The sequence below is a fragment of the Pseudomonas sp. Hp2 genome (genome assembly GCF_006386585.1).
Classification (GTDB): Bacteria; Pseudomonadota; Gammaproteobacteria; order Xanthomonadales; family Xanthomonadaceae; genus Pseudomonas_S; species Pseudomonas_S boreopolis.
In genome coordinates, this window is sequence record NZ_VAHJ01000003.1 from 57,551 (window position 1) to 513,734 (window position 456,184).

Annotated in this window: 423 protein-coding genes, 4 tRNA genes, 1 other RNA gene, 4 pseudogenes and 1 riboswitch (1 of these 433 only partly in view); of the genes and pseudogenes, 161 read left to right on the forward strand and 271 right to left on the reverse strand. The window is 67.4% G+C overall.

The features are described 5' to 3' along the window. The 8 genes from lpxD to FD678_RS09640 form a co-directional block, all read left to right on the forward strand. Window positions 1–242: the 3' end of a UDP-3-O-(3-hydroxymyristoyl)glucosamine N-acyltransferase gene (lpxD, locus tag FD678_RS09605; RefSeq protein ID WP_140722174.1), read on the forward strand. 781 nt of this gene lie to the left of the window's left edge; 242 of the gene's 1,023 nt are visible here — the last part of the coding sequence; its start codon lies beyond the left edge, outside the window; it ends in the stop codon at window positions 240–242. Next, entirely contained in the window at window positions 239–697 is a 459-nt protein-coding gene (gene fabZ / locus FD678_RS09610) for a 3-hydroxyacyl-ACP dehydratase FabZ (RefSeq protein ID WP_140722177.1), read from the forward strand. Before lpxD ends, fabZ begins: the two co-directional genes overlap by 4 nt. A 17-nt stretch (window positions 698–714) precedes the next feature. Beyond that, window positions 715–1,506, forward strand: a complete 792-nt coding sequence (gene lpxA, locus FD678_RS09615; RefSeq protein WP_140722180.1) for an acyl-ACP--UDP-N-acetylglucosamine O-acyltransferase — start codon at window positions 715–717, stop codon at window positions 1,504–1,506. Between the two features lie 50 nt (window positions 1,507–1,556). Then, on the forward strand, window positions 1,557–2,795 hold the full coding sequence (gene lpxB, locus FD678_RS09620) for a lipid-A-disaccharide synthase (RefSeq protein WP_140722183.1): 1,239 nt from the start codon (window positions 1,557–1,559) through the stop codon (window positions 2,793–2,795). Beyond that, window positions 2,792–3,484: a ribonuclease HII gene (locus tag FD678_RS09625; RefSeq protein ID WP_140722186.1), complete on the forward strand. Its 693-nt coding sequence runs from the start codon at window positions 2,792–2,794 to the stop codon at window positions 3,482–3,484. Before lpxB ends, FD678_RS09625 begins: the two co-directional genes overlap by 4 nt. Window positions 3,485–3,580: 96 nt before the next feature. Beyond that, window positions 3,581–7,168 (forward strand): DNA polymerase III subunit alpha, encoded by a 3,588-nt coding sequence (gene dnaE / locus FD678_RS09630; protein WP_140722189.1) that lies wholly within the window; start codon window positions 3,581–3,583, stop codon window positions 7,166–7,168. Between the two features lie 186 nt (window positions 7,169–7,354). Next, complete coding sequence (locus FD678_RS09635; protein WP_140722192.1) at window positions 7,355–8,125, forward strand: hypothetical protein; 771 nt, start codon at window positions 7,355–7,357, stop codon at window positions 8,123–8,125. 276 nt (window positions 8,126–8,401) lie between these two features. Continuing rightward, on the forward strand, window positions 8,402–9,361 hold the full coding sequence (locus tag FD678_RS09640; RefSeq protein WP_140722195.1) for an acetyl-CoA carboxylase carboxyltransferase subunit alpha: 960 nt from the start codon (window positions 8,402–8,404) through the stop codon (window positions 9,359–9,361). Window positions 9,362–9,454: 93 nt separating this feature from the next. Here the strand turns inward: FD678_RS09640 and FD678_RS09645 are convergent, their stop codons facing one another. Beyond that, the gene (locus tag FD678_RS09645) at window positions 9,455–9,907 is read right to left on the reverse strand and encodes a CopD family protein (protein WP_140722197.1); all 453 of its coding nucleotides are present in this window, start codon (window positions 9,905–9,907) and stop codon (window positions 9,455–9,457) included. Window positions 9,908–9,980: 73 nt separating this feature from the next. Between FD678_RS09645 and FD678_RS09650 the strand changes: the two genes are divergently transcribed. Then, complete coding sequence (locus tag FD678_RS09650) at window positions 9,981–10,571, forward strand: class I SAM-dependent DNA methyltransferase (protein WP_140722199.1); 591 nt, start codon at window positions 9,981–9,983, stop codon at window positions 10,569–10,571. Window positions 10,572–10,669: 98 nt separating this feature from the next. Beyond that, a complete protein-coding gene (locus FD678_RS09655) occupies window positions 10,670–11,989 on the forward strand; it encodes a polyhydroxyalkanoate depolymerase (protein ID WP_218569633.1) in 1,320 nt (439 codons plus the stop codon). Window positions 11,990–12,061: 72 nt separating this feature from the next. Here the strand turns inward: FD678_RS09655 and FD678_RS09660 are convergent, their stop codons facing one another. Further along, a complete protein-coding gene (locus FD678_RS09660; RefSeq protein WP_140722203.1) occupies window positions 12,062–12,973 on the reverse strand; it encodes a sensor domain-containing protein in 912 nt (303 codons plus the stop codon). Beyond that, window positions 12,970–13,332, reverse strand: coding sequence for a PadR family transcriptional regulator (locus FD678_RS09665; protein ID WP_140722205.1), 363 nt, complete (start codon window positions 13,330–13,332; stop codon window positions 12,970–12,972). The genes FD678_RS09660 and FD678_RS09665 overlap by 4 nt, the downstream gene beginning before the upstream one ends. 134 nt (window positions 13,333–13,466) lie before the next feature. Here FD678_RS09665 and FD678_RS09670 point away from each other — a divergent pair, with 134 nt between their 5' ends. The 3 genes from FD678_RS09670 (at window position 13,467) to FD678_RS09680 (ending at window position 17,010) form a co-directional block, all read left to right on the forward strand. Then, window positions 13,467–14,141, forward strand: a complete 675-nt coding sequence (locus FD678_RS09670; protein ID WP_140722207.1) for a DUF502 domain-containing protein — start codon at window positions 13,467–13,469, stop codon at window positions 14,139–14,141. Window positions 14,142–14,145: 4 nt separating this feature from the next. Then, window positions 14,146–14,919 carry a queuosine precursor transporter gene (locus FD678_RS09675; RefSeq protein ID WP_140722209.1) on the forward strand — a complete coding sequence of 258 codons (774 nt, stop codon included), beginning with the start codon at window positions 14,146–14,148 and terminating at the stop codon, window positions 14,917–14,919. Between the two features lie 183 nt (window positions 14,920–15,102). After that, window positions 15,103–17,010 carry a DUF885 domain-containing protein gene (locus tag FD678_RS09680; protein ID WP_140722211.1) on the forward strand — a complete coding sequence of 636 codons (1,908 nt, stop codon included), beginning with the start codon at window positions 15,103–15,105 and terminating at the stop codon, window positions 17,008–17,010. Window positions 17,011–17,139: 129 nt separating this feature from the next. Here the strand turns inward: FD678_RS09680 and mmuM are convergent, their stop codons facing one another. After that, complete coding sequence (gene mmuM / locus FD678_RS09685) at window positions 17,140–18,111, reverse strand: homocysteine S-methyltransferase (protein ID WP_140722213.1); 972 nt, start codon at window positions 18,109–18,111, stop codon at window positions 17,140–17,142. A 154-nt stretch (window positions 18,112–18,265) separates the two neighbouring features. Here mmuM and gloA2 point away from each other — a divergent pair, with 154 nt between their 5' ends. The 5 genes from gloA2 to rnfB all read left to right on the forward strand — a co-directional run bounded on the left by gloA2 (window position 18,266) and on the right by rnfB (window position 22,551). Continuing rightward, window positions 18,266–18,697, forward strand: a complete 432-nt coding sequence (gene gloA2 / locus FD678_RS09690) for an SMU1112c/YaeR family gloxylase I-like metalloprotein (RefSeq protein ID WP_218569634.1) — start codon at window positions 18,266–18,268, stop codon at window positions 18,695–18,697. Between the two features lie 94 nt (window positions 18,698–18,791). After that, window positions 18,792–19,241 (forward strand): DUF2147 domain-containing protein, encoded by a 450-nt coding sequence (locus tag FD678_RS09695; protein WP_140722215.1) that lies wholly within the window; start codon window positions 18,792–18,794, stop codon window positions 19,239–19,241. 92 nt (window positions 19,242–19,333) lie between these two features. Then, a complete protein-coding gene (gene metG, locus FD678_RS09700; protein WP_372237530.1) occupies window positions 19,334–21,403 on the forward strand; it encodes a methionine--tRNA ligase in 2,070 nt (689 codons plus the stop codon). Between the two features lie 94 nt (window positions 21,404–21,497). Next, window positions 21,498–22,091, forward strand: coding sequence for an HAD family hydrolase (locus tag FD678_RS09705; RefSeq protein ID WP_140722220.1), 594 nt, complete (start codon window positions 21,498–21,500; stop codon window positions 22,089–22,091). A gap of 34 nt (window positions 22,092–22,125) precedes the next feature. Further along, the gene (rnfB, locus tag FD678_RS09710; RefSeq protein ID WP_140722222.1) at window positions 22,126–22,551 is read left to right on the forward strand and encodes an Rnf electron transport complex subunit RnfB; all 426 of its coding nucleotides are present in this window, start codon (window positions 22,126–22,128) and stop codon (window positions 22,549–22,551) included. 173 nt (window positions 22,552–22,724) lie between these two features. Here the strand turns inward: rnfB and FD678_RS09715 are convergent, their stop codons facing one another. Both FD678_RS09715 and FD678_RS09720 read right to left on the reverse strand, forming a co-directional pair. After that, window positions 22,725–23,069 carry a RidA family protein gene (locus FD678_RS09715; RefSeq protein ID WP_140722224.1) on the reverse strand — a complete coding sequence of 115 codons (345 nt, stop codon included), beginning with the start codon at window positions 23,067–23,069 and terminating at the stop codon, window positions 22,725–22,727. 1 nt (window position 23,070) lies between these two features. Then, window positions 23,071–23,865 (reverse strand): DUF998 domain-containing protein, encoded by a 795-nt coding sequence (locus tag FD678_RS09720; RefSeq protein ID WP_140724169.1) that lies wholly within the window; start codon window positions 23,863–23,865, stop codon window positions 23,071–23,073. 123 nt (window positions 23,866–23,988) lie between these two features. Here FD678_RS09720 and mprF point away from each other — a divergent pair, with 123 nt between their 5' ends. Next, entirely contained in the window at window positions 23,989–26,559 is a 2,571-nt protein-coding gene (gene mprF / locus FD678_RS09725) for a bifunctional lysylphosphatidylglycerol flippase/synthetase MprF (RefSeq protein ID WP_140722226.1), read from the forward strand. A gap of 40 nt (window positions 26,560–26,599) precedes the next feature. Here the strand turns inward: mprF and FD678_RS09730 are convergent, their stop codons facing one another. The 4 genes from FD678_RS09730 to FD678_RS09745 form a co-directional block, all read right to left on the reverse strand. Next, on the reverse strand, window positions 26,600–27,961 hold the full coding sequence (locus tag FD678_RS09730; RefSeq protein ID WP_140722229.1) for a virulence factor: 1,362 nt from the start codon (window positions 27,959–27,961) through the stop codon (window positions 26,600–26,602). Window positions 27,962–27,992: 31 nt separating this feature from the next. Then, entirely contained in the window at window positions 27,993–28,175 is a 183-nt protein-coding gene (locus FD678_RS09735; protein WP_140722232.1) for an oxidoreductase-like domain-containing protein, read from the reverse strand. 106 nt (window positions 28,176–28,281) lie between these two features. Next, window positions 28,282–28,887: an HD domain-containing protein gene (locus FD678_RS09740; protein WP_140722235.1), complete on the reverse strand. Its 606-nt coding sequence runs from the start codon at window positions 28,885–28,887 to the stop codon at window positions 28,282–28,284. A gap of 39 nt (window positions 28,888–28,926) precedes the next feature. Beyond that, complete coding sequence (locus tag FD678_RS09745; RefSeq protein WP_140722238.1) at window positions 28,927–29,526, reverse strand: 2'-5' RNA ligase family protein; 600 nt, start codon at window positions 29,524–29,526, stop codon at window positions 28,927–28,929. Window positions 29,527–29,660: 134 nt separating this feature from the next. On the opposite strand from FD678_RS09745, the gene FD678_RS09750 reads away from it, so the two are divergent. Then, the gene (locus tag FD678_RS09750) at window positions 29,661–30,773 is read left to right on the forward strand and encodes a tetratricopeptide repeat protein (protein ID WP_218569636.1); all 1,113 of its coding nucleotides are present in this window, start codon (window positions 29,661–29,663) and stop codon (window positions 30,771–30,773) included. Between the two features lie 30 nt (window positions 30,774–30,803). On the opposite strand, the gene FD678_RS09755 is transcribed toward FD678_RS09750, so the two are convergent. Further along, window positions 30,804–31,565, reverse strand: a complete 762-nt coding sequence (locus tag FD678_RS09755) for an SDR family NAD(P)-dependent oxidoreductase (RefSeq protein WP_140722241.1) — start codon at window positions 31,563–31,565, stop codon at window positions 30,804–30,806. 105 nt (window positions 31,566–31,670) lie between these two features. Here FD678_RS09755 and FD678_RS09760 point away from each other — a divergent pair, with 105 nt between their 5' ends. Together FD678_RS09760 and FD678_RS09765 are read left to right on the forward strand one after the other, a co-directional pair. Continuing rightward, window positions 31,671–32,573: a LysR family transcriptional regulator gene (locus tag FD678_RS09760; RefSeq protein ID WP_140722244.1), complete on the forward strand. Its 903-nt coding sequence runs from the start codon at window positions 31,671–31,673 to the stop codon at window positions 32,571–32,573. Window positions 32,574–32,656: 83 nt separating this feature from the next. Beyond that, window positions 32,657–33,706, forward strand: coding sequence for a L,D-transpeptidase (locus FD678_RS09765; RefSeq protein WP_140722247.1), 1,050 nt, complete (start codon window positions 32,657–32,659; stop codon window positions 33,704–33,706). A 15-nt stretch (window positions 33,707–33,721) separates the two neighbouring features. Here FD678_RS09765 and FD678_RS09770 read toward each other — a convergent pair whose 3' ends face one another. Continuing rightward, window positions 33,722–34,048 (reverse strand): zinc ribbon domain-containing protein YjdM, encoded by a 327-nt coding sequence (locus FD678_RS09770; RefSeq protein ID WP_140722250.1) that lies wholly within the window; start codon window positions 34,046–34,048, stop codon window positions 33,722–33,724. Between the two features lie 123 nt (window positions 34,049–34,171). Here FD678_RS09770 and FD678_RS09775 point away from each other — a divergent pair, with 123 nt between their 5' ends. From FD678_RS09775 to FD678_RS09790, 4 genes are all read left to right on the forward strand, one after another. Continuing rightward, the gene (locus FD678_RS09775) at window positions 34,172–35,131 is read left to right on the forward strand and encodes a cation diffusion facilitator family transporter (protein WP_140722253.1); all 960 of its coding nucleotides are present in this window, start codon (window positions 34,172–34,174) and stop codon (window positions 35,129–35,131) included. 230 nt (window positions 35,132–35,361) lie between these two features. Then, entirely contained in the window at window positions 35,362–35,544 is a 183-nt protein-coding gene (locus FD678_RS09780; RefSeq protein WP_140722257.1) for a hypothetical protein, read from the forward strand. A 184-nt stretch (window positions 35,545–35,728) separates the two neighbouring features. Further along, window positions 35,729–37,420, forward strand: a complete 1,692-nt coding sequence (locus FD678_RS09785; protein ID WP_140722260.1) for an AMP-binding protein — start codon at window positions 35,729–35,731, stop codon at window positions 37,418–37,420. A gap of 79 nt (window positions 37,421–37,499) precedes the next feature. Beyond that, complete coding sequence (locus FD678_RS09790; RefSeq protein WP_140724174.1) at window positions 37,500–38,066, forward strand: mechanosensitive ion channel family protein; 567 nt, start codon at window positions 37,500–37,502, stop codon at window positions 38,064–38,066. 118 nt (window positions 38,067–38,184) lie between these two features. Here FD678_RS09790 and FD678_RS09795 read toward each other — a convergent pair whose 3' ends face one another. Continuing rightward, window positions 38,185–38,451, reverse strand: a complete 267-nt coding sequence (locus tag FD678_RS09795) for a DksA/TraR family C4-type zinc finger protein (protein WP_140722263.1) — start codon at window positions 38,449–38,451, stop codon at window positions 38,185–38,187. Between the two features lie 330 nt (window positions 38,452–38,781). Here FD678_RS09795 and FD678_RS09800 point away from each other — a divergent pair, with 330 nt between their 5' ends. After that, entirely contained in the window at window positions 38,782–39,882 is a 1,101-nt protein-coding gene (locus FD678_RS09800; RefSeq protein ID WP_140722266.1) for a Glu/Leu/Phe/Val dehydrogenase dimerization domain-containing protein, read from the forward strand. A gap of 95 nt (window positions 39,883–39,977) precedes the next feature. Here FD678_RS09800 and FD678_RS09805 read toward each other — a convergent pair whose 3' ends face one another. Next, window positions 39,978–42,791 carry a S8 family serine peptidase gene (locus FD678_RS09805; protein WP_140722269.1) on the reverse strand — a complete coding sequence of 938 codons (2,814 nt, stop codon included), beginning with the start codon at window positions 42,789–42,791 and terminating at the stop codon, window positions 39,978–39,980. 152 nt (window positions 42,792–42,943) lie between these two features. Between FD678_RS09805 and FD678_RS09810 the strand changes: the two genes are divergently transcribed. The 3 genes from FD678_RS09810 (at window position 42,944) to FD678_RS09820 (ending at window position 45,074) form a co-directional block, all read left to right on the forward strand. After that, on the forward strand, window positions 42,944–44,119 hold the full coding sequence (locus FD678_RS09810) for a thiolase family protein (RefSeq protein ID WP_140722272.1): 1,176 nt from the start codon (window positions 42,944–42,946) through the stop codon (window positions 44,117–44,119). A 122-nt stretch (window positions 44,120–44,241) separates the two neighbouring features. Further along, a complete protein-coding gene (locus FD678_RS09815) occupies window positions 44,242–44,583 on the forward strand; it encodes a hypothetical protein (RefSeq protein ID WP_140722275.1) in 342 nt (113 codons plus the stop codon). Window positions 44,584–44,741: 158 nt separating this feature from the next. Next, on the forward strand, window positions 44,742–45,074 hold the full coding sequence (locus FD678_RS09820) for a hypothetical protein (RefSeq protein WP_140722278.1): 333 nt from the start codon (window positions 44,742–44,744) through the stop codon (window positions 45,072–45,074). A gap of 49 nt (window positions 45,075–45,123) precedes the next feature. Here FD678_RS09820 and FD678_RS09825 read toward each other — a convergent pair whose 3' ends face one another. The 9 genes from FD678_RS09825 to rlmD all read right to left on the reverse strand — a co-directional run bounded on the left by FD678_RS09825 (window position 45,124) and on the right by rlmD (window position 53,876). Beyond that, window positions 45,124–46,749 (reverse strand): acyl-CoA dehydrogenase family protein, encoded by a 1,626-nt coding sequence (locus tag FD678_RS09825; protein WP_140722281.1) that lies wholly within the window; start codon window positions 46,747–46,749, stop codon window positions 45,124–45,126. 97 nt (window positions 46,750–46,846) lie between these two features. Further along, a complete protein-coding gene (locus FD678_RS09830; protein WP_140722284.1) occupies window positions 46,847–48,121 on the reverse strand; it encodes an FAD-dependent oxidoreductase in 1,275 nt (424 codons plus the stop codon). A 67-nt stretch (window positions 48,122–48,188) separates the two neighbouring features. Next, on the reverse strand, window positions 48,189–48,395 hold the full coding sequence (locus FD678_RS09835) for a cold-shock protein (protein ID WP_140722287.1): 207 nt from the start codon (window positions 48,393–48,395) through the stop codon (window positions 48,189–48,191). A 104-nt stretch (window positions 48,396–48,499) separates the two neighbouring features. Next, window positions 48,500–49,246 carry an S-methyl-5'-thioinosine phosphorylase gene (locus tag FD678_RS09840; RefSeq protein ID WP_140722290.1) on the reverse strand — a complete coding sequence of 249 codons (747 nt, stop codon included), beginning with the start codon at window positions 49,244–49,246 and terminating at the stop codon, window positions 48,500–48,502. Between the two features lie 97 nt (window positions 49,247–49,343). Beyond that, window positions 49,344–49,898, reverse strand: coding sequence for a hypoxanthine-guanine phosphoribosyltransferase (locus tag FD678_RS09845; protein ID WP_140722293.1), 555 nt, complete (start codon window positions 49,896–49,898; stop codon window positions 49,344–49,346). Beyond that, on the reverse strand, window positions 49,898–50,905 hold the full coding sequence (nagZ, locus tag FD678_RS09850) for a beta-N-acetylhexosaminidase (RefSeq protein ID WP_140722296.1): 1,008 nt from the start codon (window positions 50,903–50,905) through the stop codon (window positions 49,898–49,900). The genes FD678_RS09845 and nagZ overlap by 1 nt, the downstream gene beginning before the upstream one ends. 183 nt (window positions 50,906–51,088) lie before the next feature. Then, the gene (locus FD678_RS09855) at window positions 51,089–51,778 is read right to left on the reverse strand and encodes a DsbA family oxidoreductase (RefSeq protein WP_140722301.1); all 690 of its coding nucleotides are present in this window, start codon (window positions 51,776–51,778) and stop codon (window positions 51,089–51,091) included. A gap of 41 nt (window positions 51,779–51,819) precedes the next feature. Continuing rightward, window positions 51,820–52,320, reverse strand: coding sequence for a CYTH domain-containing protein (locus tag FD678_RS09860; protein WP_140722306.1), 501 nt, complete (start codon window positions 52,318–52,320; stop codon window positions 51,820–51,822). Window positions 52,321–52,541: 221 nt separating this feature from the next. Next, window positions 52,542–53,876, reverse strand: a complete 1,335-nt coding sequence (rlmD, locus tag FD678_RS09865; RefSeq protein ID WP_140722309.1) for a 23S rRNA (uracil(1939)-C(5))-methyltransferase RlmD — start codon at window positions 53,874–53,876, stop codon at window positions 52,542–52,544. A gap of 159 nt (window positions 53,877–54,035) precedes the next feature. Here rlmD and FD678_RS09870 point away from each other — a divergent pair, with 159 nt between their 5' ends. After that, window positions 54,036–54,737 (forward strand): response regulator transcription factor, encoded by a 702-nt coding sequence (locus FD678_RS09870; RefSeq protein ID WP_140722312.1) that lies wholly within the window; start codon window positions 54,036–54,038, stop codon window positions 54,735–54,737. A gap of 93 nt (window positions 54,738–54,830) precedes the next feature. On the opposite strand, the gene recO is transcribed toward FD678_RS09870, so the two are convergent. The 9 genes from recO to rpoE all read right to left on the reverse strand — a co-directional run bounded on the left by recO (window position 54,831) and on the right by rpoE (window position 63,994). Continuing rightward, a complete protein-coding gene (gene recO, locus FD678_RS09875; protein ID WP_140724177.1) occupies window positions 54,831–55,589 on the reverse strand; it encodes a DNA repair protein RecO in 759 nt (252 codons plus the stop codon). Window positions 55,590–55,968: 379 nt separating this feature from the next. Further along, window positions 55,969–56,877 carry a GTPase Era gene (gene era, locus FD678_RS09880; RefSeq protein ID WP_140722315.1) on the reverse strand — a complete coding sequence of 303 codons (909 nt, stop codon included), beginning with the start codon at window positions 56,875–56,877 and terminating at the stop codon, window positions 55,969–55,971. Continuing rightward, window positions 56,874–57,554, reverse strand: a complete 681-nt coding sequence (gene rnc / locus FD678_RS09885; RefSeq protein WP_140722318.1) for a ribonuclease III — start codon at window positions 57,552–57,554, stop codon at window positions 56,874–56,876. Before rnc ends, era begins: the two co-directional genes overlap by 4 nt. Continuing rightward, entirely contained in the window at window positions 57,544–57,924 is a 381-nt protein-coding gene (locus FD678_RS09890) for a DUF4845 domain-containing protein (protein ID WP_140722321.1), read from the reverse strand. The genes rnc and FD678_RS09890 overlap by 11 nt, the downstream gene beginning before the upstream one ends. Before the next feature lie 27 nt (window positions 57,925–57,951). Further along, a complete protein-coding gene (gene lepB, locus FD678_RS09895; protein WP_140722324.1) occupies window positions 57,952–58,752 on the reverse strand; it encodes a signal peptidase I in 801 nt (266 codons plus the stop codon). Between the two features lie 105 nt (window positions 58,753–58,857). Then, window positions 58,858–60,651 (reverse strand): translation elongation factor 4, encoded by a 1,794-nt coding sequence (gene lepA / locus FD678_RS09900; RefSeq protein WP_218569694.1) that lies wholly within the window; start codon window positions 60,649–60,651, stop codon window positions 58,858–58,860. A gap of 197 nt (window positions 60,652–60,848) precedes the next feature. Next, window positions 60,849–62,402 carry a DegQ family serine endoprotease gene (locus tag FD678_RS09905; protein ID WP_140722330.1) on the reverse strand — a complete coding sequence of 518 codons (1,554 nt, stop codon included), beginning with the start codon at window positions 62,400–62,402 and terminating at the stop codon, window positions 60,849–60,851. 102 nt (window positions 62,403–62,504) lie between these two features. Next, a complete protein-coding gene (locus tag FD678_RS09910; RefSeq protein WP_218569637.1) occupies window positions 62,505–63,359 on the reverse strand; it encodes a sigma-E factor negative regulatory protein in 855 nt (284 codons plus the stop codon). 14 nt (window positions 63,360–63,373) lie between these two features. After that, a complete protein-coding gene (gene rpoE / locus FD678_RS09915) occupies window positions 63,374–63,994 on the reverse strand; it encodes an RNA polymerase sigma factor RpoE (RefSeq protein WP_140722337.1) in 621 nt (206 codons plus the stop codon). 235 nt (window positions 63,995–64,229) lie between these two features. Between rpoE and FD678_RS09920 the strand changes: the two genes are divergently transcribed. Continuing rightward, window positions 64,230–66,311 (forward strand): 3-hydroxyacyl-CoA dehydrogenase NAD-binding domain-containing protein, encoded by a 2,082-nt coding sequence (locus FD678_RS09920; RefSeq protein WP_140722340.1) that lies wholly within the window; start codon window positions 64,230–64,232, stop codon window positions 66,309–66,311. A 271-nt stretch (window positions 66,312–66,582) separates the two neighbouring features. Here the strand turns inward: FD678_RS09920 and FD678_RS09925 are convergent. From FD678_RS09925 to FD678_RS09950, 6 genes and pseudogenes are all read right to left on the reverse strand, one after another. Then, window positions 66,583–67,446, reverse strand: a pseudogene (locus FD678_RS09925) (cation diffusion facilitator family transporter); the annotation flags it as partial. Window positions 67,447–67,563: 117 nt separating this feature from the next. Then, entirely contained in the window at window positions 67,564–68,451 is an 888-nt protein-coding gene (gene mmsB, locus FD678_RS09930) for a 3-hydroxyisobutyrate dehydrogenase (RefSeq protein ID WP_140722346.1), read from the reverse strand. A 73-nt stretch (window positions 68,452–68,524) separates the two neighbouring features. Further along, window positions 68,525–69,670 carry an enoyl-CoA hydratase/isomerase family protein gene (locus FD678_RS09935; RefSeq protein WP_140722349.1) on the reverse strand — a complete coding sequence of 382 codons (1,146 nt, stop codon included), beginning with the start codon at window positions 69,668–69,670 and terminating at the stop codon, window positions 68,525–68,527. After that, the gene (locus FD678_RS09940) at window positions 69,667–70,464 is read right to left on the reverse strand and encodes an enoyl-CoA hydratase (protein WP_140722352.1); all 798 of its coding nucleotides are present in this window, start codon (window positions 70,462–70,464) and stop codon (window positions 69,667–69,669) included. Before FD678_RS09940 ends, FD678_RS09935 begins: the two co-directional genes overlap by 4 nt. Next, complete coding sequence (locus FD678_RS09945; protein WP_218569695.1) at window positions 70,461–71,624, reverse strand: acyl-CoA dehydrogenase family protein; 1,164 nt, start codon at window positions 71,622–71,624, stop codon at window positions 70,461–70,463. Before FD678_RS09945 ends, FD678_RS09940 begins: the two co-directional genes overlap by 4 nt. Window positions 71,625–71,646: 22 nt before the next feature. Then, window positions 71,647–73,152, reverse strand: coding sequence for a CoA-acylating methylmalonate-semialdehyde dehydrogenase (locus tag FD678_RS09950; RefSeq protein ID WP_140722358.1), 1,506 nt, complete (start codon window positions 73,150–73,152; stop codon window positions 71,647–71,649). Window positions 73,153–73,270: 118 nt separating this feature from the next. Between FD678_RS09950 and FD678_RS09955 the strand changes: the two genes are divergently transcribed. Then, complete coding sequence (locus FD678_RS09955; RefSeq protein ID WP_140722361.1) at window positions 73,271–74,653, forward strand: helix-turn-helix domain-containing protein; 1,383 nt, start codon at window positions 73,271–73,273, stop codon at window positions 74,651–74,653. A 17-nt stretch (window positions 74,654–74,670) separates the two neighbouring features. Here the strand turns inward: FD678_RS09955 and FD678_RS09960 are convergent, their stop codons facing one another. Further along, the gene (locus FD678_RS09960; protein ID WP_140722364.1) at window positions 74,671–75,921 is read right to left on the reverse strand and encodes a DUF418 domain-containing protein; all 1,251 of its coding nucleotides are present in this window, start codon (window positions 75,919–75,921) and stop codon (window positions 74,671–74,673) included. 855 nt (window positions 75,922–76,776) lie between these two features. Between FD678_RS09960 and FD678_RS09965 the strand changes: the two genes are divergently transcribed. Then, window positions 76,777–77,475: a DUF5710 domain-containing protein gene (locus FD678_RS09965; RefSeq protein ID WP_140722367.1), complete on the forward strand. Its 699-nt coding sequence runs from the start codon at window positions 76,777–76,779 to the stop codon at window positions 77,473–77,475. Then, window positions 77,472–77,840 (forward strand): GIY-YIG nuclease family protein, encoded by a 369-nt coding sequence (locus tag FD678_RS09970; protein WP_140722370.1) that lies wholly within the window; start codon window positions 77,472–77,474, stop codon window positions 77,838–77,840. The genes FD678_RS09965 and FD678_RS09970 overlap by 4 nt, the downstream gene beginning before the upstream one ends. 237 nt (window positions 77,841–78,077) lie before the next feature. Here FD678_RS09970 and mobF read toward each other — a convergent pair whose 3' ends face one another. From mobF to FD678_RS10035, 14 genes are all read right to left on the reverse strand, one after another. Beyond that, the gene (gene mobF / locus FD678_RS09975) at window positions 78,078–80,879 is read right to left on the reverse strand and encodes a MobF family relaxase (protein WP_140722373.1); all 2,802 of its coding nucleotides are present in this window, start codon (window positions 80,877–80,879) and stop codon (window positions 78,078–78,080) included. Between the two features lie 37 nt (window positions 80,880–80,916). Then, on the reverse strand, window positions 80,917–81,543 hold the full coding sequence (locus tag FD678_RS09980; protein ID WP_140722376.1) for an ankyrin repeat domain-containing protein: 627 nt from the start codon (window positions 81,541–81,543) through the stop codon (window positions 80,917–80,919). A gap of 262 nt (window positions 81,544–81,805) precedes the next feature. After that, entirely contained in the window at window positions 81,806–83,593 is a 1,788-nt protein-coding gene (locus tag FD678_RS09985; protein WP_140722379.1) for a type IV secretion system DNA-binding domain-containing protein, read from the reverse strand. 80 nt (window positions 83,594–83,673) lie between these two features. After that, complete coding sequence (locus tag FD678_RS09990) at window positions 83,674–84,477, reverse strand: murein L,D-transpeptidase catalytic domain-containing protein (protein WP_177497704.1); 804 nt, start codon at window positions 84,475–84,477, stop codon at window positions 83,674–83,676. Window positions 84,478–84,506: 29 nt separating this feature from the next. Beyond that, window positions 84,507–85,424 carry a hypothetical protein gene (locus FD678_RS09995; RefSeq protein WP_140722385.1) on the reverse strand — a complete coding sequence of 306 codons (918 nt, stop codon included), beginning with the start codon at window positions 85,422–85,424 and terminating at the stop codon, window positions 84,507–84,509. A gap of 17 nt (window positions 85,425–85,441) precedes the next feature. Further along, entirely contained in the window at window positions 85,442–87,313 is a 1,872-nt protein-coding gene (locus tag FD678_RS10000) for a hypothetical protein (protein ID WP_177497706.1), read from the reverse strand. A gap of 155 nt (window positions 87,314–87,468) precedes the next feature. Continuing rightward, complete coding sequence (locus FD678_RS10005; protein WP_140722393.1) at window positions 87,469–88,497, reverse strand: hypothetical protein; 1,029 nt, start codon at window positions 88,495–88,497, stop codon at window positions 87,469–87,471. 1 nt (window position 88,498) lies between these two features. Continuing rightward, window positions 88,499–89,260 carry a hypothetical protein gene (locus FD678_RS10010; protein ID WP_140722396.1) on the reverse strand — a complete coding sequence of 254 codons (762 nt, stop codon included), beginning with the start codon at window positions 89,258–89,260 and terminating at the stop codon, window positions 88,499–88,501. 71 nt (window positions 89,261–89,331) lie between these two features. Then, entirely contained in the window at window positions 89,332–90,489 is a 1,158-nt protein-coding gene (locus FD678_RS10015; RefSeq protein WP_140722399.1) for a hypothetical protein, read from the reverse strand. After that, window positions 90,486–90,620: a hypothetical protein gene (locus FD678_RS20600; protein WP_256661903.1), complete on the reverse strand. Its 135-nt coding sequence runs from the start codon at window positions 90,618–90,620 to the stop codon at window positions 90,486–90,488. Before FD678_RS20600 ends, FD678_RS10015 begins: the two co-directional genes overlap by 4 nt. Then, window positions 90,617–91,000 carry a hypothetical protein gene (locus tag FD678_RS10020; RefSeq protein WP_140722402.1) on the reverse strand — a complete coding sequence of 128 codons (384 nt, stop codon included), beginning with the start codon at window positions 90,998–91,000 and terminating at the stop codon, window positions 90,617–90,619. The genes FD678_RS20600 and FD678_RS10020 overlap by 4 nt, the downstream gene beginning before the upstream one ends. A 53-nt stretch (window positions 91,001–91,053) precedes the next feature. After that, entirely contained in the window at window positions 91,054–91,692 is a 639-nt protein-coding gene (locus tag FD678_RS10025; RefSeq protein ID WP_140722405.1) for a hypothetical protein, read from the reverse strand. A 28-nt stretch (window positions 91,693–91,720) separates the two neighbouring features. Next, window positions 91,721–91,954, reverse strand: coding sequence for a hypothetical protein (locus FD678_RS10030; protein WP_140722409.1), 234 nt, complete (start codon window positions 91,952–91,954; stop codon window positions 91,721–91,723). A gap of 26 nt (window positions 91,955–91,980) precedes the next feature. Further along, entirely contained in the window at window positions 91,981–92,400 is a 420-nt protein-coding gene (locus FD678_RS10035; RefSeq protein ID WP_140722413.1) for a hypothetical protein, read from the reverse strand. A gap of 493 nt (window positions 92,401–92,893) precedes the next feature. On the opposite strand from FD678_RS10035, the gene FD678_RS10040 reads away from it, so the two are divergent. Further along, window positions 92,894–93,928 carry a hypothetical protein gene (locus FD678_RS10040; protein WP_140722416.1) on the forward strand — a complete coding sequence of 345 codons (1,035 nt, stop codon included), beginning with the start codon at window positions 92,894–92,896 and terminating at the stop codon, window positions 93,926–93,928. A gap of 16 nt (window positions 93,929–93,944) precedes the next feature. Next, on the forward strand, window positions 93,945–94,424 hold the full coding sequence (locus FD678_RS10045) for a hypothetical protein (RefSeq protein WP_140722419.1): 480 nt from the start codon (window positions 93,945–93,947) through the stop codon (window positions 94,422–94,424). Window positions 94,425–94,434: 10 nt separating this feature from the next. On the opposite strand, the gene FD678_RS10050 is transcribed toward FD678_RS10045, so the two are convergent. From FD678_RS10050 to FD678_RS20605, 4 genes are read right to left on the reverse strand one after another with little or no spacing between them, the layout of a single operon-like run. Then, complete coding sequence (locus FD678_RS10050; RefSeq protein ID WP_140722422.1) at window positions 94,435–94,908, reverse strand: hypothetical protein; 474 nt, start codon at window positions 94,906–94,908, stop codon at window positions 94,435–94,437. Next, window positions 94,905–95,237 (reverse strand): hypothetical protein, encoded by a 333-nt coding sequence (locus tag FD678_RS10055; RefSeq protein WP_140722425.1) that lies wholly within the window; start codon window positions 95,235–95,237, stop codon window positions 94,905–94,907. The genes FD678_RS10050 and FD678_RS10055 overlap by 4 nt, the downstream gene beginning before the upstream one ends. A gap of 12 nt (window positions 95,238–95,249) precedes the next feature. Then, entirely contained in the window at window positions 95,250–95,435 is a 186-nt protein-coding gene (locus tag FD678_RS10060) for a hypothetical protein (RefSeq protein WP_140722429.1), read from the reverse strand. Between the two features lie 15 nt (window positions 95,436–95,450). Continuing rightward, complete coding sequence (locus FD678_RS20605; RefSeq protein WP_256661905.1) at window positions 95,451–95,585, reverse strand: hypothetical protein; 135 nt, start codon at window positions 95,583–95,585, stop codon at window positions 95,451–95,453. A gap of 286 nt (window positions 95,586–95,871) precedes the next feature. Here FD678_RS20605 and FD678_RS10065 point away from each other — a divergent pair, with 286 nt between their 5' ends. Beyond that, window positions 95,872–96,249 carry a hypothetical protein gene (locus tag FD678_RS10065; RefSeq protein ID WP_140722432.1) on the forward strand — a complete coding sequence of 126 codons (378 nt, stop codon included), beginning with the start codon at window positions 95,872–95,874 and terminating at the stop codon, window positions 96,247–96,249. A 9-nt stretch (window positions 96,250–96,258) separates the two neighbouring features. Further along, window positions 96,259–96,591, forward strand: coding sequence for a type II toxin-antitoxin system mRNA interferase toxin, RelE/StbE family (locus FD678_RS20865; protein ID WP_372237531.1), 333 nt, complete (start codon window positions 96,259–96,261; stop codon window positions 96,589–96,591). Here FD678_RS20865 and FD678_RS10075 read toward each other — a convergent pair whose 3' ends face one another. The 29 genes from FD678_RS10075 to FD678_RS10205 form a co-directional block, all read right to left on the reverse strand. Beyond that, complete coding sequence (locus tag FD678_RS10075; protein WP_140722438.1) at window positions 96,592–97,203, reverse strand: hypothetical protein; 612 nt, start codon at window positions 97,201–97,203, stop codon at window positions 96,592–96,594. A gap of 466 nt (window positions 97,204–97,669) precedes the next feature. Further along, on the reverse strand, window positions 97,670–97,963 hold the full coding sequence (locus tag FD678_RS10080; protein ID WP_140722441.1) for a hypothetical protein: 294 nt from the start codon (window positions 97,961–97,963) through the stop codon (window positions 97,670–97,672). Next, window positions 97,960–98,133: a hypothetical protein gene (locus FD678_RS20205; RefSeq protein ID WP_177497708.1), complete on the reverse strand. Its 174-nt coding sequence runs from the start codon at window positions 98,131–98,133 to the stop codon at window positions 97,960–97,962. The genes FD678_RS10080 and FD678_RS20205 overlap by 4 nt, the downstream gene beginning before the upstream one ends. Next, a complete protein-coding gene (locus tag FD678_RS10085; RefSeq protein WP_140722444.1) occupies window positions 98,133–98,717 on the reverse strand; it encodes a ParA family protein in 585 nt (194 codons plus the stop codon). Before FD678_RS10085 ends, FD678_RS20205 begins: the two co-directional genes overlap by 1 nt. A gap of 78 nt (window positions 98,718–98,795) precedes the next feature. Beyond that, window positions 98,796–99,233, reverse strand: coding sequence for a hypothetical protein (locus tag FD678_RS10090; RefSeq protein ID WP_140722447.1), 438 nt, complete (start codon window positions 99,231–99,233; stop codon window positions 98,796–98,798). 134 nt (window positions 99,234–99,367) lie between these two features. Beyond that, entirely contained in the window at window positions 99,368–99,847 is a 480-nt protein-coding gene (locus tag FD678_RS10095; protein WP_140722450.1) for a sigma factor-like helix-turn-helix DNA-binding protein, read from the reverse strand. After that, window positions 99,831–100,082: a hypothetical protein gene (locus FD678_RS10100; RefSeq protein ID WP_140722453.1), complete on the reverse strand. Its 252-nt coding sequence runs from the start codon at window positions 100,080–100,082 to the stop codon at window positions 99,831–99,833. Before FD678_RS10100 ends, FD678_RS10095 begins: the two co-directional genes overlap by 17 nt. Before the next feature lie 113 nt (window positions 100,083–100,195). Beyond that, window positions 100,196–100,645, reverse strand: a complete 450-nt coding sequence (locus tag FD678_RS10105; protein ID WP_140722457.1) for a glycine zipper domain-containing protein — start codon at window positions 100,643–100,645, stop codon at window positions 100,196–100,198. Between the two features lie 164 nt (window positions 100,646–100,809). Then, complete coding sequence (locus FD678_RS10110) at window positions 100,810–101,220, reverse strand: DUF6573 family protein (RefSeq protein WP_140722460.1); 411 nt, start codon at window positions 101,218–101,220, stop codon at window positions 100,810–100,812. After that, complete coding sequence (locus FD678_RS10115; protein WP_140722463.1) at window positions 101,217–101,501, reverse strand: hypothetical protein; 285 nt, start codon at window positions 101,499–101,501, stop codon at window positions 101,217–101,219. The genes FD678_RS10110 and FD678_RS10115 overlap by 4 nt, the downstream gene beginning before the upstream one ends. Window positions 101,502–101,772: 271 nt before the next feature. Next, the gene (locus FD678_RS10120) at window positions 101,773–102,060 is read right to left on the reverse strand and encodes a hypothetical protein (RefSeq protein WP_140722466.1); all 288 of its coding nucleotides are present in this window, start codon (window positions 102,058–102,060) and stop codon (window positions 101,773–101,775) included. Continuing rightward, the gene (locus FD678_RS10125) at window positions 102,060–102,281 is read right to left on the reverse strand and encodes a hypothetical protein (RefSeq protein WP_140722470.1); all 222 of its coding nucleotides are present in this window, start codon (window positions 102,279–102,281) and stop codon (window positions 102,060–102,062) included. Before FD678_RS10125 ends, FD678_RS10120 begins: the two co-directional genes overlap by 1 nt. Beyond that, window positions 102,278–102,595 (reverse strand): hypothetical protein, encoded by a 318-nt coding sequence (locus tag FD678_RS10130; RefSeq protein ID WP_140722473.1) that lies wholly within the window; start codon window positions 102,593–102,595, stop codon window positions 102,278–102,280. Before FD678_RS10130 ends, FD678_RS10125 begins: the two co-directional genes overlap by 4 nt. Beyond that, a complete protein-coding gene (locus FD678_RS10135) occupies window positions 102,592–102,810 on the reverse strand; it encodes a hypothetical protein (protein WP_140722476.1) in 219 nt (72 codons plus the stop codon). The genes FD678_RS10130 and FD678_RS10135 overlap by 4 nt, the downstream gene beginning before the upstream one ends. Before the next feature lie 395 nt (window positions 102,811–103,205). Continuing rightward, entirely contained in the window at window positions 103,206–103,598 is a 393-nt protein-coding gene (locus FD678_RS10140; protein WP_140722479.1) for a hypothetical protein, read from the reverse strand. Window positions 103,599–103,691: 93 nt separating this feature from the next. Beyond that, on the reverse strand, window positions 103,692–104,699 hold the full coding sequence (locus FD678_RS10145; protein WP_140722482.1) for an ArdC family protein: 1,008 nt from the start codon (window positions 104,697–104,699) through the stop codon (window positions 103,692–103,694). Further along, a complete protein-coding gene (locus tag FD678_RS10150; RefSeq protein ID WP_140722485.1) occupies window positions 104,696–104,884 on the reverse strand; it encodes a hypothetical protein in 189 nt (62 codons plus the stop codon). The genes FD678_RS10145 and FD678_RS10150 overlap by 4 nt, the downstream gene beginning before the upstream one ends. Before the next feature lie 450 nt (window positions 104,885–105,334). Beyond that, on the reverse strand, window positions 105,335–105,904 hold the full coding sequence (locus tag FD678_RS10155) for an ankyrin repeat domain-containing protein (protein WP_177497710.1): 570 nt from the start codon (window positions 105,902–105,904) through the stop codon (window positions 105,335–105,337). 72 nt (window positions 105,905–105,976) lie between these two features. After that, the gene (locus tag FD678_RS10160) at window positions 105,977–106,441 is read right to left on the reverse strand and encodes a JAB domain-containing protein (RefSeq protein ID WP_140722491.1); all 465 of its coding nucleotides are present in this window, start codon (window positions 106,439–106,441) and stop codon (window positions 105,977–105,979) included. A 261-nt stretch (window positions 106,442–106,702) separates the two neighbouring features. Further along, complete coding sequence (locus FD678_RS10165; protein WP_140722494.1) at window positions 106,703–108,346, reverse strand: YadA-like family protein; 1,644 nt, start codon at window positions 108,344–108,346, stop codon at window positions 106,703–106,705. A gap of 117 nt (window positions 108,347–108,463) precedes the next feature. Beyond that, window positions 108,464–109,327 carry an ArdC-like ssDNA-binding domain-containing protein gene (locus FD678_RS10170; protein WP_140722497.1) on the reverse strand — a complete coding sequence of 288 codons (864 nt, stop codon included), beginning with the start codon at window positions 109,325–109,327 and terminating at the stop codon, window positions 108,464–108,466. Next, complete coding sequence (locus FD678_RS10175; RefSeq protein ID WP_140722500.1) at window positions 109,290–109,532, reverse strand: hypothetical protein; 243 nt, start codon at window positions 109,530–109,532, stop codon at window positions 109,290–109,292. Before FD678_RS10175 ends, FD678_RS10170 begins: the two co-directional genes overlap by 38 nt. A gap of 68 nt (window positions 109,533–109,600) precedes the next feature. Next, window positions 109,601–110,080, reverse strand: a complete 480-nt coding sequence (locus tag FD678_RS10180; RefSeq protein WP_140722503.1) for a hypothetical protein — start codon at window positions 110,078–110,080, stop codon at window positions 109,601–109,603. Window positions 110,081–110,116: 36 nt separating this feature from the next. Further along, on the reverse strand, window positions 110,117–111,874 hold the full coding sequence (locus tag FD678_RS10185; protein WP_177497712.1) for a DUF5906 domain-containing protein: 1,758 nt from the start codon (window positions 111,872–111,874) through the stop codon (window positions 110,117–110,119). Window positions 111,875–112,088: 214 nt separating this feature from the next. Further along, window positions 112,089–112,349, reverse strand: a complete 261-nt coding sequence (locus FD678_RS10190) for a hypothetical protein (protein WP_140722509.1) — start codon at window positions 112,347–112,349, stop codon at window positions 112,089–112,091. 724 nt (window positions 112,350–113,073) lie between these two features. After that, complete coding sequence (locus FD678_RS20210) at window positions 113,074–113,547, reverse strand: hypothetical protein (protein ID WP_177497714.1); 474 nt, start codon at window positions 113,545–113,547, stop codon at window positions 113,074–113,076. Continuing rightward, entirely contained in the window at window positions 113,540–113,866 is a 327-nt protein-coding gene (locus FD678_RS10195) for a hypothetical protein (RefSeq protein WP_140722512.1), read from the reverse strand. The genes FD678_RS20210 and FD678_RS10195 overlap by 8 nt, the downstream gene beginning before the upstream one ends. Before the next feature lie 175 nt (window positions 113,867–114,041). Next, entirely contained in the window at window positions 114,042–114,809 is a 768-nt protein-coding gene (locus FD678_RS10200; RefSeq protein WP_140722515.1) for a hypothetical protein, read from the reverse strand. 80 nt (window positions 114,810–114,889) lie between these two features. Next, the gene (locus FD678_RS10205; protein ID WP_140722518.1) at window positions 114,890–115,315 is read right to left on the reverse strand and encodes a hypothetical protein; all 426 of its coding nucleotides are present in this window, start codon (window positions 115,313–115,315) and stop codon (window positions 114,890–114,892) included. A gap of 180 nt (window positions 115,316–115,495) precedes the next feature. On the opposite strand from FD678_RS10205, the gene FD678_RS10210 reads away from it, so the two are divergent. Further along, on the forward strand, window positions 115,496–115,945 hold the full coding sequence (locus FD678_RS10210) for a hypothetical protein (protein ID WP_140722521.1): 450 nt from the start codon (window positions 115,496–115,498) through the stop codon (window positions 115,943–115,945). A 261-nt stretch (window positions 115,946–116,206) separates the two neighbouring features. On the opposite strand, the gene FD678_RS10215 is transcribed toward FD678_RS10210, so the two are convergent. The 7 genes from FD678_RS10215 to FD678_RS10245 form a co-directional block, all read right to left on the reverse strand. After that, complete coding sequence (locus tag FD678_RS10215; protein ID WP_140722524.1) at window positions 116,207–116,407, reverse strand: hypothetical protein; 201 nt, start codon at window positions 116,405–116,407, stop codon at window positions 116,207–116,209. A 139-nt stretch (window positions 116,408–116,546) separates the two neighbouring features. Beyond that, window positions 116,547–117,197, reverse strand: coding sequence for a hypothetical protein (locus FD678_RS10220; RefSeq protein WP_177497716.1), 651 nt, complete (start codon window positions 117,195–117,197; stop codon window positions 116,547–116,549). Window positions 117,198–117,254: 57 nt separating this feature from the next. Beyond that, window positions 117,255–117,548, reverse strand: a complete 294-nt coding sequence (locus FD678_RS10225) for a superinfection immunity protein (protein ID WP_218569638.1) — start codon at window positions 117,546–117,548, stop codon at window positions 117,255–117,257. Between the two features lie 77 nt (window positions 117,549–117,625). Further along, a complete protein-coding gene (locus FD678_RS10230; protein WP_140722530.1) occupies window positions 117,626–118,597 on the reverse strand; it encodes an ankyrin repeat domain-containing protein in 972 nt (323 codons plus the stop codon). 74 nt (window positions 118,598–118,671) lie between these two features. Further along, window positions 118,672–119,694 carry an ankyrin repeat domain-containing protein gene (locus FD678_RS10235; RefSeq protein WP_140722533.1) on the reverse strand — a complete coding sequence of 341 codons (1,023 nt, stop codon included), beginning with the start codon at window positions 119,692–119,694 and terminating at the stop codon, window positions 118,672–118,674. A gap of 8 nt (window positions 119,695–119,702) precedes the next feature. Then, window positions 119,703–120,122, reverse strand: a complete 420-nt coding sequence (locus tag FD678_RS10240; protein WP_140722538.1) for a hypothetical protein — start codon at window positions 120,120–120,122, stop codon at window positions 119,703–119,705. Next, window positions 120,119–120,586, reverse strand: coding sequence for a hypothetical protein (locus FD678_RS10245; protein WP_140722541.1), 468 nt, complete (start codon window positions 120,584–120,586; stop codon window positions 120,119–120,121). The genes FD678_RS10240 and FD678_RS10245 overlap by 4 nt, the downstream gene beginning before the upstream one ends. Window positions 120,587–120,779: 193 nt before the next feature. Between FD678_RS10245 and FD678_RS10250 the strand changes: the two genes are divergently transcribed. The 12 genes from FD678_RS10250 (at window position 120,780) to FD678_RS10300 (ending at window position 135,485) form a co-directional block, all read left to right on the forward strand. Further along, window positions 120,780–121,358 (forward strand): hypothetical protein, encoded by a 579-nt coding sequence (locus FD678_RS10250; RefSeq protein ID WP_140722543.1) that lies wholly within the window; start codon window positions 120,780–120,782, stop codon window positions 121,356–121,358. A 1-nt stretch (window position 121,359) separates the two neighbouring features. Then, window positions 121,360–123,585 (forward strand): fimbria/pilus outer membrane usher protein, encoded by a 2,226-nt coding sequence (locus FD678_RS10255; RefSeq protein ID WP_140722545.1) that lies wholly within the window; start codon window positions 121,360–121,362, stop codon window positions 123,583–123,585. A 95-nt stretch (window positions 123,586–123,680) separates the two neighbouring features. Continuing rightward, the gene (locus tag FD678_RS10260) at window positions 123,681–124,163 is read left to right on the forward strand and encodes a spore coat protein U domain-containing protein (protein WP_140722548.1); all 483 of its coding nucleotides are present in this window, start codon (window positions 123,681–123,683) and stop codon (window positions 124,161–124,163) included. Window positions 124,164–124,317: 154 nt separating this feature from the next. After that, window positions 124,318–124,530 carry a hypothetical protein gene (locus FD678_RS10265; RefSeq protein WP_140722552.1) on the forward strand — a complete coding sequence of 71 codons (213 nt, stop codon included), beginning with the start codon at window positions 124,318–124,320 and terminating at the stop codon, window positions 124,528–124,530. Window positions 124,531–124,663: 133 nt separating this feature from the next. Then, window positions 124,664–125,542: a DNA adenine methylase gene (locus FD678_RS10270; RefSeq protein ID WP_140722555.1), complete on the forward strand. Its 879-nt coding sequence runs from the start codon at window positions 124,664–124,666 to the stop codon at window positions 125,540–125,542. Between the two features lie 451 nt (window positions 125,543–125,993). Further along, window positions 125,994–126,275 carry a hypothetical protein gene (locus FD678_RS20215; protein WP_177497718.1) on the forward strand — a complete coding sequence of 94 codons (282 nt, stop codon included), beginning with the start codon at window positions 125,994–125,996 and terminating at the stop codon, window positions 126,273–126,275. Window positions 126,276–126,721: 446 nt separating this feature from the next. Beyond that, a complete protein-coding gene (locus tag FD678_RS10275; protein WP_140722558.1) occupies window positions 126,722–128,884 on the forward strand; it encodes an ankyrin repeat domain-containing protein in 2,163 nt (720 codons plus the stop codon). A gap of 83 nt (window positions 128,885–128,967) precedes the next feature. Next, window positions 128,968–129,609, forward strand: coding sequence for a hypothetical protein (locus FD678_RS10280; protein WP_140722561.1), 642 nt, complete (start codon window positions 128,968–128,970; stop codon window positions 129,607–129,609). Between the two features lie 92 nt (window positions 129,610–129,701). Further along, on the forward strand, window positions 129,702–132,983 hold the full coding sequence (locus FD678_RS10285; RefSeq protein WP_140722564.1) for a hypothetical protein: 3,282 nt from the start codon (window positions 129,702–129,704) through the stop codon (window positions 132,981–132,983). 83 nt (window positions 132,984–133,066) lie between these two features. After that, window positions 133,067–133,828 carry an ankyrin repeat domain-containing protein gene (locus FD678_RS10290; RefSeq protein ID WP_140722567.1) on the forward strand — a complete coding sequence of 254 codons (762 nt, stop codon included), beginning with the start codon at window positions 133,067–133,069 and terminating at the stop codon, window positions 133,826–133,828. Beyond that, the gene (locus FD678_RS10295; protein WP_140722570.1) at window positions 133,825–134,451 is read left to right on the forward strand and encodes a hypothetical protein; all 627 of its coding nucleotides are present in this window, start codon (window positions 133,825–133,827) and stop codon (window positions 134,449–134,451) included. The genes FD678_RS10290 and FD678_RS10295 overlap by 4 nt, the downstream gene beginning before the upstream one ends. Before the next feature lie 176 nt (window positions 134,452–134,627). After that, window positions 134,628–135,485 carry a hypothetical protein gene (locus tag FD678_RS10300; protein ID WP_140722573.1) on the forward strand — a complete coding sequence of 286 codons (858 nt, stop codon included), beginning with the start codon at window positions 134,628–134,630 and terminating at the stop codon, window positions 135,483–135,485. Here the strand turns inward: FD678_RS10300 and FD678_RS10305 are convergent. Next, window positions 135,421–136,221, reverse strand: a complete 801-nt coding sequence (locus FD678_RS10305) for a hypothetical protein (protein WP_140722576.1) — start codon at window positions 136,219–136,221, stop codon at window positions 135,421–135,423. The two genes, FD678_RS10300 and FD678_RS10305, sit on opposite strands and share 65 nt — an antisense overlap. A 270-nt stretch (window positions 136,222–136,491) precedes the next feature. Here FD678_RS10305 and FD678_RS10310 point away from each other — a divergent pair, with 270 nt between their 5' ends. The 12 genes from FD678_RS10310 (at window position 136,492) to FD678_RS10365 (ending at window position 142,621) form a co-directional block, all read left to right on the forward strand. Next, complete coding sequence (locus FD678_RS10310; protein WP_177497720.1) at window positions 136,492–136,884, forward strand: hypothetical protein; 393 nt, start codon at window positions 136,492–136,494, stop codon at window positions 136,882–136,884. Between the two features lie 80 nt (window positions 136,885–136,964). Further along, window positions 136,965–137,366, forward strand: a complete 402-nt coding sequence (locus FD678_RS10315) for a DUF7768 domain-containing protein (protein WP_218569639.1) — start codon at window positions 136,965–136,967, stop codon at window positions 137,364–137,366. Beyond that, the gene (locus FD678_RS10320) at window positions 137,363–137,980 is read left to right on the forward strand and encodes an ankyrin repeat domain-containing protein (protein ID WP_140722582.1); all 618 of its coding nucleotides are present in this window, start codon (window positions 137,363–137,365) and stop codon (window positions 137,978–137,980) included. The genes FD678_RS10315 and FD678_RS10320 overlap by 4 nt, the downstream gene beginning before the upstream one ends. Window positions 137,981–138,659: 679 nt before the next feature. Then, window positions 138,660–138,860: a hypothetical protein gene (locus FD678_RS10325; RefSeq protein ID WP_140722585.1), complete on the forward strand. Its 201-nt coding sequence runs from the start codon at window positions 138,660–138,662 to the stop codon at window positions 138,858–138,860. Window positions 138,861–138,927: 67 nt separating this feature from the next. Further along, a complete protein-coding gene (locus FD678_RS10330) occupies window positions 138,928–139,332 on the forward strand; it encodes a DUF7768 domain-containing protein (protein WP_218569640.1) in 405 nt (134 codons plus the stop codon). Beyond that, entirely contained in the window at window positions 139,329–139,715 is a 387-nt protein-coding gene (locus FD678_RS10335) for a hypothetical protein (RefSeq protein ID WP_140722588.1), read from the forward strand. The genes FD678_RS10330 and FD678_RS10335 overlap by 4 nt, the downstream gene beginning before the upstream one ends. Then, window positions 139,715–140,197, forward strand: a complete 483-nt coding sequence (locus tag FD678_RS10340) for a hypothetical protein (RefSeq protein ID WP_140722591.1) — start codon at window positions 139,715–139,717, stop codon at window positions 140,195–140,197. Before FD678_RS10335 ends, FD678_RS10340 begins: the two co-directional genes overlap by 1 nt. Further along, window positions 140,194–140,406 (forward strand): hypothetical protein, encoded by a 213-nt coding sequence (locus tag FD678_RS10345; RefSeq protein WP_140722595.1) that lies wholly within the window; start codon window positions 140,194–140,196, stop codon window positions 140,404–140,406. The genes FD678_RS10340 and FD678_RS10345 overlap by 4 nt, the downstream gene beginning before the upstream one ends. Window positions 140,407–140,488: 82 nt before the next feature. Then, a complete protein-coding gene (locus tag FD678_RS10350; RefSeq protein WP_177497722.1) occupies window positions 140,489–141,196 on the forward strand; it encodes a hypothetical protein in 708 nt (235 codons plus the stop codon). Continuing rightward, window positions 141,193–141,573 (forward strand): hypothetical protein, encoded by a 381-nt coding sequence (locus FD678_RS10355; RefSeq protein WP_140722600.1) that lies wholly within the window; start codon window positions 141,193–141,195, stop codon window positions 141,571–141,573. Before FD678_RS10350 ends, FD678_RS10355 begins: the two co-directional genes overlap by 4 nt. Further along, complete coding sequence (locus tag FD678_RS10360; protein ID WP_140722603.1) at window positions 141,570–142,013, forward strand: hypothetical protein; 444 nt, start codon at window positions 141,570–141,572, stop codon at window positions 142,011–142,013. Before FD678_RS10355 ends, FD678_RS10360 begins: the two co-directional genes overlap by 4 nt. A 125-nt stretch (window positions 142,014–142,138) precedes the next feature. Beyond that, window positions 142,139–142,621, forward strand: a complete 483-nt coding sequence (locus FD678_RS10365) for a hypothetical protein (protein ID WP_140722606.1) — start codon at window positions 142,139–142,141, stop codon at window positions 142,619–142,621. Window positions 142,622–142,656: 35 nt separating this feature from the next. On the opposite strand, the gene FD678_RS10370 is transcribed toward FD678_RS10365, so the two are convergent. The 4 genes from FD678_RS10370 to FD678_RS10385 all read right to left on the reverse strand — a co-directional run bounded on the left by FD678_RS10370 (window position 142,657) and on the right by FD678_RS10385 (window position 144,890). Then, a complete protein-coding gene (locus FD678_RS10370) occupies window positions 142,657–142,851 on the reverse strand; it encodes a hypothetical protein (RefSeq protein WP_140722609.1) in 195 nt (64 codons plus the stop codon). 138 nt (window positions 142,852–142,989) lie between these two features. Then, on the reverse strand, window positions 142,990–143,214 hold the full coding sequence (locus tag FD678_RS10375; protein ID WP_140722612.1) for a hypothetical protein: 225 nt from the start codon (window positions 143,212–143,214) through the stop codon (window positions 142,990–142,992). Further along, complete coding sequence (locus FD678_RS10380; RefSeq protein ID WP_140722614.1) at window positions 143,211–144,185, reverse strand: SOS response-associated peptidase family protein; 975 nt, start codon at window positions 144,183–144,185, stop codon at window positions 143,211–143,213. The genes FD678_RS10375 and FD678_RS10380 overlap by 4 nt, the downstream gene beginning before the upstream one ends. A 12-nt stretch (window positions 144,186–144,197) precedes the next feature. After that, a complete protein-coding gene (locus FD678_RS10385) occupies window positions 144,198–144,890 on the reverse strand; it encodes a DUF6988 family protein (RefSeq protein WP_140722617.1) in 693 nt (230 codons plus the stop codon). Window positions 144,891–145,107: 217 nt separating this feature from the next. Here FD678_RS10385 and FD678_RS10390 point away from each other — a divergent pair, with 217 nt between their 5' ends. The 3 genes from FD678_RS10390 to FD678_RS10400 all read left to right on the forward strand — a co-directional run bounded on the left by FD678_RS10390 (window position 145,108) and on the right by FD678_RS10400 (window position 148,686). Further along, the gene (locus FD678_RS10390) at window positions 145,108–145,563 is read left to right on the forward strand and encodes a LexA family protein (RefSeq protein ID WP_140722620.1); all 456 of its coding nucleotides are present in this window, start codon (window positions 145,108–145,110) and stop codon (window positions 145,561–145,563) included. Window positions 145,564–145,572: 9 nt separating this feature from the next. Next, complete coding sequence (locus tag FD678_RS10395) at window positions 145,573–146,889, forward strand: Y-family DNA polymerase (RefSeq protein WP_140722623.1); 1,317 nt, start codon at window positions 145,573–145,575, stop codon at window positions 146,887–146,889. A 69-nt stretch (window positions 146,890–146,958) separates the two neighbouring features. Next, window positions 146,959–148,686 (forward strand): hypothetical protein, encoded by a 1,728-nt coding sequence (locus FD678_RS10400; protein WP_140722626.1) that lies wholly within the window; start codon window positions 146,959–146,961, stop codon window positions 148,684–148,686. A gap of 36 nt (window positions 148,687–148,722) precedes the next feature. On the opposite strand, the gene FD678_RS10405 is transcribed toward FD678_RS10400, so the two are convergent. The 3 genes from FD678_RS10405 to FD678_RS10415 are packed head-to-tail and all read right to left on the reverse strand — an operon-like array spanning window position 148,723 to window position 156,220. Continuing rightward, window positions 148,723–153,471, reverse strand: coding sequence for a DEAD/DEAH box helicase (locus FD678_RS10405; protein ID WP_140722629.1), 4,749 nt, complete (start codon window positions 153,469–153,471; stop codon window positions 148,723–148,725). Between the two features lie 14 nt (window positions 153,472–153,485). Further along, window positions 153,486–154,223, reverse strand: a complete 738-nt coding sequence (locus tag FD678_RS10410) for a helix-turn-helix transcriptional regulator (RefSeq protein ID WP_140722632.1) — start codon at window positions 154,221–154,223, stop codon at window positions 153,486–153,488. Continuing rightward, window positions 154,220–156,220, reverse strand: a complete 2,001-nt coding sequence (locus tag FD678_RS10415) for an integrase (protein WP_140722635.1) — start codon at window positions 156,218–156,220, stop codon at window positions 154,220–154,222. The genes FD678_RS10410 and FD678_RS10415 overlap by 4 nt, the downstream gene beginning before the upstream one ends. A 222-nt stretch (window positions 156,221–156,442) precedes the next feature. Between FD678_RS10415 and mutS the strand changes: the two genes are divergently transcribed. Then, window positions 156,443–158,995, forward strand: a complete 2,553-nt coding sequence (gene mutS, locus FD678_RS10420; protein ID WP_218569641.1) for a DNA mismatch repair protein MutS — start codon at window positions 156,443–156,445, stop codon at window positions 158,993–158,995. Window positions 158,996–159,054: 59 nt separating this feature from the next. On the opposite strand, the gene FD678_RS10425 is transcribed toward mutS, so the two are convergent. Together FD678_RS10425 and FD678_RS10430 are read right to left on the reverse strand one after the other, a co-directional pair. Continuing rightward, window positions 159,055–159,684, reverse strand: a complete 630-nt coding sequence (locus tag FD678_RS10425; protein ID WP_140722641.1) for a glutathione S-transferase family protein — start codon at window positions 159,682–159,684, stop codon at window positions 159,055–159,057. 65 nt (window positions 159,685–159,749) lie between these two features. Beyond that, window positions 159,750–160,460, reverse strand: coding sequence for a helix-turn-helix transcriptional regulator (locus tag FD678_RS10430; RefSeq protein ID WP_140722644.1), 711 nt, complete (start codon window positions 160,458–160,460; stop codon window positions 159,750–159,752). 225 nt (window positions 160,461–160,685) lie between these two features. Between FD678_RS10430 and FD678_RS10435 the strand changes: the two genes are divergently transcribed. From FD678_RS10435 to katG, 3 genes are all read left to right on the forward strand, one after another. After that, window positions 160,686–161,309: a DUF937 domain-containing protein gene (locus FD678_RS10435; protein ID WP_140722647.1), complete on the forward strand. Its 624-nt coding sequence runs from the start codon at window positions 160,686–160,688 to the stop codon at window positions 161,307–161,309. Window positions 161,310–161,447: 138 nt separating this feature from the next. After that, window positions 161,448–161,591, forward strand: coding sequence for a hypothetical protein (locus FD678_RS20220; RefSeq protein ID WP_177497724.1), 144 nt, complete (start codon window positions 161,448–161,450; stop codon window positions 161,589–161,591). Between the two features lie 80 nt (window positions 161,592–161,671). After that, window positions 161,672–163,924, forward strand: a complete 2,253-nt coding sequence (katG, locus tag FD678_RS10440) for a catalase/peroxidase HPI (protein ID WP_140722651.1) — start codon at window positions 161,672–161,674, stop codon at window positions 163,922–163,924. A 156-nt stretch (window positions 163,925–164,080) separates the two neighbouring features. On the opposite strand, the gene FD678_RS10445 is transcribed toward katG, so the two are convergent. Beyond that, window positions 164,081–164,494 carry an RNA-binding S4 domain-containing protein gene (locus FD678_RS10445; RefSeq protein WP_140722656.1) on the reverse strand — a complete coding sequence of 138 codons (414 nt, stop codon included), beginning with the start codon at window positions 164,492–164,494 and terminating at the stop codon, window positions 164,081–164,083. A 230-nt stretch (window positions 164,495–164,724) separates the two neighbouring features. Here FD678_RS10445 and FD678_RS10450 point away from each other — a divergent pair, with 230 nt between their 5' ends. From FD678_RS10450 to FD678_RS10475, 6 genes are all read left to right on the forward strand, one after another. Continuing rightward, window positions 164,725–165,384, forward strand: a complete 660-nt coding sequence (locus FD678_RS10450) for a phosphatase PAP2 family protein (RefSeq protein WP_177497726.1) — start codon at window positions 164,725–164,727, stop codon at window positions 165,382–165,384. A 63-nt stretch (window positions 165,385–165,447) separates the two neighbouring features. After that, window positions 165,448–165,768, forward strand: a complete 321-nt coding sequence (locus tag FD678_RS20225; RefSeq protein ID WP_177497728.1) for a hypothetical protein — start codon at window positions 165,448–165,450, stop codon at window positions 165,766–165,768. A gap of 77 nt (window positions 165,769–165,845) precedes the next feature. Further along, window positions 165,846–166,964, forward strand: a complete 1,119-nt coding sequence (locus FD678_RS10460; protein ID WP_256661908.1) for a polysaccharide biosynthesis/export family protein — start codon at window positions 165,846–165,848, stop codon at window positions 166,962–166,964. A gap of 1 nt (window position 166,965) precedes the next feature. Next, window positions 166,966–167,646: a YjbF family lipoprotein gene (locus FD678_RS10465; protein WP_177497730.1), complete on the forward strand. Its 681-nt coding sequence runs from the start codon at window positions 166,966–166,968 to the stop codon at window positions 167,644–167,646. Window positions 167,647–167,649: 3 nt separating this feature from the next. Then, on the forward strand, window positions 167,650–168,441 hold the full coding sequence (locus FD678_RS10470; RefSeq protein WP_140722663.1) for a capsule biosynthesis GfcC family protein: 792 nt from the start codon (window positions 167,650–167,652) through the stop codon (window positions 168,439–168,441). Window positions 168,442–168,476: 35 nt separating this feature from the next. Beyond that, entirely contained in the window at window positions 168,477–170,630 is a 2,154-nt protein-coding gene (locus tag FD678_RS10475) for a YjbH domain-containing protein (protein ID WP_140722666.1), read from the forward strand. A gap of 226 nt (window positions 170,631–170,856) precedes the next feature. Here FD678_RS10475 and FD678_RS10480 read toward each other — a convergent pair whose 3' ends face one another. Next, a complete protein-coding gene (locus FD678_RS10480) occupies window positions 170,857–172,776 on the reverse strand; it encodes a hypothetical protein (RefSeq protein ID WP_140722670.1) in 1,920 nt (639 codons plus the stop codon). 50 nt (window positions 172,777–172,826) lie between these two features. Here FD678_RS10480 and FD678_RS20230 point away from each other — a divergent pair, with 50 nt between their 5' ends. After that, window positions 172,827–173,051, forward strand: a complete 225-nt coding sequence (locus FD678_RS20230) for a hypothetical protein (RefSeq protein WP_177497732.1) — start codon at window positions 172,827–172,829, stop codon at window positions 173,049–173,051. Between the two features lie 359 nt (window positions 173,052–173,410). On the opposite strand, the gene FD678_RS10485 is transcribed toward FD678_RS20230, so the two are convergent. Continuing rightward, a complete protein-coding gene (locus tag FD678_RS10485) occupies window positions 173,411–174,583 on the reverse strand; it encodes a glycosyltransferase family 4 protein (protein WP_140722673.1) in 1,173 nt (390 codons plus the stop codon). A gap of 107 nt (window positions 174,584–174,690) precedes the next feature. On the opposite strand from FD678_RS10485, the gene FD678_RS10490 reads away from it, so the two are divergent. Beyond that, the gene (locus tag FD678_RS10490) at window positions 174,691–175,824 is read left to right on the forward strand and encodes a glycosyltransferase family 4 protein (RefSeq protein ID WP_177497734.1); all 1,134 of its coding nucleotides are present in this window, start codon (window positions 174,691–174,693) and stop codon (window positions 175,822–175,824) included. A gap of 75 nt (window positions 175,825–175,899) precedes the next feature. On the opposite strand, the gene FD678_RS10495 is transcribed toward FD678_RS10490, so the two are convergent. The 11 genes and pseudogenes from FD678_RS10495 to FD678_RS10545 all read right to left on the reverse strand — a co-directional run bounded on the left by FD678_RS10495 (window position 175,900) and on the right by FD678_RS10545 (window position 189,186). After that, the gene (locus tag FD678_RS10495; protein WP_032972546.1) at window positions 175,900–177,135 is read right to left on the reverse strand and encodes an ISL3 family transposase; all 1,236 of its coding nucleotides are present in this window, start codon (window positions 177,133–177,135) and stop codon (window positions 175,900–175,902) included. A gap of 110 nt (window positions 177,136–177,245) precedes the next feature. Beyond that, window positions 177,246–178,514, reverse strand: coding sequence for an oligosaccharide flippase family protein (locus tag FD678_RS10500; RefSeq protein ID WP_140722679.1), 1,269 nt, complete (start codon window positions 178,512–178,514; stop codon window positions 177,246–177,248). A gap of 22 nt (window positions 178,515–178,536) precedes the next feature. Continuing rightward, window positions 178,537–179,580, reverse strand: coding sequence for a glycosyltransferase family 4 protein (locus FD678_RS10505; RefSeq protein WP_140722681.1), 1,044 nt, complete (start codon window positions 179,578–179,580; stop codon window positions 178,537–178,539). Between the two features lie 2 nt (window positions 179,581–179,582). Beyond that, window positions 179,583–180,995 carry an O-antigen ligase family protein gene (locus FD678_RS10510; protein ID WP_140722683.1) on the reverse strand — a complete coding sequence of 471 codons (1,413 nt, stop codon included), beginning with the start codon at window positions 180,993–180,995 and terminating at the stop codon, window positions 179,583–179,585. 87 nt (window positions 180,996–181,082) lie between these two features. Further along, a pseudogene (locus FD678_RS10515) lies at window positions 181,083–182,189 on the reverse strand (glycosyltransferase family 4 protein); the annotation flags it as partial. Window positions 182,190–182,671: 482 nt separating this feature from the next. Beyond that, complete coding sequence (locus FD678_RS10520; protein WP_140722690.1) at window positions 182,672–184,885, reverse strand: polysaccharide biosynthesis tyrosine autokinase; 2,214 nt, start codon at window positions 184,883–184,885, stop codon at window positions 182,672–182,674. A gap of 49 nt (window positions 184,886–184,934) precedes the next feature. Further along, window positions 184,935–185,369: a low molecular weight protein-tyrosine-phosphatase gene (locus FD678_RS10525; protein WP_140722693.1), complete on the reverse strand. Its 435-nt coding sequence runs from the start codon at window positions 185,367–185,369 to the stop codon at window positions 184,935–184,937. Window positions 185,370–185,575: 206 nt separating this feature from the next. Next, entirely contained in the window at window positions 185,576–186,742 is a 1,167-nt protein-coding gene (locus FD678_RS10530) for a nucleotide sugar dehydrogenase (RefSeq protein ID WP_140722696.1), read from the reverse strand. 118 nt (window positions 186,743–186,860) lie between these two features. Continuing rightward, entirely contained in the window at window positions 186,861–187,355 is a 495-nt protein-coding gene (locus tag FD678_RS10535; protein WP_140722699.1) for a transcription termination/antitermination NusG family protein, read from the reverse strand. Continuing rightward, the gene (locus FD678_RS10540; protein WP_305955978.1) at window positions 187,355–187,720 is read right to left on the reverse strand and encodes a MarR family EPS-associated transcriptional regulator; all 366 of its coding nucleotides are present in this window, start codon (window positions 187,718–187,720) and stop codon (window positions 187,355–187,357) included. The genes FD678_RS10535 and FD678_RS10540 overlap by 1 nt, the downstream gene beginning before the upstream one ends. 77 nt (window positions 187,721–187,797) lie before the next feature. Then, a complete protein-coding gene (locus FD678_RS10545) occupies window positions 187,798–189,186 on the reverse strand; it encodes an undecaprenyl-phosphate glucose phosphotransferase (RefSeq protein ID WP_218569643.1) in 1,389 nt (462 codons plus the stop codon). Between the two features lie 296 nt (window positions 189,187–189,482). On the opposite strand from FD678_RS10545, the gene FD678_RS10550 reads away from it, so the two are divergent. After that, window positions 189,483–190,937, forward strand: a complete 1,455-nt coding sequence (locus FD678_RS10550) for an MATE family efflux transporter (RefSeq protein WP_140722709.1) — start codon at window positions 189,483–189,485, stop codon at window positions 190,935–190,937. Window positions 190,938–191,129: 192 nt separating this feature from the next. Here FD678_RS10550 and rplS read toward each other — a convergent pair whose 3' ends face one another. The 6 genes from rplS to ffh form a co-directional block, all read right to left on the reverse strand. Next, window positions 191,130–191,534, reverse strand: a complete 405-nt coding sequence (rplS, locus tag FD678_RS10555; RefSeq protein WP_140722712.1) for a 50S ribosomal protein L19 — start codon at window positions 191,532–191,534, stop codon at window positions 191,130–191,132. Between the two features lie 179 nt (window positions 191,535–191,713). Beyond that, on the reverse strand, window positions 191,714–192,466 hold the full coding sequence (trmD, locus tag FD678_RS10560; RefSeq protein ID WP_140722715.1) for a tRNA (guanosine(37)-N1)-methyltransferase TrmD: 753 nt from the start codon (window positions 192,464–192,466) through the stop codon (window positions 191,714–191,716). A 212-nt stretch (window positions 192,467–192,678) separates the two neighbouring features. After that, a complete protein-coding gene (gene rimM / locus FD678_RS10565; protein ID WP_140722718.1) occupies window positions 192,679–193,191 on the reverse strand; it encodes a ribosome maturation factor RimM in 513 nt (170 codons plus the stop codon). Window positions 193,192–193,235: 44 nt separating this feature from the next. Further along, window positions 193,236–193,493: a 30S ribosomal protein S16 gene (rpsP, locus tag FD678_RS10570; RefSeq protein WP_140722721.1), complete on the reverse strand. Its 258-nt coding sequence runs from the start codon at window positions 193,491–193,493 to the stop codon at window positions 193,236–193,238. 80 nt (window positions 193,494–193,573) lie between these two features. Next, window positions 193,574–194,371 carry an aminotransferase class IV family protein gene (locus tag FD678_RS10575; protein WP_140722724.1) on the reverse strand — a complete coding sequence of 266 codons (798 nt, stop codon included), beginning with the start codon at window positions 194,369–194,371 and terminating at the stop codon, window positions 193,574–193,576. Window positions 194,372–194,672: 301 nt separating this feature from the next. Then, entirely contained in the window at window positions 194,673–196,061 is a 1,389-nt protein-coding gene (ffh, locus tag FD678_RS10580; RefSeq protein WP_140722727.1) for a signal recognition particle protein, read from the reverse strand. 113 nt (window positions 196,062–196,174) lie between these two features. Between ffh and FD678_RS10585 the strand changes: the two genes are divergently transcribed. Then, the gene (locus FD678_RS10585) at window positions 196,175–196,972 is read left to right on the forward strand and encodes a cytochrome C assembly family protein (protein WP_140722731.1); all 798 of its coding nucleotides are present in this window, start codon (window positions 196,175–196,177) and stop codon (window positions 196,970–196,972) included. 13 nt (window positions 196,973–196,985) lie between these two features. Here the strand turns inward: FD678_RS10585 and FD678_RS10590 are convergent, their stop codons facing one another. Beyond that, window positions 196,986–198,053 (reverse strand): aldose epimerase family protein, encoded by a 1,068-nt coding sequence (locus tag FD678_RS10590; protein ID WP_140722734.1) that lies wholly within the window; start codon window positions 198,051–198,053, stop codon window positions 196,986–196,988. 438 nt (window positions 198,054–198,491) lie between these two features. Here FD678_RS10590 and FD678_RS10595 point away from each other — a divergent pair, with 438 nt between their 5' ends. Together FD678_RS10595 and FD678_RS10600 are read left to right on the forward strand one after the other, a co-directional pair. Further along, window positions 198,492–201,161 carry a TonB-dependent receptor gene (locus tag FD678_RS10595; protein WP_177497736.1) on the forward strand — a complete coding sequence of 890 codons (2,670 nt, stop codon included), beginning with the start codon at window positions 198,492–198,494 and terminating at the stop codon, window positions 201,159–201,161. Between the two features lie 471 nt (window positions 201,162–201,632). Further along, complete coding sequence (locus tag FD678_RS10600; protein WP_177497738.1) at window positions 201,633–203,213, forward strand: alpha-N-arabinofuranosidase; 1,581 nt, start codon at window positions 201,633–201,635, stop codon at window positions 203,211–203,213. A gap of 341 nt (window positions 203,214–203,554) precedes the next feature. On the opposite strand, the gene cueR is transcribed toward FD678_RS10600, so the two are convergent. Together cueR and FD678_RS10610 are read right to left on the reverse strand one after the other, a co-directional pair. Then, on the reverse strand, window positions 203,555–204,031 hold the full coding sequence (gene cueR / locus FD678_RS10605) for a Cu(I)-responsive transcriptional regulator (RefSeq protein ID WP_140722737.1): 477 nt from the start codon (window positions 204,029–204,031) through the stop codon (window positions 203,555–203,557). 13 nt (window positions 204,032–204,044) lie between these two features. Beyond that, window positions 204,045–206,549 (reverse strand): heavy metal translocating P-type ATPase, encoded by a 2,505-nt coding sequence (locus FD678_RS10610; protein ID WP_140722741.1) that lies wholly within the window; start codon window positions 206,547–206,549, stop codon window positions 204,045–204,047. 133 nt (window positions 206,550–206,682) lie between these two features. On the opposite strand from FD678_RS10610, the gene FD678_RS10615 reads away from it, so the two are divergent. The 7 genes from FD678_RS10615 to FD678_RS10645 all read left to right on the forward strand — a co-directional run bounded on the left by FD678_RS10615 (window position 206,683) and on the right by FD678_RS10645 (window position 215,789). Further along, complete coding sequence (locus tag FD678_RS10615; protein ID WP_256661909.1) at window positions 206,683–206,874, forward strand: heavy-metal-associated domain-containing protein; 192 nt, start codon at window positions 206,683–206,685, stop codon at window positions 206,872–206,874. A 92-nt stretch (window positions 206,875–206,966) separates the two neighbouring features. Continuing rightward, window positions 206,967–207,494, forward strand: a complete 528-nt coding sequence (locus tag FD678_RS10620; protein ID WP_140722744.1) for an RNA polymerase sigma factor — start codon at window positions 206,967–206,969, stop codon at window positions 207,492–207,494. Then, complete coding sequence (locus tag FD678_RS10625) at window positions 207,491–208,549, forward strand: FecR family protein (protein WP_140722747.1); 1,059 nt, start codon at window positions 207,491–207,493, stop codon at window positions 208,547–208,549. Before FD678_RS10620 ends, FD678_RS10625 begins: the two co-directional genes overlap by 4 nt. Window positions 208,550–208,654: 105 nt before the next feature. Beyond that, entirely contained in the window at window positions 208,655–211,543 is a 2,889-nt protein-coding gene (locus FD678_RS10630; protein ID WP_140722750.1) for a TonB-dependent receptor, read from the forward strand. 82 nt (window positions 211,544–211,625) lie between these two features. Then, entirely contained in the window at window positions 211,626–212,927 is a 1,302-nt protein-coding gene (locus tag FD678_RS10635; RefSeq protein ID WP_140722753.1) for a histidine-type phosphatase, read from the forward strand. 61 nt (window positions 212,928–212,988) lie between these two features. Then, window positions 212,989–214,014: a Ca2+-dependent phosphoinositide-specific phospholipase C gene (locus FD678_RS10640; protein WP_140722756.1), complete on the forward strand. Its 1,026-nt coding sequence runs from the start codon at window positions 212,989–212,991 to the stop codon at window positions 214,012–214,014. Between the two features lie 482 nt (window positions 214,015–214,496). Continuing rightward, entirely contained in the window at window positions 214,497–215,789 is a 1,293-nt protein-coding gene (locus FD678_RS10645; RefSeq protein WP_140722759.1) for a sugar MFS transporter, read from the forward strand. 93 nt (window positions 215,790–215,882) lie between these two features. Here the strand turns inward: FD678_RS10645 and FD678_RS10650 are convergent, their stop codons facing one another. The 6 genes from FD678_RS10650 to FD678_RS10675 form a co-directional block, all read right to left on the reverse strand. Continuing rightward, complete coding sequence (locus FD678_RS10650) at window positions 215,883–216,899, reverse strand: arabinan endo-1,5-alpha-L-arabinosidase (protein WP_218569644.1); 1,017 nt, start codon at window positions 216,897–216,899, stop codon at window positions 215,883–215,885. Between the two features lie 197 nt (window positions 216,900–217,096). Continuing rightward, window positions 217,097–218,053, reverse strand: a complete 957-nt coding sequence (locus FD678_RS10655; RefSeq protein WP_140722762.1) for a glycoside hydrolase family 43 protein — start codon at window positions 218,051–218,053, stop codon at window positions 217,097–217,099. Continuing rightward, window positions 218,050–219,456, reverse strand: coding sequence for an MFS transporter (locus FD678_RS10660; RefSeq protein WP_140722766.1), 1,407 nt, complete (start codon window positions 219,454–219,456; stop codon window positions 218,050–218,052). Before FD678_RS10660 ends, FD678_RS10655 begins: the two co-directional genes overlap by 4 nt. 72 nt (window positions 219,457–219,528) lie before the next feature. Beyond that, a complete protein-coding gene (locus tag FD678_RS10665) occupies window positions 219,529–221,493 on the reverse strand; it encodes a glycoside hydrolase family 97 protein (protein WP_140722769.1) in 1,965 nt (654 codons plus the stop codon). Then, window positions 221,490–222,509 carry a galactofuranose ABC transporter, permease protein YjfF gene (gene yjfF, locus FD678_RS10670; RefSeq protein ID WP_140722774.1) on the reverse strand — a complete coding sequence of 340 codons (1,020 nt, stop codon included), beginning with the start codon at window positions 222,507–222,509 and terminating at the stop codon, window positions 221,490–221,492. Before yjfF ends, FD678_RS10665 begins: the two co-directional genes overlap by 4 nt. Beyond that, the gene (locus FD678_RS10675; RefSeq protein ID WP_218569645.1) at window positions 222,506–223,582 is read right to left on the reverse strand and encodes an ABC transporter permease; all 1,077 of its coding nucleotides are present in this window, start codon (window positions 223,580–223,582) and stop codon (window positions 222,506–222,508) included. Before FD678_RS10675 ends, yjfF begins: the two co-directional genes overlap by 4 nt. A gap of 42 nt (window positions 223,583–223,624) precedes the next feature. On the opposite strand from FD678_RS10675, the gene FD678_RS20235 reads away from it, so the two are divergent. After that, window positions 223,625–223,792: a hypothetical protein gene (locus FD678_RS20235; RefSeq protein ID WP_177497688.1), complete on the forward strand. Its 168-nt coding sequence runs from the start codon at window positions 223,625–223,627 to the stop codon at window positions 223,790–223,792. 386 nt (window positions 223,793–224,178) lie between these two features. Here the strand turns inward: FD678_RS20235 and FD678_RS10680 are convergent, their stop codons facing one another. The 4 genes from FD678_RS10680 to araD1 form a co-directional block, all read right to left on the reverse strand. After that, window positions 224,179–225,678, reverse strand: a complete 1,500-nt coding sequence (locus FD678_RS10680; RefSeq protein ID WP_140722780.1) for a sugar ABC transporter ATP-binding protein — start codon at window positions 225,676–225,678, stop codon at window positions 224,179–224,181. Between the two features lies 1 nt (window position 225,679). Beyond that, window positions 225,680–226,651, reverse strand: a complete 972-nt coding sequence (locus tag FD678_RS10685) for an ABC transporter substrate-binding protein (protein WP_140722783.1) — start codon at window positions 226,649–226,651, stop codon at window positions 225,680–225,682. 98 nt (window positions 226,652–226,749) lie between these two features. Next, window positions 226,750–228,186, reverse strand: a complete 1,437-nt coding sequence (locus FD678_RS10690) for an aldehyde dehydrogenase family protein (protein ID WP_140722786.1) — start codon at window positions 228,184–228,186, stop codon at window positions 226,750–226,752. A gap of 183 nt (window positions 228,187–228,369) precedes the next feature. Further along, a complete protein-coding gene (araD1, locus tag FD678_RS10695) occupies window positions 228,370–229,377 on the reverse strand; it encodes an AraD1 family protein (protein WP_140722789.1) in 1,008 nt (335 codons plus the stop codon). A gap of 184 nt (window positions 229,378–229,561) precedes the next feature. On the opposite strand from araD1, the gene FD678_RS10700 reads away from it, so the two are divergent. Continuing rightward, entirely contained in the window at window positions 229,562–230,503 is a 942-nt protein-coding gene (locus tag FD678_RS10700) for a LysR family transcriptional regulator (RefSeq protein WP_140722792.1), read from the forward strand. A gap of 262 nt (window positions 230,504–230,765) precedes the next feature. Here the strand turns inward: FD678_RS10700 and FD678_RS10705 are convergent, their stop codons facing one another. Then, a complete protein-coding gene (locus FD678_RS10705) occupies window positions 230,766–231,692 on the reverse strand; it encodes a Gfo/Idh/MocA family protein (RefSeq protein WP_140722796.1) in 927 nt (308 codons plus the stop codon). A 176-nt stretch (window positions 231,693–231,868) separates the two neighbouring features. Between FD678_RS10705 and FD678_RS10710 the strand changes: the two genes are divergently transcribed. The 5 genes from FD678_RS10710 (at window position 231,869) to FD678_RS10730 (ending at window position 237,659) form a co-directional block, all read left to right on the forward strand. Next, window positions 231,869–233,593, forward strand: a complete 1,725-nt coding sequence (locus FD678_RS10710; RefSeq protein ID WP_140722799.1) for an IlvD/Edd family dehydratase — start codon at window positions 231,869–231,871, stop codon at window positions 233,591–233,593. Between the two features lie 8 nt (window positions 233,594–233,601). Then, window positions 233,602–234,498, forward strand: coding sequence for an SMP-30/gluconolactonase/LRE family protein (locus tag FD678_RS10715; RefSeq protein WP_140722804.1), 897 nt, complete (start codon window positions 233,602–233,604; stop codon window positions 234,496–234,498). Window positions 234,499–235,059: 561 nt separating this feature from the next. After that, window positions 235,060–236,190, forward strand: a complete 1,131-nt coding sequence (locus FD678_RS10720) for an MFS transporter (RefSeq protein WP_140722807.1) — start codon at window positions 235,060–235,062, stop codon at window positions 236,188–236,190. A gap of 24 nt (window positions 236,191–236,214) precedes the next feature. After that, window positions 236,215–236,868, forward strand: a complete 654-nt coding sequence (locus tag FD678_RS10725; RefSeq protein ID WP_177497740.1) for an HAD family hydrolase — start codon at window positions 236,215–236,217, stop codon at window positions 236,866–236,868. Continuing rightward, entirely contained in the window at window positions 236,865–237,659 is a 795-nt protein-coding gene (locus tag FD678_RS10730; protein ID WP_140722810.1) for a DeoR/GlpR family DNA-binding transcription regulator, read from the forward strand. Before FD678_RS10725 ends, FD678_RS10730 begins: the two co-directional genes overlap by 4 nt. 81 nt (window positions 237,660–237,740) lie before the next feature. On the opposite strand, the gene FD678_RS10735 is transcribed toward FD678_RS10730, so the two are convergent. The 25 genes from FD678_RS10735 to murJ all read right to left on the reverse strand — a co-directional run bounded on the left by FD678_RS10735 (window position 237,741) and on the right by murJ (window position 272,104). Beyond that, on the reverse strand, window positions 237,741–238,130 hold the full coding sequence (locus tag FD678_RS10735; RefSeq protein ID WP_140722813.1) for a DUF805 domain-containing protein: 390 nt from the start codon (window positions 238,128–238,130) through the stop codon (window positions 237,741–237,743). 146 nt (window positions 238,131–238,276) lie between these two features. Beyond that, complete coding sequence (gene radA / locus FD678_RS10740; RefSeq protein ID WP_140722816.1) at window positions 238,277–239,662, reverse strand: DNA repair protein RadA; 1,386 nt, start codon at window positions 239,660–239,662, stop codon at window positions 238,277–238,279. Window positions 239,663–239,841: 179 nt separating this feature from the next. Beyond that, on the reverse strand, window positions 239,842–240,447 hold the full coding sequence (locus FD678_RS10745) for a hypothetical protein (protein WP_140722819.1): 606 nt from the start codon (window positions 240,445–240,447) through the stop codon (window positions 239,842–239,844). Between the two features lie 200 nt (window positions 240,448–240,647). Further along, the gene (locus FD678_RS10750; RefSeq protein WP_140722822.1) at window positions 240,648–240,986 is read right to left on the reverse strand and encodes a hypothetical protein; all 339 of its coding nucleotides are present in this window, start codon (window positions 240,984–240,986) and stop codon (window positions 240,648–240,650) included. Between the two features lie 552 nt (window positions 240,987–241,538). Further along, a complete protein-coding gene (locus FD678_RS10755; RefSeq protein WP_140722826.1) occupies window positions 241,539–241,841 on the reverse strand; it encodes a hypothetical protein in 303 nt (100 codons plus the stop codon). Between the two features lie 223 nt (window positions 241,842–242,064). After that, the gene (locus FD678_RS10760) at window positions 242,065–242,736 is read right to left on the reverse strand and encodes a hypothetical protein (RefSeq protein WP_218569646.1); all 672 of its coding nucleotides are present in this window, start codon (window positions 242,734–242,736) and stop codon (window positions 242,065–242,067) included. A gap of 295 nt (window positions 242,737–243,031) precedes the next feature. Further along, on the reverse strand, window positions 243,032–243,568 hold the full coding sequence (locus tag FD678_RS10765; RefSeq protein ID WP_140722834.1) for a hypothetical protein: 537 nt from the start codon (window positions 243,566–243,568) through the stop codon (window positions 243,032–243,034). 18 nt (window positions 243,569–243,586) lie between these two features. Then, window positions 243,587–244,192, reverse strand: coding sequence for a hypothetical protein (locus FD678_RS10770; protein ID WP_140722837.1), 606 nt, complete (start codon window positions 244,190–244,192; stop codon window positions 243,587–243,589). Continuing rightward, on the reverse strand, window positions 244,180–248,667 hold the full coding sequence (locus FD678_RS10775) for an RHS repeat-associated core domain-containing protein (RefSeq protein ID WP_140722840.1): 4,488 nt from the start codon (window positions 248,665–248,667) through the stop codon (window positions 244,180–244,182). The genes FD678_RS10770 and FD678_RS10775 overlap by 13 nt, the downstream gene beginning before the upstream one ends. 55 nt (window positions 248,668–248,722) lie before the next feature. Further along, window positions 248,723–249,091, reverse strand: a complete 369-nt coding sequence (locus tag FD678_RS10780) for a hypothetical protein (protein WP_140722843.1) — start codon at window positions 249,089–249,091, stop codon at window positions 248,723–248,725. 19 nt (window positions 249,092–249,110) lie between these two features. Beyond that, window positions 249,111–253,952, reverse strand: coding sequence for an RHS repeat-associated core domain-containing protein (locus FD678_RS10785; RefSeq protein ID WP_140722846.1), 4,842 nt, complete (start codon window positions 253,950–253,952; stop codon window positions 249,111–249,113). A 22-nt stretch (window positions 253,953–253,974) separates the two neighbouring features. Further along, window positions 253,975–254,103 (reverse strand): hypothetical protein, encoded by a 129-nt coding sequence (locus FD678_RS20610; RefSeq protein ID WP_256661910.1) that lies wholly within the window; start codon window positions 254,101–254,103, stop codon window positions 253,975–253,977. Next, a complete protein-coding gene (locus FD678_RS10790) occupies window positions 254,100–255,710 on the reverse strand; it encodes a hypothetical protein (RefSeq protein ID WP_140722849.1) in 1,611 nt (536 codons plus the stop codon). The genes FD678_RS20610 and FD678_RS10790 overlap by 4 nt, the downstream gene beginning before the upstream one ends. Before the next feature lie 19 nt (window positions 255,711–255,729). Continuing rightward, window positions 255,730–257,973 (reverse strand): type VI secretion system Vgr family protein, encoded by a 2,244-nt coding sequence (locus FD678_RS10795; RefSeq protein WP_140722852.1) that lies wholly within the window; start codon window positions 257,971–257,973, stop codon window positions 255,730–255,732. 162 nt (window positions 257,974–258,135) lie between these two features. Beyond that, window positions 258,136–260,025, reverse strand: coding sequence for a M61 family metallopeptidase (locus tag FD678_RS10800; RefSeq protein WP_140722855.1), 1,890 nt, complete (start codon window positions 260,023–260,025; stop codon window positions 258,136–258,138). A 259-nt stretch (window positions 260,026–260,284) separates the two neighbouring features. Beyond that, a complete protein-coding gene (gene cyoD, locus FD678_RS10805) occupies window positions 260,285–260,626 on the reverse strand; it encodes a cytochrome o ubiquinol oxidase subunit IV (protein WP_140722858.1) in 342 nt (113 codons plus the stop codon). Continuing rightward, window positions 260,626–261,258, reverse strand: a complete 633-nt coding sequence (gene cyoC / locus FD678_RS10810; protein WP_218569647.1) for a cytochrome o ubiquinol oxidase subunit III — start codon at window positions 261,256–261,258, stop codon at window positions 260,626–260,628. Before cyoC ends, cyoD begins: the two co-directional genes overlap by 1 nt. Window positions 261,259–261,263: 5 nt before the next feature. Continuing rightward, the gene (cyoB, locus tag FD678_RS10815) at window positions 261,264–263,264 is read right to left on the reverse strand and encodes a cytochrome o ubiquinol oxidase subunit I (protein ID WP_140722864.1); all 2,001 of its coding nucleotides are present in this window, start codon (window positions 263,262–263,264) and stop codon (window positions 261,264–261,266) included. Beyond that, on the reverse strand, window positions 263,264–264,208 hold the full coding sequence (cyoA, locus tag FD678_RS10820; RefSeq protein WP_140722868.1) for a ubiquinol oxidase subunit II: 945 nt from the start codon (window positions 264,206–264,208) through the stop codon (window positions 263,264–263,266). Before cyoA ends, cyoB begins: the two co-directional genes overlap by 1 nt. A 286-nt stretch (window positions 264,209–264,494) precedes the next feature. After that, window positions 264,495–264,570 (reverse strand) — tRNA-Thr (locus FD678_RS10825). Window positions 264,571–264,670: 100 nt separating this feature from the next. Continuing rightward, window positions 264,671–265,621: a 4-hydroxy-3-methylbut-2-enyl diphosphate reductase gene (gene ispH, locus FD678_RS10830; RefSeq protein WP_140722872.1), complete on the reverse strand. Its 951-nt coding sequence runs from the start codon at window positions 265,619–265,621 to the stop codon at window positions 264,671–264,673. Between the two features lie 55 nt (window positions 265,622–265,676). Beyond that, complete coding sequence (lspA, locus tag FD678_RS10835) at window positions 265,677–266,180, reverse strand: signal peptidase II (protein WP_140722875.1); 504 nt, start codon at window positions 266,178–266,180, stop codon at window positions 265,677–265,679. 179 nt (window positions 266,181–266,359) lie between these two features. After that, entirely contained in the window at window positions 266,360–269,140 is a 2,781-nt protein-coding gene (gene ileS, locus FD678_RS10840) for an isoleucine--tRNA ligase (RefSeq protein WP_218569697.1), read from the reverse strand. 47 nt (window positions 269,141–269,187) lie between these two features. Continuing rightward, window positions 269,188–270,381 carry a bifunctional riboflavin kinase/FAD synthetase gene (locus FD678_RS10845; RefSeq protein ID WP_140722882.1) on the reverse strand — a complete coding sequence of 398 codons (1,194 nt, stop codon included), beginning with the start codon at window positions 270,379–270,381 and terminating at the stop codon, window positions 269,188–269,190. 130 nt (window positions 270,382–270,511) lie between these two features. Next, window positions 270,512–272,104 carry a murein biosynthesis integral membrane protein MurJ gene (gene murJ, locus FD678_RS10850; RefSeq protein ID WP_140722885.1) on the reverse strand — a complete coding sequence of 531 codons (1,593 nt, stop codon included), beginning with the start codon at window positions 272,102–272,104 and terminating at the stop codon, window positions 270,512–270,514. A gap of 116 nt (window positions 272,105–272,220) precedes the next feature. On the opposite strand from murJ, the gene rpsT reads away from it, so the two are divergent. Then, window positions 272,221–272,490, forward strand: coding sequence for a 30S ribosomal protein S20 (rpsT, locus tag FD678_RS10855; protein WP_140722889.1), 270 nt, complete (start codon window positions 272,221–272,223; stop codon window positions 272,488–272,490). A 236-nt stretch (window positions 272,491–272,726) separates the two neighbouring features. On the opposite strand, the pseudogene obgE reads toward rpsT, so the two are convergent. The 3 genes and pseudogenes from obgE to rplU all read right to left on the reverse strand — a co-directional run. After that, window positions 272,727–273,761, reverse strand: a pseudogene (gene obgE / locus FD678_RS10860) (GTPase ObgE); the annotation flags it as partial. Window positions 273,762–273,954: 193 nt separating this feature from the next. Next, complete coding sequence (gene rpmA / locus FD678_RS10865) at window positions 273,955–274,212, reverse strand: 50S ribosomal protein L27 (RefSeq protein ID WP_140722896.1); 258 nt, start codon at window positions 274,210–274,212, stop codon at window positions 273,955–273,957. A 19-nt stretch (window positions 274,213–274,231) separates the two neighbouring features. Next, window positions 274,232–274,540: a 50S ribosomal protein L21 gene (rplU, locus tag FD678_RS10870; protein ID WP_140722899.1), complete on the reverse strand. Its 309-nt coding sequence runs from the start codon at window positions 274,538–274,540 to the stop codon at window positions 274,232–274,234. A 259-nt stretch (window positions 274,541–274,799) separates the two neighbouring features. On the opposite strand from rplU, the gene FD678_RS10875 reads away from it, so the two are divergent. From FD678_RS10875 to FD678_RS10885, 3 genes are all read left to right on the forward strand, one after another. Next, a complete protein-coding gene (locus FD678_RS10875) occupies window positions 274,800–276,299 on the forward strand; it encodes an OmpA family protein (RefSeq protein ID WP_140722902.1) in 1,500 nt (499 codons plus the stop codon). A gap of 196 nt (window positions 276,300–276,495) precedes the next feature. Next, the gene (gene uvrA / locus FD678_RS10880; RefSeq protein WP_218569698.1) at window positions 276,496–279,444 is read left to right on the forward strand and encodes an excinuclease ABC subunit UvrA; all 2,949 of its coding nucleotides are present in this window, start codon (window positions 276,496–276,498) and stop codon (window positions 279,442–279,444) included. Further along, entirely contained in the window at window positions 279,441–279,851 is a 411-nt protein-coding gene (locus tag FD678_RS10885) for an acyl-CoA thioesterase (RefSeq protein ID WP_140722908.1), read from the forward strand. The genes uvrA and FD678_RS10885 overlap by 4 nt, the downstream gene beginning before the upstream one ends. Before the next feature lie 87 nt (window positions 279,852–279,938). Here FD678_RS10885 and FD678_RS10890 read toward each other — a convergent pair whose 3' ends face one another. Beyond that, the gene (locus tag FD678_RS10890; RefSeq protein WP_218569648.1) at window positions 279,939–280,382 is read right to left on the reverse strand and encodes a copper chaperone PCu(A)C; all 444 of its coding nucleotides are present in this window, start codon (window positions 280,380–280,382) and stop codon (window positions 279,939–279,941) included. Window positions 280,383–280,420: 38 nt separating this feature from the next. Between FD678_RS10890 and FD678_RS10895 the strand changes: the two genes are divergently transcribed. The 4 genes from FD678_RS10895 to FD678_RS10910 all read left to right on the forward strand — a co-directional run bounded on the left by FD678_RS10895 (window position 280,421) and on the right by FD678_RS10910 (window position 283,926). Next, window positions 280,421–281,194: an enoyl-CoA hydratase/isomerase family protein gene (locus FD678_RS10895; protein WP_140722914.1), complete on the forward strand. Its 774-nt coding sequence runs from the start codon at window positions 280,421–280,423 to the stop codon at window positions 281,192–281,194. A gap of 48 nt (window positions 281,195–281,242) precedes the next feature. Further along, window positions 281,243–282,148, forward strand: a complete 906-nt coding sequence (gene tesB, locus FD678_RS10900) for an acyl-CoA thioesterase II (protein WP_140722917.1) — start codon at window positions 281,243–281,245, stop codon at window positions 282,146–282,148. A 16-nt stretch (window positions 282,149–282,164) separates the two neighbouring features. After that, window positions 282,165–282,689: a putative signal transducing protein gene (locus FD678_RS10905; RefSeq protein WP_140722920.1), complete on the forward strand. Its 525-nt coding sequence runs from the start codon at window positions 282,165–282,167 to the stop codon at window positions 282,687–282,689. A gap of 73 nt (window positions 282,690–282,762) precedes the next feature. Continuing rightward, window positions 282,763–283,926, forward strand: a complete 1,164-nt coding sequence (locus tag FD678_RS10910; RefSeq protein ID WP_140722923.1) for an RNA polymerase sigma factor — start codon at window positions 282,763–282,765, stop codon at window positions 283,924–283,926. A gap of 168 nt (window positions 283,927–284,094) precedes the next feature. Here FD678_RS10910 and FD678_RS10915 read toward each other — a convergent pair whose 3' ends face one another. The 3 genes from FD678_RS10915 to FD678_RS10925 form a co-directional block, all read right to left on the reverse strand. Continuing rightward, entirely contained in the window at window positions 284,095–285,327 is a 1,233-nt protein-coding gene (locus FD678_RS10915; protein WP_140722926.1) for an acetylornithine transaminase, read from the reverse strand. Between the two features lie 147 nt (window positions 285,328–285,474). Then, window positions 285,475–286,293, reverse strand: a complete 819-nt coding sequence (locus tag FD678_RS10920; RefSeq protein ID WP_140722929.1) for an SDR family oxidoreductase — start codon at window positions 286,291–286,293, stop codon at window positions 285,475–285,477. Between the two features lie 280 nt (window positions 286,294–286,573). Next, entirely contained in the window at window positions 286,574–287,233 is a 660-nt protein-coding gene (locus FD678_RS10925) for a serine/threonine-protein kinase (protein ID WP_140722934.1), read from the reverse strand. Window positions 287,234–287,427: 194 nt separating this feature from the next. Here FD678_RS10925 and FD678_RS10930 point away from each other — a divergent pair, with 194 nt between their 5' ends. Continuing rightward, on the forward strand, window positions 287,428–289,419 hold the full coding sequence (locus FD678_RS10930) for a bifunctional DedA family/phosphatase PAP2 family protein (RefSeq protein ID WP_140722937.1): 1,992 nt from the start codon (window positions 287,428–287,430) through the stop codon (window positions 289,417–289,419). A gap of 270 nt (window positions 289,420–289,689) precedes the next feature. On the opposite strand, the gene FD678_RS10935 is transcribed toward FD678_RS10930, so the two are convergent. From FD678_RS10935 to FD678_RS10945, 3 genes are all read right to left on the reverse strand, one after another. Beyond that, the gene (locus FD678_RS10935; RefSeq protein WP_140722941.1) at window positions 289,690–290,271 is read right to left on the reverse strand and encodes an LON peptidase substrate-binding domain-containing protein; all 582 of its coding nucleotides are present in this window, start codon (window positions 290,269–290,271) and stop codon (window positions 289,690–289,692) included. Beyond that, the gene (gene mpl, locus FD678_RS10940) at window positions 290,271–291,626 is read right to left on the reverse strand and encodes a UDP-N-acetylmuramate:L-alanyl-gamma-D-glutamyl-meso-diaminopimelate ligase (RefSeq protein ID WP_218569649.1); all 1,356 of its coding nucleotides are present in this window, start codon (window positions 291,624–291,626) and stop codon (window positions 290,271–290,273) included. Before mpl ends, FD678_RS10935 begins: the two co-directional genes overlap by 1 nt. 402 nt (window positions 291,627–292,028) lie before the next feature. Beyond that, window positions 292,029–292,592, reverse strand: coding sequence for an adenylate kinase (locus tag FD678_RS10945; RefSeq protein WP_140722944.1), 564 nt, complete (start codon window positions 292,590–292,592; stop codon window positions 292,029–292,031). Between the two features lie 146 nt (window positions 292,593–292,738). Here FD678_RS10945 and FD678_RS10950 point away from each other — a divergent pair, with 146 nt between their 5' ends. Continuing rightward, complete coding sequence (locus FD678_RS10950) at window positions 292,739–293,995, forward strand: 6-phosphofructokinase (protein WP_140722947.1); 1,257 nt, start codon at window positions 292,739–292,741, stop codon at window positions 293,993–293,995. Window positions 293,996–294,427: 432 nt separating this feature from the next. On the opposite strand, the gene FD678_RS10955 is transcribed toward FD678_RS10950, so the two are convergent. Beyond that, a complete protein-coding gene (locus FD678_RS10955; protein ID WP_140722950.1) occupies window positions 294,428–295,024 on the reverse strand; it encodes an EF-hand domain-containing protein in 597 nt (198 codons plus the stop codon). A gap of 194 nt (window positions 295,025–295,218) precedes the next feature. Here FD678_RS10955 and FD678_RS10960 point away from each other — a divergent pair, with 194 nt between their 5' ends. Further along, entirely contained in the window at window positions 295,219–295,986 is a 768-nt protein-coding gene (locus FD678_RS10960) for an arginyltransferase (RefSeq protein ID WP_140722953.1), read from the forward strand. 162 nt (window positions 295,987–296,148) lie between these two features. On the opposite strand, the gene purT is transcribed toward FD678_RS10960, so the two are convergent. After that, window positions 296,149–297,336 (reverse strand): formate-dependent phosphoribosylglycinamide formyltransferase, encoded by a 1,188-nt coding sequence (gene purT / locus FD678_RS10965; protein ID WP_140722956.1) that lies wholly within the window; start codon window positions 297,334–297,336, stop codon window positions 296,149–296,151. Window positions 297,337–297,454: 118 nt separating this feature from the next. On the opposite strand from purT, the gene FD678_RS10970 reads away from it, so the two are divergent. Genes FD678_RS10970 through FD678_RS10995 form a run of 7 tightly spaced genes read left to right on the forward strand, consistent with a single transcriptional unit; the run spans window position 297,455 to window position 301,275 of the window. After that, on the forward strand, window positions 297,455–298,327 hold the full coding sequence (locus tag FD678_RS10970; protein ID WP_140722959.1) for an SPFH domain-containing protein: 873 nt from the start codon (window positions 297,455–297,457) through the stop codon (window positions 298,325–298,327). Window positions 298,328–298,346: 19 nt separating this feature from the next. Beyond that, on the forward strand, window positions 298,347–298,622 hold the full coding sequence (locus FD678_RS10975) for a hypothetical protein (protein ID WP_218569650.1): 276 nt from the start codon (window positions 298,347–298,349) through the stop codon (window positions 298,620–298,622). Next, window positions 298,619–298,813 carry an Arc family DNA binding domain-containing protein gene (locus tag FD678_RS10980; RefSeq protein WP_140722965.1) on the forward strand — a complete coding sequence of 65 codons (195 nt, stop codon included), beginning with the start codon at window positions 298,619–298,621 and terminating at the stop codon, window positions 298,811–298,813. The genes FD678_RS10975 and FD678_RS10980 overlap by 4 nt, the downstream gene beginning before the upstream one ends. Further along, a complete protein-coding gene (locus tag FD678_RS10985) occupies window positions 298,810–298,989 on the forward strand; it encodes a DUF4177 domain-containing protein (RefSeq protein ID WP_140722968.1) in 180 nt (59 codons plus the stop codon). Before FD678_RS10980 ends, FD678_RS10985 begins: the two co-directional genes overlap by 4 nt. 1 nt (window position 298,990) lies before the next feature. After that, a complete protein-coding gene (locus FD678_RS10990; protein ID WP_140722972.1) occupies window positions 298,991–300,280 on the forward strand; it encodes an alpha/beta hydrolase in 1,290 nt (429 codons plus the stop codon). Next, the gene (locus FD678_RS20240) at window positions 300,277–300,450 is read left to right on the forward strand and encodes a hypothetical protein (RefSeq protein ID WP_177497690.1); all 174 of its coding nucleotides are present in this window, start codon (window positions 300,277–300,279) and stop codon (window positions 300,448–300,450) included. The genes FD678_RS10990 and FD678_RS20240 overlap by 4 nt, the downstream gene beginning before the upstream one ends. A gap of 9 nt (window positions 300,451–300,459) precedes the next feature. Next, complete coding sequence (locus FD678_RS10995) at window positions 300,460–301,275, forward strand: M15 family metallopeptidase (protein WP_140722975.1); 816 nt, start codon at window positions 300,460–300,462, stop codon at window positions 301,273–301,275. 171 nt (window positions 301,276–301,446) lie between these two features. On the opposite strand, the gene FD678_RS11000 is transcribed toward FD678_RS10995, so the two are convergent. From FD678_RS11000 to FD678_RS11025, 6 genes are all read right to left on the reverse strand, one after another. Beyond that, a complete protein-coding gene (locus tag FD678_RS11000) occupies window positions 301,447–302,121 on the reverse strand; it encodes a DNA-3-methyladenine glycosylase family protein (RefSeq protein WP_140722978.1) in 675 nt (224 codons plus the stop codon). Between the two features lie 11 nt (window positions 302,122–302,132). After that, on the reverse strand, window positions 302,133–302,498 hold the full coding sequence (locus FD678_RS11005; RefSeq protein ID WP_256661911.1) for a DUF423 domain-containing protein: 366 nt from the start codon (window positions 302,496–302,498) through the stop codon (window positions 302,133–302,135). 146 nt (window positions 302,499–302,644) lie between these two features. Further along, on the reverse strand, window positions 302,645–303,817 hold the full coding sequence (locus FD678_RS11010; protein ID WP_140722984.1) for a polyketide cyclase: 1,173 nt from the start codon (window positions 303,815–303,817) through the stop codon (window positions 302,645–302,647). 325 nt (window positions 303,818–304,142) lie between these two features. Beyond that, entirely contained in the window at window positions 304,143–304,286 is a 144-nt protein-coding gene (locus tag FD678_RS11015; protein WP_140722987.1) for a transcriptional regulator, read from the reverse strand. A gap of 8 nt (window positions 304,287–304,294) precedes the next feature. Beyond that, window positions 304,295–304,936, reverse strand: coding sequence for a response regulator (locus tag FD678_RS11020; RefSeq protein ID WP_140722990.1), 642 nt, complete (start codon window positions 304,934–304,936; stop codon window positions 304,295–304,297). 229 nt (window positions 304,937–305,165) lie between these two features. Then, on the reverse strand, window positions 305,166–306,392 hold the full coding sequence (locus FD678_RS11025; RefSeq protein ID WP_140722993.1) for a sensor histidine kinase: 1,227 nt from the start codon (window positions 306,390–306,392) through the stop codon (window positions 305,166–305,168). Between the two features lie 138 nt (window positions 306,393–306,530). On the opposite strand from FD678_RS11025, the gene FD678_RS11030 reads away from it, so the two are divergent. Genes FD678_RS11030 through FD678_RS11050 form a run of 5 tightly spaced genes read left to right on the forward strand, consistent with a single transcriptional unit; the run spans window position 306,531 to window position 309,556 of the window. Next, window positions 306,531–307,124 (forward strand): GNAT family N-acetyltransferase, encoded by a 594-nt coding sequence (locus FD678_RS11030; RefSeq protein ID WP_140722997.1) that lies wholly within the window; start codon window positions 306,531–306,533, stop codon window positions 307,122–307,124. 2 nt (window positions 307,125–307,126) lie between these two features. Beyond that, window positions 307,127–307,891 carry a septum site-determining protein MinC gene (minC, locus tag FD678_RS11035; RefSeq protein WP_218569651.1) on the forward strand — a complete coding sequence of 255 codons (765 nt, stop codon included), beginning with the start codon at window positions 307,127–307,129 and terminating at the stop codon, window positions 307,889–307,891. Window positions 307,892–307,930: 39 nt separating this feature from the next. Further along, window positions 307,931–308,740 (forward strand): septum site-determining protein MinD, encoded by an 810-nt coding sequence (gene minD / locus FD678_RS11040; protein WP_140723003.1) that lies wholly within the window; start codon window positions 307,931–307,933, stop codon window positions 308,738–308,740. Between the two features lie 2 nt (window positions 308,741–308,742). Beyond that, a complete protein-coding gene (gene minE / locus FD678_RS11045; RefSeq protein ID WP_140723006.1) occupies window positions 308,743–309,003 on the forward strand; it encodes a cell division topological specificity factor MinE in 261 nt (86 codons plus the stop codon). A 49-nt stretch (window positions 309,004–309,052) separates the two neighbouring features. Continuing rightward, entirely contained in the window at window positions 309,053–309,556 is a 504-nt protein-coding gene (locus FD678_RS11050) for a hypothetical protein (RefSeq protein WP_140723010.1), read from the forward strand. A gap of 78 nt (window positions 309,557–309,634) precedes the next feature. On the opposite strand, the gene FD678_RS20760 is transcribed toward FD678_RS11050, so the two are convergent. Both FD678_RS20760 and FD678_RS11060 read right to left on the reverse strand, forming a co-directional pair. Continuing rightward, window positions 309,635–310,945 carry a sensor histidine kinase gene (locus tag FD678_RS20760; RefSeq protein ID WP_140723013.1) on the reverse strand — a complete coding sequence of 437 codons (1,311 nt, stop codon included), beginning with the start codon at window positions 310,943–310,945 and terminating at the stop codon, window positions 309,635–309,637. Window positions 310,946–311,035: 90 nt separating this feature from the next. Next, window positions 311,036–311,737 (reverse strand): response regulator transcription factor, encoded by a 702-nt coding sequence (locus FD678_RS11060; protein ID WP_019399447.1) that lies wholly within the window; start codon window positions 311,735–311,737, stop codon window positions 311,036–311,038. A 133-nt stretch (window positions 311,738–311,870) separates the two neighbouring features. Between FD678_RS11060 and FD678_RS11065 the strand changes: the two genes are divergently transcribed. The 4 genes from FD678_RS11065 (at window position 311,871) to FD678_RS11080 (ending at window position 318,393) form a co-directional block, all read left to right on the forward strand. Next, window positions 311,871–313,592: an ArnT family glycosyltransferase gene (locus tag FD678_RS11065; protein ID WP_140723016.1), complete on the forward strand. Its 1,722-nt coding sequence runs from the start codon at window positions 311,871–311,873 to the stop codon at window positions 313,590–313,592. Window positions 313,593–313,721: 129 nt separating this feature from the next. After that, window positions 313,722–314,471 carry a phosphatase PAP2 family protein gene (locus FD678_RS11070; protein WP_218569652.1) on the forward strand — a complete coding sequence of 250 codons (750 nt, stop codon included), beginning with the start codon at window positions 313,722–313,724 and terminating at the stop codon, window positions 314,469–314,471. After that, window positions 314,468–316,123, forward strand: coding sequence for a phosphoethanolamine transferase (locus FD678_RS11075; protein WP_140723022.1), 1,656 nt, complete (start codon window positions 314,468–314,470; stop codon window positions 316,121–316,123). The genes FD678_RS11070 and FD678_RS11075 overlap by 4 nt, the downstream gene beginning before the upstream one ends. Before the next feature lie 284 nt (window positions 316,124–316,407). Then, window positions 316,408–318,393, forward strand: a complete 1,986-nt coding sequence (locus tag FD678_RS11080; RefSeq protein WP_140723025.1) for a M2 family metallopeptidase — start codon at window positions 316,408–316,410, stop codon at window positions 318,391–318,393. A 277-nt stretch (window positions 318,394–318,670) separates the two neighbouring features. Here FD678_RS11080 and FD678_RS11085 read toward each other — a convergent pair whose 3' ends face one another. Continuing rightward, window positions 318,671–319,444: a hypothetical protein gene (locus FD678_RS11085; protein WP_218569653.1), complete on the reverse strand. Its 774-nt coding sequence runs from the start codon at window positions 319,442–319,444 to the stop codon at window positions 318,671–318,673. 363 nt (window positions 319,445–319,807) lie between these two features. On the opposite strand from FD678_RS11085, the gene FD678_RS11090 reads away from it, so the two are divergent. The 9 genes from FD678_RS11090 to FD678_RS11130 all read left to right on the forward strand — a co-directional run bounded on the left by FD678_RS11090 (window position 319,808) and on the right by FD678_RS11130 (window position 324,302). Then, window positions 319,808–320,128, forward strand: a complete 321-nt coding sequence (locus FD678_RS11090) for an FAD-binding monooxygenase (RefSeq protein WP_140723029.1) — start codon at window positions 319,808–319,810, stop codon at window positions 320,126–320,128. A gap of 258 nt (window positions 320,129–320,386) precedes the next feature. Continuing rightward, entirely contained in the window at window positions 320,387–320,701 is a 315-nt protein-coding gene (locus FD678_RS11095; protein ID WP_140723032.1) for a R body protein, read from the forward strand. A 41-nt stretch (window positions 320,702–320,742) separates the two neighbouring features. Continuing rightward, window positions 320,743–321,249, forward strand: a complete 507-nt coding sequence (locus FD678_RS11100) for a hypothetical protein (protein WP_140723035.1) — start codon at window positions 320,743–320,745, stop codon at window positions 321,247–321,249. A 65-nt stretch (window positions 321,250–321,314) separates the two neighbouring features. Beyond that, on the forward strand, window positions 321,315–321,683 hold the full coding sequence (locus FD678_RS11105; RefSeq protein ID WP_218569654.1) for a hypothetical protein: 369 nt from the start codon (window positions 321,315–321,317) through the stop codon (window positions 321,681–321,683). Continuing rightward, a complete protein-coding gene (locus tag FD678_RS11110) occupies window positions 321,680–322,045 on the forward strand; it encodes a hypothetical protein (protein WP_140723038.1) in 366 nt (121 codons plus the stop codon). The genes FD678_RS11105 and FD678_RS11110 overlap by 4 nt, the downstream gene beginning before the upstream one ends. Then, window positions 322,042–322,242 (forward strand): Ras family protein, encoded by a 201-nt coding sequence (locus FD678_RS11115; RefSeq protein ID WP_140723041.1) that lies wholly within the window; start codon window positions 322,042–322,044, stop codon window positions 322,240–322,242. The genes FD678_RS11110 and FD678_RS11115 overlap by 4 nt, the downstream gene beginning before the upstream one ends. Next, a complete protein-coding gene (locus FD678_RS11120) occupies window positions 322,239–322,484 on the forward strand; it encodes a hypothetical protein (RefSeq protein WP_140723044.1) in 246 nt (81 codons plus the stop codon). Before FD678_RS11115 ends, FD678_RS11120 begins: the two co-directional genes overlap by 4 nt. Continuing rightward, complete coding sequence (locus tag FD678_RS11125; RefSeq protein ID WP_218569655.1) at window positions 322,468–323,148, forward strand: hypothetical protein; 681 nt, start codon at window positions 322,468–322,470, stop codon at window positions 323,146–323,148. Before FD678_RS11120 ends, FD678_RS11125 begins: the two co-directional genes overlap by 17 nt. 68 nt (window positions 323,149–323,216) lie before the next feature. After that, complete coding sequence (locus FD678_RS11130) at window positions 323,217–324,302, forward strand: hypothetical protein (protein WP_140723047.1); 1,086 nt, start codon at window positions 323,217–323,219, stop codon at window positions 324,300–324,302. A gap of 115 nt (window positions 324,303–324,417) precedes the next feature. Here the strand turns inward: FD678_RS11130 and FD678_RS11135 are convergent, their stop codons facing one another. The 3 genes from FD678_RS11135 to FD678_RS11145 all read right to left on the reverse strand — a co-directional run bounded on the left by FD678_RS11135 (window position 324,418) and on the right by FD678_RS11145 (window position 327,729). Then, complete coding sequence (locus FD678_RS11135) at window positions 324,418–325,965, reverse strand: alkaline phosphatase PhoX (protein ID WP_140723051.1); 1,548 nt, start codon at window positions 325,963–325,965, stop codon at window positions 324,418–324,420. An 87-nt stretch (window positions 325,966–326,052) separates the two neighbouring features. Further along, the gene (locus FD678_RS11140; protein ID WP_140723054.1) at window positions 326,053–326,460 is read right to left on the reverse strand and encodes a hypothetical protein; all 408 of its coding nucleotides are present in this window, start codon (window positions 326,458–326,460) and stop codon (window positions 326,053–326,055) included. 27 nt (window positions 326,461–326,487) lie between these two features. Beyond that, window positions 326,488–327,729: a multidrug effflux MFS transporter gene (locus FD678_RS11145; RefSeq protein ID WP_140723057.1), complete on the reverse strand. Its 1,242-nt coding sequence runs from the start codon at window positions 327,727–327,729 to the stop codon at window positions 326,488–326,490. 247 nt (window positions 327,730–327,976) lie between these two features. Beyond that, a riboswitch (glycine riboswitch) is annotated at window positions 327,977–328,089 on the forward strand. 159 nt (window positions 328,090–328,248) lie between these two features. Between FD678_RS11145 and gcvP the strand changes: the two genes are divergently transcribed. Then, entirely contained in the window at window positions 328,249–331,113 is a 2,865-nt protein-coding gene (gcvP, locus tag FD678_RS11150) for an aminomethyl-transferring glycine dehydrogenase (protein WP_140723060.1), read from the forward strand. A gap of 153 nt (window positions 331,114–331,266) precedes the next feature. Here the strand turns inward: gcvP and FD678_RS11155 are convergent, their stop codons facing one another. The 3 genes from FD678_RS11155 to FD678_RS11170 form a co-directional block, all read right to left on the reverse strand. Then, window positions 331,267–332,022 carry an AraC family transcriptional regulator gene (locus tag FD678_RS11155; RefSeq protein ID WP_140723063.1) on the reverse strand — a complete coding sequence of 252 codons (756 nt, stop codon included), beginning with the start codon at window positions 332,020–332,022 and terminating at the stop codon, window positions 331,267–331,269. Window positions 332,023–332,419: 397 nt separating this feature from the next. Beyond that, on the reverse strand, window positions 332,420–334,489 hold the full coding sequence (locus FD678_RS11165; RefSeq protein WP_140723066.1) for a S9 family peptidase: 2,070 nt from the start codon (window positions 334,487–334,489) through the stop codon (window positions 332,420–332,422). 168 nt (window positions 334,490–334,657) lie between these two features. Next, entirely contained in the window at window positions 334,658–336,628 is a 1,971-nt protein-coding gene (locus FD678_RS11170; RefSeq protein WP_140723069.1) for an OPT family oligopeptide transporter, read from the reverse strand. A 279-nt stretch (window positions 336,629–336,907) separates the two neighbouring features. Between FD678_RS11170 and FD678_RS11175 the strand changes: the two genes are divergently transcribed. Further along, on the forward strand, window positions 336,908–338,665 hold the full coding sequence (locus tag FD678_RS11175; protein WP_140723072.1) for a peptide MFS transporter: 1,758 nt from the start codon (window positions 336,908–336,910) through the stop codon (window positions 338,663–338,665). Between the two features lie 63 nt (window positions 338,666–338,728). Here FD678_RS11175 and FD678_RS11180 read toward each other — a convergent pair whose 3' ends face one another. The 4 genes from FD678_RS11180 to lexA all read right to left on the reverse strand — a co-directional run bounded on the left by FD678_RS11180 (window position 338,729) and on the right by lexA (window position 344,808). Further along, complete coding sequence (locus FD678_RS11180; RefSeq protein WP_177497742.1) at window positions 338,729–341,965, reverse strand: error-prone DNA polymerase; 3,237 nt, start codon at window positions 341,963–341,965, stop codon at window positions 338,729–338,731. A 160-nt stretch (window positions 341,966–342,125) separates the two neighbouring features. Next, window positions 342,126–343,574 carry a Y-family DNA polymerase gene (locus tag FD678_RS11185; RefSeq protein WP_140723075.1) on the reverse strand — a complete coding sequence of 483 codons (1,449 nt, stop codon included), beginning with the start codon at window positions 343,572–343,574 and terminating at the stop codon, window positions 342,126–342,128. Between the two features lie 10 nt (window positions 343,575–343,584). Next, window positions 343,585–344,199: a translesion DNA synthesis-associated protein ImuA gene (gene imuA / locus FD678_RS11190; protein WP_140723079.1), complete on the reverse strand. Its 615-nt coding sequence runs from the start codon at window positions 344,197–344,199 to the stop codon at window positions 343,585–343,587. Window positions 344,200–344,202: 3 nt separating this feature from the next. Then, entirely contained in the window at window positions 344,203–344,808 is a 606-nt protein-coding gene (lexA, locus tag FD678_RS11195) for a transcriptional repressor LexA (RefSeq protein WP_140723082.1), read from the reverse strand. A gap of 141 nt (window positions 344,809–344,949) precedes the next feature. On the opposite strand from lexA, the gene FD678_RS11200 reads away from it, so the two are divergent. Beyond that, complete coding sequence (locus FD678_RS11200) at window positions 344,950–345,171, forward strand: AbrB/MazE/SpoVT family DNA-binding domain-containing protein (RefSeq protein WP_140723086.1); 222 nt, start codon at window positions 344,950–344,952, stop codon at window positions 345,169–345,171. 13 nt (window positions 345,172–345,184) lie between these two features. Further along, window positions 345,185–345,610 carry a type II toxin-antitoxin system death-on-curing family toxin gene (locus FD678_RS11205; RefSeq protein ID WP_140723089.1) on the forward strand — a complete coding sequence of 142 codons (426 nt, stop codon included), beginning with the start codon at window positions 345,185–345,187 and terminating at the stop codon, window positions 345,608–345,610. A gap of 32 nt (window positions 345,611–345,642) precedes the next feature. On the opposite strand, the gene FD678_RS11210 is transcribed toward FD678_RS11205, so the two are convergent. From FD678_RS11210 to FD678_RS11220, 3 genes are all read right to left on the reverse strand, one after another. Then, window positions 345,643–346,152, reverse strand: a complete 510-nt coding sequence (locus FD678_RS11210; protein ID WP_140723092.1) for a DNA-binding protein — start codon at window positions 346,150–346,152, stop codon at window positions 345,643–345,645. A 140-nt stretch (window positions 346,153–346,292) separates the two neighbouring features. Next, window positions 346,293–346,889 carry a GIY-YIG nuclease family protein gene (locus tag FD678_RS11215; protein WP_140723095.1) on the reverse strand — a complete coding sequence of 199 codons (597 nt, stop codon included), beginning with the start codon at window positions 346,887–346,889 and terminating at the stop codon, window positions 346,293–346,295. Further along, window positions 346,889–348,190, reverse strand: coding sequence for a DUF763 domain-containing protein (locus tag FD678_RS11220; RefSeq protein ID WP_140723098.1), 1,302 nt, complete (start codon window positions 348,188–348,190; stop codon window positions 346,889–346,891). Before FD678_RS11220 ends, FD678_RS11215 begins: the two co-directional genes overlap by 1 nt. Window positions 348,191–348,437: 247 nt before the next feature. Here FD678_RS11220 and bglX point away from each other — a divergent pair, with 247 nt between their 5' ends. Further along, window positions 348,438–350,723, forward strand: a complete 2,286-nt coding sequence (gene bglX / locus FD678_RS11225; RefSeq protein ID WP_140723101.1) for a beta-glucosidase BglX — start codon at window positions 348,438–348,440, stop codon at window positions 350,721–350,723. 1,210 nt (window positions 350,724–351,933) lie between these two features. Here bglX and FD678_RS11230 read toward each other — a convergent pair. Further along, on the reverse strand, window positions 351,934–352,557 hold the full coding sequence (locus FD678_RS11230) for an alpha-ketoglutarate-dependent dioxygenase AlkB (RefSeq protein WP_140723105.1): 624 nt from the start codon (window positions 352,555–352,557) through the stop codon (window positions 351,934–351,936). A gap of 163 nt (window positions 352,558–352,720) precedes the next feature. Between FD678_RS11230 and FD678_RS11235 the strand changes: the two genes are divergently transcribed. Continuing rightward, complete coding sequence (locus FD678_RS11235; RefSeq protein ID WP_140723108.1) at window positions 352,721–355,054, forward strand: GH92 family glycosyl hydrolase; 2,334 nt, start codon at window positions 352,721–352,723, stop codon at window positions 355,052–355,054. 66 nt (window positions 355,055–355,120) lie between these two features. Here the strand turns inward: FD678_RS11235 and FD678_RS11240 are convergent, their stop codons facing one another. Beyond that, window positions 355,121–356,017, reverse strand: coding sequence for a LysR family transcriptional regulator (locus FD678_RS11240; RefSeq protein WP_140723111.1), 897 nt, complete (start codon window positions 356,015–356,017; stop codon window positions 355,121–355,123). 104 nt (window positions 356,018–356,121) lie between these two features. Here FD678_RS11240 and FD678_RS11245 point away from each other — a divergent pair, with 104 nt between their 5' ends. Beyond that, entirely contained in the window at window positions 356,122–356,958 is an 837-nt protein-coding gene (locus tag FD678_RS11245; RefSeq protein ID WP_140723114.1) for an oxidoreductase, read from the forward strand. A 119-nt stretch (window positions 356,959–357,077) separates the two neighbouring features. Here the strand turns inward: FD678_RS11245 and FD678_RS11250 are convergent, their stop codons facing one another. Continuing rightward, on the reverse strand, window positions 357,078–357,455 hold the full coding sequence (locus FD678_RS11250; protein WP_140723117.1) for a hypothetical protein: 378 nt from the start codon (window positions 357,453–357,455) through the stop codon (window positions 357,078–357,080). Window positions 357,456–357,657: 202 nt separating this feature from the next. Between FD678_RS11250 and FD678_RS11255 the strand changes: the two genes are divergently transcribed. Continuing rightward, a complete protein-coding gene (locus FD678_RS11255) occupies window positions 357,658–358,758 on the forward strand; it encodes a sensor histidine kinase (protein ID WP_140723120.1) in 1,101 nt (366 codons plus the stop codon). Beyond that, window positions 358,755–359,534 carry a LytR/AlgR family response regulator transcription factor gene (locus tag FD678_RS11260; RefSeq protein ID WP_140723123.1) on the forward strand — a complete coding sequence of 260 codons (780 nt, stop codon included), beginning with the start codon at window positions 358,755–358,757 and terminating at the stop codon, window positions 359,532–359,534. Before FD678_RS11255 ends, FD678_RS11260 begins: the two co-directional genes overlap by 4 nt. A 46-nt stretch (window positions 359,535–359,580) precedes the next feature. On the opposite strand, the gene FD678_RS11265 is transcribed toward FD678_RS11260, so the two are convergent. The 11 genes from FD678_RS11265 to FD678_RS11315 all read right to left on the reverse strand — a co-directional run bounded on the left by FD678_RS11265 (window position 359,581) and on the right by FD678_RS11315 (window position 373,533). Beyond that, window positions 359,581–361,125 carry a tryptophan halogenase family protein gene (locus tag FD678_RS11265; RefSeq protein ID WP_140723126.1) on the reverse strand — a complete coding sequence of 515 codons (1,545 nt, stop codon included), beginning with the start codon at window positions 361,123–361,125 and terminating at the stop codon, window positions 359,581–359,583. Between the two features lie 35 nt (window positions 361,126–361,160). Then, the gene (locus tag FD678_RS11270; protein ID WP_140724224.1) at window positions 361,161–362,183 is read right to left on the reverse strand and encodes a cupin-like domain-containing protein; all 1,023 of its coding nucleotides are present in this window, start codon (window positions 362,181–362,183) and stop codon (window positions 361,161–361,163) included. A 5-nt stretch (window positions 362,184–362,188) separates the two neighbouring features. Then, complete coding sequence (locus tag FD678_RS11275; protein ID WP_140723129.1) at window positions 362,189–362,932, reverse strand: SapC family protein; 744 nt, start codon at window positions 362,930–362,932, stop codon at window positions 362,189–362,191. 109 nt (window positions 362,933–363,041) lie between these two features. Continuing rightward, complete coding sequence (locus FD678_RS11280) at window positions 363,042–366,185, reverse strand: TonB-dependent receptor (protein ID WP_140723132.1); 3,144 nt, start codon at window positions 366,183–366,185, stop codon at window positions 363,042–363,044. Between the two features lie 699 nt (window positions 366,186–366,884). Then, window positions 366,885–368,879, reverse strand: coding sequence for a protein-L-isoaspartate(D-aspartate) O-methyltransferase (locus tag FD678_RS11285; RefSeq protein WP_140723136.1), 1,995 nt, complete (start codon window positions 368,877–368,879; stop codon window positions 366,885–366,887). A 598-nt stretch (window positions 368,880–369,477) separates the two neighbouring features. Then, window positions 369,478–369,687 (reverse strand): hypothetical protein, encoded by a 210-nt coding sequence (locus FD678_RS11290; RefSeq protein WP_140723139.1) that lies wholly within the window; start codon window positions 369,685–369,687, stop codon window positions 369,478–369,480. Between the two features lie 141 nt (window positions 369,688–369,828). After that, on the reverse strand, window positions 369,829–370,536 hold the full coding sequence (locus tag FD678_RS11295) for a DUF429 domain-containing protein (protein ID WP_140723142.1): 708 nt from the start codon (window positions 370,534–370,536) through the stop codon (window positions 369,829–369,831). Between the two features lie 83 nt (window positions 370,537–370,619). Further along, window positions 370,620–371,603, reverse strand: coding sequence for a glycoside hydrolase family 43 protein (locus FD678_RS11300; RefSeq protein WP_218569657.1), 984 nt, complete (start codon window positions 371,601–371,603; stop codon window positions 370,620–370,622). Window positions 371,604–372,031: 428 nt separating this feature from the next. Continuing rightward, window positions 372,032–372,328 (reverse strand): type II toxin-antitoxin system RelE/ParE family toxin, encoded by a 297-nt coding sequence (locus FD678_RS11305; RefSeq protein ID WP_140723148.1) that lies wholly within the window; start codon window positions 372,326–372,328, stop codon window positions 372,032–372,034. Between the two features lies 1 nt (window position 372,329). Then, window positions 372,330–372,614, reverse strand: coding sequence for a ribbon-helix-helix protein, CopG family (locus tag FD678_RS20620; RefSeq protein ID WP_140723152.1), 285 nt, complete (start codon window positions 372,612–372,614; stop codon window positions 372,330–372,332). Between the two features lie 220 nt (window positions 372,615–372,834). Further along, entirely contained in the window at window positions 372,835–373,533 is a 699-nt protein-coding gene (locus FD678_RS11315) for an XAC0095 family protein (protein ID WP_140723156.1), read from the reverse strand. 377 nt (window positions 373,534–373,910) lie between these two features. Between FD678_RS11315 and FD678_RS11320 the strand changes: the two genes are divergently transcribed. Together FD678_RS11320 and FD678_RS20870 are read left to right on the forward strand one after the other, a co-directional pair. Further along, window positions 373,911–374,264: a DNA/RNA helicase domain-containing protein gene (locus FD678_RS11320; RefSeq protein WP_372237528.1), complete on the forward strand. Its 354-nt coding sequence runs from the start codon at window positions 373,911–373,913 to the stop codon at window positions 374,262–374,264. After that, window positions 374,179–374,406, forward strand: a complete 228-nt coding sequence (locus FD678_RS20870) for a DNA/RNA helicase domain-containing protein (RefSeq protein WP_372237529.1) — start codon at window positions 374,179–374,181, stop codon at window positions 374,404–374,406. Before FD678_RS11320 ends, FD678_RS20870 begins: the two co-directional genes overlap by 86 nt. Here FD678_RS20870 and FD678_RS11325 read toward each other — a convergent pair. The 12 genes from FD678_RS11325 to hflK form a co-directional block, all read right to left on the reverse strand. Continuing rightward, window positions 374,387–375,010 (reverse strand): hypothetical protein, encoded by a 624-nt coding sequence (locus FD678_RS11325; RefSeq protein WP_140723159.1) that lies wholly within the window; start codon window positions 375,008–375,010, stop codon window positions 374,387–374,389. The genes FD678_RS20870 and FD678_RS11325 overlap by 20 nt on opposite strands. Before the next feature lie 2 nt (window positions 375,011–375,012). Beyond that, on the reverse strand, window positions 375,013–376,056 hold the full coding sequence (locus FD678_RS11330) for a GmrSD restriction endonuclease domain-containing protein (protein ID WP_140723162.1): 1,044 nt from the start codon (window positions 376,054–376,056) through the stop codon (window positions 375,013–375,015). Window positions 376,057–376,437: 381 nt separating this feature from the next. Beyond that, window positions 376,438–377,082, reverse strand: coding sequence for a His-Xaa-Ser repeat protein HxsA (gene hxsA, locus FD678_RS11335; RefSeq protein WP_140723165.1), 645 nt, complete (start codon window positions 377,080–377,082; stop codon window positions 376,438–376,440). A gap of 2 nt (window positions 377,083–377,084) precedes the next feature. After that, the gene (gene hxsC / locus FD678_RS11340) at window positions 377,085–378,254 is read right to left on the reverse strand and encodes a His-Xaa-Ser system radical SAM maturase HxsC (RefSeq protein ID WP_140723168.1); all 1,170 of its coding nucleotides are present in this window, start codon (window positions 378,252–378,254) and stop codon (window positions 377,085–377,087) included. Continuing rightward, window positions 378,241–379,737, reverse strand: coding sequence for a His-Xaa-Ser system radical SAM maturase HxsB (gene hxsB / locus FD678_RS11345; protein ID WP_140723172.1), 1,497 nt, complete (start codon window positions 379,735–379,737; stop codon window positions 378,241–378,243). Before hxsB ends, hxsC begins: the two co-directional genes overlap by 14 nt. Further along, window positions 379,730–380,032, reverse strand: coding sequence for a hypothetical protein (locus tag FD678_RS11350; protein WP_140723175.1), 303 nt, complete (start codon window positions 380,030–380,032; stop codon window positions 379,730–379,732). Before FD678_RS11350 ends, hxsB begins: the two co-directional genes overlap by 8 nt. A gap of 388 nt (window positions 380,033–380,420) precedes the next feature. Beyond that, a complete protein-coding gene (locus tag FD678_RS11355) occupies window positions 380,421–381,179 on the reverse strand; it encodes a zeta toxin family protein (RefSeq protein ID WP_218569659.1) in 759 nt (252 codons plus the stop codon). 61 nt (window positions 381,180–381,240) lie between these two features. Further along, window positions 381,241–381,531: a hypothetical protein gene (locus FD678_RS11360; protein WP_140723181.1), complete on the reverse strand. Its 291-nt coding sequence runs from the start codon at window positions 381,529–381,531 to the stop codon at window positions 381,241–381,243. Between the two features lie 230 nt (window positions 381,532–381,761). Then, the gene (locus FD678_RS11365) at window positions 381,762–383,054 is read right to left on the reverse strand and encodes an adenylosuccinate synthase (RefSeq protein WP_140723184.1); all 1,293 of its coding nucleotides are present in this window, start codon (window positions 383,052–383,054) and stop codon (window positions 381,762–381,764) included. A gap of 218 nt (window positions 383,055–383,272) precedes the next feature. Continuing rightward, entirely contained in the window at window positions 383,273–383,458 is a 186-nt protein-coding gene (locus tag FD678_RS11370) for a DUF2065 domain-containing protein (protein WP_140723187.1), read from the reverse strand. A gap of 417 nt (window positions 383,459–383,875) precedes the next feature. After that, window positions 383,876–384,739: a protease modulator HflC gene (gene hflC, locus FD678_RS11375; RefSeq protein WP_140723190.1), complete on the reverse strand. Its 864-nt coding sequence runs from the start codon at window positions 384,737–384,739 to the stop codon at window positions 383,876–383,878. Between the two features lie 3 nt (window positions 384,740–384,742). Further along, window positions 384,743–385,885, reverse strand: coding sequence for an FtsH protease activity modulator HflK (gene hflK / locus FD678_RS11380; RefSeq protein ID WP_140723193.1), 1,143 nt, complete (start codon window positions 385,883–385,885; stop codon window positions 384,743–384,745). A 142-nt stretch (window positions 385,886–386,027) separates the two neighbouring features. Between hflK and FD678_RS11385 the strand changes: the two genes are divergently transcribed. Together FD678_RS11385 and pilH are read left to right on the forward strand one after the other, a co-directional pair. Further along, a complete protein-coding gene (locus tag FD678_RS11385; RefSeq protein WP_140723196.1) occupies window positions 386,028–387,026 on the forward strand; it encodes a YhdH/YhfP family quinone oxidoreductase in 999 nt (332 codons plus the stop codon). A gap of 335 nt (window positions 387,027–387,361) precedes the next feature. Continuing rightward, entirely contained in the window at window positions 387,362–387,733 is a 372-nt protein-coding gene (gene pilH, locus FD678_RS11390; RefSeq protein ID WP_140723200.1) for a twitching motility response regulator PilH, read from the forward strand. A 293-nt stretch (window positions 387,734–388,026) separates the two neighbouring features. Here the strand turns inward: pilH and FD678_RS11395 are convergent, their stop codons facing one another. After that, window positions 388,027–388,905, reverse strand: a complete 879-nt coding sequence (locus FD678_RS11395) for a DnaJ C-terminal domain-containing protein (protein ID WP_140723203.1) — start codon at window positions 388,903–388,905, stop codon at window positions 388,027–388,029. A gap of 116 nt (window positions 388,906–389,021) precedes the next feature. Continuing rightward, window positions 389,022–389,489: an Hsp20/alpha crystallin family protein gene (locus FD678_RS11400; RefSeq protein WP_140723206.1), complete on the reverse strand. Its 468-nt coding sequence runs from the start codon at window positions 389,487–389,489 to the stop codon at window positions 389,022–389,024. Window positions 389,490–389,642: 153 nt separating this feature from the next. Between FD678_RS11400 and FD678_RS11405 the strand changes: the two genes are divergently transcribed. Both FD678_RS11405 and FD678_RS11410 read left to right on the forward strand, forming a co-directional pair. Beyond that, a complete protein-coding gene (locus FD678_RS11405; protein ID WP_140723209.1) occupies window positions 389,643–390,149 on the forward strand; it encodes a peroxiredoxin in 507 nt (168 codons plus the stop codon). A gap of 14 nt (window positions 390,150–390,163) precedes the next feature. Further along, window positions 390,164–390,745, forward strand: coding sequence for a ferritin-like domain-containing protein (locus FD678_RS11410; protein WP_140723212.1), 582 nt, complete (start codon window positions 390,164–390,166; stop codon window positions 390,743–390,745). Between the two features lie 649 nt (window positions 390,746–391,394). On the opposite strand, the gene pbpC is transcribed toward FD678_RS11410, so the two are convergent. From pbpC to prpB, 7 genes are all read right to left on the reverse strand, one after another. Beyond that, window positions 391,395–393,713 (reverse strand): penicillin-binding protein 1C, encoded by a 2,319-nt coding sequence (gene pbpC, locus FD678_RS11415; RefSeq protein WP_218569660.1) that lies wholly within the window; start codon window positions 393,711–393,713, stop codon window positions 391,395–391,397. A gap of 466 nt (window positions 393,714–394,179) precedes the next feature. Continuing rightward, window positions 394,180–399,105 carry an alpha-2-macroglobulin family protein gene (locus FD678_RS11420; RefSeq protein WP_140723218.1) on the reverse strand — a complete coding sequence of 1,642 codons (4,926 nt, stop codon included), beginning with the start codon at window positions 399,103–399,105 and terminating at the stop codon, window positions 394,180–394,182. Between the two features lie 127 nt (window positions 399,106–399,232). After that, a complete protein-coding gene (locus FD678_RS11425; RefSeq protein ID WP_140723221.1) occupies window positions 399,233–401,479 on the reverse strand; it encodes a TonB-dependent receptor in 2,247 nt (748 codons plus the stop codon). 142 nt (window positions 401,480–401,621) lie between these two features. Further along, on the reverse strand, window positions 401,622–402,818 hold the full coding sequence (gene prpF, locus FD678_RS11430; protein ID WP_140723224.1) for a 2-methylaconitate cis-trans isomerase PrpF: 1,197 nt from the start codon (window positions 402,816–402,818) through the stop codon (window positions 401,622–401,624). Between the two features lie 140 nt (window positions 402,819–402,958). After that, on the reverse strand, window positions 402,959–405,574 hold the full coding sequence (acnD, locus tag FD678_RS11435; RefSeq protein WP_140723227.1) for a Fe/S-dependent 2-methylisocitrate dehydratase AcnD: 2,616 nt from the start codon (window positions 405,572–405,574) through the stop codon (window positions 402,959–402,961). Window positions 405,575–405,811: 237 nt separating this feature from the next. Further along, entirely contained in the window at window positions 405,812–406,966 is a 1,155-nt protein-coding gene (gene prpC, locus FD678_RS11440; protein ID WP_140723232.1) for a bifunctional 2-methylcitrate synthase/citrate synthase, read from the reverse strand. A 272-nt stretch (window positions 406,967–407,238) separates the two neighbouring features. Continuing rightward, on the reverse strand, window positions 407,239–408,120 hold the full coding sequence (prpB, locus tag FD678_RS11445) for a methylisocitrate lyase (RefSeq protein ID WP_140723235.1): 882 nt from the start codon (window positions 408,118–408,120) through the stop codon (window positions 407,239–407,241). Window positions 408,121–408,237: 117 nt separating this feature from the next. Between prpB and FD678_RS11450 the strand changes: the two genes are divergently transcribed. Then, window positions 408,238–409,473 carry a citrate synthase family protein gene (locus tag FD678_RS11450; protein ID WP_140723238.1) on the forward strand — a complete coding sequence of 412 codons (1,236 nt, stop codon included), beginning with the start codon at window positions 408,238–408,240 and terminating at the stop codon, window positions 409,471–409,473. Window positions 409,474–409,549: 76 nt separating this feature from the next. Here FD678_RS11450 and FD678_RS11455 read toward each other — a convergent pair whose 3' ends face one another. The 3 genes from FD678_RS11455 to FD678_RS11465 all read right to left on the reverse strand — a co-directional run bounded on the left by FD678_RS11455 (window position 409,550) and on the right by FD678_RS11465 (window position 412,260). Then, a complete protein-coding gene (locus tag FD678_RS11455; protein ID WP_140723243.1) occupies window positions 409,550–410,008 on the reverse strand; it encodes a hypothetical protein in 459 nt (152 codons plus the stop codon). After that, on the reverse strand, window positions 410,005–410,574 hold the full coding sequence (locus tag FD678_RS11460; protein ID WP_140723246.1) for a UDP-N-acetylglucosamine acyltransferase: 570 nt from the start codon (window positions 410,572–410,574) through the stop codon (window positions 410,005–410,007). The genes FD678_RS11455 and FD678_RS11460 overlap by 4 nt, the downstream gene beginning before the upstream one ends. A gap of 207 nt (window positions 410,575–410,781) precedes the next feature. Then, window positions 410,782–412,260 (reverse strand): FAD-dependent oxidoreductase, encoded by a 1,479-nt coding sequence (locus FD678_RS11465; RefSeq protein ID WP_256661914.1) that lies wholly within the window; start codon window positions 412,258–412,260, stop codon window positions 410,782–410,784. 76 nt (window positions 412,261–412,336) lie between these two features. Between FD678_RS11465 and FD678_RS11470 the strand changes: the two genes are divergently transcribed. Further along, the gene (locus FD678_RS11470; protein ID WP_256661915.1) at window positions 412,337–412,801 is read left to right on the forward strand and encodes a MarR family winged helix-turn-helix transcriptional regulator; all 465 of its coding nucleotides are present in this window, start codon (window positions 412,337–412,339) and stop codon (window positions 412,799–412,801) included. A 174-nt stretch (window positions 412,802–412,975) separates the two neighbouring features. On the opposite strand, the gene FD678_RS11475 is transcribed toward FD678_RS11470, so the two are convergent. From FD678_RS11475 to FD678_RS11540, 14 genes are all read right to left on the reverse strand, one after another. Next, window positions 412,976–413,050, reverse strand: a tRNA-Val gene (locus FD678_RS11475). Window positions 413,051–413,102: 52 nt separating this feature from the next. Further along, complete coding sequence (locus FD678_RS11480; protein ID WP_140723255.1) at window positions 413,103–413,456, reverse strand: PilZ domain-containing protein; 354 nt, start codon at window positions 413,454–413,456, stop codon at window positions 413,103–413,105. After that, the gene (locus tag FD678_RS11485; RefSeq protein WP_140723258.1) at window positions 413,453–414,409 is read right to left on the reverse strand and encodes a DNA polymerase III subunit delta'; all 957 of its coding nucleotides are present in this window, start codon (window positions 414,407–414,409) and stop codon (window positions 413,453–413,455) included. Before FD678_RS11485 ends, FD678_RS11480 begins: the two co-directional genes overlap by 4 nt. Then, window positions 414,406–415,050 (reverse strand): dTMP kinase, encoded by a 645-nt coding sequence (gene tmk, locus FD678_RS11490; protein ID WP_256661916.1) that lies wholly within the window; start codon window positions 415,048–415,050, stop codon window positions 414,406–414,408. The genes FD678_RS11485 and tmk overlap by 4 nt, the downstream gene beginning before the upstream one ends. Before the next feature lie 8 nt (window positions 415,051–415,058). Beyond that, a complete protein-coding gene (mltG, locus tag FD678_RS11495) occupies window positions 415,059–416,090 on the reverse strand; it encodes an endolytic transglycosylase MltG (protein WP_218569661.1) in 1,032 nt (343 codons plus the stop codon). A gap of 81 nt (window positions 416,091–416,171) precedes the next feature. Beyond that, window positions 416,172–417,530 carry an aminodeoxychorismate synthase component I gene (locus FD678_RS11500; protein WP_140723267.1) on the reverse strand — a complete coding sequence of 453 codons (1,359 nt, stop codon included), beginning with the start codon at window positions 417,528–417,530 and terminating at the stop codon, window positions 416,172–416,174. A gap of 202 nt (window positions 417,531–417,732) precedes the next feature. Continuing rightward, entirely contained in the window at window positions 417,733–418,989 is a 1,257-nt protein-coding gene (fabF, locus tag FD678_RS11505; RefSeq protein WP_140723270.1) for a beta-ketoacyl-ACP synthase II, read from the reverse strand. 167 nt (window positions 418,990–419,156) lie between these two features. Continuing rightward, the gene (gene acpP / locus FD678_RS11510) at window positions 419,157–419,396 is read right to left on the reverse strand and encodes an acyl carrier protein (protein ID WP_046981398.1); all 240 of its coding nucleotides are present in this window, start codon (window positions 419,394–419,396) and stop codon (window positions 419,157–419,159) included. Between the two features lie 156 nt (window positions 419,397–419,552). Next, window positions 419,553–420,296 (reverse strand): 3-oxoacyl-ACP reductase FabG, encoded by a 744-nt coding sequence (gene fabG / locus FD678_RS11515; protein WP_140723273.1) that lies wholly within the window; start codon window positions 420,294–420,296, stop codon window positions 419,553–419,555. Between the two features lie 78 nt (window positions 420,297–420,374). After that, window positions 420,375–421,319, reverse strand: a complete 945-nt coding sequence (fabD, locus tag FD678_RS11520) for an ACP S-malonyltransferase (protein ID WP_140723277.1) — start codon at window positions 421,317–421,319, stop codon at window positions 420,375–420,377. Between the two features lie 292 nt (window positions 421,320–421,611). After that, a complete protein-coding gene (locus tag FD678_RS11525; protein ID WP_140723280.1) occupies window positions 421,612–422,394 on the reverse strand; it encodes a serine/threonine protein phosphatase in 783 nt (260 codons plus the stop codon). A gap of 69 nt (window positions 422,395–422,463) precedes the next feature. Then, entirely contained in the window at window positions 422,464–423,429 is a 966-nt protein-coding gene (locus tag FD678_RS11530; protein WP_140723283.1) for a beta-ketoacyl-ACP synthase III, read from the reverse strand. 87 nt (window positions 423,430–423,516) lie between these two features. Then, window positions 423,517–423,711 carry a 50S ribosomal protein L32 gene (gene rpmF / locus FD678_RS11535; protein WP_140723286.1) on the reverse strand — a complete coding sequence of 65 codons (195 nt, stop codon included), beginning with the start codon at window positions 423,709–423,711 and terminating at the stop codon, window positions 423,517–423,519. Between the two features lie 158 nt (window positions 423,712–423,869). Continuing rightward, window positions 423,870–424,382, reverse strand: a complete 513-nt coding sequence (locus FD678_RS11540) for a YceD family protein (protein ID WP_140723289.1) — start codon at window positions 424,380–424,382, stop codon at window positions 423,870–423,872. 113 nt (window positions 424,383–424,495) lie between these two features. Between FD678_RS11540 and FD678_RS11545 the strand changes: the two genes are divergently transcribed. Beyond that, window positions 424,496–425,065: a Maf family protein gene (locus FD678_RS11545; protein ID WP_140723292.1), complete on the forward strand. Its 570-nt coding sequence runs from the start codon at window positions 424,496–424,498 to the stop codon at window positions 425,063–425,065. Window positions 425,066–425,072: 7 nt separating this feature from the next. Here FD678_RS11545 and FD678_RS11550 read toward each other — a convergent pair whose 3' ends face one another. Genes FD678_RS11550 through FD678_RS11560 form a run of 3 tightly spaced genes read right to left on the reverse strand, consistent with a single transcriptional unit; the run spans window position 425,073 to window position 429,780 of the window. Further along, on the reverse strand, window positions 425,073–426,932 hold the full coding sequence (locus tag FD678_RS11550; RefSeq protein WP_218569662.1) for a glycosyltransferase 87 family protein: 1,860 nt from the start codon (window positions 426,930–426,932) through the stop codon (window positions 425,073–425,075). Continuing rightward, entirely contained in the window at window positions 426,929–427,906 is a 978-nt protein-coding gene (locus tag FD678_RS11555) for a glycosyltransferase family 2 protein (RefSeq protein WP_140723295.1), read from the reverse strand. Before FD678_RS11555 ends, FD678_RS11550 begins: the two co-directional genes overlap by 4 nt. Window positions 427,907–427,935: 29 nt before the next feature. Beyond that, on the reverse strand, window positions 427,936–429,780 hold the full coding sequence (locus tag FD678_RS11560) for an ArnT family glycosyltransferase (protein ID WP_140723301.1): 1,845 nt from the start codon (window positions 429,778–429,780) through the stop codon (window positions 427,936–427,938). 61 nt (window positions 429,781–429,841) lie between these two features. On the opposite strand from FD678_RS11560, the gene FD678_RS11565 reads away from it, so the two are divergent. The 4 genes from FD678_RS11565 to FD678_RS11580 all read left to right on the forward strand — a co-directional run bounded on the left by FD678_RS11565 (window position 429,842) and on the right by FD678_RS11580 (window position 434,402). After that, complete coding sequence (locus tag FD678_RS11565; RefSeq protein WP_218569663.1) at window positions 429,842–430,768, forward strand: AAA family ATPase; 927 nt, start codon at window positions 429,842–429,844, stop codon at window positions 430,766–430,768. A gap of 196 nt (window positions 430,769–430,964) precedes the next feature. Then, complete coding sequence (locus FD678_RS11570; protein WP_177497748.1) at window positions 430,965–431,921, forward strand: DUF58 domain-containing protein; 957 nt, start codon at window positions 430,965–430,967, stop codon at window positions 431,919–431,921. Further along, the gene (locus FD678_RS11575; protein WP_140723307.1) at window positions 431,914–433,869 is read left to right on the forward strand and encodes a transglutaminase family protein; all 1,956 of its coding nucleotides are present in this window, start codon (window positions 431,914–431,916) and stop codon (window positions 433,867–433,869) included. The genes FD678_RS11570 and FD678_RS11575 overlap by 8 nt, the downstream gene beginning before the upstream one ends. After that, a complete protein-coding gene (locus FD678_RS11580; protein ID WP_140723310.1) occupies window positions 433,866–434,402 on the forward strand; it encodes a Slp family lipoprotein in 537 nt (178 codons plus the stop codon). The genes FD678_RS11575 and FD678_RS11580 overlap by 4 nt, the downstream gene beginning before the upstream one ends. 315 nt (window positions 434,403–434,717) lie before the next feature. Here FD678_RS11580 and FD678_RS11585 read toward each other — a convergent pair whose 3' ends face one another. The 4 genes from FD678_RS11585 to dnaX form a co-directional block, all read right to left on the reverse strand. After that, window positions 434,718–435,068 (reverse strand): histidine triad nucleotide-binding protein, encoded by a 351-nt coding sequence (locus FD678_RS11585; RefSeq protein ID WP_140723313.1) that lies wholly within the window; start codon window positions 435,066–435,068, stop codon window positions 434,718–434,720. A 101-nt stretch (window positions 435,069–435,169) separates the two neighbouring features. Then, window positions 435,170–435,763 carry a recombination mediator RecR gene (gene recR, locus FD678_RS11590; protein WP_140723316.1) on the reverse strand — a complete coding sequence of 198 codons (594 nt, stop codon included), beginning with the start codon at window positions 435,761–435,763 and terminating at the stop codon, window positions 435,170–435,172. Between the two features lie 92 nt (window positions 435,764–435,855). Next, complete coding sequence (locus tag FD678_RS11595) at window positions 435,856–436,176, reverse strand: YbaB/EbfC family nucleoid-associated protein (RefSeq protein ID WP_140723321.1); 321 nt, start codon at window positions 436,174–436,176, stop codon at window positions 435,856–435,858. Window positions 436,177–436,183: 7 nt separating this feature from the next. Then, entirely contained in the window at window positions 436,184–438,049 is a 1,866-nt protein-coding gene (gene dnaX / locus FD678_RS11600; protein WP_140723325.1) for a DNA polymerase III subunit gamma/tau, read from the reverse strand. A 140-nt stretch (window positions 438,050–438,189) separates the two neighbouring features. Between dnaX and FD678_RS11605 the strand changes: the two genes are divergently transcribed. Both FD678_RS11605 and ffs read left to right on the forward strand, forming a co-directional pair. Then, window positions 438,190–438,282, forward strand: a tRNA-Ser gene (locus tag FD678_RS11605). A gap of 211 nt (window positions 438,283–438,493) precedes the next feature. Next, window positions 438,494–438,590, forward strand: an RNA gene (gene ffs / locus FD678_RS11610) — signal recognition particle sRNA small type. A gap of 78 nt (window positions 438,591–438,668) precedes the next feature. On the opposite strand, the gene moaC is transcribed toward ffs, so the two are convergent. Genes moaC through FD678_RS11630 form a run of 4 tightly spaced genes read right to left on the reverse strand, consistent with a single transcriptional unit; the run spans window position 438,669 to window position 441,753 of the window. Next, the gene (moaC, locus tag FD678_RS11615) at window positions 438,669–439,157 is read right to left on the reverse strand and encodes a cyclic pyranopterin monophosphate synthase MoaC (protein WP_140723328.1); all 489 of its coding nucleotides are present in this window, start codon (window positions 439,155–439,157) and stop codon (window positions 438,669–438,671) included. A 42-nt stretch (window positions 439,158–439,199) separates the two neighbouring features. Further along, the gene (gene moaA / locus FD678_RS11620; protein ID WP_140723331.1) at window positions 439,200–440,225 is read right to left on the reverse strand and encodes a GTP 3',8-cyclase MoaA; all 1,026 of its coding nucleotides are present in this window, start codon (window positions 440,223–440,225) and stop codon (window positions 439,200–439,202) included. Further along, window positions 440,222–440,980 carry an MBL fold metallo-hydrolase gene (locus FD678_RS11625; protein WP_140723334.1) on the reverse strand — a complete coding sequence of 253 codons (759 nt, stop codon included), beginning with the start codon at window positions 440,978–440,980 and terminating at the stop codon, window positions 440,222–440,224. Before FD678_RS11625 ends, moaA begins: the two co-directional genes overlap by 4 nt. Next, window positions 440,980–441,753 (reverse strand): 3-deoxy-D-manno-octulosonic acid kinase, encoded by a 774-nt coding sequence (locus tag FD678_RS11630; RefSeq protein WP_218569664.1) that lies wholly within the window; start codon window positions 441,751–441,753, stop codon window positions 440,980–440,982. Before FD678_RS11630 ends, FD678_RS11625 begins: the two co-directional genes overlap by 1 nt. Window positions 441,754–441,916: 163 nt before the next feature. On the opposite strand from FD678_RS11630, the gene FD678_RS11635 reads away from it, so the two are divergent. Next, on the forward strand, window positions 441,917–442,987 hold the full coding sequence (locus FD678_RS11635; RefSeq protein ID WP_140723337.1) for a glycosyltransferase family 9 protein: 1,071 nt from the start codon (window positions 441,917–441,919) through the stop codon (window positions 442,985–442,987). Between the two features lie 204 nt (window positions 442,988–443,191). Here the strand turns inward: FD678_RS11635 and FD678_RS11640 are convergent, their stop codons facing one another. The 8 genes and pseudogenes from FD678_RS11640 to FD678_RS11675 all read right to left on the reverse strand — a co-directional run bounded on the left by FD678_RS11640 (window position 443,192) and on the right by FD678_RS11675 (window position 449,262). Further along, entirely contained in the window at window positions 443,192–443,590 is a 399-nt protein-coding gene (locus FD678_RS11640) for a DUF6165 family protein (RefSeq protein ID WP_140723340.1), read from the reverse strand. 57 nt (window positions 443,591–443,647) lie between these two features. Further along, window positions 443,648–444,418, reverse strand: a complete 771-nt coding sequence (gene thiD, locus FD678_RS11645; protein ID WP_140723343.1) for a bifunctional hydroxymethylpyrimidine kinase/phosphomethylpyrimidine kinase — start codon at window positions 444,416–444,418, stop codon at window positions 443,648–443,650. Continuing rightward, window positions 444,411–445,043 carry a thiamine phosphate synthase gene (locus FD678_RS11650; RefSeq protein ID WP_218569665.1) on the reverse strand — a complete coding sequence of 211 codons (633 nt, stop codon included), beginning with the start codon at window positions 445,041–445,043 and terminating at the stop codon, window positions 444,411–444,413. Before FD678_RS11650 ends, thiD begins: the two co-directional genes overlap by 8 nt. Then, window positions 445,040–445,804, reverse strand: coding sequence for a thiazole synthase (locus FD678_RS11655; RefSeq protein ID WP_140723346.1), 765 nt, complete (start codon window positions 445,802–445,804; stop codon window positions 445,040–445,042). The genes FD678_RS11650 and FD678_RS11655 overlap by 4 nt, the downstream gene beginning before the upstream one ends. Window positions 445,805–445,807: 3 nt before the next feature. Further along, window positions 445,808–446,005 (reverse strand): sulfur carrier protein ThiS, encoded by a 198-nt coding sequence (gene thiS, locus FD678_RS11660; RefSeq protein WP_140723349.1) that lies wholly within the window; start codon window positions 446,003–446,005, stop codon window positions 445,808–445,810. Further along, window positions 445,990–446,934, reverse strand: a complete 945-nt coding sequence (locus FD678_RS11665; protein ID WP_140723352.1) for an FAD-dependent oxidoreductase — start codon at window positions 446,932–446,934, stop codon at window positions 445,990–445,992. Before FD678_RS11665 ends, thiS begins: the two co-directional genes overlap by 16 nt. Next, a pseudogene (gene thiC / locus FD678_RS11670) lies at window positions 446,931–448,676 on the reverse strand (phosphomethylpyrimidine synthase ThiC); the annotation flags it as partial. The pseudogene thiC and the gene FD678_RS11665, both read right to left, overlap by 4 nt. 495 nt (window positions 448,677–449,171) lie before the next feature. After that, a tRNA-Ser gene (locus FD678_RS11675) sits at window positions 449,172–449,262 on the reverse strand. Window positions 449,263–449,436: 174 nt separating this feature from the next. Here FD678_RS11675 and FD678_RS11680 point away from each other — a divergent pair. After that, entirely contained in the window at window positions 449,437–450,141 is a 705-nt protein-coding gene (locus FD678_RS11680) for a PP2C family protein-serine/threonine phosphatase (protein ID WP_140723358.1), read from the forward strand. Between the two features lie 25 nt (window positions 450,142–450,166). On the opposite strand, the gene dnaQ is transcribed toward FD678_RS11680, so the two are convergent. From dnaQ to FD678_RS11695, 3 genes are read right to left on the reverse strand one after another with little or no spacing between them, the layout of a single operon-like run. Next, window positions 450,167–450,904 (reverse strand): DNA polymerase III subunit epsilon, encoded by a 738-nt coding sequence (gene dnaQ, locus FD678_RS11685; protein WP_140723361.1) that lies wholly within the window; start codon window positions 450,902–450,904, stop codon window positions 450,167–450,169. Between the two features lie 7 nt (window positions 450,905–450,911). Beyond that, window positions 450,912–451,364: a ribonuclease HI gene (rnhA, locus tag FD678_RS11690; protein WP_140723364.1), complete on the reverse strand. Its 453-nt coding sequence runs from the start codon at window positions 451,362–451,364 to the stop codon at window positions 450,912–450,914. A 16-nt stretch (window positions 451,365–451,380) separates the two neighbouring features. Further along, window positions 451,381–451,968, reverse strand: coding sequence for a class I SAM-dependent methyltransferase (locus FD678_RS11695; protein WP_218569666.1), 588 nt, complete (start codon window positions 451,966–451,968; stop codon window positions 451,381–451,383). A gap of 81 nt (window positions 451,969–452,049) precedes the next feature. On the opposite strand from FD678_RS11695, the gene gloB reads away from it, so the two are divergent. Together gloB and FD678_RS11705 are read left to right on the forward strand one after the other, a co-directional pair. Then, complete coding sequence (gloB, locus tag FD678_RS11700) at window positions 452,050–452,814, forward strand: hydroxyacylglutathione hydrolase (protein ID WP_140723370.1); 765 nt, start codon at window positions 452,050–452,052, stop codon at window positions 452,812–452,814. Continuing rightward, a complete protein-coding gene (locus tag FD678_RS11705; RefSeq protein WP_140723374.1) occupies window positions 452,811–454,037 on the forward strand; it encodes a lytic transglycosylase domain-containing protein in 1,227 nt (408 codons plus the stop codon). Before gloB ends, FD678_RS11705 begins: the two co-directional genes overlap by 4 nt. A gap of 128 nt (window positions 454,038–454,165) precedes the next feature. Here FD678_RS11705 and FD678_RS11710 read toward each other — a convergent pair whose 3' ends face one another. Continuing rightward, window positions 454,166–456,136, reverse strand: coding sequence for a peptidyl-prolyl cis-trans isomerase (locus FD678_RS11710; RefSeq protein WP_140723377.1), 1,971 nt, complete (start codon window positions 456,134–456,136; stop codon window positions 454,166–454,168). Window positions 456,137–456,184: the final 48 nt, after the last annotated feature.

Sequence of the window (456,184 nt, forward strand, 5' to 3'; positions counted from 1 at the left end):
CCAGGATCGGGCGCTATTGCCTGATCGGCGGCCACGTCGGCGTGGTCGGCCACCTCGAGATCTGCGACAAGGTCGTCATCACCGGCAAGTCGGTGGTGCGCAATTCCATCCACGAACCGGGCGAGTACTCGTCCGGGACCCCGCTCACCGACAACCGTACGTGGCGCAAGAACGCCGCACGCTTCAAGCAGCTCGATGCCCTTGCCCGGCGCATCCTGGCTGTGGGCAAGGAGAAAGAATGAACGATACGCTGCAGTTGCCAATCGACGTCACCCGCATCCAGGAGCTGCTCCCGCACCGCTATCCCTTCCTGATGGTGGACCGTGTGCTGGAGCTCGACCATGAAGCGCGCCGCATCGTTGCGCAGAAGAACGTGAGCATCAATGAGCCGTTCTTCCAGGGCCACTTCCCGGGCCGCCCGGTGATGCCCGGCGTGCTGATCATCGAGGCGCTGGCGCAGGCCGGCGGCGTGATGACGCAGCTGGGCCTGGGCCGCGACGCGGACTCCACGCTGTTCTACATGGTCAAGGTCGAGAACGCGCGCTTCAACAAGCAGGTGGTCCCGGGCGACGTGCTGATCCTGGACGTGCAGATGAAGCGGCTGATCCGCAACATGGGCTGGTACTACGGCGAGGCCAGGGTGGACGGCGAAGTGGTCGCCTGCGCCGAGGTGATGTGCGCCGGCGCCAAGGGCTGAACGCATCCGGAGGAACGATGAGCAACGACACGCCCCTGATCCACCCCACCGCGGTCATCGATCCGTCGGCCAGGCTCGCCGCGAACGTGCGCGTCGGCGCCTTCACCCTCATCGGCCCTGACGTCGAGATCGGCGAAGGCACCCAGATCGGCCCGCATTGCAGCGTGTACGGCCCGACCCGCATCGGGCGCAACAACCGCTTCGTCGGCCATGCCGCGATCGGCGGCGACCCGCAGGACAAGAAGTTCGCCGGCGAGCGCACCGAGCTGGTGATCGGCGACAACAACCTGATCCGCGAGTTCGTCACGATCAATCGCGGCACCGGTGGCGGCGGCGGCGTCACCACGATCGGCAACGACAACTGGATGCTGGCCTACACCCACATCGCGCACGACTGCCACGTCGGCAACCATTGCGTGTTCTCCAACAACACCACGCTGGCCGGGCACGTCGTGGTCGGCGACTGGGTGATCATCAGCGGCTTCTCCGGGGCGCACCAGTTCTGCCGCATCGGCGCGCACGCCTTCCTGGGCATGGGCGCGCTGACCAACGGCGACGTGCCGCCGTTCACGATGGTGGGCACCGATGCGCTCGGCCGTCCGCGCGGCATCAACAGCGAAGGGCTCAAGCGCCGGGGCTTCTCGCCCGAGCGCATCGCGGCGATCAAGCGCGCCTACCGCACGCTGTACGTGGCCGGCCTGCCGCTCGCCGAGGCCAAGCAGGAGCTGGCCGACCAGGCGCGCAACAGCGAGGACGTGCGCAGCATGCTCGAATTCATCGAGCACACCGAGCGCCCGTTGCTGCGATAACGGCCACGGCTCGTGATCCGGCGAAAAGCAAAAGCAATGCGGGCGCGCTCATGGTCCTAGCTTCTTCGAACCGCGAATCGCGAATCACGGATCGCCGCGCAGCGCCGCTGCGCGTGGCCCTGCTCGCCGGCGAGACGTCCGGCGACCTGCTGGGCGCCGGCTTGATCGAGGAACTGCGCAAGCGCTACCCCGATGCCCAGTTCGCCGGCATCGGCGGCGATGCGATGCGCAACGCCGGCTGCGAGACCTGGTTCGACGCCAGCGAGCTGTCGCTGATGGGCTTGTTCGAGGTGCTTCGCCACCTGCCGCGGCTGCTCAAGCTGCGCCGCGAGTTCCGCGAGCGTGCCCTGGCCTGGCAGCCCGACGTGTTCGTCGGCATCGACGCGCCCGATTTCAACCTGCCGGTGGAGCGCTGGCTCAAGCAGCGCGGCGTGCGCACGGTGCACTACGTCAGCCCCTCGGTATGGGCGTGGAAGGAAAAGCGCGCCGAGAAGATCAGCGCCAGCGCCGACATGGTGCTGTGCCTGTTCCCGATGGAGCCGCCGATCTACCACCGGCACGGGGTGGATGCGCGCTTCGTCGGCCACCCGATGGCCGACGCCATCCCCTACCAGGTCGACCGCGACGCGGCCCGCGCCGAACTCGGGCTGTCCTCGTCCAGCCCGGTGCTGGCGATCCTGCCCGGCAGCCGCCACGGCGAGATCAGCCGCTTGGGCGAGACCTTCTTCGAGGCCGCCTGGCAGCTGTCCGAGCAATTGCCGGGACTGCACGTGCTGGTGCCGGCCGCCAACCCGGGCTGCAAGCCGCTGATCGCCGAGCAGCTGTCGCGCTCGGCCCTGCCGGTGCTGCGCTCGCACGTGCTCGACGGCCAGGCGCGCACCGCGATGATCGCCGCCGACGTGGTGCTGCTCGCCTCCGGCACCGCCACGCTGGAGGCGATGCTGGTCAAGCGTCCGATGGTGGTCGGCTACAAGGTCGCGCCGCTGACCGCCCGCATCGTCAAGGCGCTGAAGCTGATCAAGGTGAACCGCTACGCGCTGCCCAACATCCTGGCGAACGAGGACCTGGCGCCCGAGCTGATCCAGGACGATTGCACGCCCGGGAAGCTCGCCGCGGCCGTGCTGCACTGGTTCCGGCACCCGGAGGCGGTGGCCCGCCTGCAGCCGAAGTACCTGCAACTGCACGCGGAACTGCGCCGCGACGCTTCGGCGCGCGCGGCCGAGGCGGTGGCGGAGCTGGTGCGGGGCCCGGCACCGGGGGCCGGGGTCCCGGAGCGGGTGCCGCGATGAAAGCCCCGTCCCCCGGATTGCCGCTGTTCCCCGGATCCCCGGCCCCCGACCTCCGGCTCTACGCCGGCGTCGACGAGGCCGGCCGCGGCCCGCTGGCCGGACCGGTGGCGGTGGCGGCGGTGGTGTTCGATCCGTCCAAGCCGCGCATCAACGGGCTGGACGACTCCAAGCAGCTCGGCGCCGAGCGCCGCGAGGTGCTGTACTCGCGCATCGTCGAACGCGCGCTCGCCTGGAGCGTGGTGCTGGTGGCGGTCGAGGAGATCGACCGCTTCAATATCTTCCAGGCGACGATGCTCGGCATGCGCCGCGCCCTGGAGGACGTCGCGCACGTCGCGCGGTACGCCAGGATCGACGGCAACCGCGTGCCCAAGGCGTTGCCCTGCCCGGCCGAGGCGCTGGTCGGCGGCGATGCCCGCGACCGCACGATCATGGCCGCGTCCATCGTCGCCAAGGTCACCCGCGACCGCTACATGCAGGAACTGCACCTGCGCCATCCGGAATACGGCTTCGACCAGCACAAGGGCTACGGCACGCCGGCACACCTGGCCGCGCTGCGCCGGCATGGCCCATGCGCCGAACACCGGCGCAGCTTCGCGCCGGTGCGCGACTGCCTTGCAGGCGACGGGGCCCGCGATCCCGCACCGGCGCCCCTGGAAAGCCTCCCCAGCCACGACCTGGAGCTCTCCTAGCGAAGCCCCGGGGCCCCGGGACCCGGGTCCCGGCTGTCAAGCCTTGTCGCTCCGCCCCCTCCGGACTACCCTGCCCGGTCACCGCAGTGATCCGGCATGACCACGTCCCGCTTCGTTCATCTTCATATCCACACCGAATTCTCGATGGCGGATTCCACGATCCGCGTGCCCGAGAAACCGGACCAGGCCGATCCCAAGAAGGCCAAGCAGGCCAACCTGCTCAGCCGCGCCGTCGAACTCGACCTGCCCGCCCTGGCGGTCACCGACCTGAACAACATGTTCGCGCTGGTGAAGTTCTACAAGGCGGCCGAAAGCGTGGGCATCAAGCCGATCGCCGGCGCCGACGTGATGATCGCCACGCCCGACCAGGCCCCGTGGCGGCTGACGCTGCTGTGCCGCGATCGCGAGGGCTACCTGAGCCTGTCGCGGCTGATCTCGCGCGCCTGGCTCGAAGGGCATCGTCCCGAGGGCGGCGTGGCCGTGCACCCGGAGTGGCTCGCCGAGCACCACCACAACCTGTTCGCGCTCGCCGGGCGCGAGAGCCTGGCCGGCCGGCTGTTCGCCGAAGGCCGGCACGACCTGGCCGAACAGAGCCTGGCCGATTGGCAGCGCGTGTTCGGCGACGGCCTGCACCTTGAGCTGACCCGCACCGGCCGCGACGGCGAGGAGGCGTTCAACCGCTTCGCCCTGCATGCCGCGGGCACGCGCGGCCTGCCGGTGGTGGCCAGCAACGACGTGCGCTTCCTGCACGAGAAGGACTTCGACGCGCACGAGGCGCGCGTGTGCATCGCCTCCGGCCGCGTGCTCGACGACCCCAAGCGACCGCGCGAGTACAGCCCGGAGCAGTACCTGAAGTCGTCCGAGCAGATGTGCGAGCTGTTCGCCGACATCCCCGACGCGATCGACAACACGCTCGAGCTGGCCAAGCGCTGCAACATCGAGATGCGCCTGGGCACCTACTTCCTGCCCAAGTACCCGGTGCCCGACGACGAGACGCTGGACACCTGGATCCAGAAGCAGTCGCGCGAGGGCCTGGAGGAACGCCTGCAGAAGAACCCGCTGGCGCCGGGCAAGACCCGCGAGGACTACTTCGAGCGGCTCGAATTCGAGCTCGACACCATCATCAAGATGGGGTTCCCCGGCTACTTCCTGATCGTGGCGGACTTCATCCAGTGGGGCAAGAACCACGGCATCCCGATCGGGCCGGGCCGCGGTTCCGGCGCCGGTTCGCTGGTGGCGTGGGCCCTGAAGATCACCGACCTGGACCCGCTGCCGTACAACCTGCTGTTCGAGCGCTTCCTCAATCCCGAGCGCGTGTCGATGCCGGACTTCGACATCGACTTCTGCATGGACCGCCGCGACGAGGTGATCGACTACGTCGCGCGCAAGTACGGCCGCGAGCGCGTCAGCCAGATCATCACCTACGGCACCATGGCCGCCAAGGCGGTGGTGCGCGACGCCGGCCGCGTGCTGGGCTTCCCGTACGGCCTGGTGGACGGCGTCGCCAAGCTGGTCCCCAACATCCTCGGCATCACGCTCAAGGATGCGATGGGCGAAGGCAAGGACAGCGAGATGGCCTCGCCCGAGCTGATCCAGCGCTACCAGAACGAGGACGACGTCCGCGACCTGATCGACCTGGCGCGCCAGCTCGAGGACCTGACCCGCAACGCCGGCAAGCACGCCGGCGGCGTGGTGATCGCGCCGGAGCCGCTGACCGAATTCTGCCCGCTGTTCGCCGAACACGACGAGGGCGGGCGCGGCAAGAACCCGGTCACCCAGTTCGACAAGAACGACGTGGAAGAAGTCGGCCTGGTGAAGTTCGACTTCCTCGGCCTGCGCACGCTGACGATCATCGACTGGGCGGTGAAGGCGATCAACCGGCGCCATGCGCGCGCCGGCATCCCGCCGATCGACATCGCCGCGATCCCGCTCGACGACCCGGCCACCTACAAGGACATCTTCGCCTCGGGCAACACCGGCGCGGTGTTCCAGTTCGAATCCTCGGGCATGCGCCGCCTGCTCAAGGACGCGCGCCCGGACCGCTTCGAGGACCTGATCGCGCTGGTGTCGCTGTACCGCCCGGGCCCGATGGACCTGATCCCGGACTTCAACGCGCGCAAGCACGGCCAGCAGGAGATCATCTATCCCGACCCGCGCACCGAAGCGATCCTGAAGGACACCTACGGGATCATGGTGTACCAGGAGCAGGTGATGCAGATGGCGCAGATCGTCGGCGGCTACTCGCTCGGCGGCGCCGACCTGCTGCGCCGCGCGATGGGCAAGAAGGTGCCGGCCGAGATGGCCAAGCATCGCGAGATCTTCCGCGAGGGCGCGGCCAAGGGCGGCGTGGACGCGGCCAAGGCCGACGAGATCTTCGACCTGATGGAGAAGTTCGCCGGCTACGGCTTCAACAAGTCGCACGCCGCCGCCTACGCGCTGGTCAGCTACCAGACCGCCTGGCTCAAGCGCCACTATCCGGCCGAGTTCATGGCCGCGACCCTGTCTTCGGACATGGACAACACCGACAAGGTGGTCGGCTTCCTCGACGAGGCGCGCAACCTCAACCTGCAGGTGCTGCCACCGCGCGTCAACGAATCGGCCTACATGTTCGAGGCCGCCAACGCGGACACCATCCGCTACGGCATCGGCGCGATCAAGGGCGTCGGCCGCGGCGCCTGCGAGGCGATCGTCGAGGAGCGCCAGCGCGGCGGCGAGTACACCTCGCTGCTGGATTTCTGCACGCGGGTGGACTCGTCCAAGCTCAACCGGCGCACGCTCGAGGCGATGATCAACGCCGGCGCGCTGGACGGGCTGGGCAAGAACCGCGCCTCGCTGATGCTGCAGCTGCCGGAAGTGCTCAAGGCCACCGACCAGATGGCCAAGGAGCGCGAGTCCGGGCAGAACTCGCTGTTCGGCGGCCCCGACCTGTCGGCGCCGGCGATCCACCTGGAGCTGCCGGAAAGCAAGGAATGGCCGCTCGCGCAGGTATTGAACGGCGAACGCGAGACGCTCGGGCTGTACCTGAGCGGCCATCCGTTCGACCCGTATCGCGAGGAAGTGAAGGAGCTGGTCGGCTGCGACCTGGGCGCCCTGGAGAAGATCGTCGCCTCGCAGCAGCGCGGCGGCGGGGGCGGCGACGGCGAGAAGCGCGCCTGGCGCCCGGAGGTCAACGCCGTCCTGGCCGGCATGGTGGTCGGCGTGCGCCGCAAGGGCGACAGCCAGGTGTTCGTGCAGTTGGAGGACGGCCGGGGCCGGGTGGAATGCTCGGCGTTCTCCGATGCGATGGCCGAGTTCGGCGACCTGCTGACCCGCGACCGCATCCTGATCGTGCGCGGCGGCCTGCGCGAGGACGAATTCAACGGCGGCTACAGCCTGCGCATCCGCCAGTGCTGGGATTACGAGCAGATCTGCGCCCAGCACGCCCAGCGCCTGATGCTGCGGCTGGACCTGCGCGACCGCCAGGCCTGGCAGCGCATCGATGCCCTGCTCGCCCGCCACCGCCCCGGACGCACGCCGCTGCGGCTGGACCTGCTGCTGCGCTCGCCCAAGGGCGGCGTGGCCGGCATGCTGGACCTGAACGGCAGCGGCTCGGTCCGGGTCGATCCGCAGCTGATCGACGCCCTGCGCGGCGACCCGGCGGTACGCGCGCTCAAGGTCAAGTACAACCCGCCGTGGGCGCAATGAAAGGCCGCCTCCCGTTCCGGGCGAGGCCGGCCGGCGTCTCAGCAATCCGCGAGACCATGCCGTCCGAAGTGGCACGGGCGCGGCCCACGAAGCGCCGGCCGCGCCGCATGAATGCGTAAAGGCGCCGTACACACCCCCGGGCGCACACTGCGCTCTCGGACCCATGACGGCCTAGGACTCCCCACCATGAAAGCCCTGCTCGCCGCTCCGCTGGTCGTTGCCCTGCTCGCAGGCTGCAGCGCCGCCCCGAAAGCCTACGAGATCGACAACCCGACCGCTTCCGCCATCACGGTGACCGTGGACGGCACCGAGCACCGCGTGCCGGCCGGCGGCTCGGTCGCCCTGCAGCTGGACGCGGGCGCCCATACCCTGCACACCGATGCGCTGGGCGACATCAACTTCCTGGTGTCCTCGGCCGACCGCGGCGGGCTGATCAACCCGACCCGCAGCGCCTACGTCATCGCGAGCACCACCTCGCCCTCGCACGAGCCGGTGGTGAGCCGCTTCGACGACGCCCACCCGGGCGTCACCCTCGAAGGGACCACCTACGAAGGCCCGTACCGCCTGAGCGACGAGCTGATCATCAACCGCAGCTGGCGCGCCGGCGTGCACGATGCGCCGCCAGTCGGCCGCGCCCGTGCGGACGATGCGCTGGCCGATGCCAAGATCTTCGCCGCGCGCGATTTCGTGAGCTACTACCAGCACGTGGTCGAAGGTCCCAGCACCTTCTCCTACGTGGTGAACCCCGGCATGCCGTCGCCGACCTACCTGACGGCGCTGGAGGATGCCGGCCTGCCGAGCCTGGCGCCGGTCCTGGCCTACGACACCGGCGAGTTGCGCCGCGTCTACACCGCCTACCTGGGCTCGTTCGAGCCGGCGCTGCCGAGCCGCGATGCCGGCACCCGCCTGGTCTACGTGCAGCCCGGCACTTCGCGCCACGCCGCCCAGCGGCAGTAAAGCGCTCGTCCCAAAGCCCCGGCCAAGCGCCGGGGTTTTTCGTTGGGGTCCATTCGCGTTCGATCGGAACCTGCGTCCTGGGTCGTCATGCGGCCCGATGCAGTCTGCTCCTCGTGGGAGGGACTTCAGTCCCGACGGGCGGTATCGGCCAAGCGTCCTCCTTGGGTCTTCGGCGGCCGGAGCTCGACCGTTTCCGGCATCGATCCGCACCGGGGCGTACGGGCCGCGACGGAGCATTCGGCTACACTTCGCCCCTTTGGTTCCTCACGGCGTCCCATGAATCCGAACTACCTCGACTTCGAGCAACCCATCGCCGACCTGGAAGCCAAGATCCAGGAGCTGCGCAACGCCAGCACCGGCCCGGCGGTCAACGTGGAGGTCGAAGTGCGTGCCCTGCAGGACAAGCTGCGGCTGCGCACCGCCCAGATCTTCCGCGATCTCTCGGCCTGGCAGGTCTCGCAGCTGGCGCGCCACCCGCAGCGCCCGTATACGCTGGACTACCTGCGGGTCATGTGCGACGAGTTCCAGGAACTGGCCGGCGACCGCGCCTTTGCCGACGACAAGGCCATCGTCGGCGGCCTGGCCCGCATCGCCGGCCGCCCGGTGGTGGTGATCGGCCACCAGAAGGGCCGCGACACCAAGGAGAAGATCCGCCGCAACTTCGGCATGCCCAAGCCGGAGGGCTACCGCAAGGCGCTGCGCCTGATGAAGCTGGCCGAGCGCTTCCGGCTGCCGCTGCTGACCTTCATCGACACCGCCGGCGCCTGGCCGGGCATCGATGCCGAGGAGCGCGGCCAGTCCGAGGCGATCGCGCGCAACCTGATCGAGATGGCCGAGCTGAAGATCCCGGTGATCTGCACCGTGATCGGCGAAGGTGGCTCGGGCGGCGCGCTGGCGATCGGCGTCGGCGACCGCACCCTGATGCTCGAGTACGGCACCTATTCGGTGATCAGCCCGGAAGGCTGCGCCTCGATCCTGTGGAAGGACGCGGCCAAGGCCAAGGATGCCGCCGAACAGCTCGGCCTGACCGCCAAGCGCCTGAAGGACCTGGGCCTGGTCGACAAGGTCGTGCGCGAGCCCACCGGCGGCGCGCATCGCAACCCGACCCAGATGGCCAAGCGCCTCAAGGCGGTGTTGCTCAACGAACTGGACGCGCTGGAGAAGATCCCCGTGGACCAGCTGCTGGAAAAGCGCTACGAGCGCCTGCGCGGCTACGGGGCGTACGAGGCGGCGTGAGGAGCCGCGATGGCTGGTTCGTAATGGGGAATCCGCAAAAGCGGCATGGCTGGCACGCCGCTTTTGCGGATCGCGAATGCCCCATCACGGCCGTCAAAACGGCTTGAACAGCACCAGCCAGATGATCGCCACCAGCGCCAGCAGGGGCAGTTCGTTGAACAGGCGCAGCGTGCGCGAGCCCGGCAGCGGCTTGCCCTGCTCGGCGCCCTTCAGCCAGCGCCCGGTGAAGACGTAGTAGGCCAGGATCGCCACCACCAGCGCGAGCTTGGCGTGCAGCCAACCGGTGCCCGGGCCGACCATGGTCGGGAAATCCGGGATGAAGCGGTATCCCAGCCATAGCACCGCCCCCAGCGCCACCGCCAGGCCGAACATGTTGTGGCCGAAGCGGTACAGCCTGCGGCCCATCAGGACCAGCCGCGCGCGCACGTCGGCCTGCCCTTCCGTTTCGGCGATGTTGACCAGGATGCGCGGCAGGTAGAACACCGCCGCCATCCAGGCGATCACGAACAGCAGGTGGAAGGTCTTGATCCACAGGTACAGGGTCATGCGCTGGCTCCGCGGCTCGCGTGTAGGATGGCGCGCATTTTCACCGATCCGGCCAGGCGAAACACCGTACGCGATGGACAAGACCTACGACCGCGACTACTTCCGGCATTGGTACGGCAACGCCGGCCTGCACGACCGGGCGCGCCTGCGGCGCAAGGTCGCACTGGCCGTCGCGCAGGCCGAGCACTACCTGGAACGCCCGATCCGCAGCGTGCTCGACATCGGGTGCGGCGAAGGCGCGTGGCGCGCGCCGCTGCGGGAATTGCGCCCGCGCGCCAGCTACCTCGGCTTCGACGGCAGCGAGTACGCGGTGCGCCGCTACGGCCGCAGCCGCAACGTGCACCTGGCGCGCTTCGGCGATTTCGCCTGGCTGCGCCCGTGTGCGCCGGTCGACCTGCTGGTCTGCTCGGACGTGCTGCATTACGTGCCCAGCCGCGAACTGGCGCAGGGCCTGCCGGGCCTGGCCGAGCTGTGCGGCGGCGTGGCGTTCCTGGAACTGTTCACGGCCGAGGACGAGTTCGAGGGCGACCATGCCGGTTTCCAGGCGCGGCCCGCGCGCTGGTATCGCTCCCGTTTCGCCAAGGCGGGGTTCACCGCGGTCGGCTCGCACTGCTGGCTGTCTCCGGCGCTCGACGGGCATGCGTCGGCGCTGGAAAAGGCTTGAGCCCTTCCGCACCTGCAAAGCAGGAAAACCCCATTAAGGTGCAAATGCGCCAATTCGGGTATGCTGCACGGCAGCAAACCGCCAGACGGATGGGTGACGTGCTTTACCAATTGCATGAACTGACCCGTAATCTGCTTGCCCCGTGGGTCCACCAGGCCCAGGCCAACGCCAAGATGTTCTCCAGTCCGGACAGCCTGTGGGCCACCCTGCCCGGCGCGGACCGCCTGGCCGCCAGCAACGAGCTGCTGCATCGCCTCACCAAGGACTACGAGAAGCCGGCCTGGGCGCTGGACGACGTCGAGGTCGACGGCCATTCGCTGCCGATCATCGAGCGCGAGGTGCTGACCAAGCCGTTCTGCCGCCTGCTGCGCTTCAAGCGCTTCAGCGACGACCCGGCATTGATGGCGCGGATGAAGCAGCAGCCCGCCGTGCTGGTGGTGGCGCCGCTGTCGGGCCATCACGCCACGCTGCTGCGCGATACCGTGCGCACCCTGCTGCGCGACCACAAGGTCTACGTGACCGATTGGGTGGACGCGCGCATGGTGCCGGTCGAGGAAGGCGATTTCAGCCTCGAGGACTACATCGCCTACGTCCGGGAATTCATCCGCCACATCGGCGAGCACCAGCCGCGCCTGCACGTGATGAGCGTGTGCCAGCCGACGGTGCCGGTGCTGGCGGCGGTGTCGCTGATGGCCGCGCAGGGCGAACGCACGCCGGAGTCGCTGGTGATGATGGGCGGGCCGATCGATGCGCGCTGCAGCCCCACCGCGGTCAACAACCTCGCCACCCGCAATCCGATCGAGTGGTTCGAGAACAACGTCATCCACACCGTGCCCTACCCCTATCCCGGCCATGGCCGGCAGGTGTATCCCGGCTTCCTGCAGCATGCCGGTTTCCTGGCGATGAATCCCAGCCGGCACGTGATGTCGCACTGGGACTTCTACACCAACCTGGTCAAGGGCGACCTGGAGGACGCGCAGGCGCACCGGCGCTTCTACGACGAGTACAACGCCGTGCTCGACATGCCGGCGCGCTACTACCTCGACACGATCCGCGTGGTGTTCCAGGAATTCCTGCTGCCGCGCGGCAAGTGGAAGGTCGGCGGGCAGTTGGTCAAGCCGTCGGCGATCCGCAACACCGCGCTGCTGAGCATCGAGGGCGAACTGGACGACATCGCCGGGCTCGGCCAGACCGAAGCCGCGCATGCGCTGTGCACCGGCATCGACGAAGCCGACCGCAAGCACCTGGTGGTGGAAGGCGCCGGCCATTACGGCATCTTCAGCGGGCGCCGCTGGCGCGAGATCGTCTACCCGCAGGTGCGCGAGTTCATCGCCCGCTACGATGCGGTGCCGGTCAGCCAGCGCCGTGGCTCGGCGGGCGCGAAGGTCACCCCGCTGCGGCGCAGGCGCGGCGCCTGACGCGCCCCCGCTGTACGGGAACGCTCGAACGCCGCGGTCGCCCGCGGCGTTTGCGTTTCGCGGCGGCCCGCGTCAATTGCCGCGCACGAGCAGGTGCTTGGCGAACAGGCCGTGCACGTGCCCGAGCAGGCGCACCAGGTGCAGCGTGGCGAACAGCATCAGCACGCCGGCCAGGGCCATGGGGATCGAGAGCCAGGGCGCGTCCGCGGCCAGGTTCCAGTCGTCGATGTAGATGCCCGTGTGGCCCGGCGCCAGCAACGCCAGGGGACTCAGCAACAGGGCCAGCGAGCACGCCGTGAGGACCGTCGTCACCGTGAAGTAGACGACGCCCAGCGGCAGCATCAGCACGAAGTACAGCAAGGTGCTCCAGGTGCGCGCGTCGGTGAACATGTCGGCGATGCGCTGCAGCCACGGCTTGGGCGGGCCGGCATGCGGCGGGCGCCGCGGCATGCGCACGCCGAGCAAGGTCTCCACGACCCGCCCTTCCACCAGCGCGAGCAGGCGCGTGGACCCGAAGAACAGCACCAGCAGCGGCAGGCCGACGATGGTGACCGACAGGCCCAGCGACAGCGAGAAGCCGGTCACCACCCAGGTGAAATAGAAGATGCCGGTCGCCAGCGCCAGCACGAGATAGAAGAGCGCGCCGTAGGTGCGCGGGTCGGCGGCGATGCCGAAGAAGCGGCCGAGCGGCGAGCGCCGTTTCGGCGGTTGCGGCGGACGCAGCGCGCGCGTCACCGTGACTTCGGTCTCGCGGTAGATCTCCGCCACTTCCTCGGGCGCGCCGTAGCTGCCGGCGACCTCGGCGATGACCTCGGCCTCGCTCTTGCCGGACTGTTCGGCCAGTTCCGAGCGCAGGTATTCCTCGGCGTCGTAGAGGGCGTCCTGGACCATCGCCGGGTCGGCGCCGGCCAGCGCCTGGCGCAGTTGCGCCAGGTATTCGGGAATCGTGGTCGGCAGCGGCCGAGGCGTGCGTTCGGTGGTCATGCGTTGTCCCCCTCCAGTACGGAATCGACGGAATCCCGGGTGGCGCGCCAGGCCTCGGCCCATTGCCGCAGGCAGGCGCGCCCGTGTTCGGTGATGCGGTAGTAACGGCGCGGCGGGCCCGCCTGCGACGGTTCGACGTGGCTGTCCAGCAGGCCGGCGCCTTCCAGGTTGCGCAGCACCGGGTAGAGCGCGCTCTGCTTGCCGCTCAGCACCCCGTCGAGCCGCTCCAGCCGCTTGGCGATGAGATAGCCGTACAGCGGTTCCTCGGCGCGGTCGAGCACCGCCAGCAGGGCCAGCGACACGGTGCCGGCGCTGAGCTCCTTCTGGAACTTCCTGAGCTGGGCTTCGACATCCACCATGGCGGCCTCCACTAGGTTGGAGGCAACACTATCCTCAACTTCGGTATAGCGGATGTGCCGGTAGTCATCCCGGCCTTCGGCGCCGGCCGCCAGGCACGCTGCACCGCGGCATTGCGCTCCACTACAATGGGCGGATGTCGCCCGATGCTGCCGCACACCCCCGCCCCTCCCTGCAGCGAGTCTTCCTGACGGGCCTTCTCACCCTGCTGCCGGTCTGGCTGACCTGGGTCGTGGTCAAGTTCGTGTTCGTGCTGCTGTCGGGCATCAGCAGCCCGTGGGTAGTGCCGCTCTCGGCCCGGATCGCCGCCTCGTTCCCGGGGTCGCTGGACTGGATCGAGGCGTTGTGGGTGCAGAACACCATCGCCCTGCTGGCGACGCTGCTGGCGATCCTGCTGGTGGGCTATCTCAGCCGCAAGGTGATCGGCCAGCGCCTGCTGCGCTGGTTCGAGGCGGTGATGCGGCGCATTCCCCTGGCCAGCATCGTCTACGACAGCGCGCGCAAGCTGCTGGACATCCTGCAGACCCAGCCGGGCAGCACCCAGCGCGTGGTCCTGATCGACTTCCCGCACCGGGACATGAAATCGGTCGGCCTGGTCACCCGGGTGATCCGCGAGCACGGCACCGGCCGCGAGCTGGCCGCCGTCTACGTGCCGACCACGCCCAACCCGACCTCCGGCTACCTGGAAATCGTGCCGGTGGAGTTGCTGACCCCGACCGACTGGAGCGTGGACCAGGCGATGAGCTTCATCATCTCCGGCGGCGCGGTCTCGCCCGAGACGGTGCCCTTCACCCGTACCGCGGACCGCTGAACGCATGCACCCGGCGCGCACGCTCGACGACCGCGCGGTAAGGCTGTTCATCGCGCTGTCGGCGTTCTTCTGCGTCAACGCCGCGCTGGCCGAGTTCATCGGCGTCAAGATCTTCGCGCTGGAGGACACCCTCGGCATCGCGCCGCTGAACTGGAACCTGTTCGGCCAGACCGGTTCGCTGAGCTTCACCGCGGGCACGCTGCTGTGGCCGATCGTGTTCATCATGACCGACACGATCAACGAGTTCTTCGGCAGCCGCGGCGTGCGCTTCATCTCGTGGATCGCGGTCGGCCTGATCGGCTATGGCTTCCTGTTCGCGTTCGCCGCGATCCATCTCGCGCCCGCCGGCTGGTGGGTGCAGGCCGCGCAGTCGCAGGGCGTGCCCGATTACCAGGCCGCGTTCGCCGCGGTGTTCGGCCAGGGCATGTGGACGATCGCCGGGTCGCTGGTGGCGTTCCTGGTCGGCCAGTTGATCGACGTGGCGGTGTTCCACCGCATCCGCCGCGCCACCGGCGAGAAGCATGTCTGGCTGCGCGCGACCGGCTCGACCGCGGTGTCGCAGTTGGTGGACAGCTTCGTGGTGATCTACATCGCCTTCGTGATCGGGCCGCAGCATTGGCCGCTGTCGCTGTTCCTGGCGGTCAGCACGGTCAACTACGTCTACAAGATGCTGTTCGCGGTGCTGCTGATCCCGCTGCTGTACGTGATGCGCCGCGGCATCACCGCCTATCTCGGCGCGGCGCGCGCCCAACGGCTGCGCGAGGAAGCCGCGGCATAGCGGGCCTTCGCCGGGCGGAGGCAACGCTTGGCGCGGCGGGAACCCCTGCCGTCGTCGGCATACCGGCAGGCCGCCCCCGCCTCTCACGAGCATGAATCCTTGCCGCGCCGCGCGTGCCGGATCGCTGGCCGTACGCTTCCGGATCGGGCAAGCTCCCCGGCTCGCTTGTTGCCGGAGCCCGCGATGCCGTTGCCGCTTTCCCGCCTGCTTTCGCTCGCCATCGCGGCGGCATTGAGCCTGTCGCTGGCACCGCCGGCCGAGGCGGCCAAGAAGAAGAACGCCAAGTCCCAGACTAGCCAGCAGGCGCGCGCGAAGACCGCCAAGTCGACCCGGGCCGCCCGGCCCAAGCCGGCCCCCGCCCCGGCCAAGGTCGACAAGGCCACACGGCTGAACGCGCTCTACGACCAGTACTGGGACGCCTCGCTGAAGCTCAATCCGCTGCAGGCCACGCTGCAGGGCGATGGCCGCTACAACGACCAGCTTCCCAACTTCCTGTCCGCCGCCTTCCGCCAGCAATCCCACGATTTCGTCACCGAATGGCTGGCCAAGGTGGAGGCGATCGGCCCGGACGGCCTGTCCGGCCAGGACCTGCTGAGCTACGAGATCTTCGTGCGCGACGCCAACAACGCCCTGGCGGCCGAACAGTTCCCGAGCTGGATGCTGCCGATCAACCAGTACTACAACGTCGCCAACGTGATGGCGATGCTCGGCTCCGGCACCGGAGCGCAGCCGTTCAACACGGTGCAGGACTACGACGACTGGTCGCGCCGCTCGCTGGGCATCCCGGACCTCTTCGACCAGGCCATCGCCAACATGCGCGAAGGCATCAAGGCGGGCGTGGTGCAGCCGAAGGTGCTGATGCAGAAAGTGCTGCCGCAGCTGGACGCGCTGATCAAGCCGACCGCCGAACAGAGCATCTTCTGGGCTCCGGTGCGCAACATGCCCGAGTCGTTCCCGGCCGAGGACAAGGCGCGCATCGCCGCCGAGTACAAGCGCATGATCGAGTACCGGATCATGCCGGCCTATCGCGCGCTGCGCGGCTTCATCGCCACCGAGTACCTGCCGGCCTGCCGCGACACCGACGGCCGCGGCGCACTGCCCAACGGCGCCGCCTGGTACGCCTACGACGTGCGCCAGAGCACCACCTCGGCCGACATGGCGCCCGAGCAGATCCACCGGATCGGCCTGGACGAGGTCGCGCGCATCCAGGCGCAGTTGCAGGACGTGATGAAGCAGACCCGCGCGCGCGGATCGCTGCAGAAGTTCTTCAAGTCGATGCAGGAAGACAAGCGCTTCGCCTTCAGGAGCGAGGCGGAACTGCTGGACTACTACCGCGCGCTGCAATCGCGGGTGCAGGCCAGCGCGCCCAGGCTGTTCTCGCTGGTGCCCAAGGCGGGTTTCGAGATCAAGCCGGTGGAGCCGTACCGCGCGCAGACCGCCTCGGCGGTGTCCTACCTGCCGCCCAGCGCCGATGGTTCGCGCCCCGGCACGCTCTACGTCAACACCTCCGACCTGCCCAAGCGCAGGACCTGGGAGGCGCAGGACCAGTTCCTGCACGAGGGCGTGCCCGGCCATCACTTCCAGCTCGGCCTGCAGCAGGAACTCGGCCATTTGCCGCGCTTCCGCCGGTTCGGCGGCGAGACCGCATTCGTCGAAGGCTGGGGGCTGTACAGCGAATCGCTCGGCAAGGAACTGGGCCTGTACGAGGACCCGTACAGCTACTTCGGCTACCTGCGCAACGAACTGTGGCGCGCGGTGCGGCTGGTGGTGGACACCGGCCTCAACGGCAAGAGCTGGAGCCGGCAGCAGGCGATCGACTACATCCTCGACAACGCTCCCGCCACCCGCGAGGAAGCCGAGGCGGAGGTGGAGCGCGCCATGGCGATCCCCGGCCAGGCCCTGGCCTACAAGATCGGCGAGCTGAAGATGCAGGCGCTGCGCGATCAGGCCAGCCGCGAGCTCGGCCCGGCGTTCGACGTCCGCGAATTCCATGCGGAGGTACTGAAGGACGGCTCGGTGCCGCTGGACGTCCTGCAGGAAAAGATCGGCCGTTGGATCGCCTCCAAGAAGGGCGGCAAGCCGTCGTCGTAGGCGTGGCCGGGGCGGCGACGGCCCCGGCCTCTCGCTGGCCGGCATCGCGGGATCGATCTTCAGTACCGCGCAGGCGGGGAATGGCGGCAGGCGGCACTGCGAGGCATGCCGGGAGCACCGGCAGGCCGCCTAGGCGTCGTCCTTGGCTGGATGCAATCGCATCGCCAACGCCGCGATGTCGCGCGGCGTGGTGCGGCAGCATCCGCCGATCAGGCGCGCGCCCGCAGCGCGCCAGGACGAGGCGCACCCGGCCAGCGTACCGGTAGCCCCGGGGTCGGCGTGCCAGGTCTTGTCCGCCGCGTCGTAGCGCTCGCCCGAATTGGGATAGGCCACCAGCGGCAATCGCGTGAGCGATGCCAGGTGCGCGAGCGCGTCCTCCACCCGTTCCAGCGCGATGCAGTTGATGCCGAGCGCCACCACCTGCGGGTTGGCCTGCACGCGCGCGACCACGTCCGCCAGCGGCGTGCCGTCGCTCAGGTGCGTCGCGTCGCGCAGGGTGAAGGTGAACCACGCGCGCATCGCCGGGAATTCCTCCAGCAACCCCAGCAGCGCGTCGATCTCCGGCGCGGACGGCTGGGTCTCGCAGGCCAGCAGGTCCACGCCGGCGTCCGCGAGCGCGGCCATGCGCGGCCGATGGAACGCCAGCATCCGCTCGCGCGGCAACGCATAGTCGCCGCGATACTCCGAACCATCGGCCAGGCAGGCGCCGTACGGGCCGATCGAGCCGGCCACCAGCAGCGGCCCCGCATCCGGATGGACTTGCAGGTGATCGGCGCGCGCCTGCTGCGCCAGCTCGGCGCTGCGCCGGATCAATCGCCGGGACTGCGCCAGGTCGAGCCCGCGCGTGGCGAACCCTTGCGGGGTCGCCTGGTAGCTGGCGGTGATCGCGCACTGCGCCCCCGCTTCGAAGTAGTCGCGGTGCACCCGGTAGATCAGCTCCGGTCGCTCCAGCAGGACCCGTGCCGACCACAGCGGATCGTCGAGGTCGCAGCCGCGCGCCTGCAGCTCGGTCGCCAGCGCGCCATCGAGCACGATGCAGCCATCGCCGGCCAGCAGCCGCGCGAGCGGATCCGTTGCAGCGTCGGGAAGGTCCGGTGCCATCGTCGCGTTCCGGCCGCCTGGGCCATCGCGACATGGTAGCCGGGCATGCACGTCGCCGCGCCCGGCACGAGCAGGCCGGCCCTGCCCACGGGCACCGGCGGACGCAAGGGAGGCCTGCGCTATGCTGGCCTGCCGCACCGCATCAACGCCCCCCATGTCCGCGTCCACGTCCCATCCGCCCAGCGAATCCGGCCTGCGCCTGGCCGGCATCCACCATGTCGCGATCATCGCCTCGGACTACGAACGCTCCCGGCACTTCTATCGCGACATCCTGGGCCTGCGCGTGCTGGCCGAGCACTACCGGCAATCGCGCGACTCGTGGAAGCTGGACCTCGCGCTGCCCGACGGCGGGCAGATCGAACTGTTCTCCTTCCCCTCGCCGCCGCCGCGCCCCAGCCGCCCGGAAGCGCGCGGCCTGCGCCACCTGGCGTTCCGCGTCGGCGACCTCGACGCCGCCGTCGCCCACCTGGCCTCGCACGGCGTCGCCTGCGAGCCGGTCCGCGTGGACGAGTACACCGGCCGCCGTTTCACCTTCTTCGCCGATCCGGACGAGTTGCCGCTGGAGCTGTACGAACAGGAGCGCTGACCCTCGCCGCACGGTTTCCGTACCCGGGCGAATGGGTATACAGTCGGCTCCATCCCGGCCCGCGCCGGTCAACGACATCCCTGGGAGGGGAACCATGCGCAACACATGCAAAGCCCTGCTGCTCGCCCTGCCGCTGGCGGCGGCCTCGATGCTGGCCCAGGCCGCCGAAACCCCGGTCGGCCGCTGGACGACCATCGACGACAGCACCGGCAAGCCCAAGTCGATCGTCGAGATCGAGCAGGCGGCCAACGGCACCCTGACCGGCAAGGTGGTCGAGATCCTGCAGTCGGACAAGGGCCCCAACCCGGTCTGCGACAAGTGCGACGGCGAACGCAAGGGCAAGCCGATCAAGGGCATGACCATCCTGTGGGGCCTGAAGCCGGACGGCGCGCAGGTCTGGGACGGCGGCTCGATCCTCGATCCGGCCAAGGGCAAGACCTACAAGGCCAAGATCACCCTGACCGACGGCGGCAAGAAACTGCAGATGCGCGGCTACATCGGCATCGAAGCGCTGGGCCGCACCCAGACCTGGATCCGCGACTGACCGCGCGCGGCCCGCATCTCCAGGACAGCGACCCGGCCCAGGCCGGGTCGCCTGTTTTGGGCGTGCGATAATCCCCTGTCCCCCGCAACACCATCATCATGACCCGCACCGCTCTCGTCACCACCGCCCTGCCCTATGCCAACGGCCCGCTGCACCTGGGTCACCTGGTCGGCTACATCCAGGCCGACATCTGGGTCCGCGCGCGCCGCCTGAACGGCGACAGGACCTGGTTCGTCTGCGCCGACGACACCCATGGCACGCCGATCATGCTGGCGGCGGAAAAGGCGGGCGTGACGCCGGAGGCCTTCATCGCCGGGATCAAGGCCAGCCACGAGCGCGACTTCGCCGCCTTCGGCGTGGCCTTCGACCACTACGACTCGACCAACTCGCCGGTCAACCGCGAGCTGACCGAGCAGTTCTACCTGAAGCTCGAACAGGCCGGGCACGTCGCGCGCCGCTCGGTGGCGCAGTTCTACGACCCGGCCAAGGGCATGTTCCTGCCGGACCGCTACATCAAGGGCATCTGCCCCAACTGCGGCAGCCCGGACCAGTACGGCGACAACTGCGAGGTCTGCGGCGCCACCTACGCGCCGACCGACCTGAAGGAGCCCAAGTCGGTGATCTCCGGCGCCACGCCGGAAATCCGCGACTCGGAGCATTTCTTCTTCGAGGTCGGGCATTTCGAGGGCTTCCTGCGCGACTGGCTGGCCGGCGACGTGGCGCTGCCGGGCGTGAAGGCCAAGCTCAAGGAATGGCTGGACGCCGAGGGCGGCCTGCGCGCCTGGGACATCTCGCGCGATGCGCCGTACTTCGGCTTCGAGATCCCCGGCCAGCCCGGCAAGTATTTCTATGTCTGGCTGGACGCGCCGATCGGCTACCTGTGCAGCTTCAAGACGCTGTGCGCCTCGATCGGCGAGGACTTCGAGTCGCACCTGCGCGCCGGCACCGCGACCGAGCTGCACCACTTCATCGGCAAGGACATCGTCAACTTCCACGGCCTGTTCTGGCCGGCGGTGCTGCACGGCACCGGCCACCGCGCGCCGACTCGGCTGCACGTCAACGGCTACCTGACCGTGGACGGCGCCAAGATGTCCAAGTCGCGCGGCACCTTCGTGATGGCGCGCACCTACCTGGACGTGGGCCTGGAACCCGAGGCGCTGCGCTACTACTTCGCCGCCAAGTCCTCCGGCGGCGTGGACGACCTGGACCTCAACCTGGGCGACTTCGTCGCGCGCGTGAACGCCGACCTGGTCGGCAAGTTCGTCAACCTGGCCAGCCGCTGCGCCGGCTTCATCGACAAGCGCTTCGACGGCCGGCTGGCCGCCGCGCTGCCGGACCCGGCCCAATACGACCGCTTCGCCGCCGCGCTGGCGCCGATCCGCGAGGCCTACGAACGCAACGACCCGGCCGCCGCGATCCGCCAGACCATGGCGCTGGCCGACGAGGCCAACAAGTACATCGACGAGGCCAAGCCCTGGGTGATCGCCAAGCAGGACGGCGCCGACGCCGAGCTGCAGGCGGTATGCACCCAGGGCCTGAACCTGTTCCGCATCCTGGCCGCCGCGCTCAAGCCGATCCTGCCGCGCACCACCGCCGAGGCCGAGGCCTTCCTGTCCGCGCCGGTGACGTCGTGGCAGGACCTGGACCGGCCGCTGGCCGACGGCCACGCGATCCAGCCCTACGCCGCCCTGTTCACCCGTATCGACCCGAAACTGATCGACGCCATGACCGAAGCCTCCAAGGACACCCTCGCCGCCGCCCCGGCCGCCGCGCCCGCCAAGAACGCCGAGCCGAAGGCCGCGCCCGCCGCCAAGCAGGAAGAGGCCGGCCAGTACATCGGCATCGACGACTTCGCCAAGCTCGACCTGCGCATCGGCAAGGTGCTGGCCTGCGAGTTCGTCGAGGGTTCGGACAAGCTGCTGCGCTTCGAACTGGACGCCGGCGAGCTGGGCAAGCGCCAGATCTTCTCCGGCATCCGCACCAGCTACGGCGAGCCGGACCGGCTGGTCGGCCGCAACGTGGTGTTCATCGCCAACCTGGCCCCGCGCAAGATGCGCTTCGGCGTGAGCGAAGGCATGATCCTGTCGGCCGGCTTCGACGGCGGCGCGCTGGCGCTGCTGGATGCCGACAGCGGCGCGCAGCCGGGCATGCCGGTGCGGTGAGGGCGGGACCCGGCGAAAGCATCCGCGCTTGCCCGCTCCCGCGCAGGCGGCCCGCTTCTCCGGCCCCGAGTCTCCCAACCAGAGCCCCGGCTCCATGCAACTGGCCCTGTTCGACTTCGACCACACGGTCACCACCTGCGATACCTACGCACGTTTCCTGCGTCGCGTGGCCACGCCCGACCGGTTGGCGCAGGCGAAGTGGAAGGTCGGCCCCTGGCTGCTGGGCTATCGCGCCGGGCTCGTTTCGGCCAAGGCGATCCGCGCGCGCGTGACCCGGCTGGCCTTCGCCGGCCGCGATGCCGCGCAGATCGCCGCGCATGGCGAACCGTTCGCGCGCGAGGTGCTGCCGCCGCTGCTGCGGCCGGAGATGATGCGGCGGATCGCCTGGCACCAGGCGCAGGGGCATGCGGTGGCGCTGATTTCCGGCTCGCTCGACCTGTACCTGGCGCCCTGGTGCGAACGCCACGGCCTGCACCTGCTCTGCAATCGCCTGGAGCAGGACGCCGCCGGCCGCCTGACCGGGCGCTACGATGGCACGGACATCGGCCCGGGCAAGGCCGGGTTGGTCCGTTCCCGTTTCGACCTGGCGGGATTCGAACGCATCCACGCCTATGGCGACAGCCGCGAGGACAAGCCGATGCTCGCGCTCGCCCACGAACGCTGGTATCGCGGGCGACGGATCGCCTGACGCATCATTCCTGCCGCAGCCTCGCGCCACACCCATGTCCCCCATCGCCGACCTCGCCGAACGCCTGGACCGCCTGTTGCCGCAAACCCAATGCGGCCAGTGCGGCTTCGACGGTTGCCGCCCGTATGCCGAGGCGATGGCGCGCGGCGAGGCCGGCGTGGACCGTTGCCCGCCCGGAGGCGATGCGGGGGCGCGTGCGCTCGCGCGCGTGCTGGGCGTCGAAGCCCGGCCCTACGACCGCGGCCGCGGCGAGCACAAGCCGCCGCAGGTGGCATGGATCGTCGAGGCGGACTGCATCGGGTGCACCAAGTGCATCCAGGCCTGCCCGGTGGATGCGATCGTCGGCGGCGCGAAATACATGCATACCGTGCTGGCGCCGCTCTGCACCGGCTGCGAGTTGTGCGTGCCGGCCTGTCCCGTGGACTGCATCGTGATGCAGCCGCCCCCGCCGCATCCGTAAAGGCGGGCCGGCCCGGCCCGCCGTCGTTCCGCGATTCGATCGGCACGATCGCAGGTCGCCGCATCGAATGGCCTCGTGCCCGCCCAGGCGGGCACGTCGAGGGCGAAGATGGCCGGGGCCCGATGCCGATCGGCGTCCGCGGGCGGAGCTTGCTCCGCCCGCGGCGGCATGGCTCAGATGGTCGCGGTGACGACGATCTCGATCTTCCACTCCGGGTTGGCCAGCTTGGCCTGCACCGTCGCGCGCGCCGGCGTGAACCCCGGGGCCACCCAACTGTCCCACACTTCGTTCATCGCGGCGAAATCGGCCATGTCGGCGAGGAAGATCTCCGCGCGCAGGATCTTGGTCTTGTCGCTGGCCGCCAGCGCCAGCAGCCGGTCGATCTCGGCCAGCACCTGGCGGGTCTGGCCCTGGATGTCGGCCGTGGCGTCCTCGGCCACCTGGCCGGCCAGGAAACACAGGCCGTGGGCTACGGTCATCTCCGACATGCGCGTGCCGGTCTCGTATCGCTGCAGCATTTCAGTGTTCCTCGGGTTGGACATCGGCATTGTCACGCGAAGTCGCCTGCGGCGCAGCCCCCGCGCGATTCCGCCATCCCAGCCATGCGCCGACCATCACCAGCCATCCCACGATCAGCACGATCGCCAGCTTCTGGCTCAATCCGCGCGGCGCGCTGCGCACGCCGGCGTTCCAGGCCAGCACGGCAAACGCCAGCACGCCCACGGCGAAGGCCGGCCCGAACCGGTCCCGCCACCGGGGGTCGTGGCGAAACCACCACGACTGCAACAGCACCGCGGCGATCACGCACAGGAATGCGGTCTGCGCCGACAGCAGGTGGACCAGCGGCGCGACGTCCGGCGCCAGGTCCGGCAACCAGCTGTCGCCGATCGCCACGCCGCCCAGTCCCAGCGCGGCGCACCAGAACAGGCCCAGCACGGTGCGGCTGCGTGCGCCCGCTTGCAGCGCCTGCTGCAGCGCCAGGGCCACCACGGCCATCGCCGCCGCCATCAGGCAATAGGCGGTGCGCAGCCCCAGTCCATAAGGGCCATGCAGGTAAAGGCTCAGTTGCGCGTCCACCCAGGCCAGGTCGTCGCGCATGAACTGCAAGGCCACCACCCATGCCAGGAAGGCCGACCCGACGATCGCCGCCAGCCGGCCCGCCGCCGCGATCCATGCAGCCTGCCCTTCCCCGTCCCTCGTCCCTCGTCCCTCGTCCCCGTTTCCATCATGCCGCCATCGTCCTCCCGGACACCACGCCCGCTCACAATGCTTTGCCCTATGATGCGCGCCGGCAACATCGGAGGCACCCACCATGATGTCCGATGACGCGTCCCATCCTCCGATCACCGACGGCACGATGAACCACGGCCCTGGCGTTCTGCACGACCGGCAATGCCGGCCTTCTCCCTCTCCCGGTCCTTCCAGGCCCTTGTCGCCATGACGGAAACCCCTGCCTCCCCGGCATCCCCCCCAAGCGGTTGGCGGCGCGCCCTGCCGGTCCTGGTCAGCCTGGCGATCCTGGCGATGGCGCTGCGGGCGCTGTCGGCCGAGTTCACCGAGCATGGCTATCGCCAGATCCGGGAAGCCTTCCGCGCCTTCGGCGCGGGGCAGATCGCGCTGACGCTGCTGCTCGGATTGAGCAGTTATGCCTGCCTGGTCGGGTTCGACAGCATCGGGCTGAAGCGCACCGGCAAGCGCTTGCATCCGGCGCGCGTCGGCATCACCGCGTTCCTGGCGCACGCGGTCGGGCAGACCCTGGGCTTCGCCGCGCTCACCGGCGGCGCCGTGCGGTTGCGCGGCTACGGCAGCGTGGGCCTGAGCCTGGCCGAGATCGGCCAGGTGGTGTTGATGAGCACCCTGGGCTTCGTGTTCGGCGCGTGGGTGCTGCTCGGCCTGGCCCTGTGCCTGGAACCGGAAGCGGCCGCGCGCGCCCTGCCGATCCTGCCCGGCGCGGTGCGCATCGCCGGCATCGCGATCCTGCTGGGCTACGGCGCGATGCTGGTCCTGGTCGGCCGGCACGGACGCGAGTTCGGCTTCGGCACGCACCGCTTCTGGGTGCCCGACCGGCGCACGGTGCTCGTGGTCAGCGCCTTGAGCGTGTTCGAGCTGGGGCTGGCGAGCGCCGCGTTCTACGTGCTGTTGCCGCCGGATCCCGGCACGGGCTATTTCGGCTTCATCGGGCTGTGGCTGGTCGCGGTGGTCGCCGGCCTGGTCTCGACGGTACCGGCGGGCCTGGGCGTGTTCGAGTGGAGCCTGCTCAAGCTGCTGCCGCAGGTCGCGCCGGCGGCGCTGCTGGCGGCGGCGCTGGCCTACCGCATCACCTACTACATCGTGCCGATGCTGATCTCGATCGCGATGGCCGCCGCGACCGGCCTGCGCAAGCCTGCGCTGGTCGGTGCCAGCGGCGCGCGCGCGGCATGGAAGACCTTGCGGCCGTGGCTGCCGCAGATCATCGCACTGGCGGTGTTCGCGGTCGGCGCGGTGCTGGTGATCGACGGCACCCTGCCCACGCCCAAGTCGCGGCAGCAGGTGGCGCCGTTGCCGTTGATCGAGACCTCGCACCTGCTGGTCAGCCTCGGTGGCGTGGTGCTGCTGCTGATCGGCCAGGGCCTGCAGCGACGCAGCCATTCGGCATGGGCGCTGGCGCTGGCGATCTGCGTGGCGCTGGTACCGCTGGCGCCGATGCGCGGCAGCCACTACTCGGTGGCCCTGTTCTCGCTGCTGACCGCGCTGGCGCTGTGGGTGGCTCGCCGCGAGTTCTACCGCGAAGGCGCGCTGCTCGACGAGGCCTGGTCGTGGCGCTGGCTCGGCAACCTGGGCCTGGTGCTGGTGGCGACGTTCTGGCTGCTGTTCTTCGTCTACAGCCACGTCGAGTACAGCAACGACCTGTGGTGGCAGTTCGCCACCTCGGCGAACGCGCCGCGCGCCCTGCGGGCGCTGCTGATCGTCTGCGTGTGCCTGATCGTGTTCGGCCTGGCGCGGCTGCTGCGCAGCGCGCGCCGTCCGCTGCCGCCGGCCGACCCGCAGACGCTGGAGCAGCTCAGGCCGTTGATCGCCGCCAGCGCAGACACCCAGGCCTGCCTGGCGCTGACCGGCGACAAGGCGCTGCTGCGCGACGACGCCAGGACCGGCTTCGTGATGATGCAGCGCTACGGCGGCTCGTTGATCTCGATGGGCGATCCGGTCGGCCCGCCGGAGGTCGCGCGCGCGTTGATCTGGCGCTTCCGCGAGGAAGCCGACCGGCTCGGCCTGCGCCCGGTGTTCTACCAGGTCGGCGAGCAGCACTGGCAGACCTATCTCGACCTGGGCCTGACCCTGGTCAAGCTCGGCGAGGAAGCGATCGTGCCGCTGCAGGACTTCACCCTCGAAGGCCGCGAGCGCGCCGAACTGCGCCAGGCCTACAACAAGGGCAAGCGCATGGGCCTGAACTTCCGCATGGTCCCGGCCGAGGAAGTCGCCGCGCTGCTGCCGCGCCTGCGCGAGATCTCCGACCAGTGGCTGGAGGAAAAGGCCGGCGAGGAAAAAGGATTCTCGCTCGGCAGCTTCGACCCGGACTACCTGTGCCGCTTCCCGATGGGCGTGGTCGAGGTGGAAGCCGAAGGGCGGATCGTCGCCTTCGCCAACATCTGGGAGGCGCAGGCCAGCGGCGAGCTGTCGGTGGACCTGATGCGCCACGCCAACGATGCCCCCAAGGGCACGATGGACTACCTGTTCGTCGCGCTGTTCCTGTGGGGTGCCGGCAACGGCTTCACCCGCTTCTCGCTCGGCATGGCGCCGTTGTCGGGGCTGGCGCAGCACCGCCTGGCCGGGCGCTGGAACCGCTTCGCCAACCTGGTCGCCCGCCACGGCGAGCGCTTCTACGGCTTCAGCGGACTGCGCCGCTTCAAGGCGAAGTTCGCGCCGGTCTGGCGCCCGCGCTATCTGGCCGCGCCCGGCGGCATGCACCTGCCGGCCGCGCTGTTGGACGTGACCCGGCTGATCTCGCTGGACCCGCGCCAGCACGACTGACCGGCGGGAGCGGTCGCGGCCGCTCCCGCGGCACCGCGCCTCAGGGCGCGGTGTCGTGCAACTGCTGCAGGATCGTCTTCGCCAGCGTCTCGTAGTCGCCTTCGAAGTGGTGGTCGCCCGGCAGGCCGACGCGGCGGCTCTGCTTGGGCAGCGACGGGCACAGCGCGTCGTCGTCGTCCACCCCGTAGATGCACACGGTGCGCTGCACCGGCAGCCTGGCCATCTCCGGCGCGATCGGCAGGCCGTCGTCGTCGCCGCTGGATATCCAGTTGCTGACGTGGAACTCGTAGTCGGCGAACTTGCCGATCGACAGCAGCGCCGCCATGCGCATCTGCGCGAGCGTGGCCGGCGGCAGGTGGTTGATCGCGGCCGGGAGCACGTCCGCACCCTGCGAGAACCCGATCAGCACCACGCGCGAGCGCTTCCAGCGCTGCGCATAGAACCGCACGATGCGATCCAGGTCGTCGGCGAAGCCTTGCGGGGTGCGCTCCTGCCAGAAATAGCGCAGCGAGTCCACGCCGACGACGGGGATGCCGGCCTGCGCCAGCGCGCCGGCCACTTCCTTGTCCAGGCCGGCCCAACCGCCGTCGCCGGAAACGAAGACCGCGAAGGTATCGCCCTGCCCGTCGGCGGCGGACGGCACTTCCACGATCGGCAATCCCTCGAGGTCGGCCGGCGGCGGCGGCAGGCTGACGCCCTTCTGCGCCCCCAGCGAGCGGATCGCGGCTCGCAGCCCCGGCAGCAGGTCGCCGCTGGCGCTGCGCTTGAGCAGGCGCGCCTGCGGGATGCCCTTGATGAAGTCCGCCACCGGGACCGCATCGCCCTGCTTGCCCTGCGACGATGCCGCCAGCCACGGCACCGGCAGGCGCGTGGCCTTCAGCGCGCCGGCCTTGCCCACGCCGTCGCCGCAGATCGCCTTGGGCGGGACCGAGGCCGGGCGCAGCCCGTCGGTCAGCACGCCCGCCAGTACGTTCGCCGGCGCCTGCGCGGCCACGGCGTAGACCAGGGCCGAACCCTCGCCATCGCCGACCAGCAGCGGCAGCCGGTAGGTCGGCACGTGATAGAACGCCTGCACGTAGCGCGAGAAGTTCTCCACGTCGCCCGACGAGAACGCGCAATCGCCACCGTCCTTGTCGAGCACCCTGTACAGGTGCGCGGTGTCCACCATCGCCACCATCGCGCCATCGGCGCGCAGCGCCTCGGCCTGGGCCTGCCGGCGCGCGCCGTCGCCGATGCCGCCGAACCAGATCACCATCCGTTGCGGCTCGCCCGCCGGCTGCAGCACCGGTACCTGCTCGAAGCGTCCATGCGTGACCGTCTCGGGCCCGGCCGCCGCGGCGCCCATCGACACCGCCAGCACGCCCGCGCCACACAGCGACTTCCACAGTTCAAGCCTTCGCATCATCGATTCCTGGAATGAGGGCGTGTCCGCATCAGGCATCCGCACCGGGATGCCGCTCGAGCCAGCGTGCCAGCGCCTGCCGGTACTCGGCCAGTTGTTCCTCGTACAGATCGTAGACGCACAACGGGCAACCGCTTCCGCAGCACTCGTTGTCCGCCGGCCGCTCCGGAGGCTGCGGTCGCGGATCGAGCGGGTCGTCGGGAAGATCGGTCATCGGTACGGCGGGCAGCGCTGCGTGGGACACCCCGCCATTGTAGGGCCGGCCACGTAGCCGAAACGTCGCCGGGCGCCCGGTCGATCGCCGCGCACGGTGCGGCGCCTCAGCCGCCGGTGGCGCGGCGCAGGTTGGCGCGGGCGCGTGCGTCGTAGCGCTCATGGAAGAACCCGCTCAGGAATATCCGCGGCAACGCCAGCAGCCCGCGCAGGAAGCGCTTGCGCTCGTGCCGGAACAGCAGCCCGGGCACGTGCCCGCGATACTCCTCGGCGATGCCCCGGTCGTAGGCGTCGAAGACCGCTTCCGGGGCGGCCAGGATGGCCATGTCGCAATCGAGGAACAACGCGGTTTCCTCGTCCACGTCCTGCGGCCGCAGCTGGCCATGGCGGGCGGTGAGCAGGATCAGCCGTTCGATGCGGTCCAGGTCGTAGCCGGCATGCGGCCACCAGCGCGCGATCCATTCCCGCGCCATCGCCGCGGACTGGCGCTCGTTGTCCGAGCGCCCCGGGCGGTAGACCGCGTCGTGGAACAGGATCGCCAGCCAGACCTCGCACGGATGCCGCCAGCCGGGTCCGGCCTGCACCTCGTCGAAGTGCCGCCAGAGCGCGCGGACGTGCCCGAAGTTGTGGTACGCCCGCGGCGGGGTGGCATAGGCCTGTTCGATGGCCTGCCACTGGGCCGGATCGAGCGCGACGGGCGGGGAATGGTCCATGCGCGCAGCCTAAGCGCGGCGCGCCGTTCGCGCCACCGCTCACGCGAGCGGCCAGCGTCCTTCCAGCTGGTAGCGGGTCTGCCCCAGGAAACTGCGGATCAGCACGAACTCGCGCGCGCGCCACTGCACCGGCTCGACACGCCGCAGCGGCAGCGCCGTGTCGGTGTAGAGCAGGGTCATGTGCGGCGTGAACGCGGTATCGCCGGCGATGCCCTGTTCGGCCATCCGCCGTGCCAGCGTGCGCTGCAGCTGGAACAGGCCTTTCATGCCGTCCTCGCCGCGCAGCACGCAGGGCATCTGCCGGCGCCGGCCGCCGAACGTCCCCACCCGGTCGAAGCGCACGTCGAAAGCCTCCATCCTCAGCCGCTCCGCGGCCGCGCGTGCGCGCGCCAGCAAGGACGGCGGCAGTCCGGCGTAGTCGCCCAGGTGATGCAGGGTGACGTGCAACCGCGCTTCCGCCAGGGGCTTGCCGGACAGGTTTTCCTGCCCGACCAGATCGCGGGCCAGGCGGCCGGCCGCGGCCGCGGTTTCCGCGTCCGGCATCACCGCAAAGAACAGCCGTTCGCTCGGCTTCTCCTCGCCCAACCCGAGCGACAGCTGCGCGTCGGCCGAGGAGAGATAGAGGAATGGCCGGGTCATCGACATGGCTACCTGCTTGCCAGCAGCGTCTTGCGGAGGCGCGGATACTAGCAAAGCCCGGCCGGCGCCGGCATGCGCCACCGGCCCGCCGCAGGAGTAGACTGCCGGCACGCCCTGCTGCGCGGAGGTGTCGGATGATCAGCCTGGCCTCGTTCGTGCTCGCCACCGCCCTCGCGGTCGCGCCTGCACCGGAATCCCCGCCGTCCTCGCCGCCGCCTCCGCCACCGGCGGTGGACACCTTGATGGCGATCCCGCCGGAGCTGCGGCACATGCTGCAACAGCGCGTGATGCGCCGCAGCCCGCCCAACTCGGAAGAACGCCTGCAGCGGCTGGTCGACCTGCTGTTCTCGCAGGACGGCCTGGGCCTGCAGTACGGCGCGAGCGACACGCACAGCGTCGCCGAGAGCTTCGCCACCCGGCGGGTCAACTGCCTGTCCTTCACGATGCTGTTCCTCGCGCTGGCGCGCGAGGCAGGGCTGAGCGCGCGCCCGCAGGAAGTCGGCCAGGTGCTCAGTTGGTACGAACAGGGCGGCATCGGCTACAACTACGGCCACATCAATGCGCAGGTCCGGATGAACGCCCAGGTCGCCACGATCGACCTGGACAGCAACATCCTGATGGACCGGCGCGGGCCGCGCGTGATCTCCGACCTGCGGCTGTTCGCCCACTACTACAACAACCGCGGCGCCGAACTGATCTCGGACGGCCAGTTCGCGCAGGCCCGCCCCTACTTCGAGCAGGCATTGCGCATCGATCCCAAGCTGGCCGATGCCTGGAACAACCTGGGCGTGCTCAACGCCCACGAGAATGCGCTGGACGCCGCCGCGGCCGACTACGCGCAGGCGCTGGCGCTGGACGCGCGGCACGCGGCCTCCATCTCCAACGCGCTCAACGTGTATCGCAGGCTCGGCGACACCCAGCGCGCCGCGCAGATGCTGGCGCGCCTGCAGCAGGTGCAGGCGCGCGACCCGTTCCACCAGTACGTGCTCGGCACCGAGGCCGAGCGCCAGGGCGACTACGCCACCGCGTCGCGCTACTACGCCAAGGCGATCCGTCTCTACCCTAATGCGCACCAGTTCCATTTCGGGCTGGCGCGGGTGGCCTTCCTGACCGGCGACGGCAGGCTCGCCGACCGCGAGCTGCGCCTGGCGCACACCCTGGCGCCGGCCAGCGAACAACAGCGCTACCAGGCCAAGCTCGACAGCCTCCGCCGCTGGTCGCGCTCGTCCGCCAGCCTGCGCCCGTGACGGCGCCGGCCGGCGGCCGCAAGCGTTCCCTCAGACGAACATCCCGCCCGAGGCCTCCACGCGCTGCGCGTTGATCCAGCCGCTCTGCGGCGCGAGCAATGCCGCCACCACCGGGCCGATGTCGTCGGGCAGGCCGGCGCGGCCGAGCGCGGTGACCGAAGCCACCATGGCGTTGACCTGCGGGTTGTCGCGCACGGCGCCATCGCGGAAATCGGTCTCGATCGCCCCGGGCGCCAGCGTGTTGACGCTGATGCGGCGTTCGCCGAGTTCCCTGGCCAGGTAGCGGGTGAAGACCTCGATGCCGCCCTTCATCATCGCGTAGGCCGAATAGCCCGGCAGCGAGAAGCGGGTCAGCCCGCTGGACAGGTTGAGGATGCGCCCGCCGTCGGCGATCAGCGGCAGCAGCGCCTGGGTCAGGAAGTACGGCCCTTTCAGGTGCACGCGCACCAGTGCGTCGAACTGGTCCTGCGTGGTCCTGGCGATCGGCGCGTCCAGGCCGATGCCGGCGTTGTTGACCAGCGCATCCAGGCGCTCGCGCCTCCAGCCGGCGAGCACGCCGCGCACCGCATCGGCGAACGCGGGAAAGCCGTCGGCATCGGACACGTCCAGCGGCAATGCCGCCGCCAGGCGTCCTTCGGCCTCGATCCGGCGGACGACCTCGGCCGCCTCGTCGGCATGGCTGCGGTAGGTCAGGATCACGTCGCTGCCGGAGGCGGCGACGGCCAGGGCGGCATTGCGGCCCAGGCCGCGGTTGCCGCCGGTGATCAAGGTGGTGCGGGGCGAAACGTTCATGGCACGGGTCCTGTCGGAAGAAACGATGGGGCCCACGTTATTGCCGTTGTGGCGACGCATAAACCGCTCCAGAATGATTTCATCGTTCGCGCATCGAGAACAATCATGGACACGCTGGACCTCCTCCGCAGCTTCCTGCGGGTCGCGGAACTGGGTTCGTTCACCCGCGCGGCCGATTCGCTGGGCCTGCCGAAGGCCAGCGTCTCCACCGCGGTGCAACGGCTGGAAGCGCGCCTGGGCACGCAGCTCCTGCACCGCACCACCCGGCGCGTGCGACTGACCGCCGACGGCGAGACGTTCTACCCGCGCGCCCGCGAACAGCTCGACGAGATGGAAGAGCTGCACGGCATGTTCCAGCAGGGCGATGCGCCATTGCGCGGCCGGCTGCGGGTCGACATGCCCACCGGCATGGCGCGGTTGCTGATGCCGCAGTTGCCAGGCTTCCTGGCGAAGCATCCACGGCTGGAGATCGAGCTGAGCGGCACCGACCGGCGCGTGGACGTGGTGCGCGAGGGTTTCGACTGCGTGCTGCGCGTGGGCGCCCTGGACGACAACACGCTGATCGCGCGTCCGCTCGGCGCGCTGCGGATCGTCAACTGCGCCAGCCCCGCCTACGTGGCCACGCACGGCATGCCGCGCGGGCCCGACGACCTCGCCGCCGCGCACATTCTCGTGCACTATGTCGGCACGCTCGGCCAGCGCCCGCCCGGCTTCGAGTACCACGACGGCCAAGGCTATCGCTGGCTGCCGATGGCCGGCCCCGTCACCGTCAACAACGGCGACGCCTACGTCCAGGCCGCGCTGGCCGGCCTGGGCATCATCCAGGTGCCGGTGCACGGGGTGCGCCCCCTGCTCGAGTCCGGCGAGCTGGTCGAAGTGGCGCCGCATCTTTCCGCCGAGTCCATGCCGGTCACCCTGCTCTACGCGCAGCGCCGACGATTGCCCCGCCGCGTCTCGCTCTTCATGGACTGGCTGGCCGACAGGGTGCGCCCGCACCTGCAGCCGTGATCTTCGCGCGAGGCCGCTTCGCACTCATCCCAAAGTACATGGCACGCTCTAAGATCGCCCGGTCCCTCGCCCCGGAGCCTTCCATGCGCCGACTGCTGTACACCACTGCGCTGCTGGCCGTCCTGCAGGCCGCGCCGGCCACGGGCGCCGTACCGTTCTGGGGCGCCAGGACGTCCAGCCCGATCGGCACGCCGGCGGCGGACCTCGAGCCGGGCGAATGGTACTGGGGCGGATTGAGCAAGGGCTGGGGACCGATGGCGGTGATCGTCAGCCTCACCGAGCAGCGCGCGTATGCCTATCGCAACGGCATCCTGATCGGCATCAGCACGGTCAGCACCGGCAAGCCGGGGCACGAGACGCCGACCGGGGTGTTCACCATCCTGCAGAAGGACAAGGACCATCGCTCCAACCTCTACAACAGCGCGCCGATGCCCTATCAGCAGCGCCTGACCTGGGACGGCGTGGCCCTGCATGCCGGCGGCTTGCCCGGCTACCCCGAATCGCATGGCTGCGTGCACCTACCGTCCGAGTTCGCGCGGTTGCTGTTCGAGAACTCCAACATGGGCATGGTGGTGGTGATCTCGAAGGCCGGCGTGAGCCCGGACGCGCTGGTGCATCCGCAGCCGCTCAGCCCGATCGATCCCGGCACCGGCGCCGACGTGCCGATGCAGCCGCTCGCCAGCGGCGAGACCTACAGCTGGCATCCGGAATCCTCGGCGCAGGGCCCGATCTCGATGGTGCTGAGCGATGCCGACCAGCAACTGGTGGTGTACCGCAACGGCGTCGAGATCGGCCGCGCGCGGGCCAGGGTGCACGACCTGCCGCCCGACTTCGGCACCCAGGTCTACCTGGCCGGGCAAGGCTTCCTGCCCGGCACGCTGCCCGGCCTGCCGGACGTACGCATGCCGAACTGGCTGCACGTCGCGGTCAACGGCGATGCCACGTCCGGCGAGATCGTCGCCGCCCAGACCATCGGCAAGGTGGAAGTGCCGCCCGATTTCCTCCGCCAGCTCGTGCCGCAGATCATGCCGGGCGCGGCGCTGGTGGTGACGACCCAGTCGGTGATGGCCTCGACCACCGGGCGCGCGCAGCAGGTCATCGATGCCGACCCGCCGGAGCAGGCGGCGAACTGAGCCGCCTGGCGGCGTTCAGGCCTTGCGCAGGAAGACGGTCTTCAGCACCAGGCCCTTGATCCTGTCCGAGTTGCCTTCGATGTGCCCGGCATCGTCCTCGACCAGGCGGATGTTGCGGATCACCGTGCCCTGCTTGAGCGGGATCGAGGAACCCTTGACCTTCAGGTCCTTGATGACGGTGACGGTGTCGCCGGCCGACAGCACGTTGCCGTTGCAATCGCGCACCACCAACGCCTCCGCCTGCGCCTCCTCCGCGGGCCATTCGAACCCGCAATCGGCGCAGACCCACTGCCCGCCGTCGACGTAGGTGTTTTCCAGGGTGCATTGCGGGCAGGCGGGCATGGCAGGCGTTCCAGGACGCGGAAGGGCCGCCATTGTAGTGGCAAGGCACGCGCGCGCCGGCTCACGTGGACCGCACGCGGCTGGCGCGATAGTGCCCCTCCACGCACGCATCGACCTGCACGCATGGCCAGCAACAGTGGTTCGAAATGGGTGGTCTACGTGGCGCTGGTGGGCAATCTCGCCATCGCCGTGGCCAAGTTCGTCGCCGCCGGCATCTCCGGCAGCTCGGCGATGCTGAGCGAGGGCGTGCATTCGCTGGTCGACACCGCCAACGAACTGCTGCTGCTCTACGGCCTGCACCGCGCCGCGCGCCCCGCCGACCGGACGCATCCGTTCGGCTACGGGCGCGAGCTGTACTTCTGGAGCTTCATCGTCGCGCTGCTGGTATTCGCGATGGGCGCCGGCGTGTCGATGTACGAAGGCGTGATGCACGTCCGCGAGCCGGAGCCGGCCACCGACCATGCGCTGGCCTACGCGGTGCTCGGCGTGTCGGTCCTGTTCGAGGGGACCTCCTGGTGGGTGGCGCTGCGCGAATTCCGCGCCCACAAGGGCCGGCTGGGCTACTTCGAGGCATTCCGCCAGAGCAAGGACCCGAGCACGTTCACCGTGCTGCTCGAGGACAGCGCCGCCCTGCTCGGCCTGTTCATGGCCCTCGCCGGCCTGCTCCTGTCGCAGTGGCTGCAGATGCCGGTCTTCGACGGCATCGCTTCGATCGGCATCTCGCTGGTGCTCGGCTTCACCGCTTTCCTGCTGGCGCGCGAGACCAAGGGCCTGCTGATCGGCGAGCCCGCGCACCCGCACGTCGCCGAGTCGCTGCTGGCCATCGCCGGCCAGGACCGCGACGTGCACGCCGCCAACGGCGTGCTGACGCTGCAGATGGGCCCCAACCAGGTCGTGGCCGCGCTCAGCGCCGAGTTCGAGGACGCGCTGGCCACGCCGCAGATCGAGGCCTGCGTCACCCGCATCGAGACCGCCGCGAGGCAGCGGCATCCCGAGCTCACCGCGCTGTTCGTCAAGCCGCAGACGCCGGAGACCTGGCGGCGCCGGCGGCAGGCCCTGGACCGGGGCGAGCAGCCCTCCTGAGCGCGCGAACACCGATTTAACGTTTGCCGGCGCCCCTTGAGCTAAACTATTGTCACGTAAGGCTTTCATCGACGCCCCCTCGCTTCCGCCGTCTGCCGGCGACTGTCTCGACCCGAGGGGTTCCGCCGGCAATACCCGCTCCACGGCACTGCGTCCCTCACCGCCTTTCCAGAACGCCCCCGCCGCCGGCGGGCGGTCTCGATCACCTTCAAGACAGCACAGGAGCCACCATGGCACGTCCAGCCAAGTCCAAGACCCAGCCGATCATTGCCCGCAACGAAGGCAAGGGGCAGCCGCTGACCCGCGAACGCATCGCCGCCGACCTGGCCGCGTTCCGCAAGGCCGGTGGCCGGATCGAAGTGCTCAAGACCCACTTCGGCCAGGCCCGCAACGACGCCGACAAGGCCGACTGAGCCGTTCGACGCGCCCGACCCGGAGGCCGCCCCGTGCAGACGCGGGCGGCCTTCGCGTATCCGGGCCTCCGATCCGCGCATGAAGCGGCGCTTCCGGAACCGGATCCCGGGTTTCCGCCGCGCATCGCCACGGGCGCAACGGCCTGTGGTCCAATCGGGACGATTCGATCTCGAACCGCCCCCCATGCCCGACCCCGCCCCCACGCCCGCGCCCAGCCACGTCCTCGGTTCCGACCGGATACCGCTGCTCGGGGAAACCGTCGGCGCGCTGCTCGAACGCATCGCGCGGCGCTGGCCGGACCGGCCCGCGCTCGTGGTTCCGCCGCAGCGGGTCAGGCTCGACTACGCAGGCTTCGACGCGGCCGTGACCCGGCTCGCCGCCGGCCTGCTGCAACTCGGCCTGGAACCGGGCGACCGCATCGGCATCTGGTCGCTCAACCGCGCCGAGTGGGTGCTGATGCAGTTCGCGACCGCGCGCGCCGGGCTGATCCTGGTCAACATCAATCCCGCCTATCGCAGCCACGAACTGGAGTACGCGCTGACCCGGGTGGACTGCAAGGCGCTGGTGCTCGCGCGCCGCTTCAAGACCTCCGACTACCCGGCGACGCTACGCGAGCTCGCGCCCGAACTCGACCGCAGCGCGCCGGGCCGGCTGCAGGCGGCGCGCCTGCCGGCGCTGCGCCACGTGATCGTCCTCGGCGACGAGGCCGCCCTGCCCGGCACCTGGCGCTTCAACGACATCGCCAATTGCCGCGACTGGCATGCGCAGGCCCGTGTGGAGGCATTGCAGGCGTCGCTGTCGCCGGGCGACGCGATCAACATCCAGTTCACCTCCGGCACCACCGGCTCGCCCAAGGGCGCCACGCTCAGCCATCGCAACATCGTCAACAACGGCTTCTTCATCGGCGAAAGCATGCGCCTGACCGAGCACGACCGCCTGTGCATCCCGGTGCCCTTCTACCATTGCTTCGGCATGGTGCTCGGCAACCTCGCCTGCGTCACCCACGGCAGCTGCATGGTGGTGCCGGGCGAGGGCTTCGACCCGCTCGCGACCCTGCAGACCGTGCAGGACGAGCGCTGCACCGGCCTGCACGGCGTGCCGACCATGTTCATCGCCGAACTCGAGCATCCGCGCTTCGGCGAGTTCGACCTGTCCTCGCTGCGCACCGGCATCATGGCCGGTTCGCCCTGCCCGGTCGAAGTGATGAAGAAGGTCGTCGGGCAGATGCACATGGACCAGGTCACGATCGCCTACGGCATGACCGAGACCAGCCCGGTGAGCTTCCAGACCACGCCCGACGATCCGCTGGAACGGCGCGTCGACTCGGTCGGCCGCGTGCACCCGCACGTGGAAGTCCGCATCGTCGATGGCGACGGCAACGTCGTGCCGCGCGGGCAGACCGGCGAACTGCACACGCGCGGCTACTCGGTGATGAAGGGCTACTGGAACGATCCCGCGCGCACCGCCGAGGTGCTCGACGCCGACGGCTGGATGCACACCGGCGACCTGGCGACGATCGACGAGGACGGTTATTGCCGCATCGTCGGCCGGCTCAAGGACATGCTGATCCGCGGCGGCGAGAACATCTATCCGCGCGAGATCGAGGAGTTCCTCTACGCCCATCCCGCGATCGCCGACGTGCAGGTGTTCGGCGTGCCCGACCCCAGGTTCGGCGAAGAGGTCTGCGCCTGGATCCGGCTTGCCGAAGGCTGCGAGCTGACCGCCGAGGAAGTACGCGACTACTGCCGCGCGCGCATCGCCCACTACAAGGTGCCGCGCTACGTGGAGTTCGTGGACGGCTTCCCGATGACGATCACCGGCAAGGTGCAGAAATACCTCATGCGCGACGAGATGGCGCGGCGGCTCGGATTCTGAGGATGCGGGCGGGACGCTTTAGAATCGACGCCCCTTCCCGCTCCTGCCCCCGATGCCCAGCCTGCACCCGCCCCTTGCGATGATCCGGGACCTGTTGCCGCAGTGGAACCGCCAGGTTCTCGACATCGCCGTCCCGGCGCTGGAGGTCGTCGTCATCCTCGCCGTCGCCGTGCTGACGCGCGCGATCCTGCGCGGCCTGATGCGGCGGGTCGGCAAGCGCTACCACGTGCCTGCCGAGATGATGATCGGGCTGCGCCGGGTCGGCAGCTTCGTGATCTCGGTGGCGGCGCTGCTGGCGATCCTGCGCGTGTTCGGCGTATCCGGGGCCGTGCTGTGGACCGCCTTCACCGGCTTCGCCGCGGTCGGCGCGGTGGCGTTCTTCGCCGCATGGAGCGTGCTGTCCAACATCTTCTGCACGTTCCTGATCGTCACCACCCGTCCCTTCCGCCTGCACGACCACATCGAGCTGCTGGAGAACGGCGAGAAGCCGGGACTGAAGGGCAAGGTGATCGACATCAACGTGATCTACACCACCCTGCAGGAAACGGACGAAGCGCGCGGCAACACCGTGCTGCAGATCCCCAACAGCCTGTTCTTCCAGCGCACCACGCGGCGCTGGCGCGAGGGCGGCTACGACAACGGCTGACGCGGCCTCGCATGGATGGCGTCGGCGGAGCCTTCGCCCAATGCATCGCATGCCGCCACGTTCCGCTGCACGGCACGCCGGGCGCCGCCGCGGTCCGGGCGGCGCCGGCAAGCGGCCGTCAGCGCAACTGGCTGTCCTTGCTGCCGCGGCGGTTGTAACCGCTGTGGTCCCGCTCGTCCTCGTCGTGCGCCTGCTGGCAATCCACGCACAGCCGCACGCCGGGCACCGCCTTGCGCCGCGCCTCCGGGATCGCGGCGCCGCACTCCTCGCAATGCGTCAGCCCCGGCCCGCTCGGCAGCCGGCTGCGGGCGCGCTTGACCGCATCGTCGACGGTCGCCTCGATCTGGTCGTGCACCGCGCCATCGCCTGCCCATCCGGTCGCCATTGCCTTCTCCCGATTGCCACTTCGACAAGATGGCCGCGGCAACCGGCGTTTCCAAGTCCGCGCCATCAGTCGCACGACATGGTGAGATGGATGCTGCAACGCACATCGCCGGGGCGATTGCTTTAGAATGCGCCCACGCGACGCTCAGGACCTGCTCCAGACCCGTCGCTTTTTTGTTTTTGCGTGACGGTCCGCGCCTCCACATGGCAGCGCGGGATGCGGACCGACCGCAGTGGCCCGCGCCTTCACGTGCGGGGTGAAAATCTAATGCCAGGCACAGTTCCCGGTCGTTCCAGCGCATTGCCGGGCGACCCCCACGGAGCCCTACCGATGCTTTTCGAAACCCTCGACACCACCGGCCACGAACAAGTCGTGTTCTGCCACAACCGCGACGCCGGACTGAAGGCCATCATCGCCTTGCACAGCACGCGGCTCGGGCCGGCGCTCGGTGGCGTGCGCATGCGTCCGTACCCCAACAGCGAGGCCGCCATCAACGACGCCCTGCGCCTGAGCCGCACGATGACCTACAAGAACGCGCTGGCCGGGCTGAACGTCGGCGGCGGCAAGGCGGTGATCATCGGCGATCCGAAGGCGGACAAGAGCGAGGTGCTGTTCCGGGCGTTCGGGCGTTTCGTCGAATCGCTGGGCGGGCGCTACATCACCTCCGAGGACGTCGGCACCGACGTCAACGACATGGAACAGATCTACCTGGAGACCGGCTACGTCACCGGCGTGCACCAGGTCCACGGCGGCTCCGGCGATCCCGCGCCGTTCACCGCCTACGGCGCGCTGCAGGCGCTGATGGCGACGCTGAACCGCAAGCTCGGCCACGAGGAAGTGGGCAGGACCCGCATCGCGATCCAGGGCCTGGGCCATATCGGGATGGAACTGGTCAAGCTGCTGAAGGAGCGCGGCGCCAAGCTGTTCGTGGCCGACCTGGACAGCCGCCTGGTCGACCGCGCCGTAAGCGAATACGGCGCCGAGGCGGTCAGCCCCGACGCGATCTACGAAGTCGAGGCCGACGTGTTCGCGCCCTGCGCGCTGGAAGGCGCGATCAACGAGGACACCCTGCCGCGCCTGAAGGCCGGCATCATCTGCGGCACCGCGAACAACCAGCTCTCCAGCGAAGCGATCGGCGCGGAACTGCACCGCCGCGGCGTGCTGTACGCGCCGGACTACGTGGTCAACGCCGGCGGCGTGATGAACGTGTCGCTCGAGATCGACGGCTACAATCGCGAGCGCGCGATGCGGCTGATCCGCAGCATCTACCACAACCTCGGCAAGGTCTTCGATCTGTCCGAGCGCGAGGACATCCCGCCGCAGCAGGCGGCCGACCGCATCGCCGAAGCCCGCATCGAGACGATCAGCCGGCTCAAGCTGCCGCTGGGACGGACCTCGCCGCGCTTCACCGGCAAGCTGCGCGGGGAGTGACCGCGACGCCCTGCATGGCGCGGCGCCGCTGAAGGCACCCAGCCGACGCCCCCGCGCGGGCGGGACGCAGCAGCGTCCCGGCAACGCCGTCCCCGTCAGAAGCCGAGCAGATAGCGCAGCCCGAACGCGCGGTCCTCGCCGCGCGCGCCGAAGCGCTGGTCGTAGCCCAGGCCCAGCGCTCCGAGGCGGCCCAGCGGCGCCTGCACCGAGAACCCGAACAGGCCGCCCGAACGGCCCGGCTGCAGATCGGCGAGCGTGCCCCACGCATCGGCGCCCACGAACCCGACCTGGCGCGACAGGCCGTTACTGGCCAACGCCTGCTGCCATTCCGCATACGCGCCCAGCGCGAGGCCGCGCCAGCGGTACTCACCGCGCAATCCCGCCAGTACCTGCGTGCGATCGGCCGTGTCGGCATCCGCGCGCAGGCCGAAGCCTTCGCCTCCCTGCTCACTGAAGCCATCGCTGTCGATGCGCACGTGATCGGCGCCCAGGTACGGCGCCAATACCAGGCCGGCGCGCTGCCAGCGATAACCCGCCTCCAGGCTCGCGGAAAAGAAACGCGCGCCGTAGTCCACCGAGGTCTCCGCGCGGGCCTGGCCGAACTGCAGCTCGCGGGCGATCTGGCGGTGCACCTGGCCGCTTCCTACCTGGCCCAGCGCGTAGAGGTGATCGCCGCGCCGGCCCCAGTACGCCTGCGCCTGGACCTGCCGGTTGCGATCGCGCGAGGACGGCAGCGTCGCGTCGCTCATCCGCGCTTCGCCGAACGCGAAACCCGCCACGCCGCCGTCGCCCTGCATGAAGTCGTGCCCGACCATCCATCCCGCCAGCGCGCCGCCGATCCCGGCGAAACTGCCCTGGCCGGTACCGCCGAGCGCCTGGCGCCATGTCCCGCCGTGCGTGCCGCCGGACCATGCCACCGCCCCGAAATGCTGCGACAGCGCGCGCCGCCCCAGGTCCACGGCGTCGAACGTCGCCGTCATCGCTTCCGCGTGCGCCTGCCCGGACAGGCTCTGCAACGAAGCCAGCGCCTGCTTCGCGTCGGCCGATTGCTGCAACGCCGCCGCACTTCGGACGAAATCGCCGCCGACCGGCCCTGCCCCCTGCTGTTGCGCGTCGATCTGCCGGAAGGCCTGCTCCACACGCGTCGCCGAGGCCAGCGACGCCGTGGTGATGCCGGGCAGCGCCGCCGCCGCCGTCGCCACGTCCAACCGCTGCAAGGTGATGTAGGCCGTATTGGCGTCGTACGCCAGCGTGCCCTGGCCGACGAAGACGCCCGGCCCCCAGGTCAACCGCGCGAACGTACCGCTCAGGCCGGCGTCGGCCCGCAACACGGTGTAGGCGGTGTTGAGGCTCACGTAGCCGCGCTTGCCGAGCACCTGCAGTTCGCCGGCGATGCTCGCGCTGCCGGTGGCATGGAGCCAGTCGCCCACGTTCAATGCCAGCCTCGCGTCGGCGGCCTGCACGTAGTTGCCGGACACGCCCAGCGTGCCCTCGCCGAGTTGCAGCGTGCCGGCGTTGTCGACGCTGCCGCCGATGCGGTAGCTGGCGCTCAGCGTCGCGCCGCTGGCGATGCTGGCCGCGCCTCCCAGGCTGGCACTCTGCAGCGTCCCCTCAAGCACCTGGGTACTTCCCTCGAAGGTATTCAGCGTGCTGGCGAGCACCAGCGTGCCGGTGCCGCGCTTGACCAGCCCGCCGCCGCCGCTGATCGGATTGGACCAGGTCGACGTCCCGTCGAACGACACCGAGACATCGCCCCAGTCGAACTTCGCCGGACCCAGTACCGCCCTGCCGACGTCGAGCAGGCCATAGCCGAACACCGGGTCCACGCCCGGCGCGCCCAGGTCCGTGGCCGTACCGAGCAGCGTCTGCCGCACCAGGTCGTTGTTGAAATACGGGAACGCCTGCCACACCAGCGCGGCGGCGCCCGAAACCAACGGCGCCGCGAACGAGGTGCCGCTGCCGTACCAGTACGAAATGCTGCCCGCGGTATCGTCGTGGCCGGTGAACATCGAGGTTCCCGGCGCCACCAGGCAATACCGCATCGCCACGCCGCAGGCGTTGGAATAGTCCGCCAATCGGGATGGATTGGCGGTATCCAGCGCGGCGACCGCCAGCCAGCCGCGCTCCAGGTCGGCCGCGGGCCGGGTGCCGTTGGGGCCGGGCTGGCTCGGCAGCGCCGCCATGTCGGACGGGTCGGACCTGCCGTCGTTGCCGGCCGCGAACACGACCAGGCCATCGTTGGCGAAGATGAAGTTGCGGTACTCGTTGGCGATCGGGGCCGTGGCGCTCGGGTTGGTCCAGTACAGGCCCGCCCACGAGTTGTTCATGATCCTCACGCCGGCCGCGACCAGGTCGTCGTGGACCACCTGCAGCCCGAGCGCGCCGTTGACTTCGTTGCCTTCGCCGGAGCCGTCGTCCTCGGGCTCCTTGTCGTTGATGATGCGCGCCGACACGATCTGCGCACCGGGCGCGATGCCGCCGGGCCAGTTGCCGACCGGGGCGCCGGCGGCGAGCTGGGCGACCGTCGTGCCGTGCCCGACCACGTCGTCCACGCGCAGGTTGTTCGCCGACGGGTCCACGTAGGTGTAGTTCGCCACCACCCGCCCCTGCAACGCGGGATGATTGCGGTTCACGCCGGTATCGACCACGCCGATGCGGTAGCCCGCGCCGGTGTAGCCGAGATCGTGCGCGGGCCGGGTATCGGTCAACGCCAGGTGCGCGTCGACCGCCGGCTGCGGCGTGCTGGGCGGCGGCGTCGTGGGTGGAGGCGTCGTCGGAGGCGGCGCCGGTGGAGGCGATGCCGGCGGCGGCTCCGGGCGCACCGAGCCCCCGCCTCCGCCCCCTCCGCAGCCCACCAGGGCCAGCGCCAACGCCGAAGCCAGCAAGGTCCTCGCACGCACCTCGTTCATCGCGATCTCCCCGATTCAATCCATTGAGTCGCGGACCCATGGTCGTCCGCGCAAAGCGCATCTATACGGCATCGCGCGCCGCTTGTCGCCGGTCTGGCAAGCCGGACGCCGCGCCCCGATAATCGGGAGATATTTCAAAACGGTATTCGTCCATGTCAGAGATCGTCATCGCCGCGGCCAAGCGCACCGCGATCGGTTCCTTCCTGGGTCAGTTCAACGGCGTCCCGACGCCGACCTTGGGCGCCGCCGTGATCCAGGCCGTGCTCGAACAGTCCGGCGTGCCGGCCGCGGATGTCTCCGAAGTGATCATGGGCTGCGTGCTGCCGGCCAACCTCGGCCAGGCGCCCGCGCGCCAGGCCGCGATCGCCGCCGGCATCCCGGTATCGGTCGGCGCCCTGACCATCAACAAGGTCTGCGGTTCGGGCATGAAGGCGATCATGCTCGGCCACGACCTGATCAAAGCCGGCTCGGCCAGCATCGTGGTCGCCGGCGGCATGGAGTCGATGAGCAACGCGCCGCACCTGCTGCCGAACTCGCGCACCGGCAACCGCTACGGCAACTTCCAGGCGGTCGACCACATGGCCTGGGACGGCCTCACCAACCCGTACGACGGCCTGGCCATGGGCGTGTTCGGCGAGAAGGCCGCCGAGAAGTTCGGCTTCACCCGCGAGCAGCAGGACGCCTACGCGATCGAGTCGGTCAAGCGCGCGCAGGCGGCGCAGTCCTCCGGCGCGTTCGACGACGAGATCGTTCCGGTCAAGGTCGCCACCCGCAAGGGCGAGGTGCAGGTCGCCACCGACGAGCAACCGGGCAAGTCCGACATCGCCAGGATCCCCACCCTCAAGCCGGCCTTCAAGAAGGACGGCACGGTCACCGCCGCCAGTTCGTCCAGCATTTCCGACGGCGCGGCCGCGACGCTGCTGCTGAGCGCCGAGGAAGCCGCTAGGCGCGGCATCGCGCCGCTCGCGCGCATCGTCGGCCACGCCACGTTCTCGCAGCAGCCGGAGTGGTTCACGACGGCACCGGTCGCGGCGATCGACAAGCTGGCCAGGCAGGTCGGCTGGTCGCTGGACGAGGTGGACCTGTTCGAGATCAACGAGGCCTTCGCGGTGGTCGCGATGGCGCCGATCAAGGAGCTGGGCCTCCCGCACGCCAAGGTCAACGTCAACGGCGGCGCCTGCGCGCTGGGCCACCCGATCGGCGCCAGCGGCGCGCGCCTGGTCGTGACGCTGGTGAATGCGTTGCGCAAGCGCGGTGGCAAGCGCGGAATCGCCACCCTCTGCATCGGCGGCGGGGAAGCGACGGCGATCGCCATCGAATTGATTTGACAAGGATTAATACCACCCTTTCAAACCTGAATGCGGGTGCCCTTGACACCCGTCTTGGGGTTGTCATCATGTTGGGGGCGCGCATTCGCGCGTTGCCTAACTAACGACGAGGATTGAGACAAATGAGCATCAACAAGCTGCTGATCGCGGGCGCCCTGGCTCTGGCCCTGGCTGCGTGCTCGAAGCCGGAACAGGCTCAGGACGCCGCTGCTTCGGCCAACCAGGCCGCTGCCGACGCCCAGGCCGCTGCCGACCAGGCTGCTGCCGCCGGCGCCCAGACCGCCGACGCTGCCCAGGCTGCCGCCGACACCGCCGCCACCGCTGCTGACACCGCCGCCGACGCCGCTGCTGCCGCCACCGGCGCTGCGACCGACGCTGCCGCCGGCCAGGCTGCTGACGCTGCCAAGGCTGCCGAAGGCACCGCCGAGCAGGCCAAGGACGCTGCCGAAGAAGCCAAGAAGTAATCACTTCTTCGCACTTCGCGAGTTCGGGAAAGCCGCTGGTCTCCAGCGGCTTTCTTTTTGCGCGTTGGCTGGCCATCAACGCGGCGCCGGCCGGCCTTGACGCCGGCTAGATCGATGGCCGCCTAGGCTGTCCCTGCCTTCATCCAACGGAGACAGCCATGAATGCGTTTCGCACCTTCCTCGCGGGTTCGCTGGTGGTGTTCGGCCTGGCCGCATGCAAGGGACCGGATGCCGAGCAGGCCAAGCGCGATGCCGCGTCCGCGGCCGAGCACGCCGCGGCGGCCACCCAGCAGGCGGCCAGCGATGCCGCGGACAAGGCCAAGGCCATGACGGCCGAATCGCGCGAGGCGCTGGGCCAGGCGGCCCAGGACGCCAAGGCCGCCGCCGCCGACGCCAGCCGCGCCACCGCCGAGGCGGCCGATGCCACCGCCGACAAGGCGCACGAGCTTGCCGACAAGGCCGAGCGCAGCGCGGACGAACAGAAGAACTGAAGACCGGCCCGGCCGACGCCGTGCCTGGCTCGCCAGGACGCGGCGTCGATCAGGGCAGCGCGCGCGCCAGCAGCTCCTTCGTGTCGGCCGATGCCAGCGTGCCGAAGGCGAGGCCATGGGCACGCTCCAGCCGGCTGCCGACGAACGCCGCCGCCGCTGGGCTTCCGGCACGCAGCAGCAGGGCCGCTTGCAGCGACAGCACCAGTTGTTCGCTGGCCGCGCGCGCATCGAACTCGCCGATGCCGCCGGCCAGCAGCGCACGGATGCGCTGCACGGCCTCGACATAGCGGACGTCGCGATCGCCGGCGGATTCCAGTTCGGCCAGCACCGCATCCACGCAGCCCGGTTCGCGCGCCAGCGCCCGCAGCACGTCCAGGCACTGGATGTTGCCGCTGCCCTCCCAGATCGAGTTCAACGGCGCCTGCCGGTACAGCCGCGGCAGCATCGACTCCTCGACGTAGCCGGCCCCGCCCAGGCATTCCTGGGCTTCGTTGACGAAGGCGGGCGCGCGCTTGCACAACCAGTACTTGCCCAGCGCGGTGGCGACCCGCGCGAAGGCGGCCTCGCGCGGGTCGCGCGGCGCCGCATCCACCGCCCGCGCCACGCGCAACGCGAACGCGGTGGCCGCTTCCGATTCGATCGCCAGGTCGGCGAGCACGTTGGCCATCAGGGGATGCTCGGCCAGGCGCCTGCCGAACGCGACGCGATGCCTGGCGTGGTGCAGCGCCTGCGCCAGGGCCATGCGCATCTCGGCGGCCGCGCCGAGCATGCAATCCAGGCGGGTCATCATCACCATCTCGATGATGGTCGCCACGCCGCGCCCCTCCTCGCCCACGCGCAACGCATGGGCACCGCAGAGTTCGACTTCGCTCGAAGCGTTCGACCAGTCGCCGAGCTTGTCCTTCAGCCGCATCAGCCGGAACGCGTTCTTGGTGCCATCGGGCAGTCGGCGCGGCATCAGGAAGCAGCCTAGTCCGCCCGGCGCCTGCGCAAGCACCAGGAATCCGTCGGACATCGGCGCGGAAAAGAACCACTTGTGCCCGACCAGCGCATAGCTGCCGTCGGCCTGCGGCGTGGCGACCGTGGCGTTGGCGCGCACGTCCGAGCCGCCCTGCTTCTCGGTCATGCCCATGCCCAGGGTGATGCCGGCCTTGCCGGCGATCGGCACCTCGCGCGGATCGTAGTGCGGCGCGGCCGCCTTGTCGGCCCATTCGCGCAGTGCCGGGAACTTCCGCAACACCGCCACGCCGGCATGCGTCATCGTCAGCGGGCAGCTGGTGCCCGCCTCGGCCTGGTGGTGCAGGTAGCTCAATGCGGCACGGGCGACGTGCGCGCCCGGCGCCGGTTCGTGCCAGGACAACCCGGCCACGCCGTGCTGCTTGGCCAGTTCCATCAACCGGTGGTAGGCCGGGTGGAACTCGACGCTGTCGATGCGGTGGCCATAGCGGTCATGCGTGCGCAGGCGCGGCCGGTCGCGGTTGGCATCGAAGCCGAGCCGGTAGATCTCGCCGCCGGCAAGCGCGCCGTAGGCCGCCAGCCGCGGCGCGAAGTCCGAGGCGCCCTCGCGCCCGACCGCCTCGCGCAGGACCGCGTCGTCGGCCCACAGGTCGCGCTCCTCGAACGGCGGCGGCTGGTTCTCCACTCGATGGGTCTCGAAGGCGGGCATCTCGTCCATGCGCAACTCCCAACTGGCTCGTGTCCCGATTGTCGCCGACGCGGGTGCGATGGCCATTGTGCGCTGCGTGCATCGCAGCGCACGGCTGGCGGAGCCGTCAGTCGGTTTCCGGCCGCGGCACGGCCGGGGACGCCCCGGGCAGGCATGGCGCATCCGTGAGCGCGGCCACGAATGCCTCGTCCAGGACGAGCCGGCCGAACCAGCCCCGCTGGGTACCGCTGAGCACGCGCAGCATGTGGCCGCGCCCGCCGGGCATGCGCCCCAGCGGCAGGAAGCCCAGGTCGCGGGCACGGGCGGCCAGGTCGCGCTCGGACTGGAACAACGGCGTCAGCCAACGGCTCCAGAACTGGTAGATCGTCACGTGCGCGCCCCGCTGCCGCTGGTAGCAAGCCAGCGCGGCATCCACGTCGCCCTCGCCTCGCAAGGCCTCGCACAGCGTCCAGGCGTCCATCAGCGCCATGTTGACGCCCTGCCCCAGCTGCGGGCTCATCGCATGCGCGGCATCGCCCGCCAAGGCCACGCGACCGCGGTACCAGCGTGCCACCACCGCATCGCGGTAACTGGCACGCGCCAGTTGCGTGTGCACGGTCACGCCCTGCAGCCGTTCGCGCGCCTGCGGCCAGATCGTCGCCACCTCGTCCAGCCATGCCGGCATGCCGCGCGCCTGCCATCCGTCGAAATCCTCGCGCGGCAGGCTCCAGAAGAAACTGAGTCGCGGCGTGGGGTCGCCCGGGCGCGTGCCGACCGGCAGCAACCCGATCATCTTGCGGGCGGCGACGTAGCGCTGCCGCAGTTCGTCGGCGAACGCCCAGTCGCCGCGCGGCAGCAGGCACCACAGCGCGCCCCACGGGTATGTGCGGTCCAGCTTCGTGGCCTGCACCTGGCCGCGCAGCGCCGAGGCCGAGCCGTCCGCGACGACGATCAGGTCGTAGGGGCCATGCCAGTGGCCTCCGCCATCGCGCAGGCGCCGCCGCTCATGGTCGATGGCGACGATCGGGGTACCGGCGTGCAGCCCGGCCCGCCCGCTCCAGGCCTGCTCCAGCACCGAGAACAAGGCGCCCCGCTGCATGCCCAGGCCGAACAGGCGCGCGTCGAGGTCGCTGTAGCGCATGTCCATGACGGCGCGGCCGCAAGGCGTCTCGCCGTACAGGCGCGCGACCGGCGCGCCATGCGCCAGCGCCTGCCGCAGCAGGCCCATCTTCCACAGCACCTGCAGCCCGGTCGGCTGCAGCAGGAATCCCGCCCCCACCGGCCCCGGTTCGGCGGCGCGTTCGAATACGTCCAGCCGATGTCCATCGCGCGCCAGCAGCACCGACAGCGCCTGGCCCGCCGTCCCGTAGCCGACGATCGCGATACGCAGTGGACGCTCCATGTCTTTCCGTTCCGCTCCCATAAAAAACCCCGCCGAAGCGGGGTTCAATGCACGATCAGGCGATGGATCAGCCGATCGGCGTGATATTCGAGGCCTGGGCGCCCTTCGGGCCTTGGGTCACGTCATAGCTGACCTTCTGGCCTTCCTGCAGGCTGCGGAAGCCCTTGGCGTTGATCGCGGAGAAGTGCGCGAAAACATCGGCGCTGCCGTCCTCCGGTGAGATGAAGCCAAATCCCTTGGCGTCGTTGAACCACTTGACGGTACCGTTCGGCATGGTGATGCGTGACCTTGTTTACAGTGAATTGGGTGGTGTGCGGCAAACCGCACACGCCGAGTATGCAAAGCTTATGCCCCGATGACAATCACCCCGAACGCAGGTCAACCGCGGGCAAGTTCGCCGATCAACTCGGGAAGCCCCGACGAAGCCGCTTCGACGTTCGCCAGCACTTCGGCCATCGTGATCTCTTGTGCATCGCCGCATCCGGCCGCCCAGTTGGCGACGATCGCCAGGCATGCGTATTCCAGGCCCAGCTCGCGCGCGAGCGCGGCTTCGGGCATGCCGGTCATGCCGACCAGGTCGCAGCCGTCGCGGCGCATCCGCGCGATTTCTGCAATCGTTTCCAGCCGCGGCCCCTGCGTCGCGCCATAGCATCCGTGCTCCACCGTCTTCACGCCGACTACACGCGCGGCGGCGATGACCTTGCTGCGGAACATCGGCGAGTACGGATGCCCGAAGTCGACGTGCACCACCTCGCTGCCCGGCTCCTCGCAGATCGTCGAAACGCGGCCCCAGGTGTAGTCGATCAGTTGGTCGGGGCACGCCAGCACGCGCGGGCCGAAGTGCTCGGTGATGCCGCCGACCGTGTTCAGCGCCAGCACGCGGGTCGCGCCGACCTGCTGCAACGCGGCCAGGTTGGCGCGGTAGTTGATCTTGTGCGGCGGGATCGAATGGCCTTCGCCGTGCCGGGCGAGGAACGCCACGCGATGCCCCAGCAGCGTGCCGACCCGCACCGGACCGGAGGGACTGCCGAAGCGGGTCTCGACCTGGTGGCTCTGCACGTCGTCGAGTTGGGCGAGCTTGTAGACGCCGGTGCCGCCGATGACGGCCAAGGAAATGGGAAGCATGTGTAGTTCGCGTCGCTGAGGAAAAAAGCCGGGCCCAAGGCCCGCCGGACCCGAAGGCCCCGGCGTTCGCCGGCGCCGCGGGTCCCGGTCCTTGTCTTTACTGCTTCATTGCATAGATCGCGGGGATGCCGCGCAGTTGCTCGCCGACGTCCATGCCGAACCCGAACACGTAGCGGTCCGGGACCTCCACGCCGAGGTAGTCGGCGGCGATGCCGGGCACGCAGCGGCCATGCTTCTTCACCGCGAGCACCGCCAGGCGCACGTCGGTGGCGCCCTGCTCCAGGCACCACTGGCGCACGCCCTGCAGGGTATAGCCTTCGTCGAGGATGTCGTCGACCAGGATCACGCGGCGCCCGAACAGCGCGGTGGCCGGACGATGCTTCCACACCAGCTCGCCTCCGACGGTCTCGCCGCGGTAGCGGGTCGCATGCAGGTAGTCGAACTGCACGTCCTGGCCGCGCGATCCCAGTTCCAGCGCAAGCTGGCCGGAGAACGGCAACGCCCCGTGCATGATCGTCAAGTACACCGGCACCTCGCCGCGGTAATCGCGGCTGATCTCGTCGGCGATGCGGGCGATGGCCGCGTCGATGGCAGGGCGGTCGATCAGCAGGTCGGCCTGGTCCAGGGCCTGGGGGATGGAAAGAGTGGGCATCAGGCGGTTTTTCCGAGTTGTTCCAGCAAACGGGATTGTGAAGCGGCATGCCGGCCGTCGGCCAACAGGCCGTCCCAGCCGAGGGCGCCGCGGCCGATCAGGCCGATCAGCGCGGCGGTATTGAGCTGGCGCCCGGCCACCGCGGCGAGCGCCTCGTCGACCAGCTCCGGGTGGCAGACCAGCACGGCGTCGCAACCGGCATCGAGGTGGGCGTGCACGCGCGCGGCGACGCCGCCGGCGCCGTGCGAGGCGGCCATGCCGATGTCGTCGGAGAACACCACGCCGCGGAAACCCAGCTCGCCGCGCAGGATGTCGCCGATCCAGCGCGGCGAGTAGCCGGCCGGTTCGGGCGCGACCTGCGGGTAGACCACGTGCGCCATCATCACCGCGTCGGCGCCGGCGCGGACGCCCTCGGCGAACGGGACCAGGTCCTCGCGCCGCAGCGCCTCCAGCGGCCGCGGATCGACCGCGACGTCGACGTGGGTGTCTTCCAGCACGGTGCCGTGCCCGGGAAAGTGCTTGAGCGTGGCGGCCATGCCGGCCTCGTGCATGGCCTCGACGTAGGCACGGGTGAACGCGGCCACGACCTCGGGGTCGGCACTGAAGGCGCGGTCGCCGATCGCGCGGTTGCCGCGCGCCAGGTCCACGACCGGGGCGAAGCTCAGGTCCACGCCGCTGGCACGCACCTCGCTGGCCATCAGCCAGGCATGTTCGCGCGCGAGCTGCAACGCCGCCTGCGGATCGCGCGTGTACAGCTCGCCAAAACCCTGCAGCGGCGGCAGCGCGCTGTAGCCTTCGCGAAAGCGCTGCACGCGGCCGCCTTCCTGGTCCACGCAGATCAGCTGCGGCAGGCGCGCCGCGGCACGGATCGCGGCCGTCAGCTCGACCACCTGGGCACGCGAGGCGAAATTGCGCTTGAACAGCACCACGCCGGCGACACAGTCGTGTTGCAGCCAGTCGCGCTCCTGGGCGGTGAGCTCGGTGCCGGCAACGCCGATCAACAACATGCAAGGTTCTCCGGGGACGCGCGGCGGATGGCGCAGCGCCGCATTGTCGCAGAAGCCAGGCCGGAACGTCCCCGGCAGGCGGTGTCCCGCCCGCCATGGCCGCATCGGCGATTCAGCGGTTCACGGACCGCCGCTGCGCGCGCGGAGCCCTGCCGGCGGTGCTGGCGGACGCGGTCCCGCGGCTCAGGCCTGGCAACCATCGGTCCCGCAGGCCTCTCCCTCGGGACCCGCCTGGGCTCCACCTTCCGCCGTGACCCTGGCCAGGATCTGGGCGAACGCCTCCGGCGGTTGCGCGCCTTGCACCAGGTAGCGGCCGTCGATCACGAAACTCGGCACGGCAGTGATCCCCAACGCCCGTGCCTGGGCCAGTTGGGCCTCGACCTCGGCGACTCCTTCGTCCGATGCGAACAGCGCGCGGACACGTTCCTCGCCGAGGCCGCCCGCGGCGCCGGCAGCGATCAGCGTGGCGATGTCGGCCAGGTTGCGGCCCTCGGCGAAATGGGCCCGGAACAGCGCTTCGGCCACCGCGTCGGCATCGCCCTCGCGCGCGGCCAGCCACAGCAACCGATGGGCCGGCAGCGTGGTCACCCGCACTTGGCCGCGGCCGAAGTCGAACGGCAGGCCCTCGGCACGCGCGGTGGCCTGGGTCTGGGCCAGGATCTGCTCGGCGCGTTCCTGGCCGCCGAACTTGGCGGCATACGCCTGCCGCAGCGGCACCGGCTCGGTGCCGGCCTCGGGATCGAGCTGGAACGCATGGAAGTGCACGTCCAGCGCCGGGGCGCCGGCCCCCAGCAATTCCACCCCGCGCTGGAAGCGGCGCTTGCCGATCCAGCACCAGGGACACACCACGTCGGACCAGATGTCGATTCTCATCGGTCCCATATGCGGGCGCCGCCCAGGCAGACAAGCCCGCCTCAGGCGCCTGCCGGGCCCCAGCTCGAGTACGGGCGCACCGCCAAAGCCAGGTTGTAGTAGCGCACGTCGTCGGTGACCTCCTCGCCCAGCCAGTCCGGCCGTTCGAACGACTCCCCGGCGTAGTCCAGCTCGATTTCGGCCACCACCAGCCCGGCGTTGTCCCCCAGGAACTCGTCCACCTCCCAGAGATGCCCGGCATGCCGGACCAGGTGGCGGCGCTTGTCGATCAGCCCGCCGACGCACAGCGCCAGCAGCGCGCGCGCGTCCTCGACGGGGATGGGATAGTCGAACTCCTGGCGGGTATGCCCCACCTCGCGCGACTTCAGGTTGAGAAAGGCCCGGTCGCCTTGGATGCGAACCCGCACCGAAGCCTTCTGTTCGCCGCGGTCCATCGCGCCGAGATCGTTGATGTAGCCCTGCGCCATCGGGACGACCTCGTGCGCGGCTGCGCGCCAGCCATCGCCGGTGACTAGGAATTTGCGTTCGATTTCCAGGGGCATGGGATTCTGGATTCTGGATTCTGGATTCTGGATTCGGGATTCGGGAAAAGCATTTTTGCCTGGGCTCGGCTGTGACGCGCCCTGATGCATCCTGCGGGGCTTTTGCTTCTTGCAGGAGGGACTTCAGTCGGCAAGCCGGTCGGGACCGAAGTCCCTCCCACAACGGCAATCCATCCGAGGCAGCCTTTTCCGGGTCCCGTACCCTCGGGTCCCGGACGACATCACGGCCGCTCGAACAACGCAATGCTTTCCACGTGCGCGGTATGCGGGAACATGTCCATCGCGCCGGCCGCCTTGAGCCTGAAGCCTTGTTCGTTGACCAGGTAACCGGCATCGCGCGCCAGCGAACCGGGATGGCAGCTGACGTAGACGATGCGGCCGAACTTCTTCAACGGCAGCTGCTTGAGCACGTCGATCGCGCCGGAGCGCGGCGGATCCAGCAGCAGCTTGTCGAAGCCCTCGCGCATCCAGGGCGCGCCACGCTGGTCCTGGGTCAGGTCGGCCGCGAAGAACCGGGCATTGTCCAGGCCATTGCGTGCGGCGTTCTCCTTGGCCCGCGCCACCAGTCCCGCGTCGCCTTCCACGCCGACCACCTCGCGCACGCCGCGCGCCAGCGGCAGGGTGAAGTTGCCGAGCCCGCAGAACAGGTCCAGCACGCGGTCCTCCGGGCCGGCATCGAGCAACGCCAGCGCGTGGGCGATCATCTTCTCGTTGAGCTTGGCGTTGACCTGGATGAAGTCCAGCGGACGGAACGCCAGTTCCACGTCCCAGTGCGGCAGCCGGAACGAGAGCGGCACCGGCTCGGCTTCCAGCGGATGCACGCTCTCCACCCCGCCCGGCTGCAGGAAGATCGCAAAGCCATGTTCCCGGCCGAACCGCGACAGCGCCAGGCGGTCGGCCTCGCTCAGCGGCTGCAGGTGGCGGAAGGTCAGCGCGATCGCCTCGTCGCCGGCGATGAACTCGATCTGCGGGATGTCGCGCTTGCCCTGCAGGCCTTCGACCAGTTCGGCCAGCGCCGATACCTTCTCGCCGATCCGGGGGATCACCGTATGGCAGACCGACAGGTCGGCGACGAAGCGCGGATCCTGCTCGCGGAAACCGACCAGCGTCTTGTCCTTCTTCTCGACCCGGCGCACCGAGAACCGGCCCTTGCGGCGGTAACCCCAGCTGTCGCCGGCCAGCACCGGCAGCACGGCCTCGGGGCTGACGTGGCCGATCCGCTCCAGGTTCTCCATCAGCACGCGCTGCTTGGCGACGATCTGCTTGCCCTCGTCCAGGTGCTGCAGCACGCAGCCGGCGCAGACGCCGAAGTGCGGGCAGCGCGGGGCGACGCGGTCCGGCGAGGCCGCCAGCACCTCGACCGTCCTGGCCTCGTCGAAATGGCGGCTGCGGGCGGTCGGCTCGGCCAGCACCGTCTCGCCCGGCAGCGCGCCGCTGACGAAGGTCACCTTGCCGCCCTCGCCGTCGCGGCGGGCCACGCCGCGGCCGTCGTGGCTCAGGTCGGTGATGTCGGTCTGGAAAGGGGTACGGTCGAAGCGGTTTCTGGATCTGGCCACGTGGCGGAACGGCTGCGGGCGGACAAAGGGCGCGTATTGTCGCAGAACCCGCCGGCGGGGCGCCCGGCGCCCGTTCATTGTCGTTTGTGCCAAGGAACGGCAAACTGCTCCCCGGCAGCGAACGCTAAGCTGCCGGAAGCTGACATGGAGGCAGCATCGATGGCACTGGAATCCACTCCCCGTCTCTTGCTGGTCGAAGACGACCCGATCAGCAGCGGTTTCTTCAGGATCGCGCTGGAAGCGCTGCCGGCCGAAGTCGACTGCTGCGACTCGAAAGCCTCGGCCCTGGCGCTGGCCGCCCACCACGACTACGACCTGGCCCTGATCGACGTGAACCTGCCGGACGGCAATGGCACGGAGCTGCTGGCTTCGCTGCGCGATGGCCACCAGCACCTGCCCGCCCTGGCGCATACCGCGGAACTGTCCGCCGACGCCCAGCGCGACCTGCGCGACAACGGCTTCCTCGACGTCCTGGTCAAGCCGCTCTCGACCGACCGGCTGCTGCAGGCGGTGCGCCGCGGGCTGACCCGGAGCCGCACCGCGGCGCTGGAGGCCACCTCGAGCGAGCACGACTGGGACGAGGACGCGGCGCTGCTCGCGCTCAACGGCCAGCAAGGCCACCTCGATGCGCTGCGCGAGCTGTTCCTGGCCGAACTGCCCGCCACCCGCGACGCGATCGTGTCCGCGCTGGAACTCGACGATACCCAGGCGCTGCGCAACCACCTGCACCGGCTGCAGGCCAGCTGCGGATTCGTCGGGGCGGCCCGGCTGGCAGGGGCGGTGCGGCAACTGCGCAACGATCCACGCTCGTCGCAGGCCCGCGCCGCCTTCCACGAGGCGGTGTCGGCACTTCTGCGCTGATCCCTGGTTCGGGTGAAAGCCTGTCGCCGCTCCTCCTCCGGAGCGGCCCCACGTCGCCGATCGACGGGAACGGTGTCTTCGCCGCCGCGGGGCTCAATCCGGCCCAGGCGCCTCCGGATCCCGCGTTCCCAATCCCGCATCCCGGCTCCACCCCAGCATCTCCCAGGACTTCAAGCCGCGGCCCCCGAGGTGGTGCATCAGCACGGCCCGCATGCTGCGCCGCAACCCGGCCATGTCGTCCGCGACCGGCCGCTCGTCGGCCGCCAGCGCCAGCAGCGCGCGTCCGGTCGCGCTCTCGTGGCGGTCCCGCGGTCCGCGCTCGCTCAGCAGGCGCCGGGGGCCGTCGGCAGGATCGAGCAGGTAGCGCGCCGCCGGATCGATCGGTGCCCCGTCCGCATCGTGCTGCAGGTCGAAACCGAAGCCCAGGATCTCCAGCAGGTCGCGCTCGAACCGGCGCAAGGTCCAGGCCAGGGTACCGGGGTCGGCCAGCCGCTCGCGCACCTGGCCGTAGAGCTCATGCAGCTCCGGCAGCGGGTCGTGGCGCGGGGCCAGCCGCAGCAGCAGTTCGTTGACGTAGAACCCCGCCAGCATCGCATCGCCGGCCAGGCGCGGCGCGGCGTCCAGGGCCTCGGCCTGCCGCAACTGGGCCAGCTCGCCGCGCTGCACCGCGCTGAATACGATCGCCTGCAACGGCTGCAGCGCCGCCCGCAGCGCCTGCTGCTTCGGCCCCTGCACGCCGCGAGCGATCAAGCCCAGCCGGCCATGCTCGCGGGTCAGCACCTCCACCAGCAGGCTGGTCTCGCGCCACGGCCGGGCATGCAGGACGAAAGCGGGCTCGTGCTCGATCAGCATGGGGATCTCGAGGGGCTCGGGGCTCGGGGCTCGGGGCTCGGGGCTCGGGGCTCGGGGCTCGGGGCTCGGGGCTCGGGGCTCGGGGAAGCATCTTTGCCCGAGTTTGAGTGTCAAGCGACCTGACGCTTTTTCTGCAGGTTTTTTTGCTTTCTGTGGGAGGGACTTCAGTCCCGACGGATGGCCGGCAAAGCCCTGTCGGGACTGAAGTCCCTCCCACAACGACGCCCGATCGAAGCGGGCTTGTCGTTTTGCCGGGCCACCAGTCCCCGTCCCTGGCTCCGGCTTCTCCGGTGAAGCCTGTCGGGGCTGAAACCCCTCCTACGGCAGCACTCGACCCGAAGCAGGCATTTCGAGTCCCTGGGCCCCGGCCGCGGGGGCCTCACTCGTACCCGAACGCCTTCAGCGCCGACTCGTCGTCCGACCAGCCCTCGCGCACCCGCACCCAGGTTTCCAGGAACACCTTCGCGCCGAACAGGCGCTCCATCTGCTGGCGCGCCTTGGCACCGATTTCCTTCAGGCGGGTGCCGCCCTTGCCGATCACGATCGCCTTCTGGCCCTCGCGCTCGACCCAGATCACCGCGCCGATCCGCAGCAGGTTGCCGTCCTCGGCGAAGCGCTCGATCTCCACCGTGGTCGCGTACGGCAGCTCCTCGCCCAACTGGCGCATCAGCTGCTCGCGGACCAGCTCGCCGGCCAGGAAGCGCTGGCTGCGGTCGGTGATCTCGTCCTCGCCGAACATCGGCGGCGCCTCGGGCAGCAACGCGAGCACGTCCTTGACCAGCGCTTCCAGGCCCTTGCGCTTGAGCGCCGAGACCGGGTGCACCGCCGCGAACGCGCGGCCCTCGCTGACCTGCGCCAGGAACGGCAGCAGCGAACTCTTGTCCTTGAGCCGGTCGACCTTGTTGACGATCAGCACCACCGGAATGCCGGCGTCGCTGAGCACGTTGTAGGCCAGCGTGTCCTCCTCGTCCCAGCGCCCGGCCTCGATCACCAGCAACGCCGCGTCGACGTCCTCCAGCGAGCCGCGCGCGGCCCGGTTCATCACCCGGCTCATCGCCGAGGCCTTGAACTTGCCCTGCTCGCGGTGCAGGCCCGGGGTGTCGACCAGCACGATCTGCCCGGCCGGGAAGGTCGCGATGCCCAGCAGGCGATGCCGGGTGGTCTGCGGCCGGTTGGAGACGATGCTGACCTTGGCGCCGACCAATGCATTGGTCAGGGTCGACTTGCCCACGTTGGGGCGACCGATCACGGCAACGCTGCCGCAACGATGGGAAGGATTGTCGCTCACTTGCTCGGATCCAGTTGGCGGATGAGGGCGGCCGCGGCCTGCTGTTCGGCGAGCCGGCGCGAGGTGCCCTCGCCCTCGGCCCGCAGCGGCGGATCGCCCAGGGTGCAGGCTACCCGGAAATGCTTGGCGTGGTCGTCGCCGCTCTCGGAAATCAGTTCATAGGCCGGCAGCGGCCGCTGCCGCGCCTGCAACCACTCCTGCAGCCGGGTCTTGGCGTCCTTTTCGGGCTTGCCGACCGGCAGCGCCGCCAGCGCGCCCTCGAACCACGGCAACACGACCCTGCGGCACGCCTCGAAGCCGGCGTCGAGGTAGATCGCCGCGACCACCGCCTCCACCGCGTCGGCGATGATCGAATCGCGACGGTGTCCACCGGACTTCATTTCGCCCGGCCCGAGCGTGAGCCGCTCGCCGAGCTGCAGTTCGCGCCCGATCGCGGCCAGCGAGGCCTCGCGCACCAACTCGGCCCGCGCCCGGGTCAACGCACCCTCGTCGGCCTTCGGCCAGCGCAGGTAGAGCGCCTCGGCGACCAGCAGGTTGACGATGCCATCGCCGAGGAATTCCAGGCGTTCGTTGTGCGGGGCCCCGGCGCTGCGATGCGTCAGGGCCTGCTTCAGCAGCTCCGGATCGGCGAACGCATGGCCGATCCGGTCGCCGCGCCGAACGGTCTTACTGCTCACCACCGCGCCTGGTCAGGTCCTGGGTGCTTTCGAACTTGCCGACCACGTCGAGGTTGCCGACCAGCGGACGGCGTACCTCGTAGGCCACCTTCATGCGCCAGCCCCCGTCGATGCGCTCGAACTTCACGTCGTCCTTCTTCACGTTCTCGGAGTAGTTGATGTACAGGCGGCGGAAGAACAGGTCCTGCACCTTGCCCGGGTCCATGTCGCCGCTGCCCGGCTCGTTGGCCAGGCTCTTCATGGCCGTGCGCACCGAGTAGTACTCCTGGTACATCGGGAACAGCTTCATGCCGATGTAGACGGCGAACCCCACCACCGCCAGCACCACCATGAACGACAACAGCGTCATCCCATCCTGATCGCGCTTCATACGTCTCCCCTGCACGCCCCAACGTGCTTATTGAATACCTGTCCCGATCCGCGACGGATCGAAACTCCCCTTGCAGAACCAGCCCTCGCAGTTCAGCCAGATCAGGAACGCCTTGCCGCGGAGGTTCGCCTCCGGCAGGAAATGCGTCTGGGTCCAGAACCGGCTGTCCTCGCTATTGTCGCGATTGTCCCCCATCACGAAATACTGGCCCGGCGGCACCACCCAGTCGCCCTGGCCGGCCGGATTGGCGCGGTCGATCCATTCCAGCACGGTGTGCGGGCGGCCCGGCAGGTCCTCGGTCAGCAGCGTGGTCCCGGTCATCTCGGCACCGCGGCCCTTGCCGATGTACTCGCCCTTGACCTGGTACTTCATCGGCTCGCCGTTGATGTACAGGGTATCGCCGTGGAACCCGATGCGGTCGCCCGGCAGGCCGACCACGCGCTTGATCCAGTTCTCGTCCGGTCGGTGCGGCGGCTTGAACACCACCACGTCGCCGCGCTTGGGCTCGCCGGTCGGGATGATCTTGGTATTGGTGATCGGCAGGCGGAAACCGTAGGCGAACTTGTTGACCAGGATGAAGTCGCCGATCAGCAGGTTCGGCATCATCGAACTGGACGGGATCTTGTACGGCTCGGCCACGAAGCTGCGCAGGACCAGCACCACCGCCAGCACCGGGAAGAATGCCTTGGAGTAGTCCACGATCGCCGGTTCGGTGTCGAGCAGACCCGCCTTGCTGGCGCGGCGCTTGGCGAGGAACAGCTTGTCCAGCAGCCAGATGAAGCCGGTACCCAGCGTGAGCACCACCAGCGCGATTTCAAACCATTTCATTCGGGTTCCTTCGGAACGGGATTCGGGAGTCGGGATTGGGGATTCGCAAGAGCGGGGTCGGCTTGCGCTTTTGCCAATCCCGACTCCCGAATCCCTAATCCCGTTTCACTTGTTGTCCATCTGCAACACGGCCAGGAAGGCTTCCTGCGGGATCTCCACGCGGCCGACCTGCTTCATCCGCTTCTTGCCTTCCTTCTGTTTCTCCAGCAGCTTCTTCTTGCGCGAAACGTCGCCACCATAGCACTTGGCCAGCACGTTCTTGCGCATCGCCTTGACCGTGGTGCGGGCGATGATCTGCGAGCCGATCGCGGCCTGGATCGCGACGTCGAACATCTGCCGCGGGATCAGGTCCTTCATCTTCTCGCACAGCTCGCGGCCGCGCCGGTCGGCATGGCTGCGGTGCGCGATCAGCGACAGCGCATCGACCTTGTCGCCGTTGATCAGCACGTCCACGCGCACGAACGGGCCGGCGTCGAAGCGCACGAAGCTGTAGTCCAGCGAGGCGTAGCCGCGGCTGACCGACTTGAGCTTGTCGAAGAAGTCCAGCACCACCTCGGCCATCGGCAGCTCGTAGCTGATCTGCACCTGGCTGCCGAGGTAGTTGATCCCCAGCTGGGTGCCGCGCTTTTCCTCGCACAGCTTGATGATGTTGCCGATGTACTCCTCGGGCGTGAGGATGTTGGCGCGGATGATCGGCTCGCGGATCTCCTCGACGTGGTTCACCGGCGGCAGCTTGGCCGGATTGTCCATCATCACGATCGAGCCGTCGGTCTTGAGCACCTCGTAGATCACCGTCGGCGCGGTGGTGATCAGGTCCAGGTCGTACTCGCGCTCCAGCCGCTCCTGCACGATCTCCATGTGCAGCATGCCGAGGAAGCCGCAGCGGAAGCCGAAGCCCATCGCCTCGGAGCTTTCCGGCTCGAAGCGCAGCGCCGCGTCGTTCAGGCGCAGCTTCTCCAGCGCCTCGCGCAGGTCCGGGTAATCCTCGGCATCGACCGGGAACAGGCCGGCGAACACGCGCGGCTGCATTTCCTGGAAGCCGGGCAGCGGCTTGGGCGCCGGATCGCCGGCCAGGGTCAGGGTGTCGCCGACCGGCGCGCCGTGGACGTCCTTGATCGAGGCGGTGACCCAGCCCACCTCGCCTGCGGACAGCTTCGGCAGCACCTTGCGCTTGGGCGTGAACACGCCCACCGCGTCGACCTGGTGGTTGCGTCCGGTGGACATCACCAGCAGCTTGTCGCCGGGCTTGATCTCGCCCTGCATCACGCGCACCAGCGAGACCACGCCCAGGTAGTTGTCGAACCAGGAATCGATGATCAGCGCCTGCAGCTTGTCGGTGTCGCGCGGCTGCGGCGGCGGGATGCGGTGGACGATGGCCTCGAGCACCTGCTCGACGTTCAGGCCGGTCTTGGCGCTGACCGCGACCGCGTCGGCGGCGTCGATGCCGATCACCGCCTCGATCTCGGCCTTGGCGCGCTCGGTGTCGGCGGTCGGCAGGTCGATCTTGTTGAGCACCGGGACCACTTCCAGGCCCTGCTCCACCGCGGTGTAGCAGTTGGCCACCGACTGCGCTTCCACGCCCTGGGCCGCATCGACCACCAGCAGCGCGCCTTCGCAGGCGGCCAGCGAGCGGCTGACCTCGTAGGAGAAGTCGACGTGCCCCGGGGTATCGATGAAGTTCAGGTGGTAGACCTGCCCGTCCCGCGCCTTGTAAGGCAGCGATACGGACTGGGCCTTGATGGTGATGCCGCGCTCGCGCTCGATCGGGTTGGAGTCGAGCACCTGCGCTTCCATCTCGCGGGCCTCGAGCCCGCCGCAGAGCTGGATGATGCGGTCAGCGAGCGTGGACTTGCCGTGGTCGACGTGGGCGATGATGGAGAAGTTGCGGATGTTCCGCATCGAATCGGATGACATGGAGGTGGGCGGCGGCGCAGCCGTCGTCAGGATAACGCCGCATTATCGCACGAGCGGCCCGGTGGCGCCCGCCCGGCCTGCCTGCAGGAGCGGGGCCGGCCGCGGCGGGGTCCGAGCGCCGTCCGCCGCAGCCGCTCCTGCGGCTGCGTGCCCGCCGCGGCCGCGGCGGGCACGGGGCGACATCAGCCGCCGGCCTTGATCGCCACGTAGCTGGTGGCCTGGCCGTTGGAGACCAGCAGCATCACCACGTCGCCCTTCTTGTAGCTGCCCAGCGCGCGATTCAGCTCGGCGACGCTCCCGACCGGGGTCCGGCCGACGCGCAGGATCGCCAGCCCCGGAGACAGCGGCGGCGTGGTGTTGCGGGCCTGGGAGCCGGTCACCGCGGCGATCCGCACGCCCTGCCCGGCCTCCAGCCCCAGCCGGCTGCGCTCGGCGGCGGTCATGTCCGCCACCTGCAGGCCGAGCAAGGCGATGCTGGCAGGCCCGGCCGAGGGGCCTTCGGCGTCGTCCTCGATGGACTTCGCCGGCCCCTTGCCATCGTCCAGCGCGGTCAATGTCACCGTCACCTCGCGCGGCTTGCCGTCGCGCAGGATACCCAGGCGCACCTTGCTGCCCGGCGCCATCAGGCCGATCATCGGCGGTAGGTCGCTGTAGGACTGAATGTCCTTACCGTTGACGCTGCGGATCACGTCGCCGACCTCGACCCCGGCCTTGGCCGCGGCGCTGCCCGGCGGCAGGTCGTTGACCAGCGCGCCGCGGCTGTCCGGCAGTCCCAGGCCCTGGGCCTTGAGCGAATCGATCGGGCCAACGGCCACCCCGAGCTGGCCGCGGGTGACGCGCCCGGTCGCCTTGATCTGCTCGGCGGCGCTGATCGCCAGGTCTATCGGGATCGCGAAGCTGATGCCCATGTAGCCGCCCGAGGCGGAAAAGATCTGCGAGTTGATGCCGACCACCTCGCCGCGCGTGTTCAGCAGCGGGCCGCCGGAATTGCCCTGGTTGATCGCCACGTCGGTCTGGATGAACGGCACGTAGCGCTGGTCGGCGTATGGATTGCTGCGCCCGGTGGCGCTGACGATGCCGGCGGTGACCGAATGATCCAGCCCGAACGGCGAGCCGATCGCGACCACCCACTGGCCGGCCTTGAGCGTATTGGAATCGCCGATGCGCACGGTCGGCAGGTTCTTGGCCTCGACCTTCAGCAGCGCCACGTCGTACTGCTCGTCGCTGCCGATCACCTTGGCCTTGAGCTCGCGGCCGTCGGACAGCTTCACCGTGACCTGGCTGGCGCCATCGATCACGTGGTGGTTGGTCAGCACGTAGCCGTCGGCGGAAATGATGAAGCCCGAGCCCATCGACTTGCCGGCGATATCGTCGTCATCGCCGCCGCCCTGGCCGCGGCGAGGCTGGCCCGGCATCGGGAAGTCCGGGCCGAAGAAACGGCGGAAGAACTCGGGGATCTGGTCGTCGTCCGGCAACTGCTGGCCGCGGCCGGAGCGGCGCATCATGTCCTTGCGCGTCACCGTGCTGTCGATGTTGACGACGCCGGGGCCGACCTGCTCGACCAGGTGGGTGAAGTCCGGCAACCCCGCCACCAGCTGCGGCGCCGGCGTCGTGCTGCGGTTCGTCGCGATCGGCGACGATGCGGGCGCCGGCGTCTCGGGCTGCTGGGCGCAGGCGGCCAGCGGCAGCGTCATCGCCAGCAGGCCGAACATCTGGTTGCGGATACGGGGATTCATCGGGGCATGCCTCCAATGGCAACAGTCGCAGACAAAGGGGTGCTCATGACCCACGCGGCGCGTGGGCGGCTCGGGATGCAACGGAGTGGACCGGAATCGCGGTTATGGCTGCGGCAACGGCGGCTCGGAGGGCCCGTTGACCGCCGGCTGCGCCGGCAGCCGCGGCTCGAACGGATAGAACGCCGTACCCGCCTGCGGTCGCGCGAAACTGGCATTGAGCGCGCCATCGCCGGAGATCACCGAACGCGGCCACGGCTTGGCCTGCAGGGTCGATGGATGCGCAAACGGATTGGCCGCGACCGGCAAGGGCTCCGTACCCGTCGCGAGGACAGGCGCCACCTGGGGCGTCGCCGCGGCGATCCGGCGTTCCGGCTCCTGCGCCCGCGCCGCCACGCTGCGCGCGGCCTGCTGGTTGCGCGTGGCGCCGCCGTTGCGCCGCTGCGCCGCCGCGTCCTGGCGCCGGGCCGAGGCCAACGCGACCGCCGGCACCGCGGCCACCGCATCGGCCAGCGTGCCATCGGGAGCGGCCGGTGCGGCCGGGCTGGCCGGCATCTGCGCCGTCGTGGCGACCACCTTCACCGGCTCGGCGGCCGGGGCGGCCTCGTCGGGCAGTCGTTCGCGCGCCATGAACAGCGCCAGCGCCGCCACCGATGCGGCGATCGCCGCACCGCCGCCCCAGCGCCAGCCGGGACGGGCCTTGCGACCGGCATCCGCCAGCGGCAGGGGTTCGGCCGCCACCGCCGCGCGCACCCGCGCGGCGAATTCGGCCGGGGCCGGCGCGCAGGCCGCGCCGCGCAGCACATCGCCGAGCAACTGCCAGCGCTCGTGGCAACCGGACAGCTCCTCGTCGTGTTCCAGGCGGCGCAGCAGGAAACGGCTCTCGTCCGCCGCCAGCTCGCCATCGATCAGCGCGGACAACTGCTGCCGGTAATGGATTTCGAACTTGTCGTTGGTCATGGACGGGTTATGGCTCATACACGATGTCGCTCACGGGTCGCACTGACGGTTTCGAGCAGGGGACGCAGCTCGGCATCGATGGCTTCGCGCGCCCGGAAGATGCGCGAACGCACCGTACCGATCGGGCACCCCATCTTCTGCGCGATGTCCTCGTAACTCATGCCCTCCACCTCGCGCAGGGTGATCGCCTCGCGCAATTCCTCGGGCAAGGCTTGGACCGCGCGCATCACGGTTTGTTCCAGCTCCTGACGCATCAGTTCATGCTCCGGGGTGTCGCTGTCGCGCAACCGCGCCGCCCCGTCGAACTGCTCGGCATCGGCGACGTCGATGTCGTCGGTGGGCGGGCGGCGGTTGTGCGCGACCAGGTGGTTCTTGGCGGTGTTCACGGCGATACGGTGCAACCATGTATAGAACTGGCTGTCGCCCCGGAAGTTCCCGATCGCGCGGTAGGCGCGGATGAAGGTTTCCTGGGCCACGTCCTGGCACTCGCTCCAGTCGGCGATGTAGCGCCCGATGAGGGCGACGATCCGGTGCTGGTACTTGCGCACCAGCACGTCGAAAGCCGCACTCTCGCCGCGCTGCACGCGCCGGACCAGTTCCAGGTCCAGCTCCTGTGGTGTTTCGACTTCGGCCATGTCGGGCCGCACTCCTGTCGCCCGAACGAGGTCGGGCGTTGTGACCGCTGTTGGATGGAAAAGTTCAGTCGCCCGCCAGCGGCGACCGTCCCAAGGTTAACGGGCGTTACGGAAGCCTGGGAAATATCCGGCCCCGCCGCGCGCACGCTTCCCTACCCCTTATGGGATTTGACGTGAAGGAAACAACCTCTGGATGATAACGGGCCTTTCCATACATATCCGGATGGACCGACCCATGCTCTCAGGCTTCGATGGGCTCCGATTCAGTCACTGGCAGGCCGAGATCCGCGACGACGGCGTCGTGGTGCTGAGCCTGGACCGCCAGGACGCGCCGGTCAACGCGTTTTCCCAGGACGTGCTGCTGGAACTGGGCGATATCCTCGAGCGTATCGCCATCGACCCGCCCAAGGGCGTGGTGATCCGTTCGGCCAAGGCGAATGGCTTCATCGCCGGCGCCGACCTGAAGGAATTCCAGGAATACGACCGCCGCGGCACGGTGGACGACGCGATCCGCCGCGGCCAGGCCGTGTTCCAGAAACTCGCCGAACTGCCCTGCCCGACCGTGGCCGCGATCCACGGCTTCTGCATGGGCGGCGGCACCGAGATCGCGCTGGCCTGCGACTACCGCATCGCCAGCGACGCCCCGTCCACCCGCATCGGCCTGCCGGAGACCAAGCTCGGCATCTTCCCGGGCTGGGGCGGCAGCGCGCGCCTGCCGCGCCTGGTCGGCGCGCCGGCGGCCATGGACCTGATGCTCACCGGCCGCAGCGTCTCGGCCGGCGCCGCCCGGGCCATGGGGCTGGTCGACAAGGTGGCGCCCCCGGCGGTGCTGCTCGACGGCGCCATCGCGCTGGCGCTCTCCGGTTCGACGCGCCCGGTCAAGCAGCGCCTGCTCGGCTGGGCGACCAACACCTGGATCGCCCGCAAGATCCTCGCACCGCAGATGACCAAGCAGGTCGCGCGCAAGGCGAAGAAGGAACACTACCCGGCCCCCTACGCCCTGATCGGCACCTGGGAGCGCGCCGGCGGCAGCGGCATCCAGGCGCGCCTGGACGCGGAGCGCCGCGCGGTGGTCAAGCTCGCAGGCACCCCGACCGCACGCAACCTGATCCGCATCTTCTTCCTGACCGAACGCCTGAAGGGCCTGGGCGGCAAGGACGGCGGCGGCATGCCGTCGCCGGGCATCAAGCACGTGCACGTGATCGGCGCCGGCGTGATGGGCGGCGACATCGCGGCCTGGTCCGCCTACAAGGGCTTCGAGGTGACGCTGCAGGATCGCGAGCAGCGCTTCATCGACGGTGCGCTGTCGCGCGCGCAGGAGCTGTTCGCCAAGAAGGTCAAGGACGAGAGCAAGCGCCCCGTCGTGGCCGCAAGGCTGAAGAGCGACCTGGCCGGGGACGGCGTCGCGCAGGCCGACCTGGTGATCGAGGCGATCATCGAGAACCCGGAAGCCAAGCGCGAGCTGTACCAGTCCGTGGAGCCCCGCCTGAAGCCGGACGCGCTATTGACCACCAACACGTCCTCGATCCCGCTGGTCGAGCTGCGCGAACACATCGCGCGGCCCGGCCAGTTCGCGGGCCTGCACTACTTCAACCCGGTCGCGCTGATGCCGCTGGTGGAGATCGTCCAGCACGACGGCCTCGATCCGGCCAACGTCCAGCGCCTGGCCGCCTTCTGCAAGGCGCTGGACAAGTTCCCGGTGCCCGTGGCCGGCACCCCGGGCTTCCTCGTCAACCGCGTGCTGTTCCCGTACATGCTGGAGGCCGCCACCGCGTACGCCGAGGGCATCCCGGGCCCGGTGATCGACAAGGCCGCCGTGAAGTTCGGCATGCCGATGGGCCCGATCGAACTGATCGACACGGTGGGCCTGGACGTGGCCGCCGGCGTCGGCGAGGAACTGGCGCCGTTCCTGGGCCTGCAGATCCCGGCCGCGCTGCAGACCGTCGAGCCGGGCAAGCGCGGCAAGAAGGACGGCCAAGGCATCTACAAGTGGGAGAACGGCAAGCCCGTCAAGCCCGAGGTGCCTGCCGACTACAAGGCCCCGGAGGACCTGGAAGACCGCTTGATCCTGCCGTTGCTCAACGAAGCCGTCGCCTGCCTGCACGAAGGCGTGGTCGCCGACGCCGACCTGCTCGATGCCGGCGTGATCTTCGGCACCGGCTTCGCCCCGTTCCGCGGCGGCCCGATCCAGCACATCCGCGCGACCGGCGCCGATGCACTGCTCGCCCGCCTGAAGGCCCTGCAAAGCCGCCACGGCGAACGCTTCGCGCCGAGGCCGGGCTGGGACTCGCCGGTGTTGCGCGAACCGGTGGTCTAGCGCATCGTGCATGCGTCATCCCGATAGGCGATGGCAGGTTCACCGGATTGGGCGAAACGAAAAACGGAGCCGCGGGGCTCCGTTTTTCGTTTTGCATCGGCAGACGCTTCCCCTATCGGTGCACGGGACCGTGATGCCCCTGGGCATCTGCTGCGCCATGCCCATGCCCATGCCCATGCCCATGCCCATGGTCGTGGTCGTGGTCGTGGTCGTGATCGTGGTCGTGGCGATGTTCGCCGGGCCGGCCGACGCTGCAGGCATCGCCGCAGTGGTCCGCTTCGACCTGCAGGGTCACGTGGTCGATCTCGAAGCGCTCGTGCAGTCTCTGCCCGAGTTGGCGTCGCAGCAGGTCGGCATCGCCGCCCTCTGCCATCACCACATGGGCGGTGAGCGCCGGCGTGCTCGAAGCCAGCGCCCATACATGCAGGTCATGCACGTCCAGCACCCGCTCGTGCGCGCACAGCTCCGCGCGGACGGCATCCAGGTCCACGCCCTTGGGCACGCCTTCGAGCAGCACGTTGATCGCTTCGCGCAGCAACACCCAGGTGCGGGGCAGCACCCACAGGCCGATCAACACAGCCAGGATCGGGTCGATCACCTGCCAGCCAGTGAAGCGGATCAGCAGCGCGCCGATGATGACGGCCACCGAGCCGAGCATGTCGCTCCACACTTCCAGGTAGGCGCCCTTGACGTTCAGGCTTTCGCCGCTACCGGCCTGCAATAGCCGCATCGCGATGAGGTTGACCACCAGGCCCAGCGCGGCGATGAGCAGCATGCCGGTGGAAGCGATCGGCTGCGGCTCGCGGAAGCGCTGCACCGCCTCCCAAAGAATGTAGGCGCCCACCGCGAACAGCAGCGCGCCGTTGGCCAAGGCGCCAAGCGCTTCCAGGCGGGCGTAGCCGTAGGTGCGGCGCGCATCGGGCGGGCGGCGGCTCAGCCGCACCGCGAGCAGCGCGATCATCAAGCCCAGCGTGTCGGTCGCCATGTGCGCCGCGTCGGAGAGCAAGGCCAGGCTGTTGGTGATGAACGCGCCGGCGATCTCGGCCGCCATGAAGCCGCCGGTCAGGCCCAGCGCCCACCAGAGCGGCTTCTCGTGGCGGATCGTGCTCGGCGCGTGGCTGTGGTCGTGTCCCATCGTCTTGGCCCTGCTGGATGCGCGCACCTTATGCGCAGCCGCGAGCGGAGACTATTACACCCTCGATGCCCGGCTCGGGCATCGATGCATGTCCCGGGCCGGGCAGGCACGGCCCGTCTACGGGGACGCCACCAGCTTGACCACGCTGGAGAAGTCCAGCTTGCCGTTGCCGGCACGGCTGTTCATGGCGTAGAGGTTGCGTGCCAGCTCGCCGAGCGGGATCGAAGCGCCGGTGCTCATCGCCGCTTCGACCGCCAAACCCAGGTCCTTGAGCATCAGGTCGTTGCCGAAACCGCCGCTGTAGCCGCGCGAAGCCGGCGCATTCTCGAGCACGCCCGGCCACGGGTTGCACACCTCGGTGGCCCAGCTGCGGCCGGTGCTGACCGCCATCATCTGCGACAGCACCTTGGGATCGAGCCCGTGCGCGACGCCCAGTGCGATCGCCTCGCCGGTCACCGCCATGATCACGCCCAGCGCCATGTTGTTGCACAGCTTGGCGACCTGCCCGGCGCCGCTGTCGCCGACATGGAAGATGTTCTTGCCCATGGATTGCAGGACCGGGCGCGCGCGCTCCAGCGCGGAGGCCTCGCCCCCGACGATGAACGTCAGCGTGCCGGCAGCGGCGCCGGCGGTACCTCCCGAGACCGGGGCGTCGATCATCTGCAGGCCGCGCGACTGGGCGGCGGCGGCAACCTTGCGGGCGGTCGCAGGCGCGATGGTGCTGCAGTCGATCACCAGCGCACCGGCGGGAATGCCCGCGAGAATGCCATCGTCGCCCAGGTAGAGGCCCTCGACGTGGCGGCTGGCCGGCAGCATCGAGATCACCACCTCGGCGCCTTCCAGCGTGGCCTGCGCCGAACCGGCGGCCGATGCGCCCGCGGCGACCGCGGCGTCCAGCGCGGCCGGCACCAGATCGTAGGCATGCACCGCATGGCCGGCCTTGACGAGATTGGCGGCCATGGGGCCGCCCATGTTGCCCAGTCCGATGAAAGCGATACGGCTCATTGGTTCAGCCCTCCTGATAGGTGATGTCAGTTTGCCGATTGCGGAAGCGGCTGGCTGCCGCCGGCACCGGCCTCTACGCCAGGTCGGCCAGCGGATGCTTCGCTGCCGGCCATGGCGCCTCGAAGAAACGCGCGGCCCAATGTTCGTCGGCCTCGGCGAGCGTGGCCGGGTTCCAGCGCGGCTGGCGATCCTTGTCGATCAGCAACGCACGGATGCCTTCGGCGAAGTCGCCATGCGCCGCCGCGTGCAGCGCCACGACGTATTCGACGCGGAAGGTATCGGCCAGATCGTCGGTGGCCGCGTTGTGCTGCAGCGCCCAGGCCAATCGCGCCGAACCGGGGGCGCCTGCGCGCAACGTGGCGCGGGCCGCCTGCAACCACGCATCCTCGTCGTCGATCGCTTCGATCGCGGCGACGACGTCCTCCAGGACCGGCCGCGCCACGATCCGCGCGATCAGGTCGGCATGGGCCTGCAGCGGACCGGGCTCGGGCGAATGGGCGATGCCATCCAGGAATTGCGAGAGTTGCGCGTGGTCCAAGGCGGCATCGCCGCTCCAGTCCAGCATACGCAAGCCATCGAGCACGTCCGCGTGCCGCTGGCTGTCCACGCACGCGTCGGCCAGGCCCGCGTAGATCGCATCGCCCGCGTTCAACGGCGCGCCGGTCAGCGCGAGGAACAGGCCGGCGCCCCGCGGCACGCGCCGCATCAGCCAGCTGCCGCCGACATCGGGAAACAGGCCGATGCCGATCTCGGGGAAGGCCAGCTTCGACCGCTCGGTCACCACGCGATGGCTGGCGCCGGACATCAGGCCGATGCCGCCGCCCATCACGATGCCGTGTCCCCAGCACAGGATGGGCTTGGCATAGGTGTGGATGCGGTAGTCGAGCCGGTACTCCTCCGCGAAGAAAGCGGCCGCATAACGGTTGGCGCCGACATCGGTCGCGCCCGAGTCGCGGAACTCGCGCATGCTGCGATACAACCCGTGCAGATCGCCGCCGGCACAGAACGCCTTTTCTCCGGCGCCCTGCAACACCACGCAGGCGATGCGCGCGTCGTCCTGCCAGCGCCGCAACTGCGCATCGAGCAGGCGGGTCATCTCGAGCGACAACCCGTTGAGCGACTTGGGCGCGTTCAGCGTGGCGATGCCGATACGCCGCCCATTGTCCGCCTCGCGCTCTTCGAAAAGAACGGGCGCCTGCGCGTCGTGCGGGGCGTTCATGCGTTCTTCCATCGCGGACTGCGCTTTTCCAGGAAGGCGGCGACGCCTTCGACCTGGTCGGCGGTATCGAACAGGTCGACGAACGCCTCCCGCTCGGCCACCAGCGCCGCGGCATGGGTGCCGGTGCGGGTGGCCTGCACGAGCCTCTTGCAGGCCGCCACGCTCGATGGGCTCTGCTTCTCCGCGCGATGCGCCCATTCGATCGCACGCGCCTTCGCCCCGCCCTTGCCCACCACGTCCTCGACTAGGCCGATGCGCAGCGCGGTCGCCGCATCGACGCGCTCGCCAAGCAGGATCATGCGCTTGGCCCAGCCCTCGCCCACCAGGCGCGGCAGGTTCTGGGTGCCGCCGGCGCACGGCAGCAATCCCACCGTCGCCTCCGGCAGCGCCATCTGCGCGTGTTCCTCGGCGATGCGCAGGTCGCAGGCCAGCGCGCATTCCAGCCCGCCGCCCATCGCATAGCCGTTGATCGCGGCGATCGATACGCCACGGAACGCGCTCAAGGCCTCGAAGGCCTCGCCGAACCTGCGCGCCGCCTCGCGCGCGGCCGCCTTGTCGCCCGAAGCAAACTGCTTGAGGTCGGCCCCCGCCGAGAAGAACTTCTCGCCGTCGCCGACGATCACCAGCGCATACACGTCGCGATCCGCATCCAGCGCCTTCACCAGTTCGCGCAAGGCCGCGAGGCTGTGCACGGTCCAGGTATTGGCCGGAGGGTTGCTCAGCGTGACGACCGCCACGTGGCCATTGCGCTCGACCTCCAGGCCCGCGAACCCGCGTTGCGACCAGTCGCTCATCGCAGTTCCTCCTCGGTGTTGAGCAGGTGGCGCGCGACGATCATGCGCATCACCTCGTTGGTGCCTTCCAGGATGCGATGCACGCGCGAATCGCGCAGCAGGCGCTCGACCGGGTACTCGCGGATGTAGCCGTAGCCGCCATGGATCTGCAAGGCTTCGTCGCAGATCGCGAAGCCGGCATCGGTGGCGAAGCGCTTGGCCATCGCGCACCACACGGTGGCATCGCGCGCGCCGGCGTCGAGCTTGCGCGCGGCCGCATGCACCATCTGGCGCGCCGCCACCAATTGCGTCGCCATGTCGGCGAGCTTGAACTGCAACGCCTGGAAATCGGCCAGCTTCCTGCCGAACTGGCGGCGTTCGCCCATGTAGCGGCGCGCCGCGTCGAGCGCGCCCTGTGCGGCGCCGAGCGAGCACGCGGCGATGTTGATGCGGCCGCCATCGAGCGCCTTCATCGCCAGCTTGAAGCCCTCGCCCTCCCTGCCCAGCAGGTTCTGCGCCGGAATGCGCACGCCTTCGAAACTGATGCCGCGGGTGGGCTGGCTGTTCCAGCCCATCTTCTCCTCCTTGCGCGCATAGGCGATGCCGGCAGCGTCGGCCGGCACGACGAACGCGCTGATGCCGCGGGCGCCCTCCTCGCCCGTGCGCGCCATCACCACCAGCACGTCGGTGGCCCCGGCGCCCGAAATGAACGCCTTGCTGCCGTCGAGCACGTACTCGTCGCCGTCGCGCACCGCGCGGGTCTTGAGCGAGGCGGCATCGGAACCGGCGCCCGGCTCGGTCAGGCAGTACGAGGCCAGCTTCTCGCCGCTGGCCAGCAACGGCCCCCAGTGCTGGCGTACCGGGTCCTGGGCGAAGCTGGCGATCAGCCAGGTCGCCATGTTGTGGATGCTGAAGAACGCCGAGGTCGAAGGATCGACCACCGCCATTTCCTCGAACACGATGGCGGCATCCAGGCGCTTCATGCCCAGCCCGCCGCAAGCCTCGTCCGTGTAAAGACCGCAGAAGCCCAGCTCGGCGCCCTTGCGCAGCGCCTCGCGCGGGAACTCGCCTTCGGCGTCCCAGCGCGCGGCGTGCGGCGCCAGTTCCTTCATGGCGAAGTCGCGCGCGGCCTCGCGGAAGGCCTGCTGCTCCTCGCTGGGTTCGGTGGTGTCGTACGGCATCTGCATGGCGGCGTTCATGGCATCACTTCAGGTTGATCGTGGTGTTGACGCCGTGGCCCAGCGTCTCGTCGTCGAACCAGCGCGCGGTCACGGTCTTGGTCTGCGTGTAGAAGGTGACGACCTGCTTGCCGTACGGGCCGAGGTCGCCGAGCTTGGAGGCGCGCGAACCGGTGAACGAGAACAGCGGCACCGGCACCGGGATCGGCACGTTGATGCCGACCTGGCCGACGTCGATGTCTTCCTGGAACCTGCGCGCGGCCGCGCCGGACTGGGTGAAGACCGCGGTGCCGTTGCCGTTGGGATTGGCGTTGACCAGGGCGATGGCCTCGTCGAGCGTCTCCGCCTCCAGGATCACCAGTACCGGCCCGAAGATCTCCTCGTCGTAGATCCGCATGCCCGGCTTGACGCCGGAGAAGATCGTCGGGCCGACGAAATTGCCCTTCTCGTAGCCGGCCACCGCCGGATTCCGGCCGTCCAGCTCGAGCTTCGCGCCCTGCTCCACGCCGGAGGCGATCAGCCCCTCCACGCGCTCGCGCGCGGCGCAGGAGATCAGCGGGCCGACATCGGTGCCGGCCTCGGTGCCGGCGTTGACCTTGAGCGTCTTCGCCTTGGCGACCAGGTCGGGGATCCATGCACGCGCTTCGCCGACCAGCACCAGGGTCGAGGCCGCCATGCAGCGCTGCCCGGCCGCGCCGAACGCCGCGCCCACCATCGCGTTGAGGGTTTGCTCCTTGTTGGCGTCGGGCAGCACCACGGCATGGTTCTTGGCGCCCATCATGCACTGCACGCGCTTGCCGGCCAGCGAGGCGCGTTGGTAGACGTGGGTGCCCACCTTGGTGGAACCAACGAACGAGACCGCCTTGATGTCCGGGTGGTCGCAGATCGCGTTGACCACGTCCGGGCCGCCATGCACCACGTTGAGCACGCCCTTGGGAATGCCTGCTTCCAGCGCCAGCTCGACCAGGCGCATCGTCACCAGCGGGTCCTGTTCGGACGGCTTGAGCACGAAGGTGTTGCCGGTGGCGATCGCCATCGGGAACATCCACAGCGGGATCATCGCGGGGAAGTTGAACGGCGTGATGCCGGCGCATACGCCCAGCGGCTGCAGCAGCGTATAGGTGTCCACGCCGGTGGCGACGTTGTTGGCCAACTCGCCCATCTGCAGCGTGCCGATGTTGGCCGCGTGCTCGACCACTTCCAGGCCGCGGAACACGTCGCCCTCGGCATCCGGCAGGGTCTTGCCCTGCTCGGCGGTCAGCAGCGCCGCCAGCTCCTTCATGTTCTCGCGGATCAGCTGCTGGTACTTGAGGAAGATGCGGGCGCGGGCGCCGATCGGGGTCTTGCGCCAGGTCCGGAAGGCCGCCTTCGCCGCAGCCACCGCGGCATCGACCTCGGCCGAGGTGGCGAACGGCACCTTCGCGAGGACCTGCTGGGTGGCGGGATTGACCACGTCCTTCCAGTCGGCGGTCGTGGACTCGACGAACTCGCCGTCGATCAGCAGGGGGACACGGGAAGCGGAGTCGCTCATGGCGGGGGACCTGGATGTGAAGAACATTCGCATTGTTCGCATCCCGCACGCCAATTTCATCCTTGAATCTGCTTAATCGCGCTAAGATCGGCACGAGATCTTGCGAATATTGCGAATCATGAGCCAAGCCCATCGCCAGCTCGGCCTGCGCCTGCAGCGCCTGCGCCGCCTCCATGGGCTGACCCAGGCCGAGCTGGCGCGGCGCCTGCAGCTCTCCCCCAGCTACCTGAACCAGATCGAGCGCAACCAGCGGCCGCTGACGCTGGACGTGCAGCGGCGCCTGCAGGAGGTGCTCGGCGACATCGGCGACTTGCTCGACGCAGGCGATCCCGGCGCCCTGGTCGAACCGCTCGACCGGACGTTGCGCGCGCTCGGCCGCGGCAACCTGTCCACCAGCGAGCTGCGCCTGCTGGCCGGCAGCCTGCCGCAAGTCGCCCACGCCCTGCTGGACCTGCACCGGCAGCACCGCCACCTGCACGAACGCGCCGCCGCGCTCGAGCTGCAGCTGGGCAACGCCCAGGCCGCCGCGCCGCTGCTGCCGCCGGGCGACCAGGTCCGCGACTACTTCAACCGCGTGCAGAACCACATCGCCGAACTGGACGACAGCGCCGAAGCGCTCTACGCCGAGCTGGGCCTGACCCCGGCCAGCCTGGTCGGCCGGCTACGCCAGCGCCTGGCCGACCGCCACGGCATCGTCGTGGAAACGACCGAAGCGCCATTGCCCAACGCCAAGCGCGACCTCGATCCGGCGCACCGCACGCTGTGGCTGGCCGCCCATCTCAAGCCCGGCCAGCAGGCGTTCCAGATGGCGGCGCAGTTGGCCTTGCTGGAACACGCATCGCTGCTCGACGCGCGCATCGCCGACGCCGGCTTCGACGACCCCGGGCGTGCCGCGTTGATGCGGATCGGCCTGTCCAACTACTTCGCCGGCGCCTTGGTCATGCCCTACGGCGAGTTCCTGCGCAGCGCGCGGGAATCCCGCTACGACATCGACCGGCTGGCGCACCGTTTCGGCGTCGGCTTCGAAGCGGTCTGCCATCGCCTGAGCACGCTGCAACGGCGCGGCCATGCGGGCCTGCCGATCTTCCTGCTGCGCGTGGACCGCGCCGGCAACGTCTCCAAGCGCCACTCGTCCACCGATTTCCACTTCTCGCACGTGGGCGGTTCCTGCCCGCTGTGGATCGTCTACGAAGCCTTCAACCAGCCCGGCCGCATCCTCACCCAGATCGCGCGCATGCCGGACGGACGCGCCTATTTCTGGCTGGCGCGGCAGGTCAGCAGCGGCGAGCCGGGCTACGGGCGGCCACGCAAGACCTTCGCCCTCGCGGTCGGCTGCGACCTGCGCCACGCCGACCAGTGGATCTACTCGCGCGGCTGGGACCTGAAAGCGCTGGACGACGCGGTACCGATCGGCCCCGGCTGCCTCACCTGCGAACGCGAGGACTGCGTGCAGCGCGCGTTCCCGAGCCTGCTGCATCCCAGGACGTTACGCGGTGGATGAGATCAACCATGTAGTCGCTAAGCCACATCGACCTTATTCACTGGCAGAGCGCTCCGGCGCAACCCCGGGCGTCGCCCGTAGGTGAACCAGCGCCACAGCCATTCGACCGGCCCGAACTGGAAATGCCGCAACCACGCATGGCTGGCGATCACCTGCAGCACGAAAATCACCGCGCCCACCACCATGATCGCGGCGAGGCCGGGCCCCGGCCCGATGCCCAGGCCGATACCGTAGAACAGCACGATGCCGATCACACTCTGCAGCAGGTAGTGCGTCAGCGCCATGCGGCCGACCGGCGCCAATCGGCACAGCCAACGCTGTGCGGGCTCGAACAGATAGAGCAACACGAAGCCGCACGCGCCGGCGACACCCAACGCCAACGGCGCCGCGCGCATGACCACGCGGATCGCGTACTTGCAGAACTCGCTGTTGAGCAGTGGGAATTGCTGGCGCCATGTCGTCTGGAACGTCTCCACCAGCATCGCCAGCACGCCGACGATCAGTGCTCCCACGAACAGCCGCCACAGCAACGCGCGATGCCGCCGTGGCTCCTGCAGCAATCCGACACGACCAGCCCAATAACCGAGCAGAAAGCGCCCCAGCACGAACAGCAACAGTGCCCAGTTGGCCACGCGCGCCCACCGTGCGGTCGCGATGTTCTGGAGCAGCACATCCGACCAGGAACCGAAGCCGAAAGCCTGCAGCGCCTGCGCATAGACCTCGCCCGCGCGCGGAAGCCCCTGCAGCAACGGGCGAACCCATGACGACATCAGCGGCGGAAGCAACAACGCGAACGTCAGCCCGAGCACGATCAGCGTGCAGGCACCGGCACGCCGGAACACGGGCAGAAACAACCCCACCACCGCATACGTGAACAGGATGTCGCCCCACCAGATGAACCAGCCGTGCACGATCCCGATCGCCGCCAGCCCCAGCATCCGCCGGAAATGACGGCGTGTGCCGCCGGCCTCACCGCGCTCCATCTGCAGGGCGAAACCCAGGCCGAACAACAGCGAGAACACGGTGATGGCCTTGACGTCCACCAACCAGGACATCGCGAGCGCGACGATGCCGTCGCTCTTCGCAGTCGCCAGGCTCGCCCGTTGATCCTCCGGAAGCAGCGCATACAGTGAAAGGAACGTCAGATTGACCAGAAACACACCGAGCAGCGCGAAACCGCGCAATGCATCGATCAGTTCGTGACGGGGACGCGCGCGCCGCGAGTCGGCAGTCGCATGCACAAGCGGCAGGGAACGATCGGCGCTCATCGGGCTTCATTCGGGGGAGTCGCGGTTTTCTACAGGCCGCCGAGGCGGTTGTCCAACCAGAGGCTGATACATCCCTCCTGTCCTGCTGGGACCGGCGACATCGCCCCCTGGTGCGCGGGAGCCTGTGACTTGTACGGGCAACTTCGGTCCCGACGGGCTTTGGCAGTGCTGCTCCCGTGCCAGATCGGAAACCAGGCCCAACCCGGAAGCCGGGCTGAATGGTCTGCACCCGGCGGCACCACGGCTACAATGAGCGGCCCTCGCCGCCCGGCGTTCCAGCCGTCCATTGCATCAGATGACCGTATCGCTCGAATCACCGCGCCCGACCAAGGGAAACGCGGAGCACACGCCCTTGATGAAGCATAAAGTGGACGTGAAGCTCTAAGCGTCGGTTTTCTTGAGAGGGATCAATGGGTTAGGCCGACCAAAGCAGACTGTACCACAGGCGCTTGGCGATTTGGCAAAAGGATGGCTAAGGCAAAAATCCTACGCTGTCCCAAGTTGTCCCAAGCGCCAGAACACCCTTGCGGTCGGAGCGTTTTCCCATCCGGAACACCGTAGGGTCCGTCCTTTAGCCACAGCTTTTGCCACGCGGGGTTTAGCCATGGATTTGGCTAAACACACGCCGGTATGAAGTAGTACTTGGTGCGGTGCTTTTGCTAGCGGGGTGTGCTGATCCGCCCTTGACTCCCGCCCCGCCGCCTTCAAGCTGCTAGGGGCGTCGAGCGTCCCTCGCTCTCGGCGCAGGGCTCTGTGCTGCCCGCACCCCCGGCTACCCCGGGGGTGTTTTTGTTTCTGCGTACCGGTTCAGGGCTGTCCGCTTGCCAGAAACGACAATGCAAAGAAGCTGGTGGGATGGACTACTTCCTCGTCCCCCACGCCGACAAGGACCAGGCCAAGGCCCTGGGTGCCCGCTGGTCCACTGACCTCAAGCTTTGGTTTGCCGCCGACCCGGCGGTAGCCGAGCGCATGTCGGCCCGCTGGGTCCGCACGACCCCACCCCAGCCCGTGGAGGTCTTCCCGGGCGAGGACCGGACTTGGGGAAACCAGGTGCGCCTGGCCGTGAACATGATCCCTGCCAGTTGCCGAAACACGGGCGTGAAGACGTGCGTGTCGAAGAACGACTGGACCCGGATCCAGCTGGGAGTCCTGGGCCGGGCTCATCGTCATTGCGAAGTGTGCCGGCAGCCGGCCAATCCAGAACGCAAGATCTTCCTCGAGGTCCAGGAGCGCTGGGCCTACGAGAACGGGGTTCAGGTGTTGAAGCGCCTGGTGTGCGAATGCACCCGCTGCACCCTGGCCTCGCAATACGGGCGGGCCTTGGCCTATGGCCACGAGCCCGACACCCGCAAGTACCTCATGGAAATCAACGGCTGGACGGGCACGGAGCTGGAAGCCCACCTGCGCGACGCGTACACCTTGTGGTCCCAGCGGTCAGCTCAGCTGTGGGCCCTGGACCTGTCGATCGTGGAAGCGGCCGGGATCCGGGTTCACCTCCCCACCCCGGAACAGCGGCGCGAGCGTGGGGTGGATCTGACTGCTTTACGGCAATGAGCCAGTGGGTTCGGCGCAGTCACTTCCAGCGGAAGACGAGACACCTGTACGCCCTGGTGTTCGACTCCGAACGCGCGGTGTACGTCGGGCAGTCCACAGACATGAAACGACGGGCGCAGCAGCATGCCTCCTCACGGGGCGGCTGGCTGCGCCCGTTCCGGGTCATCCACCTCGAAACGATCGAGGGCACGTTCGCCCAGGCCGAAGAACGGGAATACATCTGGCGCTGGGTGGCCCATTTGAAGGGCTACACGGTGTACGTCCAGCCGCCCAATGTCCGGGTGAACCTGGGCCGGCGGATGGGGTTGCTCAGGCGGCTTGAGGCTTGGCGCACCTGGTTGTTCGTGGGTTGGCCGTCAGCCTAAAAGGCCGCGTTTGGGCTGGATCCGCTTTACCACCACGCGGCTCACTGCACAGTTGTTCTGTTTCACCAGGACCTCGCCGGCAGAAATGGCCTCGTTCTCCGATGGCCGGGGTCCCGTCACCACGTCCTTGCGCGCTGGATTGCCGAAACACCGCTGGATGGCCACGGACCACAGTCCGCCCTCCATTTCTCCTACCATCACTTGGCACATAGCTGCCCTCCTGGGGAGAGCGTAACACTACCGCTCCAACCCGCCCCGCCGGGTCCTCCCCTGCTCCCGCAGGACCTGGTCGTACTGCTGCTCCAGGGTGGGTGCGGGCTTCTTCTGGGCGTACTGGTGCCACAGGCCTTCCTGGACGGCGTTTTGTTTGAGCCGGTCGGCGCCCAGGCGGTTGCGGATCTGCTCAAGCTCCACTTCGGCGCCGTACATGCGGTAGCGGTCGGACGTAAGCCGCGTGAAGGCCACCAGGGCGGACTGGTTGTCGACCATGGCCGCGTTGGCGAAATGGAACACGGCCGGCTTGCCCTGCCCCTGGGCGTCGTGGACGGTGCGGCAGTAGCCGGCCTGCAGGTGGTTCCACTCCCCTGTGTCCACGGCCAGGGCAAACGACGGCTGGCCAGGCTTGCCTTCCACGCGCAGACCCAGGGCAAGCGACCCCTTGTTGGTGCGGGATACGCTTTCCACCACGGCCATGTCGCCGTTCTCCACGCCCAGGGTGTTGTCGTTCTTCGTGATCCGCACGCGGTCGCCCACGGCCACGGTCATGTCGTACTCGCGCTTGTCGCGCCGGGCCCGGAACGTGTGGTCTTCGCCCGTCAACACGCCCCGCTCGCGCAGGCCTTCGCGGAATTTGTTGGTCAGCAGCTGGCTGTCCTCGTGGGTGTGAACCAGCACCAGGCGGTTGTCCAGGGCGTGCGGGCTGTCCAGCCACTCGCGCGTGAGGCCCTGTGCGGCTTCCTCGCGGGTGTTGTAAGCGTCGATGGCGCCGCGGGCCTCGAGCTTTTTCATGATCATGGCGCCCTTGGCCGCCACCTCGCCTCTGGACTTGGGTTCGCCGCGGTTGTCCAGCACGATCCGGCCTTGGGCGTCGCGGTCATAGAACGCAATGGCAATGTCGCGGTCCTGGGCGTTCTTCTGGCGGCGGATCTCGGTCAGCTCGGCCTGGCCCAGTTTTTCGGAGACCAGCGCCATGCCCGCGCCAGCACCGATGGCCTGGAGCTGTTTCATGTCGCCTTGGAGGATCAGTTTGGCCCCGGCCTCGTCCACGTGGCGCATGAGCCGGCGCACGGCTTCGGTGTCGACCATGCCCGCCTCGTCCAGCACCACCACCGATCGGGACGTGAGCGCCGGCATGTCTTTTGTCAACTTGTGGCCCTTGTCCAGCTTCATGAGCAACTTGGTGACGGACATGGCTTCCATGCCGCTTTCGTCTTTCAGCTTTCCGGCCGCCTTGCGCGAGACGCAGGCGCCAATCAGTTCCTGGCCGTTGGCCTCGAAACACCGTTTGTAGAGATCCGCCACGGTGGTCTTGCCTGCGCCTGCCACACCTGCCATGACGGCATGGCCGCCACTGATGGAACACAAGTGGTGGACTGCTTCGCGCTGCTCGTCGGACAACGTGAAACCCTTCTCGGCCTGGTAGTCGGCAATGACCTGACCCACAAGCGGTTCGGGCACGCGCACCGACAGGTCGTTCTTGCGGGCGTCGGCCCGCTGCTGGACCTCCTGCTCCCAGTCCACGATCCTGGACCACGCATAACGTGTTTCAGAATAACGCCGCGATACGTGTGTACCCTGGTCGACCGCCGCCTGGCGTTCGGGGGCAATGGCCACCATGCTCTCCTTGAGCCGCTCCACGTCGGCCAGCAACGCCTCGGGGCTCTGGCCTGCACGGGCCCGACTGACCTCCCACAGGATGTCCTTCTCGGCCACGATCGCGGTGGTGGCGTGCAGGGCTTCGAGGATCTGCTCGTCGGTGCGTTGGGGCGCCAGCACGTCGGTGTGCTGCTTCAAGCGCTGGATGTTGCAGTCCTGGCCCACCGCTGGGATAGCCTTCTCCCAGGTGGCGAACAGTTCGGCTGGACTGGGCTCGTCCTTGTGCGCACGGGTCTGGGCCCAAGCCTGCTGGTGGGTCAGGCCTTCGGTCATGGCTTCCATGATTTCGTTCTTGCGGGTGGAGAAGGCCTTGATCGTGGCCTCATCAATGCCGGCGACCTCCCAGGAGCGCACGCCCGTGTCCTGCTGGTCCGGATCCAACTCGGCGCGCTGCTCGATGGCGTAGCCCAAGCGGCGCAGGTTTTCGGCCAGGTGCGCCATATAGAGGGTGTCGGCGGCTTTCTGGTGCCGGAACATCTCCGAACTCTCCCAGCCGCCCCACTTGCCATCGGCGTAGGCCACACCGTAGATCATGTTGTGGGTGTGCAGGTGTGGTTCGAGGTTGCGATTGGCCAGGTGGTCGCAGGACGTGATGACCAACCCATCGACAGGAATGACATCGATCCCGGCCTTGCCGCGGCGAGTCTCGACCTTGCTTTCCATGTACTCCAGCCCCTGGTCCACCGCGTCGCGGTGAGCTTGGAGGATAGCGCCGCGCTCTTCGGGCGAGGCCATGGCCAGCAGCAGCGACACGGATTTGGGCGCGTTGAACACGCAGTCATAGCCCACCTGGTGGCCGCCCTTCCATACGAACTCCGGGTGGCCGTTGGCAAGCTTGCGCGGCTGTCCCGTTTGCGGATCGAGCTTCAACACCTTCTCGGGCAACTTGCCCGCGTTCTGGCACAGCTTCTCTTTCTTGCCGTCGGGCGAGTAGCCTGCTGCCAGTTCCAGCATGGCGTCTTTTGAGACAGGCTGGCCGGTGAGGTTGAGCATGGCCGCGCCCTGCCCACGCCAGCGCATGGTGTCTTCTTCCAGCCCCGACACGACGTAGTAACCGGTAATACCGGCCACGTTGTTCAACAACTCCGTGGCCGTCAGGTATTCAATGACGTTGTCGCCTCGGGCATTGTTGCCGGTAGCAGTCAGGGGATGGAGCTTGAGCATGGATCCAGTGTGGTAGGTTTGTCGTTCTGGGCAAGGATCACATGCGACGTTCGTGTGGCAGTTCGGAAACACGGGCCATAGGCTGGACGTGCCGCGATAGTCGCTCACGTGCCAGGTTGATCATGGTTTCGGTGCGTTGGTGGACACTGACCATCATGGGGTCGGCCCCATGGGCCATGAGCGCCCGGACCTTCAACGCCTGGCCGGTTACGTCGGCCGTCATGATCATCATCAGTTCGCCCAGGGGTGTGCGTCCCTCTGCGGTTTGGGCATTGGGGTTGGCGCCGGCCAGCAACAGCTGGCGAAGCGGCCCCACCCCATCCATGTGAACGGCGTAATGGAGCGCTGTAGCGCCAAAGCGGTCGGCCTGGTTGACCGGCACTCCCGCCCGGATCAGAGGTTCGATCGCCTGGACATGGTTGTACTTGGCGGCCACGATCAGCGCGGTTGACCCATCACGGTCCTGCACCGCGAGGTCAATGTGGGGATGGGCCAGCAGCAGGCGCAGGTGGTGGATGTGGCGCTGCGCTGCGATCAGCAACGGGTGGTGGGTCTGCTCCCCGTCGGCGGACTGCCAGCATTCGTTGGGGTCCGCGCCAGCCTCCAGTGCTGCGCGGAACGGGTTGAGGGACAGGAGCTGCCCGTCGGGCTTGAAGAGGGTCATGACCCGCGTACCTTTCTACGACCTTCAAGCCAGTAGCTCACCGTACCTAGAACTGCGATCCCGAAGATAAGTAGAGCAAAGTCTACGTCGACTTGTGTAAGCACGAGTGACGCGCCATAGAAGTACAGGACGATGACGAGTCCAGTGACATCGTGGAAAATGGGGAATGCAGTACGCATGGATGCTCTACATTTGTGCGAGACAACCATGTTGTGCGACTTGTCGTTCTTCGCAAGCCCACTCACCCCGTATCTGTTCGCAACTACTGAAACAGGCGATCCAGCTCGTCCTGATCCAGGCCATCCCCTATCTGCTTGCCGGCTAGCACCTCGTCGCCGGTTGCGTCTTTCCGCGGTGGCTCGAAGCCTGCGGCCTTTGTGGTCCAGGTGGCGGCCAGTTGGCCCTTTCGCCGGTTGGGCAAGGTCTGACCCGGGAAGTCCAGGAGCAGCAGGTCCCCGCCCTGCTGGACGATCGCGCGGATAGCAAAGCCGGGGTCGGAGTCCTGTTGCTTGGGGACCTTGCGAAACCCCAGCAGGTCGGTGAGCTGGTTGGGGTACACCACCGGCTGGCCTTCGGTGTTCAGCCGTGCGTCCGGGGTGTGATCCATGCGCGCGACTTTCTGCGTGCCCAGCAGTCGGGACAGTTCTTCGCGGGTATCGCCCATTTGCACCTGGCAGATGATGTGGGTACCTACCATTGACTGCAACGCCTTGACCTGGTTGTCGCCGTAGATCTCGCGCAGCTGCGCCAGGTCCTGGTAGCCGGCCACGAACACCACGCCCTTGGATCTTCCTTTGTCCACCAGGGGGGCGAAGTCGATCTTGCCCACGGACGACATTTCATCGAACACGAACCCCAGGAAGCGGCCGCTCTCGTTGTCTTCCAGCTGCGGGGAGATGATGGCGGGCACGGCGACGTTGACCATGGCGGCGATATACGCGGCCGCCAACCCCTTGTCCGGGCCGGATTGGACGATGACGTGGCGTGGACCCTCGTATTGATCATCGGCCCAGTCGGTGATGGAGAACAGCCGCCGATTGCCCTTGCGGTCGAAGCGTTCGTAGTCGGGCCAGGCCCGCGCCAGGTCATCGATGACCTTGGTATAGCCGTTGAGCGTGGCAATGACGTTGAACGCCGTCTGGCCTTCGGTGTTGGAAATCAACCCGTAGGCCTTGCGGTAGGACTTGTCCAGGATGGGCGCCATTTCCTGGGCGCGCATGGACACGCGTTGCGCCAGGTCGGTCCACGTCCAGGTCAAGGGTTTTTCGTTTTGCAACGAGCGGACCACACCCAGCAGGATCTGGCGGGCGGCTTGCGTCCAGAACTTGCCTGAGCCCGAATCCTCGGGAATGAGGCTGTCGGCAAACGCAGCCGCCTGGGTGCTGGTGCGCACGTCGCGTGCTACCCACCACACGCGGGATCGACTGTCGAAGGGCGAAACCAAGGTGGCTTGTGGGAACTTGGCCGTGAAGTCACCCTTCACGTCATACAAGAACAGCTTGGTGCGTGGATGGGCGAACACCTGCTGGAGCAAGGCCAGCAGGATTTGCGTTTTGCCCGAGCCCACGGAGCCGGCAATCAGGGTGCTGCGAGACAGGACCTTTTTGGACAAGAAGAGGTCGGGATGGATCCACATGCCGAATGGATCGGCCTTCTGGTCCTGGATGGTGCCGCTGCGCTTGCGCGAGTTCTGGCGGGCGTCCTTGCCTTGAAGCAGGCGGGGGCCGGACACCACCCATTGGTTGGAACGGGGGATGAGGCCGGCGTAGCCTAAGCCAGCACCTGCCAGCAGGGCCACCCCCACGCCTGCGGCCAGCGTCGTCCAGTCGGTCAGCCATGCCGGGTTGTCGATCCGGGAATAAAACGCCGGGTCCAGCGCCAGGGCGCGGACGGTGTCGCGCCACCCCAGCCCCCAGTGGGCGAAGGGCAGGAACCCTACGGCGGCGCCCAGGGCGCCGTAGGCCAGGCCCAGGTCCCAGCGGCGGACCAGGGTGGAGGCGTCGATGTGCTTGCCGGGTGGACCGAAGGCGTCATAAATCGCAGGCTTCATCTACCCCAGGATGAGAAAAGGGGCTGGTGTGTCCAGCCCCTGCCATGTTTGCGCTCGTATAAATGGCTTGTCTTTCGGCGTCAGTAGCGCAGCGTCCAGCGCTGCCCCACCGCTTGGGCAAAGATGGGAGCCCGCTGCCACCAGGACACGGTATACGTCAGGTCCGGCGTGGGGCAGAAGTTCTCGGCCTCGACCTGGAAGTAGGGGTTGAAGGCTTCGGTGCTATCCGGGGACCACTGCGGCTTGCTGGGCAATTTGGGCTGCCAGGGCCAACGGAACCTGTGGCGAGCCTTGCTTCCGGAGCATTCGGCGATGGCCTCCGACAGACCCTCTACATCGCCCTCAATCCACAGGATCGCGTTGTCCAGCCCGTAAGCGTTGAGCTGGTCCATGACGGCGTAAGACACGGCCGGACAACCCTCAGAACGACCTGCCCAGCCGGTGCGCACGTAGTTGGACGGGTGCAGCACCACTGCCCGCTCGCGGGCGTTGTCATTGAACCCCACCATCAAGCCATCCAGGCGGCGGCGGGTAGAGCCGTCCTTGGTGTTCACGTACGCCTCGGCCACCGCGTACAGCCCCACGGATGTCATCAGGCTCCCTGGGGTGTTTGAGAAAACCGACGCTCTACCCGACTGGTCGGGATCCGAACCGCGACCATGTGCCACTTCCGTGCGCAACACCACCTCGTTGGTGCGGGTGTCGATCGCCCACAGGCGCTTGTCGGAGGATGGCAAGCGCATATCGGCCACGATCAATAGACCAGGGTCGCGTCCCAGTCGACGCGAGCAATCCAGCGCCTGCTGGGCATGGGCATGGGTGACCCGGGACATCCCGTCCACGCGCGGGATCTTGGCCTGCGCGGATGTAGCCAGAATGGCCATGCTGAAAATGAGGGCCCTCGCTCCCCACTTCATTGTGAACGGCTCCGGTTGCGGGTCTGGGACTGAGATTGAGCCTGGGACTGGCTGTCGAGCGCCCTTGCCTCGCGCAACTGGGCAAGCGAATTCTGGAGCCGCACGTAGCTGTCAGCGTCTTTCAGGTGGGCCTGAACATCGCCCACTTTCGTTTCGGCTTGCTGCTTGATTTGTGCGCGTTCGGTACCGGACGTTTTGGAGATTTCCGCGCCGCGCTGCTCCACATACTCGCTCGTGGGCCCCTGGAAGTTCGTCAATGACAGGCGCGACTTGGGCTGGGTTGCCTGCGCCGCACCCTGCTGTGGCGTGGCTTCCTGCTGGGCGCCCGTATTGACGCGTGGAGCCTGTTCGGCGGGTGTTTGCTGACGGACTTGCTGCTGCTGTTGAGCCCTACCCGCCCTGGCCTCGAAGTCCACCACGGCCATCGTGCGCAGGTAGTCGTCCTTGGCTACGGCCTGAGAGCCGGCCTTGGCAGCGTAGGCGTCGTAGCCCGCACCATACTCGGCTTCGACCTGCTCGAAGAACTTGGTGGCCTTCTCCGTACTTCGCTGCTCGGGCGACATGGGCAACCATTTGTTGTTGCTCTGTGGGTGCGCAGAAAAAGACGGTTCGCGTTCAATGCGCCAGTGGTCCTTCTGGTTGGCTTGCCACAGGGCCCACTCCGTTTCCGTAGGCTGGTTACGAGGGTTGTCCTGGTCTGACATGTACGCGCGATAGGCGTCCCTGTCATTGCCGCGGTAAGCTTTCAAGCGCTTCCACTGGATGTCGTCCTTGGGAGCCAACTCGTCGAACTTGCGCCGCTCGGGGTTGGGGTCGGCCGCAAAGGCTGCGTTGTACGCGCCCTCATATTTGCGGTAGCGCTGAGCAAAGGCCAGTTGCTTCTCGTGTTCGATGAATTCGTTGTATTTGGCCATGGCCGTGGGACTCCAAATTAGGTGGTTGAGGTTGGATTGGCGGTTGCGCTAACGGCTTCAAGCTCTCGCTTGCGCCGGTGGGCTTCCAGTGCAGCTTTTACGTCATCTACCGACATGTACTGGGTACGTGCGAAGTCGATCCGCTTGTGTCCGGCCCGGGTTAGTATCGCAATGACGGTGCCGCGTACCGACAGCTGGTTATTGACTTCCCAGTCTTCCAGCAGCTGGCGTTCCTCGTACTTGCCACTGATGTACACAGGCAGGTAGTTCTGGTCTTGCATTTCGCTCAACGGAGTACGCTTGGCCAGCCCGTTGTACGGCTGAATACCCTCACCCACCACTTGGAAGCGTGTGGATCCACGACGGTCCATGTCGCGCAGGACGTGAACCGCAGGATGATTCGGGTCACCGTAAATGGTGTTGTAGAACGTGTTGATTGCACGACTCACGTCCATGTAGCCCTGTGGCTGGGCCGTGACCAGCAGCTTCTTGACCTTGCCGGCCCGACCTTGCAGGTAGCGTACGGTTTGCTCCGAAGAATCGAATGCCAGGATCGACCGGAAGTTATTCAGGAAGAGATTCTTGGCTTCCACCGATTTCATGACACTGTCAAGGCTCTCGTAGGTCTGAGTGGCGTAAACAAAAAACAGCCCCATCGATCGTGCCATGCCCGCCAGTCCGATTTCCATGTTGGACACCATTTCCTGGCACTCATCGACCATATCCATGACCGCGCATTGGCCAGTGGCTTCACGCCAATGCTCACCATGGACTTCCTGACGGATCTGGATGGCCTTGAAGACCTTGGACTTGACCAGCTTTGCGATGATTTTGCCCGACTTCTTGAATTGGGTTTCCGGCAGGTTGACGCCTAGCCATGCGCCGTGGAGAACACCTAGTACATCCACACCCTCTTCCGTGTCAGCCCATGCGGTTTCACCCACGTCAACGCCATTCAACATGCCGCCACGTAGCTTGTCGGACTTGAGGAATGACAGGATGTCGCGGTTTACGTTGATCAGAAACGATGACCGCTGCTTCTCGTCGGTGTTGGGCCAGGTGTGCTGGAAGAAGTCGATAGCACGTGCGATGACCTTCCCCTCCTTCAGAAGGTCAGGGAAAATGCTTGTAGGCCGGTCACGGATCCGCTCCTGGTGTGCGGCCTTCTTCCTTTGAATATCTTCGGGGGTGTCGCTCGGCAAAGTGATGGGAGAGTACCCAAGAAAGTCGAAAAGCTGCTGCGCTTCATCGTTCGCGCGGAAGACACCATTGCCCGCATACACAGGAGTAGACAGGATATTGGCAATCCTGGAGTAGCAAGAGGGAGTCCAGGTGTACTGACGCGTGGACGCGATGAACTCTTTCCACTTGTCAACGGCAACAGCCAACAGGTCGATCTGGCTTTGAATGAAACTGGTGTCCAGATTTCGCCGCCGCGCTTCTTCACGCTCAACCAGCATGATGTCGATGAGGTGTGCAGATGACTCGATACGCGCCTCCGCTTCGGCTTTGGCCGCCTTTTCGTGTTGGACCAACGCCTGGAGAATCGTCAGGGCAAACAAATGAAAGTTGTCCGCACCATCCGTCCAAATAGCCTCGCTCTTGATCCCTTCGTCGGTCGCCTCGTTGAAGGCTTTGGCCACTGTTTCAGCGTCCATGCCCTGGAAGGGAGCAAACTTCGTTCCCGGCTCAATAACGATATCCAGCAGCGCGCGCATGTCAGCAACCATTGCGCCCTTGCCGTCAGACAGTACAGCGCCGATCTTCTCCTTCTCTGGAAGCGTTTTGAGCCAGACGGCCAGGGGCCGCAACACCGAAGAGGTTTTGCCAGTACCGGTGGCACCGAACACCATCATGTGGGTCGAAAGATCATTGAGAGAAAGACACATCCACTGATTGGGTTCGGGGGCACAAGGAAGATCCGCGCGCACTGTGACCCCCAACGCCCGCGCCAGAGGGATAAGGGAAGACTTGTCCCGGGCTGCCTCCCGAATCTGCTGAAGTCGGGCCGGCGCCAGGGGTCCGGTTTGGGTTGCTTGTACACTCATTGACCACCTGCCTTGAACTTGGATTGCATTTCGAGTTCGGCCGCACGCTGCCGGAAGTTCCCCCAGGTGTAGTACAGGGGGTAGGCGCAGGCGACCATGAGCCAGCCCATGGGCCGGAAGAAGGAAAGGGAGGGTGGTAAAAGGGCCAGGGCCACGTTCACCGCCAGCACGGAAGCGGTCACGACAAAGGCGTGCTGGAACCGGGTGAACAGGGAATGGATGGCGGTTCTCGACTTGCCACTGGTGGTGCCCGACCCCACGAACGTCATGACGAACACTGCACCCGCCAACATCGAAAGCGTACGCAGGTTGGTCGTATCCAGGCTGGGCCCGAACATTCCGCTCATCAACGCGGGCAGGACGACCGAAAGGCCCAGGACCTTGAGTACGGTGCCGGCGCTGTTTTCGGACTGGTACAGCGTGAGGGCGTGGAGCGCCAACAGGGGCAGGCAGACCGCGACGGCCAACAACGGGCTGAACAGTTTCAGCACCATGCCCAGGGCCATGATGACCGGGAACGCGCCCATGACCAGGCTGGTGGCCGTGCTGTCGCCACCGCGGAACAGGTCACTGGGCAGCATGTAGCCGTTGGTGGACTTGCCGTTCCGGGTCATGTGCCAGGTGTGGCCCTTGATTTCCAGATCGGGCGGAGCTTTGGCGAACCACTTGGCGAACTTCCACTGGGCCTCTTCATCGGTGCCTTCGGGCATGTACCACTCCCCCTCGCGCTGGACGGCGCCCAGGGACAGCAGTTCGGCATGGTCTTTGGGCTGGACGTACAGCAGCGGATCACCCGGCAATGGCGGGGCGCGGTTGACCAGCTCGCCGCCCTGGACGAGGAAGTCGTAGCGCTCCTGGGCCCGGGCGTACACCCCGGCTCGACTGTTGGTCGTAGCGGGGTTGAAGGGACGACGCAGCACGAAGGCAGTGGCCCGAGCCGTGAGTGTGGGCAGCAGGTTCAACGCGTCGTAGAGGTTGGCTCGTTGGCGCAGGAACGAAAGCGTGCGCTGGAGGTTGGTTTTCATGTCAGTTCCCCGCATTGATCAGACGCCGAAGTTCGCCCAGGTCATGGGCCCCCATGCAGCCGACGTGATAGATCTGGTTGTCGGCCCACGTGAACTGCACGGCGGGGTTGGCCTTCTTCTGGGCTTCCAGGGACCGCCCGAAATCCGCGCACTGCTGGATGGACCACGACTGACCCAGAGCCAGCAGCTCCGCGCGCTTGTCTTCGCAGCCCTGCTCGATGACTTTGTAGCGGTCACGTTGTTCGGCCGTGTCTCGCACGCGCAGCTTGGAGGCTTCGTCCAGGCACTGCTGGGCAGAAAAGTTCGCAACCTCCTCGGCCAGCGACTTCATGACGCTGGCGCGGCGGACGGCATATTCCTTGGCTTCCTCAGCGGCTTTTTCCTGGGCGCGTTCTGCCCGCCACTCTCGGAACTCGGTTGCCGACTTGCCCACTACACCCGTTAGCGAGTACAGCGCCGTACACAGGAGAAGGGAGGCAATGAAGACGGCGCGGGCTATTTGAGGGTGTTCCTGCTGGCGCAGGTTTTCCACCCACAACGCCGAGATCTCATGCGCTTCGTTTCGCTTGCGGGGCGTACGGTCCACTTCGATGTAAAAGTAGGTGTCTGCCAGGAACTGCCGAACGGACTTGTCGGGACCCGGGATCTCGTCCACGGAGGGCCCGCCAATGAACAGTCGGCCGTAGAAATCCAGGACCTTGCTGGCCAGGTACTTGCCTGGCTCGCCGGTACGCAGATGGACAAAGAACTTGTCGAGGATCATGTGTGCGTGAAGTGTGAGCGTTCAATCAAGTTATGCGGCTTGTCGTTTCTAGCAAGTTCGAAATTGCGTAATCACAAGCGCTTTTCGAGTTCGTCCAGCTGATTGAGCGCGTCGTCCTGCCAGGATTTCTCCGGTGCAGGCGTGGGCGCGGGTTTTGAGGCGGGCTTGGCCTTGGGTTTGGGAACGGCGACCGGGGCGGAGGCTGCCTTGGCCACGACGGGCGCAGGCGCGGCCTTGGGCTCCGGCTCGTCGACCGGCGGGGTCGGCTGTACGGGCTTGGGCGTGGGTTGGACCACGTCGGCCACCAAGTCAGCCGGATCGACCTGCACGGGCTGGGGCGAGGCAGGCGCCGGAACAATCGGAGTGCTGGACACGTCCACCGCAGGCGGGGCGGGAGGTGCGCTGGCTACTTGAGCGTCGTTGGCCGGGCCTGGGCTTGCGTTGGTGGGTGCGGCTACCGTTGGCTCGGCCGACTCCTTGTTACTAGAGAGGGTCCACCACCCGATCGCCCCCGCAGCGAGAAGGGCAACACCCACACCCACCAGCAGCGGCATGCGGGATTTCGTGACAGCAGGCCGGACCACGTCCACCTGCGCAGGGGTGTCGCCCAGGCGCTCTTCCAGTTGCGCCTTGTCTTCGGGGCTGTGCGCCAGCACCACGCACTGCTTGGGGTTGGGGCTGGCCTGGACATCGGCTACCAGCGCGTCCATGGCGTCCTCGCGCGTCTGATAGGGGTCGATGGCTCCCTGCTCTTCCATGTTCACGACAATGCCGTCGGCTTCGCGGGCGCGCCCTTCGGCGGGCTCGACGGGCGTTTCCTCGCCAGGCCAGAACTCGTTCTCGGTGTCGGCCTCGGACTGCACATCTGGGTCGGCTTGCGCAGGTGCTGCCTCGTCCTCTGGGTCGAAAACCTCGACGGCCGTTTTCTCTTCCACAGGTCCGGCATATTCCGCGGGCACCGGCTCCCAGGCGGTAGGCTCGGGCTCGATGACCTGTTCTGGCTCTGACGGTACCGCATGTGCTTCGCCGGCGCGCCCTTCGGCGTCAGGCTGCTCGGGACCCCTCAGGTCGTCCAGCACGCCGTCGAACATTGACGGCCTGGTCGGCTCAGGAATGGCGCTGCCGACTGGCTCGTCGACGGGCTTGGGTGCACCCGGAGGTGCTGGCTTTTCGTCCTTGGACGCGGGCAGCTCGAACAGGTCAAGGAAGTCGGTGTACTTGTCGTTCATAGGCGTGGGGTGCGAGGAATGTTGCGAAGCTTGTTGCGGACGATCTGTGCGATCCGCTGACGGGCCTTGCGCTCTTGCTCGGCGTGGTAGGCAATGAGGAACAGGAAGACTTCGCGTTCGTAGTAGTTCATGAGCGACGCCCCTTCTTGCGGGTGTACTTGCTCCGCTGCTTGGAGGAGCGGTTGTTGGCCGCGCTGGTCATGCCAGTGCTGGTCCTGCCGAACATGAACTGGTGGGTCGAAAAGTCAGCTAGGCTCAGTTCAAGCTCGGGGTTGCCCTTCCCTTGGCGGATCCGGCTCAACCTCGAAATCGATGTCATGCCTTGATTGGCTTCACCCTGCCAGTACTTGATGTCTTCCGGCTTGATGTCATCTACCAAGGCGGCGCCAGCTTCGAGGATCGGCAGTTCCCGTAGTACAGGGCGAAGATCCTGGACAAGACTCCCCATGCCGTCGTGGAGGATGGCTCCCATCGGGAGGTTCGTTGTAAGGTCGTATCCGTTCTTCTTCATTGGTGTGTTCTCGGTAAGAGGCCGGCCCCAGGACTCAGGACCGGCCAGGGTGATCAGGCGGACACGTCCGGAACGGGCGTGATGACGATCTGCGGCTTGCCCTTCCCGCAGTTGTCGACAGCGGTGGCCGGCGGGAACGCGGAGCGGGCGTGCAGCTCGGCCAGCGGGATCTGGCAGGCCTTCTGGTCACGGCCTTCCACGGCGATGGTCAGCGGCTCCTTGGAGCGCTTGGCCAGGGCGGCGATCTTGTCCAGCACCGCGGTGGTCTTGGGGTCGCGGGCGGACATGCTGGCCGGGTCGTAGGCGATCACGACACTGTCCAGGGCTTCCACCTTCTCGCCGGACCTGGCGGTGGCTTCCTTCGTGGCCAGGGTCGTGGTCATGCCAGCAGCTTCGGCTTCGCGTTGCAGCTCGCGGGCTTCTTCCATCTGCTTGCGGTAGCTGGCCACAGATCCGACAGCAGCGCCGACAGCACAGGCGGCCAGGGCCTTGTCCTTCTTTCCGGTCAGGTACGCCAGGGCACCACCACCGACACAGCCCAGTGCGCCGGACTTGAGCAATCGGCGCTTGTCGGCCTTCGGCTTGGCCGGTGCGGCTTCCACCTGCTCAGTGGTCGGAGAGTCCTGGGCCAGGACGGGTGCGGCAGCCATCAAAGTGGATGCCAGTGCGAGGGAGAGAGTGAGGTTCTTCATTGGGGGATGGTTCTCAGTGGGGGGGGAGTTATGACAGTTGCGTGCTGCCAACCGACAACAAGATTGACGCGCGCATAGAAGGCGCAATGGCAGGCCACTGGTTTTCGAAAAAGCTCTTCGCTGTATCCAGCTCAGATGATTTGAAATCCGGGTCGGCCAGTGAACGCAGGATGGTGTTGGCGTGGCGACGGAAGGTTTCGGCGGCGGCTGTCCAGATGGTGTCAGTGGTGTAGTAGTAATCGAGGGCTGCTTGGGTGTTCATGGTTGTTCCTTGTGGTGGGTGGGGGATTAGGAGCGAGGGGTGGGTGGGCGATGAATGCCCAGCTCATGGTCAGTGGGCTTTCGAGGTTGGGTACCAGTCGGGTTCTTCTGTCCGAAGAGGAACGCCTCCTTGACGGCTTCGCGCTGGGACTCTTTGAGGTCGGCCAGGAAATTGCCGAACACCTGGCGCAGCTCATCAAGGAAGCGGGCGCGCTCCTGGGCATGAAGTGCGTCGGACTCCAGAATTCGGTCCAGGACTCGGGATGTGTCGGCGCGCAGGTCGGCTGCGAACGCTTTCAGCGACACCATGGCGTCACCAGTCTCCATGGCGTTGGCTGCCGACTGCGCCATGAATTTCGAGAACGACATTCCGCGCGCGTCAGCGGCTTGCTGAAAGCGTTCGATCTCGCGTGCAGTGAGGGCAATGCTGGTCTTTCGCTTGGTCATGTGCTGCCGGGAATGGAGGGCTTGATGGCTTCCATTCAACATACGGCGCTTGTCGTACCCGGCAAGGGGTGTGGCGGTAATACTGCGAACCTAGACGCAAAGGCGTTTCGCGCCGTTTCGGGGTGTTTTTGGCGGTAATGGTGGCGGTAATGCCGAAAGCCTTACGGCACAAGGGTTTAGGCGCTGTTTTTGGGTTGTCCATTACCGCGCATGGAAAACACCAGAGGTGCGTGCTGTCCATGCTTTCGGCTTGCTGTTGGCGCTGACCTCGTCGCTTCGTCGACAGGCCGCCACACGACAAGCCACCTCGCTTCTGGCCAATAGGCCACGCCGCTTTTGCTTTTTCCGCCAGTCGACGACTAACGCTCCACCAGTCGTCGACTGGCGGCGCCCGTATTCACTCGCAACGCCTCCCCTTGCCCAGCACGACAAGCCCCCTACACTGGTTCCAGCGCTACTCGTTCAGGTTCCAATGACGCACCCCATTCCCACCATGACGCTTGACGACTTCCTGGCTGCGGTCGCTCCCCTCGATATTCGCCGGCCTCTGTCGCCGCCTTCCTATGCCCGTCGCAAGATCATGGCCACGGCCGGCTCAACCTGTCCGCTGTGCAGTGCGACCTACGACCGCTCACGGTCCAACGGCCCGCAGTTCCCCGTCATCGCTTCGTTCGTCCACACCTTCCTTGGCGGCCCACTGGTTGCTGACAACTTCTTCGTTTGCTGCCGTCGCTGCCAACAGATCCGCGCGTCTGCTGACCTCCTGACCGTCGACAACCTTCCTGACGACCTGGCCTCCCAGCGCCTGGCTGCGCTTCAACTGTCGGTCAACCATCTGTGCGCTCTGCCCCCCAGCACATCGCTGCCGGCGTTTCGTTCTGCCCTGGCCCAGCGCCATGCCCTGCCCCGCTCGCGCGTCTATGCCGCCCAGGCCGACGACGGCTTGTGCTTCATTGGTGTGTCTGCCCGCTATGGCGATGACCAGTCAAAAGGCCTGGCCAGACTGCTATCCAAGATCCATGGCAAGCCGCTGCTGCGCGACAAGCGCATGACCGTCTACCTGTTAGACGACACGGCATTCCGGTCGGTCGTCTGGCAGCTCATCGACGCCAACTGCTGGGTGGTCGGTGTCGGCAGACGGTCGGACCTGCGCGACTTCCAGGACTACTGGTGGCTCACATCGGCGTCGGTGGCCGAACTCCGACTGCGTAAGGTGGGCGGGGTGAAGGTGCCGGTGGACGTGGTCACCCGGGAGGTGGGACCGCGTGCCCTACGCCAGCGAAAGCTGGTGGCTCGCCGCCGCGCCCAGGCTCAGCGGGCGTGCGACCTGGCCGACTTGAAGCGGGCGGAAGCGGAGTTCGACCAGGCGTTCGTACGGTTACGAGCGCAACAAGCCATGGGGCTGCCGGGCGAGCTGGATGAGACCCGGTATTTCGTCAACCGTTATTTTGCCGCGTACATCAAGGTCCACGGGCGGGCGGACACGGTTACCCCAAGCGGCCGTACTTGTGCTAAAGAGAGATCGTAAAGGCGAGAGGTGAACCATGTTTTCAATCTTCCAATTTTTGCAAACTCATAATGACGCGACTGACGAGCCCATTCGTCACAGCCAGGATCTCCCCCAGCAAATCGCGCAAGCAGGAGCTGAACGTCGTTACAGGAACGCAGCCGACGCTGAAACGGATGATATGCGTCGCAAATACAACGAAGAGCGTCGCCAACGGCAACGGGTGACGGCTGTAGCCGGCCTGGTGGCGGCCGATCGCCTGGCGCTTCGTCGCACGCTGTCGTTCATCGAGGAGCGTTGGCGCGCTGGCGCTGAGGTCGACAAGACGTTCGAGGAAGCCGAAAAGCTCCGTCGCAAGGAGTTCGACGCCATTGTCGATGACTACGAAAAAATCAAGCGTCTCCACGCGGCCGCGGACGACATGACTTCCAATGTGGATGAGGCCCGCCAGCTCCTGGTCAATGACGCCCCCGTGCGGACGCGCTCTCGCGGCACGACGCGCCGGCCAGGGCGTTGACCCCAATCGTTCAGGCGGCCTGCCGTTCCCAGGTCCGGCGGTCCAGGTAGGTACGCTCGTCCACCTTCTCGATCCTGGTGCGCACTGAACTCGGCAGTTGGGCCTGGCCGAACACTTCCACCAGGGTGCGCCCGGTTCCGTCCCAGTAGCCGCGGGAAGACTTGCGACGGGCCTGCTCGGAGAAGGGATCGGCTCCACGCTCGATAAGGTAAGCGGCAATGCCGTCCAGCCGCTCGCAGGACAGGCGGTCGTCCTGGGCCTTGTGCTGGGCGTACAGGAAACAGACCATGGCCAGCGGCGTGAGGTCGTCTTCGCTGCGGGCATTGGTCAACTCGAAATCCCACTCATGCTCCGACTTGCCGTTGCCGAACTCGGGCGCGTAGCCCACCTGGGCGATGGCGCGCAGCTCAACCAAGGCGTCTTGGACAGCGATGAGGGACTGGGTCTGGATGGCTTCCGCCAGCCGGGGGTAAGCAGCCTTCATGGATGGCTCCTTGGCTTCTTGAGGTCGGTGACGAGGTGGTGGGCGCCGCCCAGGACTCGAGCTTTCTGGATGAGGCGAGCAATCCGACGCTGGGAGTTGTCCAGGGACAGCCAGCTTTCCAGCACGTCGTAGGTTTCGTAAATCAGGATCCCGGGTGTGCGAGAGATCGACTGGACCGTGTCGGCACGCTCCACCCAGTCGGGAATGTGGGCGCAGATCAGGCGGTAGCGATACGCCGGCTGCCCTAGCAACCCTCCGGCAATCGGGTTGACGATGACCGCATACGTATGTCCTGAAATGGGATCGACGTGGTGTTCGAGAATGCGCATGGCCAGTCCCTCTTACACGAACCGGTCCAGGATCCAGTCCCGTGGCGTGTCGAACAGAACTGAGAGAGTGGCCAGGCTCGCCAGGACCCACACCAGCTTGGTGAGGTCGTAGGACAGCCAAGCCATGCCAGCGGCAAAAGCGGGCAGGATGACCCAGGCCAGGGCGGCGGCGATGATGAGGTTGGTCTTGGTGTTCATGGTGTGGCGCTCCAATCAGGCGACGATGGAAGGAAGTACGATGGCGGTCAGGACCGCCAGACCAGTCAGCGCAATGGCCAACAGGCCATTGGTGCGCAGGGCGATGAAGGTGTGTTCCTGGGAGTGGGCAATGCGGTCAAAGAGGCTCATGTCTGGGCTCCGGTGGGTGGGGAGTGATAGCAGTTGCTAGCACATAACCAGCTTGTGGGAGTTATCAAAAATCGCAAGTTGTCAATGACGATAAGTCTGCGAACACATACGGCATTTCGTAAAAGAAAAACGCCCCGATCAACGGAGCGCTTCTTGACGTACTCAGCTATCTGCCCCAGTTTGTTATTGACGAACCAACCAGCCTCTGAACCGACCCTCAGCTCGACAAAGGTCGCCATATCGAAGTCCGCCGCAATTTCATGAAGAACCTGAACCCAACTGACAAATGAACATTGACAACCCAAAAGCAGGACCGAAACTCGGGAACACGCAAGGCTCATCAGCCAAAAGCGAGGCCACAGACCCGATTTTGTATGATGAAGTAAGGCAAAAGATACAACCACCATTCGTTTCCAGGACGCAAAAGGCGAGGGCCATGAGCGAAAAAGACAAAAACGACAAGGTTCGTGAGTTCACTTGTTGCGAACTTAGCAAACCCATTTCCGCAGTCATCACTGAGGGTGAGGATCTGTATGCCGCTATGAGGCACCAGTTTCTTGAACCCAAAACTGTCTTTGCCTCCAAGAAAGGGGTAAAACCTCAGGACCTTGTTTTTTCTCCTGTCCAAGAGGATGAACTAAAAACACTATTTTGCGGAGACTGATCCATGGAGATGGTGAGTCGGGCCGGGATTGTGTCTTGGCCGCCCATTACTGGCTCTCTTCTTCCTGTTGAAAAGTCTGATTACTTTCGTGCTGACGTAGTTATGGCGCGGGAGTCAGGGTTCAAAAAAGACCTGTATGAAATGGGTCATCTAGTCGAAGGAATTCGAAGAAATCTGCCTTTACCGCCTGATTACAAGACCCATCCATTGCGCGGAGACTGGACTGGGTGGTTGGATAGTCATTTGCGTCCGGATTTTTTGCTCATTTGGAGGTACCACAACTCAAATGGACAAAAGATCGTACAACTTGCGCGTTGCGGGCCACATAGTTGGGTTTTTTGACTATCTCAACCGATACCCGTTGACCCACGCCAGCCACAACCAGACGTGATCGCGTAGTCCGTCGATCGTCTTGCTGGTTGTCCAGGTCTTGCGGGACAGCCTGGCCAGGTCATTCCTCATCTTGGCGTGGACCAGGTTGATCTGGAACAACGGATCAAACGCGGTTGGATCCTTCTTCGGGGAGTGCGATCGCACATGCCTGACCCCGGGCAGACTGGTCTTGATCCACTTGGGGTAGTTCGCGTCCCCGTCTGTCGTGAACGTTGCCCCGGGTTTGAGATAAGCCGCCACGGTGCCTAGCAGTCTGGGGACGTGCCGAGACCGTGTATCGGTCGTCCAGCCGTTAGCCTTGCCCTTGGGCATGGAACTGGATAGCCGAGAGATGGTGAAGCCCAGAATTTCGCCCGTTTTGGCCCGAATGAGTACAGCCACCGAGACCTGTGCCCATCGGGCATGAATGAAGGTCTCCAACTCGTCCATCATGACGTGGCCAGTGCCGCCCGCCTGCCATAGGGCGGTCAGGTGTTCCTGGTGAAGGCGTTTGGCTTCTCCCGCCAAGTATTCCACCTTGCTCTGGATGGTCTGCGGGGAGCATTCCAGGAGCGTGGCCATCCGTCGCATGCTTGCCCCAGAGACCGCCAGATGGAAGATCTGCCGATTGAGGTCGGGGCGGTGCTGTTGGCGGATGGGCTTCACAACGGTGGCGGAGAAAGTCTGGCCACAGGCCCGGCACTGATACCGCGGAACGGGCTGGTGGTTGTGCCGTGGCCGATACGTGCCGTACTTCCGGTAGAACCCAGCGGGCGGGTTCCGGTGGTACTGGCAGGCCGGGTTGGGGCAGGCAGGCCGCGGGTTGCGCATGTGCGCACGGTAACCGAGAAATCGCCCAGTTATCCAAGTTGGGATAAATATCCGGTGTTGAATGCTTGTTCTATGGTCTGGATCGCAGGTTGTCTCAACACGGAACTAGGGCAGATAGCGTACTCAGGGGTGAGCTATCAGGTGCTAGCAGTTGCTATCACCCGTGCGGAGCAAGGCCACGCCAGTGGCCATGACCCTTCACTTCCATCCGTCGCTCTTACAGGTGTTCGCGCGACACGACGCGCCAACGCTCGCCTCCTGCCTCCAGCTTATCCAAGGCCTCTTCCACGATCGCCACGATGGCTGCGGTATTCGAGCCACTGACCCGGCGCTTCAACCGGGCGTGCAGGTTCTCAGGCACTCGCAGAAACAGCACCTTGTTCGGGCCTTCGGCCTTGGCCTGCACGATGATCCGGGGATGTCCAGGCTCTCGGAGGATGGTCAAGCCGCGCTCACGGTCCGGGTATGACACCTGGGCCACGTCGTCCGCGTTCAAATCAGTCCAGCTCATGGGGTCTCCTTGTCGGTGGGCTTGGCGGGCGGGGTGTCTCGGAGAACCCTGCGCACGATCTCCAGCTCGCGGTGGTCCGTGATAGCAGCTGCTCGCTCTTCAGGACTGGCCGTCGCAAGATCGATTTCTTCCAGCGTGCCGTCGGGATGGCAGATCAGGGCGCGGGTCATCAGCAGATCCCTCCCCCGTTTTCAATCGCCTCCACCAGCCTCCGAACTTCCGCTTGCGCCTTACCCAGGTGCGGCAATCCCTTGGCCGACATCACAGTCAGACCCCTGCCGTAGCAGTTGGCATACAGCGCCCGATCGCGCAGGACCACGCCGCCGGCAAAATGCTGGGCCAGCAGGTCGCGCTGCTCCTTGCGGTCGGTGCGAACGCGCTGGGCCACGGGCAGTACACGCAACCCCAGTTCCTGGAAGTAGCGCAAGCCGCGGGTGTGCACGAGGAAGCTGGCCGCGTCCAGAAGGGTGGGCACTACCACCAGGCGAGCCGGTGCATAGGTTTCAGCCAGGCCCGGCGGGTAGTCGTGGATATAGACATCGAACCCCGAGACCATGGCCGTCGTGGGCACGAACGGCAGTTCGACGCCTGCATGGGTGGCGACCTTCCCGAAGATCAGGCAAGAGCCCTGTGGGTCGTGGTCAACCAGCGCCACCCGACGACCTTGGGCCGCATAAGCACCCGCCAGTTGCAGGGCAACGGTGGTCTTGCCAACCCCACCCTTGGGGGAGGCCACGGCGATGTGCAGGCTCATTCCAGGCCCCAGTTCCGCACTGCCTGCTGGGCACGCTCGGCTTGGTTGTCCATGGCCTTGCTCGACAACCCACCGATATCAACGGAGGCAGCGAACCCCAGCAGCAGGCCAAGAAAGGTGTACAGCAGGAGGTTGTTGGTGGACTTCTTGTTCGCGGTTCTCATGGTGTGTACCAGCGGTGTGGATGGAAGCGAAGTAGTGATCGGGGTACTTGCCGGTGCTGCGCAGCCGGTTGAGGATTTCCCGATGGGATCGGTTCAGCAGCACTGACAGCTCGATGGCCAGGAAGTGGAAGGTGTCCAGATCCAGCGGTTGATCGGCCAGGTCGTGTTTGCGTTCTCGAACCACCTTGCGCACGTTGACCACCGGCACCTTCAACCAGTCGGCGATATCCGGACCTTGGAGGCCCAGGTTGCGCAGCTTGACGATGGCGTTCTCCCGCCGGATGGCTTCTGCGCGGATGGCTTCCATCGCGTGCTGGCTGGGAGAGGTGTGTGGTGTGTTGGGGGTGTGCATGGTGTGTGCTAGCAGCTGCTATCACTCCCAGCCTGCGCAAGTTATCGTTCTTGGCAAGTCTCTACCTGCGTACCGGAACGCAGTTGCCAAAAGAAACAGCCACCCGAAGGTGGCCGTGTTTGGGTTGCCGTGTGTCAGGCCTTTTCGGGCTGCGCTCGCTTGGCGTTGAGCGGCACGACCAGCCCTTTCCGCTTCAATGCGGCGTAGACGGCACTCAACTTCTCAATTCCCAGGGTGTCGGCGATCTGGCGGTAGGTGCAGCCCTGTGCTTTCAGCTGGGCGATCTGCTCGTCATTGATCCCGTTGCGCTCACGCTGCTCGCGGTAGCGACACAAGCCCGCGTCGCGGATGACTTGCCCCACGGCCGTGTAGGACTTCATGCCCAGTTCGGCGGCGATGGCCTGCTGGGTCAGTCCCAAGTGGTGCAAGGCCAGGATCTTCTGGTTGCGCGCTTCATTCTGGCGCCGCCTGGCGCGGGCCAGGGCGCTGTCGTTCTCTTCGTCCAGGATCTGCCGGACGCGCTCGCCTGACAGGCCAACGATGTCGCCGATTTCCCGATACGACAGGCCTTTGAGCCGAAGCTGTACGATTTCCGCTTTACGTGTTGCCGCCATAGAAATTCTTCACCATGTGTTCGCGCAGGACAGGTACCTGCTCGGGCATATGGATCTTGGCCAGGTCAAACGCCGTGCCGTCGGCATAGACTTCCTGCCGGGTCTTGGTCCCATTGACCTCCACGAACACCCCTTTCTTGATCAGGGCGTGAAGCGCCTTGACCTTGCCAGCGCGAATGGCAGCGTGGAGTTCAGGGGTCTTTTTGGGCGTGTGGTCGGGCTGGCGGATGAACATGACAAGATCCTCGGATGGTGTGTCCACCCAAGGTAATGAGCTTGTCGTTTCAAGCAAGCGGATGAGAGAGTGATGAATACACCAGCTCCCAATACCTGGAACCGGTTCGCAAGTCAGCGATCGAGGGGCACTACGCGAAGGTTGCGGCTGCGCCCGACGATGGCCACCAGGTCGCCCGCATGTACGGGAACATCAGCCTCCTGGACGATGGCCCAGGTCTTGCCATTGGGCTCCTGGACATAGATTTCCAGCCCACGGCGGTAGAACTTGCCCTGGACCGCGCGGCCAGTTGCCCCACCAAGAACGCTACTCACAACACGCTCAGTGCGACGATCATTGATCTGGTCACCTACTGCGTACCCGACGGCCGCACCGACAGCCGTTCCCGTATGGGTTTTCTTGGCCTGGATCCTAACCTCCCGGACCATCAGGACTTTGGCCACTCGAACCTGCTGCGCTACGCGGGCTTCACTGGATTGATAGGAGCGGGATGAATTATCGCCGGCCGAAACGGTAGCGACGGGGGCCAGGAGGGCCAGGGAGAGAAGGATGGCTGCGCGCATGGGGGACCCTCAAGGAGTGATCCACCCAAGGTAGTCAGGTTGTCGTTTCTAGCAAGCCTGTGGATTGCGATCTGGTTCAGTGCAATCGCAAAAGCCGCCGCAACCTAAGAGCCGCCTTCGGGCGGCTCTGCTATCAACTGCTAGCTCGGTGCTAGCACCTGCTATCACTCTTCCCCGGGGTACATCAGGGTCAACACCGGCTCACCGCTGTCGCCACCCGACACCGTTAGGCGCAGCTTGACCACGCGGGGCGTTTCGGCGTCGCCACTCACAGGCACCAGCAACATGTCGAAGTCCACGGTCGACTCGCCCGCCTGCGCAGCGGCGTTGGCGGCAAGCCTTGCCATGGTCAGGGCGTCGTGGACACGGCCAGCGGTGGACTGGCCCAGGCCAGGCTTGTGGCCTGCGGGCCAGTCCAGGGAGCGCCAGACTGTACCGGTGCAGGCAAGGGGGATCTTGAAGCCGAAGGGCTTGGCCATTTCGGTCAGATCCACCAGCACGCCGTCGGCCAGAGCCTGCGCGCGGGTGTACACGGAAATCGGCTTGCCCCAGAACTCGTCCATGGTGTCATTCATGCGAATACCCATTCGGTTGCGTTGTCTTCAATGTGTTCCAGCCACGCCATGACGCGGCCCGGAACGGGCTCGAGGCGTCCGGCATTGGTGTCGGTTTCGGCGGTGTCCAGCACCCGACCCAGCGTGCCACTGCAGCGGGCGTGTGGGCCGTACACCATCAGGGGCGTGCCCTGGCCGGGGTCGTCGGGGAAGACTTCCCGGCGGTCGGCCACTAGGGTCCAGCCGTCGGGGCCGTGATAGGTGGCCGTTAGGCCAGACAGTGAGGGGGTTGGAGCTTTCATCAGTGCTTGGTGTCCGAAGTGGTGTTGTGGGTGTCGAAGTAGTGGTTCAGCCAGACGCGGGCCGCCTGGTCTTCGGTTTCCCAGCCGATCTTGTCGGCCCAGAAGTTCACGGGCCAATCCAGACCAAAGGGGACCTGGCGGGCGTAGGCTCGGGCCAGGTGGCGCAGCTGTTCCATGTCCTCCACCGTCGAACCGGTGAAGGGCATGACGGAACAGGCGGTGGGAGAAACGCGCCGGACGTAACCGGGGCTGATCGGGCCTTTACGGGTCCTCACGCGGTCACCTGCTTGGCTTCCATCCGCTTGAACCACGCCAGGCCCAGTTCATCGATGGGGTCGCCCGCCACCTCGAAATCCAGCGGTGGCTCCACGCGGTTCATGCCGTCGACCACCAGTTGGTCGCCCCAGTAGCCGTTGCCCTCTGGCGTCCACACGGCACCATCTCCGTCGGAAGCGCGCACCTGCTGGATGGCGTCAGCGATGGTGTCGGCCTCCACCTCCACGGTGGCGGTGTGCGGCACTACCCGATCAAGCCGCAGATTGAAACGATAGGTGGCCATCAGGTGTTCTCCTTGGTCCAGAACCAGAAACTCTCGACGAACCGCTCAACGGTTCGGGGTTCGACGGGGCCGCTTGCCAACAACGAGCCGGCGACCGACTCGATCCGCAGGCGGTTCTTCCTTTCGGTGATGATCACCCCCAGCGTCTTGCCCTTGCGGACAATCCGGCCGTCCTCGGCCAGGTGGGCGTCGTAGGCAGTCAATGCGCTGCGCCAGTTCATGCCGTGGCCCTCGTGCAGTCGCCGGGCGCCATTTCAGCCAGCCATGCGTCCACCTCCTTGGTGTCGACGGCTTTGCCAGCCATGAGCTGGCGGGCGCACCAGTTGCCGAACTCTTCGGCAACCTCGTAGGCCCAGCACCCGGGGAAGCCCTCCGCCCGGAAATGGGTTCCGTAATGGCTGTCCAGCACATGCCCAAACGCCAGCACCTGCTCCACCAGCTCCAGCTGTCCACCGTCATAGCTGCCCGTGGTCGGGTCGCGGAATGCGGCGTCCACGCCCATACCGATAAAGGCCACGTCCAATTGATCTTTCATGCTCTGAACTCCACTGCCAGCCACTGGAAGGCCGGATCCTGTTCATCGAATGCGTCCACGACCTCCAGGCCAAGGTCGCGTGCCTGTTGCTTGGCCAGCACGTAATACAAGCCCTGCTCGACCTGTTCGCCAGACACGCTCATGTCAAACCGGACGAAATCAGGCGCACCCTCACGGCGCACCATCACCACCACTTTCATTGCTCGCGTCTTCATTGCTGGTTCCCTGCCCGGGGACATGCCCCCGCGATGTCCCTGGATGGGGACCGACCGCCGGCTGGCGGCGCGCAGTCAAGGGGAAAAGCAGCAGCGGCTGGCGCGGCCCGCAGGCACGAGGACACGGGCCGCTAGAGCGACCCTTGACGGATGGAGCGACGGCGGAAGGCACACGGCTATGCCGCTTACCCTGGCGAGTAAGCGAAGAAACCTGTGGGGTGTTGGGCCAGCGACCTAAGCCCGCAGGGGCCATCCATGATGGCTCGGCACGACGACGGGCGCGGTGGCAGCGATAGCGGTCAGGCCCCGCCACCTGAACCCAGGGGAAGACAACACCGAAGAAAACCCAGGGAATGTCATGAAGGTTTCAGCCGGAAATTCAGGGGAAAAAGGCTCTATCGAGGCCGGTCCATCAACCCCATCAGGAAATTTTGAACGCCTTTCTGGGACTGTTTCCGAAGCTGGAAAAGCTGCTCATTCCATGCATGGTCGCGGTCATCGATCACGTTGGAAAAGCCAAACGCGCCCGGCAAGACGATTGCAATGGGAAGGCCTTGACCATCCTTGATCAACTCCCCCTGACTGGAATTTTCATCGACAAAAACGTCCTGGAACAACACGTCTCCAGTCATCAACACCTGCCGATCGAGCAAGGTGTGTGTATCGAGCGCTGCAACTTTTTCAGAAGCTTGCGTTGGCCATGCAACGAACAGCAAGACCAACAACGTTGAAAGCGACGCGAGATGAGGCAAAGCGATTTTGCAAGGGTGCGGCTTGACAATGGCCATAGCGGACAAGCGTGGTGGGTGCTATCCCATCTTGTGGGAGATGTCGTGGATAGCAAGTCCGCCATGGCCATTGCGTGTTGCAATGCGCAGAACCTACAAGGACAAGGCAACGTCCGACGGGCGTTCGCGCACGGCGACCGATACCGCCTCAAGCGAAGGAATATCCATAGCGCCGAAGGCGACATCCACTCCACCCTCGACTTCGTGGGCCTGCTCCACCTGCGGCAAGGGCTCGTAGGCATACCGTTCCAGGCCCACGAAGTCGCAGATTTTCTCGGCCGCAGCAGCGGCCGTGTACACGAACGAGGGATCTTCCTTGGCGATCTTCATCCAGTGGTGGATGTACGCGGCATGCTGGGAGGGGTCGTGGCCAATCCCCAGTTCCACCCCCATGATGTGGCTGGCGGTTTCGGCAATCATCTCTTCCCTGGCATAGGACTCCGAACCAAACGCGCCTGACAGGTCTCGGGCCAGGCGTGATTCATGCCCCGTCCAGTGCGCCAGCTCGTGGGTGAGTGCAGCGTAGTAGCCGTCCGGCGTAATGAACCGCTCCGGGTACGGCATGCCGATCTTGTCGCTTCTGGGCGCGTAGTGCGGGCCACTGGCCCCATGGACGATTACGGCGCCGCTGTCCTTGACCAGCTGCTCGCACCGCTCAATCCGTTGGTGGGGCGTGGTCTCGGGCCGCTGGGGCGGCGGAGGCAGGCCTTCGATCTGCTCGGCGTTGAACACGTTGAAGAAGAAGGTGCGGGGCTTGTCCATCCAGGGCTGCACGACTGCCGCACTTTCCGCCTCCTGGCCGTTGGGGAACATCACATAGCGCAGCGGAATGGACTTCTCGCCCTTCCGGACCTGCGCCCCCACGGCCTGGGCCTGCTTGTAGGTCAACCAGCGGTTGTCCTCGAAATGGTTGACCATGCCGGCGATCCACAGCATGACGCGATTGCCGCCCCTGTACGCTTTGCCTGTCGTGGGGTTGTAGGGCAACCCATTGATCGTTGATGGGTCGCCCGGCTTCAAGAACGGCAGGAAGGGCTTGCCCTCCTTCATCAGGTCGATGAGGACTTGCGCCTGTGCCTGGGCAAGGTCGGCGTACTTCATTGAACGACGATTTCCACCTCGTCGCCTCCTTCCAACGCACGGCGTACGTAGTACAGCGCGGTTTCCAGATCAAACAGGTGGTCGTCCGAGTCGCCGGGCTCGATGACCAGCCCGTCCTCGCACTTGACAATGCGATAGCGGATGGCCGCTTCCAGGGCGTCGGACAGTGAAAGGGCGTCTTCCATGGGAACACTCGATGGCCAGAGTGCTCCAGCGTAGGAAGGGCGCAGGGTTACGCGAGTCGCGGCCGCTATTCGTGCGGGTTGGTTCGCAGAACGAATAGGAGGTCAGGTGTAGGCGTTGCCAACGGCGACAAGCTGGATAGGATGAGTGGGTGGAAAATCTAGGCTCGTTGGTTGATTTGAGAGTCAGGTCAACGAGAACGGTGTTTGCGACGAGAACGACGTTTGCGTTTCTTGGTTGAATTTTTTGGGGGTGGTGCCAGCCACCCCCTAATAATCTTCCAACAGGCCCATAAAGTAGGGCCCCATCGGATCCAATTGTGAACGAAGGGCGCCCTCCCCAGTCCACTGGATTGGGCGCAAGTAAAAGGTTCCACGAATTCATTTCGTGGGGCTCGTGGAACCTGAGGTGGGAGTGCTTGCCGTCGCCGCCCCACCCCAGGTTTTTATGACTCACATCCGCCGCCGTTCCCTCCCCTCTTCATCCAGTCCCACCTGCTCCATCAGCGCTGCGCGTCGCAGGCCTGCGCGGTGTCGGCGAAGGGCGGTCAGGAGTTGGCGTTCCACCGCAGGGTCAGGCTGGAGCGACGCGTAGTCATACACGCCCAGGCCATCCCGGTCGGTGGCCTGCCAATTGGCACCCAGGGACAACAGTTCTTCCGCGATAGGCACATGTCCATCCTGGACGTTGGCCAGCAGTGGCGTGAGGCCATCCATGTCCCGGTGCTCGAGGTCGGCGCCTGCGTTGACAAGCGCTGTGGGCACACCGGGAACGGTGGTGAAGAACAAAGGGGTGCGCAGCTGCCGGTCGAACCAGCGAATGTTGGGATTGGCACGCGCAGCCAGCAGGAGGCGTACGGCGGGCAGCGGCAGGTCCTGTCGGTGAAGCAAGCTCGAGCCATCACGGTGCAGGCTGTTGGGATCCACGCCCCTGGCCAGTTGGCCAGCAAGCTGGCCAGGATCGAGGCTGGCGCACAGCAATGCCGTGTAGTTGGGGTGGGTCGGACCGGTGCGATCGCGCACCCGGTCAAGGAGTGCTGGGAGGGATGACATCGGTCCCAGCATAGGCCCGATGTCGTGTGCAACAAGGCTGGATCAGATCCAGCCCCGTGCGGCCAGCGAGGTGTAGCCGTCGACCGTGACAACGAAATGGTCCAGCAAGCGCACGTCGATGAGCTTCAAGGCCTGGCTGAGCCGGCTGGTGACCGCGCGGTCTGCCGCGCTGGGTTCACTGACATTGGACGGATGGTTATGCGCGCAAATGATGGCCGCGGCATTGTGTTCCAGGGCGCGCTTGGCGATTTCGCGGGTATGGACTTCCGAGCAGTCGATCGTGCCGACGAACATATCTTCCACCGCGATTATGCGATGGCGGGTATTCAAGAACGCCACGGAGAAGACTTCACGCTCGTGTGAGGCCAGGCGATAGCGAAACATGGCGCCTGCGGTGGACGGGTCCGACAGCTGGGTGCCGTCGGAACGTACGCGGGTACGCATGAGGGTTTCGGCCTGCTCGATGAGGCGGCTTTGTTCGGTCGTCAGCGGCTTGGGGACTCGCATTGTGGTTTCCTCTGGCGCGCCGGATTGGCGTGCGCAGGACCCACGCCGGGGCCACCAGGCCGGGCCGCACCCCGGGCCCCGCCCGAGGGGCGAAACGCAGTGGAGCAGCCAAAGGCTTGCGACCTGGACCGACCCGGCAACGTGTCCGTAGCCCGACTGCGCGCCCAGGAACACGCGCAAAAAGAAAGCGGTGCCGAAGCACCGCCCTCCCCCTTGGGCCACACCTAACCCGCGGGAAAGCTATTCGTCGCCGATACCGTGTTAGTCCAGCACGAAGGCATAACCGACGCCGCCCATGGCCTTGCCATTCGACACCGACAGGCCCATGACCATGGAAGAGCGTTCCGTCAACCGCACCTTGGCACCAACCGCAAAGGCTGCGGTGGAACCGTACTGGCCCCAGGCGACATTCACCGACACCTTGCCCACGGGCAGGTTGGAGCCTGCGCTGGCCATCATCGTCAGGGCTGCGCTTTGCGCACCCACTCGCTCGATCGACTTGTTCGTTTGGACCCAACGATCGTTCCAGCGGTCTTCCAGGTCCCAGAGCTGACCACCGTTGACCGCGTCGGTCGAACCGCGCTCGATCCGGCCCGGCGCCACCGATGTGACGCGCTGGTTGCCGGCGTCCACGCCGTTGCGGGTCATGCTGGGTCCGCCCTGGATGGACACACCATTGTTGTTCACGGTGGTGGTGCCCACGGTCAGCGAGCCCTCTTCGCCCAGGTCGACGGTGTTGGACAGCGACACGGTCTGGGTGCCGTCGTCATTGCCCTGGACTTCGATGTTCTTGCCTGCGGCCACAGTGGAGCCATTGCCACTGCCGCTGGGACCTGCGGGGCCTTGGGGACCACGAAGCGAGTCGAGCCACTGCTGTTCGGTACCGACGAAACCGTTGTTGACGGCAACCTCATAAGCCGACAGGCCATCGGCACCCGCAGGACCTTGACCGCCACCACCCGGGTTTTGCTCGAGGTTGTGGACACGCCCATCCAGGTCGTACAGCGCGCTGCCCACGTCGTTGTAGGTCGCACCCGACTGGAAGGTGTAAGTGGGCGGAATGTAGTTGCCCAAGTTGTCGTAACCTGCCCCACCGCCCAAGGCCCAGGCGTTGGGTCGCAGCTGACCCATATTCGCGGCGTCGGAGTTTTCTCGGCCCTGCTCCACCTGCGTTACCCGGCGGTATCCGACCGCCACCTCGTTCTCTTGTGTCGTCTTCGTACCGTAACCAACACCGACAGAGTTGGCGTGGTTAGCCTCACATGAGGCGCCCACACACGTCGCGCGGTCGGCATTTACCTTGCTTCCAGCACCTACGTTGGTGCCATTGACTCCGTTGACTTCGGAGTACGCACCCACGGTCGTTGCATGCTCTTTTGTTGCTTTAGCATGTGCGCCGTTCACGGTAGTGTCGCTCGCAGTTCCCTCGGCACTTGCTCCAGTGACGGTAGCTTGGTTGCCGCAGGCCTTTGCTTGAATCCCCGTAGCGGTTGCACGACCGCCGCACGTTTCCGACAACGCACCCGTGGCTGTATCGCCTCCGTCGTTTGCCTTTGCCTGGTGGCCGGTGGCCGTAGTATTCGGCGCATTGGCTTCGGCTTCCGAACCGATCGCCTGCGACCAAATGGCCCTTGCTTTTGCACCCTTGCCTTTGGCAATTGCTTCGTCGCCTTCGGCGGCCGCGTCAGTACCTTCTGACATAGCGTCGAAGCCATCAGTGTGTGCGCCGTCGCCAATGACGATCTGGCCGGTCTTGACTGTGTTCGGAGAGGCAGGATCGGAAGGTGGAGAGATAGATGTATTGTTGCCGACCTGGATGTTGCCGTAGGGATCGACCACCTGAGCATTTGCGGCACCAGCCGTCAACAGGCCCAGCAAGGCGAGGGAAAGGAAAGACTGCTTCATGGTTAGGACCAAGGTGTGGGGGTCCTATCAACCTATGCACCTTGTCGTTCCTAGCAAGCGGTAACAGAACGCAAGGGGATGGCTTCCATCCCCTTTGCGAACTGCACGGCAATTCCGCTAGAACGGAATGTCGTCCGCCTGCTCTTTGTTGGCTGACTTGGCCACCGCCTTGGCTTTGCCCTTGCCGCGCGGCTGCTCGGCGGGCTTGACCGCCGGCTCGACTTCCTTGCGGGGCACTTTGTCGTAGACCAGCGCTTCAATGCCGAGGTCTTTCAGCGCCTTGTTGGCGTCACTGATCGCGCTTTCGACCTCACGCCAGTTGGGGCGTCGGTCGACGTACGGTTTCAAGGTCTCGGCCAGCTGGGGATCGACCGCGCGGGGAAGACCCAGACGGGCCTGGGCTGTGAGGGCGGCCAGCTCGCGGCGCATGACCGCTTGGGCCTGGCCTTCGGGGTCGTCCACGTCCGGGAAGCGCTCGGCCAGGACTTCTGCAAGGCGCGCGTTGTACTGCTCGGGCGTGGGAGTTTTCTTCTTGGTGGGCAGCAGGGCGTCCAGGCCCGCTTGACGGGTGGCCTGCTGTTCCGGCGTCAGGCCCTGGGTCCTGGGCAGGTTCAGACCTGCAATCTGGTCTTCGTTGAACACCGTCAGCAGAACAGGTTCGTAAGGTCGACCGTCCTTGCCACCCATCCAGGAGATGATCTTTGTGCCCACCTCGCCGCGGCGGACGGTGCCGCCCGCGGCCTTGGCCTGGTCGTAGGTCATCCACAAGGGACCCTGGAAGCCCTGGGACTTGGCGGCCATGGCCAGCTGCAGGGCGTTATCGCCCTGGAACGGGTAGCCGCTGGGACCGCGCGGCTCGCCGCCGATCTGGGGCATGGGGTTGTCGGGATCCTGCCAGCGCCAGAACATGGGCGCGGTGGTATTGCGCAGGTGGGAGTAGAAATTACGGGCTTGCCGTTGGCGGTACTCGGGTAGATCCATGGGGCACTCTTTTGATGATGACTTTGTGCCCTCGCTTGATTGCCGTTTCGACCAGTCGTTCGCAGTCCCAATACCTGGACAGGTGCTTGCCGGGGGCCATGAAGTTCGTGGCCAACTGCATGCGGAAACCTTGCGTGGTCTTGCCGATCTGGAAGCGATCGGCCGCCAGCAGGATTTCGGTATCGGTGAAGTTCGGATCTGTCATGGCGGGTCTCTATGCTCCCCCCATCGTGGGGAGAGGAATTTCATACGCAACCCGATTTGTGCGAACCACTACTCAATAGGAAGGAAAGTCGGCTCACCCGCGGCCAAGCGCTTCTGGCCCGCCGGCGACCGCTCGTACTCTTCCAGGACTTGGGGCTTGCGCCCTACCCCACCCGGGCGCAGTGTGCCGTCGGCCAGCCGGCGAACGCCGCCCCAGTAAAACTTCTTGCCCGTGGGCAGCCTGTAGTTGGGTTCGGCGTCGTTTTCCTTGCCGCGCAAGCGCAGGTAGGGATGATTGACCAGCATGCGGCGCAGCGCCTTGACCGTCGGGGCTGACAGGTAGGGCGCCACCGCCTCGTAGCGCTGGATCAGTTCGATGAGGTCGGCGTCCACCAGTTCGCGATCCGGGGTCTGGGTCCAGGACCTGGGAGGTTGGCGCAGATCGATGGATTGGTGATGTTCCACCACCCTGTCGATCCGCTTGGCCACCTTGGGCGAGACCCGGGCGGTCTTCCGCCCGGACTCGGTGTCGATGACAGACTTCGTCATTTGTCGTCTCCGGCAATGCAGGACCGGAGTATTGCATTAGCGCTTGAGCCGAGACAAACGTTCCAGCCGATCCAGTTCCTCCAACTCGGCCGGGGTGAACTCGGGGATGGTGTCTTCCCGAACTTCCTGGCGCTCGGTGGGCTGCTCGGCAAACGGGTCGTCCACCACCGTCTGGGCCTGGCGCTCCACGCGGAAGTTTCCGCGGCTGATCACTTCTTCGACCAACTGGTCTTTCTTGACGGTGGCCACTTCCTTGGGCGTGAGTGCCAGGTTGCGGATCTCCTTGACCCGGACCGTTTCGCCCATCTCGTTTTTGGCCGTGCCCTTGTACTCGGCCACGCCGGCCGCTTTCAGCCCGGGGCGACGCCAGAAACGAATCCAGAAGCTTTCTTCCTTCAAGACGTTCCCACCGTTGTTCTCGGTGTAATGGACGTAGCTCTGGTAGATCTCCTTCTTGGTGTGGGTATAGCCGTACTTGGGTTCGGCCGGCACCACCTCGCATTCCTCGAACCACTGCTCCACGTTGTCGTTCTGGCGATGGATTTTGGTCATCAGTTCCTTGACCGGAGCCGGAAGGTCACGCAGTTCCACCGGGCCACCCCGACGCAGATACCGCTGCAACCCTTCCACAATCCAGCCCAGCACCAGGTGGGACTCGCGCTTCATGATCTTGGCGTCCAGGTTCCGGACATTGTTGCCGCGCTCGCGGGCTGACGACGGCCACGGCACCGGGATAATGCGCCGACGCACGCCATCGGACTCGTCGCGGATGAGCGGCGGCTGGTTGGTCGTGATGATCCAGTAGGCGGTCGTGCGGTGGGTGTAGTTCGTCTTGTGCTTGGGGTTGACCATGAACACGTCGCCCGACACGATCGACTTGAACTGCTTCTCACCCCACACGCCCTTTTGGGCCACCTCATCCACGCGGATGATCGACGCGTCGACCAGGGCTTCCAGATGGTGCGGCTCGTCCAGCTTGTGCAGGTCCAGCGTGGCCACCTTGTGGTGGAAGGCCTCGATCAACTTGGACAACGTGCCCTTACCGGCACCACCCTCACCCACCCACCAAGCGACCGTCTGATGGGTATTGGGAACAAACGACATGGCGCACTGCTCCTGGACCAGGGCCCGCAGCTCCGGATCCGGCAGCGATGTGGCCAGGTACTGACCGAACAAGCTGTCTTCCGGCACGGCCGACGGAATGAAATCTTGGCCATGCTTGACGCCGCTTTTGCTCTTGACCTGGAAGGTCAGCCCCAGCGCCTTGTCCGGTGCACGGAGGGTGGCAAAGGTGCTATCGACGTGGAGATAGCCGTCCAGCAGCGGGATCACCACCCCATCCACTTCTTCGTCACGCTCGGGCGGTGCGAAACGATTGTGCTTGTACAAGTGGAGCTGCAACGACTTCCAGCAGTCGGCCGACTTGGATTCTCCGGCCGCGTCGGGGAAGAACCTGCGCAGCCAGTCCATCGCCTCGGCCTTGCCCGCGATATCGGTGGTCAGCTCCCAGAATGAGCCGTTCCAGCGACGCACCAGAACGGTGTTCTCCTTGGCTTCAGCCGCACATTCGCCCAGCTTGCCGGCCACCACGTCGTCGATGAACAGACTTGGGAGACTAGGCGATCCAGGCTTGCGGCCCGTGGCCGCGGCAGCCTTCTGGACAGCCTGCGGCAACGCCGCAACCTTGGCCTGCTTGCGCGCTTCCCGCTTGGCCTTGGTCTCGTTGGCCGACTGCAAGGTGGCCACGGCCGCCAGAATGGCCTGCTGGAGGTCCTCCTGGGAAAGTGCGGCCACCGTCGTGCGAGGCGGCACAATGGAGCGAGGGGCTACCACCTTCCTCTGCCACTTGGGATGGCTATCGATCCCCACAGGGGCAGACGCTTGACCACCCGCTACTTCATTCGTAATCTCGTTGTCAGACATGACTCGCCTTGTGTTGTGTTCAGGGAAGCCCTGGCAGGAACCCCGACTTTTTCAGATGACCCCGCCGCGCCAACGGCGGGGTTGTTTATTTGCAGGCCACCTTCGCAAGCTGGCCCGACTCGGTGTGGATCCGTTCCCGCCTCACCTTCGCCTTGCGCTTGGGTCGAAGCTGCACCACCCGCCCTTCGACGATCTCCCGCAGCAAATCACTGACCGTCCTGTCCTGACGCTCGGCTTCTGACCGGATCACGTCGCGAACACTGGGAAGCAACCGGATCACGGTGGGAACAGACTTTTCGCTATCGGAAAGCGGCGGACGACCACCGCGACTCTTTTGCTTGCTCATATCGATCTCTTCGGGGAAGTCCTTCGACCTTACGAGACGACCCCACCCCGTCAATAAGGCGAATACAAAACCTGCGAGATCCCAAGCAAAACGAGGCGAATGAGGCTGTCCGTGGCTTGTCGTAGCCTTCAAATCGGCGGATACAATGTATCCGCGCCCGCCACCCCTAAAGTCCGACGTCCGGGGTTGCATTTTGCCGTTTTGCAACCCCGGACTCGAGAAAAAGCCCTTGTTTTTAGGGGTCTGTCCGGGGTGTCCGGGGTTGAATGAAAAAATGTGAGCAATCAAGAACAGTGCTTCCAACGCACACATGTTTTCCACGCTAATAGTTTTGAAACGGCCCAAACCCCGGACACCCCGGACACAACGCTGTTTTCCAGGGGTTTTTTGTGCAGTCCGGGGTTGTTTTGGCTGTTTTGCAACCCCGGACCTCGGACTGCAGATCACGGCTTTCTGCGTAGCGATTCGCATTAGCGAGCCCTCTGCGGTACCACTTCCTCATTCCCACTCCGTCGCTTCCGTGCCGCCTCAACAACCTGCAATGCTTCATCCTCCGTCCCGTGAATTACCCTCACATCGTGCACTTCGCATTCATGGCAATAGGTTGGGCCTACGCCGTCGTCGCTGGTGAATTCCCAGTTCTGGTCTTGGATGTTCCACATGGCCCAGACCATGATTTCCACATCCTGGCTGCCGCAATTTCCGCAGTAGTGAACGTACTTACTCACATCGCCCTCCGCACCGTTGCTTCCTCCACCTCACCCTTTCGCTTTCTTGCAACCTCGGACAAACGCTGACGTTCCATCCAGGCCCAGGTCTGGGGCAAACGCGCCCGGTGCTGCTTGGCGTATCGCCGTGCCGGCCAAAGTCCAGGCAGTTTCAAGTCGGGGTCAGCGCCGAACTTCGACAGAAGACGCAACGCCTTTTCGTCAGCGCCAAGAATGGCTTGATTACACAGTTCGATGAGCCTGCGCGTACTTCCTTCACCCATCCATGCCCTGGCTACTTCAAGCGCCTCTTCTTGGGACCCACTTTCGTAAGTCGCCGCGCGCCCTTCGCAGATGTCGCAATAGGCATGCCTCCCCCGACTAACGGCGACGCACTCCCACGACTCGCTTGCGGGGTTCCACCGCGTCCAGTTGAGAACTTCAATACCAGTGTTTCCGCATTTATGGCAGTAGATGACACGCTCACTCACGGCCCACCTCCAGCGCCTGGCGCACACGCACAAGTTCGCCGCGCAGCGTGCTGGCGACGTAGTAGCGAGTCCCCTTGGGGATCGTCAGGCATGCCACGTGCCCGTTCAGTGCAACATGGACGACCGGCTTGCCGTCGGGCTCGTCAAAGAACAACACCGAGAACCCCGACAGCTCGATCTGGCGTGCGATGGCGCATTGCAGCGTCGAGAGTTCGGGCTGGATCCTGGGATAGTGAATAAGCGCGACAGGCACGCCAATCGCCCCGGGGGCTTGCGCAACCGGGGAGTTGGGCGTTGAGGGCATGTGTACTGTGATCATTGAAACCTCCATCGTTGTGGTGGAGGTAGCGTGATCTTCTGGCCTGCATAACCTGCGCCCGGTATCCGGGCTTAGATTCAGGTAGCCGCGGCCTTGTTTGGCGCGGTCAGCAGGCTACGAGCGAGCCTCACAGGATCTTCTTCTGGATAAGTAAAGTTCGATTTTCGGGCTTTTGCTAAAGTCCGATCTTCGGGCTTTGAGTTTCCGTACAGTCAGGTTGGGCGGTTTCGCCGCTCCGCCTTTCCACTTCATGGTCGGCCAGCGCCAGCCTGGCCAGTTCGGCGTACTGTCGGTCGAAGGTCTGTCGCTGCTCTTCCAAGGCGTACTGCTGAACCCGCCCCAGGATCTTCAACCACATTCCCCGTTCATCCCGATCGAACCACGGCCGCCGCAGGGCCTCGTCGAGCGTGAAATGTTCCAGGGCCAGGTCTTCGGGATTGGAATAGGCTTGATCCATGAGGCCCGGGGTCAGCCCGAGCGCCCAACCCACGATGGATTTGGTGTATCCCCGCTTGGGCTTGCTGGTGATCATGACCAACCACGGGTGTTGCTGCTGGAGTTCTTTCAGAAGGCTGTGGCTGACCGGATCCTGCTTGCCTTCCAACTCATCGACCTGGGCTTGAACCCCAATGCGCTGGATCCACGCCCGGTGCCATTCTTCGATCCGGTCACGCCTGCCTTGGAAAGCGTTGTTCTTGCCGCGATAGATGAAGGGGTTGGGCGGGTCCAGTTCCCTTCTTCGAGCGTGGCCATCGGCTTTCTTGATCCGCAGCCAGAAGTCAGCGACCTGGGTGTATAGCAGTCCTTCGGGCTTGACCTTGGCCGCTATCCACTCCCGCACCTGGGGAGCCTTCATCAGCTTGTCGTGTATCCCAAGACTTTCAATAGCCAGGTCCTTGCCAGTGGTCCAGTACTCACTCTCATAAGCTGGGGTGTGGGTCATGATCCCAAGGATAGCCAAGGCGGCCCGAAAGCCGCCATAGGCCCTCAAAAGAGGGCCAGTTGCGGCGCCGGCGGTGACGCCTAGAACAGGGCCAGTTGCGGCGGGGTGAGCCGGACCTGTTCGGCCAGCAGCCACAGGATCTGGGCCCGGGCCCGACCGATGTGATTGCGCACCGCGTCCAAGGCCTGGAACAGGCCGGACTCGGGACCTGCTTGTCGGTAGGCAATGCCCAGGTCGTAGTTCGACAGGGCGTCCAAGCGGCGTTCCCGCAGGTCGTTGTAGCGATCGATGTAGCGGGCCAGCTCGGCGGCGTGCTCTTCCAGGGCAGTCGGGATCTGCTCGCGCCGGGACGGTTCGTTATCGGACAGCTCGGGCCATAGCAGCGGGTCCAGGTGAGCCCACGGCTCGATGGTGTCGGCAGGGCCGTAGTAGCCCACCACCTGGTCCAGCATGGCGGGGTCGGCGTTGGCCCGCAGGGTTGCAACGTCTTGCTCGAAAATCGTCATGGCTCGTCTCCTGGGTGGGAGACCCCACGGGTACGGGCGAGCCAGGGCGGGTGCACTTGGCGCAACGGAACTGTGCGAGCACAGTGAAGTGGAAAAGCCGCAAGGCTTGCGCCCGCCTGCGGCCGTGCCAGGGAGCGGGGCCGAACCCGGGAGCGCCATGACACGGGTAAGATCGGGCCTATGGCTCACCCTTCCGACAGTGCTGACCAACGCCAGGCCGAACGCGCCACGCTCCAAGCGCTGGAAACGTTGTGGGGCGTTTCGTTCATAACCGGCACAAAGCTGCCGGTTAGCGTGGGCGTTGCGCCAGATGGGGTGGATCTGGAACGCAAGCTGGTCGTGGAGGTCTACGCCCGTGTGGGGCCATTGAAACCGGCCCAGGCGCACAAGGTGCGAGCCGACCTGTTCAAGCTGGCGTACTTGCGCAAGCTGCTGGGCCCCGAATGGCGGGTCGTGTTCTGTTTTGTCGACCACGCCGCTGCAGCGTTTCTCATGGGCAAGTCCTGGGCAGTACACGCGGCCCAGGCATTCGGGGTGGAGGTCGTGGTCCAGGAGCTACCCGCCCCTGTGCGGGAACGCGTGGTGGCCGCGCAGGCGCGCCAGCGCATGACCAACGCCCCCTTGGGTTGAGCCTGCCACGCAGGCCCCAAGGGTAAGGAGATTGCCACCCTGTCCGTAGACGGCACGCTTCACGGCCGCACCAGAACACGCTTCCATAAAGCCCCATGCAAGGGTGAGCGATATCGGTTGGCGGTCGGCCCGATCTGTTCGCGCGGGTGGCGGACACAGTGTCTCCCAGGATCGGACACGATGTCTTCATCCGCCATCCCGTTTGCGGGTCAGAAATCTTCCCGGCGCAAGGTCATCCCAGGCCTGGCGGCGAATGCGCCATTACGGGGCCTCCCACAGCGGGCCCTGCCCGTGGAAGACGACGTTGTTGAGGTAGATGGCACGGTGGGCGACCACGTCGCGGGCTTGCCTGGCGGTCAGGCCATTGGCCTGGAAGTAGGCAATCAGTTCTTCGTCCGTGGACTCTTCGTCGTTGGACAGGACGCCTTCGATCCAGTGGATGTCCTGGGCGGTGAGGTTCATATTGGCCTCCTGGGGTGTGCGAACCCCAAGGCACGGGCCACCCCGATCGAACGCACCGGCAGGGGGTAGCAACGCGGACCAGCCGCCAGGCTTGCGTGCGAGCGCGACCGTGCTGCTGTGGCTCGCCAGCCCCAGGAGCCTAGAGGGTCACGCCCTTGGCCACCGCCGCTCGGCGGACGTTCTCCGTGACGGGGACATGCTTGGCAAGAAGCCGAATGCTGGCCCAGTGCCACCCCATCAATGCGACATCCATGGGGGTCTGGCCGAGATCTTCCACCCGCTCCCGGGATACGGCCTGCAGCAGGTCCTGCCGCCCCGCCTGTATGGCGCGATCGACCAAGACCGGCAGAATGCGGCTGGATCGCTCCTGCGAATGAAAGCTCGAGGCCTGGTGAAACAGCGTCCAACCGTGATGGCCCCACTCGCAGTCGAGGGGTAGACCTGCGTCCAGCAACATGACAATAGGCTCAGGATCATCGGAGCCTTTCAGAATGCGGAAGGCCACCGACTGCCCTTCTCCACCGGCCAGGGGGTCGGCGCCATGCGCCAGGAACAAGGCCATGGTGGGCCCATCGACATCGTGGGTCCAGATCCAGGCCTCGAAGTAGGACAACTCCTGCCAGTTGTAGGGATCAGGACCGCGCCCGAACGCGTCGTTGGGCGAGTTGCGCGGGTCGTCCAGAAACGTGCGCAACAGCGCGAGGGGGTCATAACGCCAGCGCTGACAACTGCGCCTGGTATCCATCAGGTGCGAGAGATAAGCGTGCAGGGAGCGCGCGGATGAATGCATGGCAATGGAAGATGGTGTGTGTCCCATCATCCTATCGGCCTTGTCGTTTCTGGCAAGTCAATAGACGCGGCGGTAGAACAGCGCCATGAGAAGGGCCACGATCCAGCCAATCCCCGTCCAGCCCAGGAACGCATTGATCATGGAAATGCGGGTGCTGTGTGCTGCGCCCCGGTGTGCGCCGATAACACTGGGCAGGAAATATATTCCCCCCAGCCAGAAGGTGAAAAGACCGGAAACATACACGGGTGGCAAATGCCGGCTATGGAGAAGAATTGGTCCCCACGCCATCCAAAACCAGATCAGGTACAGGTAGAAGGCGATGAAGCAGGCGTGTTTGAAGAAGCGACTCATGGGGTCATTGACCGGCGGACGACAAGCTGCACGACTCGTCGATTTGTCGTCCCCGTCAAGTCCCCGTGTGCGTACGATTACATCATCCGGCCACGCGACTTGCGGGCCAGGTATTCGTCGGGGGTGGCCAGGTCGGTAGTGGGTCTTGAGTCCTGGGCCAGCTGGCTTAGTCGATACTGGCGAAACAGCGCCTTGACCGCCGGGTTGTACACGGTGTCCTCGGGCGTTTGCCCATCGTGGTTCTTCTGGTGGGGGTTGCCACCGGCTTCCACCAGGACACTGGCCAGCTCGTCATTCTCCGTCATGTGCAGCGGGGTATCGCCCCTGGCATTGCCGCGGTTGGGGTCCGCGCCCGCTGCCAGCAGTGCCTTGGCGGGTTCGAGACCGTAGGCGGCGTCAGCCATGGTGTCGTCCATGCACAGGTGAAGAGGCGTGTAACCCTCTCCACCCTGGTTGCGCCATCCGTAGCTAGGGCCAGGCTTGCGGTAGGCTTGAAACTGCGCGTCGCATGGGGCGTTGGGGTCCAACCCTTCGTCCAGTAGCGCCTTGACCATCGGTTCGCGCTCATGGAACGGGCCCAGTCTCACATCTTCTTTCCAGGCGGCCTCCTTCTCGCCTACAACGGCCGCATGCAGCACGCCGTTCATGGACGCGCCCGCGGCACGCAGCCGGTCCAGGAGGGGGCGGTTGCCTTGTCGGGCGGCCATCATGGCCGGGGTCTGGCCGGGTTCGTCAGGAATGGCCGTCCAATGGTGATCTGGACCTTGGACTTCCACCTTGTCCGGCACACGGATGTTTACATTGGCCCCCGCCTTGATCAGGGCTTCCACCATTCGGCCGTCGCGTCGCTGGACAGCCAGGTGAAGTGGTGCAAGTCCTGGTCGGTTGAACAGGTCTTTGCTCGTCAACAGATCGGGGTTAGCCCCGGCTGTCAGTAGCGCCTGCACCTGGCCGATGGATCCACGCTCTATCGCATGATGGAGGGGAAAGTGCTCGTTGGGGTCAGCGCCTGCTGCCAGCGCTTCGCGCAGGGCTTTGACGGGCTTCATCCCCAGGGCACGGGACCAGTCCTCGCCCTAGGTGCTGTCGACGATGTGTTCGGACTGAATCCAAACGGATGGCTTCACATCGCCCTCCCGCGGCTCCGGTTCTTCCGCGCCAGGTACTCGTCGGGAGTGGCCAGGTCGAGTTCTTTGCGGGTGGTCTGGGCCACCCCAGCCAACCGGTGCTGTTTCATTGCGGCCAAGAAAGGGCCACGATGATTGTCTTCCCACTTCCATCGCGTATCTGAAAGTTCGGGTTTAGCACCGGCGTCAATAAGGCGTTGACCCAGTGAAATCTTGTCGTCCAGGGAGAGGCGCGCAGAAGCCAGAACCGCGTCCAAAGGGACGGTACGTGTTCTACCTTGTTTTGTGACGCCGTTGGGATCGGCGCCATGCGCCAACAGCCAGTCGACAACGTCTCTCTGCCCATGGTGCGCAGCAACCCAAAGGGGTTCGTTCCCGCCCGTCTTGACCTGCCCCAGTTGAGCCGACACGCCCATCTGATCCAGTCGATCAAGCACGCCAAGCGCGCCAAACCGCGCAGGCATGACCATCATTCGTGATTGCCTGGCTGGATCTGTGGGCAGCGTTGCACCATATGCGACCAGCAGGTCAAAGACCTCCGGGGAGATCGTGGCCTCCAGTGGTGTCGAAGTGATCATCTTGCGTCCATCCTTGACCGGGATCTCGGCGTTAGGGTTGATCCCTTGATCCAGCAGGCTTTTCACCTTGCCCCGATCCCCTACTTCGCATGCCTTCCAAAGCGCGACCTCGCATTCCGAACGATGAACACGCTCCCACTTCTGAAAAGCAGGTGTTGCCCGCACGGCGTCAAGGAACGCAGTTTTCTGGCCAGCATGAGCGGTGGCAAATGGACGCTTCCAGTCAATGTGGGAATGCTCGTAGTCGCACACCCCCGCCTCCACCAGCAAACTCGTCACAACACCTTGCTTATCTGGATCTTGCATGGCGGCGGCTAGATCCAAGGGAGTTTTGGTGTTGTACCAGGACCTATCATCTCGCAAAGGTTCTTCTGGATCTGATCCGTTGGCGATTGCCAGCCGAACGGCGTCAACGTCTTCACGCAGGATGGCGTCGTGCAATGGGTACCTCACATCGCCCTCCCGCGGTTGCGCCGCTCCATGTACTCATCAGGTGAGGCCAATCCATCAGGACGTACACCCTGGGCTAGGCCAGCTAAGTCTTCCTTGGCCCGGGCAGCACAGTACGTGTCCACCGCCTGACGGGCTCGCGGAAAGGAGTCGATCCAGTCGCTCATGGCCTGGATAGGGTCCTGCTGGACCCGATCGCCGTTCTTCATGGCCCACTCGGCTGCTGTGTCGGGAAAGCCGGCCGCAGTGTAGTCCTGGAAGTCGAACCCCTCCTTGAACTGTGCCTTCTGGCCTACCGCCTTACCGGCCTGGCCAAACACCCGGGCCCACCGGGGGCCCGCCAGGATCTGGTTGTCCACGTCGCGTTCGGCGGCAGCAAAGCTCTGCTCAATCAGTTCTTTCCGATGGTGCTGGCTCACATTGCCCTCCCGCGGTTGCGCTGGCTCATGTACTCATCAGTTGAAGCCAAGTCCGCAGTCCTGGGCGTAGCCAGCTGGGCTAGGTCGTGTCGGCGGACCTGGGCGTCAATCCTCTGAAAGACAGCCGCCCCACCTTGCTCCTGGCGGAGACGATTCAACTCCTTGGCCAGCTCCTGGTCATCCTGGGCCACCCGCTTGATGGCCGCCTCGGTGATCTTGGTACTGTCCACCCGCCCCATGATGTCTGCGCGCAGATAGCCGTTGCCATCGCGACTGGGGTAGTACCACAGGTGGTCGTCCTGGCCCTTGGATGGGGCCAGGTTCTTCCGGGCCATGAACGGCAGCATGCCGGCGGCGTCCAGATGGGCCAGAAACTCATCCCGTGGCGAGATGGGCCTTGGCCCCGTCTCCTTGTAAGGATCGACGGCCGCCAGGTCGCGCAGGGTGTCAATGGAAATGGTCATGCCCGCATTCTGCATGGCTTGTCGTAGTTGGCAAGACCCATATCTGCGTGCGGTCTCGCACTCTCTGGCTTGCCAATTACGACAAGTTCAATAGCTTGGATGGGTACCCACACACCTGGTTTCCATGAAGTATCTACTTGTCCTTCTATTCGCCTGCCTGGTGCTCCCAGCGGGTGCCACTTCCGTTAGCCCCATGGGCCAGGCCTTGGAGGCCACGGCCACCACGGGTACCTTGCGGATCCACAACGAAAGCCAGGCCGCCAAACGCTACCAGGTCCTGGTGGACGGACTGTCCGTGGGGCCTGCGGGCGAACGTATCCAGGCTGCCAGCGCGGATCTGGCGTTCTACCCGTCCTCGGTCGTCACGTTGAAGCCGGGGGCAACGCAAACCCTGCGCTGGAAACGCACCACGACCGCGTCTGTTCAGGAGAAGGCTTACCTCGTGATCATTCGCGAGGAGCCTGTGTCTGTGGAGGACACGGGCGGCGTGGGGTTCAAACTTCACTACACCCCGCGCTTCATCAACCCCTGGGTGTTCGTGCCGCCGGGCGCCAAGCCTGCTTTGTCGGTCACACGCGAAGGCAGCGATCTGGTGTTTTTCAACCGTGGCACGGCCACCGCTCCGCTGACCCAGATGTCGTTTGCCGGCAACCCCATTCCGGGCAACTTCTTGGTTCTTCCGGGCGAGCGGTTCCGTTTGCGAGTGGAAGGCACGGGCCGTGAGGTCCATTACGTCTCCAGAGGTGTAGCGCAGTCGTTGCCGGTGGACTGACATGCGCTGCTTGGTCCTGGCCCTGGCCTTGGTGTTCGCCCTCCCCGTTCACGCCGAGGAAACCTTGGCGTTGCTGGTGGTCGACGGCCAGGCTGTGGCCCCTGAACCCGAGTTGCTGGACCCGGCCGCCCTGTCGTTTCCGGCTGCACGGTGGCAGGCATGGGGCGTTGTGATCCCCAAGACGCTACGAAGGAAACACCACCTTTCGCCCCAGGAGCTGGGGGTGGAGGTGGTGTTCGACGAACCCACCTTGGAGGTACGCCTGACCCTTCCGGCCCGCCTGCGCGCGGCCAAGCAAGTGGGGTATGTCCGCGCCCTTCCAGACCAGGTCTCCCCCGCGCCCACGGGCGTGATGGTCGACTACGACGTGGCGGCGTTCAACGACGGAGACAACACGCGGGTGTCGGTGGGTCATGTGGCCCGCACGCATGTGGCCGGGGGCCTTTTGACCACCACGGGGCAAGCCAACTGGGTGGAGGGCCAGGGCGAATACCTCCGCGGCACGACGACCTGGCGGCGAGACTTCCTGCGTTCGGGCACTTCGCTTGCGGTGGGCGACGTGGGATTGGCCCCCAACGGCTTGAACGATCCGGCTTTGCTGGGGGGCGTGCGGGTGGGGTCCGATCGGCAACTCACCCGCTTTGGCACCGGCCTGGAAATCCCGCTGATTGGCGGAGTGGCCGATACCCGCTCCACGGCCGAAGTGCTGGTCAATGAACACCAACGGGCCACGGGCCAGGTGTCGTCGGGACCTTTTGAGCTGGCGCCCTCCATTGCCCTGCCCGGCCTGAACAACGTGGAGGTCATCCAGCGCGACGCCTTCGGGCGTGAGCAATCGTTCTCGCGATCGTTTTATGCCCACCCGGACCTGTTGCGCCGTGGCAACAAGGAGTGGGATGTGGCGGCTGGGTCAGTCCGCACCAACCCCACCGAAGACCACTATGAGGGGTTTGCCGCGCAAGGTTCCTTCCGCTATGGCCTGACCGACCGCTGGACCCTGGGCGCGACTGCTCAAACCGGCAAGGTGGGAAACGACGGCGGGCACAACCTCACGCTCCACAACACGTTGTCCTTTGGGCGAGGCGGCCTGGTGCAGGCCGATGTGTCGGCGTCTTCGCGAGAAGATGGCGCGCGAGGTTCGGCGTTTCGCCTTGCCTATGAGCAACGTCGTTTCAATTGGTCCGTGACGGCCAGCCACACGAGGAAATCGGACGACTACTGGGAAATTTCCCAGTTGCAGGACCGGGCCTTCCGGATCCAGTCCCAGACCACGGCCGCCGTGGCGTTTCACCCCCAGGACCAGCCCTGGCGGGCCCAGGTGTCGTATTCGGACATCCAGTACGACAACGACCGCCGGCTCCAGCAGCTGGGCGTGTCGGGCTCGTATCGGCGCGGGCGGTCTGCTTACTTCGTGGGCGCATTGCATGACCTGGGCACGGGCGACAACCAGGTGTTCGTGGGCCTGCGCATGCCTTTGGGTCCGGGCACGGTCATGGCCTCCGCTCGCAGCGCCCCCCAGGTCGGGCCGTGGGTGGAGGCCAGCTTTAGCGGGCACACGGACGTGGCGGGTCGCGACGTACGCTACCAGGTGGGCGGCACGTGGGCAGACACCTCCCGCATTCACGGCCGCGTGGACACGCGCGTGGGGGGTGGCGACCTCACGCTCGAGGCCCGCAAGGGCCAGGACCAGCCCTTCATGGTCAACGGCCGCTATACCAACTCGGTGTGGGTGGGCGAAGGCGGCCTGATCAACGGCCGCAGCTACAACCCCTACGACTCGTTTGCCATCGCGGAAGTCCCCCATCAGGCCGGCGTGGAAGTCCGGGGCAGCTCGCGCCCCACGACGACCAACCCGCGCGGCACCGCCCTGATCCGGGGCTTGCCGAGCCTGACGCCCACCCCGGTGAACATCGACGCCACCCAGCTGCCGATCGACCAGCAGGTGGACGACAGCCAGCGCATGGTGGTGGCCCCACGCCAGGGGGGAGTGAAAGTCGAATTCCCCCTGACCCCATCCACGGTGCGCCAGTTCGTGGTGCGTCTGGGGGATGGCTTTGCCCCGGCAGGCGCGAAGGTCGAAAGTGACGCGGGCGAAACCTTCCGGCTGGCCGAACGCGGGGTGTTGGTGCTCGAACAGCCCTCGACCCGCGCCACGCTGACCACCGCCCACATGAAATGCGAACTGGTACTGCCGGAAGAAGGGGGTGAAGTCGTCTGCGCCCCTTGACGGCAACGACAAGCCACCTAACTTGCAGATATGGCCGGCGAGGGTTTCGTCAGCCCTTGTTGTGTATTCCCCTCCCCTTACAGGAACCTCCATTCATGAAGAAGCTTTTCCTTTTGGCCATGACCATGCTGGCCGCCCTGACCGCTCCGGCAGCCTTCGCCGACAGCTCCGGCACCACGACCGTCACGGCCACGGTGCCGTCGACGTGCGAGATTCAGTTCATCGATACCGTTCACGGCGATTTCTCGACCCACGTGACCTCCACGACCGCCACCGGCAACATCGCCGTGCTGTGCAACAAGGACGCGGGCTACTCGCTGTCCACGCCCACGCCCGACAGCGCAGGGCGTTTCATGCTCACGGCCATTAGCGGTACGTCGGGCGCCACCCTGGAAGCCGAGCTGCGCGAAACCGTAACCGGCCAGTCCTGGGGCAACACCGACCTGGTGGGCGGCCAAGGCACGGGCCAGACCGTTTACCACCCGTTCCAGGTGATCTTCAACCCGTCGGGTGGCGCGTTGCCGCCGGTGGGCAGCTACTCCGCCAACCTGACGATCGACCTGACCTCCACGTTCTGATCGCAAACGCACACCGCAAGGTGTGACTGAAAGACAAGAAGCCCCCGGTTGAACCGGGGGTTTTCTTTGTTGGGATACGTGGAATATATAAATCAGGGTTGCGGATATCGACAAATCGAACAAGATGAAAGCACACCCCAACTGAGAACCTTCAATGAACTTTCTTGCGATCAGCAACGGTTATGACATCAAGCCAGGCAATCCCACCCTCTTGCCCAATGAAACCGATTGCCCGTCCATTACGATGTCAGGGAATGGCCAGACCCCATTCGATACCTCGCAGGTGGTCCACAAGCCGACTGGACTCCTGCAGTCCGTTGGCAGCTATACGGGCGAACTCATGGTCGACTTAGAAAGCGAATACTGAGACGCGAGCATGCCTGAAAACCCCCGGTTCTCCCGGGGGCTTTCTTTGTTTGGATACGCATAACCAGAAATAGCTGCTTGCTAGAGACGACAACCTGCTAAGGATGAGGTGAGGCCCATATGACCTCACTTCAATGCTTCAGGACTCTGCCTCTGCTTCATCTCTACTCGAGCAAGACACTTCCCCACTCGTCCGGTTCGAGGTTCGCCCTTTCGTAAAGTGGGTAGGTGGTAAACACCAACTGCTTCCCGTCCTGGACGCAGCTGCACCCGAACTTGCCTCCGGCAATTGTTACTTCGAGCCATTCATTGGTGGCGGTGCATATTTCCTCCATCGTCAACCGCTCCATGGAACAATCTCGGATATCAATCCCGAACTCATCAACTGCTACCAGGTCATCCGCGACGATGTGGAAGGTCTAATTGTCCACCTGGCAACCCACCAGAACACGGAAGAACACTTTTATACACAGCGCGCGCTCGTTCTGTCTGGCTTGTCTGCTATCACCAGGGCTAGCCGCTTCATCTTCCTCAACAAGACCTGCTTCAATGGCTTGTACCGGGAGAATAAATCAGGGCAGTTCAACTCTCCGTTTGGTCGCTACGTCAACCCTACTATCGTGGACGCAGCTAACCTGCGGGCTGTGTCAACCTATCTGAGATATGCCCACATCGACATCATCCATTCGGGGTACGAACACGTCCTGGACAAGGCCCGGGCTGGCGATCTTGTCTACTTCGATCCTCCATACGTCCCCCTGACGGCGTCGGCCAGCTTCGTCAGCTACACCAAAGCAGGGTTTGGTATGAAGGATCAACAGGCCTTGGCCAACGCCTTTCGTGAGCTGGACCGGCGCGGCGTTCGACTCATGCTGTCGAACTCCAATACCGAAATCGTCCATTCGCTGTACAAGCCATTCCGGATCCAGGTGATCCATGCCACCCGCGCCATCAACAGCAAGGGGACAGGACGCGCCAGGGCGGCCAACGAAGTTCTGGTCACGAACTACTAACATGACCCTTCGCCACCCTAACCGCCTGAACAAGAAACGCGCCCTGGTGGTGAAACGCCGCCTTGGCGAGAAGCACACTTGCTCATGCCGCAAGTTTTGCCCGCCCGCATATCTGCCGGACTTCCGAACCAAGCGTATTCGTGAGCGTGTCCAGACAGCGATGGGTATCGACTAGAACGGCTGTCGCGTGGTTCGCATTCTTCGCAATATCCCCTTGCCAGAGACGACAACCTTTCTACCTTGGTGAACTACCACCCAGGAGAAAGCAATGGCACGCTTTGGCTCGTTCGATGAGAGCCCGACGTTTGAACGGATACCGCGGCGCAAGCGGAGGAGTAGCGACAGTATCAGTTCCAAGGAGTTGGATCGGCTACTGATTGCGTCGGGTCAAGCGTCACTCAATCGTTGCTCGAAGACAGCTTTCCCAACCAAGGCACATGCCGAACGGAGGATGTCACAACTGATCCATAACGGTACGCCCGTCAAACATGCGTACCGCTGCAATGCGTGTTCCCAGTGGCACCTGACCAGCATGCCAAAATCCGAGTCGGAAATGCTCGGCAAGTACCGGTCCCAGACCGGCTGTACCCGTTGGGCGTATTTCTCTTACGAGAGCGCGCTAGCTGCCCTTCACGAACGTAATGCGCGCCTTACTCCGGGCAAGCGTCCCTTCACTGGCGCCTACAAGTGCACGACGTGCGGTACTTATCACTTGAAGTGGACGCCGAAGTGAGCCTCACCGGGAAGCCACTTACCGAAAAGCAGTTGATCCGGCAATCGAAGCGGGAAGGTTTCAAGAGACTTCAAATGCTGCGCGAGGAACGTGAGCGAAGACAACGGGCCAAGGACGCTGTTGAACTAATCCGACAGATCAATTCTCCATCCGGACAGCGCATGCGCAACTGCCGGAAGAGGGCTCACCTAACCAAGAAGGCAGCCCTCGCCGAGCTGGAGAAGCTGAAATCCCACCCCTCTGGCAAGCACAGCAAGCTACAGCGGGTGTACCTATGCGATCGCTGTTATACCTGGCACCTGACCACATTCAATCCAAAACCTTGGAAGTGGGATTGACACCTGAAGGCGTCTCGTGACCGGTGTTGCGAACCCCTGCACATCTCGCAACTTGCCAGAAACGACAAATCGCTCACCTTGGGGATAGGCCCTCACCTTCTCCAGACAATGGCAAAGCGCACACCCAAGAACCTTGTCCACCAGGCCGCCCTGGCCCTGTCGCGTGCTGACGCCGACCAGGACCGTGCCGAAGTAGCTGCATGGAATGCCTGTCGGGCGCTGGACGAACTCCGTGATGAGCTGCCAGAAGGCAAGTTCGAGGAACACCTTCGCGACCAGGTGGGGTTGTCGTATGCGGGCGCCCGGATGGTGTCGGAAGTGTTCGCTGACCGCGACGACTTCCTGCGTAATTCCGCCCAGGCCGTGGCATTGGTCCCGGAAGCCCAGGCCACGACCAAGCGGCTGGCGGCGGCGCATGAGGCCCACCTGGCCAATCCGGCCACACGCACAGCGCTGTCGCGTGGACCGCGGACGAACCACGGCTGGGAAGGCGACACGATGGCCCCGCTCCTGGACTGGATCCATGGCGCGGAGAACGGGTTGTCCAAGACCGTGAAAGGCGAGGCCATCGCCCGCATGGACGCCTACATTCGTTCGGGCTGGGCGCAGCGGGATCTGGGGCCGGAGGGTGAGGTCCTGACCCCCAATGCCGGGTCGTTGCGTGAGGTCTTCAATCGGCTGCGTGCCGGGGAGACGGTGTCTCCACACGACATCAAGGCGTCGCTCGACTCCCGCTGGCAAGAGCTGTTCACGCCCATCCGTGTGGACAAAGTCCGACTGCATGACCAGACGTCGGAAAAGACCGCCCTGGGCTTTGAGTCGGGCGTACCCACCTTCTCGATGGACGGCAAGGGCACCACAGAAGCCGGTGGGCGCGTGGACGCTTTCATCCAGGACGCATTCAACCCCAAGGCCTGGCACATGGCCTTTGCCTCCACGTCGGAAGATAGCCGCAGGCAGGGAGACCAGATGACCCGCCACGTCGGGGGCGTGCTGACCGGCATGGCCATAGGCGCCCCGCCTTGGGAGGGGGAAGGCCACTATCTGGCCTCCACGTCCTACTACGCCCCGGCCATTGCGTCCGAAAGTCGGGCCAAGGCCATGAACCTGAACCCCAAGCAGCAAGAGCTGGTCAACCGCCTGGCGCTGTACGCCCAGCTGGACGACCCGTATGTGCGGTCGGTCCAGGGTGTAGGCGACGCCGTGTTGGCCACCGCCCACTACGCCATTGGCGCGGGCAAGACCACACAGGGGCGCGAGCTTGCGCCGCAAGAGGTACGGGACATGAACCCGCAGACGCACGCAAAGCAGGTGGTGGACGCAGTCAAGACCCTGGCCAACGTGGACTGGGATCGTACGTTCCGGCAGGCCGGCGAGAAGTCGGGGCGTGAGCTGATCATCCCCATGTGCCAGTCCGCGTTGGATGGCCTGGCCAAGCACTACCCCGAAACCCTGCCCGAGTTGAAGAAGGCCGTGCCCCACCTCACGCGGCTTGCCAAGGCCCAGGGGATTTCTGGCACGGGGTTGGAGCGGGACCTGCTGGGGACAGCAGCCGGGTTGAAGCACGTGCCAGCAGGCAAGGTTCGCCCCGCCCCGACCCTGACCGACGACCACGTGGGCCAGTTGAAGCGACACATCACCCTCCACAACGCCCGGGACAACATCAAGGGCGTGGTGCATGAGGCACTACACGGCAACATCAACGCCGTGGATGAGGAAGGCAACTCGGCGCTGCACATCGCTGCAGGTGACCGCAACCTGCAGCTCACACAGAAGCTGCTGTCCCGGAACATCGACGCCACGCTGACCAACGCGGAGGGCCAGACGGCCCTGCATGTGGCCGCAGGCGCGTCTGCGCGCACTGCCCGGGCCCAGAACGACCAGGCCCAGTTGGTGGCACTGCTTGCACCCCACTCCCACCTGGACACCCAGGACCAGGACGGCAACGCCCCGCTCCACCTGGCCGCAGCCAAGGGGCTGGATCGCACCGTAGGCGAACTGCTACGCCATGGGGCTGACCCGTCCGTGCGCAACCTGCAAGGCGAACGCCCTGCTGATCTGGCACGTGCCTATGCCCGGCAGGTATCCAGCCCCAACCTTCGCCTATCGGCGGATCGATCGGTGATGAACCTGGAAATCGCCGAGCAAGCCCGGGCAATGGTCGCCGTCCAGTTCAAGCACCCTGCGCAGATGAAGGCGGAACGTGAAGCGCGTGGCCATAGCCAGGACCTGGCGGCCACCCGGCCGCGGAATTCGCGGGTCAGGTACTAGATCTGCGGGAGGATACGCAGACGCTGACTTGCGATTGGCGACAAGTCTAACAAGATGGAGAGGTCACATTCTTTCCATCACCCATGACCAGTCTAACGATTGCTCGCATTCTGACTCTGCTGTTGGTTGTCATCGTTCTGATGAACGCCAAAGACACTTACAACCGCCGTAAACGTTGGTTGCGGATCGTATCGGGATTGCGGTTCAAGCATTTTGCGATCGCACTGCCGTTATTGGTCGCAGTCCTACTGACTGCCGGGTACTTGAAGTCCGTTTCACCTGAGTGGGCCACGCATGGCTGGATGTACTACGTGGGCGGCACCGGATCTTTTTTGGCAGGCGGGACATTCATGGACACGCCCGACGACACGGGCCTTATGCATTATCTGCTGTACCCCTTCTTCATCTTGATGTGGTTCACGCTTCCACTGCTCGCTGAGTTCGAAGAACGTGTGTTCAGGGGCAAAGCCGCCAGCTGGTCATGGCCTATGAATATCTGGATGACCGTCGCCTTTGGCCTGGTTCACCTAACGATGGGAATTCCCCTTTATGCGGGCGTCGCCCTGATCTTGGGCGGATTTGGCTTCTTGCTTGTCAATCGACATACAGCCCTGCGAGTCAACCAGAAGGCCGGCACGATGGAAAGCACGCGCGTCCACCTGGCGTATAACACCATCCTCTTTGCGCTGTTGCTGACCGCCCTGGCCATCCGGGATTTCGCTTAGATCCTGCGAACCGTTCCGCGAAAGTCTGGCCCACTGATTCGACAGACCCGACACCCTGCCTACCTTGATAGGGAGTTTGTCGGATCCCTGTCATGTCCCACCCCACCCGCCAGCGCGGCATAACGCTGATCGAGATCCTCCTGTGGAGTGCCATCGTGGCTGCGGCAGCAGTGGCCTTGTTCGTGTTCGCTGGTCGCGCACGGGTGGCTGCTGCCGTGGAGACGGAACAGCGACATGTGGAACAGCTGGTCAGAACGGTGGATGGGCTGTTCCAGCTCCAGCCCAACTTTGCGGCCCTGGGTACCAATGGCGCGGCTTACCTGGACCTGCGGGGCGCGGAGCGCTCGGGTTTGAAGTTCACGCGTACCGAGCATGGGGTACTGACGCTGGCAACGGGCGTGGGCAATGGGGAGTTGAACCTGGCTGTGTGGGATGTGGAACAGCCCAGCGGCCCGGCAATTCGTTCTGGCGGCTACCGGCTGGCCTACCAAGGATTGTCAGCGGCCGAGTGTGTGGGGCTGGCCTCGGCCTTGGGCAAGAGCGCCCATCAGGTCCGTGTGGGCGTGTCCGGCCTGGATGATGGGGCCGCGGGCCTTGTGGCCCACCGCTACGACCGTCCGGGAGGGCCCGACCAATTGGCCGAGCTGTGCGCTCGAGACGGTCGAGTGGTGTTCGTGTACTACGCCCCGGCACGGGCGATCGCGGCTTCCGTGCCGGGTGCGGGTGCAGTGGCGCCACGCTGCAGGCCGCAGAGGGAGATCACGTACGCGGTCTGTCCGCCAGGCCAGATGGGTGCGATCACGCAGGTTCGAGACGGCACCTGTACGGGCGTGGACAACGAGTTGGTGTGGACGGCCTGGTCGACGATCGACAGCACCTGTCAACCTGAGCCGGCCATCCCGCCACAGCAAACCCCCACAGCCCCACCCGACACCTGCACGTCGATCACGACCAGGCGCATGGCGGCGTGTCCGGCGGGGCAGACGGGTCATATCGTGGAGGAAAGCACCCAGGACACCTGTGCGGGCACCCAGACCCCGTGGACGCAGGTCCCGGGCCCTGCGGGCAATACCTGCCGGGCTCCGGAAACTCCTTGCACGATGTCGGCCGAAGGGCCTGTGCCCTTCGCTTGTCCTGCGGGCCAGGGTGGACAGATCCTGCGAACGCGCTACTCGACCTGTTCGGCTCCCACGGGCGTTGCGCCCCAGTGGCCTGCCTGGTCGGACGCCCACACGATCAGCAATACATGTACGGCCGCCTGTTCCCATGGGGGCTCCAGTTGTTGTACCCCCATACCTGAAACCCGTGTGGTGGAATGCCCCGCCGGCTCCTATGGCCCCGGTACGCCACAGATCCGTTTCCGCGGTTGCGTGAATGCCACTACGCAGTCCGGATCCTGGTCGGCATGGCAGCCGTACCGGGACCTGGAAGGGGCCCGGACCTGCGACGCCTGCCCAACGGACGTACTGACCGAAACGCAGCTTCAGTGGGTCGGGCGAACCGACCCATGCCCAGCCGGACAGTCGGGCAAGATCACCTGGGAAGCCGAACAGGTCAGAACGCGGGATATCGCAACCCAGTGTCCAGCGGGCACGACTGCACTACCAGCGCCCACGGTGGGCGACTGGAGCGACTGGGCGGACACAGGTTCTCGCCGCGCGATGGTGAACACCTGCGCCCCGGTCAGCGGGTGCCTTGAAATGACCGACCGCTATGGGGGTGTAATGGACACCCACGACGCCTACTACACCATTGCCTACGTGGCCAATGGAGTATCGGGCGGGTGCTACGCCAGTCGAAGGGACAACGGCATTACGGGCTTTGACGATTGCCGCGGTGGTGCCAATGGCGTCCTGGATCTTGCGGAGTGGTCGCGCGTGGCCAACGTGGGCGAAACCTATGTCACGAACGGCTCGCAAAGCGGCTGGGGTGGGAGTGCGCACGAATTCTGGGGATGGGATTACGAAGAGTTCACCCTGATCAATGACAGCTGCAAGCACACTCCGCCGACGGGGTGCCGTTGGGATGTCCAGCAAACCTTGATCGCTCCGAACTGGGGCAACTTGGACGGTGGCAGTATTGAGTACGAAGACGGCGTTGGCGGCGGCTGTTCGGCCGGTTGGGGTATTCCGGGGGGTGGCGTGCGTGCAACGTTTGACGCGTGCAAGGCCAGCATTCCTTCCACCCCTCTGCGGCCTTCTGCTCGATATCGGGAAAGCGAGTTCTCCAACTGGGGCGGCATTGCCGAAAATGCCTGGGAGGCCACTGCTTCTTCGGCGTGTGTGGAGCCACCCACGTCCGTCTGCGCTATTCCAGCGGGTACCGTGTTCAACTGGACCGTGGCAGGCAATGCCTGCACGTTCACCCAGGGCACAGCGACCACCGTGGCCAGCGGTGGGGTGTTTACGGCCACCGACACGATCGCCCCCACCACCGGTTCAGCAAACTTCACGTGCAACCCGAGCGGCTATACGGTCGATCCGTCCACGTACAGTTCGGGGCTGGATACCAACTGCGACCCACCCTCCCCGCGTTGGCCCGACACCGACCAGGACGGCGCGGTCAATCGCTTCTGTGCTTCGGCCGGTGCCGGATCCAGTGGCACCGTGTCGTGGTGCCCCAGCCCCCAGGTGGAAGCGTCCATCCATGTGGTCTGTGGATCTGCTGCACCCACGATGGCCACAACGCCCAATGCGGGCGCGACCTGTTCGACTGCGTGTGTTGTGCCATCGCCTAGCACCGAGACGAATACCGAGACTCGGACCGCCACGCAGGCTGTGCCCTGCCCTGCGGGTGAAACCGGCTTACATACGCAGAGCCGAAATGAAGTCAGAACGCAAACGCGGACAGCGTCGTGCCCGACGCCTTCGGGTTCCGTCGTGTGGTCAGGCTGGAGCGCTTGGACTGCCTGGACTGGGACCAGTGCCTGGACCACGACCTCCAACACCTGCGCTCCTGCCACTTACAACGGTCAGTGCTCGCAGATCAGCCGTCCTACCTCATGGGGCTGCGGTGAGTACCGTCTGGTGTCGGGCGCATGGGTCCCAACGCCAGGTTCCGTGACCATTGACGACTCTCTCAACGGTGGATGGTTCGGCAATGGCCTGCAGGGGACGAGATGTGTCTACGGCTACACCGATGTGTTGGACGCCAATGGGTATCCCACGCCCCTGACGGCCGCCGACCGGGCCAAGATCGTGTACGACTACACCACGCCTGCGCCCAATGACCTGGACGTGTTCTATCAAAACGGAAGCGATGGCTCCTGGGTGGGCAATGTGGCGTACAGCCACGTCTATGCCCGCAACTCGGCGCCGAACCCAATCCGCGGTGATCGGTGCGCCTGGACCAAGTGGGAATTCATGAATAACTAGAACTGCTGGCGGGCTCGCAAAAGTGGGCTTGCCGATTTTGATAACCCGCACATGATGGGGAGACACACCAGCGGGATCTGATCATGTCTTGGATTGATTACCTATTGCTTGCCCTATGCGCCTTAATGGCCATCTCGCTTTCTGATCGAGCGCTTAGGGTGATTGTCAATCTGATCTGCTTCATTCCAGACCGCCGCAGAATGCAAGACATGAGGAAATTTCTGGACTACTCCGCATTGCGACACGCCGTCAGAAACGGCGATGAAGTAGCGGTTGAATCACTTCTTACTTCGGGCGTATCCCCCAACCCTCCGACATCGAAATTCGAAACAGAGTGCGAGCCCCCACTTACCACGGCACTTCAAAAGGGCCACATAGCCATTGCCAGGCGCCTTGTAAAGGCAGGGGCGGATATCAGCAAGGAAGCCTCGAATGAGGCCCTATGCGCGCTGGCGGCTGTTAATCCTTTTAGGTGGTCAGAACTCACCCAGGAAGAACTGGACAGCCGCTTGAAGCGAGCCAACCTGGATGGTCTCATCTTCCAACCCTATGTTCCACACTCAGGCCCCTTTGGAAACATCGGCAACGGCAAGTCAGTCGTGACCAACGCGGTCAAGGAGCGACTTGCAATCGTTGCCCCAGACATTGCCAAGGACATTTCTCGAGCGCTCAACACCACCCATCAGGCCGCAACCGAACAAGATCGTGAGCGGCTGGTGTTTGATCACCTGGAACAGGTGGCGGAGCAGCGTATGAGCGCCGAACGTCGGGAACAACTGGCGGTTGTAGCAAAAGAGGCTAGGCCAAACGCCGGTAGTTCTGGCGAGTCCAGGAGGGCGATGTGAACATTATCACTGCCATCATCATTGGCTTTGCCATTTCTGCGGCAACCATTCACACCATCCATTTCATTCGTGAGCTGGCAAAGAACCGTCGCGCACGCATTAATAAAGAATATTTGACAGAGATCTATGTGGCAGCTTTGCTCAGCACATACATTGGCCCACCGGATCCAGACAACCCAAAAATCGCGAAGGACAGCAAACGCGACACACGGATCCGAATCAGGGCTGTGCTTTCGCATTACTTCAAGGATGGAGATATTACCCTCAAGAACCCTTCATTGAGCGATGTAAGACGCCTTCTATCCGAAGATTACGGTCGCCGCTGGGGTTGTATAGATCCCCCCACAGAGTTCGAGTACTTCCGCGGCCCGGTGTACAACGACTCATGGCTACCTCTAGCCGAAATAGTTCCGGAGCGCGTGCGGTGGCATGAAGAACATCCCGACGCACCCCTTTTCAAAGCTAGTTTCTCGGATGATCCCGCGGCCCTGGTGGTGTTCGTCAACCTCATGGATCGTGAATTGGAGGCAGCAAGAACGGAAGGAAAGAAGAAATTTCTACAAGAGTTTGTCGTTGCGAAGCCAGAAGCCAGGAACGATGAATTCCCCCGGAGGGCGATGTAATGGCCCTGCTTCCTACCTGGCCCGGTTTGCGAGGCCTCAAATCGCCCTATCCATCTAACACCTTGATCAGTTCACTTCATGAGCCTTTTCTTCCCTGCACCCGTTGCCATTCGGTCAAGCCCTGCTAAACCAAGGGCCTCGCGTCGCGTTGGCGTAAAGAATGAAAGGGGGGCGGCATGGGATTGCCGGCCGAACTACTGGAACCAATCCAACATCCGTCCTATCGGGCGCCTATTAGCAGGGGCCGGGCTCCTGTCCTGGACCTGGAAAAATATCGCCACCGTCTCATTGCGGATGCCGTGGCGCGCTCTGTTGATGAGGAAAACGCCCGCAGGGCAGAACAAGAAAAGGCCAAGCAGGCCGAGATCGATCGCCGCTTGGCCAGGCATGTGGCGTCATTCGAAGACATGCGGGCCAAGATCGTGGACCTACTCACTCTATATGGGTGGGAGGTGGATCCCGACCCCGAAACCCACAGGCATGGCGTCCTCTGTTTCCAGAAAGGAACCCTTTGGTTCATCACAGAAACATCAGGGTGGCCGCGTCTACTCAAAGAACTTCAAGCACAACCAAGCAAATGGGGTGTGCTTCCACAACGGAAACAAAAGGTTGAGGCTGTTGACTGGCTTGATTGGCGGTTCGGCACGTTGCCTCTGCCCTACCACCTGACACAATGGATCGAGGAGAATGAAATGGCACTTTCCAATCAAGACAAGCTGGACATAAAAGCGATGATTGCTGAGGGGGTGGCGGCGGGGTTGAAGGACTACTCCATTCCCGTAGGCAAAATTTCGTTTTCGACCGGGCAGGTTGTAGCCATCGTGTCTGTAATATTCGCGGGGGTGATAGCTGTGGGCGGAGCCATCATTGGAGGCTCAATCTATGTCCACCACGGATTAGGGAAGGTTGAGGCGGAGGTGGCCGCATTGAGCGTGAAAGTTGACGAAAGGCTGCCAGCCCAGCAATCGCCTACCTCAACGGATAGCGGTTCGTCCAAGCCACCCACAACCAAAGATGATCCCGCAACGCCCTAGCGGTTTTCGTGGTCATCCAGGACTTTCGGCCCAAGCGGGCCAGGTCATTTCTCATCTTGGCGTGAACCACATTGATGGCGTGGAGCGGATCGTAGGCGCCCGACACCTTCTTGGGACTGTTCAACTTGCTGTGCTTCACCCCGGGCAGGTGGGCGAACACCCACTTGCCGTAGGAACTGTCGCCATCGGTGGCGATCGTCCCGCCTGGTTTCACGAGAGGCGCAATCGTCTTCAACAGCCGTGGCACCGCCAGGTGCCTGGTGGACTGGTTCCAGCCCATCTGCTGCCCCTTCTTCATGTTCGAGGATAGCCGGGCAATGTCGAACCCCAGGATGGTGCCGGTCTTCACCCGCACAGCAATCGGCACGGAGACCTGCGCCCATCGGGCGTGGATGTAGGTCTCCAACTCGTCCATCATCACGTAAGCGGTGCCACCGTCCTTGGCCAGTTTCGCCATCGCTTTGGTGTGCTGCTTCTTGGCTTCCTGGGCCAAATATTCGACCTTTCGCAACACCGTATCCCGCGAACACCCCACCAAGATGGCAATGCGCCTGACGCTCGCTCCGGACACGGCTAAGGCGAAGATCTTCCGGTTGAGTTCTGGCCGGTGCTGTTGGCGAATGGGCTTGACCAGGGTGGCCGAGAACTTCCGGCCACACGCCCGGCATTGGTAGACCGGCACGGGCTGGTGGTTGTGCGCGGGCGTGCGGTAGCCCTTCTTGCGGTAGAAGTCCAAGGGAGCTGGCTTCTGCTTGCCCGCCCCCGGGCTTCGGTGGTGGACGCAGGTCGGGTTGGGGCAGTGGGCTCGGGGGTTGCGCATTGCTTCCAACCTAACCCAGAAATGGTCATCTATCCCAGTTGGGATACCTAGATGGACGGGAAAGACGATTTAGGCCGCTATTCTGCGAAAAGACTCACTTCAAGGCCTCGCAAACCGGGACAGGTAGCCCTGCTTCCCCCACCTGACCTACGCGCTTCTCTCTTCAAGTTGTCATTCTCTGACGACTTGACCCGCGATCAGCTTTCTGCCGCCATCACTCGATCGGACACGCTATCCACCGACGGCCCTGGCCAACTGATCGCTGACGCCTTCGCGTGGGCGGACAGCTTCGATTTGCAGGCTGACGACAGCTACCGCCCCTTGATGGTCTGGTGCAACGCCCGCGACGTGGTGGGTGCGATGGCCGCCATTGACGATCTCGCCTTCTACGCCGATCCGCCCCTGCTGCGCTCGAATATGGAACAGCGGCCCGCTGTTGACCTTCTGCGCGACTGGATTGATAGCCACCCCAACTGGCATGCGGCTGTGGAGCGCTTTTGTGCGTCGCGTTGTCGGGAGGTGTTGGTTGGTGTGGCGGGCTCTGCTCGGGATGAAAAGGAACTTACCCGTCGCATGTAAGAACTGCTGTTTTCCTCGCAGTTTCTGGCTTGCGGAAAACGATATCCCGCACAAGATGGAGAGACACACCGGAGTCTCCCATGGCCAGTCAAGTATCTAGTGTTTCGCACAACCTTGTGGTGCCAGCCACCGACCAGGAACGATCATACCGTCGCGTCATCGTTGAGTCCCCCTTTGCCGGTGATATCGAAAGGAACCAGGCGTATGCCCGAGCGGCGTTGCGTGATTGCCTGCTGCGCGGTGAAGCCCCGCTGGCCAGCCACTTGCTGTACACCCAACCGGGTGTTCTGGACGATAGCGACGCGGAAGAGCGCGTCCTTGGGATCGACGCTGGATTGGCGTGGGGTTGTCTGGCGGACGCCACGGTGGTGTACGCAGACTTGGGGATCTCGAGGGGTATGCGCTACGGGATTGAGCGCGCTGAACGCGAAGGCCGGCCCGTGGAGTACCGCCAGTTGGCAGGCTGGAAGCTTACGTCATGATCAAGGATCCGAACTTCGTCAACAAGCATGGCGAAACGCCGCTGTTCAAGGCCAAGACCGCCCGTGAAGTGGAGCTACTGGTGGCACGCGGCGCCGATGTGAATGCAACCGGCAAGAACAAGCAGACTGCGCTGTTCAGTGCCAAGACCTTAGAAGTCCAGGCAGCGCTGTTGGCTGCGGGCGCAAACCCGAACGCCGTCGACGGCATGGGCAGGACGCCCCTGTTTTCTGTTCCATCGTCCGATCCGGCGTTCACTGACAACCTCATCCGTGCGGGGGCCGACGTGAACTGGTCTGACCAGCAGGGCAATACGCCGCTTTACTACGCCGTGTGGGTCTGGAAGCCAGACGTTGTAACCCGATTGCTGGCCGCAGGCGCAAACGTCAGTGCGCGAAACAATGCTGGAGAAACCCCGTTGTTTTGGGCTCACGAGCCCGATTTCGCCGAACTGCTTCTTCAACATGGGGCTGACCCGTTTGCGACAGACAACGAAGGCAATCTGCCCCTTGTAGAAGCGGCTGTAGTCGCCCGGGCCGCACACCGTCGAAAGACGCTGCTTTCGGTCGTCGCGAACACGGCACGGGTTCCAGAGCTGGGTAGGAGGGCGATGTAATGGCCCTACCCTTCCTGGCCTCCTGGCTCTCCCGCCCCTGAAACCTTGCGCAAGACCGTTTGCCAGCCGTTTCAACCCGGCACCGATCCTGCGGCCCGCCTGATCGAGGACGCCCTGTCCTGGGCAGCCCAATATGGACAGGAGGAGCCAAATGCCCCCGCGCGCAGGTTCGCCGCATGGTCATGTGCCCGAGACGTCATCGGGCATGTCCTTGAGATTGATGATCCCGATTTCTGCCAGGACCCGCCACTGCTCCGTTACCGCTGGGCCGCCGATGGCGTGTCGGATGAGGACAGCATGAGGGACTGGGTGGAGAGTCAGCCGGAGTGGCGCCAAGCCTTGGGGCGGTACTGCGCTGCGCGTCGGCGGGAGGCTTTGAAAGCTCACGTTGCCCGTCCAGTGGTGGCGGAAGATTGCGGCAAGCGGAGGGCGATGTGACCCGCTCCCTCCTTCCCCTTCTCCTAATTCTCCCCTTGCTAGCCCGGGCCACGGATACAACCGATCCGGTCACCCTGGACATCGTGGAAGTTCATGCCGTACGGGAAAAACCGTACGCCTTCGCCGACAGTGTGGCGCGGGGTGCCAAGCGTGCCGGATGGAAGCAACAGGTCCAGCCTGCCGTGGCCCGGCTATCACCGCTGACCGATGAACAGTTAGCGAGTACCCAAGGGAACTACCAATGAAGCAGATCCTGATCTACCTGGGCTTGGCCCCATCCGAGCAAGATAAGAAGCTGCGTGCGCTGGTCGAAAATTCCTATACGTCATTGCGTGTAGTGGGACGCGGAACGATAAGAATTGACCCAGACGAGGTTCGGCAGTCGGAAGAGTTCAAGCGCGCCCTGGCGCTGGCCCGGGAGATTTGCGAGGACTGCGGATAGGTTCGCAGGTGGGGACTTGCGAATATCGACAAGTTGCACAGGATGGAGGGACACACCGGAGTCCCGCATGTCTTGCTCACTTTCTCGTATTACGAACACCCATGTGGTGCCATCCACGCACCAGGAACGCGCCCACCGCCGCGTCATCATTGAGTCGCCCTTTGCCGGCGATATCGATACGAACCAGGCTTATGCCCGGGCGGCGCTACGCGACTGCCTGCTTCGTGGCGAGGCACCACTGGCCAGCCACCTGCTGTACACCCAGCCCGGAGTCCTGGACGACAGCAATCCCGAAGAAAGGGTGCACGGGATCGACGCTGGGCTGGCCTGGGGCTGTCTAGCTGACGCCACGGTGGTCTATGGGGATCTGGGTATTTCCACAGGCATGCGCTACGGGATCGAACGCGCGGAGCGTGAGGGACGCCCCGTGGAGTACCGGCAATTGGCCGACTGGAAGCGGAGGGCACCATGAACCCAGCCCGCCACACCCTCATCCGCGACGCCTTGGACTGGGCCTGGCAGCAGCCGGTGGTCACGGAGCTGCGCTTGCCTGCCCATGAGACGCTTTTGCGTGGCGCTCAACGAAACCGCGCCTGCCACACCGCTGTAACCAGGTTGGCCGATCAACTGGGTGTCGACATGGGCCCCTACTGGGAGTTTGCCGGCCCACCCGTGCTGTCGCGCACTGATTACGATGATGACGCCCGCGACGTGCGTGTGGTGGAAGCCTGGATCGCACAGGAGCATGCCTTGGCCGAAGCCGTGGATCGCTACTGCGTGTCTGTGGAGCGCCGGAAAGCGCTGGGGGTGGTGGCAGGCGACATCACCACCCACACCCCAGCCCGGAGGATGTGATGGCCCTTTCCTCCCTGACTTCGCTGTTCTCCCGCAAGCGCCCCGACCAGGACGAGGAAGTCCGCCTGGCCCTTGTGGACGAGGCCCACCGTCACCCGGAGGTGCTGGCCACCCAGGAACGTCGATCGCTGTTGGTCACCGCCGTCAACGCCCAGCAGTCGGCCATCGTCAAGGCGGGAGGAGGTGCCCCCATGGACGCCATGATGGCGGAACTGGAACGCCGGCAGCGTGCGGCCCAGCTGGCCCAGAAGGCCTACGAACAGGCGGTGGAGAAAGCCGTTGACCAGGTGTGGAAGCGCTACCGGGAAACGGTGGCTTCCGGGCAACCTTGGGAGAGCATTCTGACGCCCGTGAAAGGATTTGGCGGGAGCGTTCGCCGGTTCGAGGTGGAACGCCAGGACAGCCCGGAACCCGTGGCGCCCAGCCCTATCCAGGGCCGGGTGTGGGGCACGGCCATGATCAAGCAAGGGAGAACGTCATGATCGGATTGGTGTTGGCTGCCGCTGTGGCCACAGGCAAATTCATGGTGTCGGTTACGATCGTAGAGCGCTGCGATGTTCAGGGCCGGACGGTGCAGTGCAACTCAGACAGGCCTTACCGGACCGAGCGTGATCCGCGTCCGGTTGTCGTGAAGGTCGAAGGTAAGGAACAGGTGGCGGATGGCTATGAGCGCGTGACGATCGTGTACTAGGTTTTGCGCACCCGTTCGCCGCCCTGGACTTGCCAAGGGCGACAAAGCGGACAGACTGGGGAAGGCCTTACAAGGTGTCCCCATGTCGAGCAATCATGAACTCATGAACGTCCTGCCCCCCAACGGGAACCTGGACTTTGAATTGGTAGGACAGTCGGCCCGTGCTGGCCGCTTGCCGGTCCATTCGTTCAGGATCCGAACCACCCTGAAGTCCGGGGAGCGCCTGGATATCACGCAAGAAGTGGCGGACGCATTGGGCCGCAAGACCACCAATGACGGCGCGCTCAATGAGGGCGGGATGGGCTACTACAAGCCCGACGCCATCGCCGGCTCTCTGGCCGAAGCATTGTATGACCAGGATCGCTACAAGCACACGTTCAAGGTTCGCACCGAAGAAGTCGTAAGCGACGAAGAGAAGCGTAAGCACGAACTGGTGGTTGGATTGCGTGCCGCGGTCCAGAACCCATACCAGCATGAAAGGGTCAGCGAGTACCTTGGACAAGGGGCTGATCCGAACGCCCAAGATCGTTATGGTCGTGCCCCCCTTCACCTAGTGAGCGGCCACAAGGCCGCCCAAGCCCTGCTGGACGCTGGCGCCAATGTCAGATTGAAGGATGGCTGGGGCGAAACACCCGCAGAAGCCAATCATCACAGCGCGGCCAAGGCCGTGATCCAGGCCGCTACCAACCGCGAGCGACTAGCCACGATGGCTACCTCGTCGAGCCAGACTTCCGCCCTCGCCTCCCCTGACGAGTACATGGCGCGTAAGGCGCGCGGGAGGGCCCTATGAACTCCATGGACATCAACGAAGTCGAACGCACCCTACGCAGGACGGCGGCCGAAAAGGCCGTAGCGCAGGCCGACAAGTACGGCTGGACGGAAGTCCGCCGGGACGTGTACCTGGACACCGCTGACCGGTTGAAAGCGTTCGGACACGATGTATCCGCCGCCCCTTACTGGATGACCACCCAGGACGGCACGCCTCCCCGCCCCATACGGGGTGCGGACGATCCGACGCTGCGCGCCATGGTCGACGTGGACCGGGACTTGACGCGGGCGGCCAAGCGAATTGATGAGATGGATCGCCAGGCGGCTGCAGGGCGTGGGCTGGATCTGGCCAGTGCCGATGACTACTTGGCCTGGAAGAGCCGCGGGAGGGCTCTATGACAATTGAAAACTCCGTTGACGCCGATCAGATCGAACGTTCCCTGCGCGTGGAAGCAGCCAAAGAGTTGATCGAGAAAACCGACAAATCTGGATGGCTGGAGATCAACGACTTTGGTGCGTTTCTCCATTCCCGCGACAGCATTCAAGCCGAGCAAGCCGACTGGCCTGAAGAGGATGAGTGCAAGAACTTTGATTTCAGTATTGCACCATATTGGCTCACAGGCGCTGGCGAACCAATGGCGATCTTTGGCCCCCAAGACGACGATCTGCTTTGCATGCTGGATATTGACGAGGATGAACTTGAAGCTGCCGTCCGTCTTGCAGAAGCAGAACAGCGACGCGAAGCGTTATCGGAAGTCTCGAAGACCTCCCGCGCGGCAAACAATCTAGCCTCGCCCGATGAGTACATGGCCCGGCGCAACCGCGGGAGGGCGATGTGACGTGTGCGATTTCTGCGAATGCCCTCGAGATCCTCCTCTTGCCAACGCCGATAAATCTGACAGCATGAAGTTGTAGATAGTTCACCGCGCTCTGCGTGGCTCCTCCACTGACATGGTGATCTACAATGAGTCGCAAGCTGCACCGTTCAATTACGTCAGAAACCCACACCTCCGCCGTCCTTGAAACTGCCGCCAGCGGCGGTAGCAAGTTCGGCAGGCCCGTGGCGCTTTCCACCGTCCGCGTGGCGAACGAGGACATCGATCAACTCCTGGCTACCCGCATTCGGAACAACCCGAAGGTTGAGGTCATCGAGTCCTGGAATGTCGACTCCAGCAGCACGGGGCCGCGATCGCGGTACGGAAAGACGCTTTCCGCTCTTTTGTCCGAACTGCCACGCCACACAAGGGGTGAGGCGATCTGGGATAGCGGCCCCCTCACGCCAAGTGGCAACGGGTCTGAAATCAAGTCGCTTATCGATACGATCGACGCAACAGTCAGACGTGAGAAGCTGGATGAAGTAGCCCAAGCGTCCCGTCCGCAAACTGATCTTGCGTCACCCGATGAGTACCTGGCCCGGAAGAACCGGAACCGCGGACTGCGCATGTAAGGGAGGGGGCTTTCGCCCCTTCACCCCTCTTGCCGTCAGATGGCGGCGTAGCCCGTCTCTTCGATGGCTGCCAGGACTTGGGCGGCGTGACCCAATCCATACCGGACATCGTCCGGTTTCAGGTCGATGGTCTTGAAGTACCTGGCGCCTGCCCAGGACTCAGGGACAGCGTGCGTGTGGCGTACGGCGACGAAGCGGTTGCGGGTGTGATGATAAATATCGATTTTCATGCGAGTTTCCTCATGTCAATGGCGTGGACCTCGGCACCATTGCCGCCCGACTTCGGGACGGTCCACCCGTTTATTTAGGCAGCTCGCATGGGCGTGAACCATGGAAGTTCGATCTTGTTTCGAAACCTGGCAGGTTTTTTACGGCTGGCCCTGTTCAACGGGCACGCACCAACCGGCGTCGTCGGCCGCTTCCAGCAACTCGCAGTAGGCCTCCCGCAACGCCGGGTCGCAGCCGTCCGCCCAGACCTGCTCCGGCAGGTCGCCGGCAATGGCGTTCCAACCGTTCCAGAAAGCGTCGGGAGGCTGGGTGTGGTCGGTAGCCACCAGGTAACGGGCCAGCAGGACCAGCCGAAAATCGCTCATGCGGCTTCCTTGACCACTTCGTAGAACGGATGGCGCTTGTCATCCAGGATGGCGAACAGCTCTTCGTCCGACCTTCCTTCCGGCGTCAGCCAGGCCATGGCGTGTTCGGGCTTGATGTTGATGATCGTGCGATCGTGGCCAGCTGCTGCCACCTCGGGTTCGGGCTCGTCGGTGATGGCCGCAAACGACCACAGGTCCGGCTCCTTGCCCTTGGGGTCGGTCCAGTGGGAGTACAGGCACGCGATGTACATGGTCTGCCCAGTACGGGGGCGGAACTGGATTTCTTTGGACCCACCCTTCCCGTCGTCGACGTTCTCGTAGAAGGTCTCGGCCAGCATGAGCGCATGCGTTGAGCCGAACTGCCGGCGCCAGAACTTTTGAAGATTGTCGCGCCGGGCGTTGTACTTGCCCGACACCTGCCCCGTCTTGGTGTAGTCGGTCGATGGGTCTGAGCCTTGCGGCCGGCACAGGTAGCGCATGGGCCGCACGATGGGCTGGCCGTTTTCGACGATCAGTACAGGGGCGTACCACAGCGGGAAGATCCGGTCGTCCTTCGACGGTTGATGGCTGGTGCGCTTGGCGTCGGCGATCCAGCGCTCCATCTGTTTGATCTTGTTGGTGGCGATCCGTTGTTCGTTGGCCGCCGTTTTCGTGGGCTTGGTGGCCAGCTTTTGTTCGGCTGCCGCCAGGCGCTCACGCTGCTTGTCCAGCTCGGCCTGGCTTTCGGCCAGGCGTGTCCCGTTCCATTCGGCGATCAAGTCCTGGATCTTGCGCTCCAGCTCCGTTTTGGGCCGCAGGAAATTGAGGTCCATGCCCTTGGGGATCTTGTGCCCGTCCGATTGCTTGTTCCGGATCCGGTACCGCTCGTCGCGTCCCAGGTACAGCTCCCAGAACGCCTTGATGTCGATGTCGGCCCCGAACTCTTTGACGTATCCGTCGTACAGCGCCCAGGCTTCGGCGGAGTAACACATGGTTGTTCCTCGTTAGGTCCGGATGTCGAGGGTGCGCTGCTCCAGCGCAACCAGCCCCAGGGTAAAGCGTTCCAGGTGAGGGCGCAGTCCCGCGACGGTCCGGGCGGTGTCGTCTTCCCGCCCCGGCACCGGGTGCTTGGCCATCAGCGTCACGAATTCGCCGGCTGCCTCCACGCAGAGGGACGCACTGAACCGCAGGAGGTCGACGACCTCGGTGTCGTGAACGCTGGCCTCGCCACTCCATCGCACAAGCGACTGGAAGCGGTGGTGGGTGTAGGTGTGCAGCGTTTCGCTGGACGCCTCCCAGGTCGCCCGCAAGCCGTCGTAGTAGTCCTTGCGGCGGGGGTTCTTGTCCGCGGCCACGCGCAGCAGTTTCGAGGGGTCCCCGGTGCGGGAGCCGTCCTGGAAATGCTCCAACTGGCTTTGCTCGGCGGCCAGCACCCACAGTCCGCGGACCAGCGCCTCAAACGCTGGTCGCAGGAGGGCATGGGCAGACGCGCGGTGATGGAGTTTGGTCAGCGCAACGACGGACGCATGGTGTTCAAAAACGACAAAGAAGGCGCCCACGGCAATCGTTTCGCGGCCGGAGACGTGAAGGTCCACGCCCCGCCCGAATGCGGCTTCTACCCAGTCGGCAACCGACTGAGCGAGGTCCAGCGCCAGCCGGATGTCTTCGTTTTCCAGGTGCGTGGGCCAGTCGTCCATAACGTGTTGGCGAGAAGGGTGAACGTGGGCATGGCCCTATCCTAGCGCCCGCCACGCATGGAACCTTATACCCGGATGTTCCACGCGCCCTGTTCAGGAAAAAGCGCTTTCGGGGTCGCCGGACCCGGGCGTAGCCTATTCGCCCCAGGGGTGGCTGCCACGTCCTGGGATCCCCGGTCTCATTCCTTGAGCCGCGGTTCGACCAGGATTGCCCGCCATGCTCGCCACGTTCTTCCCCCATCCTCCCACCTTGATCGGCCCCGTCGGGGTGTTTACCACCCGCTCCCTCCGCCTGCTCAGACCGCTGGCGGCATGCGGCTTTCCCAGCCCGGCGGAAGATTTCTTCACGGATGACGATCGGCTGGACCTCAACGAACGGCTGATCGCCAACCCGCCCGCGACCTTCCTCATGACCGCGGACTGTGGCGGGTCGATGGTCGACTACGGGATCCAGGACGGGGATCTGCTGATCGTCGATCGCTCCATCACGCCCCGGCCTGGCCACACGGTCGTGGCCCTGTGGGAAGGCGGCTTTGTGTGCAAGAAACTGTATGTCCGGGGCAACCGGATGGTGCTTGCAAGCAGTGCCGGCTTTGCCCCGATCATCGTGCCCGAAGACATCGAGCTGGATGTCTGGGGCGTGGTGCGCAGCAACGTGCACTTCCACCTGTGAGCGCGGGCCGTGCACACTGAACCGCCCCGCTTCGCGCTCATCGATGGCAACACCTTCTACGTGTCCTGCGAACGGGTGTTCGACCCCACGCTACGCGGCAAGCCCACGGTGGTGCTGGGCAACGGCGACGGGTGCTGTATCGCCCTGTCCCCGGAGGCCAAGGCCCTGGGCTTGAAGATCGGCACGCCCATCTTCCAGGTGCCCAAGGACATTCGCGATCGGGTCCAGGTGCGGTCTGCCAACTTCGCGCTGTACGGCGATTTGTCGGGTCGGATCGTGACCATCCTGCGCGGCCTGTTCCCGCGCGTGGAGGTGTACTCGATCGATGAGAACTTCGTGGACGTGGTGGGCCTGAAAGATCCGTTCGCTACCTGTCTGGAAGCGCGCGAGCGGATTTTGAAGTGGGTGGGCATTCCCTGCTGTGCCGGCTTAGGCTCAACACGCACGCTGGCAAAGGCCGGCAACAAACTGGCCAAGGACCAAAGCAAACGCGCGGTCAACGCCGGGCGCCTGGCCGTGTTCCATGCCACCCCACAGAACATCGACGCCCTCGCAGTCGAGGACGTGTGGGGTGTCGGGCGTCGCTTTGCGGCCCGATTGAACGCCGAAGGGGTGAAGACTGCGGCCGACCTGGCCGCCCTGCCCCTGGATCACGTGCGCGCCCGCTATGGCGTGGTGCTGGCGCGCACCGCAACCGAGTTGCGAGGCATTGCCTGCGGTGACCTGGAACTGGAAGAGCCCGACCGCAAACAGTTGGTGGTCAGCCGCACGTTCGGGCGGGATGTGGTGGACCCGATGGACGCCCTGGCCACCTTTACAACGGTGGCTTGCGAGAAGTTGCGCAAGCGCGGCCTGGCCGCGGGCGCGCTGTGGGTTTGGCTGGATGGAAACCCGTTCAAAGGCGACCCGTTCCACGCCTCACGGGCGGTGCCATTCCCTTTCCCTACCCAGGACACGGCCGAAGTGCTGCGGGCGGTGCGCTTCCTGGCCAAGTCCATCCAGGACCAGGCCAACCGGGGCAGCGGTGTTCAGGCCTACAAGCGCGGCGGGGTGGGACTGACCGATCTAGTTCAAGCCCAAGCCCGGCAGGCCGATCTATTCTTCGGGCCCGATGAGAAGGCCGAACGCACCATGGCCGTGCTGGACAAGATCAACGCCAAGTGGGGCCGCGGCACGGTGGGAGTGGGCACCGTGGGCTGGCGCGTGGGTGGCGCTCGGCCCGGGGAGCGTCGGAGGGGGTCCCGGGACGCGCAGTGGCGCCCCGAGTTGAAGGCGTTGTCGCCGGCGTATACGACGAGGTGGAGCGACCTGTTGCGGGTGAGGTAGACCCTTTCGGGCCCTGCCGGCTATAACAATGAGACCGGGCCAAGGGCCCATTGCGAACGGGGGATTTGCATGACCGAAGAACGAATTGCGATCAGTATGTGGGCACTCCAGGGCGTTCAGGTACCAGCCGAGATGAACATCCTGACGCTGGCCCTCAAAGACACCCCCTCCGCACGCAATCTCCCGGTTATCCAAAGAATCCACAGCGCCTGGGCCGATGAACCCGAGCGGATCCTGGCGTTCTTCATTCGCGACAACCCATCATTGTTATCCCACGCCAAGACAGTAATGGGTTTGGACGTGCTGGATTGGGGCGAGCCCATGACCAAACATGCGGTCGAAGAGGACTCGTTCGCCAAAATGCTGGTCTTGGCGTTGGCAGGAATACCCGTTTCAAAGGACCCCGCCCTGTCGTTCAAGAAGGCTGTCAAAGCCAAAAAATACGGCATGGTGCTTTGGGCCCTCCACGCCCACCCCTCCGTCGTTGCCGATCAACTTCGACGCGATTGGGACGAGTTCTACTTGGCCCTGAATGGCGAAGGCAACGGCATTCCCTATTTGGCAGCACAGGTGCTCAACGGTGTCATGTGCAAACACCAACCCGACGCCTGGAAAAAGAAACTAGCCGCACTCGCCAAGGCGAAGGGCAGGCCAGACGCTGCTGGCTATTTTGAGCAACAGGGAATGACCTTTGCGTCGAATCCCACCGCTGCCATCCAGAGCCTCTTCGGCCCCCATTGGCAGAACTATGCTCCCATCCTGTCGGATGAAGAACTTGACGATGATGAGGGAGAGTTCGGCGAAGACGAAGTCGAAAACGCCCTGCCCGATGTAAATGTGGCCGCCCTGCAGGGTGCGGAAAGTAATCCCACGGCTGCCATGTTGAAGGTCGTGTACGACCAGCACCCTGACAGGGCCCACTTGCTGCCTATCGTTCAGGCGTTGCAGGGGTGCTGGCACTCGGATCCGGCCCGGATCCTGGCGTTCTTCATGCGGGACAACCGCGCCCTGATCCCACGAGCCCGCGAACTGATGGGTCTGGATGTTCTGGATTGGGTGGACCCGATGTGGCAACACGCGGTGGCGTCTGACTCCTGGGCTCGCTTTGCCGTCCTGGTGATGGCCTTGGGAGGTAATCCGGAAACGCCCCGCCAGCCCCCGGCCGGTTTCATTGAAGCGATCGCCGACAAGCACTACGAGATCGCTGCTGCCTACATGTCGTTTTATGGCAACGTCGTGGGTCCGGGCGTGAGTGATCGCTGGACCCAGTTGTACTGGTCGCTGTTTGAAACGGGTGAACCCGCTGCCGTAGCTACAGCGCAAATGCTCAATGGCATGATGAAGCGCCACGCACGCAAGGTCTGGGATCGTGATATTGGTCACTTGGCCAAAAGGCTGTCGGAGTCGAAGAAAACTGCGTTGGACACGTGCTTGGGGTACCTGTCCAGCGAAGCGGACCATTTCGCGGACACCACAACGATGGTGCTGAGGACTTCTGTTATGCCCAGGTGGGAGGCCTACCCTGCCGAGGACCATGATGATGTGGAGGAAGGCGACGAAAGTGAGGCTGACGCTGTAGACGCGGTCGTAAGCACATATCTGGCGCTCGCGGACCAAGAACGCGCTGGACTGCCAAAAGAAGTCCTCAAGTCTTTCCTGGGGATGGCCCAGGGCTTGGCGTCTATGGCAGGGCTCGATCGCGACACGATTGCCCGGGCCGTCATCAACTCCGGGCGAACCTCGCAGAGCGCGAAGGATGTCGTTCGCGACTTGAAGCGCCTGAACATCGGCGTCTAGCGCACAAAGGAAGGGCCGCGAGAGCGGCCCTCTTTCTTACGACTTCCGCTCGTTCAACGGCGGCAGCGCCTTGACGATCTTCATGGTCTCCACTGATACCGTGCAGATCCGCTTGACCAGGTTGACGATGTAGGCGGGGTCGTCGGACCAGGTGTTGGGATCATTCACTATCCCAGATGCCTTATCGGTATCCTGGGCGAAACGCTCGATTATCCATTCAATTGCCGGCTTGCCATTGACAATGTAGTCCTGCGCCTCCTGGGGAATGCCAGAGAGAGTCAAGTGGCTGTTTACGATCAAGGTGGACTTATCTTCCTGCTTCCCCCTCTTAGTGAAGCGCATTTGAACCACCTTTGTATCTGCCCCAGGATCCAGCTTGAGCTGCCCAGCCTGCTCAACGAGCGGGTAGGGCTCAACCTTCTCGTAGTCCAAGTGCAGGTCAGCCAGTGCTTTCCCACCTTTGCTGAACGCCCAGAAGTCAACCGCGAATGGAATGCGCGGTAGAACCTTGCGCAGATCGAGAGCGTATTCCTCGCGGAACTCGTGTGAATGAAGGATCCCGTAGACGTAGAAGAAGACGTCCTTCTTGGTGATGGACTTGTCCTGGTAGACCTGGCGGAACTTGGTCAGTCCCTCATCGGAAATACCGTCGCGCCGACCTCCCCCTTGCTCGGACAGCAGGTCACCTTCCGCCTTTTTTTCATAGATATAGAGGGGGTAACAGTTGCCTTTCGACACCACTTCCAAGTCGGGCAGGTTCCGGTGGACTAAGGCAGAGAACTCCTTGGACGAGCCGGGCCCCGTAACCTGGATGACATAGTTCTCGCTGTCCTCCGCCGGGAAGATCTGCGGCATTTGATAGACGCAGTTGTTCAAGCGATCGTTGAAGTACATCCATTGCTTGACGAATGGCCGATAGGTTGCCGTACGCAGGCAAGCCTCATCGAACTCGTACTCACGCTGGCGCACCAGGTCAGCAATGACCTCTCGTGTCCACTTGATCTTCGTCGGATCCTTGTCAATGACAGCAGCGGCGTAATCTTGGGCACCCTTACCCTTAGCCTTGGCCTTAGCGCCATGCTTCTTCATTTCCTTGTTGTAGGTGTCGATCAGCCGGACCATTGACTTCGCCACAGTGGAGCGATCGAAGTTGTAAACCCAAGCGTCTCGATTGGTCTTTACACCGCTCGATCGCAGGGTGAACAAACCGCCCTTCTCGTCGGATAGGGGCAGAAGCTCTTGGTAACCCTTGCTCCGCTGATTGACCCAGTCGTGATGTTCGTTAGGAGTGATGATGGTCCAATCAACCGACCCCATGCCACCGAGTTCGACGAGGCGAGACAGCTTCTCTTCTCGACTCAAGTAGTCGCCAATGTCCTTGTAGTAGATGGCTGGCGCTCCTTGATGGCCCTTCTTTCGAACCAACACGGTGATTGCGATCGTCGAGCGGGAGCCAGAATCGAAGATCTTCCCACCTTCGCGCTTCCATTCTTCACCGGATGTGCGCGCATTCCCGCGCAGGTTGAATACGTAGATGGAAGAAAATTCATGTTCCAACGTGGCCCGGAACCCATCCATACTGTTGCCGTCGATCCAGCCGCCCCCCGTCACGAAAGCAATCACACCTTCCTCTCCGATCCGATCCGAAGCCCAGCGAAACGCTCGGATATAGGAGTTGTAGAGGCTGTTCTTGAGCTTCGAAGACGAATACTTTGCGTAGGTTTCGGCTACCCGGCTGTCGAGTCGCGGATAGTCCAGGTTCTGATTATTGTCGTTGCCATCGTCCTGACCTTCGGCATATGGCGGATTGCCCAGGACCACCCTGATCTTCTTACTTTGCTGCCTCTTGGCGCGCGCACTGTTCTCAGGAAGCATTTCCTCGAACTGCCCCTCTCCTTCTCCGAGTTGGAAGGTGTCGGTCAGCACAATGCCTTCAAATGGCGTGTAATCACCGCCCGTGAGGTCGTGGTATGACTCTTCGATGTTGATGGCGGCAATGTAGTACGCCAGCAGCACGATCTCGTTGGCGTGCAACTCCCCCTTGAACTTACGCTTGGCCGCCTCGGGTGGGATCAGGCCCGACTGGAGAAGTCGCACCAGGAAGGTCCCCGTGCCCGTGAATGGATCCAGAATATGCACCCCCTCATCCGCCAGACCTTGGCCGAACTCCTTTCTCAATGCTTCGTCGGCCGACTTGATGATGAAGTCCACCACCGGCACAGGGGTATAGACGATCCCCAGCCGGTCCGTCATCTTCTTGAAGGCGATTTTGAAGAACTTGTCATACAGTTCTGTAATGACCTTCTGCTTTCCCGCGGCGTTGTCCACGCCCTGGACGCGCATGCGCACGTCGGCGTAGAACTTGTCCAGGCTTTCGGTTTCCTTGTCCAGCGTCTGGCCTTCGAGGACCTTCAACACCTTGTCCATGGATACGGACACAGGGTTGCTCTTGGAGAACTGGTAGTTCTCGAACAAGGCCTCGAACACGGGCTTGGTGATCAGGTGCTGGGCCAGCATTTCAATTGCGTCGTCCTTGGAGATCGACGGATTGATGTTCTTGTGCAGGCCCTTCAAGAACTGGGCGAACGCCTTACTGGCCTTGCTGTCGGGGTCGGCCAACAGCAGCGTGATCCGGTCAATGTGGCGCTGAGCAATGTCGGCGACCTTCTCGGCCCACTGCTCGAGGTACTTGCGGGTGCCCACCTTCTTGACGATCTTGGCGAAGATCGCGTTGCGCCACTCTTCCAGGTGCGGGAAGGCAAAGCCCATCTGCTGACCACCCTGCCCATCACCCTTTTCGCCCTCGGTACCGGGCCTATTGCCACCCACGCCGATGACATTGATCTTGCCGCCGCCCGGATCGTTGTTCAGGTCGATCTTGTTGATCAGGGCATTGAAGCGGTCGTCGTGGGCGCGCAGCGCTTGCAGCACCTGCCAGACCACCTTGTACTTCTTGTTGTCCTTCAACGCCTCTTCGGGCGTGAGGTCTGCCGGCACACCGATGGGCAGGATGATGTAACCGTACTTCTTGCCTTCGGCCCTGCGCATGACGCGGCCCACGGACTGGACCACGTCCACCACACTGTCGCGGGGGTTGAGGAACAGCACGGCGTCCAGGGCGGGTACGTCCACACCCTCGGATAGGCAACGAGCGTTGGACAAAATCCGGCAGGTGTTGCCCTCACTCTCGGCTTTGAGCCAGTCCAGCTTCTGGTTGCGCAGCAGCACGTTGTAGGTGCCGTCGACGTGTTGGACTTCGCAGCGCAGCAGGTCGTTGTCGGACCCGTCGATGTACTGGTCCACCACTTCCGGGAACAGCTGGGCCAAGTGCTTGGAGGCCTTGATGTCCTTGGCGAAGGCCACGGCCCGGCGCATGGGGTGCGGATCAAGCTGGGCAGTGTTGTCGCCGTCCGTAGTAGCCAGGCGCTTGGACAGTCCATTCCAGCACCCGACGATCTTCACCACGTCGTCGAGGTTGAGTTCCTTGTTCTTGTCGGCCAACTGGCTCTGGAAGGTCTTGGTGACGGACTTCTCGTCCACGGCCAAGACCATGACCTTGTAGTCGGCCAGCAAGCCCTGGGAGACGGCCTCGCCGAAGCCGAGGCGGTGGAACTCCGGCCCGAACTTGGTCTCGTCGTCCATCGAGGCGATTTCAGCGCCCGCCTCGTCGGCCTTGGTCTTGCTTTCGTCGGCGTAGATCTTGGGCGTGGCCGTCATGTACAGCCGGCGCTTGGCCACCAGGAAGTCTGATTTGTGGACGCGCACGAATGCGCTTTCGTCCTCACCCGACAGCGTCACGCCCGTGGTGCGGTGTGCCTCGTCGCACACAATCAGGTCGAACTCCCCTACCCCGTGCTTCTTCTGGGCCTGGGAAATGACCTCGATGGACTGGTAGGTGGAAAAAATCACCGTGCGGCGTGTATCGCCTTTGGGCCGCGCGGCCATCACCTGACCCAAGCGCTTGGCGTCGGTCGTGGCCGGGAAGGCCAGATCGTGGACGGCGATGTCTTCGCTGTGCTTGCCCACTTTGGTGTCCGAACACACGGCAAACGCCCGGATCTCATCGGTGGCCTGCGCCGTCCACTCCTTCAACGTCTGGGACAGCAGCGAAATGGAGGGCACCAGGAACAGCACCAAGCCGTCGGAAGGCGTTTCCTGCTCCACGATCTTGAGCGAGGTGAAGGTCTTACCGGTGCCGCAGGCCATGATCAGCTTGCCGCGCTCGTGGGACTTGAAACCTTCGGCCACGGCCTTCAACGCCGCCTGCTGGTGCTTGAAGGGCTTCTTCTTGGTGCGCAGCACCACCTGGTCAGGCTTGGCCAGGGTGAACTTGGACCAATCCACGGCGCTGTCTTCCAGGTCCGCCACCCGCAGGCGGGCGCACGGGATCTGCTGGGCCTCCAACGCGTCTTCGGCGTGCTTGCTCCACTTGTCGGTGGTGGACACGATGAGCCGTGAGGCAAACGGGGACTTGCCCGACGCCGTAAAGAAGCTGTCGATGTCGCCCTTCTGCAGCGTGTAGCTGGGCGCGTAGAACTTGCACTGGATGGCCACCAGGGCACCGGTGTCGCGCTCCTGGGCGACCAGGTCAATGCCGGTGTCAGCCTTGCCCTTGCGGTCGGGCCACTCGTTCCACAGCCACACGTCGGAGAACCGCGACACGTACAGGGGGTCAGTGAGGAAATACGCCTTCATCAGGCGCTCGAACTTCCCGCCCTTGTCGCGATGATCTGTGGCGGCCTCAGCAAGCTCTTCGAGGATTTGGTGGATGGTGGTTTCGGCCATAAGTAGCTCGGGTATCAAAGGTCGCGGATGGGACCGCGTGTGTCGGTTTTGGCCTGCTCCGCAATGAGGGCCAGACGCTTTCGTTTATGGTTGTTCGTAGCCAGCTGGGCGGCCTCTTCCAGGACTGCGGCATAGATTTCAGTAAGCTGCCCGTGCGCGGCCAGGTCGGCCCAGTCTTCCGCCAGGGCCTCTTCCAGCGACAGCCAGATGAGGTCGCCTTCCTCCAGGTCCTGGTCGGACACGATCAGGGCGTGGCCCAGGACGCGGGACGGGCCCATCACCCACGGGTGCGGCTCGGTCAGCGAGGTCAGGCCCTCGAAGGCCATGATCCGCAGGTCTCCGCTTTCGCGCAGGGCCCGGCGCAGTGCGGCGGCCTGGGCTTCAAGGTTGGCCAGTTCGGCGCGCAAACGGGCGCGCTCGGCCTCCTCGCGAAGCTTCTGGCGCTGATCGGGACTGGAATACTGGGTCTGCGCCTCTTTCCAGGCGTTGAGCTGCGGATAGGGGAAGTACACCCTTTCGTTCTGGGAGCGGCTGCCCACCGATCGCTTCACGAAGGGGGGTCCTTCCCCCTTCTGGATGATCCGGTACAGGGTCTTGGTGGACATGCCCAGGAAGCGTGCCGCGGCCTCTCGTGAGACAACCGCGCGCACGCCCGCCTGCGCTTCTGCGAGTTCCTGGATGTGCTTGGCCTCCCGTTGGTCGAGAAGTGCCGAAAGGGCGTCCGCGTCCCGGGACACCTCAAGCGTTTTCATTCTTCCGTGTCCCCATGCTTCCGCCGCGTCCAGGCCAGCTGAACAGGCGGGTCGTTCGCTTCGTCCAGTACGGGTTTGTCCGGCCCTTTCAGGCGGTTCCAAGCCCGCGGGCTTGACCGGATGATAGCTTCCTCCACGGTCGCCATGGCCATGCGCACATCGGCCCATTGCTGGTCGGTGTAGAACTTCTCGGTCGTGGAGGCCGATTTGTCGTCGCCATCGGTGCCCCTGCTTTGGGAGTGCTTGAGCAGTTCGGACACCATGCGCCCGGAAAGGAGCTTGGACGCAATACGGCCGAAGGTCCGGCGGAAGTCGTGAACCGTCAGGCCCTGGTCGATATCTTCAGCCAGGTTGTAGCGCCCCACCTCTTCGCGCAGCAACGACAGCAGCGATTTGCTGTCTTTGTAATAGCCACTCTTGGCCTTGACCGATCGGGCGGGAAACACCCAGCCGGCATTGCGATAGCGAAACTCTTCGCGCCGAATGGCCTTCCTGTACACGGCCAGCTTGACCTCGTCCTGGGTGCGCTTTTCGGCTGCGGCCAGTTCCGCCTTGGCCTTGGCCAGGCGGCTTGCGTGGTTCTCCAAAGTATCCAGGCGGTCGTCCCACCGCAGGCGCAAGATCCGCTCGGCGAAATAGGTAATGGGGATGTGCTGGACGACACCCGTTTTGGTGTCATGCAAGAACGCCTGGGAGCCGCGCTTGCCGGTGGTGGGATTGACGGCCTCGGGATGAGGCGCCAGCCACACCCAGGACGCCTCCTGCTGGGTGAGCTGTCCCGGGGTGCAGTCGTCATACCAGCGCAGGACGGTGGCCTCGTTGCGACGCAACCCCCACAGCAAAACGATCAGCAGATAGTCCACCCCCACCTTCTGGTGGGCGTCGGTAAATTGCTCCCGCCGTTGTACCAGCGCCTTCAACGCCCGTTGCAGCGACTGGTCGTCGTCAGCGTCGCCCAGGGGGTTGCTGACCTCCGCCTTGCGATAGTGCGCCCGCAGTGCGGTGTGATTGCGGAAATAGCCCTGCTTGTAGAGGATCCGCGTGGGGTCGGCGGTGATTTCCGGGTCGCGTTTCTGGGCGCGCGACAAATGAGCCTCTTCCTCCATGGCCAACTGAATGGCGCGGTGGATGTCGCCAAAGGTGTGCTCGGTGGCCGCAAGTCCGGCCGCCCTGGCGCGCTGGATGTACCGGCCCCGAAACCCCAACGCCTCCAGTTCCGTGGCGCTCATGTTCCACCATTCTCCGACCGATCCCAACGCGTCCTTCTGGGCTTGGGTCAGCTGGTTGGACTCCGACATGCAGGCTTTACGGCAGGCATTCCAGGCCACGATCATGGGGTGTGGCTCCGGGGATCCAGGCATGGGGGTCAGGTTGCGCAGCTGCTTGTTCGCAAGGCCCACGCTGGGGCGCTCCACGCGCGTGAGGCTGGCCCGGACGGCAGCCACGCTGCTGGCTTTTCGTTGGCCGTTGCTCACCAGGCTTTCAAGGTGTCCGATGTAACGGTTCAGGCACTCCCGCACGGTGATGGTCCGCGCGGCCTCGGCGTCCTCATGGATCTTTTCGGCCCGCTTGGGGCTGTCTCCGGTGGTCTGGATGGCCTTGCGGGCGTCCAAGGCCTTGCGAAGGGCCTCTTCCAGGGTCAATTCCAGGACCGAGCCCAGCGTCACCCGTTTCGTTTGGGTGCCCACCCCCGTGCCCACCTGGACCTCGTAAGTGTTCTTGGTCTTGCCCACGCGCACCCCGAAGCCAGCCAAGCCCCGGACTCCGGGTGTCGTGTCTCGCTCAAGGGCCAACAGGATCCGGTATGGCTGCCCGTCGTGTTCGACCAGCTTGGTCCTGCCGGTGTGGGGATCGATCGCGGGATGTTCGTAGGGCGTGAGGCGGCGCAACTGCGCCTGGGTCAGGTGATAGCGTTGACCGCGCTGCCTGTCCTCCATTTCACACCCCCCTTCCACCTCGATTACACCCGCATAATAAGCCCTCTTGCCCTTAGCCATGGAAGTCGTCCTCTTGATCGTCGATGTCGGGTCTTTTAGCCATCTGCGTGCCCCAGAGGCTTTGCCTCAAAATTTGGCTAACGGATGGCTAAGTAAATTGGCCAAACCTGTCCCAAAGTGTCCCAACCGGCTCCTGCCTTCACTTCCGATCGCGAGCGCAAGCCATTGAAAAACAAGGATAGAACCAAGGCAGACGCCACGCAGGTTGAGCACACGCCTCTCATGAAGCAGTACTTCGCCGCCAAGGCCGAGTACCCCGACCTGTTGCTGTTCTTCCGGATGGGCGATTTCTACGAGCTGTTCTACGACGACGCGCGCAAGGCGGCGCGGCTGCTCGACATCACCCTGACCCAGCGCGGCAGCTCGGGCGGGGCGCCGATCCCGATGGCCGGCGTGCCGGTGCATGCCTACGAAGGCTATCTCGCGCGCCTGGTGGCGCTGGGCGAATCGGTGGCGATCTGCGAGCAGATCGGCGATCCGGCGCTGGCCAAGGGGCTGGTCGAGCGCAAGGTGGTGCGCATCGTCACGCCCGGCACCGTCACCGACGAAGCCCTGCTGGACGAGCGCCGCGACACCCTGCTGATGGCGCTCTCGCGCGGCAAGACCGGCTACGGGCTGGCCTGGGCCGACCTGGCCGGCGGCCGTTTCCTGGTCAACGAGGTCGACAGCGACGATGCGCTGGAAGCCGAACTGGCCCGGTTGGAGCCGGCCGAGCTGCTGATCCCCGACGAGGAAGCCTGGCCGGAATTCCTGCGCCAGCGCAACGGCGTGCGGCGCCGTCCGCCGTGGCTGTTCGACGCCGACAGCGGCCGCCGCCAGTTGCTGGCGTTCTTCAAGCTGCACGACCTCTCCGGCTTCGGTATCGACGACAAGCCGCGCGCCACCGCCGCGGCCGGCGCGCTGCTCGGCTATGTCGAGGAAACGCAGAAACAGCGTTTGCCGCACCTGACCTCGATCGCGATGGAAGTGGCCGGCGAAGCGATCGCGATGAACGCCGCCACCCGCCGCCACCTCGAACTCGACACCCGCGTCGACGGCGATACCCGCAACACCCTGCTCGGCGTGCTCGACAGCACCGTCACGCCGATGGGCGGGCGCCTGCTCCGCCGCTGGCTGCACCGCCCGTTGCGCCTGCGCGACGTGCTCGTCCAGCGCCACGACGCGGTAGGCACGCTGATCGACCGCGGCGCGGACGCCGACCTGCGCGAGGCCTTCCGCGCGCTCGGCGACCTGGAGCGCATCCTGACCCGCGTGGCGCTGCGCTCGGCGCGCCCGCGCGACTTCTCCACCCTGCGCGATGGCCTGGGGCTGTTGCCGCAAGTCCGCGCGATCCTGCAACCGCTGGACTCGCCGCGCCTGCAGGCGCTGTATGCCGAGCTGGGGGAGCACGACGCGACCGCGCACCTGCTCGCCTCGGCGATCGCCGAACAGCCGCCGCTGAAGCTCTCCGACGGCGGCGTGATCGCCGAGGGCTTCGACGCGGAGCTCGACGAGCTGCGCCGGCTCTCCACCCACGCCGACCAGTTCCTGATCGACCTGGAAGTCCGCGAACGCGAAAGCAGCGGCATCCCGACCCTGAAGGTCGGCTACAACCGCGTGCACGGCTACTACATCGAAATCAGCAAGGGCCAGGCCGACAAGGCGCCGGTGCACTACACCCGCCGCCAGACCCTGACCAACGCCGAGCGCTACATCACCGAGGAGCTGAAGGCGTTCGAGGACAAGGTGCTGTCCGCGCGCGAGCGTTCGCTGGCGCGCGAGAAGTTGCTGTACGAGCAGCTGCTGGACACGCTCGGCGCCGAACTGGAACCGCTCAAGCGCTGCGCGGCGGCCCTGTCGGAGCTGGACGTGCTCGCCTGTTTCGCCGAACGCGCGCAGGCGCTGGACTGGTCCCGGCCGGAACTGGAGACCGCGTCCTGCCTGCGCATCGAGCGCGGCCGCCATCCCGTGGTCGAGGCCGTGCGCGAGCACCCGTTCGAGCCCAACGACCTGGACCTGCACCCGGATCGCCGCATGCTGGTGATCACCGGCCCGAACATGGGCGGCAAGTCGACCTACATGCGCCAGAACGCGCTGATCGTGCTGCTGGCGCACATCGGCAGCTACGTGCCGGCCACGCGCGCGGTGATCGGCCCGATCGACCGCATCCTGACCCGCATCGGCGCGGGCGACGACCTCGCCAAGGGCCAGTCGACCTTCATGGTCGAGATGGCCGAGACCAGCTACATCCTGCACCACGCCACGCCGCACTCGCTGGTGCTGATGGACGAGATCGGCCGCGGCACATCGACCTACGACGGCCTGGCCCTGGCCGACGCGGTGGCGCGGCACCTGGCGCACGTCAATCGCTGCTACACGCTGTTCGCCACGCACTACTTCGAACTGACCGCGCTGGCCGACGAGACCTTCGAGGGCGGCCCCAGCGGCATCGCCAACGTGCACCTGGACGCGGTGGAACACGGCGAATCGCTGGTGTTCATGCATGCGGTCAAGGACGGGCCGGCCAACCGCAGCTTCGGCCTGCAGGTCGCCGCGCTGGCCGGGCTGCCGAGGGCCACGGTGGCGCAGGCGCGCCGGCGATTGGCGGAACTGGAGCAGCGCGGCAGCGAAAGCCATGCCGCGCAGATGGCCCCGCAGGCGCTGGACGCGCCCCAGCAGTTCGGCCTGTTCGCGCCGAACTCCGCCGCGCTGGACGCGCTGCAGGCCCTCGATCCGGACGAGCTGACCCCCAAGCAAGCGCTCGAGGCGCTCTACCGGGTCAAGTCGCTGCTGTAGCGCGGAGCGCTTCCATCGACGCGCCGGCCGCCTCCACGAAGCGGCCGGCACTGCTGGCGTCACATCGCGGGATTCGGATGCGCGGGCGCCAGCGCGTCGTCGCGCGCGTTGGCCGCGATCGCGGCCGGGCGCTGCGCATGCCGCGCGGCATAGGCCTCGAACGCCGGCCGCTTCTCCAGCGCGCCGATCATCATGTAGTAGTTGAGGAAGGAGGCCATCATCAGGTCGGCCGTGGTGAACCGGTTGCCGACCAGATACGTCTTGCCGGCCACCGCCTGCTCCAGCGTGCGCAGCACGTCTTGTTCGCAGCCGTAGCCCGCGTTCATCGGCGGCGCGAGCTTGCCGGCGTGCTTGGCGGTTATCAGCGCCTCCACCGGCCCGGAGAGGAAGAACAGCCAGCGGTAGTAGTCGCCGCGCTCGGGCGAGCCCGCGGGCGGCGCCAACCGCTTCTCCGGCACCAGCTCGGCCAGGTAGACGCACACCGCGGCGCTCTCGGTGACCACGGTATCGCCATGCCGGATCGCCGGCACCTTGCCCATCGGGTTGATCGCCAGGTACTCGGGCGACTTCATCGTGGTGCCGAAGTCCAGCACCGCCTCCTCGTACGGCAGGCCGGTCTCTTCCAGCATCCAGCGCGCGATGCGGGCGCGGGACATCGGATGGGTGTAGAAGGTCAGCGTGCTGCTCATGGCGTGCTCCTGCATTGGGCATCGGAAGGAACAGACAGTGTGTTCCCCGCTGCTGACAGCCGCTGTCAGCAGTCTGCGACCGGACGCGGCAATCGCCGGCGCAAGCGCAGCTTTTCCCAACGCCGCAGCAGCCGGTGGCGCTGGTCCGGGTAGCGCACGCCGGTATCCTCCAGGGCGAGCACGCGGTCGGCGCGGAAGTGGCGGAAATCGGCGCGCATCTCGCACCAGGCGGCGAACAGGCGCATGTCGGCGAGGAAGGCCATCGCGAACGGCCAGATCCTCCGCTCGCTGGACCGGCCTTGCGCATCGCCGTAGCGCAGCCGCACCACGTGGCCATCGCGTATCGCGCGGCGCAGCACCGGCAACCACGGTTCGGGCGGCACCGGGCTCCAGTCGGGCGCGAACAGCCCGCTGGTTTCCACCTGCAGGCGCAGGCCGTCGGGCAAGGTGCCGACCACGCGGTCCAGCGCCCGGACCGAGGCCGCCGCCAGCTCCGGGTCGGCATGCGAGGCCACCCAGCGCGCGCCCAGCAGCAACGCCTCCAGCTCCTCGGCCGAGAACATCATCGGCGGCAGCAGGAATCCCGGGCGCAGCTGGTAGCCGACGCCGGGATCGCCGACGATGTCGGCGCCCTGCCCGCGCAACGCGTCGATGTCCCGATACAGCGTACGCAGGCTCACGCCGAGCAGCTCCGCCAGCTGCGCGCCGCGCACGGGCGCGCGCCGGCGTCGCAGTTCGTCCAGCAGGTGCAGCAGGCGGGTGGCGCGAACGGTCATGCGCGGGCTCCATGGCGGACTTGCCAGCATAGCCTCGACATGCAGGCGCCGGACCCGGCAACGAAGGCCGGCACCGGCCCGCCGGCGACCTCTCGGGACCCGCCGCCAAGCGTTCGCCCAGGCGCTCCGGGCAGCCATGACAACGCCCCTGGCCCTTCGTTCCGGCGACATGCCGTTCTGCTAGGCTCGGTGTCCCGCCGTCCCCGGCATCGCCCAGGAAACGCCATGAACAACCCCTCGCTTGCCGGCAGCCTGCTGCAGCAGCTGCAAGGTTCCGGGATCCAGCAGATCGCCTCGCAACTGGGCGTGGACCCGAACCAGGCGCAATCCGCCGTTTCCAGCGCGGTGCCGCTGCTGCTCGGCGCGCTGGGCCGCAATGCCCAGCAGCCGGAAGGCGCGCAGGCCCTGCTCGGCGCCCTGCAACGCGACCATGCCGGCGCGTCCGCCGGCGGTCTCGACCTGGGCGGCCTGCTGGGTTCCGTGCTCGGCGGCGCTTCGACGCCACAGACCGACGGCGCCGGCATCCTCGGCCACATCTTCGGCGGCGACGCCCAGCAGGCCGCCAGCGGGCTTGGCCAGGCGACCGGCCTGGATAGCGGCAAGTCCGGGCAGTTGCTGCAGATCCTCGCACCGATCGTGATGTCCTTCCTCGCCCAGCGCTTCCTTGGCGGCGGCAGCGGCAGTGTCGGCCAGCTCAGTCAGGCGCTCGGCCAGGAGCACCAGCAGGCCCGCGCCGACGGCAGCGTGTCCGGCCTGCTCGGGCAGGTACTGGACCAGGATGGCGACGGCCAGCTCGGCGTCGGCGACTTGCTGAAGATCGGCGGCAGCCTGCTGGGCGGCAACCGCTAGGCTCGGCTGTTCTGGGCTGGAGGCGCCGCATGGCGAGCGCCTCCATGCCATAGCCGAGAACTATTGAAATATTCAAATTATTCGAATTCAACAAACGATCGGCGTTCCTTATCGTGTCTGCACCGTGAGGAGCCCGCCATGAGCCCGCCGATCGATCGTCTTGCCAACTCTCCGGATGCCGTGATCTTCCATCATGCTCCGGCGGCCGCACCCGCTTGGCCCATGCCCGCCCCGCACGCCCCGTCGTTGTCCGATCCGGTACAGCTGCAGCGCCACGACTGAAACATCCGTTCCCCGGTGCCCGGCTCCCGGACCGGATACCGAGCGGTCACCCAAGTGCGTACGAACCAGGTAGAGAAGCCATGACAACCGAAGCCAAGTGCCCTTTCCACCAGACCGCCGGTGGCGGCACCACGAACAAGGACTGGTGGCCGAACCAGCTGCGCGTGGACCTGCTGAACCAGCATTCCGACAAGTCCAATCCGCTGGACAAGCGCTTCAACTACGCCGAGGAGTTCAAGAAGCTCGACTACCAGGCGCTCAAGAACGACCTGCACGCGCTGATGACCGATTCCCAGGACTGGTGGCCGGCGGACTTCGGCCACTACGGGCCGCTGTTCATCCGCATGGCCTGGCATAGCGCCGGCACCTACCGCATCGGCGACGGCCGTGGCGGCGGCGGTCGCGGACAACAGCGCTTCGCCCCGCTCAACAGCTGGCCGGACAACGTCAGCCTGGACAAGGCGCGCCGCCTGCTGTGGCCGATCAAGCAGAAGTACGGCCAGAAGATCTCCTGGGCCGACCTGATGATCCTGACCGGCAACGTCGCGCTGGAATCGATGGGCTTCAAGACCTTCGGCTTCGCCGGCGGCCGTCCCGACACCTGGGAACCCGACCAGGACGTGTACTGGGGCCGCGAGACCACCTGGCTGGGCGGCGACGTCCGCTACGCGCACGGCTCGGAAGGCGTGGACAAGCCCGGCGACGAAGGCGTGCTGGTGACCGACAACGCCGCCGATGGCGACGTGCATTCGCGCGATCTCGAAAACCCGCTTGCCGCGGTGCAGATGGGCCTGATCTACGTCAATCCGGAAGGCCCGGACGGCAATCCCGACCCGCTGCTGGCCGCCAAGGACATCCGCGACACCTTCGGCCGGATGGCGATGAACGACGAGGAGACCGTCGCCCTGATCGCGGGCGGACACACCTTCGGCAAGACCCATGGCGCCGGCCCGGCCGACAACGTGGGCTCCGAGCCCGAAGCCGGCGAACTGGAGCAGCAAGGCCTGGGGTGGTCGAACAAGTTCGGTACCGGCAAGGGCGGCGACACGATCACCAGCGGCCTGGAGGTGACCTGGACCCAGACGCCGGCGCAGTGGAGCAACCACTTCTTCGAGAACCTGTTCAAGTACGAGTGGGAGCTGACCAAGAGCCCTGCGGGCGCGCACCAGTGGGTCGCCAAGGATGCGGAGGCTGTCATCCCGGACGCCCACGATCCGTCGAAGAAGCGGCGCCCGACCATGCTCACGACCGACCTGTCGCTGCGCTTCGATCCGGCCTACGAGAAGATCTCGCGGCGCTTCATGGAAAACCCCGACCAGTTCGCCGACGCCTTCGCGCGCGCCTGGTTCAAGTTGACCCACCGCGACATGGGCCCGCGTGCGCGCTATCTCGGCCCCGAGGTGCCGGCCGAGGAGCTCATCTGGCAGGATCCGATCCCCGCGGTCGACCATCCGCTCGTCACGTCCGAGGACATCGCCTCGCTCAAGCAGAAGATCGCCGCGTCGGGGCTGACGATCCCGCAACTGGTCTCGACCGCCTGGGCTTCCGCCTCCACCTTCCGAGGCTCTGACAAGCGCGGCGGCGCCAACGGCGCGCGCATCCGCCTGGCGCCGCAGAAGGATTGGGCCGTCAACCAGCCGCAGCAGCTCGCGAGCGTGCTCAAGACCCTCGAAGGCATCCAGAACGAGTTCAATGCCGCGCAGGGCGGCGGCAGGAAGGTCTCGCTGGCCGACCTGATCGTGCTCGCGGGCGGCGTGGGCGTCGAGCAGGCAGCGCAGAAGGCCGGCGTGCCGATCGAGGTGCCATTCTCGCCGGGCCGCAGCGACGCCTCGCAGGAACAGACCGACGTCGATTCGTTCGCGCCGCTGGAACCGCTCGCGGACGGTTTCCGCAATTACCTCAAGGGTCGTTACGTGGTGCCGGCCGAACACCTGCTGATCGACCGCGCGCAACTGCTCACGCTCACCGCGCCGGAACTGACGGTCCTGGTCGGCGGCCTGCGCGTGCTCGGCGCCAACGTCGGCGACTCCCGGCATGGCGTGTTCACCGCCCGGCCCGGGGTATTGAGCAACGACTTCTTCGTCAACCTGCTCGACATGAACACCGAATGGGCGCCGACCTCGCCGGCACGCGAGGTGTTCGAAGGCCGCGACCGCAAGACCGGCGCGCCGAAATGGACGGGCACGCGCGTCGACCTGGTGTTCGGCTCGAACTCGGTGCTGCGCGCGGTGGCCGAGGTCTACGCGAGTTCGGATGCGCAGCAGAAGTTCGTCCACGACTTCGTCGCGGCCTGGACCAAGGTGATGAACCTGGACCGCTTCGACCTGGCCTGACCACGGATCCCTCGGCAAAGGGAGCAACGGGAACGCCCCGGCCTGGCCGGGGCGTTTTTTGCTGCGTCCAATGCGAGATCAGCGCTTACCGGACCTGCAGGCGCTTCCGGTACCGCCGCATGGCGGCCCGGGCGTACCCCGCCCGTTCGTGCGCTCCTACATCGCGTCGATGTCGCCCAGCGCGCGGATCAGGCGCCGCGCGCGCTTGTCAGGCCGGTGTTCCGGCGGCTGGTAGCCGGTGCGCTCGGCGGCGCGCAGCGCCCGCGCCTCGGCCCGCCGCGCACGCGATTCCTCGCTTTCTTCATACAGTTGCTGCGCCACCGATGCCGGCCCCCGCTGCTCGCTGAGCCCGCGCACGACGATCTCGAACACCTCGTCGCCCCGGCTGATGCGCACCTGCTCGCCGATCCGGACGGCGCGCGACGACTTGGGCCGCTGCCCGCCCACCTCGACCTTGCCCGTCTCGATGGCCTGCTTGCACAAACTCCGCGTCTTGAAGAAGCGCGCCGCCCAAAGCCATACATCGAGCCTGACCGTGACGCTTTCCTGTACCTGTTCAGTCGCTGACATTCATTTCCCGGGGATCGCGATGCGTCCTGACCGGATCGCCCCGCCCGCATCGTTGGCGGCACGACCGGGACCATCGCCTCCACCCGGATGATCCTGCACGCGAAATGCGGCATCGGCCGGCATCAATCAAGGCTCCAAACGTCACGAAGTGTCGGCCGCCCGTCGTCCTGCTCATTTTCCAGCCATGCCGTACCGCCTATGCTCGGCGGCCACCTCTTCGATCCACCCGCATGCCCCACGCCTGGACCTGGGTCACCGAACTGGGCAACAGCAAATGGCTGCTGCCCGCCGCGACCCTGCTCATCGCCATCGCCTGGCACTCCAGGACCTTGCCTGGGCGGACCACCGTGCACGTGGGTCTTGCGATCCTGTCGACCTCGATGGTGGTGCTGGCCTCGAAGATCGCCTTCATGGGCTGGGGCATCGGCTCGGCTGCGCTCGATTTCACCGGATTCAGCGGCCACGCCGCGATGTCGGCCTGCATCTACCCGCTCCTGTTCGCCGTGCTGGGCACCGGCCGGAAGGCCGCGCGCGGGCTTCCCCTGGCCGGCTTCGCACTGGCCGCGTTCATCGCCTGGTCCCGGCTTCCGCTCCAGGCCCATTCGCTCTCCGAAGTCGTCGGCGGATTCCTCCTGGGAGCTGGCGGCTCGATCCTGGTCCTGTGCCATTGGCCATGGCACAGGCCTCCGTTGCCGGCCTGGCGCTGGTTGGCGGCGGCGCCTTCGGCGGTGGTCGTCCTGATCCTGGCGCTGCCCTCTTCGTTGAGCACCCACGGCGCGGTGATCGCCGTGGCCAAGGCGATCTCAGGCCGACATGAGATCCATACCCGCGACTGGCTGCACACGCATTCAGCCAAGCCTGCCCAGGAACGCATCAACCCGTTGACATAGTTCGAAATTTACGCCAACCTGCCGAGTGTCAATCTCTCCCATACGGATTTTCAGGAGCCACTCATGAAGAAACTCATCGTCACGGCCATCGCCATGGCTCTGTCGGCGCCCGTGTGGGCCGCTCCCCAGCAGGACAACCAGGACACCGGCGCCGCTCCGCAACCGGCGGGTGCCGCTGCTGCCGATTATTCGACCATCAACACCGCTGCCTGGATCTACTCCGGCGTGGCCGCTGCCGCCGTGCTGTACAGCGTCGTCGGCGACAGCTCGAGCAACGAGAACGATGCCGGCAATCCGGGCGGTCCGGGTGGTCCGGGCAACCCGGGTGGCCCGGGCACGGGCGGTACCGGCGGCACGGGTGGTACTGGCGGCACCGGCGGCTGATCCAGCTCGTCACGCAAATCAAGAGGCCCTCGCCGGGCGCAGCTTGGCGAGGGTTTTTTTATGTCTGGCGTCCACCCATGAACAAGACTCCGATGACCTACCTCCGTATTTCGGCCGCGTTGGCGACCGCCCTGTCCCTGTCAGGCTGCATCTGGGCCCCCGGCCAACACTTGCGCAACAGCGACATCAGCCGCGAACAACCCACCAGCGAGGACGGCAAGCTGGAGTTGATCCCGATCACGCCCAAGCTGATCGCGATGGATCGGGCCGCACAGCAAGCCGGTCCGTTGCCGTCGGCCTTGCTCGAGTACCAGCCAGAGCCCTACCGCGTCGGCCCGGGCGACTCGCTCTACATCACGGTCTGGGACCATCCCGAGTTGACCGTTCCCGCTGGTCCCCAGCAACAAGCCACGATGGCCGGACGCCTGGTCCAGGCCGATGGCTCGTTGTTCTATCCCTACATCGGCAAAGTCCAAGCGGCTGGCAAGACGCCGATGGAATTGCGCGATGAAATCGGCCAGCGCCTAACCAAGTACATTGAGGCACCACAGATAGATGTCGCCGTGCTGACCTACGCCGCCCATCGCATCTGGATTACCGGTGCAGCCGAGCGTTCGACCACGGTACCGTTGACTGTCGTCCCGCTGACACTGGGCGATGCCATTAGTCAAGCCGGCCTAAATCCGGCCGAAGCCGATCTTTCCGGAATCAAGCTTACCCGCGACGGCATCACCTATGAGCTGGACTTGGAAAGTCTCTCCCAGCAAAGCCACGGGCGCCGGATATATCTCAAAGACGGCGACAACATCTACGTGCCATATCTGGACCGCAAGGAAGTATTCGTGGTCGGCGAGGTCAACTTGCCAGGTGCCTACAGCTTCCGCACCAACGACATCTCGCTGAGCCAGGCCCTGGGCCGCGCCCGCGGCCTCGCGCAAACCACGGCCAAGGCCGATGCGGTCTACGTGATCCGCGGCAGCCGCGACCTGCAGCAGCACCCGTCCGTGGTCTATCAGCTGGAGGCCCGCTCCCCGACGGCATTCGCCGTGGCCAGCCAGTTCCAGGTCCAGCCGGGCGACGTGATCTTCGTCGGGGCTGCCGGCGTGACGCGCTGGAGCCGCTTCATCAACCAGTTGCTGCCGTTCACCAGCATCATTTCCAATGCGGCCAGCGCCAAGAACGACCTGGACAACTGACATGAAAGCCGGGGGCCGGCAGTCTCTTTCCACCTTGGCGCGGATCGGGTTCGGCGCATCGATCGCGATGGCGATGCTCGTCGTTGCCGGTTGCACTTCGGTCAGCCGCGCAACGACCGATGCGATCCGGCTGGCCTTCAAGCGCCAGGACATCACGCCTACGGCGCAACAGGTCGATGCCGTTCCGTACCCCCAGTTGTTGCTGCATTCCTCCGATATCAGCGGGGTGTTGATCCTCGGCTATGTCGACGAAGGCCGCCAAGCCTGGATGGCAGGCCGCGAAGCCGTGCTCTACCTGCAGAGCAACGGCTTGCTGAGCGGCATGTCCGATTCGCGACGCAACAGCAATGTGCGCGTGGAGGGGGAAGATCCGTTCCGCAACCTGGCTCGGCTGGAAGGTCCGGCGAAGGTCCAGCGGCGTTACGACTGGATGCCCGGCTACCATTACGACGTTCCCGTCACCGGAGAGTTGCGCCGGATCGGTACGGAGTCCGTGACCTTGCCGAACCGCACGCTGCAGCTGGTGCGCTACGAGGAGACCCTGGAAGGCCCTGGCATATCCGGTACCAACGTGTACTGGGCCGACCAGAACGGCTTCATCTGGAAGAGCCGGCAATACCTGGCTCCCGGCCAAACCGTAGAGATCGAGCAACTCAAGCCCTACCTGCCCGCGAATTCCTGACCAATGCCGCTACCCCGTTTGGCCGTCCTCGCGCTGCTTTGCCTGTCCGCGGTTCCCGCGGCGGCCCAGACAGCATCTTCGACCGACTCCATTGGCGTAAGCGTGGAGGGCGCGGTCCGGGCGCCGGGGCTCTACAAGCTCCCGGCCAAAGCACGCATCGACCAGGCCATAGCCGCCGCCCGCCCCGGCGCCGATGCCTACGTGCTGGGCGCCGCGTTGCTGCGCCGGCAGGCGCTCACCGAACAGGTACGCCTGAAGGCCGGGCTGCAATACGACCTCAAGCAGTTGGCCAACAGTGGCGACAAAGCGATTTCCGACACTGCGGCCACCTTGTCGGCATGGCTGGAGTCGCTGCCGGTCACGGGCCGGGCGCCACGCCAATTGTTGGAGCTGCGATTGCTGCAGATCCAGCCCAAGTACAACCCGGTCGCCTTCGAGGGCGACCGGGTGATCTATCCGGTTCGCCCGACCCAGGTGCAGGTCGTCGGCGCAGTAGTCCAACCCTGCGCCTTGCAACACGTTCCCGAGCAGGACGTGCTCGCCTACCTGCGCGCATGCCCAGGCAACCCCGCAGCCGATCGCGATACCGCCTACATCGTCCAGCCCGACGGCAACGTCCAGGTCGCCGGCATCGCGCTCTGGAACCGCAGCCCGCCACAGCCGTTGGCGCCTGGCGCAATCCTCTACGTCCCGCTGACCGAGTACGCCACGCGTACCGTCGATCCCGAGTTCAACCGACAGTTCGCCGAGTTCCTCGCAACCCAAGTTCTGCCGGCGCCCGGAGCCAGCCTTTGATCCTGCAGCCTTCCCATCCGCACCGTCGAACCGGCATGCGCCTGGCGCGCCTGACCCTGAGCCTGCTGGCCATGGCCACGGCCACCGTCGTTCATGCGCAACAAGCTCCCGCGCCCACCGCAAGCGATTGGGGCGGCATCGGCCTGCTGCAGACGCCAACGGCCCGCATGGCCGATGAGGGCGAGATCGCCTTCACCGCCTCGCATACTTCGCCCTACAGCCGGTACAACCTGGTCATGCAGCCGTTTCCCTGGCTGGAGGGCGCGTTCCGCTACATCAACGTCAGCAATCGCCGTTATGGCCCCGAATCCCTCAGCGGCGACCAGAACTACAAGGACAAGTCGATCGACTTCAAGGTACGGCTCTGGCGGGAAAGCCGCTGGGTCCCCGAGATCGCCTTCGGCATGCGCGACGTGGGCGGCACCGGCCTGTTCTCCAGCGAGTACCTGGTCGCCAGCAAGCGTCTCGGCCCCATCGACGCGAGCCTGGGCCTGGCGACCGGCTACATCGGCAACCGCGGCGATTTCGGCAACCCGCTCGGCTGGATCGACGAGGATTTCAAGACCCGCCCGACCGCCACGGGAGAATGGGGCAACCTGAGCGGAAAGAGCATGTTCCACGGCCGCGTCGGCGTATTCGGCGGCATCGTGTACCAGACGCCCTGGGACCGCCTCCAGCTGAAACTCGAATACGACGGCAACGACTACAAGCACGAGCCGCAGAACAACAACCAGAAGCAGGACACGCCGCTCAACCTTGGTGCGGTGTTCATGCTCAACCGCAACATCCAGCTCGCTGCCGGCTGGGAACGCGGGAACACGGCCATGTTCGCGGTCACCTTCCGCAGCAACCCGGGTCATTCGCCGAGGGCCCCCAAGCCGCTGGACGTACCGCCCGAACCCCTGCAGCGCAGTGCGGCGGTCAGCAACCAGGCCCTGTCCGGGCGGCCGGCCATGCAGGCCTCCACCATCACCGCGACGTCCGCGCCCGACTGGGAAGACGTGGCCCGCCGGCTGCGCAACAACGCCGGCATACAGGTCGAGGAGATCTCGCGCCGGGGATCGGAACTGTTCGTCACCGGACAGCAGCTGCGATACTTCTACCCGGCACAAGGCCTGGGGCGCAGCGCACGCATCCTGGACAATGCCTCGCCCGCCGACATCGAGTGGTTCACCCTTATCGACAAGCGCCTGGGCATGCCCATCGCGGAAACCAGCATCAATCGCGAGAAGTTCGTCGATTACGCGGAACATCGCATCGACCTGGACCAACTCAAGTTGGGCACCGAACTCAACGCCCCGGCAGAGCGCAGCACTGACGTGCTTTATCGCGCCCCGCTCCGCCATTTCGGCGGCGGCTTCAACCTCAGCTACAACCAGAACCTGGGTGGCCCGGACGCCTTCATCCTGTACCGCATCTCCGCCAATTATTCGGCCAGTTGGTTCTTCAACCGCAACACCTGGCTGACCGGTACCGCCAGCGGCAACCTGCTCAACAACTACGACAAGTTCAAGTACGACGCCCCGAGCAAGCTGCCACGCGTCCGCACCGACTTGCGCCAGTACATGACGACCTCGGACGTCACCCTGCCCAACCTGCAGCTGACCACTGCCGGCAAGCTGGGCCGCGACCTGTATGGCATGGCCTACGCGGGATACCTGGAATGGATGTACGCCGGCGTGGGCGGCGAACTGCTGTACCGGCCGATGGGCGAACGCTGGGCCGTGAGCGCCAACATCAATCGCGTCAGGCAGCGCGACTACGACCAGCACTTCGGCCTGCGCGACTACAGTGTCACCACCGGACACACGACGCTCTACTATGCCTTCGGCCGCGAACACCGCGTGCTGGCCGCGCTCAGCGCGGGTCGTTACCTGGCAGGGGACTGGGGCGCCACGCTGGACGTGGCCCGCACCTTCTCCAATGGTGTGACGATGGGGGCGTACGCCACCAAGACCAACATCTCCTCGGAGGAGTTCGGCGAAGGCAGCTTCGACAAGGGCATCTACTTCTCGATCCCGTTCGACCTGGTCCTGCCCCGTTCGACCCGTTCCCGCGCTACCCTGATGTGGCAACCCCTGATTCGTGATGGCGGGTCCATGCTGGCTCGCAAGTATTCGTTGTATTCGCTTACGAGCGAGCGCGACGAGTGGTTCTTCTATGAGAATCTGGGCAAGATCGATAGATAACTGAAAATCAAACCAATGCCTGCTAATTCACGATTTTCTAGATAGGTATCAACCTGCATCCTCAAGGATTCGGCACGTGGTCAGTCGAGGCCAGGCGATAGCCAGCGATTACCTCAGCGAGAATGCATGATCCGCTTCGAAGTCGCTCCAATGACACACCTAAATATTGGGACATTAATCGCGACTTTATCTGGATTTCAGTGGTCATCATACTACGCGACTACACCTATTCCACAAGCTTAAGCAAACGCACCGAATCGGTCAGCGCAAGACGTACGGTTATCGCATTATTAGATCGTGATATGATGGAAACCGGCTCGTCTTTATCAAGCAATGGATCATAGAGTTTGACCTTAACACTTTGCCCACGCACTCCATTGATCTTGAAATCGAAACTTTCCGGCGGCAGATCAGTTGGAAATCCAAATGCCATCACGTACATTGGGATTACAAAGCGACTATCATCGATTTGATAAGGGAGGACTTGGACAAGATCCTGATGCGTCAGCGCCGCCTGCCCCTTATCGTATGTAATTGCGGCTTGGGAAGCCTGCACCGATGAATACTCGAAACCAAGCTGTCGTGGTGATCTAATTTCAGTAGCCCCCGAGAATTCACGCGTCATTCGCTTGAGCGAGGCGAGCACGATGGAATTCTGCAGGCTGCTCGCAGAAAGCAGGCCAAAGCCAGTATTGGCATCATCGTAGGCTTGATAGGTGTAGAAGCCCTTGATTCCCTTGTTCAGCCAGAAAACAGGTGCCCGTAATTCGAACTTGGCCTTCATGCGCTGTGCTTGGACACCATCGAGGCCAAAATCGGATGCGGCTTCACCGTGCTCAGTGATGTAGTGATCGAATGTCACCGAACGATTCGGCTTCTTCTCGCGCGCGATTGGATTGACCAGTCGAAACAGCGACTCTGTTTTCTGGAAAGTAGCGGTAATCCCTTCAGGAATCGCCAAACAGAAGTTCGGTACGAACGAGTCTGCGCTGTATTGCAGGCGGTTTTCCGCGGCTTTAGGCATACAGCTTGGGCCTGCGTTATATGGATGGTAACTCTGGCCCGCAATTCCGGGGGGCAATTCGGCTATCGGAGTATGGAAGAAAGTGATACTCGAAAATCCCCAGATGACTTTCACTCCTGGATGGCTTTTCCCGATTATGTCCACCGCATTGCTAGCCAGGATCCAGTCCGATCCGCCTCGGCGCAGGGGATCTTTCGGTGCTTTGGGGACGGCATTTCCGTCTGTGTAGTTGTTGATGTCCAGGAAGTTGGAACCAAAGCCAAGCTCGTTCCATATCTCGACGTCGAAATCATTGCTACCATAAGCCTTGGCAACCGCATCAACGGCCAGTGCGACGTATTTGTTCCAGCCTTCCATGGTCTCGTTGTACTGCGGAGTTCCCATCGGATAGAGGGGAAGGTACTTGAGCGTGCCGACAGTGATTTTGGCGCCAGCTGGCAAGGCATTGGCAAGAGGACGAGAGAGTTTGACAAGGCCGGATTTGTCCAGTGAAGTGAGCAACGGCCCTGCCTGCCTGGAAGTGGTGACCGACAGGATTTCGGTCTTCCAGGCGGGCATGTCGGAAAGATCATCGACAAGTTCGAGGTTCTTCGCACCCGCTGGCGCGGCTTGCTTCAACGTGACAGTGCGAATGTCCTTTATCGGGCAGGGCCGCAGATGATGTGCGTTGAGCAGAATCAATGGCCGCAGCTTGTGCGCACGGAAAGCGGCCATCGAGGCATTAAGTGCGGCCTGCTGATCGGGGGCAAAACCAGACTCATCCCATTTGACGGCGCCCCATTGCAACTCGTAGCGCACGCGGCTGAATCCGGCGTCTTGCAGCAGGCTGGCCATCGCGTCCGGAGTCATGCTCTGCGGCATGCTCCCCCACATGATGCCAAGTCCGCGCAGATAGTTCACGGCGGGGACCGTTTGCGCATAGGCTCGCCATGGCTGCATGGTCGCGGACCATTTCGGCATGGGGAGATCGAGCTGATCGGGAACGATGTAAGGGCGCAGACGACCAGAAGCATACTCCTGTGCGTGCGCAGTGGCGTTGCCAGACAACAAGAAATTCAGCTGAACTGCGGCCAGCAGGGCGGCACCCATGCATTGGCGCACAACGATAGAATTACGAGTCATCGCGAAATCCTCCGCCCCAAGGCGTTGGGATAAGGCCGCATGCTTGCTCTATGGCAAACTCGATGGAGCACCTGATGCATTGCGCGTCATCGACTTTACCGATGATCGGCCGGAAGCGGAACCATGACGAAGTCCGTCTGGTCATCTGCTCTTCATTTGCCCTACCCCACCCGGACTGCGTGTTGCTGACCAGCAGCGCGAGCGTGTGCGGCGATACCCCGGAGGGCCTGTTCGATGAAAGCACTCCGCCGCCGGCCAAGCCGGCAACTTCCTGACCCCGAAGCTGGTCGATCACCTCAAGCATGGCGTCGAAACGATCGAGCCTGGCACCCTCGATTTGGGGCGCGAACTCAATGACATGCCCATTGTCGGTTATTTGTTCCAGCGCCTGCCCGGAGTGCCGGCAGCTATCGTTGAGACGTCAATATCAGCTCCGGCCAGGCATGGTCGCTGCGCGGAGTGGGAGCAGCGCGCAAGAAATTGAGCGGCATGCCATCGAACTGTGGGGCATTCGGTCTTCGTGCGCACCCATAGCGTGAAGACGCTCAACCGCGACAACACGCGATTGCGCAAGCTGCTCGACGCCAGGAAAGCCGCCATCATTGCTCGAAATGCTGCTTTGGATGCTTTTCGATCAAGGCATGGCGCGCGGCGCGCGCATGACCCCAGCAATAACGGCGTCCACGCCCGCCAGACAAGCCCTTAGCGAGAATTTCCGATGCGCCTCGACCCTGCCGCGCTCTGCCAGCACCATGGCTCGATCGCGCACATCGAGGAGTTGCCGGACGGCGGCATGCAATGCTTGCGGATCGCCGGGAGGTACCAGCAGCCCGGTGTTGCCGTCATCGATGATCTCGTTGATGCCGCCGCCTTCGGTGGCGATCACAGGCTTACCCGAAAGCATGCCTTCGACCACCACGCGCCCGAAGGGTTCGGGAGTAATCGAAGTGTGCAGCACGATATCCACGCCAACCATCAGAGCGGGAATGTCGCGCCGGAAGCCGAGGAAATGGCAACGCTCTGATACGCCAAGGTCCATCGCAAGTCGCTTGAGCCTGGCTTCGTAGGCGTCCTCGCCGAACAGCGCACCGCCGACGAAGACTGCATGCACTTCAGGCAGATCGCGCATGGCCTCGACCAGCACGTGCTGCCCTTTCCATTCGGCCAAGCGACTGAATGCCCCGACCAGCGGCGCCGAGCCGCTGCGAAGTTCCCTGCGCAAGGCCTGTCTCGCTCCATCGCGATCAATGGCATCGAAAGGCGCAGGATCGATGCCGTTGTGAACCACGTGGACGGCGCAATTTCCGCCTGCGAAACGAAAGGCATCGGCGGTGGCTTGTGAATTGGCAATCACGCAAGTCGCAAAACGATTGGCCAGGGCGACGACAAGCCTACGCAAGCCGGGTGAGAAATGCGCGGCGGTAAGGATGTCCCGTAGATGCCAAACCAGCGGCTTGCGCGCAATGGCTGAGGCGAGCGCAGCAACGACGAAAGCCTTCTGCGTGTTAGCGTAAAGCAAGTCGTGCGAATGAGCCCGCCTGGCCAGACCCAACGCGTTTTTCAGTAGCGAAGGAATGGCGGAAAGCGCGTTGCTTAACCGACTGTCGCGCTCGACCCTGCCCGCCAACCCGAGTGCGAGCACCTCAACATCGACGCCGACTGCGCGTAGCTGTTCGCGGAATAAACCGTCGGACAGCAGAATGACTTTGCTATCCCGCGCGTGGTGGCGGGCGATGTCGAACAACGACAGTTCTGCCCCTCCCATTTCCCCACTTTGGTCGACGAAGAGGATGGATGCGTGTTGCATGTGATTGGGCATGTGAAGAGAGTCGAAATACAGGGAACTAAGGCAACGCTTGGACTATACTGTAGAGTAAAAGTACTTTCTCCCGAGGCTTCATGTCGAATACTCCCTTGAAGGATCGCGCGCTGCGAGTTCTCCTCATTACCCCAGATTACCCGCCAGCGCATGGGGGCATCCAGCGCCTCTTGCATCGCATCACCTTGGCCATGCCGCGTGCCGAAGTACGCGTGCTCACCCTGGATCATCCCGGTGCAGCAGTTTTCGACAGGAGCCAGCATCAGGTCATCACTCGCGTGCCTGTCATCAGCAAGCGGGCAGTCCTGCGTAATGTGCTGTTCAACGTTTCCGCGGTCCTGCGGGCGCCGGACTGGCGGCCCGACGTGATCCTCAATGGCCATGTCGTGTCTGGGCCTGCGGCGGCATGGCTGGCCAGGCGTTATCGCGCCGCGAACGTGCTTTACACCTATGGCAAGGAAGTCGCGGGTCGTCCCGGCATGACTGCCTGGACGATGCGCCGCTCCAATGCCGGTGTGGCCGTCAGCAAATTCACTCGCGGCCTGATGGTCGATGCTTGTAGTGGCCAATTGCCGGCACCGGTGTCGGTGATCCATCCGGGCGTGGAAGTGCCGCCCCGGGCGGGTAATAAGTCGGCACCGCGACCTACCGTCCTCACCACGGCACGCCTGCGCGATTGGTACAAGGGCCACGACAAGATCATCGAAGCCCTGCCCACCGTTCTCAAAGCAGTGCCGGATGTGCAATGGGTGGTGATCGGCGATGGCCGCATCAAGCCCGAACTTGAGGCCCGCGCATTGCAGCTTGGCCTGGGCGATACGGTAAAGTTCCTCGGTGCGGTCGATGATGCCGAGCGCGACCGTTGGCTGGATGCCGCGCACGTGTTCGCGATGCCAGCGCGCTACCCGAAGGATGAAATCGGCGGCGAAGGATTCGGGATTGTTTATATCGAGGCGGCTTCTTGGGGCTTGCCCGCTGTTGCAAGCAATATCGGGGCTCCATGTGAAGCTGTTGTCGATGGCAAGACCGGCTTGCTTGTCGATCCGGAAAACAGCACCGAGGTCGCACGAGCGTTAATCCGGTTGTTATCCGATTCTGATTTCGCCGAGGCCTTGGGTGTGCAAGCGCGTGAGCGCGTTGAACAAGAATTTCGCTGGGAGCAAGTCGGTGCACAACTGGAGATAGCACTTCGATCCGCTGTCGGGCGCCACAAAGGTAGGCAGCTTTGATTTGAGCCGGAAGGCACAACTGGTCGAAACGTGGATTCACTCGGCTCTCTCGCGTTTCGTGTGGAAAGAGCCTGATCATGATGCCGCAGGTTTCAGCCATGGATTGCGCGGTAGGTGTTTGAGCTTGGCGCACAGCAGGTAGGCGATCGCGATCAGGTTGTCGTTGGTGGCGTAGCCTTTGGCCCGGGCCTTGGCAGCCTGGATCTGCGCATTCATCGCCTCGACGAAGCCGTTGCTCAATCCACTGCGGAAGTGTTCGAGGATGCCGTGCCTGTGCTCGCGCAAGGTGGCACCCAGGCGCTTGAACGACGGCAGCCGGCAGCGACGCGCCCAACCGATCCAGCGATCCAGTTCGCGCCTGGCCTCCTCGTGCGCGCGAGCCACCGCGTAGAGGCTGCGCAGCGCCTCCTTCAAGCGCCACGCGCGGGCCGTCTTCAGGCTGCTGCGCTGCAGCCAGTGCAGGGTGCAGACCTGCTTGTGGCTCCAGCGCTGGGCGTCCTTGAGCAGCGCCCAGCGGCTGCCCTTCAACGCTGGCTCAACCTTGACCTCGGCCCGGCGCACTTCGTCCAGCGCCCGGCTGGCCAGGGCCACCACATGGAAGGGATCGAAGGTCAGCCGTGCGTTCGGGCAATGCGCGGCCGCGCCCGCCTGGAAGGCCTTGGACAAGTCCATGCTCAGGTCGCCGATCGCATTCGCATCACCGCCGTGCATCTTCAGATCGGCCACGAACGACTCGAAGGTCGCCGCATCGCGCCCGGGCGTGGCGAACAGCAACCGCCCCGCGTCTGCGTCATGGAACAGCGTGATGTAGCGCTGGCCGCGCCGGCTACTGGTCTCATCCACGCCGACGCGCCTGACCGCGCTGTAGTCCTCCCGTGCGCGTGCCCGGTCGACGTGATGACGCAGCACGCGCCAGATGCGGTCATCCGACACGCCTACCAGCCGCGCCACGTGCGCCACCGGCATCGCCTGGCACAGCGCGATCACGAAGGCCTCCATCACCAGCGAGAAGCCCGAGCCCGGACGCGCCCATGGCGGCTGGACCTGGCCGGTCTTGCCGCACGCCGTGCAGGCCACCCGCGGAAGACCGGCGTGGATGAAGGCCTTGAACTGGAAGAAGTGCAGGTGCTGCCAACGGCGCTCGATCCGGTCATGGATCGGCTGGTCCGCCGCTCCGCAGGCCGGACACCCCAGCCGCTGCGCTTGGCACTCGACGGCAAAGTGGATGGCGCCCTCAGGCCGCCGGAAATCCACCGAAGTCACCGCCCAAGGCGGACTCAGGCCCAGAGCCTGCGTGAAGAGAGGTTCCATCCAGCCACACTGCCGCACAGGCTCCGATCAAGCAAGGCACCTTCCACACGAAGCGCGATTGATCCATTCACTCGAATTCCGGCACGCAACCAGGCCCGCGTTGAACAGGATTATTTTTGATTCAAGCGTTCGGTAAAGACGCGGAGTCCCATCGCCGGGGAAAGCTGGCGCAACAAGCTTTCGTGTTCGGTACCTGGGAGCCTTCGGGTCATGATCAACAGCATTCCCAACCCAGACAGATAGGCGATCAGATTACCGGCGGCCGCGCCGATTCCGCCAAAGCAAGCCGCTCCAGCCGAGATCGCGATGATCTGGATAAACAGAACCGTCAGAGAGACGCGAAGCGAAACGTGCTCATACCCTGCTCGTTGGAAAATGCGGCCACCTGCATCCAAAAGAAACGAGCCGTACATTGACATGGCGAGTATACCGATTAACAGCCAACCCGGGCGATAATTTCCACCGTAGACAAGAGGTATCAGAAACGGCCCCGTCACGGCGATGCCAAGCGCTATGATTGCAGCGACCAGGCTGCTGACTTGAGTAAAGCGCGCCGAATTTTCTCCAGCATTGCGGGTCATGACCAGTGGCGTCAAGTTTGCTGTCAGTGAACTCCCTGCGGAACTCAGACTGATTGCAACCGAATAAATTCCAGCTTGAAAGCCACCGGCAATGACGCCTAACAAAATCAGATCAAGGCGGTAGCCGATGATGCGAATGGCGTGCGAGCCACCTAACGTAAACATCAATTTGAGCAGGCTGCGTCCATCTTCCTTGAAGGTCCCTCCAGTCCGGGTCCATGGCTTGGCAAGCATTAACCCGATCAGCCCTGCAATCATGCCGGCAATCCAGCTACCGGAGATAACTGTAAGAACGCCGGCCGAGCCTGTTTGCCAAATGATGATCAGAGCGATGGCCTGAACTATCACGGGCGACATGCGCAGCATAGTCGATGCTGTAAAGCGTTGGTCACCCAGCAACAAAAAATTGCACAGAGGACCAATGCAGCCAAGCAGCGGGATGGTGACAACAAAGAAAGTCAGCCAGCTACTGGGTTTGGTCAAAGTGTGCAGATAGATCAGCATAGGAACGGCAAATGCAACCGCGACTCCACTGCCCAATAACCATGCAGTTCTCACGGTGACGCCTGGCGCGTAGCCACGCTTAGGAGCAAGTATCTGGGTTTCGGCCGGGCCCGAACTACTGACTTGTGCAAGGGCGGCGGTCAACGCAAGAATCGCAGCAGTAATGCCACGGTCCTCTACTTTCAGCAATCGCGCAGTGAGGATGCCCGTCAGTATGGTGAGCAACAGCACCGCGCCACTTGATGCGACCGCCTGGCCACCGCTGGTACGCAAGAGAGCGAGCAAACCTTTCAAAAGATTGTTTCCACGGTTAGCGCTATCGAGTGCTCAATACATTTTCGTAGATGGATAGCAGTCGTTCCGGTGATCCCGCATAGGTTAGTTTGGTAACCACGATCTGAGCGCCGGCAATCTCCGCTGCGTCGATCAACGGCCCCTTTCTTATGCGTGATTCCACCTTGACGACGAAATCGTCCACCATCGCCAGTTGCAGCGGAGCGACGCCATTGGCTTGGCTATGAATGTATTCGCTGCCGGGGTTACGCAGGGCAACCACAGCTACCTCATGTGCCAGCGCCTCGACAATGGGGATGCCGAAGCCTTCGTAGCTGGAAGGCGAAACCAACAGCCATGCCGTCGAAAGGAGCATTGATACTTGCGTGTCAGAAAGGCCGCTGCGGTGTTCGACCCATGGTTCCCATCGGGCAGCATCATCCTGCGGGCCGATGACCACCAGTCTTGCGTCTGGATGGCCGTGTTCGCGCAAATGGGCAACGGCCTGCTGTGCCAGCCAGCCTTGTTTACGGCCACAGAAGCTGCCAATGAAAACAATCGTGGGTGACGTGGCGGGTTGCCTTGGCGCAACCGATGTGGTGCCGAGAAAAGGGGGAAACAGTTCTTCGCAATCGAACAGGTCGATGGTTTCCGGCGCGATGCCGAGGCGCGCCGAGGCACATCGCGCCGACCACAATTCCAACGCGCCCAAGATGTAGTGATTGGCACGGCGCAGGCCGCGCGAAGCTCGAGCTTCGCTCAGCGACGAACCGTAGAAGGTGCGGACGATAGGCACGCTGCCGCCAAGCAGGAAATCGTCGCCGTGGGCATGGATCACGTCCGGTCGTGTGGAGTGCACGGCGGCACGCGCGCGCACTGCCGATATATAATATCGACTGATGCGCCCATTGGGGGCAGGCAGCAGCACGTAATGAATGCCGGGGATGTGTTTGGCGCCCTCATAGGTTACTACAGTGAGGTCCACCAATCGTGCAGTGCGCCCGGCAAGACGCGCGGCATAACGTCCAACGCCTCCCGAATGATGACCCGTGCGGGGCCACTCCAATGCCAACCAAGTTACTCGCATGCTTACAACCTTGTTCGTTCAATGTTCCTGAATAATTTGAAATCTGGATAACGTGGATCAGACGAAAGCAATGCGCTTTCGATGCATTGTCTGCCATGAAGCATGGCAATGGATGAGAACACGAAGAACAACACACCCGTCGGTGCATAAAGAATGTTTGCGATCAGCAACTGGAAAATCAGCGCGAACGTGATAGCGATGGCCGTTTGTGCATGAATTCCATTATTGCGCTTCCTGAAACAAAAGTAAGCGACACCTAGCAGACAAAGAAAGAATGCAATTGAAGAAAGTCCGAATGTATAGATAAGGTCCAACAAGCCGCTATCCAGCGAACTGTAATCACTGGATGACAATTTTGATGCAGCGCCTGTACTGCCAAGTCCATTGCCGGACAGGGAGCCTGACGCGAATTGCGAGAACTGATCGTAGAGATTCGATCGTGACTGGAAACTAGCATCCTGACTGAGGTTATTGAAGGTCTGCAAGCGGGATTGAATCTGATTTGCGATGGGACCAATCAGCAGCAATGGCAAGGAAACGACTGCGAGCACCAAAGCCCCGAAGACATAGCGAATGCGGCGTTTCCACGATATTGCGAACAGGATGAAGACGAAACCCATCAGGAAGCACAGCCACGCTGATCGCACCAGCGACAGCATCAGTGCCGCAAGACCAACGGAAAACACGATGTTTTTGAAGATGCCCTGCTTGGGCAATATCGTAATTAGCCCTGCGGTAAGGAAGAGAGCGAACACGCCAGGAGAGTTCATGGTCGAGAACAGGCGAACATTGCCCGCTTCGGCGAAGCCAATGGCGCCCATTGCCGAGTTGGTCACCCAGTAATCGTCCCATGCTGGATAGAAGAAAAACTGGTAAAGGCCATAGACGCCGATGATGAGCACGCCCCATTCGAAAGCCTTGAATATTTGTGAGGTATTGACCTCAATCAGTTCCGGGTGGCTGAGGATATGCAAGGCTATAAAGATCGGCCCCAACCAGGTCAGCGCTGCGTAGGCAGCAGCGAACAAGCCGGATTGGAACAAGCCAATGACGAAACCCCACAGTACGATGGCAATGATCCCGAGGTAGGGCAGGACATAAGCCGAAATGCGCTTGCGCAGCAGTTTGGGTATCGACATAGCCGCAATGCAGCTGCCCAGGAAGGGCGCCAGCATCACCAAACTCTCGGCGTGGTAGGTGGTATTGAAATCGACCACGCGCCGTACGAGGGGCGTCAGCATCCACAACCACATGCAGAAGCCCAGATAGTGGGGCGATGAAACGCGAAATAAGTATAGGCCAAGGATAAATGCAAGTGGCAGGTAGACAAAATTAATAATCGCAGACAAGCCCATAAAGGACCCAGCAATGACGAACAGGAAGAACATGATCTGGACAAGCGGCAGTTTTCTCATAACCACCTTCCAGCTATGTCCGGCCTACTCTGCTTGGCAAGATCGTTGGCATGCATGCGTGCGTCATCTCCCCTGCAGCAATGCATGAACTTGAGCAAGGAAATTATTGCGAAAGGCCTCCCTAGAAAAGCGCATCGCATTGGCGCGACAGTTCTCCGGAAGGAAGACAGAATGGATAGCTTCGAAGCGGGCTATGGCCGCACAGATCGAATCCACCGTCTGTTCTCCGAAGAACAGGCCCGTAGGCGAACCACCATCGCCGATTATAGTCTCCAGTGCGCCACCACGACCGTAGGCTATAACAGGGGTGCCACATGCCTGCGCCTCCAGCGGTGCGATACCGAAATCCTCCTCCGCAGCGAACACGAAGGCCTTGGCACGACGCATATGGTCGAGCACCACTGCATCAGATTGGTAACCGAGCACACTCACGTTAGGGCCGGCCAGCGCTTTGACACGCTCCATATCCGGGCCATCACCGATGATGATCAGGTGCTTGTCCGGCATGCACGAGAATGCCTCAGCAATCAGTGGAATTTTCTTATAGGGCACCATGCGTGAGGCAGTCAGATAAAAATCTTCTTTTGCGCCCCCGGGGGTGAAACCCTTTACATCTACAGGGGGGTACACCACCTGCGATTCCCTGCCATAGATTTTGCGAATACGAGCACCGATGAAGCTAGAGATGGCGACATATTTGTCTACGTTCGCGGAGGTACGCACATCCCAGATACGGAAGTAGTGCAGCAAGAGGCGAGCAAGCCAGCTCCTCACGCCCGTCTCGATGCCCGCCTCCTTGAGGTAGGAGTGTTGCAGATCCCACGCATAGCGCGCCGGACTGTACACGTAAGCCAGGTGATATTGGTTCGGCGAAGTAATGACCCCCTTGGCCACACTTGATGAAGAGCTAATCACCAGATCATAAGTAGACAGATCCAATTGTTCGATGGCCAGAGGCATTAATAATAGATAGCTACGATATTTCTTTTTACCAAACGGCAGTTTCTGGATGAAAGTAGTCGTGGGGACCTTTCCCTTTAGGAAGGCGTTGTTGCTACTCTCTAAATCGTGGACCGTGCTAAAAATATCGGCTTGTGGAAAGAGATCAATGAGTTCCGCGAGCACTCGTTCAGCACCACCGTACACGACCAGCCAATCATGAACGATAGCAACTCTGAGCTTGGCAATGTCCATTACCTTTAGTCCGCTCCAAACAAATCAGGGCTATCGCAAGCGATGCAACTGGCCCCATAAGATTCATGCCAACCTAATACAACGAGACAATCAAAGCTCTGATTGCGAAAACAATCTGCAATTCCCCCACTCACATTAGGCCGATAAATACCGAACGCAACCATAGCTTGATGCTTAGCAAACAGCAACAATTTGGATATTTCGCATGTGGCAACAGCAACTGCAGTTTTCATGCTTTCAAGCCTACAAGATTCAAGTTAATCCTTATCACCAAGCATACTGACGCGCCGCGAACCCAACGGGATCGAGCGAGCTTGGTTTTATAGAGCTACAGCAGTTACGTTACCAACTGATACACAGAACGACAGCGACTTCTATACGCATCAAGGCGACAAGCCATCCGCCGAGGCATTTAGCATTATGCCGCACGTGGATGCAACAGAACCGCTATTCCATCCAACAGGCAATTAGCAAGAGATGTCTCAATCGGATTTATACTCGTAGTAACCGTAGCTGTAATATCCCGTTGCACGCCGTTCTACGGCATTGAGAATTGCTCCCTTGAGCTTAACGTTGTTCTGTTCGAAACGCTTTTTCGCCAGCTCCAATTCCTTTGGTTGATTCAAGCCGAATCTCGCCACCAGCAGGCTGGTACCGGCATGATGAGCGATGATTGCGGCGTCTGTCACCGCCAGGATTGGGGGAGTATCGATGATGACCAGGTCGTATTCTTTGGTCACTTGTTGCAGCAATCGGGTGAAGTTCTCGTGCATCAACAGCTCGGAGGGATTCGGCGGCACATCACCGCGCGAGATAAACCGTAGGTTTTCCAAACCAGGTAATATGCGGATGGCCTGCTCTACGGGAACGTCGCCAACCAATACTTCCGATAAGCCAGGGGACTGCGAGGCACCTAGCGCCTTGTGCAGCGTGCCCTTGCGCATGTCTGCATCGACGATCAGCACCCGCTGACCCGCCTGCGCAATTACCGTTGCTAGATTCGCTGACACGAAGGTCTTGCCTGCATTGGGACTTGATCCCGAGATCAATACGACATTGTTCTTCGCCTCTAGGCGGGCGAAATGCAGACTGGTACGTAGACTACGAATGGCCTCTACTGCCAAGTCAGCCGGTTCGTTTATCGCCAGCAAATGAAGCTTGCCGTCTGCCCGGAAACGGCCACGCACCGAATCATTCACTTGCGTGGGACTCACAGGAATCGAGGCATATACCGGCAATCCCAACTCCTCGATGTGCGCAGGGTCTTCGATTCCCCGATTTAGCATCTGCTTCAGCAGCACGATGCCGACGGAAAGAAAGGCTCCAAGCAGTGCACCTACAAGCACGACCAGCCCCTTGCGAGGCTTCACCGGGTCGGTCTCGTCCACTGCCGCCGGATCGACGATGCGCACATTGCCCACCGTACCAGCGCGCGCCACATCCAGCTGCTGGGCTTGCCCCAGCAGCGCGGTGTACATCTCGTTGCTGACTTGCATGTCGCGGGTCAGCTTGAGCAGCTCTTGCTGCGCTTCGGGCAACTGCTTGACCTGCCCCTGGAAGCCGGCCTTGCGTCCTTCCAGCTCGCCGATCTGGCGCAGCAAGGCCTGATAGGCCGGGTGATCGCGGGTGAACTTGCGGTCCATCTCCGCTTGCTGCAAGCGCAGTTGCTGGATGCTGGTCTCCACGGCGACGGCCTGGTCCAGCAAGCCCTTGGTCTGCAGGTTCAGGTCGACCGAGTTGGCCTTGGTCTGGTAGGCGCTCAAGGCTTCCTGGGCAGCATCCACCTGCCTGCGGATATTGGGGAGCTGTTCCTTGACGAAAGCAAGCTGCGCGGAGGCTTCGGCAGAATTGCGCTCCACGTTCTGGCGGACGTAGGCTTGGGCCACGTGCTGCAGGAATTCCTGGGCCAGGGCCGGATCGGCATTCTCGTAGCTCAGCGCGAGGATTCCCGAGTCCTTCCCGGATTCGGAGACCACGATATCGGCTTGCAGGTCGGAAATGACGTTCAGTCGGCGCAGCTTGCGCACATGAAAGCGGGTGCCCGGGTTGGCCTTCAACTGGGCCACCTGGATCTTGATGCCATGGCCCTCAGTGGGTTCCCCCACTTTGCCTCGCAGCGCAGGCAAATCCACGTCGTCGGCGGTAAGAATGAAGCTTCCTGGCGTATCGCCTGCCGTCAGCGTGAAATCCGTTTCCAGCAGGCGGGCCGGCACATCGAACTGGAAGATATCCAGCTTCTCGCCTCCCCAGCCGAAGCTGTTGAATCCGAGCCAAGGCTTGGCCACCGAGTCAGGATCCGCCTTCTCCGCCTTGCGCGCGAGGTAGCCTCCCAGCAACGGGAAGCGATAGGGCTCGGCCTTCACGTCCAGCTTGAGTTCGTCCATGGCAGTACCAACGACGGCGCGCGAGGTGATCAGCGCGATCTCGGTCGTGGCCTCGGAACTACCTCCCACGCCCAGGGTCTGGCTCAGGTCCGTCAGCCCCGGCAGCGAGGGAATCTTGGATTCCACTTGCACCATGGCATTGGCCCGGTAAATGGGGGTCGCCAGCAAGGCATACGCCACCGCCACGACGAAGAAGAGCCCGGTAATACCGGCGATCCACCATTTGTGATCGATCAGGGTTCCCAGCAATTGCCGCAGATCGATCTCATCCGCATCGACAGCAGGGGTGGCTCGTGGATCTTGGCTCGTCATGGCAGGCGGATGGCTCGGTAGGTAAAGAGAAGGGGGGTTAAGGAAGGAGTCAAAGGTAGCGTCGCCAGCTCTCTACGCCTTCCGCCATGAGGCGGTAGACGTGCTCGAAAGCGGGGCGCTGCTGGCGATAAGGGTCAGGGATTTCCCGGTCGGATTGCCATTTGCCGAGCAGGAAGCTCTTTCCGGAAGCTTCGGGGGCCTGGTCGGCGATGGCCTTCAGGTGCTTGCGCTCCATCACCAACACGAGGTCGGCGGCCGCAAGGATGCTTGAGTCGATCTGGCGGGCGCGGTGTCCACTTGCATCGAATCCATGCTCCACCAGCAGTTCCTGCGCGGTGGGATCGATGGAACGACCCACCAATGCTCCGAGGCCCGCCGAGGAGACTTGGATATCCCGCCCTTGCAAGGCATGCCGCATCATCGCTTCGGCCGAAGGACTGCGGCAGATGTTGCCGACGCAGACAAACAAAATGTTCTTGAACACCTATCTAAGAATCCCAGTAAGTCTGTCGCCCGTACGCCATGGGCGGGCCCCTCTCGTGCCCCTTGGCCGGGACACGGCGCGCAAGGATACCCCAACTGGGCAGGCCGGGCCCTCGACGGGAAAGCCCGGCCTCCTGCAATACCAACAGATGGAACAATATCCAGGGGAAAGTGCGCGGCGTTGCAAATTCCGCACACTTGGCAGGCTCAATCCGCGCCGAACAGATCGCGGCTGTAAACCTTTTCCTGCACGTCCTGGAGGTCCGGCGTAAGCCGATTGGCCAGGATCACGTCGGCTTCGCTCTTGAACTGCTCTAGGTCGTTCACGACCCGCGAACGGAAGAATTCCGCCTCCTTGAGCACGGGCTCGTAGACGATCACTTCCACGCCCTTGGCCTTGATGCGCTTCATGATGCCCTGGATGCTGGAGGCGCGGAAATTGTCGGAGCCCGCCTTCATGATCAGGCGATGGACCCCCACCACGCGCGGGTTGCGCTTGAGCACTTCCGCGGCGATGAAGTCCTTGCGTGTCGAGTTCGAGGAGACGATCGCCTGGATCAGGTTCTGCGGGACGTCGCTGTAGTTCGCCAACAGCTGCTTGGTGTCCTTGGGCAAGCAGTAGCCGCCGTAGCCGAAGGAAGGATTGTTGTAGTGCCCGCCGATGCGCGGATCGAGGCTGACGCCTTCGATGATCTGCCGCGTATCCAGATCGCGGCAGACCGCGTAGGTGTCCAGCTCGTTGAAGAACGAGACGCGCATGGCGAGATAGGTGTTGGCGAACAGCTTGATGGCCTCGGCCTCGGTCGATTCGGTGAACAGCACCGGCACGTCCTTGCGCAGCGCGCCTTCCTGCAACAGGCCTGCGAAGGCGCGCGCGCGCTCCGAGCGCTCGCCCACGATGATGCGGCTGGGATGCAGGTTGTCGTACAGCGCCCTGCCCTCGCGCAGGAACTCGGGCGAGAAAAGGATGTTGTCCACGCCGAACTGCTCGCGCATCTTGGCCGTGAATCCCACCGGCACCGTGGACTTGATCACCATCACGGCCGCCGGGTTGATCGCCAGCACGTCGGCGATCACCGCCTCGACCGAGCGCGTATTGAAATAGTTCGTCTGTTCGTCGTAGTCGGTCGGCGTGGCGATGACGACGAAATTGGCTCCTTCATAGGCTTCGCGCTTGTCCAGCGTTGCCTTGAGATCCAGGGAGCGGTTGCCCAGGTATTCCTGGATGTCGACGTCTTCGATGGGCGACTGCTTGCGATTGAGCAATTCGACCTTGCCTGCGTCGATGTCCAGGGCAACGACCTTGTGTCGCTGCGCCAGCAATACGGCATTGGAAAGCCCTACATATCCCGTTCCGGCAATCGCGATCTTCATTCGTGGGGGTTCCTCGTTGAGAATCGATCGGTGGCTTCAGGCACGCTACCGCCCTACGTTCGCCCGAAGGGTCACGCATGAATGCATGCCGCAACGCGCCTTGCGGCGCCCCGCGGGTTCAGCTGGCCAGGAGCTTCAGGCTTCCGGCCGACATTTGTACCGGCCGGGTCACGCCCAGCCAATGCAACAGCACCGAGACGCGCTCGCTGGCCGAACGCGCCTGGAACACCGCCTCGAACCCGGCAAAGGGCCCATCGAGCACTTTCAGGCGGGAGCCGGGCGCCCAATCGTCCCCGGTGCGGACACAGCCTTGGTCATCGCAGCGCTGGCGGATCGCTTCGGCCGCCTGCGCCGGCAGCATGGCCAACGTCATTCCGAACCGCACCAACCCGCAACACCCGATCGTGCTGCGGATGGGAGCGGTGTTGTCAGTTTCGCTATCCACGTTGACAAACAGGTAACGTGGAAAAAGGGGCACGACGCGCGTGGAATCGAGGTTGCCCGCGCGATCGCGCGCCATCGGCAACCACACTTCGTAGCCCTGGCGTTCGAGCTGCGCCATGGCCACCCGCTCCTGCCTGGGCCGGGTGAGCACGAGATGCCAGCCGCGCATCAGCGGCTCTCCCTCGGCCGTTCGGGCAACGCCCCGGTGCCGCCCACTTCGGCCATCAACATGTCGATTTCACGTTTCAGGCGCTCGTATTCATCCAGCTTGCGCCGCAGGAAATGAACGGTGATGCGGGTCTTTTCCTCGATGCCCGACGGCGTGAGCCAGTAGCGGTACTTGCGCTTGTCGGGGCTGCGCCGGAAGTTGCCGAGCTTGACGTAGCCACGATCCACCAGCGCACGCAGACAGTAATTCACCTTGCCCACGCTGATGCCAAGCTCGACGGCAGCCTCGCGTTGGGTCAATCCGGGCCGCTCCTCGATCATCCTCAACAGTCGGTGCCGCACTTCTTCGGACTGCACCCGCCGCACCTTTGTTCATCCGTTGAACAGACCTTAGCCGCTCGCGGGGCGGCATTCAATCTCAGAACCCGGCCACCGACTGAACGTCAGTACGCGGTCTTCTGCCCCAGTACCCGGAGCGCCGTCAGCACGACGATCTTGAGGTCCAGCCACAGGCTCCAGCGCCGAATGTAGTCGATGTCGTACTGCACGCGCTTGCGCATTGAACGCAATTCGTGAATTTCGCCGCGCAACCCATGCACCTGCGCCCATCCGGTGATGCCGGGCTTCACGTAGTGGCGGTGCATGTAGCGATCGATGAGATGCTCGTAATGGTTGTTGTGTTGCACCGCATGCGGCCGCGGCCCGACCACCGACATGCTGCCGCCCAGTACGTTGAAGAACTGGGGAAGCTCGTCGAGGCTGGTCCGGCGCAGGAACGCGCCGAAGCGCGTGACCCGGGGATCGTTGCGCGTGGCCTGGGTCACCTTGCCGGCCGCTTCCTTGTGCACGTGCATCGAGCGGAATTTGAGCATGTGGAATTCCTTCCCGCCCAGGCCATGGCGACGCTGCCGGAATAGCACCGGCCCCGGCGAACTCAGTTTCACGCCGATGGCCAGCGCCACCAGCAACGGGGACAGCACGATCACCGCGAACGAGGCCACGATCACGTCCTCGATGCGCTTGAGGACCTGGTAATTGCTCTTCGACAGCCCCTGGCGCAGGTTGATCATCGGCACGCGACCGATCTGCTCGACGCTCGGGTTGAGCATGCCGAAGGTGCGGATGTCGGGGAGCAGCTTGACCGGGACGGGGAAGCGTTCCAGCGTCTTGAGCACGGCCTTGAGGCCACCCTCTCCCTCGGACAAGGGCATCGAGATCCAGACCTGGTCGACCTCGTGCCGGGACGCATGCAGGTAGGCTTCCAGCGTATCGAGGGTCCCCAGGCAACGCGGCAGGTCGTCGCGCACGCCGAAGCGCGTGTCGTTCGGGGAAGCGAAGTAGCCGCTGATGCCTACCCCCAACCCGGGGCACGCCTGCAGGTAGCGATGCAGCTTCAGCACTGGCGGCCGCAATCCCAGCACCACGACCCGTTGCTGCCCCCAACCCTGGCGGCGCAGTATGTGCAGGCGGGTTCTCACGGCGAATCGCACGGCGACCATGCCGGCGTAGCCGATCACGAAGCTGTAGGCGAGCCAGGCACGGGAAAGGACGTTCCCCATCTGCACCAGGATCGCGTGCAGCGAGAAGGCGGCGAAGATCGCCAGCCAGCACACCGTGAGCATGGCCAGCTCGTGGGTGAAACTGCGACTGCGCCACTGCCGGTAAAGCGGAGTGACGGCGAAACCCAGGAGTGCGTAGAGCAACAACGTCCCGATGGCCATCCGTTGCGCGGGGGACGGGACGCCCCAACCGAAGCGCAGCCACTGCGCGCAAGCCACCGCCGCGAGCACCGCCGCGACGTCGGCGATGCGAAGCCATGCACCGAAAGCCACCAGCGATCCTGGCGGACGCAGGCGAATATCACTCGTGGCAAGCTCGCGAACCGATCCTTGTAACAAAGCCATGTCCTCCAGAACGTCGTCCCCCCATCCTCGAGGGGTAGGCACAACACTCGTGGGGGTAAGTGACCAACCTACACGAAAATGTGTGTTTCAGGTCCAACTTTAACAAATTTGGGCACCCGGGCGCCTTGCCCTATTCAGGGTTACCCGGGCAAGTACGCCATCGAGCGGCAGCGACCGGCATGCGGCCGCAGTAAGATTCATCCTCCTTAACAGGCCCATTCGTGATGCAACGTCCAACCTCGCTCACCGAGGGCCCGATCGGCAGAAGCCTGCTCTCGTTCGCGCTGCCTATTCTCGCCGGCAACGTCGCCCAATCGCTGAACGGTTCAATCAATGCGGTCTGGGTAGGCCGCTATCTGGGCGAGGCCGCGCTGACCGCCACGGCCAATGCCAACAACATCCTGTTCTTCCTGATCGGCTCGGTGTTCGGCATCGGCATGGCCGCCACCATCCTGATCGGCCAGGCGATGGGCGCCAAGGACCTGGTCCAGGCGCGCCGGGTGATGGGCACCAGCGCCACGTTCTTCGTAGGGGTCTCGGTCCTGATCGCCGCATCCGGCGTCTGGCTCGCGCGCCACCTGCTGGCGGCGATGGGCACGCCGCACGAATCGCTGCCGCTCGCCGAGGCCTATCTGCGGGTGATCTTCCTGGCGGTGCCGATGCTGTACATGTTCGCGTTCCTGTCCGCCGCGCTGCGCGGCGTGGGCGACTCGCGCACGCCGTTCCGGTTCCTGCTGCTCTCGGTGGTGCTGGACATCGCATTGAACCCGCTGCTGATCTTCGGGCTGGGCCCGTTCCCGAGACTGGGCATCGCGGGTGCGGCTTGGGCCACGCTGGCGGCGCAGGCGATCGCGCTCGCGGGCCTGCTGGCCTACATGCGCCATCGCGGGCATGTGTTGTGGCTGGGCCGGCGCGACGCGGCCATGTTCGCGATCGACCTGCGGATCCTGCGCGCCCTGGTCGGCAAGGGCGTCCCGATGGGGCTGCAGATGGTGCTGATCTCGCTGGCGATGATCGCGATGATGCGCATGGTCAACGGCTACGGCACCGATACCGCGGCCGCCTATGGCGCGGCCCTGCAGCTGTGGACCTACGTGCAGATGCCGGCGATGGCGATCGGAGCGGCATGCTCCTCGATGGCCGCGCAGAACGTCGGCGCGCGCCGCTGGGACCGGGTCGATGCGGCGGCGCGCAGCGGCGTGCTGTTCAACTTCCTGCTCACCGGCTCGCTGATCGTGCCGTTGATCCTGCTCGACCGCTGGACGCTGTCGCTGTTCCTGCCGGCCGGCAGCCCGGCGCTCGAGATCGCCCGGCACCTCAATCACATCGCGATCTGGTCTTTCCTGTTGTTCGGCGTGACGTTCGTGGTGTCCGGCGTGGTGCGTGCGACCGGCGCGGTGATACCGCCGCTGGTGATCCTGGCGTTGGCGCTATGGGGCATCCGGGTACCGTTGGCCGAGTTGCTGATGCCCCGGTTCGGCTCCGACGCGATCTGGTGGAGCTTCCCGGTCAGTTCGCTCTGCGCGATGCTGATGTCGCTGGCGTACTACCGCTGGGGCAGGTGGCGCAGCGCCCATATGCTGGCGCCCGCCCCGCATGCGCAGGAGGTGGCGGTACCGGCCGAGGTGCCGGCGCCACCGCCGTCGCCGGTGGCCGATGCGGCCGAAGAGAGCCGCTGATCCGCGGGGGCTCGCCGCGAGGGGAATTAACGCGGCCGGGACCGCCTGCCCCGCCTGGTGGATGGCATGGAGACTCTTCGCGGCGCACAGAAGATCGCCCTCGCCACCTGCGCAGCGCCTCCCCCGGAAACGCAGAAGGCCGCCCAAGGGCGGCCTTCCGTGCAATACGCGGGCCAAGCGCCCGGTCGCGGATTACTCGGCCTTGGCGGCCTGGCGGGCGGCCTTGGCCTGCGCAGCGGCGGCCAGGTCTTCCTTGATGCGGGCAGCCTTGCCTTCCAGGCCACGCAGGTAGTACAGCTTGCCGGCGCGCACCTTGCCGCGGCGCTTGACCTCGACCGATTCGATGGTCGGGCTGTAGGTCTGGAACACGCGCTCCACGCCGTAGCCGTGCGAGATCTTGCGCACGGTGAACGAGGAGTTCAGGCCGGCGTTCTTGGTGCCGATCACCACGCCCTCGTAGGCCTGCACGCGCTCGCGATTGCCTTCCTTGACCTTGACGTTGACCACGACGGTGTCGCCCTGGCTGAACTGCGGCAGTTCGCGGGCGATCTGGGCGGACTCGAATTCCGCGATGATGGACTTGTTCAGCTTGCTCATGGGTTACACCGATTTCGTTCGGGGTGGGTGTGTCGTTTCGACAGCGTGGACTGATGCAGTCGCCGGATTGCGCCGCACGTTTATCGTTGTGGGATCCGCTGGGCCCGGCGCGGGCCACATGGAGCCGCGCATTGTAGCCGATTCCCGCAGGCCGGCGCTAGAGGCCGCGAAACCGGGCCTCAGGCCTTGCCTCCCCCGCCCTGGCGGGCCTCGTCGAGCAGCTTGCGGTCGGCCTTGGACAGCGCCTCTTCGTCCAGCAGGTCCGGGCGTCGCTGCCAGGTCCTCAGCAACGACTGCTGCCGGCGCCAGCGCGCGATCGCGGCGTGGTTGCCCGAGCGCAGGACGTCCGGGACGTCGCCCAGCACGTGGCTGGCCGGCTGGCTGTAATGGGGACAATCCAGCAGCCCCCCGGGGCCCTCGAAGCTGTCCTGGGCGGCGGATTCGGCATCGTTCAATGCCCCTTCCTGGAGCCGGGTCACCGCATCGACGACGACGGCCGCTCCGAGCTCGCCGCCGGACAGCACGTAGTCGCCGATCGAGATTTCCTCATCCACCTCGGCCGCGAGGAAGCGTTCGTCCACGCCCTCGTAGCGTCCGCACAGCAGGACCAGGCGCGGCAGCGCCGCCAGCTCATGGACCCTGGCCTGGGTCAGCGGCCGGCCCTGCGGGCTGAGGTAGATCACCGGCGCCGGCTGCGGGTCGGCCGCCCGTACCGCGCCCAGGCAGGCGCGCAGCGGCTCGATCAACATCACCATGCCGGGGCCGCCCCCGAAGGGGCGGTCGTCCACGCGGCGGTAATTGCCCTCGGCATAGTCGCGAGGGTTCCAGCCGTGCAGTTCCAGCAATCCCCGCTCCTGCGCTCGCCCGACCACGCCGAACGCGGCGGACTGGGCGATGAATTCGGGGAACAGGCTGATGACGTCGATGCGCATTGGGTCGGGGGAACTCGGGGCTTGGGAAGCATCCTTGCCTGGGCCAGGCTGTCAAGCGACCCGATGCTCCTGCAATCTGCTTTCCGTGGAAGGGCCGTAGCCCCGGCAGCGGGCCGGCAAAGCCCGTCGGGACCGAAGCCCCTCCCACAACAGCATTCGGCGCGAAGCAGGCCTACCGTTCTTCCGGGGCCGGATCCCGGGGCTTGGCTTCTTCAGAACTCCGGATCCCAATCCACGACGATCCGATTGGCCTCGAAATCCACGGACTTGACGAAATCCGGCTGCACGAACGGGATCAGTCGCTCGCGCTCGCCGCGCACCACCAGCACGTCGTTCGCGCCGGTGGAGAACAGGTGCGACACCTGGCCGAGCGCGGCGCCCTCGACCGTCTGCACGTCCAGGCCTTCCAGGTCGACCCAGTAATACTCGTCGGGCTTTGGCGGCGGCAGCGCGCTGCGCGGCACGTGGATCTCGGTACCGCGCATCGCCTCGACCACGTTGCGATCGTCGATGCCGGGAAAGGTCGCCACCAGGTGCTTGCCGGTGTCGCGCCCGCGCGCGCCGGCCAGCGTGGACTCCCGGCCGTCGGGTGCCCGCAGGATCCAGGGCTGGTACTTGAAGATGGCCAGCCGCGGCTCGGTCCAGGACTCGAGCTTCAGCTCGCCACGAACGCCAAAAGCGCCGACGATCCTGCCCAACAGGATGCGGCGCTCGGTATCTTTCATCGCTTCCGGCCCATGGGCCGCGCCGGTGGCGCGGCCCTCCAGGATCAGGCCGCGGCCTGGGTCTTGGTCGCTTCCTTCAGCAGGTTGCGGACCTTGTCGGTCAGCTGGGCGCCGTTGTTGACCCAGTGCTCGACGCGGGCCAGATCCAGCACGACGCGCTGCTCGGCACCCTGGGCGACCGGGTTGTAGTAACCGACGCGCTCGATGTTGCGGCCGTCGCGGGCGCTGCGCGAGTCGGTGACGATGATGTGGTAGAACGGACGCTTCTTCGCGCCGCCGCGGGTAAGACGGATCTTGACCATGGTGGTTTCTCGATGTTGCCCAGTCGCCAGGATGGCGAGGTAAGCCGACGATTATAGCGGCCCGGCCGGGCGATTCCAAGCTACCGGAGCGGCTGCCAGGGCTGGGTGGACAGGGCCCGTTCCAGGACCGGCGGCAGGCCAAGCTCCGGGAAGGCCGACTCGCCGATCGCCCGGATCGGCTGCAACCCGCGGGAATTGCAGGCGAACGCGGCGCGGAACGCCCCGGTTTCGTCCAGGCGGACCGGGCGGACCCGCTGCGGCACGCCGAGCAGCGCCAGCCCCGCCCGGAGCAGCCGTTCCTGGGTCCCGCGCAGCGCCGGCCCCTCCGGCCAGGTGACGCCCTGCCCGTCCCACAGGCCGAGGTTCCAGACCGATCCTTCGACCAGGCAGCCCCGGGCATCGACGAACAGGGCGTCGTCGAAGCCGGCCTCCATGGCGTCGCGCCGCAACTGGAACAGCGGGAACGTGCCGACGTGCTTGACCTGCGGCAGCTCGCGCACGAACGCGACCGGGCGCACGCGCAGGGGCGCCGCCGGCAGCTGCGAGGCCGGCGAGAGCGAGACGAGCACCTCCGGCGCCGCCTCGCGCAACGGTTCGCGGAAATCGAAGTCGGGCGAGAACACCGTGACGCGCAGCGACGCGTCCGCCCGGCCGAAGGCATCGAGCGCGGCCGCCAGTTCGACGCGCAGGCGCTCTTCGTCCAATCGGCTCCGGAACAACGTGGACGTGCCCTGTTGCAACCGCTGCAGGTGCAGGTCCAGGCCCCGCACCGCGCCGTCGCGCACCTGCAGCGAGGTGAAGTGCCCGTAATTGACCAGGGCCAGGGCCGCCAGCACGTCCGCGCCGGCGGGGGCGCCTCGATGGAGAACCAGATTCACAGCGGCGTCTCGGGCTGCGGCCACATGGACGGATCCATCATGCTGTCGCTTGCTCGTGGTTTGTTCTTACTGGGGGAAGCATCCCTCATCCGCCCCTTCGGGGCACCTTTCCCCGCGGGCGGGAGAAGGGAGGTGCGAGTTCTGGTGGCACTGGAGCCGCCATGGCCGCATGCCCTGCCTCTGGCGCGGCTCGTGCATCTGGAAAGCCATAACGGATGCATGCGGAACCGCTGCGACGGACGGCCTGGCACGGCGGGAACGGCTTGCCGGGCAGCGATCGCCAGGTCGCCGTCCCTCGGGATCAGCGGAACGGCGGCAGGCCGCCGCGCCCCCCCATTCCGCCCATGGCGCCCATCATGCCCTTCATGCCGCGCATCAGGCCCTTCATACCGCCGCCAGAGAGCTTGGACATCATCTTCTCCATCTGCTGGTACTGCTTCATCAGCTTGTTGACGTCGGAAGGCTGCAGGCCGGCGCCCTTGGCGATGCGGGCGCGGCGCGAGCCGTTGAGCACGGCCGGATTGCGGCGCTCCTTCTTGGTCATCGAGTTGATGATCGCGATCATCCGCGGCACTTCCTTGCCGGTGACCTGGTCCTTGAGGTGGTCCGGGATCTTGCCGATGCCGGGCAGCTTGTCCATCAGCCCGCCGATGCCACCCATGTTCTGCATCTGCTCGAGCTGTTCCTTCATGTCGTTGAGGTCGAACTTCTTGCCCTTGGCGACCTTGGCGGCGAGCTTGGCGGCCTTTTCCTGGTCCACGCTCTGCTGGACCTGCTCGACCAGCGACAGCACGTCGCCCATGTCGAGGATGCGGCTGGCGACGCGGTCGGGATGGAACACGTCCAGCCCGTCCACCTTCTCGCCGGTACCGACGAACTTGATCGGCCGGCCGGTGATGTAGCGCACCGAGAGCGCGGCGCCGCCGCGGGCGTCGCCGTCGGTCTTGGTCAGCACCACGCCGGTCAGCGGCAGCGCCTCGCCGAACGCCTTGGCGGTGTTGGCCGCGTCCTGGCCGGTCATCGAGTCGACCACGAACAGGGTCTCTGCCGGGTTGATCGCGGCGTGCAGGGCCTTGATCTCGTCCATCATCGCCTGGTCGATGGCCAGGCGGCCGGCGGTATCGACCAGCAGCACGTCGACGAACGACTTGCGCGCGTCGGCGATCGCGGCGCGCACGATGTCGACCGGCTTCTGGTCGGCGCTGGACGGGAAGAACAGCACCCCGACCTGCTCGGCCAGGGTCTTGAGCTGCTCGATCGCGGCCGGGCGGTAGACGTCGGCCGACACCACCATGACCTTCTTCTTGCGCTTTTCCTTCAGGTGCTTGGCGAGCTTGCCGACCGTGGTGGTCTTGCCCGCGCCCTGCAGGCCGGCCATCAGGAACACCGCCGGCGCCGGCACGTTGAGGTTCAGGTCGGCCGCGGCCGAGCCCATCACCGCGGTCAGCTCGTCGCGCACGACCTTGATCAGGGCCTGGCCGGGCGTCAGCGACTTGAGCACTTCCTGGCCGACCGCGCGTACCTTGATCCGTTCGATCAGCGCCTGCACCACCGGCAGGGCGACGTCGGCCTCGAGCAGCGCGATGCGCACTTCGCGGGTGGCCTCGCGGATGTTCTCCTCGGTCAGGCGGCCGCGGCCGCGCAGGCGCTCGATGGTGCCGGAGAGGCGCTGGGTGAGGGATTCGAACATGCGAAGGCGACCGCGAAGGGGAAACGGACCGCGATTATAGCGGCAGGGCGTGCCCCGCCCCTGCACCGGCGAGCCGCCTGCCGGCCCGGCCCGTGGTATGCGAAACTTCCACGATGACAATCGTTCTCATCTCCCTCGCGCTGTACCTGGTCGCCACGGCCCTGCTGGTGCGCGGCGTGGCGCGGGAAGGAGCGGCGCCCGGCAACGGCTGGCTGTTCGCCGCGCTGCCGGCGCTGGCGCTGCATGCCGGCTACCACGTGCAGGTCGCCATGCGCACCGCGGGCGGGCCGGACATGCACTTCTTCGCGGCACTGTCGCTGGTCGGGCTGGGCATGGCGGCGCTGACCACGCTGGTGGGCGCACGTGGGCGGATGGCGGCGCTGGGCGTGGTGGTGTTCCCGCTGGCGGCGCTGTTGCTGGCCTGCTACCACGGCTACGGCCACGAGCCGAGCCCGGCGCTGGGCTGGCGCCTGGAAGTGCATGCCTGGCTGGCGCTGCTGGCCTACGCCACGCTCGGCATCTCGGCGCTGCTGGCGATCATGCTGTGGCTGCAGGAGCGGGCGCTGCGCCGGCGCGATTTCCACGCCTGGCTGCGGGCGCTGCCGCCGCTGACCGAGCTGGAGACGCTGCTGTTCCGCACCATCAGCGTCGGCTTCGCGTTGCTGACGCTGACCTTGGTGACGGGACTGCTGTTCGTCGAGGATTTCCTGGCCCAGCGCCTGCTCCACAAGACCGTGCTGAGCATCCTGTCGTGGCTGGTGTTCGGCGCGCTGCTGGTCGGCCGCTGGCGCAACGGCTGGCGCGGCGCCAAGGCGGTGCACTGGACGCTGACCGCAATGGCGCTGCTGGTGCTGGCGTTCTTCGGCAGCAAGTTCGTGATCGAACTGGTGCTGGGCGCTCCGGCGGGCTGAGGCCCGCCCCGGCTCATCCGCCGGCGGGCGCGCGGTCGAGCGCGGCCACCACCTCGTCCCAGCCCGCGTCGCGGCCGGGCACGCCGAACCGGTACTCGATGCGGTGCAGGTAGTCCTGGCCGGGGCGCAGGATGGTGTCGGGGAAACCGGCGTGGTTGGGCGCGTCCGGGAACTGCTGCGGCTCCAGGCACAACCCACGGCCGAGTTCGGGATGGCTGTGGTCGAGCATCTGCCCTTCGTACAGCTGCACTGCCGGCATCGGGCTGGTGAGCCGCATCGCGACGCCGCTGTGCGGCGAATACAGCTCGGCGGTGCAGGTGGCGTGCGCGGGGTCGAGCACGAGGCAATGGTCGTAGCCCTTGCCCAGCGCGAGTTGCGGATCGTCCGCGATCCGCTTCGCGTCGAGCGTGCCCGGGACGCGGAAATCGAACGGCGTGCCGTGCACGTCGGCGATCTGGCCGGTCGGGATCAGCGCGGCATCCACCGGCAGGTAACGGCCGGCCGGTATGCGCAGCACCTGCGCGGCCACCGGCACGAGCCTGTCCCCGGCCAGGTTGAAATAAGGATGGTGGGTCAGGTTGACCGGCGTGGGGGCATCGGTACGGGCGCGATAGCACAGCTCCAGGCAGTGGCCGCGCAACCGGAACTCGGCGCTGACCTCGAGCGTGCCCGGGTAGCCCTCCTCGCCCGCCGGCGACACCCGCGCCAGCAGCACGCGCTCGCGCGACCGTTCGCGCACCTCCCACAACCGGTGGCCGAAACCGCGGACGCCGCCATGCAGGTGGTTGGGGCCTTCGTTGCGGCTCAGCTGGTGCTCGACGCCATCCAGCACGAAGCGGCCGTTGGCGATGCGGTTGCCGAAGCGGCCGACCAGGATGCCGAGGCTGTCATGGTCGGCCAGGTAGGCAGGCAGGTCCGCCAGCCCGAGCACCACGTCCACGTGGCCATCGCCCGCGGGCACTTCCAGCCGGCGCAGGATGCCGCCGTAGGTCAGCACTTCGGCGCGCAGGCCGTGGTCGTTCTCCAGCGCGATCGCGTGGACGTCGGTGCCGTCCGGCATGGTTCCGAATGGGCGTTGCATGGTGTCCGGCGGATTCCTGTTGGCAGCCGCGCAGCATAGCCAGCACGTCGCCCGCCGAACCATGCCAATGCGCATATCCCGCAACGGCGAAAGCGCATCGCGAGGCGGCCCGCCGGGCGGCCGCTTCCAGGCGAAACCATTGCGCATTGCATCATTGCAATACGCATATGCGTATTCCGATTTAAATCATTAGTCGGTTATCTGGCGCTCCACTATTCTCCGTCCGCCGTCGAAGGGCGGCCATGGCAACGGCAATGCAAACCGGCTGTCCAGATGCGCGGAAGACGCCATGGACACAAGACCGGCCCTCCGGATGCCGTGCGACCGGCGCTCCGCGCCGCTCCAAACAGCACAGCGGCGCAAGCAGGCGCGCCCCTGGCATCAATGTGACTCTGGGAGGGGTTTTACGCGATGAACTTCGTGAACACCAAGCGGCGCATGCCGCGTTTGATCGTGGCTGCCCTGCCGGCGGCCCTCGCCCTGGCGCTTTCGCCGGCCGCATTCGCCCAGCAGGCCGGCACGCCCGCCGGCGGCGAGCGATGCGCCGACGCCAATGCCGGCGATCCGTCCTGCAAGGCGGGCGATGCGCAACAACTGGATACGGTGGAGGTGCGCGGCGTGCGCGGCAGCATCGCCAGCGCGATCACGCTCAAGCAGAACAGCCTGCAGATCACCGACTCGATCGTCGCCGAGGACATCGGCAAGCTGCCCGACAACAGCGTCGCGGCGGCATTGCAGCGCGTGACCGGCGTCCAGGTGGCGCGCGGCGCCGGCGAGGTCGGCACGGTGCTGGTACGCGGCCTGCCCGACGTGGTGACCACGATCAACGGCCGCAACGTGTTCACCACCACCGGCCGCAGCATGGCGCTGGCGGACATCCCGGCCGACCTGCTGCAGCGCGTGGACGTGTACAAGACCAGCGGCGCGGACAATATCGAGGGCGGCATCGGCGGCTTGATCGACGTGCGCCTGCGCCGGCCGTTCGATTTCGACGACGACTGGACCCTGGCCGGCAGCGCGCGCGCGATCTACAGCCGCAACTCCGGCGAGGCCGACCCCAACGGCAGCCTGACCGCGAACAGGATCTGGAACACCGACGCCGGCAAGTTCGGCGTGATGGCGAGCGTGTCCTACCAGTCGCAGCGCTACCAGGAGAGCAATACGTTCGACGGCATCTACACACTGAAGGACAATCCGCTCGGCACCGGCGACCAGGTCTACATCCCCGACACGATCGGCTCGATCTACACACTCGGCGACCGCGACCGCCGCTCGGCCAACCTGACCTTCCAGTGGGCGCCTAACGAGAACACCGAGCTGTACTTCGAGAACTTCTACGTCGGCTACCGCAACGACAACCAGGTCAACTTCTGGATCCCGCTGCCGACCCTGGTCAACTCCGGCAACGTGGTCAGCCTGACCACCAAGCCGGGCACCAACGTCGCGCAGAGCATCACCGCGCGCGACCTGTTCACGCTGACCAGCAACCAGGCCTACGCCAACAGCTCGGACACCTACCAGAGCGCGATCGGCGGCAGCTGGCAGGGCGAGCGGGTCAAGCTCTCCACCGACCTGGCCTATACGTACAGCAAGGCCGACAACCGCAACTTCATCCTCGACACCGCGTTCATCGCGCCGCTGATGACGATGTCGTTCGACAACGGCGGCGCTTCCAACGCCGTGGTGACGAACTACGACGGCAGCGCCTTCGACGTCAACGACTCGTCCAAGTACTGGCTGCACCAGTACTACGACGGCTGGAGCCGCCAGGTCGGCAAGGACTGGTCGTGGAAGGGCGATGCCAACATCCGGGTGGATGCCGGCCCGCTCACCTTCATCGACGTGGGCTTCCGCGCCAGCCGCCGCGAGGCGGAGAACGTCGCCGCCGACACCGGCGGGCGCACCAACATCAGCGGCACCACCGTGTTCGTCGACGATTTCGACGGGCTGGCCTCGCTGACGCCCAGTAACTTCCTCAACGGCAACCGCAACACCTCGACCAACCAGTGGATGGTGGCCGACCGCGGCTACCTGCTGGCCAACGCCGCGGCGATCCGCGCGGCGATGGGCTACGACCCGGCCGACCCCGCGGCCAACCCCACGCTGTACTTCAACGACAAGGAAGACACCTACGCCGCCTACCTGCAGGGCCGCTACTCGCTGCACATCGGCGACATGCCGCTGGACGGCGCGATCGGCGTGCGCGCGGTCAAGCTGGATTCCAAGCTGGCCGGCACCCAGGTGGTCGACGGCGTGCAGTCGCCGGTCAACATCGACAAGAGCAACGACCAGTTCCTGCCGAGCTTCAGCGCCAACCTGGGCATCCGCGACGACCTGCTGCTGCGCCTGTCGTACGGCAAGTCGATCACGCGCCCGTCCTTCGCCAACCTCAATCCGCAGCTGACGCTGTTCCAGCCGACCGCCACGGTGGCGGCCAACGGCAGCGGCGGCAACCCGGACCTGGACCCGGTCAAGTCGGAGAACATCGACCTGTCGCTGGAGTGGTACTTCCAGCCGAGCTCGCTGCTGTCGCTGGCCGCGTTCCATCGCAGCATCGACGGCTACATCCAGACCTACGCCAGCGACGAGACCATCGACGGAGTGACCTACTCGGTCAGCCGCCCGCGCAACACCGGCCACGGCACGCTCAAGGGCGTGGAAGTCGCCTATACCCAGTTCTACGACTTCCTGCCCGGCTGGCTGTCCGGCTTCGGCACGCAGCTCAACGCGACCTTCATCGATGCGGCCACGCAATCGCCGACCGGGGAGATGCAGGACCTGGTCAACGTCTCCAAGCGCGCCTACAACGCGGTGCTGATCTACCAGAAGGGCGCGTTCTCCAGCCGCCTGGCCTACAACTGGCGCAGCAAGTACGCGCTCAGCTACACCGCCAGCGGCGACCAGCCGCAGTCGATCTACGTCGCGCCGATCGATTCGCTCGACTTCGCGATGAGCTACGACCTCGACAGCAGCATGACGATCTCGGTCGAGGCGACCAACCTGCTCGACACGGTCACCCGCAACTACTTCGGCAACCAGTCCCTGTTCCCGCGCGATGTCGGCGTGATGGAACGCACGTTCTCGGTCGGCCTGCGTTTCCGCTTCTGAAGCCGCTGCAACCGTCGCCGGCGCGATGCCGGCGGCGGACACCCCATTCCCCGCACCATGCTTGCCGTTCATCGCCCAGGAGAGAGGGTCCGACGCAATGAAGAGTGCATCACCGGCGCACCCGCGCCTGTCGTACGCGGAGCGCGACGAGTTCCTGACCGGGTATAACTACCGCTGCTCGATGCCGGCCCAGGCCTGGCCGCACCGAAGGGCCCCGATGGGCACGAGCTCGGCCACCAGGTGGCGCCGCGGTTGATGCCGATCTTCGACGCCACCCACGTTACCGGGGAGGAGTACTTGGGACTACCACGGCAATCCGACGCTGTTCGACCTGGTTACCCATCTCCCCAGCCGCATCTATGCGGTGGATTACCCGCCCTGGCCGGGCGCGGCGCCTCCCGTGGCCGCGCCCCGGCCGTTTTCATCCACGGTGGGCCGGAACCCGCCCACGCATCCACAGGAGACTTGCCCATGCGCCTTCCTGGCCTGAAACCTCTTCGCACACCACGCCGGCTGTCGCTGCTGCTGGGCGCCCTGGCGCTGGCCAGCGGCCTGGCCTCGGCCGCGGACGTCGGCGTACAGGGCACCTTGCGTGCCGACCAACCGGGACCGCAGGTCTCGCGCAACCTGTTCGGCCAGTTCGCCGAGCACCTGGGCACCGGCATCTACGGCGGCGTGTGGGTCGGGCCGGACTCGAAGATCCCGAACACGCGCGGCTACCGCAACGACGTGGTGGCCGCGCTGAAGGCGATCGCCGTGCCCAACGTGCGCTGGCCCGGCGGCTGCTTCGCCGACGAGTACCACTGGCGCGACGGCATCGGCGCGCGCGACAAGCGCCCGGTCAGCGTCAACACGCACTGGGGCGGCGTGGAGGAACCCAACAGCTTCGGCACGCACGAGTTCATGGACTTCACGGAGCTTCTAGGCACCCAGGCCTACGTGGCCGGCAACGTCGGCAACGCCTCGCCGGACGAGATGGCGCAGTGGGTCGAGTACATGACCGCGCCGACCCGTTCGACCCTGGCCAACGAGCGCCGCGCGAACGGGCGCGACCAGCCGTGGAAGGTGCCGTACTTCGGCGTCGGCAACGAGCTGTGGGGCTGCGGCGGCAACATGCGCGCCGAGTACGCCGCCGACGTCTACCGCCGCTACCAGACCTTCATCAAGGCTCCCGCCGACCAGAAGATCCTCAAGATCGCGCCCGGCGCCAACAACGACGACTATCACTGGACCGAAGTGATGATGCGCGAGGCCGGCAAGATGATGGACGGCCTCAGCCTGCACTACTACACCGTGCCCGGCGGCTGGCCGCCGAGGGCGTCCTCGACCGAGTTCGACGAGACGGCCTGGATCCAGACGCTGCAGCAGGCGCTGCGCATGGAGGAACTGGTCAGCAAGCACGGCGCGATCATGGACAAGTACGACCCCGACAAGAAGGTCGCGATGGTGGTCGACGAGTGGGGCACCTGGTACGCGCCGCTGCCCGGCAGCAATCCCGGCTTCCTGCAGCAGCAGAACACGCTGCGCGACGCGCTGGTGGCCTCGCTGACGCTGGACGTGTTCGTGAAGCATGCCGACCGCGTGCGCATGGCCAACATCGCGCAGATGGTCAACGTGCTGCAGGCGATGATCCTGACCGACGGCTCGAAGATGGTGCTGACCCCGACCTACCACGTGTTCGCCATGTACAAGCCCTACCAGGACGCGACCGCGTTGCCGCTGCAGATCCAGTCGCCCGAGTACCGCCATGCCGATTTCACCGTGCCGGCCGTGCACGGTTCGGCGGTCAAGGCCAAGGACGGGCACGTCTACGTCGCGTTGACCAACCTCGACCCGAACCGCGCCGCACAGGTGGAGGTCAAGGTGGAAGGCGATGCGCAGGCGCGCGGCGTGAGCGGGCAGATCCTGACCGCCCCGGCGATCACCTCGCTCAACACCTACGACAAGCCCGATGCGGTGAAGCCGCAGGCGTTCAACGGCGCCAAGCTGGGTGGCGGCACGCTGCAGGTGGAACTGCCGGCCAAGTCGATCGTGATGTTGAAGTTGCAGTGACCTCTTCGCCCGGGCATCGCCGCACGCGATGCCCGGGCGTTCGCCTCTTCCGCATCCGTGCGGGAGAGGCGGCCGCGCGCCATGCCCCGGACTCCTTCTTCGAGCCGGCGCGCTTCATGGGAGCGGCACAAGCGCGGGACCTTTCCGCGAGGCGCGATCTGCCCCGCGCCTGCCATTCCGCAATCCTGTCGCCGTCTCCGCCGAAGACGGGAAACCGGCGACTCGGAACGGGAATGGATCTGCACGCTTCATTGCGGGATCGGCTTCGGCCGCGAGGCGCTTTACCGGCAAGGCCCGATCGCGGCTGAAGCCGCTCCCATGGTATTCGCCCCGCAATGGAATCAGCCCGGAGCGCGGCGCCGTCGCTTCGGCGATTCCCCGGGTTGCCCGAAGCGCGTCGCATGGTGCGCCAGCCCGTCCGCCGCGGATGCGTCGCTGGCCAGCTCGTCGAGGATCGGGCAATCCGGACTGCGGTCGTGGTGGCAACTGTCCGCCAACCGCTGCAGCACCGCGATCATCCGCTCGATCTCCGCCGCCTTCTCCCGCAACCGCGCGATGTGCGCCAGCGTCAACGCATGCACGTCGGCACTGGCGCGGTCGCGATCGCTCCACAGCGACAGCAGTTCGCCGATCTGCTCCACGTCGAAGCCCAGGTCGCGCGCATGGCGCACGAAGCGCAGGCGGTGCACGTCGCTGTCGGAGTAGTCGCGGTACCCGGACGCCGAGCGCGCGACCGCCGGGATCAGGCCGGATTGTTCGTAGTAGCGGATCATCTTCGCCGACACGCCGGAGCGCTGTGCGGCCTCGCCGATGTTCATCGTCCATCCCTCCTCAGGTCGCAGGTGCCAGCGGCAGCGCCGCCCGGAAGCGCCGCAGCCGCAACGCGTTGCCGACCACGAACACGCTCGACAGGGCCATCGCGCCGGCCGCGATCATCGGCGAAAGCAGCATGCCGTTGAACGGGTACAGCGCGCCGGCCGCCACCGGGACCAGCGCGACGTTGTAGCCGAACGCCCAGAACAGGTTCTGGTGGATGTTGCGCAACGTCGCGCGCGAGATCGCGATCGCGTTGACCACGCCGCGCAGGTCGCCGGACATCAGCACCACGTCGGCCGATTCCACGGCGATGTCGGTGCCGGTGCCGATCGCGATGCCGACATCGGCCCGGGCCAGCGCAGGCGCATCGTTGATGCCGTCTCCGACGTAGGCGATGCGGCGGACGCCCTCGCCCAATTGCTCCAGCGCCTCCACCTTGCCCTCGGGCAACACCTCGGCGCGCACCTCGTCGATGCCCAGCGAGCGCGCCACGGCTTCGGCGGTGGCGCGCTGGTCGCCGCTGACCATCGCCACCCGCAGGCCGAGCCGGTGCAGCGCGGCGATCGCCTCGGGCGTGCCGGGCTTGATCGGGTCGGCGACCGCCAGCAACGCGGCCACGCGCCCGTCCACGGCCGCGAACAGCGGCGTGCGCCCCTGCGCGCCCAGCGCCTGCAGTTCCTCGGCGAACGGCCCGATGTCCAGCCCGAGCCGCCGCATGTAGCGGTCCGCGCCGACCTCGACGCGCCGGCCCTGGACCTGCGCACGCACGCCATGGCCCGGCTCGGCGGCGAAATCCCTTGCCGCCGGCAGCGCCAGGCCGCGCTCGCGGGCGGCCGCCACGAGGGCATGGGCGACCGGATGCTCCGAGCCGGCCTCGACCGCGGCGACCAGCGCCAGTACCTCGTCCGCGTCGAATCCCGCCGCCACCCGCACGTCGGTGAGCGCCGGCTTGCCGCGCGTCAGCGTGCCGGTCTTGTCGAGCGCGACCACCTGCACGCCGCGCAGCGCCTGCAAGGCATCGCCACGGCGGAACAGCACGCCCAGTTCGGCGGCGCGCCCGGTCCCGACCATGATCGAGACCGGCGTCGCCAGCCCCATCGCGCACGGGCAGGCGATGATCAGCACGGCCACCGCGTTGACCAGCGCCAGCCCGAGCGAAGGCGAAGGCCCGAACGCCAGCCACGCCAGGAACGTCAGCAGCGCGGCCAGCATCACCGCCGGCACGAACCAGCCGGTCACGCGGTCCACCTGCGCCTGGATCGCCAGCTTGGCGCCCTGCGCCTGCTCGACCATGCGCACGATCTGCGCCAGCACCGTGTCGGCGCCGACGCCGGTCGCGCGCACGCGCAGCGCGCCGTGGCCGTTGACGGTGCCGCCGACCACGCGCGCGCCGGCCTGCTTGGCGACCGGCACCGGTTCGCCGCTGAGCATCGATTCGTCGACGTACGATTCGCCATCGACTACCTCGCCGTCGACCGGCACGCGCTCGCCGGGGCGCACCTGTACTTCGTCGCCTGCCTTTACCTGCGCCAGCGGCAACTCCACGAAGTCAGCGTCGCGCCATACCCGCGCCGTGCGCGGCTGCAGGCCGACCAGGCGGCGGATCGCGTCGGAGGTCCGCCCGCGCGCCCGCGCCTCCAGCCAGCGCCCGAGCAGCACCAGCGTCACGATCACCGCCGCCGCCTCGAAATAGACGTGGTCGGTGCCGGAGGGCAGCACGCCCGGCGCGAACGTCGCCACGGTCGAGTACGCCCACGCCGCGCCGGCGCCGACCGTAACCAGGGCGTTCATGTCGGGCGCGCGATGCCGGAGCGAAGCGATGCCACGCCGGAAGAAACGCAGCCCCGGCCAGGCCAGCACCAGGGTGGCGAGCGCGAACTGCAACAGCCGCAGCGGCTGTTGGCCGATGGTCTGCAACTGCCAGTGGTGGAACGCTGGCACCAGGTGGCCGCCCATCTCCAGCACCACCAACGGCAAGGCGAGCAGCGCGGCAGCCTGCAACGATTGCCGGAGGCCGTCGATCTCGCGCTGGCGCGCCTGCGCCTCGCGGTCCTGCCCCGGATCGGCGGCATCGAGGCGATGCGCAGAATAGCCGGCGTCGGCGACGGCGGCTTCCAGGCCTTCCGGCGTGGCCAGGCCCTCGCGCAGGCGCACCCGCGCACGCCCGGTGGCCAGGTTCACCGAAGCCAACTCGACGCCCGGCACGCTCTTCAACGCCTTCTCCACGTGCGCCACGCACGAGGCACAGGTCATGCCTTCCACGCCCAGCTCCAGCTCGCGCAGCGGCACCTCGTAGCCCGCGTCCTCGACCGCGGCCACCACCGCGCCGGGATCCGGCGCGCCGGCGAAGCGCACGTCGGCCCGGCCGGTGGCCAGGTTCACCTGCACCGCCTGCACCCCGGGCACGCGAGCGATCGCCTTCTCGACATGGCCGACGCACGATGCGCAGGTCATGCCGGCCACCGGGAGCTGCAATTCGCTGGACGTGGCGCGCCTGCGCGCCGGGCTGGATGTGGTCATCTCCGCTGCCTCGATCTCGGGATGGCGCCATCTTGAACCTTCCCACGATGGGAAGGTCAACCCATCCCCGGCGCTTGACCTTGCCACCGTGGGAAGGTCTAGCCTGGCGGCTTCCCAGAGGACGCTTTCCACGATGATCGCCTACACCATCGAGAACATGACCTGCGGCGGCTGCGCCCGCCACGTCACCCGCGCCGTGCAGGCGGTGGCGCCGGAAGCCAAGGTCGAGGCCGACCTGCCCAGCCACACGGTGCGCATCGAGACCTCGGCGGACGAGGCCGCCATCCGGCGCGCGCTCGCCGACGCCGGCTATCCGCCGAAGTAGATCGGCACCGGCACCAGCGCCGGGCGCACCGTCACCGCCGCGTCATATCCCGGCAATAGCCTGCCCGGCACGCTGGGGAGGTGCGGGGTCGTATGGCGGGGGGACAGGCAAAGCGGAGCTGGGCGGGCCTGTTCGTCGAGCACCGCCCGACGCTGCGCGGGTTCTTCGCGCGGCGCGGCGCCCACGAAGAGGCCGAGGACATGGTGCAGGAGACCTATCTGCGCTTGCTGCGCGCGCACCAGTCCCAGGGCGAGGCCATCGCCAATCCCGAGGCCTACCTGTACACCGTGGCGATGAACCTGGCGCGCGAACAGGCCGCGCGCCGGCGCCCCGCGCCGTTGCCGCTGGACGAACTCGAACAGCTCTCGATCGCGCTGCACGCCGGCGAGGCGGCCGACGACGTGGTCGAACGCCAGCAGCGCCAGCAACGCCTGCAGTCGCTGCTGGCCGGGCTGCCGGAGAACACCCGCGCGGTGCTGGTGATGCAGTACCGCGACGGGCTCAGCTATCGGCAGATCGCCGAGCGCATGGGCGTGTCGCCGCACATGGTCAAGAAGCACGTGGTGCGCGGGCTTTCCGCCTGTCGCCGCGCGCTCGCCGACGAGGCGGGCCACGAATGAGCAACGCGCCCGCCCAGCACCGCGCGCACGCGACGCACGAAGCCGCGCACTGGCATGCGCTGCACCGCGCCGGCGAGCTCGCGCCCGAGCAGCAGGCGCAGTTCATGGACTGGCTGGTCGCCTCGCCGCTGCACTTGCGCGAGTACCTGGCGATCCAGTGCATCGCCGGCGAACTCGGCGACGCGCTGCGCTCGATGGACATCGACCTGGATGCGCTGCTGGCCGCCCCGCCCCGCGCGCCCCGGGACAACGTCGTCGCGCTGCCGCTCGCATCGACGCCTCGCCCTGCGCCGGCCGCGGCGCGGCGCCCGCGCCTGGCGCGCGCCTTCGCCCTGGCCGCGACGCTGGCCGGCGTCGCGGTGCTGGCGCACGGCTTCTGGCCGCGCGAACACGTGCACGAAACCGGCCTCGGCGCGCCGCGCGCGTTCGTGCTCGACGACGGCAGCCGCGTCCATCTCGCCGGCGGCAGCGCCATCGCGGTGCGGATGGGCTGGCTGCAGCGCCGCATCGAGCTGCGCCGCGGCCAGGCCAGCTTCGAGGTGGCGCCCGGGCGGCGTCCGTTCGAGGTCCGCGCGGCAGGCCTGCGCATCGAGGACATCGGCACCACCTTCGACGTGGCGCTGCGCCAGCGGCAGGCGCAGGTGGAAGTCGCCGAAGGCCGGGTCAAGGTGTGGGACGGGCATGCACCCTCGGCCCCGCTGCTCGCCGACCTGCGCGCCGGCCAGAGCGCGCGCATCGCCTATCGCGATCGCGCCACGCGCATCAGCGAAGAGGATCCGCAGGCCATGACCGCGTGGTGGAACGGCCGCGTGGTGTTCCGCGACGAGCCGCTGTCGGAGGTGGCCGAACGCTTCAACCGGCTCAACCGCACGCAGCTGCGGATCCGGGACGCCGAAGCCGGGGCGCTGCGCCTGACCGGCAACCTGCGCGGCGGCGACATCGATTCGCTGCTCGCGTTCCTGCGCGACCAGCCCACCCTGGACGTACGCCGCGCCGGCGACGAGCTGCTGATCGGCCGCCGTGGCGGTGCCGCGGCCGCGCCCAAGCGCCTGTAAGAAAAAATTCATCGAAAAAACGGTGCCCGATCCTCGCCGTCGTCCCTCGTAGGTAGGCATGCGCGGACGAAACCGCGCGTCCCTACCCCCCACTCGGACACGACGATGCGCAAGACGCTGTTCCTTTCGATCGCCCTCGCCCTCCATGCCGGCACCGCATTCGCCCAGGCCACGCCCGCGGCCACGCAGGCCATCCCCGCGCAACCGCTGGACCGCGCGCTCAACACGCTTTCGCGCCAAACCGGTCTGCAGTTCGTCTACGACGCGCACGCCGCCGGCAATCCGCAGGCCGGCGCGGTCGCGCCCGGCCTGAGCGCCGAGCAGGCGCTGCAACGCCTGCTGCAGGGCACCGGCCTGCGCTACCGCTACCTCAACGCCACCACCGTGACGATCGAGGCCGAGGCGGCGGACGCTCCCGCGCCGGCGCAGGACGACCGCCAAGCGCGCCCGGCCGGCACCCACGACGCCCTGCCGCAGGCCACCGAACTGGAGCGCATCGAGGTCACCGGCAGCTATGCGGGGAGCCTGAGCGAGCAGATGCGGCGCAAGCGCTACGCCGACAGCGTGGTGGACGTGATCGCCGCGGAGGACATCGGCAAGCTGCCGGCCCAGAACGTCGCCGAGGCCCTGCAGCGCGTGCCGGGCGTGTCGATCGTGCGCGACCGAGGCGAAGGCGTGTACGTGCGCGTGCGCGGCCTCGGCCCCAATTTCCAGGTCACCACGCTCAACGGGCAGACCATGGCGGTCAACGAGAACGTGCGCAACTCCGGCCAGACCGGCCGCCAGTTCCGCTACGACACGCTGCCGGCGGAACTGGTCTCGGGCCTGGACGTGATCAAGAGCCCGACCGCCGACCTCGACGAAGGCGCGATCGGCGGCATCGTCAACGTGCGCACCTTTCGCCCGCTCGACCTCGGCAGGACGCTGACCAACGTCTCCCTCGAATCCAGCCAGGCGCAGAAGGCCGACTCGCACGATCCGCGCGTGTCCGGCCTGTTCAACTGGGTCAACGCCGAAGGCACCTTCGGCCTGCTGGTCTCCGGCGCCTACGCCGAGCGCAGCCTGCGCCAGGACCGCGTCAACGAAGTGAGCTGGGACTACTACGAGAACGGCGTGCCCGGCACCAACGGGCAGGCGCACTACGCGCCCACCGGCATCCGCCCCACGCTGGAGCTGGAAGACCGCGAGCGCACCGGCGTGGCCGCCTCGCTGCAATGGCGCCCGACCCAGGCGCTGGAAATGAACCTGGACCTGTTCTACGCCCGCCAGAAGGTCAACTACGACGAGTACAGCATCGGCGTCGGCACCGACAACCTGGGCCGCATGCGCAACATCGCCGTGTCGCACGACGCCGTGACCGGCTTCGACTACAGCAACGGCCAGGTGCAGATCTCGCGCGAGACCTCCGGCATCGTCGACGACAACCGTAGCGTGCGCTTCGGCACCACCTGGTCCGGCGATGCCTGGACGCTGTCCGGCGTGGCGTTCCACTCGCAGGCGCACAGCTACGACGCCGATCCGATCCGTCGCACCCGCCTGCGCACCGGCAACACCGTCGGCATGCGCATCGACATGCCGCAGGCCGACGGCGACAACGTGCCGGATTGGGCCTTCACCAACGGCTACGACCCGACCTCGCCCGGCGCCACGCCGGGGCGCCGCCTGGAATGGCGCACCATCGACGCCGAGGACAAGGAGGACGCATTGCAGTTCGACGCCAGCCGCGCGCTCGACGGCGGCTTCCTGCGCACCGTCAAGGCCGGCGTGAAGTACCGCCAGCGTTCGCGCGACTACGACCGCGCCGACCTCATCCTCAACAGCATCGGCGGCAAGGTCTTCGATGCCAGCTACTTCACCGCGCTGCCGGTGGGCGACATGCTGTCCGGCTCCAACGGCGACTTGCCGCGCGAATGGCTGGCGCCGGTCGAATCGAAGTTCTGGGGCGACTGGCCGACCCCGGCCGCGCTGGCCAACACGCCCAACGCGGCCGACCTGCAGAACTCCTACGAAGTGAAGGAGAAGATCGCCTCGGCCTACGTGATGGCCGACTTCGGCCACGAACTGGCCGGGCGCGAACTGCGCGGCAACGCCGGCGTGCGCCTGGTGCGCACCGAGCAGGCCACCGACGGCTACGCCGACCTCGACGGCAAGGCTTCGCCTGTGCACTTCGAGCGCACCTACACCGAGGCGCTGCCGTCGTTCAATGCGGCCTGGGACGTGCGCGAGGACATGGTGCTGCGCACCTCGGCGGCCAAGGTGATGACCCGCCCGGACCTGACCGACCTCTCCTCCAAGCTCACTTTCAATTCCAGCGGCGAGATCCTCACCGCCAGCGGCGGCAACCCCGCGCTGAGGCCGTTCGAGGCCTGGCAGTACGACCTCACCTGGGAGTGGTACGTCGACAAGACCACCGCGCTCACCGCCGGCGTGTTCTACAAGGACATCTCGCGCTTCATCCAGACCGAGATCTCCAACCTTACCTACCAGGGCCAGGTCTATCGCCTGTCCTCGAAGACCAACGGCGGCCATGCCAGCGTCAAGGGCGCCGAAGTGGCCTACCAGCAGGTGTTCTCCGGCCTGCCGGCGCCGCTCGACGGGCTCGGCATGCAGCTCAACTACACCTGGACCGACAGCAAGGCGCAGTACCGCGACGGCGACGACACCTTCGAGGACAAGCTGGAAGGCGTCGCCAAGAACACCTACAACGCGGTGCTGTTCTACGAGAAGGGCCCGGTGGCCGCGCGGCTGAGCTACAGCTGGAGCGACAAGATCCTCAACGCGGTCGGCACCGCCAACGTGGCCACGCTCAACACCGACGAGTTCGGCAGCCTGGACGCGAACCTGTCGTACACCGTCAACCCGTACCTGTCGGTGTTCGTCAACGCGATCAACCTGACCGGCGAGGTGCAGCGCCAGTACGTCGGCGATGGCCTGTTCGGCGGCTATACCGACTACGGCCGCACCTGGTCGGTGGGCCTGCGCGCGCGCTTCTGAGTTCCCTGCCGCCTCGCCGGGCCGCCATCGCCGCGATGGTGGCCCGGCCTGGCGCCCGTTCCGCCTCCGCTACCGGTTCCCCATGAAAAGCATCACCACGCGCCTGGCCGCCCCGCTGTTGGCTTTGGCACTGCTGTTCCCCACGCTCGCCTGCGCCGCCGCGCAGGACACCCTGGAGAAAGTCGTCGTACTCAAGCGCCACGGCGTGCGCGCCGCGATGTCCAGCCCGGAACGGCTGGAGTCGTTCTCGGCGCGGCCCTGGCCGCGCTTCGGCGTGCCTGCCGGCGAACTGACCGCGCACGGCGCCGAACTGGAACGCCGGTTCGGCGCCTACCATCGCGTCCGCTACCGGCAGCTCGGCCTGCTGCGGGGCGACGACTGCGAGCGCGTCTACTACTGGGCCAACCGCACCCAGCGCACCATCGCCTCCGCCGAGGCCATCGCGCAGACGCTCACGCCGGGCTGCCCGAATCCGGTCCACCACGTCGCCGGCGGCGCATCGGACCCGATGTTCGACGGCCCGCCCGCGCTGCGCACGCCGGCCGCGCGCGCACTGATGCGCGCCGCGCTGGCCGGGCGGATCGGCGGCGATGCCGAGGCCTGGAACCGCGCCCAGCAGCCTATGGTCGACCGCTTGCAGGCGCTGCTGCTCCAATGCGAGCGCGTGCCGTGCCCGGCCGGCGCCGGTGCCGGCAAGCAGCGCATCGATACCGCGCCGGCCGCCCTTCCGGAGTACGGCAAGGGCTTGCCCGAGATCGCCGGTCCCGCCGCGACCGCCTCCGGCCTCAGCGAAAGCCTGCTGATGGCCTGGGCCGATGGCGCAGACTTCGCGTCGCTCGGCTGGCAAGGCCTGGACGATGCCAGCGTGGCCGAGGCCTCGCTGCCGCACCAGGCCGAGTTCGGCCTGCGCCTGCGCGCGCCGGACATCGCGCGGATGGCCAGTTCGCAGCTCGCGGCGCGGCTGGGCGCGACGCTGCTGCAGGACAGCGGATTGGCTTGGCCGTACGCCCCCATCGGCAACGGCGCCGCGTTGACGGTGGTCTCCGGCCACGACGGCACGCTCGCGTTGCTGGCGGGGCTGCTCGACCTGCATTGGCAGGTGCCGGGCTACCTGCCCGACCAGACCCCGCCGGGTGGCGCGCTGGTGTTCGAACGCTGGCGCCTGGCCGACGGAGAACGCGTGCTGCGCGTGCGCTACACCGCGCAGAGCCTGGCGCAGCTGCGCGGCAACCTGCCGCTGACGCTGCAGGCGCCGCCGCTGGAAGCCGCCGTGTTCGTGCCCGGCTGCAGCATCGCCAACGCACGGTACGACTGCCCGCTGGATCGCTTCGCGCAGCGGCTGGCCCGGCTGGTCGATCCCGATTTCGTGGTATCCGCCCCCTGAACGCCGCCGCCGGCCCCACTGCCGGCGCCCCCTTCCTTCCCCCGAACCGGAGAGCAATGCGATGCCCACGTCGAAGTGCCTGTCCCTCGTCCTCGCCGCCGTCCTGCCCGCCTGCCTGGCCGGCGCCGCGCAAGCCCAGACCCGCGCCGAGACCTCCGATCTCGACCGCTATCCGCTCGACCGCGTGCAGTTGGCCGGCTCGCACAACACCTACGACAAGAAGGACGTCTACGAGTACCTGAGCGATGCGCTGCGCGACGTGCAGATGATCGAGGTCGACGCCTGGACCAATCTCGGCAGCTGGCGCGTCTCGCACAGCAATCCGTTGGCCAACATCAACAACTGCCCCAAGGGCGGACAGCCCGGCAACGACCGCAACCAGGACCTGCGCTCGTGCCTGGACACCATCGCCAGCTACCACCGCAACACGCCGGGGCATCCGCTGGTCCTGGTCAAGCTGGAGATGAAGAACGGCTTCGGCACCAATACGCAGCCTGCCGACCTGGACGAGATGATCGCCAACCTGTCCGAGAACGGACTGCGCGCGCGCATCCCGGAATCGGACATCTTCACCCCGCTCAAGCTGATGTGTCGCGACAGCGCCTGCGGCAGCCGCTACGCGACGCCGGCCGAGGCGCTGGCGAACAAGCCCTGGCCGACGCTGGGCGAACTGCGCGGCAAGGTGATGTTCCTGATCGTGCCCGGCACGGTCTCCGACAGCGGCCCGCGCGACTATGCCGCGGCGCTGGCGTCCGGCAAGGCGCGGCTGGCGTTCCCGATGCTGATCGTCAAGGACACCACGACCGATCCCACCGCCGGCTACTACGGCGGCAATGCCGGCTGGAACGTCGCCTACGACGTCCAGGCCGGCCGCCTGGACAGCGGCGCGATCCCCCGCTCGCTGGTGCAGAGTTGGACCGGCCGCCGCTTCCTGCTCAGCGTCAACGACGACAAGCCCGGCGGCGACGGCGCCGACGTCGCCACCGGACGCGCGCGCCTGCACCAGCTGGCCCGCGACTACCACGCCAACCTGGTGAACACCGACCAGGAGCACACCGGCATCCCGGCGTCGTTCGCGATTCCCTGAGGATCCCGGCCACGCGGCGCCGATATCGTCGTTCCGGAGCGGTTGGGCCCAGCGACCGCTTGCGATTCGTTGGCGATCGCTGGGGCCGCCGTGCGGCGCCGTTGTCGCTGCGCACGTACATGGGCAAAGAAGTGCTTTACAGCAGTCGCATCAGAAAAGCACCCTCGTCCGCCCTCCGGGCACCTTCTCCCGTGAACGGGAGAAGGGAACCTCGGGCTCATCGCGCAACCCGCGCAGCCTGCCGGGGCCGAAATTCCTCCCGCAGGAAAACCCTTTCGACAGCGCTCCACCTAACTGCAATGCAGCATTGCAATAGTGGCATAGCGCGATCGCGTTAAGTCATTGGTCGCACCGCACCCCTTCTCCTACGCTGGCCTGCGCCGGATTTCCGGCAAGCGCCTGGCGAAGACGCACGCGGCCGCACTCGCCACGCCCCCATCGCGGCCGCACGCACGCCCGGGCGTGCACCGGAGACCGCATCGATGGCAGGACCGACCGCAACCACCACAGCCACCGCCCAGGCCGGCCCTGCAATGCACGCCTCCACCTATCGCCCCGCGCTGATGCTGCTGGCCTCGCTGTTCTTCATGTGGGGCTTCGTCACCGTCATCAACAACACCCTGTTGCCGCACCTGCGCAGCGTGTTCGAGCTGTCCTACCTGCAGGCCACGCTGATCGAATCGGTCTGGTTCATCGCCTACTTCTTCGCCTCGCTGCCGGCCGCCAAGCTGATCGAGCGGATCGGCTACCAGCGTGCGCTGGTGGTCGGACTGGGCATCATGGCGCTGGGCGCGCTCGGCATGATCCCGGCCGCGCGCCTGCCGTCCTACGCCATCACCCTCGTGTCGCTGTTCGTCATCGCCAGCGGCATCACCTTGCTGCAGGTCGCCGCCAATCCCTACGTCGCGGTGATCGGCACGCCCGAGACCGCCTCCTCGCGGCTCAACCTGGTGCAGGCGTTCAATTCCGCGGGCACCACGCTGGCGCCGCTGTTCGGCGGTTACCTGATCCTCGGCCGCTCGGCATCCGGCACCCAGGTCGGCGAGGCGACGCTGACGCCGGCCGAGCGCCTGGCCGATGCGCAGTCGGTGCAGCTGCCCTACCTGATCGTCGCCGCGGTGCTGATCGCGCTGGCGATCGTGATCGCGCGCTTCCGCCTGCCGGCGCTCGGCCAGGCGACCCAGCGCGTCACCCGCGAGGAGCGCGCCCGGCATTCGTTGTGGCGGCACCGCAACCTGGTGCTCGGCATCCCGGCGATCTTCATCTATCTCATCGCCGAGATCGGCGTCTCCAACCTCTTCATCAATTTCGTCTCGCAACCGCACATCGGCAATCTCAGCCACCAGCAGGCGTCGCACTACCTGTTCCTGCTGTGGGGCGGGATGATGGTGGGCCGCTTCGCCGGCAGCGCGTTGATGCGCAGGATCCCGGCCGAGACGGTGCTGGCGCTGTTCGCGGTCGGCGCCTTCGTCACGATGCTGGTGACGGTGTTCAGCACCGGCGCGGTTGCGATGTGGGCATTGATCGCGGTGGGGCTGTTCCACTCGATCATGTTCCCCACCGTGTTCGCGCTCGGCATCCGGGGGCTGGGCCCGCTCACCGAGGAAGGCGCCGGGCTGCTGGTCATGGCCATCGCCGGCGGTGCGCTGGTGGCGGTGCAAGGCTGGCTCGCCGACACCTACGGCCTGCAGAACGCCTTCCTGCTGACCGCGGCCTGCGAGCTGTACGTGCTGTTCTATGCGTTATGGGGCGCGAAGGTGACGGCCAGGGCCTGACCCGGTCTCTTTGCGGGAGCGGCTTCAGCGCGATGGGCTTTACCGGTAAAGCCGATCGCGGCTGAAGCCGTTCCCGCGGGTGCGCTGCCGCGCCTACTTGTCCAGTGCGCGCGGGTCCACTACCGGCCAGCCGTCGGCGTCCCAGCGCATCGGCAGCACGTGCAGCTTGGGCAGGCCGTTGTCGCGGGCGTCGTAGGCATGGAACACGAGGTAGTCCTTGCCGTCGAAGCGGTAGGCGCTGTTATGCCCCGGCCCGGCCCAGCGCGGGCTGCCATGCAGCACTTCGGTGCCGCCGCCATGGTCCATGCGCTTGCCGTCGCGGTCGAGGTACGGGCCGCGCACGTCGCGCGAACGGCCGACCATGATCCGGTAGTCGCTCTTCAGGCCGCGGCAGCAGTGGTCCCACGAGGCGAACAGGTAGTACCAGCCATCGTGCTTGAACACGAACGGCGCCTCGATCGCGCCGGGCTCGGGCTCGGCATCGTCGGCCTGCCAGGGCCGTTCGCGCCGCGCCAGCGTGTGCCATTCCTGCGGCTCGGCCAGGTGCAGCCGGTCGGGCGCCAGCTTCGCCAGCTTCAAGCCGCCCCAGAACGAGCCGAAGGCCAGCCACGGGGTGCCGTCGTCCCCTTCGACCAGGTTGGGATCGATCGCGTTCCAGGCATCGCGGTAGGGCTGCGAACGCACCACGATGCCGTGGTCGACCCACTTGAACGCCGGATCCTTGGGGTCGAGCGTGGTGTTGGTCGCCACGCCGATCGCCGAGGTGTTCTTGCCGCCGCTGGAGATCGAGTAGTACAGCGTGTAGACGCCGTCGTGGAAGGAGATGTCGGGCGCCCAGATATGGCCGTTGAAGTCCGGCACGATGCCGTAGGCCCACCCGGGGATCTTCGCGAACACCGGCGCCTCGGCCTTCCAGGTCTTCAGGTTCTTCGAGCTGTAGACGCTGATGCCGGGGCCGGTGATGAACAGGTACCAGGTCTTGCCCTGGCGGATCATCACCGGATCGTGCGCGAGCACGTCGGCCGAATACCCCTTGTGCGGCTTGGCGACCGGCGGCGCGGCCATCATGTCGCTGTTGTCGGCGGGCGCCTGCTGCGCGAACGCGGGCACGGCCAGCGATACCGCCAACGCCAGCAGGGCTCGGCGCGCCAGTCGCGCCGGCCGCGGAACCTGTTCACGCCCCGTCGCGAGCGAAGCCAGGTGGCCCGTGGCGGAGCGGAGGAAGCGCAGCGCATGAGCGATACGTGAGCATTCCTGGCACCGCACCCGGGCCACATCGCGAGCACAGCAGGATCGCGAGCGGGTTCTCACAACGCCACCTCGCGCAGCGGCCGACCGAACACCGGCATGCCCTGCGCATCCCACTGCAGCGGCTGGATGCACGTCTGCCGGTCCGGGTTCCACAGCGGATCGCCCTCGATCTCGCGGTAGTTGCGGGCGTGGTAGACCACCAGGTCGGTGGCGCCGTCCTCGGTGGTGGTGAAGCTGTTGTGGCCGGGACCGAACACCTCGCGCTCGGCGTCGGTCGCGAACACCGGCACCGGCGACTTGCGCCAGCTGGCCGGATCGAGCAGGTCGGACTCGGCATCCGCCCACAGCAGGCCGACCGCGTAGCGCTCGTCGGTGGCGCTGGCGGAATAGCTGACGAACACCTTGCCGTTGCGGATCAGCACGGCCGGGCCTTCGTTCACGAGGAAGCCCTGCACCTCCCAGTCGAATTCCGGCTTGGTCAGCAGCACCGGCGCCCCGCCCAGCGCGGTCGGCGTCGCCAGCGGCGCCAGGTAGAGGTTGGAGTTGCCGGGGATGTCCGGGTGCTTCTGCGCCCACAGGTAGTAGCGCTGGCCCTTGTGCTCGAACGAGGTCGCGTCCAGGCAGAACGCGTCGATGCCGCTGTCGATGCGGCCGGCGAATTCCCAATCGCCCTGCATCGGGTCGGCCGAGGGATTGCGCAGCGCGTACATGCGGTGCTGGAACAGGCCGTCCTTGATCTCGCGCGAGGGCGCCGCGGCGAAGTAGACGTACCAGGCATCGTCGAAGCGATGGATTTCCGGCGCCCAGATCAGCGAACTGGCCGGGCCGCTGGCCGGCGCGCGCCACAGGGTCTTCTCCTCGGCGTCCTTCAGCCCGGCCAGCGTCGGCGCGCGGCGCAGCACGATGCGGTCGTACTCCGGCACCGAGGCGGTGAAGTGATAGTGGCCATCGTGGCGCAGTACGAACGGATCGGCGCGGTGGAGGATGAAGGGGTTGGAAAACGAAAACGTCATGTCGGGCATTCCGTGGTGGTACGTGCGTTGAAAGCGTCTTGCGCGGGGCCGGCGTCGCCGGGGGCCTCCTCGACGATCTGCTCCTTGAGCGTGCGGTAGTAGTCGTCGGTGATGCGGTACAGGAACATCAGCCCGCCCATCAGCACGTGGAACGCGCCGGGGATGATGGTGAGCATCAGCGCGATGCCGTTGAGGGTGAACGCGCTCTGCGGCTGGTCCGGCACGTAGTGGAAACCGGCCAGCAGCCAGCCGACGATCGCCCCGGCCACGCCCATGCCGGCCTTCTGGCAGAACGAGATGCCGCCGAACGCCAGCCCCGCCACGCGCTTGCCGCTGCGCGCATGGCCGTAGTCCACCGCCTCGGCGATCGCCGACCAGAACACCGGCGCGTGCAGGTCCACCACCAGGCTGACCAGGAAGTACAGGACGAACGCCAGCGCGATGTCGCCCGGCTTGACCAGCAGGTACATCGCCACGCTCAGCGCGCCCACGACCAGTTGGCTGTAGCGGAACAGCTTGACCTTGCAATAGACCTTGGTGATCCAGGTCGATACCACCATCGCCAGGATCGCCGCGACCACGCCGGTGGCCATGAACGCGGACATCAGCTTCGCGTCGCCGCCGAGGTAGTACTTGGCGTAGTAGGCGGCCACCGACCCGCGGATCACGTAGCCGATGGTGCCGACGATGCAGACCGCGCCCAGGATCAGCCATTGGTCGTTGCGCAGCAGCAGGCCCAGCTGCTCGCGCAGCGGCTTGCGCTCGACCTGGTGCTGGATGCGCTCGGTGGTGGAGAAGAAGCAGAACAGGAACAGCAGCGTGGCCAGCAGCCCCATCAGGCCCATCGCCCACTTGTAGCCGTCGGCGAGATGCCCGCCGCCCCATGCCACCGCCAGCTGCGGCACCACGATGGTGACCAGGAACGCGGCGACCTTGGCGAAGAACAGCCGGTAGCCGTTCGCCGACAGCCGTTCCTGCGGATCGGCGGTGAGCACCCCGATCAGCGAGATGTACGGGATGGTGACCGCGGTGAACACCAGCATCACCAGCAGGTAGGTGGCGTAGGCCCACACCAGCTTGAGGTTGTAGGACAGGTCCGGCGTGGTGAAGGTCAGGAACACCGAGATGCCGAACGGCACCGCCATCACCAGGAAGTACGGACGATAGCGGCCCCAGCGCGTGGTGTGGCGATCGGTGAACATGCCCATGGCCGGGTCGGCGAAGGCGTCGATCAGCCGCACCACGATGAACAGCAGCGCCACGTCCTGCGGCTTGAGGCCGAACACGTCGGTATAGAAGAACGTGATGATCAGCATCATCGACGAGATCACGACATTGACCGCCATGTCGCCGGCGCCGTAACCGAGTTTCTCGATCACGGACAGTTTTTGCGTCTGTTGCATGTGCCCTCCTCTACAAGCGCACGCGGATTCCGGGAACGCCGCGCGGCCGCCATCGCGGCGCGCGGCCGTCGTTCAGTCCAACTGCAGAACGAACCCTCCCCGCGCCGGCAATGTCAGATCCAGCGGCTTGCCCGGATCGAGCGCGATCCGGCGGCTGGAGAACCCGAGGGCATCGTCGCCGTCGGCGATCAGCGTTCCGCGCACCGGCTTGCCGCCGAGCGCGCCGAGGTCCAGCGAGAGCTTGCGCGGCGCGGCGTCGGCGTTGATGCCGGCCACGAACCAGCGGCCGCCGCCCTGGCGCGCGAACACCGCGTAGCGGCCCGGCCAGCCGCCGATGAAACGGCTGTCGTCCCACGCCGCCGGCAACGCCTTAAGGAATGCACGCACGTACTCCGGCGCCTGCGCCATGCCCTCGGGCGTTTCGGCGTAGTGCTGGACGCCGGAGACGAACAGCACCGACTCGGCCAGCTCGAACGGCGCGGTGGTGCGGCGCTGCACGCGGTCGTTGAGCTTGACCAGCGCCATCGGCGTGAAGTCCATCGGGTCGAACACGTTGCGCGCGAACGGCAGCGTCGCCGCGTGCGCCGGCACCTGGTCGGCGTTGGCCTGCTCGAAGGTGGCGAACTCCAGCCCGCGCACCGACTCCATCGTCATCAGGTTCGGCCAGGTGCGCTGCCAGCCGCGCGGCAGCGTGGCGCCGTGGAAGTTGATCTGGAAGCCGTAGGGCGCCGCGTCGCGCAGGATGTCCAGGTAGTAGGCGATCATCGAGGAACCGTCGCCGCCGAAGAAGTCGATCTTCAACCCGGCCACGCCGGCCGCCTTGAGCTGCTCGAACTGGCGGATGCGGCTGTCGTGGTCCAGCAGCAGGCTGCGCGGCGTCTGCGGCGCCTCGTTCCACGCGCCGGCGGAGTTGTACCAGACCAGGATCGCCACGCCCTTGCCGCGCGCGTAATCCACCAGCTCGCGCAGGCGCGGCATGCCGATCTGGGTGTCCCACAGCGCATCGATCAGGGTGTAGCCCCAGCCCATCGAAGCAGCGTAGTCGATGAAGCGCTTCTGCACGTCGTAGACGGTGGACGCATCGCCCAGCAACGGCCAGCTCCACGACGCCTTGCCCGGACGCGGCGCCGACGGCAGCGCGGGATCGGGCGGATCGGCCAGGTCGGTGCCGAGCGTGGAATCGGCGATGCCCGCCAGGCTGCCGACGGCGATGATCCGCCACGGCGAACGCCATGGGTAGGCCTCGATCCACGGATCGGACGCGCCGCCCGGGACCACCTCGCGCGGGTCGGGAAAACCGATGCGGTACTCGCCCGGCACGTCGCCGTCGAGCAGGCGGCTGCCGGCATCGCCGCGACGCAGCGTGCCCTCGCTCAGCAGCACCCAGTCGTCGCCGGCGCGGAACAGCGCCGGGAACACCCAGCCCACGCTCAGCGGCGACGGCGTGCCGACCGGTACGTCCTGCAGGTAGTACTCCTCGTACGAAGGATTGGTCCTGGCGAAACCGGTCTGCGCCACCGACATCGGCTGCAGCCAGCCATGCGCCTGCCGCGGCAGGCGGAACGCCGCCGCATCGCGGCGCAGCGTGCGCAGTCCCGGTACCGCCTCCGGGATGCCGTAGCGGAAGGCCGCGCCATCGTTGGAGACCTGCCAGACCACGTCCAGGCGAGCGCCATCGGCCGTGCGCCAGTGGAACACGCGACGGTTGCCGCGGTAGTGGTTGTGGCGGCGCTTGCCGGACAGCAACTCGTAGTCGTCGCTGAGCGCTTCCGGCGCATCGGCCCCGGCGAACGCCAGCCCGCGCGACAGGTCGGCCCCCTCGCCCACCAATCCCAGCGGCGAAGGCGCGATCACTTCGCGGCCCTGCCGCAGCAGGCGGTAGTTCGGCCGGCCGTCGGCGTCGCGCGACATTTCCACGCGCAGTTGCCCGTCCGGGCTCTCGACCGTACCCAGCACGTCGGCGGCGAAGGCCGGCGCCGCCATGCCCAGCAGCGCCGCGGCCAGCCATGCCCCGCACCGGAAGGACATCGCGCTCATGGCGCACCTCCCTGCTTGCGCTGCCGGCTGGCGAACAGGCGCTGCAGCAGGCAGAACACCAGCAGCAGCACGCCGATGGCGATGCGCGTCCACCACGAACTGAGCGTGCCGTCGAACACGATCAGGGTCTGGATCAGCCCCAGGATCAGCACGCCGAACAGCGTGCCGAGCACGTAGCCGCTGCCGCCCGCCAGCAGCGTGCCGCCGATCACCACCGCGGCGATCGCGTCCAGCTCCAGCCCGAGCGCGTGCAGGCTGTAGCCGCTGAGCATGTAGAAGGTGTAGACCACGCCGGCCAGCGCCGCGCAGAAGCCGCTCAGCGCATACACCCGCACCTGGGTGGAGGCGACCGGCAGGCCCATCAGCAGCGCCGATTGCTCGTTGCCGCCGATGGCGTACACGGTGCGCCCGAACCGGGTCATCCCGGCCAGCAGCGCCCCGCCCGCCACCACGGCCAGGGCCACCACCGCCCCGACCGACAGCGACGCGCCGAAGCCCACCGGCAAGCGCAGGCCGGCGACCGCGACGTAGAAGGGATGGTCGATGTTGATCGAGTCGACGCTGATCAGCGTCGCCGCGCCGCGCGCCAGGAACATGCCCGCCAGCGTGACCACGAACGGCTGCAGCCGGTAGCGTTGGATCAGCGTGCCCATCAGCGCGCCGAAGCCGGTGCCCAGCGCCAGCACCAGCGGGATCGCCGCCAGCGGATGCCAGCCGTGGTCCTGCACCAGCGTCGCGGACAGCACCGTGGTGAAGGCGATCACCGCGCCCACCGACAGGTCGATGCCGCCGGTGAGGATCACGAAGGTCATGCCGACCGCGACGATCAGCAGGAACGCGTTGTCGATCAGCAGGTTCAGGAACACCTGCGGCGACAGGAAGCCGTCGTACAGCACCCCGCCGGTGGCCGACATCGCCACGAACAGGGCGACCGTCACCGCCAGCGACAGGTAGCGCGGATCGCGCCACAAGCGCACCAGCCCGCCCGGCGCGGCCATCATCGGGATCGCGCTCATCGTCCTTCCTCCTTCGCCGGCCGCACCGCCCAGCCGCGCACGCGCCTGCGGAACTCGGCCGACTGCAGCAGCATCACCGCGAACACCAGCACCGCCTTGACCACCAGGTTGACCTGCGGCGGCACCCCGATCGCGTAGATCGTCGAGGTCAGCGTCTGGATGATCAGCGCACCTACCAGGCTGCCGGCCAGGCTGAAGCGGCCGCCGCCGAGCAGCGTGCCGCCCAGGCTGACCGCCAGGATCGCGTCCAGTTCCAGCAATTGCCCGGCATTGTTGGCATCGGCGCTCTTGACGTTGGAGCTGACCAGCAGCCCCGCCAGGCCCGCGCTGAAGCCGCAGAACACGTACAGCGCCAGCGTGATCGCCCGCGCCCGCACGCCGGCCACGTGCGCGGCCAGCGGGTTGTGCCCGATCGCGCGCACGAACAGGCCCAGCGCACTGCGCCCGAGCAGCAGTTGCAGCGCCACGAACACGCCCGCCACCACGAACAGCGAGAACGGCAGGCCGAACAGGAAGCCATTGCCGAGGAACGCATAGGGCGCGTAGTAGACGGTCAGGATCTGGCCATCGCTGATGAGCTGCGCGATGCCGCGCCCGGCCACCATCAGGATCAGCGTGGCGATGATCGGCTGCATGCCGGCCTTGACCACCAGCAAGCCGTTCCACAGCCCGCACAGCGCCGCCACCGCCAAGGCCGCGCCGATCGCCGCAGCCAGCGGCACCAGCCCTTGGCCGTCCCCGCTTCCTTGCAGCCGCGCGATGGTCCAGGCCGCCACGGTCGCCGCGATCGCCAGCACCGCACCGACCGAGATGTCCAGCCCGCGCACCGCGATCACCAGCGTCATGCCCAACGACACCAGCACCAGCGGCGCAGCACGATTGCCGATGTCCACGAGATTGCCGTACAGGTGCCCGTCGCGCCATTCCAGCGCCAGGAAACCGGGATTGAACAGGCCATTGCCGGCCAGCAACAGCGCCAGCGTCAGCAACGGCCAGAACAGCGGCTGCGCCACGCAGCGCTGCAATCCCTGCCGCCAGCGCGGCGTCGAGGTGGACGGGGAAGAAGACGTCATCTCGTTCATCACCTCACCACGCCCCGGCACCCATCGAAGCGCATGACCATGCTGTTGCTGTTGCTGTTGCTGTTGATTTTGCTTTTCGCCTTTGACTTATCGGGGCCCCTCCGAAGCGGCGGAGACAATGGGAAAAACCCGAAGGGCGGCGCACAAGGATGTGCGCCGTTTTCGGCCGCGACAGGATGTCGCGTCCGAAAATCCCATTGACTCCGCGGACCCGCAGCAAAGCTGCGGGCGCGCAGGCGGGGTGTGCTTTCTTTTGGTTACTTTTCTTTGCACAAGCAAAGAAAAGTGACTCGCCAAGGGCGAAAGCTTTGGCTTTTATCACCAAAGGCCCCAAAGGCAACGTCCCTGGATCCCCGCCTTCGCGGGGATGACGGTAGAAAGATGGCAGAGAACGATCAGGCAGTATCAAAGACACTGGGTTACCGCCTTCGCGGGAACGACGAGAGTAAAGATCATCAGGCTGCGCCCGTACCCTCATCCGCCCTTTCGGGGCACCTTCTCCCGAGGGGAGAAGGAAAAAATCGCCAGCTCCCCGCCCGTGCGGAGACGATGGTAGAGAGATGGCGCGAGATGCCAGTCCCCTCACCTCAATGCCCCGCAATCATTTCGAGCACCTGCTGCCCATCGCACCCACCCGGCAACTCCCCCACCTTGTGCCGCTCCCGCATCACCGCGATCCGGTCGCACAGCCGCGTCAACTCGTCGATCTCCGCGGAAATGAACAACACCGCCATCCCGCGTCGCGCGCGCCGCACCACCTCGCCCATGATGTCCTGCTTGGCCGCGATGTCGATGCCACGCGTCGGCTCGTCCAGGATCAACAGCGTCGGCTCGGTGGCCAGCCAGCGCGCCAGCACCACCTTCTGCTGGTTGCCGCCCGACAGCGCACCGACCGGCGTCTCGATGCCGGCGGTCTTGATGCCCAGCGCCTCCACGAAGCGCGCGGCCAGCTCGTCCTGCTTGCCGCGCGAGAGCGAACGCCGCCAGCCCATGCGCGCCTGCAGCGCCAACACGATGTTCTCGCGCACCGACAGCTCGGCGACGATGCCCTCGGTCTTGCGCTCCTCCGGGCATAGCGCCAACCCGCGCGCCACCGCGTCGCCGGGGTGGCGGAAACGCTCGCCGCGGCCGCGCACGCGCAACTCGCCGTGCTCGGCACGATCCAGCCCGAACAGCAGCCGCGCCAGTTCGGTACGCCCGGAGCCGAGCAGGCCGCCCAGGCCCAGCACTTCGCCGGCGCGCACGCTCAGGTCGGTCGGATGCAGCTTGCCGCGGCGGCCGAGGCCCTCGGCCTCCACCACCGCCGGCGCATCCCCCGCCACCGGCGCCGCATCATCGCGCCCTTGCGCCAGCGCGACCTCGCGCCCGACCATCGCCGCCACCAGCGCCGGCTGCGGCAGATCGGCCGGCAGGTACTCGCCGACCAGGCGGCCGTTGCGCAGCACCGTGATGCGATCGGATACCGCGTAGACCTGGTCGAGGAAGTGGGTGACGAACAGGATCGCCATGCCGCGCTCGCGCAGCCGCCCCATCACCCGGAACAGTTCGCGCACCTCGCCCTCGTCGAGGCTGGACGTGGGCTCGTCGAGGACCAGTACCCGCGCCGACACGCCCAGCGCGCGCGCGATCGCCACCATCTGCTGCACCGCCACCGGGTAGTGCGCCAGCGGCAGCTCGACGTCGATGTCCAGGTTGAGTTCGCCCAGCAACGCGCGCGCGCCCTCGCGCACCTGCTTCCAGTCGATCGCGCCGGTCCAGCGCCGGCGCGGGTAGCGGCCTGCGTAGATGTTCTCGGCCACCGACAGGTTCGGGCACAGGTTCACCTCCTGGTAGACCGTGCTGATCCCGGCGTGCTGCGCCTGCAGCGGCGTCCGCGGCGCGATCGCGCGGCCGTCCAGCTCGATGCGCCCGGCGTCGGGCGCGACCACGCCGGTCAGCAGCTTGATCAGCGTGGACTTGCCCGCGCCGTTCTGCCCCATCAGCGCGTGGATCTCGCCGGCGCGCAGGCACAGGCCCACGTCCTCCAGCGCCACGGTGGCGCCGAAGCGCTTGCCGAGGCCGCTGGCCTGGAGTGCGATGGCGCTCATCTCAGTACTTGCGCTTGGGCAACTCGGCCGCGGCCTGGTCCTGGGTGAACACGCCCTCCTCGACCACCACCCGCTTCGGCACCGGCTTGCCGGCCTTCACGTCGCGGATCAGCTGCGCCAGCTGCGGGCCGAACAGCGGGTTGCACTCCACCGTGGCATTGAGCTTGCCGGCCTTCATCGCCTCGAACGCGCCGTGCACGCCGTCGATGGAGACGATGCGGATGTCCTGGCCCGGCTTGAGCCCGGCTTCCTCGATCGCCTGGATCGCGCCGATCGCCATGTCGTCGTTGTGCGCGAACAGCACGTCGATCTTGTTGCCCTCGGCCTTGAGGAACGCCTCCATCACCTCCTTGCCCTTGGCACGGGTGAAATCGCCGCTTTGCGAGCGCACCACCTGGAAGCGCTTGTCCTGGTCGACGACCTCGTGGAAGCCCTTCATGCGGTCGTTGGCCGGCGCCGAGCCGACCGTGCCCTGCAGTTCCACGATGCGGATCGGGCCGGGCTTGTCCTTGCTGTCGTCGACCAGCCAGCGCGCGGCGCGGCGGCCTTCCTCGACGAAGTCCGAGCCGATGAAGGTGGCGTACAGCGAATCGTCGGAAACCTTCACCGCGCGGTCGGTCAGCACCACCGGGATGTTGGCGGCCTTGGCCTCGCGCAGCACGGTTTCCCAGCCGGACTCGACCACCGGCGAGAACGCGATCACGTCCACGCGCTGGGCGATGAACGAGCGCAGCGCCTTGATCTGGTTCTCCTGCTTCTGCTGCGCGTCGGAGAACTTCAGGCGGAACTCCGGCTCGGCCAGCGCCTGCTTCACCGAGGCGGTGTTGGCGGTGCGCCACTCGCTCTCGGCGCCGACCTGGCTGAAACCGACGGTGATCCGGCCCTCGTGCGCAGCCGAGTCGCCGCCGCGCGAACAACCACCGGCCAACACGGCCAGCGCCAGTACCGCACCCAGAACGAAACGGTTCTTCATGCTCCCTCCCTCGTTTTAGTTGGCCCGGTCGCGCGGCGCGCCCTCCAGCGCGTCGCGCGAGGCTGCCGGCGAACCCCTTCCGTTCGCCGGCGGGCGGATCAGGCCGCCGTGTAGGCGGTCTTCACCGTGGTGTAGAACTCCACCGCGTAGCGTCCCTGCTCGCGCGGACCGTAGCTGGACGCCTTGCGCCCGCCGAACGGCACGTGCGGGTCCACGCCGGCGGTCGGCAGGTTGACCATGACCATACCCACCTGCGCGTGCCGCTTGAAGTGCGTGGCGTGCTTGAGCGAGGTGGTGCAGATGCCGGCGCACAGGCCGAACTCGGTGTCGTTGGCCAGCGCCAGCGCATGATCGTAATCGTCCGCGCGCAGCAGCGCCGCCACCGGCCCGAAGATTTCCTCGCGCGCGATGCGGTCGCCCGGCTTGGCCGCGAACAGCGTCGGCGCCAGGAAGTGGCCCTGGGTCTTCCATTCCACGCGCTCGCCGCCGAACAGCAGCTCGCCGCCGTCCTCGTGGCCGGCGCGGATGTAACGCAGGTCGGTGTCGAGCTGCGCGCCGCTGGCGACCGGGCCGATGTCGATGCCGGCCTGCAGCGGATCGCCGACCTTGACCTTGGCCAACCGCGCCCGGGTGCGCGCGACGAACTCGTCGTAGACCGCGCCTTCCACGATCAGCCGGCTCGAGGCGGTGCAGCGCTGGCCGGTGGAGAAGTAGGCGCCGTTGACCGCGCATTCCACCGCCTTGTCCAGGTCGGCGTCGGCCAGCACCACCAACGGGTTCTTGCCGCCCATCTCGAGCTGGATCTTCAGCCCGCGCGCGGCGGCCTGCTTGAGCAGCGCGTTGCCGGTGGGCACCGAGCCGGTGAAGGTCAGCGCGTCCAGCTTGGGATGCTCGACCAGCGCCTGGCCGACCGTGCGGCCGGCGCCGATGACCATGTTGAACACGCCTTCCGGCAAACCGGCGCGGCTGAGGATCTCGGCGATCGCCCAGGCGCAGGCCGGCACGATCTCGGCCGGCTTGAACACCACGGTGTTGCCGTAGGCAAGCGCCGGCGCGATCTTCCAGGCCGGGATCGCCAGCGGGAAGTTCCACGGCGCGATGATGCCGACCACGCCCACCGGCTCGCGGGTGATCTCCACGTCCACGCCGGGGCGGGTGGACGCCAGCTTCTCGCCGGGGATGCGCAGCGCCTCGCCGGCGAAGAACTTGAAGATCTGCCCGGCGCGCGCGGCCTCGCCGATGCTCTCCGGCAGGGTCTTGCCTTCTTCCAGCGCCAGCAGGCGGCCCAGCTCCTCCTTCCGCGCCAGGATCTCGCTGCCGACGAAGTCGAGGATGTCGGCACGCTGCTGCGGATTGCTCAGCGCCCACTTCGGCAGCGCCGCGGCGGCGGCCTCGACCGCCTGCCCGGTGAGCGCGGCGTCGAGCATGCCGTACTCGCCGACCGGAGAGGCCAGGTCGGACGGGTTCTCGTCGGCGTGGTCGCCGCTGCCGTCCACCCACTGGCCGGCGATATAGCTCTTGAAACGTTGGCTCATCGAACTCTCCTGCAATCAAGGCAAATCGGCTCCATCCCCTTCCCCCGCCCGCTCGGGAAGGCGCCCGGAGGGCGGATGGGGGCGATGCACGAAAACTCCCTCATCCGGTGCTTCGCGCCGCCTTCTGCCGCAAGCGGGAGAAGGAGCCGTTGCCTTCTTCCCGCTTGCAGAAGAAAGGAAACGTCACAGCGCGCGCACGCCGCCGAGCGCGAAGCCGGACGCCGCCGTGCCCAGCGGGTTGACCAGCGGCGCGCCCAGCTCCGGCAGGTCGATCTCGAAACGGTCGCCCGGCTGCACCTTCACCTCGTCGGCGAAGCTCAGCGTCGCGGTACCGAAGAAGTGCAGGTGCACGTCGCCCGGGCGGCGGTGCGCGGCGTACTTGAAATGGTGGTACTCGAGGTTGGCCAGCGAGTGGCACATGTTGGCCTCGCCGGTCAGGAACGGCTTTTCCCACACCACCGCGTCGCCGCGGCGGATGCGGCTGACGCCGCGCAGGTCGCGCGGCAGCTCGCCGCTGCGCAGCTCCGGCCCGATCGCGCAGGCGCGCAGCTTGGAATGGGCCAGGTACAGGTAGTTCTGGCGCTCGGTGACGTGGTCGGAGAACTCGTTGCCGATCGCGAAGCCGAGCCGGTGCGGCGTGCCGTCCGGGCCGATCAGGTACAGCCCGACCAGTTCCGGCTCCTCGCCGCCGTCGAGCGCGAAATCCGGCGAGGGCAGCGGCGCGCCCGGCGCGACCACGATGCCGCCATCGCCCTTGAAGAACCATTCCGGCTGCGCGCCCGGCCCGCCATCCTTCGGGATGCCGCCTTCCACGCCCCACTGGAACATCCTCATCGAGTCGCTGAGCGTGCCGGCATCGGCCTGCTGCTGCAGCTTCTGGTGCATCGCATCGCGCGCGGCGGCGCTGCCCAGGTGGGTCAGGCCGGTGCCGGTGACCAGGCAGTGCGCCGGATCCGGGTGGTGCAGCGGGCTCAGCACGCGCCCGGCGGCGAGCAGCGCCGCGTAGTCCAGCTCGGCGGTGCCGCCCTGCGCCTCGGCCTGCTGCTGCAGCGAACGGCTGGCGGCGATCGCTGCCGTCGCCAGTTCGTAGGTGGAGGAAACGCCGTCGAGCAGGCGCACCCGCTGCCCGTCTGCGGCTACCACGCCTACCCGCACCGCACCGGCGTCATCGTGAAGCTGGATCAATCGCATCGTGTCGCACCCTGCTGTCGAGAAGAGCCGGGCCGCCCGCCGCGCGTCCGGAGGCCTTGCGGTGCCGGGGACTTGTCGCGGAGCCGGGAGAACCGGAACCGCCCTATTCTGCGATTGCCTCGGATATACAACAAATATAGATTTAGCCAATATCTATGCCAAACCTGGTATCCGAAGACTCCTCATGCCCGCCTCGCCCTGGTTCCTGCGCGCCCGCCTCAAGACCCGCCAGTTGATGCTGCTGATCGCCATCGACGAGGAAGGCAACATCCACCGCGCCGCCGAGGTGCTGAACATGTCCCAGCCGGCGGCCTCCAAGCTGCTCAAGGACCTGGAGGACATGATGGGGGTCTCGCTGTTCGAGCGGCTGCCGCGCGGCATGCGCCCGACCTGGTACGGCGAGAGCATGATCCGCCACGCCCGCATCGCCCTGTCGAGCCTGGGCGAGGCCGGCGCGGAGATCGAGGCGCTCAAGGCCGGCCACGCCGGCAGCGTCGCCATCGGCGCGATCGCCGGACCGGCGATGACGCTGCTGCCGCCCGCGCTGGCGCGCATCACCCAGCAGCACCCGGACCTGCGCGTGTCGCTGCTGGTGGAGAGCAGCGACGTGCTGCTGGAGCGGCTGGCGCAGAACAAGCTCGATTTCCTGGTCGCGCGCCTGTTCGCCCGCCACGACAAGAGCCACCTGCACTACGAGGCCCTGGCCGAGGAGGAAGTCTGCGCGATCGCGCGCCCGCAGCACCCGATCCTGGCGCTGGAGAAGCCCGGCCTGCACGACCTGTCGCAGGCCGCGTGGATCGTGCCGCCGGAAGGCAGCGTGCTGCGCCACCGCTTCGAGCTGATGTTCCAGAGCGCCGGCCTGGAACCGCCGCGCCAGGTGCTGGGCACCGCCGCCCTGATGTTCCTGACCAAGATGCTGCAGGAGAGCGACTACCTGGCGGTGGTGCCGGTCGACGTGGCGCGCCACTACGCCGAGCACGGCATGGTGCGGATCGTCCCGGTGGAGCTGTCGTGCCGGATGGACTCGTTCGGCATCATCACCCGCACCGACTGGCTGCTCTCGCCGGGCGCGCAGACCGTGCTGTCGGCGATGAAGCAGGTGGCTGCGCAGGTGTATCCGGGGTGACTCGGAGCTCGGAGCTCGGAGCTCGGAGCTCGGAGCTCCAAAACAGGCTCTTTGGCCTCGATTGCCCATCAAGTGTTTTTTAGGTTTTTTGCGCCGATTTTTGGCTTTTTTGTGGGAGGGGCTTCAGCCCCGACAGAGGGCCAGTAAAGCCTGTCGGGACTGAAGTCCCTCCCACAACAGTACGCGACCCGAAGTGAGCTTGTTGCTTTACCGAGTCCCGGGTCCCCGGCCCCGAGTCCCGGCCCTTCCGGGCCCCGGCCTCTCAATCAAAAAACGCCTCAACCACCTTGCGCCGCCCCAGCATGAACGCGTCGGCCACGTGCCGCAGCGGGGCCAGGTCGACGTCCGAGCGGCCGGCCTGGATGATCTCGGCGAAGCGCTCGTAGAGCATCGGATACTCCCGCTCCGGCGCCTCGTGCACCAGCTTGCCGTCCACCGACAGCTTGGCGCCGCCCTCGGACAGCACCATCTCGCCGGCGTCGGTCCGGGCCACGATGTCCCAGCTCTGCTTGCCGGTCTGGCGCCAGTCGAATTCGGCCTTCAGGTCCAATCCGTCGGCGTCGGTGAAGTCGATCGACGCGGCGATCGGCGCGGCGCGGTTCTCGGGGAACTCCAGCATCGCGGCGGTGGCGAACACCGGGCGCGGCAGGATGCGGGTGACGATGGACAGCGCATTGATGCCCGGATCGAACACGCCCAGGCCGCCGGCCTGCCAGATCCATTCCTGGTTGGGATGCCACTGGCGCACGTCTTCCTTCCAGGTCACCCGCATGGAGTGGATCCGGTTGCCGGCGAGGAAGGTCCTTGCCGCCTCGACGGCCGGCGCATAGCGCGAATGCCAGCTGGCGAAGAGCGATACGCCCTTGGCGGCGGCGAGCGCTTCCAGGTCGGCCACTTCCGAGAGCGTCGCGCCCGGCGGCTTTTCCAGGAACACGTGCTTGCCGGCCGAAAGCGCCTTCACCGCCGCCTCGTAGCGGTACTGCGGCGGCATGCACAGCGAGACCGCCTGGATGCCGGGCACGGCGGCCAGCATTTCGTCGATCGTCTTGAAGTTGTCGATGCCGTCGACCGTCCCGTGGCGGCTGGCCGCCGCGATGAGCTTGTAGTCCGTGTTGCCGGCGACCGCCGGAAGATGCTGGTCGCGCACGATCTTGCCGACACCGACGATTGCGAGATTGATCTGGGACATAGCTATAGCCTTTGCGAGATGGACGCATATCGATATCCATATATATATCGATAATGCGGATATTGTTATTTTTACAATATCAATATGCCCGGTAGGATCGCCGCCGTAAAGCGTTCCGGCCGGGCATCCGGCGGGACGACGCTCCCCCGCACCACCCGCACGAGGATTCCGCATCCATGGGTTCACCCAAAAAACCGTCCAGGCGCAGCCAGGACTGGTTCGGCCGCGAAGGCAAGCAGGGTTTCTACTATCGCAGTTGGCTGAAGGGCCTCGGCCTGCCGCACGACCTGTTCGACGGCCGTCCGGTGATCGGCATCTGCAACACCTGGTCGGAACTGACCCCGTGCAACAGCTCCTTCCGCGAGCTGGCCGAGCACGTCAAGCGCGGCGTGTACGAAGCGGGCGGCTTCCCGCTGGAGTTCCCGGTGATGTCGCTGGGCGAGACCCAGGTGCGCCCCACCGCGATGCTGTTCCGCAACCTCGCCAGCATGGACGTGGAAGAATCGATCCGCGCCAACCCGATCGACGGCGTGGTGCTGCTGATGGGATGCGACAAGACCACCCCGTCGTTGCTGATGGGCGCGGCCAGCGTGGACCTGCCGACGATCGGCCTGTCCGGCGGCCCCTCGCTGTCGGGCAACTGGCGCGGCCAGCCGGTGGGCTCGGGTACCGGCGTGATCCAGATGTCGGAGATGGTGCGCGCCGGCACGCTGAGCCAGGACGAGTTCGTCGAGGCCGAGGCCTGCATGCAGCGCTCCAAGGGCAGTTGCATGACCATGGGCACCGCCTCGACGATGGCGAGCATGGTCGAGGCGCTGGGCATGTCGCTGCCGGAGAACGCCGCGATCCCGGCCGTGGACGCGCGCCGCTTCCGCCTGGCCCACCTCACCGGCCGCCGCATCGTCGAGATGGTGAAGGAGGACCTGCGCATGTCGAAGATCCTCACCCGCGCCGCCTTCGAGAACGCGATCAAGACCAACGCTGCGATCGGCGGCTCGACCAACGCGGTGATCCACCTGCTGGCGCTGGCCGGCCGCATCGGCGTCGACCTCAAGCTCGGCGACTGGGACGAGCTCGGCTCGCGCCTGCCGTGCCTGGTCAACCTCAAGCCCTCCGGCCAGTACCTGATGGAGGACTTCTACTACGCCGGCGGCCTGCCCGCGGTGCTGCGCGAGATCTCCGGGTACCTGGACCTGGGCGTGGTGACCGCCAACGGCCGCACGCTCGGCGAGAACATCGCCGACGCGCCGTGCTGGAACCGCGACGTGATCCGCCCGCTGGCCGAGCCGTTCAAGACCGAGGCCGGCATCGCCGTGCTGCGCGGCAACCTGGCGCCGGACGGTGCGGTGATCAAGCCCTCGGCCGCCTCGCCGCACCTGCTGCAGCACCGCGGCCGCGCGGTGGTGTTCGAGGACATCGAGGATTTCAAGAAACGCATCGACGACGAGGCGCTCGACATCGACGAGACCTGCGTGATGGTGCTCAAGAACTGCGGCCCGCGCGGCTACCCGGGCATGGCCGAGGTCGGCAACATGCCGCTGCCGCCGAAGCTGCTCCGCCGCGGCATCACCGACATCGTGCGCGTCTCCGACGCGCGCATGAGCGGCACCGCCTACGGCACCGTGGTGCTGCACACCTCGCCCGAGGCCGCCGCCGGCGGCAACCTCGCGCTGGTGCGCGACGGCGACTTCATCGAGCTCGACGTGCCCGGCCGCCGCCTGCACCTGGACGTGTCCGACGAGGAGCTCGCGCGCCGCCGCGCCGAGTGGACGCCGCCCCCGGCGCCCATCCGCGGCTGGGCCAAGCTGTACGTCGACCACGTGCAGCAGGCGCATCTCGGCGCCGACCTGGACATCCTGGTCGGAGGCAGCGGCGACCGCGTCACCCGCGACTCGCACTGAGGCGCGCCATGGCCTCGATCGTCCGCAGCGGCCCGGTGGAATGCCTCTGGCCATTGGAGGCGACGCTGGGCGAAGGCGCCTGCTGGTCGCCGCGCGAGCAGGCGCTGTACTTCGTCGACATCCTCGGCAAGCGCCTGCACCGCTACACGCCCGACGGCGGCGCGACCCGCAGCTGGACGTTCGACGAGGAAATCTCCGCGGTCGCCGAGCGCGCGCAGGCGCCGGGGCTGCTGGTCAGCCTGCGCCACGACTTGGCCTTCTTCGATCCGGACAGCGGCACGCTGACGCGCCTGCACCGGCCGGAACCGGAGCGGCGCCACAACCGGTTCAACGACGGCAAGTGCGACGCGCGCGGCCGTTTCTGGGCGGGCAGTACCGACTACGCGTGCACGGCCTCCACCGGCGCGCTGTACCGATTCGACGGCAACGGCCGCTGCGCCCGCCATCTCGACCAGGTGCACATCGCCAACGGCCCGACCTGGTCGGCCGATGGCCGAACGATGTTCTTCAACGAGACCGGCCACGCGCGCACCTGGGCGATCGACTTCGATCCCGACAGCGGCACGCTCGGCGAACGCCGCCTGTGGCTGCAGCACGACGAGGCCAGCGAAGGCGCGCCCGACGGCATGACCACCGACGCCGCCGGCCACGTCTGGATCGCGCGCTGGGGCGGTAGCGCCGTCACCTGCCACGACGGCGAAGGCACGCAGTTGGCGAAGATCGAGCTGCCCACCGCCCACGTCACCAGTTGCGCCTTCGGCGGCCCGGACCTGCGCACGCTCTACATCACCACCGCCACGGTCGGCCTGGACGAGGCGCAACGCGCCGCCCAGCCGCTGGCCGGCGGGCTGTTCGCGGTCGAGCTCGACGTCGCAGGCGTGCCTGCGCACTGCTTCGCCGGATAACGCGCTTCCGTTCCAGGCACCTGCCTGCCCCGTTCGCCGCAGCTGCGGCCTCCGCCTCCGCGGAAGCCCACTCCTGTGGGAGCGGTTTCTTGTGGGAGCGGCTTCAGCGGTAAAGCCCCATCGCGGCTGAAGCCGCTCCCACAAAAGCCGCTCGATCCGTCCCGCTCCCATCGCCCCGCGCAGGCGAGGACCCAGCGACTTGAGCCGTTGCAGCGGCAAGATCCCATCTACGTCCAGCCTCCGCATAGCGTTCCGGCGTTCCACCGGGTGCGCGCAATGGATCGCAAGCCCCCGTTCTCCCCTCGCCTTTGCCGGGAGGCGACGGTCGTTTGGCAGGACAACTGAAGCCGGTCGAGATCGGACGCCCGGGGTTGGCGCCATCGGGCGCGAACGGGCAAAACCCTTCACCAAGACGGCTCCCGGCCATGCGGAGCCACTTCCCATTCCAACCTCCGCCGAGGCGCGCCTCCTCCCGCATGTCATGCACGTTTGTGCACATTAATTCACGTTTTCATGTAATATCATTTGATTCCCCTGCATCCACTGCCGAATCACGCATCCATGTCCGCCAGCGCCAACACCGCCATCCGCGCGACCCGCGCGATGTTCCTGCTCTCGGGCATCGCGATGGCCGCCTGGGCCCCGGTCGTGCCCTACATCAAGTCGGACTTCGGCCTGGACGCCGGGGAACTGGGATTGGTGCTGCTGGCGTTCGGCGCCGGTTCGATAATCGCCATGCCGCTCGGCGGCCTGCTCAGCCATCGCTTCGGCAGCCGCCGGGTGATCGTGGCCAGCGCGCTGGCGCTGTGCCTGGGCCTGCCGGCCATCGCGCTGGCGCCGAGCGTGCCGCTGCTGGTACTGGCCCTGCTCTACTTCAGCGGCTCGCTCGGCATGCTCGACGTGGCGATGAACGCCCATGGCGTGGATGCGGAAAAGCATGCCGGGCGCGCGGTGATGTCCAGTTTCCATGGACTGTTCAGCCTCGGTGGGCTGGTCGGCGCCGCCGGCATGAGCGCATTGCTCGGCAGCGGCCTGCCGCTGCTCGCGAGCACGCTGCTGGTATCCATGCTGCTGTTCGCGCTGCTGCTGTGGCAACGCGGCGGGCTGATGGTGCAGGCACCGCCGGCGGCGGAGTCGGTACCGCTGCGCCTGCCGCATGGGCCGGTGCTGACGCTCGGCGTGTTCTGCTTCATCGTGCTGATGGCGGAAGGCGCGATGCTCGACTGGAGCGCGGTGCTGTTGCGCGACCACCACGGGCTGCCCGCCGCCAGCGCCGGGCTCGGCTATGCCGCGTTCTCGGTGGCGATGGCCGCGGGCCGGTTCACCGGCGACCACCTGGTGGGACGCTTCGGCCCCGTGCGCATCGTCGCGATCGGGGCGGCCCTGGCGGCCAGCGGCCTGCTGCTGGCCACCCTGTCGTCGGGAGCGGGCGCCGGCCTGCTCGGCTGCGTGCTCACCGGCCTGGGCGCGTCCAACCTGATCCCGGTGATCTTCGGCAGCGCGGGGCGCCTGCCCGGCACCTCCCCGGCCGTCGCGCTTGCCACCCTCACCACCCTCGGCTACACGGGCCTGCTGGCCGGGCCGGCCCTGATCGGCTTCCTGGCGCATGCCAGCAGCCTGCCGGCCGCGCTGGCGACGGTGGCCGCATTGCTGTTGCTCGTGGCCACCGGCGCACGCCTGGTCCGCCGCTGACTCCCTTCCCACCGGAAAACCCTGATGAGCGCACCTCCCACCTCCCGGCCCTCCATCGACACCGTGGTATTCGACCTGGGCGGCGTACTGATCGATTGGGACCCACGCCACCTCTATCGCCAACTGTTCGACGACCACGATGCGATGGAGCGCTTCCTCGCCGACATCTGCAGCCCGCAATGGAACCTGCAGCAGGACGCGGGCCGCCCCTGGCGCGAGGCCGTCGCCGAACTCAGCGCGCGCCACCCGGCGCATGCGGCGCTGATCGCCGCCTACCACGCGCGCTGGCCGGAGATGCTGGCCGGCGAGATCCCCGGCAGCGTGGCGATCCTGCACGAGCTGCACGAGCGCGGCCTGCGCCTGTACGCGCTCACCAACTGGTCGCACGAGACCTTTCCGGTGGCGCGCGAGCGCTTTCCGTTCCTGCGATGGTTCGAGGGCATCCTGGTCTCCGGCGAAGAGCGCTTGATCAAGCCGGACCCGGCGATCTTCCGGCTGTTGCTGTCGCGCTACGGGATCGCGCCGCAGCGCGCGGTGTTCATCGACGACGCCCCGCACAACGTCGCCGGCGCGGCTGCCGAAGGCCTGCATGCCGTGCGCTTCCGCGACGCTGCCCAGTTGCGCCGCGACCTGGTCGCGCTCGGGCTGCCGCTGCGCGCGGAGGAGCCGGCGCCATGAACGCACCGGCCGACGTACTGCCGCAGGAACGCCAACAGGCGATCCTGCGGCGCCTGCGCGAACAGGGGCGCGTGGTGGCCGCCGAGCTCGCCATCGCGTTCGGCGTTTCCGAGGATTCGATCCGGCGCGACCTGCGCGAGCTGGCCGCGCAAGGCCTGTGCCGCCGCGTCTACGGCGGCGCACTGCCGCCGACGCCCACCTTCGCTCCCCTGGCGCAGCGCCAGGGCGAACACCCCGCGCGCAAGCATGCGCTCGCGCGCAAGGCGGCGGCGCTGGTACGGCCCGGGCAGGTGCTGCTGCTCGATGCCGGCTCAACCAACAGCGCCATCGCCGCCGCCTTGCCGGAACGGCAGCGCCTGACCGTGGTCACCAACGCACCGGACATCGCCCAGTGCCTGATGGCGCGCGAAGGCTTCGAGACCCTGCTGGTCGGCGGCCGCATCGACCCGCGCATCGGTGCCGCGATCGGCGCCCAGGCGATAGAGCAGCTCGGCCGGGTGCGCGCCGACCTGTGCTTTCCCGGCGCCTGCGCGATCGATGCCGAGCGCGGCCTGTGGGGCGTGGACAGCGAGGAAAGCCTGTTCAAGCGCGCCATGATCGCCGCCAGCAGCGAGAGCGTGGTGGTCGCCACCAGCGACAAGCTCGGCACGCAGGCGGCCTACCAGGTCGCCGCGACGGAGGCCATCGACCACCTGGTCGTGGAGCACGACGCCGCGCCGGCACAACTGGAACCGTTCCTCGCTCGCGCGGTGCAGGTGCACGTCGCCGGCCCGGCCGAAGATGCGGCCTGACGCCGCGCCATCTCGGCCGTGCGCCGGCACGCCGCAAGAAAGAAGGGCGGCCATGGCCGCCCTTCGCTTCACGCCCGGATCTCAACCCTGCTTCGGGTCGGGTCCGTACATGTTCGGCCCCGGGGTTCCCTCGAAGCACATGAAGACCAGCACGATGAACCCGCCGACGTAGGGGATGAGGCTGAGCAGATAGAACCAGCCCGACTTGCCCTGGTCGTGGAAGCGGCGTACCGACACCGCGATCGAGGGCACGATCATCGCCAGCACGAACAGCCCCAGCACCACCAGGACGAAGACGCCCAGCGGCCCCATCTTGCCCTCGCTCCCCCCGGCCACGCCGCCGATCACGGCAAGGATCCCGAGCGCCATCACCACGAGGGTGTAGAACAGCATGAACATCCAGTATTCCTTGCGCCGGGAGCGGCCATTGAAATCGGCGTAGCGTTTCAACGGCATCAGCATCCAATCCATTTGAAGCATCCTTTTTTAATTGACTGCCCGATTGCAGCGGCGCGGGATATTGCCACACGGGCGCGACAATTTCAGGCCCCGCCGGCGCGGACCGACCGGGCGTACGGCCCGGCAGCGCAAGATCGCCAGGATCGGCAAAAGCCGGCTTATCCCGCCACTTCCAGCGCCTGTGCCAGCCGCTCCACGGCGAAGATCTCCATGCCTTTGACCGTCCCGGCCTTGGGCGCGTTGGCGCGCGGCACGATCGCCCGCTTGAAGCCGTGCGTGGCCGCCTCGCGCAATCGTTCCTCGCCGTTGGGCACGGGGCGGATCTCGCCGGACAGGCCGATCTCGCCGAACGCGATGGTCTTCCCCGCCAACGGCCGGTCGCGCAGCGAGGACAGGATCGCCAGCAGCGCCGGCAGGTCCGCCGCGGTCTCCTGCACGCGGATGCCGCCGACCACGTTGATGAAGACGTCCTGGTCGCCGACCATCACCCCGCCATGCCGATGCAGCACCGCCAGCAGCATCGCCAGCCGGTTCTGCTCCAGCCCCACCGCGACCCGGCGCGGATTGGACAGCGGCGACGCGTCCACCAGCGCCTGCACCTCCACCAGCAGCGGCCGCGTGCCCTCGCGGGTCACCATCACGCAGCTGCCCGGCTGGTGCGCGCTGCCGCCGGACAGGAAGATCGCCGAGGGGTTCGGCACTTCCTTCAGGCCCTTCTCGCCCATCGCGAACACGCCGAGCTCGTTGACCGCGCCGAAACGGTTCTTGAACGCGCGCAGCACGCGGAACCGGCTGCCGCTGTCGCCCTCGAAGTACAGCACCGCATCGACCATGTGCTCGAGCACGCGCGGCCCGGCGATGCCGCCCTCCTTGGTGACGTGCCCGACCAGGAACACCGCCGTGCCGGTCTCCTTGGCGTAGCGCACCAGCCGCGCCGCGCTCTCGCGCACCTGGCTGACCGAACCGGGCGCGGCGGTCAGCGACTCGCTCCACAGGGTCTGCACCGAGTCGGCCACGATCAGCTTTGGCCGCGCGCTGCTGGCATGCTGCAGGATCTGCTCGATGCAGGTCTCCGACAGCGCGTTGAGCCCGTCCAGCGGCAGGTCCAGGCGCACCGCGCGCCCGGCCACCTGCCCCAGCGACTCCTCGCCGGTCACGTACAGCACCGGCAACTGCGCGGCCATCCTGGCCAGCGCCTGCAGCAGCAGCGTCGACTTGCCGATGCCCGGATCGCCCCCGACCAGCACCACCGCCCCCTCCACCAGCCCGCCGCCGAGCACGCGGTCCAGCTCGCCGATGCCCGTGGAGACCCGCGCGTGCTCGGCATGCTGCACGTCCTTCAGCGGGGTGATCTTCGGCGCCTCGACCACGCCCGCCCAGCCGCTGCGGCGCGCGGCGGCCGGCGCCTTCCCGCCCGCCGCCGCGCTCTCCAGCACGATCTGGCTCAACGTGTTCCAGGCCCCGCACTCGGCGCACTGCCCCTGCCACTTGCTGTACTCCGCACCGCATTCGTTGCAGAGGTACGCCGTTTTCGCCTTTGCCATGGACCTGCACCACTCGGAAGCCTGGCCGGCAAGCATAGAAGCTGCCGGTCTCAGATGGCGAGATGGTGGCGCCGTCCCCTGCCGCGGCGGCTCAATACGCGCATGGCGATCGAGAATTCGCCCAGCGGCGTCGGATGCAGGAGTTCAAAGTACTTTTCCATCGCTCATCCGTGCGACCGTCAACTTCCGCCCATTCCCGCGGGCGAATCGATCAATCTCCCGAGCAAGTCCAGCAGGAAGGGTTCGGCCTGGACCTCGTAGCGGAACTCGCGGTCCTCTGCCACGGCGACCAATGCCTCGCCTTGCATGATGAGACTGCGCAACGGAACTCGTGCATGCGGCGCGCCGCGCACATAGAACATGCCCTGCTCGCGGAAGATCACCGTGAAGTAATCCTCCGGGTTGCCCTCCTCGAACCGGCCCACGCGCAGGGATTCGATCCGCCCCTGCTCGAACAGGACCTCAATGCGATCCCGACCGTCATGGCGCAAGACGACCGCCCTCGAGGCGATGTCCGCCATGGCGGAAAACAGAATGCGGTCGCAGGCCGCACCGCTGTCGACCTGGCATGTCTCGCCGGCCGCAGCGAACCTGATCGTGCCACCATCGTCGGACAGCATGAAATCATCCGCCCGGACCAGTTCAGGGTCCCCATAAGGGGCGACATCCAACCACAGGCCGGGCTCTTTTCCATGGACCAGGCCGATTCCCGTCACCAGTGCCAGCTCCGGCATGCGCGGGATGTAGGTCAATGCCGAGTTTTCGGGGTCGGTTACCTTCTTCACGCGAGAGTCGGCCAAGGCTCTTCCACAACCCGATTCATCGATCCCATCCAGCTTGCCAGGGCTCCAGGCGCTCCTTCGCCATCCAGCCGGTAATCCTCAAGCAAAGCGTATCAATACCTGAAGCATCCCACGCCCAATCACTGCGACCATCGACGGAAGATCCCGCTCCTGACCCGAGAGCGATACATCGGTCCGAACGCTCAAGCCACCTGAACCGGCATCTCCCGGAACTCGAAGTAACGCTGCAAGTCGGCCTTTATCTGCTCGCGCTCCCCGTCGGCGACACGAGCCCCATCGTCCCAGAGGGAAATCGACTTCTCCACGACCAGCCGCCGCGGGATGATCAGGTCGCAGATCAACGATCGCCCAGCGTGATGGTAGAACACGCCCTCGCCCCGGTAGACGATCTTGAAATAGGCGACACCTCCCGCGGCCGAAGGCAGCGACACCATGCCATCCAGCTGCTGCGACAGTTCGCGGGCATAGGCGATCCGATCTTCCTTCGGATCGCCATGGTGCCCATTGGCACGAGAACCCATTCAGCCCCCCACCCTTGGAGCAGTGGAAAAGATCGCCTCGATCCCGACGATTCCCTGCAAGTCCCTGCTGTTCATCATGGCACCTTTTCAGCGCGCTGGAATTCCCTGCATCTCATTCCAAGCCGTCGATTCATGACTGCAGCGACGCTCCCACCTTCTCAAAATCCTCCGGATCCAAGTCGCCCAGAGATGAATACCGCATCTGAACTACCATCGCAGGCCATCCGAAAGCCTCGCCCGCCGCTGTCGTCACCGATCAGGCAATAGCCGGGACTATACCGGGCCACTTCGAATGTTTCGCTGCGATCCGCCAAATCCTCGATCCGGTAAACGACGACTTCCGAAGGCGTTTCGAATCCGTCCGCCGGCTTGCCGATACAACTCCACCAACGCGGGAGGCAGCCAGGCACGCCGGAGCTCATCCAGCCCGGCGGCCGAGGTTGCCACGCGTATACCGCAAAGAGCAGCAAGCTTGCCAATGTCCACTCTTCATCCTCGCCCCGGCCCATGGGATACATCATCAACCGGCACATCATGCATCGGCATTCGCCCTTAGCCCTGGCGCGCATCCAGCAAGTCCCGTGCACGCTGGAGCTCATAATCGAGCATCTCCTGCTGGTCTTCGTCCAGCTCCACAGCCAATGCCCGTTCGAGCAAAGAGTTCGCCCCTTCCGCACGCCCCTGCTCGCGCAGCACGACGCCTTGGATTACCAGGGCCCTTACAAGCCCAATCGCGCTTCCAGCCCGTTCGGCTTCGCCCGTCGCTTGGCCAAGGCACTCCAAGGCCCGTTCGAACTCGCCTCGGTCCAGCAACAGAAGTGCCTTGTTGATCAAATGCGTGGCTTGCTGGCTCATCTCCTGCGTCCGCATTTTCTGGAAAATATTCGTGGAGGCGCCGGAGTGTTGCGCGGCTCCATCCGCCACCGGCTGAAGGATCGAGCCCCAGAACGAGGCGGCCGGCCTCACCGGAGGCACGACAGCTCCTTCCCAGGCAGCCCAAGAGCAAGGATCTGGCCGGATCTCATAGCGAAGCTCATGATCCCCGCCGACGGTCCGTGAGACCTAAGCGTCCCAACGGCTATCCTTCCGCCAGGAATCCTCGCGAGCGAAGCTCGCCGATTCCTGATGCCCAGGCGTCCCTTCTTGCCTTGGGAGCTCCCAGCGGAACCACGAGAAGCTCTACCTGTCGAGGAGACTCCAGGAAGTCGACAAGACTGAAATAGAGCTCCCGGAAATCCTTCCTGAATCCCCCCTCGAATACTTCCAATCCAGGCAACATGGACTTCCGGATTACCACCTGAGTCTCAGGATCCCGTCTTATCAAATCCAGCGGAATCCCTTCGCACCTGAAATCGACAAACTTCGCATCCGAAATATCTAGCGCCCAATCGGTTTCGCGATAGAACGCCTCACGAGCGACGGAAAAATCGTGCAGGACTTTCGAATCGGTAAAGAAAGCCTCCGGAGGCACGTTGATCCCGATCTTTCCAATCTTGCCCGAGAGCCTCACCCGTCGGAAGAACGATGACCAGATCAAGAGTATGGGATTCGTTGCGAGTTCATCGACAACGACGTCCTCGAACACGCAAGGACCGATCTCCGAATTCACCACCTTGCACTTGGTCGCGACTACGCCCTTCACCCGCGTCATCCCTTCCGGAGATTTCGCCAGCGACAAGCCGCAGTTGTCGAAGACGCATCCATTCAAGCCGATGTCCTCGAACGTCGACCCTCCGTCGTCGAAAACCATCCTGAACTCCGATCTTTCGAAGATCCTCATAACTGGCCTAGAACTTCAATCCCTGGACTACACCAACCTCGCGAACAGAGAAAAACCAAGCACGTTGTTCGCCATATCCTTCAGTGTATCGAACTCGGGTACCGACCTGGCGCCAGGCCGCACTTGCTGTACTTCGCACCGCATTCGTTGCAGACGTACGCCGTTTTCGCCCTTGCCATGGACCTGCACCACTCGGAAGCCTGGCCGGCAAGAGCATTGCTGCCGGTCTTGGACGAGATGACGGCGTCACCTCGGCCGCGACGGCTCAATACGGCAGGAACTCGAGCTTCAACTTATGCGCTTCTATCCGCCCGACCAAATCCTCCGACGCAACCATGTACATCCGGAACGCACGATCCCGCGCCAGGTAGAACTTCTGTTTCGCCGGCTTGAACACGGGCCGCGTCAGGATCTTCATCCCACGAATGTTGGAGAACGACGACGCATCGGCATCGACCAGGTCCAACGCGCGCTCGACCCTGCCCGCCAGGTAGTTCCGGCTGCCGCCGCGTAAGTGCAGCACCGCCGATACCGTCACGACACCCTGCCCGAAGGCCTCGGGCATCGACACCACGAACCTTTCGGAAAAGATCGGGATCCCCTTGGTCGTTTGGAGGTAATCGGGCCCCACCCTGTCGAACGTCCCGATGTCCAGGTCCACATCGACGTCCACCCTTTCGACATCGACGGTCGCCACCGGATCGTCCACGAACATCGCGCTGCCGAACTCATCCTCCCCGCGCATGGCGATCGAGAACTCGCCCAGCGGCGTCGGATGCAGGAGTTCAAAGTACTTTTCCATCGCTCATCCGTGCGACCGTCAACTTCCGCCCATTTCCGCTGGCGAATCGATCAATCTCCCGAGCAAGTCCAGCAGAAAGGGTTCGGCCTGGACCTCGTAAAGGAACTCGCGGTCCTCCGCCACCGCGACCAACGCCTCGCCTTGCATGATGAGACTGCGCAACGGAACTCGTGCATGCGGTGCGCCGCGCACATAGAACATGCCCTGCTCGCGGAAGATCACCGTGAAGTAATCCTCCGGGTTGCCCTCCTCGAACCGGCCCACGCGCAGGGATTCGATCCGCCCCTGCTCGAACAGGACCTCAATGCGATCCCGACCGTCATGGCGCAAGACGACCGCCCTCGAGGCGATGTCCGCCATGGCGGAAAACAGAATGCGGTCGCAGGCCGCACCGCTGTCGACCTGGTATGTCTCGCCGGCCGCAACGAACCTGATCGTGCCACCATCGTCGGACAGCATGAAATCATCCGCCCGGACCAGTTCAGGATCCCCATAAGGGGCGACATCCAACCACAGGCCGGGCTCTTTTCCATGGACCAGGCCGATTCCCGTCACCAGTGCCAGCTCCGGCATGCGCGGGATGTAGGTCAATGCCGAGTTTTCGGGGTTGCTTACTTTCTGCATGAGCTGTACTTCATCAAGTATTCCCAAGCCTGCTTGGCCTTGGTGTTGTTGTCCAGTCCACTATCCCGCAATTGCCGCATACGCTCCGAGACATGCCCGAAGTCTTTGGCATCAATAGTGACGTAATCACGCACCTCCTTACCGATGGTAACCGGAAGCGTCACACTGGCCGCCCTTCCCTGTTGCAGGTAGTCGAAGATATCTGCCCTACATTTATTGCAAACAGGTGCCGGCCCTGGACCTTCCGGCACGTAACTTCCGATGACGTCGCTTATCACCACATGCTTGCCCTCGAAGCCGTCTCCATCGTTGAGAAACCATTTCAACCCGTTCACTTCGGCATGATGGACCCTAGGTACGCTTTTGAATACCCGGTCGGCCTCCACGCCATCTGGACCTATGATACGAATTCGTGCGGTGACTCCATCCACCGCCCACGGCATCAAGCCGAGCGGATCTATCCACCCAAGTGGATTGCGAACATAAGCATAGAAGTTGCTTCCACCACCGAGCGTGGTCGGGTCGATGCTAAGGTATTGCCCCAGGCCGGGGTCGTAGTAGCGGTACCGGTTGTAATGCAGATCGGTCTCTGCATCGTGGTACTGCCCCTGAAACCTAAGGGGATTGCGTACTGTACTTGCAGGATCAACTTCCACCCGTCCCCACGGCTCATAACGGCCACGCCAGACAGTGCACCCATCCAGATCAGTCAGGCGCGTCGGCGCACCATTGGGATCGACGTGATAGTGATAGATCTTGACTGATGCCCTTGTCTCCGTGGCGCGCACCGGAGCCTCTGCCATGCCGGCAGATTCCTCCACTACCGTATCGGCGGGCATCGATATTCCCGGATCCACCGGGACCGATCGCACACCGCCCAACACAGCCGTTCCTAGTGACCCAAGCCCCATGAGAGTGTCGCGCGCGCGACTTCCCGGAACACCCGTGCTCGAACGCTTGCGGAATCGGGCGTCGTTATCGGATGCCATGCCATGCGGAGAAGGCAACCGTTTACTTTTTTCATCATCTTCATGATCCAAGACAGGCTCGATCAAGGCCAAGGGAACGAAAGTGCCCGGGTAGTAAATGTACTCACGACATTTGGCAAGAATCTCACCAAGTTTACGCTCATGCCGTTTCCACTCGCCGATATCCACTGGATTGCTGACGCGAAGCACGGGCTGATCATTGCCGCCTTCGACAACCTCGGCCAGCACGGTTTCACCTTCCCAAAAAAACCAGGTAGTACGCCCCTCACACTTCTTGAAAACGCGCCTCCCGATTGCGTCGTATCCATACTCGATCACTTTTCCGCCACATATGCTCCTGACAAGGCGTCCAATCGGATCCCACTCAAAGATCGTCTCCTCGCCAGGTCGGGAGCCGTCACGGGAGACAAGATTGCCAACCCGATCGAATCGATAACGCCGCCCCTGCAGTCGCCCTTCTCGACACCAGGAACCAGGCTCCGGGAAACCACCTGCAACTTGTGCCCCCGGCAGTTCGATAATCCTTGTTTCCAGCCGATCCCCGGCTGTATCGGTGATAAAACGCTCCAGCCGCCCTTGCGGATCTAGATGCTCGAGCAAACGGCCAACCGGGTCGTAACGATATTCGTCCGCACCGCCATCGCTTTCGCTCCTTCGAATCAGGTTTCCACAAGCATCGTAGCTGTAGGCGACCGAAAATCTTTCAACTCCACCGACCAGCAATGCCTGCGATGATTTTCGCCGACCCTCGCGATAGTCGTATCGACGCTCCACGCCCACCGCAAGTGTTTCACATAGAACTCTTCCGGCCGTATCGCGCTGGATACTGATTGGCGTTGCCTCGTTGATACGCACTGAAACGACGTTTCCATCCAGATCGTACCCGTAATCGATCCGATTTCCAGTTGAGGTTTCGCGCTTAACGAGGTTCCCAACCAAGTCGTAGCCATACTGGACTTTGAATCCATCCTGACTCTCTTCGATCAAGCGCCCTAACGCATCGAACCTACGCTTTACCCAACGCGCTCCATTACGAAATTCCACCAAGTTGCCGCGACTGTCGTAAGAAAAACGCTCTTCCGACCCATTGGGGAAACCATGCTTCCGACTGAGCAGGCGACCGCTTCCGTCGGTACGGAATTCTACTCGTCGACCCAATGGGTCTAGGCTGGCACGCAACCTACCTGCAGCGTCGTACTCATAATGCCAACGCTGCCCCCAGTAATCGACCTCCGCTGTCACGCGGCCCAGCGCATCACGCTCTAGCAGGTAATTCTCACAGCGTTGATTGCAGACCCGTTCAAGACGCCCCTCGCTGTCGTACGCATAATCCACATGCGTACTGTCCGCATTGACGCGACGAGTCAACCAACCCACACCTTCGTAAGTAAAACGTGTCCGAGCACCATGGGGGTCGATGTAGTCGATCAGCTGATCTTCCGCATCGTAGCCGTAACGCGTACTCCCCGCCTTTCCAGCATGAACTGCGAGTACCCGTCCTTTCGGGTCGTACTCGAACTCGGTAACTGCCCCCAGCGGATCCCGCAAGCTCTTCAAGCGACCGAGCGCATCGAACTCGTAACGAACAACAGCGCCTTCAGGATGCTGCATTTGGCTCGGCAAGCCATATCGATCGTAATGCAGGGTCGTGATGGCATCACGTTCATCCTTGCGCGATGTCACTTGCCCTGCCTCGTTGTAACCGTAACTCACTATTCCGCCCAGTGGATCAATCTGCTCCACCAGACGCTCCAAGGCATCGTATGTCTGCCGCCACCGCCCTCCTTCGGCGTCCACGAACTCAATTACGTGATCCGCATTGTCGAACGCTTGCCGCACGCGACTTCCATCCGCCCGAGCGACACCGATGACATTCCCCCGCTCGTCATACTCGAATCCCGTCCGCAAGCCTTCCGGGTCCGTCACCGCCACGGTGCGGCCGAAGTCGTCGTACTCGAACACGGTGACGCCGTCGAGCGGATCGATCTCGCACAGCGGCAGGCGATGCTCGTCGAACTTCACCACCGTGGCGTGGCCGAGCGAATCGGTCAGGCGGGTCTCGCGGAGCAGGTCGTCGTATTCGAAGCGGTAGTCGTACAGTCCGCCATCGCCCCAGGAATGCACCACCCGCCATTGGGCGTCGTAGGCGTAGTGGAACGATAGACCGACCCGGTCGGTGTGGCGCACCATCCGGTGCTGGCGATACTCGAACGTGCGCGCCGCATCGAGCGCGTCCAGCGCCGCGACCAGGTCCCCGCCCGCGTAGCGGTAGGAGACCAGCGGATGGTTCAGGCCGGTGGCCGGGTCGTGCAGCTGCAATCGCTCGATCCGCCCCTGCCGCGCTTCCACTTCGATGAAACGCCCCTGCAGGCCGTCGATGCCGCTCTCGACGATGCGCACCAGGTGCCCGTCGCGGCGCTCGAAGCGCCAGTGGTTGCCGCAGGCATCCTCGATGCGCGCGATCGGTAGCGTGCGGTCGCCCGGCAGCACCGCCACGCCGGGAGCGGGCGCGTGTTCGAAGCGATAGCGGCGGCCGTCCTTGAAGCGCACCAGCAGATGCACGCCTTCGCGATACAGGCGCGCGCCGTCGACGAAATCCAGCACATGGTGGGCCATGCCGTCGCCGGCCGGCAGCTGGGGAAACAACGCCGCCTCGTCCGGCCCCGACAGCCAGGCGCTGCCGTCCGCCGACAACTGCAGCCGGATGTCGGCCGGCGTCTGCCAGCCATGGCCGCAGCTACCCGCATGCGCGGCCTCGCGCGAGCTGTACACGCGCCGCCACGGCAACGGCAGCCGCCCGGGAATCGAGAAGTCCTCGTGCGTCACCGAGACGCTGCCGTCGCGGATGTCCACCGGCTCGGCGCGCAGCACCTTGCACTTCAGGAATCCCGGCGGCAGGTTGCCCCACTTGGCCCTGCGCCAGTTGGCGAACGCGTCCAGCTTCTTGCGCACGAAACTGGCCTTGCGCAGCTTGCCGAGCCCGGCGAACAGGCCGCGGAACGCCAGCGCCGTCCATGACACCGTCGGCGGGCCACCCACCGTCACGTTGGTCGGGATCGCCACGTTCAACCCCGTCGGCAGCGACAGCGCACGCAACGGCTTCTTCGGCTTCTTGCGCCGGAACGGCACCACCAGGCCCACCAGGTTGCAGTCCAGCACCGGCATCGCCAGCCGCGAGAACGGCTCGCCGTCCGCCGACACCGTCCGGCTCCCCATGAAGATCTCCTCGCCGTCGAACTGCGGCCCCATCGGTGCGGCCATCGGCGGCGCCCACGCGCCCAGCGGGATGTGGATGTCCAGCCCGCCCGTGCCCGCCGTGGCCCGGTGCACGCCCCCCACCTTCACCGTCGAGCCGATGAACGGCAGGTAGTCGAACGGGTCCAGCACCAGGCCGATGTGCGGCGTCGGCAACGGGCACGGCGGCATCGCGTACATGTGGATGTCGATGCCCAGCTGCGGGTCGAAATGCTTGGCGGCGATGCTCATGTGGCTCCCTCGGCAACGTCTGTGTCGCGGCGCCGTCCTGGCGCGCGGGTTCCCGTCAAGGCGGGTCGTCGTCCAGGCCCACCAGTTCGGGCAGTCCGGCCTCGCGGCGCTTGGTGACGATGTACTGCACGTACCACTCCGGGTTCTCGCTGTTGCGGCGCACGGACTTGATGATGCGCAGCCAGCGGTCGTTCCAGGTACCGCCGTCCGAGAGCCGGTGGCCGCGCCGCTCCATCGCGATGTTGGCGTCGTAGGCCATCGCCGCGTCGGCGCGCTGCCCGGGGGTGTCCAGCAGGATCGTCTTGCCCGTGCCGTCGCGCCGGTAGTCGATGCCGCTGCCATTGCCGGAGAACGCCTTGGCGCAGGCCCCGAGCAACAGGGCCGCCAGGCCAGCGGCGATCAGGAGCCAATACCAGATGTTCATGCGCACGTGCCTCCGTCCTTCAGCCATTCGGGAACGTCGGTCCGGGGAAATCGCCGGTACCCAGGCCCAATCCGTTCTGATTATGGATGCCCACGGTCCTGATCGGATTAATGCGGCGTACCTGCGAGACCCACTGCCCCGGGTTGTTCGAGGCGTACAGGGGCGCGATGTCGCCGACCGGCTGGATGTAGCGCCATTCGGCGAGGTTGGCCCCGTTCAGCGCTTCGGCCGCGGTGTTGTAGCTCACCGCCGGGCTGCGCAGCACCACGGTCGATCCCGGCGGGATGTGCGCGGCCGAACGCACGACGGTGGCGGCGCCCTGGCTGTGGCCGACGATGGTGACCGGGTGGTCGAGCTGGCGCAGCCCGTCGATGAAACCCTGGGTCAATGGATCGCCGCCGCGCCCGAACTTCTGCACCGCGGTCTCGAACACGTCGCCCATGCCGCCGATCGGCCCGCGCAGGAAGCCCGGTATCCACCGCGGCAGGCCTTCCGAGAAGCTGGGGTTGTAGTAGTAGGCGACGCCGCGGCTGTTCGCCAGCTCCACCGCGGCGTCGCGGCTGCCCATGATGCCGTTGGTGTAGATCACGTCGTAGTCGTTGACGTTGCGCGAGTCGCCTTCGGGAAAGATCCACTCGCCGCGCCGGCACGGAGCGAGGCCCAGCGGATCCATCCAGCGGAACGGATTGCCGTGGCCGTAGTCGTAGAGGTTCTCGCCGGCGGCGAGCAGCATCGGGTCTGCGCCGGCATAGCACCCGACCTGCGGGTCGTAGTAGCGCGCCAGGTTGTAGCAAAGCCCGCTCTCGGCGTCGTAGTACATCCCCGGCAGGCGCAACGGCTGCGCCAGGCGCGCATCGCGCAACCGTGCCCGCACCTGCCCCCACGGCGCCGAAGCCGCGGCCCAGGCCAGTTCGCCATGCGCATCCAGCAGGCGCAACGGACTGCCGTTGACGTCGTTGCAGTAGTAGTAGATCCGCCGCACTTGCAGGGTGCGCGAAGCGGGCGCGGAGGCGTCCACCGCATCCGCCGCACCGGCCTGCGCAGGTCCGGCCGGCTTCGCGGCATCCGGGCCGGACCGCACCGGGGCACGCGGCGCATCGTTGGCCGGGGATCTCGATGGAAACAGCGTGGCGCTGCCCAGGGCCCCCAGCGTCCGCGCGGCCGGCGGGGCGCCGGCGGGCCGCGCCGGTTCCTCGGTGGGACCGTCCGTGGCTGGCGGGCCGGCAGGGCCCGGCGCTCCTCCCAGCCGCATGCCGCCGCCGAGCGTCGCGCCCAGTCCGTTGCTCGGTTCCTGCCGCGGCCGGGCCGGGCCGGCAGGTGCCTGCGGGATCGGCTTGGCTGGCGGAAGCGGCTCTTGCGGGCTGGCGCCGGTCCTCGCCTCCGGCGCGGGCGCCCGCACTTGTTCGTTGCCTGCTGCAGCGGCGGGGACCACCGTCACCGTCTCCGGCACGATCAGCAGCAGGGGTTCGTAGCCATGCGGCCGGTACACGTATTCGCGCACCTGGGCATGCAAGTCCTGCAAGCGCTTGCGCCGCCGCCGCGCCTCGTACAGGTCGGCGACATTGCCGTCCCACAACGACGAGGGGGCGGGATCGTCGCAGGTCACCTCGCCCAGCAGCACGTCGCCATCCCAGAAGAACCAGGTCGTGGCCTGCGGCGTGCGCTTGCAGACCCGGCGGCCCAGCGCGTCGTAGGCGTAGCGGGTGGCGTCCTGCCGGCCTTCCCAACGACTCTCGACCAGGCGCTGCTGGGCATCCCAGCGCAACGAGAGCGTCGGCTGGCCGGCCTGCCGGCGCAGGCTGCGCGCCACCAGGTTGCCGGCACGGTCGAAGCGATAGCCGATGCCGTCGCACTCGCCTTCCCGCCACCATTCCTCGATCGCGCCGGCGTCCGCGCCCGCCACGGCCCGCCGCGCCACGACGCGGGTGGCCAGGCGATTGCCCGCCGCGTCGTGCGGGAAACTCCGCTCCCCCTCCATCGCACTGTCGTGCGCCACGAGCCTGCGCGCGACGTCGTAGCCGTAGCGATCCTCGCCGAACACCGAATCCTGGCGCGCGACGGCATTGCCGGCGGCGTCGTACTCGTGCGCGATCGCGAACAGTTCGCCTTGCGCGCCCTGCCACTGTTCCAGCGCGACCATGCCGGACAGGTCGTAGCCGAGATTGCGGGACAGGTGCTCGCCCAGGCGTTCGAGCACGGTCTGGTTGCGCCGGTTGCGCACGCTCTCCAGGGCGTCCTCGCCGTTGACCCGCATCCGCTGCAGGCGCCCGAGCGGGTCGTACTCCATCGCCAGCGTGTTGCCTGCATCGCTGCTTCGGCCGACCCGGTTGCCCACCGCATCGTAGGCATGGCGCACGGCGAAGCCGTTCTGCACTTCGCTGAGCAAGCGCCCGGCGGCATCGTATTCGCACAGGACATGGGCTGCCGCATTGCGCGCTTCCAGCAAGCGGCCCTCGCGGTCGTAGCGCAAGTGCTCGGCATGCCAGCGCTGCGGATCGGCGTCATCGCGATGGCGGCGCCGCACGACGCGCCCCATCGCGTCCAGCTCCAGGTGCACGCTGCGTCCCAAGGGATCGATGGTGCGCACGACGCGGCCCGCGGCATCGCGCTGGTAGCGGCGGACCTGCCCCCAGTAATCGACCTCGGCGATCACGCAACCGCGCGCATCGCGCTGCCACGCGTAGGTCTGCCCGTTGGGATCGACCAACTCGCGGATGCGGCCTTCCTTGTCGTAGCGGTACTCGGTGGTCGCGCCGTCGGGCCGTACCCGCCGCGACAGCCAGCCCAGCCCCGTGTAGTCCAGGCGGGTCGATGCGCCATCCATGTCCAGGTGGCGCACGAGCTGTCCTTCGCCGTCGTAGTGGTACTGGCTGCGCCTTCCGTCCGGCGCCTGCACCGCGCGCAGACGGCCGGCCGCGTCGTGCTCGTAGACGAAGAGGTTGCCGCCCACGTCCCAGCGCCGCAGGATGCGCCCGAGCGCGTCGTGCTCGGCGCGCTCCTGCTGGCCCAAGGCGTCCTCGCGCAGCGCCAGCTTGCCGTAGCGGTCGTAGCGTAGCCGGGTGACATGGCCCAGCGCATCGGTCGTCTCGGCCAATTGCCCGCTGGCGTGGTAGGCGAAGCGGGTGGTCGCGCCGAGGGCATCGGTCATCGCCGCCAGCAGGCCCCGCTCGTTCCACTCGAAGCGGGTGGCCGCCCCGCATCCGTCGATGCGCTGCAGCAGCCGGTCGTCGTCGTCGAACCGCCGTTGCAGCGTGCTGCCGTCGGGGCGGCGCCATTCGAGGAGATTGCCGCGTTCGTCGTAGGCGAAACCGTGGCGCAGGCCATTGGCGTCGGTCACGGCGACGGTCCGGCCGGAGCCGTCGTACTCGAACAGGGTGACGCCGTCGAGCGGGTCGATCTCGCACAACGGCAGCCCCGCGCCGTCGAACTTCACCACGCTCGCATGTCCGGCGGAATCGGTGACGCGGGTTTCCCGCAGCAGTTCGTCGTATTCGAAGCGGTAGTCGTACAGCCCGCCGTCGCCCCAGGAACGCACCACCCGCCATTGGGCATCGTAGGCATAGTGGAACGACAGACCGACCCGGTCGGTGTGGCGCACCATCCGATGCTGGCGATACTCGAACGTGCGCGCCGCATCGAGCGCGTCCAGCGCCGCGGCCAGGTCGCCGTCCGCGTAGCGGTAGCACACCAGCGGATGGTTCAGGCCGGTGGCCGGATCGTACAGTTGCATCCGCTCGATCCGCCCTTGCCGCGCTTCCACTTCGATGAAACGCCCCTGCAGGCCGTCGATGCCGCTTTCGACGATGCGCACCAGGTGGCCGCCCTGGCGCTCGAAGCGCCAGTGGTTGCCGCAGATGTCCTCGATGCGCGCGATCGGCCAGCGATCCGACCCGGCCGCCTGCTCGAACCAGTAGCTCACGCCATCCTTGCAGCGCACGACCCAATGGCCTTCGCGCTGCGACAGCCTGGCGCCCTCGACGCATTCGAGCACCACCTCCCTGCCCTGCGGCAATGCCGGGAACAAGGCCTCGCCGGACGAGTCGTGGAAGGCGACCCAACCATCGCCCTCCAGCACCAGCCGGATATCCGCCGGCGTGCGCCAGCCATGGCCGCAGCTGCCGGACTCGTCGCGATTGGACCGATAGGCGCGCACCCAGGCCAGCGGCAGCCGACCGGGCACGCTGAAATCCTCGTGCGTCACCGAGACGCTGCCGTCGCGGATGTCCACCGGCTCGGCGCGCAGCACGTTGCACTTGAGGAAGCCGGGCTTGAGGTTGGAGAACACGCTGCGGCGCAGGTTGCGGAACGCCTCGGCGGCCCGCGCACCCAGCCGCGAGCGGCGCAGCTTGCCGAGCCCGGCGAACAGGCCGCGGAACGCCAGCGCCGTCCATGACACCGTCGGCGGGCCACCCACCGTCACGTTGGTCGGGATCGCCACGTTCAACCCCGTCGGCAGCGACAGCGCACGCAACGGCTTCTTCGGCTTCTTGCGCCGGAACGGCACCACCAGGCCCACCAGGTTGCAGTCCAGCACCGGCATCGCCAGCCGCGAGAACGGCTCGCCGTCCGCCGACACCGTCCGGCTCCCCATGAAGATCTCCTCGCCGTCGAACTGCGGCCCCATCGGTGCGGCCATCGGCGGCGCCCACGCGCCCAGCGGGATGTGGATGTCCAGCCCGCCCGTGCCCGCCGTGGCCCGGTGCACGCCCCCCACCTTCACCGTCGAGCCGATGAACGGCAGGTAGTCGAACGGGTCCAGCACCAGGCCGATGTGCGGCGTCGGCAACGGGCACGGCGGCATCGCGTACATGTGGATGTCGATGCCCAGCTGCGGGTCGAAATGCTTGGCGGCGATGCTCATCGATCGTCCCCTCGCGAGCGCGCTACAAGGCGCGCAACAGCGCGCGCAGGAACTGCTTGACCTCGTCGCGGTACTCCACGCCGATCCAGGCCACCACCGCCATGCCCAGCAGCACGGCCACGCCCATCACCATCCATTTGCTCGAACTCATGCCGCCGCTTCCGCGCTCCTTTCTCCGTTCTGGGTTTGGCCGGACGCCTGCAACAACGGCGCCGGGTCGGGCAAGGGCTGCATCGCCGGCGGTTCGCTCCAGGCGGCCACTTCGTGGTCCAGCGGATGCTGGATCGCCGGCAGGCCGTTCCAGGCGGGATCGAGGAACTCGCGTCCCACCGCGACCACCTTGCGGAAGAATTCGTCCCCGCCCTGGATCAACTGCTCGCGTTCCCGTCCGGCGCGATGGAAGGCCTGCTCCAGCGCCGCCTGCAGCTCGTTCTCGATGCGGTCCAGTTGCGCGGCGGGCGGGCGCGGGCCGAGCGCGGCGGCCTGCTCGTCGGCGTGCCGGTGCAGTTGGGTGGCCTGCGCCAGGTAGGCGGGGACCACCTGCTCCAGCTTCTTCGCGCGGGCCTTGTCCTGCAGTTGCAGCAGTTCCCACAGCACCTGCGGCAAGGTGGTGGCCTGCCGGTCCTGGACCGACAGCGGCTTGGCGGCGCGCACGGCTTCGAGCAGGTGCTCGCGCGCGGCATCGCGCTGGCCGTGCTGGAGCAGGCACCACCCCGCCATGCGCCGGCCCTCGATATCGAACATCGGGTGCGGGATCTCCGCGGCCGACTGCGCGGCCGACAGGTAGGCCTGCGCGGCGCGCTCGGGCTGCTGCGCGGCCAGCCAGCAGCCGGCCTCGCCGAACCAACTCTGCATCGCCAGTTGCGGCGCGGCGGCATGGCCCAGCGCGGCGGCCGATTGCGCGGCGCTGCGCGCCTGGCGATAACCGGCGATCGCCTGTGCATGGTCGCCGCCCTTCAGCCAGGCGCCGGCCACCATCATCTGCACGGCGGCCTGCTGGTCGTGCCAGCCATGGCGCTGCGCCAACCCCAGCGCGCGCTCGGCGCGCTCGGCGACCTGCTGCGGGCGGCCGCGCTCGATCAGCAGCATCAGGTCGGTCAGCAACTGCCGGTACATCACTTGCGGACCGCTGCCGCCGGATTGCGCCGCGGTATCGCGCGCCAGGTCGAACATGTCCACCGGCGCGGTGACGATCGCGGCGTTGTTGCCGTGGCGGTCCAGCAGCGGCTGCCAGCGCGGCTGCTCGCGGCTGTCCACCAGCACCAGCCGCAGCTGCGGCGGCAGCACCGCCAGCGCCGCCTCGATCCATCGCTGCAGGCCTTCCTCGTAGCTGGCCCGTTCCGGCTCCAGCACCACCGCCAGCAGGCGCAGGTGCTCGCCATGGTGGCGCGCGAAGTCCTGCCAGACCTCCACGGTGCCTGCCGCGGTATCGGCATGCGCCGGCTGCGGGCCGCGCCAGCCCAGGGCCACGCCCTGGTCGCGCAGTTCCGCCTGGCTGCCGAGGTAGCGTTCCAGCAACGCCTGCTTGAGCGCGCGGCTGTAGCCGAAACCGGTGTCGAACGGCGTGTCCAGGCGCAGGAAGTAATCGGGCACGCTCCAATCGCCCTCGTGCTCCTGCATCTGCAGGAATGCGGCCAGCAGGCGCGCGGCGTTGGCCGGCAGCCGCCACACCAGCAGCCGTTTCGCCGGATCGGCGCTGGCTTCCAGCCAGGCGTCGCGCAGTGCCTCGACGCCGCGCAGCATGGGATTGGATTGCATCGGCGGTCTCCTGGCCGGTTCAGCAGTTGAGCTTGATCTCGCTGCCGTTCACCGACACGCCGCCGGCGTTGATGACCACTTCCGAGCCGCCGGCGCTGATGCGGATCTCGCCGTCGACCACCTCGATGAAGGCGCCGCCCACCGCCGCGGTCAGCTTGGTCCCCGACGCCAGCGTCATGTCGCTGCCCGACATCTGCTCGTGCTTGCCGCTGACGCCCTGCTCGAAATCGCCTTCCACGCCGACCGTGCGCGCTCCCTTGTTGGTGTCCTCCACGGCGCCCTCGACGCCACGCCGGTCCAGCCCGACCACGGCCACCTCGCGCCCGCCCTGCAACGTCTCGGACAGCTTGCCGACCACCTCGCGGGTCGAGGTGCTGGTCACCGTCTCCTTCCAGCTGCCGGTGCGCTGGCTGACGTAGTCGCCGGTCAGCGTGGTGGTGAAGTTGCCGGTGATGGTCTCGGTGTAGCCGGCGGAGGCGATCGTCTTGGTCTGCCCGGCCTGGTAGTTCTGCGTCACCGCGCCGGTGACGTTGGTGGTGCGCGTGCCGGTGACGCCCAGCGTGTCGTTGCCGGTGACCGTGATGCCGCGATTGGCGCCGACGGAGATGTCCTGGTTGGCGCCCACGCTCATGTTGTGGTTGGCGGCGACGCTGGTGGACTTGTTGTTCTGGATGGTCGCGTTCTGGTCGTTGAGCACGGTGGTGACCATGTCGCGCTGGGCGCGCATGTTCAGCAGCTCGCCGCCGGCGCCGTCGTGCATGCTGATCTCGTTCCAGCCCTCGCCCTTGACGGTCTTCGACTTCAGGCCGCTGACCTCCATGCCGAACGGCGGCATGTTGTCCTCGTTGTAGACCCGCCCGGTGATGATCGGGCGGTCCGGGTCGCCGTCGAGGAAATCGACCACCACCTCCTGGCCGACGCGCGGCGGCGACACGCCGCCCATGTCGGCGCCCGCCCACGGGCTGGCGCTGCGGATCCAGCACGAGCTGTTCTCGCGCCTGTCGCCCTGGCGGTCCCAGTGGAACTGCACCTTGACCCGCCCGTAGCGGTCGGCGTGCAGTTCCTCGCCGGGCGGGCCCACCACCGTGGCGGTCTGCGGACCGGGCATGCGCGGCCACGGCGTGCGCCGCAGCGGCCGGTACGGGATCTTGCGGCGCAGCACCTCGGCGCGGATTTCGTGGCTCGGCGACTCGGCGTCGCCATAGTCGCTGGAGAAGTTGTTGCGTCCCTCGCGCTGCAGCTTGACCACGAAGAACTGCCGGTCCTCCTCGCTACGGCCGATGAAGTCCGGATAACGCTCCAGGGTGAAACAGCTGCCCGCCTGAAGCCCGGCGACGTTGCCCTCGCATTCGAACAGCTTGGTCGGCCATACCGCTTCCTCGCTGCGCACCGCCGCCAGCGCCGTGCCGACCTGGCTGTCGGCGAAGCGCGCGGCGCCGTCGTAGCGGTATTGCTCCAGCTCCGGCAGCGCGCCCATCGGGATGCTGCGGCCGTTGCTGGCCAACAGGGCGCTGCGCGGCTGCTTGAAATCGAAGCTCTTCAACGACTGCGCGCTGGGCCCCACCCGGCGCCGCGCGCCCCAGCGATGCAAGCCAGGACGCGCCAGCACGCCCTGGTCGGAGACGAATTCCACTTTGGCCGGCTCGCCATGGGCGGTGCTGGCGGTGGAATCGTCGCACAGCACCAGGGTGTGGCCCTGGTCGTGGTGGCGGAAACCGTAGTGGATGCCGGCATCCTCGAGCAGGCGCGAGACGAAGGCGAAGTCCGACTCGTTGTACTGCACGCAATACGGCAGCTTGGGCAGGCGCCCGGCGTTGAGGTCGAACTGGTAGTCGGCCAGCTGCGGGTAGGCGTCGAACACCTGCTCGACGATCTCCAGCACGCTCAGGTCCTGGAAGATGCGGCAGTTGCTGGTGTAGTCCAGGAACGCGAACCAGGGCGCGATCTCGGCGCGATAACTGCTCAGCTGCGCCTCGCTGCCGGTGCTGGCGAACTCGCGCACGTACCCGTGCACGCTGCGGCCGCCGAACTCGTCGCCCAGTTGCAGGCGCAGCGGCTGGCCCACCAGCTGCTTGAGCTCCAGCCGCGATTGGCCCGACAGCAGGTCGATGCGGTAGGAGAACGGTTCCGAAACCGCCTCGCTGCCTTCGAAGCGCTTGACCAGGAAGGTGTCCGGATCGAGCACCGTATCGACGCGGATCAGGCGCCGGTCCTGGTTCAGGCGCGTGAAGGCGTCCAATGGCGTGAGAGCGGCGGCATGCATTGCTGGCGTTCCTTCGTCCCATGACCGGAAGCCGCAAATTTGCCATCGCCGACATGAAACGCCAAGATTTTGACGCAGCTTTTTTCCGCACGGCTTGCTGAATCCATTCAGTGCCGCGAAAGCTGCGATGGCCGTCACACCGACGGCCATCGCGCGGGCGCGTCAGCGCGCCTTGTACAACTCGCTCAACCGGTCCGGCTTGCCGGCGATGCGCACCAGGTTCGGGTACAGCAGGCCGCCGTGGTAGTCGACCTTGATCGTGCGGTAGCGGTCGAACTGCTTCACCAGCAGCTCGATCGGCGCCGGGCTGTCTTTGGCCGCGGCCACCGCGTCCTTGATCGCGTCCGGGCTGAATTCCTTGCCGTTGACCGCGACGATGGTCATGCCGGTGCCGATGCCCGCATTGAACGCCGGGCTGTCCCACAGCACGTCGGAGATATCGCCCTTGGCGCCGGTCGCCACGCCCAGCGAGTAGGTCAGGTTGGCGCCCTTGCTGCGCTGCTCGCCCGCCTTGAACGCCTCGTTGGGCTTGTCGGTGTAGACCAGCTTCCAGCCGGCGGCCTCGATCCCGTCGACGATCGGGCCGTGTCCGTCGATGCGCTCGCGCAGGAAACCGGCCCAATCGTACGGCGCGATCCGGTCGAGCGTGGCGACGATGTCCTCGAAGGTGTACGGATTGACGTCCCAGGCGCCGTTGTCCATGCCGAAGAAGGCCTTGGCGAAGTCGTCGATCGAGCGCTTGTCGCCGCTCAGCTCGCGCAACTTGCCGTCCACCGCCAGCCACACCATCTGGCCGCCGGAGTAGTAGTCCTCGCTCATCTGGTAGTTGCGGAACGCACGCGACGCGCGCCGTGCGATGGTCGGGTCGTTGGTCGTGTCCTGGATCGTGCGCCACGCCAGGCCCGGGCGGCCGCGATCGTAGGTGGCCGCGACGCCGGCCAGCATGTCGCGCGCCTGCTCCTGGCTCCACAGGCCCGAGCGCGCCGCGACGACGTGGCCGAAGAACTGGGTCTGGCCCTCGTACAGCCACAGCAGCGAGTCGCCCATCGGCACGTTGAAGTTGGGCGTGGCCAGGTCGGCGCCGCGGCGGTACTTGCCGTTCCAGGAGTGGTTGAACTCGTGCGCCAGCAGGTCGCGGCCGGCCCAGGTCTTGTCCCATTCGGTGAAGTACCCGGTCGCGCCGCTGTTCTCGCTGGACCGGTGGTGCTCCAGGCCGATCCCGCCGAGCTTGTCGGTCAGCGCCAGCAGGAACTCGTAGTGGTCGAAGTGGCGCGCCCCGTACAGCTTGTCCATCTGCTGCACCAGGGCCTGGTGCGCCTTGACCTGCTCCGGCCTGGCCTCCAGGTACTTGGCCTCGTCGGCGAACACGTTGAGATAGACCGGCTGCTTGCCCGCCGCGTCCAGCGCGTAGCGCTTGTGGTACCTGCCGGCGAAGATCGGCGAATCCACCAGGTCGTCGTAGTCGATCGGCTTGAAGGTCACCTTGTTGCCGTCGCGCCGTTCGGTCTCCAGCGCGGTGGCGTACTCCCAGCCCTGCGGCAAGGTCACGCTCGCCACGGTCTTGATGTTGCGCGCGTAGTAGCCGGCCGGATACAGCGAAGCGGTGTTCCACTGCAGGTTCAGCATCTCCGGGGTCATCGTCACGCGCCCCTGCCCGTCGCCCTGCGAGGACAGGAACTGGAACTCGGCGCTGATCGCGCGCGAGCCTTCCGGCACGTCGACCTTGAAGGCGTAGACGTCGTACGGGTCGCGCGTCCACTTCAGCACCTTGCCCGCATCGTCCTTCACCACCAGCCCGGCGACCTTGTCGATCGGGCCGCTCGGCGCATGGTTGCCCGGGATCCATTGCGGATACAGCAGGGTCATCGTGCCGGGCGTGGCCGGCATGGTGGCGCGCACCCGGAAGATGCGGCGGTCGATGTCGGTGGCATCGACGTCGATGCGCAGCACGCCGTCGAAAGGCACGTCGCGCGGCGGCGCGGTCTGGGCCTGCGCGGCGGGCAGCGAGAGGACGGCGAGCAGCGAAAGCGCCAGGACGGTGGGGGTCTTCATCTGAACTCCAGCAGCAGGATGGACGGCGACGGAAAACGCCGATGCTACGCCGCCGCGGTCCCGCACCGGCCTGCCATAGGTCATACCCGCACCGCTTGCCGCTCGGGGGGAACCGAACCTTGCGGGAAGGACTTCGGTCCCGACAGCGCCTGTATTCGAATCCCCGCACATGGCTGTGCGGGCTCCTGCAGGGGGGCCTGCACAAAAGAAAGGCCGCCAATCGCTTGGCGGCCTTCGGCAACGTGGGGGACGTCGCGCCTCAGTGCATCATGTTGACGTTGAGGTTGTGCATGACCCACAGCGAGCCGATGATCACGATGCCGATGATCAGGATCGAGAACAGGCCCACGTGCACGTTGGAGCGCTGTTCCGGGGAACGGTCCATGTGCAGGAAGTAGACGATGTGCACCAGCATCTGCACCGCCGCCAGCACCGAGATGACGATCACGGTCGCGCCCTTGGAGAACGCGCCGCTCATCACCATCGCGAACGGGATGACGGTCAGCACCACCGCCATCGCGAAGCCGATCAGGTAGGACTTCAGCCCGCCGCCGTGCGAATCGGCGGCATGGGTGTCGGAATGGTTGTCGTGGTGGGCCATTACAGTGCTCCCAGCAGGTAGACGACGGTGAACACGCCGATCCAGATGATGTCCAGGAAGTGCCAGAACAGGCTCAGGCACGCCAGGCGGGTGCTGTTGCGCGCGGTCAGGCCATTCTTGGCGATCTGGATCACCAGCACCAGCATCCACAGCAGGCCCGAGGCCACGTGCAGGCCGTGCGTGCCGACCAGCGTGAAGAACGCCGACAGGAACGCGCTGCGGCCGGGGCCGGCGCCTTCGTGGATCAAGTGGCGGAACTCGTAGATTTCCATGCACAGGAAGCCGATGCCGAACAGCGCGGTCACCGCCAGCCAGCCATACAGGCCGCCCATCTTGCGCTTGTGCGCGGACAGCATCGCGAAGCCGAAGGTCAAGCTGCTGAACAGCAGCAGGAAGGTCTCCACGAGCACGAACTTCAGGTCGAACAGCTCCTTCGCGGTCGGACCGTCCACCGTCGCGCCGCTGAGCACGGCGTAGGTGGCGAACAGGCCGGCGAACAGGATGCAGTCGCTCATCAGGTACACCCAGAAGCCGAAGACGGTGTTGCCGCCGGCATCGTGGTGACCGTGGTCGTGGTCGTGGTGGCCGCCCGCGTGGGCGGCCCCGTGGTGGTCGAGTGTGGTGGTGGACATGGGTCTCATCCTGCCTTCGCGGCGTGGGCCGCCTGGTGCTTCTCAAGCTGGGCGAAGCGCTCGTTCTCGATGCGCTCGACCTCGGCCGCAGGCACGTAGTAGTCGATGTCGTTGTCGAAGGTGCGGGCGATGAAGCTGCCGATCATGCCGACCAGGCCGACCACCGCCATCCACCAGATGTGCCAGGTCAGGCCGAAGCCGAGCGCGATGCTGAACGCACCGATCCAGAAGCCCGCCGCCGTGTTGCGCGGCATGTGGATGTCCTCGTACTTGGCCGGCTTCACCCAGCCCTTGCCGCGCTGCTTGTCCTCCCAGAACTGGTCGATGCTGTCGACCTTCGGCAGGTGGGCGAAGTTGTAGAACGGCGGCGGCGAGGACGTGGCCCACTCCAGGGTGCGGCCGTCCCACGGGTCGCCGGTGACGTCCAGGTTCTTCTTGCGCTGGAAGAAGCTGACGAACAGCTGCGCCAGGTTGAAGAAGATGCCCAGCGCCACGATCGCGGCACCGGCGGCGGCCACGTGCAGCCACGGGATCCATTCCGGGTTGCTGTAGGTGTTCAGGCGACGGGTCATGCCCATGAAGCCCAGCACGTACAGCGGGGTGAACGCCACGAAGAAGCCGACGATCCAGCACCAGAACGAGGCCTTGCCCAGCTTCTCGTTGAGCTTGAAGCCGAACGCCTTGGGGAACCAGTAGGTCAGGCCCGCCAGGTAGCCGAACACCACGCCGCCGATGATCGCGTTGTGGAAGTGCGCGATCAGGAACAGGCTGTTGTGCAGCACGAACGACACCGCCGGGATCGCCATCATCACGCCGGTCATGCCGCCGATGGTGAAGGTGACCATCGCGCCCAGCGTCCACATCACCGGCGAGGTGAAGTGCACGCGGCCGCGGAACATCGTGAACAGCCAGTTGAACAGCTTCACGCCGGTCGGGATCGAGATGATCATCGTCGTGATCCCGAAGAACGCGTTGACGTTGGCGCCGGCGCCCATCGTGAAGAAGTGGTGCAGCCACACGATGAAGGACAGCACGCCGATGCACGCCGTCGCGTACACCATCGAGGTGTAGCCGAACAGCTTCTTGCGGCTGAAGGTGGCGATGACTTCCGAGTAGATGCCGAACGCCGGCAGCACCAGGATGTACACCTCCGGGTGGCCCCAGATCCAGATCAGGTTGACGTACATCATGGCGTTGCCGCCACCGTCGTTGGTGAAGAAGTGCGTGCCGAGGTAACGGTCCGCGCCCAGCAGCGCCAGCGCCACGGTCAGGATCGGGAACGCCGCGATGATCAGGATGTTGGTGACCAGCGCGGTCCAGGTGAAGATCGGCATCTTCATCAGGTTCATGCCCGGCGCGCGCATGCGCATGATCGTGACGAAGAAGTTGATGCCGGTCAGCAACGTGCCCAGGCCGGATATCTGCAGGGCCCATATGTAGTAGTCGACGCCGACCCCCGGACTGTATTCCAGGCCCGACAGCGGCGGGTACGCCAGCCAGCCGGTCTGCGCGAACTCGCCCACGCCCAGCGAGATGTTGACCAGCGCCACGCCGGCCACGAACAGCCAGAAGCTCAGCGAGTTCAGGAACGGGTAGGCCACGTCGCGCGCGCCGATCTGCAGCGGCACCACGAGGTTGATCAGGCCCGTCATGAACGGCATGGCCATGAAGAAGATCATGATCACGCCGTGCGCGGTGAAGATCTGGTCGTAGTGGTGCGGCGGGAAGATGCCCGGGTTGCCGTCGTGGGCGATCGCCAGCTGGGTGCGCATCATCGCCGCGTCGGCGAAGCCGCGCAGCAGCATGACCAGCGCGACGATGATGTACATCACGCCGATCTTCTTGTGGTCCACCGAGGTGATCCACTCGCGCCACAGGTAGCCCCACAGCTTGTACTTGGTAACGAGGGCCAGTATCACCAGGCCGATCAGACCGGCGCCGCCGAGGGCGCCCATGATGATCGGCTCGTGGTACGGGATCGCCTCGAGCGTGAGTTTGCCTAGCATCACTTGCCTCCGGAGGTGCACATGGCGACCGGCTCGGCGGCCATCGCCTGATGGTCATGGCCTTCCATGCGGTGGCCCTTGCCCATCATGTATTTGTCGATCAGCGACTTGAACATGCCGTCCTGCACCGACGAGTAGTAGGTGACCGGGTAGTCGCTCTTGTCGTTGCGGTTGGCGGCCAGCGCCTGGTACTCGGCGGCCTGCAGCGACTGCGGCGCGGCCTTGACCTTGGCGACCCAGGCATCGAAGCCGGCCTGGTCGGGCGTGGCGCGGGCGACGAAGTTCATCTTCGAGAAGCCGTGGCCGCTGTAGTTCGCCGAGATGCCCGGGAAGTCGCCCGGCTCGTTCGCGATCAGGTGCAGCTTGGTCTCCATGCCGGCCATCGCGTAGATCTGCGTGCCCAGGTGCGGGATGAAGAACGAGTTCATCACCGTGTCGGAGGTGATCTTGAAGTTGATCGGCGTGTCGACCGGGAAGGCGATCTCGTTGACCGTCGCGATGCCCTGCTCCGGATAGATGAACAGCCACTTCCAGTCCATCGCGACCGCTTCGATCGTGATCGGCTTGACGTCCGACTGCAGCGGCTTGTACGGGTCCAGCGCATGCGACGAGCGCCAGGTCAGCACCGCCAGCACCAGGATGATCAGGCACGGGATCGACCAGACCACCACCTCGATCGCCGTGGAGTGCGACCAGTTCGGCTCGTAGCGCGCCTTGGTGTTGGAGGCCCGGTACTTCCAGGCGAACGCGATGGTCATCACGATCACCGGGACGACGACCAGCAGCATCAGCACCACGGCGGTGATCAGCAGGGTCTTCTCATCCTGGCCGACCTGGCCCTTGGGATTGAGGATGGCCGAGTTGCAACCCGTCAGCAGCAGAAGCAACGACGGCAGCAGCAGGCCTGGACGAAGTACACGCCCGGGGAGTTTCAACGGAATCATCGGTCGATCCAATTGCGAGGGGGCGCCAACCCCCGTCCGGCCTCGACGGGACGCACCGGATGTTGCATCCGGCCCGCACGGAGCGAATGGCCCGACTTGGACGTGGGTTAACAGGGCAATTTTATTGCGTGCTGCAACCGCACGAAAGCGGTTGACAATGATTCGGCTCAACCAAAGCCGCGCAACAGGCTGCGACATATTGCCGCACAGATGCGGCGGCGCGCGCGCAACGCGCATGCCACAAAGCAAACGGGCCGTCCGCGATGCGGACGGCCCGGTGCTGGAGTGGTGCCGGAAACAGGAGTCGAACCTGCGACCTACGCATTACGAATGCGCCGCTCTACCAACTGAGCTATTCCGGCCGAGCCGCGAATTCTAGGCGCTCGCGCCAGGGTCGGTCAATCGCCCGGGACCGCGCACGGCGGAGCGGGACGGCCCCGCCACTTCGCCGCGGGCGGACGGCTACCCGACCAGCTGCAGCCGCAGTTCCTTGGGCAGCGCGAACACCATCGACTCGGGTTCGCCGGCCAGTTCGGACACGTTGCCCGCGCCGAGTTCGCGCAAGCGGGCGATCACGCCGTCGACCAGCACCTGCGGCGCGGACGCGCCCGCGGTCAGGCCGACCCGCCGCTTGCCGGCGACCCAGGCCGGATCGATCTCCTGCGCGCCGTCGATCAGGTAGGCCTCCACGCCCTCGCGGCGGGCCAGCTCGGCCAGCCGGTTGGAGTTGGAGCTGTTCGGCGAGCCGACCACCAGCACCAGGTCGCACTGCTGCGACAGCTCGCGCACCGCGTCCTGGCGGTTCTGGGTGGCGTAGCAGATGTCGTCGTTCTTCGGCCCCTGCATCGCCGGGAAGCGCTCACGCAGCGCCTCGATGATGCCGCGGGTGTCGTCCACCGACAGCGTGGTCTGGGTCGTGTAGGCCAGGTTCTCCGGCTGCGCCACGTCCAGCGCGGCGACGTCGTCGATATCCTCGACCAGGTAGATGCGTCCGGCGCCCGCCTCGCGGTTCCACTGGCCCATCGTGCCCTCCACCTCCGGGTGGCCGGCATGCCCGATCAGCACCACGTCGCGCCCGGCGCGGCAGTGCCGGGCCACTTCCAGGTGCACCTTGGTGACCAGCGGGCAGGTCGCGTCGAACACCTTCAACCCGCGCCGCTCGGCCTCGCTGCGCACCGCCTGCGAGACCCCGTGCGCGCTGAAGATGACCGTGTTGCCGTCGGGCACCTCGTCCAGTTCCTCGACGAAGATCGCCCCGCGCTGCTTGAGGTCGTCGACCACGAAGCGGTTGTGCACCACCTCGTGGCGCACGTAGATCGGCGCGCCCAGCGTCTCGATCGCGCGCTTGACGATCTCGATCGCGCGGTCGACGCCGGCGCAGAAGCCACGGGGATTGGCGAGCAGGACGTCCATAGGTTCGGCGGGCCCGGCCACGGCGGGCCGGATCTTCAGCAGGGTTGGCCCGGCATTATCCCGCTTTTTGCTTGCGCTTGCCGTCGAACAGCCCGGACAGCACGATTCCCACGGCGCCTGCGACGATCGCCGAGTCGGCCACGTTGAACGACGGCCAGTAGTGGTCGCCGACGTACCACTGGATGAAATCCACGACGTGGCCGTGTACCAGCCGGTCGATCACGTTGCCGATCGCCCCGCCGATCACCAGCGCGTACGGCAGCGCGCTGCGCCAGTCGCCGCGCGGGGTCCGCGCCAGCCACACCGCCATCAAGCCGCTGATGCCCACCGCCAGCAGCGTGAAGAACCAGAGCTGCCAGCCGCCGGCGTCGCTGAGGAAACTGAACGCCGCGCCGGTGTTGTAGGTGCGGTACCAGTTCCAGAACCCGTCGATCACCGGGACCGGCGTGAATTCGGGCAGGCTGGACAGCACCCAGGCCTTGCTCCACTGGTCCAGGCCGATGATCGCCGCAGACAGCAGCAGCCAGATCAGGGCATCGGGTTTGGGTCGTGCGGTCATGGAATCACCTTGCTGTTCCTTCTCCCGCCGGCGGGAGAAGGCGCCCGGAGGGCGGATGAGGGTAGTCAGAGCCGGGGGCGCCGTCGAGCGCCCTCATCCGGCGCCTTGCGCCCCCCTTCTCCCGCCTGCGGGAGAAGGAAAGGACAAGATTCCCGCGGGCGGGAGAAGGGAAAAGCAGGTCAGAACCAACGCCGGTCCTCGCCGGGGCCTTCGACGTTGCTCGCGCAGCGCCCACACAGCTCCGGATGCCCCGGGTCGGCGCCGACGTCCGCGCGGTGGTGCCAGCAGCGCACGCACTTCGGCTTGTTCGTGGGCTGCGCGCTGACGAAGATGCCGTCGGTGCTGGCCGGCGCGACCACCACGTCGCCGCTGATGAACAGGAAACGCAGTTCGTCGGCCAGCGGCTGCCAGCGCGCGGCGCTGACCGCGTCGGCAGCGACGGTGATCTCCGCTTCCAGCGCCGCGCCGATCGCGCCGTTGGCGCGCATCGGCTCGAGCACCTTGGCGACCTGCTCGCGCAGCGCCAGCAGCCTGTCGAAATCGGCCGCGTTCAGCTCGGCATCGGCCGGCAGCGGGGCCAGGCCGTCGTACCAGGTCTCGAACAGCACGTTGGCCTTGCGCTCGCCGGGCAGGTAACCCCACAGCTCGTCTGCCGTGAAGCTCAGCACCGGCGCGATCCAGCGCACGAACGCCTCGGCCACGCGGTACATGGCGCTCTGCGCCGAACGCCGGCCGCGCGAGTCCTCGGCCATCGTATACAGGCGGTCCTTGGTCACGTCCAGGTACAGCGACCCCAGGTCCACGCTGCAGAAGTTCAGCAGCGCCTGCACGATGGTGGCGAAGTCGTAGCGCTCGTAGGCGGCCTTGATCTTCTCCTGCACCTCCCAGGCGCGGTGCACGATCCAGCGGTCCAGCGCGACCATGTCCGCGAGCGGGCGCAGGTGCGCGGCCGGGTCGAAGCCGGCCAGATTGCCGAGCAGGAAGCGCGCGGTGTTGCGGATGCGGCGGTAGGCGTCGGCGTTGCGCTTGAGGATCTCCTGCGACAGCGACATCTCGTTGCTGTAGTCGGCCGAGGCGATCCACAGGCGCAGGATGTCCGCGCCCAGCGTCTTCATGATGTCCTGCGGCTCGATGCCGTTGCCGAGCGACTTGGACATCTTGCGGCCGTGCTCGTCGACGGTGAAGCCGTGGGTCAGGCACTGCCGGTACGGCGCCGCCTTGTCGATCGCCACGCCGCTCAGCAGCGAGGACTGGAACCAGCCGCGGTGCTGGTCCGAGCCTTCCAGGTACAGGTCGGCCGGCTTGGGCAGGCCGCGGTCGGGCAGCACCGCGTCGTGGGTGACGCCGGAATCGAACCAGACGTCGAGGATGTCGGTGATCTTCTCGTACTCGCCGGCCTCGGCGCCGAGCAGCTCGGCCGGGTCCAGCGCGTACCACGCATCGACGCCGCCCTGCTCCACCTTGTCGGCGACCTGGCGCATCAGCTCGACGCTGCGCGGGTGCGGCTCGCCGGTCTCGCGATGCACGAACAGCGCGATCGGCACGCCCCAGGTGCGCTGGCGCGAGATCGTCCAGTCCGGGCGACCTTCGACCATGCCGGCGATGCGCGCCTGGCCCCACTCCGGGTACCACTTCACGCCTTCGATCGCCTTGAGCGCGTCGGCGCGCAGGTTGGCCTGCTCCATCGAGATGAACCACTGCGGGGTGGCGCGGAACGCGATCGGGGTCTTGTGGCGCCAGCAGTGCGGGTAGCTGTGCTCCATCTTGCCGGCCGACAGCAGCGTGCCGTTGCCGCGCAGCGCCTCGATGATGGCGTCGTTGGCCTTCCAGATGTGCAGCCCGGCCAGCTCGACGCCGTTGAACGCCGGGGTCGAGGGCAGGTACACGCCGCGACCGTCGACCGGATTGATCTGCGCGGCGGTATAGCGATCGATCAGCCCGTACTGGCGCGAGACCTGGTAGTCCTCCTGGCCGTGGCCGGGCGCGGTGTGCACGGCGCCGGTGCCGTCCTCGTCTGAGACGTGCTCGCCCAGCAGCAGCGGGATGTCGCGCTCGGCGTAGGCCGGGTGCGCCAGCAGCAGGTTCTCCAGCGCGGCGCCCTTGGCATGGCCATGCACGACCTCGCCGGCGACGCCGTAGCGCTGCAGCGCCTTGGCCGCCAGGGCGCTGGCCAGCACCAGCCAGCGCGGCTTGCCGGCGCGCGCCGGGCCTTCGACCAGCACGTAGTCCAGCTCCGCGCCCAGCGTCACCGCCAGCGAGGCCGGCAGCGTCCACGGCGTGGTGGTCCAGATCGGCACCGCGACCTCGACGCCTTCCGGCAGCACCACGCCGAACTTCGCCGCCAGCGCGGCCGGATCGCGCGCCGGATAGGCGATGTCGACGGTGGGCGAGACCTTGTCGGCGTACTCGATCTCGGCCTCGGCCAGCGCCGAGCCGCAATCGAAGCACCAGTGCACCGGCTTCACGCCACGGGTCAAGTGGCCGTTGTCGACCACCTTGGCCAGCGCGCGGATCTCGTTGGCCTCGAAGCGGAAATCCAGCGACTTGTACGGGTTGTCCCAGTCGCCGATCACGCCCAGGCGCTTGAAGTCGCGGCGCTGCAGGTCGATCTGCTCGGCGGCGTATTCGCGGCACTTCTGGCGGAACTCGGTGGCGCCCAGCTTCACGCCGACCTTGCCGTACTTCTTCTCGATCGCGATCTCGATCGGCAGGCCGTGGCAGTCCCAGCCCGGGATGTACGGCGCGTCGAAGCCGGCCAGGTACTTCGACTTGACGATGATGTCCTTGAGGATCTTGTTGACCGCATGGCCGAGGTGGATCGCGCCGTTGGCGTACGGCGGACCGTCGTGCAGTACGAACAGCGGCCGGCCCTTGGCGTTCTCGCGCAGCCGCGCGTACAGCCCCTCGCTCTCCCAGCGCTCCAGGATGCCCGGCTCGCGCTTGGGCAGGTCGCCGCGCATCGGGAAATCCGTCGCGGGCAGGTGGAGGGTGGTCTTGTAGTCTTGAGTCACGGGAATCTACCGTTTATTGAAGAGTCCGCACATGGATGTGCGGGCTTTTGCGAGGGACTCGCACCATCGGCGTCCGCGCATGGACGCGCGGGCTTTTGCGAGGGACTCGCACCATCGGCGTCCGCACATGGACGCGCGGGCTTTTGCGAAGGACTCGCACCATCGGCGTCCGCGCATGCATACGCGGACTTTTGCGAGGGACTCGCGCCATCGGCGTCCGCGCATGGATACGCGGGCTTTTGCGAAGGACTCGCATGGAGAATGCGACGGGCCTGCTCGGCGTCGCGATGCATCTGTTCGGTCAGGGCGTCCAGCCCGGAAAATTTCTCTTCGTCGCGCAGCTTGGCCACGAACTCGACCTCGATGTGGCGGCCGTACAGGTCGCCCTGGTAGTCGAACAAGTGGGCCTCCAGCAGCGGCTCGACGCCGGCCACGGTCGGGCGCGTGCCGAAGCTGGATACCGACGGCCACGGCCGGCTCCCGTCGGGATCGCCGGACACGCCGTGCACCCAGGTGGCATAGATCCCCGCCAGCGCCGGCGTATGCGGGAAGCGCAGGTTGGCGGTCGGGAATCCCAGCGTACGGCCGAGCTGCCGGCCGCGCACCACCCGCCCGCCGATCGCGTACGGCCGGCCCAGCAGGTCGGCCGCATGGGCGAACTCGCCCGCTACCAGCAGCTCGCGGATGCGCGTGGCGGACACGCGCTCGCCATGCTGGTGCACCGGCTCGATCTCGCCGGCCTCGAAGCCGAGCGCCCCGCCCATCCGGCGCAGCAGTTCGATGTCGCCGCCGCGCTTGTGGCCGAAACGGAACTCCGGCCCGATCCACACTTCCTGCGCCTGCAGCCGCTTGGCCAGCACCTGGCGCACGAAGTCCTCGGCGCTCATCGCCGAAAGCCTGCCGTCGAAGCGGATCAGGCCGACCGCATCGGCGCCGAACCGGCGCAGGCCTTCGATCTTGGCGCGGGCCAGGGTCAGGCGCGGCGGCGGTTCGCCCTTGGCGAAGAACTCGCGCGGCAGCGGCTCGAAACTGAGCGCCACCGCGGGCACGCCCCGCTGGCGCGCGCGCGCGGCCGCGTGGCGCACCAGCGCGCGGTGGCCCAGGTGCAGGCCATCGAAGGCGCCGATGCAGACCACGCTTCCGTGCGGGAACAGCGTCCCGCCCTCGACGTCTCTAAAAAGCCTGCTCATTCCTGATCGAACATCCGGCCCATGACGAGCCGGCTCGCTGTCGTTAGTCAATCTTTAAGGACCCCGGCACGTGGACGTGCCGCGTTCTCGTAGGGGATTCACGATCAAGTATAGCCGGCCGCTCCCGCGATCAATGCCCGCGCAGGTCGCGCGGGCGGAAACCCAGCGCCAGCTGCGCCAGCGCGTAGGCCGCGCCGCCGGCCGCCACCAGGCCGAGCAGGCCACCGATGCGGTGCCACTTGTCCATGGCCGTGAACTCCGGCAGCCAGTGCAGGCCCGCGCCGACCACCGCCGCCATCGCCAGGCACGACGCCGCCAGCCGCAGCAGGAATCGCAGCCAGCCCGGCTTGCGCTGGTACACGCCGGCCTTGCCGAGCCAGTACCACAGCAGCCCCAGGTTGATGTAGCTGGCCAGCGCGCTGGCCAGCCCCAGCGCCAGGTGCAGGCCCGGCGTGCGCTTGAGCGCCTCCATCACCCCGAGCGCACGCACTTCCGGCGCCACCATCAACTGGTAGATCAGCGCCAGGAACGCGATGTTGAGCACCATGTTGGCCACCAGCGAGACCACGCCCGCGCGCACCGGCGTGCGCGTGTCCTGGCGCGCGTAGAACGCCGGCAGGATCACCTTGACCAGGGCGAAGGCCGGCAGGCCGAAGCTCAATCCCAGCACCGACAGGGCGGTCATCTGGGTCGAGAACGCGGTGAACTTGCCGTACTGGAACATCGTCGCCACCAGCGGCGTGGCCAGCAGCATCAGCCCGACCATCGCCGGCACCGCGATCAGCAGGGTCGTGCGCAGCCCCCAGTCCAGCGCCGCCGAGAAGCCTTCGCCGTCGGTCTTGACGTGGTGCCGGGACAGCGCCGGCAGGATCACCGTGCCCAGCGCCACCCCGAACAGGCCCAGCGGCAGCTCGAGGAACCGGTCCGCCTGCGACAGCCAGGACTGCGAACCGTCGTACAGGCGCGCGGCGATCACCGTGTCCAGCAGCAGGTTGATCTGGGCGATCGACGAGCCGAACAGGGTCGGCACCATCAGCGTCATCACCCGGCGCACGTCGGGATGGTTCCAGCCCCAGCGCGGCAGCGTGAGCAGGTCGATCCGCTTCAGCGACGGGAACTGGAACAGCAACTGCAGCACGCCGGCCAGCAGCACCGCCCAGCCCATCGCCAGGATCGGCACCTGCAACCGCGGCGCCAGCCACAGCGCGCCGGCGATCATGCACAGGTTGAGGATCACCGGGGTCAGCGCCGGCAACGCGAACTTCTGGAAGCTGTTCAGCGCCCCTCCCGCCAAGGCCGTGAGCGATACGAACAGCAGGAACGGGAAGGTCAGCCGCAGCAGGTCCTTGAGCAACTCGTATTTCTGGGGATCGGCGGCCTGGCCGTCGCTGAACAGCGCGGCCAGCTGCGGCGTCAGCAGCAGCCCCAGGGCGGTGACCACGAGCAGCGCCGCCCCCAGGGTGCCGGACACCCGCGACATCAGCTCGCGCAGTTCGGCGTGGCTGCGGGTCTCCTTCACTTCCGTGAACACCGGCACGAACGCGGTCGAGAACGAGCCTTCCGCGAACAGCCGGCGCAGGAAGTTGGGGATGCGGAAGGCCACCCAGAACGCGTCGGTGACCGCGTTGGTGCCGAAGCTGTAGCTGATCGACCAATCCCGGACCAGGCCCAGCACGCGGGAAATCATGGTCATGCTGCTGAACGACAGCACCCCCCGCAACATGCGCGACGAGCTCAAGGCCGGCCCCCCTTGACAACTGACTTGACGTACATTTCAGATCCGATCATAATTTCGCGCTTGCTTTTTCCATCACACCGATTTTTCAGGAAACCACCACCGTGGCCAATATCAAGTCCGCCAAGAAGCGCGCCAAGCAGACCGTCGTGCGCAATGCGCGCAACACGGCTCAGCGTTCGCAGCTGCGCACCGCCGTCAAGAAGGTGATCAAGGCCCTTGACGCCAACGATGCCGCCGGCGCCGAAGCCGCCTTCGCCGTCGCCCAGCCCCTGCTCGACCGTTTCAGCGCCCGTGGCCTGATCCACAAGAACAAGGCCGCTCGCCACAAGAGCCGCCTGACCGCCCGCATCAAGGCCCTCAAGGCGGCCTGATCCGGCGCTGCATCCGGCGGCCACGCCGCCGGCAGCACAAGAAAACCCGGCGGAAGCCGGGTTTTTTGTTGCCTCGCCTTTTGCGGCAGCGGCTCCTGCAGGAGCGGCTTCTTCAGCCGCGATGAGGCTCCGCCATTTGAATCCCCGCATATGGATGTGCGGCGCTCGTGCGCGGGATTCGCATGAAAGCCCCTTCGCGGCTGAAGCCGCTCCTACAAGGGCGGTCACGCGTCCCGCTCCGCCTGCTCGGCGCGCTGGCGGTCGAAGAACGCCATCACGTCCTTCATGATCGGCCAGGTGCCCTCGCGGCCGAGCGCCGAGACCAGATACCAGGGGCCGGTCCAGCCCAGCTCGGCGATCACCGCCTCGGCCGCCGCCCTGGCCTCGTCCTCGAACATCAGGTCGGCCTTGTTCAGCACCAGCCAGCGCGGCCTGTCCAGCAGTTCGGGATCGTGGCGCTCCAGCTCGCTCTCCAGGATGCGGACCTGCTCGGCCGGCGACACGCCCTCCACGCCCCCTTCCATGGGCGAGACGTCCACGAGGTGCAGCAGCAGGCGGGTGCGCTGCAGGTGGCGCAGGAACTGCGTGCCCAGGCCGGCGCCTTCGGCCGCGCCCTCGATCAGGCCCGGCACGTCGGCGATCACGAAGCTGCGGTGCGGCTCGACGCTGACCACGCCGAGGTTCGGGTAGAGCGTGGTGAACGGATAGTCCGCGACCTTCGGCGTCGCCGCCGAGACCGCGCGGATGAAGGTGCTCTTGCCCGCGTTCGGGAAGCCCAGCAGGCCGACGTCGGCGAGCAGCTTCAATTCCAGCTTGAGGGTGCGCTGCTCGCCCTCCTCGCCCGGCGTGGCCTGGCGCGGCGCACGGTTGACCGAGCTCTTGAAATGCATGTTGCCCAGACCGCCCTTGCCGCCCTTGGCGACCAGCAGGCGATCGCCGTGGCGCGTCAGGTCGCCGATCACCTCGTCGGTATCGACGTTCATCACGACGGTGCCGACCGGCACGGTGATGATCCGGTCCTCGCCGGCCTTGCCGTACATCTGCCGGCCCATGCCGTTCTCCCCGCGCTGCGCCTTGAAGATGCGCTCGTGGCGGAAATCGACCAGCGTGTTGAGGTTCTCGTCGGCGACCAGCCAGACGCTGCCGCCGTTGCCGCCGTCGCCGCCGTCGGGCCCGCCGAGCGGGATGAACTTCTCGCGCCGGAAGCCGACGCAGCCATTGCCGCCGTTGCCGGCGATCACCTGGATTTCAGCTTCGTCTACCAACTTCATGGGATTGGGGATTCGGGATTGGGGATTCGTTGGAAAGCGTAACCGCGTCGATCGGCCCGCGCATTGGAACAGGGGAAACCACAGAACCCGCCTTGCGAATCCCGAATCTCGAATCCCCAATCCCGGCCATCAAACAAAAACCCCGCCGGAGCGGGGCTTCGTGTCGGTGGGACCGAAGTCCCGTCGGCAAGCCTCAGGCCTGCACGACGCTGACCGTGCGGCGCTTCTTCGGGCCCTTGGTGGAGAACTCCACCGTGCCGTCGACCAGCGCGAACAGCGTGTGGTCGCGGCCCAGGCCGACGCCGGCGCCCGGATGGAACTGGGTGCCGCGCTGGCGCACGATGATGTTGCCGGCCTCGATGGACTGGCCGCCGTAGATCTTGACGCCCAGGTACTTCGGGTTGGAGTCGCGGCCGTTGCGCGAGGAGCCTACGCCCTTTTTGTGTGCCATGACGATTTCTCCTTGATGCTTAGCCGGCGATGCCGGTGATTTCGATTTCGGTGTAGTGCTGCCGGTGGCCCTGGTGCTTCATGTGGTGCTTGCGGCGGCGGAACTTGATGATGCGCACCTTGTCGGCGCGGCCGTGGGCGACGACCTTGGCGGTGACCGAGGCGCCCTTCAGCGCGTCGCCGACCTTGATGCCGTCGCTGTCGCCCAGCAGCAGGATGTTGTCGAACTTGATCTCGGAGCCGGCCTCGGCCTCGAGCTTTTCCACGCGGAGCGTTTCGCCCTGCGCGACGCGGTATTGCTTACCGCCGGTGACCAGAACTGCGTACATGTCGTCGTCTCTTCTGTAGTTATTCTGAATTGCTTGGCCCGCCTGCCGGGCGCAGGCCTGGCAGAAGGATCGGCGATTCTATCCGGCCCGGCCAGGCCCGGTCAAATCCCCCCTCCCCCGGCGCCCTCACTCCGGCCCCACGTCCGCTGCCCTAGCCTCGGCCCGGTTCTCCTCCCCCTCGAGCCCGGGATCGCCCGCCCCGCCTTTGCGCGGGCGGGAACGCTGTCCCCAGCCACATCCATTCGAGAGGAGCACGGAAATGTTCGACAGCCTGATGGAAGACGTGGCCGGGCGCACCGGCCTGAGCGCCGACAAGGCCCGGCAGTTGCTAGGGGCACTGACCGCATTGATCTTCGACGAGAAGCAGGGGGGATTCGCCGGCTTCATCGACCGGTTCCGGCAAAAGGGGCTGGGCGAACTGGTGCAATCGTGGGTCGGCACCGGCCCCAACCAGCCCATCACCCCCGCCCAGGTGCAGGACGTGTTCGGCGCCCCGCTGATCGGCGGCATCGCCAGCCGGCTGGGCCTGGACAGCGCCGCCACCGCCGGCGCCATCGGCGGCGCGCTGCCCGGCCTGGTCGACCGGCTCAGCGCCGACGGCCAGGTGCCGGCCGGCCTCCCCGACACGCTCAAGGGCTGGGTGGCCAGCGCCAGCGACTGGCTGGGCGACCTGGGCTCGCATGGCTGGGGCGCATTGGCGGGCGGCGCGGCGGCCGTTGGCGGGGCGGTCGCCGGCGGCGCACGCGCGGCCGGCCATTCCGCGGACGCGGGAGCCCGTGCCGTCGCCGATGCCGCTCGCCAGACCGGGCGAGGCACCGGCCGCCTGCTGCCCTGGCTGTTGCTGGCGGCGGCGATCATCGTCGGCTTCCTGCTGCTGCGCGGCTGCCACCGCCCGGCCGGGCCGGCTGGTTCGGCGAGTTCCGCCACCGAATCGGCGGCTCCCGCACCCCCGGCCCCGGCCCCAGCCTCCCCGGCCGCGACGGCAGGCGCCCCAGCACCAGGCACGGCGCCTGCCAGCACCGCCCATGCCGCGCTGGATTTCGGCAAGGACAAGCTGGCCGTGAGCGGCGAACTGGGCAGCGATGCCGAGCGCACCCGCCTGATGGACGCCCTGCGCAAGGCCTACGGCGCCTCCGCCGTGGACGGCGACTTCAAGGTCGCCGCCGGGCTCGCCCCGGCGCCCTGGCTGGACAAGCTGGTCGCGGCGCTGCCCAGCCTGCGGATTCCGGGCCTGTCGCTCGGGCTGGAAGGCAACCGGGTCGACATCAAGAGTGGCGGCCTGCCGGAAGCGGAGCGCTTCGCCGCCTCCCAGGCCGTGCGCGACGCGTTCGGCGGCTTCGACATCACCGGCCAGTGGGACCGCGCCTCCGCCGCGCTCGATGCGCTGACTCCGCAATCCAGCCCCGAGGACCTGGCCAAGGCCCTCAACCTGCTGACGATCGGCTTCGCCACCGGCTCGGCCACCATCACCGCCGACAGCGCCGAGACGCTCGAGCGCGCCGCCACGGCCATCGCCGCGATGCCGGCCGGCACGCGCATCGAGGTCGGCGGGCATACCGACAACACCGGCAACGCCGCGGCCAACCTCAAGCTGTCGCAGGACCGCGCCGACGCAGTGCAGCGCAAGCTGGTCGAGCTGGGCGCGCCGGCCGACCGGCTGGCGGCGAAAGGCTACGGCCAGGACGCGCCGGTGGCCGACAACGCCACCGAGGAGGGCCGTGCGCAGAACCGCCGCATGATCTTCACCGTGCTGAAGTGAACCGCGGCCGCGGGCACCGTCCGGAGGGCGCCTTCGCGGGCGCCCTCTTGCGTGGGGCTCCGTCTCAGATCTTGCGACGGTCGTCGCCGAGACTTCCTTTCCGCTCATTTGCCCCCATCCTGTCCAGCCGATAGGCTTGTCTATTGGCCCGGATTTCCCCGCACTGCCCCTCCCCGCTCGAAGGCACCCGATGGCGCTGGACTACATCCGCATCCGCGGCGCGCGGACGCACAATCTCAAGAATCTCGATCTCGACCTCCCCCGCGACAAGCTGATCGTCATCACCGGCCTGTCCGGCTCGGGCAAGTCGTCGCTGGCGTTCGACACCATCTACGCCGAAGGCCAGCGCCGCTACGTCGAGTCGCTCTCCGCCTACGCCCGGCAGTTCCTGAGCGTGATGGAGAAGCCGGACATCGACCACATCGAGGGCCTGTCGCCGGCGATCTCGATCGAGCAGAAGTCGACCTCGCACAACCCGCGCTCCACGGTCGGCACGATCACCGAGATCTACGACTACCTGCGCCTGCTGTACGCGCGCGTCGGCACCCCGCGCTGCCCGGACCATGGCTACCCGCTGGAGGCGCAGACGGTCAGCCAGATGGTCGACCAGGTGCTCGCGCTCGACGCCGAGCAGCGCTACATGCTGCTGGCGCCGGTGATCCGCGAGCGCAAGGGCGAGCACGCGCAGGTGTTCGAGCAGCTGCGCGCGCAGGGCTTCGTGCGCGTGCGCGTGGACGGCGAGCTGTACGAGATCGACGCGGTGCCGGCGCTGGCGCTGCGCCAGAAGCACACCATCGAGGCGGTGATCGACCGCTTCCGCCCGCGCGAGGACATCAAGCAGCGCCTGGCCGAGAGCTTCGAGACGGCGCTCAAGCTGGGCGACGGCATGGCCGCGGTGATGTCGCTGGACGATCCCAAGGCGGCGCCGCAGCTGTTCTCCTCCAAGTATTCCTGCCCGGTCTGCGACTACTCGCTGCCCGAGCTGGAGCCGCGCCTGTTCTCGTTCAACGCGCCGATGGGCGCCTGCCCGTCCTGCGACGGCCTGGGCGTGGCCGAGTTCTTCGACCCGGCCAAGGTCGTGGTGCATCCGGAGCTGTCGCTGTCGGCCGGCGCGGTGCGCGGCTGGGACCGCCGCAACGCCTACTACTTCCAGCTGATCGCCTCGCTGGCCAAGCACTACAAGTTCGACGTCGACGCGCCGTGGCAGTCGCTGCCCGAGCAGGTGCGCAAGGCGGTGCTGTACGGCAGCGGCGAGGAAGTGATCACCTTCACCTACTTCACCGAATCCGGCGGCCGCACCCAGCGCAAGCACCGCTTCGAGGGCATCATCCCTAACCTGGAGCGCCGCTACCGCGAGACCGAGTCGCCGGCAGTGCGCGAGGAGCTGGCCAAGTACATCAGCGAGCAGCCCTGCGCCGAGTGCCGCGGCGCGCGCCTGAACCGCGCCGCGCGCAACGTGTTCGTCGCCGACCGGCCGCTGCCGGAGATCGTGGTGATGCCGATCGACGAGGCGCTGTCGTTCTTCCGCGAGCTGAGCCTGCCGGGCTGGCGCGGCGAGATCGCCGCCAAGATCGTCAAGGAGATCGGCGAGCGGCTGGGCTTCCTGGTCGACGTCGGCCTGGACTACCTCACGCTGGAGCGCAAGGCCGACACCCTGTCCGGCGGCGAGGCCCAGCGCATTCGCCTGGCCTCGCAGATCGGCGCCGGCCTGGTCGGGGTGATGTACGTGCTCGACGAGCCGTCGATCGGCCTGCACCAGCGCGACAACGAACGCCTGCTCGGCACGCTCACCCGCCTGCGCGACCTCGGCAACACCGTGATCGTGGTCGAGCACGACGAGGACGCGATCCGCCTGGCCGACCACATCCTGGACATCGGCCCCGGCGCCGGCGTGCACGGCGGCGAGATCTGCGCGCAAGGCACGCTGCAGGACATCCTCGCCTCGCCGCGCTCGCTGACCGGGCAGTACCTGTCCGGCAAGCGCCAGATCGAGATCCCCAGGCAGCGCCACAAGCCGAACCCGAAGATGACGCTGCACCTGCGCGGCGCCACCGGCAACAACCTCAAGAACGTCGACCTGGACATCCCGGCCGGCCTGCTGACCTGCGTGACCGGCGTGTCCGGCTCGGGGAAGTCGACGCTGATCAACGACACGCTGTTCGCGCTGGCCGCCAACGAGATCAACGGCGCCTCGCACCCGGTGGCGGCGTACCGCGAGGTCGAGAACCTGGACCTGTTCGACAAGGTCGTGGACATCGACCAGTCGCCGATCGGCCGCACGCCGCGCTCCAACCCGGCCACCTACACCGGCCTGTTCACGCCGCTGCGCGAGCTGTTCGCGCAGGTGCCGGAGGCGCGCGCGCGCGGCTATTCGCCCGGCCGCTTCAGCTTCAACGTGCGCGGCGGCCGCTGCGAGGCCTGCCAGGGCGACGGCATGATCAAGGTCGAGATGCACTTCCTGCCCGACGTGTACGTGCCCTGCGACGTCTGCCACGGCAAGCGCTACAACCGCGAGACGCTGGAGATCCTCTACAAGGGCCACAGCATCAACGACGTGCTGGAGATGACCGTCGAGGACGCGCTCAAGCTGTTCGAGCCGGTGCCGGCGATCGCGCGCAAGCTGGAGACGCTGGTGGACGTGGGCCTGAGCTACATCAAGCTGGGCCAGAGCGCGACCACGCTGTCCGGCGGCGAGGCGCAGCGCGTCAAGCTGTCCAAGGAGCTGTCGCGGCGCGATACCGGCCGCACGCTGTACATCCTCGACGAGCCGACCACCGGCCTGCACTTCCACGACATCGAGGCGCTGCTCGGCGTGCTGCACAAGCTGCGCGACGAGGGCAACACGGTGGTGGTGATCGAGCACAACCTGGATGTGATCAAGACCGCGGACTGGATCGTCGACCTCGGCCCCGAGGGCGGCCACCGCGGCGGCACGATCCTGGTCGCCGGCACGCCCGAGGACGTGGCGGCGCACCCGCAGTCCTACACCGGCCAGTTCCTCGCCAAGATGCTGCCGTCGATCGCCGCGCGGCCGGGCAAGCCCGCCGCCGTCGCCAACAAGCCCGAGGCGCTGCCGCCGCGCAAGGCCAAGGCCGAGAAGGCGCCCGCCAAGAAGACCCCACCGAAGAAGAAAGCCGCACGATGAGCGAGAACACCCCCAAGATCCTGGCGCGCGTCCCGATCAGCGTGCGCTGGCGCGACATGGACAGCATGGGTCACGTCAACAACGCCAAGTACATCTCCTACCTGGAGGAGGCGCGCGTGCGCTGGATGCTGGGCGTGCCGGGCGTGTCGATGAGCGACCGGATCGCGCCGGTGGTGGCCGCGACCAACGTCAACTACCGCCGCCCGATCGTGTGGCCGGACGACATCCTGGTCGAACTGTTCGTCGAACGCCTCGGCAACAGCAGCGTCACCATCGGCCACCGCATCGTCGACCAGAAGGACGAGTCGGTGCTGTACTCGGACGGCAACGTGGTGGTGGTGTGGATGGACACCCAGACCGGCAAGAGCGCGCCGCTGCCGGAGGCGGTCCGCGCGGCGTCGAGCTGAACACAGCCACCAGGCATTTTTGTGGGGGCGGCCTCAGCCGCGATGAGGCCTCCCCGATAAGCCGCTCCCACAGGAAACGCGCGTCGCCTACGGCGCCGCCTTGCGCACTTCCAGTTCGCCGAGCACCTCGCGCCCGTCGCGCAGCTTGAACGCCACCGGCAGCCGCTCGCCCTCGCGCAGCGGCTGCTTCGCCTGCATCAGCATCAGGTGCAGGCCGCCCGGGCGCAGCTCGGCCTTGCCGCCGGCCGGCAACGGCAACGCCTCCACCTCGCGCATCCGGTTCACTCCGTCGACCTGCGTGGTCTCGTGCAGCGACACGTCGCCGAAGGCCGGGCTCGATGCCGATACCACCTCGGCCTGCGCCTTGCACGCGTTGGCGAAACGCCCGAAGCCGGCACTCATCGGCATCGCCGCGTTGGCGGGCAGGCGGACCCAGCCGCCCTCGAAGCGCGGCAGGCACTGGGGCGCGGCGTGGGCCGCGAACGAGGAGGCCAGGAGCCATCCGGCGACGAGCGCGAGGGTCGTTTTCATGCCGACTATCATAGGCAGACCGCCAGCCGGAGCAACGCATGAGCCTCGAGATCCTCGACCACGGACCGATCCGGGAGATCCGCCTGGCCCGGCCGCCGGCGAACGCCCTGGACACGGCGCTGTGCCGCAGCCTGGCCGCCGCGGTCGCGCAGGCCCAGTCCGAAGGCAGGCACGGCATCGTGCTGTCCGGCGGCGAACGCATCTTTTCCGGCGGGCTGGACGTGCCGCACCTGCTCTCGCACGGCGCCGACCGCGGCAAGCTGCTGGACAGCTGGAGCGCGTTCTTCGCGGCCGCGCAGGCGCTGGCGGACTGCGAAGTCCCGGTCGCCGCCGCGCTCACCGGGCATGCGCCGGCCGGCGGCTGCGTGCTGGCGCTGTGCTGCGACTACCGGGTCATGGCGCGCAGCGTCGATCCGGCGCGTCCCTACGCGATCGGCCTGAACGAGGTGCAGGTGGGACTGGTGGCGCCGGAAGGCATCCAGCGCCTGCTGCGGCGCGTGGTCGGCGCGCACCGCGCCGAGCGGCTGCTGGTCGCCGGCGAGATGGTGCCGGCCGAACGCGCGGCGCAGATCGGCCTGGTCGACGAGCTGGCCGACGGCGAGCAGGTGGTCGCGCGCGCCGTCGCCTGGCTGCAGGCGCTGCTGAAGCTGCCGCGCGAGCCGATGCTGGCCACGCGCGCGATCGCCCGCGCCGATCTGCGCGAGGCGCTGGCGCCGCAGCACATCCGGCTGGACCGCTTCGTCGAGGCCTGGTACGCGCCGAACGCCCAGGCCGCGCTGAACGCGCTGGCGGAACGGCTGCGCAAGGGGTGAGCGCCCCGCCGGTATAATTCGCGGCCACGCTGCCCAAGATCCCGTCCCTTGTCCGACAACGTCGTCACCGTCGTCTCCGAACTGATCAGCCTGCTCTCGCTGGAGCGGCTGGAAGACAACCTGTTCCGCGGCGAGAGCCGCGACATCGGCACCAAGTACGTGTTCGGCGGCCAGGTGCTGGGCCAGGCGCTGGCGGCGGCGCAGGCGACGGTCGAGAACGGCCGCCGCGCGCACTCGCTGCACGCCTATTTCCTGCGCGCCGGCGACATCGAGCACCCGATCGTCTACGACGTGGACCGCACCCGCGACGGCGGCAGTTTCTCGGTGCGCCGGGTGACCGCGATCCAGCACGGCAAGGTGATCTTCTTCTGCGCCGCCTCGTTCCAGGAAGAGGAGCCGGGCGCCGAGCACCAGGCCAAGATGCCCGTGGTGCCGCCGCCGGAGGACATCGAGCAGACGCCTCCGGTCGCGCCGGAGGTGATGGCCAAGCTGCCGCCGAAGGTGCAGCGCTGGCTGACCCGCGGCGGCCCGTTCGAGTTCCGCCACGTCTATCCGCGCGACGAACTCAACCCGCCCAAGCGCCCGCCGTTCCAGCAGATGTGGCTGCGCCTGAACGAGCCGGTCGGCGACGACGTCGGCCTGCACCAGGCCTTGCTGGCCTACGCATCGGATTTCCAGTTGCTGGGCACGTCCACGTTCCCGCACGGCATCAGCTACTACACGCCGAACGTGCAGATGGCCTCGCTCGACCACGCGCTGTGGTTCCACCGCCCGTTCCGCACCGACGACTGGCTGCTCTACTCGCTCGACAGCCCGACCGCGCAGGGCTCGCGCGGGCTGGCGCGCGGCCAGTTCTTCACCCGCGACGGCGTGCTGGTCGCCAGCACCACCCAGGAAGGCCTGATCCGCGTCGTGCGCGACGGCAGCGCGGCATCGGTGCCGGCCAAAGACTGAGAGCGATCCCCGAACGATGCGCAAGATCTTCAGCAGCCAGCGCGTGGAAACCGCCGAAGGCGTGGCGCAGTTGCTGCGCGACGCCGGCATCGAGGTGCGGGTGAGCAACGGCCGCTCCTACCAGAGCAAGCGCAGCGGCCAGTTCAGCTACCTCGAACAGGGCAACGCGCAGAACTATCCGTCGGTCTGGGTCGTGCACGCCAACGACCAGGCACGGGCCCGCGAGATCCTGCGCCAGGCGCGCCTGCTCGACACCACGCGGCGCGACCTGCCCGATGCCGATTACGGCTTCGCCGGGCTGCCCGGCGCCGGCCAGCCGCCGCGCGCCAACTGGGCCTGGCGCATCAGGATCGCGCTGCTGGCGGTGATCGGCGCGATCGCGCTGTTCATCGCATTGCGCCATCGCGCGCCCCCGGCACCGGCCGCGCCCTCGCCCCCGCCGGTGGCCGCGCCGGCGCAGCCGCCGCAACAAGCTCCGCAGCCGCAGGCCCCGCAGCAGGGCGAGCAGGAACAGCGGGTCCGGATCGAACCCACCCGCTAGCCAGGGCTTGTGCCCGGGCGGTCACATCCGCCGCCCGGCTGCGTCATGATCGCGTACGGAACGGAGCGCGCCCATGAACGCCCAGACGCTGGACCTGATGCTGCAACGCGACCTGCCGATCGCCCGCAGCGGCTGCCCGCAGGCCTATGGCCGGATCGTGGCGGCCTGCCAGAACACGGTGACCGCCATCGCGCTCGCGATCACCCGCGACGTGCAGGCCAGCGAGGACATCGCGCAGGAGGCGTTCCTGCGCGCCTGGCAACAGTTGTCGCGGCTCAACAACACGGCCAGCTTCATGCCCTGGCTGCGCCAGATCACCCGCAACCTGGCGCGCGACTGGTTGCGCGCCCATCGCCATCGGCCGATGAGCGGCGAGGCGGCCGAGATCGCCATCGGCATGGCCGCCGATCCCGGCCCTTCGCCGGCGGACCGCCTGCTGCGGATCGAAGAGGAAACCGTCGCGGCCGACATCATCTCCGCGCTGCCCGAGGACAGCCGCGAGGCCTTGCTGCTGTACTACCGCGAAGGCCAGCGCTCGCAGCAGGTCGCCGACCTGCTGGGCCTGAGCGACGCGGCGGTGCGCAAGCGCCTGTCGCGGGCGCGCGCCATGGTGCGCGAGGAACTGCTGCAGCGCTTCGGCCGCTTCGCCTGCGGCAGCGCGCCCGGCGTGGCGTTCGGCCAGGCATTGGCCCTGGCGGTCGCCACCGCCAAGCCCCCGCTGGGCCTGGGCGTGGAAGCGGTCGGCGCCGGCCTGGGCGCGGGACTGGCGGCCAAGTCATTGCTCGGCACCGGCGCGGCAAGCGGTACCGCCGTGCTCGGCGGGCTGCTGGGCGGCATCGCCGGCGGCGGCATCGTGTTCTGGCTGTGCAGCCGCCTGCTGTTCTCCTATACCGAGACCGAGCAGGAACGCCTGCAGGTGTGGCGCGCCTATCGCCGCTACATGGTCCACGCCGCGATCGCGGTCGCGGCGGCCGCCGCGATCGGGCTGCTCACGCACGGCCCCTGGCCGCTGGCGCTGGCCATGCTCGCCGGGCTGGTGGTGCTCAACTACGACCTGATCGTGACGGTGCCGAGGGTGATGGCGCCCCTGCTCGCCCGCGATGCGGCGCGCGCGCCGCAGACCGCCGGGCGCCGCCAGCTGGTCTATCGGCTCAACTTCGGAACCAGCGGCCTCATCGTTTCCAATACCGGCGTCGTGCTGATGGCCTTGCCGCTCCTACTGAACAGGGCGGTCTGAAACCAGGCAACCGAGCAATAACGATGTAGGAGCCGCTTCTGCGGGAGCCGCTCCGGGTGGCCCAGGGCCATCGGCCGCGATGAAGCGCTACCGGCAAAGCCTCATCGCGGCTGTCGCCATGCCTGCGGCGGGCAGGCGCGGCATGGGAAGCCTGCGCCTTCCGCCTTTTCAAGCCTTGCGCGTGCCCAGGTAGGCGGCGACGGCCTTGCGCAGGCGCGCGATGCCGTCGGCCATCTCGGCGTCGGTGATGTTCAGGGCCGGCACGAAGCGCAGCACGTCCGGGCCGGCCTGCAGCGCCAGCAGGCCCTGTTCGGCGGCGGCATCGAGGATCGCGCCGGCCTGGCCGGCATGCGCCGGCGCCAGCACCGCGCCCAGCATCAGGCCGCGGCCGCGCACCTGCGTGAACATGCCGCTTTCCTTGCCTATCGCCTCCAGCGCGCTGCGCAGCGCCTGCGCCTGCCGGCTCACGTTGCTCGCGATCTGCGGCGAGGCCAGCTTGCGCAGCGACACGCGCGCCACCGCCGCCGCCAGCGGATTGCCGCCGAAGGTGGTGCCGTGCGCGCCGAACTGCATGGTCTCGGCCACCTTCGGCCCGGCCAGCATCGCGCCGATCGGGAAGCCGCCGCCCAGGGCCTTCGCCAGCGTCACGATGTCCGGCGTGACCTGGTCCTGCCAGTGCGCGAACAACGTGCCGGTGCGGCCCATGCCGCACTGGATCTCGTCCAGCACCAGCAGCGCGCCGTGGTGGTCGCACAGCTCGCGCACGCGTTGCAGGAAGCCCGGCTTGGCCGGCATCACGCCGCCCTCGCCCTGCACCGGCTCGATCATCACCGCGGCGACGTCGCCGGCGGCCATCGCGGTCTCCAGCTGGACCTCGTCGTTGAAGTCCACGTAGCGGAAACCGCCCGGCAGTGGCTCGTAGCCCTCCTGGTACTTGGGCTGCGCGGTGGCGGTCACCGCGGCCAGGGTGCGGCCATGGAAGCTGCCGCGGAAGGTCACGATCACCCGGCGGTCGGGCGTGCGCCCCTGGCTGGCGGCCCACTTGCGCACCAGCTTGATCGCGGCCTCGTTGGCCTCGGTGCCGGAGTTGCACAGGAACACCTTCCGCGCAAAGCGCGAGGCGTTCACCAGTTCCTCGGCCAGCCGCAGCGGCGGCTCGCTGTAGAACACGTTGCTGGTATGCCAGAGCTTGCCGGCCTGCTCGGTCAGCGCCGCGACCAGGTCGGGATCGCCATGGCCCAGGCCGCATACCGCGATGCCCGCGGACAGGTCCACGTACTCGCGGCCCCGGTCGTCCCACAGCCGCGATCCCTGGCCTCGCTCCAGCACCACCTGGCGCGGGCGGTAGACCGGCAGGTAGTAGTGCGCAAGGGACAGCGGGGAATCGGTCGTGGTGCTCATGGCGGTAGGGATGGCTCGGGAAGTCGCCCGGAAGCGGGCCTGGCATTCTCGCGCATTCGCCGGCCCGCGGCACATGGCTTGCGCACCGGTCCGGGCGCCTGCCGCGCCGGCCGCAGCGCGCATCCCGGCGCGCGCGGGCAGCCGGGTTCAATCCAGGAACAGGTCCGGCAGCAAGGGCGCGTCGGGATCGACCGCGTAACCGGAGAAATCGCGCGTCCCGGCTTCCGCCAGCACCTGCTCGTCGATCAGGAACCGGCCGCTGAACCCGGCCGCGGGCCGGGTCAGCACCGCATGTGCGGCGTCGGCGACGATCTCGGGGCGGCGGCCGTTGCGGGTATCCACGCCGGGGATCATGTTCAACGCATCGGTGGCGATCAGCGTGCGCGGCCACAACGCGTTGACCGCCACGCCTTGCGGCCCGAACTCGGCGGCCAGGCCGATCGTCACGAAGCTCATGCCCATCTTCGCCAGCGTGTAGCCGGTGTGCGGGGCCCACCAGCGCGGATCGAGCGAAGGCGGCGGCGCCAGCGTCAGGATGTGCGGATTGGCCGCCTGCAGCAGATGCGGCAGGCAGGCCTGCGCGCACAGGAAGGTGCCGCGCGCGTTGACCTGCTGCATCAGGTCGAAGCGCTTCATCGGCGTGTCGAGCGCACCGCGCAGCCAGATCGCGCTGGCATTGTTGACCAGGATGTCGATGCCGCCGAACGCATCGACGGTGGCTTCCACCGCCGCGCGTACCTGTTCCTCCTCGCGGATGTCGCATTTCAGCGCCAGGCCCTGCCCGCCGGCCGCCATCACCGCCTCGGCCGCGGAATGGATGGTGCCCGGCAGCTTGGGATTCGGCACCGACGACTTGGCCGCGATCGCGACGTTGGCGCCGTCGCGCGCCGCGCGCAGCGCGATCGCCAGCCCGATGCCGCGCGAGGCACCGGTGATGAAGAGGGTCTTGCCTGCGAGCGTGGCCATCGGGAAACCTCGGGATTCGGGATTCGGGATTCGGGATTCGGGATTCGGGATTCGGGATTCGGGATTCGGGAGAGCATCTTTGCCTGGCCTTGGCTGTCAAGCGATTCGATGCTTTCTCTGCCGTTCTTTGGCTTTCTTGTGGGAGTGGCCTCGGCATGCCGGGGCCGTTCAGTCCCGACGGAGGGCCGACAAAGCCCATCGGGACCGAAGTCCCTCCTGCGGCGGCCATTCTCCCGATGCAGGCTCTTCCGGGCCCCGGTCCCGGGCCCCAAGCCCAACTTCAAGGCTTCGGCCCCTGCCCTTCGTTGTCCTCCCAATGCAGGATGCGCCGGGTGACGAAGCGATAGACCGGCTTGCCGCTGGCGAACCACAGACTGCGCACCCAGGAATGCCGCCTGAGCAGGCGCTTCTCGACCGGCGTCAGCGCGTCGCCGCAATACATCCGCTTGTGCTTGAGCAGGTGGCGCAGGTCCTCGCGCGCGAGCAGGCGCATCCAGCGCGAGCGTGGATGGCCACGCACCGCCAGCTGGAAGTCGATCAAGGCCGGGCTTCCGTCCTCCAACACCAGCCAATTGGCCTCCTTGGCCAGGTCGTTGTGGGCGATCCCGCGCCGGTGCACCTGCTGCAGCAAGCGGCGCGCGGCACGGAAGTAGGCCAGGTCGCCGCGCGGCGGGCGCTGGTACATCGCCTGCCCCGCCATGAAGCTGCGGTCCAGCCAGGTGCCGTCCCAGCCCAGCAGGCGCGGCGTGGCGGGCATGCCGTCGAGCTGGCGCAGGGCCGAGGCCTCGCGCCGCGCCAGCCACCAGGCGGGGACCCGCAACCACCATGGCGAAGCGCTCAGGTCGCGCCGGACGAAGGTCCCGGACGGCCCGCGCACCAGCAGGATGCGGCCGAAGCTGTCGGACTTGAGCGCGGAGCTGTCGGGAGGCAGGGGCTTCATCGGGACATTCTAGGCGCTCGCCCCGGCTTTCCCGCCGGAGGCTCGCCGCTCCGGGCGCCAGGAGCGCATCGCGGCGGCCGTGAACTTCCGGCCGCGCGCGCACTCCAACGTCGTTCCAGGCCACGAGCCCTCCTCCCTGCCGGCCCCCTCTGGGCTCCGGCCAGACAGCAACGACGCCCGCCTATAATCGCCCGATGAATTCATCATGGATCGACACCACGCTGGAGTGGATCGGCAACCACCCCACTCTGGCGGGTGCGGTCATCTTCGCCATCGCCTTCAGCGATGCCGTCATCATCCTGGGCGCGATCGTGCCGGCGCTGCCGCTGCTGTTCGCGGTAGGCGTGCTGATCGGCCTTGGCCAGATCAACGGCCCCTATGCGGTCGCCTGCGCCGCCCTCGGCGCCTTCTTCGGCGACGCCCTGAGTTACTGGATCGGCCATCGCTGGGGCCACCGGCTGCGCGGGATCTGGCCGTTCAGCCGCTACCCGCAGTTGCTGGACCGGGGCGAGGTCCTGTTCAGGCGCAACGCCTTCAAAAGCATCCTGGTGGCCCGCTACGTGGGTGCGATCCGTCCCTTCGTGCCCGCCATCGCCGGCATGGCGCGCATGCCGCTGCGGCGCTATGCCCTGGCCAGCGGCATGGCCTGCATCTCGTGGGCCGTGCTGTTCCTCGCCCCCGGCTGGGTGCTGGGCCAGGCCTACGACGCCGTCGCCGCGGTCGCCGGCCGGCTGTTCGTGGTGGTGGCGCTGCTGCTGGCGGTGCTCGGCCTGGTCTGGGCGGGCGTGCTGTACGGCTACCGCTGGTCGGCCGCGCACCTGGATGTGCTGCTCGCTCGCCTGCTCGACTGGTCGCATCGCCATCCGCTGATCGGCAACTGGTCCGGCGGCGTGCTCGATCCGCGCCGGCGCGAGTCGGTGCCGCTGGCGGTGCTGGCGGTGATGCTGCTGTTGCTCGGCTGGGGCTGGTTCGTGCTGCTGATGGTCGTGCTCGCGCACGGCGAGCCGCTCGGCCTCGACCTGGCCGTGCACGATCTGATGCTGGCGCTGCGCAACCCGCTCGCCGACTACCCGATGGTGGCGCTGGCCTCGCTCGGCGACTGGCAGGTGCTGGCCCCGGCGATCGCGGTCGCGATGGGCTACCTGGCCTGGCGGCGGCGCTGGATGTCGGTGCTGCACTGGCTGGCCGCGCTCGGTTTCGGCCTGGCCCTGACCAAGCTGCTCGGCACCACCGTGCACGTGGTGCGTCCGCCCGCGGCCAGCAGCGGCTTCGGCTTCCCGTCGGTGGCGGTGACGATGGCGACGATCACCTTCGGCTTCTTCGCGGTGCTGGTCGCGCGCGAGCTGCCCGGCCGCAACCGGGTCTGGCCCTACCTGGTCTGCGGCGCGATCGTCTCCGTGATCGGTTTCGCCCGCCTCTACCTCGGCGCGCACTGGCTCAGCGACGTGGTCGGCGGCATGTTGTTCGGCGTGTTCTGGCTGTTGGTGCTGGGCATCGCCTACCGCCGCCGCTTCAATCGTTCGTTCTGGGTCAAGCCGGTGTCGTGGCTGTTCTATGGCAGTTTCCTGCTCGCGGCGGTGGTGTTCGCGCCGCGCAACCTGGAACGCAAGCTGGCCAAGTTCGAACCGCCGCCGCCGATCCCGGTCGCGCTGCAGGCCGATGCCTGGTGGCAGCACGAGTGGCGGCAACTGCCGGCCCGCCGCAACGAGTTCGACGACGACCAGCGCTGGCCGCTGGACGTGCAGCTGGCCGGCCCGCTGCAGCCGCTGCAGCGGCAGCTGCAGGCGCAGGGCTGGCGCCTGCAGCCGCAGGCCGGCTGGGAGCAGGCGCTGCAGGTGCTCAATGTCGGCGCCACGCCGGACGAGGTGCCGGTGTTGCCGGCCACGCTGGACACCCAGGTCGAGTCGCTGCTGATGGTGCGCCGGGGCGAACGCGGCGACGAACTGCACGTATTGCGCCTGTGGCCCGCCGCGGCGCGGCTGCAGCCGGGCGACGTGCCGCTGTGGCTGGGCAGCACCCAGACGCTGCATTACAGCCGCCACTTCAGCCTGATCGGCCTATGGCATCCGATGCGCGGCGTCGATCCGGCGCTGCAGGCGTTGCGGCAATCGCTGGGCGGGCTGCCGCACCGGATCGAACAGCGCCCGAACTCGGATGTGCCGCTGTTGTTGATCGATGCCCGTTAGATTCGGGATTCGGGATTCGGGATTCGGGATTCGGGATTCGGGATTCGGGATTCGGGATTCGGGATTCGGGATTCGGGAAAGCATCTTTGCCTGACTTTGGCTGTCAAGCGATTCGATGCTTTTCGCAGGTTTCTTGCTTCCCGCTTTACTGTGGGAGGGATTTCAGTCCCGACAGGGTTTTACCGGCCATCTGTCGGGACTGAAGTCCCTCCCACACCGACACCCAGTCCGAAGCGGGCCTGTCGCTCTTCCGGATCCCGGGCCCCGGCTTCAAGGCATCCACGCCAGCAGCTGCTCCAGCCGCTGGTGCGGGTCGTCCATCTGCAACAGCGCGAGCCGCTGTTCCTCGGCCAGCGGCAGCAGTTCGGCCAGTCGCCAGCCGACCCAGGCGGCCTCGTCCAGTTGGGCCGGGCCGACCGATGCGTACTCGCCGCCGACCTGTTCGAGCATGTGCCCCAGCACCGTCGCGAGCAGGCCGTGCTCGGGACGCAGTTCGTCGTCGCTGTCCGGCTCGCACCACTCCACTTCGCCCACGACCAGGCCGTTGTCGCGCACCCGCGTGCGCACGACGTGGAAGCGCCGGGCGCCGCGCAACTTCAACACCAGCACGCCGTCGCCGCCGACGTCGAAGTCCTCGATCCTCGCCTCCACCCCGTACGCCGCCGGCGTGGCCGGCGCGCCGACCTCCTCTCCCTCCAGGATCAGACATACGCCGAAGCCGCCACCGTTGCGGCCGCACTCGCGTACCAGGTCCAGGTAGCGGCGCTCGAACACCCGCAGGCCGATCGCCGCGCCCGGCAGCAGCACGCAATGCAGCGGGAACAGCGGCAGCGTCGCGACCGCCTCCACCATCAGGACAACCGCTCCAGCAACCGGCGCGGCGCGCCGTCGAAGCCGCCGTTGGACATGAACACCACGTGGTCGCCGGCGCGCACCTGCGCGGCCAGCGCATCCAGCAGCGCATCGACGTCCGTCACCGCCTGCGCCTGCCCGCGCACCTGCGCGACCACCTTGCCGGCGTCCCAGGGCAGTTCCGGCCGCGCCAGGAACACCACCGCATCCGCCGCATCCAGCGACGGCGCCAGCGCCTGCGCGTGCGCGCCGAGCCGCATCGAATTGCTGCGCGGCTCCATCGCCACCACGATGCGGGCGTCGCCGACCCGGGCGCGCAGGCCTTCCAGCGTGGTGCGGATCGCGGTCGGGTGGTGGGCGAAGTCGTCGTAGACGGTGATGCCGCGCGGCTGCCCGAGCACTTCCAGGCGGCGCTTGACGCTGCGGAACTCGCGCAGCGCCGGCATCACCCCGGCCGGATCGACGCCGACCGCATGCGCGGCCGCGAGCGCGGCCAAGGCGTTGAGCACGTTGTGGCGGCCGAGCAGCGGCCATTCCACGCGGCCGATCTCCACGCCGGACTTCAGCACCACGAACATGCTGCCATCGGCCTCGACCAGGCGCGCGCTCCACTCCATCGCGGGATCGAAGCCGAACCGCTCCACCGGCGTCCAGCATCCCATCGCCAGCACTTCGGCCAGGTTCGCGTCCTCGCCGTTGACGATCAGGCGGCCGTTGCCAGGCACCGTGCGCACCAGGTGGTGGAACTGGCGCTGGATCGCGGCCACGTCCGCGAAGATGTCGGCGTGGTCGAACTCCAGGTTGTTGAGGATCGCCACCTTGGGCCGGTAGTGCACGAACTTGCTGCGCTTGTCGAAGAACGCGGTGTCGTACTCGTCGGCCTCCACGACGAACTCGCGCCCCTTCCCCAGCCGCGCCGACACGCCGAAATCCTCGGCCACGCCGCCGACCAGGAAGCCGGGCTCGCGCGCCGCCGCCTGCAGCAGCCAGGCCAGGATCGTCGTGGTCGTGGTCTTGCCGTGGGTCCCGGCCACCGCCAGCGTGTCGCGGCCCGGCAGCACCCGCTCGGCCAGCCACTGCGCGCCGGAGGTGTAGCTGCGGGCGTCGTCCAGCACCGCCTCCACCGCCGGGTTGCCGCGCGAGAGCGCGTTGCCGATCACCACCTGGTCGCAGTCGGCGGCGATGTTGCCGGGCGCGTAGCCCTGGGCCAGCGCGATGCCGAGTTTCTCCAGTTGGGTGGACATGGGCGGGTAGATCGCCTGGTCGCTGCCCTCCACCTGCACGCCCAGCTCGCGCGCCAGCGCCGCCACGCCGCCCATGAAGGTGCCGGCGATTCCGAGGATATGGATCTTCAAAACGGTACTTCCGTAGTCATTCGCGCCACTTTAGCCGAGCCCGGCCGATCCGGCACCGCCCGCCGGCCTCGCGGCGCGGCTCTCGCTCCGCCGGAAAAGCGCTCGCCGGCGCATCAGGGAAATCTGACAAATTGTCAGGAACTCCCTGATATCGCCAGGGCGCATTCATCGACACAATCCGTTACGCCAGTCGCAGTATCCCATTCGGTCCTACTCCCCAAGAGGCCATCCCCAAGGGAGCTCATGCTGCGGGGGCCCTGAGCAAGCCCTGTCACTGGCTCTTACAACAAACCCCGGTCTGCCAGGCAGCACCGGGGTTCTTTTTTGCGGCTTCGGCCGGCCGGCGGCGGCCTGCGCCTGCCGGTCGACCGCGCAGCCGGGACATGGTCCCGGCACGCAGCGTCAGCGCTTGATCGCCGCCATGATGCGGTCCAGCACCTCGTCCAGCGAGCCCACGCCGTCCACGCGCGCCAGGGTGCCGCGCTGCTCGTAGAAACCGATCACCGGCGCGGTCGAGTCGTTGTAGACCTGCAGGCGCTTGCGCACCGACTCGGGATTGTCGTCCTCGCGGCCTTCGGCCTTGGCGCGGCCGGCGATGCGCTCGACCAGCAGGTCGGTCGCGACGTCCAGTTGCACCACCGCGTCGAGCGGCTGGCCGATCTCGGCGAGCAGCTTGGTCAGCGCGTCGGCCTGGGCCAGGTTGCGCGGGTAGCCGTCGAGGATGAAGCCCTTGGCCGCATCGGGCTGGCCCAGGCGCGACTTGAGCATGCCGAGCAGGATGTCGTCGGACACCAGCTCGCCCCGCGCCATCACTTCCTTGGCCTGCAGGCCGAGCGGCGTCCCGGCGGCGACTTCGGCACGCAGCAGGTCGCCGGTGGAAATATGCGGAACCTGCAGCTTTTCCTTCAGGCGTGCCGCCTGCGTCCCCTTGCCCGAGCCGGGTGGCCCCAACAGAACCAATCGCATCAATGTGACTCCATAGGTGAAAACCAGGGGGCGGCGCGCGGCGTTAGACTCATCGGCATCGCCTACGTTGCACCGCAATGTCGCCCAGCTTACCGCATCCGGGCAATGTCCCGGCAATGTCCCCTTGACCCAGGAGCTGCACCCACATGGCCCAAGGCACCCTGCTGTATGCCCAGTCCGGCGGCGTCACCGCCGTCATCAACGCCACCGCTGCGGCGGTGATAAGCGAGGCCCGCGCGCGCAAGGTCAAGGTGCTGGCCGCGCGCAACGGCATCCTCGGCGCGCTGCGCGAGGAGCTGATCGACACCTCCAGGGAATCGATCGCGGCGGTCCGGGCGCTGGCCCACACCCCGGGCGGCGCGTTCGGCTCGTGCCGCTACAAGCTCAAGTCGCTGGAAGCCGACCGCGCCAAGTACGAGCGCCTGCTGGAGGTCCTGCGCGCCCACGACGTGCGCTGGTTCCTCTACAACGGCGGCAACGATTCGGCCGACACCGCCTGGAAGGTCTCGCAGCTGGCCGAGGCGTTCGGCTACCCGCTGCACTGCATCGGCGTGCCCAAGACCATCGACAACGACCTGGCGATCACCGACACCTGTCCCGGGTTCGGCTCGGCGGCCAAGTACACCGCGGTCTCGGTGCGCGAGGCGGCGCTGGACGTGGCCGCCATGGCGGAGACCTCGACCAAGGTCTTCATCTACGAAGCGATGGGCCGCCACGCCGGCTGGCTGGCCGCCGCGGCCGGATTGGCCGGGCAGTCGCCGGACGAGGCGCCGCAGGTGATCCTGCTGCCCGAGCGCCCGTACGACGAGGCCGCCTTCCTGGCCCGGGTGGATGCGGTGGTGAAGAAAGTGGGCTGGTGCGTGGTGGTGGCCAGCGAGGGCATCCATACCGCCGACGGCCGCTTCGTCGCCGATGCCGGCGGCGGCACCGACGCGTTCGGCCATGCCCAGCTCGGCGGCGTCGCCTCGTTCCTCGCGCAGCGGGTGAAGCAGCAACTGGGCTACAAGGTGCACTGGACGTTGCCCGACTACCTGCAGCGTTCGGCGCGCCACGTCGCGTCGAAGACCGACTGGGAGCAGGCGCAGGCGGTCGGCAAGGCCGCGGTGCAGTACGCGCTGAAAGGCATGAACGCGGTGATGCCGGTGATCGTGCGCACCTCCGACGCCCCCTACCGCTGGAAGATCGAACCGGCGCCGCTGAGCAAGGTCGCCAATGCCGAGCGCAAGATGCCGGCCAATTTCTTGAGCAAGGACGGCTTCGGCATCACCGAACGCGCCCGCCGCTACCTCGCGCCGCTGATCAAGGGCGAGGCCCCGCTGCCCTACGGCAGCGACGGCCTGCCCAAGTACGTGGCGTTGAAGAATGTCGCGGTGGCCAAGAAGCTGCAGGCTTGGGAAGGCTGATCGTCGTGCCGTAGGCATAGCCGCCGTTCCCGCACGAGTGTTCCTGGGCGTACCGACGGCCAGGTCGTTGCTTCGGGCTTGCCTTCCGCTTTCCCGGGGCCCATGCGGACGACGGTAAAGATGCCAAGCTTCGCCCCATGCCCTCATCCGCCCTTCGGGCACCTTCTCCCGCGAGCGGGAGAAGGAAAGCGCGGGGATGCTCCAGCTCGACATCGAGCCCCCCCCTTCTCCTGCGAGCGGGAGAAGGAAAGATCCAGGTCGTCGAACGGAATGCGTGGGGCTAACGGGGACTGGAGCCCGTGCCACAACGACCATCGCGCCGGCGCCGTGGTCGCAGCGATCGACGGCGCATGGAATTCCCGATCCCGAAAAAAACAGGCCCCGGCATCGCTGCCGGGGCCCGGTCGAATCGGCGCCTTGTTGCGATAGAACCTACTGCTGCTGCGATCCCGCCGGCTTGGCCGGCATCGGATGCTTGCCATCGCGCAAAACGTGATGGCCCCACAATCCCCCCCGCTTGGCGGCCGCCGCATCGAACTCGGCCTTGCTCAGCTTGCCGTTCTTGTCGGTATCGGCCGCGGCAAACCAGGCGTCGCGGCGCTGCTTGGCCAGGGCCTCGAAATCGGCCTTGTCGACGTAGCCGTCCTTGTTCGCGTCCATCTTGTCGAAGCGCGCGGCGAACTTCGGGTCGGCCTTGGCTTCCTCGCGGCTGATGCGGCCGTCCTTGTTGGTGTCGAGCTTGGCGAACAGCTCGCCGGGACGCCCGTGGCCGCGATGGCCGAAGCGGAGCTCGTCCGGCGAGAGCTTGCCGTCCTTGTTCCTGTCCAGCTCGTCGAACTTGGCCGCCAGCCGCGGATCGGCCGCGGCCTCGCTGCGATCGATGACGCCATCGCCGTTCTTGTCCAGCGCGGCCAGCCTCGTCTTCATCGGGCTCGTGCCGGCGGCAGGCGGCGGATCGGCGGCGAACGCGGTACCGGCCGACAAGGCGGCCAGCACGGCGAGCGCGAGGAGGGGTTTGCGATAGGTCATGGGTTTGCTCCGTGAGAGGTGGACTGCACGATCCCGTCGCCGGGATCCGACAGGTCACGATCCGTACCGTGCAGGCCGATCGCGCCATCGCGGAGATCAACGAACCATGGCGGCCGGCGTTGACCACATCGGGGCCGCATTCATCTACCGGACAGTCGCGGCGGCTGCGACGTCCAGGCGCTATGCTCATCGCCATGGCCATCCATGCCGACAACCGCGACGACCTGCGCCTGTTTCAGACCGGGCAGCACGCGTGCGGCTACTGGCCGGAGCGGCTGGCGCGCGACCTGGTCCTGGACCCGAACGATCCGCGGCTCGGCTCGATCTACCCGCAGGCGCTCGGCTGGGGCTTCCGCCGCTCCGGCGACCTGGTCTACCGGCCGCATTGCGAACACTGCCGGGCCTGCGTGCCGGTGCGCATCCCCGTGCGCGCGTTCGTGCCCGATCGCAGCCAGCGCCGCTGCATGGCGCGCAACGCCGACCTGGTCAGCCGCATCGTCGCCGCGCAGCGCACCGACGAGCAGTTGGCGCTGTACCAGCAGTACCTGCGCCACCGGCATCCCGGCGGCGGCATGGACGACCACGGTGCCAGCGAGTTCGACCAGTTCCTGATCGGGCGCTGGTCGCACGGGCGATTCATGGAGATCCGCGAACCGGGCGACCCGGGCCGGCGCGGCCGGCTGCTCGCGGTGGCGGTGACCGACGTGACCGAGCACGCGCTGTCGGCGGTCTACACGTTCTATGCGCCGGATGCCGCGGCGCGCGGGCTGGGCACGCTCGCGATCCTGCGGCAGATCGAATGGGCGCTCCGCGACGGCCTGGACCACCTCTATCTCGGCTATTGGATCCGCGGCCACGCCAAGATGGACTACAAGCGCCGCTTCCGTGCCCTGGAAGCCTACGACGGCCGGCAGTGGCGCGATTTCGCGTCCGCCTGGGGCGCGGTCAGCGCGATCCGCTGACGTTTCCGCAGGAACTGCTTCTGTATGGGAGCGGATGAGGCTTTCCCATTTGAACCCCTGCACAAGGATGCGCAGGCTGTTGCAGAGGGATCTGCATGAACGCCGAAAGCCTCATCGCGGCTGAAGCCGCTCCCACAAAAAGCCGCCCTGCGAAAGCGCTGCTCAGGCCTTCAGCTCGATCGCGATCGCTTCGGCCGCCTCGCGCGCCGCCTGGCGGGCCGCATCGGTACTTTCGCCGCGCGCCAGCGTCACGCCGACGCGGCGATGGCCATGCACGCTCGGCTTGCCGAACAGGCGCAGTGCGGTGTCCGGCTGGCGCAGCGCGTCGGCCACGCCATGGAACACCGGCACGCCCTCGCCGTGCGCCAGCATCGCGCACGAGGCCGAGGGCCCGTTCTGGCGGATCGTCGGGATCGGCAGGCCGAGGATCGCGCGCGCATGCAGCGCGAACTCGCTCAGTTCCTGCGACACCAGCGTCACCAACCCGGTGTCGTGCGGGCGCGGCGAGACTTCGGAGAACCATACCCGGTCGCCCTTCACGAACAGCTCCACGCCGAACAGCCCCCAGCCGCCGAGGTCGTCGGTGACCGCCCTGGCGATGCGCTGCGCCTCGGCCAACGCGGCCGGCGACATCGGCTGCGGCTGCCAGCTCTCGCGGTAATCGCCGTCCTTCTGCCAGTGTCCGATCGGATCGCAGAACGAGGTGCCGCCGGCATGGCGCACGGTCAGCAGGGTGATCTCGTAGTCGAAGTCGACGAAGCCCTCGACGATGCAGCGCCCGGCGCCCGCCCGGCCGCCGGTCTGCGCGTATTCCCATGCCGGCTCGATGTCGGCGGCGCTGCGCAGCGTGCTCTGCCCCTTGCCCGAGGAGGACATCACCGGCTTGACCACGCACGGCATGCCGATCTCGGCCACGGCGGCGCGGTACTCCTGCAGCGTATCGACGAAGCGGTACGGCGACGTCGGCAGGCCGAGCGTCTCCGCGGCCAGCCGGCGGATGCCCTCGCGGTCCATCGTCAGCCGCGCCGCGCGGGCGGTCGGCACCACCTTCTGGCCGTGTTCCTGTTCGAGCTGCACCAGCGTCTCGGTATGGATCGCCTCGATCTCCGGCACGATCAGGTGCGGTTTTTCCAGCGCGACCAGCTGGCGCAGGGCCATCGCGTCGAGCATGTCGATCACGTGCGAGCGGTGCGCGACCTGCATCGCCGGCGCGTCGGCATAGCGGTCGGCCGCGACCACTTCCACGCCGAAGCGCTGCAGTTCGATCGCCACCTCCTTGCCCAGCTCGCCCGAGCCGAGCAGCAGCACGCGGGTGGCGGACGGGGACAACGGCGTACCGAGCGTGGTCATGGCGGATCCGGGCGGGAAAGGGGCGCCAATTCTACCGGCCGGCGCCTGCCGGGACCGGCACTTGCACATTGATATCAATTTGATATCTTTTCGCCCAACAACCCAAGGACGCCCCGCCATGAAAGAGAAGCCCCTCGCCTCGCTCCCCGGCATTCCGCTGGTCGTCGCCATCGTTGCGGTGTTCCTGGCCGCGGCCTGGGCGATCGTGGCGGCCGTCCTGGGCCACGCCCCGCTGCCGGGGCTGGTGATCACGATCGCCGCCGTGGCCTGCGCGGCCGGCATCTTCCTGCTGGCCGGCCTGTACATGCTCGAGCCCAACCAGGTCGCGGTGCTGAGCCTGTTCGGCAAGTACGTCGGCACCGCCAAGGACAGCGGCCTGCGCTGGAACAACCCCTTCTACGCGAAGAAGAAGGTCAGCCAGCGCGTGCGCAACTTCGAGAGCGGCCGGCTCAAGGTCAACGAGCTGGACGGCTCGCCGATCGAGATCGCCGCGGTGATCGTCTGGCAGGTGATGGACGCCTCCGAGGCGGTCTACAACGTCGACGACTACGAGAGCTTCGTGCACATCCAGTCCGAGGCCGCGCTGCGGGCGATGGCCACCAGCTACCCCTACGACCAGCACGAGGACGGCCAGATCTCGCTGCGCAGCCATCCCAACGAGATCAGCGAGCAGCTCAAGCGGCACCTCGACGAACGCCTCACCCAGGCCGGCGTGGACGTGATCGAGGCGCGCATCAGCCACCTCGCCTACGCCCCGGAGATCGCCCAGGCGATGCTGCAGCGGCAGCAGGCCAACGCGGTGATCGCCGCGCGCACCCGCATCGTCGCCGGCGCGGTCGGCATGGTCGAGATGGCGCTGGCCGAGCTGCAGAAGAACGGCGTGGTCGACCTCGACGAGGAACGCAAGGCGCACATGGTCAGCAACCTGCTGACGGTGCTGTGCTCCGATCGCGGCACCCAGCCGATCGTCAACGCCGGCTCGCTGTATTGACGGGGGTCGCCGGATGGACGTGATCGCGCCCCTGGTTCTCGCCCTGTCGGGCCTGCCCGCGCTGGCCATCGCGGCCTGGACCGGCCGCGCCGGGGATGCGCGCTCGCGCGGGCTGGGCCTGCGCTGGGCCCTGCTCGGCCTGGCGATCCTGCTGGGCGCGGTCGCCCTGTACTGGGCCGGCGACAGCCACCCGCGCATCTACGCCGTGGTCATCGCGCTGGTCGTGGCGGTGAACGCGCTGGCGCTCTCGATGGTGCGGCACCTGCGCCGAGGCGGGCCGGGATCGGACCGGTGAGCGAGAAACCGGAAAAGAAAGCCTATCCGCTGCGCATCAGCGCCGAGGTGCTGGCGGCCGCGCAGCGCTGGGCCGACGACGAGCTGCGCAGCCTCAACGCGCAGATCGAATACGTGCTGCGCGACGCCCTGCGCAAGGCCGGCCGGCTGCCGAAAGCCGGCGATACTCCAGGCAAGGAAGAGACGCCATGAACGAACGCTGGCAATACCTGACCGTCGAGATCAAGCCCGGCCTGATGGGCGGCTTCAAGCGGGACGCCCTGCAGGAGGTCCTGAACAAGCACGGCCAACTGGGCTGGGAACTGGTGAACTTCGTGGTCATCAACTCGGTGTCGCCGTCGTTGGCGATCTTCAAGAAGGCGATCTGAGATGGCCCGCCACCTTGCGCTGCTGCTGTTGTCGATGGCATCGGTCGCCTCAGCGGCCGAACCGCAGCAAGCCGCGATGCGCTTGCTCGACCGCCTCGAAGCCGGGCAATTCGACGAGGCCACGCGCGATTTCACCCCCGAGATGGCCAAGGCCATTCCTGCCGACAAGCTCGCCGCGGTCTGGAACGCGCTGCCCGCACAGGTCGGCGCTCTGAAACAACGCGGCCAACCCCGGCAGGCCGACACGGAAGCGCATACCCTCGTCGTCGTCCCGCTGCATTTCGAGCGCGGCGATCTCAATGCCCTGGTCAGCCTCGACCAGCGCGATCGCATCGCGGGATTGTTGCTGCAACCCGCGGTTCCCCCTGCACCGCCACTCGCCGCCGATGCCGGCTTCAGCGAACGCGAAGTGCAGGTCGCCGGCTTGCCCGGGCTGCTTGCCCTGCCCGACGGCGCAGGCCCGTTCCCGGCCGTCGTGCTGGTCCATGGCTCCGGCCCGCAGGACCGCGACGAAACCATCGGCGCCAACCGTCCTTTCCTCGACGTCGCGCGCGGCCTGGCCGCCCAGGGCATCGCGACGCTGCGCTACGACAAGCGCACGCGCGCTCGACCGCAGGATTTCTCTGGCCGCGACTTCGGCCTCGACGAGGAAACCATCGGCGATGCGGTGGCGGCGGTCGCGCTGCTCGCCGTCACGCCCGGCATCGACCCGCGCCGCATCCATGTGATGGGCCACAGCCAGGGCGGCATGCTCGCGCCGCGCATCGCGGCACGTTCGGGCAAAGTGGCCGGCCTGGTCCTGTGGGCCGCACCGGCGCGCCCGCTGCTCGACCTGCTGCCGGAACAGAACCGCTACCTGCTGAGCCTCGACGGCGACTATTCCGCGGAGGACCGCGCGCACGTCGCCGAGATCGAACGACAGATCCGCGTAATCCGCGATGGCAGCGATCCTTCCGCCCGCCTGATCGGTGCGCCGGCCAGCTATTGGCGCGATGCGGATCGCGTGAATCCGGTTGCCGACCTCGCCAAGCTCGACCTGCCGGTGCTGTGGCTGCAGGGCGAACGCGATTTCCAGGTCACGCGGCCGGATTGGGACCTGTGGAAGAAGGCACTGGCTGGTAACGGCAAGGCCGCACTGCGCCTCTACCCGGCGCTCAACCATCTCGGCATCGCCGGCAGCGGCCCGTCCAGCCTAGCCGAATACCACCAGCCCGGGCACGTCGACGGCCGCCTCATCGCCGACGTGGCCGCCTGGGTACGCGCGCGACCAGGCACTGGCGCATCGCCATGAGCGATATCGCCACGCACGATCCAGTGCACGCGTCCCGCCCGATCACCGACAGCCGCCGCGTACTGGCAATCCCGCTGCACGACGGCGGCTGGCTGCTCACCAGCCCGGAACGTCCGCGCCAGCTGCTGCAAGACCTGCAACAGTTGGCCGGAACGCGCCGTACGCCCTAAGCTCTGCGCGTGCATACCGCTCCCCCCCTGCTGGTCAACACCGCCGAGATCGAACTGTGGCCCGCGCGACTGCTGCGCGCGCGCAGCAACGCCGATGCGCGCGCGCTCGCGCGTTCGGACTGGCTGCTGCGACGCAAGCGCGATGGCCGGTACCTGGCGGCCGCATCGGCGTGGGTCCTGCACCCGCTGCTGCCGCGCCTGATGCGCGAACCCGGCATCGAGACGGCGCTCGATGCGCTGGACAGCCTGCTGTCCGGTACCCGCCACCGTCTTCCGGAAGGCGCCCTGCCGCTCGACCGGCTCGACCGGCACCTCCAGCGGCTTGGACTGGACCGGGCGGAGTACGCGCAGGCCACCGGGCTCGCCACCGAGGCCGAACCCGCGCACCTCGTACTCGCCGGGTTCGATCGCTACCGCAGGCCGTTGTGGCTGACCGCCGGCGCCGCGCGCGGCTGGCAGCGCATGCGCGATGCGGCCGGGCGCGACGGCATCGCGCTCGATGCGATCTCCGGCTACCGCAGCCACGACTACCAGCTCGGCATCTTCGAACGGAAGCTCGCGCGCGGCCAGGCCTTGCCGCAGATCCTGCAGGTCAACGCCGCCCCTGGCTTCAGCGAGCACCACAGCGGCAACGCGCTCGACATCGGCGCGCCGGGCGAGCCGCCGGCCGAGGAGAGCTTCGAGCGCACGCCCGCCTTCCATTGGCTGTCGCGCCACGCCGGCGATTTCGGCTTCCGCATGAGCTACCCGCGCGACAATCCGCATGGCATCGTCTACGAGCCCTGGCACTGGTGCTTCCGATCCGATCCCGCGCGGCCCTTGTAGGGCCGGCTTTCGTGGGAGCGGCTTCAGCCGCGATGGGCTTTACTTTTCAATCCCCGCGGATGGATGTGCGCGCTTTGCGGAAGGGCCTACATGTAAAGCCCCATCGCGGCTGAAGCCGCTCCCACAGAAGCAGGCTCCCGCAAAAACCGTTCCTGCAAGGAGGCACTTTCCTCAGTCCTGCGAACGGTTGGTCGGCGCCTTCGCGCCCTCGACGAAGTCGGCGATCTTCCAGAGATACAGCCCGGCGTAGGTGCGATACGGCCCCCAGCGCTCGCCGCGCGCCGCCAGTTCCTTCGGGGTCGGCGCCGTTTCCAACCGGTCCACGCGCTGGGCGCCCTTGCGGACGCCCAGGTCGTCCACCGGCAGTACGTCCGGGCGGCCCAGCCGGAACATCAGCATCATCTCCACCGTCCAGCGGCCGATGCCGCGGATCGGCACCAATGCCTCGACGATCGCGTCGTGATGCATGAACGCCATCTGCCGCAGCGACGGAATCTCGCCGGCCAGTTCGCGCCGCGCCAGGTCGCGCAAGGCCAGCATCTTGTTGCCGGACACGCCGCAGGCGCGCAGGGCGGCATCGTCGATCCGGCCCAGCGTGTCGGCATGCAGCCGCGTGCTGCCGATCGCGGCCTCGACCCGTCCGACGATGGTGGCCGCGGCCTTGCCGCTGAGTTGCTGGAACAGGATCGCCCGCGCCAGCGCATCGACCGGATCGAACGGCTTGCGCCATCCGGGTGGCGGCTCGACCGGCCCGATCCTGCGCATCCATGCCGCCAGCTTGCGATCGCGGCGCGACAGGTACTCGAACGCCGCCTCCACATCGAAACCACGTGCGTGCCTCGCCATCGGGCAGCTCCTCAGCGTCGCATCGCGTTGAACGCGAACAGCACCCAGCCGGCCATCATCGCGATGCCGCCGGCCGGGGCGAACCGGGTCGACCAGCCCCATAGCGCGCCGCCGAGCAGGCTGCCCGAGAACAGCAGCGTGCCGACCAGCAGCAGCGACAGCGCCAGCGTCTCCAGCAGGCGGTCGGCCTTGCGGCCCAGCGCGGCGAGCGCCACGCCGTGGCCGAAGGCATACAGCGCCGCGGTCTGCAGCCGCGACTGCGCGCTCGGATCGGCCACGCCGTGTGCGGCATAGGCCGCGAGCCCGATCGAGGCGGCGGCCAGCAGCCCGCCGATGCAGGCCAGCAGCGAAGGTTTGCGGGAACGGCGGTCGATCATGCGCATGGGGTTTCCAACGATAAGGCGGATCCGCGCGGAAATCCGTGCTCGCGGGGGAACACGCATTTCCGGGGCCGCAACGAAAAAGCGCGCCGCATTGCTGCGGCGCGCTCGTGTGACGGATCAACTCATCCGGCGTCCCGGGCTTACTTGATCGCCCAGTACACGTCGTAGGTGCCGTCGGTGGTGAACGACTTGTCCACGCCGCCCTTCCAGGCTTCGTACGGACGGTCCACCACGTCGTAGCCGCTGGTGACGGCCCAGGCACGCAGCGAGTTGCGCACCACGTCCAGGCCCGCCATGTGGCCGGTGAAGGTGCCGAACGCGGAACGGTGCGGCTCGGTGCGCACGTACTGCACCGGGGCGCCGGACGGCACGTTGACCTTCAGCTTGTCGCCGGTGGCGGCGACCGGGGTCGCATCGGCGGCGGCCGGGGCCTCGTCCTTCGCCTCGTCCTTCTTGGCGTCGTCCTTCTCGTCGGCCTTCGGCGCGGCACCGGCCTTCTTGCGCACCGGCTGCACGACGTCGAACGCGTACTTCTCGGCGGCGAAGTCGGTGGTCACGATGCGGACCGGACCGGCGGCCTCCAGGCCGTTGGCGTCCATGACGCGCTTGATCCACTCCTGGTTGTCCTTGATCGACTTCTTGATGGTGTCGTTGTCGCGGTCGATGTTGCCCGCGTTGACCACCAGCAGGTCCTCGGCCGGGACGTCGACGATCTTCAGGTCGCCCAGGATCGGCTTGCCGTCGATCTCGGTGCGGTAGTCGAAGTTCGGCACCGTCGCCAGGATGTTGCTCAGGCGCGACAGGCCCAGCTTCAGGTCGTCGCCGACATGGCGGCTGACGTACAGGCCGGCATAGCGCCCGAACAGGTTCCAGCCGTACTTGACGCTGTAGTCCTGGGTGATCTTGACGTTGCGGTTGTTCTTGCCGGTCGGCTGCAGCGCGAAGGAGGTCACCTTGTCATGGCCGCGGGTCGGATCCTCGATCGCGATCTCGATGCGCTCGTTCTTGACGCTGTCGGTGATCGTCCAGCTGCCCTGGCCGATGTAGCCTTCCTGCGAGCTGTAGTCGATGCGGGCGCCCTTGCCGTTGGCCGGGCCGGATACCTTCAGCTGGATCTTGGGATCGCGCAGCACCAGCGGGTTCCAGTCCTTGAAGCGCTGAAAGCCATTCAGCGTGTCGTACACGATCGTCATCTTGCGGTTGGTCTCGACGCTCTCGGACATGTGGCGCTCCGAGGGCAGAACCAGGCCCACCACGACGAACAGGCCAGCCACGATCCCCAAGGCGATCAGGAACTCGATAATACGGGTCATTCAGGAGTCTCCGGGGCCGATCCCACGGCCGGGTTGATTGAAGCGAAGCCCCCATCCTAGCAGGCTTCGCGGCAGATGTTCAGTTGCGGGTAAAGCGCTTTCCCATACCCGCGTGGAAACGGTGCCACCCGCGCTGCCATTGGCTCCCGGAAACCCTTGCCAGCCATGGATTTCCCGCCTGTCGGCCGGGGCCGCCGGATGGTTCCGTGCGGGTACGTACAGCCTCCTTGCGGGACGGGCCATGCGCCGGAGGCGCCAGCACCGTGCCGGCCGGACCACCCGCGGGCCCGGGGACCGGATCCGAAGGACTGGAGCGCGCGGGCCGTCAGACCAACTGCAGCTCGAAGGCCTTGAGCACCGCCCGGGTGCGGTCGCGCACCCCGAGCTTGGACAGGGCGAGCGGCCGTCGCCCGCGAGGCACCGCCTCGCACGGCCGCGAGCGCCCGCCGCGCTGCGGCGGGCAGGGCATCCTGTCGATCAGACCAACTGCAGCTCGAAGGCCTTGAGCACCGCCCGGGTGCGGTCGCGTACCCCGAGCTTGGACAGGATGTTGGAGACGTGGTTCTTGATCGTGCCTTCGGCCACGCCCAGCGAATTGGCGATCTCCTTGTTGGAGAAGCCCGAGGCCATCAGCCGCAGGATCTCGGTCTCGCGGTCGGTCAGCGGGTCCGGGCGGTCCAGGCTGACGAACTCGTTGCGCATGTGCTCCAGGCCCGACAGCAGGCGCTGGGTCACCGCCGGCTGCACCAGCGACCCGCCTTCGGCCACGGTGCGGATCGCGCCCACCAGTTGCTCCAGCGAGACGTCCTTGAGCAGGTAGCCCTTGGCCCCGGCCTTGAGGCCGGCCAGCACCAACTGGTCGTCGTCGAAGGTGGTCAGGATGATCGTCGGCGGCAGCGCGCCCGCCCGCGACAGCGTCTGCAGCGCCTCCAGGCCGGACATCACCGGCATGCGCATGTCCATCAGCACCACGTCGGGCTTCACCTGCGGGATCTGCTCCACGGCCTGGCGCCCGTCGCCGGCCTCGGCCACCACTTCGATGCCGTCGTCCAGTGCCAGCAGCGAGCGGATCCCCTGCCGCACCAGCGTTTGGTCGTCGACCAGACAGACTCGGATCATCACTGCGCTCCTAGGGCTTGTTAACGCTATTGGGATGGGCCGCGTCGCGGCGCCCGGCGTCCAGGCGGTCGTGCATGGCGCTGCGGCAGGCTGGCCATCGCCCGTGCAGGCCGCGCGCGGCCACCGGGGTGCCGGGCACGGCAACCCGAAGGGCCGCCCTGGAGCGCGTGCGATGCTGCGCCATCACTTCATTCCTTATCAACATAAGCTCCCTCGCTCTTCCTTAGCCTCACACGCGCCCAGGGGCGGCGTGGCCTGTCCCGATAGCGTCGACGAGCCCCGGCACGGCGGCCGGCATCAACGCGGGCGCGCCCGGGACCGAGGCGCGAAGGCGGAAGCCTGCGCCCCGGCGGGTTTCGATGTCCAGGCGGCCGCCATGCTGGGCCAGGCGTTCGCGCATGCCGCGCAGGCCGTTGCCGGGATCGATGTGATCGGCGCCCTGGCCGTCGTCGCGGGCATCGATCACCACGTCGCCGCCGTCGCGGAACACCCGGATCCACAGGTTGTTCGCGCCGGCGTGGCGGACCGCGTTGGTGATGATCTCCTGGGTGCAGCGCAGCAGCACGTGGGCCCGATCGGGGTCCTCCACGGTCAACGGGGCGGCGATGTCCAGGTGGATCTCCAGGGATGGAACCTGCGCCACCAGCGGCCGCAGCGCCGCGGCCAGCTCGATCGCCCCGCTCTCGCGTAACTGGCTGACCGCCTCGCGCACGTCGGTGAGCAGCAGCTTGGCCAGGGTATGAGCCTGCTTCACGTGTTCCTGCGCCTGGCCCTCGGTGATGTGGCTGGCGACCTCCAGGTTCAGGCTCAGCGCGGTCAGGTGGTGGCCGAGCAGGTCGTGGAGCTCGCGCGAGATGCGGGTGCGCTCGTTGACGCGGGCGCTCTCGGCCAGCAAGGCGCGGGTGGCGCGCAGCTCCGCATTCAGCCGGCGCTGCTCCTCGCGCGCCTCGGTCTGCTGGCGGGAAACCAGGCTGGTCACGAAGATGAACATCGAGAAGCCGCCGTACAGCAACGACTGCATCAGCGCTTCCACCAGCGAGAAGCCGAGGATGAAGTAGTAGACCGGCAGCACCGCCAGCTGGCTCAGCAACAGCCAGATCACGCCCAGTCGCGCCGGCAGCAGCCACGGGATCACGCCCGCCGCCACCATCATCAGGATGCTGCCCAGGCCGGAACCGTTGAAGTAGCTCACCGCCAGCGCGCTGACGGTCAGCACCAGCAGGATCAGCCGGTCGTGCCAGCGCGCATGCCCGCCGCTGTCCAGGCCGCGGGTGAGCCAGAAATAGCTGACCCCGAACACCAGGTAGGCCAGGAACGGCCATACCGCCTCGCGGCTCGCCGTTTCCGGGTTTCCGCCCTGGACGAACAGGATCAGCAGCATCGGCACGCAGACGATGGCCCAGGTGAACAGGCCGGCGAAACGCAGGACGCGGGTATGGCTGAGATATCCCAACATGGCCGCATCTTAGGCGGATCGCGCCGCGCCGCCCTGCTCCGGAAGTCACGCCCGCTTGGGTGCCGCTCAGGGCGGGTCATGCAATAATCCCGCGCAAGGTCCCGAGATCGGACCACCCGCGTTACCCCCGGAGTATCAATGTCGATCGTCATCCGCGACGTGCGCGAGCATGAGCTCGATTCCGTCCTGGCACTGAACAACAACGCCGGCCTGGCGATCCTGCCCCTGGACAGCGCCCGCCTGCACCATTTCTACGAGACCGCCGAGTATTTCCGCGTCGCCGAGCGCGACGGCAACCTGGCCGGCTTCCTGGTCGGCTTCGGCAGCGGCAGCGATCACGACAGCAGCAACTTCCGCTGGTTCCGCGAGCATTACCCGCATTTCTTCTACATCGACCGCATCGTGGTCGCCAGCCGCCGGCGCGGCGGCGGCGTGGGCCGGGCGTTCTACGCCGACGTGCAGAGCTACGCCGAGCTGCGCTATCCGCAGCTGGCCTGCGAGGTGTTCCTGGACCACGGCGCCGACGCCGCGCTGCTGTTCCACGGCAGCTTCGGCTTCCGCGAGGTCGGCCAGAACCTGATGCCCGAGGTCGACGTGCGCGCCAGCATGCTGCTGAAGGACCTGTGCAGCTACGAATGGGTGCACGACACCTACGGCGACGCGTTGCCGGAGGTGCCCTGGATCGGGCACCCCCGCCACCTGCCGCGCGCGCAGCGCCCGACGGGGACCTGAACGTGTCGGCGAACCTCGATTTCGAGCAGGCCGGCGAGCTGAAGATCGGCCAGGTGGGCATCGCCAACCTGCGCGTCCGCACGCTGGACGTGGAGAAGCTGGTGCAGGAGATGCACGAGCGCGTGGCGCGCGCGCCGAAGCTGTTCGGGCGCGCCGCGGTGATCCTGGACTTCGGCGGGCTCTCGCAGGCGCCGGACCTGCCGACCGCGCAGGCGCTGCTGGACGGCCTGCGCCAGGCCGGCGTGCTGCCGGTGGCGCTGGCCTACGGCACCAGCAGCATCGAAGCGCTGTCCGAGCAGCTCGGGCTGCCGCTGCTGGCCAAGTTCCGCGCCCAGTACGAACGGATCGACGGCGGGGCCGCGGCCGCGGCGCCCACGCCCGCGCCAGCTCCCCGGCAGGCCCCGCCGCCGCCCGCTGCCAAGCCCCAGGCCCAGCCCAAGCCCGGCCGCATGCAGCGCGCGGCGGTGCGCTCGGGCCAGCAGCTGTACGCGGAGAACTGCGACCTGACCGTGCTGAGCACGGTCGGCGCCGGCGCCGAAGTGATCGCCGACGGCAGCATCCACATCTACGGCACGCTGCGCGGCCGCGCCCTGGCCGGCGCGCGCGGCAACACCGAGGCGCGGATCTTCTGCCGCGACTTCCACGCCGAACTGGTCGCCATTGCCGGCCACTACAAGGTGCTGGACGATGTACCCATGGACCTGCGAGGCAAGGCCGTACAGGTCTGGCTGGAGCAGGATCAGATCAAGATCGCCGCCCTCGATTGAGCGGCTCCCTATCAAAAGAACAACATCGGGAGAAATCCTTTGGCTGAAATCATCGTAGTCACCTCCGGCAAGGGCGGCGTCGGCAAGACCACCACCAGCGCGAGCCTGGCCTGCGGGCTGGCGCGGCGCGGCAAGAAGGTCGCGGTCATCGACTTCGACGTGGGCCTTCGCAACCTCGACCTGATCATGGGCTGCGAGCGCCGCGTGGTGTACGACTTCGTCAACGTGGTGCACGGCGAGGCGACGCTGAAGCAGGCGTTGATCAAGGACAAGCGCTTCGAGAACCTGTACGTGCTGGCGGCCTCGCAGACGCGCGACAAGGACGCGCTGACCAAGGAAGGCGTCGAGAAGGTGCTCAAGGACCTGGCCGACGACGGCTTCGACTACATCGTCTGCGACTCGCCGGCGGGCATCGAGAAGGGCGCGTTCCTGGCGATGTACTTCGCCGACCGCGCGGTGGTGGTGGTCAACCCCGAGGTGTCCTCGGTGCGCGACTCGGACCGCATCATCGGCCTGCTCGATTCCAAGACCCACAAGGCCGAGAACGGCGGCACCGTGCCCGCCTCGCTGCTGCTGACCCGCTACAGCCCGGCGCGCGTGGAGGGCGGCGAGATGCTGTCCATCGCCGACGTCGAGGAAGTGCTGGGCCTGAAGGCGATCGGCGTGATCCCCGAATCGGGCGACGTGCTCAACGCCTCCAACAAGGGCGAACCGGTGATCCTGGACACCGAATCCCCGGCCGGACAGGCTTATGAAGACGCCGTTGGCCGCATCCTGGGCGAAGACCGCCCGATGCGCTTCACCACCGTGGAGAAGAAGGGCTTCTTCAGCAAGCTGTTCGGAGGGTAAGCATGGGACTGCTCGATTTTCTCAAGAGCAAGAAGAACACCGCCGAGACGGCCAAGAACCGCCTGCAGATCATCATCGCGCAGGAGCGTACCCAGCGTGGCGGCCCGGATTACCTGCCGCTGCTGCAGCGCGAACTGCTGGAAGTGATCAAGAAGTACGTCAACATCGATGCCGACGCGGTCAAGGTCGACCTGATCAAGGACGGCGCCAACGACGTGCTCGACATCTCCGTGGCATTGCCGGACGAGCACGACAGCAAGTGAACGCCATGCGCGCCGGCCGCCTCGCGCGGCCGGCGTGGAGCACGCGACGATGACACCCGCCCCTGCCCGGCCCGAGACCTTGGCACCCGACGCACCGGCCGGCGTGCTGTGCGTGGGCCAGATCGACTCCGCCGCTGCCGCCGCGCTGCTGGCGCGCCATGGCCTGGCCCTGCATCGCGTCGCCGATGGCGCGGCGATCCCGGGCAGCTACTGGGGCGAGCCGGAGGCCGGCATCATCGGCAGCAACGTGTACGTGCGCGGCGATACCCCGGTGCACTCGATGCTGCACGAGGCCTGCCACCTGATCGTGCTGCCGCCCGACAGGCGCGCGGCGGTGCATACCGACGCGACCGACTCGGTCGAGGAAGAAGACGCCACCTGCTACCTGCAGATCGTGCTGGCCGACCAGTTGCCCGGCGTGGGCAGCGCGCGGCTGATGGCCGACATGGATGCGTGGGGTTATACGTACCGGCTTGGGTCGACGAGGGCTTGGTTCGAGCAAGATGCCGAGGATGCACGCGCCTGGCTGACCGCGCGCGGGCTGTTGCTTTAAGGCCGGGATTCGGGATTCGGGATTCGGGATTTGTAGGAGCGGCGTGAGCCTACGCTCTTGCCAATCCCGAATCCCCAATCACGAATCCCGGCTCTTGGCCAGCGAGCCGCTCATGTCCAGCGTGGCCACGGTGCCCTGCCCGGTCTCCGAGTCCAGTTGCAGCTTCCAGCCCAGGTGCTCGCACAGGCGGCCCAGCAGGTCCAGGCCGATGCCGCTGCCCTGCCGCGGGTCGCCGCGCGCGATCCGGCGGTAGATCGCGGCGATCTCTTCCGGGCTCATGCCGTGGCCGGGATCCTCGATCCGTACCGTCGCCGGCGCCAGCAGGGACACGCGGATCACGCCGCGGTCGCTGTTCTCGATGGCGTTGCGCAGCAGATTGCCGATCGCGACCTGCATGATCGCCACCGGCGCGAACAGCTCGCAGCGCGCCAGCTCGACCAGTTGCAGGCCGAGGTCCTTGTCCGCGCACAGGTGGCGATGGTCGTCGAGGATGTCCGGCAGCAGCTCGTCCAGGTTCACGTAATCGCTGCTCTTCTCCAGCCGCCTGGGGTCCTTCGCCAGCACCAGCAGCAGCGTGACCAGCTGCTCGACCGACTCGGCGGTCTGGCGGATGCGCAGCAGCTGGTGGCGCACCGCCGGCGGCGTGTCCGGCTGGTCCAGGGCCAGCTCGCTGGCGCCGCGGATCACCGCGATCGGCGTGCGCAGCTCGTGGCTGGTGCTGTCGATGAAGGCGCGCTCGCGCTCGACGAAGGTGTCGTTGCGTTGCAGGTAGTCGTTGAGCGCCTCGGCGATCACCACCTGCTCGTGGCTGGCGCCCTTCACCACGTCGATGTGCTGGCCAGGCCGGTCCGGGCGCAGCGCGTGGATGCGCTTGGCCATGTCGGCCAGGGGCTGCACCACCCGCCCCAGGCCCCAGGCCACGAGGATGCCGAGCAGCACGATCGCGATGATGTTGGAGACCAGCATCCACAACCCCAGGTTGTTCTCGTGCGCCTGCAACTGGGTGATGTCCAGCGCCAGCACCAGCCGCCGGCCGTTGACGTCCTGCACCATCAGCACCTTGTCGCGCCCCTGGTACTCGATGCCGTCGTGGATGCCCGGGCCGAAGCGGGCGAACTCCGGCGGCGCCGGCGAGTCGTCGTCGTCGCCGTACAGCTGCACGGTCTCGGTGTCGGTCCAGTGGTAATGCGGATCCTCGGCGCTGCGCTGGACGAAGTGGGCCAACTCCGACTTGAGCAGCGAGCGCCAGGTCAGCTGCTCGGCCTGCTCGTTGACGATGAAGCCATGGATGAACACCGCGAGCGAGATCAGCGCGGCGTAGATCACCAGCCACAGCGTGACGCGCGCGCGCAGCCCGCCCAGTCTGGAACGTATCCCGCCCGGCTTCATGGAAGGCGCGCGCCGTCCGGGATGCGGCGCCGCGACGCCAGGCCCGGCGCCGGCGGGGCCCCGCGCTTGCGGCCCAGGGCGCGACGCGGGCTATTCGGCATGCAGGCGTTCCTGGTGCCCGGCGGGGCCGAGCCGGTAGCCGACGCGCGGCAGGGTGTGGATCAGCTTCTCCTCGAACGGGCCATCCACGCTGCGCCGCAGGTCGTAGATGTGGGAGCGCAGCATGTCGCCGTCCGGCGGCTCGTCGCCCCAAAGGGCCTGTTCGAGCTTCTCGCGGGTGACCGCGGCCGGGCTGGCCTGCATCAGCACCTGCAGCAGCTTGCGGCAGGCGGGATACAGGTGCAGCGGCTTGCCGGCGCGGCTGGCCTCCAGCGTCGCCAGGTCCAGCTTCAGGTCGCCGACCGTCAGCAGCTTGCTGCGGCCACGCCCCTGCGCGCGCACCAGCAGCGCTTCCAGCCGGACTTCCAGCTCGGGCAGCGCGAACGGCTTGGTGAGATAGTCGTCGGCGCCGGCGCGGAAGCCGGCGATCTTGTCGGGCAGCTCGTCGCGCGCGGTCAGCATGATCACCGGCAGTTCGGACAGGTGTTCCTCGCGCAGCCGGCGCAGCACTTCCGGGCCGTCCATGCGCGGCATCATCCAGTCCAGCACGATGGCGTCGTAGGGCTGCGTGGTGGCCAGGTGCAGGCCGGTGATGCCGTCCGGCGCGGCATCCAGGGTATGGCCGCGCGCCTCGAAATAGTCGAACAGGTTGGCCACCAGATTGCGGTTGTCCTCGATGACGAGCAGCCGCATCGTCGGTCTCCGGGAAAGATGTGGTCGTGCATCGTAGCCGGGCGATGTCGGAAGCGCGTCGAAACGGCAGGTTCCGACAAACTTCCCACGCTCGCCGCGGCATAGTCTGCGCCCGTTTTGCCCGCATTCCAACGTGCAGACTTCCATCACACCCCTGGAGCGGCGGCGGCGTTGGGCCTACCGCGCCGCGCTGCTGGCGATCGTGCTCGCCCTGCTGGCCGGGCTGGGGCTGCGCCAGCCCAACCCGCCGGACGAACCCCGCTTCGTGCTCGCCGCGCGCGCGATGGTGCAGAGCGGGCAGTGGCTATTGCCGCACCGGGGCAGCGAGTTGTACGCGGAAAAGCCGCCGGTGTTCATGTGGATGCAGGCCGGCGCGTTCGAACTGGTGCGCGACTGGCGCGTCGCCTTCCTGCTGCCTTCGCTGCTCGCGGCGCTGGCGACCCTGTGGCTGACCTGGGACCTGGCGCGCCGGCTGTGGAACCGGCGCGTGGCGCGCTACGCGGTGCTGGCGCTGTTCGCCACCTTGCAGTTCGGGGTGCTGGCCAAGCGCGCGCAGATCGACATGGTGCTGGTGGCGATGACCACGCTGTCGCTGTGGGGACTGTTGCGGCACCTGCTGCGCGGCCGCGACTGGCCGGCCTGGGCGCTGGGCGCGTTCGCCGCCGGGCTGGGCACGGTGACCAAGGGCGTGGGTTTCCTGCCGCTGCTGGTGCTGCTGCCGTGGGCGGTCTGGCGCCACCGGCATCGCGCGGACGCGGTGCGTGGCGCATGGCCGGCATGGCTGGGCGCGGTCCCGGCCTTCGTCGCCGGCACGGCGGTGTGGCTGCTGCCGTTGGCGATCGCGCTGTGGCAGGCTCCCGACCCCAGCCTGCGCGCCTATGCGCACGAATTGCTGTTCAAGCAGACCGGTACGCGCTACACCGCGGCCTGGCACCACGTGCAGCCGGCCTGGTACTACCTGCAGGTGATCGCCACGTTGTGGCTGCCGGGCTGCCTGCTGCTGCCGCAACTGCTGCCGGCCTGGCGGCGGCGCCTGCGGCGCGGCGATCCGCGCCATTGGCTGCTGCTCGGCTGGAGCGTGTTGGTGCTGGCGTTCTTCAGCGCGAGCCCCGGCAAGCGCGAGGTCTACATCTTCCCGATGCTGCCGGCGCTGGCCGTGGCTGCCGCGCCGCTGCTGCCCGGATTGCTGCGCAGGCGCGCGACCCGCTGGGTCCTGGCCGGTTATGTCTGGCTGCTGGCGCTGGCCGCGCTGGCGGTCGGCGCCGGCCTGTGCATGCAGGTCGGATGGGCGATGCGGGGCGCGCTCAAGCGCGCGATCGACCCGGCGGCGATGCAGGTGTTCGGCGCCTGGCTGCTCGCCTTCGCCATCCCTGTCCTGCTGCTCGCGGCCTGGGCGCGGCTGCGACGCGCCGGCGCGCTGGTGGTCGCCGCCACGGCGCTGCTGTGGACGATCCATGGCCTGGGCCTGATGGTGGCACTCGATCCCTACAGCTCGGCGGCCGGCCTGATGCAGCGCGTGGGCGAGCGCATCGGCCCCGGCGCGGAACTGGGGATGATCGCCTGGCGCGAGCAGAACCTGCTGCAGGCGGACCGGCCGGCGGTGGACTTCGGCTTCAAGCAGCCCTGGGACGTGCAATGGGCACGCGCCGCGGACTGGGTGGCGCAGGCGCCGCAGCGGCGCTGGCTGTTCGTGCTGCGCGACGCGATGAGCCCCTGCGTGGACCGCGCGCAGGCGATCGACATCGGCGAGTCCAACCGCAATGCCTGGCAACTGGTGCCGGGCAGTGCACTGAAGCCGGGCTGCGTGACGCCCGCGAAAGACCAGGCCGGCGCGGGCGACGACAACGGCAACTGAACCGCCGGGGACGTTGCCTGACGTTAAGCGCCGGGCAACGGTTGTCCGACCGCTTTCCGACAAACCGGCCCGGATCATGCCCGCCATTGCCGGAAACGGCCTTTTGCCCGTTGGCGCCCGATGAACCTGATGCCTGCATCCGCCACGGATGCCTTCCCCGTTCTCCGTCCGTACAGCCGCTTCGTCGCCACCCACCTGTGGATTCCGCTGGCGGCGGTGCTGGCGCTGAGCGCGCTGCTGATGGCGGGCGGCGTCGACCAGTGGCTGGCCACGCAGATCTATCACGCCGAAGGCGGGCACTGGCTGCTCAAGGACCATTGGTTCACCGCCAAGCTCGTGCATCGCGGCGGCAAGCAGGCCAGCACCGCCGCGGCGCTGGCGCTGTTGGTCTTCGGCCTGTATGCGCGGCGCTCGCCGCGCTGGAACGCCTGGTCGCGCCCAGCGTTGTACGTGGTGCTGGCGGTGGGGCTTTCGACCGCGGCGGTATCGTTGCTGAAGGGAGCCACGCACATGGACTGCCCGTGGGACCTGGCCAGCTACGGCGGCACCCATGCCCTCTACGGGCTGTTCGAATCGCGCCAGGGCGTTCCGGCCTCGGGCTGCTTCCCGGCCGGGCATGCCAGCGGCGGCTATGCCTGGGTCGCGCTGTACTTCGCCGCGCTGGCGGTCCGCCCGCGCTGGCGCAAGGCCGGGCTGGCGATCGGTCTCGGCGCCGGGTTGCTGTTCGGCGTTTCCCAGCAACTGCGCGGCGCGCACTTCCTCTCCCACGACCTGTGGGCCCTGGCGGTCTGCTGGGGCGTGTCGCTCGGCTTGTACCTGTGGCTGTTGCGCCCGCGGGCGCGCAGCGGCGCGGCCGGCGCGGCGGGAGAAACCGCATGAGCCTCTCGTTGCCCCGCAGCGGCGTGCTCTCGCGCCTGCGCGCGCTCGACTGGACGCACCGGCCCGAAGTGTCGGTGGAAACGCTGATACTGGGCAGCAGCGTGTTCTTCGCGCTCGCCTGCAACCGCATGTTCTGGCATGCGTCGCTCGCGACGCATCCCGGCGACATCGGCTTCGCCGTGTCGCTGTTCTTCCTGCTGGTCTCCGTGCACGCGCTACTGTTCGGCCTGCTGGTGTGGCGCTGGAACGCCAAGCCGCTACTGACGCTGCTGTTCGTCACCACCGCATTCGCCACGCACTACATGAACAGCTACAGCGTCTACCTGGACGCGGACATGCTGCGCAACGTGCTCAACACCGACCACAAGGAATCGCGCGAGCTGCTCACGCCCGCGCTGCTGTGGCCATTGCTGTTCTACGCGGCGCTCCCGATCGCCGTGCTGTGGCGGGTGCGGCTGCGCCGCCGCAGCTGGAGCCGCGCGCTCGGCGTGCGCCTGCTGTTCCTGGCGGCCATCGCGGCGGTCGGCGCCGCCGGTTCGATGCTGTCGTTCCAGGGCCTGTCGGCGTTGATGCGCAACCATCGCGAGGTGCGCTACCTGGCCACGCCGGTCAACTACCTGGTCGCGCTCAAGCAGGACCTCAAGACCGACTCGCCGATCAAGCACAAGCCGAAGCTGCCGATCGAGCACGATGCGATGGCGACCCCGCGCGCGCCGGGCAGCCGCCCGCGCCTGCTGCTGATCGTGCTGGGCGAGACCATGCGCGCGCAGAACTGGGGCCTCAACGGCTATGCGCGCCAGACCACCCCCGAGTTGGCGCAGACCGGGGTGATCAACTTCCCCGACATGCACTCGTGCGGCACCAGCACGGAGGTCTCGGTGCCGTGCATGTTCTCGCCGTTCGGCCGCCACGATTACGACGAAGCGAAGATCCGCGCCCACCAGTCGTTCCTGCACGTGCTCGAACACGCCGGCATCGCCACGCTGTGGCGCGACAACCAGTCCGGCTGCAAGGGCGTGTGCGAAGGCCTGCAGATCCAGCAGCTCGACGACGCGAAGAAGCCCGGGCTGTGCAAGGACGGGCGCTGCATGGACGAGATCCTGCTCGACGACCTCGCCGCGCAGGTGCGCGCCAGGCCGGGCGACCGCGTGGTGGTGCTGCACCAGCTCGGCAGCCACGGCCCGGCCTACTTCCAGCGCTACCCGGCGCAGTTCCGGCGCTTCGCGCCGACCTGCGACACCGCCGAGCTGGGCAACTGCAGCCGCGAGCAGATCGTCAACACCTACGACAACACGGTCCTGTACACCGACCATTTCCTGGACCGCGCGATCGGCACGCTGCGCGCCCTGCCCGACTACGACACCGCCATGATCTATCTCTCCGACCACGGCGAGTCGCTCGGCGAGAAAGGCCTCTACCTGCATGGGGTGCCCTACGCGATCGCGCCGGCCGAGCAGACCCGCGTGCCCATGGTGATGTGGTTTTCGCCGGAATTCGCGCAGGACCGCGGGCTCGACCTGAAGTGCCTGCGCCAGCGTGCGAACGGGCGCGCCGACCAGGACAACCTGTTCCCCTCGGTGCTGGGCCTGATGCAGGTGAGGACCTCCGTCTACGATCGCTCGCGCGACCTGTTCGCCGGCTGCGCGCAGTGAATCTCCGGCGGGCGCGCTCGCCCTCGTAAACCCGATATCCGTAGGAACGGCTTTTTTGTGGGAGCGGCTTCAGCCGCCACGGAGCTTTCTCATTTGAACCTCGGCACATGAATGTGCAGGCTGTTGCAGAAGGATCTGCATGAAAGCCCCATCGCGGCTGAAGCCGCTCCCACAGAAGGCCGCTCCTCGGGCGCTTATCCGCCCTTCGCCTGCGGCCCCTGCCTTGCCAGTGCCATCCCGGGCCTCTAGCCTTCGCCGGTCGCACTCACGCAAAGGGACCCCTCGTGAACCATCGCCCCATGCTGCTGGCCATCGCCGTGGCCGCCGGTCTGCTGTCGCTGTCGGCCTGCCGCAAGACGCCCAGCCCGGAACAGGAAAAGCCCGCCGCCCGGGCCGAGAACGGCGAGACCGCCGACCAGTTCGTCGCGCGCATCAACCAGGAGTACAAGGCCGCCTATCCGGAACTCAGCTCCGCGCAGTGGCTGTCCTCGACCTACATCAACGTGGACTCGCAGCGGGTGGCGGCCAAGGCCAACGAGCGCGCCCTGACCCAGCTCAACGCATGGATCGAGCAGGCCAAGCGCTACGAGGGCAAGCCGATGTCCGAGGACACCGCGCGCGCGCTCAAGCTGCTGAAGCTGATGACCGCGATGCCGGCCCCGCGCGATCCGGCCAAGCTCGCCGAGCTGACCACGATCGCGGCGCGGATGGAAGGCGACTACGGCGCCGGCACCTACTGCAAGGGCGAAGGCGAGGCACGCCAATGCCGCCAGCTCGGCGAGCTGGAGCGGGTGCTGGCCAGCAGCCGCGACTACGACGAGCAACTGGATGCCTGGCGGGGCTGGCACGGCGTCGCCGCGCCGATCCGCAAGGACTACCAGCGCTTCGTCGAGCTGGCCAACGAGGGCGCGCGCGAAATGGGCTTCGCCGACGTCGGCGAGATGTGGCGCAGCGGCTACGACATGCCGCCCGCGCAGATCGCCGCCGAGACCGACCGGCTGTGGGACCAGGTCAAGCCGCTGTACGAGCAACTGCAGTGCTACGCGCGCGGCAAGCTCGACAAGGAATACGGCACCGACAAGGGCGAACTGCCCGGCGGCCTGCTGCCCGCCCACCTGATGGGCAACATGTGGCAGCAGGACTGGTCCAATCTGTGGGACCTGCTGCAACCGTATCCGGGCGCCGGCGACCTGGACATCACCGCCACCCTCGAGAAGCAGTACCAGACCCAGCTCAGCGCGCAGCTGGCCAAGGCGCAGGGCGACACCGAGGCGCGCTTCAAGGCCGAGCGCGAAGCGCAGCTGCGCACCGCCAGGCAGATGACCGAGCGCGCCCAGGACTTCTACACCTCGCTCGGCATGCCCGCGCTGCCGGAGACCTACTGGCAGCGCTCGCAGTTCATCAAGCCGCTGGACCGCGACGTGGTCTGCCACGCCAGCGCCTGGGACCTCAACATGGGCGGCGACGGCTCGAAGGAGAACGGCCCGGACGTGCGCACCAAGATGTGCATCAAGCCGACCGAGGAAGACTTCACCACCATCTACCACGAGCTCGGCCACATCTATTACGACCTGGCCTACAACCCGCTGCCGCCATTGTTCCAGGGCGGCGCCAACGACGGTTTCCACGAAGCGATCGGCGACACCATCGTGCTGGCGATGACGCCCGGCTACCTGCACTCGATCGGCCTGGTCGGCGAGCAGCAGCGCAGCCGCGAGGCGCTGATCAACGCGCAGATGCGCATGGCGCTGAGCAAGGTGGCGTTCCTGCCGTTCGGCCTGATGATCGACCGCTGGCGCTGGGGCGTGTTCGACGGTTCGATCGCGCCCGAGCGCTACAACCAGGCCTGGTGGGAGCTGAAGGCGAAATACCAGGGCGTGGCGCCGGCGACGCCGCGCGGCGAGGAGTTCTTCGACCCGGGCGCCAAGTACCACGTGCCGGGCAATACGCCGTACACGCGCTATTTCCTCTCGCACATCCTGCAATTCCAGTTCTACAAGGGCCTGTGCCAGGCCGCCGGCTACACCGGCCCGCTGTACGACTGCAGCTTCTACGGCAACAAGGAAGCCGGGCAGAAGTTCTGGACCATGCTCCAGCGCGGCGCCAGCCAGCCCTGGCAGGCCACGCTCAAGGAACTGACCGGCAACGACAAGCTCGACGCCGCCCCGATGCTGGAGTACTTCGCGCCGATGCAGGAATGGCTCAAGCAGCAGAACGAAGGGCGGATGTGCGGATGGCAGGCGCCGCAGGCGGCGGCCGGCAAGCCATAGCGGCGACGGCAACGGTCGTCCGCGATTGTGCCCGGGATGGGCGACATCGCCGCGCGAGGCGGCGCCCATCCCTCGTCCTTCACGCCTGCCCACCTTCGCTGCCCCGTGGTTTTCCTGCTTGCAGTGCAGGATCCCCGAACACCTTGCTCTCGCGATGGGAGAAAGGGATTGCCGGCCGGCCAGAAGCCTCGGCAGTTCCCTTTGGGACCGGACTCCTTCCACGAGAGGCAATGCCCGCCAGGCATCCGCGCGCCCCTTTCGTGCGCTGGCAGGCGCCCTAGCGCGGAATGACCTGTCTCAACGCACTGCAGATGGAGGTGGCCAACGCCTCCTGCTGCCTGATCCCGAAATGCACGGACGTATCGAAATGCCCTGACCACATGATCCTTCGCAAGGAGGCATCCACGATCCGGACCGAAGTCCGGATGCGCTCGGCATCGATACGCAGGCTGCTCTCGATGCAGTGCGGCGCCCTCACTTGCCTGCTGCCCCCCCTGCCCCCCCTGCCCCTCGCTGGCGTCCCGCGGGCGGGTTCGGGCAAGTCCGGCATCATCAGCACACCGCCGAAATCCCGGAACAACTGATTCAACAACTCCTCGTAGAGCCCGCAAGCGAAGGCGCGCCCCTCCCTGCGCGGCTCGATGCAGTAGATCGGTTGCACCACCAGGCAGTCCTGCCGCTCATCCTCGGCTTCCGCTTGCCCGGTCCGGCGTATCACGGGCATGTAACGTCCCAGCGGGATGCTGATCTCGATCCCGCTCGCATCCCGTGACCGCGCGTAGTAACTCTCCAGACGCTGGCGCAGGCGACCCACCTGGACCCTGACCACGGGATCTTCCGTTGGCATATAGGCCGCAGGATCGCGATCGAAAACCGCGATGCCGATGGCGTACTCGCTGGTGTTCCTGTCGTTGCCCGACAGGGCCTGCTCCACGAGGAAGCGCAGCAGGCGCCGCATCCGGTTGGCCCTGGCGAATTGCTCGCTGGCGAGAATGGCTTCGCAGGCGAACCGCACTCGGTCCTGGTCGATCGCTTCGACTTCCCTTTCCACGTGCCCCCCTGATACATCCCGGATACGTCGCCGCGGCACGGCGCCGGCTTGCCGCCTGCGCCATCGGACGAAGGAATATCAAGACCGGCTCAAGTCGTGCGTCACGCGTCGATCACGCCGGCGAGTCCATGGCGGCCGGTGCCGCCATTGCAGCGCGATTATCGCCACATGACCGGCGCGAAACTGGAACGGACCTAGCAAGCAGAATCCACAGCAGGTCCCAAATCCGGCTGGATCGGCTGTTACCGCAACCCGCTCGGCAAGGTAACCGTAACGATACTTGTCCGGCGCGAAAACCGCGGACTAGGCTGGACCCGTACAGCGAAGCAACACCACGCGGAACGTCTTCCAACGGGGCAAATCATGTCCGACCTGCCAGCCGACGTCATCCAGGCGATCGCCATCTCCAACGCCAAGTCCATCGGCGAGCAGCCCGCCGTGCTGGCGAACCTCGCGCTCGCCCAGCAAATCTTCAATCAGAACCTGCAGCAACAGATCAGCCTGAGCCAGCAGCAGGCGATGAACCAGGTCCAGATGGCGGCGGCGGCCAAGTGCGTGGCGCTGATCGAAACCGCTGGCGGGTGCAAGAACCAGGGCACCATCGACAAGATGGTGCTGGACATGGAAAGGATCTTCAACGAAATGAACTCGCTCAGGAATCCACCTCATTCGGGCATTCCATAGCCCCAAGCATGTCGATCCATCCGGCGCTTAGGATCCGGCTGGAGACATCCTCCCCCTCGTTGGGGGCGCGGCAGGAAAGCCGCATCGTGATCGGCACCAGGCCTTTCGGATTTCCGCCTGCCCCGGGAATGGCATCGCATGCGCCGCGAACCGCACGCATCGAATCCAGGTACGCGGGCCAAGCGCCTCGCCGTTGGCCAATGTCGATGAGCAATACGTCGATCCAAATCCAAATCCACTTCAACCAGGAGAAGCACCATGCCTTTGCACGAAGACGTCGTGAGCGCCGTGGCGATCGGCAACCTGAAATCGATCGCGGAACAGCCCGCCATGATCTCCAATCTGGCGTTTTCCAACCTCACTGCCAACACCGATCTGGCCCAGAAGAACGCCGTGTCCAACCAGCAGGCGATGAACGGGCTGGGCCTGTCCATCGTCGCCAAGGCGGCCAATACCGTGAGCAACCTCGGTCCGCTGGAAGCGCGCTCGGCGGTCGACATCCTGACAAACGACGAACTGGCCCAGACCATCGCAGACCTCAAGGCGACGGTTCAGGCGTTCGCCAGCCGTTGAGCCCGGGTCGTCCCGACTCGCTCTGAACCGGAGAGCGCATCATGCTTCACGATGAAGTAGTAGAGGCGGTTGCCATCGGCAACTTGAAGTCGATCGCGGAACAGCCCGCCATGGTCTCGAACCTGGCGTTTTCCAACCTCACTGCAAACACCGATCTGGCCCAGAAGAGCGCCGTATCCAACCAGCAGGCGATGAACGGGCTGGGCCTGTCCATCGTCGCCAAGGCGTCCAACACGGTGAGCAATCTCGGCCCGCTGGAAGCGCGGTCCGAGGTGGACGTCCTGACCAACAACGGCGTGGCCCAGGCCATCGCCGACCTCAAGTCGGCGATCGAAGCCTTCGCGGGTCCGCAAGGTGGGGACGGGCCGGTGGTCTGGAGCAAGGTGGTGAAAGCGCTGCTGAAGCTGGGCGTGTACCTGGACGAGGCCGGTCACCTGATCGTCCCGAAAGGCGTACCTGTGATCCGGATTCCCGGCAATTTCACCAGAGAGGACGTACGCGTCAGAGCCGACCAGAACGGTCTCGTCATCGAGATCAAGGCGTCCTGATCGCAATGCGGCAACAAAGGTGAGGCAGCCGACAGGCCGCCTCACCTCTTCCAGGAGCAATCGACATGGGGACCATCGAGATCGAGATCGAGGCGGGAAGCGGCGCCGGCAGCGCAGGCGTCGACATTCCGGCGATCGCGCTGGCAGGCTTGCTCGAGGCGCAGCAGCCGGCTTCGCTCGTCAACCTGGCCTATTCCAACCTCGTTGCCAGCACCAGCCTTTCCCGGCAGAACGCCACCGCCAACCAGCAGGCCATGAACGGGCTCGCTCCGCCGATCGTCGCCCAGGCGGCCAATGGCGCAAGCCAACCCGGGCCGCTGCAGGCGCGTTCGGCGGTCGGTGTCCTGGCCGACAACGGGTTGGCGCATGCCATTGCCGACCTGAGAGCCGTCTTCGCCGTACTGGCGTCGCCCGACGATATCGCATCGCCATGACGCCCGCCGAGGACGCCTCCGCGCCCGCGCCGTCGATGGAAGCCTACAACCGCGGGGTGTTGGCGCAGATCGAGGACCGGATCATGCAAGGACTGCGCGCTTCCATGCGGACCGCCGAGTACTGCGTGGTCCGCAACGCCACGACCGGCGTGTGCGCGGTCGTGGCCTCCGGCACCACTGGCGAGGACCCGCATCGCGTGTTCGGGCCAGCCGAATTCGCGGAGTGCCTGCACTACATCAATACCACCGTGGTTACGCGCATGGCGGAACAACCGGAGCGGCATCGCCGCCATCACGCTTCACGTCGCCCGCAACCGGATCCACCGTCTCCCTGCAACGCTCCGGAGAGGAACCAGGAATGAGCCAGCCTGAAACGATCAAGCAACTCGCCAAGATCACCCAGGACATCGCCGACTCGATGACCAAGGTCGCCGTCAACGTCGCGATGCTCGGCGTGCAGGGCGACGCCGACGAGCAGATGCGCACCATCACCGAGGAGAACAACAAGGTGCTCGATCGCATCCGCCAGCTCTACAACCTGCCGGCGCCGCCCCCATGAGCGCGAGCGGACGGATCGTCGATATGCCGCTGGCCGCGGCCAATGCCTTGAATGCCAGCGCCCTGCCCAATGCGGAAGCGGCGTATCGCCTGATGATGCAGATCCTGCAGGACGGCCAGCAACCGCTGATCTTCGGCTCGCTCGCGCTCAGCGCCGCGGCGATCACGGAAGGGCTGGCCAGCTATGCCGCGACCATGGCGCTGTCGCCTGGCTCCGGGGGCGACCGTGGCGACGGCGAATGAACCACGCCCGCTGCCGGCGCGGATCGTGGTGGCGGCGTTCCAGGACGCAGGGCCCACCCAGGGCGACGCCGGCGACGGCGAGGGCGATTTCTTCCTCGTCCAGGCCGCCAGTCCCGACGTCCGCCTGGCCGCACCCGACCAGGACTGGCTGCAGTTGCAGTCACCGGTTTCCCTCGCCCCCGCCCTCAGCCGGATAGGCTTCAGCGCTGTCGACAACGCCGGAGCCGCACGTAGCGCCTCCGTTCCGCTGGAGGTATGCGGCAGGTCCTATCGCGTGGAGTTCGTGCAACAGTCCGGCGAGCTGGTGCAGATGCAACTGGCACGGACGCTCAATTCGCCGCTCAACCTCGATTGCCTGATCGCCGTCTGCTACGTCGCCGGCCTTATCGAGAAGCTGTCGCCGCCGCTCGAGGTGATCGCCCTGTCGATCGCGATCCTGGCGATCGTCGCTCTGGCCTTGACCGTCGCGATCGCACGGCACGCCTTCGTGCGCGTCCCCGAACCCAGGCCGCAGTCCGTGGATACAGGCGGCGTCCCCATCGTCGTCGTACCCGGCTTCCCGTCGCCCGCGCTTCCTCTCAAGTCCTTGCGCGCCGAGGACCAGACCATCGCCCTGCAGGCGGCCAGGGCGGTCTATCGCTTGATGCAACAGCTGGAGGAATGACCGCCGCCATCCCCGCGGGCTCGTCCCCGCATTGCCCAACGCCGATACCACACTCCAGGAGGATCACGATGAACGCGAAGAATCCGTCGATGGACGACATCGAGTACACCTCGCTGTTGCCCCTGAGCTACATGGTGCCCACGTTTTATCCCACGCTGCCGGGCGTGCCGCAGGCGGTCGGCGGCGCGCCCCAGGTCCGGCTTGCCGATCCCGATCTGCAGGCCCGGGCGCAGCGCCTGATCAACGTGCTCTACCTGGCCGCCACCGAGTTCAAGGACCTGGACGGCATGAACGATCCCGAGGCGCTGAAGGTCTTCATCGCGCCGGAGTTCTACTTCCGCAAGGCCTCCGAGCAGGAGGCGGAACAGGGGCGATTCCTGCGCAGCACGAGCTTCGGCTCCTATCCCGAGAGCGCGCGCTTCGTGCTGGCCGAGGCGCTCCACGAAGCCATCCATCAATCGCCCCTGTTCAAGGATTGGGTCGTCGTCGCGGGAACCATCTGTTCCCAGCTCCCCCGCAACCCACCGCACAGGCTCAACCTGCTCAACACCGCATTGATGCTGCGCGGCCGGCGCGGCGCGATGGACGCCAGCATGCCCTACATGCTCATGGAGAAGCACTACATCTCCAACATCGATGGCCCGCCCCAGAACTGGCATGCCAATCTCGATCCCACGACCACCTACAGCTTCCGCCTCAACCCGGACCAGGAACTGGACAACCTGATCTTCTGGGACGGGATGGCCGTGGGCCTGGAAGTCTGCCTCGACCACAGCATGCAGGTGGTGGCCAACGCGATGAACGTGATGAACCAATCGCTGGGCACCACGCCCAACGCCCTGGACCTGCAATTGGTCACGTCCTGCGGCATGTCCATCGTCAACCAGGCAGTGGCGGTCTCCGATGGGTCTCTGGTGATGCTGACCGACGGCATGTCGCATTACCTCGACCGGCTTCCCGAGCCGGTCTTCCAGATCGGGCGCTACGATGCGGCGGCGGGCCGGGTCGACCAGTTGGACACCCGGAACTTCGAGTTCCTCGAACTGCCGAGGACGCAGGACTACCAAGTGGAATACTTCGGCGGCCGATACAACCGGCTGGGGCGACGCCAGGGTGTCTGGCGCGGCGAAGCACTGCCCCTCTCGCGAGGATAGGAATGGCGCACCGCGCGAGAAAGCCCGGCAGGTCCGGCGACCGCCCCTGCAACGAGGCCCAGGACGAAGCTCGGATGCCGCCGCAGGAAACGCGGCGCGGCGGCATCCGCTCCGCTCAGAGGTAACCGCGCTCCCACGGGCCTTCGATCGCGAAGGTGATGCCCGGCGTCTGCAGGTTGACGAACAGGGTCCGCCCTTCCGGGCTCCAGCAGGCGCCGCAGAACTCGCTCTCGCGGTAATCGCCCTCGCCGATCGCCTTGCCGGCGCCGGCGATCTGGGTGGAGGTGAGTTCGACGTTGTTCTTCAGCAGGTGGAAGGCCTGCCCGGTGCGGGTCAGGCCGACCAGGCGCGTGCCCGGCCCGTACCGGTCCGGGCTGCCCGAAGGCGCCGCGTCCGGATCCTCGCAGAGCACCACGCCGCCGCGCGGGCTCACGGTGATGTTGTCCGGATTGTGCGCGGCCAGCTGGTTGCCGCTGACGAACAGCGCGCGCAACCGCTGGCTCGCCAGGTCGAGCACCCACACCGCGCCGTAGCCGCGGCCGCGGCGCCCGTTGCCGTCGATGCCGGTGCTGGTGTCCACGATGAAGACCCGCCCATCGGCGTAGAAGATGCCCTCGCCCCGGCTCATGCGCAGCCCGCCTTCGCTCCAGGCTTGCGCGAAGGGGCCGCTGAGGGTGCTGCCGGGATCGACGTCGGGGAAATCGCCGGGAGCGGCGACGGTGTCCAGGTCCGGATCGGGGATGTCGAACCATTCCAGCTGGTATTCGTCGCCGATCCCGGCCACGACCAGGTCGGCATTGCGCCGCCCGCGCACGCGCGCCGCCTGCAGGCGCCCGCCGTTCTCCAGCGCGCCGGCGCGGCGCGAGCGATCGTGCGGAATGAAGCGGTACAGGCCGGCCTTGTTGCGGTCGTCCTCGGTGAGATAGATGTAGCCCGTGCGCGGGTCCACCGCGACCGCCTCGTGGCTGAAGCGGCCCATGTCCACCAGCGGCCGGCCCGTGGTGCGCCCGGCGTCCGGGTGCACCTCGAACACGTAGCCGTGCCGGCGCCCGGTCGAGGACTGGGCGTCGGTCTTGATTTCCTCGCAGCTGAGCCAGGTGCCCCAGGGCGTGCGTCCGCCCGCGCAGTTGACCAGCGTGCCGGCCAGGCTGGCCTCGGCGCCGAGCCATTCGCCGTTGCGGAAGCGCAGCGTGGTGGTGCCGCCGCCGGCGCGCGCGCCGTTGGCGTCGAGCGTGCCGGTGTCGTAGGTGCCGGGCGCGCGGAACGGCGCCTGGTCGGTGCCGATTTCATGATTGCGGATCAGCACCAGCTCCGGACCGCGGCCGCGGCCGCCGTGGCCTTCGCGCTCGCCGCGCAGCATCACCGCCATGCCGTCGTGGCGCGAGGGCACCGCCTGGCCATCCGCCATGCGGTCGCCGGTCCAGGCGAAGGAGCTGTAGCTGAAACCCGGCGGCAACAGCAGCAACGGCAACCCGGTGCTGCGATCGAGCGCCGGCGCGAGATCGCCGTACGGGCTGGGAATCGGCTCGAGCCGGGTCCTGGGATCGGCCGCGGCCTGCGCCTGGCGGGAATACAACGCACCGAGGCTGGCGATGGTGCCCATGGCCATGGCGGCGGCCCCTTGCTTGAGCACCTGGCGACGAGAGCGACTGAACGTGTTCATGCGCGACTCCTGGCTGGGATGCTTCCAAGCTAGGAGCGCGCGATAACGGCCGTATGACAGGCGGACGGACCGGCCGCCCGGGCCGGCTCAGCTGGCGCGGGACGCCTCGCTGCGCATCTGCGCCGAGAGCTGCCGCTTGAACTGCTCGAACTCCATGCCCAGCGCCTTCGCCTCGGCGTGCGCGGCATCCTTCAGCGCGTCGGAATAGGCCAGCCGCACCGGCGTGCCCTGCCGCTCGTGCAGCTCGCCGGCCTGCATGATCAGCGCCAGCACCTGCGCGGCGCTCTCCGACTCGCCGGCGATGCGGCCGTCCATGCCCAGCACCCACAGGCCATCGCGGCGCACGATGCCGGCCAGCAGCTTGCGGCTCTGGTCGCGCAGCTCGGCATGCGGCTCGATCGGCGAAGCCGGTACCGCGTTGGCCTCGGCCTGGCGGCGGGCCCGTTCGACCTGCTTCTTGCGCGCCTCGCGGCGCGCCTTGGATCCGATCGACATTCGATGTTCCTCGAAGAAAACGTGGATTCAACCCTGCCCGGCCGACGCGGCCATGCGCGCCTCGCGCAGCTGGCGCCGGCACACCCGCCGGTCCCAGCGCCAGAATAGCCAGCCGCTCAGGAAGAAGCCCGCCGCGCCCAGCGCCAAGTGCACCGGCTTGTCGCTCAGCAGCGGCGAGAGCACGCCGGCGACCACGGTGTTGACCATCAGCTGGGTGAACGCCTGCAGCGACGAGGCCAGGCCGCGCTGGGCCGGGTACATGTCCAACACCGCCAGCGACAGGATCGGGAAGATCAGCGCCATGCCCAGGCCGCCGACGAAGATCGGCAGCACCGCCCAGGGCAGCGCGATCTGTTCCACCGCGAAGTTGTAGCCGAGGTTGCCCAGCGCCGACAGGCCGCAGCAAATGAAGCCGATGCGCACCTGGCTGCGCGCATGCAGCTTGCCGGCCATGCGCCCGGACAGGAACGCGCCCAGGGTCAGGCCGCCGATGGTGGGCAGGAACAGCCAGGCGAAATCGCCCTCGCCCAGGTGCAGGTGCTGCATCACGAACACCGGCGCGGAGGCGATGTAGAGGAAGATGCCGGCGAAGTTCAGCGCGCCCGCCGCCGCCAGCCGCTGGAAGCGCGGATTGAAGCCGATCGTCAGGTAGTCGCGCAGCAACGGCCCCGGCTTCAGTCCGCGCCGCGCCTGCACCGGATGGGTTTCGGGCAGCCATGCCAGGGTCGCCAGCAGCAGCAGGCCCGAGAACGCGACCAGGAACCAGAAGATCAGCGGCCAGCCCGCGCCGACCGCGAGCAGCCAGCCGCCGATGATCGGCGCGATCGCCGGGGCGATGCCGAAGATCATCGACACCTGGCTCATCAGCCGCTGCGCGTCGTGGCCCTCGTACAGGTCGCGGATCACCGCGCGGCCGACGATCATGCCCACGCCGGCCGAGACGCCCTGCAGGGCGCGGAACGCCAGCAGCGTGCCGAGGTCGCGCGCCAGCGCGCAGCCGGCCGAGGCGGCGATGAACATCACCAGCCCGCCGACGATCACCCGCTTGCGGCCCCACGCGTCCGACAGCGGCCCGTGCACCACGCTCATCAGGCCGTAGAACAGCAGGTAGACGCTGATGGTCTGCTGGATCGCCACCTGGTCAACGCCCAGCCGGTGCCCGAGCTGCGGGAACGCGGGGAAGATCATGTCGATCGAGAACGGGCCGAACATCGCCAACCCGGCGAGCAGCAGTGCCAGGCGGTGGGTGGAGGGCGTGGATGCGGTCATGCCGGGGTCCGGGAACAGGCGTCGGAGGACGCATTCAGGCACCGGCCCCGAGCGGGGGCGGTGCCTGCGGAGAAAAAGGATGGCGCACATGATAGCCCGGCCGTCCCGCCTGCCGCTGAACGCGCCGTCACGCGGCCGTGCCGGGGCGGGCAAACCGCTATAATCGCCCCGCTACATGGTGGGAGAAGCGGCCACCGCCGCTGCCGAAGGCGCAACGCCCGTAATCGCTCAGGCCCGATACCACCCGCAACAAAACTCTGGAGAGACCGGTTAGATCCGGCGCCGAAGGGGCACCAGACGCAGGCAGGCCACGCCGCGCCGCGTCTCCAAACTCTCAGGCAAAAGGACAGAGGGGCACGACCGGAAGCCTGCATGCCTCCGTTCGTCGTTCCCGCGGGAGCGGGAACCCAGGGGCGCGTCGCGCGCGAAAAGCGACGTCCTATGGATTCCCGCCTGCGCGGGAGCGGCGACCGGAAGCGGGGCCTTCGCGTTCCCCTCTGCCCTGACGGAAACTTCTCCATGTCCAAGCCTTCCCTGCGCGATCTCGAACACCACGACGCCTTCGTCTCGCGCCACATCGGCCCCAACGACACCGAGATCGCGCAAATGCTGCGCGTGGTCGGCCACGATTCGCTGGACACGCTGACCGACGCGATCGTCCCCGGCCGGATCAAGTCGCCGGCCCCGCTGGCGCTGCCGGAAAGCATGACCGAGGAGGAAGCGCTGGCGAAGATCCGCGCGATCGCCAACCGCAACACGGTCTTCCGCAGCTTCATCGGCCAGGGCTACTACGGCACCCATACGCCGAAGGTGATCCTGCGCAACGTGCTGGAGAACCCGGCCTGGTACACCGCCTACACCCCGTACCAGGCGGAGATCTCGCAGGGCCGCATGGAGGCGTTGATCAATTTCCAGACGCTGTGCGCCGACCTGACCGGCATGGAGATCGCCAACGCCTCGCTGCTGGACGAGGCCACCGCCGCCGCCGAAGCGATGACGCTGGCCAAGCGTTCTGCCAAGTCCAAGTCGAACCTGTTCTTCGTGCACGACGCGGTGCATCCGCAGACCCTGGAGCTGCTGCGCACCCGCGCCGAACCGCTGGGCATCGAGCTGCGCGTGGGCACGCCCGAGGAGGCGCTGGAGGCCGACGCCTTCGGCGTGCTGCTGCAGTACCCGGACACCTTCGGCCGCATCGGCGACCACAAGGCGCTGGCCGAGGCCGTGCACGCGCGCGGCGGCCTGGTCGCGGTGGCGACCGACCTGCTGGCGCTGACCCTGATCGCCGCGCCCGGCGAATGGGGCGCGGACATCGTGGTCGGCAACAGCCAGCGCTTCGGCGTGCCGTTCGGCTTCGGCGGCCCGCATGCCGCCTTCATGGCCTGCCGCGACGCCTACAAGCGCTCGATGCCCGGCCGCCTGATCGGCGTATCCATCGACGCCCAGGGCAATCCCGCCTACCGCCTGACCCTGCAGACCCGCGAGCAGCACATCCGCCGCGAGAAGGCCACCTCCAACATCTGCACGGCGCAGGTGCTGCTGGCGGTGATGGCCTCGATGTACGCCGTCTACCACGGCCCGGACGGGCTCAAGCGCATCGCCACGCGCGTGCACCGCTACACCGCGATCCTGGCCGCCGCGCTGCGCAGCGCCGGGCTGCAGCTCAACGACACCTTCTTCGACACCCTCACCGTCGAAGGCGTGGACGCCGAGGAAATCCATACCTACGCCAGCCACGCGCGCATCAACCTGCGCAAGATCGATGGCCGCCGCGTCGGCATCAGCCTGGACGAGACCGCCACGCGCCAGGACGTGGTCGCCCTGGCCAAGCTGTTCGGCGTGCAGATCGACGACATCGAGGCGCTCGACGCGGAAACGCCCGACGCGCTGCCGGCCGGCCTGCGGCGCACCAGCGCGTTCCTGACCCATCCGGTGTTCAACACCCACCACAGCGAGCACGAGCTGCTGCGCTACCTGCGCTCGCTGGCCGACAAGGACCTGGCGATGGACCGCACGATGATCCCGCTGGGCTCGTGCACCATGAAGCTCAACGCCACCGCCGAGATGATCCCGGTGACCTGGCCGGAGTTCGCCAACATCCACCCGCTGGCCCCGGCCGCGCAATGGGCCGGCTATCGCCAGCTGATCGACGAGCTGGAAGCGATGCTGGTGGAATGCACCGGCTACGACGCGGTCAGCCTGCAGCCCAATTCCGGCGCGCAGGGCGAATACGCCGGCCTGCTGGCGATCCGCGCCTACCACCGCTCGCGCGGCGAGGGCCACCGCGACATCTGCCTGATCCCGGAATCGGCGCACGGCACCAATCCCGCCTCGGCGCAGATGTGCGGCATGAAGGTCGTGGTCACCAAGTGCGACGCCAACGGCAACGTCGACGTCGAGGACATCCGCCGCAACGCCGAGAAGTACAGCGACCGCCTGGCCGCGATCATGATGACCTACCCGTCCACGCACGGCGTGTTCGAGGAGGACGTCGTGGAGATCTGCGAGATCATCCACGCCCACGGCGGCCAGGTGTACACCGACGGTGCCAACATGAACGCGCTGGTCGGCGTGGCCAAGCCCGGCAAGTGGGGCTCGGACGTCTCGCACCTCAACCTGCACAAGACCTTCTGCATCCCGCATGGCGGCGGCGGCCCGGGCGTGGGCCCGTGCGCGGTGAAGTCGCACCTCGCCCCCTTCCTGCCCAAGGTGTTGGGCGGCGAAGGCGAAGTCGGCATGGTGTCGGCGGCGAGCTTCGGTTCGGCCTCGATCCTGCCGATCAGCTGGATGTACATCACCCTGATGGGCACCGCCGGCCTGCGCAAGGCCACCCAGGTCGCGCTGCTCAACGCCAACTACGTCGCCAAGCGCCTGGCGCCGCACTACAAGACGCTGTACACCGGCCGCAACGGCCTGGTCGCGCACGAGTGCATCCTGGACGTGCGCCCGCTGGAGAAGACCAGCGGCGTCGGCGCCGAGGACATCGCCAAGCGCCTGATCGATTTCGGCTTCCATGCGCCGACGCTGAGCTTCCCGGTCGCCGGCACCTTGATGGTGGAGCCGACCGAGAGCGAATCGCAGCACGAGCTGGACCGCTTCATCGACGCGATGATCCAGATCCGGCAGGAGATCGCCGCGATCGAGGACGGCCGCCTGGACCGCGAGGACAACCCGCTCAAGCACGCCCCGCACACCGCCACGGCGGTGTCCGCCAGCGAATGGGCCCACGCCTATCCGCGCGAGCTGGCCGCCTTCCCGCTGCCTTCGCTCAAGCAGGCCAAGTACTGGCCGCCGGTGGCGCGCGTGGACAACGTCTACGGCGACAAGAACGTGATGTGCGCGTGCATCCCGGTGGATGCGTACAAGGACGATGCCGTGGAGGCGTGAGCCTCCCGTACCCGGCAGGACAACGGCCCGCTTTGCGGGCCGTTGTCGTTTGGGGCGGAGTCTCCGCTATCGGCGTTTCGTGGGAGCGACTCTGGATGGCCTCGGGCCATCCAGAGTCGCTCCCACATGGGGACACGGGGCAGTGGGGACGGGCTACTTCAACTGGAGCGCATGCCCGAACCTGGCCCCGTCCACCTGCTCCACCAGCTTCGCGTTGGCCAGCGCGCGGTACTCGCTCGGGGTCATGCCGGTGGCGGCCTTGAACTGCCGCGTGAAGGCGCTCTGGTCGCTGAAGCCGCAGGCATGGCCGATCTCGGTCACGCTCTGCTTGCCGTGCAGCAGGTGCATCGCCATCTGCAGGCGCAGCTTGGCCAGCACCTGCTGCGGCGTGAGCTGGAACACGCGCCGGAACGAGCGCTGCAGCTTCGACATCGAGAAACCGGTGATCTCCACCAGCGTCTGCATGCGCACGTTTTGCGCGTAGTTCACGTGCAGGTACGCCAGCGCCAGGCGCAATTTCTCGTACTGCGCGTCGTGGCCGTCCTGCGGATCCAGGTCGCGCGAGATGCCGATGATGCCCTGCACCTCGCCATCGACCCGCAGCGGGCGCTTGCAGGTCAGGCACCATCCCGGCTCGCCGTTGGCGAACAGGTGCAGCTCCAGCACGTTGTCGATGGTCTCGCCGGCCAGCACCCGCTCGTCCTGGTTGGCGTAGCTGGCGCTCAGCCCGCTCGGATAGACCTCCACCACGCGCTTGCCGATCAGCTCCTTGCGCGACTTCAGCCCCAGCCGGCGCAGCATCGTCTGGTTGACGTGCGTATAGCGCCCTTCGCGGTCCTTGACGAAGAACAGCACGTCGGGCACCGCGTCGAACAGCGCTTCGAGATCGGCGGGATCGATGCTTTTCATTTCGGGACTCGGGACTCGGGACTCGGGACTCGGGACTCGGGACTCGGGACTCGGGACTCGGGACTCGGGACTCGGGACTCGGGACTCGGGAAAAGCATCTTTGCCTGGGTCCGGTTGTCAAGCGATCCGATGCTTTTTTGCAGGTTTTTGGCTTTCTGGCTTTCTGTAGGAGGGACTTCGGTCCCGACAGCTGGCCAGTAAAGCCCTGTCGGGACTGAAGTCCCTCCCACAACAGCACGCGATCCGAAGCAGGCTTGTCGCTTCGCCGAGCCCGAGTCCCTAAGCCCGAGTCCCGGCTTCCCCGGCACAGCCCGTCGAGACTGAAGCCTCTCCCACAACGACACTCGACCAGAACCAGGCTTGTCGCTTTTCCCAGCCTCGGGTCCCAGCCTCCAACTCAATCCCCGATATGCTGCTTCAACCACGCATTGACGGTGTCGTGCCACAGGATGCTGTTCTGCGGCTTGAGCACCCAGTGGTTCTCGTCCGGGAAGTACAGGAACTTCGACTCGATGCCCTTGCGCTGCGCGGCGGTGAACGCGGCCAGGCCCTGCTCGACCGGGATGCGGAAATCCTGCTGGCCGTGGATCACCAGGATCGGCACCTTCCACTTGTCCACGTGCAGCACCGGGTTGAACTTCTCGTAGCCGGCCGGGTTCTGCCACGGCGTGCCGCCGTTCTCCCACTCGCTGAACCACAGCTCCTCGGTGCTGTAGCCCATCATGCGGTTGTCGAACACGCCGTCGTGGTCGACCAGGCACTTCCACGGCTGGTTCCAGTTGCCGGCGATCCAGTAGGTCATGTAGCCGCCGTAGCTCGCGCCGAGCGCGCAGGCCTTGTCGCCGTTGAGGAAGCCGTACTGCTGTTGCGCCGCGGTCCAGCCCTTCTGCAGGTCTTCCAGCGGGCGGTCGCCCCAGTGCTGGCTGATCGCGTCGGTGAATGCCTGGCCGTAGCCGGTCGAGCCGTGGAAATCGATCATCACCACCGCATAGCCCTGGCCGGCGTAGGTCTGCGGGTTCCAGCGATAGCTCCAGCCGTTGCCGAAGCTGCCCTGCGGACCGCCGTGGATCAGGAACGCCACCGGGTACTTCTTGCCCGGCTCGTAGTTGTACGGCTTGACCACGTAGCCGTGCACGGTCTCGTCGTTCCAGCCCTTGAAGCTGAATTGCTCGAAGTCGCCGAACTGCACGTCCGGCAGCTTCTCGGCCGCGCTCGGCGTGATCTCGCGCAAGCCCTTGGCATCGCCGTCGGCGACGAGGATCTGGTCGCCGCTCTTGAGCGAGTTGCGGGTGAAGGCCAGGGTCGAGCCGGCCAGCACCGGCGAGCCCACGCTGCCGCCGGCGACCAGCTTCTCGACCTTGCCGGAGGCGATGTCGATACGGAACAGCGGGTGCTCGCCCATGTCGTCGGCGCTGGTGTAGATCGAGCGGCCGTCGGGGGACAGCACGATCTCGCCGGCCGAGCGGTCCCAGTCCGGCGCGATCTCGCGGGTCTTGCCGCTGCCCAGGTCCATGACCATCAATCCGAAGCGGTCGGCCTCGAAGCCCGGGCGCTTCATCGCGCGGTAGTACAGGCTCCTGCCGTCCGCACTGAACACCGGGCCGGCATCCCAGGCCAGGTTGGTCCTGGTCAGGTTGACCGGCGAGGTGCGGCCGTTGGCGTCGAGCCGGTACAGGTCGAAGTTGGTCGACCACGGCTCGGCGCAGCCTTCCACGCGGATGCTGGCGACGACCGAGGTGCCGTCGGGCGACCAGGCGTAGTCGTCGTTGCCGCCGAACGGCTTGGACGGCGCATCGCCGGGAATGCCGGCGCTGATCGCGGTGGCCTCGGTGATCGGCTTGGCCTTGGCCTTGGCGGGCAGGTCGGCCACGAACAGGGTGTTGCGGCGGCCGTCGTTCCAGGCGTCCCAGTGGCGCACGAACAACGAATCGAACACCTTGCCGGACGCCTTGGAAGCCGCGCTCTCGTCGACCTTCTTCTTGGTGCAGGCCAGGTCGGAACCGCAATCCTGGAACACGCCGGCGCTGAACACGATGCGCTCGCCGTTGGGCGAGAGCTTGAAGCTGTCCACGTCGACCGCGAAGTCGGTCAATTGGCGCGGCTTGCCGCCGGTGGACGAGACCGCATAGAGCTGCTGGCTGCCGGACTGGGCGCTCAGGAAGTACACCGTCTGGCCGTCGGCGGAGAACGCGGGCGAATTGACGTTCCAGCCGTCCGGCGTCAGCTGCTTGGGCGGCGCCAGGTCGCGCGTGCGCAGGTCGCGCACCCACAGGCTGGTGCTGGCCTTGGTCAGCTCCGGGTTCATCTGGCGCTTGGCGAAGACCAGCACGTCGCCGTTCGGGCTCAGCGTCGGCGAGGACACGCGATCGAGGGCGACCAGGTCGCGCACCTCGAAACCGCGCGCACTGGCCAGGACGGGCAGCGCGGCCAGCAGGGCCAGGGGCAGCAAGGCAGTACGAAGCTTCATCGGGGTCTCCCGGAACGGCAAAACGCCGATGGTAGAGGCCGGCCCGGCCAAGGCGCAAAGGACTGAAGTCATGCCCGGCCCGCCTATGGGAGCGGCTTTTGTGGGCCTTCCAAGCGCGAAGGGCGGCCCACGGCCGCCCTTCGCATGCTTACCGCGACGCCGCGGCCATCACCCCGCCTGCTCGCCCTTCTTGCCGGTGCGGTACAGCAGCCAGCCGACCAGGGCCAGCACGACCAGGCCCACCCATTGGCTGAGGTGGAACATCTCCGGCAGCGCCAGCACGTCGGCGCGCCCGGCCGCCACGATCGGGATCGCGATGGCGATGCCCATCAGCGCCTCGCCGGTGATCAGCCCCGCCGAGAACAGCACGCCCGGGCGATGCACGCGGTCGCGCGCGTCCTCGTCGTCCACGCGCACCTTGTGGAAGCGCTCGACCAGGTGCGCCAGCAAACCGCCGAGGAAGATCGGCACCATCAGCTCCAGCGGCAGGTAGATGCCGATCGCCGCGGCCAGCACCGGCACGCGGAAGTGCGCCTTGCGCGACTTCAGCCACTCGTCGAGCGCGATCACCAGCGCGCCGACCACCGCGCCCAGGCCGATGAACGTCCAAGGCAGCTCGCCGCCGAACAGGCCGCGCGCGACCGAGGCCATCAGGTTGGCCTGCGGCGCCGCCAGCGCATTCGGATGTTCCGGGGTCGGCGCGCCGATGCCGTAGGCCTGCGCCAGCAGGTTCAGCACCGGCGCCATGATCAGCGCGCACGAGAACGCGCCGATGCCCAGCATCAGCTGCTGTTTCCACGGCGTGGCGCCGACCAGGTAGCCGGCCTTCAGGTCCTGCAGGTTGTCGCCGCCGACCGCCGCCGCACAGCACACCACCGCGCCGATCATGATCGCGGCCACCGCGCCCAGCGGCGCGCCGCCGACGCCCACCGGCACCAGCCCGCTCTTGCCGAGCAACAGCACCAGCACCGCCGAGGCGAACAGGATGGTGGAGATGGTGATGCCCGAGACCGGGTTGTTGGACGAGCCGATCAGGCCGGCCAGGTAGGCCGACACCGACACGAACAGGAAACCGGCCACGATCATGATGATCGTCATCGGGATGGAGACGTGCCACTGCTGCACGATCGCCTGGTACAGGCCCAGCAGCGGCAGGATGAAGACCACCAGCGCCACCAGCATCCACTTCATCGGCAGGTCGCGCTCGGTGTGCGCCAGCGCCGGGCCGCCGCTCTTGCGGGCGGCGGCGAAGCCGCTCTTCATGCCGTTGAGCAGCGACTTGCGCAGCGAGAACAGCGTCCAGATGCCGCCGATCAGCATCGCGCCGACGCCCAGGTAGCGGATCTTCGCGCTCCAGATCGCATAGGCCGCATCCGCGGCCGAGGCATCGGCCAGCCTGGCCGCCAGGCCCGGGTCGCTGCCGGAGAAGAACGCCTGGTAGAGCGGGATCGCGATGTGCCAGGATAGGATCGAGCCGGACACCACCACGATGCCGACGTTCAGGCCGACGATGTAGCCCACGCCGAGCAGCGCCGGCGACAGGTTGGTGCCGAAGAATGCGGTGACCTTGGAGCTGCCGGCATAGGCCGACTGCACCCAGGTATCCGGGATCACCCGCAGGCCGCTCGCCGCGGCCAGCTTGACCAGCGCGCCGATCGCGCCGGACAGCGCCAGGATCTTCAGGCCCGGGCCGGGGTTCTCGCCGGCCTTGAGCACCTCGGCCGCGGCCTTGCCCTCGGGGAACGGCAGCGGGTCCTCGACGATCATCGAGCGCCGCAGCGGCACCGAGAACAGCACGCCGAGCAGGCCGCCCAGGCCGGCGATGCCGAGCACCCACCAGTATTTGAAGTCCGGCCAGTAGCCCATGATGACCAGCGCCGGGATCGTGAAGATCACGCCGGCGGCGATCGAGGAACCGGCCGAGGCGCCGGTCTGGACGATGTTGTTCTCCAGGATCGTGCCGCCGCCCAGCAGGCGCAGCACGCCCATCGAGACGACCGCCGCCGGGATCGCCGTGGCGATGGTCAGGCCGGCGAACAGGCCCAGGTAGGCATTGGCGGCCGAAAGGACCACCGCCAGCACGATGGCCAGCAACACGGCACGGAAGGTGAGCTGGCGCGTCTGTGCGTCTTGGCTCATTGGGAGGACCCCCTGATGGCAAAAAATCCGCCACACGCTAGCGTTTGCCCGCCTGCAAGTCCAGCTGCAGGGCGGCATGCACGGCCCCTCATCCGCCCCTTCGGGGCACCTTCTCCCGTGAACGGGAGAAGGGAACGGCGTTGCTATCCGCCATTCGGACGACGGCGCAGGGCACCTCCCTTCTCCCGCCTGCGGGAGAAGGTGCCCCGAAGGGGCGGATGAGGGCAGGCCTCCCCACACCCTCTCTATACTCGCCGCTCGCACACCGCTCCCAGCCCGATGACCGCCGCCGCCCGCCTTTCCCCCGACGACTTCCTCGGCCATCCCAAGGGCGTCTACGTCTGCTTCTTCACCGAGATGTGGGAGCGCTTCTCGTTCTACGGGATGAAGGCGCTGCTGCTGCTCTACCTGACCAAGTACCACCTGTTCGGCGACAAGGCCGGGCTGGACCTGCTCGGCGCCTACGGCGGCCTGGTGTACTGCCTCCCGGTGTTCGGCGGCCTGCTCGCCGACCGCTGGCTGGGCATGCGCAAGGCGGTGGTGTTCGGCGGCCTCCTGCTGGTGCTGGGGCATCTCGGCATGGCCTTCGAAGGCCACGCCGCCACGCGCGTCGGCGGCCAGGTGGTGCGCGACACCGGCGCGCTGGCGACGACCTACCTGTCGCTGGCGCTGATCATCGTCGGCGTCGGCTTCCTCAAGCCCAACATCTCCACCATCGTCGGCAAGCTCTACGCGGAGAACGATCCGCGCCGCGACTCGGGCTTCTCGCTGTTCTACGCCGGCATCAACCTCGGCGCGCTGTTCGCCTCGCTGGTCTGCGGCTACCTCGGCGAGGCCTATGGCTGGAAGTACGGCTTCGGCGCGGCCGGCATCGGCATGCTGGTCGGCCTGGGCATGTTCCTGTGGGGCCAGAAGTACCTGCACGGCCATGCCGAATCCCCCTCGCCCGCCGCGCTGCGCGAGCGCGTGGCCGGGTTGCCGCGCGAGTGGCTGATCTACGGCACGGCGGTCCTGGGCGTGCTGCCGGTGGCGTGGCTGATGTGGGCGGCCGCCAACGGCGCGTTCTCGCTCGGCGGGGAGATCTCGCTGGCCCTGATGCTGATGCTGGTCGTCCTGGGCGGCGTGCTGGTGTGGTTCGGCTGGTTCGTCGGCACGCAATGCACGCCGGCGCAGCGCCAGCAGATGATCGCGCTGATGGCGTTGATCTTCATGGCGCTGGTGTTCTTCACCCTGTACGAGCAGACCTACGGCTCCTGGGTGACCTTCACCGACCGCCTGCTGACCAAGGACGTGGCGCCCGCGCTGGTGATCCGCGACGGCACGCCGCTGCCATGGTCGATCGCCTCGCTGCTGCTGGCGCCGCTGGGCTTCGTCGTGGCGGCCGCGATGTCCGACCGCGATCCCCGCTCCGCCGCGCCGCGCGCGCTGTTCGTCGCGGTGGTCGCGCTGATGCTGGTGTTCCTGGTGCGCGATTGCATCGTGCTGCCGCAGACGGCCGGCTCGCTCACCTATCTCGGCGCGTTGTTCCTGGTGATGCTGGCGCCCCCGTTCGCGGCGCTCTGGGCCTGGCTGGACCGCCGCGGCGCCGACCCGTCCAAGCCGGTGAAGTCGGCGTTCGGCCTGCTGTTCGCCGGTCTGTCGTTCGTGCCGCTGGCGCTGGCCGCGCAACAGGTCGGCGCCAGCGGGCAGATGGCCAGCGTCTGGTGGCTGGTGCTGGCCTACCTGGTGCTGGAGATAGGCGAGATGTGCCTGTCGCCGGTGGGCCTGGCGGCGGTCACGCAGCTGGCGGTACCGCGCGTGGTCAGCCTGATGATGGGCACCTGGTTCCTGGCCACCGCGTTTTCCGAAGCGCTCGCCGCGCTGTTCGGCAAGCTCTCCGCGATCGACGTGCCCGATGGCGAAACCCTGAACCTGGCCGAGGCCTCGGCCGGTTACGCCCACCTGTTCTGGCTGATGACCTGGATCGGCCTGGGCTGCGGCGTGGCCGCATTACTGGCCGCCCCCCTGCTGAAGCGGTTGATGCATGGGGTGAGGTGAGCCGTTCGCGCGCACCGGTACCGATGCAACCTCGTCCCATGCCGCGTGGCGGCAACACGCGGCTCAATGGAAATCCCGCGACACCACCTCCAGTTCGCCGAGCAGTTCGCTGAGGTCTTGCAGGTCGCCGGCGATCAGGTGCTCGACGCCGTCCACGCGTTCCCAGCGGCCGCGCACCGCCAGCAAGCGCGATTCCAGCAGCGCGCGGCGGCGGCGCAGCGCGACGTGCGGCCAGACGATCACGTTGATCATGCCGCGCTCGTCCTCCAGGGTGACGAAGATCGTGCCCTTGGCGGTCTGCGGGCGCTGGCGCTGGGTAACCAGGCCCGCCACGTGCACGCCGGCGCCGTGATGACGCGTGCGCAGTTCGTCCAGGCCGAGGATGCGGCGCTGGCGCATCTGCGGGCGCAGCAGGGCCATCGGATGCTGGCGCAGGGTCAGCCCCACGCTGCGGTAGTCGGCCAGGATCTCCTCGCCCGGGCGCGGCGCCGGCAAGGCGATGTCGGCCTCGGCCGGGCTGCCCGGCAGCAGCGGACGGCTGCGCTCGATGCCGGCCACCACCCAGCGCGCGGCGTTGCGGTGCCCCGCCAGCGCCTGCAGCGCGCCGGCCTCCGCCAGTACCGTGCGTGCCTTCTCGTCCAGGCCGGCGCGCAGGCATAGATCCGGGATGCCGGCGAAGGGGCGCTGCGCCCTCGCGCGCTCGATCGCCCGGCCCATCGCCTCGGACAGGCCGGCCAACTGGCGCAGGCCGAGCCGGATCGCGGGCTGCTCGCCCGGCGCGTCGTCGCCGCGCCACGGGCTGCCGCCGGACAACGTGTTGTCCCAGTCGCTGTGCACCACGTCCACCGGCAACACCGCCACCGCAGGCCGCTCGGGACTGCCGCGGCGCGCGTCCTGCACGATCTGGCTCGGCGAATAGAAACCCATCGGCTGCGCGTTGAGCAGCCCGCACGCGAACGCGGCCGGCTCGTGCCGCTTGAGCCAGCTGCTCGCGTAGACCAGCTTGGCGAACGAGGCGGCGTGGCTCTGCGGGAACCCGTAGGAGCCGAAGCCCTTGATCTGCTCGAAGATCTGGTCGATGAACCCGGACGAATAACCTTTGTCCTTCATCAGCTCGCGGATGCGTGCCCGGTGGGGCTCCATGTCGCCGCCACGCTTCCAGGCCGCCATCGAGCGGCGCAGCTGGTCGGCCTCGTGCGGCTCGTAGCCGGCATGGATCACCAGCTCCATCACCTGCTCCTGGAACAGCGGGATGCCCAGCGTCGGCCCCAGGATCTTCTCCACGCCCTCCGACGGGAAGCTCACCAGGCTGCGGTCCTGCCGGCGCTTGAGGTAGGGGTGCACCATGTCGCCCTGGATCGGCCCCGGCCGCACGATCGCCACTTCCACCACCAGGTCGTAGAAGCACTCCGGCTTCAGCCGCGGCAGCATCGCCATCTGCGCGCGCGACTCGATCTGGAACACGCCCACGGTGTCGGCGCGCTGGATCATCGCGTAGGTGGCCTCGTCCCCGGCGGGGATCGTGGCGACCTCCAGGTCGCGGCCGCGGTGGCCGCGCACCAGGTCCAGCGTCTTGCGCAGGCAGGTCAGCATGCCCAGCGCCAGGCAGTCGACCTTGAGCATGCCCATCGTTTCCAGGTCGTCCTTGTCCCACTGGATGATGGTGCGCTCGGGCATGGCCGCGTTCTCCACCGGCACCACCGTGGACAGCGGCGCATCGGAGATCACGAAGCCGCCGACGTGCTGCGACAGGTGGCGCGGATGGCCGCGCAGCATCTCGGTCACGACCAGCACGCGCCGGATCAGTGGGTTTTCCAGGTCGAACCCGGCCTCGGCGATGCGCTGCTCCATCGGCGTCTCGCCATTGCCCCAGCCATAGCAATTGGCGAGCAGCGCGATCTGGTCCGGCGGCAGGCCGAACGCGCGCGCCACGTCGCGCACCCCGCTCTTGCCGCGGTAGCAGATCACCGTGGCGGCGAGCGCGGCCCGCTCGCGGCCGTACTTGCGGTAGACGTACTGGATGACTTCCTCGCGCCGCTCGTGCTCGAAGTCGACGTCGATGTCGGGGGGCTCGTTGCGTTCTTCCGACAGGAAGCGCGCCAGCAGCAGGCGGCTCTCGCCGGGATCGACCGCGGTGATCCCCAGCGCGAAGCACACCGCCGAGTTGGCCGACGAACCGCGGCCCTGGCACAAGATGCCCTGCGAGCGCGCGAACCGCACCACGTCCTCGACGGTCAGGTAGAACGCCTCGTACTTGAGCTTGGCGATCAACGCCAGCTCCTTGGCGATGTCGCGCCGCACCTTCCACGGCGCGCCCGCCGGCCAGCGCCTGCGCATGCCGGCGAGGACCCGCTTGCGCAGGTGCGTCGTCGGCGTCTCGCCCGGCGGTACCAGCTCGACCGGATAGTCGTACTTCACCTTGCCCAGGTCGAAGGTGCAGCGCCGCGCCAGTTCGGCCGCGGCCAGCATCGGCCCGGCGCCGTGGATGCTGGCCAGCGCGCGGCGCGTGCGCAGGTGGCGCTCGCCGTTGCGGAACAGGTGCGCGCCGCACTCGGCCAGCGGCAGGTTGTGGCGGATCGCGGTGAGCGTGTCCTGCAGGATGCGCTCGCGGCGCGTGGCCATGTGCGCATCGCCGCTGGCGAGGGCGGCCATGCCCAGCCGGCGCGCGACGGCGAGCAGTTCGGCCTGGCGCGCGGCGTCGTCGCGCTCGCGATGCAGCTCGATCGCGAGGAAGGCGCGCTCGCCGAACAGCGCGCGCAGCCATTCGCCGCCGGCCACGTCCACCGGTTCGCCCGGCAGCCACAGCGCGAACACGCCGTCCGCGCCGCGGGCGAACTGCGCCTGCACGTCCGCGCGGGCGAGCCGGTAGCATCCCTTGCCGGCGGCGCGGCGCGCGGTGGTGATCAGTTCGCACAGCAAGGGATAGCCGGCATCGTGCTCGACCAGCAGGACGAACCTCAGGCCGTCTTCGAGCACGAACTCGCTGCCGACGATCAATTTCACCCCGGTGGCGCGCGAGGCCTCCAGCCCGCGCACGATGCCGGCCAGCGAGCACTCGTCGGTGATCGCCAGGGCCTCGTAGCCGCATTCGTGGGCACGCCGGAACAGATCCTCGGCACTGGATGCGCCGCGCAGGAACGAGAAATCCGACAGGCAGTGCAGTTCCGCGTAGGGCGGCAGGCCGGCATCATCCGGGCGCGTGGCATCGTCGTTGGCCGCACGCAGACGGGCAAGCACCTCCCAGGCGCGCGGCACGTGCCCGCCGGGGGCCTCGCGATAGGCATCGTCGAAGCCGTTCATGCGAGAGCGGCCCTCATCCGCCCTGCGGGCACCTTCTCCCGTAAACGGGAGAAGGGAACGGCGGGCCACCGGGGCAATCCGGGACAGTCGGGGTGCATCCTCTTCTCCCGCGTGCTGGAGAAGATGTCCGCAGGGCGGATGAGGGCACACTCCCCCTCGTTCATGCGAACCACCCGTGCAGCATCCAGCCCTCGTGCCGGCCCGCCGGCACGAAGGCCCAGGCGCGCTGGCCGCGCGCGGTCTCCACCACGTAGTAGTCGCGGCGGGCGTCATCGCCGTCCCACCAGCCGCTCTCCAGCCGCTCCGGGCCGGCGACGATGCGCGGGTGCGGTTCGCGCAGCGGCAGCGGGTGCGGCAGCAGCCAGGCCGGCCGCACGGGAAGCGCCCGCGCCGGTGCCGGTGCCGGTGCCGGTGCCGGCGCGCGGCGCGCGTCGTCGCCCTCGCCCGCCACGCGCCGCCAGGCCCGCTCCGGTCGCGGATCATCGCCCGGGACCACCCGATACACCGCACCGTCGCCCAGGCGGGCGCGCAGGCGCTCGCGCAGCTGCGGCCAGTCCATCGCCTGCTGCGGGCGCATGTCGAACAGGTCGCGGGCCGCCGGCACGAACGGCGGCAGCCGCTCCGCCAGCAGGCGCAAGGCCACCACCGGCCGCGCGATTTCCACCCGCTCCAGGCGGTTGCGCGCCAGTTCGAACAGCAGCGCGGGCGAGCGCTCGGCCGACAGCAGGCCGACCTCGACGTCGTGGTGGCCCTGCTCGTGCTCCAGCCTCAGCACGAAGTGCTGCACGCCCCCGTCGCGGATCGACAGGTAGGTGCACAGGTCGCCGACCAAGCGCCGCAGCGGGAACAGCAGCGCGGTATGGCGCTCGACCTCGTACCCCATCTCCACGCGCGCATCGAAATGGTCCGGCGGCGCGTAGTACGGCAGCGGATCGTCGGCCTGGCCGTAGAGCCGGTCCAGGTGCTCCAGCACGTCCAGGCCGAAGCGCCTGCGCACGCCGTCGCGCGGCAGCGCGCGCAAGGCCGCCAGCGTGCGAACGCCCATCCGGTGCAGGCGTTCGCCGGCCTCGCCGGGCAAGGCCGCGCGCCGGATCGGCACGCCGTCGAGCGTGCGCCGCAGCGCATCGGGGTGGGTGACCGCCAGGCCGTCGCGCAATCCGGCCAGCACGCGCGCGGCGCGCGGCGTCGGCGCCATCGCGATGCGGTGCTGGAAACCCAGTGCCTCCAGTTCCTCGCGCAGGCGTCGCTCGAAGCGCGGCCACGGCCCGAACAGCCGGAAGCTGGCCTGCACTTCCAGCGCGATCGCGCGCGGCCACTGGATGCTCACCAGCGAGCTGTGCCGGTAGGCCCAGGCGGCGAGGAAGCGATGCCAACGCGTTTCCTCGGCCGGGTCGTAGTCGACGGTGCGCACCTGCGCCAGCAGCGCATGCGCCGCGGACAGGCGCATGCCGGGCTTGAGGCCGGCATGCGATGCGGCCGCGTTCACCGCATGCAGGGTGCGCAGTTGCGCCGGGCCTTCCACCAGCGCCAGCGGCGCCTCGGGCTCGGGAAGGCGGCGCACCACGGCGTCGAGCGCCAGCTGCGGCAGCAGGATGCAGGCCCAGAGCACGCGCGCGCCCTCACCGCGCCAGGCGCAGCGGCTGCGCCGGCACCGGGCCGCCGCGGCACTTGAGCACCTGCCAGGCCGCCTGCGCCGGCCGGTATTCCAGCCGCAAGGCCGCCGGCGAGGCATTGGCCGCATGCTTGCGGTCGCGCAGCGCGAAACCGCAACAGTCGCCGCTGTCGGCCGCCACCTGCAAGCGGCGCAGCGCGCGCGCATCGCCGGTCTGCGGCCAGCCCAGCACCGCGGCGCAGGCGCCGCTGCGCAGGCATTGCTCGAACGCCCACAGCGCATCGCGCGGTTCGGCCTCGACCAGGTGCAGCCATGCCAGGTCGATCCCGCCCGCCTGCAAGGCCGGCGCATACGGGATGTAAGGCGGCGCCACCAGCACCACGCGCTGGCCGGCCCGGGTCATGCGCGCCAGCGTCGGCAGCAGCAGCGCGATCTCGCCGACGCCGTCGGCCGGCAGCAGCAACTCCGTCAGGGCGCGCCGCGGCCAGCCGCCGCCCGGCAGCAGCGCATCCAGCGCGGGATGGCCGGTCGGCTCGCCGCCTTCGGCCAGCGCGGTCCCGCGCCCGGCATGCCAGACCGTGCGCGCGGCGAGCAGATCGTCCAGGGCCCGAACTTCGCCCATGTCTCATCCCCGGCGCAGCAGGCCGCAGAACAGGCCCTCGATGGCGAACTCCGCATCCGGCGCCACCTCGATCGGCGCATGCGCCGGATTGCGCGGCAGCAGGCGCAGGCGCTCGGCACCGCGCTCCAGGCGCTTGATCGTGATCTCGCCGTCGATCCGCGCCACCACGGTCTGGCCGTTGCGCGCCTCGCTGGCGCGGTGCACGCCGACCAGGTCGCCGTCGAGGATGCCGTCGTCGATCATCGAATCGCCCTGCACCACCAGCAGGTAGTCCGGCCTGAGCGAGAACAGGCCGCGGTCCAGCCACAGCTGCTCGTCCAGGCCGATGTCGGCCCCGATCGGCGCGCCCGCCGCGACCCGTCCGAGCACCGGCAAGGCGAGCAGGCCTTCGCGCCCGGGCGCGCCCGGCACCCGCAGCCCGCGCCTGGCGTTGGGCCGGCGCTCGACCAGGCCGGCCTCGACCAGCGCCTGCACGTGCTTCTGCGCGGCGTTGCGCGAGGCGAAGCCGAAGTGCGCGGCGATCTCGGCCAGGCTGGGGACATGCCCCTGCCGTGCGCACTCGTGCAGGTAGGCAAGGATGGCGGCGCGCCTGGGCGGGAGCGGGGTCATGGCGGCGGATCGTGGAGGCAGGGTGTACATTTGTACACCCTGGTGTCTCGCCAGGCGAGACGCCCTGGCGTTTTCCTCCCCTTGCAGCGCGAGCATTACGGCGCTATATAACCAAAGTTATAACAATCCTGGAGCCATTCCATGAAGCTCAAGATCACCAGCATCGGCAACTCCGCCGGCGTCATCCTGCCCAAGGAACTGCTGGCCCGCCTGCGCGTGGAGAAGGGCGACGAGCTCTACGTGCTGGAAACCCCGGACGGCATCCGCCTGACCGCGTTCGATCCGGAACTGGCGCGACAGATGGAGGTTGCGGAGAAGGTCATGCGCGAGGACCGCCATGTCCTGCGCAAGCTCGCGCAATAAGGGGAGCGCCGCCATGATCGTCTGGATCAACCGTGCGCTCGCGCTTGCCATCCACGAGCGTCAACTCGCCGAGCACGGTGGCGGCAATGGCGTGCGCGACGACGCGCTCCTCGACTCCGCCCTTGCGCGCCCGCAGCAGTTGTTCGCCTATGGCGAACCGCCGCCCGACATTGCGGACCTCGCGGCCAGCCTCGCCTTTGGCCTGGCGCGCAACCACCCCTTCGTCGACGGCAACAAGCGCACGGCCCATGTCTGTTATCGCGTGTTTCTCGCCTTGAACGACGTCGAGCTGGTCGCCAGGGACGAAGACAAATACGCCGCCATGATCGCCCTCGCCGAAGGCAGCCTCGACGAAAAGGCCTTCGCCGAGTGGCTGCGCCCGCGCCTGCGCGGCGCCGGCGCGTCGGCCGTGCACGAGCCGGCGGCGCATTACGGCTAAGCGGCCCGCGGCCGGCGGCGCCGGCCGCGGCTTCAATCCTCCGCCTTGCGCTTGCGCGTGCGCGCGGCCTTCTTAGCGGCCGCCTTGCGCCCCGCCGCGCCCTTGGTCCGCGCCGCCTTCTTGGCCGCTTCCGAACGGCTGCGCGCCGTGCGCTTGCTCGTCGCCTTCTTGGCCTGGCTCGACAACGCCTTCTTGCCGGCCACTTTCTTCGCCGTCGTGCGCTTGCTCGCCGTCTTCAGCGCCTTCTTGGCGCCGGCCGAACGCTTGGCGGAAGGCTTCTTGTGCGCCTTGGCCGCCTTGCTGTCCTGCGCGGCCTTCTTCTTGACCGACTTGGAAGCGCTCTTGGACGGCTTGGCGTCGATGCCGGCGCGGCGCGCCTTGCTCAGGCCGATCGCGATCGCCTGCTTGGTGCTCTTGGCGCCGTGCTTGCCTTCGCGCACATGCTCGATCTCCTCCTTCACGAACTCGCCGGCCTGGGTGCTGGCGGACTTGCCCTCGCGCTTGTCGCGGGCCACGGCTTCGCGGGTCTTTTTCTCAGGCACCGTACTGCTCCCATGAATGGAGGTGCCACGGGTCTAACAATGCGTGGGTAAAACACCGGTATAGCGCCGGCGGCCGATGCACACGCCGCCTTGACGCCACGCGCGACGCGCACGCCCTTCCGACACCGATCCGCGGTCCGTCACGCCCGTCCACCGGCGCGGCGGTACCACGCCATCACCGCATCCGGCAGCACGTCGTCGAGCGGGACATCCAGCGCCGCGAAGGCGTCGAGCTGGTCGCGCAGCCGGCGCAGCGCGGGCGTGTCGCCATGCCGGCCGTCCATCCCGTCCGCCGGCAACTGGGCCAGCGTCCATTCGTGCAAGCCCTCGCGCCGGGCCGACAGGGCCGCCTGCAACCAGCCCTGCAGCGGATGCACGCGATACCCGCGCTGCGCCAGCGCCCGCACCGACAGCGCCAAGGGTTCCGCCACGCCGCGGAACCACTCGGTGCCCCCGCCGGCCTGCGCGCGGATGGTCAGTGGTGCCGGCGCGTTGTGCGCGGCGAACGGCCGGCGCAGTTCAAGTTCCAGGTCGCGCGCGTCGCGCTCGGACTCGGCTTCCACCAGCCATCCGTTCTCCAGGTCGAAGAACGTGTACCAGCGCGGATGCAATGCCGCGATGCGCGCCAGCGGATCGTGCGAGAAACCGATCTTGCAATGGTCCTCCCACAGGCACGGGAACACGTAGGCGAAGCAGCGCCCATCGATCGGCACGCGAGCACGGGGATCGCCGCGCATCAGCCCGCCTTGCGCCGGGGCTCGCCCCCCTGCGCCGGTTCCCAGCCGAATACGCTGCGCCCGCCATAACGGTGGGAATCGCGTCGTTCCTGCGCGATATACGCCTCCACCGAAGGGCCGCCGGCGGTCGCTTCCAGCCGCCGCGCCTGCGCATCCAGGCGGCGGATCGCCTCGAGTTTTTCCTCGTTGCCCAGCCGGGCCTGCCGTACCGCCTGCTTGAGCACATCGATGGTCCGGTCGAACACCCGCGTCGGCACCGGGAACGGATGCCGGTCCTTGCCGCCGTGCGCCAGCGAGAACCGCGCCGGATCGCTGAAGCGGCACGGCGCGCCGTGCAATACCTCGGCCACCATCGCCAGCGAGCGCACCGTGCGCGCGCCGACGCCAGGCACCTGCAGCAGCTCGGCGAAGTCCTTCGGCCCCTGTTCGGCCGCGGCGGCCAGCGCGCCATGCAGGCGGCGCGCGACGACGTCGCCGCCGCGCACGTCGTGGTGACCGGGCATGGACAGGTGCGGTTGCGCCGCCGGGTCCCATGCGGGCGTGGCGAACAGGTCGCCGGTCCGCGGCACGGCCTTCGCGGCGGATGCGCCATCGCCCTGCAGGCGCGCCCACTCGCCCGCCACGCGTGCCGGTCCCAACGCCTGCAGCAGGTCCAGTTGCGCGGCGCGCGAGGCCGCCGCCCGGCGATCGGCGAGGTTGACGATGGTGCCCTGCCCCGGGCCGTCCACCGCCGCATGCGGATCGTCGAGGAAACTCGACAGCCCTTCCGACAGCCAGTGGTAGCGGCGCGCCTGCCGGCGCGTACCGTTCATGCCCTGCTGCACCACCACCCAGCGCCCGTCGTCGCTGACGATGAAGCCGTGCAGGTACAGCTCGAAATCGTCCTGCACCGCCGCGCTGTCGACCTTGGCCACCAGCCGGCTGGCTTGCGCGAGTGCGGCTCCATCGATGCCGGTGGCCTCGCCGACCGCCAGCAACTCGTCCGGCGTGGCGCGCGAATGCCGTCCGCGGCCGCCGCAGACGTGGATGCCCAGCTCGCCCGCCAACGGCGCCAGCCCGCGCTTGAGCGCGCCGATCACGCTGGTGGTGATGCCGGAGGAATGCCAGTCCATGCCCATCACCGCGCCGAAGGACTGGAACCAGAACGGATGCGCCAGCCGCCGCAGCAGTTCGTCGCGGCCGTAGTGGTGGACGATGGCCTGGCACATCACCGCGCCGAGCCGGGTCATGCGCTGCGCAAGCCACGCCGGCACCCGGCCGCCGTGCAGGGGAAGGTCGGCGCTGCCGCCACGTCGTGACACGGGAACTCCTCGCAATGCTCCGGGCCGGCACGCTAGCGGCCGCTCGTCGCATAGTCTGCGCCGCCGAGCCGGCCCGCCCAAGCGCGCTCCCCTAACGGTTCAGGAGCCCGTTCCGCCGCCCTTCCACCGCCCCGCGGCGGGCACCCGAACCAGGGCGCCCCACCCTTTCATCGTGCACTGCATCATGGCCTGGCGGCTGGCTTCCGATAACGTTTACATCCTTGCCAGGCTTGAAGGACGCTCCCGCATGACCCTCCGCACCACCCGTCGCAACCTGCTGATCGGCGCCGGCTCGCTGGCCCTGCTGTCGCGCATCCCGGTCGGCTGGGCGCTACCGCGCGACAACGCCCGCACGCCCGCCTTCATCGACGGGCTGATCGCGCGCATGACGGTGGAGGAGAAGGCCGGCCAGCTCACCCTGCTCGGCTCGGTCGCCGCCAATGCGGCCGCCACCGCGGCCAATCCGGACACCCGCGTGCCCGCCGCCAGCACCCAGTTGGAGGCGGCCCGCGCCGGGCAGCTCACCGGCGTGTTCAACGGCTCCAACGTCGCCTGGCACCGGCAGATGCAGGATGCGGCGATGCAGGGCCGGCTGAAGATCCCGCTGCTGTTCGCCGCCGACGTGATCCATGGCTTCAGCACGGTGTTCCCGGTGCCGCTGGGCGAATCGGCCAGCTTCGAGCCCGAGCTGGCGCGACGCACCGCGCGCGCGGCGGCGCTGGAGGCCAGCGCGGTGGGCATCGACTGGACCTTCGCGCCGATGGTCGACATCGCCCGCGACGCGCGCTGGGGCCGCGGCGTGGAAGGCAGCGGCGAGGACGTGCTGCTCGGCCGGCGCATGGCCCAGGCGCGCGTGCGCGGCTTCCAGGGCGACCAGGGCCTGTCGCATCCGGACGCGGTGGCCGCCTGCCCCAAGCACTTCGCCGCCTACGGCGCCGCCGAGGGCGGCCTGGACTACAACACCGTGGACGTGTCCGAGCGCACCCTGCGCGAGGTCTACTTCCCGCCGTTCCAGTCCGGCTTCGACGCCGGCGCGCTGACCACGATGGCCTCGTTCAACGAGCTGTCGGGCATCCCCGCCACCGGCAACGCCTGGCTGCTCAGCGACGTGCTGCGCGGGGAATGGAATTACCAGGGCCTGGTGGTCTCCGACTACACCGGCGACATGGAGCTGATCGCGCACGGCTACGCCAGCGACGAGCGCGACGCGACCAAGAAGGCGTTCCTGGCCGGCGTCGACATGAGCATGCAGAGCGGGCTGTACCTCAAGTACCTGCCCGGACTGGTCGCCAGCGGCGAAGTGCCGATGGCGCGGCTGGACGAGTCGGTGCGGCGCGTGCTGCGCTTCAAGGCCGCGCTGGGCCTGTTCGACGACCCGTACCGGCGCATCCAGCCCGCGCGCGCGCAGGCCCGCCAGCGCCGCCCGGAGACGCTGCAACTGGCGCGCGAGGCCGCGCGCAAGTCGGTGGTGATGCTGAAGAACGACAACGACCTGCTGCCGCTCAAGCCCAAGGGCCAGCGCATCGCGCTGATCGGCCCGATGGCGCGCGACCTCGCCAACATCCATGGCCCGTGGGTTCTGTTCGGCGGCGACGACACCGGCCACGACCTGGCCAGCGCGATGCGCGCGGCGATGGCCGACCCCACGGCGCTGGAGGTCGTGGACGGCTGCGACTTCGACAAGCCGCTGCCCGGCGGCATCGACGAGGCCGTGCGCGCCGCGCGCGCCGCCGACGTGGTGGTGCTGGCGATCGGCGAGCCGCAGCGCTATTCCGGCGAGGCGCAGTCGCGCACCGACATCGTCGTCCCCGAGGTCCAGCAGCAACTGGTGGACGCCGTGGCCGCCACCGGCAAGCCGCGGGTGGTGCTGCTCAGCAACGGCCGCGCGCTGGCCCTGCGGGGCACGGTGCTGGAAGCGCCGGCGATCCTGGTGACTTGGTTCCTGGGTTCGCAGTCCGGCCCGGCGCTGGCCGACCTGCTGTTCGGCAAGGCCAGCCCCTCCGGCCGCCTGCCGGTCAGCTTCCCGCGCGAGGCCGGCCAGGTGCCGTACTACTACGCGCACAAGCCGACCGGCCGGCCGGACCCGCATCCGGAGAAGCTGGACGCGTTCAAGACCCACTACCGCACCATCCCGAACTCTTCGCTGTTCCCGTTCGGCCACGGCCTGACCTACGGCCGCATCGAGTACGACGGGCTCGACATCGGCGATGCGCGGCTCGATGCCGGCGGCACCCTGGAGGTGCGCGCGCGCATCCACAACCGCGGCCGACACGCCGTCGAGGAAGTGGTGCAGCTGTACGTGCGCGACCGCGCCGCCAGCGTCACCCGTCCGGTGCGCGAGCTGAAGGACTTCCGCAAGGTCGCGCTCGCCGCCGGCGCCAGCGCCGAGGTGACGTTCGCCCTGCGTCGCGAGGACCTGCTGTTCGTCGGCGCCGGGCTCAAGCCGACGGTGGAGCCGGGCACGTTCGACCTGTGGGTGGCGCCGTCGGCGGAAGCGGACGGCCTCCACGCCACCTTCGAACTGCTGGCCTGATCCGCGCGGGCCGGCCTGCCGATGCCTCGCCTTCCTTCCTCCGTCCACGGCTCCGCTGTCAGGGTAAGGAAGCAAGTCGGCAGCCTCCCGACTCATGGGCACGCACGCGTCCCTTCCCTTCTCTCGCTTGCGGGGTGAAGGCGTGTTGCTTGCGAGCCATCTGGCTCGCGCACGCCTGAACGCCCGGCGCGCTGCGCCGGGTCGGGGCGCGCAGCGAGGTGGCGGGCAGCGCCGGATGAGGGTGCCTGCCTCGCCAAGCAGTCCCGATGCCCCCATCCGCCCTCCGGGCACCTTCCCCCCGCAGGCGGGGGAAGGGAAGCTACGGCTCCGACCAGGAAGCGCCACGCATGTCCCTTCTCCCGCTTGCGGGGTGAAGGCGTGTTGCTTGCGAGCCGTCTGGCTCGCACACGCCTGAACGCCCGGCGCGCTGCGCCGGGTCGGGGCGCGCAGCGAGGTGGCGGGCAGCGCCGGATGAGGGTGCTTGCCTCGACCAGGCAGCCCGGCGCCCCCATCCGCCCTTCGGGCACCTTCCCCCGCAAGCGGGGGAAGGGAAGCTACGGCTCCTACCAGGAAGCGCCACGCATGTCCCTTCTCCCGCTTGCGGGGTGAAGGCGTGTTGCTTGCGAGCCATCTGGCTCGCGCACGCCTGAACGCCCGGCGCGCTGCGCCGGGCCGGGACGCGCAGCGAGGTGGCGCGCAGCGCCGGATGAGGGTGCTTGCCTCGACCAGGCGGCCCGGCGCCCCCATCCGCCCTCCGGACACCTTCCCCCGCAAGCGGGGGGAAGGGAAGCTACGCCTCCGACCAGGAAGCGCCACGCATGTCCCTTCTCCCGCTTGCGGGGTGAAGGCGTGTTGCTTGCGAGCCATCTGGCTCGCACACGCCTGAACGCCCGGCGCGCTGCGCCGGGTCGGGGCGCGCAGCGAGGTAGCGGGCAGCGCCGGATGAGGGCGCTTGCCTCGACCAGGCAGCCCGGCGCCCCCATCCGCCCTTCGGGCACCTTCCCCCGCAGGCGGGGGAAGGGAATCTATACGGTTCCGACCAGGAAGCGCCCCCCTGTCCCTTCTCCCGCTCGCGGGAGAAGGTGGCGCGAAGCGCCGGATGAGGGGCGCTTTGCCTCACCAAAACAATTCCAGTTTCCCCCATCCGCCCTTCGGGCACCTTCCCCCGCAAGCGGGGGAAGGAGGCTCTTCTCGAAGAACGTGACACGCGCTAATCCCGGCGCCCTTGCCAATGCGCGCCGTATAGTCCCGCGGCCATGCGCTCGGCCGGCCGCACCCGGAACACCACGCTGATGCGCTCGCCCGCCACGCGCGCACTCTTGGGAATCCCGTGCTCGTGCGTGAGCTGGCTGGCATGGCTCATCGACAGCAGGCTGCCCGGCGCCAGTTCGAGCCCGAATGCGCGGCCGCCGGATTTCGCCCGGATGTTCATCCGTCGCGGCGCGCCGAGCGAGAGCAGCGCGATCGGTTGCCCGGGCACCAGCGTGTGCAGCTTGTCGTGGTGCATCGCCACGCTGTCGCGCCCGTCGCGGTAGAGGTTGAGCCCGGCCGTGTTGTACGGCGCCGGCACCCGCGCCTGCACGCAGGCCAGCATTTCGTGCAGCGGCAGGCCGGCAGGCACGGCGTCCAGGCGGTACGAGGCCAGCAGGCGCGGCACCGCGACCACGCGGTCGTACATCGGCCGTTGCTGGGCCTCCCAGTGCGCATGCGCGCGCAGCGCCTCGAACCACGCCTGCGCCGTCGCCGCGTCCACCGCCTGCGGCCAGTAGCGGATGCCGCCTTCGGCGTCGTCCACCAGCACGCGCGGTTCCTGGTCGGTCGGGAACAGATCCATGCCCACCAGATGGGGGCAAAGCCCGGTGCCGCAATCGCGCATCCCCCACCGGTTCAGCCGCCAGGATCGGCAAGCTCCGCGCGCGGATGGAGTGACCGATGGCGGAGGTGCCGCCGCGCATCGCGTGCTACGGTCGTGGCCTGTTCATCGCCGGGGAGAATCGATGCACCGCTTTCGTCCGATCGCCACCTTCCTGTTGCTCGGCGCCGCGCTCGCCGGCGGCGCGCACGCGGCGCCCGCCGACGATGCCTACGCCGCCGTGGACCCGTTCATCGGCACCGGCGGCGAGGGCCATACCTATCCCGGCGCGACGGTGCCGTTCGGCATGGTCCAGCTCAGCCCGGACACCCAGATCAAGTCGCGCAAGGAGGGCTACGGCTGGGCCGCCGGCTACCGCTACGACGACAACACCATCGTCGGCTTCTCGCACACACATTTTTCCGGCAGCGGCCATTCCGACCTCGGCGACGTGCTGCTGATGCCGATCAGCGGCACGCCCAAGCTCGAACGCGGCGACGTGGCCAAGCCCGGCAGCGGCTACACCTCGCGCTTCCGGCACGACGAGGAGAAGGCCGAACCCGGCTACTACGCGGTCACGCTCGACGACTACGGCGTGCGCGCCGAACTCACCGCCAGCGCGCGCGTCGGCGTGCACCGCTACACCTTCCCGCAGGGCAAGCCCGCGCACGTGCTGGTCGACCTGCGCACCAGCATGTACGACTATCCCGGCAAGGTGCTGTGGTCGCGCCTGCGGGTGCGTCCCGACGGCACCGTCACCGGCTTCCGCGAGACACGCGGCTGGGCGCCGGGCCGGCAGCTTTACTTCGCGATGCGCTTCTCGCAGCCGCTCGCCGGCCGGCAACTGCACGACACCGAGCAGGACGTGGTCTACAAGGGCTTCCCGCCGCCGGGCGAGAAGGATCCGCGCCAGCGCGCGCAGATCGAGGGCCGCCAGCTGGTCGGCGTGTTCGACTTCGGCGATGCCGGCAAGCAGCCGCTGGTGGTGAAGGTGGCGATCTCGCCGGTCAGCGAGGACAGCGCCATCGCCAACCTCGATGCCGAGGTGCCCGGCTTCGATTTCGACCGCGTGCGCGCCGATGCCAAGCGGCAATGGAGCCAGGCGCTGTCCGCCGTCGACGCGCAGGGCAGCGCGCAGCAGCGCACCCAGTTCTATACCGCGCTCTACCACGCCCTGCTCGGCCCGTCGCTGTTCATGGACAGCGACGGCCGCTACCGCGGCCCCGACAACGCCGTGCACCAGGCCAAGGGCTGGACCAACTACTCGACCTTCTCGCTGTGGGACACCTACCGCGCCCTGCACCCGCTGCTGACGCTGGTGCAACCGCCGCAACGCACCAGCGACGTGGTCAACTCGCTGCTCGCCGCGCGCCGCGCCAGCCCCTACGGCATCCTGCCGGTATGGGCGTTCCACGGCCTGGAGACGTGGTGCATGATCGGCTACCACGCCGTGCCGGTGATCGCCGACGCCTACATGAAGGGCATCGGCGGCTTCGACGCCGACGAGGCGCTGCAGGCGATGGTCGCCAGCGCCGACTACGGCCCCTACGACGGCATCGCCCAGTACCGCGAGCTCGGCTACGTGCCGATCGACGAGGAAGGCGAAGCGGCGAGCAAGACGCTGGAATACGCCTTCGACGACTGGACCATCGCGCGCATGGCGCAGAAGATGGGCAAGGCCGACATCGCCGCCGAGTTCGGCAAGCGCGCCGCCAACTGGAAGCACGCCTTCGACCCGGCCACCGGCTTCATGCGCGCGCGCAAGCGCGATGGCAGCTTCCGCGAGCCGTTCGATCCCACCGCCAGCGGCTACGGCACCGACTACACCGAAGGCAACGCCTGGCAGTATTCCTGGTACGTGCCGCAGGACGTGGCCGGCCTCGCCGCCGCGCACGGCGGCGCCGACAAGTTGCTGGCCAGGCTGGACCAGGTGTTCGACGCCAAGGTCGATCCCAAGGTGTTCGAGCACATGGAGGACATCACCGGCCTGATCGGCTGGTACGCGCACGGCAACGAGCCCAGCCACCACGTCGCCTACCTCTACGCCTACGCCGGCCAGCCGTGGCGCACCCAGGCGCGGCTCGGGCAGATCATGGACAGCCAGTACAAGCCCACCCCGGACGGCCTGGCCGGCAACGACGACCTCGGCCAGATGTCGGCCTGGTACGTGTTCACCGCGCTCGGCTTCTATCCGGTGGCGCCGGGCAGCAACCAGTACGTCATCGGCCGCCCGTTCCTGCCGCGCGCCACGCTCAACCTGCCCAACGGCAGGCGCTTCAGCATCTTCGCCGAAGGCCTGGATGCCGGGCACGCCTACATCGGCAGCGCCCGCTTGAACGGCAAGCCGCTGCCGCGCGCCTGGCTCTCGCACGAGGAGATCATGGCCGGCGGCGAACTGCGCTTCACCATGCAGGCCGCGCCGGACACGCAATGGGCCACCGATCCGGCGCAGCATCCGTACTCGATGTCGGCGCAATAGGCAGCAGGAAACGCCGGCCCGCGCCGACGTTTCTCGTTTCACCGCAACGGCGTGGCCGGCGCGCCTTCAGCGCGGCGGCCGGCAGCGCTCGCGCACCATCCGCGCGAAGCGCGCCACGATCAGCGAGCCTTCCCTGGGCCGCACGCACAGCGACAACCGCACGCGCGGGCTTTCGCCGCGGATCGCCAGGTAGCGCACGCCCACCGACTGCACTTGCGCCATCGACGCAGGCACCAGGGTCACGCCCAGGCCCGCCGCCACCAGGTTCAGGGCCGAGGAGAACTGCGGCGCCTGCTGGCCGATGCGCGGCTCCAGCCCGGCCTTCCAGCAGGTGGCGATGATCTCGTCGTACAGGCTGGCTCCGGCCTCGCGCGGGAACATCACCAGCGGTTCCTCGGCCAGCGCCGCCAGCGGCACGGTCTTGCGGCGCGCCAGCGGATGCGCATGCGATACCGCCACCGCCATCGGCTCGTCCAGCAGGTGCGTCACCGCCACCCCGGGCGGCTCGATGCGCCCCAGCCGCGTTAGCGCCACGTCCAGCTCCCCTGCCGACAATCGCTCCAGCAGCGCCCGCGTCTCGGCCTCCACCAGCGAGACGGCCACCTCGGGGCTCGCCGCGACGAACTGCCGGATCGCCTCGGGCACCGCGCCGACGAAGGCCGCCGAGGCGGTGAATCCCACCCGCAGGGTGCCCCGCAATCCCTGTCCTCCGCGGCGCGCCGCCTCCACGGCCGCCTCGGCCTGCCGCGCCAGCGCGCGCGCTTCCGGCAGGAACGCCAGCCCGGCCTCGGTCAGCTCCGCGCCGCGCGGCGTGCGCCGGAACAGCGGCGTACCGATCTCGCGCTCCAGCGCGCGGATCTGCTGGCTCAGCGGCGGCTGGCCGATGCCGGCGCGCTCGGCGGCGCGGGTGAAGTTCGCCTCCTCGGCGACCAGCAGGAAATAGCGGACGTGGCGCAGCTCCATGGGGTAGTGCCCAAAGCAATCGATCCGAGTCGATCCATATATTGGACCGCCCATCGGGAAGACACCACACTGCGCGCCCCATACACCGCGTTACCCCCGGAACCATGAAGAAAACCCTGCTCATCACCGGCGTCAGCTCCGGATTCGGCCGCGCCTTCTCGCGCGCCGCGCTCGACGCCGGCCACACCGTCGCGGGCACCGTGCGCAACGCCGAGGCGCTGGCGGCCTTCGAGGCGAGCGCGCCCGGTCGCGCCCACGGCGTGCTGCTCGACGTGACCGACTTCGACGCGATCGAGCCGGCCGTGCGCGGCATCGAACGCGAGGTCGGCGCGATCGACGTCCTGGTCAACAATGCCGGCTACGGCCACGAAGGCATCCTCGAGGAATCGCCGCTGGACGAACTGCGCCGCCAGTTCGACGCCAACGTGTTCGGGGCCGTGACCATGATCAAGGCGGTGCTGCCGGCGATGCGCCGGCGCCGCGCCGGACGCATCGTCAACATCACCTCCATGGGCGGCTTCATCACCATGCCGGGCATCGCCTACTACTGCGGCAGCAAGTTCGCGCTGGAGGGCATCAGCGAGACCCTGGCCAAGGAAGTCGCCGGTTTCGGCATTCACGTGACCGCCGTGGCGCCCGGGTCGTTCCGCACCGACTGGGCCGGGCGCTCGATGGTGCGCAGCGAGCGCGCCATCGACGACTACGATGCGTTGTTCGACCCGATACGCGCCACGCGCGAGGCCAGGAGCGGCCGGCAACCCGGCGATCCGGACAAGGCCGCGCAGGCGCTGCTGGAACTGATCGAGCACCCGGCCCCGCCGGTGCACCTGCTGCTGGGCAGCGACGCCCTGGACCTTGTCTCGCGCAAGCTCGAGGCGATGCGCGCGGAGATCGCGCAGTGGGAGGCGCTCACCCGCTCCACCGACGCGCCCTTGGACTGATGGACTGACCGTTTCCGGCCGCCGCTCCCGCAGCGCCGCGCCTCATCGGACAGCGCCGGCAAGCTTTCGGGAACGGAGTCCGGCCCGTGGCTTCCGGCGCGTGCCCCGATGCCTCGCGCCTAGCGGCCCAGTGCGGCGACGAAACGCGAGCCGGTCCCGCCGCGCGGCAGCGCACGGATGCGTACAACGCGCGCACGGCAGGCATCCGCGCCCTCGTACACCAGCGTGCGCCCGTCGCGGAACACGAAGCGCAGGTCGTAACGGCAGCCGGTGCCCAGCGCACCGACCGTGATCGAATCGCCGCCGCCCTGCAGCGGCTCGGCCAGGGCTTGCTCGCGGAACGCCCCGGTGCCTGCCGGCGCGAGCGACAGCGAGACCACGCTGTCGTGTGCGCGGTTGACCAGTTCGAAGTAATGCGTGCGGGCGCCGGGTTCCGCGTGGGCGGTTGCGGCCACCGGCAGCGACAGCGCGGCGAGCAGGATTCGGAACATGCGCATGACGACGTTCTCCGGCATGAAGGGCACCGGGCCGCCTGGACGCGCGGCCCGGTGCGCACATCAGGCGCGCCCGGGCCCTCGCCGGGAAAGCCATCCGGGACGAATCGTCGTTATGGAGTGACCAATCGTAGCCATCGCCACCGCGGCTTTTCAGCCGTTGCCGGCACGCTTACGATCCGGCCAACCCGCCCGAGCGCCACGCATGAAGATCCGCCTGGGAAGTACGGAGATAGGCCTGTTCCGCTACATCGGCCTGTGGACCATCGTGGTGGTGGTCTTCACCCTGCAGGGACTCCTGCACGATGCGGTCAACAGAGGCTACCTGTGGTCGCCCCTCGACTACCTGCGCTGGTCGATGATCCAGTGGTACACCTGGGCCGCGCTCGCGCCGCTGGTGTTCCGCCTCGGCGAGCGCTTCCCCATCCAGCCGCCGTTCCGGCTGGGCGCGCTCGGCCGGCAGGCCCTGGCCAGCGTCGCCGTCACGCTGCTGGCCGTCGCGATCGGCGCGCTGGTATCGCCGGGAGCGCTCGGGGAGCAGCTCGCGCAGTTCCTGAGCAAGCACGTCGCCATCGGCCTGCTGACCTACTGGGCGTTGCTGGCCATCCAGCAGGCGCTGCACTTCCGCGCCGAGAGCCATCGCCGCGAGCTGGAGGCCAGCCGCCTGGCCACGGAGCTGGCGCAATCGCGCCTGAAGGTGCTGAAGACGCAGCTGCAACCGCACTTCCTGTTCAACACGCTGCACGCGATCGTCACGCTGCTGGACGAGGACACGGTGTCGGCCGAGGACATGCTGCTGCGCCTGAGCGAGTTGCTGCGCGCCTTCCTGGAAGAGTACGACGGCCAGGAAATCACCCTGCGCCGCGAGCTGGCCCTGCTCGACCTGTACCTGGGCATCCAGCGCAAGCGCTTCGGCGATCGTCTGAGCACGCATATCTACGTCGATCCCGATACGCTCGACTGCGCCGTGCCCAGCCTGATCCTGCAGCCGATCGTGGAGAACGCCATCCGCCACGGCATCGGCCGCCACGCCGGCGCCGACCGCGTCGAGATCGAGAGCCGCCGCCAGCAGGACGAGCTGCAGATCGAGGTCCGCAACTACAACAGCACGCTCGAACCCGGCGGCGAACCCGCCGGCCACGGCATCGGCCTGTCCAACACGCGGCTGCGGCTGAAGGCGCTGTACGGCGAGCGCGCCAACATCCGCCTCGACATGGTCTGGCCGCGCGGCGTGTCCTGCCGCATCCGCCTGCCGCTGCACGAGTTAGAGGATGCCGACGACGCCCCGGAGCACGTCCCGGCATGAGCATCGCCGCCCTGGTCATCGACGACGAACCCATCGCCCGCCACGCGGTCGTGCGGTTGCTGCGCGAGCAGCCCGACATCGAGATCGTGGGCGAATGCGGCGACGGCGCCTCGGCGGTGGCCGCGATCCGCCATCACTCGCCGGACCTGGTGTTCCTCGACATCCAGATGCCGGAGATGGACGGCATCGCCGTGATCGACCGGATCGGCGCGGAGCGCATGCCGGCCACGATCTTCGTCACCGCCTACGAGCAGTACGCAGTGCGCGCCTTCGAGGCCAATGCCGTGGACTACCTGGTCAAGCCGTTCAGCCGCGAGCGCTTCGCCGGCACGCTGCAGCGCGCCCGCGCGCGCCTTGCCGCCACGGCCGCCAGCGAGGCCGGCGCGACCCCACGCATCCTGCAGGCGCTGGACGAACTGCGCCGCCATGCCGCCTACCTGCAGCGCCTGCCGGTACGCGTGGACGAGCGCATCGTCTTCGTCGACGTCGAGGACATCGTCTGGATCAAGGCCAACCGCAACACGGTCGAACTGCACCTGGCCGACCGCCGCCACGAGCTGCGCGAGACCATGACGGCGCTGGCCGCGCGCCTGGACCCGCGCCAGTTCGTCCGCATCCATCGCTCGGCCATCGTCAACGTGCGCCGGGTCAAGGCCATCCATCCCTGGTTCAACGGCCACCACGTGGTCACGCTGGATACCGGCCAGCAGCTGCGCATGAGCCGCTACCAGCACGAGACCTTCCTGCGCCTGGCCACGGTCGGGCGCGAGGAGTGAGCCGCCGCCGCGGTGCCACGCACGCCGCGCGGCACCGCGGCGACCCTCATGCCATGCGGACGGGCTCGGCCTGCCGCGGCGCCGGCCGGTTTCCCCAGACCTCGGGTCCCGCCTTGCAATAGCGCTCGATGAAGGCCTGCTGCGACGGCAGCTGCGCCACCGCCTGTTCGAGCGGCTGGCGGATCGCCTCCAGCAACCGGCGCAGGTCCTGGTCCGACAGCCCCTGCGCCAGCGGGTGGTGCCGCTCCGGCACGATCCCCTGCCCCAGCAGCACGTGGGTCCACGAGTCCACCCGGAACAGCTCGCCCTGCACCTGCCAGGCGTGCGCGCGCTCGCGCCAGGCCTGCAGGCGCTGCGACAGCGAGTCCGGCAGCTCCATCTCGCGGCAGGCCTTCCACATCGGCTCGTCGCGCTCGGTGGCGTGGTAGTGCAGGATGATGAAATCGCGCACGTGCTCCATTTCCGCGCGGCTGAGCTCGTTGTAGCGCCGCACCATCGACGGCTGGATCCCGTCCGCCGGGAACAGCTCGATCAGGCGCACGATCGCCGACATCGTCAGGTGGATGCTGGTCGATTCCAGCGGCTCGATGAAACCGCTCGCCAGGCCCAGCGACACCACGTTGCGGTTCCACGCCATCAGCCGGCGACCGGTACGGAACGGCACCAGCCACGGCTCCTTGATCGGCGGCGCGCCCACGTCGCGCAGCAGCTTGGCGCGCGCCTCGTCCTCGCTCATGTGGCGGCTGGAGAACACCAGCCCGGACCCGACCCGGTGCTGCAGCGGGATGTTCCAGCGCCAGCCGGCCTCGTGCGCGATGGCGCGCGTGTACGGCACCGGCGGACCGAGCGACTCGGTCTGCACAGCGACCGCGCGGTCGCTGGGCAGCCATTGGTTCCAGTCCTCGTAGCCGGTCTTGAGCGCCTGCTCGATCAACAGGCCGCGGAAGCCCGTGCAATCGATGAACAGGTCGCCCTCCAGCACCTGCCCGCTCTCCAGCTCCAGCGCGGCGACGTCGCCGTCCGGATGCTGGCGCACGCTGCGGATCTTGCCCTCGATGCGCTTCAGGCCGTGCGACTCGGCGCGCTTGCGCAGGAAGCGCGCGTACAGCCCCGCGTCCAGGTGGTAGGCGTAGTTGACCGGCGGCTGCGCCGGCATGCCGAAGCGGTCCTCGCGCGAGGCCAGCGTCTCCAGGCAGTAGTCGCCCAGGTCCGAGCGCAGGCCGCGGCGCAGGCTGTCCAGCCAGAAGTGGTGGAAGCCGCACACCAGCGTGCCCTGCCCGGTGGTGCCGAACGGGTGGAAGAAACGCTCGCCCGGCCGGCGCCAGTTCTCGAACGAGATCGACAGCTTGAAGGTGCCCGCCACCTCGCGCAGGAACTCCTGCTCGTCGATGCCGATGAACTTGTGGAAATTGCGGATCGGCGGCACCGTCGACTCGCCGACGCCGACCGTGCCGATCTGTTCGGACTCGACCAGTACGATGTCCAGCAGGTCGCGGAACTGGTGCGACAGCGCGGCCCCGGCCAGCCAGCCGGCGGTGCCGCCGCCGGCGATGACGACCTTGCGGATGCGGTTCGGTTGCGGTGTTTCCAAGGCGATCTCCCCCCTCTTCGATGTCGTGGCCGCGGTCAGCGGTTGAGCCTGGCGATCAGCATCGCGCGCAATTGCCGCGACAGCGTCTCGTCGATGGGGCCGAGCACGTGGCGCGCGGCCTCCGGCAGGTGTTCGCCGGCGCGCTGCGCGTCGCCGAACACGTAGTAGTCGAACACCTCGCGCCAGGCGCGCTTCTCCTGCTCGGGCCGGTCGCGCAGCGCCCACAGCGCGTGGTACAGCGCGCCCATCGGCGGCGGCAGGTGCGCCGGCGCGCGCTGCCACCAGTAGTTGACCAGCACGTTGAACGCGTCCAGGCCCTGCACGTGGTGCCACCACAGCGGCGGGATGTAGATCGCGTCGCCCGGTTCCAGCACGGCGCTGCGCGCGTGCGCGAGCGCCTCGCCGAAGCGCGGGAAGCGCACCAGGTCCGGCCGGTCGAGGTCGACCACGCTCACCGCCTGCCCGCCCGGCGTCGGTTCCAGCGGCCCCGGGTACAGGTTGGCGATCTGCCCGGGCGGGAACAGGGTGAAGCGGCGCCGCCCGACCGCGACGCAGGCGATGTTGTAGAGCGCGTCGTAGTGCGCCGAGGCGGTGGTGCGGTTGCCGATCCAGATGCTCGGCGGCGCGTCCACGCCCTGCGAGGCGAAATCCAGGTCGTTCTCCGCGCGCAGGCCCGGCAGGCGCGTGTCCACCAGCAGCGAGGCGACGTAGTAGGTCGGCGGCCGCTCGTCGCCGGCGTGCGCGGCGATCGCGTCCAGCACCTCGCCCAGCGGACTGCGCCGCACCTCGACGTTGAGCGCGGTGAAATCCTCGTTGTAGAACGGCCGCCCGGCCACTTCCGGGCCGCCGTGGGAATACGTCACCGGCTGCCCGTTGTAGAAGCGCAGCAGGTAGTCCATCGCCGCGCGCGCCGACTGCCGGCCCTCACGCACCAGCGCCCAGTCGCGCGCCAGCCCGCGCAGCACCACCGGCTGCGCGCCGTCGAACAGCGCCTGCAGCGGCAGCGCGCCGGCGCGGACGTCGTCGCGTTCGGGCAGGCCGGCCGGGACGCCGTGCATGGCGCTCACGCCGCCGCGGCGCCGTCGCGCAGGCGGCGCTGCTTCTCCGCCATCAGCCGGCGCAGGTTGTGTTGCGAGGCCAGCAGCAGCCAGGCGCCTTCCAGCCAGCCGGCGCGATGCAGGCCGTGCAGGGACTCGGCGTCCAGCGCGGCGAGCCGCTCGCGGTCGATGCCGTACAGGCCGGCCAGGCTGGCGCGGTGCTGCGCGTCGAACTGCAGGCCGATGTCCATCGGCTGGATCAGTTCCAGCGCATCCAGCGCGGCGTACATCGCCTTGCCCATGGCCACCCCGTCGTTGATGCCGCGCAGCACCGTGGCCACGTGCTCCAGGTAGGGGCTGTTGCCGCCCTGCGGCAGGAACACCGCCTCGCCCTCGGTGGTGGACACGCGCGGATGCTCCATGTCCACGTGGATCACCGGTTCGAGGCGGCGCTCGCCCTCGACCTGCTGTTCCTGGAAGCCGATCAGGAACGGCCCGCGCGCGATGAAGCCCGGCAGGTAGCCCGCGTTCCAGCGGCCGTCCTGCAGGAACAGGTTCTCCTTCGCCTCGAAGCCGAGCAGCGCCACCGCCTGCCAATCGCCGTTGGCCTCCCGGCGCAGGAACAGCGGGTACTCGCGCTGCAGCTCGGCGAATTCGGTCGGGAACGCCGGCACCAGGCCGACCTCGTCGCCGAACTCGCTGCCGAAGCGTGCGGCGACCACGCGCAGGTCCTTGTGCGCGACGTTGTTCAACAGTTCGTGTCTTGCCATTACGGTTCCAGCCCCTCCGCGGTCTGGCGCATCTTATGCGCAAGACCAGCGGGCGGGAAAAGGGGGGCCGCTGCATGCAGCGGCCCCCGTGTCGCCGTCCCGACGCCGGTCAGAACCGGTAGCGCACGCCGAGCATGAAGCGCGGGCTCTGGTCGATCAGCTTGACCATCTGCTTGTCGTTGCGGGCGTGCCAGCGCACGTCCTCGCCGGTCAGGTTGATCGCCTCGAACCCGAACGACCAATGGTCGTCGAGCGCGTAGCTCACGTTCAGGTCCAGCTGGTCGTAGGCCTCCACGTAGTACGGGTTGCGGCTGGCGCCCTGGTTGGCCAGGATCAGGTACTCGTCGCGCCAGTTCCAGGCCAGGCGCGCCGACCAGCCGTACTTCTCGTACATCAGCACCACGTTGGCGGTGTCGCTCAGGCCGGTCAGGGCGAACTGGTCCACGTTCGGGTCGCCGGCGTTGTTGTAGCCCACGTCGCCATCGACGATGGTGTAGTTGGCGTAGATGCCGAAGCCGGTGTCGCCGAAGAAGTACTGCCCGCCCAGCTCCCAGCCGTGCAGCTTGGCCTTGTTCTGGTTGACCGGGCGGTTGACGTTGAACATGTACAGCGGGTCGTCGGCCTCGCCATGCAGGTCGTACTGGTTCTCCATCTGCAGGCTCTGCGCCGAGCTGCCGTTGTAGGCCGCCAGGCCGCCGGTGGCCTCGGCGTTGCGCAGCATCGCCAATGCGGCGAACAGCGAGGTGTCGTTGGCCGAGCACGCCGCCGGGTCGTTGCCGGCCGCGGTGACCTGGCTGATGCACTGCTGGCTCTGCAGGAACGCCAGCGCCTGCTGCGCATCCGGGCCGGAGGTCGGATCGCGCAGGCCGTACAGCGATTCCTGCGTCACCGTGTTGCCGATGAAGTTGTTGACCGTCTTGTTCCAGAAGGTCACCGACACGTAGCTGGCGTCGGCGAAGTACCACTCCAGCGCCAGGTCGAGGTTGTCGGACTCCAGCGGCTTCAGCGCCGGGTTCTGCGCGTTGCCGCTGGCGCGGCTGGACGGGTCGATCAGCACCGAGCCGAACGGCTGCTGCGCGCCGGGACCGGCGTACAGGTTGCCGTACGGCGCGCGCGCGATGCTCTTGCCGAACGAGGCGCGGCCCTTCAGCGTATCGGTCAGGTCGATGCTGAAGTCCAGATTGGGCAGCACGTAGCTGTAGCTGGACTTCTCCGTGAACGGCTGCTGCTCCTGCGAGAGCAGGACGCGGAAGTCGTTGTTGGACTGCCACTCGATCGCGCTGGGGATGGCGATCATCGAGGTCGAGGTGACGTCGGTCTTCTCGTAGCGCACGCCGATGCGGGTGTTGGTCGGGCGCCCGGCCAGCTCGCCCTGCAGGTCCACCTGCATGTAGGCGGCCCGGGTCTTTTCCTCCACGTAGTTGTCGGCCGCCCGCTGCGGGCTGACGGTGATGTCGTAGCCGTAGTTCTGCGCGGCCCAGCGGGTCAGCGCGCCGGCATCGCCGACCCAACCGCCGTTGGAGCTGCCCACGCTGTAGTCGTCGAACAGCCCGGCGACGTTGACCGGCCGGAGCAGGCCCATCAGGCCGTTGGCCACGTCCTGGTTGACGTTGGCCACGCTCCAGTCGCCCAGCGTGTACGCCGCCTCGGCCGCCTGGACGCGGTGCGTGCTGGCCTTGGAGCTGTCGATGCCGAACTGGAAGCGGCCGTCGTCGAAGGTGAACTCGCCGTCGATCCGGCCCTGCTTGATCTCGCTGATCTGCGACTGCGAGTTCACGCGCACCAGCTGCGTGCCGATCTCGCCGTCGGTGAAGCCCGGGTTGACCGCGCCATTGGTGTTGGCGAGCGCGTCGGCCGTGGTCGGGAACCAGGTCTGCGCCATCTGCGGCAAGCCGCCGTTGAACCACATCTCCTGCACCCACGAGCCGCCGCAGTGCGGGCCGGCGGTGCAGTTGTTGGTGCCGGCCACGCTCATGAAGATCGAGCCGCCGCCGGTCAGCGGGTCGTTGGGCAGGCTCTGGGTCTTGGAGTTGTGCGCGTCGAAGCTCAGGCGGAAGTTGTCGGTGGCCTGCCAGTCGGCGTTGAAGCCCAGCGAGCCCAGCTTGTACTTCTGCATGCTGCGCTGCTGTTCCAGGCCGAAGTCCTTGGTCCCGGCGACTTCGCGCAGGTAGGTCGGCGTGGCCACCGCGCTGCTGTCGAAGGTGACGTCGGTGTACTGCTGGTTCTGCAGCCACATGCTCTGCTCGCCACGATTCTCGGTGATCTCGTTGGTCGAGTAGGTGTAGTCCAGGGTCAGCGTCAGGCTGTCCATCGGCGCGAACTGCAGCACCGCCTGGCCGTTGATGCGCTCGCGCTCGAAGTCGGCGAAGGCGTAGCGCAGGTCGTTCGGGCGCGCGTAGAGCTGGCCGATCGCCGGGGCGTTGGTGACGTTCGGGTTGCCCGGCATCGTGCCGGTCCACGGCTGGATGTTCCAGTAGTTCTCGGTGGCCTGCACCGAGCCGCCCTTGCGCTTCTGGTAGCTCGCGCTCAGGCCCACGCCCCAGGTCTTGTCCGCGTTGGCGTAGCTGAAGATGCCGGACACTTCCGGGGTGACGTCGTTGTCGAACGGCTGCGACTCGTCGTAGCCCATCTTCGCGCCGGCGCTGGCGGTGACCTCCCCGCCGCGGTGGTTGAACGGCTTGTCGGTCTGGATGTTGATGGTGGCGCCGATGCCGCCGCTGGGCACGTCGGCGCGGCTGGTCTTGTAGACCTCGATGCCGCTGATCGCCTCCGCCGCGAGCTGGGCGAAGTTGAACGCGCGGGTGCCGCCGTCCACGCCGCCGATCGCCACCTGGCCGGCCGCGCCGAACGCGTCCGCGCCCGGGATCGTGCGCCCGTTGAGGGTGACCATGTTGAACTCGGGGCCGAAGCCGCGCGCGGTGACCTGCGCGCCCTCGCCGTCGCGGCGCTCGATCGAGATGCCGGTGATGCGCTGCAGCGATTCGGCCAGGTTGGTATCCGGGAACTTGCCGATGTCCTCCGCGCTGATCGCGTCCACCACGCCGGCCGCATCGCGCTTGATGCCCATCGACTGGTTGAGGCTGTTGCGCAGGCCGGTGACCTGCACCGTGTCGAGCGTGGTCGCCTCGCTGGACGTGGCCTGCGGCGCCGGTGCCGGCGCGGCCTCCTGCGCGAAGGCAGGATTGACGATCAGGACGCCGCCCACGAAGGTGAACATCGCCCTGGACTTGAACTTCTTCAACCTACGGCTCATCAGCCTGCCCTCTGCTCGGGAGTGGAATGCCGGACGGCATCGTGCGCGGCGCGGAACACGGCCACCGCCGCGGCCGTCCCTGGTACTCGGTACGGAAACCAACTTCCTCTCATGAGGCTCCCCTATGTCTTTCGATCGATGGATGTACGCCTTCCACCCGGAAGGCCCCCGCGGGCCATGGCCCGCGCCCAACCCTGGACACCGGCGCGCCTGGTACGGCGACGCCAGCGGCCCAAACTCCTGCAACGAATCGAATCGGCAAGCGGTCGCGCCCGGACCGACTCCTCCATCGGCGTCCATCGCGCACGCGCGGGACTGATAGCGCTACCACTCGCCGCGCAAACTAATGTCGTGCGCTGTCATTTGTCACCATGCAGTGCAACAAGAGGGCATGCTCGGGCACGCCCGGATGGTTTCCGGGGAAATCCAGCGTCGCATTTGCGCACCGTGTAATCGATTACGGTCCGTCCGGACACCGGTTACCCGATACGTGCGGGCGCCCTGTAAACGGATTCACCGGCATATTCGCGCCGCTTAACGCCTTCAGGCCGGCGCGCGGAAAGATTCCGGATTTCTTCGCGCCCGCGCGCACGACGGCCCGCTCTTCGCCCCGAATGCGCAAGATCCGCCGCTCGCGCGTCGCGCATCGGCACCCTACCGACCTATCGCGCGCATCGCGCCGCGCAGCCCGGGCACCGCTCACAATCCCGACGGCCAGGTCTCGGCCACCTCGTGCGCGGCACGCGGCTCGCGCCCGAGCGGCGTCACCGCACCGGTCCGGTCGAACCACGCATAGGCGTCGAACTGCCCGGGCAGGCTGGCCTCGGCATAGTGGCTCTGCAGCTCGGTCTCGGGCAGGTAGATCACGCCGATGAAGCGCTCCGGCCGCATCGGCATCAACGCCTCGCGCAGCGCCTCGTGGCGGCCCGGGCGCAGGTCGAGCAGGAAGCGCGCCACGCCGCAGTCGTGGCACAGCCGCTCCACGCTGCCCGGCCGCGACGGCCGCACCTGCTTGATCTCCAGTTCGCCGTCCCAGTCGCTCGCCGCCGCCACGCTGCCCTCGTGCGTGCCGAAGCCGATCGAGGCCGCCTCGTCGCCATAGGCCTGCCGGCACAGCTGGCCGATGTTGAGCTCGCCCTGGCGCCGGCCCATCCCGGTGTGCCGCGCATCGCCGACGTGCGAGTTGTGCGCCCACACTACCGCCTTGGCCGCCGGCCCCTTGGCGTCGAGCACCTGCCGCAGCGTGTCGAACATGTGCGTGTCGCGCAGGTTCCAGCTCTCGGCGCCGCCGTAGTACATGCTGCGGTAGTAGCGCTCGGCCGCCGCCACCAGGCGCGCGTTCTGCGCCGCATCGAGGTAACGCTCGCCGTCGGCCTGCGCGTACTCCAGCCGGCGCGCCAGCAGCTCGCGGCACTGGCGCACCACCTCGGCCTCGCACTTCGCGTAGCCGGCATCGAGCGCCGCGCGGCCGTACGTGGCCGGCGCGTGCTGCCACGGCGCCAGGCAGCCGTAGCGCTGCCGCGCGGTGGCCGCCGCCTGCGGGTCCACGCGGTCCAGGTAATCGAGCACCGCGCGCATCGACGCGCCCAGGCTGTACAGGTCCAGCCCGTAGAATCCCACCTGCCGCGCCGCATCGCGGCCGCGGTTGTGCTCGCGCATCCACGCCACCAGCGCGGCCACCTCGGCGTTGCGCCACATCCAGGTGGGGAAGCGTTCGAACGCCGGTGCCGCCTGCGCGTCCGCCGGCAGGTGGCGCACGTAGCGGTTGACCGTGGCCGCGTCCGGCCAGTCGGCCTCCACCGCGACCACGGTGAAGCCGTGCCGCTCCACCAGCCGCCGCGTGATCGCCGTGCGCGCCCGGTAGAACTCCGACGTGCCGTGGCTGCACTCGCCCAGCAACACCACGCGGCATCCCGCAAAGCGTTCGAAGGCATCGGCGAATGCCGGCGCCTCGATGTCCGGCAACGGCTCGGCCGCGCGCGCCACCTGCGCGGCGACGTCCATCGTTTCCGGCCCTGGCGCCGACGCGCCTTGCCCGTCCTCGCGCCAGCCCTGCGCGCCCACCAGCGGTACGAACATCACCCCGCCCAGGTCCTGCGCCTCGTAGCGGCCGGGCGCCACGCGCACGATGCGGCGCAAGCGCTGCGGTTCGCCCTCGCCCGCCGCCACCGGGATCACCAACCGCCCGCCGATGGCCAACTGCTCGCGCAAGGCCGGCGGCGGCTCCGGCGCGCCGGCCGCGACCACGATCGCATCGAACGGCGCCCGCGACGGCCAGCCCTCGCTGCCGTCGCCCACGTGCACATGCACGTTGTCCTGGCCTATCGCCCGCAACCGTTCCCCGGCCTGCGCCGCCAGCGCGGCATGCCGCTCCACCGTGTCCACGCGCGCCGCCAGCCGCCCCAGCACCGCCGCCGCATAGCCCGAGCCGGTGCCGACCTCCAGCACCCTGCCGCCCGGCGCGATCGCCGCCGCCTGCGCCATCAGCGCCACGATGTACGGCTGCGAGATCGTCTGCCCCTCGCCGATCGGCAACGGGCGGTCCTCGTAGGCGAGCGCCTTCATGCCCGGGTCCACGAAGCGCTCGCGCGGCACCGCGCCCATCGCTTCGAGCACGCGCGCATCGTCGATGTCGCGCGCCGCAAGATGCTCGCGGACCATGCGCGCGCGCGAATGGGCGTAGTCGCCCCTCATGTCGGTCCTCCCGCGGCCCAGCCCGGAGGCATCGCTCGCATGCGCGGACAACCGCGCATGGCGCCACGTGTAGCAGCGGCGCGGTAAACGGCCCGTGCATCGCAGCCAAGCCCGCCTCACCCACCGGTCACGTCGTGTTCCCCGACAGGCACCCCATCGCACCGGCGCTTCTTGTGGGAGGGACTTCAGTCCCGACAACCAGCGTCCCTTGCGAGCGCACCTCGACCCAACAACTGGCCGCCCTCTTGGGGAAGAGAGAGCTTTGACGGCCTCTTGCAGAAGACAGCTTCACCTTCGACTGCCCCTTGTGGGCAAGGGCTTCAGCCCGACAGCCGACATCCCTGAGAAAGTGCCCTCAACAGCTGGCCACTCTCTACTTGGAGAAAAAAGATCTCTGACGCTCCCTTGCGGAAGGCAGCTTCACTTTCGACAGGCACACCTTGTGGGAGGGGCTTCAGCCCCGACAGCCGGCCAGCAAAGCCCATCGGCGCCGAAATCTTTCCCACGCCAACCCACCTTCCGAAGCGAGCTTTCGCCCACCCAAGGCCAGCACAATCGATCCTCGGAAAGCCGGAACCACCGCCAAGGCGCCAACACCTCAAGCCCCCGCCAAACCGCCTCCGGCACGCCCCGGCAACGCATCGCCGGCATCCTTCGATCCGGTGTCCTCGAGATCGCCGACCTCGCGGTCCAACCCCGCCTTGGGATCCGGCCCCGGCACCGGCCGGCGCGGATCGGTGGACGAAGCATCGCCCGCCTTGCCGGCTTTCGGATCGCTGCCGCGCCCGCTGTGCTCCCGCTTGCCCATGTCATGGCTCCACTGCCTGGCCCGGGTCGAACCTACGGCGCCCACCGTGAAGAATACGCGGCACACGCGCCGCCCGCACGACCTCCATGTACGCCAGCAACACATTCCAAACACGGCGGCGGTTCCGCCAAGCCAGTGCGCTCAATACCAGATGGCCGCCGGCAACCCCACTGCATCCGGCACCACCGGCGTCGGCAACGTGCCGGCACATCCCCGCGAAATCCGCCCCGCGCTCCACAACGCCGCAAGCGCATCGAGCACGTCGTCCGTCGCCGCCTCCCGGCGCGGCACGGCCTGCACCAATGCCATCACCTGCTCCCGCCCGAACACGGCCGCCAGCAACGCGATCCGCTTTTCCATCCCAGCCGGCGTGCGCTTGGGCTCGACCAACCCACGGCCCGGCCCGCCGTTGAGCGCGGCAAAACACACCTCGGGATGGATCTCCCTCACCACCTGTCGCGCCTGCGCATCCGCCTGCAGCAGCTCGTCCCACTGCCGGATCTTGGGCAGGATCGCGAACGATTGCGCGCCAAAGCCGCGCCCATCGATCTCCTTGTGCCGGCGGGAAGCTTCCGCCCGCGACATCGCATCGAGGATGCCCCGCACCGGCGTGGAGAAGATGCTGCACGCGCGCCTGCCGCCCACGAACCGGCGCGCCTGGCTATCGGCTTGCCGGCCCTCGCGGTCGGACAGGCCGATCGGGATATCCACCGCGATCACCCGCGCGCCCCGGTGCCGGTCGAGCAACGCATGGGCGCTGTCGTACACATGCCAGGAGAAACCCTCCCCCTCGGGCCAGACCGCAATCCAACCGCTCTTGGCTCCATCCACGCCCACGCAGCCTTCCATTCGTCCCTCTCCTTCTGCGCCCCTGCGGCCGCGGCAATGACCCACCCTCGTTCGGCCAGGTCATACCCCACGGCCTGCACCGCCTACCGTGGCGGCGGAACCGATACGCCGGCCTCCGTCTGCACCACCGGCTTGAGGCTGCCGTCCGCGTTGTACTGCAAATACTCGACCGTGACCGCACGCCTGCCGATCGCGCCGTTCAGGTCGCCGATGGCGAGCGCGGCGTTGTGCAGGAACAGGTACCAGTTGCCCTTGAACTCGGCGATGCCGGGATGGATGGTGAAGCTGTACTTGCCCGAGCCGGTCAGTTCGCCACGGTAGGTCCACGGACCCTGGATCGAGGGCGCGGTGGCGTAGGACACCTTCTCGTCGCGGTGGGTGGCGCGGTCGAGCGAGGCGTAGGTCAGGTAGTACAGCGCCCCGCGCTTGTGCAGCCAGGGCCCCTCCTCGAAGTGCGGTGGCGTGATCTCCGTGATCGGCCCGTCGATCTCGATCATGTTGGGCTTGAGCTTGGCGATGTAGCACTGCCGGTTGCCCCAGGCGATCCAGGTCGTGCCGTCATCGTCGGTGAACACCGTCGGGTCGATATCCTCCCAGCTGTGCGTGCCCTTGGGCGTCATCTCGTTGGTGATGAGCGCCGATCCCTTCGCATCGACGAACGGCCCGGTCGGGCTGTCCGCGACCGCGACCGCGATGGCCTTGCCCGGATGGGTGTCGTCGTGCTCCACCGCGGCATAGAACCAGAACTTGCCGTTCTTCTCGATCGCCTGCGAAGCCCAGGCGTCGGCCTTCGCCCACTTGAAGTCGGCCACCTTCATGATCGGGCCATGGTCGGTCCAGGTCTTCATGTCGTCGGTGGAATAGACCAGCCATTCGCGCATGTTGAACATCTCGTCGCGCTGGGCCTCGTCGTGGCCGACATACAGGTACAGCCGGTCCCCCACCACGAGCGGCGCGGGATCGGCGGTGAACTTGTCGCGGAAGAGCGGGTTTCCCTTGGATATGAAGCTGGGCTTGGCGCCAGTTTGGGCAGGATTGGCGGCCGTCGCACCGCTCTGCGCGTTCACCGGTGCGGCAGCTGCCCATGCAAGTACCCCCATCAACGCGATGCAACCAAGCGTGGGGAGCGGACGGAATACAGGCGGTGATGCAGTTCTCATGCGGCACACCTCATGCGTTGTAATCGCGACGCACGATGGCAGGTTGGGACCGGCTGTTCAACATCGTCATTTAGAGCGGCTAACAAAACTCGTCATCCCCGCGTAGGCGGGGATCCAGTGCCTTGCCTTCGCCAGATTGAAGTCGCTGGGTCTTCGCCCCCCGGCCATCGGGCATAGCCCGACGGCGTTCAGCGCCACGCGAGCCAGTGGCTCGCAAGCAGTGGCGCTTCACCCCCGCCTGCGCGGGGACGACGGCCGGGTTCTGTTAGCGGCTCTTAAGAGGAAGGCTCGCTGCCTGTCCCCGCATCAGTTCCCGGCAGCCACAAGAATGCAGATCATCGATCCGTAAAACCGGCCTCGCGCTGCGAACGCACCGCCAGCACGAATACCGTATCGACCTGCGCCACATACCGGTACAGCGCGAGATAACCGTATGCACCGCGACCGATCACCAGCTCACGCTTGTCGCGGCTAGCCGGCCGCCCGATCAGCGGATTGGTTTCCAGCACACTGATCGCCTCGATGATTTCGCGTAACCGATCCGGTATATGCGCTGCTTCATGGCGTTGGAGATGATCAAGTATCCGCTCCAGGTCGTCCACGATCTCGGGCGCCAGTTCGATGCGCGACACGTTATTTGGCCAACTTCCTGGCCGCTGGACGTTTGGCCGGCTTCCCCGCCATGCGCTTTTCCAGATAGCCGCGCATGTCGTCCCACGCGATGGTCTTCCCGGATGCGACGATGCCGGCGTACCGCTGCTCTGCCACGGCATCGAAGTCGGCGCGACGCTCGGCCAGGTCGGCCTTCTCGGCAATCGCTTCCAGGATGAAATTGTGCGGCGTGGTACCGCCCCGCTTCGCCGCGGCGGCAACGCGTGCCTTGAGCTCGTCGGGCAGACGGATGGTAGTAGTGCTCATGGAATCCTCCGGGCGCGCTGGGCTCTGCGCGAATGTAGCACTTTTGTACCACATAGGACATGGCAGCGCCGGCAGGACAGCGTGAGATCGATTGGCCGCCGCAGGATCCGGCGCAGACGGCGCCGCACGCACGCCCGAGCGTTGCGATAGCCGGCATGAAGGCCGTGCAGGCGACGATACCCAAACGGCAGCGCGCCTGCACAAGCCTGGCTGGCCGACCTCAGTGCAGGGGTTCCCCGTACGACGATTCGGCACGGGGCACAGCATAGACCGCCCGCCCCTCGCTCACGCCGAAGCGCGGGCGATCGCCGTACCAAAGCCGCTGGTCATTCACGTCCTCCAGTATCTCGCGCACCTCGGCCGCCGCCTCGAAGATCGTATCCCCCACCGCGGACAAGGTGTTCTCGGCGAAATCGGCCATGCTGCTGGCCACCGCCACGTCGGCATGGGCCGAGATCGTCGAGAGCAGGAGATTGAGCCTGTCGATCTGCTCCAGCTTGAGCCCATAGGTGAAGTCGCGCAGGTCCACTTCCGGCACGCCGGGCGCATTTGGCGCCTCGGGCGCTTCCTGCACCTCCGACGCTTCCGACACCCCGCCGCCGCCTTCCTCTCCTGCATCGTCTTCCTGGGCCGCGGCATCGCGCTCCGCGGCGTCATCGTCCTCTGCCCGCAGTGCCGGCCAGGACACCTCATCCAGTACCAGGTCCACCTGGTCGGCCAGCAGTTCCAGGCAGAACGCCAGCTGGCCCATGCGCACCTCCGGCGCCCACTCCTTCTCCTCGTCCGCGATGCGCGGCTGCGCCAACCGCGACAGGAACTTGATGTGCTCGCTCAGGCTCACCAACCGGTGCCGGCTCTCCTCGGGCAGGAAATAGCCCGGCATGCCCATCTCGAAATCGTCCAACGCGTGCCTCGACATCGTCGCCTCCTCATTCCCTAGAGTGGCCCGCCCGTCGCAAAGGGACGGACGGGAAGTCGGGAGGCTCGAAACCGCTTACAGCCGGCGGGCTTATTCCCCTTTCGGGTGTTGTATTCACCGCCCTCCCGACGCAGGCATCACGTCGGTTGCGCCTGCAAAAAAACATGCAGGCACAAAAAACCCACCGATTTGTCGGAGGTGGGTACCGCTGTAAGCGGAGTTTCGAGGCTCCGTGAGGCCGAGAATGCTACCGAAGCCAGGTCGAGTCAACTGGGGATTACCATAGCCACAAACCGCGAGAAGAACCGCGCCAGCAACAAAGCCCCCATGGTCGCCGGCTACTGCTGGGACTGGAAGAGCAAGAACACCCCGAAGGCTTGGGACATCGAGATCCCCGAGCACGACTACCGCGCCCATGGAACCTGGGCAGCGACGGCAGCCTGTGGGCCATCGCCGACAACTCCGGCGAGCAGGTCGGCTGCATCCACACCTGCCAGGGCCTGGAGATGGACTATGTGGGCGTGATCATCGGCCCCGACCTGGCCTGGCGCGACGGGCGGCTGGTTACTGATCCAGCCAAGCGATCAAGGCAGGATCGTTCGATTCGGGGGTACAAGTCGCAGTCCAAGAGCAATCCTGAGATCCATGACCGGGTGGGATCGAATCGTTCGGAATACATACAAGACACTGATGAGCCGGGGGATGAAGGGGTGCTACGTGTATGTCACTAATCAAGAGTTGAAGACGGCGATACTTGGGAGACTGCTTTCGACCCAAAGCAGTCGTCTTCAATGGCAGACTCTGATAAAGCGAGAGTTTAACGAGAGCCAGCAAGAAATGAAGCAGCACTCAGCTATGCTGGCGCGGCGGTGATACTTCGGGCGATATCGATGAACCTTTCACGAAAGTAAGTGAAGACTTGCTTCGATTTTGCAGGCCCCACTGTTGGCATGCTCCGCAGAAGCTCTCCTGGAGTTGGAATGGTTAGCGGCATTGTAGGATAGAAGACCCCAACCACCTTTGCATACTTGACAGCGCTTTCGTCGGAATTATGGGCAATATGGTTTCGTAAGTCTTTAGCCGTGCTTAATGTGGAACTACCGCCCGCCACGGCAACGTATAGGCCGACATTCTTATCCTGAAGAAACGTTTCGAACCTGCGGGTTATCGCACCGGACGTTGTCCAATCCAGTACGGTTTGGGAGCCCATCAGCATTTCCCTTGCGTGCTTACGATCGATCGGGTTGGCGTGGCGCGGCACCACCACGCCACTCAAGTCCGCCATGCCCTGCATGCTATAGATGAAGCAATCTTCGAGTAGGTTTTCTAAAGCACGGAATGCGGCAATGAACATTGATTCAAAAAGTAGATCCCGTTCCGCTGGATCTTGGCCGTCTTCCGCATTGATCTTTTCCTGAAGTCTGCGGATGGTATCGAGACGCTGAATGAAACCGGTATATGCGGTCGCGTAATCCATTGTTAGAGCTGAGCGCAAATATAGGCGACGCGGGCCTTGCGACTCGACGCATCCGTGGTTGCACGACGAGACGTCTCAATGAATTTCATGAAACCCTGGCTGGGCTGAGCCCCATCAATCGTCACTGCATCGTACTGCGCCGTGATCTCGTCTAGTTTGACTCTCGCCGGGCCAAGGTTGTCGTTAGGCAAAGCCTTGCGCGGGATATCGTTTGCTCCAGGCAATCCGTACAGGCAATGCGCAACAGCACAAAAAAGGGAGTTGAAGAAGTGCACACGCGCCCAATTTGTAATTTTCAATTGCTCGGGTGGGTACAGTGCTCCAACATACGCCATCGTCATAAGAAATTTCTCTTTGGCGGCGCGAACCTCGGCTTCCTTGTCATCATACTTCTTGAAATAAGTAGCGATCTGCTTCTTTGATTGAATCCCATCCATGAGCATTCCAAGAAGATCGGATGCCAGTTCTGCCTCTGCCATTCGAGTCACCTGCTTCTCGGTCATCACGCCGCCATCGATCCAGTAGCGGACATGCCTTAGTCCAAGACTGTGCGCAGCCTGCTTAAAAAAACCGAGATATTGCGCATTTAAAAGCTCCTGAGGATTAAGCTTCACAGAGTAGGTATTCAGCCTTGCGAATACATCCAATGTATCCTCGTAGCTCAGATCAAAAAGCATGTCAACGCCGATTTCGTATTTAAGGAATTCAGCCTGTGCTTCTGGATCGAGATTCTCATACCGAACTCCTGCAAGCTCAGGGTTGTGAGCCCGCGATACTGCGAAGTCACCAGCATAGTATCCGAGTATTGCGCGAAGGCGTTGCTGCCCATCGATGACCGTGCGGATATTCTTGCCATCACGCAACGACTGCGTTATCAATATCTTCGGAATTGGTTTTCCGCGCAGGACGGTATCGACAAGGTAAGATTTAGCGCGCTCTGTCCACACCGACTTGCGCTGGAACCTTGGGGAGAGCTCGAGCTGTTCTTTGCTGTTCCACTCAATGAAGTCCGAGATATTATACGCCCGCGTGTCGAAGTTTTTCATTGGCATCCAGGCATTGATGGTTGAGCTGGGTTGGTGCAGAGCGAAGATACTTGCCGACCCTTGCATCCAGGCGGCTTATTCTGCCAGAGTTGGCAACTCCTCGAGCTGGCCAGTTCTGCTAAATTTCCACAAGCCTACCGTGTGGTCACCCGGTAGCGACAGATCCGCAAGATCATTTCGATGTGTCTGGCCTGCTGGCCACTGGCGCTTGCAAGCCCAAATCATCCCATGCGGCATGGGGGTAGGTGAAACAGTTGTCGAACGCCCGCTTCTGGCCGAAAGCAGACGTATGGGACGCCACCTCTCTATTCTTGAATAGCATGGAGGGTCGATACAGGTAGAGGCACCAGCCAAATTCTTCGGCGTGTATGCCAGCCACGCTCAAAACCGTACACCTAGAGCATCCAGCGTGGGTGTCGTCATAGTTCCGGTAGCCCGAATGCCATGGGCGAGCTGGAACATGCGCAGGGCCGACTGTGTTTGCGGCGACAGCGTGCCATCGATGGCGCCAGGGTCATAGCCCTTGGAGTACAGCGCCGCCTGGACCCGCATGATGAGCAGCTTGAGCGCATCGGCGCTCCGGCCCTCTGTAACCGGCTTGGCCTTGGAGTTCGGCTCCAACGTCAGATTGTTGGACGCGGGCGATGTTCCTCGCGTCGTAGGCTGGAGACCTTGGCCATGCTGCCCTGCCGTACTGCTTTCGCTGCCTGCGCTGCTCTGTGAGTTCGCAGGTGCGGTGTAGATGCTCGGCGCGGGCGTATAGGTGGCCGGCGGTGAGGAATACGACCTGTAGGAACTGCCCGATCCGGATGAGTGGGATCGATGCGAGCTGTGCGAACGGTGCGAGCTGTGGCTTCGATGCCCGGCGTACAGGTTGTGTCGTCCGGCGTTGAGCGACGTGCTCAGCACGGTGGCGTACTTCCCATCCATTTCTGAAAGCCTGGATACATCGGCCTGACTCTTAGGTGGCTCCGTACCTACAGTGCCCAATGTGGCGGCACCAACAATCATCAAGGCATTGGACATGATTAGGCTTCCATAACAGGAGAGACAGCGCGGCTGGTCCACGTCGGCGTGACCCACGAGAAGAATCCGCCGCAACGCTGCCGAACAGAGCAGGCGTCGCACGCGGGCAGGTAGTCATTCTTCCAGGGGGAGATGCTTTGAACTGCGTAGGGCCACAGGGAGCGGTCAAGGGTGCACAGCGGCAAGTTATAGAGGGAGACGGGAATCCCTCCCTCCGCAAGCATGCTGACGGCTTCGGCCAGCACTTCGGCGTAGTCGGCCGGGTCGGCCCAAAGCTCGCGCTGGTGGGCCTTGGCGAAACCGATCGGCTCGATCCCCATCAAGGCGACATGCTCCACGAAGGGCAGGTTCCGCCAGATGTAGCGGGCCAGCTGCACCAGTCGCTCGAACGTCGGTCGTACCAGGACGACACGGATCTCGATCCGTTGCTTGGCGGCATCCAGCGCATACAGGCCGCGCAGGGTCTGGGCGAACGCCCCTTCGCTTTGCACGACGTAGTCGTGGAGCGCGTAGTGGTCGCCATACAAAGGCACGCCCCAGCTCAGGTTCGGATGAAGGCCAGCGAATTTGGCGTACAGGCCGGGATCGCGCAGTCTTCCGTTGGAAAGAATATGCAAATGCGTGTTCGGCAGTGCCTGCGCGCACTTGCGGACGACGGCGACCAGGCCGTCCCCCAGTAGCGTCGGCTCACCGCCGCTGATCGCCAGCGAGGGCTCCTCCAAGTCGATCAGGTCGATCAGGTCGAGCAAGTGCCGCACCCTCCAGTCGTCCTCCACGTCCCGGGGCGGCTGCGAGCACATCAGGCAATAGCTGTTGCAGCGCTCGGTGGCAAACAGGACATTGCCCGTATCGCCGCGCCGATAGCGAATCGCGATCTTGCGCTGAGCAGGATTGAGTTCGACCACATCCCCGGGCTTGCACAGGCCCGGTGGACCCTCCAGGCGAACGAACGGCACCTCGCCGGGTACCGCTGCGCCTGGCGGCGGCATCACCGCGCCCCAAGGAAGCTGCAACAAGGGTTTGCTCAGCTGCTCGGGAGCAACGTCCCGGAGGTCAAGCGCAAGGCGTTCCGCCGGCAGGCAGGTTTGGGCGAAGTCACCCAGATCGACCACCTTGAGAAGCGACGCCTTGGCAAACGGCGACAGATCAGCCTTGGTCTCAAGCGGCAACATCGGCCGCCTCGCTCTGGGAAGCTCTGGAAATCGCCCAAGACCGGATCAGGCGCTGGGTCCACCGATCGGCGTTCTCGTAGCGTTCCAGCAGGAAATCGAACAGACCCATATTCCGCTTGCAGAAATCGCTGCTCGGTCGATGCCCCACCGTGTCGCCCTGACGGGCGTAGTGTTCAATCGGGTCGGCCCCGCACATCGGCACGAACGCGCAATCGGCACAGGTCGGCAAGGCCTCCGCCACACCCGCTTCCAGCAAGCGGGCCATGGCGGGAGAAGAGAGCCACTGGGCTACCGGCTGGGACACATCACCCAGCGAGAATGTGTCATCGCCCATCGCGGCGAGCATCCGCGCCTCGTCGGAGGGGTAGACGCGTCCGTCATGGTCGTAAATCACGGCACCGAGCCCGGCACCTGACGGCGAGCGCAGATCGACGTAGCCGTGGCCGAACGACGTGAACAACTGGGATAGCAGCAGGGAGGCATAGGACTCCTCCATGGCATAGCCAGAGCGGTTGACCGCCACCAAGTGCTCGAACGCGCGCCTGTAGAAGGCGAGGTAGTCCTCCGTCGCGTATCCGGTACGCCGAGCCGTTCGGGTGGCGAACCCGTAGGGGCTCAAGGGTCGCAGCGAGATACTGTGGAAGCCCAGCTTCCGGTATTCGTCGATGATGGCTTCCGGGACCTCCAGGCTGTGCCGGGTCAGCGTCGTCAGCGCCGACACGCCCTCCTCTCCCAGCCAGCGACGGCCCAGCTCTATCCCATCGAGCGTCCGCCGGTAGCTGTCGCGGCCAGGACGCGGACGGTTGGCGTTATGGAGCCACTCCGGACCGTCAAGCGAAGTCGACAGCTTAAAGTGATGCTCTGCCAAAAAGGCCAACTGCGCTTCGGTGAGATCGTGCAATGTCGAAGCCAGGACGAAGCGCAGCGAGCGTCGAGCGGAACGGTTGCGCTCGACGATGCGACGAGTAATGGCCATCACCTGTTCGAAGTTGAGCAGGGGCTCGCCACCTTGGAACTCGATCGTCAGCTCTCGGCTTGGCCATTCGAACAGGCGTTCCACCGCCTGCTCGGCGTGCGATCCGGCCATATCGAACGTGGTGGCGGTGGTTTCCTGCCGCGATACTTGGCAGTAGCTGCAGGTGTGGTGGCAACGCAGCGAAACCACGAAGATGTGAAGCGCCGGCCCACCCAGAATGTAGGATTTGCGGCTGCGGATCTGGCTGAGCAGCGCAGACAGGCTACTTCGGCCGGCCTCGGCCATGACCAGGTGACGTGCTTCCAAGTCAGCGAACAGGGGCGAGTCAGTGGGCAGTTCATGCGAAGCGAATCGCTGAAGTTCCTCCATCCCCATCAGCAGCCAGTCCCCAGCCATCGAGGACACGAACGCCCGTCCCGGATCCCAGGGAAGGCGCCGGAACCGAAACGGCAGCAATTGATATGCCTGAGGGGCGGCAAACGCCTGCGGCGGCCTGAACCTAGACATCGACTGCCACTGGAGGCTGGGCTTGCAGCAAGGCCGCCCGAATCAGATCCTGCTGCAGCCCGGCCGTCTCTGCACGAACCAACGCCCTGAGGCGCTCGTCCAACAAGTCCCGAGAAAACCGGCCGGAAAGATCGGCCGGCAAAGGTCCGCCGTCCAAGGCCGTGAAGACCACGACCAAACCGTCGCCTTGGATCGTCAGCACCACATTCACTTGGCCCGTATAGCGATGCGCCGCCCGGGCCACTACTTCGTCTGAATACAGACGTCGGTCAACAACGTATTGCGAGCTTTCCATCGCTCATCCCCCCATGGATAGGCAAACTCTGCTCCTTACTGGCAACAGTTGCAATCGGGCAGCAGTGTCCCCCCATTCATGACTTGATCAAGAAATAACTTAGATTCCTTGGAGACATCCAAGCTGGCGGCCCATGATCGAAACAATTGCTTCTATTTTTCAACAAGATGCCGCTGATCAGCTCGGCAGATGAGCCGAATAGCGCCGATTATCGGCTCATGTCATGCAGACACGAGGAAGGCCGCCATCCTGACCCTCTCCCACACGACGAGAGAGGTGGCGAGACACTGGATCGAGCAAGCAGCAACGGGGCCCAGTCGGTTTACCGTCGGAAGTAAACCTGATCCCAGGTTTGTGGGGCGTCATCTGGACTGGTGGAGAATCGGCTTCAGGCTCCAGGTGCCCGTGCATCGGGGGCCTGGAACGATTGCCACAGCGAAGTTGCCGTGAACCATGCCGGCAACTGGGTGGCACGGATGCGCAACTCGTCCCCCTCCACGATTTCGGCCAGCAACTCATGGGCCTCGCCGGAGTTATCGAACACGTAGGCGCGGTTGGACGCCGCGCAGGCATCATCCAGCAGGTCGATGGAGCGACGGTAGCGCTTGCGAACGCGATCTTCCGGTACATCGTGGCCGCCCTGCGCGACCCGCTGCGCGACACGAGCCAGGTTGATGGCGGGATCGTCGGTGGCGACGAAGTAGAGGTAGGTGCGATAACCGCGTTCCTGCGCTTCGCGCATGAAGTCGATCTTGTCCGGTGAGGACATCACCGTTTCGAAAGTGAACGTGGTGTCCTGCTCCAGCAATCCCCTGCGGAACGCATCGGCCAATACTGCAGCTACGTAGGAGTTGACGCTTTCTGCGGGCAATCGCAACACGTCGCCCGCTTCAAGCACCAGCATTTCAGCCACCCCGTCCATGCCATGCTCGCGCAGTAGGACGGAGCTAGCCAAGTGAGCGCGCAAGCGTTGCTGTAAGTCCGCAGGCGGTCGCCGCAGTTGGAACGGCGACAGATCCAAGGTACTGGCCTGCCGCAGTTGCCGCTCGATGTCGTCGGCGTTCACATAGACCCCGATCCATTCGGGGCGCAGCAACCCCAGGATGGTGCTCTTGCCGGATCCATTGGGGCCTGCGAAGACCCTCATGCGGGGCTGGGCGGCACCTATGCCCGTTTTGGCTCCATCCGCAGCTCGTGGCATTAGCCGCTCAGCGCTTCGTCGCCGGCCTGGATGTAGTTGGCTTGAGGCCAGGCGTGCGAACCCGCTTAAGTATGGTCCCCACTGAGGCGGGCGTGCTGTCGGGCAGACGCTTGATCACCACGTCCTGGCCACTCGCCCGACGTTCCACCAGCAAGCCACCGACCGACTTCATCACCACCCATCCGGTCTGCTTCAGGGCTCGCGCATGCGCCTCGCGGCCGGCCCGAGCGGCCAATGCGGGGATGCGGTCCTCTGCGGACTGCATGGACGCTTCGTTGAGCGGTTTGGCGCGGCGCATGGTGGAAGTTCCTCTGTCGCGAAGAGCCATCATTGTGCTACGTAAGCGCCGCTGCTGCACCAGGGCCTCCACACGACACCGGGAATCCGCTGCGTGCGTGAGCCGAACGACAATGCCCATTCAGGTTCGTGCAAAAAGCAAGAAAGGCCCCCGCGGGCCTTTCCTTGAAGCTTCGCCCTCTCCCGTGCGCGAGAGAGGGCGTAACGCCAGGAGGTTACGGGAGCCTTGGATCAGGCAAACGGATCCTGCAACACCATCGTGTGCTCGCGGTCCGGGCCGGTGCTGACGATGCTGATCGGGCAGCCGGCCAGTTCCTCCAGCGCGCGCAGGTAGGCGCGGGCGGCGGGCGGCAGTTCGTTCCAGTTGGTGATGCCGTGGGTGTTCTCGCTCCAGCCGGGGAACTCCAGGTACACGGGGGTGCACTCTTCCCAGCCCTGGGCGTCGAGCGGGGCGTACTCGGTGCGCTTGCCGCGGTACTCGTAGGCGATGCAGACCTTGAGCTTTTCCATGCCGTCGAGCACGTCGAGCTTGGTGATGCACAGGCCGGAGATGCCGTTGATGGCCACGGCGCGCTTGAGCGCGACGATGTCCATCCAGCCGCAGCGGCGCGGGCGGCCGGTGGAGGCGCCGTACTCGGCGCCGCGGTCGCGGATGCCCTGGCCGATCTCATCGTCCAGCTCGGTCGGGAACGGGCCGCCGCCCACGCGGGTAGCGTAGGCCTTGGCGATGCCCAGCACGTAGTCGATGTCCTGCGCGCCCACGCCGGTGCCGGCCAGCGCGCCGCCGACGGTGGTGTTGGAGCTGGTGACGTACGGGTAGGTGCCGTGGTCGATGTCCAGCAGCGCGCCCTGCGCGCCTTCGAACAGCACGCGCTTACCCTGCTTGCGCAGGTCGTGCAGGATGCCGGCCACGTCGGACTTCATCGGCTGCACGTACTCGCCGAAGGCCAGCGCCTCGTCCAGGGTCTTCTGGAAGTCCACCGCCTCCACGCCCAGGTACTTGGTCAGCACGAAGTTGTGGTAGTCCAGCGCGGTGCGCAGCAGCTCGGCCAACTGGTCCGGGTAGTGCAGGTCGGCGACGCGGATGCCGCGGCGCGCCACCTTGTCCTCGTAGGCCGGGCCGATGCCGCGGCCGGTGGTGCCGATGGCCTTGCCGCCGGCAGCCTTCTCGCGCGCCTGGTCCAGCGCGATGTGGTACGGCATGATCAGCGGCGCGGCCGGGGAGATCTTCAGGCGCGAGCGCACTTCCACGCCGGCGCTCTCCAGCTCCTCGATCTCCTTGCGCAGCGCGGCCGGGGAGATCACCACGCCGTTGCCGATCAGGCACAGCGCGCCTTCGCGCAGGATGCCGGAGGGAATCAGGTGCAGGACGGTCTTCTTGCCGTTGATGACGAGGGTGTGGCCGGCGTTGTGGCCGCCCTGGAAGCGCACGACGGCACCGATTTCCTCGGTGAGCAGATCGACGATCTTGCCTTTGCCTTCATCGCCCCACTGGGCACCGAGCACGACTACTGACTGACCCATGACGGGTGACTCCTGAGTTTTGAGCGGCCATCGGGGCCGCGGGATGGGCCGTGCGCGGGGCGGCGCCGGGTGCCGGCTCCATCGGGGAGGACGGCGGCGGGAGCCCTTACACGGAAAAAGCCGATCGGGACATGCCCGGCCGGCTTTTGTGCATTATCCGGGTTTCCGGTGGCGGGTACCACCCTGCCCCGTTCAGCGTGGCCCGGCGCCCGGCCGGGTCAGTGGCGTACCCACCACAGCGCCACCAGGCCGATGGACAGGGTGATGGCGCCGAAGATGCGCAGCTGGAAGGTGTGCAGGCCGAGCAGTTGTTCGGCCAGGCGCTTCCAGGCCAGCGGGGCGGCGAACAGGAACAGGCCTTCGAGGACGGCCACCAGGCAGAGGGCGGAGAAGAAGTCGTGCATGGGATCCGGCGCTGGGGGGCGTGTTGTTGGGGGGCGTGTTCGTAGCCTCTCTCCTGGAGGAGAGGGGCTTTGTGGCTTGGTGGTTTGGGCTTGGTCGGGGCTTCGCCTTCTTGCCCTCACCCCAACCCCTCTCCCCCGAGGGGGAGAGGGGCTTTGTGGCTTGGGGCGTTTGGGCTGGTCGGGGCTTCGCCCCTTGCCCTCACCCCAACCCCTCTCTCCCGAGGGCGAGAGGGGCTTTGTGGCTTGGGGGGTTTGGGCTGGTCGGGCTTCGCCCCTTGCCCTCACCCCAACCCCTCTCCCCCGGGGGGGAGAGGGGCTTTGTGGCTTGGGGGTTTGGGCTGGTCGGGGCTTTGCCCCCTGCCCTCACCTCACCCCTCTCCCCCTCGGGGAGAGGGGCTTTTAGGGCGCTGGGCCGGGTTAGCGGTCGTTCTTGAGGTACTGCAGGAACGGGTCGTTCTTGTCGAGCACGATCACGCCGTTGCCGTCGGTCATGGAGTTCCGGTAGGCCTCCAGGCTGCGGTAGAAGGCGTAGAACGACGGGTCGGCACTGCCGGCCTTGCCGTAGATGCGGGCGGCCTCGGCGTCGCCTTCGCCGCGCAGCTTCTGCGCGTCGCGCTCGGCGTCGGCCACCAGCACGGTGGACTCGCGGTCGGCCTGGGCGCGGATGCTCAGCGACTGCTCCTCGCCCTCGGCGCGCAGCTTGGCGGCCTCCTGCTTGCGCTGGGCGCGCATGCGCTCGTACACGTCGGTGATCACCTGGCTGTCGGTCGGCAGGTCGATCTGCTTGATGCGCAGGTCGGTGATCTGCATGCCCAGGCCTTCGATCGCCTTGTTGATGCCGGCCAGCTGGTTGGCGATCAGTTCGCTGCGGTCGCCGGACACCAGCTGCTGCAGCGTGCGCGAGTTGATCTGGTTGCGCAGCGAGTCGGTGATGATCGGCGCCAGGCGGGAGTTGGCGATCGATTCCTCGCCGCCGGTGGCGCGGTAGAAGGCGCGCACGTCGGAGATGTAGCCGATGGCGAAGAAGTCGACGCTGACGTCCTTCTGCTCGGCGGTGAAGTAGCGCGCCGGGGCGGTGTCGAGCACCTGGAAGCGGCGGTCGAACACGCGCACCGATTCCACCAGCGGGATCTTGAAGTGCAAGCCGGGCTTGAGGTCGGCGCGCACCACGCGGCCGAGGTTGAGGACCATGGCGGTCTGGTCCTCGCGCACTACGAACACCGAGCCGAACAGGCCCAGCAGCACGACGATCGCCAGTGCGATCCAAGCGGAATTCTTCATCGGTCAGTTCCCCTCACGGCCGGTCGGTCGCGGGCCGCGATCCGGGTTGCGGATGCCGCCTTCGGTGGAGCCGGCGCTCTGCAGCGGCGGCATCGCCGCCTCCTGCGAGATCAGCGGCAGGCTCGACGCCGGGATGCCGGTGCCGGTCGCGGCGGCGGTCTTGGCCGGGTCGGCCGGCATCGGCACGTAGATCAGCTGGCGGCCGTCGCCGCCGATGACCTTGCGGTTCTCCGACAGCACCTTCTGCACGGTCTCCAGCCACAGCCGCTTGCGGGTGACCTCCGGCGCGTCCTTGTACTGCTGTTGCAGCAGGGTGAAGCGGTCGGCGTCGCCCTCGGCCTTGGAGATCACCGCGTCCTTGTAGCCCTCGGCCACGGTGCGGATGCGGGCGGCCTGGCCGCGCGCTTCCGGCACCACCTTGGCGGCGTAGGCCTGGGCCTCGTTGATCAGGCGCTCGCGCACCTGCTGGGCGCCGTTGACCTCGTCGAAGGCCGGCTTCACCTCTTCCGGCGGGCGCGCGTCGGGCAGGGTCAGGCCGGTCACCACCAGGCCGGTGTTGTAGGCGCCCAGCGAGGCCTGCAGGCGCTCCTTGGCGGCGGTCGCCAGCGGGCCGCGGTTGTTGAGCACCGCGTTGAGGTCGGAGCGGCCGACCTGCTCGCGCACCGCGCTCTGCGCGGCCTGCTCCAGCACCAGGTCGGCGTTGCGCGAGCCGAACAGGTACTGGCGCGGGTCGTCGATGCGGTACTGCACGTTGAGCGCGACGTTGACGATGTTCTCGTCGCGGGTCAGCACCGGCACCTGGTTGGAGAAGGTCTTGATCTCGGTCGCGTTGACCTTGCGCACCGACTCGATCGGCCAGGGCAGCTTGAAGTTCGGGCCGGGCTGCAGGATCCGCGAGAACTGGCCGAAGCGCAGCACCACGCCGCGCTGCTGTTCGCCGATCAGCTGGAAGCTGGACAACAGCACCAGCACCGCCACCGCGGCCAGCACCCAGCGCCAGACACCCCCGTCGAACAGGTCCTTCAGCGGACCGGGGATCTCCCAGCCTCCGCCTCCATTGCCGCCACCGCCGCGCGGGTTCCAGCCGCCGCGCCGGTTGTCGTCAGGGCCGCCAGTGCCCTTGCTGCCGGGTGTATTCCAGGCCATGCACGCTCCATCCAGGTGGCGGCTGCGCGGGCCCTTCCCGCTGTGCCGCCCAATGTTGTCCGATCGATTCTAGCAATATGGGGCAGACCGGCCATTTCGAAAGGTCTATCTTGGTCCTTTCCCGTTTAATCGCGAGGCCACGATGGCGATCCCCGCACGCTTCCCCGCCTTCCGCATCCGCAACGACGACGCCGGCTACCGCGGCGGCATCGAGGAACTGGGCCTGGACGCGCTGGACCCGGGCGAACTGGTGGTGGAGGCGGCCTGGTCGTCGGTCAACTACAAGGACGCGCTGGCCGGCACCGGCAAGGGCAAGATCCTGCGGCGCTTCCCGCTGGTCGGCGGCATCGACGTGGCCGGGCACGTGGTCGCCTCCAGCGACCCGGCCTGGCGCGAGGGCGATGCGGTGATCGCCACCGGCTGCGGCCTGAGCGAGACCCGCGACGGCGGCTACAGCCGCTACGTGCGGCTGCAGTCGGCGGCGGCGATCGCGCTGCCGCCGTCGCTGGACCTGCGCGAGGCGATGGTGATCGGCACGGCCGGCTTCACCGCCGCGCTGGCGCTGCTGCGCCTAACCGAGAACCGGCAGGTGCCGGCGCTGGGGCCGCTGGCGGTGACCGGCGCGACCGGCGGGGTCGGCATGCTGGCGCTGGACATCTTCAGCAAGGCCGGGTTCGAGGTGCACGCGATCAGCGGCAAGGCCGACAAGACCGCGTTCCTGGAATCGATCGGCGCCAGCCGGGTGCTGGGCCGCGAGGCGCTGCAGACCACCCGGCCGCTGGAATCGGCGCGCTTCGGCGGCGGCCTGGACAACGTCGGCGGGCCGATGCTGGTCAGCCTGCTGGCGCAGACCGCGCCCTACGGCAACGTCGCCTCGGCCGGGCTGGCGGCCTCGCCGGAGCTGGACATGACGGTGATGCCGTTCATCCTGCGCGGGGTCGGACTGCTGGGCATCGGCTCGTCCGGCACTGCGCGCGACATCCGCGAGCGGGTCTGGGAGAAGCTGGCCGGCGACTGGCGGCCGCGGCACCTGGCGCGCATCTGCACGCGCGAGGTCGCGCTGGCGGAACTGCCGCAGGTGTTCGAGGCGATGCTGGCCGGACAGTCGTTCGGCCGGACCGTGGTGCGGCTGGGCGACTAAGCGCTCCTCGTCCGGCCTTCGGGCATCTCGCTTCGCGCCCCGGCCCGGTTCAGCGCGCCAGGCGTTCGGACGCGCGCCAGCCGGTGGCCCGCAAGCCACACGTCTTCGCCCCGCACGCGGGAGGATGGACAGGCAAGAGCGCTGCTTTCGGCGCGTGAACACACGCATTCGCGCACGCCGGTTTTGCTTTCCCTTCTCCCGCATGCGGGAGAAGGTGGCGCGCAGCGCCGGATGAGGGCAAGCCCGCTCCTGTTCGCCCCCATGGCGGGCCCCCGCGTCATCTTTCCCACGCGGAGGGCCTGGCTCTACACTCGCCGCACCACCTGGGGAACGATATGGCACGCATCCTGATCGTCGACGACTCGCCGTCGCAGCTGCTCGGCATCCAGCGCATCGTCGAAAAGCTGGGCCACCAGACCCTCACCGCCACCGACGGCGCGGCCGGGGTCGAGGTAGCCCGGGCCGAGCTGCCGGACCTGATCCTGATGGACGTGGTGATGCCCAACCTCAACGGCTTCCAGGCCACCCGCACGCTGTCGCGCGACGAGGCCACCCGGCACATCCCGGTGATCCTGGTCACCACCAAGGACCAGGACACCGACCGCATGTGGGGCATGCGCCAGGGCGCCAAGGCCTACATCACCAAGCCGTTCTCCGAGGACGAGCTGGCCGAGGTGATCGAGCGGGTCTTTACGCCCGGGGGCTGAGGGCCCCGCGGGCTCGCTGCTCCTGCTCATGCATGCCCGCGCGCCCTGGACCGTCGTCCCCGCGAAGGCGGGGTGAAGCGCCACTGTTTGCGAGCCATTGGCTCGCGTGGCGCCGAACGCCATCGGGCCTTGCCCGATGGCCGGGAGGCGAAGACCCAGCGACCTTCTGGCCGCGCGCGATAAGCCGCCGGGCTCCCGCCTGCGCGGAAGCGACGACTAAGGTTTCCGCTCGGGATTGCGCGAAAGCAGGATCGACGGCCTTGTTTCCGCGGAGCGCCCCCTGCCCTCACCCCTCAGACGCTCTCGCCGAACGCCTTGGCGAGATTGCGATAGGCCTTCTTCTGCGCCTCGTCGGCCGGCACCGGCGCGGTGACCTCCAGCTCGACGATCTGGTCGCCCTGCGGGTTGCCCGGCAGGCCGCGGCCGCGCAGGCGCAGCTTGCGGCCGGCCTCGGACTCGGCCGGCACCTTCAGTTCGACCGCGCCGCCCAGCGTGGGCACGCTGATCGTGGTGCCCAGCGCGGCCTGCCACGGCGCGACCTGCAGCGTGTACAGGATGTTCTGCCCGTCCACCTCGAACTGCGGGTGCGCGGCGTACTCGATCTCCAGCAGCAGGTGGCCGCCACCGTTGCCCTGCCCGCTCAGGCGGATCGCCTGGCCCGGCTTGATGCCCTTGGGCACGCGCACGTCCAGCTGCTTGCCGTTGACGGTGATGCGCACGCTGTCGCCGTTGTAGACGGCCTCCAGCGGCACCGCGAGCTTGGCGCGGGTGTCGCCGCGCGGCTGCGGGCCGGCGCCCGGGCCGCGGGCACGGCCGCCGCGCGCACCGGCGAACAGGCTCTCGAAGAAGTCGCTGAAGCCGCCGCCGGCGCCGCCGTTGCCGAAGATCTCCTCGAAATCGAACCCCTGCGCGCCGCCGAAGTTGGGCGCCCCGTGGAACTCGTCGCCCGGCCGGTAGCCCTGCGCGCGCAGCTGGTCGTAGGCGGCGCGCTTTTGCGGGTCGCGCAGCGCCTCGTAGGCCTCGTTGACGGCCTTGAACTTCTCCTCCGCCCCTGCCTCCTTGCTGACGTCCGGATGGTATTTGCGCGCCAGCCGGCGGTAGGCGGTCTTGATCTCGGCCTCGCCCGCGCTGGGTTCGACGCCGAGCGTCGCGTAGTAATCCTTGAATTCCATCCATCACCTCTGAAACAGGAAACGGCCCGCGGCCGCCAGGGCCGCGGGCCGGTCAACCGGCGGCCGGTCCGGCCCCATTCTAGGGCGAACCGGCGGTGGACCACGATGCCCGGCGCTTACTGCACCGTATCGCCGTTGCCCACCTGGATGCGCCGCGGCGTCGCCGCCGGCCGCTTGGGGATGCGGATCTCCAGCACGCCGTTGCGCCCGGACGCGGTGATGCCGTCGGGGTCGGCGCTGTCGGGCAGCGCGAAGCGGCGATGGAAGCTGCCGTAGCGGCGCTCGATGCGCGAGAAGCGGTCGGTCTCGGTCTTGCTCTCTTCCTTGCGCTCGCCCTTGATCGACAGGATGCCCTTGTCCATCTGCACCTCGATCTCGGCCGGGTCGATGCCCGGCAGGTCGGCGTAGATGACGAACTGGCTGGCCTCTTCCTTGATGTCCACGCGCGGCACCCACTGCGCGGTGACGACGGCGGACTCGTCGGTGTCGCCGGCCTGCTCGAAGAAGCGGTCGAACACCTGCTTGATCTCGTTCTGCAGTGCGGCCTGGCCCGGCCACGGGTGGTGATAACGGACGATGCTCATGAATGCCTCCACTGTCTGGGTCGGATGACGGGCTCGACGGCCGCGAGGGCCCTGCCCACGCGCACCGAAATAAGCGCGCCGCAGGGTTTTTCAAGCGTTTTGACGCTTCCTTTCCATGCCTGTTTGTAGTGTCCATTCATCCCAGGAGCCGCCATGTCCATCCAGATCGGCCAACGCATTCCCGAAGTCGTGCTCAAGCGCCTGCGCGAGGGCATGGAGAGCGTGGACACGCGCACGCTTTTCAGCGGGCGCAAGGTGGTGCTGTTCGCCATCCCAGGCGCGTTCACGCCCACCTGTTCAGACAAGCACTTCCCCGGCTACGTGGAGCATTTCGAGGAGTTCCGCCGCCGCGGCATCGAGGTGTACTGCGTGGCGGTCAACGATCCGTTCGTGATGCGCGCCTGGGGCCGCAGCCAGTCGGCGCCGGCGGGCCTGTTGTTGCTGCCGGACGGCAACGGCGATTTCACCCGCGCCCTCGGCATGGAGATGGACGCCAGCAGCTCGGGCATGGGCCTGCGCTCGCGCCGCTACGCCCTGTATGCCGACGACGGCACGGTGCGCGCCCTGTTCGTCGAGGAACCGGGCGAATTCAAGGTGTCGGCTGCCGACTACGTGCTGCAGCGCATACCGGAGTCGACCACTCCCACACCCCACACCTAGAGGAACGGCCAGCCATGACCCAGCCAGCCAAGCAGACCCGACCGAACGCCAGCACGTCCTCCATCCCCGGCATCGACGACAGGGCCACCCTGCGCGCCAATGCGCGCAAGAGCATCGAGGATGGCGCGATCACCGACACCTATACGGCCGACCGCGAGGCGGTGATCAAGATGCTCAACGACGCGCTCGCCACCGAATACGTCTGCGTGCTGCGCTACTACCGCCACTACTTCATGGCCAAGGGCATGCTGGCCGACGCGGTCAAGGGCGAATTCCTCGAACACGCGCAACAGGAGCAGGCGCACGCCGGCAAGCTGGCCGAGCGCATCGTCCAGCTCGGCGGCGAGCCCGACCTCAACCCGGACACGCTGAGCGCGCGCTCGCACGCCGAGTACAAGGAAGGCACCGACCTGCGCGACATGGTGCGCGAGAACCTGGTCGCCGAGCGCATCGCCATCGACAGCTACCGGCAGATGATCAACTTCGTCGGCGACAAGGACACCACGACCAAGCGCATCCTCGAGGAGATCCTGGCGCAGGAAGAAGAACACGCCGACGAATTCGCCGACCTGCTGGACGGTTGGATCGGCGAGTAGTTCGCGCTGGATCAGCCGGAGCCGTCCTGCATTAAGGTGTCTCGAACCCCATTGTGGGAGCGGCTTCAGCCGCGATGGGCCTTGCCGGTAAAGCCCGTCGCGGCTGAAGCCGCTCCCACAGGGTTAAAGCGAAAGCTCGCTAGCTGCTTGGGGCATGCGAGCCATGCGGAAATGCTGGATTACGGCGCACGGTGCTCAACGCAGCACCCGGAACCGCATGCTCGCTCACGCCCCGTCCTCCCTGCGCCACTGTCCTGCATCGTGGCGTCTCGAATCCCCCTTGTGGGAGCGGCTTCAGCCGCGATGGGCCTTGCCGGTAAAGCCCGTCGCGGCTGAAGCCGCTCCCACGGGTAAAGCGAAAGCTCGCTAGCCGCTTGGGGCATGCGAGCCATGCGGAAACGCTGGATCGCGGCCCACGGCGCTCAACGCAGCACGCGGAACCGTGCTCACCCACTCCCCGTCCTCTCCCTGCGCCACTGTCCTGCATTGCGGCGTCTCGAATCCCCTTGTGGGAGCGGCTTCAGCCGCGATGGGCCTTGCCGGTAAAGCCCGTCGCGGCTGAAGCCGCTCCCCACAGGTAAAGCGAAAGCTCGCTAGCCGCTTGGGGCATACGAGTCATGCGGAAACGCTGGATCGCGGCCCACGGCGTTCAACGCAGCACCCGGAACCGCACGCTCCCCCATGCGCCGTCCTCCCCCAGCGCCGTCAGCACATGCTCGCCGGCCTCGCCGAAATCGCGCTGGAATACCCGCGCGCCTTCGGTGCGCGCGATCCAGCGCCCGTCCAGCAACCAGTCGATGCGCGCCTCGCTGCCGAGCGCGCGTACCTGCAACCGCACCGGATGCGTGCTGCCCGGCGCGCGCGCGAGCGTGGCCCGGTCCGTGATGCCATCGATGCGCAGCAGGCCGCCCGCGTCGCGCCCGTCCGGCGCGCAGTCAGGCGCCAGCGGCGGCAGCTGCGCCGCGCGCCGGTCGCCTTCGCCCAGCCACGGCGACAGCAAGGCCGGCCAGCGCGCGATCTCGCGCGCCTCGCGCCGGTGCGGCAGGCGGCAGTCCGCCGAAAGGCGCAGGCCGCTGCGGACATCCACCTCGAACCGCTCGATTCCGCCGCGCCACAGCCGCGCATCGCGCTCGGCGAACGTCGGCGGCACCGCGCCGTCGAGCGCGTAGGCGCTCATGCGCCGCCGGCACGACGAGGCCTCGGTCGCATCGGCGGCGAGCCCCAGCGGCCAGCAGATGTCGAGCTGCCGCACGTTGCCCGGCATCGGTGCGGGCGCGGCGTCGGACTGCTGCCGCGGCAACGCGTCGATCACCTCGAACATCAGCGGCAACGCGGTGACCGCGCCGTACTGGCCGGGCAGCGGCGTGCCGTCCGGGCGACCGACCCACACGCCGACCGTGTAGCGGCGCGTGGAGCCGATCGCCCAGGCGTCGCGGAAGCCGTAGCTGGTGCCGGTCTTCCAGGCCACGCGCGGCCGCGTGGCGGTATCGAACGTGCCCAGGCCATAGCCCGGGCGCGGGTTGGCCTCGAGGATCTCGCGCACGATCCAGGCCGCGCCGGGCGACATCACCCGCCGCTCGATGCGCGGGGCGTCCGGCGTGTAGCGCACGCGCCCGGCGATACCGCCGCGATTGAACGCGGCGTAGGCGCCGACCAGTTCCTGCAGCTGCGCGCCGGTGCCGCCCAGGATCAGCGCCAGGTTCGGCGTGCTGCCGCGCGGGAAGCGCAGCTTGATGCCGGCGTTGTCCAGGCGCGCGGCGAAGCGCGCCGGGCCGACCCGGTCGAGCAGGTCCACCGCCGGCACGTTCAGCGAGAGCCGCAGCGCCTCGGCGGCGCCGACGGGGCCATTGAACGCGGCGTCGAAGTTGCCCGGACGGTAGTCGCCGAAGCTCTGCGGCGCGTCCACCAGCAGGCTCTCGGAGTGGATCAGCCCGTCGTCCAGCGCCATGCCGTACAGGAACGGCTTGAGCGTGGAACCGGGCGAGCGCCAGGCCTGCACCATGTCGACGTGGCCGAGCCGCCTGGCATCGCCGAAAGCGACCGAGCCGACGTAGGCGCGCGCTTCCAGCGAGGCGTTGTCCACCACCAGCAGCGCCGCCGAGGTGCGCTCGGGCAACTGCGAGAAGTACGCGGCCACGCGTTCTTCCAGGGTGCGCTGCAGCTCGATGTCGATGGTGGTGGCGATGCGCGCGGCCTTCGGCTGCCGGCCGCGCAGGTGCTGGGCCAGCAGCGCCGCGTGCAACGGCGGCTGCAGCGAGCGCGCCACCACCGGCTCGATGCGGGCATCGTCCACGTCCGCCCGCGTCCACGTGCCGAGCGCGGCCATGCGGTCGAGCACCTTGTCGCGCGCCGCGCGCGCGGCCTCCGGATGGCGGTCCGGGCGCAGCCGGCTCGGCGATTGCGGCAGCACCGCCAGCAGCGCCGCCTCGGCATGCGACAGGCGCGCGGCCGGCTTGCCGAGATAAGCCCAGCTGGCGGCCTCCACGCCTTCGATGGTGCCGCCGTAGGGCGCGCGTTCGAGGTAGAGCTGCAGGATCCGGCGCTTGTCCAAGTGCGCTTCCAGCTGCAGCGCGCGCAACAGTTGCTTGAGCTTGCCCCAGGGCGTGCGCGTGTGCGGATCGAGGATGCGCGCCACCTGCATGGTCAGGGTCGAGCCGCCCGAGACGATGCGGCCGTTGCCCAGCCATTGCGCGCCGGCGCGCAGCAGCGCCCAGGGATTGATGCCGGGGTGGTGCCAGAACGCGCGGTCCTCGTAGTTCAGCAGCGCCTGCAGGTACAGCGGCGAGACGCTTTCGGGCGTGGCGGGATAGCGCCAGACGCCCTCGGCATCGGCGAACGCGCGCAGCGGCGTGCCGTCGCGCGCGACCACCAGCGTGGAGGTATCGCGCGATTTCGGCAGCGGCGGGGGGAAGGCGACATCGAGCAGCAGCAGCGTCGCCAGCAGCAGCGCTGCACCCAGGCGCAACACCTTCCAGGCGCGGCGGCGATGGGCCCGCCTTCGCGCACGCGTTGCCTCCGCGTGTTGTCCTTCATCCATCTGCGTACTCAATGGGTGCGATGCCAAGCGTCGGTTGCCGGCTCGAAGCGACCCGGGCCGCGTGAGCGAGGACACGATGCCGTGGTTTGTTGCTTTCGCAAGCACGAGAAGCCGGAGCGCCCTCATCCGCCCTCCGGGCACCTTCTCCCGTGAACGGGAGAAGGGACGAGCAAGAGCGCCTGCTTTCAGTGCGCGAACGCAGGCATCCACACACGCCGGCTTTGCCTTCCCTTCTCCCGCTTGCGGGAGAAGGTGCCCGGAGGGCGGATGAGGGCACATTCAACGCACGTTCGCGAATTCGCGGCTCAGGCACTTTATGACGGACCAGCAGAATCTTCCCGGCCATGATGCGCCATGAGGGGGCGCGGGCGCCCCCCGGACGCCGTGCGCCATGGCGCTACGGCTGCACCACTGTGATCGTGGTCGGGTTGCTGCGGCCGACGCCGCGCAGTTCCGGCCGGTACATGTCCTCCACCAGCGACGGCGGCACGGTGTAGGTACCCGGCGTTACCGCGCGCACCAGGTAGAACACCTGCGCCTTGCTGCCGGAGCCGAGGCTCAGCGCGGCGACGTAGCGGTCGTCGCGGAACTCCTCGTGCTTGACGTCGGCGGCGTTGGCGCGGTCGCTGATCTCGATCCCTTCCACCGCCACGTCGGCCCATTGCTTGGCGTCGCCGAGGTTGAAGTTCTCGATCTCCAGCCCCGCCGGCAGCAGGTCGGTGAGCAACGCGTCGGGCATCGAGGTGTTGGCGGTGATCGAAACGCGCACGATCAGCGCCTCGCCTTCCTTGAGCGGGCGCGGCGTCCACGGCTTGCCGTCGGTGGTGTACCAGCTGCGCTCCACGCCGATCTCGCGCGCGTCCGGCTCGGGCGGGTTGCGCGGGATGCCGGCCACTTCCAGGCTGGCGAACAGCGGCGCCTCGCCTTCGGGCACGAAGCGCACGCCGCGCGCGAGCTGGGCGCTGTCGAAGGCGCGGCCGAACAGCTTGGCCGGCTCGATCCGCTCGGACTGGTCGCCGACCTGCAGCTGCCCGCCCACCAGCTTCTTCTGGTCCACAAGCAGCGCCTTGCCCAGCCGCGCCAGCGCCACCTGCTCCTGCGTGCTCAGCCACAGCCAGCCGCTGTTGCGGCGCGCATCCAGGGCGCGGCCGAGGTCGACCGCGCGGGCGTCGTACTCGGGCTTGGACAGGCCGCGCTCGTGCAGCAGCGCGATCATCAGCGCATCGTCGCGCACGGGGCTGCCGTAGTCGCCGAAGTAGTACGGGCGCTCGGCGCTGTTCTTGTCGAAGCCGGCCTTGATCGCGGCCTGGCCGCGCTTGGCGTCGCCCTGCAGCGCCAGCGCGATGCCCAACTGCACTAGCGACAGCCCGCCGACCGCCTTGCCGCGCTCGTTGTCGTACAGCGCGCGCAGCGTGCCCAGCGGCGCGCGGTTGACCCGCGCCAGCACGTAGCCGGACCAGGCCTGGTTGGCGAACTTCAGCTCGTCGCGGCGCTCCTGGCCGTAGAACGGCAGGCCGCCGGCGAGCAGGTCCTCGCTGAGGCGGTTGAGCGCCTTCTGCAGCACGTTCTCCGGCACCGCGAAACCGGCCTCCTTGGCATCGAGCAGGAACTCGGCGATGTACGGGGTCAGCGCCGGATTGACGTAGCCGTCGTCGCCCCACATCGAGAAGTGGCCGCTGGAAACCTGCATCGAGGCCAGCCGGCCGAACGCGCCTTCCATGCGCTCGCGGCGCTTGTCGGTCTCCAGCCCCTTGCTGCCGAGCAGGCGGGCGGTGGCCTCGTCGAGCAGCAGCGCGGCGTAGCCCTTGCTGGTGGTCTGCTCGGCGCAGCCGTACGGGTAGTCCAGCGCGCCCTTCAGCGCGCTGGCGAACGGGATCGGCGGCAGCGCGCTGACCACCATGCGCGCGTTGACCGAACCGGACATCAGGCCTTCGGCCAGCCCGGCATCGAAGGCCACCGGCGCGATCGGATCGACCACCCGCGTCTGCGCGCGCAGCACCGACGGCCAGGCCGCGCGCACCGGCAGGTCGTAGCTGCGGTCGGCCTTGAAACCGTTGCCTTCCACGCGCACGCGCACCTTGGCGACGGTATAGCCCTCCTGCGCGGCGAGCGGGAAGTTCAGCGTGGTCTTGCCGTCCACGCCGAGCTTGACGCTGCGGCTGCCCTCGCCGATCGCGAGCGGGCCGACGCCCTCGACGCGCACGGCGAACTCGCCGGGCTTGCCGGTGAAGTTCTGCACGTCGAGCGTGACCGTGCTGCGGTCGCCCGGCGCCATCACCCGCGGCATGCTCGCTTCGGCCAGGATCGGCGCGCGCACCACGGTTTCCGCATCGCGGTTGCCGTAGCGCTCGTCGGCGTAGACCAGCGCCGACACGCGCAGCGTGCCGTTGAAGTCCGGCACCGGCAGCTGCACGCGCGCGTTGCCCTTGTCGTCGAGCTTGACCGAGCCGGAGAACAGGTCGACGGTCTGCACCCGCGCGGTCGGGCGCTTGGCCTGCGGCAGCGCCTCCAGCGCCATGTCGCCGCCGAACTTCAGCTTGCCGGTGCCGCCCTCGAAGCTCTCGATCACGCGCCCGTAGATGTCGTAGGCGTCCACGCCCAGGCGGCGCTGGGCGAAGAAGTGCGCCGGCGCGTCCGGCACCGGGAAGCGGGTGATGTTGAGGATGCCCACGTCGACCGCCGAGACCGTCACGTGCGCGGTCCGGCCGGCCAGCTCGGGCACGCTCACGGTGACCGGCAGCGGCTGTTCGGGCTGCATCTGTTTGGGCGCGACCAGGCCGACCGCGACGCGGCGCGCCTTGCGGTCCATCGGCACGTGCGCCACGCCGACCGCGCGTGCCGGGGTGATCTTGCTCGGCGCGCTGCCGCCGCGGAACACCAGCGCGGTGACGTAGACGTCGTGGCGCTCCCAGTCCTTGGTTACCGGGATCTCGAAGGTGCTGCCGGCCTTGGCGTCGATGTCCTGCACGTACAGCGGCTTGTCGCTCTCCACCAGCAGGATGCCCCTACCGGCGTGCGGCGGGGTCAGGGTGACCTTGAGGGTGTCGCCGGCGCGGTAGGCGGTCTTGTCCAGCGCCAGCTTGACCTTGTCGGGACGCGCGTCGAGGCCGCGGTTCTCGTCGTTCCAGCTCCAGCCGGCATGGAACGGGTAGCGCATGGTCAGCCCGGTGGCCGGGTCGAACACGTCGACGCGGTACTCGCCCCACTCCACCGGGAAGTCGAACTTGGCGGTTTCGGTGCCGACGTCGAGGGTGCGGGTCTGCTTGTTCTCGAAGCGGCGGGTGAAATCGTAGTCCCAGCGGTCGTCGGCGTAGGTCCAGTGGTAGTCGCGCAGTTCGCGCACCAGGGTGACCTTCAGGCCCTTGGCCGGCTGCGGCTTGCCATCGGCATCGACGCGGGTCAGTTCGAAGCGGGCGTTGCCGTTGGCGTCGGCGCCGTCGGCATCGTCGAACAGCGGGCGCACCGCCACCAGCGCCGGCGCGGGCCACAGCACGCGCTTGAGCGTGCGGCTGACGGTGCGGCCGCCGGTCTCGTAGACGCTGCCGGACACGATCGCGCCGACCGGCGTGGCCGGCTTGGCCGGCACCGGCAGCTCGATGTCCTCGGCCAGCTTGCCGTCCTTGCCGAATTCGGTGTCGATCACGTCCTTGGCTTCGCGCGGCAGCTCCTGGGTGGGATCGCCGAAGAACCACCCGGGCATGTTCTCCAGCGGGTGCTGCTCCACCGCCACCGCGAGCTTGGCGGTGAAGCGGTTGCCGTCCGCCGGTGCGCCGTACAGGTAGGCGGCGTCGGCGGTGAGCTTGAACGGCTCGCCGGGCCCGATCGTCTTCTGCGGGCTGCCCAGGTCGAGCTTCATGCGCTCGGGCAGAAACTCCTCCACCCGCACGGCCATGCCCTGCACCGCCTCCTTGCTGGCCGGGTCGGTGCGGAACTCCACCTGCCAGCGCCCGGTCGGCGCATCGGCGGGGATCGTCTGGGAGAACTCGAAATAGCCCTGCTCGCCCGGCTGCAGGCGGGTCTCGCGGAAGGTCTTGCCGTCGGGCTGCTTCAGGCGCAGGAACACCGGCTGGGCCTTGACCGGCTTGCCGTCGTTGTCGCGCAGGATCGCCGACACGCGCAGCGTCTCGCCCGGCCGGTACAGGTCGCGGCCGGACCAGGCGAACACGTCGAACCAGGCGTTCTCGCGCCCGGCCACCGCGAACTCGCTCAGGTCCAGCGCCGGCTGGTTGAACGGCAGCAGGGTCACGTCGCTGCCGCTGCGCGCCACCAGCACCTGGCCGGCGTCGAGCTTGTAGTTCAGCAGCGCGTTGCCGTTGCCGTCGGTGGCGCCCTTCAGGAACAGCTCGCCCTTGGCGTCGAGGACGCGCAGCTCGACGTTCTTCAGCGGCAGCCCCTCCTTGAGCGAGGCGGTGTGGACGAACAGCTGGTCTTTGTAGGCGCGCGCGTGCAGGCCGATGTCGCTGACGGTGAAGAACGCGGTGTCGTACTCGTTGTCGAAGCGCCCGGTGCGCTTCATCACCGCGAAGTACAGCCCGGGCTGCTGCAGCTCCTTGATGTCCTGGATCGGCAGGTAGGTCAGCGCGCGCTCGTTCTGCTTGCCGCCGAGCACGAAGCGATTGACGTAGACCGGCTCGGCCAGTTGCGAGATCGGCGACTTCTCGTCGTAGTCGCTGTCCAGCTCCCAGCTGCTGCGGCGGCCGCCGCGCTGGTACTGGCTGAAGAACGCCGGCAGCGCGTTCTCGCGCACGCGCAGGAACTCCACGTCCACTTCCGGCACGTTGACCGACACCACCGGCAGGCCGCGGCTCTCGCGCGCCGGCAGCACGCTGCCCTGCGAGGCGAAGCCGGCGGCCGGTTCCAGCTCGCCGGTGTAGACCTTCTCGCGCACTTCCTTGCCGAGCCGGCTGCCGTCGGCGGCCAGCAGGTCGGCGGAGAGGATCAGGGTGTAGTCCTTGGCGGCCTCGACGAACGGATAGCGCAGGGTCTTGCCGTCGTCGGACAGCGTCCAGCTGCTGTCGCCGTCGCCGACCTTCTCCTCGAAGCGCACCAGCTTGTCGAAGTCCTGGGTGCCGACCAGGGGGCGCGAGAACTCCAGCGCCAGCGACAGCCCGTCGCTCTTCTGGTCGGGGTAGGCGCGGACCAGGGCGAAGCCCTTGATCGCCTCCTTTTGGGCCTGGACGGCCTCGCCGCTGGGCTGCGGCAGCTGCCCGCTCTCGTTGCGCTTGCAGCCGGCCGCCAGCGTGGCCAGCAGCACCAGTGCGGCGATCCCCAGGACGCCACGGACGCGCGTTCCCGATCCCCTGCCCGCCTCATGCCGGTTCATGCATCGCTCCTTCGAATCCAGCGGCGAGTATAGCGCCGGCCCCTGGCGTCCTCGGCCACGGCCTGGCCCCAAAAAAGGACCGCCGGCGCAGGGCCGGCGGTCGGGGCATGGACGGACGGGCGGCCGGTCAGAACGCGGCGCGGAACTGCACGCCGACGATGCGCGGGTCGTTGATGAAACCGGTCAGGTTGTTGAAGTCGATCGCGCCGGTCGCGCGGATCTGGTCGGTGCAGTTGCGGCAGAACACCGAGGCCTCGTAGGCGCCGTTGGCCCAGGTATAGCCGATCTTGGCGCCGCCCTCGAGCAGCGGCTGGCCGACGAACTCGCGCGACTCGTACAGGAAGAAGTTGACCTCGCTGCGGTAGGACCAGTCGGTGTAGAAGAACACCTCGCCGTCGTCGCCCACCGGGATGCCGTAGCGCAGCGTGGCGTTGCCGATCCACTTGGCCGCCTGCGGCAGCGGGTTGCCGTACAGCAGGGCATAGCCATCGGCGTTGACCGGGTCGGTCGGCGTGCACATGCCCGAGCCGCAGCTCGCCGTGGCCAGGTCCCTGTCCTTGATCTCGGTGTGGTTGTAGCTGCCGCCCAGGGTGACGCGCAGGTTCTCGGTCAGCAGCGCCTCGAAGTTGAACTCGGCGCCGTAGGCCTCGGTCTTGTCGGCGTTGATCAGCTGGATGCTGTTGGTGGAACCGCCGACCGCGGTCAGCTGCTGGTCCTTGATGCTCATCCAGTACACGTCGAAATCCACGCGGGCGCGGCGGTCCCACAGGTCGGCCTTGACGCCCACCTCGTAGGAATCCACCTTCTCAGGATCCACCGCGGTCAGCGTGGCCGAGAACTGGCCCGGCGCGGAGAAGCTGCCGGCGCGGAAGCCGCGCGCGTAGCGCGCGTACAGGTTCACTTCGTCGTTGAGCGCATAGGTCGCGCTCAGGTCGCCGCTGACGTTGGAATCGCTGATCTTGCGCCCGTCCGGGAACGTCGGGTACGCGGTCGGGACCGAGAACGGATAGTCCCAGGCCAGCACGTCGAAGGTCTTCTTGTCGTAGGTGTAGCGCAGGCCGGCGCGCACGTTGAGCCGCTCGGAGGCCTGCCAGTTGATCGAGCCGAAGCCCGCCCAGGAGGTGTTCTTCTGGCGGGTCAGGTTGTAGCCGTCCCAACTGTCGTCGCTGCGGCCGGCCGGCGTGGTGTAGGCGAATTCCTCGCCCTCGACCTTGTCGTTGAAGTAGAAGACGCCGGCCTGCCAGTTGAGCGGGCCGTCGTACTGCGATTCCACGCGCAGCTCCTGGGTCCACTGGCTCAGGTCCTTGAGCCCGCTGGCGGTCTCGGAGGCGAAGGGGATGGTGCCCGGCCCGTAGGGCGGCACCGTGGTGTTGCCGCCGTCCACGTCGCCGCGGCTGTAGTACTTCGGGATCGCCTCGTAGCCGGTGATCGCGTGCAGCGCGATGTCGCCCAGGTCCCAGGTCAGGTTGAGGTTGCCGCCATAGGTGGTCAGCTGCTGGGTGTTGAATCCGTCGATGTAGACCTTGTCCGGGTCGAAGCCGTCGACCAGCTGGTTGGTGCCCGTCCGGAAGACGTTGGCGCGGAACAGGCGCGCGGTGCCGTTGAGCTTGCGCACGTGGGCGTTGAACAGCGCCTCGAAGTCCTCGCTCGGCTTGAACAGCACCTGCACGCGCGCGGCGGTGTCGTCGTAGCCTTCCAGCTTCTGCCCGCTGACCTGGCTGGTGATCCAGTCGTTGCGATGCTGCTGCAGCACCGACACGCGCGCGGCCCAGGCGTCGTTGATCGGGATGTTCACCGCGCCTTCCAGCGAGGTCGTGGCGTGGGTGCCGTAGGAGGCGTTGACGTAGCCGTCGCTGCTGCCGATCGCCGGCTTGACCGAGTTGAACTTGACCACGCCGGCCGGCGTGTTGCGGCCGAACTGCGTGCCCTGCGGGCCGCGCAGCACTTCCACGCCGGCCAGGTCGAACATCGGGAAGCCCTTCAGGAACGCGTTCTCGAGCACCACGTCGTCGTAGACCAGCGAGACCGGCTGCGAGGCGTAGGTGGTGAAGTCGGTGTTGCCGTAGCCGCGGATGTAGAAGCGCGGGAACACGCGGCCGTTGGAGGATTCCACGTTGAGGCTGGGCACCTTGCCGGCCAGCACGCGCACGTCCGAGGCGCTGGTGGAGATCGCGTCCAGGTATTCCGGCCGCAGCACCGTGGCCGAGACCGGCACGTCCTTGGAATCCTCCGCGCGCCGCTCCGCGGTCACCTGGATCGAATCGAGCTGGGCGACGCCGGTTCCCGAGGCCTGCTGGGCCGAGGCGGCGAACGGGGCGGTGGAAAGGACGGCTAGGGCAAGTGCGCTGATGCGCAGCGAGCGGTTGGCGGACATGGGTGCTCCGGGGCTGGAGAGGGCGACGGCGGTGGAAGAGATGGCGGCACGTGCCGCACCGCAACACAATTAACACAAATTACACATGGGCGACACCGCCCAGTCATCTTCGTCGCCGTCGCCCGGCCCGCCCCGGGACCGGTCAGACCCCTTGCAGGACCTCGCCCGGGACCCGCACCCAACCCTCCATCAGCACCCGCGCGCTGCGGCTCATGATCGCCTTGGTCACCCTCCACTGCCCGTCCACCTGGCAGGCCTCGGCCCCGACCCGCAAGGTGCCGGAGGGGTGGCCGAAACGCACCGCGCCGCGCTCGCCGCCGCCGGCGGCCAGGTTGACCAGGGTGCCCGGGATCGCCGCGGCGGTGCCGATCGCCACCGCCGCGGTGCCCATCATCGCGTGGTGCAGCTTGCCCATCGACATCGCCCGCACCCGCAGGTCGATGTCGCCGGCTTCCACCTTCTTGCCGCTGGAAGCCACGTAGCCCTCCGGCGGCGCCACGAAGGCCACCTTCGGCGTGTGCTGGCGGGTGGCGGCCTCGGCGACGTCGCGGATCAGCCCCATCCGCACCGCGCCGTGGGCGCGGATCGTCTCGAACATCGCCAGCGCGCGCGCGTCCGTGTTGATCGCTTCCTGCAGCTCGCTGCCGCCGTAGCCGAGGTCGGCCGCGTCGACGAAGATGGTCGGGATGCCTGCGTTGATCAGGGTCGCGCGCAGCCTGCCCACGCCCGGCACGTCGAGCTCGTCCACCACGTTGCCGGTCGGGAACATCGCCCCGCCCTCCTCGCCTTCGTCGGCCGGGTCGAGGAATTCCAGCGGGACTTCCGCCGCCGGGAAGGTCACCCCGTCCAGCTCGAAGTCGCCGGTCTCCTGCACCTGCCCGTCCCTGACCGGCACGTGCGCGACGATGGTCTTGCCGATGTTGGCCTGCCAGATGCGCACGGTGCAGGTCCCCTCGCGCGGCACCCGCGCCGGGTCGAGCAGGCCGTTGGCGATCGCGAACGGCCCCACCGCCGCCGACAGGTTGCCGCAGTTGCCGGACCAGTCGACGAAGGCGCTGTCGATCGACACCTGCCCGAACAGGTAGTCCACGTCGTGCCCGGGCCGCTCGCTCCTCGACACGATCACGGTCTTGCTGGTGCTGGACGTGGCCCCGCCCATGCCGTCGATCTGCTTGCCGTAGGGATCGGGGCTGCCGATCACCCGCAGCAGCAGCGCGTCGCGCGCGGCGCCCGGCACGCGCGCGGCCTCGGGCAGGTCCTGCAGGCGGAAGAACACGCCCTTGGAGGTGCCGCCGCGCATGTAGGTGGCGGGGATGCGGAGTTGCGGGAGGTGGGACATGGGATTCTCCGATAAGGCCTATCTACTCGTCATTCCCGCGAAAGCGGGAATCCAGTGACGTCGTTCTTAAATTTCGTGCAAAGGCCCGGAAGCAAAAAGTCGCTGGATTCCCGCCTTCGCGGGAATGACGAGCGAGGGATTCAAGCCGCCTGTGCGGACTCCAGGAAATCCTGGGCGAACCGCTGCAACACGCCGCCCGCCTCGTAGATCGAGACCTCTTCGTCCGAATCCAGCCGGCAGGTCACCGGCACCTGCACGGTGCCGCCGTCGGCGCGGTGCACCACCAGCGTCAGGTCGGCGCGCGGCCTGCGCTCGCCGACCACGTCGAAGGTCTCGGTGCCGTCCAGCGCCAGGGTCTTGCGGTCCGTGCCCGGCTTGAACTCCAGCGGCAGCACGCCCATGCCGATCAGGTTGGTGCGGTGGATGCGCTCGAAGCCCTCGGCCACGATCGCCTCCACGCCGGCCAGGCGCACGCCCTTGGCCGCCCAGTCGCGCGAGCTGCCCTGGCCGTAGTCGGCGCCGGCGACGATGATCAGCGGCTGCTTGCGCTGCATGTAGGTCTCGATCGCCTCCCACATGCGCATCACCTTGCCGTCCGGCTCCACGCGCGCCAGCGAGCCCTGCCTCACGCTGCCGTCCGGGTTGCGCACCATCTCGTTGAACAGCTTGGGGTTGGCGAAGGTGGCGCGCTGCGCGGTGAGGTGGTCGCCGCGGTGGGTGGCGTAGGAATTGAAGTCTTCCTCCGGCAGGCCCATCTTCGCCAGGTATTCGCCGGCGGCGCTGTCGGGCAGGATCGCGTTGGACGGCGAGAGGTGGTCGGTGGTGATGTTGTCGCCGAGCAGCGCCAGCGGCCGCATGCCGCGCAGCGTGCGCTCGCCGGCCAGCGCGCCTTCCCAGTACGGCGGGCGGCGGATGTAGGTGCTTTGCGGCCGCCAGGCGTACAGCGGGTCGACCTTGCCGCCATGCTCGACGCGCACGTCGAACATCGGCCCGTAGACGCGGCGGAACTGCTCCGGCTTGACCGAGGCCTTCACCACCGCCTCGATCTCCTCGTCGCTCGGCCACAGGTCCTTGAGCCGGACTTCATTGCCGTCCACGACCGCGAGCACGTCCTTCTCGATGTCGAAGCGGATCGTGCCGGCGATCGCGTAGGCCACCACCAGCGGCGGCGAGGCCAGGAACGCCTGCTTGGCATAGGGATGGATGCGGCCGTCGAAGTTGCGGTTGCCCGACAGCACCGCCACCGCGTACAGGTCGCGCTCGACGATCTCCTGCTGGATCGCCGGGTCGAGCGCGCCGCTCATGCCGTTGCAGGTCGTGCAGGCGAAGGCGACCACGCCGAAGCCGAGCTTCTCCAGTTCCTTCTCCAGGCCGGCCTCCTGCAGGTACAGCTGCACCGCGCGCGAACCCGGCGCCAGCGAGGTCTTCACCCAGGGCTTGCGCGCCAGGCCGAGCCGGTTGGCGTTGCGCGCCAGCAGGCCCGCGGCGATCACGTTGCGCGGATTGGAGGTGTTGGTGCAGCTGGTGATCGCGGCGATGATCACCGCGCCGTCCGGCATCAGGCCCTGCGCCTCCTGCGCGTGCGCCTGCTCCAGCCCGCTCGCGCTGGCGATGCCGCGCTCGGCGAGATCGCGCGTGGACACGCGCGCATGCGGGTTGGACGGGCCGGCCATGTTGCGGGTGACGTCGGACAGGTCGAAGCGCAGCACGCGCTCGTACTGCGCGGTCCGCAGCGCATCGGCCCACAGCCCGGCGGTCTTCGCGTAGGTCTCCACCAGCGCGACCTGCCTTTCCTCGCGCCCGGTCAGGCGCAGGTAGTCCAGCGTCTGTTCGTCGATGTAGAACATCGCCGCGGTCGCGCCGTACTCCGGGCACATGTTGGAGATCGTCGCGCGGTCGCCGATGGTCAGCGCCGCCGCGCCTTCGCCGAAGAATTCCAGGTACGCCCCGACCACCTTCTGCTTGCGCAGGAACTCGGTCAGCGCCAGCACGATGTCGGTGCAGGTGATGCCCGGGCCGGGCCTGCCGGCCAGCTCGACGCCGACGATGTCGGGCAGGCGCATCCACGAGGCGCGCCCGAGCATCACGTTCTCCGCCTCCAGCCCGCCGACGCCGATGGCGATCACGCCGAGCGCATCGACGTGCGGGGTATGGCTGTCGGTGCCGACGCAGGTGTCCGGGAACGCCACCCCGTCCTGCACGTAGACCACCGGGGACATCTTCTCCAGGTTGATCTGGTGCATGATCCCGTTGCCGGGCGGGATCACGTCCACGTTGCGGAACGCGTGGCGCGTCCACTCGATGAAATGGAACCGGTCCTCGTTGCGGCGGTCCTCGATCGCGCGGTTCTTGGCGAACGCGTCCGGGTCGTAGCCGCCGCACTCCACCGCCAGCGAGTGGTCGACGATCAGTTGCACCGGCACCACCGGATTCACCTGGGCGGGATCGCCGCCCTTGTCGGCGATCGCGTCGCGCAGGCCGGCCAGGTCGACCAGCGCGGTCTGGCCGAGGATGTCGTGGCAGACCACGCGCGCCGGGAACCACGGGAAATCCAGGTCGCGGCGGCGCTCGACCAGTTGCCCGAGCGCGTCGTCCAGCGTCGCCGGGTCGCAGCGGCGCACCAGGTTCTCGGCGAGCACGCGCGAGGTATAGGGCAGGCCGTCCCAGGCGCCGGGCCGGAGCGCATCGACGGCGGCGCGAGCGTCGAAGTAGTCGAGCGAGGTGCCGGGGAGAGGTTTGCGGTAATCGGTGTTCATGGCTGGCCTGTGAGAGTCTGGGCTTGCTGGGCGGGCTTTCGCTCCTGAAAGCCGGCTGTGCGGCGCTGAAGCATGCAACCGGCTCGCAGCACTGCATGAAATCTGGCGACTCCCTTCCCCCGCCTGCGGGGGAAGGTGCCCGAAGGGCGGATGGGGGAGCTTTCCCTCACCCCAACCCCTCTCCGGCAGGCGGGAGAGGGGCTTTGTCTTCCGCGGACGGGAGACTGGCTGCGGGCTTCAGGCCCGCTTGTCGATCGGCACGAACTCGCGATCCTCCGGACCGGTGTAGTTCGCGCTCGGGCGGATGATCTTGCCGTCGATGCGCTGTTCGATGACGTGCGCGCTCCAGCCGGCGGTGCGCGCGATCACGAACAGCGGCGTGAACATCGCGGTCGGCACGCCCATCATGTGGTAGCTGACCGCGCTGAACCAGTCCAGGTTCGGGAACATCTTCTTGATGTCCCACATCACCGTCTCCAGGCGCTCGGCGATGTCGTACATCCGCATGTTCTTCTCTTCGGCCGAGAGCTGGCGCGCGACTTCCTTGATCACCTTGTTGCGCGGGTCGGACACCGTGTAGACCGGATGGCCGAAGCCGATGATGACTTCCTTGCGCTCCACCCGCGCCTTGATGTCGGCCTCGGCCTCGTCCGGCGTGTCGTAGCGCTTCTGCACCTCGAACGCGACCTCGTTGGCGCCGCCGTGCTTGGGCCCGCGCAGCGCGCCGATGCCGCCGGCGATGCAGCTGTACATGTCGCTGCCGGTGCCGGCGATCACGCGGCAGGCGAAGGTGGAGGCGTTGAACTCGTGCTCGGCGTACAGGATCAGCGAGGTGTGCATCGCGCGCACCCACGACTGGCGCGGCGGCTCGCCGTGCAGCAGGTGCAGGAAGTGCCCGCCGATCGAGTCGTCGTCGGTCTCCACGTCGATGGCGCGGCCGTTGTGGCTCCAGTGGTACCAGTACAGCAGCATCGAGCCGAGGCAGGCCATCAGCTTGTCGGCGATGTCGCGCGCGCCCGGGTGGTTGTGGTCGTCCTTCTCCGGCGACACGCAGCCGAGCACGGACACGCCGGTGCGCATCACGTCCATCGGGTGCGCCGACGGCGGCAGCTCCTCCAGCGCGGCCTTGACCGCCGCGGGGATGCCGCGCAGCGACTTCAGCTTGGCCTTGTAGCCGCGCAGCTCGGCGGTGTTGGGCAGCTTGCCGTGCACCAGCAGGTAGGCGATCTCCTCGAACTCGCTGGTGGTGGCCAGATCGAGGATGTCGTAGCCGCGGTAGTGCAGGTCGTTGCCGCTGCGGCCGACCGTGCACAGCGCGGTGTTGCCGGCGGCGGTGCCCGACAGGGCGACGGATTTCTTCGGCTTGAAAGCGGTGGTGGTGGTCTCGCTCATTTCTGGTGTCCTCCCGTTGTGCTTTGGGCCCCTCTCCGGTCGGGAAAGGGGTTGGGGTGAGGGTACGGCGGGGCCGAGTCGCGGCTCCGGATCCATCGGCAACGACGTGGCTGAACGCGTCGCCACGCGCCCGGATGGCGAACGATCCGAACATATGCTCTACGATGGTTCATCTGGGCTGGCGCGTGGCGACGCGTTCTCCAATGCGATGGCTGGGGGTTCCCTGCGGCGCGGCGCTTCGCGCCACCTTCTCCCGGTGGAGAAGGAAGAACTCACTTGCCCGCGAACAATGCATCCAGCCGTTGTTCGAACGCGTGATAGCCGATGCGCTCGTACAGCTCCTCGCGGGTCTGCATCGCGTCCACCACGTTCTTCTGATGGCCGTCGCGCCGGATCGCGGCGTAGACGTTCTCGGCGGCCTTGTTGGCGGCGCGGAACGCCGACAGCGGGAACAGCTGGATCGCCACCCCGGCCGAGGCCAGTTCGTCGCGGCCGAACAGCGGGGTCTTGCCGAATTCGGTGATGTTGGCCAGCACCGGCACCTTCACCGCATCGACGAAGCGGCGGTAGGTGTCCAGGTCGTAGGCGGCCTCGGCGAAGATGCCGTCGGCACCGGCCTCGACGCAGGCGATGGCGCGCTCGATCGCCGCGTCCACGCCTTCCATCTGGATCGCATCGGTGCGCGCGATCAGGAAGAAGTCCGGATCGGTCTTGGCGTCGGCCGCGGCCTTGACCCGGTCGACCATCTCGCCCTTGGACACGATCTCCTTGCCCGGCCGGTGGCCGCAGCGCTTGGCGCCGACCTGGTCCTCGATATGGCAGGCGGCGGCGCCGGCCTTGATCAGGCTCTTGATGGTGCGCTCGATGTTGAACGCGCTCGGGCCGAAGCCGGTGTCGATGTCCACCAGCAGCGGCAAATCGCACACGTCGGTGATGCGGCGCACGTCGATCAGCACGTCTTCCAGCGTATTGATGCCCAGGTCGGGCAGGCCGAGCGAACCGGCCGCGACGCCGCCGCCGGACAGGTAGATCGCCCTGTAGCCGGCGCGCTGCGCCAGCAGGGCATGGTTGGCGTTGATCGCGCCGATCACCTGCAGCGGCGATTCGGCGGCGAGGGCGGCGCGGAAGCGGGCGCCGGCGGACGACGGGGTCATGGAAGGCTCCTGGCTGGGCGGGCAGGCCCCCACGGGCCGTTCCGCGATGGGAGCCAATGTGGCACCATCGGATCCGTTGATCAATCTTGATCCAATCAATCAACCTATCAACTGCCCATGCCTGCCCCGTCCGAGCGCGAACTGATCTCCGCCGCCGAAGCCTGCGACCTGCTGGGCATCAGCACCGCCACGCTGTACGCCTACGTCAGCCGCGGCCTGCTGACCTCGCGGCCCGGCCCGGACCACCGCAGCCGGGTCTACCTGCGCGCGGAGGTGGACCGGTTGGCCCAGCGCAAGCGGATCGGACGCGGCGCCGCGCGCGGGGCGGCCCAGAGCCTGGATCGCGGCCTGCCGGTGCTGGAAACCCGCATCTCGCTGATCCGCCCGGACTCGCCCTACTACCGCGGCCGCCCGGCGGTGGCCGCGGTGCGCGAGGGCGCCACGCTGGAGGACATCGCCCGCCTGCTCTGGGAGTGCGAGGAGCAGGACCCGTTCGCCCTGCAGGCGCCGGCCCCCTGGCCGGCGCGGGTCGCCGCGCTGGCGCTGGACTCCGCGTTGCCGCCGCTGGAGCGCACGATGGCCTGCATCCCGCTACTGGCGCTGGAACTGCGCCAGTCGCTCAACGCCGCCGCCCCGGTCAGGCGCGAGATCGCCGCGATGCTGTTGCGGCAGAACGCCGCCCTGCTGGTCGGGGTCGAGCCGGACACGCGCCCGGTCCACCGCCTGCTCGCCGACACCTGGCGTCCCGGCGACCGGGATTTCGCCGAACTGGTGCGCGCCGCGCTGGTGCTGTGCGCCGACCACGAACTCAACGTGTCGGCGTTCGCCGCCCGCGTGGTCGCCTCCACCGGCGCGCACCTGCATGCCACGGTGAGCGCCGGCCTGGCCGCGCTGTCGGGCCCGCGCCACGGCGGCGCCACCGCGCGCGCCTACGCCTTGTTGCGCGACGCGCAGGACGCCGACTCGCCGGCCGCCTTCATCGCCGAACGCTGGCAGCGCGGCGACGACCTGCCCGGCTTCAACCACCTGCTCTATCCCGACGGCGACCCGCGCGGCGCCGAAGTGCTGCGGCTGCTGCGCGAACTGCGCGGCGACACGCCGGCGATGCGGCACGTCGAAGCCGTGCTCGCCGCCGCGAAGGAAAGCAGCGGCCAGCACCCCAACATCGACTGCATGCTCGCGGCGATCTGCTTCGTCCACGACCTGCCCGCCGCGCATGCGCTGGTCATGTTCGCCACCGCCCGCCTCACCGGCTGGCTCGCGCACGCGCTCGAACAACAGGCGCTCGGCACCCTGATCCGCCCGCGGGCGCGCTATACCGGACTGGCGCCGGGCGGTGTCGGCGATGCCTGAAGAACCCGGCGGCACCGCCGGATCGAATGCCCATTCCCCTGGTTCCGGGGAATGGGCTTAGCGGACGGCCCGCCCTCTATCGAGCACGAGGGTCGGCTATGACCCTGGATGGGGATCCGTACAGGACCAGGACTTTCGCGCCTGCCGGGAACATGGGTTCCGCCCCCTGAACGATGGTCATCAAATTGCCGTTCTCGGTCTGGACCACATACTCCAGCCCCGCTGCCTTGGACGCGCCTCGTTCCATCGCAGCGCCGGCGATCGCCCCCACCACCACGCCACCGATCGCTCCGATGGCATTGGCACGATCGCTGCCGCCGACGGCCGATCCGGCCACGCCTCCGGCGGCGGCACCCGCCATCGCGCCGCCGCCCTGGGAGCCGTCGATGGAAACCGGCCGCACGCTGATCACCGTACCGGCCACCGTCCTGTTGACCTGGCCGACCGAACCGACGGAATAACTATCCGTACGGACATTCGGCGCACATGCCCCCAACAGGGCCGCGATGACGACAGGGGCGGCAACGCTCCTCATGGCGTCCCGCTCTGCGTGCTGGGGAACATGGGTTTTTCGACGTCGATCGTTTCCAACGCCTGCAGGAACTGCGCGATGTTGTTCTGCGCCGAGCGATTGATGGACTCGCGCGCGCGGATCAAGCCGGCGAAGGCGTAGTTGAACGGCACCGTGCCGTCGGCCTCGACATCCTGCGTATAGACGATGCTGCCATCGGCCCGATCGATCAATTCATAGCGGGCCACGCTCCTGGTCGTCATCGATGCGCCGAATCCGGGAACATCCAGCGCCAGGATCTTCACCGAAAGGCTCAGCTTCCTCGGCGCGTCATCGCGGAAAATCGCCATCTTGTTGATCGCCTCGGTCAAGGCGTTCTGCCACATCTGCGGCACTTCCGTCTGTGCAGCGGCAGGAATCTTGCCCTTGGCCTCGTCCGGCCGCGCCAGCGTGACCGTCAACGACTTCAGCTCGGCATTGACCTTCTTGGCACTGACACCGACGCTCGGTACCGAGAAATTCAGCGGCGGGTTGCTCGCACAGCCAGCCAGCGACGCCGCGATGAACGCGGCGAGCATCAACTTCTTCATCCTTGTCCCCCTGGTTGATTGGTTGGGACTGCGGCATCAGCAGTCCCTGAATGCATCCTAACAAATAACAAGCCGGCTTCATCAAAACTGGAACGCTACGCACACCTGGCATGGACCTGGAGCCAGGGCGCGAGACTCGCCGTTGGAAACCACGACGCCACGCTGGCGGGAGCGGACTGGACTCGCCCCCTTGCCCATCGCATTCCCTTACGCCGCGATCCCCACGCGCCGGAACAAACCCTCCAGCGCCCCCATTCGATCGGATGCCACGATCGCGCCCACGTAGCCGTCGGGACGCACCAGCACCCAGTCGCCCGGCGCGACCGCGTAGGCCTCGGCGAAACGGCCGCTCTCGTCGAAGAGGTCGCCGTCCGGGCCGATCGCATGGACCCGCACGCCCGCGCGCGCCGGCACGGACGCGCGGTCCGCGCGATGGCCCAGCAGCGTCCAGTGCGGGCCGGCGAACAGGTCGAACAGGCGCCGCGGCTGCCCCGCCGCGCCGCGCAGCAGGGCATCGGGCGCACGGTCGCCCGCCTTCAATCCATGCCCGCGCGCGGGCGCTTCCACCGCCAGTGACGCCCCTGCGTAGCCGATGTCGAGCTGCTTCACTTCCCGGCCGCGCTGGCGGCCGCCGCGCTTGGCGTCTTCCAGCAACCGGGTGGACAGGCCGAGCATGTCGCTCGCGATCGGCCTGCGCTCTTCCTCGTAGCTGTCGAGCAGGCCGTCAGGCGCGCCGCCCAGCACGGCGGCGAGCTTCCAGCCCAGGTTGTAGGCGTCCTGGATGCTGGTGTTGAGCCCCTGCCCGCCGGTCGGCGGGTGGGTGTGGGCGGCATCGCCGGCAAGGAACACCCGGCCCTGGCGATAGCGATCGGCCAGGCGCGCGTTCATGGCATAGGCCGACGCCCAGGACACCGATTCGATCCGGATATCGGCGCGGCCGGTACGCTCGGCGATCATCGCGTTCAGGCCCGCCGCGGAAAGATCGGCCTCGCCTTCGGGCGGGATCGGCGCCTGCAACTGGAACATGTCGGTTCCCGCCAGCGGGCATAGCGAGAGCATCCTGTCCATCGACTCCGCGCCGAACTGATGCCACGCGTCGCGGTCGAGCCCGACCAGGTGCATGTCCGCCACGATCGCGCGAACGCCGAGCGTCTTGCCGGGAAAGGCGATCCCCGATGCATTTCGCACGAAACTGCGGCCGCCATCGCTGCCGACGAGGTAGCGGGCGCGGATGCGGTGCTCCTTGCCCTCGCCCGCGACCGTTGCGGTCACTCCGCCTGCGTCCTGCTGCAGGCCGACCAGTTCCAGGCCATAGCCGGGGCGATGGCCGAGCTCGGCGAGCCGTTCGGCCATCACGGTCTCGGTGAGGAACTGCGGCACCATCAACGGCATCTGGTACGGCTCTTCCGGCGTCGCGGGCGCCCAGGCCGCGACATCCGAATCGACGTGGCCGCCTTGCGCCAGATAGGTCCGGTGCGGCGGGTATGCGCCGCCGACCGCGACGAGGCGATCGATGATCCCCATGTCCTCGAAGATCTCCTGCGTCCTCGGCTGGATGCCCTTGCCCCGCGACCCCGGAAACGGGCCCTCCCTCTTCTCGAGCAGCCGGAACGACACGCCGCGCCTTGCCAGTTCGATGGCGAGGGCCAGGCCGGCCGCGCCGGCACCACAGACCAGAACATCCACGCTCGATTCCACGACATCCTCCGATATGTGTAATATGCACATTCAAAGGAGCATGCTAATGGCGCACCCAAAGAAAGTGCAAGATACACATATTTCGGCCGCCCGCCTCAAGCAGCTGCACGGCGCGATGCTCAGCATCGTCAGCGTGATGAACCGGCCGCGCAACGACGAGCGGCTGATCGAGAAGGCCGGCATCAAGCTCGACCAGGCGCTGTTCCGGCTGCTGGTGGTCATCGAGCGGCTGGGGCCGATCGGCGTGGTCGAACTGGCCGACCGCCTCGGGCGCGACTACACGACGATCAGCCGGCAAGTGACCAAGCTGGAAGGCATGGGCCTGGTGCTGCGCTCGGAGAACGCGCGCGACCGCCGCATGCGCGAGGCGGTGGTATCGCCCGCCGGCAAGGCGATGACCGACCAGATCGATGCGGCGCGCGAGCAGATGGGCCGCGAGATATTCAAGACCTGGGAACCGGAGGACCTGGACGACCTAGTCCGGCTGATGCGCAGATTCGCGGACGCGCTCGAAGCGCTCGAGCGCTGAAGCGGTCCACGCGTCGATCGAACGACGAGGGCGCCGGCGCATACGGCGGCGCCCCGCCGGCACAAAAAAGATCCGCGCACATGGATGCGCTGCCCTTGTGAGGGGCCCACAAAAAAGCCGGCTGCGGAGCCGGCTTTCCTTGCTGCGAACCACCTTGGAACCCAGGTGTCGTATTGGTGGGCGGTGCAGGGATCGAACCTGCGACCCTTGCCGTGTGAAGGCAATGCTCTACCGCTGAGCTAACCGCCCGGTGTGTCGCGAGCCGCGCATTATATAGGAGCCACGGCGCGCGTCAACGGTCCTACAGGGTGTAGGTCGGTTTCTCGGAATTGAGCAACCCGGCCAGTAGCGTCTCGATCCGGTTGCGGATCGTTTCGCCTTCCTGCCCGTCCGGCAATTGCACGCCGATGCCGGCGGCGCGGTTGCCCTGCGCCCCCACGGGCGTGGTCCACACCACCTTGCCGGCCACCGGCAGGCGCTCGCTGGATTCGGGCAGCGTCAGCAGCAGGAACACCTCGTCGCCGAGGAAGTAGCGCTTGGGCGTCGGCACGAAGATGCCGCCGTTCTTCACGAACGGCATGTAGGCGCCGTACAGCGCCATCTTGTCCTTGACCGCCAACGACAGGATCCCCTGGCGCCCGCTCGTCGCACTCATGCACTCCCCTCTTTCCGGACGGCGCGATCCCCATCGCGCCAGGCAAGCAGCAGTTCGGTCACCGCGAGGTCCGCGCGCACGGTGGTGCGCAGCAGTTCGCGCGTCCTGTTGGCGGCATCGAACCAGACGGCCAGCTTGTGCAAACGCGCCGGATCGGTCAAGCCGGAAGAGGCTTGCGCCAGCACGAGGTCGGCGGCGTGCGCGAGGCGCTGCTCGGCCTGCTCGTCGCCGGTCCAGCGCAGCGCGACCTCCACCGGGCCGGCGCGGCCCGCGCCGAGCTGCTCCAGGTCCGCGGCTACCTGCCGGCGCAATTCCAGCCCGTTGCCGCGCAGCCACTCGGCGGCCAGCCCCGGATGGCCGCGCGCGGCGTCCAGCGCCTGGCGCGCCTCGGGCTCGGCGAATCCCTGCGCCAGCAGCCAGGCCAGCGCCTCGTGCGCGGGCGGCAGCTTGAACTCCAGGCGCTGGCAGCGGCTGCGGATCGTCGCCGGCAGCCGCGCCGGATGCGCGCTGACCAGCCACAGGTAGCGGCCGGGCGCCGGTTCTTCCAGCGTCTTCAGCAACGCGTTGCAGGCCGCGCGGTTGATCGCGTCGGCCGGATCGATGACCACCACCTGCGCGATGCCGTATTGCGGCGTCAGCGCGAGCTTCTGCGAGACCTCGCGCACCTGCTCGATGACGATCTCGGTGCGCAGCTTGTCGCCGGTGCGGTTCGGGATGAACGACACCAGTTGCAGGTCCGGATGGGTACCGGCGGCGATCAGCTGCGCGGCGCGCTGGTTCGCCGCCGCATCCGCGCCCTGCGAGAGCACGTGCTCGGCCAGTTTCAGCGCGACCTCGCGCTTGCCCAGCCCGGCCGGACCGCAGATCAGCATGCCGTGCCCGAGGCGGCCGGCGTCGAGCGCGGCCACGGCCTGGTCGAAGGCGCGCTGCTGCCAGGGCGAGAAGGCGCTCATCCGGCCTGGCCCTGTACGAAGCGCGACACCGCCTCGGCGACGTCGCGCGCCACCTCCGGCGGCGACTGCCCGGCATCGATCACCGCGAAGCGATCCGGATGCTCCATCGCGCGCTGGCGGAATCCCGCGCGCACGCGCTCGAAGAAGTCGTCGTGCTCGCTCTCGATGCGGTCCGGCCACAGGTCGCGGCCGGTGGTGCGGGCGCGGCCGACCTTGACGTCCAGGTCGAGCAGCAAGGTCATGCCCGGCTCGATTCCGACCGCGCGCCGCTCCAGTTCGGCGATCCAGCCGCGCTCCAGGCCGCGGCCCTCGCCCTGGTAGGCGTAGCTGGAATCGGTGAAGCGGTCGCTGACCACGAACGCGCCGCGCTGCAGCGCCGGCCGGATCACCTCGCGCACGTGCTGGGCGCGCGCGGCGAACACCAGCAGCAGTTCGGCCTCCGGCCACAGCGGCTCGGCGCCCTCGTGCCGGTCGAGCAGCAGGCCGCGGATGCGCTCGGCCAGCGGCGTGCCGCCGGGCTCGCGGGTCAGTACGACCTCGTGGCCGTGGCGGGCGAGCCAGTCGCGGATCGCGTTGATCGCGGTGGTCTTGCCGGCGCCCTCGCCGCCTTCGAGGCTGATGAAGCGTGGATGTCGGAGCAATGCGGGACTCATGGCTTGGCCGCCTCGGCGGGCGGCGGCTGGCGCAGGCGCTGCAGGTAGCGCGCGACCGCGGCCGTGTGTTGGTCGTAGGTCTCGGAGAACACGTGCGCGCCGCTGCCGTCGCCCACCGCGACGAAGTACAGCGACGTACCGTCGGCCGGCCGGACCGCGGCCAGCAGCGCGTCGCGGCCGGGCATGGCGATCGGCGTCGGCGGCAGGCCGGCGCGGGTGTAGGTGTTGTAGGGCGTATCGGTTTCCAGGTCGCGCTTGCGGATGTTGCCGTCGTAGGCGCTGCCGAGTCCGTAGATCACGCTGGGATCGGTCTGCAGCCTCATGCCCAGTTTGAGGCGGCGCGCGAACACGCCGGCGATCTGCGGCCGTTCCGCGGCCAGGCCGGTTTCCTTCTCGACGATCGAGGCCAGTACCAGCGCCTGGTCCGGCGTCTGCAGCGGCAGGTCGGGGGCGCGTTGCCGCCAGGCCGCGTCCAGCGCCTTCTGCATCGCCGCGTGCGCGCGGCGCAACACGTCCAGGTCGGAATCGCCGCGCTGGTACAGGTAGGTCTCCGGCAGGAAGCGTCCTTCCGGGTGCTGGCCGGGGAAACCGAGCCTGGCCATCAGCGCGGCATCGTCCAGGTCGCGGGTTTCGTGCCGCAGCGGCTCGGCGGCGTTCAGCGCGGCGCGCACCTGGCGGATGTTCCAGCCCTCGACCAGGGTGATGCGGTACTGGATCACCTTGCCCTGGCGCATCCGCAGCAGCAGCTCGCGCGGCGACAGCGGCGGCGACAAGGCGTACTCGCCGACCTTCAGCTTGCCCGCGGCATCGACCTGGCGGGCCAGCAACTGCCATTCGAGGTCGGAACCTGCCTCCACTCCGGCCTCGCGCAGCTTGCGCAACACGCTCTTCAGCGAATCGCCCGGGGCCACCACCACGCTCGGCTGCGCCGCCTGCACCGGCCGCGCCGCGAAAGCCTCGTAGCGCTGCCACAGCCATGCCGCCGCCCCGGCGCACAGCAGCGCCAGCGCCAGCAGAGCCGCCGCCACGGCGAGACATCCTCGTTTGCCACCTGCCGCCACAGCCACCTCGTCAGCACGTCCGCGGCGCGCAGGATACCGTGTCGCCGCTCATTCCCGCCCCAGGGCCCGCAGCAGCCCGCGCGCCTTGGCCCGGGTCTCGTCCAGCTCGCGCTCGGGGACCGAGTCGACCACGATCCCGGCGCCGGTGCGGAAGCGCACGCGCGTTCCGTCCACCTCGGCGGTACGGATCAGGATGTTCAGGTCCAGGTCGCCGTCGCGGTTCAGCCAGCCGAACGCGCCGGTGTAGGCGCCGCGCGCCTCCTGCTCCAGCTCGGCGATGATCTGCATGCAGCGCACCTTGGGGCAGCCGGTGATGGTCCCGCCCGGGAACACCGCGCGGATCACCTCGCCCGGGGTCGTGCCGGCGCGCAGGCGGCCGCGCACGTTGCTGACGATGTGGTGCACGTGCGCATAGCTCTCCACCGTCATCAGCTCGTCGACCTCGACCGTGCCCGGCGCGCACACCCGGCCCAGGTCGTTGCGCTCCAGGTCGATCAGCATCACGTGTTCGGCGCGCTCCTTGGGATGGCCGACCAGCTCGCGGATGCGCGCGACCTCGTCGTCGCCGGGAGAGCGCGGACGGGTGCCGGCGATCGGCCGGGTCTCCACCACGTCGCCGCGCACCGACACCAGCCGCTCCGGCGACGAACTGACCACCGCACGCTCCTGGGCGACGAACAGCCCGGCGAACGGCGCGGGGTTGGCCGCGCGCAGGCGCGCGTGCAGCGCCGCCGGCTCGAGCGGCCGCTCGAAGCGCGCCTCCCACTTGCGCGAGATGTTGGCCTGGAACACGTCGCCCGCGCGCAGGTAGTCGAGCACCCGCTCGACGCCGGCGGTGAAGCGCCCGGGAGCGTCTTCCTCGACCGCCACGGGCGGCGTCCAGTCCGGCAACGCCGGCAAGGCCTTCGCCGGCTCGAGGTCGGCGACGATGCGCTCGATCAGCTCCGCGCGGCCCGCCTCGGCCACCGCGAAACAGGTGCCGTCGTTCCGGTCGCGCAACAACGCGGCCGGGCAGCGCAGCGCCAGCGCCGCGGGCCTTGCGTCGGCGCGCGCCGGCAGCGCCAGCACCGGCTCCACCTGCGCCGCCAGTTCGTAATCCAGCAGCAGCGCCCAGCCGCCGCGGAACGGGGGCGCACCGGGCATGGCCGGCGCGGCGAGGCGCTCGGCCCGCCAGGCGGCGTCCAGCGCCTCCAGGAAATCGCCCGCGATCGCTCCGCCTTGCAGGTCGCGCACCCGGCCGTCGCCGTCCAGCCGCATGCCGGTGCCGTCGCCCACCAGCAACAGGTCCCAGCGCCCGTGCGCGGTGCCGGACGCGGTGGACTCGAACAAGGCCGGATAGCGCTGCGGCGCGAGCCGGTGCAGCGCCAGCAGATCGATGTCCGCATGCAGGGGTCTGATCAGCGCCATCGGTCAGGGTTCAGGACGGGAGATACGACGGCATTCCTTCCCCCTTCGGGAGAAGCCGGCGCGCGGCGCCGGACGGGGTTGCGGACCAAGCCTCGCGCGGTCGAGCATCGCAGGGAGCCATGCCTGCCCGTCCACGCCGGCGGCGGACGTCCAAGGCACGCGCATGCGCGATGCGCGTGCCTCGCCCCGGAGGAAAGGGGGCTCAGATACGCTTGAATACCAGCGTGCCGTTGGTGCCGCCGAAGCCGAAGCCGTTGGACATCACCACGTCCAGCTTGGCCTGGCGCGCCACGTTCGGCACGTAGTCCAGGTCGCAGCCTTCGCCGGGCTGGTCCAGGTTGATGGTCGGCGGGACGATGCCGTCGCGCAGGGCCAGCACCGAGAAGATCGCCTCGGCGCCGCCGGCGGCACCGAGCAGGTGGCCGGTCATCGACTTGGTCGAGCTGACCATGGTCTTGTAGGCGTGGTCGCCGAGCGCGACCTTGATCGCGTCGCTCTCGCCGAGGTCGCCGATCGGGGTCGAGGTGCCGTGCGCGTTGATGTAGTCGACCTGCTCGGGGCTGATCCCGGCGTCCTTCATCGCGATCCGCATGCAGCGGCTGGCGCCCTCGCCGCTCGGCGCGGTCATGTGGTACGCATCGGAGGTGGCGCCGTAGCCGGCCAGCTCGCAGTAGATGCGCGCACCGCGCGCCTTGGCGTGTTCGTATTCCTCCAGCACCAGGATGCCGGCGCCGTCGCCGAGCACGAAGCCGTCGCGGTCCTTGTCCCACGGGCGGGAGGCGCGGGTCGGCTCGTCGTTGCGGGTCGACATCGCCTTCATCGCGCAGAAGCCGCCGACCGCGGTCGGCGAGGAGCCGCGCTCGGCGCCGCCGGCCAGCATCACGTCGGCCTCGCCGTACTGGATCATCCGCATCGCGGTGCCGATCGAGTGGTTGGAGGTGGCGCAGGCCGAGACCGCCGAGAACGACGGCCCCTTCAGGCCGGCGATGATGCTCAGCTGGCCCGGCAGCATGTTGATGATGGTCGAGGGCACGTAGAAGGGCGAGATCTTCTTGCCCTCGTGGAAATCGATGGTCTGCTCCTCGATCCCGAGCAGGCCGCCGATGCCCGAGCCGACGATCGCGCCGATCCGTTCGGCGTTGCTCTCGTCGATCTCCAGGCCGGCGTCGTGCAGCGCCATGAAACCCGCGCCGAGGCCGTAGTGGATGAACGAGTCCATCTTCTTGGCGTCCTTGCCGCTGACCCGGTACTTGCCGAACAGCGGGTTCTCGGCGGTGATGTCGAAGTCCTTGACCTGCCCGGCGATCTTGGTGGTGAAGCGCTCCAGGTAGGCGTCGGCGACGTCCACCAGCGGAGCGATACCGGAGCGGCCCTCGATGATGCCCTGCCAGCTGCTGGCCAGGTCATTGCCCAGCGGCGACACGATGCCCATGCCGGTAACGACGACGCGACGACTCATTCGGATCTCCTCACCACGATGCGGAAGCGCGAATCCTTCGCGGGAGCACGGCGCATCCATGCACCGGGGTTTAAACGTGCGTTGGTTCAAAAACACAGGGCCGCATCAGCGGCCCCATGGGATTGTCGCAGGCGGCTGCACACGCGCTTGCGGCAAGTGACGACGCATCAGCTCTTGACGTGAGCCTTGACGTAGTCGATGGCCTGCTGGACCGAGGTGATCTTCTCGGCCTCTTCGTCCGGGATCTCGCACTCGAACTCTTCTTCCAGGGCCATCACCAGCTCAACGGTGTCCAGGGAGTCCGCACCGAGGTCATCGACGAACGATGCGCTGTTGGTGACTTCCTCTTCCTTGACGCCAAGCTGTTCGACGACGATTTTCTTGACGCGTTCTTCGATGGTGCTCATTGGGTTATCGCTCCAGATGGAGTAGTGGTGGTTCAGGAACGCCATCGGGCTGCGATGGCCGCGTTGGATAGTGTAGTGGAAAGCGCCGGGTCGATGAATGCCTGAAAATTTCCGGCCGATCAACGACTTGCAGCGCGATCCCGGCGCCGGCGCCACTCAGGGCATGTACATGCCGCCGTTGACGTGCAAGGTCTCGCCGGTGATGTACTTGGCCGAGGGCCCGGCCAGGAACGCCACCGCGGCGGCGATGTCGGCGGGCTCGCCGAGGTGGCCCAGCGCGATCTGCTCGAGCAGCGCCTTGCGCGTTTCCTCCGGCAGCGCCTTGGTCATGTCGGTGTCGATGAAGCCGGGCGCCACGACGTTGACGGTGACGCCGCGCGAGCCGATCTCCTTCGCCAGCGACTTGGAGAAGGCGATGATGCCGGCCTTGGCCGCGGCGTAGTTGGTCTGGCCCGGGTTGCCGGTCACGCCGACCACCGAGGCGATGTTGATGATGCGGCCCTTGCGCGCCTTCATCATGCCGCGCATGACCGCCTTGGCGGTGCGGTAGACGCTGGTCAGGTTGGTGTCGAGGATCGACTGCCAGTCCTCGTCCTTCATCCGCATCAGCAGGTTGTCGCGGGTGATGCCGGCGTTGTTGACCAGGATCGAGACCGGGCCGAACTCCTTGCCGATCGCCTCGACCAGCGCGTCGATCGCCGCCGGGTCGGTCACGTTCAGTTCGCGGCCGTGGCCGCCCAGCGCCGCCAGGCGCTCGCCGATGGCCTTGGCGCCGGACTCGGACGTGGCGGTGCCGACGACGACGGCGCCCTGGGCGGCCAGCTCGTCGGCGATGGCGGCACCGATGCCACGGCTGGCGCCGGTGACCAGCGCGATCTCTCCCTGCAGGGGCTTGCTCATGTGGGGGTTCCTCGATGGACGTCGGGACGGTACGGATGCCGTCGGGCGATGCGGCGCAGCCGCCTCAGCTCCGTGTGTTCAGTTGGACCACTCGGCGCGAGCGGCATCGAATTCGGCGGACGTACCCAGCGCGCGCGCGTCGAGCGCCTTGTCGATGCGCTTGACCAGGCCGGTCAGGACCTTGCCCGGGCCGCACTCGGCGATGCGGGTGGCGCCCTGGGCGGCCAACGCCTGCACGCACCCGGTCCACTGCACCGGCAGGTACAGCTGCTCGACCAGGGCCGTGCGGATCGCCTCGACGCCGTCGTGGACCTTGGCATCGACGTTCTGCACGACCGGCAGCTGCGGGACGCGCCAATCCAGCCCGGCCATCGTCTCGGCCAGGCGGTTGGCGGCCTCGCGCATCAGCGGCGTGTGCGAAGGCACGCTCACCGCCAGCTTGACCGCCTTGCGCACGCCCTTCTCCGCCAGCAGCGCCAGCGCGCGGTCGACCGCCGCGGCATCGCCGCCGATCACGATCTGGCCAGGGGAATTGAAGTTGGCGGGGACCACCACCTGGCTGCCGGCGGCCTGCTCGCAGACCTCGCGCACCAGCGCGTCCTCGGCCCCCAGCACCGCGGCCATCGCGCCGACGCCGGCCGGCGCCGCGTCCTGCATCAGCTGCCCGCGCACGCGCACCAGGTGCGCGCCCTCGCGCAGCGACAGCGCGCCGGCGGCGACCAGCGCGGTGTACTCGCCCAGGCTGTGCCCGGCCAGCCGCGCCGGCATCGCGCCGCCCTGGGCCTTCCACAACCGCCACACCGCCACGCCCGCGGCCAGCAGCGCCGGCTGGGTGTACTCGGTACGGTTGAGCATTTCCTCGGGACCGCCCTGCGAGAGCGTCCACAGATCGGTGCCGGCACCCTCGGAAGCCTCGTCGAAGGTATCGCGCACGCCCGGGTGCAATTCGGCCAGTTCGGCCAGCATGCCCAAGGACTGCGAGCCCTGGCCGGGGAACACGAAAGCGAGTGTGGAATCGGTCACGCGAGATCAGCCTGCGAAAAACGAGCGGGGATGATACGGGCGAATGCGCCCGTTCGTCTGTACTGGCGCGTATGCGGGTGGCCGGGGCTCGGGAAAGCATCTTTGCCGGACCAGGCGGTCGAGCGACCCGAGCTTCTTTTGCAGTTTCGTTTTTCTGCAGGAGTGGCCTCGGCATGTCGAGGCCGTTCAGTCCCGGCAGAAGGCCGGTGCAGCCCGTCGGGGCTGAAGCCCCTAGGCGCTCGATCCGAGGCAGGCTTTCCCGAATCCCGAATCCGAATCCCGGCTTCCAGCCTCAGACGAACAGATTCAGGATGTCCAGCTCGCCGTCGGCGAACCAGTCCAGGCAGATCGCCGCGACCAGCAGCACGCCCAGCGAGGTCGCCGCGTGGATGACCAGGATCGAATGGGCCAGTGCGCGTCCCGAGCGCCCCAGCCGGCGCGCCAGCCTGGCCAGCCGCTGCAGGCGCCCGGTCACGGCGCGTGCGTGCGCCAGCACCGGCGCACGCTCCTCGCCGAGGGCGTCCACCAGCATCCGCTGAAGCACCCCGAGCCGGTCGTCGTAGTACTTCGCCACCCCGTAGCCGAACATCAGCCAGTCGCGCGCCTGCGCCTGCTCCAGGTCCATCACCTCGAGCGGGTCCTCCTCGAAGTCGATGAAGCCGATCGCCTGGCCGTCGTAGGTCATGTTCCGCGGCAGAGGCTGGCCGAAGTAGGCGCCGTGGCGATGGGCCTCGGCAATGGCCGCCAGCGCCTTGGCGACCAGCGCGTCGCGCCCGGCCTCGTCGGCCTCGCGCAGGCAGCTCGCCAGCGAGCGGCCGTTGTCGCTGAGCACCAGCGCGGCGCGGCCATGGCCGAGCACTTCGGGTACGTTGACGTCCTGCGAGCGCAGCTCGGCCAGGCGGCGGGCCTCGATCGCGCGCGCCTCGTCGCCGCCGCGGTGCGGCGGCGGACGCAGCGCATCCAGGCCCAGGCGGCGGGAAACGAAGGTCAATGCGCCCAACGCGAGGGCACGGCCGCCTTCGCCGTACTGTTTCAACCAGGCACGCTGCCCGTCGATGACAATGGGTTCTGCCATGAAGGTCCACTCCTGCGGGGTCCTCCACCTTGCGTGGAGGCCGCGGGCGCCGCACGCGCCCGCCGGAAATCAATAGCGCAGCAGCGCAGAACCCCAGGTGAAGCCGCCGCCGAAGGCTTCGAGCAGCAGCAGCTGCCCGCGCTGCACGCGACCGGAACGGATCGCGGTGTCCAGCGCCAGCGGCACCGACGCCGCCGAGGTGTTGCCGTGCTTGTCGACGGTGACGACCACCTGGTCCATCGACATGTCCAGCCGCTTGGCGGTGGCCTCGATGATGCGCAGGTTGGCCTGGTGCGGGATCAGCCAGTCGAGGTCGTGCTTGTCCAGCCCGTTGGCTTCCAGGGTCTCGTCCACGACCGAGTCCAGCGCCTTGACGGCGTACTTGAACACGTCGTTGCCCTTCATGAGGATCTTGCCGCCTTCCTCGAAGCCGACCGACACGCCCACCGGGTCCCACAGCAGCTCCTTCTTGCTGCCGTCGGCATGCAGGTGGGTGCTGAGGATGCCGGTCTCTTCGTCGGCCTTGAGCACGACGGCGCCGGCGCCGTCGCCGAACAGCACGCAGGTGGTGCGATCGGTCCAATCGACGATGCGGGTCAGGGTCTCGGCACCGACCACCAGGACGGTCTTGCAATCGCCGGAGCGGACGAACTTGTCGGCCACGCTCAGCGCGTAGATGAAACCGGAGCAGGCCGCGTTGACGTCCAGCGCCCCGCAGCCGGTCGCGCCCAGCCGCGCCTGCAGCAGGCAGGCCGTGGACGGGAAGATCAGGTCGGGCGTGGTGGTGCCGACCACGATCATGTCGAGGTCGGACGCCTGCACGCCGGCCGCTTCCAGCGCGCGCACGGCGGCTTCGTAGGCGAGATCGCCGGTGGTCTGGTCGTCGGCGACGATGTGCCGCTCGCGGATGCCGGTACGGGTGCGGATCCACTCGTCGCTGGTGTCGACGATCTTGGCCAGGTCGTCGTTCGTCAACACCTTCTCGGGCAAATAGCTGCCCGTGCCCGCGATCCTGGAATAGACCCGCTTGCTCATACCGTTTCCTGTTGCAGGGGCCGCATGCCGCGCGGCCCCGGAGAATCAAGCGCCGCCTGCCGCACCGGAGGCGGCAGGCGCCACGGCTCAGTCTTCTTCGACGACCGAGGTCTTGGTCTGGATGACCTTCTTGCCGCGGTAGTAGCCGTCGGCGGTGATGTGGTGACGCAGGTGGATCTCGCCGGTGGTCGGGTCGGTCGACAGCTGCTTGGCGCTCAGGGCGTCATGCGAGCGGCGCTGGCCGCGGCGGGACGGGGTGACTCGGGATTTCTGCACAGCCATGGGATTGCTCCAAACTCGGTTCGATTACTTTTGTGCGAGTCCCTCGCGAGAGCGCCGCACATTCCATGTGAGGGGACTTAAATTTTCTTCTACATCCTCGCGAGGACGCCGCGCAGCGATGCCCGGGCGTCTTCGCTTCCGCGCTGCCTGCCGCGGCGTTACTGCTTCTTCTTCAGCGCCGCCAGCGCCGCGAACGGACTGGCCTTGCCCAATTCCTGCTCGGTCGGGGCCCATTCGGCCTCGATCGCCTCGCTGCCCGGCGCCACCGGCACCACCGGTATCGCCAGGACCAGCTCGTCCTCCACCAGATCGGCCGGCCGCAGCATGCCGTCGTCCGGCACCAGCAGCGGCTCGTAATCCGGCGGCAACGCGGCCTCCTCGGCCTCGTCGCGGATCAGCCCCAGCCGCTGCGTCGTCTTCACCGGCAGCAGGAAACGCTGCAGGCTGCGCTGGCATTGCAGCGGCAGCTCGGTATCGACGCTCAGTTCGGCATAGGCCACGCCCAGCACATCGTCGCGGCCGAATTCCAGCGAGTAGGCACACTCGCCTTCGGCATCGACCAGGCTGCCACGCAACCGCTCCATCTGCGCCAGCGGGATACGGCCGTCGAAGCGCCTGCGCGCCGCGACCATCCGCCAGGCATCCACCAGTTCGGGCACGTTTGCGGACATAAGCCGCAGAATGTTAAGGACCCGCTCGCCCGCTGTCAATTCGCCAGGCCGGCAGTTGTGCCCGGGCGCGGCATGCCGGGAGACTGGTCGCTCCTTCGCGTTCAGGAATGTCCATGCGCCTGGTCCTGGCCTCCACCTCGTCCTATCGCAAGCAGCTGCTGGAGCGGCTGCGGCTGCCGTTCGAGACCGCCCGCCCCGAGGTGGACGAATCGCCTCGGCCGGGGGAAACGCCCGAGGCCCTGGCGCTACGCCTGGCCGCCGCCAAGGCCCGCGCCGTCGCCGGGCGCCACGCAGGCGCCTGCGTGATCGGCTCCGACCAGGTCGCCGGCCTGGACGGCCTGCCGCTGGGCAAGCCCGGCGACGCCGGGAATGCGCGCGCGCAGTTGGCGGCGATGTCCGGCCGCAGCGTGCGCTTCTTCACGGCGGTCCACGTCGTCGCCCCGGGATGGGAGGAAAGCGCGCTGGACGTGACCGAGGTCCGCTTCCGCCCGCTCGCGGCCGACGAGATCGCCCGCTACGTGGAAGCCGAGTCGCCGCTGGACTGCGCCGGCAGCTTCAAGTGCGAGGGCCTGGGTATCAGCTTGTTCGAGGCGATCCGCTCGGACGATCCCACCGCGCTGGTGGGGCTGCCGCTGATCGCCCTCGCCGGCCTGCTGCGCAAGGCCGGCTACCGGCTGCCCTGATGCCGGCTCAGCGCGCGGCCGGCGTCACCCGGCACCACTGGTAGGGATATTCGGTCTGCCCGATCCAGGAGGACATGCGCCGGCAGGACGCCACGTCCAGCGCCAGGCCATAGCGCGCCAGCTTCTGCCCGGACGCGGCCTGGATGGCCTTGTCCTCGGCGGCGATGTCGCGCGTCGTGCCGGGGCGCGGCACCAGCCGGCAGGCACCCGCCTGCGAATCGTCAAGGCGCGCACGCATGCCATGTTCCACCAGCCAGCGCAGCGCCCGGCAATCGTCCTGGTCGGCCAATCCGAGCCGCGCCGCCCAGGCGTTCATCCTTTCGACCCGCAGGGCCTTGCGGTCCACTTCGGCCCGCAGCATCGCGTAATGCCGCGGGCGCCGGGCCAGCAGCGCCGCCACCCGCTCGGCATAGGCGGCCGATTCGGGGAAGTTGGAGGCCACCGAAAGATAGGCCGCATCGGCCGGCAGCGAAGGGATCCGCCAGGATTGCGGCTCGTCGCCCACCAGCAGGACCGCGCTGCGGCCCGGTTCGGCCATCGCCGGCGCCTGCACCGCGAAGCCCTCGCGCGACCAGGGCTCGTGCCCCCAGTCGTTCCATCCGCCCAGCGAGACCAGCGCGCAGGCCCCGACCAGGCACGCCGCGACGAGCCGCGCCCTGCGGGCCGGGAAGACGTACTGGCAGCCGATCCAGGCCAGCAACGGCGCCAGCAGTTCGAGCACGACCAGGTAACGCTGGATGCTGAAAAGCGCTTGCCAGGCCAGGTACGCCACGCCGAAGAACGCCAGCAGCGGAAGCAGCGCGTCGAAACGGACGGAAGGCGCGACGCGACGCCGCACTAGCCAATAAGCCAGCCGCACCAGGGCCAGCCCGTACAGCACGGCCCAGATCGACTGGAACAGCGCGATCTCACTGACACGCCAAGGATTGAAGGTGAACAACAGCGGCCAGACCAGCCATTCGAGCACCCCGCGCGGAAGCCAGCGCGTATCCGCCACGGAAACAGGCTGGGCCATGGGCGCCTGAAAGATGCCGTTGAACTGCGGCAGCAAGGGATTGCCGAAGGTTTCCCAGAGCCGCCAGTACCAGGGACCGGCGAGCACGGCGAAGACCAGCAGCGCGGATGCCGCCATGGCCGCCACGCCGCCGAAGCGGCGCGACCAGCCTTCGCCGCCGGCCAGGCCGGCGGCCGCGAGGCCGAGCGCATAGATCGCATTGGTCAGCTTCAGCGAAACCGCCACCCCCAACAGCGTGCCCGCCAGCAGCCAGGCTCCCCGGGCCGGACCCGCGGCCGGCCGTCGCTGTTGCGCATGCAGCACCAGCGCCAGCGCCGCCAGCACGGGCAATGCCGTGGTGTTGTCGGCCATGCTGCCGCCGAGCTCGGACAGGAACGCCCCGGTGCAAAGCCCGGCCAGGGCCAGCAGCGGCACCAGCCGTTCGCGCTGCGGGTGCAGGCGCAGCAGCTGCCACGCGATCGCCGCCAGCGGCGCGAACGCCAGCGCATGCAACGCGCCGACCAGGAATCCCGCCAGCGGCGCCGGGCACAGCGAGGACAGCAGGTAATGCAGCGCGTCCAGCAGCGGACCGAAGTAGGTCTGCATCTGCGCCGGGGCGAGATCCTGCTCCAACCGGTCGTGCAGCCACGCGTAGCCGTTGTAGCGGTGGTAGTTGCGCAGGTCCCAGTTCGCGTCCTGGCCCAGCAGCAGCGACGCCACGCCGCCGATGAGCGCCACCGCGCCCACGGCCGCGGCCACGTTCGCGCGCGAACGGAAGGCGAACCGGCGGTCCAGCGCGCGCAGCAGGCGCGCGATCCACGCGCGGCTCCGCATGCCCTCGATCGACGTCGAGTGCGCGCCCGGCGCGCTCATTCCGGCGTCCTCGCCGCGCCGGCAGGAAGCGCGGGAACGGACAGGTACGCCAGGTGCTTGGCCTCGATCCGCCCGCGCGTGACCGTATCCAGGATCAAGCCGCAGGCCAGCAGCAGGAAGCCCACCAGCATCAACGCCACGCACAGGATCGCGGTCGGGAACCGCGGCACCAGGCCGGTCTGCGCATAGGTCTCGAACAGCGGGATCGCCAGCCCCACCGACAGCAGCGAGCACAGGACGAAGCCGATCGAGAAGAACAGCAGCGGCCGCTCGGCCTTGAACAGCTTGGCGATCGTGCTCAGGATGCGCCACCCGTCGCGCCAGGTGTTGAGCTTGCTCTGCGAGCCGTCGGCGCGCACGCCGTAGCGCGTTTCCACCTCGGCCACCGGCATCCGCAGCTGCAGCGCGTGCACCGCCAGCTCGGTCTCGGTCTCGAAGCCCTGGGCGTGGGCCGGGAACGACTTGACGTAGCGGCGCGAGAACACGCGGTAGCCGGACAGCATGTCGTCGAAGGCGCGCCCGAACAGCAGGCTGGCGCAGCGCGTCAGCAGCACGTTGCCGAAGCGATGCCCCGGCCGGTACGCGGCCTGCGCCTGGTCGCGGCGCGCGCCCACCACCATGTCGAGCCGATCGTCGAGCAATCGCCGCACCAGCTGCGGCGCGGCACCCGCGTCGTAGGTGTCGTCGCCGTCCACCAGCACGTAGATGTCGGCCTCGATGTCGGCGAAGCCGCGCCGGATCACGTTGCCCTTGCCCTGCAGCGATACCCGGTGCACGCAGGCGCCGGCGGCCCGGGCGTGCTCGGCAGTGCCATCGGTGGAGTTGTTGTCCAGCACGTGCACGCTCGCTTGCGGCAGGCTGACCCGGAAATCGCCCACCACCTTGGCGACGGCGGCGGCCTCGTTGTGGCACGGCACGATCACGGCGATGCGCAACCCGGCAAGGGCGGTTTCGTGCGAGGACGGGACGGACATGGGGGAACCGGGAAGGAAAGTGGACGTCATCAGCGCCGTTCGACCTCGAACGGCTGCTCCCACCAGTCCTCGACGCTGCCGTCGGTGCCGTGCAGGCGCAGGCCGAGCCAATGGGTGCCCGGCTCGAGCGGGCCGGCATCGAGCGCGGCCTGGAAACCGACGCGGGGATGGTGCGGATCGGTGGAGATCTTCCAGTACGGCCGCACGTCCAGCACGCTGCCGTACATCGCCTCGGCGGCCGGCTTGCCGTCGACCAGCACTTCGACCCGCGCCAGCCCGGTGCCGTCCTTGAAGGCCCAGCCGTCGACGGAGAAGCGTCCCTGCACGCGCTCTCCCGGCAGCGGCGCGTCCACCCAGGCCATGGCCGGGGCCACGCATCCGCCGGCGGCCTTCTGCGCCGGCAGCCGGAACAGCAGGAACCGCTGGTAGCCATGGTCGATCGACACCACGCGCGGCGGCGGCAGCGGCCCCACCATCGCGCAGACGTCGTGGTAGCGCCGCAGCAGATCGCGGTAGCGCAGGTCGCTGGGCGACAGCACCAGCAGGCGCGGGCCATCGCGTTCGCCGCGATCGAGCAGGTTCCATTGCTGCAGCTGCACGGTGCGCCCGTGGCGGTCGTTGAGCGGCGCCTGCAGCACCAGGATGTCCGGGTCCTCCAGCTCGAAGCCCAGCTCGGCGCCCACCTTGAAGTTGTCCGCCAGCACCTTCGTGCCCGGCGGCATCGCGGCCAGCTCCTCTTTCACCGCCGCGGCCAGCGGCTGCCAGCCGGCGAAGTTGCGCGGGTAGTACTTCTCGCCCGCTGCGCGCTCGCGCACGTGCGGGAACGACACCGCCAGGTAGTAGCCATAGGCGCCGGACATGCCCAGCAGCAGCAACAGCCAGGTCGCGCGCCGCCATGCCCGCCGCCAGCGCCCGAGCACCAGCGGCGCGGCCACCAGCAGCGCCAGGTAGCCGGGCAGCGGCCAGTGGAAGCTGATCCGCTCGGCATCGCTGAAGAAGCCGAACAGGAAGATCGCCAGCGTCGATATGCCGCCGAGCAGGCCGAAATAGCGCCATTGCGCGCGCGCGCTCCCGCCGCCGGCACGCGTGCCGATCATCACCACGCGCACCATCGCCACGGCCAGCAGGGGCGTGACCAGCACGGCCTGGATCAGCAGGAACCACGCGCCGGCCGACTGGAAGCTCCACGGATGCCGGTCCAGCAACTGGAAGCGCAGGCCCGCCTCCTGGTGGTCGGAGTTCCAGATCAACAGCGGCAACCAGGCCAGCACGCCCGTCATCAGGGCGATCCACACGCGCGGGTCGCGCAGCACCGCCCGTCCTTGCGGAATCATCGCCATCGCGATGAAGCCCACGCCGATCACCCCGACGAAGCGGTAGTGGCTCAATGCGCCGATCACCAGGCCGGCGGCCAGCTCCAGGGCGCTGGTCGCATCGATCTCGCGCAGCAGGCGCGCGCCGGCGTCCAGGCACAGCACCGCGGCCAGCGCCATCGGCACGTCCGGCACCGCGAGGATGCCGAGCGTCGCCGACAACGGCATCAGCAGGGTCAGGCAGCCCGCCTGCCAGCCGACGTGCGCGCCGAACCAGCGCGTCGAGATGTGCGCGATCAGCCACGGCAGCAGCGACGCGATCGCCAGGAACGGCAAGCGCAGCGCCAGCAGGTGGTGCCCGCCCAGCTCCACGCCCAGCCGCGCCAGCCAGGCGGTCATCCCCGGCAGGTCGGAATAGGCCGCGGCCAGGTGCTGGCCTTCCTGCCAATAGAACGCCTCGTCGACGAACAACGGCAGGCGCGCCGCGATCAGCAGCTTGACGGCCGTCACCAGTGTCCACAGGATCACGAAGGTGCGATGCGCGCGCTGTTCTCCCTGCATTGCCTCTGCACCCGTCCTCGATCCCGTGGGAAATGTGATGTCGATACCGCTCCGCCAAGGAATGCTAACCGATGCGCTGCGCGAAGCGCTGCTGCGCGCGCAGGCCCAGGTCAATTCGCTGCTGCTGGGCAAGCAGCACGAGGTGCGCCTGGCCTTTGTCGCGCTGTTGTCCGGTGGACACCTGCTGATCGAGGACCTGCCCGGCCTGGGCAAGACCACCCTGGCGCATGCGCTGGCCTCGAGCCTGGGGCTGAGGTTCCAGCGCGTGCAGTTCACCTCCGACCTGCTGCCGGCCGACGTGCTGGGCGTTTCGGTGTACGACGCGCAGGCGCGGCAGTTCCAGTTCCATCCCGGCCCGGTGTTCACCCACGTGCTGCTGGCCGACGAGATCAACCGCGCCCCGCCGCGCACGCAGAGCGCGCTGCTCGAGGCGATGGCCGAACAGCAGGTCACGCTCGACGGCGCCACCCACGCGCTGCCGGAACCGTTTTTCGTGATCGCCACGCAGAACCCGGTGGACCTGTCCGGCACGTTCCCGTTGCCGGACTCGCAGCTGGACCGGTTCCTGCTGCGCCTGTCGCTGGGCTATCCGAATCCCGAATCCGAGCGCGCCCTGCTCGGCGGCACCGATCGCCGCCACCTGATCGCCCAGGCCGAGCCGTGCCTGGACGAAGCGGCGGTGTTGCAGCTGCGCGCGGCGGTCGAGCAGGTGCATGCCAGCGAACCGCTGATCCACTACCTGCAGGCGCTGCTCGCGCGCAGCCGCCAGTACGCCGGCGTGCGCGTCGGCCTGTCGCCGCGCGCGGGCCTGGCGCTGCTGCGCGCGGCCAGGGCCTATGCGCTGCTGCTCGGCCGCGGGCATGTCCTGCCGGAGGACATCCAGGCGTTGTTCGAGGCCGTGGCCGGGCACCGCCTGGTCGCCGAGGCCGAAACCGCCTCCGGCGCGGCGCTCGCCAAGAAGATCCTGCACAGCGTGCCGGTGGACTAGGCCTGTTAACACCATTGAGACAGGCCACTGAGACAGGCCACGCCATGCCTGGGCGCGTGTGAGGCAAGGAAGAACGAGAGAGCTTATGTCGATGAGAGACCGAGTGATGACGCAGCATCGCACGCGCCCAGGCGTGGCCGTTCGGGTTGCCGGGCACGGCAACGTGGCCTATCTCGACAGCGCCAACAGGCCCTGAGTGGCTCCCGCGTGGCGCGACTGGATCGGCAAGGCCGCTCTGCTGGCGCGTCCGCGCGCGCCCGAACCGCTGCCGCAAGCGCTCGACCGCCATCGCATCTACGTGCTGCCGACGCCCTTCGGCGGCTTCATGGCGCTCCTGCTCGCGGCGATGCTGCTCGGCGCGCTCAACTACAACAACAACCCCGCGCTGCTGCTGGCCTTGCTGCTGGCCGCGGCCGGCATCGCCAGCGCGATCATGGCGCACCTGCAGCTGTCGGGCCTGCGCATCGACGCCCTGGCCGCCGAGCCGGTCGCCGCCGGCACGGCGCTGCGCCTGCGCGTGGCCTTGTCCAGCCACGACCATCGCGCCCGGCGCGGCCTGCGCCTGGAGCTGGAAGGCCAGCGGGCGTTCTGCACGCTGCCGCCGCTCGGCAGCGCCACGGCCGAACTCGCGCTGGCCACGTCCGTGCGCGGCTGGCGCGAGGTCGGCCGGCTGCGCATCTCGACCACGCAACCGATGGGCCTGGTGCGCGCCTGGTCGTGGGTATGGCCGGAGACGCCGTTGCTGGTCTATCCGCTGCCTGAGCAGGACGCCCCCGCCCTGCCGGCCGGCGAAGGCGCCATCCTGCGGACCCGGCCCGATGCCCAGGGCGAGGAGATGCACCAGTTGCGCCCCTATCGCGCCGGCGACCCGGTCCGCGCGATCAGCTGGAAGCATTCGGCGCGCCGCGACATGCTGCTGGTGCGCGAATTCGAATCGCCGGCCGGCGTGGAGGTCACGCTGGATTGGCGTGCGCTGGCCGCGCTTCCCCATGAACGCCGGATCGCACGGCTGGCACGCTGGGTCGACGAGGCCGAGCGCCAAGGCCGGCGCTATCGGCTGCGCCTGCCCAACCAGGCGATGCTCGGGCCGGGCCAGGGCGCCCAGCATCGCCACCTGTGCCTGCGCGCGCTGGCGCTGATGCCGCATGGCTGACCGCTCGCCGCCCCTGCAGGACAGCGCTCGCGCCTGGGTGCTCGCCACCGCTTGGCTGAGCCTGTTGCCGTTGCTGCTGCAACTGCCGGGCCCGCTCGCCTGGGTGTTCGCCGGCACCGCGCTGCTCACCGGGCTGGCCTCGTGGCGGCGCCCGCTGCCCACCGCGCTCAAGCTGTTGCTGGTGCTGGCGATGCTGGCGGCGGTGTATTGGCAGGCCGGCCTGCGCTTCGGCCGCGACACCGGCTGCGCGCTGCTGGCGGCGATGCTCGCGATCAAGGCGTCGGAACTGCGCACCGTCCGCGACGCGCGCAGCCTGCTCGGCTTCGCGCTGTTCGCGCCCTTCGCCGCGTTCCTGCTCGAGCAGGGACCGCTGGCGATGCTGCTGGCATTGGCCGCGGTGCTGTCGGCCCTGCTGTGCATGCAGCAGCTCGCCGACCAGGAAGCCATGGCCCGGGCACCGCTGCGGGCGCAACTGCGCGGCATCGCCCGGCTGGCGCTGCTCGGCCTGCCGCTGGCGCTGGCCGCGTTCTGGCTGTTCCCGCGGCTGGGCTCGCCGCTGTGGGGCATTCCGGAGCGCGCGATGGCGCGCCCGGGCCTGTCCGACGAAATGGCGCCGGGCGAATGGATCGACCTGATGGCCGACGACACGCCGGCGCTGCGCGTGCAGTTCTTCGGGCCGGTTCCTCCCGCCGGGGAACGCTACTGGCGCGGCCCGGTGCTGTGGGACTTCGATGGCCGCCGCTGGACCACCGCGCGCTGGCAGGCCGAGCGGCCGCCTCCGGCGACGCAGCCCTCGGCCACGCGTTGGGACTACCAGATCGACTACGAGCCCACCGACCGGCGCCAGCTGGTCGCGCTCGACCTGCCGCTGCAGGCGCCGCCCGGCGCCCGGCTCGACGCCGACCATGTCCTGCGCAGCGAACGACCGCTCAACGGCCTCACCCGCTGGCGCCTGCAATCGGCCCCGCCGCGCCAGTACCAGGCCACGCTTCCCGAGCCGCTGCGGCGCGAAGCGCTGCGCCTGCCGCCCGGCTTCAACCCGCGCACGCTGGCGCTGGGCCGGCAGTGGCGGCAGGAGGCGGGCGACGACGACGAAGCGGTGGTGCGGCGCATGCTGCACTGGATCCGCAGCGAGTTTGCCTACACGCTGGACACGCCGTTGCCCGGCCACGACGGCGTCGACGAGTTCCTGTTCCAGCACAAGGCCGGGTTCTGCGAGCACTTCAGCTCGGCCTTCGTGGTGGCGATGCGCGCCGCCGGCATCCCGGCCCGCGTGGTGACCGGCTACGCCGGCGGCGTCCGCAACCCGCTGGGCGGCTACTGGATCGTGCGGCGCATGGACGCCCATGCCTGGGCCGAGGTCTGGCTGGCCGGCCGCGGCTGGGTGCGGGTCGACCCGACGGCCGCGGTCGCGCCCGAACGCATCTACGACACGCTCGAGGACCGGCTCGGCCAAGGCCAGGCGGCCGGCGGCGCGGCCATCGAATGGCGCCTCGGCGACGTCGGCGACTGGCTGCGGCAGGAATGGAACGAACTGGTGCTGTCCTTCGACGCGGGACGCCAGCAACGATTGCTGCGCCCGCTCGGGATCGACCGGCTCGAGCCGGCCCAGCTGATCGGGCTGTTCGCCGCGTTCGCGGTGGCCGCGCTGGGCTGGATGGCCTGGCTGCTGGCCCGCGGCGAACGCGAGCGCGACCCGCTGCTGCGCGCCTGGCACCGGCTCGATCGTGGCTATGCACGACATGGACTGGCACGCGAAGCACACGAACCGGCGCTTCAATGGGCCCGGAGGGTCCACGCACAGCGCCCGGACCCGACCCTGATTACACTCAGCCAACGTTTCGTCGAGGCGCGCTACGCTGCCGCTGACGCCAACCGCCCGCGCCTGGTCAGACGACTGATCAAAGACCTGCACCGACATCGCCCGAGTACCGGAGCCTCACCATGAAGACCCGTTTTCTTCTTCCCCTTGCCGCCGTGCTGACCTTGGCGGCGTGCGCCACCGCACCCAAGCCGCTGCAAGGACAGTTCAGCGCGGTCACTCCGCGCGATGCGGTCGCCGGCCAGCCCGCCGTCGGCACGCAGGTGCGCTGGGGCGGCCGGATCATCGAGACCAACCCGGGGCAGGGCCAGACCTGCTTCCAGTTGCTGTCGCGCCCGCTCAACGGCAGCGGCCGTCCCCAGACCAGTTCCTCCGACGCCAGCGACGGGCGCTTCATCGCCTGCCGCGCCGGCTTCTACGACCCGGCGGTGTTCGAGCCCGGCCGCGACGTGACCTTCATCGGCCACATCGCCGGCTACGAGAACGCCAAGATCGGCGAGTACCAGTACCGCCTGCCCAAGATCGACGCGGACGTGGTGTACCTGTGGCCGGTGGTGCGCGACGTGGAGGTCGTGCCCGCCTACCCGTACGGCCCGTGGGGTCCTTGGGGCCCCTGGGACCCGTGGGGCCCGCGCTGGGGCCGCTGGGGCTGGTGGTGATCGCCACGCTGCCCTGCGCATGACGGACAACGCCGCCTCCGGGCGGCGTTGTCGTTCCTGCGGGATGCGCAATGCCTGCCCTTGGCTTCCTCGGCCGGCACGCCGGCGGGGCGGAGCGAGGCCCCCTCTGCGACATCGATCGGTCCAGGCAATGCCCGGATCGTTTCCCGACCGGGCGCGCGGTGGCGCGCCGATCCGCGCGGCCATCGACGGTCTTGCGGCGCGGCCTTGCCCGCGCGCCCATCCATCCCTGCGAGCCGTCGGCTCGCGAATCACGCGCCCTCATCACCCAACGGGAGAGGGATGGGGAAGCCCTTACGCCGTCCCGAAACGTCCTAGCGGCGCACCGGCCAGCAGGTGCAGGTGGATGTGGAACACGGTCTGCCCGGCATGCTCGCGGCAGTTCATCACGATTCGGTAGCCGTCCTGCGCGAAGCCCTCGCGGCGCGCGTACTCGGCCGCGGCCAGGGCCAGCTTGCCGACCAGGTGCGCCTGGTCCGGGCGCAGATCGTCCAGGGTCGGGATGACCTCGTTCTTGGGAATGAACAGCACGTGCACCGGCGCCTGCGGTGCGATGTCCTTGAAGCCCAGCACGTCCTCGTCCTCGTAGACGATGGTGGCGGGGATTTCGCGGCGGATGATCTTGCCGAAGATCGTGTCGGTCATGGGGAGGCCGGGATTCGGGATTCGGGATTCGGGATTCGGGATTCGGGATTCGGGAGAGGCTATGGGAGAGCTTCCCGCTTTTGCAAATCCCATCCCATCGTTCACGGCATCTCGGTGCGGCTGCCGAACGCATACGACAGCGTGCCGCGGTCGACGTACTCCAGCTCGCCACCCAGCGGCATGCCCTGGGTGAGCCGGCTCGGGCGCACGCGATGCTGGCGCGCCAGCTGCGCCAGGTAGTGCGCGGTGGCTTCGCCCTCGACCGTGGCATTGGTGGCGATGATCAACTCCTGCACCTCGCCCTGCGCGAGCCGTTCGGCCAACCGGTCCAGGCCGAGTTCGCGGGGGCCGATGCCATCCAGCGGCGACAACCGCCCCTGCAGGATGAAGTACAGGCCGCGATAGCCGGTGGCATGCTCGATCGCCAACCGGTCGGCCGGGGATTCGACCACGCACAACTGCTGGCGCTCGCGGCCGGCATTGGCGCAGATCGCGCAGACCTCGGTCTCGCTGAAGTCGCGGCACTGCACGCAATGGCCGATGCGCTCCACCGCCTGCGCCAGCGTCTCGGCCAGGCGCTGGCCGCCTTCGCGCTCGCGTTCCAGCACGTGGTAGGCCATGCGCTGGGCGCTCTTGCGGCCCACGCCGGGCAGCACGCGGAAGGCGTCGATCAGTTGTTCGAGCAGTGACGGCATGTGATTCGTGATTCGTGATTCGTGATTCGCAAAGGCAAGGAGCAAAGCCGCTTCTTGCGAATCACGAATCACCAATCCCGAATCACGGCTCCTCAGAACGGCAGCTTCATCCCCGGCGGCAGCGGCATGCCGGCGGTGAGCGCGCCCATCCGCGACTTGGACTCGGCGTCGATCTTGTTGGAAGCATCGTTGAACGCCGCCGCGATCAGGTCCTCGACCATCTCCTGGTCGGACAGGATGGACGGATCGATACGGACCTTGCGGCATTCCTTGGCGCCGGTCAGGGTCACGTTGACCATGCCGCCGCCGGCGCTGCCGGTCACTTCCATCTTGGCCAGTTCTTCCTGGGCGCGCTGCAGGTTCTCCTGCATCTTCTGCGCCTGCTGCATCAGTTGGGCGATATTGCCTCGCATCGTCGTATCACTCGTCTAAAGGTCGGATGGAATCGGGGACCACGCGCGCACCGTGCTGCTGGATCAGCTGCTGCACGCTCGGGTCGCCCATGAAAGCCTCTTCGGCCGCGCTCTGGCGCTCGCCCTGCTGCCGGTGGGTACGCTCGTGCAACGTCTCGGCGGCCACGGGGGCGGCGCCGATCTCGATCGCGATCTTCGGCGCGCGGCCGAGCGAGGCCGCCAGCGCGTCGGCGAGATCGCCGACCGAACGCTCCGACTGCAGGTACTCGAAACCGGGCGTCAACGACAGGCGCAGCACGTTGCCCTGGTGGCTGACGAAAGCCGCGTTGGCGGCGAGCTGCCGCGAAGGCCCGCTCAGCCCGCTGCGAGCGACCAGCTCCAGCCAGTGCTCGGCATCGGCGATGGCTTCCGCCTGCACGGGAGCCGGTGCCGGTTCGGGTGTCGGCTCTGGCGCCGGTACGGGAGCGGGTTCCGGGCGCGGCGCAGGCGGCGGCGCCATCGCCATCTCCGGCATGGCCGGCCGTGGCGACGGCGGTTCGGCGACCGGACGGTCGTCGGTCGCCCAGGGCGGCAGGTCGGTGGCCGTGGCGCGCTCGGCCGGGTGCGGAGCGTCCGCCGCCGGCACCGGCACCACCGGCACGGCGGCCTTGGCTTCCGTCGGTGCGACGGCGGGCGCTTGCGGCCTGGACGCTGCAGCCGCCGCGGCCGCAGGCGCCGCCTGGGTCGCCTCCCCCGTCGCGGCCGGCACGGGCCGCTGGCCGCGGCCATCGTCGCCGGTTCCCGGCGCCACCGCCCCCACGGGACGGAACGCCAGCATCCGCAGCACCGCCATCTCGAAGCCCGCGCGCGGGCTGGGGGCCAGGTGCAGGTCACGGCGGCCGTTGAGCGCCATCTGGTACCACAGCTGCACCACCTCCGGCCGCAACCGGCCGGCGAACGCCGCCGGGTCGAGGCCGTCGCCGGGCAACGCCGCGCCGGGCACCAGCTGGCTCACCTGAATGCGGTGCAGCGCCTCGGCCAGGGCCTCGAGCACCCCGTTCCAGTCCGGCGAGAACTCCGCCAGCGCCGCGACCACCTGCAACAGGCGCGCGCCGTCGCCGTCGGCGAGCGCGGCCAGCATCGTGCCGACCTGGGTACGGTCGACCGTGCCCAGCATCGTGCGCACCACGTCCTCGCGCAGCGCGCCGCCCGCGTAGGCGATCGCCTGGTCGAGCAGCGACAGGCCGTCGCGCAGCGAACCGTCGGCGGCCTTGGCCAACTGCACGATCGCGGCCGGGTCGGCCTCGATCTGCTCGGCCGCCAGGATCCGGGTCATCTGGCCCTGGATCTGGCCCTCGTCCAGCCGCTTGAGGTTGAACTGCAGGCAGCGGCTGAGCACGGTGACCGGCAGCTTCTGCGGGTCGGTGGTCGCCAGCAGGAACTTCACGTGCTCCGGCGGCTCCTCCAGCGTCTTCAGCAGCGCGTTGAACGCCGCCTTGGACAGCATGTGCACCTCGTCGATCAGGTAGACCTTGTACTTGCCGCGCGAGGGCATGTACTGGGCGTTCTCGATCACCTCGCGGACGTCGTCCACGCCGGTGTTGGACGCGGCATCGATCTCCAGCAGGTCGATGAAGCGGCCCGCGTCGATGTCCAGGCAGGCCGCGCACTGGCCGCACGGGTCGGCGCTGGTGCCCTGCTCGCAGTTCAGCGACTTGGCGAAGATGCGCGCGATCGTGGTCTTGCCCACGCCGCGGGTGCCGGTGAACAGGAAAGCATGATGAACGCGGCCGCTGTCCAGCGCGTTGCTGAGCGCGCGGACCACGTGCTCCTGGCCCACCAGCTCGGCAAAACGCTTCGGGCGCCACTTGCGGGCGAGAACGAGATAGGACATCAGGCAACCGTCTTCATCTGAACCGCCATTGTGCCATGGCCCGCCTCACCCACCGCGCCCGGGGACGCTTCATCTTGTGGTGGGACGCCGCGGCCGCTAGAATTCACGACCCCGCGCAGGCCATGGCCGGTGCGGGTCCCGGAGAGGTGTCCGAGTGGTTGAAGGAGCACGCCTGGAAAGTGTGTAAGCGTCTAAACCGCGCTTCGGGGGTTCGAATCCCCCTCTCTCCGCCAGATTCAAAGTGTTGGGATGGCCCAGTCGCGTGAGTTTCGCCGGCGCCTGGGAGGGGGTGAGAACCCCCGGGTTCGACAGGTGGCGCAGCCACCTGCACGGCGAAGCCGCCCGCAGGGCGAGGCATCGAAAGATGCCGAGTGAATCCCCCTCTCTCCGCCAGATTCAGCTTTGAAAGCCGCGCTCAGGCGCGATTTCGTGTCTATGGTGGCTCTGTCGGCCCCTCGCGACGCTAGGTCGAAAACCCCGCCAGGGCCGGAAGGCAGCAACGGTATCGATCGACGCGGGCGCCGAGGCCAGCCGGCAGGGCCGCCGCCTTTTCCGGATGCTGACGGGCGGGGCTTGCCCGGCAAGGCATCGGGACGGAAGTCCCGCCCGCGCAGCCGGCCTACTCCGCCCGCGCGAAATCGCGCTTGCCGCCCTGCTTGCCCAACAGGCGCACCGCGTCGATGACGATGTCGTGGCTCAGCGCCTTGCACATGTCGTAGACCGTCAGCGCGGCGACGCTGGCGCCGGTCAGCGCCTCCATCTCCACGCCGGTGCGATGGACGGTCTTCACCTGGCACGTGATCCGCAGCGTGGCGTCGTCCTGCCATTCCACCGAGAAGCGGCAACCGTCGATCGGCAGCGGGTGGCAGAACGGGATCAGCTCGTGCGTGCGCTTGACCGCCTGCGTGCCGGCGACGATCGCGGTCTCGACGATGCCGCCCTTGGCGCTGCGCATCGCGGTGTCGCGCAGTTGCCGGGCGACCTCGGCCGGAAACCGCACGCAGGCGCCGGCAAGCGCCTGCCGCGCGGTGGCCGCCTTGCCGGATACGTCGACCATCGCGGGCAGGCCGGCTTCGTCGAGGTGGGTCAGTTGCGAATGCTGTGGCATGGGATGGGAATCCAGTTCGGAAAAGCCGGGGGAGCGCAGGGCTCATCCCCCGATCAGGAACATTTCCACCGGCTTGCCGGTGCGGCGTCCCTGTTCGGCGCGCAGTTCGCTGTAGCGGTCGGCGCGCGCGCGCCACAGCCCGGCCAGGTGCTCGACGAAGGCGTCCTCGCCCTGCGCCAGGGAAGGCCGCAGGTCGGTGCCGGCGCTGGCGAACAGGCAGGTGTACAGGTGGCCGTCGGCCGATACGCGCGCGCGATGGCAATCGCCGCAGAACGCGTGCGAGATCGCGCTGACGAAACCGATCTCGCCCTGGCCGTCGAGGAACGCGTAGCGCGTCGCGACCTCGCCGCCGTAGTTCGGCGGCAGCGGCCGCAGCGGCCACTGCGCCTCGATGCGCCGGCGCAGTTCGTCGGACTCCACCACCTGCCCGCGCTGCCAGCCGTTGCAGTTGCCCACGTCCATGTACTCGATGAAGCGCAGCACGTGTCCGCTGCCGCGGAAATGCTCGACCAGCGGCAGCACCTGGTCCTCGTTCACGCCGTGCTGCACCACGCAGTTGATCTTCAACGCGCCGAACCCGGCGCGCTCGGCGGCTTCGATGCCCGCCAGCACCCGCGCCACCTCGCCGCGCCCGCCCGACATCTCGGCGAAACGCCGCGGATCGAGCGCGTCCAGGCTGACCGTCAGGCGGCGCAGCCCGGCCTGGCGCAGCGCCGCGGCCTGGGCCGCGAGCAGGCTGCCGTTGGTGGTCAGGGCCAGGTCCTCGATGCCGTCGATCCGGGCCAGGCGCTCCACCAGCTCCGGCAAGCGCTTGCGCAGCAGCGGCTCGCCACCGGTCAGGCGCAGCTTGCTGACGCCGAGCCGGACGAAGCCGCGCACGAGCGTTTCGATCTGGTCGAAGTCCAGGCGCCCGGCCGCATCCAGGCCGTAGTCGGCCGGGACCTTGTCGGCCGGCATGCAGTAGCCGCAGCGGAAATTGCAGGCCTCGATCACCGACAGTCGCAGGTCGTGCAGCGGCCGCCCCAGCCGGTCGCCGAGCGGCATCGTCGGCTGCGGCAGCGCGCTCATGCGGCGCCCGCCCGCTCCGCGGAAGGCTCGCGCAGCGCCAGGCACTCGCCCGGCGCCGCCACGCGGTGGCCGCGCGCGCGCAACGCGTCGGCGTCGCGCAGGCTCGCATAGTGGTAGAGCACCATCCGGCGCACGAGAGCCTCCGGGTACTCCCGTTCCAGGTCGTCCACGCCAGTATGCGACGGATTGCCGTGCAGGCCACAGTCGTGGGCGACCAGCTCGTCCTCGCCGGCGAACCGCGCCAGCACCTCCGGGATCGGCCGGGTATCCCCGGTCCAGGCCAGGGCGCCCTTCAGGCGCAGGCCGAACGCGGTATCCGGCCAATGGTGGCGGGCCGGGAACACCTCCAGGCGCACGCCGTCGTGCCAGAACGCATCGCCCACCGGGACCAGCCGGAAGGCCTCCCAGAAGTTCGCCCCGCCCTCGGCCAGCACGTTCGGGTAATCGCCCACGCGCCGGTGCAGCAACGGCACCAGCGGCGCCGGCACGTACAGCAGGGTCTGGCCGCGGCGTGCGGAGAAATAGCTGTCGACGAACAACCGCTCGAAGCCGCCGACATGGTCCAGGTGCACGTGGGTGACGAACAGCGCCTGCGGCATCGCGCCGTAGTGCTCGCGGTAGCGGGTCAGCCCCTCGCTGCCGCAGTCGATGGTCAGCCAGGGCCGGCCATCGCGCTCGATCGTGGCCATGGGCGAGCCGAGTTCGACCGCCGAGGCATTGCCCACGCCATGGAAGCGCAGCGCCCACCCGTCCATCAATAGCCCCGTTCCCAGGCCATGTCGTAGGCGCGCCGCAGCCGCGCGAAGTCCTTGTCGACCTCCTCGCGGCTGCGTTCGCCGCGCAGCTTCAACAGCGAGCGGTGCAAGCGGGCCAGGTTGCGCTCGCGCCAGCGCGTAGCCGGGATGCGCAGCACGCCGCGGTCGAAATCGATCAGCCAGCCCCGGCCGTTGGCGTCGAACAGGATGTTGTGGGCGTTGAGGTCGGCATGGTCCAGCCCGGCGCGGTGGAAACTGGCCACCAGCCGCCCGGTCTCTTCCCACGGCGCCCCCCGCCCGGCCACCAGGGCCCGGTCGGCGAGCGAACGCACGCCTTCCAGGCGCTCCATCAGGATCGCGGCGCGATACTGCAACCCCTCGCGCAGATAGCACGCGGCGATCGGGCGCGGCACCGGCAGCTTGCGGGCGACCAGGGCGCGCATCAGCCGGAACTCGGCGAAGCTGCGGGTGCGGTTGGCGCCCTTCCACAGGTAGCGCTCGCGGTTGAACTTGGCGACCATGCCGCCGCGCCGGTAAAGGCGCAGCACGCAGTGCCCGAACGGGGCATCGACGAACCAGGCGCCGCCGCGCCCTCCTTCGTCGACCGGGCGCGCCTTCTCGCCCCAGCGCGCCGGCGAGAACAGCCCGGCATCGGCTTGCCGCACGCGTTCGCGGTCGAACAGAATGGCCCCGTATCCGCGGCCTTCGCGGAACGGCGTCAGCGCTTCAGTGGCGTCGAAGGCAACCATCCCGTCGAGTCTAGAGCGTGTCATGCTTTTTTTCATGCCCGCGGAGCCCCCGGGGACGCCGCGGCAGGGCGCGCGGGCCAGCATCCACGAAGAACGCGCGAAGCGGCGTATCCGGGGACCCGGACGGGCGACCGGCCGCACCGCGACGCACCGCACCGCGGCCGATCGACGCATCCATGAGGACTACATGACTCGCTCCAGCGACAGCACGGCCCCAGCGCCTCCTTCCCTGTGCCTCCTGCGGCTGTCCGCGCTGGGGGACGTCACCCACGTGGTCCCGCTGGTGCGCACGCTGCAACGCGGCTTGCCCGGCGCGCGCCTGCACTGGGTGATCGACAAGGCCGGCCACAAGCTGCTCGACGGGCTGGAGGGCGTCGATTTCCACGTCTACGACAAGCGCAGCGGCGTGGCCGGGATGCGTGCGTTGCGGCGCGAGCTGGCGCCGGCCGGGCGCTTCGACGCGCTGCTGCAGATGCAGGTGGCGCTGCGCGCCAACGTCCTGTCCGCCTTCATCCCGGCCCGGCGCCGGATCGGCTACGACCGCAGCCGCTCCAAGGACCTGCACGGCCTGTTCGTCAACGAGCGCATCGCCGACCGCCCCGGCATCCACGTGCTGGACGCGATCGGCAGCTTCTGCGAGCCGCTGGGCCTGCGGCAGGCCGAGGTGACGTGGGACCTGCCGGTCCCCGGCGAGGCCCGGGCCTGGGCGCGGGCGCAATGGGACGACGACGGCCGCCCGGTCCTGATGATCTCGCCCTGCTCCAGCCACGTGCGCCGCAACTGGTACCCGGACCGCTACGCCGCGCTGGCACGGCACGCCCAGCAGCGCGGCTGGCGGGTGGTGCTGTGCGGCGGCCGCAGCGAACTGGAGCGCAGTACCGCCGATGCGATCCAGGCCCGGCTCGAGGTCCCGGCGCTGGACCTGGTCGGCAAGGACACGCTCAAGCAACTGCCCGCCCTGCTCGAGCGCGCCGACCTGCTGGCGACCCCGGATTCCGGCCCGATGCACATCGCCAACGCGATGGGCACCAAGGTGCTCGGCCTGCATGCCGCCAGCAATCCGCACCGCAGCGGCCCGTACTCGGACGTGCGCTATTGCGTGGACCGCTACGACGATGCCGCGCGCAAGTACCTCGGCAAGCCGGCCAGCGCGTTGAAGTGGGGCACCAAGATCGAGTTCGACGACGTGATGGCGCTGGTCACCGTCGAGGACGCGGTGGCCGCGTTCGAGCGCTACGTGGCCGATCGGTGCGGTTGAGCCGCCGGCGTTTTACGCGACCAGTGAGAGCGGCTTCCCTGTGGGAGCGGCTTCGGCCGCGACGAGGCTTTCATGCAGGTCCCTCTGCAGAGCCTGCACATCCCTGCGCGGGGATTTGAATGGGAAAGCCCCGTCGCGGCTGAAGCCGCTCCCACAAGGCAATTGCTCCCACAGGGAAGCCGCTCCCACAGGCGCCGGTGCGGATCACTCCGCCCGGTAGTCCTCGTAGGACTTCTCCTCGACGTAGGCCGAACCCAGCGCCAGGTTGATCTCCTTCTTGATCCGCGCGCGCTCGTCGTTCTCGAAATACACGCTGCGCGCCAGCCGGATGAACTCCTCGTCGAACGATTGCGCCTTCTCCTTGATGCGGATGTCGTCCTCGATCACCCACAGCCGCTCGTTGACGGCCTTCAGGTCGGCGCGCAGCTTGGCGATGTCGCGCACCGCCGCCGGATGCGCCATCCAGGTCTTCTCCAGCGCGGACAGTTCGTTGCGCACGTTGGCCAGCTTGGCCTCGTCGCTCATCCGCTCCGACTTGATCTGCAGGATCGAGATCTTGTCGAGCAGTTCGCCGAAGGACACCGGCACCAGGATTTCGGACATGGCATGCACCTGCGGAATGAAAACGCGATTTTAGCCGCACTGCGGCCGAGGCCGGCTTCACCGCCGTTCGCGGGCATGCGCCGCGAACCACTCGGCCAGCGCCGCCCGCGCCCGCGCCGCGGCCGTTTCCAGCGGGTCGCCGCAGGCCAGCGCGGTGGCAACCAGGCTGGCCAGCAGGCAGCCGGTACCGCGCAGCGCGAACGGATGCCGGGGCGCGGCGAACTCGCGCGGGGGCAGGCCGCGCTGGTGCAGCCGGTCGACGGCAAGCGCCCCGTGCGCGTGCCCGCCCTTGGCCAGCACCGCCGGCACGCGCGCCAGCAAGGCCTCGATCCCGGCCTGCGCTTGCGCCTCTGCCGCCCCGATGCCGCACCGCGCGGCCAGCGCCGCCAGTTCCGGCAGGTTGGGCGTGGCCAGCCGGGCCCGGGGCAGCAGCGTGTCGAGCAGCACGGCCACGCCGTCCTCGTCCAGCAAGGGCGCGTCCGAGCTGGACGCCAGCACCGGATCGACCACCCAAGGCACATCGCGCGGCAATGCGTCGGCCACGGCGCGGACCGTCGCCGCGGTGCCGAGCATGCCGATCTTCACCGCCATCACCGGCCCCTGCCGCAGGGCCGCATCGACCTGGGCGCGCACCGTGGCCAAGGGTACCGGGTGCACGTCGAGCACCGCGCGATCGGTCTGGGCGGTCACCGCCGTCAGCGCCACCCGGGCCTCGCCTCCGAACCGCGCCACCGCCTGTGCGTCGCGCAACACGCCGGCCCCGCCGCTGGAGTCCAGCCCGCCCACCAGCAACACCACGGGCCGCTCCCGGAGCACGCGGTCAGGCATCCGCCCTCCCGATGCCTTCCAGGCGAGCGGCCAGGGCCAGCCATTGCCGGGCGCGCGCCTCCGGATCGGCCGCCTGCTGGAGATCGGTCACCACCGCCGCGCTGTCGGCGCCGGCCGCCAGCACCTGCGGCATGCGTTCCGGCGTGATGCCGCCGATCGCCACCAGCGGAACGGCGCCGGCGCGGTCCTTCCATGCGCGCACCCGCGCCAGTCCCTGCGGTCCCCAGCGCATCTTCTTCAGCAGGGTCGGCCAGACCGGTCCGAGCGCGACATAGGCCGGCGACAGGGCCAGCGCGCGCTCCAGCTCGGCCTCGTCGTGCGTGGACAGGCCATAGCGAACGCCGGCGCGCCGCAATGCCGGCAGGTCGGCCTGGTCGAGGTCTTCCTGGCCCAGGTGCACGAAGTCGATGCCGAGCTCGAGCGCCAGTTGCCAATGGTCGTTGAGCACCAGGCGCGCGCCGTGCCGGCGGCAGCAATCCCGCGCCCGCAGCGCCTGCTCGCGCAATGCCCGTGGCGGCAGGTCCTTGGCGCGCAACTGCACCAGCCGGACCCCGAGCGGGACCAGCCGCTCCAACAGCGCGGCGCTGCCGACGATGGGATAGAAGCAAGGCATCGCCGTCTTCATGGCTCGCCCAACCGCGCCATGCCGAACACCGGCGTGGACGCCTGCGCCATGTCCCGGCGCGGCATCGGCCCGGCCAGGTACGCGGCGCGGCCGGCCTCCACCGCCAGCGCGAACGCGCGCGCCATCGCCACCGGATCGCGCGCCTGCGCCACCGCGGTATTGAGCAGCACCGCATCGAACCCGAGCTCCATCGCCTGCGCCGCCTGCGACGGCGTGCCGATGCCGGCATCGATCACCATCGGCACCTCCGGGAACTGCGCGCGCAGCGCGCGCAACGCGTCGGGATTGCGCAGCCCCTGCCCGGACCCGATCGGCGCGCCCCATGGCATCAACACGCGACAGCCCGCGTCCAGCAACCGCTCGGCCACGACCAGGTCCTCGGTGGTGTAGGGAAACACCTCGAATCCCTCGCCCGCCAGGATCCGCGCCGCCTCCACCAGCGCGAACGGGTCGGGCTGCAGCGTATCGGCATGGCCGATCACCTCCAGCTTGATCCAGTCCGTGCCGAACACCTCGCGCGCCATCTGCGCGGTCGTCACCGCCTCGCGCACGCCGTGGCAGCCGGCCGTGTTGGGCAGCACGCGCCGCCCGAGCCCGGCCAGCCATGCGCGGAACGCCTCGCCGCCGCGGCCTTCGCGCCGCAGCGACACGGTGACGACCTGCGCGCCGCTGGCCTCGACCGCCGCGGCCAGCACCGCCGGCGAGGGATAACGCGCGGTACCCAGCATCAGCCTGGACGCCAGCTCCACCTCGTAGAACATCGCCTAGCCCCCCTGCATCGGCGCGAGCACTTCGATCCTGGCGCCCTCGCGCAGCCTCGTCGCCTCGCGCTGCGAGCGCGGCACGAAGCGGCCATCGAGCGCGGTGGCCACCACGTCGCCCGCCACGCCCTGTTCCGCCAGCAGCGCCGCCAGCGTGTCCGCATCGGTGCGCAGCGGGCGGCCGTTCAATTCGACAAGCACGATCCCCTCTCCTCTCGCAGAAGTTCCACCACCTCGCCGGCCAGCGCCGGCGCCATCAGGAAGCCGTGGCGATACATGCCGTTGACGTGCAGGCGCGCGCCGTCGCGGCGGATGCCCGGCAGGTTGTCGGCGAACGCCGGGCGCAGCCCGGCGCCGGTCTCCACGATGCGCGCCTCGGCGAAGCCGGGATGCACCGTCCACGCCGCCGACAGCAGCTCCATCGCCGCGCGCGCGGTGATCGGGCCGTCGTCGTCGCTCTCCAGCATCGTCGCGCCGATCATGTAGCGGTCGTCGCCGCGCGGCACGATGTAGCAGGGAAAGCGCGGGTGCAGCAGCCGCAGCGGACGGCTCAGCGACACTTCCGGCGCATGCACGTACAGCATCTCGCCACGCACCGCGCGCAGGCCGGGCAGTTCGGCGCGCGCCCACGCGCCGCGGCAGTCCACGATCCGCCCGCACGCCTCCCGCGCCCGGAAGCGCACGCCGCGCGCGCGCAGCGCCTGCGCCAGCGTCGCCAACGCCCGGCGCGGATCGAGATGCGCCTCCTCGGCATAGAACAGCGCGCGGCTGAAGCGCCCGCGCAGGTCCGGTTCCAGCTCGCCCGGCGCCACCCAGGCATGGCCTTCGGTGGCGCGCGCGAACCGATCCAGCTCGCCGGCGTCGCGCGGGGCCGCCAGCACCAGCGTGCCGCGCCGGACCACCTCGATGCCGCGTGCGGCCCACCAGGCCGCGGCCCGCCGTCCGTCGCGCACGACCCGCGCCGGCGCGCATTCGCCCTCGCAGAACGGCGCCAGCATTCCGCCGGCCCAATGCGAGGCCGCCGGCACGCCCAGTTCGGGCGCGACCACCTCGACCGCGAAGCCGGCCTCGGCCAGCGCGGTCGCCACGCACAGGCCGGTCACGCCGGCGCCCAGCACGGAGACGCTCACCGCGCCTTCTCCAGCGGCACGTACAGCTCGCCGTCGGCGCGGAACTTCTCGGCCATCCGCGCCATGCCGTCCTGGCGCTGCGCCTCGGCGCGGATGTCGTGGCTGATCCGCATCGAACAGAACTTCGGCCCGCACATCGAGCAGAAGTGCGCCAGCTTGTGCGCCTGCTTCGGCAAGGTTTCGTCGTGGAAAGCGCGCGCGGTATCCGGGTCCAGCGAGAGGTTGAACTGGTCCTCCCAGCGGAACTCGAAGCGCGCGCGCGACAGCGCATCGTCGCGCGCGCGCGCGGCCGGATGCCCCTTGGCGAGGTCCGCCGCGTGCGCGGCCAGCTTGTAGGCGATCACGCCGGTCTTGACGTCGTCGCGGTCCGGCAGGCCCAGGTGTTCCTTGGGCGTGACGTAGCACAGCATCGCCGTGCCGAACCAGCCGATCATCGCCGCGCCGATCGCGCTGGTGATGTGGTCGTAGCCCGGCGCGATGTCGGTGGTCAGCGGCCCGAGCGTGTAGAACGGCGCCTCGTGGCAGTGCCGCAGCTGCTCGTCCATGTTGGCCTTGATCTTGTGCATCGGCACGTGGCCCGGGCCTTCCACCATCACCTGGCAGTCCTTCGCCCAGGCGATCCTGGTCAATTCGCCCAGCGTGTGCAGCTCGGCGAACTGCGCCGCGTCGTTGGCGTCGGCGATCGAACCGGGCCGCAGCCCGTCGCCGAGCGAGAACGACACGTCGTAGGCGCGCATGATCTCGCAGATGTCCTCGAAGCGTTCGTAGAGGAAGTTCTCGCGATGGTGGTGCAGGCACCACTTGGCCATGATCGAGCCGCCGCGGCTGACGATGCCGGTGACCCGGTTCGCGGTCAGCGGGATATGGGCCAGGCGCACCCCGGCATGGATCGTGAAGTAGTCCACGCCCTGCTCGGCCTGCTCGACCAGCGTGTCGCGGAACAGTTCCCAGCTCAGGTCCTCGGCGACGCCGCCGACCTTCTCCAGCGCTTGGTACAGCGGCACCGTGCCGATCGGCACCGGCGCGTTGCGCAGGATCCATTCGCGGATGTTGTGGATGTTGCGGCCGGTGGACAGGTCCATCACCGTGTCCGCGCCCCAGCGGATCGCCCAGACCATCTTCTCCACTTCCTCCTCCATCGAGGAGGCGACCGCGGAGTTGCCGATGTTGGCGTTGATCTTCACCAGGAAGTTGCGGCCGATGACCATCGGCTCCAGTTCCGGGTGGTTGATGTTGGCCGGGATGATCGCCCGGCCCGCGGCGATCTCGTCGCGCACGAACTCCGGCGTCACCACGTCGGGGATCGAGGCGCCGAAGTCCTCGCCATCGCGCGCGCCGCGCGCCGCCGCGCGCCCGAGGTTCTCGCGGATCGCCACGTATTCCATTTCCGGCGTGACGATGCCGGCGCGCGCGTAGGCCAGCTGGGTGATCGCGCGTCCGCCGCTGGCGCGCAGCGGCGCGCGCGCCCGCGGGAACGCCGGCACGCCCTCGGCGAAGCCGTTGTCGACTGGCATCACCGCGCGGCCGGCGTAGGGCTCCGCGTCGCCGCGCAGGCGCTGCCAGGCGCCCCGCACCTCGGGCAGGCCGCGCGCGATGTCCAGCGTCCCCGCCAGCGCCTGGTCGGTGTACGGCCCGGAACTGTCGTAGACGTTCAACGGCGGCTCGCCGTCGAGGTGGATCTGCCGCATCGGCACGCGGATGTCGTGGCGCGTCCCGGGCAGGTGGATCTTGCGCGAGGCGGGCAAGCCGCCGGTTGTGATGCGCGGCGGGGCGGAAGCGTTCTGGCTCATGGCGTCTCCTCAAGTTGACCTGACGAGACCCAGGCAGCACTTGAGCAGAAAGGCGGCCGACGGCCACCGCGCGCGAACGCATGGGAGGGCCGGATCGGCCCGAAAGAGCGGCATCCGTCGCTAGGCCGGCGGCGCGCACTTCGGTCTTCCTACGCCAGTATCAACTGGGTCAGGTTCGAAGGGTCGCGTCGCCGGGAAGGCCATCGGCCCGCCCTGTCAGCCTCTCAGTCCCCTGGGCGGGACTCCCCTGACGTGGCCGCCACGTTCGCAGCTGGGCATGCGCCTGTCAAATGCGGACGGCTCTTTTGTGGCGATTGGCGCGTCCGGGGACGGACTTCGGTCCCGACGCTTTTCGGGGCAGGCCCTGTCGGGACTGGGGTCCCTCCCACAATTCCATCAGCGCAAAAACGAAAAGCCCGCGACGATGCGCGGGCTTTCGCTTCGATCTGGCGGGAAGGGGGGGATTCGAACCCCCGAGGCGCTATAAACGCCTGCCTGATTTCGAGTCAGGTACATTCAACCACTCTGCCACCTTCCCGGTGGACCCCGGCGGACCGGGGCCGTGCATGATACGGGGCCGCGACGGTCCCGACAAGCGCCGCCATGCGCACGCGCCAGCGAACCGGCCCGCCAGGCCCGGCGGTTGCCGGATGCGCCGGCGGCCGCGATCATGCCCCCTCCCCCGGCCTGCGCGCCCCGCTCCACGGATCCCATGCTCGAATTCGGACACCTCAGCCACGTCGGCCTGCGCCGCGAACTCAACGAGGACACGTACTACGGCGACATCGAACTGGGATTGTGGCTGGTCGCCGACGGCATGGGCGGCCACGCCTGCGGCGAGGTCGCCAGCGCGCTGGCGCGCGAGACCATCGTCCGCGAAGTGCGCGGCGGCGCCCCGCTCGCGCAGGCCATCCGCATCGCCGACGAGGAGATCATCCGCACCTCGCGCCGGCGCAACGACAGCCTGCCGATGGGCACCACCGTGGTGGCCGCGCGCGTGCTGGGCAACCGTTTCGAAGTGGCCTGGGTCGGCGACAGCCGCGCCTACCTGTGGCGCGACGGCCGCCTCGCCCAGCTCAGCCAGGACCACAGCTACGTGCAGGAACTGGTGGCCCAGGGCGCCTTGACCACCGAGCAGGCGCGCGCGCACCCGCATCGCAGCGTGGTCACGCAGGCGCTGGGCGTGACCGATCCCGCACACCTGAACGTGGCGACCATGACCGGCGAGCTGAAGCCGGGCATGCAACTGCTGTTGTGCAGCGACGGCCTCACCGAGGAAGTGGACGACGGCGGCATCGCCCGGACCCTCGCCGCGCTCGACTGCAGCGCGCAGGAATGCGTGGATGCCCTGGTCGCCGCGGCGCTGGATGGCGGCGGTTCGGACAACGTCACCGCGGTGCTGGTGCGCTGCCACTGACGCGCCCGCCGCCGCGGGACCGGGGTCAGGCCTCGACCGCGGCCTCCGCCGCCGGTACCGGGTCCTCCCACAGCGCGCGCCCCGCCTTCTTGCGCAGGCGCTCCAGCCGCGCTTCGTGCGCCTCCAGCTCCGACGCGGTGGCGACCACCCGCGGGCGCGGCAGCAGCATGGCCGCATCGAATGCGGCCAGGTCCGCCCCGATGCCCGCCTGCGCTTCCTCGGCCAGGCCGAAACCGATCTCTTCCTGGCCCGAGGTCAGCGCGATGTAGACATCGCCCAGGATCTGCGCGTCCAGCAAGGCGCCGTGCAGCTGGCGATGCGAGTTGTCCACGCCCAGGCGCTTGCACAGCGCGTCCAGCGAGTTGCGCTGGCCGGGGAACTTCTCGCGCGCCAGCAGCAGCGTGTCCACCACCGTGCAGCGGTCGGTGATCTTGCCGTAGCGCTCGCCGAGCAGGGACAGCTCGTAATCGAGGAAGCCCAGGTCGAACGCGGCGTTGTGGATGATCAGCTCGGCGCCGTCGATGTAGGCGAGGAATTCCTCCGCGATTTCCTCGAACGGCGGCTTGTCGGCGAGGAAGTCCAGGGTCAGGCCGGTGACTTCCTGCGCGCCGGCCTCGAACTCGCGGTCCGGACGGATGTAGCGGTGGAAGTTGTGCCCGGTCGGGCGGCGCTCCAGGTACTCCACGCAGCCGATTTCGACGATGCGGTTGCCCTTGCGCCATTCCAGGCCGGTGGTTTCGGTATCGAGAATGATCTGACGCATGTGTTCCTCAGTAGGTGGCCACGCCGCCGCGCATGGCGATGGCCTGGTTGCGCGCCAGCAGGTCCACGCGCTCGTTGTCCGGATCGCCGTTGTGGCCCTTCACCCAGCGCCACTCGATGCTGTGGCGCTGGGTCGCGGCATGCAGGCGCTCCCACAGCTCGCGGTTCTTGACCGGCTCGCCGCCGGCTGTCTTCCACTGCCGCCGCAACCAGCCCGTCATCCACTCGGTGATGCCTTGCCTGACGTACTGCGAATCGGTGTGCAGGACGATCCGGCAGGGCTCGCTCAGCGTCTCCAGCGCCATGATCGCCGCCATCAGTTCCATGCGGTTGTTGGTGGTGTTGGCCTCGCCGCCCACCAGTTCCTTTTCGTGGCCCTTGTAGCGCAGCAGCGCCGCCCAGCCACCCGGCCCGGGATTGCCCAGGCAGGAACCGTCGGTATGGATTTCTATCGACTTCATCGGACTCCAGGAATGTTCAGATCGTCGCCACCGGGCGCTGCCAGCGCACCTTGGCCGGGATCGGCCCGTTCGGGGCGATCGCGCGTTTCTCCGCCTCGAACACGCAGACCGCGCGCCAGGGGCCGCGTCCGGCGTGCCCTTCGCCGCCGTCGCCCGGGTTCCAGGCCGGGCCGAGGTAGCAGGGCGTCATCGAGCAATGCAGGCGCGCGCGCTGGATCGAGCGCCGCCACCATTCCGGGCGCGGCGGGCTGGGGACGTGCCGCCGCCAGCGCAAGCGGTACGGGCTGAGCGGATTGAGCGCGAACAGCCAGAGCCGGCCACCGGGCGCCAGCACCCGTGCGCACTCCTCCACGAACGCGTCGATGTCCCCGGCCACCGCGTGCTGCACGACGATCGCCTGCAGGCTCTCGGAGGGAATCGGCAGCGGCAGCCCGCACTGCAGCTCGCCCGCGTAGCCGGCGCCGTGCCGGAACAGCCGCAGGCCCCGGCCCTGCAATGCGCTCCCTTCCGGCAGGCCGGCGGGTATCGCCGACAGCCAGAGCCAGGGCTGGGAAGGCCGGTGCCGCAGAGCCTCCAGCGCCCAGTGCTGCTCCAAGCGCAGCAACGCGCGCCCCGCCCCCGTTTCAAACCAGGATGAGACGCCGGCTTGACGGAGGATCGGAGCGGCAGGCATGGTCCCAATTCTATGCGACTGACCGCCCTGCCCGCATTCGAGGACAACTACGTCTGGGCGCTGGCCGCCGGCGACGGAACCGCCGTGATGGTCGACCCGGGACAGGCGGGCCCGGTCCTGGAGGCCGCCGCCCGGGGCCTGGAACCGGCCGCCATCCTGGTCACCCACCACCATGGCGACCATGTCGGCGGCGTCCGCGACCTGCTCGACCGCTGGCCGCACCTGCCGGTGTTCGCCCCTCGCGACGAGCGCCTGGACTTTCCCTACCGGGCCGTGGCCGACGGAGAAGCCGTGGACGTGGCCGGGCGCGCATTCAGGGTGATCGAGGTCCCGGGCCATACCCGCACCCATGTGGCCTATTTCGGCGAGGGCGTGCTGTTCAGCGGCGACACCTTGTTCAGCCTGGGCTGTGGGCGGATGTTCGAAGGTACGCCGTCGCAGATGCTTGCCTCGCTCAAGCGTCTCGCCGCGCTGCCCGGCACCACCCAGGTCTGCTGCGGCCATGAATACACCTTGTCGAACGCGCGATTCGCGTTGCAGGTGGATCCGTCCAACGCTGCCTTGCAGCGCCGTCAACAGGAAGCCCAGGCCATGCGTCACGCAGCCCGTCCTACCCTGCCGATTTCGCTCGAGAGTGAACTGGCCACCAATCCGTTCCTGCGCACGCAGGCCGCGGAGATCCGCCATGCCGTCGCCGGCCGCCTGGGCCGCGAGCCCCGCGACGAGGTGGAAGTGTTCGCCGAATTGCGGCGCTGGAAAGACGACTTCCGCGCATGAAGCGCTTGCTGCTGGCGGTGCTGGCCGGGCTCCCGGCCGCACTGTCCATCCAGGGCGCGCGCGCGCAGGAAGCGACCCCGCCAGGCAGCCTCGCCGCAGCGGCATCGCCCGCGCCGGCCGCCGCCGGAAGCCTGCTCTCCGCGACCGAGGCCACCTCGCGCAACGGACGGCAGATCTTCGACGCCTTCCTGGCCGGTCGCGCCGATCCGGGCTGCGACGCCGAGGCCAGCAGCCCGCGCTGGGAGGCGCATTTCGCCAAGGCTCCCGCGCAGCTGGCCGACGAGGACCAGGACGTACTGCCGCTGTTCGGCTACGTGGTCGACGAACTGCGCACCGCCGGCTTGCCGACCGAGTTCGCGCTGATCCCGTTCATCGAGAGCGGCTACCGTCCGGGCGCGCGCAGCGGCAGCGGCCCGGCCGGCCTGTGGCAGTTCATCAGCGCCACCGCGCGCAACCACAAGGTGCCGGTCGGCAAGCGCTACGACGGCAGGCTGTCGGCCGTGGATTCGACCGCCGCGGCCGTCCGCTACCTCAAGACGCTCTACGGCATGTTCGGCGGCGACTGGCGGCTGACGATGATGGCCTACAACGCCGGCGAGTACCGCATCCTCCAGGCGATGCGACGGGCCGGCATGAACGCCCAGAACGCCCGGCCCGATGCGCTGCCGGGCCTGTCGCCGACCAGCTATGCCTACGTGGAGAAGGTCCATGCCCTGGCCTGCGTGCTCGACCACGCCCAGGCCCGCGGCAGCCTGATGGCCGGGCTCGACCGCGAGGTCCCGATCCTCGACGAGCACACCCTGCCAGCCGGAACCAGCCTGCAGGGCTGGGCGCATCGCAACGCGCTGCAGACCGACATGGTCGGCAGGCTCAACCCGGCGCTGGGCCAGGCCCGCAGCAGCGATGTCCCGCGTTCCGTATTGGCCCCGCGTACCGAGGCGAGCGCAACCGTCGCGGTGGCCGGGCCGGCACCGGAGCCGGCGGCCGCCGACGAGGCCCGCACGGTCGCCGCCGCGGACAGCGGCCCCGCGCCGGAAGCGACCGGCAAGCCCGCGCCCCGCCGCAGCGCGCGCCGCACCCACACCGTCCGTTCGGGCGAGTCGGCCTGGACCATCGCCCGGCGCTACGGCATCACCGTCAAGGCCCTGCTGTCCAGCAACGGCCTGCGCCAGGACAGCGTGCTCAAGCCCGGCATGGTGCTCGCGTTCGACGACGTCCGCTGACGCGCCCGCGGCCCCGCCGCACCCGCGTCGGCAAGCCCTGCCCTCCGCGCGCCCGGCACAACCGTTCCGCCCCGACAAAAAAGCCCGGCATTGCCGGGCTTTCTTGCGCTCGCGGAGGAGGGCCGCGATTACAGCTGCGACTCCTGGATCTGCACCTTCAGGTGCTTGCGCATCGCCTCCACGTAGGCGCGCGCGGCGGCATTGCCCTCGATCTGGCCGAGCTGCTCGCGCAACGCCGCCTGCTGTTCCGGCGGGATCTGCGCCAGGTCGCCCGGCGTCACCTTGGTGACCGCGAACAGCGCGAAACGGCCATCGCCGAGATCCAGCTTGCCGACCGACGGCTTGCCCTCGGCCGGGACCGGTGCGCTGAAGATCGCGCGGTTCGCCGCCGGCGTCGGGATCGGCGCGGTCCGCGGCAGGCCCGGGAGCGGGTTGACCTGCAGCTTCTCGGCCGCGGCCACCGCCTGCAGCGTCTCGCCCTTCTGCAGGCGCGCCAGCAACGCATCGGCGACTTTCGCGGCGGCCTGCTCGGTGCGGTCGGCCCGCACCGCGGCGATCACGCGATCGCGGACCTTGTCCAGCGGCAGCGCCTGCTCCGGCGTATGCGCCGATACGCGCAGCATCACGCTGTGGTTCGGGCCGATCTCGATCGGGTCGCTGACCGTGCCGTCCTGGATCAGGCTCTCGGAGAAGGCCGCACGCTGCACGTTCGGGTTCGCCGCGATGCCGGTGGCATCGTTGCGCGAGAACGGTCCCAGCGTCTGCACCGACAGCCCCAGTTCCTTCGCGGCCGAAGCCAGCTCGGTCGGGTTCTTGTACACCTGGTCCACCAGCTTGCCGCTGAGGTCGGAGAACTGCTTGTCCGCGTCGCTCTTGAGCTGCTCGGCCGCGAGCTGGTCGCGCACCTGCTCGAACGACTTGCCCTGGCCGCCCTTGACCTCGCGCAGCTTGATCACGTGATAGCCGAACTCGCTCTTGATCGGGCCGACCACCTCGCCCGGCTTCATCGCGAACAACGCATCTTCGAACGGCTTGACCATCACGCCCTTCTCGACCCAGCCGAGGTCGCCGCCGGCGTCCTTCGAACCGGGGTCTTCGGAATTGGCCTTGGCCAGCGCGGCGAAGTCGGCATTCGGCTGCCTGGCCTCTTCCGCCAGCTTGGCCGCCTTGGCCTCGGCCGCCTTCTGCGCCGCCGCGTCGCCGCCCGCGCTGATCAGGATGTGCGAAGCCAGGCGCTGTTCCGGCTCGACGAAACGCGCCTTCTCGTCCTCGTAGCGCTTGCGCAGCGTCGCCTCGTCGGCCGGCTGCACCGGCGGCATGTTGGCGGCATTGAGTTCGACGTACTCGATCGTCACCGTCTCCGGCTGGCGGAAGTCGGCGGCGTGCGATTCGTACCACTGCTTGGCCTGCGCATCGCTCACCGGCGAGGTGTCCGCGGCCGGCGGCGGCAGCGTCGCCAGCTCGACGTCGCGCGTCTCGCCCAGCAGCTTGAGGATCCGCTCCGACTCCGCCTTGGTGACGAACGACGATCCCATGATCGCGTCCGGGATCACCGATTGCTGCAGGCCGTCGCGCACCAGCGCGTCGAACTGCATCGGCGTGCGCGGCGGCGTCCCCTGCGCCAGCGCCATGCGGTACTGGTCGGGATTGAACTTGCCGTCGACCTGGAACGCCGGGATGCTGGCGATGTAGTCGCGCACCGCGTCGTTGCCGACCACGATGCCCGCGTTCTCCGCGGCCAGGCGCACCACCTGCTCGTCGATCATCTGGTCGAGCACCCTGAGCTTGTTTTCCTGCGACTCGAACTCGCGCGGGTCGAAGTTGTCGCCCAGCTGCTGCCGCTGCTGCATGCGCACCTGTTCGAAGCGCGTGCGGAAGTCCTGCGTGCTGATCTCGTGGTGTTGCCAGAGCATCGAGACCGGCCACCACGACGGCGCCGAGTGCCACCAGGTCGGCGGCGCCTGCACCTTGGCCACGTTGCCTGCGCCGACGCCCCCGAGATAGCTGTTGTCGATGACGAACAGGAACGGGATCATCAGCAGCCCCAGGATGGCCGTGGCGATCCAGCCAGAGGTCTTGTCGCGGAGTTTCTGCAGCATGGGGTATCGAGCCTGATGGCGAGCCGTGCAGTTTAACCCGCTTCCGTG

Coding starts and splice junctions, on each gene's coding strand:
- FD678_RS11370 (WP_140723187.1), bottom strand. CDS start 383,458: ATGCACGACTTCTTCTCCGCCCTCTGCCTGGTGGCCGTCCTCGAAGGC.
- FD678_RS09800 (WP_140722266.1), top strand. CDS start 38,782: ATGCTTTTCGAAACCCTCGACACCACCGGCCACGAACAAGTCGTGTTC.
- FD678_RS10345 (WP_140722595.1), top strand. CDS start 140,194: ATGATCGGATTGGTGTTGGCTGCCGCTGTGGCCACAGGCAAATTCATG.
- FD678_RS10480 (WP_140722670.1), bottom strand. CDS start 172,776: ATGACTCGTAATTCTATCGTTGTGCGCCAATGCATGGGTGCCGCCCTG.
- FD678_RS10040 (WP_140722416.1), top strand. CDS start 92,894: ATGACGCTTGACGACTTCCTGGCTGCGGTCGCTCCCCTCGATATTCGC.
- FD678_RS09910 (WP_218569637.1), bottom strand. CDS start 63,359: ATGACCAACGACAAGTTCGAAATCCATTACCGGCAGCAGTTGTCCGCG.
- FD678_RS10335 (WP_140722588.1), top strand. CDS start 139,329: ATGAACCCAGCCCGCCACACCCTCATCCGCGACGCCTTGGACTGGGCC.
- FD678_RS09990 (WP_177497704.1), bottom strand. CDS start 84,477: ATGGCCATTCTGGCTACATCCGCGCAGGCCAAGATCCCGCGCGTGGAC.
- FD678_RS11540 (WP_140723289.1), bottom strand. CDS start 424,382: ATGTCCGCAAACGTGCCCGAACTGGTGGATGCCTGGCGGATGGTCGCG.
- FD678_RS10930 (WP_140722937.1), top strand. CDS start 287,428: ATGAATTCATCATGGATCGACACCACGCTGGAGTGGATCGGCAACCAC.
- lepA (WP_218569694.1), bottom strand. CDS start 60,651: ATGCGGAACATCCGCAACTTCTCCATCATCGCCCACGTCGACCACGGC.
- FD678_RS10160 (WP_140722491.1), bottom strand. CDS start 106,441: ATGCGAGTCCCCAAGCCGCTGACGACCGAACAAAGCCGCCTCATCGAG.
- FD678_RS10885 (WP_140722908.1), top strand. CDS start 279,441: ATGAGCGAGAACACCCCCAAGATCCTGGCGCGCGTCCCGATCAGCGTG.
- FD678_RS09775 (WP_140722253.1), top strand. CDS start 34,172: ATGGCCAGCAACAGTGGTTCGAAATGGGTGGTCTACGTGGCGCTGGTG.
- mmsB (WP_140722346.1), bottom strand. CDS start 68,451: ATGAGCCGTATCGCTTTCATCGGACTGGGCAACATGGGCGGCCCCATG.
- fabF (WP_140723270.1), bottom strand. CDS start 418,989: ATGAGTCGTCGCGTCGTCGTTACCGGCATGGGCATCGTGTCGCCGCTG.
- FD678_RS09825 (WP_140722281.1), bottom strand. CDS start 46,749: ATGGACGAGATGCCCGCCTTCGAGACCCATCGAGTGGAGAACCAGCCG.
- FD678_RS10750 (WP_140722822.1), bottom strand. CDS start 240,986: ATGGGTTCTCGTGCCAATGGGCACCATGGCGATCCGAAGGAAGATCGG.
- hxsC (WP_140723168.1), bottom strand. CDS start 378,254: ATGTTGCCGCTTGAGACCAAGGCTGATCTGTCGCCGTTTGCCAAGGCG.
- FD678_RS20760 (WP_140723013.1), bottom strand. CDS start 310,945: ATGAAGCCGGGCGGGATACGTTCCAGACTGGGCGGGCTGCGCGCGCGC.
- prpF (WP_140723224.1), bottom strand. CDS start 402,818: ATGTCCCACCTCCCGCAACTCCGCATCCCCGCCACCTACATGCGCGGC.
- FD678_RS11385 (WP_140723196.1), top strand. CDS start 386,028: ATGGCGATCCCCGCACGCTTCCCCGCCTTCCGCATCCGCAACGACGAC.
- FD678_RS11630 (WP_218569664.1), bottom strand. CDS start 441,753: ATGACACGCTCTAGACTCGACGGGATGGTTGCCTTCGACGCCACTGAA.
- FD678_RS09805 (WP_140722269.1), bottom strand. CDS start 42,791: ATGAACGAGGTGCGTGCGAGGACCTTGCTGGCTTCGGCGTTGGCGCTG.
- FD678_RS10645 (WP_140722759.1), top strand. CDS start 214,497: ATGGCAGGACCGACCGCAACCACCACAGCCACCGCCCAGGCCGGCCCT.
- FD678_RS10755 (WP_140722826.1), bottom strand. CDS start 241,841: ATGAGCCAGCAAGCCACGCATTTGATCAACAAGGCACTTCTGTTGCTG.
- hxsA (WP_140723165.1), bottom strand. CDS start 377,082: ATGTCCAATGCCTTGATGATTGTTGGTGCCGCCACATTGGGCACTGTA.
- FD678_RS11595 (WP_140723321.1), bottom strand. CDS start 436,176: ATGCGAGGCAATATCGCCCAACTGATGCAGCAGGCGCAGAAGATGCAG.
- FD678_RS10130 (WP_140722473.1), bottom strand. CDS start 102,595: ATGAAAGATCAATTGGACGTGGCCTTTATCGGTATGGGCGTGGACGCC.
- bglX (WP_140723101.1), top strand. CDS start 348,438: ATGACCCTCCGCACCACCCGTCGCAACCTGCTGATCGGCGCCGGCTCG.
- recO (WP_140724177.1), bottom strand. CDS start 55,589: ATGCTGATCGAGCACGAGCCCGCTTTCGTCCTGCATGCCCGGCCGTGG.
- FD678_RS10125 (WP_140722470.1), bottom strand. CDS start 102,281: ATGAACTGGCGCAGCGCATTGACTGCCTACGACGCCCACCTGGCCGAG.
- FD678_RS10920 (WP_140722929.1), bottom strand. CDS start 286,293: ATGGCCACGCTCGCAGGCAAGACCCTCTTCATCACCGGTGCCTCGCGC.
- FD678_RS10265 (WP_140722552.1), top strand. CDS start 124,318: ATGAACTTTCTTGCGATCAGCAACGGTTATGACATCAAGCCAGGCAAT.
- FD678_RS10675 (WP_218569645.1), bottom strand. CDS start 223,582: ATGACGTCTTCTTCCCCGTCCACCTCGACGCCGCGCTGGCGGCAGGGA.
- FD678_RS09810 (WP_140722272.1), top strand. CDS start 42,944: ATGTCAGAGATCGTCATCGCCGCGGCCAAGCGCACCGCGATCGGTTCC.
- FD678_RS10145 (WP_140722482.1), bottom strand. CDS start 104,699: ATGAAGTACGCCGACCTTGCCCAGGCACAGGCGCAAGTCCTCATCGAC.
- FD678_RS11420 (WP_140723218.1), bottom strand. CDS start 399,105: ATGAACCGGCATGAGGCGGGCAGGGGATCGGGAACGCGCGTCCGTGGC.
- FD678_RS10100 (WP_140722453.1), bottom strand. CDS start 100,082: ATGTTCATCCGCCAGCCCGACCACACGCCCAAAAAGACCCCTGAACTC.
- FD678_RS10370 (WP_140722609.1), bottom strand. CDS start 142,851: ATGAAAATCGATATTTATCATCACACCCGCAACCGCTTCGTCGCCGTA.
- FD678_RS10060 (WP_140722429.1), bottom strand. CDS start 95,435: ATGAACACCAAGACCAACCTCATCATCGCCGCCGCCCTGGCCTGGGTC.
- FD678_RS11155 (WP_140723063.1), bottom strand. CDS start 332,022: ATGAAAAGCATCGATCCCGCCGATCTCGAAGCGCTGTTCGACGCGGTG.
- rimM (WP_140722718.1), bottom strand. CDS start 193,191: ATGAAAGATACCGAGCGCCGCATCCTGTTGGGCAGGATCGTCGGCGCT.
- FD678_RS10495 (WP_032972546.1), bottom strand. CDS start 177,135: ATGGAACCTCTCTTCACGCAGGCTCTGGGCCTGAGTCCGCCTTGGGCG.
- FD678_RS10730 (WP_140722810.1), top strand. CDS start 236,865: ATGAACGCACCGGCCGACGTACTGCCGCAGGAACGCCAACAGGCGATC.
- FD678_RS10950 (WP_140722947.1), top strand. CDS start 292,739: ATGGCCCAAGGCACCCTGCTGTATGCCCAGTCCGGCGGCGTCACCGCC.
- hflK (WP_140723193.1), bottom strand. CDS start 385,885: ATGGCCTGGAATACACCCGGCAGCAAGGGCACTGGCGGCCCTGACGAC.
- FD678_RS11500 (WP_140723267.1), bottom strand. CDS start 417,530: ATGGCGCTGATCAGACCCCTGCATGCGGACATCGATCTGCTGGCGCTG.
- FD678_RS09640 (WP_140722195.1), top strand. CDS start 8,402: ATGAATCCGAACTACCTCGACTTCGAGCAACCCATCGCCGACCTGGAA.
- FD678_RS10985 (WP_140722968.1), top strand. CDS start 298,810: ATGAACGAACGCTGGCAATACCTGACCGTCGAGATCAAGCCCGGCCTG.
- FD678_RS10330 (WP_218569640.1), top strand. CDS start 138,928: ATGTCTTGCTCACTTTCTCGTATTACGAACACCCATGTGGTGCCATCC.
- lepB (WP_140722324.1), bottom strand. CDS start 58,752: ATGAAATGGTTTGAAATCGCGCTGGTGGTGCTCACGCTGGGTACCGGC.
- FD678_RS10020 (WP_140722402.1), bottom strand. CDS start 91,000: ATGAAGAAGAACGGATACGACCTTACAACGAACCTCCCGATGGGAGCC.
- FD678_RS10280 (WP_140722561.1), top strand. CDS start 128,968: ATGACCAGTCTAACGATTGCTCGCATTCTGACTCTGCTGTTGGTTGTC.
- fabG (WP_140723273.1), bottom strand. CDS start 420,296: ATGAGCAAGCCCCTGCAGGGAGAGATCGCGCTGGTCACCGGCGCCAGC.
- FD678_RS09790 (WP_140724174.1), top strand. CDS start 37,500: ATGATCCGGGACCTGTTGCCGCAGTGGAACCGCCAGGTTCTCGACATC.
- FD678_RS10775 (WP_140722840.1), bottom strand. CDS start 248,667: ATGAGCATCGCCGCCAAGCATTTCGACCCGCAGCTGGGCATCGACATC.
- FD678_RS11580 (WP_140723310.1), top strand. CDS start 433,866: ATGAAGACCCGTTTTCTTCTTCCCCTTGCCGCCGTGCTGACCTTGGCG.
- FD678_RS11140 (WP_140723054.1), bottom strand. CDS start 326,460: ATGTCGATCGGATCCAAGGCGCGCCGCGAGGCGCGCAAGAAGCAGGTC.
- FD678_RS10660 (WP_140722766.1), bottom strand. CDS start 219,456: ATGCAACAGACGCAAAAACTGTCCGTGATCGAGAAACTCGGTTACGGC.
- FD678_RS09965 (WP_140722367.1), top strand. CDS start 76,777: ATGGACTACTTCCTCGTCCCCCACGCCGACAAGGACCAGGCCAAGGCC.
- FD678_RS10680 (WP_140722780.1), bottom strand. CDS start 225,678: ATGAGCGCCATCGCACTCCAGGCCAGCGGCCTCGGCAAGCGCTTCGGC.
- FD678_RS10055 (WP_140722425.1), bottom strand. CDS start 95,237: ATGCGCATTCTCGAACACCACGTCGATCCCATTTCAGGACATACGTAT.
- FD678_RS11165 (WP_140723066.1), bottom strand. CDS start 334,489: ATGAAGCTTCGTACTGCCTTGCTGCCCCTGGCCCTGCTGGCCGCGCTG.
- hflC (WP_140723190.1), bottom strand. CDS start 384,739: ATGAAGAATTCCGCTTGGATCGCACTGGCGATCGTCGTGCTGCTGGGC.
- FD678_RS10255 (WP_140722545.1), top strand. CDS start 121,360: ATGCGCTGCTTGGTCCTGGCCCTGGCCTTGGTGTTCGCCCTCCCCGTT.
- FD678_RS10350 (WP_177497722.1), top strand. CDS start 140,489: ATGTCGAGCAATCATGAACTCATGAACGTCCTGCCCCCCAACGGGAAC.
- FD678_RS10595 (WP_177497736.1), top strand. CDS start 198,492: ATGCCGCGTTTGATCGTGGCTGCCCTGCCGGCGGCCCTCGCCCTGGCG.
- recR (WP_140723316.1), bottom strand. CDS start 435,763: ATGCCGTCACTGCTCGAACAACTGATCGACGCCTTCCGCGTGCTGCCC.
- FD678_RS11230 (WP_140723105.1), bottom strand. CDS start 352,557: ATGGATCTGTTCCCGACCGACCAGGAACCGCGCGTGCTGGTGGACGAC.
- FD678_RS09835 (WP_140722287.1), bottom strand. CDS start 48,395: ATGCCGAACGGTACCGTCAAGTGGTTCAACGACGCCAAGGGATTTGGC.
- FD678_RS10875 (WP_140722902.1), top strand. CDS start 274,800: ATGTTCGACAGCCTGATGGAAGACGTGGCCGGGCGCACCGGCCTGAGC.
- FD678_RS11280 (WP_140723132.1), bottom strand. CDS start 366,185: ATGAGCCGTAGGTTGAAGAAGTTCAAGTCCAGGGCGATGTTCACCTTC.
- FD678_RS10260 (WP_140722548.1), top strand. CDS start 123,681: ATGAAGAAGCTTTTCCTTTTGGCCATGACCATGCTGGCCGCCCTGACC.
- FD678_RS11025 (WP_140722993.1), bottom strand. CDS start 306,392: ATGTTGGGATATCTCAGCCATACCCGCGTCCTGCGTTTCGCCGGCCTG.
- FD678_RS10415 (WP_140722635.1), bottom strand. CDS start 156,220: ATGGCTAAGGGCAAGAGGGCTTATTATGCGGGTGTAATCGAGGTGGAA.
- FD678_RS10790 (WP_140722849.1), bottom strand. CDS start 255,710: ATGCAATCCAATCCCATGCTGCGCGGCGTCGAGGCACTGCGCGACGCC.
- FD678_RS09845 (WP_140722293.1), bottom strand. CDS start 49,898: ATGCCCACTCTTTCCATCCCCCAGGCCCTGGACCAGGCCGACCTGCTG.
- prpC (WP_140723232.1), bottom strand. CDS start 406,966: ATGAGCGAGACCACCACCACCGCTTTCAAGCCGAAGAAATCCGTCGCC.
- rpmA (WP_140722896.1), bottom strand. CDS start 274,212: ATGGCACACAAAAAGGGCGTAGGCTCCTCGCGCAACGGCCGCGACTCC.
- FD678_RS09785 (WP_140722260.1), top strand. CDS start 35,729: ATGCCCGACCCCGCCCCCACGCCCGCGCCCAGCCACGTCCTCGGTTCC.
- rplU (WP_140722899.1), bottom strand. CDS start 274,540: ATGTACGCAGTTCTGGTCACCGGCGGTAAGCAATACCGCGTCGCGCAG.
- FD678_RS09745 (WP_140722238.1), bottom strand. CDS start 29,526: ATGACCCGGCCATTCCTCTATCTCTCCTCGGCCGACGCGCAGCTGTCG.
- FD678_RS10080 (WP_140722441.1), bottom strand. CDS start 97,963: ATGAGCTGGACTGATTTGAACGCGGACGACGTGGCCCAGGTGTCATAC.
- FD678_RS10935 (WP_140722941.1), bottom strand. CDS start 290,271: ATGGTGGAGGCGGTCGCGACGCTGCCGCTGTTCCCGCTGCATTGCGTG.
- FD678_RS11325 (WP_140723159.1), bottom strand. CDS start 375,010: ATGGATTACGCGACCGCATATACCGGTTTCATTCAGCGTCTCGATACC.
- FD678_RS10215 (WP_140722524.1), bottom strand. CDS start 116,407: ATGAACCTCACCGCCCAGGACATCCACTGGATCGAAGGCGTCCTGTCC.
- FD678_RS09950 (WP_140722358.1), bottom strand. CDS start 73,152: ATGAGCGACTCCGCTTCCCGTGTCCCCCTGCTGATCGACGGCGAGTTC.
- FD678_RS11105 (WP_218569654.1), top strand. CDS start 321,315: ATGGGGACCATCGAGATCGAGATCGAGGCGGGAAGCGGCGCCGGCAGC.
- FD678_RS09635 (WP_140722192.1), top strand. CDS start 7,355: ATGAAAGCCCTGCTCGCCGCTCCGCTGGTCGTTGCCCTGCTCGCAGGC.
- FD678_RS20865 (WP_372237531.1), top strand. CDS start 96,259: ATGGTGAGTCGGGCCGGGATTGTGTCTTGGCCGCCCATTACTGGCTCT.
- FD678_RS10715 (WP_140722804.1), top strand. CDS start 233,602: ATGGCCTCGATCGTCCGCAGCGGCCCGGTGGAATGCCTCTGGCCATTG.
- FD678_RS10050 (WP_140722422.1), bottom strand. CDS start 94,908: ATGAAGGCTGCTTACCCCCGGCTGGCGGAAGCCATCCAGACCCAGTCC.
- FD678_RS10700 (WP_140722792.1), top strand. CDS start 229,562: ATGCCCGCCTCGCCCTGGTTCCTGCGCGCCCGCCTCAAGACCCGCCAG.
- FD678_RS11135 (WP_140723051.1), bottom strand. CDS start 325,965: ATGAACACGTTCAGTCGCTCTCGTCGCCAGGTGCTCAAGCAAGGGGCC.
- FD678_RS11010 (WP_140722984.1), bottom strand. CDS start 303,817: ATGACCCGTATTATCGAGTTCCTGATCGCCTTGGGGATCGTGGCTGGC.
- FD678_RS11130 (WP_140723047.1), top strand. CDS start 323,217: ATGAACGCGAAGAATCCGTCGATGGACGACATCGAGTACACCTCGCTG.
- FD678_RS11030 (WP_140722997.1), top strand. CDS start 306,531: ATGTCGATCGTCATCCGCGACGTGCGCGAGCATGAGCTCGATTCCGTC.
- FD678_RS11635 (WP_140723337.1), top strand. CDS start 441,917: ATGACTCGCTCCAGCGACAGCACGGCCCCAGCGCCTCCTTCCCTGTGC.
- FD678_RS09670 (WP_140722207.1), top strand. CDS start 13,467: ATGTCGCCCGATGCTGCCGCACACCCCCGCCCCTCCCTGCAGCGAGTC.
- FD678_RS11565 (WP_218569663.1), top strand. CDS start 429,842: ATGCTAACCGATGCGCTGCGCGAAGCGCTGCTGCGCGCGCAGGCCCAG.
- FD678_RS10315 (WP_218569639.1), top strand. CDS start 136,965: ATGGCCAGTCAAGTATCTAGTGTTTCGCACAACCTTGTGGTGCCAGCC.
- FD678_RS11015 (WP_140722987.1), bottom strand. CDS start 304,286: ATGCCCTGCCCGCCGCAGCGCGGCGGGCGCTCGCGGCCGTGCGAGGCG.
- trmD (WP_140722715.1), bottom strand. CDS start 192,466: ATGCGCATCGACGTCATCAGCCTGTTCCCCGAATTCATCGCCCAGTCC.
- minE (WP_140723006.1), top strand. CDS start 308,743: ATGGGACTGCTCGATTTTCTCAAGAGCAAGAAGAACACCGCCGAGACG.
- FD678_RS10590 (WP_140722734.1), bottom strand. CDS start 198,053: ATGCAACGCCCATTCGGAACCATGCCGGACGGCACCGACGTCCACGCG.
- FD678_RS09935 (WP_140722349.1), bottom strand. CDS start 69,670: ATGAACGCCCCGCACGACGCGCAGGCGCCCGTTCTTTTCGAAGAGCGC.
- FD678_RS09755 (WP_140722241.1), bottom strand. CDS start 31,565: ATGAACGTTTCGCCCCGCACCACCTTGATCACCGGCGGCAACCGCGGC.
- FD678_RS09680 (WP_140722211.1), top strand. CDS start 15,103: ATGCCGTTGCCGCTTTCCCGCCTGCTTTCGCTCGCCATCGCGGCGGCA.
- FD678_RS10430 (WP_140722644.1), bottom strand. CDS start 160,460: ATGACCGTTCGCGCCACCCGCCTGCTGCACCTGCTGGACGAACTGCGA.
- nagZ (WP_140722296.1), bottom strand. CDS start 50,905: ATGTTGTTGATCGGCGTTGCCGGCACCGAGCTCACCGCCCAGGAGCGC.
- FD678_RS11120 (WP_140723044.1), top strand. CDS start 322,239: ATGAGCGCGAGCGGACGGATCGTCGATATGCCGCTGGCCGCGGCCAAT.
- FD678_RS10340 (WP_140722591.1), top strand. CDS start 139,715: ATGGCCCTTTCCTCCCTGACTTCGCTGTTCTCCCGCAAGCGCCCCGAC.
- FD678_RS09765 (WP_140722247.1), top strand. CDS start 32,657: ATGCGCCGACTGCTGTACACCACTGCGCTGCTGGCCGTCCTGCAGGCC.
- FD678_RS10405 (WP_140722629.1), bottom strand. CDS start 153,471: ATGGCCGAAACCACCATCCACCAAATCCTCGAAGAGCTTGCTGAGGCC.
- FD678_RS10910 (WP_140722923.1), top strand. CDS start 282,763: ATGAACGCCCAGACGCTGGACCTGATGCTGCAACGCGACCTGCCGATC.
- rplS (WP_140722712.1), bottom strand. CDS start 191,534: ATGAGCAAGCTGAACAAGTCCATCATCGCGGAATTCGAGTCCGCCCAG.
- FD678_RS10765 (WP_140722834.1), bottom strand. CDS start 243,568: ATGGAAAAGTACTTTGAACTCCTGCATCCGACGCCGCTGGGCGAGTTC.
- FD678_RS11360 (WP_140723181.1), bottom strand. CDS start 381,531: ATGCGCCGCGCCAAACCGCTCAACGAAGCGTCCATGCAGTCCGCAGAG.
- FD678_RS10200 (WP_140722515.1), bottom strand. CDS start 114,809: ATGACCCACACCCCAGCTTATGAGAGTGAGTACTGGACCACTGGCAAG.
- FD678_RS10030 (WP_140722409.1), bottom strand. CDS start 91,954: ATGAACACCCAAGCAGCCCTCGATTACTACTACACCACTGACACCATC.
- FD678_RS10610 (WP_140722741.1), bottom strand. CDS start 206,549: ATGACCACATCCAGCCCGGCGCGCAGGCGCGCCACGTCCAGCGAATTG.
- FD678_RS10115 (WP_140722463.1), bottom strand. CDS start 101,501: ATGAAAGCTCCAACCCCCTCACTGTCTGGCCTAACGGCCACCTATCAC.
- FD678_RS10720 (WP_140722807.1), top strand. CDS start 235,060: ATGTCCGCCAGCGCCAACACCGCCATCCGCGCGACCCGCGCGATGTTC.
- FD678_RS11350 (WP_140723175.1), bottom strand. CDS start 380,032: ATGGAAAGCTCGCAATACGTTGTTGACCGACGTCTGTATTCAGACGAA.
- FD678_RS09705 (WP_140722220.1), top strand. CDS start 21,498: ATGCAACTGGCCCTGTTCGACTTCGACCACACGGTCACCACCTGCGAT.
- katG (WP_140722651.1), top strand. CDS start 161,672: ATGACAACCGAAGCCAAGTGCCCTTTCCACCAGACCGCCGGTGGCGGC.
- FD678_RS10970 (WP_140722959.1), top strand. CDS start 297,455: ATGAAAGAGAAGCCCCTCGCCTCGCTCCCCGGCATTCCGCTGGTCGTC.
- FD678_RS10135 (WP_140722476.1), bottom strand. CDS start 102,810: ATGAAGACGCGAGCAATGAAAGTGGTGGTGATGGTGCGCCGTGAGGGT.
- FD678_RS10045 (WP_140722419.1), top strand. CDS start 93,945: ATGTTTTCAATCTTCCAATTTTTGCAAACTCATAATGACGCGACTGAC.
- FD678_RS10615 (WP_256661909.1), top strand. CDS start 206,683: ATGATCGCCTACACCATCGAGAACATGACCTGCGGCGGCTGCGCCCGC.
- FD678_RS09740 (WP_140722235.1), bottom strand. CDS start 28,887: ATGGACCATTCCCCGCCCGTCGCGCTCGATCCGGCCCAGTGGCAGGCC.
- FD678_RS09645 (WP_140722197.1), bottom strand. CDS start 9,907: ATGACCCTGTACCTGTGGATCAAGACCTTCCACCTGCTGTTCGTGATC.
- FD678_RS10990 (WP_140722972.1), top strand. CDS start 298,991: ATGGCCCGCCACCTTGCGCTGCTGCTGTTGTCGATGGCATCGGTCGCC.
- FD678_RS11560 (WP_140723301.1), bottom strand. CDS start 429,780: ATGCAGGGAGAACAGCGCGCGCATCGCACCTTCGTGATCCTGTGGACA.
- FD678_RS09820 (WP_140722278.1), top strand. CDS start 44,742: ATGAATGCGTTTCGCACCTTCCTCGCGGGTTCGCTGGTGGTGTTCGGC.
- FD678_RS10000 (WP_177497706.1), bottom strand. CDS start 87,313: ATGTGTCTTTCTCTCAATGATCTTTCGACCCACATGATGGTGTTCGGT.
- FD678_RS11650 (WP_218569665.1), bottom strand. CDS start 445,043: ATGAAGACGGCGATGCCTTGCTTCTATCCCATCGTCGGCAGCGCCGCG.
- FD678_RS11655 (WP_140723346.1), bottom strand. CDS start 445,804: ATGTTCTACGAGGTGGAGCTGGCGTCCAGGCTGATGCTGGGTACCGCG.
- FD678_RS10325 (WP_140722585.1), top strand. CDS start 138,660: ATGAAGCAGATCCTGATCTACCTGGGCTTGGCCCCATCCGAGCAAGAT.
- FD678_RS10620 (WP_140722744.1), top strand. CDS start 206,967: ATGGCGGGGGGACAGGCAAAGCGGAGCTGGGCGGGCCTGTTCGTCGAG.
- FD678_RS11200 (WP_140723086.1), top strand. CDS start 344,950: ATGAAGCTCAAGATCACCAGCATCGGCAACTCCGCCGGCGTCATCCTG.
- FD678_RS09625 (WP_140722186.1), top strand. CDS start 2,792: ATGAAAGCCCCGTCCCCCGGATTGCCGCTGTTCCCCGGATCCCCGGCC.
- FD678_RS09750 (WP_218569636.1), top strand. CDS start 29,661: ATGATCAGCCTGGCCTCGTTCGTGCTCGCCACCGCCCTCGCGGTCGCG.
- mmuM (WP_140722213.1), bottom strand. CDS start 18,111: ATGGCACCGGACCTTCCCGACGCTGCAACGGATCCGCTCGCGCGGCTG.
- moaA (WP_140723331.1), bottom strand. CDS start 440,225: ATGAGCGCGCTGCCGCAGCCGACGATGCCGCTCGGCGACCGGCTGGGG.
- FD678_RS11395 (WP_140723203.1), bottom strand. CDS start 388,905: ATGGAATTCAAGGATTACTACGCGACGCTCGGCGTCGAACCCAGCGCG.
- FD678_RS10585 (WP_140722731.1), top strand. CDS start 196,175: ATGACAATCGTTCTCATCTCCCTCGCGCTGTACCTGGTCGCCACGGCC.
- FD678_RS11245 (WP_140723114.1), top strand. CDS start 356,122: ATGAAGAAAACCCTGCTCATCACCGGCGTCAGCTCCGGATTCGGCCGC.
- FD678_RS10735 (WP_140722813.1), bottom strand. CDS start 238,130: ATGGATTGGATGCTGATGCCGTTGAAACGCTACGCCGATTTCAATGGC.
- gloB (WP_140723370.1), top strand. CDS start 452,050: ATGCGACTGACCGCCCTGCCCGCATTCGAGGACAACTACGTCTGGGCG.
- rnhA (WP_140723364.1), bottom strand. CDS start 451,364: ATGAAGTCGATAGAAATCCATACCGACGGTTCCTGCCTGGGCAATCCC.
- FD678_RS10165 (WP_140722494.1), bottom strand. CDS start 108,346: ATGAAGCAGTCTTTCCTTTCCCTCGCCTTGCTGGGCCTGTTGACGGCT.
- FD678_RS10015 (WP_140722399.1), bottom strand. CDS start 90,489: ATGAACGACAAGTACACCGACTTCCTTGACCTGTTCGAGCTGCCCGCG.
- FD678_RS10625 (WP_140722747.1), top strand. CDS start 207,491: ATGAGCAACGCGCCCGCCCAGCACCGCGCGCACGCGACGCACGAAGCC.
- cyoC (WP_218569647.1), bottom strand. CDS start 261,258: ATGTCCACCACCACACTCGACCACCACGGGGCCGCCCACGCGGGCGGC.
- FD678_RS10085 (WP_140722444.1), bottom strand. CDS start 98,717: ATGAGCCTGCACATCGCCGTGGCCTCCCCCAAGGGTGGGGTTGGCAAG.
- FD678_RS10550 (WP_140722709.1), top strand. CDS start 189,483: ATGCAACGTCCAACCTCGCTCACCGAGGGCCCGATCGGCAGAAGCCTG.
- FD678_RS09890 (WP_140722321.1), bottom strand. CDS start 57,924: ATGAAGCGCGATCAGGATGGGATGACGCTGTTGTCGTTCATGGTGGTG.
- FD678_RS09770 (WP_140722250.1), bottom strand. CDS start 34,048: ATGCCCGCCTGCCCGCAATGCACCCTGGAAAACACCTACGTCGACGGC.
- FD678_RS10895 (WP_140722914.1), top strand. CDS start 280,421: ATGAGCCTCGAGATCCTCGACCACGGACCGATCCGGGAGATCCGCCTG.
- FD678_RS10025 (WP_140722405.1), bottom strand. CDS start 91,692: ATGAAGAACCTCACTCTCTCCCTCGCACTGGCATCCACTTTGATGGCT.
- FD678_RS10905 (WP_140722920.1), top strand. CDS start 282,165: ATGCGCAAGATCTTCAGCAGCCAGCGCGTGGAAACCGCCGAAGGCGTG.
- FD678_RS10770 (WP_140722837.1), bottom strand. CDS start 244,192: ATGCAGAAAGTAAGCAACCCCGAAAACTCGGCATTGACCTACATCCCG.
- FD678_RS10705 (WP_140722796.1), bottom strand. CDS start 231,692: ATGTCCCAGATCAATCTCGCAATCGTCGGTGTCGGCAAGATCGTGCGC.
- FD678_RS09815 (WP_140722275.1), top strand. CDS start 44,242: ATGAGCATCAACAAGCTGCTGATCGCGGGCGCCCTGGCTCTGGCCCTG.
- FD678_RS10005 (WP_140722393.1), bottom strand. CDS start 88,497: ATGAAAACCAACCTCCAGCGCACGCTTTCGTTCCTGCGCCAACGAGCC.
- FD678_RS10400 (WP_140722626.1), top strand. CDS start 146,959: ATGACCGAAGAACGAATTGCGATCAGTATGTGGGCACTCCAGGGCGTT.
- FD678_RS10450 (WP_177497726.1), top strand. CDS start 164,725: ATGCCCCACGCCTGGACCTGGGTCACCGAACTGGGCAACAGCAAATGG.
- FD678_RS11285 (WP_140723136.1), bottom strand. CDS start 368,879: ATGAGGGGCGACTACGCCCATTCGCGCGCGCGCATGGTCCGCGAGCAT.
- FD678_RS10510 (WP_140722683.1), bottom strand. CDS start 180,995: ATGAGAAAACTGCCGCTTGTCCAGATCATGTTCTTCCTGTTCGTCATT.
- FD678_RS10035 (WP_140722413.1), bottom strand. CDS start 92,400: ATGACCAAGCGAAAGACCAGCATTGCCCTCACTGCACGCGAGATCGAA.
- rnfB (WP_140722222.1), top strand. CDS start 22,126: ATGTCCCCCATCGCCGACCTCGCCGAACGCCTGGACCGCCTGTTGCCG.
- ispH (WP_140722872.1), bottom strand. CDS start 265,621: ATGGACGTCCTGCTCGCCAATCCCCGTGGCTTCTGCGCCGGCGTCGAC.
- FD678_RS10105 (WP_140722457.1), bottom strand. CDS start 100,645: ATGCGCGCAGCCATCCTTCTCTCCCTGGCCCTCCTGGCCCCCGTCGCT.
- FD678_RS09860 (WP_140722306.1), bottom strand. CDS start 52,320: ATGCCCCTGGAAATCGAACGCAAATTCCTAGTCACCGGCGATGGCTGG.
- FD678_RS11090 (WP_140723029.1), top strand. CDS start 319,808: ATGTCCGACCTGCCAGCCGACGTCATCCAGGCGATCGCCATCTCCAAC.
- FD678_RS10180 (WP_140722503.1), bottom strand. CDS start 110,080: ATGACGAAGTCTGTCATCGACACCGAGTCCGGGCGGAAGACCGCCCGG.
- FD678_RS11575 (WP_140723307.1), top strand. CDS start 431,914: ATGGCTGACCGCTCGCCGCCCCTGCAGGACAGCGCTCGCGCCTGGGTG.
- FD678_RS20600 (WP_256661903.1), bottom strand. CDS start 90,620: ATGAACTACTACGAACGCGAAGTCTTCCTGTTCCTCATTGCCTACCAC.
- FD678_RS11295 (WP_140723142.1), bottom strand. CDS start 370,536: ATGGAAGGCTGCGTGGGCGTGGATGGAGCCAAGAGCGGTTGGATTGCG.
- lpxA (WP_140722180.1), top strand. CDS start 715: ATGAGCAACGACACGCCCCTGATCCACCCCACCGCGGTCATCGATCCG.
- FD678_RS11710 (WP_140723377.1), bottom strand. CDS start 456,136: ATGCTGCAGAAACTCCGCGACAAGACCTCTGGCTGGATCGCCACGGCC.
- FD678_RS09715 (WP_140722224.1), bottom strand. CDS start 23,069: ATGCTGCAGCGATACGAGACCGGCACGCGCATGTCGGAGATGACCGTA.
- FD678_RS10095 (WP_140722450.1), bottom strand. CDS start 99,847: ATGGCGGCAACACGTAAAGCGGAAATCGTACAGCTTCGGCTCAAAGGC.
- FD678_RS10110 (WP_140722460.1), bottom strand. CDS start 101,220: ATGAATGACACCATGGACGAGTTCTGGGGCAAGCCGATTTCCGTGTAC.
- FD678_RS10445 (WP_140722656.1), bottom strand. CDS start 164,494: ATGTCAGCGACTGAACAGGTACAGGAAAGCGTCACGGTCAGGCTCGAT.
- FD678_RS11020 (WP_140722990.1), bottom strand. CDS start 304,936: ATGATCCGAGTCTGTCTGGTCGACGACCAAACGCTGGTGCGGCAGGGG.
- FD678_RS11530 (WP_140723283.1), bottom strand. CDS start 423,429: ATGAGCAAGCGGGTCTATTCCAGGATCGCGGGCACGGGCAGCTATTTG.
- thiD (WP_140723343.1), bottom strand. CDS start 444,418: ATGCCTGACCGCGTGCTCCGGGAGCGGCCCGTGGTGTTGCTGGTGGGC.
- FD678_RS10120 (WP_140722466.1), bottom strand. CDS start 102,060: ATGGCCACCTATCGTTTCAATCTGCGGCTTGATCGGGTAGTGCCGCAC.
- FD678_RS10230 (WP_140722530.1), bottom strand. CDS start 118,597: ATGAAGCCCGTCAAAGCCCTGCGCGAAGCGCTGGCAGCAGGCGCTGAC.
- FD678_RS10600 (WP_177497738.1), top strand. CDS start 201,633: ATGCGCCTTCCTGGCCTGAAACCTCTTCGCACACCACGCCGGCTGTCG.
- FD678_RS20620 (WP_140723152.1), bottom strand. CDS start 372,614: ATGAGCACTACTACCATCCGTCTGCCCGACGAGCTCAAGGCACGCGTT.
- FD678_RS11365 (WP_140723184.1), bottom strand. CDS start 383,054: ATGGGTCAGTCAGTAGTCGTGCTCGGTGCCCAGTGGGGCGATGAAGGC.
- FD678_RS09905 (WP_140722330.1), bottom strand. CDS start 62,402: ATGAATCCCCGTATCCGCAACCAGATGTTCGGCCTGCTGGCGATGACG.
- mprF (WP_140722226.1), top strand. CDS start 23,989: ATGACGGAAACCCCTGCCTCCCCGGCATCCCCCCCAAGCGGTTGGCGG.
- FD678_RS10375 (WP_140722612.1), bottom strand. CDS start 143,214: ATGAGCGATTTTCGGCTGGTCCTGCTGGCCCGTTACCTGGTGGCTACC.
- FD678_RS10065 (WP_140722432.1), top strand. CDS start 95,872: ATGAACATTGACAACCCAAAAGCAGGACCGAAACTCGGGAACACGCAA.
- fabZ (WP_140722177.1), top strand. CDS start 239: ATGAACGATACGCTGCAGTTGCCAATCGACGTCACCCGCATCCAGGAG.
- FD678_RS10385 (WP_140722617.1), bottom strand. CDS start 144,890: ATGGACGACTGGCCCACGCACCTGGAAAACGAAGACATCCGGCTGGCG.
- hxsB (WP_140723172.1), bottom strand. CDS start 379,737: ATGTCTAGGTTCAGGCCGCCGCAGGCGTTTGCCGCCCCTCAGGCATAT.
- FD678_RS11485 (WP_140723258.1), bottom strand. CDS start 414,409: ATGAGCGCCTTCTCGCCCTGGCAGCAGCGCGCCTTCGACCAGGCCGTG.
- FD678_RS09995 (WP_140722385.1), bottom strand. CDS start 85,424: ATGGCCAAATACAACGAATTCATCGAACACGAGAAGCAACTGGCCTTT.
- FD678_RS09735 (WP_140722232.1), bottom strand. CDS start 28,175: ATGACCGATCTTCCCGACGACCCGCTCGATCCGCGACCGCAGCCTCCG.
- FD678_RS20240 (WP_177497690.1), top strand. CDS start 300,277: ATGAGCGATATCGCCACGCACGATCCAGTGCACGCGTCCCGCCCGATC.
- FD678_RS20230 (WP_177497732.1), top strand. CDS start 172,827: ATGGCAAACTCGATGGAGCACCTGATGCATTGCGCGTCATCGACTTTA.
- FD678_RS10655 (WP_140722762.1), bottom strand. CDS start 218,053: ATGACGTTTTCGTTTTCCAACCCCTTCATCCTCCACCGCGCCGATCCG.
- araD1 (WP_140722789.1), bottom strand. CDS start 229,377: ATGCGATTGATCCAGCTTCACGATGACGCCGGTGCGGTGCGGGTAGGC.
- FD678_RS10685 (WP_140722783.1), bottom strand. CDS start 226,651: ATGAAGAACCGTTTCGTTCTGGGTGCGGTACTGGCGCTGGCCGTGTTG.
- FD678_RS10360 (WP_140722603.1), top strand. CDS start 141,570: ATGACAATTGAAAACTCCGTTGACGCCGATCAGATCGAACGTTCCCTG.
- FD678_RS10170 (WP_140722497.1), bottom strand. CDS start 109,327: ATGGATCTACCCGAGTACCGCCAACGGCAAGCCCGTAATTTCTACTCC.
- rpmF (WP_140723286.1), bottom strand. CDS start 423,711: ATGGCTGTGCAGAAATCCCGAGTCACCCCGTCCCGCCGCGGCCAGCGC.
- yjfF (WP_140722774.1), bottom strand. CDS start 222,509: ATGAGCGCGATCCCGATGATGGCCGCGCCGGGCGGGCTGGTGCGCTTG.
- prpB (WP_140723235.1), bottom strand. CDS start 408,120: ATGACCCCGTCGTCCGCCGGCGCCCGCTTCCGCGCCGCCCTCGCCGCC.
- gloA2 (WP_218569634.1), top strand. CDS start 18,266: ATGTCCGCGTCCACGTCCCATCCGCCCAGCGAATCCGGCCTGCGCCTG.
- FD678_RS10845 (WP_140722882.1), bottom strand. CDS start 270,381: ATGAGCAGGCTTTTTAGAGACGTCGAGGGCGGGACGCTGTTCCCGCAC.
- FD678_RS10760 (WP_218569646.1), bottom strand. CDS start 242,736: ATGGTTTTCGACGACGGAGGGTCGACGTTCGAGGACATCGGCTTGAAT.
- FD678_RS11585 (WP_140723313.1), bottom strand. CDS start 435,068: ATGACCGACACGATCTTCGGCAAGATCATCCGCCGCGAAATCCCCGCC.
- FD678_RS09650 (WP_140722199.1), top strand. CDS start 9,981: ATGGACAAGACCTACGACCGCGACTACTTCCGGCATTGGTACGGCAAC.
- FD678_RS09920 (WP_140722340.1), top strand. CDS start 64,230: ATGCTCTCAGGCTTCGATGGGCTCCGATTCAGTCACTGGCAGGCCGAG.
- FD678_RS11260 (WP_140723123.1), top strand. CDS start 358,755: ATGAGCATCGCCGCCCTGGTCATCGACGACGAACCCATCGCCCGCCAC.
- FD678_RS11705 (WP_140723374.1), top strand. CDS start 452,811: ATGAAGCGCTTGCTGCTGGCGGTGCTGGCCGGGCTCCCGGCCGCACTG.
- FD678_RS11450 (WP_140723238.1), top strand. CDS start 408,238: ATGCCTGCCCCGTCCGAGCGCGAACTGATCTCCGCCGCCGAAGCCTGC.
- radA (WP_140722816.1), bottom strand. CDS start 239,662: ATGGCAAAGGCGAAAACGGCGTACCTCTGCAACGAATGCGGTGCGGAG.
- lspA (WP_140722875.1), bottom strand. CDS start 266,180: ATGACCGCACGACCCAAACCCGATGCCCTGATCTGGCTGCTGCTGTCT.
- FD678_RS10205 (WP_140722518.1), bottom strand. CDS start 115,315: ATGACGATTTTCGAGCAAGACGTTGCAACCCTGCGGGCCAACGCCGAC.
- FD678_RS11145 (WP_140723057.1), bottom strand. CDS start 327,729: ATGACCGCATCCACGCCCTCCACCCACCGCCTGGCACTGCTGCTCGCC.
- FD678_RS09980 (WP_140722376.1), bottom strand. CDS start 81,543: ATGACCCTCTTCAAGCCCGACGGGCAGCTCCTGTCCCTCAACCCGTTC.
- FD678_RS10380 (WP_140722614.1), bottom strand. CDS start 144,185: ATGTGTTACTCCGCCGAAGCCTGGGCGCTGTACGACGGATACGTCAAA.
- FD678_RS11425 (WP_140723221.1), bottom strand. CDS start 401,479: ATGTCCGCCAACCGCTCGCTGCGCATCAGCGCACTTGCCCTAGCCGTC.
- FD678_RS10635 (WP_140722753.1), top strand. CDS start 211,626: ATGAAAAGCATCACCACGCGCCTGGCCGCCCCGCTGTTGGCTTTGGCA.
- FD678_RS11410 (WP_140723212.1), top strand. CDS start 390,164: ATGACCCAGCCAGCCAAGCAGACCCGACCGAACGCCAGCACGTCCTCC.
- FD678_RS11215 (WP_140723095.1), bottom strand. CDS start 346,889: ATGCGCGGCGATCCCCGTGCTCGCGTGCCGATCGATGGGCGCTGCTTC.
- FD678_RS10075 (WP_140722438.1), bottom strand. CDS start 97,203: ATGGCCACGCTCCTGGAATGCTCCCCGCAGACCATCCAGAGCAAGGTG.
- FD678_RS10355 (WP_140722600.1), top strand. CDS start 141,193: ATGAACTCCATGGACATCAACGAAGTCGAACGCACCCTACGCAGGACG.
- rpoE (WP_140722337.1), bottom strand. CDS start 63,994: ATGGCCGAAGTCGAAACACCACAGGAGCTGGACCTGGAACTGGTCCGG.
- FD678_RS11455 (WP_140723243.1), bottom strand. CDS start 410,008: ATGAGGAGCGTTGCCGCCCCTGTCGTCATCGCGGCCCTGTTGGGGGCA.
- FD678_RS11250 (WP_140723117.1), bottom strand. CDS start 357,455: ATGCGCATGTTCCGAATCCTGCTCGCCGCGCTGTCGCTGCCGGTGGCC.
- FD678_RS10320 (WP_140722582.1), top strand. CDS start 137,363: ATGATCAAGGATCCGAACTTCGTCAACAAGCATGGCGAAACGCCGCTG.
- FD678_RS10535 (WP_140722699.1), bottom strand. CDS start 187,355: ATGCGCGGCTGGCATCTCGTGCTCACCCGGCCCAGGCAGGAGCGGGTG.
- FD678_RS20235 (WP_177497688.1), top strand. CDS start 223,625: ATGACCATGCTGTTGCTGTTGCTGTTGCTGTTGATTTTGCTTTTCGCC.
- FD678_RS10300 (WP_140722573.1), top strand. CDS start 134,628: ATGGGATTGCCGGCCGAACTACTGGAACCAATCCAACATCCGTCCTAT.
- cyoA (WP_140722868.1), bottom strand. CDS start 264,208: ATGATTCCGTTGAAACTCCCCGGGCGTGTACTTCGTCCAGGCCTGCTG.
- FD678_RS10780 (WP_140722843.1), bottom strand. CDS start 249,091: ATGAACATCTGGTATTGGCTCCTGATCGCCGCTGGCCTGGCGGCCCTG.
- FD678_RS11075 (WP_140723022.1), top strand. CDS start 314,468: ATGAGCCTCTCGTTGCCCCGCAGCGGCGTGCTCTCGCGCCTGCGCGCG.
- FD678_RS20610 (WP_256661910.1), bottom strand. CDS start 254,103: ATGAGTTCGAGCAAATGGATGGTGATGGGCGTGGCCGTGCTGCTGGGC.
- FD678_RS10785 (WP_140722846.1), bottom strand. CDS start 253,952: ATGAGCATCGCCGCCAAGCATTTCGACCCGCAGCTGGGCATCGACATC.
- mutS (WP_218569641.1), top strand. CDS start 156,443: ATGAAGCAGTACTTCGCCGCCAAGGCCGAGTACCCCGACCTGTTGCTG.
- gcvP (WP_140723060.1), top strand. CDS start 328,249: ATGTCCAAGCCTTCCCTGCGCGATCTCGAACACCACGACGCCTTCGTC.
- FD678_RS11460 (WP_140723246.1), bottom strand. CDS start 410,574: ATGAAGAAGTTGATGCTCGCCGCGTTCATCGCGGCGTCGCTGGCTGGC.
- dnaE (WP_140722189.1), top strand. CDS start 3,581: ATGACCACGTCCCGCTTCGTTCATCTTCATATCCACACCGAATTCTCG.
- FD678_RS11550 (WP_218569662.1), bottom strand. CDS start 426,932: ATGAGCGCGCCGGGCGCGCACTCGACGTCGATCGAGGGCATGCGGAGC.
- FD678_RS11175 (WP_140723072.1), top strand. CDS start 336,908: ATGACCGCCGCCGCCCGCCTTTCCCCCGACGACTTCCTCGGCCATCCC.
- FD678_RS09960 (WP_140722364.1), bottom strand. CDS start 75,921: ATGAGCGCCGATCGTTCCCTGCCGCTTGTGCATGCGACTGCCGACTCG.
- FD678_RS11095 (WP_140723032.1), top strand. CDS start 320,387: ATGCCTTTGCACGAAGACGTCGTGAGCGCCGTGGCGATCGGCAACCTG.
- FD678_RS09855 (WP_140722301.1), bottom strand. CDS start 51,778: ATGAGAATCGACATCTGGTCCGACGTGGTGTGTCCCTGGTGCTGGATC.
- FD678_RS09795 (WP_140722263.1), bottom strand. CDS start 38,451: ATGGCGACCGGATGGGCAGGCGATGGCGCGGTGCACGACCAGATCGAG.
- ffh (WP_140722727.1), bottom strand. CDS start 196,061: ATGTTCGAATCCCTCACCCAGCGCCTCTCCGGCACCATCGAGCGCCTG.
- cyoD (WP_140722858.1), bottom strand. CDS start 260,626: ATGGCCCACCACGACAACCATTCCGACACCCATGCCGCCGATTCGCAC.
- FD678_RS09970 (WP_140722370.1), top strand. CDS start 77,472: ATGAGCCAGTGGGTTCGGCGCAGTCACTTCCAGCGGAAGACGAGACAC.
- FD678_RS10725 (WP_177497740.1), top strand. CDS start 236,215: ATGAGCGCACCTCCCACCTCCCGGCCCTCCATCGACACCGTGGTATTC.
- FD678_RS11235 (WP_140723108.1), top strand. CDS start 352,721: ATGCACCGCTTTCGTCCGATCGCCACCTTCCTGTTGCTCGGCGCCGCG.
- FD678_RS11100 (WP_140723035.1), top strand. CDS start 320,743: ATGCTTCACGATGAAGTAGTAGAGGCGGTTGCCATCGGCAACTTGAAG.
- FD678_RS10530 (WP_140722696.1), bottom strand. CDS start 186,742: ATGAAGATCGCGATTGCCGGAACGGGATATGTAGGGCTTTCCAATGCC.
- mobF (WP_140722373.1), bottom strand. CDS start 80,879: ATGCTCAAGCTCCATCCCCTGACTGCTACCGGCAACAATGCCCGAGGC.
- FD678_RS10190 (WP_140722509.1), bottom strand. CDS start 112,349: ATGAGCAAGCAAAAGAGTCGCGGTGGTCGTCCGCCGCTTTCCGATAGC.
- FD678_RS09840 (WP_140722290.1), bottom strand. CDS start 49,246: ATGCTTCCCATTTCCTTGGCCGTCATCGGCGGCACCGGCGTCTACAAG.
- FD678_RS09660 (WP_140722203.1), bottom strand. CDS start 12,973: ATGACCACCGAACGCACGCCTCGGCCGCTGCCGACCACGATTCCCGAA.
- FD678_RS10435 (WP_140722647.1), top strand. CDS start 160,686: ATGAACAACCCCTCGCTTGCCGGCAGCCTGCTGCAGCAGCTGCAAGGT.
- FD678_RS09720 (WP_140724169.1), bottom strand. CDS start 23,865: ATGGTGGGTGCCTCCGATGTTGCCGGCGCGCATCATAGGGCAAAGCAT.
- acnD (WP_140723227.1), bottom strand. CDS start 405,574: ATGAACACCGATTACCGCAAACCTCTCCCCGGCACCTCGCTCGACTAC.
- FD678_RS20215 (WP_177497718.1), top strand. CDS start 125,994: ATGTCACAACTGATCCATAACGGTACGCCCGTCAAACATGCGTACCGC.
- FD678_RS10010 (WP_140722396.1), bottom strand. CDS start 89,260: ATGATCCTCGACAAGTTCTTTGTCCATCTGCGTACCGGCGAGCCAGGC.
- FD678_RS11005 (WP_256661911.1), bottom strand. CDS start 302,498: ATGATCGACCGCCGTTCCCGCAAACCTTCGCTGCTGGCCTGCATCGGC.
- FD678_RS20205 (WP_177497708.1), bottom strand. CDS start 98,133: ATGACCCGCGCCCTGATCTGCCATCCCGACGGCACGCTGGAAGAAATC.
- FD678_RS11290 (WP_140723139.1), bottom strand. CDS start 369,687: ATGGGCAAGCGGGAGCACAGCGGGCGCGGCAGCGATCCGAAAGCCGGC.
- FD678_RS11680 (WP_140723358.1), top strand. CDS start 449,437: ATGCTCGAATTCGGACACCTCAGCCACGTCGGCCTGCGCCGCGAACTC.
- FD678_RS10505 (WP_140722681.1), bottom strand. CDS start 179,580: ATGCGAGTAACTTGGTTGGCATTGGAGTGGCCCCGCACGGGTCATCAT.
- FD678_RS10690 (WP_140722786.1), bottom strand. CDS start 228,186: ATGAGCCAACGTTTCAAGAGCTATATCGCCGGCCAGTGGGTGGACGGC.
- FD678_RS09675 (WP_140722209.1), top strand. CDS start 14,146: ATGCACCCGGCGCGCACGCTCGACGACCGCGCGGTAAGGCTGTTCATC.
- FD678_RS11555 (WP_140723295.1), bottom strand. CDS start 427,906: ATGTCCGTCCCGTCCTCGCACGAAACCGCCCTTGCCGGGTTGCGCATC.
- FD678_RS10285 (WP_140722564.1), top strand. CDS start 129,702: ATGTCCCACCCCACCCGCCAGCGCGGCATAACGCTGATCGAGATCCTC.
- FD678_RS11170 (WP_140723069.1), bottom strand. CDS start 336,628: ATGAGCCAAGACGCACAGACGCGCCAGCTCACCTTCCGTGCCGTGTTG.
- FD678_RS09760 (WP_140722244.1), top strand. CDS start 31,671: ATGGACACGCTGGACCTCCTCCGCAGCTTCCTGCGGGTCGCGGAACTG.
- ileS (WP_218569697.1), bottom strand. CDS start 269,140: ATGCGCGGCGACCTGCCCAAGCGCGAGCCGGGCATCCTGGAGCGCTGG.
- acpP (WP_046981398.1), bottom strand. CDS start 419,396: ATGAGCACCATCGAAGAACGCGTCAAGAAAATCGTCGTCGAACAGCTT.
- FD678_RS10630 (WP_140722750.1), top strand. CDS start 208,655: ATGCGCAAGACGCTGTTCCTTTCGATCGCCCTCGCCCTCCATGCCGGC.
- FD678_RS10245 (WP_140722541.1), bottom strand. CDS start 120,586: ATGACCATTTCCATTGACACCCTGCGCGACCTGGCGGCCGTCGATCCT.
- FD678_RS10470 (WP_140722663.1), top strand. CDS start 167,650: ATGCCGCTACCCCGTTTGGCCGTCCTCGCGCTGCTTTGCCTGTCCGCG.
- FD678_RS10475 (WP_140722666.1), top strand. CDS start 168,477: ATGCGCCTGGCGCGCCTGACCCTGAGCCTGCTGGCCATGGCCACGGCC.
- FD678_RS10795 (WP_140722852.1), bottom strand. CDS start 257,973: ATGCATGCCGCCGCTCTCACGCCATTGGACGCCTTCACGCGCCTGAAC.
- rpsP (WP_140722721.1), bottom strand. CDS start 193,493: ATGGTCAAGATCCGTCTTACCCGCGGCGGCGCGAAGAAGCGTCCGTTC.
- FD678_RS11525 (WP_140723280.1), bottom strand. CDS start 422,394: ATGGCAGAACCCATTGTCATCGACGGGCAGCGTGCCTGGTTGAAACAG.
- FD678_RS09870 (WP_140722312.1), top strand. CDS start 54,036: ATGGCACTGGAATCCACTCCCCGTCTCTTGCTGGTCGAAGACGACCCG.
- moaC (WP_140723328.1), bottom strand. CDS start 439,157: ATGCCACAGCATTCGCAACTGACCCACCTCGACGAAGCCGGCCTGCCC.
- FD678_RS10915 (WP_140722926.1), bottom strand. CDS start 285,327: ATGAGCACCACGACCGATTCCCCGCTGTCCCTTGCGCACTACTACCTG.
- lexA (WP_140723082.1), bottom strand. CDS start 344,808: ATGACCCCGCTCCCGCCCAGGCGCGCCGCCATCCTTGCCTACCTGCAC.
- cueR (WP_140722737.1), bottom strand. CDS start 204,031: ATGAACATCGGCGAGGCCGCACAGCGCTCCGGCGTGTCGGCGAAGATG.
- FD678_RS10890 (WP_218569648.1), bottom strand. CDS start 280,382: ATGAAAACGACCCTCGCGCTCGTCGCCGGATGGCTCCTGGCCTCCTCG.
- FD678_RS11480 (WP_140723255.1), bottom strand. CDS start 413,456: ATGAGTGCGACGAGCGGGCGCCAGGGGATCCTGTCGTTGGCGGTCAAG.
- FD678_RS10955 (WP_140722950.1), bottom strand. CDS start 295,024: ATGACCTATCGCAAACCCCTCCTCGCGCTCGCCGTGCTGGCCGCCTTG.
- FD678_RS10275 (WP_140722558.1), top strand. CDS start 126,722: ATGGCAAAGCGCACACCCAAGAACCTTGTCCACCAGGCCGCCCTGGCC.
- FD678_RS20605 (WP_256661905.1), bottom strand. CDS start 95,585: ATGAGCCTCTTTGACCGCATTGCCCACTCCCAGGAACACACCTTCATC.
- FD678_RS11275 (WP_140723129.1), bottom strand. CDS start 362,932: ATGGCAAGACACGAACTGTTGAACAACGTCGCGCACAAGGACCTGCGC.
- FD678_RS11110 (WP_140723038.1), top strand. CDS start 321,680: ATGACGCCCGCCGAGGACGCCTCCGCGCCCGCGCCGTCGATGGAAGCC.
- dnaQ (WP_140723361.1), bottom strand. CDS start 450,904: ATGCGTCAGATCATTCTCGATACCGAAACCACCGGCCTGGAATGGCGC.
- FD678_RS10220 (WP_177497716.1), bottom strand. CDS start 117,197: ATGCATTCATCCGCGCGCTCCCTGCACGCTTATCTCTCGCACCTGATG.
- FD678_RS10365 (WP_140722606.1), top strand. CDS start 142,139: ATGAGTCGCAAGCTGCACCGTTCAATTACGTCAGAAACCCACACCTCC.
- FD678_RS11270 (WP_140724224.1), bottom strand. CDS start 362,183: ATGCACGGCGTCCCGGCCGGCCTGCCCGAACGCGACGACGTCCGCGCC.
- FD678_RS11255 (WP_140723120.1), top strand. CDS start 357,658: ATGAAGATCCGCCTGGGAAGTACGGAGATAGGCCTGTTCCGCTACATC.
- purT (WP_140722956.1), bottom strand. CDS start 297,336: ATGACCACGCTCGGTACGCCGTTGTCCCCGTCCGCCACCCGCGTGCTG.
- FD678_RS11545 (WP_140723292.1), top strand. CDS start 424,496: ATGCGCCTGGTCCTGGCCTCCACCTCGTCCTATCGCAAGCAGCTGCTG.
- FD678_RS11330 (WP_140723162.1), bottom strand. CDS start 376,056: ATGAAAAACTTCGACACGCGGGCGTATAATATCTCGGACTTCATTGAG.
- lpxB (WP_140722183.1), top strand. CDS start 1,557: ATGGTCCTAGCTTCTTCGAACCGCGAATCGCGAATCACGGATCGCCGC.
- FD678_RS10140 (WP_140722479.1), bottom strand. CDS start 103,598: ATGGCCATTGTCAAGCCGCACCCTTGCAAAATCGCTTTGCCTCATCTC.
- FD678_RS10090 (WP_140722447.1), bottom strand. CDS start 99,233: ATGCACACCCCCAACACACCACACACCTCTCCCAGCCAGCACGCGATG.
- FD678_RS10150 (WP_140722485.1), bottom strand. CDS start 104,884: ATGGAAGACGCCCTTTCACTGTCCGACGCCCTGGAAGCGGCCATCCGC.
- FD678_RS11315 (WP_140723156.1), bottom strand. CDS start 373,533: ATGTCGAGGCACGCGTTGGACGATTTCGAGATGGGCATGCCGGGCTAT.
- FD678_RS10210 (WP_140722521.1), top strand. CDS start 115,496: ATGGCTCACCCTTCCGACAGTGCTGACCAACGCCAGGCCGAACGCGCC.
- FD678_RS10175 (WP_140722500.1), bottom strand. CDS start 109,532: ATGACAGATCCGAACTTCACCGATACCGAAATCCTGCTGGCGGCCGAT.
- FD678_RS09945 (WP_218569695.1), bottom strand. CDS start 71,624: ATGCCGTACGACACCACCGAACCCAGCGAGGAGCAGCAGGCCTTCCGC.
- FD678_RS10270 (WP_140722555.1), top strand. CDS start 124,664: ATGCTTCAGGACTCTGCCTCTGCTTCATCTCTACTCGAGCAAGACACT.
- murJ (WP_140722885.1), bottom strand. CDS start 272,104: ATGTTGCGGGGGGTGCTGTCGTTCAGCAGCATGACCATGATTTCCCGC.
- FD678_RS09780 (WP_140722257.1), top strand. CDS start 35,362: ATGGCACGTCCAGCCAAGTCCAAGACCCAGCCGATCATTGCCCGCAAC.
- FD678_RS10485 (WP_140722673.1), bottom strand. CDS start 174,583: ATGCAACACGCATCCATCCTCTTCGTCGACCAAAGTGGGGAAATGGGA.
- dnaX (WP_140723325.1), bottom strand. CDS start 438,049: ATGTCCTATCTCGTTCTCGCCCGCAAGTGGCGCCCGAAGCGTTTTGCC.
- FD678_RS10390 (WP_140722620.1), top strand. CDS start 145,108: ATGCTCGCCACGTTCTTCCCCCATCCTCCCACCTTGATCGGCCCCGTC.
- FD678_RS10710 (WP_140722799.1), top strand. CDS start 231,869: ATGGGTTCACCCAAAAAACCGTCCAGGCGCAGCCAGGACTGGTTCGGC.
- FD678_RS11640 (WP_140723340.1), bottom strand. CDS start 443,590: ATGTCCGAAATCCTGGTGCCGGTGTCCTTCGGCGAACTGCTCGACAAG.
- FD678_RS10460 (WP_256661908.1), top strand. CDS start 165,846: ATGAACAAGACTCCGATGACCTACCTCCGTATTTCGGCCGCGTTGGCG.
- FD678_RS09985 (WP_140722379.1), bottom strand. CDS start 83,593: ATGAAGCCTGCGATTTATGACGCCTTCGGTCCACCCGGCAAGCACATC.
- FD678_RS20870 (WP_372237529.1), top strand. CDS start 374,179: ATGACCGGGTGGGATCGAATCGTTCGGAATACATACAAGACACTGATG.
- FD678_RS10425 (WP_140722641.1), bottom strand. CDS start 159,684: ATGAGCAGCACGCTGACCTTCTACACCCATCCGATGTCCCGCGCCCGC.
- FD678_RS10945 (WP_140722944.1), bottom strand. CDS start 292,592: ATGCGATTGGTTCTGTTGGGGCCACCCGGCTCGGGCAAGGGGACGCAG.
- FD678_RS10520 (WP_140722690.1), bottom strand. CDS start 184,885: ATGACGAGCCAAGATCCACGAGCCACCCCTGCTGTCGATGCGGATGAG.
- FD678_RS11400 (WP_140723206.1), bottom strand. CDS start 389,489: ATGAGCATCGTCCGTTATCACCACCCGTGGCCGGGCCAGGCCGCACTG.
- FD678_RS11405 (WP_140723209.1), top strand. CDS start 389,643: ATGTCCATCCAGATCGGCCAACGCATTCCCGAAGTCGTGCTCAAGCGC.
- FD678_RS10665 (WP_140722769.1), bottom strand. CDS start 221,493: ATGAGCGCGATGTCCTTCCGGTGCGGGGCATGGCTGGCCGCGGCGCTG.
- FD678_RS09940 (WP_140722352.1), bottom strand. CDS start 70,464: ATGAGCGACTGGTCGCAACGCGGGTTCGCGGGCCTGGAGGTCGAGCGC.
- pilH (WP_140723200.1), top strand. CDS start 387,362: ATGGCACGCATCCTGATCGTCGACGACTCGCCGTCGCAGCTGCTCGGC.
- FD678_RS11355 (WP_218569659.1), bottom strand. CDS start 381,179: ATGAGGGTCTTCGCAGGCCCCAATGGATCCGGCAAGAGCACCATCCTG.
- FD678_RS11240 (WP_140723111.1), bottom strand. CDS start 356,017: ATGGAGCTGCGCCACGTCCGCTATTTCCTGCTGGTCGCCGAGGAGGCG.
- FD678_RS10290 (WP_140722567.1), top strand. CDS start 133,067: ATGTCTTGGATTGATTACCTATTGCTTGCCCTATGCGCCTTAATGGCC.
- FD678_RS10960 (WP_140722953.1), top strand. CDS start 295,219: ATGGCCATCCATGCCGACAACCGCGACGACCTGCGCCTGTTTCAGACC.
- FD678_RS11070 (WP_218569652.1), top strand. CDS start 313,722: ATGCCTGCATCCGCCACGGATGCCTTCCCCGTTCTCCGTCCGTACAGC.
- FD678_RS10250 (WP_140722543.1), top strand. CDS start 120,780: ATGGGCCAGGCCTTGGAGGCCACGGCCACCACGGGTACCTTGCGGATC.
- FD678_RS11205 (WP_140723089.1), top strand. CDS start 345,185: ATGATCGTCTGGATCAACCGTGCGCTCGCGCTTGCCATCCACGAGCGT.
- imuA (WP_140723079.1), bottom strand. CDS start 344,199: ATGGGCGAAGTTCGGGCCCTGGACGATCTGCTCGCCGCGCGCACGGTC.
- FD678_RS10925 (WP_140722934.1), bottom strand. CDS start 287,233: ATGAAGCCCCTGCCTCCCGACAGCTCCGCGCTCAAGTCCGACAGCTTC.
- FD678_RS20220 (WP_177497724.1), top strand. CDS start 161,448: ATGAGCCCGCCGATCGATCGTCTTGCCAACTCTCCGGATGCCGTGATC.
- FD678_RS10195 (WP_140722512.1), bottom strand. CDS start 113,866: ATGATCACAGTACACATGCCCTCAACGCCCAACTCCCCGGTTGCGCAA.
- FD678_RS09730 (WP_140722229.1), bottom strand. CDS start 27,961: ATGCGAAGGCTTGAACTGTGGAAGTCGCTGTGTGGCGCGGGCGTGCTG.
- FD678_RS09665 (WP_140722205.1), bottom strand. CDS start 13,332: ATGGTGGATGTCGAAGCCCAGCTCAGGAAGTTCCAGAAGGAGCTCAGC.
- FD678_RS11050 (WP_140723010.1), top strand. CDS start 309,053: ATGACACCCGCCCCTGCCCGGCCCGAGACCTTGGCACCCGACGCACCG.
- FD678_RS11060 (WP_019399447.1), bottom strand. CDS start 311,737: ATGCGGCTGCTCGTCATCGAGGACAACCGCAATCTGGTGGCCAACCTG.
- FD678_RS10225 (WP_218569638.1), bottom strand. CDS start 117,548: ATGAGTCGCTTCTTCAAACACGCCTGCTTCATCGCCTTCTACCTGTAC.
- FD678_RS10465 (WP_177497730.1), top strand. CDS start 166,966: ATGAAAGCCGGGGGCCGGCAGTCTCTTTCCACCTTGGCGCGGATCGGG.
- FD678_RS09695 (WP_140722215.1), top strand. CDS start 18,792: ATGCGCAACACATGCAAAGCCCTGCTGCTCGCCCTGCCGCTGGCGGCG.
- FD678_RS11000 (WP_140722978.1), bottom strand. CDS start 302,121: ATGGCGAGGCACGCACGTGGTTTCGATGTGGAGGCGGCGTTCGAGTAC.
- FD678_RS10410 (WP_140722632.1), bottom strand. CDS start 154,223: ATGAAAACGCTTGAGGTGTCCCGGGACGCGGACGCCCTTTCGGCACTT.
- FD678_RS09955 (WP_140722361.1), top strand. CDS start 73,271: ATGAGCCAAGCCCATCGCCAGCTCGGCCTGCGCCTGCAGCGCCTGCGC.
- FD678_RS11625 (WP_140723334.1), bottom strand. CDS start 440,980: ATGGACGGGTGGGCGCTGCGCTTCCATGGCGTGGGCAATGCCTCGGCG.
- FD678_RS10640 (WP_140722756.1), top strand. CDS start 212,989: ATGCCCACGTCGAAGTGCCTGTCCCTCGTCCTCGCCGCCGTCCTGCCC.
- FD678_RS10800 (WP_140722855.1), bottom strand. CDS start 260,025: ATGAAGACCCCCACCGTCCTGGCGCTTTCGCTGCTCGCCGTCCTCTCG.
- FD678_RS09830 (WP_140722284.1), bottom strand. CDS start 48,121: ATGGAGCGTCCACTGCGTATCGCGATCGTCGGCTACGGGACGGCGGGC.
- FD678_RS20225 (WP_177497728.1), top strand. CDS start 165,448: ATGAAGAAACTCATCGTCACGGCCATCGCCATGGCTCTGTCGGCGCCC.
- cyoB (WP_140722864.1), bottom strand. CDS start 263,264: ATGCTAGGCAAACTCACGCTCGAGGCGATCCCGTACCACGAGCCGATC.
- FD678_RS11180 (WP_177497742.1), bottom strand. CDS start 341,965: ATGAACGGCTTCGACGATGCCTATCGCGAGGCCCCCGGCGGGCACGTG.
- FD678_RS11115 (WP_140723041.1), top strand. CDS start 322,042: ATGAGCCAGCCTGAAACGATCAAGCAACTCGCCAAGATCACCCAGGAC.